This is a genomic window from Calothrix sp. NIES-2100 (assembly GCF_963875285.1).
In the GTDB taxonomy this organism is placed as follows: domain Bacteria; phylum Cyanobacteriota; class Cyanobacteriia; order Cyanobacteriales; family Nostocaceae; genus Aulosira.
The window spans coordinates 5223159-5684531 of record NZ_CAWNLA010000001.1 but is presented as its reverse complement, the minus strand read 5'-3'; the positions used below and the strand labels follow the sequence as shown (position 1 = coordinate 5684531).

Genomic DNA, 461373 nt, shown 5'->3' with positions numbered 1-461373 from the left:
CAAAGACAACTCAGCATCTCCCACCCTGGAAAAGAGTCTAGTTCAAGAAGTTTGGGAGCAAGCTAATACCGCCTCGATAGAGGTGTTAAAAAGCTATACACTCCAAGACTTATGCCAACAAAGAGAGGCTCGTTTACAACAGAGTCCAATGTATTACATTTAGTTACGCAGGAGTACCCCTGATGCGGATAGCGAAAGACATCACAAAGTTAGTCGGACGGACGCCTTTAGTTCAATTAAATAAGATTCCCCAAGCTGCGGGCGCAGTTGCTCAAATTGTGGTGAAGCTAGAAAGCATGAACCCAGCTTCTTCTGTGAAAGACAGAATTGGTGTCAGCATGGTGGAAGCCGCAGAACAAGCAGGTTGGATAGAGCCAGGAAAAACCGTTTTAGTAGAGCCAACCTCCGGTAATACAGGTATTGCTCTAGCAATGGTCGCAGCCGCCAAGGGCTACCATCTTATTCTAGCGATGCCTGACACGATGAGCCAAGAACGGCGGGCAATGTTGAAAGCCTTTGGCGCACAATTAGAGTTAACACCAGGAGTAGAAGGAATGCGGGGGGCGATCGCACGGGCGGAGCAAATTGTTGCTAAAACGCCCAACGCCTATATGTTGCAGCAGTTCCGCAACCCCGCGAATCCGCAAATTCATGCTTTAACTACCGCTGAAGAAATTTGGGCGGATACAGATGGACAAGTAGATATCCTCATAGCGGGAGTGGGTACTGGCGGGACAATTACAGGTGTGTCAGAAGTTATTAAACAACGTAAACCGAGTTTTCAAGCGATCGCAGTTGAACCAACCAATTCTCCTGTATTAGCAGGTGGTAAACCAGGCCCCCATAAAATTCAAGGGATAGGCCCCGGATTTGTTCCAGCAATTTACCGTCCTGATTTAGTCGATGAAGTCATTGAAGTTACAGATGAACAGGCTATATCTTACAGCCGTCGTTTAGCAAAAGAAGAAGGATTACTTTCAGGTATTTCTGCTGGCGCAGCTTTATATGCTGCACTTGTAGTCGCACAACGACCAGAAAATGAAGGTCGCCTCATCGTCATGGTACAACCCAGCTTTGGCGAACGCTACCTCAGTACCTCATTGTTTAGAGATCCAGAAGAAAGCGAATGGTTAAGTAAGGTTTAATGCCTAATTTTTTTCCATTTCCTGGGCATTGTCATCATTTTTTAACAGAATTGTCAAACAAAGACAAGTAACAGCAAGCTTTACTATGCTTAAAGCTTCGCTCTTCAACACAATAAAAGCACCTAAACCCATCAGGACGAAAGGCACAATATTGTTGCTGTATCGAGTTAAGAAATTAGCTATGGTTTTCTGATGGGTTAATTGGTATGTTGCATAACACCATATTCCTAAAAGGAGAAAAAATACAACAATAATCACAATAAAATTTTCTAAATTATTGTTAGCAAACAAAGGTACATACACACTAATGTTATCGCTACCATTAGCAACTGTCAGCGATGCCACAGTATAAATATTAGGAGAAATCAAACTAGCAATAGTTGAGTTTTCAACTTGTTCTATTTCTAGTACTAATTCCTCTGATGCATTGGCTTGCCAATTTACTAGACTATTCAGCCCAATGGTCAGAGGAATTAAACCAAGTAATCCAATCCAACGTTGGGGTACAACTAACCCACCAAAAAATCCGGGAAGGCTGAGTATTAACAATACAGTGAAACCTAAATATTGACCTGCAACTATGTGCCAAGGGCGGAATGTAGTATTAATTTGCGCAAAAAATAGTAACAAAATCACAATATCATCAATGTTAGTCGCACTGAATGCGGCTATTCCTGTGCTAATTGCAGTAATTAACTCATTCATATATTCAGAAAAATGAAATTGCTACTCAGGACTAAAGTCCTGAGTACAGTGTTAATTTGGTATGGTGGTAAATTGTACATTCTCACCATCCACCATGACTCAGTTTGGGGCAGCTTTTACGGAAGGAATCATCGCTTTCGCCGCTACAAATATTGATGACATACTGATCCTACTGTTATTTTTTACCCAAATAGATACTAACTTTCGACGGCGACATATCATAATTGGTCAGTACCTTGGTTTTTTAGCGATTATTCTGGCTAGCTTACCAGGCTTTTTTGGTGGCTTGGTAGTACGACGAGAATGGATTGGATTATTGGGGATACTACCAATTGCAATTGGTCTGAAACAATTAATATCTGGGCAACAAGAATCTACAGAAGTACAGACAGTATCTGATAATTTTACCCAAACATCACCCAGTAATTTTATACTTTCGTTTATTTGGACTATTCTGCATCCCCAAACCTATAAAGTAGCAGCAGTCACAATTGCTAATGGTGGCGACAATATTAGTATATATATACCCTTATTTGCTGGTCATAACCTCGCCAGCTTGGGAGTAATTTTAATGGTATTTTTGGTAATGGTAGGCGTTTGGTGTGCGATCGCTTATTACTTGAGCCTTCACCCTGCCATTGCTGCTGTTTTAAATCGCTACGGTCATCATATTGTCCCTTTTGTCTTGATTGGCTTGGGTTTGTTGATCATGTATGAAAGAGGTACATTCACTTTGCTGCCTTGGGTGAAATAATCATATCGACATCCAGTAACCACACCTAAAAACCTTACCAATGACAAATGACAAATGACCTACACTTGATAAACTAACTTCCAACTAACCATCATCAAAATTGCGTAAACAATAAACCGTAATGGGCGTTGAGGAGCAATTTGGCAGATTTTTGCACCTAGTAACACACCTGGAATCGATCCGATCCAGATTGGTACTACCAAGCTCCAATTTACTGTTCCTAGAGTCAGATGTCCTAGAGAAGTAAATAGTAATAAAATCGCCGCTTGGGAAATATCTGTACCCACTAATTTACGCGCATCCAAACGGAAAAAGGCAATCATTACCAAAGCAAACATTGAGCCAGAGGAGACGCTAGTCAGTCCTACCAAGCAGCCCAAAATTGCTCCGATGAGCATTGTGAAAAAACGACCCAAGTTAGTTGTTAAATCTAACTTTGGTAGTTCAGGTAAAATGAACTTGGGGAAAAAAGTTAACAGTAGTAATTGTACTAACGCTAACACTGTGACTAACAGAATCATCACTCCCAGCATCCGCAGCAAAATGCTATCTAAATGATGCTCGCCAGTGCGTCTGAGAAAGTGCAAAATTCCTACCCCAAAGAGGGAGCCAGGAACACTTCCCAATGCCAACCATTTCACAACTTCCACATCTAGGGTTTTTTGCTGCCAGTGCTTGACACTGCCAACAACCTTCATCAACGTTGCAGCCATCACATCAGAACTCACAGCAATAGAAGGCGGAACCTGGAAGACAAAAATCAACATGGGAGTGATTAAAGAGGCTCCACCAATTCCTGTTAACCCAACAATGATGCCAACAAAAAAGCTGAAGATTGGTAGTAATAAATAGTGCATACTCCTATCCAGAAATGGGGGTGTCAAGTGTAATGAAGTCAAGCAGGCGAAATTTAGCCTAGTGGTACACTAAGCTCGGTCAGTTATGGTGCTGCTCAAGGGATAGGAAACACAAAGGTTATCCAAACTCAAGCTTTAGTCGAGTTAATCCCCAGTCCACAAAAAACCGATTAGGAGTTGTTTGAGCCAAACTGCGATTGCGGCTTTTGCATCGCTTGTCTTGCTAGGTTTAACTGCCCATTGATTTTTTGTAGATTTCCATATAAAACACGGAAAACCGACTGGCTTACCGTATTTTAATCATAAAGTTGGTTTAAAGTCTAGGGTACTCGTGTTCTAAATTACTTAAATTTTTGATAATACATGGTATTGAAGGGGATTCTCTGGTTGTGGCTGCTATAAAAATTACCCACCTGAGTTCAAGGGTTTCCAGTTCAGAGCCAAGTGAGTAGTGCTAAGACATCCGAGAGCGATCGCGGATGCTCAAATTCTGTCTTTAATTAGAGGATATGCCTAAAATTAAGATTTATTGTGAAATTAAACCAATAAAAAATCATGCAACCTGTGAAACAAGCGACTAATAAGCGTCGTTCGCCGCTAAGTTTTCTCAAAAACGTACTTATTGCCCATTGGCGTTCTTTATTGCTCCTATTAATAGGAGTCTATCTACCGTTTCAGTTTTTTGAAATTTTAGCAATGAAGGTATGGCAGAATCAGGCTGGCTTTCCTTGGGATGTACCGATTCTGTTGTCCGTCCACTCTCAAGCACAGCCACAATTAGATATGGTGGCGGTGATCCTGACGAAGTTAGGCTCGATTTGGACTGTCTTACCGATGGTTAGTGCGATCGCCTTCATTTTATGGCAAAGACGGTGGTGGCGATCGCTAACTTATGTACTCACCACAGCATTAGGCGGTATCATTATTAACCGCACCGCCAAGGTACTCATGCATCGAGTGCGCCCCCAACTGTGGATATCCAGCGCTCCTGAGTTTGATTATGCATTTCCCAGCGGTCATGCAATGACTAGTATGACCTTTGTAATAATTTTGCTAATTTTGACGATAAATCATCCTCGGCGTTGGTTGATCCGCCTTTGCGGTAGCTTATATGTCTTAGCTATTGCTTGGACAAGGCTGTACTTAGGAGTTCACTTCCCTAGTGATATACTGGCAGGTTGGATGGTTGCGATCGCCTGGGCAATAGGAGTGAGTTTCATTATCAAACCCCATTTGAATCTAGCCAATCCCATAATTGCCGATGCAACTGTGGATGAAACTACTTTATTACCAAAAGAAAAACAGACTTTAGCAAAAGAGTAAACTAATCTTACACCTAATTGGTGACAAAACAGGGTGAGGAAATAGCAAAAAATCAATTATCCCACATTGTAGGGGCGGGGTAACCCCCATACGTGTCAACTTAACGCGAAACCCTTGCCAAGACTTGATGAGCGAATTCTCTCACTTAACATCAAGATCCGCGTTACCCCACCCCGGCTTTGCTGACGCAAAACCTCCCCTCCCCGTAAACGGGGAGGGGATTGAGGGGTGGGGTAAAATGCCTGTGGGATAAGCCTTTGAGCTTAAGTTGACACCAATGGGTTACCCCGCCCCTACGAGTTATGGCCTGGGTAAATTCATGATGGGAATGTTTTTCTTCCTCTACGCCTTGTTAGTAGGGGCGTTGGTTACTCGTGCATCTACAATAGCCTGGGACACATTGGGAATAAACCAGTCCACATCACCAGATTTGAGAATCTTAGTCCCAACCTGATTGAATTCCAGTGTTCCAGTATCTGGATTAGCCTTCAAGACTAAGTTAGTTCCGATTGGAACCGCGATCGCAACACCACCAGCTACTTCCTGAGTTTTTCCATCTAAAGTCAAAGCAGCCGCTGTCACATCACTTGGGAGATAAATCCCCTTACAATTCCAATTGTCTTGTGTTGTTTGACCATTAGCTAAAAAATATAGTGCAGCTCCAGTGGAGTAGTCATCATCATCAAGATTTTGTTCTGGCCCGTATACACCTATAGTTTTACCTGTTTCATTGGTACATTGTCCCCAATTAATTCCCGACTCGAAAGCATATTTCTGCAACTCTAACTCATTAATTTCTTGGTCGATTTGCTCTGGTGTATAACCCTCTAATTGAGCCTGTTTGTCTTTCGCAGCTTGCAGCTTCTTAATCTCTTGCGTTATGGCTACATAATCAGGATTTTTCGTAAATTTCGGGCGATCGGCAAATGACGGTTGAGCAAAGGCGAAATTTACTAGTAATAGCACTAGCATCAAAATGTATTTGCAGGTTTTCATCTTATATGTCCTACTTTTTACAAATTTCAGTTGATTTCTATTTAGATAAATTGTCACTTTGGTAACAAAAAAACAATTTTAGGCTTCTGAAAAGTTTTTTACAGTACCTCGGTTTTTTTCAGAAGAACGATTAATTTTAACCTACCATTTCAACTCCAACTTGGCAACATTAGGCTATTAATTGATTTTTATACTTTTGCTATTTAAGTAGCTATGAAGTAGCTATAGGACTGGTTTTGAGCTTAAACCCCACATTTAGTTGATCCCATTGTTTAATCGAATTAATTTACCCCAAAGGCGATGGACTTATAGGGTATTACTTTTATCTTGTTATTCAATGTATCAATTAATCATATATTTCTTAAAATTTTATTTACGCAATCCCGATAAGGTTATCGTAAATAATCAAACTTTAAGTAAAGTTTAAAAATTATTTTTTACTAACACTTGATTGTAGAAAATACATGGGGTAGGATGTCCTCTATCGCCAGAATTACGACCGATAATAGAGTTGTCGAATTGAAATATATATCGAAATCTATGCTCAAAGTTTGGGGTTAGGTAGATAGGGATATTGCGATATATGCAATATCAAAAACACCCATAATCCACCCGATATATGTACTATTCCCTCGCAAAAGCAGCAAAATGAAAAAGGAAATTTCATCGCATCATAGTGTTCATGGCTTAAAGCCAGATTGTCTTTCCTTCTCAGAAGTTTTAGCGCAATCTTTTGCTGTAATTGCACCCACAACAATACCAGCATCTAACATTGGCTTAATAGTTGCGCTTTCAGGGAACGGAACTTGGTTAAGCTTTTTAATTGGACTCATCGGGTTATTATTTGTCAGCATTAATATCAATCAATTTGCTAGCCGTTCTGCCTCTCCTGGTTCACTTTATTCCTACATCACCAAAGGGTTAGGCCCAATGGCTGGCGTGGTTTGCGGCTGGAGTTTGGTCTTAGCTTATTTACTGACTGGGATGTCAGTACTCTGCGGTTTTGCCAACTTTAGCGGGCTGTTGATCAGTCATTTAGGTATCCATCCCTCTAGTATTACGCTGTTAGCAATTGGTGCGGGAATTTCCTGGTACGCAGCTTATAAAGATATCCAAATTTCCGCAGTAGCGATGCTATTGATGGAGGGAGTATCTATTTTATTGATTGCTATCTTGTGCATAATCATTTGGGCACACAAAGGTTTTGCGCTGGATATGTCCCAATTGACTTTATCTGGTACAACTCCAGGTAGCGTGGCGACAGGATTAGTTTTAGTGATGTTTGCTTTTTCTGGCTTTGAAAGTGCAACATCCTTGGGTGATGAAGCAAAAAACCCCTTGAAGACTATTCCTAAAGCTGTAAAAGGTAGTGTCATACTTGCAGGTCTTTTCTATATTGCAACTACCTATATAGAGGTGCTGGGGTTTAGCGGTACAGGAATTGCAATTACCAAAACCGAAGAACCACTAGGATTTTTATCACAACAAGTTGGAGTGGGTTTTTTAGGAGAATTAGTTGCGTTGGGTGCTTTACTTAGCTTCTTTGCTTGCATCCTTGGCAGTATCAATCCAGCAGCTAGAATATTCTTTTTGATGGCGCGTCATGGTTTGTTTCATTCCTCTCTAGGTACAGCCCATTCATCCAACAAAACACCCCATGTTGCAGTCACAATGTGTTCTTTGCTGACATTTCTTGTACCTGCTGTCATGTCTCTATTTCAGATCAAATTGTTTGAGAGCATGGGTTATTTGGGCGCAATCTGTAGCTATGGATTTTTAACAGTGTACATCCTGATTTCCATTGCTGCCCCAGTTTACTTGTACCACATTCGACAACTGCACCTGCGAGATATAGTCTTTTCAGTTTTGGCAGTAGGATTTATGATGATTCCAGTTTTGGGAAGTATCGGAATTCCAGGTAGTACACTGTTCCCAGTCCCGGAAGCTCCTTATGATGTGTTTCCCTACCTATTCTTGCTTTACCTAGTTGTTACTTGTGGATGGTTCAACATTAAAAGGCTGCGTTCTCCCAACCTGATTGTAGGTATGCGCCAAGAAGTGGAAAAAATTCACGCCAGATTCAACGATAGAAAAATACCTTAATTGTTGTCTCTGTTCCCGAATTCTGAATCCAAAATCTAAAATATAAAATTGATATGAGCGTTTTAGTCACTGCAATTAACACCGGAATCGCAGCTTTCAGCGCTACCAACATTGATGATATGCTGCTGCTAACACTGTTTTTCTCACAAGTAAATGCTAAGTTCCGTCGTTGGCATATTATTGCTGGGCAGTATCTAGGTTTTACAGCACTAATCGTCGCCAGTCTTCCCGGTTTCTTTGGCGGTTTGATGATCCCACGTCCTTGGATTGGTCTATTTGGTATAGTGCCAATAGTTATAGGAATCCGTTCTTTACTCAAACAGGAAGAAGAGAATTCGGAAGTAGAAGGGACAGAAATCACCCAGTCTCATCACTCGCTTTTAACCAAATTTCTGAATATCCAAACTTACAGTGTAGCTGCGGTGACATTTGCCAATGGTACTGACAACATCAGCATCTATGTTCCTTTATTTGCCAGTAGTAGCCCTGAGAGCTTGCTGGTAATTTTAACAGTATTCTTTATGCTAGTGGGATGCTTGTGCTATGCAGCGTATAAATTAACTCACAACAGAGCGATCGCAGATCTTCTAGCCAGCTATGGTAATCATATTATGCCTTTTGTTTTGATGGGCTTAGGGGCTTTTATTTTGTTAGACAGTGGGTCTTTAAATCTCGTGAATATACTGGCTTTGTAAAGCGAGCAAACAAAATTCATCGGCTGGCGCTGGAAGTATCAAAAAAATAAAATGTCATCTCAGCATTATATTTAGCTTTCATCAGCCTGCCAGAAACCCATAGTTAAATTATCATCTATATTAACCAGATTCTGAAATTACGCCTGATGTGAATTGAAAACGTCTCTGATCCTCATCAAGGTTTTTAGATTCGCCCAAAATCCTTGTTTTGGTAATATTTACGAAATGACACGGGTTTCCCGACTTAATTCACATAAAACGTAGATTTCAACTATAAAAAAATCTCATCGTACATTGATATATCCCAGCAAGAGGTATGAAATTTGAATATCCTGGAATTTTCTTTATTAGTTTGGATTGGTGCATTTACCGCTGGCTTCTTAGGCGCATTAACTGGTTTGGGTGGCGGAGTGGTAATAGTTCCCCTATTAACTTCAGTGTTTGGTGTTGATATCCGATACGCTGTTGGGGCTTCCCTAGTATCTGTAATTGCAACTTCCTTGGGTGCTGCGTCTACCTATATCAAAAAAGGCTACACCAATTTACGGTTGGGAATGTTTTTAGAAGTAGCTACAACTATAGGAGCTATATTTGGCGCTTTACTTGCCACTTTTGTTTCCGTTAAATTCTTGACTATCGTATTAGCGATCGTCCTCATTTATTCAGCATACCTTTCTCAACGACCCAGAGTCGAACATATTCAAGATGAACCAGCTGATCCCCTAGCAAACTATCTCCAACTCAATGGTACTTATCCCACTGCTGAGGGAATGATGTCTTATCAAGTTTATTCTGTTCCCGCAGGATTTAGCGTCATGTTAGTAGCAGGGGTGCTTTCTGGTTTACTTGGTATTGGTTCGGGAGGATTTAAGGTATTAGCTATGGATCAAGCCATGCGTTTACCTTTCAAAGTTTCCACTACTACTAGTAATTTTATGATTGGCGTTACAGCCGCCGCATCAGCAGGAGTTTACTTAGCAAGAGGTTACATCGATCCAGGATTATCAATGCCGGTAATGTTGGGAGTATTACCTGGTGCTTTTTTAGGTGCTAGAGTCCTTGTAGGCACTAAAACGCAAACTTTGAGAATAATTTTTAGTCTTGTGCTGGTAGTAATGGCTTTGAAGATGGTCTACAACAATGTTATAGGAGGACTGTAAAATGTATAAATTTGATGGGGATTTTCACTTACTCTCATCAACACAGTCTGATAATGAAGTAGTAGCGATAGCTTTAAAACCAAAAGACTTAGAAGCACAAGCTAGCACAGTCCTATCTTTGCCTAATAGTTGTGAGATTGAGGACAAAAAGAATTTAATAAAAACATTAAGTGAGAAACAACTAGAAACTTTACTTAGCAACCTCCTAAAATATGGAGTTTTGCTTGCTAGTACTGTCGTATTAATAGGTGGAATACTATACTTAATCCGCCACGGTTCTGAGCCTGTTACCTATAATTTTTTTCAAGGAGAACCATCAGAGTTTCGCTCACCCGTAGGTGTAATCAATGCAGTTTTGTCAGGTAGTCGGCGGGGAATTATTCAACTGGGACTGCTGTTATTAATTGCTACGCCTGTTTTGCGGGTAATAATTTCTTTATTGATTTTTATATGGCGACGAGAGTTTATCTACGTTATTGTCACTTTGTTAGTATTAGCAAGTTTAACTTATAGCCTTGTGGGAGCCTATTACTAATATTGTTATTGTGCCAATTAGCAGTCATGTACAGGATTCATATCTGATGCTTGCCACATAGTTTGATAGTAAATAAACCACCGCTATTTGGGTTTAGCAATGCTAAACCCCTACAAAAGATTTGATTTTTATCAACATCTATATTTAGGATTTATGTCAATACTTAATTCCTAAAATTACCTCTTTCAAGGTTACTCATAAAATCTTTGCTTTACTCTCTGCGTCCTCTGCGCCATCTGCGGTTCAAAAATATTTTATTTAACCACAGAGTCACAGAGTACACAGAGTTAAGAGATGAAAAAGGGATTTTTTGACCAAAATTTTTATCCACCTTGAAAAGGCTAGTTCTAAAATTAGCCTGTTTTAGTTGGATGAAGTACCTTAATAGAAAAACTGGCAAACAGATTACCCAAATAAAATTGTACAACTCCCTTAAGAGCCAGATAGAAAATCATTAATAAATCCCATACTTTGCTGAATTAGATTGGTTAGATAGGTTCTTAATAAATCTAATGTTTCCAGAGAACTAGTTCCTGATAACGCAGCAAATGCTAAACTTAGCAACCCAATCAATAAAGCTAAGGTTCTGCCAAAACAACCAGGATTAATTTCCGCAAAACCCAGTTTAGTTTGCCCTAAAACAGCAATCAAGAGAAAAACAATTCCTGCTATGAAAAAGAAGTTATTTGAAGGAAAGTTAGTCATACTGTGTTAAATATCCATATTTTTAATTATAGCGATTATAAAATTTTTTACTTAACCCTAAGATGTGGTTCAAGCTACTTTATTCAGTAATATCATGTCCGTTCAAATTCCCGTCATTGCGTACTCCTTCGGAGAACCCGAAGGGTACGAAGTGAAGCAATCGCAGAGTCCAAGTGATTGCTACTCTTCTCTACGAGACGCTACGCGAACGAGAAGCCGCTCCGCGTCTACGCTCCACTTCGTTCCGCTCGCAATGACATATTAAGGGTAATTAGGCGGACATCATATAATTTGTTCATGGATGAATTTAACCTCAGTTCGATTAACCTCTCCTAAAAAAAAGTAGGGCGTAATAAAAATTACAATTTTGATTTCCCTCATCTAGGAAGAGAGGGGTTGGGGGTGAGAGCAAAAAAGTACTTATGCAATTCACATGTATTTAGTAACTTTTAGTACTAGTAATATTCGCAAATTATCATTGAGTGATTTTCAATACTAAAAAAATACCTGCTTCTTACTTAATACAGCCAAAATTGCAAATAGTATCCTTGCTGTACTAGACTTTTTTTCGCTTTCTAGATTAAACTACACTAGATTGATAGGAATAGTGTGTATTTTTTATGGAAAGCGTCCAAGAAGTTAGTCAAGAGTTGAGTTCAGCAGGGAAAGCACAGTTGGAACAATTACAACCTGCTGTACCCCAAGAGTTAAAAAAAGGTATTTTAAAAAAGCTGAGAGGTGGCTTTTTCCTGGTACTGGGATATTTGCTTTCACCACTGTGTTGGTGGAATGATTTGTTATTTAATTTACCAATCGCCTATTTTTTTGGGTATATATGTAGTTTACTATCCCCCCAATTACTTCTACCTTGTTCGATTATCGGCTACTGGCTATCTAACATTATCGGAATTCTGTTAATGCAATTTGGCTCGGCGGATGTTTTTCAAAATCAAGCCAAAGAGCGTAATTTGAAAAAAGAGCTATTAACAGGTTTAGTTTCTTCTACTGTTTATACCCTTGTAATTATGGTATTGATCCAGTTGAAAATTCTCGATACTCCTGTTTTATTCTTTAATGGTTAGCCCTCAGGCTAGCTAGACAGAGCTATCTTAATTTTCATCACTTTGAAGAAGTTCGCTCAAATTCCAAAATTTGGGCGTTTCTTTACCAACAATTAATGGAAGTTTCCCATTCCATTTTTCTATTGCTTGTCTTTGCAGTATTTCTGTTGTCAATCCATCTCGGAGTAACCTGTTTACTTCAGCCTCTCCTTTTGCTAAATTCACTTTAGCTTCTGCTTCTTTGGCTGCTCTAATAGCTATAAACTCTGCCCGTTTTGCTTCTTGTTCAGCAACTTGTTTTCCTTCTACTGCTTCTTTGAATCGTTCTGAAAAATGAACATGAACTAGAGAAATATCATCAACAGCAATGTGATAATTATCTAGCCGCGTACTTAATGCATTATCTACATCACTTTTAACTTCTCCTCGCTTAGTAATAATTTCTTCAGCAGTATACTTAGCCATGATTTCTTTTAACACTTCTTCAACTGCTGGATTAATAATGCGTTGAATAATGTTTTTTTCGTCGCCAATTTGTTGAAAAATGGTATTTGCTGACTCAGGAATAATATGCCAATTGAGCGCTACATCAGTGAAGACATCTTGTAAATCCTTAGAGGATGCTTCAGCGGAAATTTCCTGATTTTGGACGCGGACACTGAGCTTTTTTACCGTATGGACTAGAGGAACTATTGTGTGAATACCTTCGCCTAGTATCCTATCTTGGACTTTACCAAACTCCATTAAAACACCGCGTTCCCCGGCGTTAACAATAACAAATGGAGTCAAAAATATAGTTATCAATACTAATAGTGCAGTAAATTTACCAGCACTATTAAAAACTGTATATTTTTTCATAGCTATCTTGAAAAGCAAGGTTTTTATTATAAAATACGGTAAATCGGTAGAGATGCTGATTTAATAATGTCTAGATACAAATATGTCATATTTTCGGATATATAGAAATCCGATTTAATATCAATTCAAATGGGTCACAAAAATGTTGTGACCCTACCAATCTTTGGTATTAATGTGATACCCTAGAGGGTGCAGCTATACATACAAAGCTAACCGAACCAGGATAATCATTTGGCGCATCTTCATTAAGAAAGGATATTAGCTAGTCTTGTTGTCTACCAAACTCATCAATTGCTTATCTAATTCGATGAGATAATCTCTACCGTAGACACCATTCTCTAAACCGTTAACGAGATGCATGGGGATGTCTTGAATAATTTCTTCACTGCATGAACCAGCGGCTAGGGCGATTGTTGCTACTGTATCGACATCTCCAGTGAACGCAATACCGTCTCGCAAAAGTTCACTCATGCTGTGATTTCGGGTTACTGCGGTAATTGCGGCTCTAACGCTCATCCATCCTTTAGACTTAACTTTACCTTCCCAGGGCTTAGACCATTCTCCAGATACATAACCTTCGAGAAACTGTCCTAATTTGCGCTTTGTCCCTAGTCGATAAATAAAATAATGGCTCATCAACGCAGCTGCAACGGCGGCGTTAATGCCATCCGGTGTATTGTGGGTAATGGCTGCTTGAATGGTTGCGGCTTCGATTACCTTTTGTGGTGTGGAAAAAATGCCAATAGGCCCTGCACGCATTGCAGCACCACTTTTATCACTATCAGGGCGAATTTTAGCTAAAAACTCTTTGCCATCTGAGATATTGAGGAGAAAATCGTAGAAGCCACCAGCATAACCTTCTCGGCGATCGCGTTTAAAGCAGTTCACAAAACTATCAGCTAACACTTGTGGTGTCCAAGGTGCTTGTGACACAATTACTTCTGCGATCGCAATACTCATTTGTGTGTCGTCTGTATAGCTACCAGGAATGAGTCGATGACGGGGATGTTTCACGTATCGACTCAAATCATTGTCAGCGCTCATTTCGTCAGCGTATTCAAAGCCTGCACCGTAGGCATCGCCAATTGCTAATTCTATGAGCATATCGACTTTAAACTAAGAAAGGACGAGCCAACAAAAAGCTAGAAATCGTTTTCGCATCTACTGGTTCACCGTCTAGAAAGGCTTTCTCTAGTTCTTGTGGCGTGTAATAGAGGATTTCAATATCTTCATCGTCTTCTTTGGCTGGCGGTGTCTCTAACTTTTCTAAATCTCTCGCCAGAAAAGCGTAGAGGATTTCATCAGAATAACCAGGAGCAAGAAAAAATTCTCCTAATTTATCCCATTTTTGGGCACGATAACCAGTTTCTTCTTGAATTTCCCGCTGTACTGTTTCTAGGGGATCTTCATTGGGTTCTAAAGTACCTGCGGGAAATTCGATGATTCTTCCTTGAATTGCAAAACGATACTGACGCAGCAGTATCAGCTTACCCTCTGCTGTTACAGGCACAGCTAGCGCACCACCGGGGTGTCGAATACATTCCCATTCTCCCTCGGCTTTGTTAGGTAACCGCAAGCGATTAACTTCAAAATTAAACTTGCGTCCTTTATAGAACAAGCGCTGTCTCAGCAGCTGTGGTAATTCTCTACCTAATGGCATAGTACAATTGTGTTGTCTCTAGATACACAGCTTCACAGTGATGCTGTTTGTACAAATCATCTGTTTTCTGCGGTTATGGGTTGTAATTTTAACTGCCCATCAATAAATGTACATCAGAACAGTTTACTTCTTTAACCAGATCTTTAATTACACATCCGGATACTGGTTCTACCCAGTCCGGTGCAATTTCTGCTAAGGGAATCAAAACAAAAGCTCGCTCCCGCATTCGGGGATGGGGAATTTGTAAGGTTGGTGTATCCAAAATTAAGTCATCATATAATAACAAATCTAGATCTAGGGTGCGAGGCCCCCAACGTTCTTGACGAACACGCCCAAATTTTTGTTCGATCGCTAATAAAGTTTCTAATAACAGGTGCGGTAGCATGGAGATTCTGATGGTAGCGCAGCCGTTTAAGTAATCTGGTTGTGGTGGCCCTATAGCTTTAGTTTTATACAAATGGGACTTGGCTTCTAGAAGAATTCCTGGTGTTTTGGCTAAAGTGGCGATCGCGGCTGCTAAAATTTCCTCTGAATCGCCCATATTGCTACCCAACGCGATCGCCGCACTCACACCTTTAACTATTGCACTCTTTGTGAACATAATGCTCATCCTCGTTCCTCTATCTATACTTGGAGCATATTTCCATTTGCCGATCGCCGTTCTTTTACAAGTAATTACTTATTTTAATGTATTATTTATTACCATAAAAATTTAAAATTATTCCCAAAAATTATTGTCTGTAATTGTATTCACTGATTTATTTATGGGATATTATCTATCTTTGTGATCAGCGCCAAACTCTGCTTTTTTGGCAGATTGAATGGGCAAGCAACGGCAAATTTATTTGCTGTGTTGGCATGGGCGATATTGTGTATAATACTGACCATACAGGACGGGTAATTAACCTGTCTAAAAACCAAATTACTGCCTGAAACCCAGGCTAGGCAGTTGCTCCACTTGGGGTTTGTCAAAGTAGAGCAACTACCTCACTCAACCTCGACAATTGAAGATTGATGGATTCTATTCCCTAGTTTTAGTTGTTGAGGCGGTAGCTTGAGTTGGCGAAAACGTACCTGGACATCGAGTGGCTACGCGCTCCCATGCTCCCGTGGAAACGTCAAGTAATATCTAGCATTGTCTAGGTATTATGTAGCATATTGTCAAACTAACACAAAGGTGGTAAGCTGACCGCGAAACTGCTGGTGGTTAGGTAATAACTACATTTGAGCGAGGAACTAACGTGGGGAAACTGACCTCCTGGTTCAAGCAAAGATCAACTGATACAAGTGCATCTGACAAGGAGAACGCGCGATTGTCGCCTGGTAATAATCTCGAAAATGAAGAATCTGTAGATGAGAACTTACCACAAACACAGGTGGGCAAAGGAAAGCAGGTGCTAAGCCAGATGCAAAGCGTCTCATCTGGGGTAATTGCCAGACTATCCACCAGGGAAAAACCGTTTTATCGCCGCCTTTGGTTCTGGGCAAGCTTGAGCGTAGGTGGTGGCATAATCGCCTTTAACTACGGGATTAACAGCATAGACCGGACATTGCCAGATAAATCTGAGTTGAGTGCTGTTGTCAGAGAGCAGACATTGACCATCAAAGCGGCTGACGGTACTATTCTACAACAGCAAGGTGAAGCAGCAAGAGAACAGTTACAACTGGAACAAATACCAGATAACTTGAAAAAAGCTTTCATCGCCTCAGAAGATAGAAGATTCCAGCAACACAAGGGAGTTGATCCGCAAGGCATAGTCAGAGCAGTTTGGAATAACTTGCGATCGCAAGATGTAGTCGAAGGCGGTAGCACCATCACCCAACAGCTAGCGCGGATTTTGTTTATCAAACAAGAAAAAACAATCTGGCGCAAACTCAAAGAAGTTCGTCTGGCACAGAAGATTGAAACCGAATTGACTAAAGACCAGATTCTGGAGCGTTACTTGAATTTGGTGTATTTGGGATCTGGGGCTTATGGTGTAGCCGATGCGTCATGGGTATATTTTAGTAAAACGGTGGATCAACTGACCTTACCAGAAATGGCTACCATAGCCGGATTGGCACCAGCCCCCAGCCTCTACGCCCCAGACAAAAATCCGGAAGCGGCGAAAGCTAGGCGGAACTTGGTGTTGCAAAGGATGCAAGAAGATGGTATAATTACAGCCGCCGAAAGGGAAGCAGCAACCAAAGAACCACTAACTGTCACCAGTAGTTTACCTAAGCGACTGCAAGTAGAATCACCCTACTTTACTACCTATATTCAAAAAGAATTGCCCAAGTATGTCTCCCCTGATGTGTTAGCAGGCGGGGGTTTAGTGGTAGAAACCACCTTAAACCCGACTTGGCAGAAATCCGCAGAAGAAGCAGTAGCCAAAACCTTGCGAAATCAAGGACGCTGGGAGAACTTTAAACAAGCAGCAATGGTAGCGGTAGACCCCCGGAATGGTGAAATTCAGGCAATGGTTGGGGGTAAAGACTTTGGCAAAAACCAGTTTAATCGCGTAACGCAAGCCCAGCGTCAACCAGGTTCGACATTTAAAGGATTTGTCTATGCGACGGCGATCGCTAGTGGTAAAAACCCCTACGATACTTACGAAGATGAACCCTTTGTCGTAGACGGTTATGAACCAAAGAACTTCAGTGAAAAATTCCACGGTTCGATGAGTATGCGAGATGCCCTCACTCGTTCGATTAACATAATTGCGGTGAAGGTGTTAATCAATGTGGGATTTGAGCCAATGATTAAACTCGCCCACGATATGGGAATTAAATCAGAACTTAAGCCTACATATTCCTTGGCACTGGGTTCTAATGAAGTGAATCTGCTGGAATTGACTAGCGCTTATGGTAGCTTTGCGACTCAAGGCTTGCACACAGAAGTTCATGGGATTCGCCGTATCCTGAACCGCCAGGGTAAGGTAATTTGGTCAGCTGATTTTGCCCCCCAGCGAGTTCTCGATGCTGATAGTGCTGCAATCATGACATGGATGCTACGCAATGTCGTAGAAGAAGGTACTGGTGGTGCTGCCCAATTAGATAATAGACCAGTGGCTGGCAAGACTGGCACCTCCGATGAAGCCAGGGATTTATGGTTTATTGGCTACATTCCCCAAATCGTCACCGGAGTTTGGTTAGGTAACGATGACAATCGCCCGACTTGGGGTAGTAGCGGTAGTGCGGCTTATACATGGCATGAATTTATGGAAAAAGCCGTCAAAGATATGCCAGTAGAAAAATTTCCTAAACTTCCCAAACTGGAAGGTCGTAAAGGCACCATCAAAGCCCAACCCCTGAAACCCAAACGAATTGTGAATAAAGCTGTATCCTCGAAGGATGACGATGAGGACAATTCTAGCAATGAAGAGCGTCCATCGAGAAGGCGGAGAAATTATCAAGCAGAGCAGCAACAAGATGAGACTCCCAGGCGGCGCAGACGTTATTACCAACAGCAAGATGATGACACATCTTCATCTCGTAGACGGCGGCGGTATCGCAGCGAAGAATCAAGCAATAGCAGTGATTCTTCAGAATCTCGTCCTAGACGGCGCTCTCGGCAGGTAGAATCATCTGAGCCTTCGACCCCTCGGAGATCTCGGAGGTCATCATCATCATCATCCTCCTCCTCAGGTAGTAGCTCATCTGGTTCGGGAAATTCATCACCATCACAGCCTTCTTGGCGGGAGAGACTCAGACCATCCTCTTCGCAATGACAACTATCACCTAAGTTGCTAGCGATCGCCTGCTGGGAAATGCCGCGACTACAGGATTTTTCTCAAGCATGGGGAAACCCAAATAAGGGCGGGGAGACCCAAATAAGGGCGGGGAAACCCAAATAAGGGCGGGGAGACCCCGCCCCTACTGTACATGTCGCATTTTTTGTTCAAATTTGTATCACCAAGGGATTAATTTTTAATGGTTCAAACTCCGGGGGGATGTTAGGTGTTACGCTCGTTTTATAGTCTAATAAGCAGTGTTACCTAGATTAGGAGAATATACTCATGCTTTTATTGATGCAGACAGCAGCACAAGCGGCAGATGGGTCGCATTTTCCTTTTGCTTTTACCTTTGTTTATGTATTTGGTTTTATTGCTGCTGTCACCATTGGTTCCATCGCCTGGTTCAACTCTAAGCGTCCACCCGGTTGGGAAAGCAAAGAGCGTCCAGACTTTGTACCCCAGGTTCAAAAAGAAGAGACTCCGGGTGTGGGTGAACCGAAGTCATAAGCTCTGATCAAGCTGAATTAAATTAGCAAAATTTAAAATCATCAACAGGCGCGGTAAACCGCGTCTGATTAACTCAAAAATCATAAATCTCTGTTAGTTTTGAACTTCAACCCAACGCCGATAAAGCTTTTGAATTTGTTTGAGTAAAGCATTGTGAGCTGATTGGGTTGATTCGCTAGCTTTAGTAATCTCCTGTAATTTTGTCAAGAGTCTTGCTTCTTCGATAGCCACGTCGCCGTCGCTGTAAATTAAACCACTGATCGCTTCAATTAGGCTGACACAATCTTCAATGCTGGGGCGATCGCCTAAATATTCTTGCACCCAGCTATAGCACTCTTTTGGCTGTACAGGAACTAATTCGTACAACCACGGCTTAATCTCTGGATCGGTAGCGACACCTTTAGCTTGGGCTATTTCTCGGAGGTATTGTCTTTCTTCTGGCTGGATGACACCATCAATCCAAGCTGCACCGATCAGGATTTTCACTAAGTTTTTCACATTGGAATCAGTAACCATGCTGCATCCTCTGGGAGATTTTAACCTCCATCAAATCTTACAGTCCCGTTACAGTAATCACTCGGAATCATTAGTTTTTCTTAAGCGAGTCATAAAAAAGCCATCCATATTCTGGCGCTGCGGCCAGACTTTGCACCACCCCTCTGGGCTGGAATAGGCAAAAAGTGGTGAATCTGGACTAGGAGCCTCGATTTCCCAGTTAGGAGACGCAGCTAAAAATTGGGAAATCACTGCTTCGTTTTCTGCTGGATGTAGTGTACAGGTGGCGTAGACTAAAACTCCACCAACTTTGACAAATGTTGAACTATGTGATAATAATTCTTGTTGCAGTTGGGAGAGTTCTTGGACAGTTTCTGGTGTTTGTCGCCAACGCGCATCCGCATGACGATGGAGAGTTCCCAAACCAGAACATGGTGCATCTAGTAAAACACGGTCTGCGGTATTTTTAAATTGTACAAACTGGCGACTGTCCCCAGTACAAATTTGAATAGATTGCAAATTCAAGCGTTGCGCATTTTCTTGCAGTTTTCGCAGTCGGGAAGCAGTGCGATCGCAAGCCCAAATTTTCCCTTTATCCCCCATCAACTCAGCGATGTGAGTTGTTTTCCCACCGGGCGCAGCACAAGCATCAATCACCACCTCACCAGGTTGGGGGTCTAGCAAATGACTTACCAACTGGGCGCTACTATCCTGTACCACCCACCAACCTTCACTAAAACCAGGTAAATTTTTAATCGAACCACTGTTGCTAATTAATCTTAAAGCTTGCGGTAAGTGCGGCAGGCGCTTCACTAAAATATCAGCCGATTTTAACGCCTGTTCCACCAAATCAATAGAAGTGCGCAGCGGATTGATGCGCAAGTCAATAGTTGGTGATTGATTCATCCATTCACACAACTGTTCTGTTTCCGTAAAACTTAGTTGTTCTAACCATACTTGAATAATCCAGTCAGGAAAGCTGTGTAAAATACCCAAGCGTTCCGCAGGATTTTCTCTTAGTTGTAAGGGGAGATGGGAAGCAAAGGAGGGGGATGAGGGAGATGAGGGAGACACTGCTAGCCCATCTTTGCCATCTACCTCTGTTTGTCTAATATATTGACGTAACAGACCATTCACAAAACCCGTCAGTCCCGCAAAGCCGTTTTCCTTAGCCAGTTGGACTGTAGTATTCACAGCCGCAGAGGGCGGAATGCGTTCTTGATAGCACAGTTGGTATAAGCCAAGATGCAGGATAGTGCGGAGGTTTGCAGGTTGTTGATGGGATTTCTTTTTGGCGAATTGGTCAATCAAAGCGTCGAGGGTACGTTGTCGCCTGACACTGCCATAAACTAATTCTGTGACTAAACGGCGATCGCTATCTTGTAATTTAACTTTTTGCAGCACCTTATCTAGAGCTACATCAGCATAAGCCCCTTTGTGAACATCTCGCAGGGCTAGAAATGCTATTTGACGAGGGTTTATCATAGAAATATTGAAACTTTAATATCATTCAAGTATTTGTGCTTATATCAAATTTTAATCAAATGTAGTGTTTGTCATTGCGACCGGAACGTAGTGAAGGGAAGCAATCTCGTTTATCCCAAGCTACTACAACAGGCTACAACTTAGTCTGACTTACGATTAAGTTTTTGATATATACACTCAATAGCTTTTTCAACTGTATCAAGCTCAAACAGAATTTCATCAGGAATATTTTCCAACTCAAATTCAAGTTCTATTTCGATAGCGATCTCAACCCCATCTGATATGTTACCTGTTTTGATTGCTATCAGTTGCCCAGAATAATATTCAGATTCCTGAGACTTAAAATCAATAACACGACCATTATAAAATTTTTTTCTTATATCATAAATTTCAAAACTAAAGAGTGGAAAATCCAGTCCAATCTCTTGTTCATTAATTTCCAAGTTTCTTGCAACAATTTGTTGAATTTTTTGATAAATTTCTTCACGTTCCACCCAAGGACTCCTGGTTGTTGAGAATTTAGTATGCTTTATTATGTATAAAAGTAATACCAATTTGAAAAAAGAATGCGACAGATGGTAGGGAACACTGCCGTGCCCTCTAGAATATATTGATGTGTCGCAAACATTATTTGAATTGGTATAATGTTTTATATATTATATACATTCAAAAAAATATTTATTGCAGATGGATTAGCCCAACAAATTTTGCATATTGGACATTTGCCAGCATCCAAAATTATTAATTTTTCACTGTTAAATAAAGTCAAATAATTACAAATTGTATGGTATTTTAAGATTTTATATAATTTTAAACTCACAAGTCACAAACTTGGGAAGCATTACTTGAATCAAATTCTGCAAAACTAATCAATTCTAAATAATCAGGGTTGCGCATCAATTCTTTTGCTAACAAAAATCCGCTAATTGTCCAAGTTTGATATCTTCTCGCTTCTTTACCAATTAACAACCCTCTTGTACCATCGTAATATTGCGGCCATTCATCTTCACTAAGCCGGGTTTGAGCAATTTCAATGGCACGTTTAGCAATACTTATTCTACCTGTTTTCTGAGCAGCCGCAGTTAACAACCACAATAAAACAGGCCAACTGCCACCATTATGGTAAGACCAAGGGATATTTTTGGGGTCACATCCTGTAAAAATTCTGTACTCTTCTTTTTCTATGGCGGGGAAACAGATTTTCATCGGCATTTCTGCTACTAAATCGTCCCACTGTTCTTCAATAATATTCATGATCGCTTGTGATTGGCGATCGCTAGCTAAAGAAGAAAGAATCGCCATCAAATTTCCCAGTGAAAAGAAGCGAGTATCTAGCTGCGAGGGACCTACATTACCTGCTAAATAACCACCGTTTTTTGGTAACCAAAGAGCCAACTTAGCATAAGCAATTGAATCTGCATATATATTGAACTGATTGACTGCTGTGTGACCATATTCTTCACCCTTAAAGCGATAAATTACATTCAGGCGATGTAGATCTATCCAATAATGATTCCGAATATGATCTCGTAGTAAAGGTAAGCGATTATCAATACCTATAACAATCTCTTCATCGCCTGCACAAATTAGTAGCTTACGCGCAGCACGCAAGGCTGTATAGAATAGAGATTGAATTTCTAAAGGATACCCATAAATACCCAAACGCCGTTGAATCATACAAGCACCATCTGGAACTAATAGCGTTGGGTACATATCAAATCGAGTCGCCAAGCAGAGTTCCATAATTAACATGATTCCCTGCTGAAACTCCGGCTGCAAGGCAAATTTTATATCTTTAGTGGCTTTGACATAGGCATATAAAATAATAATCCACCATAAACAGGAATCAACAGGTGTAACTCTAGCGATCGCATGTTCGCCAAAATCTGCTTCTAAATATTCTTGCTCATTAGTTGATACAACTTTGAAGCTGGCTGGTATTAAACCTCTACCAGGCGTGTAAGCATTTAATAGATTTTGCTTAGGTTGTAATTTTAAAGTTTCTTCGAGAAAATTACGGACAATATCATATCTACCTTTGATGAGAAAAAGTAAGGCTGAAGATACAAAATCTCGAACAAAACAATGATCATAATTCAATGCTACTTGTGATACTTCGCCAGCAGCGATTGTACCTATAGGGCGACCTTGATAGTAAACAATCGACTTTTCTAGTAATTCCCATGCTTGTTTTTCTATCTCATCAAATATTACTAATTCCTCTCTTTCCATAGCGATAACCACTCCATATTTATTGCATTTTTGCAGTAACTGATACTTTTATTTTTCTTTGTTGATGCAATGCTTTTTTGCAGATTAATAGAGACAACATATATAGTCGCTGAGCTTTTATCACAATCTTTCCAGCACTATAATTAATTGTCCATTCTCTCAGGATAGCCCAATTTTTTGGGTTACTTCATTTTCGATAATCACATATTTTTAAAATTATCATTGAGAGCAATTTAGAAAAAATAAAAGCCCCTATAGCTACAAAGGGGCTGTTAAAATATTGTTTATCCTGAACAGTCAGTTTATTTTTCGTAGCAATAGAATCATGCTGCTATCGAGGCATGTATGGATCTATACTGCCAATTTCAAACTCACATGCTCTAGAAACTGCTTCAGGGGATAATTCATCAAAACTCACTAATCGTAAATAACTGGGGTTAGCTGTCAGTTCTTTGGCTAATAAAAATCCAGCAATTGACCAAGTTTGATATTTCCTCGCTTGCTTACCAATCAATCGTCCTTTTTTACCATCGTAATATTCTGGCCATTCATCTTCACTCAGACGTGTTTGGGCAAGTTCAATCGCCTTTTTCCCCAAATCTGTTTTGTTAGTTTTTACAGCAGCAGCAGCTAACATCCACATCAACACAGGCCAGCTGCCAGCATTATGATAAGACCAGGGAATATTTTTCGGATCGCAGCCGGTAACAATTCTATACTCTTCATGTTCCAATGCTGGAAAACAAATTTTCATGGGCATATCTCCCACTAAATCGTCCCAGCGTTCTTCAATTAGAGTCATAATCGCTTGTGACTGTTCTTCAGTAGCTAAGTCAGAAACGATCGCCATCAAATTCCCAAGTGAAAAGAAGCGTGTATCTAGTTGCGAAGGGCCTACATTACCAGCTAAATAACCACCTTTTTTTGGCAACCATTTGTCCAATTCATAATAGGGAAGAGAGTCTACATATATATTGAATAAATTGACTGCTCCTTTGCCATACTCTTCACTCTTGAAGCGGTAAATTGCATTCAGTCGATTAATATCTATCCAATAATGTTGACGAATATGACCGCATAAAAGAGGTAAGCGATTATCAATTGCTGCTACAACATCTTGATTACCTTGACAAATTAGCAATTCGCGAGCAGCACGCAGAGCCGTATAAAATAAAACTTGAATTTCTAGAGGATGACCATATATACCCAAACGCCGGTCAATCATACAAGCGCCATCTGGAACTAATAGCGTTGGGTACATATCAAAGCGGTTCGCCAAGCAGATTTCCATAATCAACCTGATACCGTTTTGGAATTCAGGTTGATAGGCTATGGAATAATCTTTCGTGGCGACTACATAAGCACGCAACAAAATAATCCACCAGAGACAGGAGTCTACAGGTGTAACTCGTGCGATCGCGTGTTCGCCAAAATCAGCTTCTAGATATTCCTCTCCATTGAGAGAGACAACTTTAAAGCTAGCTGGAATTAAACCTCTTCCTGGCTTATATGCATCTAACGCCCTTTCTTTAGGCTGTAACTTTAAAGTTTCTTCGAGAAAATTGCGGACAATTTCCGTTTTACCCTTAATCAGAAAAATCAGAGCCGAAGAAACAAAATCTCGGACAAAGCATTGGTCGTAATTTAGAGCCTCTACAGACGGATCGTATGCGGCCAAAGTCCCAATAGGGCGACCTTGATAATAGATAATCGACTTTTCTATTGCTTGCCAAGCTTCTTCTTGTATATTGTCAGCTATTACCAATTCGTTTAGTTGCATCGCCAGAATAACTCCACTAGGATTGTAAATTGATGGTAGATGCGTTTTGATTTATGCTGCTATTGCGATCATAACAAAGACGATTTTTTCAATAGCAAATAGAATTTGGGAATAAATGATGAAATCTCAAAAATATGTCTGTAACTGCCAATTTTTTTTGCAGATTGACTGACAGTTAATATGCTTTTAAGCAATGAGCATTTTGGTGAAGGGCAATTTTGGCTCTTTCACCTTCAGCAATAATATTACTTTTACAGCAGTTACGCAAAATATATTTTTAAATTTTTGACCAAGATTTTCTATCTAGAAAGCTTGATGTGACAACAAAAAATATATTTCTAGCACTGTTTAAGATTTCCTTAAAAATATCACTAGTTACAGTATCTCTATTAAGTAGGATTTAGATTTTGAAACTACAAAATTAATTTATTCCCCTATAACTTAATAATTTATAATGTTTTTTCAAAATATGCAATATAAGTAATTAAATTTTTTTAAAAGTCAATCCTTCTTAAGGGTTATATATTCTAACCTACATATTCATTAAGTGGCGAGCCTCTCGAAGTAAGTAGCTAAAAGACAAGGTATACCAGAGTTAGAAACAACAAATCTTTATATGCTTGCTCACAAAGCAAAAATAGCTCATATTAGGCGAATTTAAAGTAATGTTTGTAACAATAAAAAAATTTATCAAGATTTAGATTCAGCTAGCGACGGTGCTATTTGCTGGAGTTAAGTCTCACCCATAGACATAGACCCAAAGGAAGAGAGTAGGGATGGAAAGGCACTTGCATCTGTGCCAATTGGCAGCTTAAATTAATAAACTCTGCTCTGAATGTTACTTTGCCATTGCTCCAGAAACTTTTGATAAGCCTGATTCAGTGCTTGCATTGAGGTTTTAGCATTCTCAGAATTATTAACATCAGGATGATACAATCTAGCTAATCGACGGTAAGCAAGCTTCACATCTTTGGGATGAGCCTCTCGATCTACGCCCAAAACTTCCCACCATGACCCAGAAAGTATAGTGTCGAGTGTGAATTTATCAAAGCTTGGAGTTTGTTGCCAAATCTTGACTGTACCATTATTACCGCCACCGATCAGGGTTTTGCCATCAGGACTAAAAGCTACGGGACTACGACCACAAAAAGTTTGTATTAGTTCCCCTGTTTGGATATGCCAAATGTTGATCGCACCATCGCTGCTACTGGCTAAGGTTTTACCATCGCTGCTGAGGCTAATAGATAAAACCGCCGTCGAGTGTCCAGTCATGGTGCAGAGTAATTCGCCAGTGTTGAGATTCCAGAGTTTAATTGTGGTGTCTGTACTACCACTAATCAAAGTTTGACTATCAGTACTAATAGCAATTGTATTCACTGCTCCTAAATGTGAAGATAAAATAGAGCGCTGTTTCCAAGTTTCGACATCCCAAATTCTGATAGTTTTATCCGCACTACCACTAACAATAGTTTTGCCATCAGGACTAAAATTCACAGTGAAAACTGCATCTAAATGTCCATTTAAGGTACATTTTATTGTTCCAGTATAGCTGCCCCAAATTCTGATAGTTTTATCATTACTACCACTCGCAATGTATTTACCATCAGGGCTAAAGGCTACTGAGTGAACAAAACCATTATGGCTGTAGGGAGAGTTTAAATAAGAAAATGTACGTAAGAATTTTCTTGTATCTATCTGCCAACTGCTAATTTTGCGATCGACACTACCACTGATAATTTTCTGTCCATCGGGACTAATAGCCACAGATAAAACAGCCTCTGCTTGTCCAGAGAAAGTATACAGCCATTTTCCGGTGGTTAAATTCCAGAGATGAACTTGTCTATCATTACTGCCAGTAACAAGGATATTACCATCAGGACTAATAGCGATCGCATTCACTGCTGCTAAGTGTCCCTTAAGTGTGTTCACACATTTCCAAGCTTGAGTGACTGAGGTTGTGACAGGAATTATTTTTGTTTGAATTTTGGGAGTCTCAGGTTGGGGATTAACAAATTTATCATCCTGCGGTTTCTTTTTTTCTTTTAATTCAGCCTTCAATGCTTGCAACTCATCTTCAATTTCCAAAGCAGCAAATTTTTGATTGAGATCCTCACCAGATAAAAATGCCTCCAACTCCATCACTGCTGCGGCATAATAATCCATCTGTAAGACTTTATCTTCCATTCGTTCAAAAACCTGTGTGGGAGTTTCCCGAATTTCCGATTCATCTAAAAGCTTGGCGATACCATAAGCAGCGAGTCCCACTACCGCACCAACCCCTACCATAGGTACTGTACCAATACCAAACGCCAGCCCTATTTTTGGTGCAACCAATCCCATACCACCCACGACGCTAGAAAAGCCAGCACCACCAACTGCGCCAATTCCCATTGCACCAAAAGCAGCTGCATCTCCTTGTGCTATGGCTGTAAAAGCGCCATAGACTGCTGCACCACCCACAGCACCAATCCCAACTACTGGAACTGTACCAATTCCAACTGCACCAAATCCTCCGCCTAACCCCATCCCGCCAACTGTTGCGGAAACACCAGCGCCTGTTATGCTGCCTCCAACAATAAATGCTGCACCTGTTTGAGAATTTTTAGTCACTGTATATTAATTTGGAGAATCTCTTTATCAACGATGCTCCAGATAAAAAACAGATGAGAATGGAAAAAATACTTAAAACTTTGTCTATCTTCTTCAGGTTCAATTTCTATAGTGAAGTTCATAGCCTCTGACAGAACCAGAAAAACAGACAAGCCCCTAAATCTACTTATGGTTAACATAGATTGGCACAAAACACAAATCCTAGATATGCGGATTGTCATCGCTAAATTTTGAATTTTGAATTTTGAATTCCTCGAAGGGGTTGACGGTATTGTAGTAAAAGCGATGCCTGGATAAAACAAAGAATTTATATGACTTCGGTTTCTCCTCATAAAAAAGCCAAAGCCTTAAAACCCACTAGCCGCCGCCCTGCTAAGGAACTGTGCAGCGAGTGCGGACTGTGCGACACATACTACATTCACTACGTCAAAGAAGCCTGTGCCTTCATCAATCAGCAAATAGGCGAACTAGAAGCACAAACCCACACCCGCCCCCGCAATCTCGATAATCCCGATGAACTCTACTTTGGTGTTCATCAAGACATGATGGCGGCGCGGAAACAGCAGCCCATCGAAGGGGCACAGTGGACAGGTATTGTAAGTTCCCTTGCCATTGAAATGCTGAATCGCAGGCTAGTTGAAGGTGTTGTCTGCGTGCAAAACACCAAAGAAGACCGCTTTCAACCGATGCCCATCATCGCCCGTACCCCAGAGGAAATACTGGCAGCCAGAGTAAACAAACCAACACTTTCACCCAATCTCTCAGTTTTAGAGCAAATAGAAAAATCTGGGATGAAACGGCTGTTAGTGATTGGAGTTGGTTGCCAAATCCAGGCATTAAGAGCCGTAGAAAAACAGCTAGGCTTAGAAAAGCTGTATGTATTAGGTACACCTTGCGTAGATAATGTTACCCGCGCCGGACTGCAAAAATTCTTAGAAACCACCAGCCGATCGCCTGATACAGTCGTGCATTACGAATTCATGCAAGACTTCCGCGTTCACTTCAAACATGAGGACGGCTCTACAGAAACTGTGCCGTTCTTTGGCTTAAAGACCAATAAACTCAAAGATGTCTTTGCCCCCTCATGCATGAGTTGCTTTGATTACGTGAATTCTCTAGCAGATTTAGTTGTCGGCTACATGGGCGCACCCTTTGGCTGGCAATGGATTGTAGTTAGAAATGATACAGGAAAAGAAATGCTGGACTTGGTAAAAGACCAGTTAGACACCCAACCTGTGATGTCCCAAGGTAATCGGAAAGAAGCTGTACAACAAAGCATTCCAGCTTACGATAAAGCTGTAACTCTTCCCATGTGGGCAGCAAAATTGATGGGGGTGGTAATTGAGAAAATTGGCCCGAAAGGTCTGGAATATGCCCGATTTTCGATTGATTCTCACTTTACGCGGAATTACCTGTATGTGAAGCGGAATCACCCGGAGAAGTTGGAAGCCCATGTGCCGGAATATGCTAAACGGATCGTTGAGCAGTATAAGTTACCGGAAGAATAGCTCACGCAAAGGCGCAAAGACGCAAAGGAATGCTTAATGTCTTTGCGTCGGAGTTTTATAAACCGTTGACAACTCTGGAAATTCCGTCTTTGATTAGCAAGGCTCCAAAGTTGATGAGTAAGCCAAGGCGCTTGTTAGCAAGGCGAAGATGGGTTAACAATTGCTTTTTGTGTACCGGATGTAATGTTTCTACAGATTTGTTTTCGACAATTACCTTGTCTTCAACAATCAAGTCTGCCCGAAAACCCACCTCCAAATGCACATCTTCGTAAATAACAGGTATTGGTTTCTCCACTTCTACCCGCAAACCTCGCTTTCGTAACTCATATACCATAGCCGCTTGATACACAGACTCCAGTAAACCAGGCCCCAAAGTAGTGTGAACCTTGTAAGCAGCATCAACAATTTCCTTAGCAATCTCATTCTCATGCATCTTTCTTTGCGCCTACCCTTCGGGAAGCCACTTCGTGTCTATGCGCCTTTGCGTGAGACAATCCTAACTCATGTTACTTATGTGACCATCATCAAGCAGACCCCACAGCTTCTATCGCGGCTTCCAATGCGATCGCAACATGCGTCCAATGCGTCCCCCCTTGGCAATAAACCACATACGGTTCACGCAAAGGCCCATCTGCGGAAAATTCCAAAGTACTGCCCTCGATAAATGTTCCCCCAGCCATGACTACCTGGCTCTCATACCCCGGCATTTCATCGGGGATGGGGTCGAGGTAGGAACCGATAGGAGAATTCTGTTGTACGGCTTTACAGAAGGCTATGAGCTTTTGGGCTGAACCGAGTTTAATTGCCTGAATGACATCGCGGCGGGGGGCAAATGGGGCAGGATTGACCGGATAACCAAGTTTGTCAAAGACGTAACCCGTGAGGTGAGTGCCTTTCATCGCCTCTCCCACCATCTGCGGGGCAAGAAATAAGCCTTGGAATAACAGCCGATTTTGGTCAAAGGTAGCACCGCCATAACTACCAATACCCGGGGCGGTGAGGCGACAGGCGGCGGCTTCTACTAAGTCAGCACGACCGGCAACATAACCACCGGCGGTGACAATCGTCCCACCAGGATTTTTAATCAATGAACCCGCCATTAAATCAGCACCGACATCTGTGGGTTCTTTGGTTTCAATAAATTCGCCGTAGCAGTTGTCTACAAAGCAAACGGTGTGGGGGTTTTGCTGTTTAACTAATTGGACAATTTTTTCAATATCGGCAATAGATAAACTAGGTCGCCAGGAATAGCCACAGGAACGTTGAATTAATACTAAACGAGTGCGATCGCCCACACTAGTACTTAGGGCTTGCCAATCTATAGTTCCGTCCGCAGTTAAGTCTAATTGGCGGTAATTTATGCCAAACTCAATAAGGGAGCCTTGTCCTTGACCCCTTAAACCAATGACTTCTTCGAGCGTATCGTAGGGAGAACCGACCACTGCTAACATTTCATCTCCAGGACGTAGCACACCAAATAAGGCACAAGCGATCGCGTGAGTCCCAGAAACAAACTGCACCCGCACTGCCGCAGCTTCGGCACCCATTACTTGGGCAAATACTTTATCTAAAGTTTCTCTTCCTAAATCATCGTGACCGTAGCCACTTACACCTGCAAAGTGGTGTGCGCCTACACGTTGGTGACGAAAGGCATTTAGCACTCGTTGAAGATTTTGCTTGACCTGAGCGTCAATTCCAGAAAAAATCTCTAACAGTGCCTGTTCTGCTTGCCGCAGCTGTTCCAAGCTGTTCATTGGTTCCTCATTAAAAAAAAATAGCGCAGATTAGGCTTAACATTTCCTACAGGTTTCTCATGACAATTGCTACCTCAACCAAACTTACAATTAACTGGGTTAATACCCTATTCTTCGCTGCATTGCACATCGGAGCGCTGTTTGCCTTGCTTCCTAGTAACTTTAGCTGGAGTGCAGTTGGTGTCGGTTTATTGCTCTACTGGATAACTGGTGGTTTAGGTATTACTCTAGGTTTTCACCGCTTGGTTACCCATCGCAGTTTTCAAACTCCCAAGTGGTTGGAATATCTATTGGTGCTTTTCGGAACTCTCTCTTGTCAAGGCGGGCCAATTGAGTGGATAGGCACACACCGTATCCATCATCTACACTCGGATACTGAAAAAGACCCCCATGATTCTAATAAGGGTTTTTGGTGGAGCCATATGGGTTGGCTGATTTATCACGCACCCGCTCACGCTGAAGTTCCTCGCTTCACTAAAGACATTATCGATGACCCAGTTTATCAGTTTTTGCAAAAATATTTTATTCTCCTCCAGGTGGCGCTAGGTTTGTTGCTATTGGCGATCGGCGGTTGGCCGATGGTTGTTTGGGGAATTTTTGTGCGCATTGTTTGGGTTTACCACTGTACTTGGTTAGTAAATAGTGCTACACATAAATTTGGTTACCGTAGCCATGAATCTGGCGATCGCTCGACCAATTGCTGGTGGGTAGCTTTACTAGTGTTTGGCGAAGGCTGGCACAATAATCACCATGCTTTCCAATACTCAGCTCGTCACGGCTTGGAATGGTGGGAAATAGATCTGACTTGGATGACTATTCAATTGCTACAAGTGCTTGGTCTGGCGACAAATGTGAAGCTGGCAGATAAAAAGTCCTAACTTCAGTCATTGTGGTCAGTCAAACCTTGACATTGCACAGGTGACTGTACAAAGTTAATGAGTGACGCAATTTTTCTAGCAACTGAGATATTAATTTACTAATTCCGCAAAAAGGATAGCTTAGGTTGCTATAATCCGAAACGCAAATGTTAAGAAATTTTGCGGCAAGCCACTTTGTGGTGTGTTGGTGATAGATTTTGTTGTTTTTCAGGTTTTCATGACTACATCAATAATCAAAAATCAAAAACAAGCTTATGACCTGGGTAATTCCGACCTAAGGCTAAAAGATATTATTAAAACCTTGCCAAAGGAGTGCTTTCAAAAAAATAGGCGTAAAGCTTGGACGAATGTGGCGACTGCTGTTTTGATGGTGGCTTTAGGCTACTTCAGCTTAGCTATTTCTCCTTGGTTTCTCCTGCCCTTTGCTTGGATTTTTACAGGCACTGCTTTAACAGGTTTTTTTGTCATCGCTCATGATTGTGGTCATCGTTCGTTTGCTAACCGTCGCTGGGTAAATGATTTGGTAGGGCATGTATTACTGCTACCTTTGATTTATCCATTTCACAGTTGGCGTATTAAGCATAATTATCACCATAAGCATACAAATAAGCTGGATGAGGACAACGCTTGGCATCCAATTAGAACAGAAGTATTTGAAAGTTGGGGGCCATTCCGCCGTTCAGCTTTTGAAGGCTTTATGCGTAACCGCCTCTGGTGGGTAGGTTCTATTGGACATTGGGCAGTTGTACATTTTGATTGGCGTAATTTCAAAACTAAAGACCAATCCAGTGTTAAGCTTTCTGTGGCTGTGGTAGTCCTATTTGCCGCAGTTGCTTTCCCCTTACTCATCGCGACAACTGGTATCTGGGGATTTGTCAAATTTTGGCTTTTACCCTGGATGGTTTATCATTTTTGGATGAGTACTTTCACAATTGTTCACCATACGACCTTTGATGTTCCTTTTGTGGCAGCTAACAAGTGGAATGAAGCCATAGCACAACTAGCTGGCACTATTCATTGTGATTACCCACGCTGGATAGAATTTCTCTGCCACGATATCAATGTTCACGTACCTCATCATATTTCTACTGCAATTCCTTCTTATAATCTGCGGCTAGCTTACAGCAGCATCAAAGAGAATTGGGGGGCTTACCTGCACGATGAGAGCAAATTCTCTTGGGCATTAATGAAACAAATTACAGACAAATGTCAACTGTACGTCACTGATGTTGGCTACACAACTTTTGACGAATATTATGCAGGGCGATAACTCAAAGATTAAGTATGTATAACTTGGGAAGTTTTATATTCTTCCCGAAAGTTATACGTTAATCTGCATTGTGATTTCACCTTGTTTAGTGATTTTAATTCTGGCAGTTCCTACTGATGAACATTGTTCAGGAAGTTGCCAGAAAAAATCCTCATGCGGGTTAATGAGAACAGAAATATCTCTAAACATGACCATTGCAGAGGTAACATTTCCTTGTTCATAGCAAGGCTAGAGAATTTATATTTCATAGAATCCAGTGCCATCAAATAGTATCCCAGTCGATAGCGTTAAGCTAATCCATCCCCCTAGCTCACAATCATCTGAAGATTCCACAAAACTACCCTTTACCCTTCAGGAATTAAAAGCTGCAATCCCACCTGAATGCTTTCAGCCTCAGTTAGGGAAATCTCTGTTCTACTTTTTTCGCGATATCCTCATTATTGGTCTACTCTACGCAGTTGCTAATTATCTGGATTCTTGGTATGTCTGGCCTATTTTCTGGCTCATGCAAGGAACAATGTTTTGGGCTTTGTTTGTAGTTGGACATGACTGCGGACATCAATCTTTTTCTAAAAAGAAATGGCTCAATGATTTGATTGGACATCTTGCTCACACACCAATACTTGTCCCTTATCACGGTTGGCGAATTAGCCACAGAACCCACCACCTTAATACTGGCAATCTTGATAATGATGAAAGCTGGTATCCTGTGAGCGAATCACAGTACAAAAAAATGCCGTGGGAAGAAAAGATAGTCCGATATTATCTGTTTTTCTTAGCTTATCCGCTATATCTGTTCAAGCGTTCTCCTAATAAAGAAGGTTCCCACTTTTTGCCCAGTAGCCCACTTTTCAAATCATCGGAAAAATGGGATGTGATTACCAGCACTGTACTATGCACTTGCATGGTAGCCTTGCTTGGGGTTCTCACATATCAATGGGGTTGGATATGGTTGTTGAAAAATTACGCCGTACCATACATTGTGTTTGTAATGTGGTTAGATGTGGTGACATTCTTGCATCATACCGAGCCAGATATTCCCTGGTATCGTGGAGAAGATTGGACTTTCCTTAAAGGTGCTATTTCTACCATTGACCGCAATTACGGTTTGATCAATCATATCCATCACGATATCGGTACTCATGTAGCTCACCATATCTTCCTGAATATCCCTCACTACAATTTGCTCAAGGCAACGGAGGCAATTAAACCCATTATGGGCGAATATTTCCGTGAGTCTCAAGAACCAATTTGGAAATCCCTATGGCATTCCTGTATTAACTGTCATTTTGTACCTGATACCGGAAGCAAAGTTTACTACACATCGAATAGTAAACGTTTTAAAGGTGCATCAATAGACAGCCTTTGATGCACTGAATCACAGGCGTAGCTCAGGAGATTTGAAGTTTATTATTACTGCATATCTCCCTACGCTTTTTTATTTTTTGACCTGACATTTACGTGAGTAAATTTTATGACAACAACACCAGAAACGAGAGTTACTTTTACAAAAAACTTTGGTTTTAGAAAAGAACTCAATAAACGAGTTGATGCTTACTTTAAATCTAATAACATTGCTACACGAGATAATCCAGCAATGTACTTGAAAACATTCATTATTGCAGTTTGGGTCATTTCTGCTTGGACATTTACTCTCTTCGGCCCACCGGAAACCTGGCTAAAAATTCTTGGCTGTATTGTTTTAGGTTTGGGTATTGCTGCTGTAGGGTTTAGTGTCGGACATGATGCTAATCATGGTGGTTATTCAAGTAAAAAATGGGTCAATACTCTAATAGGTTCTATATATGACGTAATTGGATTATCTAGTTATTTGTGGCGATTTCGGCATAATTTTTTACATCATACTTATACAAATATTTTAGGTCATGATGTGGAAATACATGGTGATGGCTTAGTGCGCATGACTCCCTATATGGAGCATCAATGGTATCACAGGTTTCAACATATATTTATTCTATCTATATATACAATCATCCCAATTTATTGGTCTTTTGCTGATATTAATATCATTCTGTTTAAGCGTAAATATCACTCCCATGTGGTTCCTGCACCCAAACCGCTAGATATGCTGATTCTTTTTAGCGGTAAAATCATTTGGCTGGCACTGTTTATCGGAATACCCATTGCTGTTGGATACAGTCCAATACAAACCCTCGTAGGATTTCTTATTACTTACATGACCTATGGGTTTTGGATTTGTATAGTTTTCATGCTGGCTCATGTGATGGATACAGCAGAGTTTATCCAACCAGATGGGAAACCAGAAGAAATTGATGATGAATGGGCAATTTTTCAAATTAGAACTACTGTTGATTTTGCTCCTAAAAATCACTTTTTGAATTGGTATTTAGGTGGACTCAATTATCAAGTTGTGCATCATTTATTTCCCCAAGTTTGCCATATTCACTATCCAAAAATTGCTCCTATTTTGGCAGAATTGTGTGATGAGTATGGGGTGAAGTATAATGTTTGCCCAACATTTACATCAGCACTTGTTTCTAATTTTCGCTGGCTGAAATATTTAGGAACTACACCAAATGCAGAATATACAGTTTTACCTTTAGTCAAGAACTAACCAAATTTTTGATTTGTCGTTGCTGGGGACATAGTATTACTATGTCCCTAGTTTTTTGATAACTAACGTATACTAAAAGTAATAATAAATACATCTTCGCCACAGTATTAATAACATAAAAAGTACCCTTAGAGGTACTTTTTTTAATTAGTAAAAATGTTTAGTTTATAACTAACAATTACTGCATTAATCGTCATTAATCGCAAAGATATCAATAGTTGTACAAGTAGTATAACCTCTCTGCCTGCGGTTCCTGATTTAGAAATTCGTGGGTATGTGGAGATTGTTATTTTACCTAATTCTTATGCTTCGATCACAAGACTGTAATGATATCACAAAACGATATTTGTTCACAAACTTAAGTTTAGAGGAGAGCTTCTGACAATGGATGCTAAGTTTGAATTAAAACCTTTGTACTTTAACTGGGTGGCTCTACATCCACAGCCCATTGGTGTCATCCAATTTATCGGTGGTGCTTTTTTTGGGACTTTCCCCACAATTTTTTATCGATATCTGTTCCAAAAATTGTTTGAACAAGGATATACAATAGTTGCGTTACCTTTTAGATTTAGTTTTCGCCATTGGTCAGTTGCTATTGGTTTAGCCCAAGACCAAGTTGAACTGCGTAAAGTTCTTCTTCAAGAAGCAAAGCATCTAGGTTATGATTATACACTTTATCAAGAAGATTCCCAAGTTCAGGATGGAAATTACTTCTGGTTAGGACATAGTTTGGGATGCAAGTATATTGCACTTCTCGAAATACTTAGTGATTTGGAAGTTAAGGAAATTCAAGATATTCTTGGTAAATGTGTTGGAGAAAAGCAATATCAAGAAATTGAAAACCAGTTACAAGCTACTTGGAGCAATCTCGATAAGCTTTTGATCAAAGGCCAGCCTTCTCTATTAATGGCACCTACCATAACTGATTTGGGTGGCGCTATTCCTCATCGGTTTCTAGCATTGGCAAAATTTATAGAAAATAAGTTGGGTTTAAAAGTACTACCTACCGTTGAGCAAACTCACTGTTTAATTGAACGTAGCAGCTTATTCAACCTGACTGGGCTGATTGCATTTGCTCACGATTCAATCGCCTCAGCCACAGTTGATTGGTTGAAACCATATCTATCTACTAAGAAGTTTGATTTACTCTTTGAGGAGTTTTCCAATCAGGAGTTTGTTGTTGCACACCTGACTCCATTAGGAATGCTCAAAGGTAATCCAATTCTGATTGATAAAATCCTGATGTTTTTTGCTGAGTTAAGCACAAGAGCAACAAAGCCGAGTGTAAGTTGAGCGTAAAACTGGATTTTTTATAGTGATCGTGAGTGCGATCACTAACTCTAAACTTCCCAAGTTACTGCAATTGTACCAAAAATTGCCGCTTTACTGAAAAACTGGGTTTAAAGCTCCCTCTTCATAATATGGCTTTGATATTGCTCAATATTACCCTCATGGGTACTATGCGTTCATAGAGCTAGGTAGTTAAGTTTGATATGTAGTTTCTCTGTAAACAAATATATGACAGACATCTCAAACGGAATCATCAAACAAAAACTAACTTTAGTTTCCACCTTTGAACTACTTGTCAAGCCAATTACCCCTGTTACTGCTCCTGGTACTGAAGCTGTTGCTCGCACAGTTGTCCAAGGTTACTTTTTGACTATTGCTAATACTAGCAATTCTGATGTCAAACTGACGTTGCGATTTACTGCAACTACACCAGAATTAAATGTAGCAGACACAGTGACCATCAGCGATGTTCAAGGAACTAATGACTTTAGCGATCTAGTACCTGTTCCTGGCGATCCTAGCAGATTTACTTTTACTGTAGGCATTCGAGCTAATGACACAGGTTTGATTACCTTACTGCCCGATGTTACCAAGATAGATATCATCAAAGCAGCAAAACTAGAGATTCGCGGATATGTGGAAATCTTAGTCAATTCTCCTTCTGCGGCTACCCCAGTTAACCTGCTATTGACACCTGAACATAGAGGCACATTCCTGCCTAAGAATTTGGCGGCTGCCAATGCTGACTTCGATCAATTGGCGTATTCTATACCCACATCTACTGGTGGCAGCCTGTTTACGCTTTCAGGGCCAGTGTTGAAAATAAGCAAGGAACTGAAGATAGAAGTCAAAGAATTCGAGAAAGTTCAGAAAGATAAAGACTTGGAGAAAGTTCAAGCCGAGAAAGTTCAAGTTGAGAAACTTCCGGAATTAGATCAACTGGCAAATCCAATTCCTGTAGATGGGGCAAATGACTTACAACGGCTAATTGGTCTGATGGCTCAACGTCTCGATCAAATAGAACAGCAAACGGCTAATGGCCAAAACGGGCAGTCTTTTATCCAAGCTAAAGAACGCCCAAGTGTTGGTCAGCAAGTAGTTAATCAACCCAAGAATTAAACCAGGGTGTTAGTTGTTGTCGCCAGTCGCCATGACAAAGCCGCCGAGGCGCTGGTTGCTAATTGGGCGGCTGATGGTGCCAGCCTCCTGACACCGGAAGATTTGTCAGTGGTTGGATGGCGACACTACTTAAATCCGACTGAGGATTCTACAGCAGTGGTAGGTAAGTATGCGATCGCTCTTGAGCAAATTACTGGCGTTCTCTCTCGCCTACCCGCTATTTATGAACAGGAACTTTTGCACATTGTCTCTGAAGACCGGGCATATGTTGCCGGGGAAATGAATGCCTTTTTGATTGCTTGGCTGTCTAGCTTAAAATGTCCAGTCTTGAATAGACCAACCCCAACATATTTATTGGGGCCTGCTTGGCGACCTGAACAATGGGCTTATACAGCTGCTCAACTGGGTATTCCAGTACGTCCAGTACGAAGGCAAAGTTCGCTGTTGGCTAATGTCCCTCCCCAGGCGATCGCAAAACCTGGGGTAAAAGTGACGGTAGTAGGCGATCGCTGCTTAGGTGAAGTTGACGAACAGCTAAAAGTTCATGCTAGACGGCTGGCTGATGCTGCTCAAGTTGATTTGTTGACAGTTCATTTTAGCAGCAGTGAATCAAGAGCAGAGTTTTTGGGCGCTGAGTTGTGGACTGATATTTCTGCACCAGAAGTAGGCGATGCCATATTTGAGTATCTGAGTGGAGGTGATGCCAAATGTTGATTTTGTTGTGGGGTATTTCCGAAGAATCTCCTTTAGCAGTAGTCCACTCAGAACTAACTCGTTTGGGCATACCTACAGTCATGCTCGACCAACGAGATATTTTAGATACGGAAATCGAACTTTGTGTAGGCGATTTACAGCTACCAGTTCAAGGGCAAATTCGGACTTGGTATCAAAAAATCGACTTGAGTGAAATTACCGCAGCCTACTTGCGCCCTTACGACTCACGCCGCCTTCCCCAAATTGCCGGATCTGGTGCAAATAGTCCAGCTTGGCAACATGCGATCGCTGTTGATGATGCTTTGATGTGCTGGTCTGAAATTACACCTGCGTTTGTTGTCAATCGTCCGTCAGCAATGGCTGCTAATGGCTCCAAACCTTACCAGCTAGAGCAAATTCGCTCTTCTTGCTTCAAAGTTCCCGAAACTCTTGTCACCACAGATCCCGAAGCTGTGCGAGCTTTTTGGGAACTCCACGGTAATGTCATTTATAAATCAATCAGTGGTATCCGTAGCAAAGTCTCCCGTCTGGGAGTTGAGCATCTGAAGCGACTTGAGAATGTATCTTGGTGTCCGACTCAGTTCCAACAGTACATACCTGGTAGAGATTATCGCGTTCATGTTGTCGGGAGGGAAGTTTTCGCCAGCGAGATCATTTCCCAAGCTGATGATTATCGTTATGCAGCACAGGATGATGAGTCTACAGAAATTCGTGCTTGTTGTCTTCCCCAAGAAGTAGAACAGCAGTGCAGAGTATTGGCAAAAGCCATCAATTTACCTCTTTGCGGCATCGATTTGCGCCGGACACCAACGGGTGAATGGTACTGCTTTGAGGTTAATCCTTCGCCGGGATTTACTTACTACCAACAGTTTACAGATCAACCAATTAGTACCGCGATCGCTAATTTACTAGTAGGCAAAAATCGGTGATGATGAAGCTGTAGCTGAAATTTTGAGTCAATTTACCAAAAGAAAGGTTTTTACCTGTGTGCAGAAATATTTAATGCACACGTAAACTGGGCTATAGCTAACAGTACCTACAACAAAAATCAGGCAAACAAAGTCATGAGTTCCCTCTTTAACTTCTGATTTTGCAACGCCAATTTTTCTGTAAGTTTGTGGATGTTGGCGAGCGCCTGAAAAAATACTTTGAGGGGTGAGGTGCGATCGCTCTTTATTTATCTTTTTTAAGATATTTCTTCCTTATCGATTATATGCTACCAAATTGGGAATTTGCTGTCAATCCCATTTTCTACTTAATTTTTTCGCCTTGATTAATCAGTTGAGGGTGGGGTTTAAATCCCCATGCAAAACATTCTGTTCCTTGTTGCCCGTTAAGAGTTCCCTCTTTAACTCCCTTGTTCCCCTTCCCTTGTCCCCAATTCCCCATTCCCCTAAAACCGCCCATTCCCTTGGATAATATGCTTAACTGTCGTCAAGGTTTCCAGGCTAATAAATCCCCGGCGATGACCTTTTTGATTTGACATTCCTAAGAATATCGAGTCTCCCCGTGAGGGATTGCGGGAAAACCGGGGGGAAGCGTTGATATAGGTAGAGGCGCTGTTTACCCCTAAGGCAAACTGGCGACTTTCTTGATAAGATTCGGTGACAATGCAGTCAGCATGACCGCTACTGTATTGATTAATCCAAGCGATCGCAGCTTCTAAGCTATCTACTAGTTTAAAAGCTACTGTCTTGGTTAAATAGGCGGTTCCCCATTCGGCTTCTTTCGCCAGCTGTAATTGGGGAAAGGCTTCTACTAATTCAGCATCACCTTTGACTTCAAAGCCTTTATCCTTTAAACTATTCCATAAAACTGCTAAGGATGACGGTAAAGCTTGGCGATGAATTAAGACTTTTTCAATGGCGTTGACTGGATCAGGCTCACTTTCATGGCTATCGATAATCATCCAGCGCACCATTTCTAAGCTGCTATTGAGCGACCAGTAAAGGTAGCAGTTGCCCATTGCTGACTTTAACACTGGGCAAGTTGCTTGTCGCATGACTTGCTGTACCAAGGTGGAACGCCCGTAGGGAATGACTAAATTCAAGTATTGGTCTTGAACGACTAAATCCCGCACCGAAGCACCATGTTCTGTGGTAATCAGTTCTAGACAGCCTGCTGGTAGCCCAACCTCAGTAATCGCACTTTGAAGAACATTAGCGATCGCTTCGTTAGAATGACTAGCCTCAGTGCTGCCTTTAAGAATAATACTATTTCCAGTTTTGATACAGAACCCAGCTGCGATCGCCCCTAAATCGGGGAATGCTTCATAAATAAAGCCGATAACTCCTAAAGGCATTAGCTGGGAGTAACTTTGAGAATCATCTTGTTGATACTCAGCGTTTCTCACCCGCCGCAGTGGATCTGATAATTCCCCTAACCGTTGTAAGATTTCCACAGTCGTTTCTAGCCGTGTCGGAGTTAATTTCAGCCAATCTAAAATCAACTCTGGCACTGCCATTTCTCGGCTTGCTTCTAGATCTAAAGTGTTAGCCTCTAAAATGTCATCAAAGGCGCGTTCTATCGCCCGCGCCATTGCCAACACAGCACGAGAGCGGTCTACTCCTTTTGCGATCCCCAGCTTGAGGGAAGCTTGGTAAGCGCGTTTAGCGCTATTCATTGGTTCAGGGAGATCATCCAAAACTTCAACGGTCATTGGTTAACGTCTGTAGGTAAGCCAGACCATTAGTGCTGGCAAAATAGCCAGTAGTACCGCCACCATTGCCCAAGCAATAATGGTGGAACCATTTGCTAATCGCAGTGCTAATGGTAGCCATATAATCACTAGCACGAAAATAATGCCCAGCGCTATCGGTAGATAGCTTTCTCCTAGTCGCGGATGGACAATATGCCAACTATTACTCACCCAACGCCAAGCACGCTTGTAAGGGTAGGTGGTGGAAAGTTGCTCTAGGATATAAGGATCATTTTCCACCACAAAAATCTGTTGACAGCGATCGCAACCAAAAGCATCTGTCAGGGTAATCGGAATTAACCGCCCCCGGCGACGGCAAGGACAGGGATATTCCGTATTGAAGTCTATTTTTTCAGGTTTTTGAGATTGCACAAGCGTTCTAATAACTTGAGCTTATTTTTTACAATATGTGAAAATAAAATTCCCGGCTCTATGCCTTGGGTACTGGTTTTCTGATTTTCCAGATTGATACAGATAGTTAGGTGTAGCCAATACTGCTGTGATTCCCAAGGATAGATCAGGCTCAATCGGGCTGTCTTAACTACTATCTCTTATGTTCGGGTGTTTGAGCAGAGGTTATCTGCCTGCTGTTGTTCCCTATATGGGGCAATCTTGTTTAAGGATTTTCTTCTCTTCATCTTAAAAGCTAATTTTAGTGATGTTCTTAGACATTTCTGCTTTTTGAATATGGCACAGTTTTCAGTTTACGTGGCGACATCTCATAAAACAACCGTTCTCTGAGACTAACCCAGTAAGTAATTATTACCAGTAAATCAACTACTTAGCTTTTCCCAGTGCCTTTGTTTAGAAGGCTCATGACTGATAATTAATTACTCCCCTGTGTATTCATTATTGCTTCTTTTTGGATATTTCTACTCAACTTATCCCCAAAAATTACAGATATTTTTTGAGAACAGGGAGCCTGAAAACATTAGTGAGTTTCTCCGACTCTTGTCCTTGGTAGATTTTGGCTGACTTTACTGCCACAAGGCACTTTGCACCTAACAAATATTGCTATTAATCTAGCCGCCCTTGATCCAGTGTAGTACACTGTACAAAAAACGAATTAATCACATCATTTATTACACATATGAATATTAGCTTAAACTAATTTCATATTCTAAAATCTTATAATTTTCTGGTAATTTTCTAAGCGGGTAACGCGATTCGAACGCGCGACATTCACCTTGGCAAGGTGACGCTCTACCACTGAGCTATACCCGCAATCTCAACACATTTATTAGAATCTCATATATATTCCTGCTTGTCAATCCCCTGATTGAAGTTTTTAGTTAAGGATTGGTGACTAGGGGCAGGAGGCAAGGGGAATGAGGAGGACAGGGGGACAAGGAGGGAAAATAACAAATGCCCCATGCCCCATGCCCGATTTCAACCCAATTCTTCAGATTCCGGGGAAAAATTGCCTATAGTGGCGCTGGGGAAAGAAGCTGGCAGAGATTGGCTATTGAGAGCGTATGGTTCTGCGAGATTCGAGCGCAATTGCCGCATCAGGCTAGCCATTTCTAAGGCATTCATCGCGTATTCCCAGCCATGATTGCTTTTTATCCCGGCTCTTTCTAAGGCTTGCTGCATCGTGTCTACTGTCAAGATGCCAAAAATTACCGGTACACCAGTTTGGAAGCTGGCAGCGGCAATGCCTTTGGCGACTTCGGAAGAGACATAATCAAAATGAGGTGTTTGTCCGCGAATGACAGCACCTAGACAAATGATCGCGTCATAGCGATGAGAAAGTGCTAGTTGGCGGGCGACTACTGGGACTTCAAAGCTACCAGGAACCCAAACGTAGTCAACTTGATTACCGTGGGGGTTGGGATCTACACCGTGGCGTTTCAAGCAATCTTGACATCCCTCTAACAGCTTTACTGTAACAAGGTCATTAAATCGACCAATTACCAACGCAAACCGCAAAGGTTCTGTTTGAGTAAAAGTTCCCTCAAAAACTGCCATGATTGCCTCTTTACAAACTATACTTCAAGGCTAATATACATTTCTTCTGAAAATATATAAGAGCAGAGGAACACAATCAGCCAAAAATAACAAGGTGAAAAAATAAATTCACCTTCATTACTTTTTAGCTTAGCTCTTCTGCTCTTGTAGTATCTCTGCTATTTAACTGCCTAAGTAAGCGATCGCCTACACTACAAAAAAGTTTAATACTCCAACTAAAAGTACCAAGGCAATCCAAACTCCAGAACCAAGCCAGAGTAGCTTTTTAGACTCCACCCAATTTTGGGGTGTAGCATAGGCAACGGGAACGCCAATCACTAATACAAAAGACAGCAAAACCAGTCCTAACAAAGCGATTTGGAATATTATGGTCATTTTTGCTTCTCCCAATCCAGCGAATTACTAAAGTTGACTTTCTCACCGCTATCAGCGAAGCTTTAGCGGGAGATTCTTGCTTCATCGGGTTTGTCTAGCATTAGGTCATCTCTGTCCTAAAACCTCGTCCAGATTCCCCTCCACAAGCATCTGTTTAAAGTTCACTGACTATCCGCCAGCAAACCAGAAAATATTTATCCTATAGAATATAGAATATCGTACAAGGCAACACTGAGATTTTTCCACGCCACTTGCTCCACTTGGGGAGACCCCAAGAACGCAGTGGCTCTTATTTGTTAAACTACCAGAAATTGCGTCACTATAGTCATTAATGAGATCTCAAAAGTCCAAAGTCCATTAACCATTGACCATTGACCATTGACTCTTGACTGTTGACTCTTGAACCTTGACTATGGACTTAATTCTTTGCCACACTACAGCTGATTTTGACGCACTGGGAGCGGCGGTAGGGCTGACGCGATTAAAACCAGGTAGCAAAATTGTACTAACTGGTGGTGCGCATCCGCCTGTACGAGATTTTTTGGCGCTGCATCGGGATGAGTATCCCCTGATTGAAAGACGTTCGGTGAATCCGGAAAAAATTCGTTCCATAACTGTAGTCGATACTCAACAGCGCGATCGCTTGGGTAAGGCTGCTGAATGGTTAGATTTACCTCATGTCAAGGAAATTATCGTTTATGACCATCACCTCGGTCTGGAATTAGATTTTTCTGCTACACAAACCCATATTTCTCCTGTGGGAGCCACCACAACTTTAATGGTGGAACAATTGCAACAGCGGCAAATCTCCCTCACACCTGCTGAAGCTACTGTTATGGCTTTGGGTATCCACGTTGATACAGGCTCTTTAACCTACGAACAAGCGACACCAAGGGATGCTTTAGCTTTGGCTTGGTTGATGCAACAAGGAACCAGTTTGTCTGTGATTTCTACTTACAGAGACCCTGGTTTATCGCCACAATTGCAACAGCTTTTAACCAAGGCGTTAGATAAATTAGAATATCTTTGTTTGCGTGGATATACGATTGCTTGGGTAACTTTGCAAACTAATGGATTTGTGCCCGGTTTATCGAGTCTCGCCTCTCAATTGGTAGAATTAACAGAAATAGATGCTTTATTATTGGCAAATGAATATCCTTTATCAGAGGATGATTCACGCTTAACGATCATTGGGCGATCGCAAATTCCCCAAACAAATCTCAATAACTTATTCCAACCTCTAGGCGGTGGTGGACATTCCCAAGCCGCATCGCTGAATTTACGCGGTGTTGATTCCGAAGCAATTTTAAAACAACTCTTAGACGAGTTCAAAGCTTCGATTCCCCATCCCCCCACAGCCAGAGACTTGATGTCCTCCCCTGTCCGTACTATTCGCCCTGACACTACAATTACAGAAGCACAGCGGATTTTGTTGCGTTATGGGCACTCTGGGTTATCTGTAGTCGATAGCACAGGGCAACTTTTAGGTATTGTTTCGCGAAGAGATATTGATATCGCCCTACACCACGGTTTTAGTCATGCGCCAGTCAAAGGCTACATGACAACAAATGTTAAAACCATTACACCGGAAACGACATTACCCCAAATTGAAGCTTTGATGGTGACTTATGATATTGGACGCTTACCAGTATTAGACCAAGGACAGTTAGTCGGGATTGTTACCCGTACTGATGTATTGCGGGAACTACATCAAGAAGAAGATAAAGGGACTTGGGAACAAGGAGAACAAGGGACTTTTTTACTCTCCGAGTCTCCCCGTCCCAAACTCTCTCTATCTGCTTCTTTGACTCCCCAATTATGGCAGTTACTCACCCAAGCATCACAAGCAGCGGAAAAGCGAGGTTGGCATTTATACCTTGTGGGGGGTGCGGTGCGGGACTGGCTAATAGCAGATAACGCAACTGGAACCTTAATGATTAAAGATATAGACTTAGTAGTTGATGGCTTTCATAAATCAGCAGATGTGGGCGCTGGTGTAGAATTAGCCAAAGAACTGCAACAACTCCACCCAGAAGCCCGCTTAGAAATTCACGGTGCTTTTCAAACTGCTGCCTTGTTATGGCACAAAGATCCAGAATTAGACTCATTATGGGTAGATATTGCCACGGCGAGAACGGAATTTTACCCTTATCCAGCAGCGAATCCAGAAGTAGAAGCCAGTTCAATTCGCCAAGACTTATATCGGCGAGACTTTACCATAAATGCGATCGCACTAAGACTAACTTACCCCCGTGCTGGTGAACTACTTGATTTCTTTGGCGGATTGCTAGATTTACAAGCCAAACAAATTCGGGTTTTACACGCCAACAGCTTTATCGAAGATCCCACCCGCATTTATCGCGGTGTGCGCTTTGCTGTGCGCTTTGGATTTGACATTGAACCACAAACTGAAGACTATATCCGTTATGCCATCAATAGTGGCGTTTACGATCGCACTGCTCAAGAGAATAGCAGAACCCCAGCTTTACAAACTCGCCTCAAAGCCGAATTAAAACACATTCTCGAAGCTCCCTACTGGAAACCTGCTTTACAGTTACTCGATAACTTGGGTGCATTGCAGTGCATTCATCCTAGCCTGAAATTAGATGAAGATATTTTACGCGAACTACGCTTACTAGAACGCTGTTTACAAAAATTTGACCGCCAACAAACATTAATTCATTGGCAAATGCGCTTAGAAGCTTTAATCGCCCATTTATCACCAGAATATCGGGAAAAAGTCGCCAAAAATTTGCAAATGCAAGAGGATAGTATTAGCAGATTGCAAAAATTAGCTAAAATCAAAACTGAAGTCACCACATCATTATCTACTTCTAAACCCCCCAGCCAAATAGTAAATTTACTGCGACATTATGATTTACCAACACTAATTTTAATCGCCTTACAAAGTCCGCGAAAAATCCGGAAGCAGATTTGGTATTATTTAACAGTTTGGGCTAACATTCAACCAATTCTCAATGGAAACGACCTCAAGAAACTTGGTTACAAACCCGGACCCCAATATCGCCAAATCCTCGATGATTTACTAACCGCCACCTTAGATGGCGTGATTAAACATCAAACAGAAGCTCAAGAATTTTTAACCCAGCATTACCCACAATAAGCTAATGTAATTTTAATTTGTATAATTAGGGCGGACAAGATGCCCACCCCACAATAGTTATATAAATTTTAGATATGCAAACTAGAAGTGGTTTAGCTTAAAAGCTCATACCAATACATAAATACGCAAAGAAAAGCCAAAATATAAGTTTTTGCTCAATTATCACTCTACGGCATAAGCGGTGAATTGACGTTTAAAAGGCGAATAAAAACCAATCACAATATCTGAAGCAGGTACACCAAACTCAACCAATTTTTCAGCAATCAGGTCTTCTGTACCGTTATATTGAATCCATATTTTATCATTGGAAATATCAAAATGCATTACAGTCCCAAATACTCGCTTATCGCCATCCTAGCTAATATAGGCTAATTGATAGTGGTCGTTTTCATTATCAAAAATTAGTTGCAATCTTACAGCATCTTTATTAGAACTCATTTGTGCATGTTCTGTCAAAATTTGTTTAATGATTTGGCGATAGAGTTCTATTTTATCAATTGCCGTATCTCCTCGTTTTTAGGATCATAAATTATTAACTTTACTTGATAACGTTGAAGTGAACGTTGCACAAAAGCAAGCTGAAAAAAATCCTGATATGTTTCATTAGGAACAGCTAAATAACCTGAGTTCGGGTTAAGCCAGAAGCTAAAAAGCTTATTCTGTAGGGATTGAGCAAAACTCTAAGTGATAAAAGAAGCAACTAAAGTGGAATTATTTTGTCAATAAGCCTCACAAATGAGACTAATATCAAAAATATGCCTTATCAACCACAGATTAAAACAGCGCTTCAGACTGAACAACGAGAAATCAAGGGTTTTGAGGATTTCTTATCCCGAACTCAGGTTAAATAAACTATTCTATCTGGCTCATGTTCTTCTAATGCTTGACAATAATTAAGATATTGCCCAAGTGCAGTATGAAATTCGTTAATATCTGAACCTGTAATCAAGCTTTTAATTTCAACTCCTCAGCTGCAATGGCATTTTCTGCCGCTAAATCTATCTGTACTTTGACTACTTCGCTAATCCGAATTGTTAACGGATCGTTGGTAATTATCCAGCCATCTTTAATCAAGGCATTTTTACCTGTTGATGGAAAACATCTTTAGCCATTTTAAAAATTTACCATCAAGCTCACGCAAAGACGCAAAGAAAAGGAACTTCTTTGCGCCTTTTGGTGAGAAATTAATTTGTAGTTGACTTAGCGATTGCTCCCAATTGCAAGCCTGATGGATAACTACCATCTTCTTTGATGCGTTTAATTTCGGCATCGGCAATCCGCAAATTGAGTTTTTGTGCTACTGTTCTAACAATATCTCCGCGATCAATTACACCAGCTACCGCACCAGCAGGAGAAAGTACAGTCAGACGAGGTAACTGTTCATTCTCCATTTTGTTAATCACTTCTGCTAAGGAAGTGGATTCTGTAACTGTGGATATTTCTGTTAGGGGATGCACAATACTTTGAAGAGTTTGGGTTTCCCATGCGCTTCTTTCTACTAAGCGTAAATCGTCAATGGAAACCATACCGCGATAACGTCCATCAGCTGCGGCAAAATAAACTTGTGGTGCATTACTATCTAATAGATATGCATCGGCGAAGGAACGCAAAGTCTGATCGGCATCGACTACGCGAAAGTCACGAGTCATAACATCGCTAGCTGGAACTTTCAGTAAGGTTTCTTGTAATGTAGTAACGCTGTCATAGGTGTTGGCGTTGCGAATCCCAAACCAACCTAGCAAGACTATCCACAAACCTAAAGCGAGTTCTCTGGTAAAAAAGTCGATCGCAAATCCGAAGGCGATCGCAGCATAACCCAAAATTTGCCCCGATCTAGCTGCTAAGTGTACTGCTTGAAAGCGATCGCCTGTTACTTTCCATAGTGCTGCTTTTAACACTTGTCCCCCATCTAGAGGTAAACCGGGAATCAGGTTAAACAATGCTACTACTAAGTTTATTCTCGCTAAATCACCTACCATTACACTCATGGGGCTAGTCTCAGGTAAGAAATAACCCAACAGGCGCAGTATAAAGAACAACGCAATACTTACCAAAGGTCCAGCGATCGCTACTTGAAATGCTTTAAAAGGTGTTTTGGATTCTTCTTCGATAGCAGCAATCCCACCAAACAAAAACAGGGTAATCGAATTCACTCTAATCCCTTGCGATCGCGCTACCAAACTATGACCCAATTCGTGTAACAATACCGAAGCAAATAGTAGCAGCGCCATTACCATTCCTGCACTCCAGGCTAGGACACTCCCCCATTCCTGGTACGCTACCCCAAAGTTGAGGGTTGCTAACCCTAAAATTATGAACCACAAAGGATCTAAAAATAGCGGAATTCCAAATAAAGACCCGATTCTCCAATTTGTTTGCATGACATTTTCCTAAAAGTAGATATTTACACTTCCAGATGAAATAAATGATACAAGTTTTTTTATACTGGATATTTGCCTATGAGTGAAGCAGAGAGCGTTCGCCAAAAACATGCTCTCATTTCTAGAATAGACAATTAATCGTATTTAATCACTTTGAGAAAATAAAATTCTTCTACCTGAAGAATCAGCAAATGAGTGGGAAGTCAGCAACCACAATCTCTCAAGTTGCTTTCTTTGACTAACAACCAAAACCACACAATTTATGAAAAAGTGCTGAAGTATTTATTCTGACAAAATCATCTAATTTCAATTCGGTTTTTACTTAATCATGACTTACGCACAACTGAAGTAGAGGTAATACCCTGCGGGAAGCCGCTTCGCGTCTACATGAATTACCTCTACGCGACAATAAGGTTTTCAGTGATATCTTGCGTAAGTCCTATTAATAATGAGTTGATTTTTAGGAATACTAGATTTTTGAGATAGACAGTATGCTTTTAGCAATTTTTTACATTCCAAGCATTGATGAAATAGACAATGCAAAACTTTAGCGCAGTTAAATCTCGGTTCGGAAGATTGCGAAAAATAAATCCTTAATTCCGACTTTTGTCATTTATGCAAGATTTTTACCGCTTTTGATGATTTTATACTACTGTTACGAACTACCTCAAGATAGCTGTTCTCGGTTTTATTTTTACTTTTATTCTCAAACCAACTCGCTGGTTCTGCTATCAAATGGTTTATTTAGTTTGTGATTTTTTCCAAAAATTAAATAATTGTGTGTCAATAGTCATTTGTCATTTCTCTTCCTTGTCTCCCTTGTCTCCCTCATCTCCCTCATCCCCCAACGCTGTTTTTCTTTGTGTCTTCGTGCCTTTGTGATATGAGATTTGTTAACACAAAGGCACAAAGTTTTTTACAGCTAGATGGATAAACTAGCTGAACAGATTATCGATAGAATACAATTACAATCGACCAATGTTAGTCAATCCCAAAACAATCCCAACACCGATAATATGACCGAAAGCCATTGCACCGATGAATGTGGGAACACTTACAGGAAGACCAGGCAATTTGGGGCCGACATTGGGATATTCAATTCTGGTAGCCAGTAAAACAGCTACTACGCTACTGATGCTGATGATAGCGCCTACTGTGGGATTCCATGCGGGAGTGGGGGGAACAGCAGCAGCTGCTGCTAGTAAAATTGATGAAATCAAGCTTGTATCTCCTAAATAGGAAAATGATGTAAACCATCAAGATTATAAGATTTATTCTGTGACAACCAGAAATTATTGCCAAAATATCTACCTTTATGTAGGTATTTATCCTAATTCACTCAAGGTCTATGCGAGTTAAAATTTGCGGCATCACCCAACCACAGCAGTCTGTAGCGATCGCCTCTCTAGGCGCAACAGCATTAGGATTTATTTGTGTGCCTACTTCACCGCGTTATGTGAATATACTGCAAATTCAAGCAGCGGTAGCACCATTGCCCAAAAACGTTGATAAAATTGGTGTGTTTGCCAACACCAGTATCACAGAAATCAAGCAAACAGTGGTGGAGTCTGGTTTAACTAGTGTGCAGTTGCATGGTAATGAATCACGAGAATTTTGCTCCCAACTGCGCCAAGCTTTGCCAGAAGTAGAAATTATTAAAGCTTTTAGGGTTAAAAGCCGTGACCATCTTCAGCAAGTGGCTGCTTACAGCAATGATATAGATACCTTATTGTTGGATGCCTATCATCAAGAGCATTTGGGCGGTACAGGTCAAACTTTAGATTGGACTATGCTACAACAATTTAGCCCCAGTTGTCCTTGGTTCTTAGCTGGAGGCTTAACACCAGATAATATTTTAGATGCTCTGAGTATGCTACAACCTCACGGCATTGATTTATCTAGTGGTGTGGAAAAAACACCAGGAGATAAAGATTTAGATCAAGTCGCCAAGTTGTTTTCCCAGCTAGGAACTTTAAAAAAGCTCTAGGATGAAGTCTGAAGAGTGAAATTTTTCATCCTTCATCCTTTACACTTCATCCTTAAAAAAAGGCTGGTTGGTGACGAATCAAATTCAAGAATTCTTCGCGGGTTTTCTGTTCATCTTGGAACACGCCCAGCATGGCGCTGGTGACAGTCCAAGAACCAGGTTTTTGCACACCGCGCATCACCATGCACATATGACTAGCTTCCATGACTACGGCCACCCCTTGAGGATTGAGGATGGTCTGAACTGCTTCGGCAATTTGGCGGGTAAGCCTTTCTTGTACTTGCAGACGGCGGGAATACATCTCGACAATCCGCGCCAGTTTACTGAGTCCGACAACTTTTTGGTTGGGGATATAAGCAACATGCGCTCTACCCATAAACGGTAACATATGGTGTTCGCACAGGCTAAAGAAACTAATATCCCGGATTAAGACCATTTCGTTATGGCCTTCATCAAAGATGGCTCCATTGACGAGTTCTTCAAGAGATTGGTTGTAGCCACTGGTGAGAAACCGCATCGCCTCTGCTACCCGCTTGGGGGTTTTTAAAAGTCCCTCACGTTCTGGATCTTCTCCCACACCCAATAGTATTTGCCGCACGGCTGCGGTCATTTGCTCCATATCTTCTTCTTTTGGCTCGTGCAATTGCGGTTCTTGGCCGTCGTGGGTATTACGATCTGGTCTGAGAGCGATCGCATCTGTTAAATCAGGAATTAGAGGCGATTGAAAGCGATTAGAACCGTTAGAGCTGGCGATAGTCATATTAAGTCTTAGTAAGGGTTAGTCAATGGTCAAGAGTTAATGGTCAAGGGTCAAAAGTCATTTGCGATCGACAAAAACAAATGACAGACAACGCAGGGCTGATTAGAGAACGCCAGCACTGGGCATTAAAATCAATTCATCAATCACCGCTTGTGGTGGCAATAAGACTGTGTGCAGAATTGACTGAGCGACAATTTCCGGCGTTAACATTTTGGAACGGTCGAAGTTGACGTGGACTGTTTCTGTATCCCAAAGTTCGGTATTAACAGCACCAGGACAAATTGCTGTGACGCGAATGCCGTGGGCGCGTTCTTCTTGTGCTAGGGTTTGTGAAAGTGCGATCGCACCAGCTTTACTGACGCTGTATGCACCCCAATTGGCAAAGGCTTGCTTCCCAGCTATCGATACAATGTTGATAATTGTGCCTATGCCGCGATCGCGCATTCCTGGTAATACCCCGAGAATGCACTGGAAGACGCTAGTTAGATTTAAGTTAATCACTTGCTGCCAATCTTCTAAGGGCGTTTCGCTAATGAGCGCTGTATACGCTATTCCCGCACTGTTTACCAGAATGTCTATCTCGCCAAATTCATCAGCGATCGCTTGTATTTGTGCTTTTACTTGCCCAACACTAGCTAAATCGACAGCATAACTTTTGGCTTCAACTCCTGTATGCTTTGCTGCTACTGCAACTTCCTCCAACTTCTCCAAAGAACGGCTGACTAAGGCGACATCTATTCCCGCCTTCGCGAATGCCAAAGCAGTTGCTTTTCCTATTCCACTACTTGCCCCAGTAATTAAGGCGCGTCGTTTCGGCTCCAGGCTCATGCGATCTCCAGATTTGTTGGCGGTTCTGCAAGCTTCTACCCATTATTGATATCTCTCGGGTTGCTATAGATTAAACCAATCTAATAAATAGATTAAATAAATCTAAAAAATCCGATGATTACTTATGGCAACTGTTATATTACAGTGCCAGAATGGGTTTTTTTAATCGTTAAGTATTTGCTCAGGGATTATAACCTAGTTTCCTGCTGGAAAGTTTCATAGCCACAATCAAAACTACTTACCACAATATTGAGACAAACCATCTAGGTTAAATAATTACTAGTTCGTAATTCGTAATTCGTAATTAAAATGCAGATAGAAACAACTAAATTTTAAATTTAGTCGCGTTTCTAGGTGTAGGAACCCACCCACTGATTGTAACTACGAATTACGAATTATCAATTACGAATTACTTTGACTTGGTTTGTCCAAAATAAAAACGCCCATGACTGAGAAGATTGTTAAAAATCTTTAAGCAGTCATAGGCAATTATAGCATTGCTGCCATGCTAATCAAGCATCTGGGGGTTTTTTACTGGGCAACTTCTGTAAACACGCCAATTTTCCGGAATTTTTCATAGCGCAGTTGGCGGCGTTCGGAAGCGGTTAAACGGTTAAGTTCATCTAAATTCTCTAATAGAGCTTGTTTGAGGGTATTAGCGGCTTCTATGGGGTCAGAATGAGCGCCACCGATGGGTTCAGGCAATATTTGGTCAATAATGCCCAAATTTTTCAAGTCATGGGAAATAATTTTCAAAGCTGTAGCGGCTTGGGGGGCTTTGGTAGCATCTTTCCACAAAATGGCGGCACAGGCTTCGGGTGTGGCTACAGTATAAACAGAGTGTTCAAACATCATCAGGCGATCGCCTACCCCAATACCGAGTGCGCCACCCGAACCGCCTTCACCAATGACTGTACAAATAATTGGTACATCAAAGCAGAACATTTCGCGTAAATTGTAAGCGATCGCTTCTCCTTGACCTTGATGTTCAGCTTCTACCCCAGACCAAGCTCCTGGTGTGTCGATAAAAGTTAAAATCGGCATGGAAAACTTATTGGCGTGTTCCATCAACCGCAGGGCTTTGCGATAGCCACCAGGATAGGGCATACCAAAGTTCCGGGCAATATTATCCTTGGTATCCCGTCCTTTTTGATGACCCAACATGACTACAGGCTGTCCACCCAAACGACCGACACCACCGACTAAAGCCGGATCATCACCACCACAGCGATCGCCATGTAATTCCATCCATTCATCACTAATAGCCTGAATGTAATCTAAAGTACTAGGGCGGCGGGGATGACGAGCCACTTGCAGTCTTTGAGATGGTGATAGACTAGTAAAAATTTCTTCACGCAGTTGCATAGCGCGTGCTTCTAATTGGCGTATTTGACCAGATACATCGACGCCGTTTTCTTCTGCAAGTTGCCGAATTTGGTCAATTCGGGTGGCGAGTTCTGCTAGCGGCTTTTCAAAATCTAACAGTAGCGGTTTACGCTCGGTAGTTGCCATAGTTAGGGATGAGAATTAGGGTTCGGGTATTGGGGTTAGGGATGAGGGGGATGAGGGGCAGGGGGGCAGGGGAGCAGGGGGGACAAGGGGGACAAGGAGGACAAGGGGGACAAATGACCATTGACTATTGACTCTTGACTCTTGCCCAATGCCCAATGCCCAATGCCCAATGCCCAATGCCCAATGCCCCATGCCCTAAACCAGCAGTGGTCTAAATCCATGCTTAACTGAAACCTGACCAATCTGCTCCATTTTGTCTACGGTAATCTGATTACGCCCCCAAGAAAAGTTCGTGTATAACTTCTCAAATTCCAGCAGCATTGATTCCGCAAAACAAGCAAACAACTGACGTGCAGGCACTTCCATATTGACTATTTTCATAATTTTCCAGTCAATATCGAGAGAGTGTTCTACAATCCCACCATTTAACACATATACGCCGGGATGCTGAATTTTTGTCCCTAAATTTTTCGGATAGCCACCATCAATCAACAGACAAGGTTGCTTCAAAGCCTTGGGGTCGATTTCCACGCCTTTGGGCATACTAGCAACCCAAACTACAATATCCGCTTGGGGTAGGGCTTCATCTAAGGACATAATTTTGCCCCGCCCGAGTTCAGCTTGTAAATATTGCAGCCGTTCTTGGTTACGGGCTATTAGCAGTAGTTCTTTGACATCTGTTTTCGCATCTAGCCAGCGGGTTACTGCACTCCCAATATCACCCGTTGCACCACATACAGCCACGGTTGCTGTTGATAAATCAATTCCTAATTGTTTTGACGCTTGTTCCACCTGCCGACAAATAATATAGGCAGTGTGAGTATTGCCTGTAGTGAAGCGTTCAAACTCTAGTTTGATATTCCGGACTTGGCTAAATTGTTCCAAGTTAAAGTTTTCAAAAATGATGGAAGAAAACCCACCTAAAGCTGTGATATTAATCCCATGCTTTTGCGCATGAGCCATAGCGTTGAGAATCTTGCGTGTCGCCGCCTTAATCCGGCGATTCGCCAGCATCTCAGGTAAAAAGCAGGATTCTACATACTGTCCTTCAATTTTCTGTCCAGTGACACTAGTGACGGTAATGTTATCAACGATTTGTGGCGGGGCGCTGCACCAAAAATCTAGCCCTTGATCGGCATATTCTGGGTATCCCAATTCTTGAGCTACTGCTTGAGCGTGTTCCAAACTAGTCAGATGTCCAATTAGACCAAACATGTATTGATATATTAGGCGCGTGCTGCGTCGAAAGCGTGGAATTAAGTGAGTTAAGAGGGATTAACTTACTCTTAAAAATACTACACAAAGGGTAAGATCCATCAGGGGCAAGACAGTCGATTAAAAGCATGAAGGTATGAAGTTGAGAATTTCCACCTTCATCCTTTTTTAGTCAGTTACCCCTATGAGTTATGTTTAAGCCGCTGTCAGTCCGTAAGCTGATAGGCGCATGATGTCGCGAGTGCTGAAGCCGATGTTACTTAATGCTTCACCGTACTGAATCATGAAATCTTCAACCAAAGCATCTTTTTCCATTGCCAAGACTTGAGCATCATCTGCAACTTGGTTGAGCATTTTCCAAACAATTGGCAGGTTTTGACGATTTGCTGCTTCTAGTTCAGTTTTTGATTCCACAAAATGTTCTTTCAACCACTCTTCGCCAAAGTTAAGATGACTGTACTCATCTTTTACTACTCCCTCTGTAATTTTGCGGGCGAAATCATCGGCAACAGGGATGTAGATGTTGTATGCTGCTATGGCAAAACATTCAATGATTAAAGACTGAATCAGCAAGCAAGTAACCACTTTACCTTCTGCCGCTGCTTTTTGGAAGTTGCTGTGAAGTCCCAAGAAAAACTCTTGGGCAAATTGCAGATCTGGCACTACCTGTAAATTGCGTCCACAAGCTTCAAATCCTTTTTTGTGGCGACCTTCCATTTTCGAGAGGCGAATCAATTGCTCTTGGTGTTCTGGCAGCATTTGCGCCAGTTGGATGTAATTATCATAAGCTTCTTGTTCACCTTCAATTACAATCGCATTAATGCGGCTGTATGCGTCTTTGTATTCTTCGCTCTGGAAATCAATTTCAGATTGCTCTGTAATCTGCTGCATGTTATGTTTACCCCTGTAAACGTGAATCATTTGATACCAAAAATAAATGTACCCTATGAGTTTAGGGTATCAATCACTGTGATTTAATTTAACTTAACAAGTCACTATATTTATAGATTAGCTGTTGCTGGGGGCCATGCTCTAGTAATACAAACACAAATGCAAAGAAAGCGAAACTCATGTCCAAACCAAGCCAGAATCTAAAATCTACCGATTTTTGGAGCCTTGCAGTCTTACTAATAGGCGCTTTAATCGTTTTGCTGCCTTTGTTTGTGGTCTTCCTGACTTCTTTTGCACCTGGAGGAGCAACGCCAGAAGTTTTAGCTAAAAATAACTGGACATTAGCGAATTATCGGGATGCATGGCAGCGGGGTAAGTTTTTATTGGCGTTTGCTAATTCTACCTTAGTAGCGATCGCAGTGACAGCTTTTCAAATTGTGACTTCGGCTTTGGCAGGTTATGCCCTAGCGCGCCTGAAATTCCGGGGTAGACAAGCGCTGCTATTAATTGTCTTAGCCACTTTGGTAATTCCCTTTCAGTTGTTGGTGATTCCCATCTTTTTGGTGTTGAAGTGGGGACATTTGATCAATACCTACGGAGCATTAATTCTGCCAACGGCTGTGAACGGCTTTGGAATTTTTTTGTTACGTCAATATTTCCAGACAATTCCCGTCGAGTTAGAAGAAGCCGCAAGCATCGACGGCGCGAACCGACTGCAAATTTTGTGGCGAGTGATGTTACCTTTAGCTCGTCCTGCTTTGGTAACCCTGTTTTTGTTCACTTTTATCGGTGAATGGAACGATTTGTTCAAACCCTTGGTATTTACTACACGCCCGGAATTAAGGACAGTACAGCTAGCATTAGCAGAGTTTCAGGAACAATTTACCAATAATTGGCCTTTGATGATGGCGGCGGTGACAATTGCAACTGTGCCGGTGATGGTACTCTTTCTCATCGGTCAGCGCCAGTTTATTCAGGGCATTGCGACTACAGGGATTAAGAATTAGGCAGGGGCGCAGGGGCGCAGGGGAGCAGGGGGGACAAGGGAGACAAGGGAGACAAGGAAGCACAGAGAGATATGGGGAGTGTGGGGAGTTTTCTTAGCCATGCCCAATGCCCCATGCCCCATGCCCAATGCCCAATGCCCAATGACTGTTTCAATTATATAAATTTTATACATTAGATAGATTAATTAATACTCGTCTGTGATGGGGATAAACCCCTAGGTGTCTTAGCTAGACAGTGAATAAAATATAAAGATATCAATTGCTTGGTAATTGAAAGATTGCACTGTTGGTTGGGGTATGGAGACATTGTCTGCATTTAGATAAAACGTGCAAAATAATACTTTAGTTTCAGCTAAATAAAATGGCTGCTCAGATGTTTTATGTTGTTTAGTTACCACTAATAAATAGTTTGTTACTAGGCAAGTGCATATTTCACTAGAGCTAAACCTAAGTATCAATTAATAGGTGGTTTGCGCTCTCAGCATTATGCAACTTATAATGCGATTTTTACTAGAATACTTGTCCTAGAGTCGCACCACTAGAACAAGAGCTTGAGGCACAATTATGGTTAAATCTTTTGATTCTCGTTCTGATGTTTTATGGCAGCAAGTGTGGGGATTAGCTGCTTTAGTGGCGGCAATTATCTTTAGTTGGATGGTATACAATTTCTATCAGCCAAAAATTTTACAAAAGCTAGACTTGGGAGAATTGGCTGGTTGGCTCTTAATCATACAAGGGTTATTGGCTACAGTTATCGAACCTTTTGTGGGTAGATTTTCTGATCGTATCCAACAGCATTTAGGTAATCGCTTACCAATAATTAGTGCAGGGGTAACATTGGCTGGTTTGATGTTTGTGATGATCTCGCTGCTGGTAGAACAGAATCTGCAAGGAAAGTTACGTTGGCTAGTACCTGTATTGATGACTGTTTGGGTAATAGCCATGATTATTTTTCGAGGCCCAGCGATCGCATTATTAATACAGTTTGCTCCGGTGACAGAATTACCCCAAGCTAATGCTGTTTTAGTATTCGTATTTGGCTTGATTGGCGCTAGTGAGCCATTTTTAAAAAAGTTTCTCAATAACCTTGGTGCATCAATAACTTTTCTGTTAGGCGCGATCGCCTTGATGATGGGAGCGTATATTTTGCGATCGCTAACTCCTATACATAGCCTCAAGCCTTATACTATCAATGAAGATGTCCCATCTAGAACGCCTATTTTATTATTAATCTTAATTTTTGTGGTCGGTTTGGGCACAGGATTGGAAGTGAACTTGTTAATGTCAACATTTCCTCAAGAATTGCAAACTCAACTGCCCAGCATTAGATTAGAATTTGTGACCTCTGGCATACTGTTGGTAGCGGCGATCGCTTCTGTGGTTTTAGGAGAATGGACGGCGCAGATAGGTGCTAATAAAGCATTGTTACTCGGCTTAGGTAGCATAACAGGCTTAATGGGGCTAGCATTATTAAACGATATGGATACATTTGTAGTAGGTTTTATCGTAGCTTTTGGTGTAAGTTTTGGCTTAATTTTTGTGAGTATGATTCCCTTTACCTTAGGAAAACTACCACCACATCAAGCAGGGTTAGCCACTGGTTTATATTTTGGTGGTTGCGCTGGAGCTAATGCTTTAGTAACACTTTTAATTAAACAAGCACTGATCGCATCATTAGGAGCATTTTTACTGTCTGAGGTGGCTTTTTTCGTAGTGGCTGGCTGTGTGGTGATTACAAAGAAAATTCAAATCAGTTAATCGTTAGACTTGCTGTATTTATTCTTAATAGAAACAAGTACCATCTTAGTTAGCCCGCAAAAATCCTATACCAGCTTTATTTTCAATATAATCAGCTAAACTGATAAAATCCTCACGCGGATAGCATCTTCCACCTATTAAATCAAATGCTAATCTACTGGCAGAATTTTCGGGGTTTTCGAGAACATGTATACCCCAGTAATAAAGGATATCGCTAGCTCGGATACAAACTTCTTCTGGGTCGATACAATGAAATTTATCATCAGTTTGACTGATTTCTTTATAAGCATCAAAATAGACATTTTTCATAAGCCTTAACCGCCTGATTCCGGGGTCTTTAAAGTTATTAACTAGGACAAACAAATGAGCATGATTGTTGAGTTCACGTATTTCCTTAACAGTGTCTTGAATAACTTTGCCATGTTTGTTAATTCCTAGCGGATTTAAAGTTGTGGGGATAATGCAATAATCTAATTGCTTAACTAGCTCTTCTGGATTACGCTCTAATGCAGGTGAGCAATCACATATGACTATTTGACAATCACGGGCAGAATCTTCATGCCAATCACTACCATCAAACACTTGGATAGTTGTACCTACACCTTTTGGATTAGGTACAAAAACGCCATCACCGACTAACTTTTGGAGATTTTTTTCGGGATCTAAGTCTACAAGAGCGATATTAAATCCTTGCAGGGCTAAGGCTCCTGCTAAGTGTGCTGCTACGGTTGTTTTACCCACCCCTCCTTTGCAAGTAAAAACTCCAAAATAAACTTTTTTTGGGGTATTTTGTGTGGTGTCTCCTGGCTTAGGTTCCTCATCAATAACAGAAACTTTATCAAACCCAACCAGCTTATTTTCCAGGGCAATTCCACAGCGAATTTTACTATTTTGACCCCAGGATTTGATTAATGCCTGTGCTGGACCACCAAAACCTTTTGTTGTTATAAACCAACCAAAATTATATTTTTGACCTTCCTCAGAATCTAAAAAATTAGCAAAAGCTAAAAGTTGCGGTGCTGTCACATTATTTTTTAGCCATTTCACCTGAACAGCACCCACAAAATTGTCTTTTTTGATCGCTAAATCATAACCACGCTGGTTGGGCTTGGCAGTTTCAACTGTCCAACCAGCTCTATGGATAAGTTTTGCTACGTGCTGCTCAAAGTGGATAAAGTCTTGGATATATGCTGGCTCTACAGATGATTGCATAAACAAAAGCTGTTAAAATTTTTGTTTCAATTTTGCAGTGTCGTTTAATTAATTAGACTGGATAATGAGCAATATTTAACTAATTTAGTTTATAAATATAATGTCACTTACTCTGTATTATAACCACACTTAATAGTATAATTTTATTCCACATAAAAAAATCAGGGTAGAGGGAATTTACCTTAGCTTGACTAAAGTTTCCAGCAAAGACACATTTGTATTATATAAGTATAAATACATAAAAAAGTGATATGCTTCATGAATTTTTCAAGAAGTTGTTTGAGGTGGACAGGCGATCGCATAATTTTTAGTTAAGCTATAAGCGCTAATATTCAGGATAATAAGCGCTTTATGCACTGGTTACTATCTGGGCCGTTGAGTATCGAGAAATTAACGGTTAAGATTGCAGACTTACCTGCATCTTTACAAGGTAAAAAGCTGGTGCAGATGTCGGATTTTCATTATGATGGTTTAAGGCTATCGACGGCGATGTTAGAAAAAGCGATCGCAGTTAGCAATCAAGCCGAACCAGATTTAGTTCTCTTGACTGGCGACTATGTAACCACTAGCCCAAAACCGATTCACAACCTGGCTTTACATCTGAAAAATCTCCAAAGTCGCGCTGGTATTTATGCTGTATTGGGTAATCATGATATATGTTACAAACACTCAAGAACAGAAATTACAACGGCGCTAAATAATATTGCAATTCGTGTTCTGTGGAATGAAATCGCCTACCCATTTGGAAAAGAATTACCTTTGGTAGGTTTAGCGGAACGTTACTCTAGGGAATTTAACCCGATACCAGTGATGAACGAGTTAGATGCTGCTACTCCGCGAATTGTTTTATCTCACAATCCTGATACTGCGGAATTATTGCAAGCATGGCGAGTAGATTTACAATTATCGGGACATACTCACGGTGGACAAATCGTCATTCCAGGATTCGGCTCTGGAATAGTTTTCTACAAAAAAATTGTACCAAAAATTCCCAAAAAGATACGCCATCGGATTCCATATTTGAGAAGCGATTTCTCTTTCATCCGTCATTGGGAATGGATGCAGGGTTTACATCAGGTAGGAAAAAATCAATTATACGTCAATCGAGGTCTAGGGACATATCTTCCTGGACGGTTATTTTGTCCTCCAGAAGTGACTATAATTACGTTACAAAGCAAGTAATTAAGCAGCAAAATTTTAAATAAATTACTAATTAAAAGTTCACTCCAGAAAAACTAGAACTCAGTAACGGCTATTTGGGTTATGCTGGATAAGACGATCATCCCATGTCGGAAAAATTCTGACTGCTACCCAAGCTACAGATCTTGAGTTTAATAGTTTTGTAGAAATCTGGAACAGTAGCAAACTAAATATAGAGAATAAGCAAGGCTATAGATATAAGATTCATGTTCGCTTATTGAAAACTGCAAAACTGACGAGGTAGCGAGTATGTCATTCCAGCGCGTTCACCAATCTAAAAATCAAAATTCTCAGACCTCATGGAGTACATCTCAGTTTGCGCCTCGCCCGTTATCTGAAAAGGAACCCCAAGCCCTGCCAACACAGGAAGAAATCGAGAATCAAGCTTTTGAGCAAGATAAGTTTAAACCAACTCGATTTGAACACAACTTTGCAAACATTCCTGTCCATCATAATTCCTCATTACGAGCAAAAGCGATTCAGCCCAAGTTAACTATTGAGCAACCGAATGACGAATATGAGCAAGAGGCGGATCGGGTTGCTATGAAGGTGATGAGTATGGCTTCTCCAAGAACTTCCAGTATTCAACGTCAGATTGAAGAGGAACAGACAGAGGTTCAGACAAAACCCTTGGCAGAGACTATGACACCGATCGTGCAGCGTCAGGAAGCATTAGAAGACGAGGAGCCAATTCAGGCAAAGTGTGAGGATTGTGAAACAAAGGAGCAGATTCAGCGATCGCTTTCTGGAGTTCCTCAAATTCAAGCAGATTTAGAGAGTCGGCTCCATGCTAGTAGAGGCAAAGGTAGTCCATTACCGGATGAGGTGAAATCCTTCATGGAGCCGCGCTTCAAAGCTAATTTTAGTCAGGTGCGAGTGCATACTGACAATGCATCTGTGCAGATGAATCGAGAATTAGGGGCAAAGGCATTTACACATAGAAGTGATATCTACTATGGGGGTGGGAAGTTTCCAGGAAACAATGACCTGACTGCCCATGAGTTAACGCATGTGGTGCAGCAGACGAGTGGGGTGCAGGGAAAAACTGATGGCAAGATTCAAAAAGTAGATGACCCAGATGCCAAGATCCCTTACCTGGTTCGTTTTAACAAACCATTGAGCAAAGAAGAATTTATCCAATTGGCGGATTCTCAAATAGGACTGGAGCCAAACGTTGGTAAATGGTCAAATGTAAAAGAGCATTATAATGCCAGCGATAGCCCGGTAACGGTGAATGTGGCTGCATCACTGGTCAAAAAATCGAGATCCGCTCAAGCCGCCGCAGATTTGGGTTTGAGCGTGGATGATGCCGGTGATATTGCAGGTGCAGGCGATCGCGCCGATGAGTTTTCGCAAATGCCCCCAGGAACCGAAAAAGCGGCGCTGATTGATGAGATTAACCACAGATATTGGCAGACCGCAGGGATTAGCAAAGGGGAAAAAATCAAGGATAAAACCAAAGAAGCTGGTAAGGTTGCCCTATGGAAGCAAATTCGGGATGAAGTCCTCGCTCAAAGAGAATTTATCTCGAATCTTCCAGAAAAAGCACAATATATCCTGCGGTATTCTCAATCCGGTGTAGTCATTACTCCGGAAAATTATCAGCAAGTAGTGCGGATTGCCAAAAAGATTGAACAATTCAATAGTGCTGACTTGGAAAACTACCTTAGCCAGGTCAAAGAAACCAAGAATTTTGATGTACTGGAAACCGGTATTGATAAGTTTTTGATGACGAAGCAAGCTGCTCCAGAAAAAATCAAAGAACTGCTCAAAAAAACCACTGATGACGATTGGGATGCAGACAGCGCAGCGGCAAAGATGGATGCCAACACAATGTTCTATCTGCCACTCGATAAACGAATCGAAGTAATCAAGAATATCGCGAATGGATATGTTGTAGGCGATGAAGATGAGCAAACGATCATTCGTCTGTTGACAAGTACTCCTTCAGCAGACCTAAAAGCATTGATAGATGAGCTTAAACACAACGAATCTGCCTTGCTGAAGAAATTGGAAAGTGTGATCGATGGTTCTGAGAACAAGGAATATTATGCAGCATTACGCAATATCTTGTTCAAATCGCTGGAACCGGAAGAGGCTCAAAAGAAAATGGAAAGCGCCAAAATATTTCCTTGGGCTGATCCAGGTATTATCAAAGCTGTCTACAATCGACGCTTTTATTATGAAACTGTCGAGTATACAAAAGATGGAAAAATAAGAGTTGTATTCTGGACTAATATTGCCATGATGGGCATGAAAAACCAGGAACAAATTCTGGAACCAGATGAGATCATCGGATTGCACTTTTTCATGGATGAGGATTTCGCTAATGCCAAAGAAGGTGAAACAATATTCATGCCGGCGGCAAATCTTCTGGCTTTCAAAAACGAGCAGTTTAGCCGTGAATTGAGTTTGGCGGTAGATGTCGGTTTGCTGTTTGCTGGGGGTGCAGGACTTGTGGCGAAGGGAACCCGCTTGGCTAAGGCGATCGCCCTATTGGATTTCACAATGGCAGCCGCTGATATTACAATCAGTTCTTTCCGTTCTGATATTGCCAAAACTAAGGAAGGTCAGCAATTCCTGAAAGCCTGGGATACAGTGAATACTTTGATTGCAGTTTATGGTATTGCCAAAGTCGTTGTTCGTTTGCCAGAAACCTTCAGAAATCTTAAAAAAGCTTATCAAAGCTTTAAGGGCAATCCTGGCAAGATTGATCCTGGTGATTTGACCAAAATTGAGAATGAAACGACTAAGCTTTTTGGACAGGCTGATAAAGCGGCGCTGGAAGGCGAAATCGCGGATTTACGCCAGAAATTTTCCGCAAATGAAATGGCTGCTTTTGAACAGCAATTGGAGAAGGCTGCTGCTATTGGCGATGCCACAAAACGACAAGCAGCGATCGCTGATATCCAATCTCAAATTTCCACCCAGAAAGCAAATGTTGACCTCGTTGCTGAACTAAAAAAAGCCAATCCCAAAATGAGCAATAAAGAAATTGCTGAGTTGGCTAAGTCAAAGATAAAGGTTCCTACTGTTCCACATGGAATGACCGCAGATGAATTCCAGGATGCACAGGATCTCATCAAAAAGTTTCTCCAAGACAAGGGTTTAAAAGATGTAGAAGGGTTTGCCACAGGAAGCCGGATTACGGGTGCTACATTTAACCCGAAAAAACCTGCATTTGGACAAATTTCTAGCGATTTTTCCAAGAAAGACTTCGATATTACTTTAGTAACTTCAAGGAAGTTAACCAATACAGAAACTCGGCAATTGCAGGAATTATATAAAGCGAAATTCAAACACGATCTGGGTATTCGTAATGTGGTCGATAAAAAACAACTCGACTATATTCCGGTTTACGGTAAAATTGACCTCAATCTCAAATAGAAGAAAGTCTAATCCTCACCTGAATTATCATTTCTAGCCTTCAACCTAGTTACCACATTGCAAGCGATGACGAATCAATTTTCCTGGAGCTTAAATGAAAATCTATACTGAATTTATTGTCATCCATGAAGATGAACCAATGCCCAATGAAGATAATTTTTGTCCATCGTTTTGGCAATCCGAAGATTTTGACTCTGACGGCGATTACTATTATGAGAATATTGAGGGAAGATGGACAAACTTGGAGCTAACTAAACGAATTGCCGATGACAAGAATAGTATCCTAAAAGTCAATACTTTTCGGGAAAAAAGAATTTACGAGCCGGGAATCCAAGAAGTGGCTGACCTGCAACGCTATATCGATTATAAAAAAGATGGTCGATATGCCAACAATCCGGTGATTTCGTCCATAAAAAGTCTGGCAATTACTTCACTGACGATAGAAACATTTGATTTGCAGGATTATCGGGAGTTTCTCAAGACAGTGTACTTTTTCTTGGAATATACAAAAGGTTTTATTGTTAATATTTGGGAATTAGATGCTGCATCATTTCAAGTAGAATTTTTGAGTGATTAAATTTCGTGATTATGATTGGGATTCATGAGGATACGATTATTAGCTCCGATTGGCATGTATTGCATCGAAATATCTACTGGTTTCTGCCAGAGGCTAGGAAAATTATTTCGGATGCCGAAAATCCTGCTCGTCTTTCCTTTCCTGAGTTCATCGCCGCCGAAGTCAGGACATACCAGAAAATATTTGATTTGATCCGGGATACGGTTGAAAAGCATTCGATTCGTCGGTTTTACTTTTTAGGGGATTTGGTATTTGGACTAAATAAGGGGAGAGAATCAATCAAAAAACTGGAGTTTTTGAATGAGGAAGTTCCAGTGTTTTTTGAAATATTTAAATACTTAGAGAGTAAAAATATAGAGAGAAGGATGGTTTTGGGAAATCACGACGATTTCAAACTTCTAAATAAAAAAGTTCGCGCTTTCTACGAATCAATCTTTAACGAAGTATCGCTGTTTATTCGCGAGGGAAGTAACCTGTATACGCATTTTCCAATTGGGTACAGCAATGTACACGATAAAGCCTGTGGAACTCCAGAAGAGAAGTTCTTCCGAATCAATAAATTATTTTACAAACTCGACAAGAAATTACTGCAAGAGACTCATGGTTTTCAGATTAGAAATTTTCATGGGCATATTCATAGAGGTGAATTCTCTTTGCATATAGAGAATATTAGGCATCAAAATATGGCTATTGATTGGAGAGTAAGTCCAATCGCTGTGGATGCAATATCTCTCCAAAGTGCGTCTTTATAAAAATGCATATAATTAGCCTGCGAAAGTAGGCTTTTTTTTGTAGCCAAGACAGTGCGTTACTTTTCCAAAGTTGTAGCAACTGTCGAGGGCGTTAATGTGCAATCTCACATAGAATTGGTATATAGCCGCAGTCACATAGGTTAGGACATTTTGAAAGCGTGAATGCTAGGAATAGTAATAGTTTTACCTTCTGCTGACAGCATAGCTGCCTTCTGACTCCTGCTATAAGATAAATTTGATTTTTTGGTAAGCTATAATCGCTGCTATTAAGAGAGTCTGTTGCGCTATGCATTGGTTATTTACAGGACATTTAAGAGTAGATAAACTGACGGTTAAGATTGCAGATTTACCTATATCTTTAGAAGGTACAAAGCTGGTACAATTATCTGATTTCCATTACGATGGAATGCGATTATCCGAAGAGATGTTAGAACAAGCGATCGCACTAAGTAATGAAGCCGAACCTGATTTAGTTGTCTTAACTGGTGATTATATTACTGACGATCCTACCCCGATTCACAAATTAGTACAACGACTTAAATATTTAGAAAGTCGTTATGGGGTTTATGCCATACTTGGTAACCATGATATCCATTATAACCACTCCCAAGCAGAAGTTACAGATGCTTTTACTAGCATTGGAGTTAAGGTTTTATGGAATGACATTGCTTATCCATTAGGAAAAGAATTACCTTTAGTAGGATTAGCTGATTATTGGTCACGGGAATTTAAACCTGCACAAGTAATCAACCAACTAGACTTCGCCACACCCCGCATCGTTTTATCTCACAACCCAGATACTGCTAAAATATTGCAACAATGGCGAGTAGATTTACAGCTATCTGGTCATACCCACGGAGGTCACATAGTATTACCAGGTATTGGCCCTTTGGTATTTCATTATAAAAAGCTGTTGAAAAAACTACCCAAAAAATTGCGGCGTTGGGTTCCGTTCTTACTCAACGATTTCTCGAAAGTGGTGCAATATTGGGAGTGGGCGCAAGGCTTTCATCAAGTAGGAAATAATCAATTATACGTCAATCGCGGCTTAGGAACTTATCGACCTGGACGTTTATTTTGCCCACCAGAAGTGACTGTAATTACTTTAATTGGGCAATAGTCAATGGTCAATGGTCAATGGTCAATGGTCAATGGTCAATGGTCAATGGTCATTTGTCTTCCTTGTCCCCCTTTTCCCCGCGTCAATGCTTTTTACTCTGGACTATGGACTTTTGACCCTTGACTCACATAGCTTAAACCGCCTCAAGCTACGATGGGAGAATATCAGCAGCTTAGGGCGGTTCATTAAAAATACAATTGTTCGAGAAAATTTGGAAATCCAGAGGAAAATAACTAAAAACTAATGTGGACTATGGACAATCTCCGCAATCCCATCTTTCCAGAACTACTTGTGCATCCTTGATCCAACTAGGCAGGTATTTCTGGCTGTGTACTTCAATCACCTCCACAAGAATGATCTATGAGCTTAAGGCGAAAACACTTCCAACGGATGCGACAATTTAGTGGTGATTGCGAGGAGATTAGAGCAGGAGGCACAGGCTCTAATGTGAAAGGTTTTGTTTAACTTTTAACCTTTTTGTACCTTGCTCTTAATGTAGCATCTACTTTTTCAGAGTGATCGATGTATTTACTAAACTTGAATGGTATTTATTTATTGCAATAATTTTGCAATATTTCTTAAGGATTTGCCTACATACCTACTGCGAGATCCCCGACTTCTTTAAGAAGTCGGGGATCTGACTGATAACAGCAGTGATTACTGAGCAGAATTTCCAGTGTTACTGTTTCCAGAAGCGGAAGAACCGTTGCTAGAGTTACTGTTTGACTTGTCTAGCCCTGTAAGCGGAGTAGTTTTTGAGCTGTCACTGTTGTTCTGTTGAGTCGGAGTATTTGTGGAATTGTCGCTGCTTCTATCTTGAGTAGAAGAGTTAGTCTTTGGTTGTGTACTGGAAGTTGGGGCTTTTTCAGTAGCAGGAGGCACAGAGGGAACAGTAATATTGATATTCGGTTGTGTAGGCGCAGTTTTTGCTGGAGCTTGCTGTTGTGGAATTACAACAGGTACTTCTCTGGTTCTTTCAATGATTGTGGTTCGGCTTGAGGGAGATTGACTAGCCGCAGGTGAAGGACTAGCATTATTTGGTACAGGTACAGGAACCACTACTGGTGAAGTTCTGTCCACCGCTGCATTGTTGCGCTGGTTAACGTACCAAAATGCGCCTACACCCAAGGTAACAAGAGAGGTGAAGATAACGCCTAATAGTAAACCATTAGCAGTATTAGTGTTATCACGGTCTGCTAAATTAGCTTGCTGATCTCTCCGTTCGCTGTAACGACCATCTACATAACCATTTCCGTAGGAATTAGGATTAGCTGTGTTGTTAACTGTTTCAGTAGTCCGTTTCACATGAGTATGAGTTTCACCATTAGCATTTGTATAAGTTTCTTGGCGATTTTCACTGTGATAGTTTTGGCGATCGCTTGAGTTGGTCATAATCCTTTATTTCACTCCTCGATGGAAAAATTTTGACAAACTAGACTGTGCAATAATCAAAGTTTTAAATGATCTGGAAAATCTTTTTATGTTGCTTGGGAAAGGTGTTTTATTTGTTACTTTAGCTTTGATATGCTTCAGAATAACCTTTGCGATCGCGTCAATGGCTCTATCGCGAGTAGGGAGTTTTTCCTCCATCCAAAGACGGAATATTGGCAATAATGTGAGAACTATTAGCTTATTAACAGCTTAGTGAGGCAATAATTTAGCTAGGTCAGGGAAACCCTACCCCCAATACGGTTCGGTTAACGGGGAAAGAAAAAAGGGAAAAGGGCCCATTCAAACCTTTCCCCCTTACCCCTTAACCTTTTCCCAAATCCAAAGGGAAATGAAAATTGCTTATCCAAACCTTATTGACCTTACCCCTACTGTCAACTGAAGTATGAAGTATGAAATTACCCCATTCATCTTCAAGACCAGTTTAGGTTCAAGAAATTTTTAATTTTCTGACACCATCTTTTGACTGGATTTCTAGAGTTTGATGCGGGTTTTGATGGCGTATACCATCTGGAAGATGAAGATGTAAAATTACTTTTTGCATTGTGCAAATTTTGTTCTAGCTGTGCAGCTTTATTTAAATCTGAGCTAGCGCGATATTCATATCCTAATTGAGAACAAACTAGCCCACGATACTTATATGCATTGATGTAGCGAGGATTGAGGCGAATTGCTCTGCTAAAGTCTGCGATCGCTTCCTCATATCTCCCTTGAGTAGCGTTTTGCACTCCTAAATTATAAAAGGTTTCGGCGTTCCAGTGATTGATAGATTCTTTCGGGGGATTGGTTGGTGAAGATGGAAGTTCAACAGCTGTAGGTAGCGGTTGCGACTTGAGATAATTGTAAGCAGCGTTAATTTTCTTAATTTTTTCCTCTGCTTGCTGTTTTTGCTGTTTGTCCGCAAAGCGATCGGGATGCCAAATTTTCACCAAATTACGGTAAGCTAGCTTTACCTGTGCCTGCGATACACCGGGTTTGAGTCCCAGAATTGCCAAACAATCATTGATATCGAGTTGAAAATGCGATCGCGGCGGCTGGTTAGACATATCGCAGACTAAAAAAATAGATAACTATGTAAATCTATGCTAGCGATTTCACAAAATTTCTTCGACTCTCGCCAAAAACCTCAAGTGGGAACGATTGGCGATCGGGGAGTATCCTAAATCTGTAAATTGATTTTCTTGTAGTGCGGGCATCTTGTCCGCTTCTTTGACATTAGGGAGCAAGATGCTCCCACTACAAATTTAAAATTTCGCTGTAGGTGCAGATATTACAGATTTAGCTTGTATAAGAGATAGACAAATAAGGGAAAGGCAAAGCAGAACTTGTCTATGATTGAGTTTGTTTAGGCTCACACTACTTCTTTGCCTTGAATCCAACTACTTTTCCTAAACACTCAAGTCCTTTGTGAGTACCCTTAGCACCCTTAGCTATAAACTTACCTGACAATTGCCCTTGCTTCCAGCTTCCCTGATACTCAATAGCGTAATATTCATGGCTTGAAGTACCAGTCCACTGCATTGGTTCTGCACCAGGTTCTATTCGTCCACCAAATTTTCCCGGCCAACCACCGTGATAATTAAAGGCATCTGATTGCACCATTAAACCATCGGCACCAATGTTTACATAACCGCCACCTTTAACTGGGCAACCTTCTGGAGAGTTTTCAGTAATTAACTGGACTAAGTAAGTTCCCTGTACATCCACTAAAGGACAATTGGCTGCCTCCGCGATGAAGGCAACGTTTAAGGTTAAAAAAATTGCAGAGGATGTGGCAAGTTTAAGCATGGAGTGACTTCATTAATTGAATGTTTTACGATTACGCCTAAGGGCGGAGTTGAACCGCACCTTCGGCTCATCGCTTTCGGGCGATTAACGAGGTGTTGGTTCTAACGAAGTGTTGTTGTGACGACGTTTCACAGATTTTAGCATATTATGTCAAATTTTATACTACATCGACAGAACAACTATTTTAGGGTGCGTTACGCGTTGCCATAACGCACCGAGAAATATGGTGCCCTGCGGCTAATTCTCACTCTCCCAATTTCCGAAATCCTTGCATAGCCGTAACATACCCTACTCATAAGGGAATAACGTAATAGTTTTATCCTGATTCCCACTAGCTAACGTCTTACCATCTGGGCTAAAGGCAACCGAATATACATCATTCTCAGGAGATGTAAAACTACGGAGTTCATTAGCAGTACTCACCTGCCATAGTTTGATTGTCTTGTCTTTACTTCCACTAACTAATATCTTCCCATTTGGATGAAAAGCCACAGAACAAACATGATCCGAATGCCCTGTGAGAGTGCAAAATTCTTGACCGGTTTCCATGTTCCATAACTTAATAGTTTTCTCTTTACTGCCACTGGATAATGTTTTACCATCAAGGCTGAAAGCCAAAGAATTAATTCCGCCAAACCAGTCAGAATGACCCCGCAGAGTAAAGACCTTTTGTTTAACTATCTGCCAAATCTTAATAGTTTTATCATTACCATCGCCCCCACTAGCTAAAAAGTTGCCATCAGGGCTGAAAGTAACGCATAAAACATCATCTGAATGCCCCTTGAGCGAGTATAATTCTCTGCCTGTTTCTAATGACCAAAGTTTGACAGTCTTGTCTTTACTGCTACTAGCTAAAGTTTTTCCATCTGGGCTAAAAGCAACACAATAAACCTTTTCCTCGTGTCCTGTGAAAGTGCAAATTTCCCTTCCACTTTCAACATCCCACAATTTAATCGTTTTGTCATCGCTAGCACTAGCTAATTTCTTGCCATCGGGACTGAAAGCTACTGAATTAACACCTCCAGACCAGGAAGATTCTCCATGTCCCTTGAGGGTGCGGGATTGTTTATTAGCTAAATGCCAAATTTTTATATTTTTATCATCGCTACCACTGGCTAACATCTGCCCATCAGGACTGAAGACGACAGACTTCACCTTATCTGAATGTCCTTTAAGAGTGTTTACAAATATTAAATCTTGCATGGTTGGGTATGTATATATATGTATAAATTTGCCATTACTATTTAGTAATAACCATGAAAACTGCGTAACAGCCGAAAATATAAGTCTTTTAACTTTTGACTTTTGAATGCGTGACTTTTGACTTACTCAGCAGCGGTAGTAGGTGCTTTCGCGACTTGTGATTAGACATTATTGTGCATACTGGGATATAGGCAACACATTAAAACTATGCTTAGTATTCCCAAAAATCTTCTGGATATGACTCAAACACCCCATTCTGGTTATCACTGGGATGGTAGCAGTCGCCGCTTCTTTGAAGGGTGGTATTATCGCGTCACTTTACCCGATTGCGGTCAAACCTTTGCTTTTATGTACTCTATTGAAGACCCCATCGGTAATCAACCTTACAGCGGTGGTGCAGCCCAAGTCTTGGGGCCTAACGATGAATATCTGTGTCGGACTTTCCCTGATGTCAAAACATTTTGGGCGAGTCGGGATGTTTTAGCTTTGGGTCATTGGGGTAAAACCAATTTACCTACCCATCCCATCTATCTTATCCCAGCAGAGTTTGAACATCATATTCAACAAGGCTATCAAGCCACAGCCACTTTAAATCAAGGAATCATTAGCGATCCTGCTACTGGTAATTATTGTCGCTGGCATTATGAAATTAAGCCAGTATATGCCTGGGGTAATCATGGCAGTCTGCAACAATCAACCGCTGGCTGGTTATCATTTTTGCAGATTTTTGAACCTGGATGGCAAATTTTAATGGCTCACGGTTTGGCTAGTGGGTGGATTGACTGGAATGGCAAAATATACGAATTCACCAACGCCCCAGCTTACGGTGAGAAAAATTGGGGCGGTGCTTTTCCTAAAAGATGGTTTTGGCTCAATTGTAATAGCTTCCACAATCAACCGGATTTGGCATTAACCGCAGGCGGTGGAAGGCGGGGTGTGCTGTGGTGGATGGAATCTGTAGCGATGATTGGCGTGCATTATCAAGGTAAATTTTATGAATTCGTTCCCTGGAACTCACAAGTAGAGTGGAATATTCAGCCTTGGGGTAGATGGGAAATGCAAGCACGAAACTCAAACTATGAAATTGAGTTAATTGGGACTACAGATTTACCCGGTACACCTTTACGTGCGCCGACAGCAAATGGTTTAATGTACTGTTGTCAAGACACCATGCAAGGCAAACTAGATTTGCAGTTATGCGATCGCACTCAAGGGAAATCTGAAATTATTCTCAAAGCACAGAGTTCTCTGTGTGGCTTAGAAGTTGGTGGCAGTCCTTGGGACAATTCCTGGCAGTCTAGTTAAAACTACTGCTATCATTATATATGCATCCTTATTGGGGCTGTGGCTCAGTTGGATAGAGCAAGCGCCTCCTAAGCGCTAGGCCGCGCGTTCAAATCGCGCCAGTCCCGTACCACCCACAAACTCTGAAACCTATTAACAAAAAAGGTTTCGGAGTTTTATTTTTTTATCTTCTTTACTGGAATTTAGTACATAGGCACTGTTTAACGTTTATCAGATAACCTAAAACGACTATCATATTATATGAAATTTTTTCATCGGAACTACTGTCCTGCATTTGGACTGGGTGCAGCAACTGGCGCAGACTGGCGACTTTGACGCAAAGCATTGCGCAAACGGCTAGCACTATCCGATGGTTGCGAAGTTGGTTTCACATCCCGTCGCCGTCTTCTCAATATGCGTTGGGCTGGTTCACCCGATGTTCTCACATCAGCTGTAACTTCCCGTTGTCTAAGTCGCAGGCGACGACCAAGGGAATTTTCTTCTTCAGAACGTCGCACCCTGGTTGGTGTCGCTTCTGTGGTGGAACGTAATCGCCTGCCAATTCTTGATTCTGTACTGCTGGTAGCACTTTGTCCAGATGTAGATTCAATGCTGCGTCGCCGTCTTGTTAATGTCGCAGCAACATCGCTACCCCCAGTCACCGCAGTTTCTATCCGCCGTCTGCGTCTTGGTGTTTCTTCACCAGTGTTGTTATTTGCAGAAGTATTTCCAGAACCTGCTGCTATTTCCCGTTGTCTTTCCCGTTCTTGGCGTTCCTGTTGCTGCTTCTTGACTTGACGGTGGCGACTGGAACCTTGGATGGCATACTCTGTGGCTATTTGCACTCCTTGTCTACCGTTTTCCGAAGGCTTGAGTTTCCAATTCCTGGCTTGGCGGAGGTGTTCTTCATCTAATTCTCTGTTACCACTGGAACCAATCAATCTGACATTAGTAACATTACCATTAGCATCAGTATCAATCGCTACGTTTACTCTACCTTCTACCTTGCGTCGTCTGGCGCTTTCAGAGTATCTCACATTACATTCTCTACAAGCAGCCCGACCATCGCCGTTACCCCGCGAATTATCTTCTCCATCGCCATTACTGGGTAATTTTGGGGTTGTGGATGTGGTAGCTATTCGTTGTCCTCCAGAGTTATTACCAGAACTGCTACCGATACCAGAACCGCTGCCACTGCCAATACCCGAACCAGTGCCGCTACCAGAACCGCTACCAACACCAGAACCGCTACCACTGCCAATACCCGAACCTGTACCGCTACCGAAGCCAGAACCGCTGCCACTGCCAGTCCCCGAACCTGTACCACTACCGAAGCCAGAACCGTTTCCAGTACCCGTACCCGTACCAGAACCGCCACTACTGCCAGTTCCGTTACCAGTTAAGACGGATGTCCCACCGCCGCCACCGCCGCCACCGCCACCAGGTAGGCTATTTCCTGGTGTTGTGGAAGCGCTGATGTTACTCGTAGCAACCGACTGACTGCTTTGGGAGTCTCTAATTCCGCGTAGGGTAGCACGTAAATTACCGCTGGAATTACTAGAACTACTGGAATTATTGGAATTTGTGTTAGATAAAGCAACAGGTTTTTCTACGGGTTTTTCCGGTACTTTCTCAACGGGCTTCTGAGCTAAATTTGTTTCTGGTTTTACTGGCTGAACCAACTTTTGGATGGGTGGCTCTGGTACAACAGGTTGCTTGGGCGGGAGAATTGGCTGGGGAAGGGGTGGTAATTCCACCTTGGCTGGAAGCGGCACAGGATTTACCTGATTTTGTGGTTTGACAATACTCTCAGTTTGAGGATTACTTGTTGAACTTGTGAGAACTTCAGTTTTTTCTTGGACTTCAAGCTTTTGGGGAGACTGCTCCGGCTTTGGTTGTTCTTCTAGCTTGTTTTCTTGGGGAGTGTCGAGAACTGCAATCTCAATTGGTTCCTCTTCAACTGGGGACAATCTGGTGAAGTAATTACCCATCCCTGAAGCGAGTACCGCCACATGGAAGCCGAGGGAACCAATTAGACTCAGAACCAGAAAACCTTTCAGCGCTTTTGTTTCTTTTTCGCGCTGCTCAAAGCTAGTGCCGGAGAATGTCATAAGTATGTTGCTATATATTCTCACTAAAAAGGTTAAAGTGTCCTGGTACAAAAGTCAATCTATATATATTAGGACTTAGGCAGGACGAAGGGAAAAACGAACCACGAAGTACACGAAGTACACGAAGGAAAGATATTTTCAGAGTTATTTTGCGTAATTCCTGTCTATAAAAAAATATGGCAGCGATTTTGCCTAATTTATTCTATAAAAGCCATAAAATTTCTGAAATTAGAGAAATTGCATCAGGATTAGTTGAATAATCGATTAATTTACTGTCATTATATTTTCACATTAGTTTGAGAAGTATTCGCATTAATTCTCAATTGAGAGCCTATCTCAACTTGCATGGGGCATGGGGCATGGGGCATTGGGCATTGGGCATTGGGCATTGGGCATGGGGCATGGGGCATGGGGCATTGGGCATTGGGCATGGGGCATTGGGCATTTATCCTCCTTATCCCCCTTTCATGTATGGTGATGAGAATTTTTTCACTGAGACGGCTTTGTTACTTCATCCTTCATCCTTCATCCTTCATCGTTTCTTCTGTCATAATCACTGAAATAAGCCGTAGCATTGGGCTGATTTTGGGTGATTTGTCATGAAACTGGATTTACAGAAGTTTTTTCAGGCCTCGAACCCTAGCAAGACTTTGGTTGTCAGCAAACCAGAGGATCGGCAATATTATATTGATTTTTCTGTGGTGCGGGGTGCAAAGATTATTGAAGAATTGGGACGCACTATCACCCGATTGTCACCAGAAACACCTACCTGTCAATTATTTACCGGACATATCGGTTGTGGCAAGTCTACGGAATTACTGCGGCTGAAGGCGGAGTTGGAAAAGCAGGATTTTCATGTAGTATATTTTGAGTCCAGCCAAAGTCTGGATATGGCTGATGTTGATGTTACAGATATTTTATTGGCTGTAGCTCGTGAAGTCAGCAAAAGTCTGGAAGATATAAAAATTAATATCAAACCGGGATATTTTCAAAATTTATTTCACGAGATTGGCGAGTTTTTGCAAACACCGATGGAGCTTGGGGGAGAGTTATCTGTGGGTATTGCCAAAATTTCTGCGAAAACTAAAGATAGTCCCAAGCTGCGCAGTCAATTGCGGCAATATTTAGAACCGCGCACTAATGGGATTTTAGAAGCAATTAACAATGAATTACTTAAACCTGCTAAAGAGAAGCTGAAGGAGAAAGGTAAAGCCGGATTGGTGGTAATTGTCGATAATCTTGATAGAGTTGATAATTCCTTAAAGCCATCGGGTTATTACCAGCCAGAATATCTATTTGTGGAACGGGGCGAACAGCTAAACCAATTAAATTGTCACGTTATTTATACAATTCCCCTAGTGTTAGTATTTTCTAACGCTTTGGGCAGATTAACCAATCGCTTTGGTGTTGATCCGAAAGTTTTACCGATGGTTCCGGTGCAGCTACGAAATGGGGCTGACTTTGGGCGAGGAATCACATTATTGCAACAGATGATTATGGTGAGGGCTTTTCCTGGGGTAAGTTGGGAACAAATGCAAAATGTAAATTTAAATTTAATTACTCAGGTGTTTGACAGTCCTGATACATTAGATAGAATTTGCCGAGTTAGTGGTGGACATCTGCGGAATTTGTTAATGTTATTATTTCGCTGTTTGCAAAGAGAAGATCCCCCAATTACCCGTGATTGTGTAGAAAGTGTGATTAAACAACGCTGCAATGAGCTAACTTTAGCGATTACAGCAGATGAATGGCAATCGTTGCGCGAGGTAGCGCAAAATAAAAGCTTGAGAGGACATGAAAAATATGAGCTTTTGTTGCGCAGTATGTTTGTATTTGAATATCGTGATGAGGATGGTTCATGGTTTGATATTAATCCCATTTTGATGGAGGCGAAGGAATTTCCGGGATGAAGAATTTAAATAATTTATGCGCCTACCCGAAAAATCGCCCGCAGGCTGGAAGCCTGGGGCTACTGGTACAAAGCCTGCCGTTGCAGGCTGAATATCTTGAGCCTGCGAAGGCAGGCTTGGTTCGATTAGCCGCACCATTCTATGGTGACGGCGGGATGGCGGAAAGCATGACTATTTAACTGCTGCAATAATCTCAGATGTAGGGTGTGTTATGCCGTAGGCTAACGCACCGCCACCAAATACAAATAATTATGACTCATGAAGAAATTCAAAATTTAGATGCTGACAATGAACAATCATTAAAAACTTTGGTGAGAGCAATTAGGCTTTCTCAAGGTGAATTTTCGCTGATATTATTACGCTGTAATTATGCAGCTTTGCAGCAACGGATTGTCCAACGTCTGCACCAATTATCTACCGTGGAAATTCGGGAAATAACTTTACCTGCATCGGTGAAAACTCTTTACACTGCTATTAAATCGCAGTTGGGAGATGAGCAGCCACCGGCTTTGATGGTTTTTGGTTTGGAGTCGGTGAAGGATATTGATACGGTATTGACTGCGGCGAATCAGGTAAGGGAAGAGTTTAGAAAGAATTTCCCGTTTCCCATATTGTTGTGGATTAATGACCAAGCTCTGCACAAGTTGATTTCCTTGGCGGCAGATTTAGAGAGTTGGGCAACTAATATTGCTTTTAATAATACTACTCATAATTTAATTGAGTTGCTGCGGCAAAGGACTGATGAAATCTTTGCGGGTAATGTCAAACCCAATCCGCAAATTTGTTGGGAACTGTCAACGGCGCAACAAGATTTACAAAGCCGTGCGGAAGTTTTAGATGCAGCTATTCAAGCAAATTTAGAATTTGTCTTTGGGTTATATGATTATTTATATGATAGGTTAGATGCGGCTTTAGCACGATATCAGCAAAGTTTAGGGTTTTGGCAAGAAAATAATAATTTATCTAATTTATCTGACTTTGCACAGGATGAGGAAAACCTCTCTCCAAACCTCTCTCCTACAAGGAGAGAGGCTTTGAATTCTCCCCCTTCCCTAGTAGGGAAGGGGGCTGGGGGGTTAGGTTTCGCTTTAGCTTTTAAACTAGAACGGCAAGGTATATTATTAGCTCATATCGCTTTAGCCTATCAACGCCAGGCTAATATTAATCAGGGAGAAAATCAAGGGAATTGGGAAGCAGCAAGAAATTATTTTCAGCAAGCTATTGAGATTTTAGAGTCAGCACAAAAGCCGGATTTAATTGCCGAATATATTAGTAACTTGGGTGAAGTTCTCCGCAGTTTACAAGCATGGGGTGATTTACAAAGCCTTGCTGAACAATCGCTGATACTCCATCAAGAGTATGGCACGCCGCGACAGATAGCTCAAGATTATGGCTTTTTGGCTGAGGTGGCGTTACAAAATTCGCGCTGGGAAGAAGCACAGCAATTTGCACAACAAGCACTGGAAGTATTAAATATAGCAATTTCCGTGGGGATGCAGTACCCTTTTACCCCACCCCTTAATCCCCTCCCCGTTTACGGGGAGGGGAGACAAAGCATCGCTTTGGCGGGGTGGGGTTCTTTGGGTTTAGTAAGTAATCAACCAGGTATGATATTACAACCCCATGAGTTGAGTTTTTACCGGGTATTGTTAGCTCGTGCGCAACGGGGTTTAGGCGAAGTCACCGCAGAAGTTAGTACTTTAGAACAAGCAAAATCAGAAAGTAATCCCCAGTACAACCCGCAATTATATATCTCTATTTTGTCAAGATTGCGGGAACTTTACTTTGAGCAAGCTAGATATTTAGATGCTTTTCATCTCAAGCAAGAGCGATTACAAATTGAACAGCAATTTGGGTTTCGGGCTTTTGTTGGTGCATCTTATCTTAACCCGCAAAGACAGGTAATTAACCCAGCACAGATACAACCAGAAAATACAGAAACAATCGCGCAAGAAATTGCAGTTTCTAGCCGAGTTCAAGATGTGCGGCGGTTACGGGAAAGAGTTAGCGGAACTGAACATAAATTAACTGTAATTCATGGACAGTCGGGAGTGGGGAAAAGTTCAATTTTACAAGGGGGATTAATCCCAGCTTTGCAAAAACAACCAATTGGTGAGCGAGATGCTTTACCAATTTTGTTGCGAAGTTATACAGATTGGCTGGGGATGTTGAGACGGCTGTTAGTAGAAAGTGTTGAGAGGTTGCAGGGAATATCTCTTAATTCTGCGGCAGAGATATTAGCGCAGTTGCGGCATAATGCAGAACGGAATTTATTAACAGTTTTAATTTTTGACCAATTTGAAGAGTTTTTCTTTGTTTGTCAAGACCAAGGACAAAGGCGACCTTTTTATGAATTTCTCCGCGTCTGCTTAGATATCCCCTTTGTAAAGGTAATTTTGTCTTTGCGAGAAGATTATTTACATTATTTATTAGAGTTAGATAGAATATGTGATTTAAAAGTTATTAATAATAATATTCTTGATAAAAATATTCGTTATTACTTGGGTAATTTTTTACCTGATGATGCTAAAAATGTAATTCAAAGTTTGACGGAGAAGACAAATTTTTATTTAGAGCCTAACTTAATTGATGAATTAGTAACAGATTTGGCGGGGGATATTGGGGAGGTACGCCCGATTGAGTTGCAAATTGTGGGGGCGCAGTTGCAAACTGAGAAAATTACGAGTTTAGAAAGATATCATCAGGCGGGGACTAAGGAGAAATTAGTTGAGCGATTTTTAGAGGAAGTTATTAAAGATTGTGGTGCAGTGAATGAACAAACTGCGAGATTAGTTTTATATTTATTAACCAATGAAAATGGGACACGCCCGTTAAAAACTAAGGCTGATTTAGCAGCAGATTTAGGAGCAGTCGATAAGTTAGAGTTAGTGTTAGATATTGTTGTTAAATCTGGTTTAGTTTTGCTGTTGCCAGAATTGCCTGCTGACCGTTACCAGTTGGTGCATGATTATCTCGTGGCTTTTATTCGCCAGCAAAAGGAAAGTGAGTTAAGAAAAGAATTAGCAAGGGAACGTGAGCAACGTTTGCAAGCAGAAACCAATTTACAACGCGAACAAGCAGCAAAGAAAATATTAGCTGATGCTAACCGAGAAGCTGAACAGAAAATTAAGCAAGGGCGTAATAGATTAGCGTTGAGTTCTGCTTTAGCAATAGTTTTATTACTGGTGGCTGGTTTATCTGCTTTGTATGCCATTAATAAAATTGAGGAAGCAAATGCTGCAAAAGCAGCACAACAAGAAGCACTCCAAGGAAAAAACTTAGAACGGGCAGGAGTTAATGCTTTAAGACAATTTGAATTTGCTGAGTTAGAATCTTTGCTATTGGCAATGCATAGTGGTAAAGAGTTGAAAAATCTAGTTAAAGATAGTCGCCCACTAGAAAAATACCCAGCTTTTAAACCAATTTTTGCTTTGCATACCATTCTTAGCAATATTAAAGAACGCAACCAGTTGCAATGGCATCAGGACATTGTTTCAAGTGTGAGTTTCAGCCCGGATGGCAAAACCATCGCCACCGCCTCCTCGGACAAAACAGTGCGGTTGTGGAACCTGCAAGGGCAACTTTTACAACAATTGCGTCACCAGTCGAGTGTCACTAGTGTGAGTTTCAGCCCGGACGGTAAAACCATCGCCACCGCCTCCTCGGACAAAACAGTGCGGTTGTGGAACCTGCAAGGGCAAATTTTACAACAATTCACCGGGCATCAGTCGAGTGTCTTAAGTGTGAGTTTCAGCCCAGATGGCAAAACCATCGCCACCGCCTCCTCGGACAAAACAGCACGGTTGTGGAACCTGCAAGGGCAACTTATACAAAAATTGCGGCACCAGTCTAGTGTCTTAAGTGTGAGTTTCAGCCCGGATGGCAAAACCATCGCCACCGCCTCTTGGGACAAAACAGCGCGGTTGTGGAAGTTGCAGGGGCAACTTTTACAAGAATTGCGGCACCAGTCTAGTGTCTATGGTGTGAGTTTCAGCCCGGACGGCAAAACTATCGCCACCGCCTCCTCAGACAAAACAGTGCGGTTGTGGAACTTGCAAGGGCAACTTTTACAAGAATTCAAAGGGCATCAGCTACCTGTCAATAGTGTGAGTTTCAGCCCAGACGGCAAAACTATCGCCACCGCTTCTTGGGACAAAAAAGCGCGGTTGTGGAACTTGCAAGGGCAACTTTTACAAGAAATGCAGCATCAGTCCAGTGTCACTAGTGTGAGTTTCAGCCCGGACGGCAAAACCATTACTACCGGCTCTGCGGACAGAACAGCGCGGTTGTGGAAATTGCAAGGGCAACTTTTACAAGAATTCAAAGGGCATCAGCTACCTGTCAATAGTGTGAGTTTCAGCCCAGACGGCAAAACTATCGCCACCGCCTCCTCAGACAAAACAGTGCGGTTGTGGAACTTGCAAGGGCAACTTTTACAAGAATTCAAAGGGCATCAGCTACCTGTCAATAGTGTGAGTTTCAGCCCAGACGGCAAAACTATCGCCACCGCCTCCTCAGACAGAACAGCACGGTTGTGGAACTTGCAAGGGCAACTTTTACAAGAATTCAAAGGGCATCAGCTACCTGTCAATAGTGTGAGTTTTAGCCCGGACGGCAAAACCATTACCACCGGCTCTGCGGACAGAACAGCGCGGTTGTGGAACCTGCAAGGGCAACTTTTACAAGAATTCAAAGGGCATCAGCTACCTGTCAATAGTGTGAGTTTCAGCCCAGACGGCAAAACTATCGCCACCGCCTCCTCAGACAAAACAGTGCGGTTGTGGAACTTGCAAGGGCAACTTTTACAAGAATTCAAAGGGCATCAGCTACCTGTCAATAGTGTGAGTTTTAGCCCGGATGGCCAAACCATCGCTACCGCATCTGCTGATAATACAGCATGGTTGTGGAACCTGCAAGGACAACTTTTACAAGAATTGCGGCATCAGCTACCTGTCAATAGTGTGAGTTTCAGCCCAGACGGCAAAACTATCGCCACTGCCTCATCAGACAAAACAGCGCGTTTGTGGAACCTGCAAGGGCAACTTTTACAAGAATTCAAAGGGCATCAGTCCCGTGTCTGGGGTGTGAGTTTCAGCCCGGACGGCAAAACCATCGCCACCGCATCAGATGACAAAACAGCGCGGTTGTGGCCTGTGGAGAATTTAGATGAGTTGTTGGTGCGGGGTTGTAGGTGGTTGCATGATTATTTGCAGAATAACCCGAATTTGACTGAGGGTGACAGGAATCTCTGCGATGATCTGAAGACAGCACCTCGGCTTCGCTCGGTGACCAGGCAATGAGAAGATAAAGGGTGATCTGTGATATTTCTCAGTAAGTGCGATCGCCTGTGATATTTCTCAGCAAGTGCGATCGCCTGTGATATTTCTTAGTAAGTGCGATCGCCTGTGATATTTTCCCATGAAGTGCGATCGCCTTCACTGTAAGTCGGGTTAAGCGAGGGAAATGCAGCATCATAATACCTCAACACGACTCTGAAGTACCTCAACACGACTCTGAAGTACCTCAACACGACTCTGAAGTACTCCAACACGACTCTGAAGTACCTCAACACGACTCTGAAGTACTCCAACACGACTCTGAAGTACTCCAACACGACTCTAAAGTACTCCAACACGACTCTAAAGTACTCCAACACGACTCTGAAGTACCTCAACACGACTCTGAAGTACCTCAACACGACTCTGAAGTACCTCAACACGACTTTGAAGTACCTCAACACGACTTTGAAGTACTCCAACACGATATCAATTTGAAAATATGAAAAATGCGATCGCTTTTTTGGTGTTGCGGGTGGTGAGAAATGCGTAGACGCGAAGCGGCTTGTCGTCCGACATCGCTTGTGTTGGCTTAACTGGGGTTTTTCTGACCGTACAATATGGTTAGGGAGAAATTTATATTAAAAATTATTCACCTTTATGACCCAAGCACCTCCCAGAATAGTCACCTTTCAAGAATTTATCGAGTGGTATCCAAACGACGGGAAGCGCTACGAACTACATAATGGAGTAATTATTGAAATGGCACCCCCAAGCGGCGACCATGAAGATATAGCCGGATTTTTAGCGCGTAAAATCGGCACTGAATTTGACCGACTCAATCTACCTCATAACATCCCAAAAACAGCTTTTGTTAAAACCCCCAATGGTGAATCCGCTTACTCACCTGATTTTTTGGTCATCAACCGCACCAATCTCATCAATGAACCCCTGTGGAAAAAAGAATCTACAGTTACTCAGCCTGAATCCGTACCCCTAGTAATTGAAGTTGTGAGTACGGCAGTTGCTTCAAGCTGGGAAACCCGTCCAACGCACTGCCTTACCAACTGGCGCGACGACTACTACAAAAAGTTTGCCGACTACGAGGAGATGGGTATTCCCGAATACTGGCTTGTCGATTACAAAGCGTTGGGAGGACGCAATTTTATTGGTAATCCCAAACAACCAACTATTTTTGTCTGCAAACTGGTTGAAGGAGAATATAAAATGACCGCCTTTAAAGGCAATCAACTCATTATTTCCCCCAGGTTTCCTGAACTTAAGCTTACCGTGCAGCAGATTTTTGATGCAGCGCTTGGGTGTTGACGGTTGACGGTTGACTGTTGACTGTTGACAGTGCAAGTTTAGGTACGCGGGCAGGGCTTACAGAACCATACGTGTCAACTTAACGCGAAACCCTTGCCACGATATGATTTGATACAAAATCACGTACCACCAAGATCCGCGCTACCCCACCCCAGTTTTGTCTAAAAGCCAAAACGTCCCCTCCCCGTTTACGGGGAGGGGATTGAGGGGTGGGGTAAAATGCCTGTGGAATAAGCGTTTTGACTTAAGTTGACACCAATGCTTACAGAACCCGCCCCTACAGACTGTTAACCAATGCCCAATGCCCAATGCCCAATGCCCCATGCCCAATGCCCCATGCCCAATGCCCCATGCCCAATGCCCAATGCCCCATGCCCCTTGCATAAGCACAAGCATTGATGGAAAAATTGATGGGCGAGTAGCTTCGCTGTTGGCAAGGGAAGTAAGAGGAAATTAGTGAAAGTTTTAGTTGTCGGAAATGGGGGGCGCGAACACGCTCTGGCGTGGAAACTGCTGCAATCTAAGCAAGTTGAGCAAGTTTTTTGTGTACCGGGAAATGGCGGTACGGCAAGCTTGGCTCTTTGCCAAAATATACCTCTGGCGGTAGATGATTTTGAGGGCATTGGCAAATATGCTTTGAATAGTGGGATAAATCTGGTTGTAGTTGGGCCAGAAGTGCCCTTAGCTAAAGGAATTACAGATTATCTTAATAATCAAGGATTGAAGGTATTTGGCCCTGATAGAGCCGGGGCGCAAATTGAAGCGAGTAAGGCTTGGGCAAAAGCTTTAATGCAAGAAGCAGGTATTCCCACAGCTAAAGCGGCGGTGTTTACAGAAGCTGCCGCCGCTAAATCCTACGTGAAAGCACAGGGCGCACCGATTGTAGTCAAAGCTGATGGCTTGGCGGCGGGTAAAGGTGTCACCGTGGCGGAAACGGTAGAACAGGCGCACAGTGCCATTGAGGCGATATTTCAAGGTCAATTTGGCAGCGCTGGGGAATTTGTCGTGATTGAAGAATGCTTGATTGGGCAAGAAGTTTCAGTATTAGCCTTAACTGACGGTTTAACAATTCGCCCCTTATTACCAGCCCAGGATCATAAAAGAATTGGGGAAGGGGATACAGGGGAGAATACCGGGGGAATGGGAGCCTACGCCCCAGCGCCGATTGCCACACCAGAAATTATGGCAAGGGTGCAAACAGAAGTTTTAGAAAGAGCGATCGCTACTTTAAAATCTAAAGGCATAGATTACCGGGGTGTACTTTATGCCGGGTTAATGATTGCCCCCAATGGCGAATTTAAGGTGTTGGAATTTAACTGTCGGTTTGGCGATCCGGAAACCCAAGTCATTCTGCCACTATTGGAAACACCCCTAGAAGAATTAATTTTAGCCTGTGTTGAACAGCGTTTAGGGGAAATGCCACCAATTGCATGGAAACCGGGCGCAGCTGCTACAGTCGTTGCTGCGGCTGGCGGTTATCCTGGGGAGTATGCAAAAGGACAAGTAATTACTGGCACAGAGAAAGCCACGGCTGCGGGAGTGACTGTATTTCATGCAGGGACAACATTAAACCAGCAACAAGAAATAGTCACCGCAGGCGGTCGAGTGTTAAACGTCACTGGTACAGGGGCAAATTTTGATGATGCGATCGCTCAAGCATACACTGGTCTAGAATCAATTCATTTTCCGGGAATGTATTACCGTAGAGATATCGGGCATAGAGTTAAGGGACAATAGGCGGTTGACTGTTGACTGTTGACTGTTGACTGTTGACTGTTGAGATTTTTGAAATATACGTGGGGTGGGCATTGCCCACCATCTCAGGGTTTCGGTGGGCATTGCCCACCCTACGCATACAGAGATTTTTTCAGAAATCAAATATGATTCCTATAGGATGATTCTTAACTTGGGTTGGAGGTAATCGGGAGAGTATGAACAAACAAGTACCTGTCAACCGTCAACCGTCAACCATTAACAGATTCCAAACTTTTGACTTTTGACCTTGGACTATTGACCTATTTGTCAAATTAACTGTTAATTTTTTAGTTGTTGGGGTTTATAAAAACTACTAACAACTTTTATTTAAGATGCTGGCTCTTGTGAAAACAATCCGAGAAACGATCGCAAATTGGTGGTCAGATTTCACCCTCCAGACTAAGCTGTTGGCTGTGGCAACATTGGTGGTATCTTTATTTATGAGCGGTTTGACCTTCTGGGCGGTGAATACGATTCAGCAGGATGCGCGGATGAATGATACCCGCTTTGGTCGTGACCTGGGACTGCTGCTAGCTGCCAATGTGACCCCGCTAATTGCTGACCACAATCTCACTGAAGTTGCCCAATTTTCCCAACGCTTCTACAGCAGCACTTCTAGTGTGCGTTATATGCTTTACGCCGATGAAACTGGGAAAATCTTTTTTGGTATTCCCTTTTGGGACGCGGAGGTGAAAAACTCCTTAACCATTAAACGGCGCATTCAACTACCGGAAGATTACGCTAGTGACAGCGATAAGCCGATGGTACGGCAACACATGACTCCTGATGGATCTGTCACTGATGTGTTTGTTCCCCTCATCGCTGATAAAAAATACTTGGGTGTCTTGGCAATTGGGATTAACCCTAACCAAACTGCTGTTATCTCCACCAATTTTACCCGCGATGTCACCATTGCCGTGTTTATTACCATCTGGGTCATGGTAATTTTGGCAGGGGTAATCAATGCTCTCACCATCACCAAGCCCATTAAAGAACTATTAGTAGGTGTCAAACAAATCGCCACCGGGAACTTTAAGCAGCGAATTGACTTACCCCTAGGAGGTGAACTAGGAGAGTTAATTCTCAGCTTTAATGATATGGCAGAGCGGCTAGAAAGTTATGAAGAACAAAATATTGAGGAACTAACAGCCGAGAAAGCCAAGCTAGAAACTTTAGTTTCCACAATTGCCGATGGTGCGGTGCTGATTGACAATAACATGCAGGTGATATTAGTCAATCCCACAGCCAAGCGGATTTTTTCCTGGGAAAATGATGAGGTAGTCGGCTGCAATGTGCTACATCATTTACCTCCCACAGTCCAAATGGAAATTAGCCGCACTTTGTATGAAATGGCCGCAGGTGAATGTGAAAGTGCCGAATTTCGGATTGCTTTAAATCAACCTACCCAACGCACTATCCGCATTCTCTTAACTACAGTTTTGGATTTACAACGGGAAAGTGTTAAAGGTATAGCCATCACCGTGCAAGATATCACCCGTGAAGTTGAACTCAACGAAGCCAAAAGCCAATTTATCAGCAACGTTTCTCACGAACTGCGAACGCCTTTATTTAATATCAAATCTTTTATCGAAACTTTGCACGACTACGGCGAAGATTTAAGTATAGAAGAACGCCAAGAGTTTCTGCAAACAGTTAATCATGAAACTGATCGCCTGACACGCTTAGTTAACGATGTATTAGATTTATCCAAACTTGAATCTGGCCGTAACTATAATTTTGATGGTGTAGATTTAGGACAAGCGATCGAGCAAACACTGCGTACTTACCAACTCAATGCTAAAGACAAAGGCATTGAATTAATTCAAGATGTTACATCACCTTTACCATCAGTATTGGGTAATTATGATTTGTTGCTGCAAGTGTTAGCTAATTTAGTAGGTAATGCGCTCAAATTTACCCAAGCCGGTGGAAAAGTAGCTATTCGCGCCTATCAATTAGATCCCAAGCCCAACAACTCTCACAAGCAATCGCCTCAGGTGCGAGTAGAAATAGCTGATACTGGTATTGGCATTGCTTCTGAAGACCAACAAGCAATTTTTGATCGCTTCTTCCGGGTAGAAAATCGCGTTCATACTCTGGAAGGTACGGGGTTAGGTTTATCAATTGTCCGCAATATTATGGAAAGGCATCATAGTAAAATTCATTTGGTAAGTGAAGTGGGAATTGGTACTACTTTTTGGTTTGACTTGACTGTGTTTGAGTAAGTCGCAAAGGGCGGGGAAACCCATTGGTGTCAACTTAAGCTAAAACGCTTATTCCACAGGAATTTTACCAACCGCCCACCAATCACCTTAGTAGATTAGCGATTCTCAGTTGGATGCAATGCAAAATTATATCGTGGCAGGTAGGGGCACGGCAGTGCCCATTGGTGTCAACTTAAGTTCAAACGCTTACCCGATATACGTTTTACCCCACCCCTCAATCCCCTCCCCTTGGTAAGGGGAGGGGAGGTTTTGCGTCAGCAAAGCCGGGGTGGGGCAGGGCGGATCTTGATGGTAGGTGAAAGAATTCACGCATCGCGTCTTGATAAGGGTTTCACGTTAAGTTGACACGTATGGGCACTGCCGTGCCTAAGAGAGTGTATTGGACTCAACCGAAAACCGCTATATTTCCGAAATTAGCCAATCAGAAAAAGATGGGTAGACGCTGCATCGGCTTGTCGTCAGACATCGCTCATGATTAATTCTTGCCACAGTACAAGCGCTTTAAATATTCCATCACTCCGCTTCCCCAATCAGCGTAAACGCAGACCATTGTAAAGGATTGGTATATTTATCCTTTGCTGTCAACATCGCATTTCGTAACGCTGTAGCTTTGTCAATACCTTGTTGCATATTTTTATAAAACTCCGTCATCAGAAATGCCGTAGAGTCATCATCTACAGCCCACAGAGAAACCATAACGCTGGAGACACCTGCGCTAATCAAAGAACGGGATAAACCAATCACACCATCCCCAGTAATCCGACCTCTTCCAGTATCGCAAGCACTTAAAACCACTAAATCTGCGTTTAACTTCAGATCGAGAATTTCTTCCGCAGTCAGCAAACCGTCATCCTTACCAGCAGGAGTGAGCGCGATCGCACTCCCTAATCCCCGGTTATCATCAAGTAAGCCATGTGTGGCTAAATGAATAAATCGCGCTTCGGGCATTTTTTGGGCGATCGCAGTTTCTGTGGCTTGACTACCTATGATAGCTTTAGTTTTCAGGAGAGGTGCGATCGCATTTGCTTCTCGTTCTGCACCCTGCAATGATGGTAACTGTATTGGTTTGTCTCCTGCTTTTAAAGCTACACTCGGCATCGTGGGATTACCTACTACCAAAGCTTCACTTCTTCCTATTTTCGCTGACCCATTTTTCAACTTTTGCTGACGGGTTAAACTCAATACCTGAATTGATGGGGCAGTTAGGATAGTGTGCTTTTCAACTAAGTATTTATTATTTGCATCTTGCAGCGCTGGGAAAGGTACTAAAAACAGGGAACCTTGAGGGATAAAGATTACGCGATCGTTGGGGTTTTTGGGGAGACTGTCTGCGATCGGTTTAATTAACACCTCATGCAGTTGCTTTAAGCGTTTATTTTGGTTAGTTTTATCTCCACCATTACCAGCAACAACGATACCACCAGCCCGACTTCTAATATCTACCACACCAATAGAAGCACGAACACTTTCAACTAATTGTGTTAGATTTGTATTTGACTTTTGTGACAAAGGTTTCAGGTCAACTTTGCGGAATGTGACTTCACCTGTAGGTTTAATCACCCAAATATATAGTTCTGATTCTTGATCAATGATTGAATATTGGACAAGGGTAGCATTTTGTGATTTAGCAATTTGTTTAATTTCGGCAGTGTTTGGTGGGGTAGGGAATTGTTGTTTGGGGTTAGCAGATAACCGAGAAGCAAGTAACTCTACAAAAGCACGTCCCCGTCCGCGTTCGGCTATTTCTAAGGCTGCTTCAGTTTTATTTTGAGCAATGAGTACTTGTTGTAAAGTGCGATAGGCGCTACTTTGTGTCTCAAAAATTGATACTTTTTCACTATCTTTTAATTCTCTACCTCGGAGAGATTCGTAAACTTTTATGCCTTCAATTAAGGTACTCTCGGCTAAAGTGAGATTGCCTTGTTTGTAGAAAGCAACTCCTAGATTGTTCAGTGCAATACCTTCACTATTACGGTCTTTAATTTCCCGGGCGATTGCCAACCATTGCTGTTGATACTCAATCGCTTTTGGATAGTTTCCCAAATAAGCATATGCAGCACCAAGATTACCAAGTGCTTTTCCCTGGATTTGCGGATCTCCTATTATTTTTGCAGTCGCCAATGATTGCTGTAAATACTCAATTGCTTTTGGGTAGTCTTCCAGAAAAATGTAAGCACTGCCGAGACTGCCAAGTGTAATACTTACACCTCGGTGGTCTTTGATCTCTAGTCTAATTTTCAAAGACTGTTCTAGATACTCAATTGCTTTGGGATAGTTTCCTAAATTAACATAGACATTAGCGAGATTCGAGAAAGCATTACCCTCAAGTCCACGGTCGTTAATTTCTTGTGCGATCGCTAATGATTTTTGCTGATACTCAATTGCTTGGCGATACTCTCCCAGATTACGGTAGACAAAACCCAGACTTCCTAATGTCGCAGCTTCACCTGAACGGTCTTGAATTTTTTGTGTTAACACCAAAGACTGTTGCAAATAATCAATAGCCTTGGGGTAGTTTCCTAGGTTATGATAGGCTTCACCAAGATTTATCAGTGCAGCAATTTCTCCTTTATGGTCATTGAGTTCTCTAGCAATGATTAAAGACTGCTTGTGGTATTCAATAGCTTTGGAATAGTCTCCCAGGTTATAGTAGATAGAACCAAGATTTACGAGTACAGCAGCTTCTCCTTTATGGTCATTCAGTTCTTTGGCAATGGACAAAAATTGCTGATAATACTCAATTGCTTGCGGATATTTTTGCTGGTTAAAGTAGGTAAAGCCAATAATTAATAGCGTTGCACCCTCACTTTTACGGTCTTGAATTTTTTGATAAATAACTAATGCTTGTTGAAAAAACTGTAATGCAGATCCAAATTGACTAGTATTTAGTTGATGTACACCCTTTTGCAACAATTGATCAGCTTCGGTTTTTTGCTGATTTGTTAGTTGTGCCATAGCTTTTGATGTTGTAAATAACATTGGCAGATCAGGAATTGTGGAATTTGATAAAATTGTTATCAAACAAATGAATACACTGGAACTAATTTTGCACAAATGCATATTTATACTCTCCTACACAATTAAGGCAAACCCACGAGTGTAAACATCGCCCAATCTTGCGGATTAGGATGTTGTTTCATCGTCGCCAACATCGCTTGACGCAACGCCGCTGCTTTATCAGGATTTTTACTTAAATTATTATGAAATTCGGTCATTAATGTCGCTGTCTGTGCATCAGGAATATCCCCAAACGCACTAATTACACTATTAGCACCCGCCGCAATGAATGCACGAGACAACCCAATCACACCATCCCCGGTGATTTTTCCTAACGCTGAATCACAACTACTCAAAACAACTAAGTCGGCGTTTAGCTTCAGCTTGCTAACTTCACTACCTGTTAACCATCCATCATCTTGGCTAGAAGGTGCAAACGCCAGTAAACCAGGAATTTCTAAATATTCTCCCAATAATCCCGAAGTTGCTAAATGAATAATCCTGGCTTTGGACATTCGCTCTACAACCGTTGTCTCCGTTGCTGCATCCCCTGTCAGCGCTTGGGTATGATAGATACTGGCAATATTTTTTGCTTCCTGTTCTGCGCCTGGTAATGGCGAGAACTTCCTAAATTCCTCACCAGGATTCAGGGGTTTAGTTGGCATGGTAGGATTACCAACAATCAGCACATCCTGAGTAGAAGTTGTATTTGCAGTGCGTCGTTGTGCAAGTAAATCCAATAGTTGAATTGACGGTGCAGTGGAAATAGTATGTTTCTCAATTAAATATTTATTATTTGCATCTTGTAGCGCTGCAAATGGCACAAGAAATAATTTATCTTGAGGAATAAAAATTACTCTAGACTCTGGTTTATTTGGCAAAAGTTCAGCAATCGGTTGAATTAATAATTGATGTAGTTGCTTCCAGAGTAATTTAGCAGAATTTTCTTTTACTCCTGGCTGAACTACTATGCCTTTATTTCGCTCGATTCCACTACCATTAATTTGTTGAATTTGCTTAATCAAATCTGCTAACGTCGTCTTTTCTTTTTCTCGCCAAGTTTTTAAATCAACTCGACGTAGAGAAATTTCCCCATTCGGCGGAATCACCCAAATATAGATTTCTGACTCTTGCGATTGTTGTTTACCTTCTATTTTGACTTCTTCAGAAATAATCGAATATTGAACGAGAGTAGCATTTTGCTTTTTAGCAACTTGCTTAATCTCCTCAACTGTTGGCGGGTTAACATTAGCTGTTGGTAAACTCTGGGCTAATAAATCTACTAATTTAGAAATTTCTAAGCCGGCGTTGACTTGATTTTGTTGGTGGGGTATGGGCGTTTCTAATGCTATTCCTGAAGATAACGGCAATGTTAAGCTAGTCATAACGCCAAAAAATACCGGAGTTAACTTAGCTGCGACTACAGAAAAACCCGTATTAAATTTTTGCATATTCCCTCTATCTCTAATTAATTTTCTCTAGATTTAAGTAGGTCAACATAATTAAATGTAAGATGTCATTGCGAGGAGGAACGACGAAGCAATCCCAGGAGGAACGACGCAGCAATCGCAAAGACTGGGATTGCTTCGTTCCTCGCAATGACAAAACATATTATATTTATTTACGTTGAGCTACTTATTAGTAATTGATAATTCATAATTAAACCGCAACGGGTAAATTACAAACTATGCATTACGTATCCGCTTAATTGCATCAAGAGACTGTTGAGCCAAGTCCGTTTTGCCTTCTTTTTCAAAAAGATTGGCTGCTACTTGTAAATCAGCGATCGCCAAATCTTTACTACCTAATGCATAATTAGACATTCCTCGGAATAAATAATTGTAAGCAATACTAGAATCCAGATTTATAGATGCATCGAAATCTGCTTTAGCCGCTTGATATTCCTTAGTGCTAAAGTAGGCAAGACCTCTACCAAAGTAGCCATAAGGATTATCAGGTGAAAGACTGATTAATTGGCTAAAAGCCTTAATAGCACCGCGATAATCCTCTTTATCCAGCAATTCAAAACCTTGGTCTAGGTAAGCTTTGGCGTTAGAGTTATTATTTGGGGATTGGGTAAAATTAGGAGTTGATTCAACTGGCAATTTTTCGATCTGGGGTTTCAATTCAGTGTTGGGTAAGTTTTCAGCATTAGCTTTCGGGGCGCAAACCATTAAGCCAAGTAGAATGATTCCAGATGCGACAACTTTGAATCCTTTCATGTGTAGTTCTCCTCTAAAATGCATGACAAAGACTGTTAAGTTTGGACAGAAGAAAGGCAGATGGCAGATGGCAGATGGTGAGTCAGCGCGGTCTTGGGGGTTTCCCCCATGAGCGACTGACGAACCCGAAGGGCAGAAGGTAAGATAAACCAATCTCCATCTGTTGCTGTCTTACAGACTTATATTTCTCAAGCCAGTTAACTTATGCAGTTTTGTCCAATAAAGATATTTTCGAGGATTCGCCTGAGTAAAAATGCTGAATGTTTGGAAAATAGCGCCAACAGTCAACCGTCAACAGTCAACAGTCAACCATCAACCCCTACCAAGGATTCCCCACCATTGTGAATGCAGCCCAATAATAAGGATGGGCTAATGATTCATTAGCGCGATCGCTAATTTCAACGTGCAAAGGTAAACCCTCAATCGGATCTAAACCTTGGATTTGTCCATTTTTGATGTAAATTTTTCCTTTCGCCATCGCTACTTGAGCTTCTCTTAAAGCTTCTGCACGAATTGGCGCGGTTTTCAAGTTTTCGTAAAATTTCGTCATCAATGCTGCTGTACCGACATCGTTGACTGTCCACAGACTAGCAACACTGGTTTTCACACCAGCAAGTACAGCTAACCCTGCAAAGCCAATCTCTGCTTCTTCGTTCCCTAAAGCAGTTTGACAAGCACTTAGCACCATCATCTCTACTTGGGGTTCATTTAAGCGTAACTCCCGGATTTGGTTCAAACGTAATTTGTCTTCCCACAACTGAATATAGGAGTTACTCAACGCGCCACCATTAAAATTAGCATGGGTTGCCATGTGAATAATACCAAAGGGTTGTTGACGGCGGACGGCTTTGAGATTATCTAAAGTCGCTTGCTTGTCTAAGAGTAATTTACCTGTCCAGAGTCTGGATACTAAAGTTGATAACTCCACGGGAACTGCTGGTAAGGGTTCTTGTCCTTGGGTACTTTGTGAGACTCCCAAAGCTAAAATTTGGGATTTTTTAATATCTGTATACAGAGTATTTGTTAAACTGAGGCTGGGCATTAAACCCACACTGTATTTTTCTACCAAAAACCCTTGACCGTCGTGAAGCGCTGCCATTGGGGTGGAACGTAAGCCAATATCAGGTAAAAAGACCAAATTGTTAATTTGTCTAGCCTGTAATTCTGTTTCTACTGGGGCAATTATCCAACGATAAAGTTGTTGCGATGAACGTAAATAAGTGTTACGCCGACGATTTTGGGGATTAACAATTTGATCGCGAAATTCCTTGGCTACTTGTAAAACTTTAGCTTTTGTGGCTTCGGGAACACGCCGGCGAATCGGATCGCCTTTTCCGGTGATGATGACTAATTCCAGTTGTTGACTATCCTGTTCTGCTGAAGTATCCAACTGTTTATTAGATTTAACTGTCTCCAACAACCCATCGGGGGGAATTTCTACAGGAACAAAACTAATGTAAATAAACGCAGGTTTTACACCTGTAGCTTGCTCAATTTTGAGCGCAATTTCTTTGGTTTCATCTGGAGATTTCAAACGCGGATTTGATACGCCTAAATAACCCGCTACCCTCGCTGTAAAGTCACCTTCTGGGGTGGGGTTGGGATCGAGAATAGTAACGATTGTTGGGGGATTTGGGTTAGGGTTAGGCGGTGTGATTTTATTGCATTGGAAATTGCAAGGATCTGGGTTTGGTTTTGGGTCTGGGACTGGGTCTGGGACTGGGTCTGGATCTGGATCTGGCTTTGGGTCTGGTGGTGGGGTGACGTTGATCGGAATTGGTGCTGTTGAAGTGGAAACGCGATCGCTCGCACTAATTGTCAAAGCATCTACTAAACCACTAGTATCTGTAGGGGGTTTGTATTCAAAGGTATCTCTCTCAGTGATGGTAGTAACGCCAGTCACAAGATTACCATTAACAATTAAACTTCCTTTATTTACTTCAACTTGAAAGGTAGTGTTGTCATTGTTATCATCTGATGTTTGTGGCGCTAAATATTCAAAAGTAAAGTTGACAGACTGATTAGTTTTGGTATCAGGTAATGCTGTGTTTGCTGTTAGTAGTGTTGGCGGGGTATTTACAGAATTGATCGTAATCCTGGGGGGAGTTGTTTCGTCTGTTCCGCCGTTGGGCAATACAGGTGAACTAAAGAAGCTATCCGCAGGAATTGTAGCATCTCCCCCCGCATTGAGTGCGCCTGCTGTACCATTTATACTGGCATCACCAACAATAAATGGTACATTATCGGGGCCGCCATCATGTTGAATTGTGATCGTACCGCCGTTATCTGTGGCGATCGTATCACCTGTATCATCTTCAGATAATGTCCCTATGCCTTGAATGATGCCATTAGTTAGCACTTCCACATTACCACCTTGAAGAGTAGCACCAGTTTCTCCGGTTGCTTGGGATGCGATCGTGTTAAACTTAATCGCGCTGCCAAAAGAGTTATTTGTCTCTAAGCGAACATTACCTGCTGTCACATTGACAGTTCCATTCACATTGTTAGCAGTTGCTGAGGTATCAATCCTACCAGTAGTGATATCAAATATGGCATTTAAGTTAACTGCACCAGATGTACCTGTAAAATCGCCTCCTTGCAGATTGTTGTATACAGATGAATCTATTGATCCTGTATTAACATTGCCTGTAGGTGTGGTGATGTCAACGCTTCCACCAATAGCTGATCTAGAACCCCCAAAGACGTAAGAATTAATGTTACCTGTAATAATATTGCCGAAAATTTCATCGGGATTCTTAATTTCTTCTGGAAGAATACTGCGGACAATATTTAACTTGACTGTTCCTGCTTGAGAAGCATTCTCTCCCTCTACGAAGGTGTTAATTGTTCCTGTAGTAATATTTCCGATAGTTGAGGTGATTCCAACATTTCCACCGCTAGCTGATTCAGAACCTTGACTGGCTGAGGTATTAATGTCACCTGTAATAATATTGCTAAAAGCGTTTAAATTGAACGTTCCCGCCTGGGAATTATTGATGATGTTGGTTATACTATCGGCGTTAACGTTGGTGTTGACATTTCCTAAGGTAATCTCACCATTTTTGCTGGTAGCTTCTACATTGCCACCTGTTAAACTAGGGCTTCCCTCAACAATAGGCTCGCCGACAATTGTCTCGACGGGGTTGGTAGAAGTTCCGGAGGAATCAATTGCGGTAGCGGTGATATTATTTGCGGCGGTTAAGTTAATTGCACCAGATTTACCCGTAAAATCTGTCACACCTTGATCTGTAAATAAAGATGAGTCAATTGTTCCTGTAGTAATACTGCCTGTAGTTGTAGTGATTGCAACGTCTCCACTGACAGATGATGTAAAACTCTGAGCGGTGGAAGAATTAATGTTACCTGTAATAATATTGCCAACAGCGTTTAACTTAACCGTTCCCGCCTGAGAATTATTCAAATCTCCGCTGACGTTGGTGTTAAGATTTGGCAGGTTAATCTCGCCATTGTTGCTGGTAACTTCTATGTTGCCAGCTGTCACATTACCAGTACCATCGATATTGGTAGCACTGGCTGAGGTATTAATAACATTAGTATTGATATTAGCTAAAGCATTTAAGGTAACTGCACCAGATTTACCTGTAAAATTTCCACCGCCCTGATCTTTGAATATAGATGAGTTAATTGTTCCTGTAGTAATACTGCCTTGACTTGTAGCAATGGCAACGGTTCCCCCGGTAGCTGAATCATAACCCTGATTGGCAGAGGTATCAATGTTAGCTGTAGTGATATCGCCAACAGCGCTTAACTTAACCGTTCCTGCCACAGATGCACTTAAGTTTGATATAGTATCTGCGCTAACGTTGGTGCTGAGATTTCCGACCTCAATCTTGCCATTATTGCTGGTAACTTCTATATTGCCACCTGTCAAACTCACAGTTCCCCTAGAAAATCCATCACCGATGCTAAAAGTTCCTGAGGAATTAATGGTGGAAGTGGTGATATTATTGGCGGCGGTTAAGGTAACTGCACCACCTATACCTGTAAAATTGCTGCGGCTATTTGTGGTGACAGAAGAGTTAATTGCACCTGTAATAATGCTACCTGCTAGGGCGTTGACAGTGACAGAACCACCACTGGCTGGGCTGGGTGAATTGTTACTACTGGTGTTGATATCTCCCAAAGCGATCGCGCCATTGGTACTCGTAACAGCAACACCAATATCTTTGGATTCAAAACCTTCAGCTTGATAACCGTTACCAATGGCAACAATCTCACCGTTGCCAATAGCTTCAATCTTACCTGCATTAATGTTGCCACCGGCAGACAAAGTTATTTTACCCCTGGAACCAGAAGTATTATTAGTGGCGTTGAGATTTCCCAAGGCGATCGCGCCGTTGGTACTATCAACATCAATATTTCCAGTACCATAGCCATTGCCTGTAGTAATAATATTACCCGCGCTAATATTGCCAGTTGCAGACAAAATTACATTACCGCTGGGACTAAAATCAGCTATTGTGTTGAAATTGCCTAATGATAAGCTGGCTCCAGAAATATTGATATCTCCACCAGTGGTATTTATGGTGTTAGTGGGATCTTCAAAAATTACAGCACCACTGGTTGATGTCAAGTTAAAACTACCGCCACCGCCTAAGTTTAAAGTAGCCACACCCGCAGCAGTAGTTACTCCTGGTGTATTGCCTGTGATATCATTGATGGTAATATTTCCCGTTGCCTCTAAATTAATAGTACTAGTCTCGGCATTACTTAGCGCCCCCCAAGAAACGGTGTTAGCGCCATTATCTGTAGTTTCAGCCAGAATATTACCATTTGAAGTATCAAAATCACCTGCTCCGAAGGGAGCATCGATAATAGTTAAGGTGCTGGGATCTAGTAATAAAGTCCCAAAATTACCATTGGCTGCTGAAGTATCTACCAAACCATTGAAAGTTAAGAAATTTTTCCCCGATACTTCGACAAAACCACCGTTGCCTGCATTCGCGCCGCCATTAGCTGTAATCTTACCAAAGAACTGTGTGCTGTCGTTACCCCAAACAATTACCCGCCCACCGTTACCAGTTGAGTTACTATTGGCTGCAATTACAGATTTCCCATCAACATAAGTCTGCGCTGCGTTGGGAACCGTTCCTTGTCCTTTGTAATCGCCACCAATCAGCACAGTACCGCCACCATTATTCCCAGAGGCGTTAATATCAGCATTAACTAGTCCGACTTTTGTCCCCAATACATTGACTGTACCGCCTGTGGCACCTGATGCATCAACTTTACCGCTAACAATCGTTGTCCCTGGATTGCTGGGTACATTAATGTTCGAGCCGGGAAGTTTTACAGTACCATCAGGGTTGGCAGTTAAGCCGGTGTTACCTACTGTCAGCAATTCTGGTAAAGAAGCTATGGGAATTGTCCAGTTGTTGGGTAAATTGTTACTATTAGCTAAAGGTTGAATTTCTAAGCTTAAGAGATTCCCCGGCTGGCTCAGACGTACCCAATTTTCTCCGGGTACAGATGTCACGAGAATTTGTCCAGCTGGTGCTGTGAGTTGTCCAGTGCTGATGACTGTACCACCCAAAAGGCTTAAACTTTGTCCAGTTCCTACAGCCAAATTCCCAGCATTGAATATTGCTCCTGGCTGGCTGATTGTAAAGGCAAAGCCTGTAGGATTACCAACTAAAACTGCATAATTATTCGTCCCGATCGCATTAAACCAACTGTTACCAAAACTAATTCCGTTGGCTGTTGTGGCGGTAAAAGCACCGGGGACATTTAAGCTGGCGTTAGCACCAAAAACAAATCCCGCCGGATTCATCAAAAATAGGTTAGGACTACCACCGGTTACCTGAATTAAACCATTAATAATGGAAGCATTCCCACCTGTCACCCGACCGAGGATATTTTGCAGCTGGGGATTCGCTTGAAAATTGGCGATTTGTTCGGCTGAAAGTCCAAATTGCTGAAAGCTGTGGAAGAGATTCGCCCCATCGTTAGATGTCGTCCCACCATTAATATCCAGTCTATTGCCATTGGGAGTAACTATCGTACCTGTACCATCGACTGCGGGGACAATTTGCGCTTGGGCAATCCCAGTATTAATGGCTGCGACTAAGGGAAATGTCGCCAAGGTAATCGAGCGCTTGAGTTTTTGCTTCCATACAGAAGTGTTGACGACATTCGCACCCTTGAGCAAATTGGTGATAAAATTCCGGAAGGGCTGTTTGTGCCGCAAAGTAAAACGCCCAGTAGATAAATCTACATCAATTTGATATTTTTCAGCTAGTCCCCGGCGTTGCAGTGCTTGGGCGATAACTTGTTGAGAAGACAACAGCAACTCCAACTTGCCTGCTTTGGTGATATTACCTGAATGTAGGCGATAATAGTAGAGTGGCTGCTTGATATGTCCGACTGACGCTACTTCCGAAAGCCGCAAACATAAGTCGTAATCTTCAGCGTAAGTCTTCGGTGAGCCATGAAGTCCATTGACTAAATCGTATACTGAACGGCGAATCAGGCGGAATTGGAAAGTCATAAAATCTACTAGCAGTCGCTCTTTGGAGTAGGGAATGCGACAGCGATCGCCATATTTAATAACTTTACTGTTTTCATCAATATCTTGATAATCGGTGTAAACAAATCCCATCTCTGGGTGACGGTGAAGTAAGCTCACCGTTGCGGCTAAGGCTGTGGGGGAAAGTAAATCATCGCTATCTACCCAACCTAAATAGTTTCCCGTAGTTTGGGCGATCGCGCCAATGCGAGATGCGGCGATTCCCTGATGGGGTGCTGCTACTACGCGGACTCGCTGATCTTGCTGTGCATATTTTTTCGCGATCGCTACCGAAGAATCTGTAGAACCATCATCCCAAACTAGTAGCTCAAAGTCTCGCCATGTCTGCTTGAGAACGCTAGCGATCGCATCCCCAAGGTAACGCTCCCGATTGTAATTAATAATGACAATGGAAATAGGCAATGACATGGAATTGCTCCGGAATTGTTCACCTGTTACCAGAATATAATGCTAGTGGATATCACGGAGAGTCTTGACTAAAAATTGTCGTGAAATATATCAATTCTTTGTAATCGGCACTCAAAAATATGATATTCAAATATTACTACTGGAGAAAAGGCAGAGGGCAGAAGGCAGATGGCAGCAGGAGGAAAAAGTAAAAAAAGTCACATTAAATTAGTAGTCAGGAATAAAGTTCTGAATCGGAAGAACTCTTGGTTAAGTACTAGTCTGAGTTTTCCGGGAATCTTGCTGATTTTGCATCTGGTAGCGCTGATGGCAATCAATGGGCTAAAAGCAACAGCAAGCGATCGCAATATTCATCTTTACGAAAAAAATCCCCAATCGCCAAGCAACCTTCAGGCTGCTGATTTCATCCCCGATGCTGATCGCCAACTCAACAATACAGTAGTAGCAGGACAAACTCCCAAGCCTAACCCCCCCCAACCACAACCCATCTCCTCCTCTCCCCTCCACCAAGAAAGTAAAATCTCTCCTAAGAGTCAACACTCAACACTCAACACTCAACACTCAACACTCAACTCTCAACTCTCTTTTCAAGCCACCCAAGCAAATCAACCCGCACCAACACCATCACCAGAAACACCGTCAGTAACTCAACCGCGAATTTTTGTGCGGAAAATTAAAGTTATAGACAGCACAGTTTTTACTGAACAACAGTTAAATAAAGTTGTACAGCCTTTTGAAGGGCGAGAATTAACAATCGAAGAATTGCGACAAGCCGCTGATGCCATTACCCAGCTTTACCTGAATAATAACTATATCAACTCCAGAGCCATACCTGTAGCCCAACCGAGAGAAAATACAGATGGTGTGGCAGTGATTCGCGTCATCGAAGGGCGGGTAACAGAAATTGATGTCCAAGGAACCAGGCGGTTAAATTCAGGCTATATCCGCGATCGCATCCAATTGGGTGCAGGAATTCCCCTGAATACAATCAAGCTGGAAGAGCAACTGAAATTACTCCGACTCGATCCCCTATTGGACAACGTGGAAGCCAGTCTGCGTCCTACAGGGAAAGTCGGTGAAAGTGTTCTGATTGTCCGAGTTCAAGAGGCGAATTCTCTAACTAGCAGCTTTAGTATCGATAACTATTCACCGCCGAGTATTGGTTCGGAAAGATTTGGCATTGAACTCCGCCAACGCAATCTCACAGGCAACGGTGATGAACTAGCCGGAGCATGGTATCATAGTCTCACAGGTGGTTCTGACATTTTTGATTTTAGCTATCAAATTCCGCTCAACCCGATGGACGGAAAAATCAGCCTGAGATTTGCACCCAATCGCAATGAAATTACCCAGCCGCCCTTCGATCAACTGGGTATTAAAGCCAATCAAGATGTATATGAAATCAATTATCGCCAACCATTAGTGCGATCGCCAAGAGAAGAATTTGCCTTATCATTCGGATTTACTTATCAAGATGGGCAAACTTTTCTGTTCGATCAACTGCCCACCCCCTTTGGTATCGGCCCCGATGTCAACGGAGTTAGCCGCACCAGTGTTTTCAAATTTAGCCAAGACTATGTTAGACGCGATCCTCAAGGAGCCTGGTATTTACAATCGCAATTTAGTTTAGGTACAGGCTTATTTGATGCTACGATTAATAAAGATCCAATTCCTGACGCTAGGTTTTTCAGTTGGCTGGGTTTAATACAGCGTGTACAGCAACTTAATCAAAATCATTTATTAGTAATCCAAGGAGAATTGCAGCTAACACCAGATAGCCTGCTCCCTTCCCAGCAATTCGTCATTGGGGGTGCGCGTTCCGTGCGCGGATATCGGCAAAATGCTCGCTCTGGAGATAATGGATTTCGCTTCGCCATCGAAGATAGAATTACCATCGAACGTAATCAAGCCGGGTTATCTACCATTGAGCTAGCACCATTTGTGGATTTAGGCGGAGTCTGGAATCAAGCTGATAACCCCAATAAGCAACCCAATCAAACCTTTCTCGCCAGTGCAGGTTTAGGATTGTTGTGGAATCAGGCCTTGGGGATAGATCGGATGACTATGCGCCTTGATTATGGCATACCCTTCGTCAATTTAAGCGATCGCGGCAATAACGCCCAAGATGATGGCTTTTACTTTAGTATTCGCTATCAACCCTAAGTAGGGCATTGGGCATTGGGCATTTGTAAGAGACAACAGGGACAAGGAGAATCACAACTGGCTATTGACCAATGACCAATGACTATTGACACTGAGTTACATTCACAAAAATTCTGGGTACGCTAAAACCAAGTACAGCCTACTGATGATTATATTATTTGATTTTTAGTAAAATGGATAACAATTTGCCGAATTTCCGCCAAACCGAAGTAATTCCCCCATTGACCGCAGAAATACCGATAAAACCAAAAGATATCAGCCGATATATTAAACAAGCATACAGGCATTTTGCCCAGGGAGATATAGAAAAAGCGATCGCAGATTTTCACACAGCAATCTGCATACATCCCAACAATGCAGAACTGTATACCGCACGCGCTAATTTTCGTAAAAAAAAATTAGGCGATAGTCAAGGTGCATTAGATGATTACACCCAAGCTATAGATATTAATCCGGAAAACGCTTTCTTTTATTTTTGGCGCAGTCAAATCTATCAAGAATTAGGTAATGAACAAAAAGCAATTGAAGATTACAACATAGCTATGAGTCTTGCTCCAGAAGGCACAATGTATTATTTAACTAATTACTAATTCGTCACAAGTAAGTCGGCGTAATTAAATATAAGTGGCTCATTGCAGCAAATTTCTAACTACCTTGCTGTTGAACTTGTTTTTGTGCAGTTTTGTTTACACAATAGCTGCTTCCCCTAAAACTCAATTTATGGGTTACAGCTTGTATGTTTACTTCATCTGATTGGACTTTATGATCAACACAAACACAATAGCTGCTTCCCCTAAAACTCAATTTATGGGTTACAGGTTTTATATTTACTTCATCTGAATTAGCATGAGAGTTAGCACGATAAGCAACCCCACGGTATATCAAATGATGACAATCTGCTGGGGATGTGGGGACTGGCTGTTGTGGAAATTCTGTTTCCCCGCTGACAAAGTTGCTGGTGTAGTATTCGTAGCTTGTACTAAACAGAACAGCAATTAATAGTAAAAGTAATACCTGCCAAGGAGCGAATATTAAACCCAAAATCAGACTGATAGCCGCAAATACAGCTACCAGATGTGAGATTTCATTATTACTTTTTTTTAAGAGAAAATAGCTAGTGATGAAACCAGCACATAATAGAATGAAAAAACACACAGCCATTTTGCCTCACTGCTGAAATAAAAGCAAAAGTTTGATCGCGCAGATTGTGATAATTGTGGTTTATTTTACCTCCAATCAAGTTTTTCGGTTACCGTGCTATTTGATAATAAAATATACGTTAGAAATTACGGATATTGGGCATTGGGCATGGGGCATGGGGCAACAGTCTGTAGGGGCGGGTTTATTTAGATCATTGTTGATCCAGGATATATGTGAACCCGCCCCTACAACAGTCAACAGTCAACAGTCAACAGTCAACAGCTATACCGATCGCTTACCAGTCCCACATGACTGCATTGTCATCCAAGTGATCGGTGACAATGCGGCCAATCGCATCAATTTCTGCAATTTCCGCCTCTGTAAGTTGGACTTGTGCGGCTAATGCGTTGTCTTTGGCTTGTTGGGGATAACGCGCCCCGGCGATCGCATTACTTTGCGGTTGAGCTATTAACCAAGCTAGTGCTAACTGAGCTAAGGTAGCATCATGTTTATCGGCTATAGGACGCAGTTTGTCTAAAGCTTGTTGGGCGCGTTCAAAATTTTCCCCTTGGAACAGCTTATTTTGAGCGCGATTATCTGCTGGATCAAATTTAGTTCCGCGAGCAAATTTACCTGTTAATAATCCCTGTGCTAAAGATGAATAAGCTAAGATAGAAATCTGATTTTCAACACAATAAGGCGTTAAATCTTTTTCTATCTTTCGCCAAAATAGTGAGTAAGGTGGTTGTAAACTATCAATTCTTCCATACTTGGCTGCTTCTACTAGTTGATCGCGGTCGAAATTAGAAACACCAATGGCACGAATTTTACCTTGCTCTTTCAGTAAATTAAGAGCATTCATCGTTTCCTCAATTGGGACAATTTCACTATTAAAAGCACCAGATGGCCAATGAATTTGATAAAGGTCGATATAGTCTGTTTTCAGATTTTTTAATGAACCCTCACAAGCATCTATCACTTGTTGATACTTGAGATGGTTGGCAAAAACTTTAGTTGCATACTCTACCTGCTCTCTCACATCAGATAAAGCTTCAGCTACAATCCGCTCAGAATGTCCATTACCATAGACTTCAGCAGTATCAATTGTGGTAATCCCCGCCTCAAATGCGGCGCGAATTGTTTGAATTGAGTCAGCATCCTCAATTCCTACCCACATTTTTTTACCAGCTTGCCAAGTTCCCATCACAATAGGTGTAATTTGGACATCTGATTTTCCGAGTGTTCGTTTTTCCATAATTATTTCCTAATTCATCTCCCTGGATAGTTTCCTACTGTAGCGGTTTTAGGGTGAAAATAAATCAGAGTTAAAGTAGATGTCGATGAATTTAAGCACAAATTTCCATGCACTCAAAGAATGGGCAATTGCTATTGATGCTTTAGAAAATAGCAATACTATTATGTTGCTGCGCAAAGGCGGTATCCATGAAAAAAATGGACAGTTTCAAGTTGCTCATGACCAAGTTTTACTCTACCCAACATTTGAGCATCAACAAGCTTTTTTACTAAAACCTGAGTATGCTAATTGTGTATGTCCAGTGACATCAGGTTGGCATCCTGAAACAGTGCGCATCGGTAGCTGGGCAGAAATTACCGATATTTTACCAGTGAGTGACGAGTCAATAGTTAATAGCTTGCTTCCTTTCCACATTTGGAACGAGCATTTTATTAGCGATCGCCTCAAATGGAAAGCCCGCCAACCACTATATATCCTCCTCCTGCGGACTTATAAATTATCCCAAGTCCAAGAAATTTCTTATAGTCCTAAATACGGTGGTTGCAAGTCTTGGATTGATTTAGAGCAACCCATTGAAGTCCAAAATGCCCAACCAGTCTTGTCTGATTCTAGCTATCAGCAATTAGTAGCCGAAATTCGCGGGATTATCGGTGATAAATTGTATGCGCCATCCTTCTGAGCCAAAAAGGATGCAAAAATTCATCCTTATTACTTCACACACAGCAATCCTATATTTTTTGTGAAAATTAGCTCTTTCCAGATCCCCGACTTCTTTGAGAAGTCGGGGATCTAATTTCTCACGACTGATTTAGGACTGCTATAGCTCTATGGTGTTGGTAATTATACGTTGTCAATGGCAACATTCACGATCGCACTTACTCATGAATTTGGACAAAATGAGCGATCGCACTTGTTTAATCCGCAAATATCTCATCAAAAAGCGATCGCGTCACTCTAAACTTGATTCTCATCAACTCTTGATAAAGTAGTAGGGGCACCGCATCCACAGACTTTCGGTTATACAGATATCTTATCAGTGCCGTGCCTCTACAATTCATCTTCACACTGCTAGAAGCCTATAGGGCGGGATTGGGGTAAATATAGCGATCGCTTCTCTTGAAGAAAAAAACAGGCGATCGCTTTTATTATAAGTATTTCAAACCAATGTAACCAGAAAAACAAATTATTTATAATCACGTCTAGCCCAAAATCGTATTTATCGATACATACACTGGCAAAAACCGCAAGTACTATTAAAAAAAACTTCACTCTCAATTAAGGGAGAGGTGTGTAGGTTGGTTGACTCTGTTTTTTATCCTACGGCTGGAGTCCGTTAGGTGAGTTGTTTGCGGGTAATTATCTGTTCTCAAGCAATACTGGATTTGAAAGTTATCTCAATTAAGCCAGAAAAATTACCCCACAAGGGTGATGTGGCTATTGACAAAAATCTGCCAATATGCAATATATGCTTAACGCAAAGGAGTTTTCCATGCAGCGACAAATGTGCTGGTTATCTGGTTTAGGTGATGATGGAGAGAAAATTTTGCATTTGCAAAGCGCACCGGGTCAACCGTGGCGTCCCTATACAGCTTGTAGGGAATATGCAGTTCCCGATTATAAAATTCCAGGTGGCTCGAAAGGTTGGGCGACTTATCAAAAATTGCTCAAAGCAGGCTGGACTCTTGTTCCTAGCGCTCGTGCAAATGAGTTTGTCAGCAGATTTTCAAATTCAATAATCCAAAATCAGTAAGTCCACAGTCATTTGCGAATACTGTGGGCTTTATTTATTCCTGTTTCAAAAACCTATTGGGGAACCTTCGCCCCGAGGATCGGCTGCTCCCTCGAAAGTGTTATCTGCGTTCACAACGATCGCATTAGCATTACCCCAAGGAGTCGTCTCCTTGATGTTGTGTCCCCGACGACGCAACTCCTGTAAAGTGAGAGCATCTAAACCCCAAGGTTCTATTCGTAACTCATCGGGAAGCCACTGGTGATGTATGCGTGGAGCAGAAACCGCTGCACCAGCATCCATACCATATACTAAAACGTTGAGAATTACTTGCAAAACTTGGGTGATAATCGTACTCCCACCAGGCGCACCCACTACCATGCGTAAGTGACCGTTTTCGGTGACTATTGTCGGTGTCATGCTGGATAGAGGCGTTTTGCGAGGTGCGATAGCATTGGCTTGACTACCAACTAAACCAAAAGCATTAGGTACTCCTGGTGCAGAAGCAAAATCATCCATCTCGTTGTTCAGCACAATTCCTGTTCCTGGTGTCACCACACCAGCACCAAAGCCAAGGTTAACTGTAAAAGTTAGACTTACCGCATTGTGCTGTGCATCCACAACTGTCAAATGGCTGGTTTCGGACGACTCGGAAAATTTTGACCCTGAGCGTAGTCGAAGGGTAAAATTTTTAATTGTTTCTAGTCCTGGCTTCACCTGGGTTGAGGGTTTAGCTATTTCCATGTTGATTTGTTGGCGGCGCACTTTAGCGTAGGCTGTGCTTATGAGTTGTTGTACAGGAACTTTAACAAAATCGGGATCGCCTAAATATTGTGAGCGATCGCTGTAAGCAATCTTCATCGCCTCTGTCATTAAATGTAAACTATCAGGGTGATGCCATCCCCAAGATTTTAAATCGGTGTCCCCAATGATGTTTAAAATCTGCAATAGGTGAACCCCTCCCGATGAAGGTGGTGGCATAGAGCAGATTTTAGCTTGACGAAAATTGCCACAAACAGGAGTACGCCAGATTGGTTTGTAAGCTTTTAAGTCTGCCAGAGTAATTAAACCACCGTTCTTTGCCATATCTGCGGCGATCGCTTGGGCAATATTGCCAGTATAAAAACTTTGGGGATTTTGGGCAATTGCTTCTAAAGTCTTAGCTAAGTCTCGCTGGACTAATTTTTCTCCTGGTTGGTAATATTCACCGTTGCGAGTGAAAATTTCCCGCGCCGCCGGATTGCCCAGAATTATCTGTTTTCGATTCTCATAAGCTGGCAAAGAACGGTAGGTTACTAAATTACTGAGAGTAAAGCCATCTTGAGCGAGTGCGATCGCAGGTTTTACCACTTCTCGCCACGGCAGTTTACCATAACGACGATGCACTTCATACATCCCCGCGATCGTTCCTGGTGTCGCTACAGCCAAATAACCATTCACACTTGCATTCGGACGCACCTTACCTTGTGCATCTAAGTACATATTTCTGGTAGCTTTTAGCGGTGCGCGTTCCCGGAAATCCAGCGCTTTCATCTCGCCAGTTTTCTGTGAATACATCAACAAAAATCCACCGCCGCCAATTCCCGCAGAAAAAGGTTCTACCACAGAAATTGCCAAGGTTGTGGCGACTGCTGCATCAACTGCATTGCCACCCTTGCGTAACATAGAAATACCCGCCTCACTGGCTAAGGGATGGGCTGATACCACCATCCCTTTTTTGCTGCGTAGGGGTATAGTAAAGGCAGCTAATACAACTTGACTATGCAGAAGAACGCTAAGAGAGAAGACAGCGATCGCCATCCGTTTATTCGTAGTCAGGACTTCATTCCTGGATTTTGAACTAAGCATAGCTACGTATATTTCTTGATTTTATTTACTACTCACCAAGACAAACCCCCGTGTTTTTCCTGAAGCTGGATCAGGTGTTGCCATTGCCTTCCATAACTCTTCTGTTTTCACCCAAACAGGCGGATATTTGTAGCGAGAAACATCTAAAATTAAAAATCTATCTGTTTGTTTATTATATGCAGCTAATGGCGAAATATGTCCCCCTGTTTCTTGACCAATTGCCTTGCGTAAATAATTAACTATCACGAAATTACCAGGTTCTTGTAAATTCTCTGCTGCTAATTTCCGAAAGTTGTCTAAACTCATATCAGCCGCATGGTTAACCCCAACTTTTACACCGTAACTTCCTAATAATCCTCCTAATTGATCTAAGGTCATCCCTTTACGAGAAACATCCTCAGATGTAATCACTTCTTTAGTTTTTTCATTACTAAAAAAGTTTTCTTGGGTAAACACTCGATATGGTTTATACTGTGGTGCTTCTGGCGCTGGAATTCCCAAGCTGTTCAGCACCATCACCATACTAGCAACTCCACAATATGCTTGATTATTTTGGGTGACAAACTGACTACTCAAGGGGAAAAAATCTTCTCTTGATTGACTTTCAATTAATAATTTTTCCCCTTCTTCTGAGTTGAAATTAATTAAATTAGGTGACAGAGTCAGTGTCTGAGCTAATACAGTACCGCCACTCACACAAATACCTAACAATAGAAATCTGATAAATGATTTTATTATCATATTTTAAACACCAACAAGCTTATATAAACGGGTGATTTAGTAAAAACAAGTATTAGATTATCATGTAATTATACCAATTGTATGTGAGGCTGCATATTAACGCCCTCACCCTCAAAGGGTGGGGCTAAACAAACAAAGCCTGCCTACGCAGGCTAATTATACGCATCTTCATAAAGAATTGGTATTAGGGAAATATTATTTTTTATTAATAGATATAAATGATTTGACAATTAAAAACTGTAAGGGACTTACCCGTGAAAAAATATTCAATTGCTATTGTTGTACGCCCCTACAACAATCAACAACTTTAACCGAATAATTTATTTTTTGGAGTTCCCGAAACTGTATGATACTCTCCAGATATTAAATTAATTATAATTCACAGAATGTTTCAAACTTCGCTTTGCAAAACATTTTTAGCAGCTAGTGCAATCGCCTTGATTTCTCAGCCAATACTACCACTACTAGCTTCACCGCCACAACAAAGTAATTCTCAACCTGCCGCTTCCAGTCCTAATACACCAAATCAAGCTAAATTAAAACTCTATGGTAGCCCTAAGACACGCACACCGATGGTGCAGTGGTATCTAGCAGAATTAAATATTCCTTATGAATATATTTCGCTCAATATCAGTGCGAATGAACAACACCAGCCTGAGTTTTTAGCGATTAATCCTCTTGGTAAAGTACCTGCTATAGTCGATGGCGACCTTAAATTATGGGAATCTGGGGCAATTTTGCTATATTTAGCCGACAAATATCATCAATTGCCTAATTCTCTAGAAGAGCGTGCCAAAATTACACAGTGGGTGATTTTTGCTAATGCTACCCTTGCACCTGGTCTATTTTTAGCAGATAAGCGGGAAAAAGAAATGCCAATTTTACTCACACCGCTCAATCAAATTTTGCAACAACAACCTTTTATTGTCAGTAACAAATTGAGTGTGGCAGATATTGCAGTTGCTTCATACCTTTATTACGCTAAATCACTTTTATCACTAGATTTTAGTAAATATCCGGCAATTGTCGCATATCTTGATAGAGTCGCTGCCAGATCAGCCTTTAAAGATACTCTGGGTAAACGTTAATTTTTGGGTTTTCAATTTAGTTACTCAGGTTGTTACAATCAAGAATGGCGATCGCAGGGCACAATAAAAACAAACCAGAGCGATTTTTAACGCCACCATGAGCTACTGTCTTAATCCCCGTTGTCCAAAACCGGAAAATTCTGATGATACCAAGTTTTGCCTAACTTGTGGTTCTAAGTTACTCCTCAAAGAACGTTACCGCGCTGTCAAACCCATAGGACAAGGTGGTTTTGGGCGTACTTTCTTGGCGGTGGATGAAGATAAACCCTCAAAACCACGCTGTGTGATTAAGCAATTTTACCCCCAAGCCCAAGGCACTAATACTGTGCAAAAAGCTGCGGAGTTATTTACCCAAGAAGCTGTACAGTTAGATGAATTGGGACAACATCCCCAAATTCCGGACTTGCTGGCGTATTTTACCCAAGAAGATAGACAGTATCTTGTCCAAGAATTTATTGATGGTAAAAACTTAGCACAGGAATTAGTAGAGCAAGGCGCTTTTAATGAAGTGCAGATTCGGCAGTTACTCAATGATTTATTGCCAGTACTGCAATTTTGCCATGCCAGACAAGTAATTCACCGCGATATTAAGCCGGAAAATATTATTTTACGTGCGAGCGATCGCAAATTAGTCTTAGTAGATTTTGGCGCTTCTAAATCTGCCACCAGTACCTCCCTCAACCGCACAGGTACAAGTATCGGGACTCCAGAATATGTCGCCCCAGAACAAATTAGAGGACGGGCGATTTTTGCCAGTGATATCTACAGTTTGGGTGCTACTTGTATTCGGCTATTAACAGAGCGATCGCCCTTTGATTCCTATGATACTAATAATGATACTTGGATTTGGCAGCAGTACTTAAAAACTCCAGTGAGTAATGAGTTGAATCAGATTCTGAAAAAAATGTTAGAAAGTATCCCCGTCCGGCGGTATCAAACAGCAGATGAAGTTATCAAAGACCTGGAAAAATTAACATTAGCCGCCACCCAAATAACATCAGCAAAGCCTGTTACCATCTCCCCCTCCCCATCTCAACCTGCTGTTACTCCTAAATCTAACAGTCAAATTGATCGAGAATTAGAGGAAATGAAAACCCTATTCTCGGGTGCTAAAAAACCGAAAAATAATCCTGTCACACCCCCAAATACCAATCCTCAGCCTACTACTAAAAGTATCATAGACGATGAACTAGAAGAATTAAAAAATAAATATCTTGGTAATAATAACTCTCAAAATCCCTAGAGAATTTGACAGATTAAGTCAATCAACAAGCATGAATTATCTAGCAATTTCCCAAAAGAATGAGACATACATATGCATCTGTAGGGGCGGGGTTTGCCCGTCCCCAGCCTTCACGACAATCCATATCTCACGCTCATTAATTGAATCAGTATTATGATATTTATATAAGTCGGTAAGCGTAAATCGAACTATGTTAAGCAATGTAAAAATATGGGAATTCATTGCTTAGTCAGGACTTCAGTCCTTTCTGCGAGACGCTCGGTTTAGCTTGCTTCCCCTCTGGGGTACACGACAAACCTTTAATTAGTGATGCTATTCTGGTTATATCAATTTACAATCAGGCATATACAAACTAAGTAAGTAATAATTTTGTGCCCTGACAGGATTTTTTCTTGATAAAAAATATACATACAGTTAAAATGATTAACCGTAATTACGTTGTGAAACATCAGATTTCACAGTGAATTAGGGAGAATTATTAACATGAAAAGAGCTTTATTAGTAATTGATGTACAAAATGAGTATTTCACAGGAAAACTGCCAGTAACATATCCATCAGGAAACCTAGATAATATTCTGCAAGTGATTCAGACTGCTCATGCGCAAGATATTCCTGTGATTGTTGTTAGACATACACAACCGCAAGAAAATACACCCATTTTTAAACAGGGAACCCCAGAATGGGAACTTCATCCAGAAATTGCCAAACAGCCATATGCACTTTTAATCGACAAACAATTACCAGGAAGCTTTACAGGTACAGAGTTAGAAACTTGGCTAAGAGAGAGGCAAATTGATACAGTAGTTATCTCTGGATATATGACCCAAATGTGTTGTGATACAACAGCTAGACAAGCTGCTCATTTAGGTTTTGCTGTCGAGTTTCTTTCTGATGCAACAGGAACCCTAAGTTTTAACAACAATGCAGGTAGCGCCACTGATGAAGAACTTCACAGAGCAACATTAGTAGCCCAAGATACATTTATCAGTAAAGTTTTAAATACTGTTACATGGCTAAAAAGCCTTACTTGAAAATTGGGCATTGGGCATTGGGCATTGGGCATTGAGCATTGGGCATTTCTCTCCCTTGTCCTCCTTGTCCTCCTTGTCTCCCTTGTCCCCCCATCTCTCTCATCTCCCTGAAAAAAAAGTGGCTCTGAAAATCAGAACCACTGGCTAATTAAAATTAAACCTTTCTACACCATCACAGGATGTAGTTGGTTATTTCGTAGCTTCAGTAATGGGAACCCATTCTGTGTGGAAGCTTCCAGGCTTATCGGTACGCAGGTAGGTATGGGCACCGAAGTAGTCGCGTTGTGCTTGAGTCAGGTTTTGAGGCAAGCGAGCGCTGCGATAGCTGTCAAAATAATCTAAAGATGCACTAAATGCTGGGACTGGAATTCCCAGTTTGGCAGCTGTCATGATTACTTCCCGCCAAGCTGCTTGTCTGTCAAGAATTGTTTGCTTAAATTCGGGAGCTAATAGCAAGTTAGGCAATGCTGGATTTTCGTTAAAAGCCTTCTTAATCTTATTCAAGAAGCCAGCGCGAATAATACAGCCACCTTTCCAAATCCGCGCCATTTCGCTCAGATTCAAATCCCAATTATATGTTTTTGACGCAGTAGATAGCAGTGCCATCCCTTGAGCGTAAGAACAAATTTTTGAGCAATACAGAGCATCACGCACTTTGTTAACAAAGTCTTTGACTTGCCCATCATACTTACCACTAGGCCCTGTCAAAACCTTCGATGCGGCTACCCGTTCGTCTTTAATCGAAGAGATAATCCGTGCATTTACTGCGGCTGTAATGGTGGGAATAGAAACGCCCAATTCCAATGCAGTTTGCACAGTCCAACGTCCAGTACCCTTTTGACCGGCTGCGTCCACAATCAAATCTACTAGAGGTAAATTTGTTTCTGGGTCGATGTATGGGAAAATATTCTTCGTAATCTCAATCAAAAATGAATCGAGTTCATCGGTGGTGTTCCATTGAGCGAAGACTTCATGCAGCTGATTATGGTCAAGTCCACCGGCATTTTTCAGCAAATCGTAGGCTTCAGCAATTAGCTGCATATCGCCATACTCAATGCCATTATGTACCATTTTGACGTAGTGACCAGAACCACCAGGGCCAATGTAAGTTACGCAAGGGCCATCATCGACTTGAGCTGCAATTTTGTTAAAAATTGGTGATAGATACTCGTAAGAGCTTTTTGTACCACCAGGCATAAGTGAAGGGCCATTCAGCGCGCCTTCTTCACCACCACTCACACCCATACCAATGTAGCGTAGCCCAGTGGGTTCTAATTCTTGGGTGCGTCGTTCTGTATCTTCAAACCAAGAGTTGCCACCGTCGATAATGATATCGCCTTCGTCCAGCAAGGGTCTGAGTTGAGCAATCACCGCATCCACTGGCTTACCAGCTTGCACCATCACCAAGATTTTACGGGGACGTTCTAGTGCAGCTACGAATTCTTCCAAGGTGAAAGCGGCTTTGACATTCCGTCCTGGCGCACGTTGGGCCATGAAGGCGTCGGTTTTTTCTCTGGAGCGGTTATAAACTGCAATTGGGAAGCCATTACGCTCGACGTTTAGAGCGATATTCTCGCCCATAACGGCTAAACCAATCACACCAAAGCTTTGTAGGGTCATAAACTATGTTTGGCTAACTCTTGCAGATCCTTTTATCTTTAGGGTAGTCCGAGATTTTCGCTTCTCTCCTAAAGAAGACATTAAGAAAGCATTTAGCTTGGCTGCAAGAATACACAAGTAACATAGATAATTAATTTTAATTTGTATCTAAATCAACAATTTACTTGCAAAATTTGCAAAATTGAAATATCTAATCAAAGGGGCTAGGAGCTAGAGATTAGGGACTAGTACCGCTGCCGAGTAAGTCAAAAGTCACGCATTCAAAAGTCAAAAGACTCTAATTTGAAGCTTTTGGGCTTTTTGAGATGGTCTGTTGATTTACGCGCCCGCTGTACTAGAGTAATTTCTCACCCCTAACCCCTAAGCTCTAACCCCTAATCACAAGTCAAAGGACAGAGTAAGGAGTTACCAAATAATGCTGGCATATGTCCTAGCTTTAGCGGTGGGTCTGGGGAGCTTAGCCATTTATCTAGCAGCTTTCTTTTTTCCAGAAATCCATCGCAAGAATGATTTTATTTGGAGCGGTGTAGGGCTATTTTACGCCTTGATGTTATGGGTTTTTGCACAGCGCATTAATGGCGGCCTTTTGCTGGGTCATATAGCTAGTGTTGCTCTTTTGGGTTGGTTTGGCTGGCAAACTCTCTCATTACGTCGGCTAGTAACGCCAAAGGCTCAACAAACACCAGTACCCAGTTCCGAAGCTGTCAAAACTTCCATTCAGCAACAGGTGACTAAGTTGTCTCTCACAGACAGGCTGGCTCAGTTGCAAAAGGGTGTTGGTAATACATTGGCTGGAGTTAAAGATAAATTCCAGAAAACTCCGAAAAAAGCACCGACAACATCCAAAACTACGACAACTTCCCCTACGACCACAGTTTCGCCGGCTGTGGAAATTATCGACAATACTACTGCTGTAACAGAAACTCCAGTAGCAGAAGTAGTGACTACTACTGAGCCGGAAACTTCCATATCAGAAAAACCCACTGATGAGGTAGTCACCACTACAGACACAGCAGCGACAACTGAGAGTCTACCAGAAGTGATTCCACCAAATCCCCCAGATCCGGAATTAGTGGAAGCAGCACAAGCAGATTCCCAAACGGAGAAGAAAGAACCGATTCCTGTGGCAGAAATTGCGCCGGATGCGGTACTTGCTCCCCCAGCCGAAGCACCTCCAGAACAATTACCACCAAATAACCCCGCTAGTTAATTTGAATGAAGCCCAGCATTTACCTAATATAGTGTTGGGTTTTACTCAATTTATTTTAATGTTTTGCCATAAGTCGGCTGAAACAAACCTAGATAAGTGTCCTACATTAGTTGTTGCAATTACTACATCTGAAACAGCAAGAGTGACAGCTTGGGCTACTAAAATTATGTCACCGTCAATCGTCTTATCACCAGCTGTTGGTTGTCCTTGCTGACGAGCCTGCGCCCAGAATAATGCAGCTTGACGCATTGCAGCCGTTGTGATGGGCAAATATTCTAAAAATTGAGCTAATTCATCTAAGCGAGCAATACCTTTAACTTTGTTTGCTCGTAATAATTCTCGTCGGACTTCATAATCAGCGATTTCAGGAATAATCACCCGACTTCCAGAAGAAACTAGTAGTTGCAGCCATTGGGTGCAAGCAAAGCTTTCATCTGAGCGTTTTGGATTTGTCACTAGTCCTATTGGCCCTGCATCCAAAAGAATAACCCGACTCACCAAGTTATACCTTTTAACTCAACAGGAAATAACTTACGATCCGATAATCTATCTTCATCTAAGGCATTAATTAAGTACTCTCCTGTTTCTCGCTGCTCATCAGCATCACCTTCATCAATCCAAGACTGAAGTAAATTAACTAAATTAGACTGTTTGTCTTTTACAAGAATGTAGTCTTTTAGAATCTGTAAGGTATAAGCTTCGACCGAAAGCCCTTGTTGTTGAGCTTCCTGAGCAAGATATTGTTCTAATTCTGGTGGCAAGTTTAAGGTTAGAGTCATGAGTTTGTTTTGGGTGACACCATATATTTTAAACCTGCCAAACCAACAAAATACAGATAACCCTACGGTTACACAAATATCTTTAAAAGACTATCGCTTTGTGTTATCACTACGGGTTTTTTCGATATGGGCTTTATGCGTTAGCACTTGTAGATTATCTAGAGTAGTTAAACCACCTTGAGACATAGGTTTAATGTGATCAATTTGAAAATCTCTCCGCATCTGACTTTTGGCTCCACTGATTGCACAAGTTATAAACCCTTTTGCATCTGTATGCTTTTTGAATACAGCTTTTTTAATTTTTATGTATTCAAGAATATCTCGCTCTTTGATTTCATATAGAGTTAACTTCTCTATTGGTACAGTGTCAGGAATTACAGTTGGTATTGATACTACAGTATTAGGGTATAGTCCTTCAATCTTAAGAGTTTCAATGTCTAACTGCTTCCTGAAATATAGCTTTTCATAGCTAAATAAAACTTGCCAAAAAGACTTTTCATCATTCCACAGAGAGTCGATGTAGTCAGATTTTGCTCGACCACCTAAAGAATTGTCGTAGATATGCTTTGCTACAATAGACAAATCACACTTTCTCCTCTCGCTGAAGGCTAGAAATTCTGGGAGAATCTGCTTTTGAGCATAAAAACGCAAGATATTTTCTACATCTTCATCTCTATAACCTAGTAAAGTTTTATAGTCAGGAAAATGAATTTGCTTTGCAGTTTGCAAAAGAGTTTCTAGTTCTGCTTTAGTCAATATTTCTCTATCTTTTAAATCAACGTTTTTAAAGAGCACTTCTAAATCGTTTATAAAATTGTCGTATGCCTCTTCTGTATCATCATATAACAACACATCATAATTTCTGGGAATAGTTTCAAATGCTTCAGAATCTTCTGAATGTTCGAGAATAGAAAAACGATAAATTCCGATAGGAACTCTCTTCAAAAATTCTAGTTTTTCTAGTGCAGTAGTATCAATTGATTCATCCATGATGCGAGCGAATTCCTCGATCATTTCAATAGATATCAACCGAGCAGTTCTATTACTGGATGAAATGTCTTTTTCAATAAATTCTGCACCGTCTTCATTATGAAGCTGCGGTGGGTTAACCCAATTGATTTTGTCCTCCCATTCATCAATAAAGCTAACTACATAAGCTTTTTCTGTACCGCCTGCTTTTTGCCCACGCAAAGCTCGCCCTATCATTTGTGTCATGAGTATTGTAGATGTTGTAGGACGTGTAAGAAAAACAGTTTGTACATTAGGTAAATCTGTTCCCTCAGTTAATATTTCTACATTTATCAATACCTCAAGCTCTCCATTTCTAAATTTTTGTATTTTCTCTTTATTATCTGTTGCTGCAATTGTCTTACCTGTAGTTGCATTTTTAACTGCTGCTACAATAAAATCAGAATTAATTTTTTCGGCCTTAAATAATGCGTTCAGTGTGATTGCATGTTCTACATCAATTGCAAATACTAGAAGTGGTTTGTATTTGGCCCTATTGTTAATATAATGCTTAACAATTTGATTGTTCCGGTTCCTAGATTGAGCAATCTTCTCAGCAATGTCCTTTGGCAGCCTGTCAAAATCTTCAATATTCTTGATGTCTCTAGCTGTCAATTTTTGCTTTATTTCTATCTTTGTTTCTAGATTTTCAAAGATAGGTTCCGCAAGGATTCCTCTAGCAACTAAATTTCTGAGGTGTTCGGAAAATATAATATCATTTGGAAAAACTAGCTTTAATAACCCCTTTTCACTCTCATCTGTTCTGAAGGGAGTAGCTGTTAATCCCAACATTTTAAACCCGTTTGTATGACCTCGCTTTTGTAGATCATCCTTGACGGCATTAATTAGCTTGCGATAAGTCTTAGCTGTTGCATGATGTGCTTCGTCCACTACCAAGAGAACTTCCTGTAAGTGACCGATCCAGTTTTCCAACAAGTGATCTAAGCCGCTGTTCAAACTATCTTTACTGGCAATGATGATATCATCAGTTCGTTCAATATTTACAGGTCGATCATGTTTAGAATGTCCTGAAATAATGCGGTATCTAAATCCAGATACATTACTCAATAATGATGAATAAGCACTAAGTTCAACTGTCTGAAATGCTTGATCAAGTAGTTCATGGCGATGAGCAATCCACAAAACCTTTTTACCTTGATTGATAAAATTACGTAGTAGCCAGTGAACTGCTGTCAATGTTTTCCCGCCGCCTGTAGGTAGAACTAGCAAGCCTTCAAAGGGATGTTGATTCTTTTCATTCAGTGCTTTGATTGCTTCATTCTGGTGGTAGTATAACTGTTTGGGGTTCTCACCAGTTTCAACTTTAATTCGACCTGCGTATTCAACTTGAACAGTTTTCATAGTACGTAAATTCCTGGAAAGACTGTGCTTTAGGGAAGAAGCTGTAAATAGGTTTTTTCAAACAATTACAGCAACTTTTCACCCTAATTGTCAGTATTCCCAAATTGAGGGCACTTTCTAACCAATTAAAAAAATCAGCTACTTTGTCAATCGGTGCTTGAATCTCCCAAATTATTAAAAATCTGTATTTGGTCATCTTGCATATCTACTTGTTCTATTAATTCCATAATTCTCTCAAAGTGAAAGTTACTCGCTAAGTCACTGATAAATGTTTGTAATCCTTGATTGTCCACAGGAATTTGACTCAGCAAATCTAAAATCATATCGTCACTGCATTGTGCAGCAGCATGATATAGTTCTGTTAACCATGTAGAGGACATTTGGGAAAGTAAAGGCACTAAATCAGCAGGTGGTAAAATTTGTGCTATTGTTTGCCTTGCTGTTACTAATCGATTGTTTTCTTGTTGATAAAGATATCGTACTCCTAAATATTCGCTGAGTTTTTTCAGGAGGATTTCTTCCCGAAATGGCTTGTTAATTAAGTCATCACAGCCAGCTTGAATCATTGCGGCTCGTTGTTCTTGAAAAACATTGGCAGTCAAGGCAATAATGATCGTACGCTGGTGGGAAGTTGGTTGTTGGGCTTCTGTAGCTTTAATGACACTTGTAGCTTCATATCCATCCATCACAGGCATTCGCATATCCATTAAAATTAGGTGCGGTTGCCATTCTTGCCAGAGGGCGATCGCTTCTTCTCCATTAGTAGCTTCCCATACTAAAAAGCCAATAGATGTCAGTAATTGTACTATAAACAGACGACTTTCGGGCGCATCATCAACTACTAAAATGCGATATTCTGCTTGATCCGGGACTAAACCAATCACTAAAGATTGATTTTGCGGCAGATGAATTTCATTGACTGAAGTGGGATTAATTTGAATATCAAAGGCAAATTTACTACCTTCACTTAAAGTGCTGTTAACAGTAATATCGCCTCCCATCATCTGTACATATTTGCGGCTAATTGCTAAACCTAAGCCTGTTCCTTGATGGGATTTTCTCCCGGTTTCTGTTTGTCCAAAGGCTTCAAACAATAAGTTAATTTCTTGGGGCGCAATCCCAAGTCCGGTATCTTCGACTTCAAAGAATATCCGGTAGGGATGGGGAAAATTTTCCTCCCCTTGCTCGCGCTCTCGCAAGTCGTTCGCGGAGCGTCTCGGAGAGAAGTGCTCCCCTGCTCCCATACTCACCCGCAGGATGACGCTACCTTTAGTAGTAAACTTGATGGCATTGCCTAACAGATTGAGTAAAACTTGCAGCAGTTTACTTTCATCAGTTTGCACATATTGGGGAAGATCAGGAGCATATTCAAATACTAGATTCAGGTTCTTAGAAGCAGCACGAAAACATAACATTTCTTCTAAACTTTTTAACAGGGTAATTAAGTCAAAACTGGTGATATTTAAGGTGGTTCTGCCGGCTTCGATTTTAGACATTTCTAAAATGTCATTGATTAAGTTCAGCAAATGCTCGCCAGCACGATTAATAATTGCTAGATGTTGTTGATTTTGGCTGGATAATGAATTTTCGCGACTCATGATTTGGGTGAAACCAAGAATTGCGTTGAGTGGAGTTCGCAATTCATGACTCATGTTGGCGAGAAATTCACTTTTAGCACGATTAGCCGCATCAGCAGCAATTACTGCTGCTTGTAATGCTTGTGATTGACTTTGAGTTTGTGCTAGTAATTGTACTTGCTGTAAGGCAACTCCTAATTGATTGCCAATTTGCACTACTATATTAATTTCTTCTGTTTTCCAGTGGCGGGGGCCAGAATTTTGATAACTTGTTAATAATCCCCAAAGTTGATCGCCGCATAATATGGGTACAGTAATATAAGCTTTTGCCTGAAACCGTTCTAAGATGCTGATGTCATGCGGTTGAAAGCCAGCTTGATGAATATCTGATACACATTGGTAAGAAATGCTTTGGTGTGTTGGCAAATCTGGATTCTGCAAGTTATCTGGATGATCTAACAGTGTCATCATGCCACAATCGGTTTCTAGTTTGAAATTGGGGTTATTTGCTTGTACCTCAAGTAAGGAAATCCAACCACTTCCAACTGATTCGGAAACAAATTCGCCATCACATTCCGGATTGCAACGATAGACAACGACGCGATCGCAATCTAAGACTTGGCGCAATTCCTGGGTTGTAGCGGCAAATATTGTCTCTAAATCCAATGTCTGACGCATTCTTTGAATTACTTGAGCGATCGCTCTTTCTCTTTCTGCACTTTCTTGTAAGGCTTCTTCTGCTAGTTTTCTCTCGGTAATATCTGTAACTGTACCGATATAGCCTTTAATGTCGCCGTCATCCCCCATTTCTGGCAATGACTGACACAATACCCAAACAATCGTATTATTAGTACGCAGAATTCTATGCTCACTTTTATACCAAGTTTTATTTGCCCTGGCTTTATTCCAGATCTTCACAACTTGCTTGCGGTCATCTGGATGTATTGCATTTGTCCAAGGTTTGCGCAGTGATTCGGCTAAGGAGAGTCCAGTAATGTCAATCCAGCGTTGATTTAAATATAAGACATTGCCATCAATATCAGTGTGGAAAATACAAGCAGGGGAGGCTTCTGCTAAAAGTTGATATCGTTGCTGACTGGCTTGCAAAGCTAATTCTGCGAGCTTGCGGGCATTGACATCTGCTAAGTAACCAACACATTCTATGGGCTTTCCGGCATCATCGCGGATTAACCTTACCTGCTCGTATAACCAATGATAAGTGCCATCAGCGTGCAAAAAGCGATATTCATAGGAACTGTACTCCTGCTCAAACAGCAGTGAGAATTTGCTTAAGATATACTCAACATCTTCTGGGTGGACATGACGCAGCCAGAAATTGGGATTTTCCAGAAATTCCCGCGATTCGTAGCCCAGCATTGTCTTGACGTTTTCACTGATAAAGGTGTGTCCAAAGTCACCGGAAATTTTGCTGCTATAAATCACTACTGGGCTAGTAGTCAGCAGATATTGCAAGCGTTCGTTAGCTAAGCGCAGTTTTTGTTCTGCATATTTGCGGGCGCTGATTTCTACCATCACCGTACCCACACCTGCGGGGCGATCGTCTTCACCGGGAATCGGAAAATAAGAAATCAGGAAGTGGCGGACAATATCTGGTTGCTTGGGTGAGGGAATGCTCACTTCTAAATTAAGTATCGGTTGACCAGTTAATAGCACCTGCTTGTAGAATGGGGCGACAAAGGATGCCATCTGGGGAACTATTTCGTAGATAGTTTTACCAATATGGTCTTTTTGGCGTTTTCCATGAATATCTGCGAGTAATTCGTTGATTTGCACAAACCGCAGTTGCTTATCTAAAATATCCATCCCTACAGGCGCACCAGAAAAAAAGGCGTTGAGGCGAGCTTCTCTGAGGGCGATTTCTCGTTCTAAGGTTTTGCGTTCAGTGATGTCTTTGTGAGTACCTGTCATTCGCAGTGGTAAACCTTGTTCGTCGCGCTCAAAAATCTGAGCGCGTGTTTGAATCCACTTCCAAGTACCTGAGGCGCAAAGCATCCGAAATTCTACTTCAAAAACCGGACTATTACCTTGGAGATGATCGTCTAAAGTTGATTGGACTAAAGGTAAATCTTCGGGATGTACTAATTCCTCAAAAGCTTGCATATTCTCGTCAATTTCATCTTCTGCATAGCCCAACATTTTCTTCCAGCGCCAGTCACGATAGATTTTCCCAGTGGTGAGATCCCAATCCCACAATCCTAAATCGCTAGCTTCTAAGGCTAGCTGCAAACGTTCTTCGCTTTTTCTGTGGGCGGCTTCTACTAATTTTCGCGCAATTAGTCCACCTAACTGGGCGGCTACAGCACCTACTAGCAATAGCAAGCGCTTATCAACTGGCATTGAGATGCTTTTAAAAAATACTAAAACTGCTAATACTTTGTTCCCAGCGAGAATGGGGACACCAAAGACTGCTTTTAATCCCACTTTTGCAGCTTGTGGCGATCGCAAAAAAATCGGTTGCGCCACATGAGAAACATCTTCAATCCATTCTGGCTGCTGGTTTTGCCAAACTCGCCCTGGTAATCCTTCACCCAGCGTTAATTTCAGAGTTTTACTCTCTAACCAAAATTCGTCTAAGGTGTTATGTTCACCATACCAACCTAAACTATGTTCTAAAACGGCTCCATCATCATTTGGTATCCATGCTTCGCCAAAATCCCAGCCGATATTTTGGCAAATTAACCGTAGGACGAGGGCTAAAGCACTATTCACATCAATGGCGCGAGTAATTGCTTGGGTTGTCAACAGCAACAGCCGGCTTTCGTTTTCTGCTTGCTTGCGCTCAGTGATATCTTTAGCTGTACCCAGGATGTACTTTTGTCCATCAATTTCGCTCATTTCCGCACTTAACAAAGTTGTCTTGATTTCCCCGGTTGCAGTGCGGACATCAACCTCATGATTGCGCACAACTTTTGTTTGTTGCAGAATTTGCGGGAGGAAAGCATATTCTTCTTGATTTGCCCAAATCTGCAATTCTTGGCTAGTATGACCGATTACCTGCGATCGCGAATAACCAAAAAATGTACAGAAACTTTCGTTAACTTCGATATAGCGCATATCAGGAAAAGTACTGAGGCTAATCGAGTCAGGAGAGGATCTAAAAGCCGAGCCTAACTTTTCTTCGGAAATTCTTTGTGCTGCTTCTGCACGTTTGCGTTCCCGTGCTTCTAGTGCTAAAGATACTAAATTTCCTAAGGAACGCGCAAAATTTTGATCTTCTAATGTCCAATGATGGGGATTTGCTACTGCTTCTAAGCATAAAACTCCGACAGTCTTACCTCCCAACCTGATCGGTGTATCCAGCATCGAAGTGATGTTTAATGGAATTAAATAAGCATCTAAAAATTCTTTGGTTCTGGGATCTGTACAAGCATCATGGGCATCGATGATTTGCTCGGACTGCAAAGCTTGAAAATAAGCTGGATAATCTGCGACTACAAGTGAAAATCCTTCGCTGTGTTGCTGTTGAGAGTGATCAAATAAATCGAGACACTGCAAAATATTGTCATTTTCTCCATATAGCCAGACACTAGCTCGTTCTACTGCAAGATTTTTTGCACCTAATTCTGTGATTTCTCTGACAGCAGCTTTCAAGTCGCCTTGATAAAGCACTTGATTTTTAGCTAGTTCTGTTAACACTAAGTTATCATGACGCAGTTTAATGGCGCTTTTTTGCAATGCTTGTTCGGCTAGTTTTCGCTCAGTAATATTACTAGCTGTGCCTGTTATGCCGACAACTACATCTTCAGCATTGCTCTGGGCGATGTCTGCGACAACCCTTTCAGGGAACGCATTAATCGATAAATAAAGGGTACTACCATCTTTAGCAGCACAGCTAATTTCATGGAGAACAACAGACTCTCCCATTAGTAGTTGGGCGAAAAATTCACCCATCAGCGCCACCTGATCTGGTAAAACGAAATCTGTAAATTTACGCCCAATCATTTCTTGGGGTTCGTAACCATAAAATTTCTTGACCGCAAGGTTAACAAAAGTAATCACACCATCCACATCCACCGACCAGATCATGTCCTGGGATGTCTCAATTAGCTGACGATATTTACCTTCGCTAGATTTGAGGGCGACTAGACGCGCTTTGCGGGAAGCTTCGCTGACGCGAATTTCTTGCTGGAGTTGGGACAGTTGGGTTTTTAGCTGCTCCTCGGCTTGTCTGCGTTCTTGGGCGATCGCGATCGCCGCAGCGACTGCTTGTAAAATGTCAACTTCCGACTTTTCCCAACCCCTGACTTCCCCACAATTATCAAAGCCGATGCAGCCAAAAAACTCACCTTTGACCATTATTGGTAAAATCAGAATCGCGAAAACTCCTTGGCGGGCTAAAATTTCCCGTTCTGATTCCGCACATTCCGTCACCAGTTCGCAAACGATTTCGCCTTGAGATAATAAGGTAGTCCAACGCGAAGAAAAATCTTCATAGTCAAAGCTTCTTTTGACAGTGTTGAGAATTTTTGGCGGAATTCCCGGCGCACACCATTGGGCGCATTGACCGATCGCCAACTCACCCTCTACTCCTGGGTGATTCTCACAAATATATACACGACTGGCTTTTGATGTTAGCCCCAGAGTTTCCACAATTTCTGTGTAGTATTTATGACTACCATCAAAAGTAAATAACTGACGTTGAATTTCTACCAGGGCGGCTAAGTAGCGATCGCGAGATTTTTGAGTTGCTTGTCTTAGTTGATGGGTGCTGATATCAATCAAAGTCGTAACAACAAATTTCCCATCCTCCTTTTGACAAATTACCTGAGTCATCTCCACAGGTAAGCGAGAACCATCTTTACGCGTTATGCTAAATTCCCTTTTTTCTGGTTGAGCCGCATTGGCGATAAAATTTTTATATTGCTGAATTAAATTTGATTTTTCGGCAAACGTTAAATTTGCATAATGCAATGTAAATTTTTGTCCAATAAGTTCTTCACGAGTAAATCCATACATTTGACAATACTCATGATTAACATTTAAAAAATATCCGTTTTCATCCGTGAGACAAATTCCCACTTTGGTAGCATTGAAAATAGATTGTTTATATTGATTGACTTTAGTTAAATCTTTGATTTCTCGATTTAATTGATTATCTTTTGCTGTGAGTTTATTTTGAATATTTTTAATTTTTAACTGTTTATGTAAGCGCAATAAAACTTCTTCACGGCGCAAAGGTTGCGAGATAAAATCAACAAAATCTATTTTTTCTGGGGGAATTTTTTTGAGTAATTCCTCCTGAATATCTAAAAATATTGTGGGAATATCCTGTGTAGTTTCATGAAATTGCAAATTTTGCCAAACTTCATATCCATCCATATCTGACAAGACAATATTTAGCAAAATTAAATCAGGACAAGAAGTCAGAGCTGTATTAATTGCCAAATTTCCAGACATTACCCTTTCCACTTCATAGCCTTCGTGGATGAGAATATCTGATAAAAGCTGCAAATTTTCTGGACGGGAATCTACCAATAAAATTGTCATTTGTCAGTTGTCATTTGTCAGTTGTCATTTGTCAAGAGTCAAGAGTCAACACTTCGGCTCTGCTCAGTGATTACAGTCAACAGTCAACAGTCAACAGTCTCCTCATCTCCCTCATCCCTCACAAGTTCCTCATGTTCTGGCTCTACATTTGTAATTAATCTAAGTTTTGGATGAGTTTTTTGGAGTCTCAAGCCCAGAAGCAAAAGAAAATCCAGAAAATCATCCGGCATTAAGGAAACGCTGATTTTTGATACCAGTGTATGGTTGATTCTCCGAAGGAGCAAGTATGAGTACAACACTATTTAGACAACACCCACAGTATTCTTGCGTCTACGGCCCGGTAAAATCTTGGCGATTTGGGCGATCGCTTGGCATCGATCCCATTGGTTGTGTATCTAGCTGTTCTTTTAACTGTGTCTATTGCCAGCTGGGAAAAATTCAACAACAGACAACTAAGCGCCAAGTTTTTGTGCCGACAACCCAAATTCTTGATGAATTGCGGGCTATAGCACCCTTGGAACAAATAGATGTGGTTACTCTCAGTGGTAGTGGTGAGCCTACCCTAGCACTGAATTTAGAAAAAATTATTGGTATTGTTAGAAAAGTTACCAGATTGCCGACTGTAGTTTTAACTAATAGCACGATGCTGCACGATCCCACAGTCCGCAACGCCTTAAAACTAGCAGATACAGTCGCCGCCAAATTAGATGCAATTTCGTTAAATCAATTGCAGCAAATTAATCGCCCGGAAGGGACAATGAATCTGCCAGGTATCTTGGCGGGAATCGAGCAATTTCGCCAGGAATATCCAGGGCATTTGGCTATCCAAACAATGGTTTTGTCTCTTTGGACACCAAACATGGCGAAGGATTATATTGAAATGATTCAGCGTTTGCAACCAGATGAAATTCAGCTAAATATTCCTTCCCGTCCCCGTTTTTTGGTACGAGAATTAGAAGCACGAGGCAACAATCTTGTTCAATCTCCCGCTTACTTAATGCAGAACCTCAAATGTGTCAGTACTGACATCCTTGCTGCTATTGCTACTCAAATTCAAGATGCCATCAACATCCCGGTAAATTACCCAGCAATGGCTTAACTATATTAACGGTTAACGGTAACGCTTCAAAGGAGGAAACAGATGGAAACAAAATCCAGCAACCCATCGCTAACACTTATAGAAATTCCCTCTGAGTATTTAAATATCATGGGTTATGTTGATGAATCAGAAGTCAACGGGCCTGGTTGTCGTGCTGTCGTTTGGGTGCAAGGTTGTCTGCGAGAGTGTCCAGGCTGTTTTAATCCTGCATCTTGGCCATTTGAAATCAATCAATTAATTGCTGTTGATACCCTGGCGGAAAATATTCTCAAAAACCCACGGAATACAGGTGTAACTTTTTCTGGTGGCGAACCTTTTTGGCAAGCACCTGCATTAGCATCTCTGGCGCGCAAGCTCAAAGCCGCTGGGTTAAATGTGATGTCTTTTACGGGATTCACTCTGAAGCTCTTACAATCTGAATCTGCTCCCCCCGGTGCTTCTGAGTTGTTAGAACAACTAGATATTCTCATTGACGGGCCTTTTGTTGAGTCTCTGGCGATTCATTCTCCTACTTCCCCAGTTTCTTCTAGCAATCAACGAGTGCATATTTTTAATCCCGCTTTCTGCGATCAAATTTCTTGGGCTAGCGATCAAATAGAGATTCATGTCCTCAAAGATGGTAGCCGCATTGTCACAGGCTATCAAAGTTTGTGGGAAAAGACGGAATAGGTAATTCGTAATTACAAACTCAGCTTTTAGATCCCCGACTTCTTGAAGAAGTCGGGGATCTGAATCTTCGCGAGTTGCAATTACTATATCGGAGATCCCAATTGTTATATCGGAGATCCCAATTGCTATATCGGAGATCCCAATTGTTATATCGGAGATCCCAATTGTTATATCGGAGATCCCAATTGCTATATCGGAGATCCCAATTGTTATATCGGAGATCCCAATTGTTATATCGGAGATCCCAATTGCTATATCGGAGAACTCAATTGCTATATCGGAGATCCCAATTGCTATATCGGAGAACTCAATTGTTATATCGGAGATCCCAATTGCTATATCGGAGATCCCAATTGCTATTTTAGGGATTTCCAAGTAAAAAAATATTCCATAGCTCTTGTTGTACGGGCGGGTTTAACGAACATATGTGTTTTCGGCGTGAATATCTCACGGAACCCGCCCCTACAGACGGTTTACAGTCAACCGTCAACGGTCAACAGTTAACAGTGAACCGTCAACAACTTGAAGCAGAATAATATATTTTTTGGAGTACCCTTATCTAATTTTTTGCAACTTCTCAATTGTGAGATATAATTCCTCATCAGCTATTTGGCTGTTGTAATCAATGTTAATTTGGGTTGGGTAGCCAAGTTTGGGATCGTACTGCACAGTCAAGTTAGATGCTTTTTTGGCGATCGCATCCTCAATCAAATTGAACAGCTTGGGAACTGTATCGTATTCTTTGAATAATTCTGGTTGCTCAAAAGGTTTACCTGTTGCATCAGTAATCGAAGTCTTACGCCCGTTTCGGACTGTAATGCGTAACGGCCCGGTAGATTTGGGTGCGCAAAAGCAACTCCGGCTCAAAGTATAGCGATAGTTACGGATATTTTGCTTTTTCCATAACCGACGGTTAGCATTTAATTGGTTTAACTGCGAGTTAGCTCGCACTGGTGATTGTGCTACTGGGTTGTTAGGCACAGACAAAACTGGTGCATTGAAACTCAGAGTTAGCAATAATCCCGCACTGAACAATATAGGTAGGCGCATAGATAAGTCTAGTGAAGTTGTAAGTTATGAGAATTTGACAAAGTCAAGAAAGTTCCTGCTGAACATATTTTGAAAATACGGACACTTAGTAGGTCTGGGGTTTCCCCAGCCTTAACGACAATCCACGACACGCAATCATGAATTATCCGATATGAATTTTTATACCTTCCTTCCAAGGGCGATCGCTCACAACCAGGGTATAAAAATCGCTTTTTTCTATAGTCATCCTAATTATTATTTATGAAAATTTGTTTCTTCGGTGATTGTCGCTAAGGGCAAGGAAACCTTTGCTAAGGGCGGGGGAGACCCACCTGTGTCAACTTAACCTCAAACGCTTATCCCACAGGCATTTTACCCCACCCCTCAATCCCCTCCCCGCAAGCGGGGAGGGGAAGTTTTGCGTCAGCAAAGCCGGGGTGGGGTAACGCGGATCTTGATGTTAAGTGAGAGAATTCGCTCATCACGTCTTGGCAAGGGTTTCGCGTTAAGTTGACACGTATGGGGGAGACCCCGCCCCTACAGATGTATCTGTCTCTAAGCTAAAACACATTTAATTTGTATAATCCAAAAACGTACAATTCTTGTAGTGCGGGCATCTTGCCCGCGTCTGATATGCAAATTAAATGCGGAACAGCTTATTTTCAAGTTAGAGATTCAAGATTAATTTTCTTTTAACCCACACTTAATATTATTTTAATCTTCAAGAAAGAATATATTTAACATAAATCATAGTCAAGTTTAATTAGTAAAAAAATACTTTGATGCGCAACAATAATCAATCTAAATACTAAAGCTTGAACAAAAGATTAACTGATAGAAAATTATCACTTTGCTTCTATTTTAATCAGCGATTTATTTATAAAAGCTCTGATTTAATTATCTATTAAATTTATGAGATTTATGAAACATAAATATATTTAAAAATTTGACATTCTTGGAATTAATTACAACCAACTTCGATATTTTGGCTTTGAAAAAAGTTATCAGGGATGCAATCTCATATGCTCAAATCTGAAGAGATCAGCACAACTATTAGTCTGAATGATTCGCAGTATTTCTTTAATCGAGAACTAAGTTGGTTGGAATTTAATCGGCGGGTTTTACATGAAGCGTTAGATTTGCGGACACCTTTATTAGAAAGACTCAAGTTCACAGCAATCTTCAGTGCCAATTTAGATGAATATTTTATGGTGCGCGTCGCAGTTCTTAAAGAGCAAGTCCAAGCAGGATTAAATAAACGCACGCAAGATGGGCTGACTCCCCAAGAACAATTAAAAGCGATCGCTAAACTTTTACATCCAATGGTAAATGAGCAGCATCAAAACTTTGAGCAGGTGCTGCGCCAAGAAATGGTATCTCATGGTATTTATCTTCTCAATTACACAGATATTAGTTTAGAACAGCGTTCTTATCTGCAAAATTTATTTACAGAGCGAATTTTTCCCGTTCTTACACCCTTGGCGGTAGATCCCAGCCATCCCTTTCCGCGCATGACGAATCTCAGTCTGAATTTGGCAGTAGTTGTCAAAGATCCAGTGACAGAGAAAGCAAAGTTTGCCAAAGTTAAAGTACCCAATATTCTCCCCCGATTTATTGAGTTACCTCAAGATTTAGAGTCAGAATGGATTGGTGTGCCAATAGAACAGGTAATAGCGCATAATTTAGAAACTTTATTTCCTGGCATGATTGTTCAGGAATATCATTTATTTCGATTGACGCGGAATGCGGATTTAGCATTAGCTAAACAAGAAGCAGACGATTTATTATTAGCAATTCAGCAGGAGTTACGCGGGCGAGACTTTCGTGGTTCTGTGGTGCGGCTAGAAATTCAACCATCCATGCCTGAGTTTGTGCGAGAAATGTTATTTTCAGAAATGGAATTAACGGACAGTGATGTTTATGAAATAGACGGGCTGTTGAATTTAAAAGACTTAATGTCATTCATGGCTTTACCATTAGCGGAACTCAAAGATCCACCTTGGACACCAATCATTCCCCCCCGACTTTATCATATTCATCAAGCCAATCAAATAAACAAATCAAAGAAAGCCGAAAAAACAGAGAATATTTTTGCAATCATTCAGCAAAATGATTTGTTAGTACATCATCCCTATGAATCTTTTAGCGCTTCTGTAGAGGAATTTATCGCTGAAGCCGCCCGTGATGATCAGGTGCTAGCAATTAAAATGACACTTTATCGTTCCTGTGCAGATTCAGAGATTTTTCAGTCTTTGATTGCTGCGGCTGAAAGTGGTAAACAAGTTGCTGTGCTGGTAGAATTAAAAGCCCGTTTTGATGAAGAGAATAATATTACTTGGGCGCAGAAGTTAGAAAAGTCTGGGATTCATGTTGTCTACGGCTTGATAGGATTAAAAACCCACACGAAAATTGTGCTGGTGGTGCGTCGAGAAGGTGCAAATATTCGGCGCTACGTTCATATTGGCACTGGTAATTACAATCCGCAAACAGCGAAGTTATACACCGATTTAGGACTTTTCAGTTGTCGAGAAGACTTAGGTGCAGATTTAACTGATTTATTTAATTATTTAACAGGCTATGCCCATCAGCCTAATTACCGTAAGCTTTTAGTATCACCTGTAAATATGCGCGATCGCATAATTGCCTTAATTCGCCGCGAAATTGAACATTGCCAAAACGGCAAAACCGGGCGGATTATTGCGAAAATGAACGCTCTAGTCGATCCGCAAATTATTACCAGCCTCTACGCCGCATCCCAAGCAGGGGTAAAAATTGACTTAATCGTGCGCGGTACATGCTGTTTGCGTCCGGGAGTACCAGAAATCAGCGAAAATATCAGCGTCATCAGCATTATTGGCAGGTTTTTAGAACATTCTCGCATTTTTTACTTCCACAATAATGGACAAGATGAAGTTTACATCGGTAGTGCTGATTTGATGCCGAGAAATTTAGATCGCCGTGTGGAAGCTGTGACACCAGTGGAAGATCCCAAAATTGCGCAAACTTTACAAGATATACTAGAGATTATGCTGGCAGACAATCGCCAAGCTTGGGAATTGCAATCAAATGGTTCTTATATCCAACGTCACCCCCGTAAGCATGAGCCAGAACGCAGTAGCCAAAAGATACTCATGGAAATATGGCGATCGTTTAACTGAACAAAGGCAGCGCCTCGACTCCGCTCGGCGACCAGGATGAGGGGGATGAGGGGGACAAGGAGGACAAATGCCCAATGCCCAATGCCCAATGCCCAATGACAAATGACAAATGACAAATGACAAATCAACCATGTTTCAGATTACAGGCAAAACTAAACTTTTAGGGGTGATTGGGTATCCGGTAGAACATTCGCTCTCACCAGTGATGCACAATGCAGCGATCGCGCAATTGGGATTAGATTATGTTTATCTTCCCTTTCCCATTGCACCAGAGAATTTAGAAATAGCGATCGCAGGTTTTGCGGCTGTTGGGGTGGTTGGTTTTAGTGTGACTATCCCCCACAAACAAGCAATTATGCCATTGTTATCAGAAATTACCCCGATTGCTCAAGCGATCGGCGCAGTCAATACTGTAAGTCGCCAAGATAACAAATGGGTAGGTACAAACACAGATATTACAGGCTTTATCGCTCCTTTGCAAACCACCTATCATCAAGATTGGAGTCAAAAAGCGGCAGTAATTTTAGGTAATGGCGGCGCGGCGAGGGCTGTGGTTGCGGGTTGTCACCAGCTAGGATTTGCGGAGATTCACGTTGTCGGGCGCAGTCAGCAGAGGTTACAGGAATTTTACGAGAGTTGGAATGATTCCTCACTAGCAACAAATTTGCAAGTGCATACATGGGATAAATTAGCCAAACTGATTCCCCAAGGAAATTTATTGGTAAATACAACCCCCATCGGGATGTATCCGAAAGTTGATGAATCGCCTTTGAGTGGGTTGGAAATGGCTGATTTACCCACAGGTGCAATCGCCTACGATTTGATATATATACCGAAACCAACCCAATTTTTGCAACTTGCTCAACAACAAGGTGCGATCGCGATCGATGGCTTAGAAATGCTAGTTCAACAAGGTGCAGCAGCCTTAAAAATCTGGTTACAGCAAGAAACTGTACCTGTAGAAGTGATGCGTCAAGCGCTGCAAAATCACCTGGGTTTAGGATAGAACCTAGGAGCGATCGCACCAGGTAAAAAAGGATTCCCAAGATTTAAAAAACCTAATTCTAGACCCCCCTAAATCCCCTTTTCCAAGGGAGACTTTGAGAGATTTTCCCCTCTTTTTAAGGGGGGCTAGGGCAGGGCTGTTTCGTTCCCTAAAATTGTTAAAATTGCAAGAGTCAAACGCACAATTTCGCTTAAAAACTTTTGCGACTTAAGCCAAAAATACGTTGTTTTTCTTTGCGCCTTTGCGCCTTTGCGTGAGATTATCCTCTTCAGAAATCAAGGGACAACAGCGAATGAATCAGCCCTAGGGGCTAGGGGGGATCAATAAGTGCTTACAATCACAGCCAATCACTTTACAAACAACCTCTAACTCACAGAAGCTGTATACTAAATTAAGAATGCATATTTGATTTACTGAAAGTCTCTAACATACAACGGTTCTTATGCAAATAAAATACAAATTTGTCTGCGTTCATCTGCATTCATCGCGGTTGCTGAATAATATATTCACCCAGTTGAAGACTGCTGAACTTAGAGCTTTGTAATTCGAGACTAGATAAAAAGTAGCGTAAAGTTTTTCAAACGGAGAAATAGAATTTGTTAGGAACAACTTCGGCATCAAAGAAGCTTGCTCAGATGATCTATGGCTACTGGCAAAGTCAGTGCCTTTATATAGCAACAAACTTAGGCATACCTAACCTTTTACACTCAGAACCAATGACTGTAGAAGCGATCGCAACAGCCACCTCTACAAAAGCAGAAACTTTGTATGTTGTTCTGCGTGCTTTAGCTCATTTAGGTGTGTTTGCAGAAAAGCCCGGACGTGTATTTGCTGCAACGGAACTCTCAGAACAATTGATGACAAATGCAGAGCCTTCTCTGGGACATTTTCTGCTGCATATTGCAGAACCTTCTATGTGGGATGCTTGGAGGGAACTAGGGAATTCTTTAAAAACAGGGGAAGTAGCTTTTGAAAGGGCACATGGCAAGAAATTCTATGACTTCTTCATGACAGAAAACCCCGATAGTAGAAATCTGTTCAACAATGCCATGAGCTTTTTAACGAATCAAGCTGTTGATTCGCTGTTTGAGGTATATGACTTTAGTCAGTTTGATACAGTTATGGATGTTGGAGGTAATCAAGGTGCATTGATTGCCCATATTGTCAAAAAATTTGGTTGTAAAGGTATATTGTTTGATCTACCCCATGAGGTTGAGACAGCTCCAACTTTCTTGGCAATGCAGGGACTTGATGAAAATGCAGTGCAAGTCGTTGGTGGTAGTGCCTTGGAGGAGATACCAAAAGGTGCAGATGCTATAGTGATGAAGTATTTCCTCTCCGTCTTTAGTGTTGAAGATGCAATCAAGGTACTAACTCGGTGTAGACAAGCTCTCCCGAAACAAGGTAAGGTAATACTTCTACAAACATTAGTTCCACCTCGTGGTGCGCCAGTAGAATATCCCGATGGAACTATCCCGGCTCTGGCCGCAGTTCAAATGATGGTGACTAATCCGGGGGGGCACTGGCGCACGGAACAAGAATATAAAAAGCTATTTGAAACTAGTGGCTTTCAATTGGAAAATGTCATTTATACGGGAACTAGTTTAACCGTGATGGAATTTCAAAAATCTTCGCTCTAAAATTCTGCCAGACATGATTTCAAGCGTGCTGCTAAAACTTGTAAATGAGGTTCCAAAATTAATGTGTAGTGAGTACCAGAAACATCAACAATTTTTATATCTTCTGCATCCATTATAGAGAAGAATTCCACCCACACGAGAGTTGAATCGGGAGCCATGAGATGCTTTTCTCTGGCTCTAAACACAGTCACTTTTCCTGGATATGGCTGTTTTTCATAAGAATAAGTTGCCTTTAGTGTTCCCACTAACACATCAACAATGCGTCGGTTTTGATTTGATGGTGGTAGTATTTTGACTTTTATTGCCTTGTCGAGGATGTAGTTAATTTGTTCATCAACACTCAAGTGCTTAATTTCATCAGTTGTTACTAAATTATCCTGACCTGACATTCCCCCCAAATACCTGGAAAGAGCGCCGACTAAATAAGGAGCGTCAATTTTCTTGTTTTTATCCAACAGAATTGGAACGTAGGAATCCAGTATTGCTAACAACGAGACTTCATGTCCCTGTTTGTGCAGTTGTTGTGCCATTTCATACGCCACAACTCCCCCAAATGACCAGCCACCAATTTGATAAGGGCCTTGAGGCTGAAACTTCTGAATTGCTTGGATATAAAGGCTTGCCATATCCTCGACTCGCGTTAAAGGTTCTTCTTCTCCATGAAAACCTTGGGCTTGCAAGCCATAAAACGGTTGGTCGGCACTTAGATATTGCGCTAGCTTGAAGTAGCACATAACATGCCCTCCCGCAGGATGTACGCAGAAAAATGGTTGCTTATTACCTTTTGGCTGGATGGGAATCAGGGGGGAGTTATCAAAAGTATCTGAACTAGTATCAAGAAGTTTGGCAAACTTTTCAATGGTGGGATTAGTCAAGATTGCAGATAAGGGTAATTCTTTACCAAACTGCTGCTCGATTGAAGCGATTAAATGGATTGCTGAAAGAGAATTTCCGCCGATTTCAAAGAAGTTGTCTTTAACACCTACTGGCTGAATGTTTAAAATCTCTGACCAGATTTTTGCTAATCCTCGTTCGGTATCATTGCGCGGTGTGATAAATTCATTGTGTTGGCTGAAGTTAGAAACTGTTGGCTTTGGCAAAGCGCGACGGTTGACTTTGCCACTAGGAGTCAAAGGTAATGCATCCAATATCACAAAAGCTATTGGAACCATGTAATCTGGTAGCTTCTGTCTGAGGAAATCACGTAGAGTTTCCGGCGTTGGTTGTTCCTCTTGAGCAGTAAAATAAGCTACTATTTGTTTTTCTTCTGATTGGTCGGAACGGGTAATCACAACTGCTTCTCGCACTTGTGGATGAGCAGATAGAGTATTTTCTATTTCCCCAAGTTCAATCCGAAATCCGCGAATTTTAACTTGATGGTCTATTCGACTAATGTATTCAATATTGCCATCATGCAGGTAACGAGCTAAATCTCCTGTTTTGTAAATACAGTAATTCCCCGAGAAGGGATTAGCCACAAACCTTTCAGCAGTTAGTTCGGGACGGTTGAGATAACCGCGTGCAACTCCAGCACCACCTATATACAATTCGCCAATAACTCCCACTGGAACTGGTTGGAGATCAGAATCTAATATGTAAATTTGGGTGTTAGCAATGGGACGACCGATAGGAACTAAAGCATGAGATAGTTGGGCAGGTTCTACTTGAGAGACAGTTGACCAAATGGTAGTTTCAGTTGGGCCGTAAAGATTCCAGACAACGGCACTTTTTTCTAATAAATGTTGTGCCAAGTCGCTGGTTAATCCTTCACCACCGCAGAGAATTTTTAATTGAGGAGAACCACTCCATCCAGCTGCAAGCAACATCCGCCAACTAGCTGGAGTGGCTTGCATAATCGTCGCACCCGCAGTATTAATTAGTTCTTTTAATAGCTTGCCATCACTAGCTACTTCTCGTGTAGCTAATACCACCTGAGCGCCCGTAATTAAGGGTAGATATAATTCTAGAGCAGCAATATCAAATGATATTGTTGTAACTGCCAAAAGTACATCTGACTCTGTGATACCTGGTTTAGACTGCATGGATTTTAAGAAATTGACCACAGCGCTGTGAGGAATTTCTACGCCTTTTGGCTTACCAGTTGAGCCGGAGGTATAAATAACGTAAGCGAGATTTTTGGCCGTGGCAAGTGGTGCCGGATTGTCTTGGCTATGGGTAGCAATATTTTCCTGAGTTGTACGTAAACAGATTACTTTCCGATATTCATCATCAACAAATAAGTTTTGTTTATCAGTCAATAACACTGGTACCTGAGAATCAGCCAAAATCAATTCCAAGCGTTCTTGTGGATAAGCAGGATCTAATGGTAGATAAGCTGCGCCAGCTTTCATAATTCCCAAAAGTCCCACTAGCATCTCTAAAGAACGCTCAATGCAAATACCCACTAAAACCTCTGGTTTAACTCCCAGTGTTTGTAAGTAATGGGCTAGTTGATTTGCACGCTGATTCAGTTGACGATAGGTAAGCTGTTCACCTGCAAAAGAGACTGCGATCGCATTTGGTTTTCGCTCTACCTGTGCTTCAATTAATTGGTGGAGACAGATCGTCAAGTCATAATCGGCCTGAGTAGCATTCCACTCAACCAATATTTTCTCTTGTTCTCTTTCACTCAGCAATGGTAACTGAGCTACTGACTGTTCTGGATTTGATACAATGCTTTCCAGTAAATTCTGAAAATGTTTGCTGAACTGAGCAACTGTTGTTTCATCTAACAGATTGCTGTTGTACTTAAAAGAACTCTGCAATGATTCAGAAAGCTGAATGACTTCCAAGCTTAAATCAAATTCTAGTTCAATCTGATCGCTGGTTGTCGGCTGTTCGTTGACTACTGACACAAATAAATTTGAGATATTTTCCTGCTGATTTACATTTTGGAAAGTAAATGAAGCTTGGCACATAGCTGAATCGCTGGAATTAAACTTTGACTGTAATTCCTTTACTAATGAAGCGAACGGATAGTCTTGATAATTCTTGATTTCTAGAACATTATGATTAACTTGATGTAGAAATTTTTTAAACGAATTAATTTTGGAAATAAAATCCCGTGATAGGATAACGTTACCAACTTTACTAGTAAATCTTTCCCACTCGGGTCTATATTGCTGATTTAGTGGTAAAGCTACAAGAATATCTGTTTCATTTGTATAACGGTAAAGTAAAACTTTAAATGCTGCCAAAATCAGGTTATCAAGGCTGACACTTTCAATATTTGCCAGCTTTTTCAATAACCCAGTTAGTTGATTTTCAATGATAAAAGTATAGGATGAGCAATCATAATTTCGTCGGTGAGAACGCGTTAAAGTAGTGGGGAAGTTAAGTAAAGGTAATTCTCCTGCTAACTTTTGCGCCCAATATTCTTTAAGTTGGGCAGGAGATAATGATGTTTTTGTATTGATTGATTTACTCATCTTCTATTCTCCAATAAATTCATAGACTAATATTTATATATTTAAACCATTTGTTCAAAAAGCTGGCTTCATATCGTGAATATTGCACATATTTCCAAAAGCAGTGAGTATTTTTCGCGGAAGTTTAGTATTAAGTCTACTATGAGCAACCTGTAGGTTATCCATAATCAGAATATCGCCTTGCTTCCACTGAAAAATGACTGAATTTTTCCATTCAGCTTTGCCCAATTCTTTGGCTTCTGCTGCTGTCATCGTCGTGTGTTGATTATGCTCATCCAAAAAATATGTATTCAGAGTACTGGTACGTTTTTGTGAACCATCGACAACAGTTGCTGCTGTTGTTAATCCTTGCTGAATTTTTTTGTACAAATTTGCTGGTAGCCAATTGTAATAGAGCCTTTGCCCAAATGAATATCGTTGCTCGAGGTTTCGATACCATTCTCTACTTACTAAACAATCAACAATGCTCAGACAAAAACAGAGTCTATTCGTTTTGGGGTGACTGAATAAAGGAATATGAGCACACTCAAAATTAATCGAGCCATCCTCTTCCCATGTAAAATCAAATCCTTGTTCTTGGAGAAGTTTAGTAATCTCTTCTCTTGAAAGTTCCTCGAAGACAATCTCTAATAGATGGTTAGGAACATATCGCACAAATCGCTGAGGAAAGTTGCTAATTTTGTGCTGTAAGCTTGCAGGTAGACTATAAAATAGCTTTTCGGTATTTATAATGGGAGTTTCGCCATATATATCGGGCGGAACTTGGCAAAAGAAAGCAAGTACGCTGGGTCGTCTCGGCACCATATTGAGTTCATTGTGGGGAGCAATAATCGTATCTGGTGGAGCTTCTGAAGAGGTGAAAACTTTATCGGTTATTCGTACACGATGCGCACTGCCAAAATGATAAAATGACTCAAGTTTGATATTCAGTAACTCTAAAACTTTTTGAAATTGCTCTGCACCCTCAACTTCAAATCCCCGAAACAAAATAGCTCCGTATGTATCTAGCTGTTTATTGAACCAGTCGCAACTTTCGTTGAGTAGTGCTTTGAGAACTGTGAAAGATTTGTCATAAACTGGCTCTATCACTAAAGGTAGTTCTGTTTCAATATTTGAAAATGTTTTTTCGTCATCTTGCAAAAACCGTAATTTAAGATTTCTGGAAATAGAAATGGGAATATTTTGGTTCTTATTCATAACAGGTAAAAATTGTTATAGTTAACAATTGACTACAATTTCTAATCTTCTAAACTGATTCAACCTCTGACTTGATAGCAGATTTGCTAGATGAAGTTATATATATGCCCAACACAATCACAGCAAAACTTATCAAGGTAGCTACGTTGATATTTTCTGAAAAGATAACCCAAGCTCCCTGAGTGCTAAGGACTGGAACAAACAAATCGCACAAGGAAACAAATCCTGAAGATAGTTTTTTGAGACAATAAGCATAAAGTCCCAGTCCTAGTATTTGACATATCAAAGCTAGGGAAATTACGGTCAGCCATCCATTCAATGAATAAGGAAAAATTTTATCTTCAGTGAGTATAACAATTGGAAAAAGGAAAAGAGTGCCGATTGCAGAACACCAAGTCATGATCGCGATGGGACTCAATTGAGTTCGTAGTTCTTCGACGATGAGGGGGTATAGACCAAGAAAACCGGCTGATAGTAATGCCAATATATCTCCTTGGAATTTGTCACCAACAGATGAAAAGTCATGGTAGGCTAGTATACAAGCTCCGATCATGGAGACAAACATACCCATCAAAAATCTAGCGTCAAAGCGCTTTCCCCAGATTAACCACCCCGCTAAAACAGTGAACACTGGAGCCAAATTGTGCATTAGCGTGGAGTTAGCGACGCTGGTCTGATTTAATGACCAAGCCCAGAGAATAAGAGTAGCAAACATCACAAACCCTACTCCTAGCAAGAGCAAGATTAGGCGGATTGTATAAACTTGCTGTTTTGGTTCGCTATGAGACAGGCGATTTTGCGCTGTTGTAAATCCATTCCACAGGGCAAAGGCAACAGTAGAGATCCAGAAGCGATTAAAGATGGTGGCATTTGGGCCGAGTTCAACTTCGCTCAACCTAATCAGAATTGGCGAGAAAGATAAAGCTATTAAGCCGACTACTAAGGAAATAAATGCTACCGTAGTTGGTGTTAAAAATAACTGTTCTTGTGGAAATTTTAGTTTATCTTTGAACATTTCCAATAGTGTTAGTTGGACTATTTGTCTTTCTGGCTAATGTGTAGCATTTTGGGATTTAGGAATGTAAATCTACTATTTAGACATACTTGTTCTTATGACCGAAGCAACACAAAAGAACGACGTAGGAATATATAAATCAAAGTGAGTAAGTATTGAGTAACTATATGTATACCATTAGCTTACTCAGTCACCCCCGATCTCTACAAGTTTGCCAATATTAAAATCTATCCTTATCCAGCCTTTTAGCCTTTGCAGATTGTTAAGTAGCAGCATGGGAATTTGCCAGTGGTGAACGGCTAGAGTAACTTCTGAAAAGTCAGAATTTAGATATATCTGAAGCTAATAAAACAAAACTTTAACTTTCTTAAGGAATTGTTGTATGTAAAAAAAATTCCTAATTTGGCTTAAATTAGCTTGATAGCGCTAAATTGAGCTACTTAAATTACCAACAAACAAAAAATTACTGGTTGCTTGTTTAATAATACTATACAAAACATAACATAAAAGTTGCGTATATTATAAGATATGTAAATAAAATTCAGTCAATCTATTATGCAAAATGTACTAAGTAACTGAGAATTTTTAACAAACTATATCTAAAGATAGATATTTTATAAACAGCGATATGGCAGAAATAAACATACCTATTTCAAATGACGTAAAAGCCCAAAATACAATACTTTTGACTTTTGACACTCCGACTTGCGAGAGGTAGAATTTTGACTTACTCCACAGCGGTACTAGCCACTCGCTACTGTAGCCCAAAACGGATATCGTAGAGGATTTCTGTGTATCAACGTAAGTTGTTAGTTAGTGTCCCATAATTGTATTTGTAGGAAACAAAAAGTATGTTTAAAATACAAAATATTATATTTTTGTGTTGAAAAATAGGCGGTTTTTGATAACTAGCAACTTGGGTGTTAAGTAGGTCAACCAAAAAAAACGTAAGATGTCATTGCGTTCGCGAAGCTATGCCGTTCGCGCAGCGTCTCGTTCGCGTAGCGTCTCCCCTTGGGAGAAGAGAAGGCTTTACGCAATGACAAAAGCATATAGCGTTTCTCTGTCAAGTGAGGTACAGAAACCCCACCCCCAACCCCCTCCCCGCAAGCGAGGAGGGGGCTATGATGTACCTCATGTGATTAAAAAATGCTATATGATATTTATTTAGGTTGAGCTACTTATTATCCGCATGGGAAGGTAGTATGAATTGGTTAAAAAGAATTCAAGAAAGATAAATGATACATTCGTATAGCGATCGCATTACCTTAATAACAATATAATCACATTTCAAAAAAGCCAATGCAAGGACAGATAAGACACTTAAGACAATTATTGAGAAAGATAAGACAGTAAAATTTACTAGTAGGAAAGCCTGGTATAAATCAACCACCTATGCCAAATGAAAAAATGCTGTTAACCAAGCAGTTTACTATACAATCACTATATTTTCGATTACTCCTTTCTGAAAAAGTTTCACTAAGTCACATCTTCACTTCATATTTCTGTAAATGAGCCAGAGAAAGGATTGTAGCAAGAGGTAGTATATAAGTAATTAATTTTATATATTTAATTTATTATTAAGTTTATTTATGTTTTAAGTCGTAGCTTCAAATCGGAAAAGCCGCCCAGCGCTGTGTCCAGAGCAACGCAGTGGCTCCCCATAAGCGACTGCTGAAACTGGAGGGCTTTCTGAAGGGCTGGTTGCTGCTCGATAAATTGAGGGGTTGGGGGTATCGGGTCCCCCTCTGGGGATAGGGGGAAAGGGCACCTGTGTCAACTTAACGTGAAACCCTTATCAAGACTTAATTTTGAATTAAATCACCTACCATCAAGATCCGCGTTACCCCACCCCAGTTTTGCTGGCGCAAAACCTCCCCTCCCCGCTTGCGGGGAGGGGATTGAGGGGTGGGGTAAAATGCCTGTGGAATAAGCGTTTTGACTTAAGTTGACACCAATGGGGAAAGGGGTTCCCCTACGTCACTTGAGAGAGAAACGCTATATAACAACTTAGTTAATATTAATTGCGATCGCAATTTTTCAGAATATGCAAAATCGCCGTCACAATCACTTCTGGTTGGTCAATCCAGACAAAATGGCTACTGCGATCGGCTTGCAGTTGCACACAATTTTTTGATAAGTTGAGTAATTCATCGTGCATTTGCTCTCGTAAAAGATTCGCTGCTCTACTAGGTAGAAATAACGTCCAAGGCGAAGGATGGAAAAAAGTATTGGCTTTAATACTAACTATCGGTAATGCACCAAAATAATTGGCTGATTCAACTTGGCGACTACTAGTATCGAGATTTAAGATTTCCCGACTCATGGTAATCCAGTGTTTGGGACGACAGAAAGAACGCTTAACTGGTTTTAAAGTTTCTTGAGGAAATTTCCCTAACTCGCGCTTGATCGCTTCAAATGTACCAATCGCTTTGAGTAATCGCACAATACCGAGAGTTGCGCCTAAAAAGGACATCACAAAGCCGGAGAGAAAAAACAGTTTCAAACATTGTAAATGCATCGGCATTTTCAACATAGCTGTCTCATGGAGTCCATCGGTAAGTATTATCCCCATGACTTTTTCGGGAAATTGCTGTGCATACAACCGCACGTTATAGCTACCAAAGGAATTTCCGACGAGAATTAATGGTGGTTCAATTCCGGCTTTGGTTAACAGATTATCGAGTTCTGTAACAATTTGCTGACTGGTGCGCGGATAAGGACTATGATCGCTCCAACCGTATCCAGCGCGATCGTAGATACAAACTCGTGTTAGCTTGGCGATTTCTGGAAGCAGTAAATAACCTTCGATTCCGCCTAAACTGTGTTCTAAGACGACTGTCGGGCCAAATTCGCCCGCAGTATAAAGGTGCAAGTTATAGCCACCTACATCAATGAGTTGACCAGGTGGAGAGTGACGATCTTCTATCAAGCAAGCGATCGCCTGATAGCAAGTTGTAGCTAACAGTATCATACTGTTGATAGATGATAACATCTTGCAAATGTGTATTGTGACTAATTCTTAGACCAGCGCCAATTATAACGGTTCCATTCGTAAATTCCTTGAATTTCGTATTCAGCCCCGTTATTGAAGCGGACAATGCAATTGCTACAGGAACCATTACCATTGTTAATTTCCTGGACTTGCAGCACCAGACAGTCAAACCATTCTCGCTTACAGGGGCCATCGTCTTGTACCCATTCCCACATCGCATTGGAAATTTCAATGCGATCGCCTGCTTTGAGTTTTAGCGCATCCTCAAAATAAACATATTTATCAAAATGATATGACTGAAGGCGATTGAGCCATTGCAAACCGTAGCGTTCCCGAATAAATTGTACTTCGCCAGAGTCAGACGCATTCAGCCAATCATTGAGCAATTGCGCTTTCCAATTACCGTTTTCCTGTTCCTGTGTTTTGACAAACTGCAAAAATGCTGTCAATTCTTCTGGAGTCAACTCATCTAACGGATTAGCAATCTCTATCACTCCAAAGTTAGAATTTCCGGGAATTTGCTCGACCACTTGCAGTAATATCTGTTTCTGCATGTCAGTGAGAGGACAGCTGGCTACATCACAACACTTAAATGCTGCCTGCAAAGCTCCTTTAATCTCATCCGGAGTCATATGTTAATAACAAGTTAAGGGTTATTTTCCCTAATTATTACAAAAGTTTAATGAAAGTCTCCAATATCTTTGGTAAGGAATGTCAATAGTCAATAGTCATTTGTCATTGCTGAGTTGTTTTCTTGTTGCCTCATCCCCCTGTCAATTTTGGGTTGATTGTAGGGCTAGGGAAACTCCGCCCTCACCCTTACGAGTGATAGGATAAGCAAATTTATGATTGGGATGTTTTTTTATTTGTCAGTCCCTTAGTGATATATCTAGGAAATACCAAAAAATAAATTACCTCTAGGGAACATCGATAAGATTACTTTTGAGATATGGAAAACAAAAGCAGCATAACATCTTGGTTGAATTTCCTAGGCTTAGCTAGGTCAAACTACTCTGTGCAACAGCGATTACTTGCACCTATTGGGACTTTGTACTTAAGACAAATCAAGGTAATCTTTATTTCCTGTCTCATCGGTGTCTTTTTCTGGGTATTTACTCCCCCGGCTGTAGCGCTGACACAAATTAAACTCTTTGATATTTCTTATAAAGATTGTCCACCAGAACTGGCACAAGGTGCTGTCATTAGTAGCGGTTCTGGGGCGGCTAACTGCTTTATTGTCACGGGTAAGGCGGAAAATGCTACTTATAAAACCGTCTATGATGCGGATATTTTCGGACGGATTTATGATGCTAACAACGACTCAGTGCTACAAAACCGCACCCGTTTAGGTTCTATCGCCGAAATTCCCCCAGGTATCAGTGATTTTGAACTGCGGATTTCTGTACCTGCAAATCAGCCAACCCCGTTGAAGCTGAAGCAGTTTAAAGCTGCTGGGTTTAGCGGTCAGGTTCGGAAGTAAGCTGTCTGGGAATTGAGAACAATGAAAATTGTAGAGACGTTTAACATGAAAACGTCTCTACATCAGCCTGTATTTGAGTGTTAACTAAAACCCCTGAACAATTGGCAGCCTAGTTAAATTTTGCAACAACTCACCAACTAAATTCAGCGCTAAGAAAGCGAGGATAGGGGAAAAATCTATACCGCCCAGTGGAGGAATAATTGAGCGGAAAAGATTCAGATAAGGGTCGGTGATTTGAGCTAAAGCCGCAAATGGTTGACTATAAAAGTCAATATTGGGGAACCAGGTCAAAAGAACCCGAATAATCAGCAACACAGTATAAATCTGGATGAAAGTAGCCAGTGTAGTAATCAGTAGATTCATGGATAGTTCGGTTTTCTGCTAATTTGACAAACAAGGTCTTATCATAGATTTTAATTTAGTCTAGGTCATGGTGTCTGCGGTTTGTGTTGGCATATAGCATCACAATTGGGCGCTTTCACCACGTCGTTAGTCTTTAAGAATCTTTCGTGTAAGAACGCTCATTTATGGCTTGCGGTGAAGTGCCATTGACATTGCCGAGTTGCTTGCGTACCTCATCTATTGTGGCATTTAGCTGGGCAATTTTGTCTTCTAGCGATCGCCTTGCTGTTTCCATTTCTAGCCCTTCTGTTGAGGAAGGTTGCATCTGACGCCGTTTTCCAGCTATTTTCCTCGCTTCTTCTTGGTTATTAGTCAGTTCTGCTTCTTCATCTGCTGCTAATTCCTGATCTTGACGAGTAGCAATCAAGGCTCCTAGAGCGCCACCCACAACACTACCGAAAATTGCGCCGACAAAAAATCCACTGACAAAACCATCACGCTGACTCATATCCTTAACCGCCTTGACGAAACTTTGGGACTTTTCACTAGTTAAAGTTATTTTCCTACCCTAGCTGCATAGTAGCTTAAGTCCCGTAGGTGCGATCGCCTGCATCTCCCAATCCCGGTACAATAAACCCATCGTCGTTGACTTGTTCATCAATCGTCGCTGTGTAAATAATTAAACCAGGATAAGCCGCACTGAGTTTTTGCAAAGCTGGGGGAGCCGCCACTACACAGACAATCCTCGTTAAGGCTGGATCAACACCCCGTTGTGTTAATTCTGCCATTGCTGCCATCATTGAACCTCCCGTAGCCAACATTGGATCGGTAATTAATACCCGCGTCTGAGGATCAAATTTTTCTGGTAATTTATTTAAATAACACAAAGGTTGTAGTGTTTCTTCATCTCGCACTAAGCCCAGATGATAAATCGAAGCTAAGGGTAATAAAGTTTGTGCCCCTTCTAATAACACTAAACCTGCCCGCAGAATCGGTACTACTGCCACAGGCACTTGTGTATCAATCACAGTTGCTGGCGCAGAATCTAAAGGAGTCTCCACCGTTGTTTCTTGCGTCGGCAACCACTCTCTTGCTGCTTCATAGGTCAACCATCTTCCTAACTCTACCATCGCACTCCGAAATAATACTGAAGGCGTGGCAGCATCACGAGCAACTGTTAACCAGTGCTTAATCAAGGGATGGGGTGGAACATAAACACGCAGTTGTAGCGTCATAGCCAAAAACTCGCGGTCTCTAATTATATAAGAACTGAAGAATAATGATACTCCCTCCTGCCTCTGACTGGCAGCTAAAATCAACAACTGAAAATTTATTGAGAATTCTTTTCATTAACAGTTGACATCTATTCTCAATCAAGGTTATATTAATATCAAGTGTTCTCCTCTCTTTAAGGATCGGCAGACGGGATTAGCCAGCAGCAGCAGGCTTGTCCCTCTTTTTTTGGCAGGTAAATTAACAAATTCAAAATTTAAATCTAAGAATCCGGTTTTTTTGCAAAAATTCACTCTTTAGAGAATATGGAGATGAGGGAGACAAGCAGATGCGGGGACGCAAAGAAATAATCAATGACAACTGACAACTGATAACTGACAACTGACTATTTAATTTTGAATTATTATGACTTCTAGTTCTTTGTTTGATGTAATTGTCATTGGTTCTGGGATTGGTGGGTTAGTGAGTGCAACCCAGTTAGCCGCAAAGGGAGCTAAAGTGCTGGTATTAGAAAGCTATGTGATACCAGGTGGTAGTGCAGGCTATTTTGAACATCAGAGTTATCGCTTTGATGTGGGAGCATCAATGATTTTTGGTATGGGGTCTAAGGGAACTACAAATTTACTCACCCGCGCCCTTGATGCTGTGAATGTCAGCTTAGAAACAATTGCCGATCCCGTACAGATTCACTACCATCTACCCAATGGTTTGAATTTGAAAGTTGACCGGGTTTATGAAAAATTTTTGCAAAATCTTACTGCTTATTTTCCTCATGAAAAAGTAGGGATTCGTCGTTTTTATGACGAATGCTGGCAAGTTTTTAACTGCCTCAACAGCATAGATTTGTTGTCATTAGAAGAACCTCGGTATTTGCTACGAGTATTTTTGCAGCATCCTTTAGCTTGTCTGGGATTAGCTAAATATTTGCCGCAAAATGCGGGAGATGTGGCGCGGCGTTACATCAAAGATCCCCAGTTGTTGCAATTTATAGATATGGAATGCTATTGCTGGTCGGTAGTTCCAGCCAATATGACACCCATGATTAATGCGGGCATGGTATTTTCTGATAGACACTATGGCGGAGTTAATTACCCTAAAGGCGGAGTCGGAAAAATTGCGCAAACATTGGTAGCGGGTTTAGAAAAAGCTGGGGGAACAATTCAATATCAAGCAAGAGTTACACAGATTCTCACTGAACGAGGAAAAGCTGTAGGCGTAAAATTGGCTAATGGTGAAGTCTATCAGGGTAAACGCATAGTATCTAACGCTACACGCTGGGATACTTTTGAAAAATTATTACCTGTAGAGTCAATACCCCATAATGAGAAAAAGTGGCAACAAACTTACCAAAAATCTCCGAGCTTTTTGAGTTTGCACATGGGGGTTGAAAAGTCAGTTCTGCCTCCAGGAACCGAGTGCCATCATATATTGTTAGAAGATTGGCAGGAAATGACTGTCTCCCAAGGCACAATTTTTGTTTCAATTCCCACTTTACTTGACCCAGACTTGGCTCCTAGAGGCTATCACATCATTCATGCTTTTACCCCTGATTGGATAGATAATTGGCAGGGGCTAAGTGAAACTGAGTATGAAGCGCGTAAAGAAGCAGCCGCATGGCGAATGATTGAGCGATTAGAGCAAATCTTCCCTGGTTTAAATGCTGGCTTGGATTATTTGGAAGTAGGGACACCCCGCACCCATCGCCGTTTTTTGGGGCGACAAGATGGGACTTATGGGCCTATCCCCCGGCGCAAGTTGTGGGGGTTATTGGGGATGCGATTTAATCGCACAGCAATTCCGGGATTGTACTGTGTAGGGGATAGTACTTTTCCTGGTCAGGGGTTAAACGCAGTCGCCTTTTCTGGCTTTGCTTGCGCCCATAGAATTGCCGTAGATTTGGGCTTGTAGTTCAAAAAAACATTATCCAGAGGATAAAAAGATTGAGTAAGTTTAGTAGCAGTGCTGCAATAACTTTCCATTGTCTATTGTGACTGATGCGTAGGCGTAGCCCGCCGCAGGCATCGCGCGAGACTAGTAGACGCACCAATAGCCAGAGCGAATATACCTGAAAAGGTAAAAAGATAATAATTATACCAATGACAGCAACTCGAAATGCTCTGTCTGCTGTTTGGTCTGCCCATGAAACTTTGATTATCTCGTCATCTTCTGCTTCATCTTGAACAAACAACTGTTCTTGGGCTGTAGTTTCATCACCCTCAGCAACAGATTGAGCATCCAAGTTGCTTGACCCCAAAATAAACCTAGCTTGTGCTGCTTCTGACTCATGAACTTGTAGTTTAATCCAGCCGACAGCTACAGTTAAATGCCAAGCCAAGTCTACGGTGGACTCGTTGGCTAAAAATGACCTAATACCTTCAGCTTCCAGAAGTTGCTTTGCTAGGTTAGCCTCGATAGAGTTGCTAAAGGTGGCTACTGTGACAAAATTATGAGCCATAAGTTTGAGCTAAGTTTTTCCGGAAATACCAATCATTCACTGTAAAAGGATTGCGGCACTAGATCATTCTGACAAATTGCCAGTATTGTGCTTTAATAGCCAGCAACTTTGTTAATTTTTGCATCCTTTTCTGACGGACAGTTTTAACTAATGCGACTCACACACACACACAATCTTGTTAAAGCAAGCTGGGTATTAGCCAGCTTTTTAAGTACCTTGCTGGTTGGTTCAACGGTGAAAGCGGCGACAATTGCCAATTGGCATTTTGATAGCAACCGCAATCATCTGGACTTTACCACAGATGAAAATGTACAACCGAGAGTGCAACTGCTAGCTAATCCTACCCGTCTAGTAATTGATTTACCAGGAGTTACCCTTGGCTATCCCCAAGTAAGTCAAAGGATAGGGGCGGTAACGCAAAAAATTCAGATTGCACAGTTTGATGCTAATACTACTCGCATACTAATTACTGTAGCGCCCGGTTACACCTTAGATCCAGCCCAAGTTAAGCTGCAACAAGAATCTGCCAATCATTGGTCTGTGCAAGTACCCCAAGCATTAAGATTGGCAGTAACTCCGCCAAATATTCCCCCGGTAGTGACTACAGAACAACCCAGCACACCGCCAATCGTGACTAACAAAAATTTATTTGCGGGTGTTGTCCCTTTGAATTCATCGATGAAGGCTTTAGAACCGCAGATTAAAGCCTTGATGAATCGCTACAGTTTTCTCCAAACAGGGATGTTTTTCCTCGATTTGGATACTGGGAATTATTTGGATATTGGAGGTGATCGCGTTTTCCCCGCAGCTAGTACAATTAAACTGCCGATTCTCATTGCCTTTTTTCAGGATTTAGATGCTGGTAAAGTCAGGCTGGATGAAAAGTTGACGATGCGTGGTGACTTGGTAACCAACGGTTCTGGAGAAATGCAGTATGAGCGAGTGGGCAAGAAATACACAGCTTTAGAAACTATCACCAAGATGGTGACTATTAGTGATAATACCGCCACCAACATGATTATCGATCGCTTGGGTGGGGCGGCGAAACTCAATCAGCGTTTCCGCAGTTGGGGATTGAAAGACACCGTAATTAGGCGATTATTGGCTGACTTGAGAGGAACTAATACCACCAGTTCTCAAGATATGGCGCGAGTATTGGCTTTGTTAGTTAATAACAAGCTGGTTTCTCTTTCAAGCAAAGAACAAGCTTTAGATATTTTGCGTCACACTAGTATTCACACTCTGCTTCCTGCTGGTTTAGGAAAAGGCGCTGTTATCGCCAATAAAACCGGAGATATCGGTTTTCTCATTGGCGATGCGGGATTTGTCACTATGCCCAATGGTAAGCGTTACTTAGCAGCTATTTTTGTCAAACGTCCTTACAAAGATTCGCGCGGTAGAGACTTTATTCGCCAGGTTTCCCAGCTTGTTTACAATTACCTCAATCAGCCCAATCCTGTGGCTGGGGTTAGTTCTCGTGACAACGGGAATTTCTAGAACATTGAAATACTAGTTGTTAAGACTACCCCTTTCAAGGTGGTTAAAAATGTTGGTAAAAAAATGCCTTTTTAATCTCTTATCTGTGTGTTCTCTGTGACTCTGTGGTTAAATAAAATATTTTTGCACCGCCTTCGCGCAGCGTCTCGCAGAGAAGACGCAAAGGACGCAGAGAAGAAAGCAAAGATTTTTCGAGTCACCTTGAAAGGGCTACTTGTTAGGACTTACGGATTGATAAAAAATACCAAATATGTATAGTCGGAAAAACACATTTGTCTCTGGGGTTTAGCACTGTTAAACCCTGCATAGCGCGGATCTATCCTCAAACTAAAATTGCTGCTAACAAAAATAGGCTGTCTACCAAAATGGTGCTTAAAACGGCACCGCTAAAGGCATACCAGTGTCGTTGCTTTTTAAATAAGGGTACAATCCCAAAAGTTAACAGTACCAAAGCGAGAGTTACTGCCCAACCTTCCCCCCAAGGTGTTTGTACTTGCAGGACGGCAGTTTGTAAAATTGGTGAGACGCGATCGGGTTCTACTTGCATGATTTGCCGCCAATAGGGCATTAAATCTACTACATAAAAATACACATCCGTTAAGACTGTACCGAATAAAGAACCTAAATAAAACCAGTTACCAACTTTGCCCCAATTCCGCGCCAGACACCAACAGGCGAAGGGTAACCCTATAGACTCTACTGGTAAATGCCATAGAGGTTCCCAACGTAACCATCCCCAGTAAATTGCGCCTGCTAGCCAACTCCAGCTAAAACCCAGCAGTAAATCACCCCAAAGATAAGTTGCAGGACGTGACATTAAGGTAAAACTTAGCCATACCCACAATCCTGTCATCGCCAAACTTAAACTTGGTAGCGATCGCACTAGTGGTGCTTCAATAAACACTGGTACAGATACCAAAAACACCGCCGCCGCCAGCACTAGCCAAACTTTTGTGGAAGCTGGAGCAATTGGCAGATTGGGAGATTGCGAGAGTGTCGTCTCTAATTCACCGATGCCTTTGCGCCCCTGATTAATGCTGAGACCTTCTGTATCAATAGAGGCAGTAGAAGTACTGTATGAGGTCAATGTATTATTAATCAACGTTTTTAATAATTGTTACTAAACTTTATCTTACTTAAGATATCACACCGCAGAATCCCCCCCAGGGGCATATTTATTTTACCTGATTTTTCGAGAAATGGAGGGGGGCAGAGGGGGATGAGGGGGGTGTGGGGAGATGATGAAGACAAATGTCCAATGACAAATGACAAATGACAAATGACAAATGACTAATTAGCGATCGCACAAACTTTAAAAGATTGTCGTCAAGGCTTAATCTATTTCAGAGAAACTCTAGCTATTAACCGCTACTCTCAAAATTGGAGAGTGCTAAATTAATGGCGCGTCTTTGTGGGGATAAATGACAACCCGCAGTTTTGTTTTATGTTTATCCTGGCAAGTTACCCAGGTAGTTGTTTGTTTAATTGGTTGTAGTGTCAGCGATCGCAGGTAAACTGATGGCTTTATTCAAACGTCAATGGTTCGTAATGTTAAGTGCGGTATCTGCTACTGTCTCAGTAGCCGCATTTCCGCTGCAAGTTCTCAGCGCCGAGCCTAACGGGGCGGCTGATGGGGTGCAGCAAATGAATATTTTGCAAGCGATTATTTTAGGTTTCGTCCAAGGAATGACGGAATTCTTACCAATTAGTAGCACAGCCCATTTAAAAGTTGTACCTGTGGTGCTGGGTTGGGGTGATCCGGGGGTCGCTTTTACAGCAATTATTCAATTGGGTAGTATTGCTGCTGTGCTGTGGTACTTCTGGCCAGACTTGGCACGAATTGTTAAAGGATCGGTAAGAGCGATCGCCCTTAAAGATTATCATGACTATGACTTGCGGCTGGCTTTGGGGATAATGTTGGGGACTTTGCCAATTATTTTCTTTGGACTGTTAATCAAAAAATTAATTCCTGATTATGATAATTCTCCGATCAGAAGCTTAAGTGCGATCGCCATTGCTTCTATAGTTATGTCGCTGTTGCTGGGATTGGCGGAACAACTAGGTAAACGTGAACGCAACTTTGAAAAGCTGACAATGAATGATGGGCTATTAATGGGTTTGGCGCAATGTTTAGCATTAATCCCTGGTGTATCGCGTTCTGGTTCTACCCTGACAGGGGGGTTATTTATGGGATTAGAACGGGAAACAGCCGCGAGGTTTTCGTTTTTGCTAGGGATTCCCGCCATTACTCTCGCCGGGTTAGTTGAGTTAAAAGATGTTTTAGGCGCAGGATTAAGTAGTGCAGCCATGATTCCCTTAGTTGCAGGCGTGATTTCGGCTACCATTTTCTCCTATATTGCGATCGCCGGATTACTAAGCTTCCTCAAAACCCGCAGCACCTGGGTGTTTATTTGGTATCGATTGGCATTTGGTGTCGCCATACTAGGGGCAATTAGTGCCGGTTTGTTGAAGAATATTTAATAAAAAACAGTGGTCAGATGCACTGACCACTGTAGCAGCAAAAAATATTGACACAATTGCACAAAAATGCAATTTTAAAATCTGTGCTTAAGAGGTTGTTTGAAAAGTTTTTGAGGGCTAAAAATTATGCCAATCGCCTCACCATAATACGTATCATTGCAAGATAAATAAAAGTCTCGGATGTTTCGGGCAATAACTCATAATCGCGAACTAATCGGCGACATCCCATGAGCCAACCAAAAGTTCGCTCTACAACCCAACGTTTTTTGAGCAACACAAAACCCTTAGCCTCTTGCGATCGCAAAACTACCTGCACAATCCAACGGCAAACATTCATCACCCACTGCATAAAAGGTTCTCCATCAAAACCACCATCTACCCAGATGGTTGTCAAACGAGATATCTTTTGATGAGACTGTTTGACCCGTTTGAGAACTTGTTTTCCTCCTTCTCGTTCAGCTACATTGGCTGCGGTGACTAAAACCCTCAACACTAATCCCAAGGTATCGACGGTCATAAATCGCTTACGTCCTTTGGTCTTTTTACCTGCATCAAAACCAACTAACTTGCTGACCATTGCGGCGCTTTTCACGCTTTGACTGTGAATTATTGCCTCGGATGGGCGCTTGTTGGCGTTGATTTTCTATCCGAACCCATTGTCTCAGGCTGTCATGAATTTTTAGCCAAGTTCCATCTTTACGCCAGTTCCCAATTGTGTGTAGACCGTCTGCCAAGCTGGAAAGTCTCCAGGCAGCGGTAAGCGAAGCTATGCCGAAGGCTTATCGCCATCTAACTCCTTCTACCAAAATGTAGAAAATCGCGTTAATCACCTCCCACATATTGACTTCACGTTTTCGACCACCTGGTTTCGCTTCCGGAATTAGGTCACTAATCAATTTATATTGCTCTAAACTCAGGTTGCTCTTGTATGCTTTACTCATACCACTCTCTCGGTGCTGTTTGTTATCTATTCACAGCGTATACTGAGAGAGCTTTTTTACAACATTCCCGACTTTTCAAACAACCTCTAAGCAATGACAACAATGTCACTATAAGTCAAAGAAGGCTTGGAACTTAGTACAGCAATTTGCGTAGCTGCAAGAGCGCCTGTACCATCAATGTCAAACAATAAATCTCCAGTAGTCGAGTTATAGATAAAGCGATCGGAAGCATCACCCGCAGCTGTGCCTAAGACAAATTGCTCAGATGTAATTGTTGCACCTGCTACTAAACCACCACCAAAACCAGAGGCAGAAACATACATTTTGTCGCCTTGACTACTCAAGAAATCAGTAATAACATCAATCCCTTGATTAGCAGCATTCACAGTAAATTTGTCTGCTCCAGTGCTACCTGTTAGCGTATCATTGCCTAAACCTCCAGTTAGAATATCATCACCAGCCCCACCATTAATGCTGTCATTGCCTGCACCACCGAGTATGGTATCGTTACCGGAACCTGTAGTAATGGTGTCGTTTTTACTCGTGCCTGTGACTTGGAAACGATTGATGTTGTTGAAGTAGATGTAATCGAGATAGCTGCTGCTGGCTGCTTGATAACGGTAGGCACTGCCATAGGACTCGCCGCTACTATAGCTGTAAGCACTGAAATACATCTGTTGACCGACATCATCTACAGAGTAGTCCACAATCAGCAGGTCATCACCTGTACCGCCATCAGCGCGGTCGTCTGTGCCTAACCCCAGGTTGATGGTGTCGTTGCCGGAACCTGTGTTGATGGTGTCGTTGCGACGGTAGATAGCAGCGTTGACTGTGGTGGGTTGGTTAATGCTGTCGTTACCCGAACCTGTGGTGATGCTGAATTCTTCAAAGTTTGTCGCGGTGACTCCACCCAAGGTGAAGTTACTGCCCAGTAAGCCCAAGGTCTGGTTACCGCTTATGCTGGATAGGTCGAGGATTAATCGGTCACTGCCTGCACCGCCATCGACGATATCTGTTCCGCCACCACCGTTGATAGTGTCGTTGCCGTCGCCACCATTAATGCTGTCATTACCTAAACCACCATTAATGCTGTCATTGCCTGCACCACCGTTAACGGTATCGTTACCGGAACCTGTAGTAATGCTGTCGTTTTTACTCGTGCCTGTGACTTGGAAACGGTTGATGTTGTTGAAGTAGATGTAGTCCAGATAGCTGCTAGTAGCTGCTTGATAACGGTAGGCACTACCATAAGACTCGCCAGTACTGTAGCTGTTGGCAGAAAAGTACATCTGTCTACCCACATCATCTACAGAGTAGTCCACAATCAGCAGGTCATCGCCTGTACCGCCATCAGCACGGTCGTCTGTGCCTAACCCCAGGTTGATGGTGTCGTTGCCGGAACCTGTGTTGAAGGTGTCGTTGCGCCGATAGATAGCTGAGTTGACTGTGGTCGGTTGGTTGATGCTGTCGTTACCCGAACCTGTGGTGATGGTGTATTCTTCAAAGTTTGTGGCACTGACTCCGCCCAAAGTTAAGCTACTGCCCAGTAAGCCCAAGGTCTGGTTACCGCTTATGCTGGATAGGTCGAGGATTAATCGGTCACTGCCTGCACCGCCATCGACGATATCTGTTCCGCCACCACCGTTGATAGTGTCGTTGCCGTCGCCACCATTAATGCTGTCATTACCTAAACCACCATTAATGCTGTCATTGCCTGCACCACCGTTCACGGTATCGTTACCGGAACCTGTAGTAATGCTGTCGTTTTTACTCGTGCCTGTGACTTGGAAACGGTTGATGTTGTTGAAGTAGATGTAGTCCAGATAGCTGCTAGTAGCTGCTTGATAACGGTAGGCACTACCATAAGACTCGCCAGTACTGTAGCTGTTGGCAGAAAAGTACATCTGTCTACCCACATCATCTACAGAGTAGTCCACAATCAGCAGGTCATCGCCTGTACCGCCATCAGCACGGTCGTCTGTGCCTAACCCCAGGTTGATGGTGTCGTTGCCGGAACCTGTGTTGAAGGTGTCGTTGCGCCGATAGATAGCTGAGTTGACTGTGGTCGGTTGGTTGATGCTGTCGTTACCCGCACCTGTGGTGATGGTGTATTCTTCAAAGTTTGTGGCACTGACTCCGCCCAAAGTCAAGCTACTGCCCAGTAAGCCCAAGGTCTGGTTACCGCTTATGCTGGATAGGTCGAGGATTAATCGGTCACTGCCTGCACCGCCATCGACGATATCTGTTCCGCCACCACCGTTGATAGTGTCGTTGCCGTCGCCACCATTAATGCTGTCATTACCTAAACCACCATTAATGCTGTCATTGCCTGCACCACCGTTCACGGTATCGTTACCGGAACCTGTAGTAATGCTGTCGTTTTTACTCGTGCCTGTGACTTGGAAACGGTTGATGTTGTTGAAGTAGATGTAATCGAGATAGCTGCTGCTGGCTGCTTGATAACGGTAGGCACTGCCATAGGACTCGCCGCTACTATAGCTGTAAGCACTGAAATACATCTGTCTACCCACATCATCTACAGAGTAGTCCACAATCAGCAGGTCATCACCTGTACCGCCATCAGCACGGTCGTCTGTGCCTAACCCCAGGTTGATGGTGTCGTTGCCGGAACCTGTGTTGAAGGTGTCGTTGCGACGGTAGATAGCAGCGTTGACTGTGGTGGGTTGGTTAATGCTGTCGTTGCCGGAACCTGTGATGATGCTGAATTCTTCAAAGTTTGTGGCACTGACAACACCGGGAATAGTTATATCCCCACTTATAACACCGAAGGTGCGCCCAGTCGTTTCAGTAGACAAATCCAAAACTAGACGATCGCTACCTACTCCTCCATCTACTGTATCGTTGCCAGCACCAACTGTAATAGTGTCGTTGCCATCACCGCCATTAATGCTGTCGTTACCTGTACCACCATTGATGGTATCGTTACCTGCACCACCGTTAATGGTATCGTTGCCTGCACCTGTGGTAATAGTGTCGTTTTTGCTTGTACCTGTAATTTGGAAGCGGTTGATGCCATTGAAGGAGATTGAATCAATCCAAGTTCCTGTTGTCGATGTACGTCCGGCACTTCCTGAAGTGCCTTCAGTTCCTGTATAGCTGTTGAAGGTCATCCCATTCCCGACATCATCAATCGAGTAGTCGAGGATAAGCAGGTCGTCTCCTGCACCACCATCGGCGCGATCGTTCAAGCCTAAACCTGGATTAATAGTGTCATTACCTGCACCGCCATTGAATGTATCATTGCTGCGGTAAACTACTCCCCCAATTAAAGCTGCTTGCAAAACTTGGTCATTACCGCTACCTGTAGTAATGGTGAAATTCTCAAAATTAGTGGCTGTAACAATTCCAGGCAAATTAATTCCACCACTGGGGTTGGTAATTGTCAGATTAATTGTTTGACCTGATAAATCCAGATTGACAGTATCATTACCACTGCCACCATCCAGGGTATCAATTCCCAATCCACCCCTGATGATGTCATTACCATCATTACCACTAACCTTGTCATTACCAAATCCACCATCTAAATCATCATCACCACTACCACCACTAATTACATCATCACCGTTACCACCGTTAATTCGGTCATTGCCTAAGCCACCATTGATAATGTCATTACCGGATGTTCCACCAATTACGTCATCTGCAATGCCTAAAAAGTTTGGTTGACGTAAAGCATTGAGATAACCTGAAAGTTGACTAGAAGCTAAAGCTTGGTTGATGCGTTGATCATAGTCAGTTTGTGATAGTCCAAATCGGTTTTCATAAGCATCCAAACCAGCAATCACCAAACTCCAGTAAATAATTGCTTGATCCCCATTAGTAGGTGCATTGGCAGCTAAAAGGTTCAGAACTGTGCTTAAATCTGTGCTGCTTTCTAAGCTGTCATTGGCAAGGTTATAAGTCGTCTCAGGAAATAAATTGCGCAATGATCCTTGAACCAGTAATCGCCCACTGAACTCGCGGAATAAATTATTCCAAATACCCAGCAAAATGCTAGATGCTTGAGGGCCTGGGTTAGCTCCCCAGCCACTTTGACTGAAACCTTCACCAAAGAAAGTTTCTAAAAATGCTAACTTGCGACCATCAATATATGCACCCCGACTATTAGCAGCGACATTCTGCACGCCAGCCCAGCGATATAAGAAGGCTTCAACTTGAGTTAGAAACTGGCTATAAAACTGTTCGTAATTGCTAGTGTCTAGTAATACCAAATCTCGCATCATGCCGAGCAGGGTTGAGTCTTTGCTCATAGCGATGTAGAGGTCTGGTAAGTTTCCGTAGCCTTTGAGGGTTGGCAAAAACAGAGTTTCAGCTTTGAGTTGATAGTCTTTGCTGTAGTAACTTGTTAGTTGATCTAGAGTGAACCAGACATCAACAATCTGTCTTGTTGTTCCATTGGCAAGGGTATAAGTACTGGTGCTACTGATGCGGTTGCCTTCATTAGTGAGATTGACAGCTTGATAGTTGAGGTTAATGCTCTTAATACCCAAATCTGTCAAGCTTCTAAGTTCACCGATATCTGAATCACCATCTTGATCTTTATCTCGCCAGATTCTTAAGTCGGCAAACTGGGCATCACTTGCATTAATAATGTTGTCATTATTACTATCTAATTGTTTCAGGATGATGAAACCATCAGTAGTAGCATTACCGAAGACTTCGGTAATGTCATCAATCTGATAATTATTGTTTTTATCTAAAGCCAAAATACCATCATCAGCTTTTACCCAACCTGTTCTTTCTGCAAAACCATCTGCATCAAGGTCGAAGAAAGCTGTAGAGTTTTGTAGGGAAATTAATTCAATACCATCATTGTCAAGATCAAGGACAAGGGGAGAAATAGCATTCTTAGCCCCCCCCCAAGAACCGCTACTACCAGGATCGCCAGGACCACCAGGCCACGGCAGACCAGTCGAGGGATCGCCTTCAGCACCACCAGGGATATCCTTTCCCATCGAGTCTTCTAAGAAATCTCCAAATTTACTTCCAAAGTATCTTCCAACAGCAGCTCCAAGAAATTGGCCAGCTAGCCCTCCATAGTATGTCCCTGCAAAATATCCATAAAATCCACCTGCTGGTCCTCCAAATGCTAGTCCAACAGCGCCTCCAACAGCACCTCCAACGGCTCTTCCAACGGCTCTTCCAGCAGCACCTCCAACAGCGCCTCCAACAGTACCTCCAACAGTACCTCCAACAGTTGCTGTTGTTCCAAATGGATCTATAAAAATTACGGGATTATTGAAAACATAGCGATATAAGTTAGTATCACCACCATTCAACCCAATCGGATCGCTGGTAGTGAACTTTCCTGTATAGCTGTCGTAATATCTCGCCCGCATGAAATCAAGGCCGTTGCCTTCATCCATTACCCCCCATTGCCCTATATACCTAAAGGAGTTAGAAACTGTCTCAACTTTGGTTAAAGTTTCACCAAAGGGACGATAACTGTAGCTGTTAACATAAGTTCCTGATGCACCTGTTAACCCAACTGTTGAGCCAACAGCATCAAAATCATAATAATTAGCCACACCACCACTGCCAAAACGCCCGACTAACCCTATCCCGTGCGCGTAATTGGCAATTAGTCCACCAGTGCCGTTATACTCACCAGTAACATTTCCCCATCCAAAGGGATCAACTAAATACTCCGTGCGTTGTCCGTTATACACAACAGCAGTGCGATCGCCCAACGCATTATACTCATAAGCAAAAGTCCCTTGGGGTGTTGTACCACTAATTAAACGGTTCTCATCGTTGTAAACATAAGTCCAAGTCTGAGTACCATCAACAACCTTGATTAAATTCCCATCTGAATCATAGGTATAAATTCCACTACCAACCTGAGTATATTGATTCAGATTATTAGCGGTATAGTTCGTTGTTACTCCATTGACAGTGCTACTAATGCGATTCCCCGCCGCATCATAGGTGTAGCGCAAATCTTGATCTGTCAAACTCGCATTGGTGTAATCCAAAAAAGCACGGGTTAACTGTTCCGTAGCATCATACTCATACGTCCATTTTCCTTCTGTTGTGGTAACGCTAGTTTGACGACCTAAATTATCGTATGTGTAACGAAAAAAGGAATTTACAGTGCCATTAGCAGCATAATTTGAGATTTCTGTAAGCTGGCTGGCGGCATCATATTTATAAATAGTGTAAGTCCCGTTACCGTTGGTTTCCTTGCTTAAACGCCCGATCGCATCATAAGTATAAGTAATTAAGCTCCCACCAGTGGCATTAGTTAACCCAACTAATCGATCATCTGCATCGTAGCTGTAGTTAACGGTGAATCCACTCTCATCCACCATCTTTGTCCGTTTTCCGTCACTGTCGTAGGTATATTGCAGCCAGCGTCCATTAGGATAAGTAATTTTAGTGAGGCGGTTATTGGTGTCATACTCTAAGCTAATTGTGCCACTCCCCTTGGTAATAGCAGTGAGATTCCCGTTTGTGTTGTAGGTGTAACTTTCAAAAGTGCCATCATCGAATGTCTTGCGCGTCACTTTCCCCGTACTATCGTAGGTATATTGGAAAGTATCGCCGCTACGTTCTTTGACTTGAGCTAAATTCCCCGATAAATCGTAACTAAAAGTTTCCGAAGTCCCATTGGCGTAAGTAATTCCACTTAACTCACCATAGGTGTTATAGCTATATTGAGTGACTTGTCCCTTCTGATCCTTTACTGTAGTTGGCGAATCTAAATTCCCTGTATAGGTAAAACTCACCGTTTGATTCAAGGGGTCAGTCTGACTCAGTAATCGCCCTTGGACATCATAGCTAAATTTGGAAATAGTATTTCCTGGTGCCGTGATTTGACTAAGATAGTCATTGGCATCGTAAGTAAATTGAGTTGAGCGATTGAGTGGATCTTGAATAGTTTGAATCTGACCTGTGCTGGTGAAGCGAATTAGAGTCGTCGAACCAGTCGCATCTATGATGTTAATAACACCAGGGGAAACGTAGCTATAAGTAACTGGACGAGTGCTGGTACTCATACGTGATTTATCGGAGAACTTTATCTGAAATTCCAGAATTTTGGAATTATTTCCTAGATTACACTGAGACAAATATCCTTTATTCGGGGAAATTTTCAGTTTTTTCATGAGGCGATAACAGATGATGAAATACCGAGGTTTTTAAGCGATCGCGCACTAAAAAAGGCAATGATAAAATATTTCTAAAAATGGTAAATTCATATCACATATGGAATCGATTAAATTGAAGAAGCTGTAAAAGTAGTTAAAGTATTGATGAAGATTCAATTGATTACTATTATTATCTGGCTCATCATTCTCGGAACTTTTTTCCCAGTGAGCAAACTAGTAATCATAAGTGAGAAATAACAAACGATCGCGGATTAATTTTATGAGTGCGTTTACAATTCGTCCCGCCCGAATTAGCAAAGTATTACCAGATTCCATCGCCGCTGAAATTGGCTTTGAAGCAGGAGATGCGATCGTTGCAATTAACGGTACACCTCCCCGCGATTTGATTGATTACCAATATTTATGTGCTGATGAGGTTCTCGAACTAGAAGTTTTAGATGCTGCTGGTAAAACTCATCACCTAGAAATTGAAAAAGACTACGATGAAGATTTAGGGCTAGAATTTGAATCGGCTCTATTTGATGCTTTAATTCAGTGTAATAACCACTGCCCATTTTGCTTTATCGATCAACAACCACCCGGTAAGCGTTCTAGTCTGTATTTTAAAGATGACGATTACCGCTTAAGCTTTTTATATGGCTCCTATTTAACTCTGACTAATTTACCAGAAAGAGAATGGCAGCGGATTGAACAAATGCGTCTGTCTCCTTTGTATGTTTCTGTCCATGCTACAGAACCGGAAGTGAGAACTAGATTGCTGAAAAATCCCCGCGCGGGACAAATTTTGTCACAACTTCAGTGGTTCCAAGCAAGACGGCTACAAATTCATGCCCAAGTTGTTGTTTGTCCGGGTATAAATGATGGTATTCATTTGGAACAAACACTCAAAGATTTAGCGTCATTTTATACTGACGAATTGCCAACAGTCGCATCAGTGGCTGTAGTACCAGTGGGGTTAACGCGGTTTCGTCCCCAAGAAGACGAACTGATCCCAGTAACGCCAGAAAAAGCTCAAGAAGTGATTTCCCAAGTGCGATCGCTTTCCCACGTTTTTCGGCAAAAGTTCGGTTCCAGCGTTGTTTGGTTAGCCGATGAGTGGTTTTTAATTGCTGGTACAGAATTACCTAGTGAAGAAGAATATGAAGAATATCCCCAAATTGATAATGGTGTAGGTTCGATTCGGTTGTTTCTCAAGCAATTCGCCCAAAAAGCAAAATCACTACCAGCTAAAATTTCTCCCAATAAAAAATTAACTTGGGTAGTTGGTAATGCAGTAGAGAAAGCATTTCAACCTATTCTCCAACAGTTGAATGCTGTTGCGGGTTTGCAGGTAAATATGCGGGCTTTATCTAGCGATTACTGGGGACAGAAGATTAGTGTTACAGGCTTATTAACAGGGCACGATTTACTTTTAAACTTAGAAGGGCAAGATTTAGGTGATGGAATTTTGCTGCCAAATGTCATGCTTAAACATGGTGAATTGTTATTTTTAGATGATATGAGTATTGAAGAAGTCGCTAGCAAACTGGGAACAAAAATCTTCCCAGTAGCAGGAATTGAAGAATTAATCAATACCTGTATTGATTAAGTGTGAAGTGATACCAATCAACGTTTAGATATGTAATGAAGATTTTTGTGGGTTTGGGGTTTCTCCAAGCTTTCAGGGGCGTAATTCCGGGTGAGGTAAATTACTTGATGAATAGTATAATTTCACACTTTGCATTTCAGACTTCAGAGTTTAGATAATTAATTGAGTGAGGAGAGAGGAGTGAAGAATCAGGAAAATCGCATTACGAGAATACAGTTAAAAATTAAACAAGCCGGATTCTTCATTTTTAATTTGCAATTTTTACTATTAAATAGTTTGGGGATTCTACCAGCAATAGCGGCAGATGAAGAGCCAGTATTGAGTATAGTTTATAGTCAAGATAATAGTAATCAATGGTCAACAATTACTAATCGCTTGCAAGCAACTGGGGTAAAGTATTGTGTAATTTCCCTAGATGCTGTGAGGAGTCCGGCAGATTGGGGCGATCGCCGGGTATTATTTTTGCCGAATGTGGAGACAATAACGCCAGCCCAAGCGATCGCCTTAGAAGAATGGATGAGTCAAGGCGGACGCTTGATTGCTAGCGGCCCGGTAGGTAGTCTATCAGCGCCTGGGGTAAGACAATTGTTGCGGACGCTGTTAGGGGGTTATTGGGGATTCAGCCTCAGTCAAACACAACAGCTACAACCTGCAAAAACCAAGCTACCAGAGGAATGGCTCAACCAAAACGGGCTATTTGGTAAAGTACATGGTGGTGTAGTGATAGCTGAGAACTTGAGCGCACCAGCTGCTGTTTGGAATGCTCAAGATAATCCCGCCGCCGTAGTGACTACCGACCGTTCTACCTTGTTAGGCTGGCGCTGGGGAGTAGATGCAGTTAGCGCCGCAGACATCGATCAAGCTTGGTTAAAAGCCTCCGTGGAGCGGTATCAAAAATTGCCCCCCAGTGCAAGCAGGAAAGTGGAAGGCGGCTCACCAACCTGTTCTACTTCAGTAGAAGTTGCAACCAAGAAACCCACTCCACCACCGACTGTATCGCCAACAGCAGTACAACCGAAAACTCCACAACCTGTAACTGCTACCGCGCCAAATCCACAACCCAAAACTCCCCAACCACCAGCCAAGATCGCCACTGCTCCCCAACCCAGACCCCTGGTAAATATCACACCCCAACGTTCCCGAGAGCCGATTGACGAACTAGAAGAAGCAGTGCGTTTGGATGTAGTACCCAACTCCAATGCACCGATTAATAGTGACGAAGCGATCGCCCTCCAGCAAGAGTTAGAAAATCTCATCGGTAGAGTGCAAAGTGCCAAACTCGCCGCCGCTGTGTCCGCCACTGGTGAGGTCGAAAACACAGCAAGTAATACCCAAGGACTAAAGTTAGATAGTGCCAGTTTCATCGCCAGTCGATCTGATGTACCAATTTCCGACAACGAGCAAGCGATCGCCCAAGCTAGGGAAATAGCCAAAAACATACCCCAGTTAATCGCTCAAAAAAACTATGCTCTAGCTCGTCAGCAGTGGCTGAGGGCGAAAACGATGTTATGGAAACAGTTTCCCCTCGATCGCCGATTGGCTCAACCAGAAATCCGCTCAGTGTGGTTAGATCGGGGGACAATTGTCCGTGCAGGTAGCGAACAGGGACTCGCCCAAGTTTTTGACCGACTGGCACAAGCAGGCATTAACACTGTATTTTTTGAAACCGTCAACGCTAGTTATACCATCTATCCAAGCCAAGTAGCACCTCAGCAAAACCCCTTAATTCGCGGCTGGGACCCCTTAGAGTCAGCAGTCAAATTAGCTCACGCCAGGGGTATGGAATTACACGCTTGGGTTTGGGTGTTTGCCGCTGGTAATCAACGTCACAATGAAATTCTCAACCAACCATCTAATTATCCAGGGCCAGTACTAGCAGCTCATCCCGATTGGGCAAATTACGATAATCGGGGCAACATGATACCTGCTGGACAAACCAAGCCATTCTTTGATCAAGCTAATCCTCAATTACGGCAGTACTTACTCAAACTCTACGAAGAAATCGTCACTCGCTATCAAGTCGATGGTCTTCAGTTGGACTATATTCGCTATCCCTTCCAAGATCCCGCAGCAGGTAGAGTTTACGGTTATGGTAAAGCAGCCAGAGAGCAGTTCGTCCAACGTACAGGCGTAGATCCGTTGAAAATTTCCCCAAGCGATCGCGATTTGTGGCAAAAATGGACAGCCTTTCGTACCGAACAAGTTAATACTTTTGTCGCCGAAGTTTCCCAGCATTTACGCCAAAAGCGACCAAACTTAATTTTGTCAGTTGCTGTATTTCCCTTACCAGAATTAGAACGCATTCAGAAAATCCAACAGCAGTGGGAAGTTTGGGCTAGACAGGGAGATATAGATTTAATTGTGCCCATGACTTACGCCTTAGATACTCCGCGTTTCCAACGACTAGCACAACCTTGGATTACTTCCACAAAATTAGGAGCAACTTTATTAGTACCAGGAATTCGCCTACTTTCCTTGCCAATAGTCGGCGCATTCGATCAACTGCAATTGGTTAGGGACTTACCAGTCAGCGGTTATGCACTTTTTGCCGTTGAGAACTTGAACAACGAGTTACAACAAGTCTTTAACAATACCCAAGGTAAGGTGCAACCGAGAAATAACGAACCGATTCCGCACCGTCAACCTTTTCAAACTGCTGCTATTCGTTATACTGCCTTACAAAAGGAATGGAAGCTGATTCTGCAAAACGAGCAATTAAATATGCCAGCGGCAACAATTTCTGAGTTTAACAATCAAGCAGAAGTTTTACAAACTGCTTTAAATCAGCTTGCTGCTTCACCTTCTGCCAGTAAGTTTATTGCCGCCAGAGCCTCACTGACTCGTTTCCAGTCTCAATTTAGAATCTGGATGAGGCAAGAAGCTATAGACAATCCCTATCAAGTCAAAGTCTGGGAAAATCGTCTAGCAACTATTGAAAGGTTATTGCGTTACGGCGAACGACAAATGCGATCGCCTTCTTAAATCAAAGGGCATGGGGCATTGGGCATTGGGCATTAGTTATTTCTCCGCGTCCCCGCGTCCCCGCGTCCCCGTGTCTCCTAGTCCCCCTCATCCCTCCTCCTTCCTCTACGTATACGGTAATTAGATAGTTTATTTCTTAGTAGTAGCTTACACTTGTCACACCAGGATTAGGGTGGCTAAACTATAGCAGTAAATTAACTTTACTAATTTTCGCAAAAAAGACCACACATGCATTTGTATAGGATGGGTTTCTCTGCCCATAATCACAATATACGACCCGCAATCATCAGGTTGAATTGCTAATAGTTCAATAAACCGCTGATAACCGCTAATAAATGCCGATATTTATCTATATGCATTTATGTTTAACCGTAGTTCACTAGCAAAAAAATCAACTGATCCCACGCTTTAATGAAGATAGCGCACCTTATACCAGTAAGTTCACCATTCAATAGGATGACTAGATCATCTTTGATATCCAGTCTGGCTAATTAGTTATAATTACCGAATCTATGCAGAAAATGCAAACACCCCTCTGCTCTCGGTCGCCAAGCGCCTGGCTGTGAATCTCGGCTTCGCGGTAGTTGAGCGAAGTCGAAACTACCGCGTAGGCGAAACTACCGCGTAGGCGAAACTACCGCGTAGGCGAAACTCGATTTTGCGCAGTCCTTAGCTTAGCGTCCCCCACTTAAGGGAGCCGAGGCGCTGCTCCCCTGATTCTCTGCTTTAATGATTAATCTTTCACCAGACACGATATAACTTGCCATCTGTAACTAGCCGAGTTCATAAAAATTGACAAATTGTGATTAAAAAAATGCTAAATTCTAAAAATATAAATAATTTTTTCTGCCAATTTTATTGGCTGACCAAATTCACCATATTTGCTAATAGAGGCTGAATATTATTCTCTTGATTGCCTGTAAATATCCCAGACAGGAGATTTAGTTTACTTAAAAATATTCAAAACACACTAACAAGAATCTGCTTGAAATAACATATGCAAGCCGTACCGCAGCTTCTGTGGCTAAAATGCTTAGAGTCAATAATTGATTTTTCGCCTTTGACGGTGGAACCGGAAACATCATTGTTAGATGCGATCGCTCTGATGGCGAAACAAGGTAAAAGCACTTTAGTCGGCTCAGCTGCACAAATATTGGGGTGGTTTACAGAGAAAGATGTCGTCAAGCTAGTAGCTTCAGGAATTGATCTCAAAACCACAAAGATTTCTGAAGTTATGCATCCTTTAATAATCACGGTACAGCAATCTCAACTTAAGGATCAAGCAACAGTTCTTTCCCAATTACGCCAATCACAGTTGGGTTTGCTTTTGGTTGTAGATGAACAAGGTCAACTAATTGGTACAATCACCAAAGAAAGTATTTATCAAGTTTTAGATAGTGATATCAGCCAAAAGCAAGCAGCGCAGCGCGATCGCCAACAGCCTGTAGAAGCACTCAGAAATAGTGAAGAACGTTTCCGCAATTTAGTAGAAGCCAGCAGCGATTTAATTTGGGAAGTAGACCACAACGGGATCTATACCTATCTCAGCCGTAAAGTACGCGATATCTTGGGCTACGAAGTCGAGGAAATGGTAGGAAAAAGCCCCCTGGAGTTTATCCCTTTGGAGAGGCGAGAGTGTATTGCTCGAGAATTTGCCAAAATTTTTATGAAACCCCAACCATTCCAATGTCTGGAGAATATCCAGATGCATCAAAATGGTCATTTAGTTTGCCTGGAAACTAGTGGTGTTCCCGTCTTTGACTCGGAAGGTACATTCCAAGGGTATCGCGGTATGAGTCGCGATATTACCCAGCACCAACAAGCAGAAGCATCATTGCGGAATACTCAACAGCTGCTACAAGCGATTTTAGATAATTCTCCGGCACTAATTTACGTAGTAGATAGTCAAAATAAATATTTACTGATCAATAGGCAGTATGAAGAAATATGTAATATCAAGCAAGAGCAGATATTTGGCAAAAGCGTTTACGAAATTTGGAGTCAGGATATTGCCGATCAGTTTGTAGTTAATAACCAACAGGTAATTACAAATGGTATATCAACAACAACTGAGGAAGTCGTTAACCATGCAGATGGGTTACACACTTATTTGACAATGAGATTTCCTTTAAAAGATGCTCAGGGTGTAGTTTATGCTTTTTGTGGCATATCTACTGATATTACCGAGCGCAAATTAGTTGAAGAATCACTATTACACTTTCGTAAAGCTATTGAAAGCGCCAGTGATGCCATTTGTCTGGGCAACATTTGCGGTGAAGCTATTTATGTCAACCCAGCATTTGTCAAACTGTATGAGTACACCTTAGAGGAACTACAGGCTGCTGGGGGAAAGCATATTATATTCAAATATCCAGCAGAATTTCAACAAATAGCGAATTCTATCCAAAAGGGGCAATCGTGGCGTGGCGAAGTCACTATGCAAGTCCGTAGTGGCGGGCTGGTGCAAGTATACTTATCCATTGATGCCCTGAAAGATGCTACAGGGAAAACAGTGGGAACAGTCTGCATCCATACTGATATTACCCAACGTAAGCTAGCAGAGGAAAGTTTAAGACTACGCGATCGCGCGATCGCTGCCAGTAGCAATGGCATTATTATTGCTGATGCTAGCATCACTAACGGCCCAATTATTTATGTTAATCCTGCTTATGAACACATGACGGGCTACAGTGCAGCCGATGTAATTGGACAAAGCTTTTGTCTGTTCCCAAATGATGAAATTAATCCTCAAGATTTACAAGCACTCAATGCCGCAATGCAAGCAGGTCAAGATTGCACCGTTATTCTCCGCAACTACCGCAGGGATAGGGGAGTTGCTTGGCATGAGTTAAACATTTCTCCAGTTTATGATGTCACCGGCACACTGACCCACTACATCGGCATTCAAACAGATATTACCAAACGCCAGCAAGCAGAAACGGCACTACTTGTCAGCCAACAACGCCTGCAATACTTACTCTTTGCCAACCCGGCTGTGATCTACACTTGCAAGCCATCAGGAGATTTTGGTGCAACTTTTATCAGTGAAAATGTCAAAGCGATGATGGGCTATGAAGCCAGGGATTTTATCGAAGATAGTGGCTTTTGGGCTAGTCATATCCACCCAGATGATGTATCTCAGGTATTTGCTGAACTTTCACAGGCAGTAGAGCAAGGTCAGTACAGCTTGAAATACCGCTTCCTACATCAAGATGGCAAATACCGTTGGATATATGATACAGGTAGATTAGTGCAAGATGAGACTGGTAACTTAGTAGAATTTGTGGGCTACTGTGCAGATATTACAGAACAAAAGCAATTAGAACAAGACCTGATCATCGCCCTAGAAAAAGAAAAAGAACTTAATGAATTGAAATCTCGGTTTATTTCCATGACTTCCCATGAATTTCGCACGCCCTTGAGTACTATTCTTTCGTCCGCAGAATTACTAGAACATTACCGTCATAAATGGAGCGAAGAAAAGCAACTCATTCATTTGCGTCGTATCCAAACTGCTGTCAACCGGATGACGGAAATGTTGCACGATGTTTTGTTTATCGGCAAAGCAGAAGCGGGAATACTAGAGTTTAAACCCACATCCTTCGATTTAGTTCAATACTGCGGTCAATTACTGGAAGAAGTCAAGCTAGATCTCAACAATCAGCGACAAATATCTTTTACCAGCAAACCTGAAGTTGTACTATGTTTGATGGATCAAAAATTGCTAGGACATATTCTCAGGAACTTACTGACAAATGCGCTCAAATATTCCCCATCTGATAGCAATGTTGACTTCAATCTAATTTGCCAGGATGGGCAAGTAATGTTGGAAATTCAAGACCAGGGAATTGGTATTCCTTCAGAAGATTTACCACATCTATTTGAATCATTTCATCGAGCAAGTAATGTAGATAATATCCTTGGTACTGGATTAGGGCTGGCAATTGTCAAAAGGTGTGTAGATATACACGAAGGCAAAATTTTTGTTGTCAGTACATTAGGAGTGGGAACAAAGGTTACAGTCACTCTACCATTAAAAAAACAAATACAACCAGGTGAAAATCATGACGAAAATATTAGTAATTGAAGACGAAGAATTAGTTAGAGAAAATTTGTTAGATTTACTAGAAGCTGAGGATTTTGATACTCTGTCCGCTGCTAATGGCAGAATCGGTTTAAACTTAGCTTTTTCGGAAATTCCTGATTTAATTTTGTGCGATATGATGATGCCCGAAATTGATGGTTATGGCGTGTTAACAACATTACGCCAAGATCCCTTAACGGCAACAATTCCCTTTATCTTTCTCACCGCTAAATCTGCCAAAGCTGACTTTCGTCAAGGTATGGATTTAGGAGCAGATGACTACCTAACCAAGCCATTCACCCGTGCGGAATTATTAAGCGCCATTGTCAACCGCCTAGAAAAACAGGCTGCATTGAAAAAGCACTTCTTATCAACTCAGGCTGCAACTATGGTAAGTTCACCAAAGATGCAGTTATTAGAACTCCATTTACAGCGAGTAATTAAACAAAATAAATTTCAAGAATTTGATTTGTATTATCAACCAATAGTAGATATTGCCTCAGGAAAAATCATCGCGGCTGAAAGTTTATTGCGATGGCAAAGTCCTGAATTAGGTTCGGTTCCGCCATTAGAATTTATGCAATTGGCAGAATCACAAGGTTTAATTTTGTCGATTGAACAGTGGGTATTGACCAGTATCTGTGAACAAATTAAAAAATGGCAGGATAATATTGATCCTTTACCGTTGACTATGAATGTCAATGTTTCCGGAAGCCTATTTTATTCTCCAGGTTTTATCGAAGATATCGCTGCGCTTTTAATCAAGAATAAATTAGCACCAGAACGTGTAGAAATCGAACTCAATGAAAGTATAATTATGCAAAATCTGAATAACGCGATCGCGATTATGCATAAATTACGTTCTCTGGGTGTTAAAATTGCAGTCGATGATTTTGGTATCGGCTATTCTTCTTTAACAAACCTGAAAGAATTACCCATTAATACCTTAAAAATTGGGCGATATTATATTCACAATGTAGATGTAAATTATGAAAAATCGGCACTTACTAAAGCTGTAATCCAAATGGCTCACAATCTTGATTTTCAAGTCATAGCCGAAGGTATAGATACAGAAGCAGAACTTGATTTTTTACGCCAAAATAACTGTGACGCTATGCAAGGATTTCTTTTAAGTCGTCCATTACCAGCAGCAGAGTTGGAAAATTTTTTCTAGATAACACCACTTTATTTAAAATAAAAAGCTTCGGCATTGCTCGACAAGGCAAAATATTGTTTAGCAATGCCATAAGCTAGTTGGGTATGTAGAATTGGCTGACTTGAGACTATTATAAGTATGTAATCAAGGTTCTTGTGTTATGTTTCTGGTATAAGTTCATGTCTAATTTGTATAACTTGTATAAGTTGTATACAAACAGCGAAAACAGTATATAGCTACAACAGTATATAGTCTTTGATAAAAAGAATGGCAAAGCGATCGCTGCAAGCATCCGTAGAAGGTATTAGAAAAGCTAAACTCGCGTTTAAACGCAAAGGCTGGACGCAAGAGTATCTAGCTGCGACTGTCGGGTTGGAAACTCGTCAGCCCATTTGGAAGTTTTTTACTGGTAAACCTATTGACCGTCAAGCCTTTAATGAGATTTGCTTGGCGTTAGACTTAGATCCAGCAGATATATTGCAACAGTCTACTGATGAGGAATTATTACCTGTAGAGAAACCCACCCAGGTGACTTTAGATATTAAGAGTTTAGTAGAAAAGCTGCGATCGCTTAATTCTGGAAAAATTCAAGCCCAGTGCGGTACTTTGCATATTTTAGACATTGCCCGTCCCATTGCTTTAAATGAACTTTACGTTGATGTCAATATCTTAGAGGAAATGTCTAGTAAAACATGGATAGATATTAATCAATTACAAAACTGTCAACCCGAAAAATTTGATAGATTTGGCTTAGGTAACGTCCGGCAACAGCGGATTGGTGGACTAGAGGCAGTTTCACAATATTCTAAGCTAATGGTGTTAGGAAAACCTGGTTCCGGTAAAACTACATTTCTGCAATCAATTGCTATTAGCTGTAATCAAGGATTGTTCCTAACTGATTGTTTACCAATTTTTATAAATTTGAAAAATCTTGCTGAAGATACTAAAGATGAGCCGCAAACTAATTTAGTAAATTATATTTGTCATAGCTTTTCGCATTTTAATATTACCGAACAGCAAATTTTCACAATATTATCTCAAGGTAAAGCTTTAATTCTCTTAGATGCTTTAGATGAAGTTGCCGCCAAGGATAGCGAAAGAATTAATACAAGTATCCGTCAATTTATTGAAAGTTTTCATCAAAATAAAATTATAATTAGTTGCCGCATAGCTGCCCAAAATTATAGATTTCAAGGATTTACGGAAGTTGAAATTGCGGATTTTACTAAATTACAAATTATCACATTTGCGTACAAATGGTTTTTAGTTATCGCCAAAAAATCTCCAGCCAAAGCGCAGGAATTGGCACATAAGTTTATGCAAAAATTGGAACTGCCAGAAAATGCTCCCATTCTCGAATTGGCAGCCACACCAATTTTATTAAATCTCACCTGTTTGTTATTTCAGTTTGCCGAAGATTTTCCCTCTCAACGTGCTGAACTCTATAAACAAGGATTAGATTTACTACTGATCCGCTGGGATGAAGCAAGAGGCATTAAACGCGATCTAGTTTATCGAAATTTATCACTCCTGCAAAAAATTAAACTCCTGAGCCACGTAGCAGCAATTACCTTTACTCAGGGAAATTACTTTCTGCCAGAAAATAAAATGCGGCAACTCATTGCGGACTATCTATCTCATCTTCCCCAAGCTACAAAAGATGCAGATGCTTTAGAATTAGAAAGTGCAGCTGTGTTAAAAGCAATTGAGGCTCAACATGGGTTATTAATAGAAAGAGCCAGAGGAATTTATTCTTTTTCCCATTTGACATTTCAAGAGTATTTCACAGCCAGAGAAATTTTTGCTAATGCTAATACACAAACACTAAAAGAACTAGTTAATCATCTCCATGAAGAACGTTGGCGGGAAATATTTTTACTCAGCGTCGGCATGTTACAGTCTGCTGATGAATTATTGCAGTTAATAAAACAACAAACAGACAGCTTAGTAACTGGAAATGAAAAATTACAGACTTTTCTCAATTGGGTAGTCCAAAAATCTTCTGCTACAAACCAATCTTATAATCCAGCTAGTGTACGTGCGTTTTACTTTACCATTGGCCTGCCACCAGAGCATCCTCTAGCCCGTAACCAAATTTTTGCGATATCTTTAGATCCGCGATTGACTGGAAATCTCTCTGTTGATTTAGCCTTAGATCTGGCCTTAACTCATGCCCTTGCTGTCAGCTTGACTATGACTGCTGATATATTTTTCCAACGCTTATTTGCTTTGAGTTTAGCCCTTGATCTGAAACATCTGCTGAAGGATCGGCCTAGTTTACAAATATCTTTACAAGATTTAAAAAAGCAGCTACCCCCGCAAAATAAAAGTAGAGAAACCCTAAAATATTGGTGGGAAACTAATGGATCAGCTTGGATTGAAAAATTGCGGACTCTGATGATTGATACGCGCCAAATTGGATATAATTGGCAGTTTACTCAACAAGATTGGCAAGAATTACAACAGTATTGGTATGCCAATCAACTACTATTAGATTGCATCAATAGTGCTGCTGAGGTTGATCCTCATGTCCGGGAGTCAATTAAGAATAGTTTGCTTTTGCCTTGGAGTTAATTGTCAATGGGCATTGGCCAAACAGGGCATTGGGCATTTATCTCCCTTGTCCCCCTGCCCTTTCCCCAGAGGGATGGATAATTAGGGCGCTTTCGCTAAACTCAACAATAGTACTCACTAGCTGTGATTCTATTGCCACATTTGGAAGCGTCCAATGATGAAATTGCCTCAGCGTTTCTTGCCACTATTGTTGTTATTTACTACACTTGCCTGTAACCAGACTCGCGCTTCCTTGGATGATTTGACACCACAACCATCTGCAACTTCAGTTCCACTGGCACAGAATTCAACAGAATCAAAAAATATTGTCCCTACTCAACCACTTTCACCCACACCAATCCGGATTAACTTAAAGAATTTACCAGCACCTTTTGCCACAGACAGCGCTTCCAAAAGCCCGCAGGTTGTGTCGATTCCGCAAAACCCAGTGCTGCGCGTACCACCAGGATTTACAGTTAATGTCTTTGCTGAAGATTTAAATGCGCCTCGTTGGCTGGCTTTAACTCCTAATGGGGATGTGCTGGTAACTGAAACCCGACAAAATCGCATTCGAGTGTTACGTGACAGCAACGGCGATGGGGTAGCTGATGTCCGCCAGACTTTCGCAAGTGCGACAAATGGAGTAAATATTCCGTTTGGCATGGCTTTTGCTGGTAATTCTTTCTTTTTAGCTAATACTGATGCCGTGTTACAGTTTCCCTATAATAAAGGTCAACAGCAACTGACAGGTACTGGCAAAAAAATTACTGATTTACCTGGAGGCGGCTATAACCAACATTGGACACGTAACGTAGTCGTTTCACCTGATGGTAATAAACTATATGTTTCTGTAGGTTCACAATCGAATGTAGATGAAGAATCTCTCCCCAGGGCTTCGGTTCAGCAGATGAATTTGGATGGTTCCCAAAAGCAGACTTTTGCTTATGGCTTGCGTAACCCAGTTGGTTTAGACTTTCATCCTGTCACGAAGGAACTTTACGCTACAGTTAACGAACGTGATGGGATTGGCGATGACTTAGTACCAGACTACTTTACACGCCTGCAAAAAGGAGAATTTTACGGCTGGCCCTATGCCTATCTAACACCAAATAATCTTGATCCGCGTCAGACAACCAATAACAAAAGCAAACGCCCTGACTTGGTAGCCCAGACTCAGACTCCAGATGTGTTGTTTCAGGCGCACTCAGCAGCATTGGGTTTGCAGTTTTATGATGGTAAAACCTTCCCTGAGAAATATCGTAACGGCGCATTTGTAGCTTTTCGTGGTTCGTGGAACCGCGATCGCGGTACTGGTTATAAAATTGTATTTGTCCCTTTCGATAATAATGGGCGATCGCAAGGTTACTATGAAGACTTCCTGACTGGATTTTTGCTCAATCCCTCTACACCAACCGCTTGGGGACGACCTGTAGGCTTACTTGTGTTACCTGATGGCAGTTTATTAGTCACAGAAGAAGCCAATAATCGCATTTATCGGATTCAGTATACGGGGGGATAGGGGCTAGGGATTAGGAAATGCTGGCGATGTTTTAATATCCTTTGATTGCTTTGCTTTTTTAGGCTAGATTATTAGAAAAATATATAGTGAAAGCTATCAGGTTGAAAAATTAGATATGACACAGCATGAGAACGACAATCAATCAAATAACACTCAATCTTCTGATCATTCCGGTGCTAGATACTGGGGAAATGTAGAGGTTGTAGAAGAAGGCGATAACTATAGAATTAGTCGTGTAGAAATCAAGCCGAGACATGGCATTAAACCACAAATCCATTATCACCGCAATGAACATTGGGTTGTCGTCTCTGGTGTTGCCAAGATTACTTGTGGTGAGCAGGAAATATTATTGAACCGTAATGAGTCTACCTATGTTCCGGCGGCAACACTCCATAAAGTAGAAAATCCCGGTTCGATTCCTCTGATAATTTTAGAAATTCAAAATGGTGAGTATTTAGGTGAGGATGATATTGAGCGTCCTTACGATCTCAATTTGGTTAAGCCTGTCAACGACATCTAATACAATTAGAACTAATTTTAGATTTTGGATTTTGGATTGCAGATTCACTCATCCAAAATTCAAGATCTAAAAATTTAAGCCATGTCGCCAAATTGGGGCTTCACCTTTTCAGTTATATCTGATTAAAGGGATTACCAGTCTTTTCTTTCATCGCAATCCCCACGATGACTAAAGCCGGCCAAAAAAGGTAAGCTAAAATTTCTAAATTCTCACCAAATGTGTAAAGGAATATTGTAAAAATTATACTTAGTCCCGATTTGCCTACCTTGCTTGTTTGGCATTTAATTAAAAATTCGAGAAAAGTCCACAACATTGGCACAGCCAAGGCAAAAAATCCGACAATTCCTTTCACAAAAAGTAGCCCAAACCAAGAGTGATGAGAACCAATGGGCATATGTTCTGCTACATGGGGCCCTTTTTCGACAACTCCATGTCCCCAAATAGGAGCCTCACTCTCCCATCGGTCATAAGCAATTCGCCCCAAGGCCGCACGCACCCTAGATGAACCTGCACGAGCAGCTTTGAATGCATCGTTAAAGTTTTTATATGCCTTGATAATTGACGGAGCAACTAGACCGATTACAGGCGAAGCAAAACCTAATATTATTAAAACTCTAGGTCTAGTCATCCTAGATAATATCCAGGTTAAAGATGACACTACTACCAAATTGACTAGAGCCAATCGGGAAGCAGAGACTTGACACATAAGCAAGCTACCAATTATTGCTAGGACACGCCATTTTATGGATTTTTCTTGAAAAGCAAAAATCAAGTAAATATTTGCTACAAATCCTAAAGCTGGGGCCCAAGGCGTAAATAGTCGCCATCGAGCTGAACCAGCTTCAGGATCAATTTCATAGAGATTCAGCGCAAAAAAGTCAGGTCCAGGCCCCCCCACTGCTTGCAGGGGGGAGACATACAGGGTTACAGGTAGATGTGCAAGATAGGCTATATAAAAGAGCGGAAAGAACAGCAACGTCTGATAACAAACAACACAACCTGCACGATACACCAACTCAGGACGAATATTTAAACAGCCAATAAGCGGAAATATTGCCAATAATGCCCACCCTTTAGCCCAGCCTAAAGTTGATTTAATTATCTCCCCAGTACTCAAATTATAATCAAGGTGACCCATAAATAAAGCAACTAACATTACTATCATGGCAATTATCCAAACCCAAACTCCAAAGGGAATGGTGATTCGTTCTTCAACAGGAGTTTGAGAATTTTGCAGCACAAGTTTTTTGCATAGATAAAATACTAATATCCAGGCAATAATTGGTGCAGCAAGATAAAGTCCGCCAATTACATACAAGCCATATGTCCAAGTGATTGTGTACCAAACCATACGTTCCTCAAAATTACGAGGAGTTATTTCTTCTTGTTTAGCCATAATTAAATCACTCGGATTCTGATTTAGTTTTTGACATCAGTTGGGAAACTTTTGTTTTTAACTTTTGACGCCACCACAATATAACTAGTGCAGATGTACAACAAATAGAACCGAAAAATGCTCCTGCGTATACAAACATAGGTTTGGGTGAACTAGGCTTATCAGGTAAGGTCGGTTCGACTAACATTTGCACTAATGGATAGTCAACAAAAATGTCAGTTTTGCTCAGGTCTACTTTAGCTAAAGTAGAACTGAAAACAGCTTCGGCAATTTTGACATTTCTCTCTAGACTATCTAAAGTAACTTCTTTTTGAGACAATATATGTTGTCGTTTTTCTAACAATTTAATTTGCTCTTCTAAACCTTTAGCCTGGGCTGAAATTCCTTCGTGTTCTGCTTCTAATCCTACTAAACTCTCAAACAAAGAAACTCGCCCTGCGCCAGTTATTAAATATAGTTGTTCTAGGCTTTCTTTATCTATATTTCTTTTTAAGATATAACGAGCGCGTGTTAGTATAGCATCTTGAGCCGCCGTCCATTTAGCCTGCTCACTAATGACTTGGGGATGATTCATTCCCCATTTAGAAAGCAACATTTCTAAAGTACCACTGGATTCACTATAGTCTTTTAAATATTGTTGGAAAACTTGATCGGATTGTAGAGCTAAAGCATCAGCCGCTTGTTGGGGTGATATACGCAAGTTATTAGATAACTGCTGAAGACGATTAGCAATTGATTGTTGTTGTGCTAATGTCTCAGCCCGTTGTTTACGCAGTTGTTCTATATTAGTTAAAAGATCTTTAATTTGTTCAACTGAAGTTAAAGCAGCACGAGCCTTATATTGAGATAGAAGGTTTTGTGCTTCTTTGAGCTTAGCCTGAGAACTTAATAAAGATGCTTTAGTTCCTTCATCTCTACCAGCTGCTACTTCAGATCTAAGTATATTAAGTCTATGCTTTAAAGTATTATAAATAGCCCAGGATTTCTGTTGAGCTTCTTTTGCACTAGAACCAGTAATCTCAAGTTGGATAACTGTTGTGTTATCGATTAATTTTATATGTGGCTTACCAAATTTTTCAGGAGGTATCTTCAAAGAAGCAGCAGCTTCGCTTAAAAGAGGTTCACTTGTGATGATGTAATTGTAGTTGGCTCTGGGATCTGATGAAGAACTGCCAAATGCAGAGACACTAGAAGATGAGGCTTGACCAATATCAGGTATATTAAAATTAACTCCTGCTCCGGAACCTGGTATAATCAAAGCCCACTCGCTGCTATAAACTGGCTTAGCTTTTTTTAAAGAAGTTATAGCAAAACCCCAGATTAAAGAATTAAAAATCAAACCCAAACCTACGTAACGAAATGGTCGCCATAGGTTTACGCCCAATCTCCAACGAGAGGAATAAATTGTCTTTTCTGTACTCATTTTGACATTTCGCTACCTTGATGGAATCGAATAATACATTCAAATACTTGTTTGTATTACAGTAGAAATCATTTCTATTTTTCGCTCCTTTGAAGGAACTAAATAATAAACAGAAAGGTTTTTATCTGTATTCAAAATTGGTATTAATTGAGCAGCAATTACATATTTTTTATAAATTTTTAAGATAGAGATTACAGAAAAAATTAATTATATGCTTATTTAAAAATAGAAAATGGTAATAAAAATGGTGATATCCAACCGCCAATCGTATTGATAAAATCTTTAACATTAGTAAACCTTGAATCATAGCAAACAACACCATCATAAGGCATTAAAAATGGATTTTTTATGTCATTATCAGACTTTCTTAACAGTTCTTCTACGGGTCGATCTAGATATTTAGTCTCACCAGTAATCCGATCAGTGCGGACTAAAGTTGCTCGTCTATGAGCATTAGTTGAGCGAGTTCCCCCCGCACAATTCGCTGCAATCACAGCTTGAGATAAGTGAGAACCATAAGGAAAGCTGCTAGAATCCTGATTAATCGAAGCAGTTGCATTACTAGTAGCAGGAACCGTTAAATTAGACATATATACCTTAATTCCTGGGGGAGTAATGCGAGATGGACGTATCAGATCAGATTGAAATTTTTCTGCTTTAGGAACTACAATTTGATCCCCAGCAATCAGCGGCAAATCGTCAAAAAATTCACCAGTAAAGACACCTGATACATCAACAATTTTTTCTTGATTACCACGAATTAGGCGAATTTCTTTGATATTCGCATTTGGCATTACTCCCCCAGCTGAACGCAGGGCAGAAGTTAAATAGCGATCGCTTGGGTAATTGCCTGATATTTGAGTCGATTGTTGAGCCAGAGAAGCTTGAGCGTCAGAAGCTGCATTAACTAATACAGTACCAGGTTGAAAAACCTCGCCAGCGACACTAACTTGCACAGGTGCCCAATAGACAACTTTAACGCTTACCTGAAGAACATTCGGTTTAAATATTCTTGCCTCCAGCAAAGCCTGAGAAATCACTTGTTCTACTTGTGAGGGTTCTAAACCTTCTACCAGTAAAGGCTGGAGATAGGGTATATTTAGCGTGCCATCCAGATTAACTACATAACTGCCGCTAAATCCTTCTCCCTCAAGAATAAATATATTGAGGCGATCGCCTCTGGAAAGAGGTAAAGCGAAACAAGGTGTTCCTAAAGCCAGAGTTGTTAAAGCCACATTTATGATCCATAGGGCTTTTTTACAGAAACTATTAAACATAAGAGGACTGGCTGTAAATAATACTTCAATCATGTAATGAGATTGAATTGAATCACATTATTAATTGAAATACAATTAAATTTATTTATTCTGATTATTCTTTAAATACTTCTATAATATCCAGAAAATTCTCATAATAAACAGATCATAGGCAACAGCCATCGGTAATAATAACTATAAAAGCGGATGCTGAATATCTATAACCGTAAAATTACGGTAATTTTAATTTTATTGCGGCCTGTGCAACTCGCAGTAACTACTAAGTAGATACAATCCACCTGTACATTTTTAAGCAGCAAATTATATTTATAGCGGTTACTAGTCTGCTAAGGTAAAAATTTATCTGTGTTCATTATGTCTTTGCGTACCTCCCTGAATCGAGAAACGCTATACCTATTTTCAAACATTTGATTTAAAATACAATAATTTATGTATAAATGCTGAGGCATTGCGAGATAATTTTATTTATTTTATAGATAGTAATAGACCTATATAAGTTAGTGAGAAGTTAGCAAAAAAATATTTGGTTTGTCCTAACAATAGCATCTTTGCTTTGATGGTCTTGCTGTCAGTTAACTGCAATTATAGTTCGGCAAACTAATCATTAATCAAAGTAGTATCTACCGCCTTAAAGTTTATCTTGTAATGAAAATGTTTTCTTTTTTTACATAAGCTTGCATAAGCAACTGAAAACTATTTCAACATTTATTTTGTATAATTTGGGCGGAAAAATGTCTCATGGCAAAAAACTTTGATTTAAGTCAACTATGCAATTTAGATGTATGCTCTTGAACTAATTTTATAATTAATGTGAGAAATAAATGTCCTTAAAATCTACACTCAAGAAAATTGTTCCTCTAAGAGTCTTTTACAGAGCCTTGTATCGTAGCGGGATTAAATATAAATTCCGTAAACCCATCATTAAATTCTTGAAATTATCAGGAATGCAGGTGGTAGATAGAAATGATTTACTCAAGACCGCTCCATTTTTTTTTCAAGATACAGATGAAGTAAGTTCTCTCAAGAGAAAAAATGGAGTAGATCACGAGAAGTTTAAGGAATTTGAAAATTTAGTATTTGCTAAACCATTTGTAGCCAGTATCAAGAATGGTGAGCTAGCCGGAAAAAATGCTACTGGGTTTGATAGTCAAGGTAGGGTTATCTTAGAAACAAGCTGGCCTCAATATACAGCAGATCATTTAGCAAGAATTTTATCTCTGAGAACTCTATTCTTAAAAAAGTTCTACCCTTGTACTCATCAAGATACAGTCTTTTCTCTGGTATGTCCTTGGGATAATAATTATTTTCATTGGCTAATCGATTGTCTCACTAGATTAGAAGGCGTAATGGAGTATGAAAGAAAATTTGGTGTCAAAATCAAATTAATCATTCGCCCAAATTTACAACAGTATCAAATAGATAGTTTAAAATTACTCGGTTATAGCGAAGAAGATTATCACGAATGGAATGGAAAAAGGATGTTAGTAAATAATTTACTGGTTCCTTCCTTTCGGCGTTCTGTGCAAGAAGAAGATGGATTTTACTGTCACGTTTCTCCCGCTTCTTGTCGTTGGTTAGCGGAACGGATAATTAATAATCTGCCGGAAAATATTAAGAGTAAACCTACTCCTACCCATATTTATGTCTCAAGACGCAATACCTTAGTCAGAAAGGTAGTGAATGAGCAAGAAGTCATTCAGGAATTAGAAAAGTTGGGTTTTGTAGATTATGTGACGGAGGATTTGAGTTTTGCTGAACAAGTTCATTTGTTTGCTAATGCAAAAATGATAATATCTCCTCATGGAGCAGGATTGACTAATATTATATTTTCTCAGAACTTAAAACTGATTGAACTATTTGCAAAAACTGTACCTGTTGCGTCTTATTATGAGCTATGCGGCGGTTTGGGGTTTGAGTATGCGGCGTTGCTGGGGGATTCTCCAAAAGGTGACTTAAGAACTCATGATGCAGATATGATTGTTGATACCCAAAAATTATTAGACCTCGTGAAGAAGATGAACGTTTAAGAAGCCAGTTCGATTTTTGGGAGTAGCATCAGTACAACGTTTTGCAGGTCAATAAATTATAAAGTTAGGGGCACAACATTGTTGTGCCTTTACAATTATCTTGACTTCACAAATAATCTGCTTAATCAGCACCACTAAAAATTGTAGTGGTCTATCGAATTAATTATGTTGAAATGCAAGATACCCGACTTTTTCAAAAAATCGGGTATCTGATTTCACGGAACATTATGTAAAACAGACAAGTCAGTCTATTGTATAAGTCCTGGTTTGTCTGAAAAAATACGTTGTCTGCGCAACATGCGTATTTTTTGGATAGCATAACCCTCGATTTTGTTATAAAGGTTCTGTGGTAATAGCCAGAGTAAATAGGCTGCTACTAAAGTTGAAATTGTAAATCGAGGTTCTTCAAATACTATCGGCCAGTATGTTTTGAGAGCTTGGTGAATCAATTGTACGGCGACAGCACCCATGCGCAAACGCACAGATGTTCGTGCTAAATATCGTAACTGATACGCTTTAGATAAATTTTCCCATTGAGTAATTAAATTAGGTGCGTAAGAACGAGTCTTTTCTAGTACCTGTTCCCAGGATTCAAATTGCTGCCATAGACTTGCTGAAAGACCTTGAGAATTTACTCTGTATAATGTCAAAGCTTCAGGAATTCCTTCAATCTGCCAATTGGTTTGGATAGCAACACGCAGCCAACATTCAATATCTTCTGCACGCCTAAAGGCTTCATCAAAATAAAAATCTTCGACAGTAGCATGAAGATTTGCAGTAAATTTAATTTCCTCAAACACCTTTCGTCGCACAACTGGCGCTGATCCATTACCAACATGATTACCTTGAAGTAAATGGAATGGGGTAATTTCCTTGAGTCTAGGCATTTGATATTCATTCATGAACTCCCCAGTCTCATTAATAAAAGCAGAGCGGCTAAAACTAACGCCGACAGAAGGGGAGTTTTCTAAATGAATGAGATGTTTTTCTAGTTTTTGTGGTGTCCAGAGGTCATCTGAATCTAAAAATGCTAGATATTCTGCTTGCGCATGGCGAATACCAGTGTTTCTCGCTCCAGCTAATCCTCGATTCTCCTGAGAGATAATTCTGATTCGCGCATCTGTAAATTGCCGACAAATATCAATACTTTTATCTGGCGAACCATCATCAATAATCAATAGTTCAAAGTCTGAGAATGTCTGCGCTAACACTGAAGAGATAGTGTCTGCAATGTAGGCTTCAACTTTATAAACTGGTACAATGACCGAAATTTTCGGCATAGAATTTATCAAATTTTAGGTTTAGATTGAGGTTTTGAGGATTGTATCTGGATGTGTGGCGATGACGTATCTACTTGACCAAAGGGTGAATATAGGTATGGTGACAATATGAACAATTAGCACTGCGGTTGCAACACCAACCAGACCCCATTGGAGACCCACAACTAAACCAACTACTAAGATTGCGGTAAAAATTACATTCCATTTCAAATCGATATCTGGTTTATTAACTGCACGTAGAATTTGCGAAGCTGCATCTCCAAAGGGGCGAGGAATAGCGGACAAACAAATAAGAATCAAAATTGGCACTGCACCTGCTATAACCCACTTTTTACCAAAGATTAAGGGTACATAAAAGGGTGATAGACTAGATTGAAGTAAGATTAGTGGAATTGTAATTAAAGCTACTGTTTTTAATCCTTTAAAGAATCGTTCTTTTAAATGCTCAATATTATTACTGACGGAGCATAAATAAGGAAATAAAGCTGACCCAAACGCTGTAATAATACCAAGGCTAATTCCTAATCCAGCATTAAAAGCAAAATAATATACTCCTAATTGCTCGACTCCTAAAAATGTACCGACTAAGAAATAATCAATATTATTCCTAAGAGTTGCAAGTAGTTGTGAACCCAAGATATTACGACCGAATTTGACTATTATTTGCCAGTTTTTTAACGTAAATTTACTATTGACTCGCCAAGAATGATTAGTATAACACCTCCATACCCAAATAGGAGCTACTAAAATTTTTGGTAGAATAATAGCCCACATTCCCATACCAAGTAAAGCCATGATGATTGTTAAGATGCAATCAACGCAAAGCTGTAACATATGAGTAACAGCTATAACGTTCATGCGATTTTCACGCTGAATTAAAACACATTGAACTAAAGCGATTGGGATGGTTAAATAACATGTTGCCATCAGACAAATAGGCAAAACAAGCTGAATATTTTTATAAGACCAACCGATAATAAAAGCAACAATACATTGGACAATAAAAAGACTACTATATATAACCCAATTCAACCAGTAAGCAGTATTACATAAATCATTGATATCTTCTTCGGAAGATTGAATTAGCTTAACGTCAATTCCACATTGTGCAAATACATTAACAAATTCATTTGTAGTCAATATCAGTGCTGCTAAACCATAGTCAACAGGGCTTAACAAATGAGCTAATGTGACTGTAGTTGCTAAACGGAAGAAGCGATAAACAATTTGCGCTCCCCCCAGCCAGCTAAAATTCTGAATAAATTTATCTGATAGTTTATATCTGAGTTTGTTAGTTAGATCTTTAGCCAAATTCATCTTGATTTATTCCTGAACAATAAGAGAGAAGCTATTTAGTGATTTGACTAAGAAAAGTGTTCCATTCGTCTAAATATTTCTCCCAAGCTCCTGCAACTGATTGGCGACCAATTTGACGTAGTGCTTCTATATCTTGCTCAGGAATGGAGGCGATCGCATGAGCTAGCTTTACGGGATCTTGTGGTGGAACTAGAACACCGCAGTTATAAACTTGTTCAGTCAAACCATCTATTTCAGTAGCAATTACAAACCTACCAGCTGCTTTAGCTTCTACACCAACAATTCCCATTGGTTCCCAGCGCGAGGGAATAGCTACTGCATCACAAGTTTGGAGAAACTCAGGTACATTATCAATTCTGCCAATAAATTCAACGTTACTGACTCCTTGAGCTAATTGTTTTAATTTGAGTTCTTCATCACCTTCACCAGCAATGCGTAATTTAATCGGTGAATCAGAAATTAATTTCATTGCTTCTAGCAAAATATCAAATCCCTTTTGCGGGTGAAAACGACCATAAGCTCCGACAATTAACGGCTGTTCTATAGGTTTTATTGGAACTGTTAAGAAATCACTGAGAATTCGACACTGCTGAATTAAAACTAATTTTTTATCCGCCACTAAGCGATTTTCCTGTAACCATTTTTTCTGTCCAGCAGAAATAGCTATTACCCAGTCAGCAATACCATAAGATAATTTGAGCATCAAATAAAATCGAAATTTATGAGTAACATTACATTGCACAAATCCTTCAGAATAATGATGCTCCTGAATAACTATTTTGGCTTGGGGATTTCGGATTTTGATGATTAATAATTTCAGTAATCGTTGCCAATTACGAGAATCGTGGACAATAATTGCTTTAAATAAATCTTTCTTATCTTCAGATAATTTTTCACTAGAGCCAATAATAAAGTCCCATTTTTCCTTTAAAGAGGAAGAAGTCAAACTTTTCAGGGCAGACATAATTCCACCCATTCTTGTGTCGCTGATTAAATGTAATACTTTTGGTTTCATGTTCAAACTCAGAGATCATCAATAAGAATTCAAAATTTGACTGTTAACCTTCAGCAGTTAACAGCCAATACAAAAAATGTACAAGTTAGCTTTCGACTTTGGTTAGGCTAACACCGAGAGAAGTCGAGACTGAAGATGAATGAAAATTGATTTTGTTAAAGAACAATAATGGTGATGTAATTAAACAAATTGGTCTTGGCTAATTTGGCGTTTTTGGTTAGCGCCTGTGATTTTCAAACTGAGAAATTCTAGCTGAGAGTAGAATGATTGAGGTAGAAGCCGCAGCAAATAAGCAGCCAATAAAGTCAAGATTGTGCGATGAGGTTCTGCTAAAAGTATTTGCCAATGGGTCATCAAAGCACGGTTAATCAATTCTACTGCAACCTTACTATCACGCTGTCTCACAGCTCGACGCGCTAGGTATCTTAATTGATAAGCTCTAGCGGGATTTTCCCATTGTGTAATAAACTCTGGGGCGTATACTTTGGCTTTATCAATAATCCGCTCCCAAGATTCTAGCTGCTTGAGCAGATTTGCAGACAAACCACCAGAATTGACACGATATAAAGTCAAAGCTTCAGGAATCCCTTCAATTTGCCAATTGGTTTGCAGAATGATTCGCAACCAACATTCTATATCTTCAGATTGACGGAAGTGTTCATCAAAATACCAGTCTTCCTGGATGCCATCAACAGTCTCTGGAAATTTAATTTCTTGAAAAACTTCCCGGCGAATGACTACGGCTGAACCGTTACCTATAGGATTACGGCAGAATAAATCACTGGAACTAATATCTTTGAGTTTAGGCATTTGATAAATGCCTAAAGGCTTTCCTTGTTCATCAATAAAGGCAGAACGGCTAAAACTAATACCCACAGTTGGGTTATGGTCTAAATGATGTAGATGCTTTTCTAATTTCTGCGGTAGCCATAAATCGTCTGAATCTAAAAAGGCTAAATATTCTCCTTTAGCATGGCGAATACCTGTATTTCTCGCTCCAGCTAATCCGCGATTTTTTTGGCTAATGATTTTGATTCTCGTATCGGAAAACCCTCGACAAATCTCGACACTGCGATCGCGTGACTCGTCATCTATAACTAATAGCTCAAAGTCCTGCCATGTCTGCTGCAAAATTGAACTAATTGTTTCATGTATGTACTTCTCTACTTGATAGACAGGCACAATAACAGAAACTTTAGTATGACCACTCATTGTCAAATTAATAACACTAATGTCTCTACAGACTAAATAAAATTATTTATACTGACATCAGTGCATATACTTATTTACCGGAAATTATTAACGTCGGATTTAGTACTTTTTCCCTTGATAAATATATTGTATTTCCATTAAATGTGTTTATTGACTTAGTGCCTAAATCCAGAAGCTTTATCCAGCCTAAAAAATAAAATACTAGCTATGCTTTGAGAATAAATTGGTAGCAAATATTGCAAGAATTATCTGGAAAATTCTGAAAACTTGTGAAATAGTGTATAAAGGTCAATAAGTGAGAAGTTAGAAGTTAGGAAGCAATTTATAACTTCTCCAAAAAGGTGTTCAATAATTTTGAACCAAATTTTCCGCAAAAATTACTAGAATCTGACTTTTATCAACGGCAAAAGAGAATTTTAAGGGAAATTTATCTCTATCTATGAAAGTATTATTAGTTTGCTCGTCAGGTGGACATTTTAAAGGTATAGAGCAATTGCGTCCGTTTTGGGAACAGCATGAACGGGTTTGGGTGACTTTTAAAACTGCAACTACACAAGCTGCTTTGGCTCAAGAAACAGTGTATTGGGCTTTTAGTCCGACTAATCGCAACCTACCGAATTTGTTCAAGAATTTGCTTCTAGCTTTTCAAGTCATCAGCCAAACGCAACCAGACTTGATAATTTCTACAGGTGCGGGTGTTGCTGTCCCCTTTTTGATGATTGGCAAATTATTCGGTAGCAAAACAGCATTTATTGAATCTGTAACTCGGATTCAGACTTTAAGTTTATCAGCCAAATTACTTTTGCCTTTTCTCAGCGTCCTTTATGTGCAATGGCCGCAACTTCAAGCCCGTTATCCCCAAGCCGAACTCATCATTCCTCAGGAAAGCGTATGATTTTTGTCACAGTTGGCACAGAACAGTATCCCTTCAATCGCCTCATGTCTTGGGTTGAGGTCTTGCTCCAAACTCAACTAATTGAAGAAGACGTTGTTGTTCAATATGGTAGTTCTAACGCCGTCTTACCCGCTGGTGCTAAGGTTTATCGTTTTGTCAAAGAAGAACAATTTCAGGAATTGATTCAGCAAGCGCGAATAGTGATAGCTCATTGTGGGGAAGGAACCTTACTGCTGTTGGATTCTCTGGATAAACCTTATATTTTGGTACCTCGCAGCCAGAGATTTGGTGAACATGTTGACGAGCATCAAGTAGAACTAGCGCTAGCACTGTCACAGATCAATGTACCTATAGCCTGGTCGCCAGGAGATTTGGTGCGATTTATCGAAAACCCCAGACAAGTGTCCGTTGCTGACGTATCTACTGCTACGGCGATCGCACTATGCAATAGTCTGCAATCTCGTTTTGGTCAAACTTTTCCACAACTTTCCGTAGGTGTATCCAAATGATGAGTTCTCATCCTAAAACTACAAAATCTCTAGAGACGACTCGTAAAGGCAGCATTCTCTTAGTCCAACTACCTTCAAGATTAACTGTCATCGAGGCTGTTTCCTTCCGCAAGGAGTTTCAAACTTGGTTAGAAGACGAGAATATCGCCAAAATTATCTTAGATTTTGGCAAAACCACAATTATCGATAGTAGTGGTGTTGGCTCGTTGATAAGTAATCATAAATCTGCACAGGGGAAAAAGATTGAATTAATTTTTTGGAGTGTCCAGCCGCAAGTGCAACTGGCTTTTTCCCTGGTAGGTTTAGAGCAGATATTTAATATTGAAGCTCACACTGAGGCGATTATCCCGACTGCAAACCGCAAACTTGAACAGCGTCCACCCTTAACCCATCCTTCGGTGCGATCGCCCATCAAACGCGCCATTGATATTGTCGGTGCAATTCTGGGATTGCTTGTCACCGCTTTGTTATTTGTGCCGATTGCGATCGCGATTAAACTTGATAGTCCTGGGCCTGTATTGTTTAGTCAAATTCGCTGTGGCTGGATGGGGCGACGGTTTCGCATTTGGAAGTTTCGCTCAATGGTAACAAATGCGGAAGCGCTCAAAGATACTATTGCTAACCAAGCAGCTGGTGCTTTTTTCAAAAATGATAGTGATCCGCGGATTACCCGTGTTGGGCGCTTTCTCCGCAAAACTAGTTTAGATGAATTCCCCCAATTTTGGAATATTCTCATCGGAGATATGAGCTTAGTGGGAACTCGTCCCCCAACTCCCGATGAGATAGAAAAATATGAAATTACTAATTGGCAAAGACTGGATGTCAGACCCGGACTCAGTGGCGAGTGGCAAGTCAACGGCCGCTCAAAAATCCGTAATTTTGAGGATGTCATCGAACTCGATTTACGCTATCAAAATAATTGGAGTTTACTTTATGATTTAAAGTTAATTTTTAAAACGATTCTTGTGGTTTTCCAAAAAGATTCTGGGGCTGTCTAAATGTCACTGCAAACAAATTCATTCATTCATCATTCTGACCTACAAGTTGCCAGCGATTTAGATGAAATGGCAACAGTTGTCGAATGGTTTGAGCAATTCAACTGTAAACAGCTACCTTACCAAATGTGGATAGAAGCTCAAACTGCATTGCTTGAAGGCTTTACTAATGTAGTGCGTCATGCTCACAGCCACCTGAGTCCACAAACTCCTGTTGACTTAGCAGCGAAACTTGACTCAGAATATTTCCAGATTTCTATTTGGGATCAAGGTGATATTTTCAATTTAGAAGCACTCTTAGAACAACTCAATCAACAGACTAGCGATCGCCATTTTAACCCTTTGGATCATGAAGCTCATTGGGGCTGTATTTTTCTTTTGAAGCTCAGAAGAGACTACGGTTGGACTGTTAGCTACACTCGGGAAGCAGGAGATAGAAACTGCTTGTTATTAAAGAAAAACATCGCTCTTTAATACAGAGACTAATTCGCCAAAATTCAGCGACAGTTATTTTCCATACAAAATCAGGAAAAATCTAAATTTCTTAATTTTGGCATTTGCATTGTCATGGGACAATAAAGACAGAGTCGAACTTCTTTTTTCCCTAATTTCTGCATCTTACCTATTATTGCAATCACAGCTTGTTAATCAAATTTATGGATTACAAAATGAAAATTATTCAACCAGTAGGAATTTTTGATGGTAGACAAGGTAGAGAAATTCATAACCAGATTTGTAAATTTATTGACACAGGCCTCGAAACATTTTTGTTGGATTTTCAATCTGTTAATTTTATGGACAGTTCAGGATTTGGCACTCTCCTGTTAATCCTAAAAACCGTGCAAAAAGAACAAGCAAGGCTGGTAATTTGTTCTATTAATGAACAAATTAGGATGATTCTAGAACTCAGCGATACAACAAAAATTTTTGAAGTGCTGCCGGATCAAGATACATTTATTAAAAATCTTACTCTGGCTTAAATTCAATTTCTAATAAAGAACAGTCATCGTTAAATATTTGACTACCTGTTACCTTTTTGATCGTCTCTAAAACCTGGCTGATATCAGTGTAAAATTCTTGATTGCAAACAGTGAGTAAATCAATGAAGCTGTTAAAATTCCACATATTCCCATCAGACTGTTCTACCTCATAAACTCCATCACTAAAAACATAAAGTTTACTCCCAGATGGAATGTCACATACAGCATTATGATATTGGGCTTGGGTAAATGCTCCGATAGGTAAGCCGCGGATAATTAATTGTTTTACTTCTAAGCCAGAGTCATTTGAAGGCGATAGTAACAAAGCTGGAGGATGTCCAGCACTAGAGTAAGTTAATTGATAGGAACTTAGGTTAAAAACCCCATACCAAATAGTAAAGTATTGGGAATTGTGCTGATCCATTTGAAATACTTGATTTAAATCTTGGAGAACTTCCGATGGATTATAGAGACTGGCTTTAGGGAGAGAATGCGATCGCAACAGATTATGTATAGAAATTGAAGGTAGCGCCGCCGCTAATCCATGACCGGAGACATCCAGAAGGTATATTACTAGGTTATCCTCATCTAGCCAATAATAATCAAAGCAATCGCCTCCCAATTGATGAGAGGGTAAAAACTGAGAATTGATGGTAACTTTTCCCGATATCGGTGCGGGAAGAATGGATTTGACATAATCCGCAGCTTCATTTAATTCTGTTTCTAAAAGCTGCTTTTGGATTTGTAAATCTTGCGCCAATCTTTTCAGTTCTTGATTCATCTGATAAAGTCTTAGTCCAGCACGAACTCGTGCTTTTAACTCATTCACTTCAATGGGTTTGCTTAAGAAATCATCTGCACCTGTATCTAAACCTTCAACTCTGTCTTCTACAGCTTTGCGTGAGGTGAGGAGGATGAAAAATGTCGTTGATAGGGATGGTTCAGATTTAATTTTGCGACATACTTCTAAACCATCCATTTCCTCCATTTGCCAATCAGAAATAATGAGGGCTGGCTGGTATTTATAAGCTTGTTCTACTCCTTGTAGTCCATTTGTTGCCAGAATGACTTCATATCCCTGAGCTTGAAGAGTTTGCTTTAAAACTAATTGAATAACGCGGTCGTCATCAATTACTAAAATTTTTACTGGAGAATTAGATATTTCCGTCATATTTGCTAGAGATTAATATATTTAATTTAGGAAAATAAAAGACAATGTTTGAAAATTTGCTAGTAAGGACTGAAGTCCTCACTACGAACTTTATAAATTTTCTGAGGTTGAGTATTAAAGGAAATTAAGGTTTTGCAGAGCCGCTACCACATCACTATATTCCGTCTCTAGCTGATTAACCAGCCCAGAAAGTTCCTCTAATGATTGCTCTGGAGCAGCATTCTCTAAAGTTTCACAGATGTCTCCCAAGTGAACAGCACCAATACTCACACTGGGCGATCGCAAAGCATGAGCTGCTTTTTGTAACTTCGATCGGTCTCCAACTGCAACTGCATCCTTGATTGTCTGGATTCTTTCAGGAGTATCTTCTAGGTAAACCTGGATCAGTTCAGCGACTAGGGAATCGCCATCACTACCTGCCATAGCTTGCAGTTCTTGCAGACAACGCGGGTCAATTACCTCTCGTACAGCCGATTCTGTTGATGTGGAGAGCAATGCAGATTCAGCTACATCAATTGATTCGGGAGATTCTGAGGCTTGATGATGCTGAATATCAAACTTTTTCAGAACTGCTTCCAGCGCTTCCAAGCTAATCGGTTTACTGATGAAATCATCCATACCGACAGTTAAACACTCCTGACGATCTTCTGGACGAGCATGGGCTGTCATGGCAATGATCCAGGGTTGAGCGCTCTCAGAAAATTCCTCACGAATCCGGATAGTTGTTTCCCAACCATCCATTTCCGGCATTTGGATATCCATAAACAAAACATCATAGAGTTGCCTTTGTAAGGCTTCCAGGGCTTCACGCCCATTATTAGCCACATCCGCTCGGTAACCCAATCGCTGCAACATCTTCAGAGCAATTTTCTGATTCACCAACACATCCTCAACTAAGAGAATTTTCAAGGGCAAACTTTGGCCCAGCTGAGCATCAATGTTGGGCAGATTTGCTGTTGGTAAGCGAGAGTAAGAAGGAATGGTAATTTTCTGATCGATGCGTCGGGTAGACCAGTTACCACGCACTATTTGTAAGAGTGTATTGTGTAACTGATACTGTCGTACAGGCTTCTGTAAAAAAGCAGTAAACTCAGCGGCTATTTCCTTGATTTCTACAGTTTGCTTACCTTTAAAACTCAACATTACCAAAGGTAAATTCTGCTGTCTCGGTATAGCCCGGATTTGAGCTATCAAATTGAGAATATTCAAGTCGGAACTATCAATATCTAATATCGCCATATCAAAGTCATTTTCTGCCATTAACCCCAGAGCAGCCATACTGGATTTTACAGTTTGGACATCTACTCCCAAGCTCTGAATTTGCGAAGTTAAGCATTTCCGCAAATTGGCGTTATCTGCTGCTAGCAGTAATCGCTTACCAAAAAGTTCTGGATAGATACTCCAAGAACTCTCGATGGCAGAAGCATCAACTTGCAGCGTTGCAGTGAAATAGAAGCTAGAACCTTTACCAGGTTCACTTTCTACCCACATTCTGCCCCCCATAATTTCGCTCAGACGCTTGCTGATTGCTAATCCTAAACCAGTACCGCCATAACGTCGAGTCATGGAAGCATCGACCTGACTGAAGGGCTTAAATAGTCTATTCAGGCGATCGCGTTCTATCCCAATACCTGTATCGCTCACCGTAAATAGAAATTCGTAGTACACATAATCGGCAGTAGTAGCTTTCTTTTTGAGAACTTGCTCCTTCACGGCGATCGTGACCACAATTTCGCCATCATTGGTGAATTTAACAGCATTACTGACTAAATTCCACAAAATCTGGCGCACGCGGGTAATGTCACCAATAATTAAGGCTGGTGTGCGCGGTTGGAATTGGTACATTAGTTCAATGCCTTTGGCGGCGGCTTGCGGAGCCAGTAAATCCAAGGCTTCTTCTACACAAACTTGCAGGTCAAAGGGCTGTTCTTCCAGCTCTAAATTGCCAGACTCAATTTTAGAAAAGTCGAGAATGTCATTAATAATAGTTAATAATGTATCGCCACTATTACGGATAGTTTCTACATAATCAAGTTGCTCAGGCTGAAGGGAAGTATCCAAAAGTAATCCAGTCATGCCGATGATGGCATTCATGGGAGTACGAATTTCATGGCTCATGGTGGCGAGGAAATTACTCTTAGCTATATTGGCAGTTTCCGCTGCTTGTTTAGCAAGGTTAAGTTCTTCATTCTGCTGTACAAGCAAATCGGCTTGACGAGTTTCCTGTACCAGCAATTGCGCTTGGGTGAGAGCAATACTCATTTGATCTGCTAGATGTTTGAGGAGATCTAACTCTAATTCCGTCCATTCTCGAGGGCGATCGCACTGATGGACAATTAATAATCCCCACAAATCTTCCCGCACCAAAATCGGTACAACCAGATTGGCTTTCACCTGACACTGCTCGATATTGCAAGGTTTAAATTCAGTGTGCTCTAAATCAGAAATGACACTAATTCGTCCGTCACGATACAAATCTAGATATCTATTCTGAAGACAAGTATCGCAAATATCCTGATTTAAAATCACTGACCATTCTGGGACTACTGCTTCCTGCACAACTTTGCCAGAACCATCAGGGTTAAGTTGGAAGATGAGAACGCGATCGGCCTGCAAAATTCGCTGAACTTCGGTTACTGTTGTTTGGAGAATTTTTTCTAGTTGCAGAGACTGACGAATTTCTTCGGTAATTTGCTTGAGTAGCAAAGCGCGTTGGTACTGCTGCTGTAGCGCTGCTTCTGAGAGTTTGCGTTCGGTAATATCCAGATGGGTTCCTACCATCCTCAGAAATTTTCCTTGGAAATCACGGTTGACTAACTTACCTCGATCCAGAATCCACTTCCATTCTCCAGATTTCGTCAGAAAACGGACTTCAACCTCATAAAAAGCTGTCTTACCTTTGATATGCTCTATCAGTCGTTGCTGCATCAACCGTTTGTCTTCGGGATGAATCAATCTATTTCTAACTTTAATATTGTCTTCTAGCTCCTCTGGGTCGTATCCCAGCATTGTGCACCAGCGTGGGCTACGATAAACTTCTCCAGTCGCTAAATTCCAGTCCCAAAGTCCTTCCTCTACTGCATCCAGAGCCAATTTTAACTGTTCTTCACTTAACCTCAAGGCATTTTCTGATTGTTTGCGCAGGCTAATATCGCGATATTTCCACAAATGTCCATAAAATTTTTCATCAACAATAATAGGTACATAATCTTGTTCAAACATTCGTCCATCGTGAAGTTGCCATTCTTGATTGACAACTATTTCACCTTTGTTGAGGATGTCATCCAAGCGTTGGGTAAATTTTTCTGGATCTGCAAAAAGTTGTTTGCTCATCTCGGCTGATTGTCGACAATCATTACCTTGTAAAGCTTCTGGCGGTTGGGGAATACCAAATAAATTACAAAACTCTTGATTTGCGAGAATAACCTGTCGGTTCTCGTTTTCTAGCAAAATACCAACCTGTAAACTTTCAATTAACGTTCTCAGTCTTGAAGCTGTGGCTCTTAATTCAGACCGTTGTTGTGTGAGTTTCGTGGTTAATTTTTTGGCATCTGCAAGGGCGGAATTTTTCGCTTGCAAGAGAAACAGATAATCGGAAACAGAGTCATAGAGAGGAAAATCATCTATGCTCAGTTCTAGTTTCTTGAGATCGACAATATCAGTAATCCAGGGAGAGCCAATAAACACCAAATAATCGCAATCCTCCAGATATACCATTTGTCCCTTAAGCTGCATTTCTTTGTGTTGAGATTGCAAAAGAAACAGCGATCGCGTTTGTTGGCAAATGGCTTCAAAGTAAACTGGACAGTTGGGGCGATTAATCTGGAAATGTTCTTCTAGGGAAGTACCGAGGATTGTCATCGGTTCTAGAATGCGCTGAAGTACCTCACCCATCTGGACAATCTTCATCTGTCGATCTATAACCAGATGGAAGGGAAACAAAGTTGCAAATTGACCAGCACTAAGACTGAATTGCCTGAACTCAGTAACCTGATTATTTGTCATCGGCGTGAGAATGGTTGTACTTAATTGAGAAGATATCGTGAGCATCACCCCGCTCACGAAAACTAGTTTGAGTCACATCCACCTCAGTGTGAAAGCGTTTTCCTAATCCGTGGAGTAAACCCATCACCATCGGAGCTAATCCTTGTCGTGTAGATTGGTAGTGGAGATCCAGCGATTTTTCACTGGTGTGTTCACAGTCAAAAGATGGGGGACGAAGTTGCGAAAAACTCAACCCTACTCGCGCATGAAGGTTATCAAGATTCTCTATAAACTGGGGTAAGGAATTTCCAGCACTCGCTAAAAGCTCCCCATAGCCTTCTTCCGCAGTATAGGTAACCCAGTATTCTCCAAAAGCTTTGAGAATTTCGTGTGCCGGCATCCCCAATACCTCACAAGCTGCTCCAACCAAACGATAAGTAACATCGTCAGAATAAGCATCCATACCGACAAAAAAGTCGATATCCTCAAGTTCAGCCTTTTGCTTAATCTTTTCCCAGGTATCCTCATCGTGGTATTTGCAAATCATCTCTTCAATTGCTTTGTTGACTAAACCGTACATTGCCCTAGCTCCTAAAAAAGCAGTATTTATACGTAAGTAATATTACAGATTTGCTAGTAGCTTTTAAACTGAATATTATAGAGAGTAATTTAACATATCTAATGTAATCAAGCTATACAGAATCATATCCAGTACAATTTAATATTGATCTCTATAAACACAAGTATAAAAAATACTTTAATTAAAATTTAATTTTTCAATTAGTAATATATTTTACACAACATCTCTCGGTTATCAGGAATAAAAATAATATTTAGGTCATTACTTAAGTTGTTATCTAAATTCGATTTGATTTTTGCAGCGATGACTTAATATTAAAATTAAGTGTATTCAGGTGGTAAATGCCTTACATATTCGGTTTTTTGTCGCAATACCCACTACGTAATATTTCCAAAATCAGGTAAGAATCCTATAGTTAGAAAAGATGGTAAACGTAAATCAAATAAAAAATGTTAAAAAATGTAGTGGTACTAATAATTAAAATTGGAAATGTTAAAACGTTTAAAGATTGGCAGCAAAATTGGGTCTAGTTTCGCTCTAGGTCTGGCAATTTTAAGTGCGCTGGGATTCATCTCCTATCGCACTACTAACGACTTGATAACCACTTCATACTTGGAAAATCATACATACCAAGTTCTGGGATTGCTTCAAGACTTAAATAGCAAACTGCAACAAGCAGAAACTGGACAGCGTGGTTACATAATTACTGGTGAAAAGCGTTATTTAGATCCATATCATGCGGCGATTGAATCCTTAGATCAACCTCTGAAAAAACTCCGCACTTTAACTAATGATAACCCCCAACAACAAGGTCAGCTGGATGTGTTACAGCCGCTAATCGCCGAAAGGCTGACTGTGATGCAAAGAATTATTTACTTGCGCGATACTCAAGGCTTAGAAGCAGCTAGAAAGGCAATTCTCAGCGATGAGGGAAAGCGGTTAATGGATAGAATCCGCAACCTAACTGATGAGATGAAAACAGAGGAGAATGAATTATTAATTCAGCGCTCAAACAAAGCAAAAGTTGCCGCTAGACAAACTATTGCTACTATTACTTATGGTATTCCCATCTCTTTTATATTGATAGCTTTGATTGGGTATTTCTTATCGCGTCATATCTCTAAACCTCTGGAAAAAATTTCTCGCTTAGCAGCTAAGATTGCTGATGGTGATTTAGCGGCTGACTTACCGAATACAGAACGCCAAGATGAGGTAGGTGTACTAACACGCAGTTTCAATCAAATGATTGTTAATTTACAAAAAACTCAGCAAAAAAATGAAGAAGAAAATTGGTTAAAATCCAACTTAGCTGAGTTGAGTAACAGCCTGCAAGGGCGCAGAAATTTAGTAACTGTTACTGAGTTAATTTTATCCAAGTTAGTGCCTTTAGTCGGAGCGCAACATGGTGTTATTTATTTAATGGATACGCTAGAAAATCAGCCTAGACTCAAGTTATTTAGTAGCTATGCTTACAGAGAGCGAAAAAATTTAGCTAATCAATTCCGCCTAGGAGAAGGCTTAGTCGGTCAGTGTGCTTTAGAAAAGCAAAGAATTTTACTAACACAAGTGCCTCATGATTATATTCGTATTAGTTCTGGCTTAGGAGAAGCTCCGCCATTAAATATTGTGGTGTTACCTGTGTTATTTGAAAAGCAGGTAAATGCTGTAATTGAATTAGCATCATTTTCAGCTTTTAATGAATTACATTTAACTTTTTTAGAGCAAGTAAGTGAAGTTATCGGCGTAGCATTAAATGCGATTAATGCCGATATGCTAACTCAGCAACTCCTCGAGCAATCTCAGGCATTAACTGAAGAATTACAAAATCAACAAGGCGAACTGCAAAACAGCAACCAACTATTACAAAAACAGGCACAGGAGTTAGAAGAATCTCAACAACTCTTGCAGCAACAACAGGAGGAATTAAAACAATCTAACGAGGAATTACAAACTTTAAATGAGGAGTTGGAAGAAAGAACAGAATTATTAGCAGTGCAAAAACGAGAAGTTGAGGTTAAAAATCAACAAATTGAACAAGCAAGGCTGGCTTTGGAAGAGCAAGCGAAAGCATTAACTTTATCTTCCAAATACAAGTCAGAATTTTTAGCAAATATGTCTCATGAGTTACGAACACCGCTGAATAGTTTGTTAATTCTAGCCAGATTAATGTCAGAAAATTCTCAGGGTAATTTAACAGATAAACAAATTGAATATAGCCAAACTATTTATGCTGCTGGCAATGATTTATTAGCCTTAATTAATGATATTTTGGATTTAGCTAAAATTGAATCTGGTAAGTTTAATCTCGAAATTATGCAATTTAATTTTGTTGATTTACAAAGTCACTTGCAAGCAAACTTCCGACAACTAGCGCAAAATAAAGGACTAACTTTTAATCTAGAATTAGATCGGCAATTGCCAGATAAATTTAAAAGTGACCCCAAACGGTTACAACAAATTTTGAATAATTTGTTGGCGAATGCTTTTAAATTTACTGAACAAGGAGGAGTAAGTTTAGAAGTTAGGTTAGCAGATAAAGACACAGTTGCTTTTGCTGTTAGCGATACAGGTATTGGGATTGCAAAAGAAAAACAGCAGTTGATTTTTGAAGCATTCCAACAAGCAGATGGTACAACTAGCCGCAAATATGGCGGAACAGGCTTGGGTTTATCTATCAGTCGGGAACTAGCTCATCTGTTAGGTGGGAGAATTGAATTGGTTAGTCAACCAGGACAGGGAAGCACTTTTACTCTTTATTTACCGCTGCAAGGAATTCAAACAAGTGTAACAGGTAAAGCCGGAGAAATTGTGAGGGATAATAACCAGGAAGATAAACAGCAAACTTCTCTAATAAAGCGTGTTTCTCCATCTTTATCAGTCCCTATTTCCCCCAATCCCCAAACCGAAATTGCTGACGATAGAGAAACTATTCATGCCGGTGACAGAGTTTTGCTGGTAATTGAAGATGATGTGAAATTTGCTCGCATTTTGCTAGAAATGTCACAACAACAAGGGTTTAAAGTTTTGGTGGCTTTACATGGTCAACAAGGTTTGGCGCTAGCACAACAGTTTAAACCTGATGCGATTACTTTAGATGTTTGTATGCAAGATATGGATGGTTGGATGGTGTTAGACCGTCTCAAACATAATTTAGAAACTCGCCATATTCCAGTACACATACTATCTATTGATGATCGGCAGCAACGTGGGTTAGATTTGGGAGCGATCGCTTACTTACAAAAACCTGTTTCTAAAGAACAACTAACAGAGGCGTTAACTAATATTAAAGCTTTTATTGAGCGGAAAGTTAAAAATTTACTCGTAATTGAAGATGACCCAGTACAAGCCCGCAGTATTATTGAATTGATTGGTAATGGTGATGTTCAAAGTACCGCAGTTAATACAGCTGTCGCCGCTTTAACGACACTGCGATCGCAGCGGTTTGATTGTATTGTGTTGGATTTAGGGCTACCTGATATGAACGGGTTAGAACTAATTGAGCAAATTAAACAACAATCTGACTTAGTGAAGATTCCCATCATTGTATATACAGGGAAAGAACTCTCCCGTCAAGAAGAAACCCAATTGCGACGACTGGCGGAAACTATAATTATTAAAGATGTGCGATCGCCTGAACGTTTACTCGATGAAACTGCTTTATTTCTACATCGTATCCAGGCTAATTTACCCCAGCAAAAGCGGCAAATTTTAGAGCAGCTTCGCAGTTCCGATCCCATACTTGCACAGAAAAAGATTTTAATTATAGATGACGATGTGCGCAATATTTTCGCCATCACCAGCTTGCTCGAAAGTTACCAAATGCAAGTATTTTTTGCAGAAAATGGTAGAGATGGTATAGAAATATTGCAAGCTAATCCTGATGTCAATGCCGTATTGATGGATGTGATGATGCCGGAAATGGACGGTTATGAAGCAACTCGTGCTATCCGTCAGCAGCAGCAATTCCGTTCTCTACCGATAATTGCTTTAACTGCGAAAGCCATGCAAGGCGATCGCGAAAAATGCATCGAAGCCGGAGCATCAGATTATATTACTAAACCTGTAGATACAGAGCAATTACTTTCTTTATTGCGGGTTTGGTTATATCGCTAAAATGCTGGAATTACCACCGCCACCACATCCATATTTAACCTTAGATAGATAAAACATCTACTTTTGGTAGGTAGCAGATGCACTCTACTTTAAACCATATTAAATAGTAATATAACAATTCTATTTGATATCCAAACAAAAGGGACAAAAGGGACAAGGAGGAAAAATGTTTGTAACTCATTTAGGACTGCCATATAACAATTCTATTTAAGTTGTCGCTAAAAATTTTGATGGGGTGCAATATCACCAACTTCTTGAAGGATGCTGATAGCGAATTGTGGGTTTCTTCTCTCAATAGGGATATACACTCTCGCTTACCCGACCGCCCGCAAACTCGAAGCCCGTCCGCTATCGTTACAAAGCCCACTTTTATTGGCTAAATAATTCAGCCCACAAAGGAGAGCTTTGTTTGCGTAGCCGCACCCTTAGAGGGTGAGGGCGAATATAGCGCAACTGCACATAGAATTGGTATAAAGCTGATTTTCATTACAAGTCGATTGCAAGAATAACCAGGTTTCGTTGAGCAACCTGGTTTTGGCATTTTTAGCGTAATATTATTTTGATAAATATTTTCTTAATAAGCAATTGGTTACTAAATAAAATTACAAATAAAGCGCAAATGCAGGCAGAAAATTTTATTGACAATCAAGTCACTAGGTATTTTACATTTGATTATGGCTAATATGAAATATCTTTATAATTTATTAATTTTGACTAGAATTATCAGATAAATCTTTAAGCTTCTAACTATCAGATGATCTACTTATCTGACTTGAGACAGTCGTGACACTACAATCAAAATTGTATTCTACAAATAAGTATTATTCAATATATTGGGTACAGAGCAATGTATATTTCTCCAGAAAGAGCCAACAATTGTGAAATATTGGTTTTGCAATATTTACAGCAAAGTCACTAATTAATGCTTGCTTGCTCTGGCTATGAATTCACCTAAACCAAAATTAGAGGATATCGAAATTCATTTACTAATTGAAGGAGTGTACCGCTATTGGGGTTACGATTTCCGCAATTATGCCTTATCTTCTCTCAAACGTCGTATTCATCATTTTTTGCGCAAAGAAGGTTTCACCAGCGTTTCTGATTTACAAGCGCGGGTGCTGCACGATCAGCATTGTTTAGAAAGATTTTTGCTGAGTCTCACAGTAAATGTAACTTCAATGTTTCGCGATCCGAGTTTTTATGTTGCTTTGAGAAATCAAGTAATTCCGTTGTTGCGTACCTATCCTTTTATTCGCATTTGGCACGCTGGATGCTCAACGGGAGAGGAAGTTTATTCAATGGCGATTTTATTACAAGAGGAAAATCTTTATCAACGTTGCCGTATTTATGCTACTGATTTTAATGAAAAAGTACTGCAAAAAGCTAAAACTGGCATTTATTCTTTAAAAATCATGCAAGATTACACCCAACTGTATCTTAAAGCAGGTGGAAAACAGTCTTTTTCTGAATACTATACCGCAGCTTATGATAATGCTATTTTTCGTGCATCCTTACGACAAAATATGGTTTTTGCTCAACATAACTTAGCAACAGATAGTTCTTTTAATGAATTTCATATAATTATTTGTCGTAATGTTTTAATTTATTTCAACCAAATTCTCCAAAAGCGCGTACATGAACTTTTTTATCATAGCCTTTGTCCTTTTGGTATCCTAGGTTTAGGAAGGCAAGAATCAATTCGTTTTACTAACCATGACCAACAATACCAGGAGCTTGTCAAAGGTGAAAAGCTCTATCGGAGGTTGAATTAGTGGCAGCTAAAATTGTGGTAATTGGTGCATCTGTCGGGGGGTTATCTGCGATAAAAATTTTGCTGCAAAATATTCCAGAAGATTTGAAATCTCCCATTATAGTTGTGCAACATCGCCATCCAGACTCTCGTGATAAATTGAGAGATATATTGCAGGAATATACATCCTTAAAAATCAGAGAAGTCGAAGATAAAGATGAAATTTCAGCAGGATATGTTTATTTAGCACCTGCTGATTACCACCTGTTAGTTGAACCAGGTTTTTTTGCGCTTTCTACAGATGAGCCTGTTTCCTATGCTCGACCTTCAATTGATGTTTTGTTTGAGTCTGCTGCTGATGTTTATGGTGCGCAAGTGATTGGTGTGATCTTAACAGGAGCGAATGAAGATGGTGTGCAAGGTTTAAAAATGGTGAAGTTGCACTTTGGTATTGCAATTGTTCAAGAACCTACTACCGCTGAATGTCCTGTAATGCCAAAAGCTGCTATTAATGCTGTTGCTGTAGACTGGATTTTACCCCTAGAAGCAATTGCCAAAAAATTAGTTTACCTATGTCAACTGAAGGAACCAAGTATGAAGTATAAAGGATGAAATTACCCCACCGATAAAGGTATGGTGTATGAATTATTCCAGTTGGTAAGTTTTGGGGACTTCCAAATAAAAAAATATCCCCATTGTAGGGAACATCCACAAACTTTCGCTATTAGCGATATCTTATCGGTGCCGTGCCCCTAAGAGTCGGATAATTTATTTCTTGGAGTTCCCTTGTTATATTTGAGCCAGGAAAAAAATATATTTATTATTCAAATATAAAATTTTTCATCTACCCAAAGGTATAAATTTAATAAGATATCCTGGTTTTTTTCATCCATTTAAAGCCTAAATTTAATCCTTTGCTCATATTTTTTTTATCTGCTAGAATTCTGAAGAAACTATTAACTTTCGGAATAAAATTTGGGGATAGGGTAACATATGGCTTCTGAAAATAGCCTAAATACGAAAGTTCCGGAAAATTCTCTGATTTTAGAAGGGTTAAGAGTTTTAGTGGTGGAAGATAATGAGGATACACAACTCTTACTCACCTTTTTACTAGAGGATTCAGGAGCAAATGTAGCAGTAACAGCATCAGCGGATGAAGCACTAGCAGTTCTAGAACAAACGCAACCCGATATATTGCTTTGCGATATTGGCTTACCGGAAATAGATGGTTGTACCCTGATGCGGATCATTAGAAAAATGTCCACAAAGCGACTCAAACAAATTCCAGCGATCGCTCTCACTGCCTATTCTCAAGATACCGTTGAACAAGAAGCTTTGGCATCAGGATTTCAGGCTTACTTTGTCAAGCCAATAGAACCAATGGAATTTGTCAATTCTGTGGCAAATGTTCTCAAAAACAGTTATGGAACTCATCCTGCTTGCAAAGCATCGACTTTTAGCTAATTATTGGCTGGCTGGTGGTTGTTCTGGCAACTTTTCACTTTTCTGGGATTGATTTTCACTGCTAGAATTTTGTTTGACTTCCTGGGTTGGTACTACTACAGCTGGAGGAGCCGAACTTTTAGATTCTACTGGTGCTGGCGCTGCTGGTATAACCACAGGAGTTGACTGTTTCTCCGATTTTGCGGGAGGGGAATTTTTAGGAGTAGTAGGTGAGTTATTTTCTACTGCTGGTGAAGAGGTAGTGCTACGAGAACGAGATGAGCGAATTTCTCGTAATGTTTCCACGAGAGAGGGGGAAGGGGAAACTTTAGGTGCAGGTTGAGATGCAGGTTGTTGATTATTTTGACGTGGCGATGATTGTTCTTCAGAACGCCTACTGCGCCTGGTGGAGGAAGATTCTTCTTGATAAACACGGCGGTTGCGTCTGCGCCTTGAAGAAGTCGAAACTGGTGTAGTTTCCGAAGCAGAAGTGGCTTGCGCTTCTTTAGTTGTGTCGGAAGGTGTAGAATTAACAACGGGTTGTTGCGGACTTGCTTCTATTGTCGGCTGGGTAAACAGCTGCTGTTCTGGTGCCTGTGGAAGAGGTTTTGGGCGCATACTAGTAATACCAAAACCTGCTGTCGCCGCCACCACAGCAACGCTAGTGCCGATAAACACTTTAGAAGATGCTAGTTTCTGAGCCAGCATTCTCGCCTTTTTCATCACTGATGCGGCATCAATGTGTTTTTTGGTAGTTCTCTTCAGAAATTCTTCCTGTTCTGGAAGCGATAAATTAATAGTTGCTACGGTGTGAGTTGGTACAGATTGGGGTACGGTATTTACGGCCTCGCCGGGTAGCAGTTTCAGCCATTCGGTAACCGTTGCGGGACGAAAGCGAGATTCTACCGCCATACCACGCATAACTGCTTGATTGACAGCAGCGCTGAGATGGGGTTGCAGTTCGCGAGGAGTTGGCATTTGTTCGCGATCGCGCAGTAGTGCCGGCAAGGGAACTTGGGCTGTCAACAATGCATATAATGTAGCTGCCAAGCCATATACGTCTGTAGCTGGTGTGCGTGGCGCTTGTGTGAGGTACTGTTCAATTGGGGAATAGCCTTCAGAAACCATACCCGTATGTGTCTGTCTCACACCGCCATTAAATTCTCTGGCGATGCCAAAATCAATCAGCACTACTTCCTGAGTTCCTTGGCGGAGGATAATATTATCTGGCTTGACATCCCGATGCAGTAAACCATTATTATGTACTACCTGCAAAGCTGCTGCAATTTGCCGAATGTAATGGATTGCAGTTGCTTCTGGTAACGGTATCCCTGGTAAAACAAATGCATCACCCAAGGTATCGCCGGGAATATACTCCATCACCATGTAAGGCAGACCTTCTTCCACAAAAAAGTCGCTCACCCGTACAATATTTGGGTGGATACAAGTAGCTAATCGTCTGGCTTCATCTTGGAATTGGCGCTCGAACTTGGCAAAATCAGGATGTTGTCGCAGCCGTTCATTGATAGTTTTAATCACTACTTCCTGACCTAAGTAATGATGCGTAGCCTTGAACGTAATACCAAAGCCACCGCGTCCGATTTCTTGATTTAGGGTATATTTTCCACCCTGTAAAGTTGTACCTGCTAACATAAAGATTTTTGCGTTTTGAGTCTTGAGTCCGAAGTGAGCAGATAAGTACTAAGTCCTGATTTTTAAAGCATTTCCGCAGAAATTGCTTCTCCCTTAAGTGGGAAAACCTCCCTATTATCGCAACAGTTTTGTCTTTTTAATAATACATTGTCATTTGCCTGAGCGACCTTAAAGCTATGGTTAGGCATTGGGCATTGGGGTTGGGGCATGGGGCATGGGGCATTGGGCATTTGTCCTCCTTGTTCCCTCATTCCCAATACGGTTCGGTTAAGGGAGAAAGGGAAAAGGGAAAAGGGCCCATTCAAACCTTTCTCCCTTACCCCTTAACCTTTTCCCTTTCCCAAAAGGGAGATGAAAATTGCTTATCCGAACCGTATTGCCCTCATTCCCTCATCTCTGTATTCCCGGTTATTACCAAATAACTAGCAACTTACTTTATTAGTTGTGCGATCGCCATTAATTCTGGATTTTTTAGTATAAATGTACTATAATGGATGAGTTTTCAAAAGCTTATAGAGCTTATAGATATGCTAGCTAACAACAAAAATTTCCCAGTTAATTCAGGAAATGTACTGTACAGACACGGTGATGTTTTGATTAAAGGTATTGCTAGCATACCTAAGAGTGTCCAAAAGCAACAAGGTGTGATTCTCGCTCATGGTGAAGTTACAGGACACAGCCATCGTATCCAGCCAGCCGATGCTGTTCAGTTATGGGTGCATGGTAATGAGTTGTTTCTGGAGGTAAAACAAACAGGTGCGACTTTGGTTCACGAAGAACATCGCGCAATTGCATTACCTCAAGGTCTTTATCGGGTTTGGAGACAACGTGAATACCGTCCTAATGCTTATGTAGAAGTGGAGGATTAATGCTGAATTTGATGTCAAACGGGCGTGTACCAAAGAAATTGGTGAAGCAGCGCCCAGAGGAAAGCGATCGCCCTGTATCAGCCCAACTTGCCAGAAAACTCATCCTTGAGCATCGCGCAGGGTATGGGATGCGTGTTTTGGGTCATTTGGATTTAAGCGGCGCATCACAGCTTTACCATTTGCCGGAAAATCTCACCTGTGAAACTCTCGATATCAGCGATTGCGTAAACTTAACTCATCTTCCCAAAGGTATTCATGTTACCCATTGGATTGAGTTAGCCGGAAGTGGGATTACTAATTTAGGAACGGGACATGGTTTTGTTTTGCGCTGGCGGGGTGTACAGGTAAGTGACCGCATCGCCTTTGAATCTCAGTCCATAACAGGGCAGGATATCCTCAATACAGAGAATGTAGAGTTACGCCGCGTGCTGATTGAGCGGATGGGATACGAAAAATTTTTACAGCAAGTAGGGGGCTTGATACGCGATCGCGATCGCGACGCAGGCGGGGAACGTCAACTAATCTACATTCCTTTTGAGGATGATGAAGCCCTGATGGTTTTGAAAGTGATTTGTCCATCCACAAAACATACTCATATTCTACGTGTTCCCCCCGATATGCAAACTTGCCATCAAGCAGCAGCCTGGATTGCTGGATTTAACAACCCGGATGACTATAATCCGGCGATCGAAGCCTAACCTTTGTCATTGGGCATTGGGCATTGGGCATTGGGCATGGGGAAGAAAACTCCCCCCCACACTCCCTCATCTCCCTTGTCCCCCTCATCCCCTTTAATTGCTCATGCTAGGTTGCACAAAACGCTTAATGTCACCACAAGCAATATACGATTTGCCATCAGGGGCTACTTTGACTTCATCAACGACATAAAGCATTCCTTCCTCACGAATTGAACGAGGAAAACGCATATTCCAATCAGGTTCATATCCATCAGCCACCACCCTAGCGCGGAGCTTGCTACCATCCTTGACACACTGAACGAGAATGCCATTATTTATAGTGTCAGTTGTAGGAAGGTTGGCAGCGCTAGCTGGGGCTTTGAAAGCTTTAGTAGTGCTAATTGCCTGAGAGTGTATCTTAGCAACAAAGTTATCTGCTTCACCGGATTTAGCAAAACGGTTAATTTTGCCAGTGACACGATAGAAACTACCATCAGTTGAAAGTTCAATTCCTTCAACAATATAACGCGCTCCCTCAGCACGAATGGCGCGGGGAAACTGAACGTTTTTAGTTGCATCGTAGCCACTAGACATGATTTTGATTCGCAGCTTACCCCCTTCACGAACACAGTACAATTCAACACCTGAACCGACTTCATTCACAACCGGCATGGCGTATACTTCTTCACCCGCAGTCACACCACGACCCGCCAGATCGCTGCGATTGCGCGTCATTGTCTGATAAGTTTGATCCAAAAGTTCTTTACGTCCAGCATTACCCAAGGCTTTTTGGGCAATCCGACTGGCAAAATATTCCAGCTGATCTATCTCTTCAGCAATTTCAAAATTTTCATTTAAGCCTTTATTTCGCAATTCTTGCACAAGCGATCGCAAAGTTTGTTCAGCTTCTTGGTGTTTACCATGCTCTGCTAAATCGAGAGCAGTTTCTTTGGCTTTAGCAATAGTCAGACGGCTCAAGTCGAGAATAATATGGCTGGAAGCAGCAAGCGCTGATTCCTCAACTGTACCGACTTTGGCAACAACATTGATTGTGCCTGATACGCTTTGAATGAGATTATTTTGTACTACATCAGCACTGTAATGCAGCTTCATCACAGGTAATTCACCTATTTGAGCAGCAGAAATCTCCAAACTTAAGCCTAAAAGTTTGTCTTCACCCTCGTAAAGCTCCCCTAAAGTAAACACAGGTTGACCATTACTATTCTGGTTAACTTTAGCCAGACTTAAGGTATCCACAAGATTGACACCATCAGCCAACTCAAGTGTGACTGTGAGGTTTTGACCTACTACTGCTCTGAGACTATCTAGCTCAATGCTGAACACTTCAGTTGCTTCATCAATGCTTTGAATAAAGTAGAAGTTACCGTTAGCAGCCCTCGCCATCCCAATCAACAGATCTTCATTGAAACCCTGAGCAAAACCTAATGTAGTTGTGCTAACACCTTCCTCCGCTTTTTGTCCTGCTGTTGCCGTCAGTATTTTAGGATCTTGAATACCCATATTGGCGTGACCATCGGTCAGCAGCAGCACACGATTGATTTTTTGCGGATCGAGTTGCTTTTTCACATATTCGCAACCTTTAAGCCATCCCCCAGATAAATTGGTAATACCTCCTGCGTAAACATTGCGGATAGCATTTTTTAACGCAGACCTATCCGTGACAGATTGAGGAGGAACAACTGTATCTACTGCATCATCGTAAACAACCACTGAAAGAATATCTTTTGGCTCAAGTTGATCCACTACAGATTCAGCAGCTTTTAGTGCATGATACAAAGGATTACCTGCCATAGAACCTGAGCGGTCAATGACAAGAGAAAGGTTCAGGTCACGTCGAGGAGATTCAGGTATGTCAGCAGCAAACCGGAGCAACACATTAGTCTTTAATGAACTTCCAGCAGGTAGAATAGCTTGGTCAAATTCGTAATTTGTTTTCAGCATTTTGTCACCTCTGTGAATTATTTTTAACCAGAAATAGTAAGTATTGCTTTTAGTGTACCCAGTTTCTCAGACAGCTTAGGCGCAGTCCGTCGCAGACATTGCCTAGCAATCGATCAGTTGTCTACAAAGTCGAGTTGTGCAAAGTGTATGAGGTGTGCCCTTAGCTACTATCTAAATTAGTTCTCCACGAATCAATTCAATGCGATCGCTCTCCTGGAAAAATTTCAGTTTTTCTGTTCCATTTCCACGCCAATGAATTTAATTTTGTGCAACTACTTATGAAAGCCTTGATTTAGCTGAAAATTTTCAGTGTAAAACTGGAAACTCCATGTGCAAAACCCGACAATTTGACATCAGATCTGAAAAATTCAGCTTCGGAACTCGGAACTTCAGCTTCGGAACTCGGAACTTTAGCTTCGGAACTCGGAACTTCAGCTTCGGAACTCGGAACACCGAGTTTTGAACTTGGAACTTCAGCTTCAAAACTCAAAACTTCAAGATTTCAACCCCATTGTTGACTGTTTCTCTCAAACGGATAATGAAATTTTTGGCATTAGGGAACTCCAAAAAATAAATTATGCCAAATTGTAGGGGCGGGGTTACCCATTGGTGTCAACTTAAGTCAAAACGCTTATTCCACAGGCATTTTACCCCACCCCTCAATCCCCTCCCCGCTTGCGGGGAGGGGAGGTTTTGCGCCAGCAAAACTGGGGTGGGGTAACGCGGATCTTGATGGTAGGTGATTTAATTCAAAATTAAGTCTTGATAAGGGTTTCACGTTAAGTTGACACAGGTGGGGGTTACCCCGCCCCTACGAGTTGCGGGTTTGGTAGGTTAATGATTGGAATATTTTTTTATTTGGAAGTCCCTTAACGGTTATTGGTTGCTGAATTTTGCATATGCTCCAACCGACCAGAGGTATATGTTAATCAACGTCCACCTCCTGGATGGAAACTCCTAACGGTAAATACCAGCCATGCGCGATCGCAAACTTAGTTTAACCGCATTAATCACCGTCATCTTGACTATTTCACAACCCATCGCCAATTTGCCTCCATTATTCCAGGTGTCGCAGGTATTGGCGCAAACACCAGCAGACCGCAAAGTTGAAGCAGATCGACTATTTCAGCACGGAATTTTATCAAAATCTGCAAAAAAGTCCTGACAAAGCGCAAGCGCTGCGACAGGCGATGCTGAAGACGATGAAAAATAATCCGAATCCCATTGATTGGGCGGCTTTTACTCTCATTGGAGAAGCAGATTAGGTTTTCAAGTAGGGAGGGGTGCAGAGGCATTGATGTCAACTTAAGCTCAAACACTTATCCCACAGACGTTTACCCCACCCCTCAATCCCCTCCCCTGGGCAAGGGGAGGGGAGGTTTTGCGTCAGCAAAGCCGGGGTGGGGTAACGTGGATCGTGATGGTACTTGAGAGATCTCTCAATAGCTTGGGTTTCACGTTAAGTTGACACGTATGGTGCAGAGGAGACAAGGGAGACAAGGAAGACAAATGACCATTGACTATTGACCATTGACCAATGCCCAATTTCTAAAACCGCTGACCAATACCAAATTGCACTCGGCTTTCTCCTTGGTCGTTAATACCATAGTCAGCCCGCAGTACGCCTAGGGGTGAGTCGAGGCGGACTCCAGCACCATAACCAAAGCCGTTACCTGGTTTACCCCGTGCGCCTGCTGGATCTCCTAAGACAGTATTACCAGAACCTAAGTCTGAGGCGAAGTCAGCAAACAAGACACCGCCGACGGCTGAGACGATGGGAAAGCGGTATTCTGCTGAAGCTAATACATAACTGCGTCCATTGCCAACTGCCCCAGTATTATAACCACGTACTGAATTAGCACCTCCTAAGTTAAAGGCTTCATAAGGTGGTAAAGTTCCCAAAACTGTACCAGCTTGCAAATTTACGGCAAATACTTGTGGTTGTTTGCTGCTAAATATCTGTACTGGCACATACTGGCTAAAATTAGCTTGTACGCGATTCATGGATATATTCCCGTCGCCAATGGGAATGGATTGTTCTGTACTTAATTTAAGGAGAGAACCTTGGGTGGGATTGAGGGGGTTATTTCGTCGGTCTTGGCTGGCGCTAAAAGATACTGTGGTTAGGTCATCGATACCAGTACCGCTAGCGGTGAGAGGATTTCCCTGGGCATCTTTTGGGGTAACATTACCTTCGCGATCGCGGATACTAATGCGGTTGTAGTTAAATCCTAAGGATGTATCCCAATCGTCTATTGGTCTTTGAAAGCTAATACCACCGCCAATCCGACCTTCTCTGGCTCGGTCGCCGTTTGCTAATGGGATTTCATCATCAAATGTTTGGGACAGTTCCCGCCGCCGAAAGGCATTAATGGTATATCCTAGGCGATCGGGGTTATTTTCCCGATAGGGACTGGTATATTTAGTATCAAATTGGAAGTCACGCAACCCAACACCTACATTCAAACCCAAAGTATTGTTAACGCCGCCGACATTCTGGTCTTGATAGTTTAATGTGCCCATAATACCTTGGTCGGCGTTGTAACTACCACCCAAGTTCACAGCACGGGCGCCTGCTTCTTTGAGTTCGTAGACTAAATTTACCTTTGATGCATCTCCTTCTAAAGCCACATTCACAGTTTCAAATAAACCTGTGCGATATAGCTGTTGGACATCTTGGCGAACAGTATTTTCTCGGAATATTTCACCTGATTTGAGTGTTAATTGTTGCCGAATAAAATCGGGTTTGGTACGTCCCGCTACTGGGTTACCTTTGCTATCAACTGTTTTACCGTCCTCGTTGATAAAGCGAAACTTGATATCCCCTACCAAGCCTTCTGCAACATTAATGTTGAGAATTCCCTCACGGGTGGGTTTAATTGACATCACCCTGGCGAGATTGTAACCATTATCGGCATACCATTTATTAATTTTTTCCACTGCTTGCTGGAGTGTCGCCGGACTAATGACAGCACCAATTTGGGATTGGAATTGACTCTGCGCCACTTGATAGGTAAGTACTTTTGCCCCTGAAAGTTGGAGCGATCGCACTACTACTGGTTGCACCTGATACACTACATTTAACCCAGCGGGCGTAATCCGGCTATTTACATTAGCAGTTGTAAATAAACCTGTATCCAAAATTGCCGCCACATCTTTTTGTAGCTGACTTTGGCTGGTATCTCCCCCTTTTTGGGTTTTAATTACCTTGCGAATGATCTGCTGTAATTCCTGACTTGCTCCCAATATTTGCACATCTGTAGCTATGACAACTAAATTACTGTCACTGGTAGCAGTAGGCGTTGCCGTTTGCGCTTGAATTTTCGGAACTGTGACTTTAGAATTCCTCTGTATCTCCTTTACCTGAGAAACAGCAGCAGAGTTAGAGGAAACAGGTAACACAACTTGTAAATTCTTCTTCTCTACCTTGTCCCCCTTATCCCTGGTAGCAGTAGGCGTTGCCGTTTGCGCTTGAATTTTCGGGACTGTAACTTTAGAATTCCCCTGTATCTCCTTTACCTGAGAAACAGCAGCCGAGTTAGAGGAAACAGGTAACACAACTTGTAAATTCTTCTTCTCTCCCTTATCCCCTGTCTTTGACGTTACTGAAGAATTATGATTAACATCGCTTTGCAAAACCACAGGATTTTGCGAAAATTGTTGAGAAATTACGGTTTCCGGTGCTGAAACTGCTTCTGTGCGTGCTGGCGATTCCTCAATTACCGGGACTACCAATTTACTTGCTTTTTCAGTTGAAATGGCATTTGTGGTAGGTGTAGCCATTGCTTGCTGAGTGGCATTATTAGCCGCCAATGTCGCTAAAGTAAAAATTGCAGCAGAAGAAACTCGCATAATATTTAGCCTATATAGCCTTAATTTACTGGTAATTATTTGTAGCGAGGTTCGTCAACGGGGATAATACTAACTTCCAGCTGCTTAAGTCTTTTTTATCCCCATTCCTACCTCTTTATCTACATAGACATTTAAATATGTGTTTTTGTTTCTTACGGCCATCCTTTTTAAGTTTTGAAAAAAATAGACTCCTGGGAAGTATCCGAATCAGAAAAAAATTAACCAGAGATGAATCCGGATAAACACTGGTATTTATCTGTGTGCATTTGTATTTATTTGTGGTTTGATATCTCAAACATCGATTAATCCATTTTCCTCCTTTGTTTCCCTGTTCTCATTTCAAAAATCAAACTTGATGGTTATATATGAGCGATCTATCCCCGTCATCCGTAGTTTCCCAGCCCCAATCTCCCAGTTCTCGTTTGCAATTACTCGTTTTAAGCAATGGTCATGGTGAGGATATAATTGCAGTCAGGATTTTACAAGCATTGTTGCAACAATCAAACCCACCAGATATTTTTGCTTTACCTCTGGTGGGTGAAGGACGCGCTTACCAAAATTTAGATATTCCTGTGATTGGTTCAGTGCGTAGTATGCCTTCTGGCGGTTTTATTTATATGGATAATCACCAATTAGTAAGAGATGTCCGTGGTGGTTTATTGCAACTTACTTTGAGCCAAATTAAAGCCGTACGCCGTTGGGTTAGTCATCAAAAAAAATTAGGAAATCACAGGGCTATTTTAGCTGTGGGTGATATAGTACCGCTATTATTTGCAACTTTTAGTGGTGCTAACTATGCTTTTGTAGGAACAGCAAAATCAGAATATTATGTGCGCGATGAAGGTGGGTTATTACCACGTAAAAATAAAGGTGCAAAGTGGGAAAACTTTTCCGGTTCGATTTATCATCCCTGGGAACGGTGGTTAATGAGTCGTCACCGTTGTCGAGCAGTATTTCCTAGAGATTCATTGACAACAGAAATATTAAAAAAGTTCCAAGTTCCAGCTTTTGATTTAGGTAATCCGATGATGGATGCTTTAGAACCCTCGTTTCCTACTCAACGGTTTTATACTGCGGATGTGCAACAGCAAGAAATCAGTCGTCCTCTGGTTGTAACTCTGCTTCCTGGTTCCCGTGCGCCAGAAGCTTACAATAACTGGGAAATGATTATGGTGGCTGTATCTGCATTAATCGCCAGTTTCCGCGATCGCGATTCAGTTTTTCACTCTGGTAAAGTGGTGTTTTTGGGAGCGATCGCACCTGGTTTGGACTGTCACACTTTATCCCAAACTCTCACAAACCAAGGCTGGCGTCCCCACTCCCAATCTCCTGTTCAACTGGGCGATCCTAATTGCTTGACATTTCAGCAAAAAAATGCTTATCTAATAATTACTCAACATGCCTATAACGACTGCTTGCATTTGGCAGATTTTGCGATCGCAATGGCCGGGACAGCAACAGAACAATTTGTTGGTTTAGGAAAACCTGCGATCGCCATTCCTGGTTCTGGGCCTCAGTATAATCCTGCCTTTGCTGAAGCGCAAAGTCGCCTTTTAGGGCCATCCTTGATTTTAGTAGACCAGCCAGGACAAATTGCCAAAGTAGTGCAGTCTTTATTCAAAAATCCTGACACCTTGCAGTTAATCGCAGACAACGGAGTGCTGCGAATGGGTCAACCAGGAGCAGCGCAACGGATTGCGCAGTGTTTGCAGTCAAGATTGTAAGTTTGTCAGTTGTCAGTTGTCAGTTGTCAGTTGTCATTCTCCGCGTCCCCCTTCCCTTGTCCTCCTTGTCCTCCTTGTCCCCCTTGTCTCCTCATCTTCCCAGTCGCCAATTCCTCATACCCCTTATCCCACCAATCCCGAACGCAAGGCACGAACCGCTGCTTGGGTACGGTCATCAGCACAGAGTTTATTGAGAATATTGCGAACGTGGGTTTTGACTGTACCGACTGTAATATATAGTTTTTCGGCAATTTGCCCATTACTACAACCAGCAACAATCAATTCCAGAATTTCTAGTTCGCGTTGGGTTAGGGGGTAGGTTTCCAAAACTTGCTCGTACTCTGATGCCAAAGCCTCTATTTTCACGGTCTTTGGTTTATCATTGCTTGAGGAATCACCAGGCAAACCTTGACGCATTTTCCGCAAGACGACGTTAGCGATCGCGGGGTCGATCCAAGAATTACCAGTATAAGTTGCTTGTATCGCCTCAGTTAATTTACTGATACTGGTCTCTTTCATATAATAAGAATCTGCTCCCGCCGCAAAAGCTGCAAGTACCGCATCCTCTGTATGATCCATTGTCAGGATGAGAATCTTAGTTGCTTGTCCGGTTTCGGCTTGCTGACGTTTAAATTTGCGGGTGAGTTCAATGCCATCCATATCCGGTAAGCCAATATCAACAACAGCTACATCTGGCTTCGCGGTTTCTAAAAGTTTTAATCCTTGGGTGGCATTTGCTGCTTCACCGATCACTTTCACTCCTGTCTGAGATTGGAGTGCTGCTCTTAACCCCATGCGGGTGAGATCGTGATCTTCTATTAAAATAATGCTAATTTCACTCATTGCAACGCTCACGTTTTTGAACTCCAGTTTGGGAAATACTAACTTATGTAAGGTGTTTCTTTGCTTTTACCAAACCAAAGATAGATGATATTTATACTACACTGCATCCACCGATAGAAATAATAAATTTGCGATTTTTAGTTTTAGATAGATGTAAAAATCTAGCCTGAGATGTATAGATATTTTAAGATAACAATTGAAATATAGAGTAAAAATTCTGCTTTTGCCTATTTTACGTCTTTAGTTAATGAGTGAGAACTCATGAGGATTTAATCACTTAAAACACAATTATTTTGCAGATTGACTCCTATTGAACTATGAAAGTTGTCCAGCAGCGCCAGCGTGGTAAGACAGTCCAAAAAAAGAGGTTCTTGTTGAGGAGGTACTGCTGTATATGGTATCCCAGCTTGTAGGAATTGGCGTAAGACTGGCATTTAAAAGTCAATAGTTATTTTAGATTCTGGACTTTTGACAGCCTTAACGATAAAATGTCCAAATAAATTGCATCAGATTTTACGATATTTAAGTTATCAAAACTTTAAAATAAATGGAAAATTTTCGACAACCATTAGTAGCCATAGGAGAAAGTGAACGACCCTTAAGAGCTATATTGAACCAAAGTTTTTGCGTTCTGCCAAACTCTAACAGCCCGCGATCGCCAAGCAAGTTGTGGAAACCGCAGGAGGTAAGATTACTTAACAATCTATTTTGAGGTCAAGCTCCCACCTTACAGGCATCGCACCCACAATGGGGATATAAAAATCTTTTTTTCCATGCCCCATGCCCCATGCTCCATGCCCTCTTGCCCTATGCCCAACCAAGCTTATGAGTAAAAATGCTCAGGCTTATGGTACATAATGGTTAGTGTGTAACTCACACCAATGACTGAGGACAGGATATCATCTGCTTATTTAGAATTGATTTGAAAGCTTGATGCAAGTATTTAATTTTACTCTGTGTTAGCTGTGTATACTTTTGAGGGTCAATAACTGCCAGGTTGTTAGCCCTTCATTTAGTAGACATCAGATTTGTTGGTTAGAGATTGGGAATCAACACCTACAGCGATGAATAATCAATATAAGCATTAGTAAGCATTACCCAATCTCAATTTTAAAATACTTTATCTTAAGAATGTGAAAACGCTAATGCTCAACATCAACCTGTATCTGACAGCGAAACTAAAAGCCGATGGAACAGACGCTGAAAATTTTAGTTGTAGACGATGATGAAGTAGACCGCATGACAGTGCGTCTTGCTCTGACGACAGCAGGTTTACCTATAGAATTGTCAGAAGTAAGCGTCTGTAATGATGCGATCGCTCACTTAAAAAATACAACCTATGACTGTGTTTTTCTGGACTATCGTCTACCAGATGCAGATGGTCTTACCCTGATCCAGAACTTACGTTCTTTGGAAATTAAAGTTCCGATAGTAGTGCTGACTGGATCGGGAGATGAACAAATCGCGGTCGAGTTGATGAAAGCAGGTGCTACAGATTATATATCTAAAGCTAAAGTATCTTCAGAAACGCTCCACCAAGTTTTGCGAAATGCAATTCGCGTTCATCGTGCTGAAATGCTCTTAGCTTTGGCTCATCACCAACTCAAAGAAAGTAATGACCAACTAACTCGTAAAAACCAAGAACTGGAAAAGCAAAGACAACAGATTCATCTGCAAAATTTAAGATTATTGGAAGCATCACGGCTAAAATCGCAGTTTTTGGCAACTATATCCCATGAATTGCGCACGCCAATGAATGCCATAATTGGCTTTTCTCAGATATTGCTCCGTCCTAAATTTGGTCAACTTACCCATCAGCAAAAGGATATGGTAGAACGTATCCTCAACAATGGTAAACATCTGTTGATGCTATTAAATGAAGTGCTAGATTTTTCTAAATTGGAAACAGGACGGTTCGAGTTAAAACCAGAATTATTTGATTTACCTAAGATAATAGAAGATACGGTAGCGGAACTCCGTTCTTTAGCCGAAGGCAAAAGGTTGTCTTTATTAGTTGACATAAAATTAACAAATCCTCGGATTTTTAATGACTCAACCCGTGTACAACAAATTTTAGTAAACTTACTTTCCAACGCCATTAAATTTACAGAGTCGGGTACTATTTGGGTTGAAGTCAGGGAAATTCCCCAAAATAAAGTTGCAATTACCGTGCGGGATACAGGTATTGGCATAGCTGCGCGGGATTTCAAAATAATTTTTGAAGCTTTTCGCCAAGTAGATCAAACTATTACTCGGAAATATCCTGGCACAGGTTTGGGTTTGGCGATCGTAGATTCATTAGTCAGAATGATGGGTGGTAAAATCATTCTTAAGAGTCTGTTGGGAGTAGGTTCATTGTTTAGAATTGAATTGCCACGTCAGGTAAAATCATTAAATACAGCATTTGATGATGCCGCATTAAATTTGGATAGTGATTATATTTTTTGTGCTACTGAAAATCCCCATCACGCTCATCTTCAACCTAGCCAGCAGCAACATTCATCTCATTCTCATGGCAACCAGCAGCAACATTCATCTCATCCAAAAACCAGCAAAGTATCAATAAGTTAGGCTACATTTAAAGTATAAGATTAATTCTAGAAAATTTAAGTTATCAATCATGTCTGTTAGTGAAACTTCTAAAATTGAGCGGATTCTTGCAGTTGACGATACTATAGATAATCTAATTTTGGTGCAAACAATTTTAGAAAGTGAAGGGTATGAAATTGACTTAGTATCCGATGGGATAACAGCTATAGAAAAAGTGGCACAATCTCCACCAGATTTAATTTTGTTAGATGTGATGATGCCAGGGATTGATGGTTATGAAGTCACACGTCGGATTCGCGATCTTTTAGGGAACAAAAACTATATTCCCATTCTTTTAATTACAGCCTTTCACGAATCTAGCGTGGTTGAAGGTTTAGATGTCGGTGCTGACGACTTTATTCGCAAACCATTTGATACAGATGAACTACTAGCAAGAGTGCGATCGCTATTGCGTTTGAAGCGCAGTCTTGACGAACAAAAAAAGATGGCGCGTCAACGAGAAGATTTTGTTTCTCGTCTGACTCATGATTTGCGCACTCCCCTAGTAGCCGCCGATCGGATGCTGAATTTGTTTATAGAAGACACCTTTTGTAAAATTTCGCCGGAAATGAAACAAATGATCGGCGTGATGATTCGCAGTAACGAGAATTTGATGCAAATGGTGAATACCCTCTTAGAAGTTTCTCGCTTTGAGGCGGGTAAAAAGACTTTAAACTGGGAACCCTGCAATCTCAAAGAAACAGCTCAAGAAGTGATCGGTGAACTCACTCCTTTAGCTATGGATAAAAATATAACTCTCAAACTCGATACCCATGAATTAGACCTTTTGGGAGAAACCGCTGGTGTAGTTATGGGTGATAGCCTAGAATTACGAAGAGTCTTGAGTAATTTAGTGGGCAACGCTATTAAATTTACAGATACAGGAAGTGTCGAAATTCGGCTTGCGGAACAACCAGACGCATCTGAAAATTCCAGTTATCTTACCATTGAGGTGAAAGATACAGGGTATGGCATTGCTCCTGAAGACCAAGAAAGCATTTTTGAGCGATTTCGTCAAGGTAGAAATAAACGCTCAGGTAGCGGCTTGGGACTGCATTTATCCCAGAGAATTGTCGAAGCACATAGCGGTACTATTGGGGTGAGTTCTGTATTAGGTGAAGGCAGTATATTCACAGTCCGCTTGCCAAAAAACCTAGATTGACGCTCTCCTCACTAATTGCTCATTTTCCCGCCAAAATCACTCTTTACATAATTCAAAAGCCGCTGACTCAGAGTCATACTCCAGCCGTCCACAAAGTAGACGGCGGATAACTGTTTCTAATTCATCAATCATATAAGGTTTGCTTAAATAGGCATCAAACCCCGCCTCTAAAATCCGTTCTTGATCCTCTTTCCTAGCTAAAGCTGTGACTGCAACAACAGGAATATGGCAAGTTAATGGTTCTTGCTTCAAATAACGCACCATTTCAATACCGTTGATACTCGGCAACAAAATATCCAACATAATTAAGTTTGGTTGGTACTCTTTTGCCACTACTATTGTATTGATACTGTCTGATTGACAAATGAATCTACAACCAAGTGAATCAAGAGCATAACCCATCAACAACAAATTATCATCATTATCTTCTACCGCTAAAATTAAAGGCTGTTGAGACTTGTGCTTCTTTTCACCACTCATGAATGAATGTGTTAGATACATTTCCACTCCAGAGGATACAAATGAGATTCATTGTCATTAAAAATTCAAAAACAATATACATTGAGGATTTCAAAACGTCAAACTGTTTTTCTAGTGAGAAATTTTCTTAATATAGTAATAGTTTAAAATCCCAAACTTAGGCTTCAAAATATAACACGTACCTCTTAATTATATATGCAAAATTAAATAATCTTTTTGGTTTTGTCTCATCAGATATTTAAATATTTAAAAATGTATAGAGATTTTAATTATTTATCACCTAGATTTTACATACCTTATTAGAAGGTAAATTCAGACTAATTTAAAATCAACTAACTCGTAAGTATTTCTAACCTTTGACAACAAAAATGAGCCAAGTGTTTTTTATTTATGGTTGAGTCCGTTAATAATCAATGGCCAATGGTCTAGAATTTCTAGACTATGGATTTTTTACCAGACGAATTTGAGATTGGTTGTTTAGATCAAGCAAAGCCGCTAGGCGGTGGCACAAATACAGATTTGTTCAGGTAAATGAAGTCACAGGTAGGGAACATTGTTCCCGAAGCTCGACGATAATCTGTACCGCAGCAACTTGTAATCTGCTGTATTAAAATTATTAATCTCAAATCCCCAAGCTGCAATCCTCGATCCGGTGTAGTTAAGCTAAAATAGCTGGCTCTAAAATGCCAACATGTTTGACATCTGTCTCTTTTTGTAATACAGTATAATACATTATGACAATCACGCTATGAGAATTTAGATGCTTTGTTCATCTGCCTCTGGGACAGATCAAGAGCGACACCAAAGCATGAACCACAGCCCGTCCTGCCTTTTGAGAATCTCAATCTCAGCAGCAAGTTATATGTAGTCTAACGCAGCTGAGTCATCCTTTGTGATTAGTCATTTGTATTGGCAAAGAAAAAAGGATAAAAAATAAATGACAGTATTAAGCAGTGCAACTTAGACGCACATGAGCTAAGCGATCGCAACTAGAATATATAAGAAAACCCTTTTCCAAATTTATCCGTTAACTTAAGATAGCTAAACTATCGCTACATTGAAAAAAATATGGTTTTTGATGATTTTAGAGGTAACGAAGGGAATTCTGCAAATAACAACCGTCAAAACCTCCTGAGTAGTGGTTGGCGACCATTACAACGCGACTTTGATTGGGGATTTTTCTGGCAAGTTCTCGTTCATGATACCCAGGAGTTAGGACAAAAAAGTATTAATTTAGCGAGTTATTATGCTGATGCTTTAGGACGAAGAGATTATAGTTGGTGGGCAAATATATTAAATGTAGCTTCAGATTATACGCGAGGTGAATTACAAAAATTTTGGAGTTTTATTACACCAGACCCTCTAACGCCAGATAACCGCTACAAAGAAGTTTTAAGTACAGAAACGCCGATTATGCAATTTGTGAGCCGCAATAGTATTCCTATTGATTATGTGCTAAATCGATTGCAGGAAATTACTGTATTACGAGTTTTGAGATTATTAGACCGTCCCGACATTATAACTCAATATTATTCAGAGCGAGATTTTTATTTTCCTGTTGATAAATTTGTGAATTGGGACAGGTTAGAGGTGATTAATACTGTTTATGCCTACTGGGCTAAACATGATATTTGGTTGCAAATTGACCCCTACGATCGCGGACGCAGACAATATACTTTGATGTCCAAAAATATGGCACCGCTGATTAACAAAGCAACTTACGATTTAGCCGTAATGTTAAGCGGTTATCAAAGTCGCGTAGGTAAAGTTTCCAGTCAATTTCCCATTCGGACATTTCCCGCAGATATTCAAAATTTTACAGACACAGTACAGCAAGCAATTCTCAATCAACATCAGTTAGCAGTTGTTGTACATGGAGAACCAGGTACAGGTAAAACAGCATGGACACAGGCTGTAGCCCAAGAAATTTTAGTACCTTTAGGCTACGTAATTTTTATTTTAGATCATGATGCAATTACGAATTTTGTCCCCCCAACTTATTTAGAACAAATTTGCATCATTATTAATGAAGCTGATAATTTAGCCCAAAATCGTGCTTATGAAGTAGCGCAATATAATAATAAAACAGAACATATTCTCAGTTTGTTAGATGGCACTTTGTACCAAAGCATAATTGACGAATCTGGGCTGCAAATCAAACAGCGTTTAGTAGTATTAATGACTTGTAATACTACAGAAAGATTAGATCCAGCGATGTTACGCAAGGGAAGAGTAGATTTGATTTACGAATTTACTCAAAAATTTGTCTAGAAGTAAAATATTTATTTCTGAAATAAAATAAAAATCCGATATCTGTCTGAGGAATCGGAAATTTTGGGTTGAAATTCCGAAATTCATCAAAGATGTTGTGTAGTTCCTTATAAATTAATTAAGAAAGTAACTAAATCAGGATGAATATTCAACAACTGATTACCGAAGCACTTAGTTTGCCAAATAATGCGATCGCTTATCATATTAGTCAGGAATTAGCAGCAATTTATCCCAGGAAATTCCTACTCGAAGGTAACGATACTACATTCAGTTTAGAGAAATACGCTGAGGCTAACCTTTGCAAAATTCAAGATAATTCCTCAATTCACAACCAAATTTTGACTGGCTGGGATGGAATGGACAATCATCTATATAAATATACAGAAAATGCTGAATTTGAGGTGCAATGGCAAGGGCAGAAACTTGATGTTTTATTAATGAGTTGGCAAGAAGGCTATTGTAAAACTAGATATTACTGGATTATGGCTGATAGTCAAGAATTGGCAGAAAATTTTTTTACTGCTGTTTGTGATTGGAATTCGGAAATCCGCGACGAGGTTTTAGTTTTTGAAGATGGTTATTGGAACAAAAACCCCGAACTGTTTCAATCGATTAAAAATGCAACTTTTGATAATCTAATTTTGTATGGGAATCTGAAACAAGATATTAAAGATGACTTGATAAACTTCTTTGCTTCTCAAGAAACTTATACAGCTTATGGTATCCCTTGGAAAAGAGGAATTTTATTTATTGGTTCACCAGGAAATGGGAAAACTCATACAGTCAAAGCATTAATTAATCTCATGCAACAGCCTTGCTTGTATGTTAAAAGTTTCCAATCTGAGTATGACACTGATAGTGAAAATATTCGGAAAGTATTCAAACAAGCAAGACAGTCTGCGCCTTGTATTTTAGTACTAGAGGATTTAGATTCTCTATTGACTGACGAAAATCGTTCTTTCTTTCTCAATGAACTAGATGGCTTTGCTGCTAATGAGGGGATTGTTACCATTGCTAGTACCAACCATCCCGAACGTTTAGATCCGGCGATTCGCGATCGCCCCAGCCGTTTTGATCGTAAGTATCATTTTGATTTACCAGATAACTCGGTAAGACAAGCTTACATCACACTGTGGAACGATCAGCTAAAAACTGCTATGCGTTTGTCACCAGAGGCGATGACTCAGATAGTGATGATGACAGATGGCTTTTCTTTCGCCTATCTCAAAGAATTGTTTCTCTCATCGATGATTCGCTGGATGGGAACCATGAAAACTACTGGAATAGCAGAGATTATGGTTGATCAAATTGCAGTTTTGCGAGAACAAATGAATAGCACAACTGCTAGCAGTGAAACTACCAAAGAGTTAGAAACTGCTAAAAAATGAAGGGTATGTTGATTAACGAGCCAGAAAAGATTGAGTTAACCAATACGCATTAGTTCCGAAAATAATAATTAAAGATACAGGTAGAAACCAGATTCCTAGGTTAGGCGTTTCTGTATTGGCTAAGTAAAAAATTTGCCACTCAATATAAGCAAATAACCAAATCAATTCGGTTTTCAACCAATTTAGCATTGAGCAGGCAATTTGATATTGACGCAGTGCATTTTCTTCTGTAATTCGGACTGCATAATTAAAGGTATGGGGATAGCGACTCACAACTGTCAGCATCCCATACATTAACAAACCGACAATTGGTAACAGCCAGAGAAAGTTTTTACTTCCCCAGCCGTTAGCTTTACCATCAAGTCCAAAGTGGATGGGTATAGTCTCTGGTAATACAACCCAAGCATGAATAGCAGTAGCAAACAATGCAACTATTCCCGCGATCGCAATCCAATTGAGCATTTTTCCTTGCTGAGACTGGGGAGGGAGAAATACAGGTCTTTGATAAGTCATTATAGCTCCATTGTATCGGCTGAGTTTGTTTATAATTTAGCCTTTGATTGGAGCTTGTGTCTTGGGCTTGTTACAGAGATTTAAGATGCCTATGATATTCTCTTATGAGAGAGATTTACTGGGATGATCGGCATAAACTGTAACTATAGGTAAACCTGTTTTGGGAAGGCTACTGAAAAATTGTTGTTGTAAATTATCAACAAAATATGAAATTAACAAACTGATGATTGCCAAAATTGTTGTGATTAAGGCAACTTTGACGGGAATATTTATGATTATTAACACCAATGTTAACAGTGACAATAATCCTGTAACCTTCGGCAAAATTGTGCGGATTTTTTCCAGAAAAAGCACAGAACGGCGACAATTAGGACAAAATTTTGTATGCCTGTGCCATCGGTCATATAGTTGTTCATTATTCAGATCCTTGGCACTTTTGGCACTGTTTACTAGATTATCTGGACAGCTAGGCCCGCCACCAGCAAATGCATCTAGCCATTTTCTAAAAGTGACAATACCCACATCAGCAGGAGAAGGCATAAAGTATGATTTATACCATTTTTTCTCTATTGAAGCTTCCATCACTTCTTGAGAGTGCATGACTGTTAAATCTTGGTCACTTAGCTTGTATGTTGATAAATGCTGTAAGCCTATTTGGAAATAATCTGGTAGCAACGCCAACCAGAAGTTTTTCTTAGCTGAATTCCCTTCAACAATAAATTTACCAATATTTCTACATTGACCTGGTTGGGTGGGCACAAAATACAACTGAAATATATGATTTTTCCCGTTAGCATAACGGTAGATAGTAGTATTTGCAGAAGGCGGTGTAAATTTCCTTGTGGCTTCCATATCTTTGTTGAGGAGATTGTAACCTGAATGTTTGAGATTAAAACCTGCTTCAGCAGACATTTCACCTACTACTGCAAATTCTTGGATCGGTACTGCGTTTTTTGGAGAAAAATAACCGATTCCTGCATGTAAAAATTGGGCATGGGAAGGGTCAAAACTACTTTCAACTGAAACAGTATAATTTACAGGAATTTCTGTCATGTGCCAGTCTGTAGATGATTTATCTAAATCGCATTCTGGTATGGTAGCTGGATGCTTTAATGTACAATCTTCAAAAGCTGTGGCGCTATCATCTGGCCATATCCAAAGTAGACCTTGAAGAACTTGTGTGGGATAAGTTTTAACGTGAGACTTTAAACTATTGCAAGCAATTTCTTGCGCATGACCAGTTAACATAGGAATATTAGTACATTTCCCATCTCTGTTAAAAGTCCATCCATGATGTCTACACATCAGGTTTCCATCTTGATTAATATTTCCGAGAGATAATTGTGCTAGTTTATGGGGACAACAATCATCCATAGCGCTCCAATTTTGATTGTTATCTTGCCAAATCACCAGCTTTTTACCAAGAAGTGTAACGGGATTGGGACTGGTGGCATTAAGATAACTTAAGGGGCTAATTGGATACCATTGCTTAGTCCATGAAAATTGAGTTTCCATAAGATAAATTAAAGAAGTACTGATTAATCAAAGACTCAAGACATCTTCAATTTAGCTTAGACTATTTCTCTGTGCAGATGCATTGAATATTCAGGAATTACTAACCGCCAAGTACGCATTAGACGCGAAGCGGCTTCCCGCAGGGTAGTACGCCAAGGGATAGAGAGGTATTCTTCAGAGAGGTTCACAACTTAATAATTTGTTATCAGAAAAATGGGTTGAAAACCCCGTCCTTCTAGGACGGCTTTAATTTACTAGAGTTAGATTCTCCACTAAATATAGTAAAATAGTGGAATGCTAACCATGAATTACCGCTATCGAATCTATCCAAACATCACTCAAGAGCAGTTACTTTTTGAGTGGATGGATGTTTGTCGTGTTGCCTATAACTACGGGCTGCGAGAAATTAAAGATTGGTGCAATGGACGTTCATGTCTGGTTGACAGATGCTCGATTAGTCATGAATATATCATAGCTGCGGATGCTCCTTTCCCCAGTGAAGTGAATCAGCTTAATGCACTGCCAAAAGCAAAAAAGGTATTTCCCCGGCTAAGTGAAGTACCAAGTCAGGTTTTGCAGCAATCTATCAAACAACTGCATCGAGCATGGGAGGGGTTTCAAAAGATTGGGCATGGGTTCCCCAGATTTAAAAAGTTTGGGCAATTCAAATCTTTATTGTTTCCACAGTTTCAAGAAAATCCTGTAGTTGGATTAAATATCAAACTTCCTAAGCTTGGGTTGATTCCGATTAACTTACATCGCCCAATCCCTAGCTCTTTTGTGGTTAAGCAGGTTCGGATCATCAACAAAGCAGATGTTTGGTATGCCTCGATCAATATTCAGTGCGATGTGAGTGTTCCAGAACCGATGCCGCATGGTCATCCCATCGGTGTGGATGTGGGGTTAGAAAAGTTTTTGGCAACTAGTGACGGTGTTCTTGTAAAGTCGCCTAAATTCCTGAAAGTTATGCAAAGCAAGCTGAAATTGCTGCAACGCAGGCTTTCTCGAAAAAAGAAGCGCTCTCAAAATTACGAGAAACAACGCATTAAGGTTGCTAGACTTCACCACACGATTGATAACACCCGCAAAGATTTCCACTTCAAACAAGCTCACGCCCTTTGCGATACTGGTGATATGGTCTTCATGGAAGATTTGGATTACCGAACTCTTGCAAAAGGAATGCTTGGGAAACAAATGCTTGATGCAGGGTTTGGACAGTTCCGAACTATCACCAAGTATGTGTGTTGGAAGCGTGGTAAATTCTTCGGTGAAGTTAGTGCCAGGGGGACATCGATTGAGTGTCCTGAGTGTGGCGCAGAAGTTAGAAAAGACTTGAGTGTTAGAGTGCATCATTGTCATAGCTGTAACTACACAACTGATCGTGATGTTGCTAGTAGTCAAGTGATCAGAAATAGAGGAATAGAACTAATTAGTACGGCGGGACACGTCGGAATCCAAAACGCCTATGCAGACGGTTTGCCGGGGACTGGGGAAACTCAATCTAGGTCAAAGTCGAAAACCCGCAAGGGAGCAACTAGGAAATCTCAGAAGTGATTCTTAGAAGCTCTGTGGCTTTAGCCCAGAGTCATGTCACAGATTGGAGAGAGGTAAGCCACTTGCAAAACTGACCAATGGATAGGGATATGAAAAGCAAAAATCCAGTTGTCTACGCTTTAGTTTTACAGAGCGTTATCATCTTTTCGCCCTTGCTGCTGTCTCCTGGTAAAATCAATGGGCAAACTGCACCCGCTCTATCGCCTGCTGTGACTCCTGCTCCGGTATTATCAAATGAGGAACAGCGATCGCCACAGCGGATTCAAGATGCAGCCCCATCTGATGTTCAGCGTAATTTTAGTCAGACAACCATGTCCTTCAATATCTGGATAGTATTATTAAGCTTGTTTCCAGTCGCCGTGATTGTTTTACTTTGGCTGTTACGTGGAGTAGTAATCCGCGAAATTGTCAAGCAGGCTATGTCACAGATAGAAGGTGTGGAAAATTTGCAAACTCAGCTAAATCTTGTGAAGCAAGAAGCTGAGAATGCAATTCAAGAGGTGAAAAAAATTACTCAGGAATTGGGGAAAGAGGCTGAGAATTTGCAAGCCAAGATTAAAAGTGAGCAAGAAAATTTATCTTTAATTAATTCGGATTTTTCCACAGCTAAGGACAATATTTTAAACCAATTAGAATCAGAAATTAAAATTATTCAAAATAAATTAGAGAATTTAGACACGGAATTTGGTGTTCAAATAGGGCAATTACTGGCAAATGCCCAAAATCAAAGTAATTTAACAATTGAAAATTTCAGCCAGAGAGAATCTGATTTATCTGGGCAATTATCGGAATTGCTATTAAGCGCGGAACAACAAAGAGATATAACTATTGAAAATATAGATAAATCTCGGTCGGAAGTGACGTTACATTTATCGACGTTACAGACTGAGACTCAAAAAGAAAAAGATATAGTTAGTGAAAGAATTGCTAGTTTAGCAGCAGAAGCGGCGAATAAAATCTCAGAATTACAAGCAGAAGTTGCTCAGCGTCAAAATACAAGCTTGGTAAATATTGCTGAATTAGAAAGTGCTTGGAAAACTGATGCGGCGAATAAAATATCAGAATTGCAAACAGAGGTGGGACAGCGTAAAGATACAAGTTTGTTAAATATTGGCGAATTAGAGAATGTCTTTAAAAGGCAACTGGCAGAATTACAAGCTGAAAGTCAACAGCAAAAAGATAAGATTATTCAAGATTTAAGAAAATTGCAAGCAGAATTTACCAGGAACCTGGCTGAGTCACTGGTGGAAGTGCAAAAACAGAAAGACTTAATTATTGAGAATTTAGAAAAATCTGGTTCGGAATTTACCTCGCAATTTTCGGAATTACAGGTAAATGCGCAACAGCAGAAAATCCTGATTTTAGAAAAACTGGAAAGATTAGAAACGGATTTTGTATCGCAGCTTTCGGAGTTACAATTAGATGCGCAACAACGCAAAGATTTAATTTTAGAAGAACTGACAGAAATTAAACAGCCATCGCCATCAAGTATGAGGATTGAGGCGAAAAAACCAGAACCGGCACAATTAGAGGAAACATCTGCTGGTTTTGGGGATGGGGAAGAAGCGACGGGGGGAACAACCTCGTCTACCCAGGAGGAGACAGAGTTTAGCGTCGCTTGCGATGAATATATTGCACAGGGAGATGTGCTGTTTGGTGAAAAGCGTTATGAAGAGGCGATCGCACTTTACAAGCGAGTAGTCAACATCCAGCCGGATAATTCACTGGCTTGGTTTAAACACGGTTTGACGCTAGCCAGGTTGAAACGCTACTCAAACGCGATCGCTTCCTATGATACAGCATTGAAAATTAATCCTAACGATCATCAAGCCTGGTGCGATCGCGGTGTGGCTTTTGGGAACTTACGCAAACATCAACAGGCTTTTGTCTCCTTTAATCAAGCGACGAAAGTTAAGCCAGATGACGCAGTAGCTTGGATGAATCGCGGTTTGGCGTTGATTGAGTTAGAAGAATACGACGAAGCGATCGCATCTTTTGACAAAGCTATAGATATTAAACCATCAGCGAAACTCTGGGATAAACGGGGTTATAGCTTGGTAAGGCTGGGGAGAGATGACGATGCGATCGCCTCTTTTGACAAAGCATTAGAATTGAAGCCAGATTATGCGAGTGCTTTTTACAATAAAGCCGCCTGTTATGCACTACAAAAGCAAGTGGAATTAGCTGTAGAAAATCTCCAGCAGGCGATTAAATTGAATCCCCGATATCAGGAAGAAGCAGCGACAGATATTGATTTTGATGATATTGCAGATGAGCCGGCTTTTAGGGAATTGATTGGTAAACCAGAGTAATCTCTCAAAAATTCTTCCTTTGCGTACTTCGCGTCTTCGCGGTTCGTTTATTCTCACGCAAAGACGCAAAGGCGCAAAGAAGAAAGTAAAAGTATCCCCTTCCCCATTACCCTTTCCCCCTTCCCCCCACCATGTATACTTAAAAACACCACCTCCCAACCCTGGCAATGACGAAACGACAGCGATTGGAACAACAGCGAGATACCCTTCAAGCCGACTGGGATCGGAGAAATAAGAAGTTAACGCAGTTGCGGCTGGCTTTCGCAATTGAGGCTGGGGTTGCTGTTAAGTTTCAGTTAGAACAACAAATCCAAGATGAGGAAACAGAACTCAAACGCTTGGAGCAGGAATTAGATACAATCGAACAAGCTCTTTCTACGCTGAATTTTGACCCCAATCAACTACCTTTAGGCAATCTTACCAACGTCCCAGAGTTACCGCCGCACTTTTTACCCCGTCTGGAAGAACTTGCACCCTTAAAACAGAAAGTATTATCACCAACAAAGCAACCTGTGGGTATTACAGGGAAAAGTCGCCGTGTAGGTGTGCAAGGAATGGGCGGAATTGGCAAAACAGTCTTAGCTACAGCCTTAGCGCGGGATGAAGAAGTCAGACAGGCGTTTCCTGATGGGGTGTTTTGGATAACATTTGGACAAACGCCCCAAATTTTAACTTGGCAATCCTATCTTGCTTCGGCGTTGGGTGAGAAGCAAGCGGCGTTTACCGAGGTGGGATTGGCGAAAGCGCGGTTACGGGAGTTGTTTGCCGAGAAAGCTTGCTTGCTGATTTTGGATGATATCTGGCGTTTGGATGATGCGACGGCGTTTGATGTGTTGGGGGAACGCTGTCAGATGTTAATTACTACCCGTGATGCAGCGATAGTCACGGGGTTGGGAGGGGAAGAATATCAGCTGGCCGTTTTGGGTGAACAACAGGCGTTAGAACTGTTGGCAGATTGGGCAAATCAACCGGAGATACTGCACCCCACCCCTAACCCCTCAGAGCAAGCAGGGAGGGGGAAAGATGATATCGATATATCTCTCTCTTCTTTGCAAAGCAGCCGAGAAACAGAAATTATCTCTTACCCCTCCTCGCTTGCGGGGAGGGGTGGCGCAGCCGGGGTGGGGTTAATTTTGCAGGTAGCGCGGGAATGTGGGTATTTGCCCTTAGCATTGGCGATGGTGGGCGCGATGATGCGGGGGAAACCTGCAAATCGCTGGCAGAATATTTTAGAAAAACTCCGCAGCGCTGATTTAGAGAAAATCAAACAACAATTTCCCGATTATCCTTATCCCGATTTACTCAAAGCTATTGCTGTCAGTGTGGCGGCTTTAGATGAGAATTACCAACAGCGATATTTAGATTTTGCGGTATTTAGAGAAGATACACCCATACCCGAAGCAGTTTTGCAGACTTTTTGGCAACCCTTGGGGTTAGATGAGTTTGATAGCCAAGATGTCATTGATGAATTGGTGAGTAAATCTCTGGCTTTGCGGGATGAAGCGGGAAATTTGCAGTTGCATGACTTGCAGTTTGATTATGTCAGGAAGCAGTACACGACATTAGCAACCGAAAGTGAGGGGATAGGGTTTTTACACAATCGCCTGTTAAATGCTTACAGTGAGAAATACCCCGGAGGTTGGCATAGTTTAGAAAATGACGGCTATATCTGGCAGAATTTAGCCTATCACTTGCAAGCAGGGGGAAGGGAAGGGGAATTACAACAACTGCTGGGTGATTTTCGCTGGTTGCAGGGGAAGTTGGATAACATCAATATTAATGCTTTGATAGCAGATTATAATTTTTTGCCGGAGGATGAGAATTTACAGTTAATTCAAGGTGCATTGAGACTGTCGGCACATATTTTAAATGAAGATAAACAGCAATTGCCAGGGCAATTATTAGGGCGTTTGCTGGGTTTTGAAAGAGAAGAAATTCAAGCATTGTTAACGCAAGCGCAGGAATGCAAAACTCCTAGCTTGCTTCCGCAAACAGCAAGCTTGACTTCTCCTAGCGGTTGCTTAGTACGTACCCTGGCGGGTCATAGTCACTCGGTAAATGCAGTTGCCCTCACACCTGATGGCAATTACGTGATTTCTGGTTCCGCTGACAACACCCTCAAAGTCTGGAATTGGCAAACTGGTGAAGAACTGCGTACCCTAGAAGGTCATAGTAGCTCGGTAAATGCAGTTACCCTCACACCTGATGGCAATTACGTGATTTCTGGTTCTGATGACAGCACCCTCAAAGTTTGGAATTGGCAAACTGGTGAAGAACTGCGTACCTTAGCGGGTCATAGTCATTCGGTAAACGCAGTTGCCCTCACACCTGATGGCAATTACGTGATTTCTAGTTCAGATGACAACACTCTCAAAGTCTGGAATTGGCAAACTGGTGAAGAACTGCGTACCTTAGCGGGTCATAGTCATTCGGTAAATGCAGTTGCCCTCACACCTGATGGCAATTACGTGATTTCTAGTTCAGATGACAACACTCTCAAAGTCTGGAATTGGCAAACTGGAGAACAACTACTTACTCTAAAGAATCGTCGTTTTTGGGTAACAGCAGTCGCCTTTACTCCAGATGGCAACTACGTGGTTTCTGCTTCGTTCGACAATATCCTGAAAGTTTGGAATTGGCAAACTGGGGAACTAGTACGTACCCTAAAGGGTAATAGTATCTGGATAAATGCAGTTGCCCTCACACCTGATGGCAATTACGTGATTTCTGGTTCTGCTGACAACACTCTCAAAGTCTGGAATTGGCAAACTGGTGAAGAACTGCGTACCCTCAAGGATCATAGTGGCTCTGTAAATGCAGTCACCCTAACCCTTGATAGCAAATACGTGATTTCTGGTTCCGATGACAACACCCTCAAAGTCTGGAATTGGCAAACTGGACAAAAAGTGCGTACTCTAGCTGGTCATACTCACTGGGTAACCGCTCTTAACCTCATCCTAGATGGCGAATACATAATTTCTGCCTCCTTTGACAAGACCCTGAAAATCTGGAATTTGCAAACTGGGGAAATAGTACGTACTTTAATGAGTCATACTGACTTGCTAACTGCTATTATCCTCACCGCAGATAGTAGTTGCATGATTTTTGGTTCCAATGACAACACCCTCAAAGTCTGGAATTGGCAAACTGGAAAAGAATTGCGTACTCTAGCTGGTCATAGTGACTCAGTAAATGCAGTTGCCCTCACACCTGATGGCAATTACGTGATTTCTGCTTCCTCTGACAACACACTCAAAGTCTGGAATTGGCAAACTGGGGAAGAACTGCGTATCCTAAAGGGTCATAGTGACTCCGTATATGCAGTTGCCCTCACACCTGATGGCCAGTACGTGATTTCTGCTTCTTGGGACAACACACTCAAAGTCTGGAATTGGCAAACTGGACAAGAACTGCGTACTCTGAAGGGTCATAGCCGCTCGGTATATGCAGTTGCTCTAACTCCAGATGGCGAGTACGTGATTTCTGCTTCCTCTGACAACACACTCAAAGTCTGGAATTGGCAAACTGGTAAAGAACTGCGTACTCTGAAGGGTCATAGTTCTGAGGTATGTGCAGTTGCCCCCAGTCCAAATGGCAAGTACTTAATTTCTGGTTCTCTTGATAAAACTCTGAAAGTCTGGAACTGGCAAACTGGAGAAGTAATTGCTAGCTTCATTGGGGATGGGGGAATATTATGCTGTGCTGTTGCACCTGATGGGGTGAGAGTTGTTGCAGGGGAAGATTCAGGACGGGTGCATTTTTTGCGGTTGCAAGGCAAAGAAGAGTAATTCGTAATTAAGAAATGCGGATTTTGTTTGAGTCAGTTGTGGTGAATGGGGATAATAGGGAGTCCGGTTAGGCAATTTTCATAGCAAGCGAAGCAAAACAAGCCGCGATCGCTGCGATCGCCTTTTTTAATTTCCTTCCCATCACCATGACTATTGCTAATTCACTCATAAGTTGCCATCAAAGTGCGTAGGCGTAGCCCGCCGCAGGCATCGCTCTTGCTCATTTTCTCACCTTTCCAGCAAAAAGCTGCAACGTTGAAGATAAAAGCCGCAAATTTCCGCATCAAAGCCGCAACGTTGAGGATAAAAGCTGCAACGTTCAAGCAAAAAGGCGCAACGTTCGAGATAAAAGCCGCAATTTCCGACATCAAAGCCGCAACGTTGAGGATAAAAGCTGCAAGCTTCAGGTTTTGAACTTCAACCTTCATGCTTTGAGGTGCAAATTCCGCCTTCTGAAGGTGAACAGTTGGTGATTTTTCCCGGCGAATCACGTAATTAATAATGGAGAATTGGATTTAACCTACTCCTGTTTAAAGATACTACTGGCGACTCAGAGGTAAAACCCCTCGCTTACCCAACAGACCGCCGTCACCCTAGAAGGGTGCGGCTAATCGAACAAAGCCCACCTTCGTGGGCTAAAAACAGCCCACGAAGGTGGGCTTTGTATCGATAGCCCCAGGCTTCTAGCCTGCGGGCGTTATTTCGGGTAAGCGAAAGATGAAATATTTTCCCTCTCACCCTATCCTTTCGCAGTCAAATCTCCCTTTAATTTGCTGATTATAAAAACTACCAACGGAATCAGCCGAGTAAAAATCTTCCCATGTCTCCTCATCTACCCCAGAATACTCATAAACTGCCCCACTCTTGAACTCAACCTGCAAAGTTTGCTCGTGACTATCGTAAGCAATGCTAGCCGCCATTGATGAACTCACAGGTAACAACGCAATCGGTTCTTCATATTCAGGAAGCGCCACAGGTTCCGCTATAATCTCGTTCAGTTCTACCAACCCCTCAAAAGCTTGAACTGGTGCGGGAATCTCTAAAAGTTCTATTTCGTCGCCGCGATCGAGCAATAATTGTAAATGTCCGTCAGCATGAGCGATCGCAATCAGGCTACTCAAGTCCATTTTAGATAGTCTCATTTATTTTGCTCTCCTGTGGGGTTAAAAATGCTATTTATCTGTTGAGAGTATTAAATTCTGCTGCAAAATCGCACTGTTTAATAGTACATTTGTATCATAGAAGCAGTTTATCGTCAATATTTTGCAGCAGAAAATGCGCGACTATAGCAATACGATGGAAACAAGGCTTGCATAGTTAGCAATGAACGATTTATTTGGAGCAGAGTTTTTACAAGAATTGCCGCTAATTCTGGCGGGGCCTATATTACAACATACAGAATCCGACTCAGTTACAGTCTGGGTGGCGTTGAAACGTCCTTGTGAGGTGGTACTCCAGATTTATGACACAGCAAATCACGGTGAGTTAATCACAAATCTGCTGTTAGAGGGAAGACGTTCTACTTTTGCCCTGGGAAAATCGCTGCATATTGTGGCAGTAACGGCGGAATCTGCGGGTAGTTATTTATTAAGTAGCGATCGCATCTACGCCTACGACCTACAATTTATTGAGGAGTCTTCCCAGCCGCAAACATTGCAGCAAGCTTTATGTTCTAGCCGCTTTCCCGCTGTGAACATCAGCTATTTTGACCATCAAAAACCCACATTTGTCCTCCCGCCAACGGATTTACAAGATTTGCGGATTGTGCATGGTTCCTGTCGTAAACCTCACGGTGATGGCTTTGATGCGTTACCAATTCTCGATTGCTTGATTGAGTCAGCCGCCAACCAGCCCCGCAAAAGACCCCATCAGCTTTTCCTTACAGGCGACCAAATTTATGGTGATGATGTCGCCGATCCGCTGTTGTGGGTTTCTTCTCAGTTAGGCGATGCGCTTTTAGGTTGGGAAGAAAGGTTACCTTTGACACAGCAAACAGCCGCCGACCCCAGTTATTTAACCCCAAAGCAACTGCTTCCCGGACATCGGGCAGAAATCGCCACTCATCAAGCAGGTTTCACCGCCGGATTACACAATAAAGCTGCCAAAGTTAGCAGTCACCTGCTGAGTTTGGGGGAATATTACGCATCTTATATATTGTCATGGTCTCCCGCTTGCTGGCCGAGTACCTTACCCAAAGGGCGGGAGGTGATGGATGGACATCGCGTCAGCCGCCGTTGGGATAAAGAAGTGCGGGATATGCAGCAATTTATCCATACCCTGTGGAAAGTGCGGCGGGCGCTGGCGAACATTCCCATGTATAGTATTTTCGATGACCATGATGTCAGCGATGACTGGAACCTCAACCAAGCTTGGTGTTTGCGGGTTTTAGGACAACCCTTGGGACGGAGAACAGTGCAAAATGCTTTGTTAGCCTATGCAGTTTTTCAAGCCTGGGGGAATACACCCAAGCAATTTACAGGCGGACAACCAGGGGAGAAATTATTACAAGCAGCGGCGGATTGGTCTGCATCTGGGGGAATGAATGCTGAAGCGTGGGATGCGATCGCCCGTTACTTAGGAATGCCGCCTATTAACCCCAGTACAAATTTACCGGAATTTGTGCAATATGATTCAGTTTTAGTACTAGACAGAGACCCAGAAGCCCTAACATGGCATTATACGGTACGCAGCTTTTGCCATGAAGTCATAGTTTTAGATACACGCACTTGGCGCGGTTATCCAGCCGATCAAAAACCAATAGCGCCGCCAATGCTGCTATCGCCTCCAGCCTTTGCACAGCAACTATCCCAGCCTTTAGAACAAGTCACACACAAACCGATAGGGCGATCGCCAATGCAAGCTACATTTGTGATTGCACCGACAAATTTATTTGGTTTACAAGTAATAGATTGGATTCACCATTGGCATTTAAAAAGAGATAAAGTTTATGGTGTAGATGTAGGTGATGCATGGAATATTAATTACGAAGCCTTAGCACAATTTCTCACCACATTATTTGAGCAACGCCAACAAGTAATTGTGTTATCTGGAGACATTCACTACAGTTCTGTTGTCCGCTTAACTTATACCAAAAAATCGTTAGGTTCTGAGAAAAAATCTATATTAGTCCAGTTAACAGCTAGTGCTTTTAAAAATGAAGAAAAGATTACTCAAATCATTCATACAAGACTCAAACAATGGCTGTTACCAGAAAAAACTAGACAATGGATAGGCTGGACAAATTCCCCTTATATGGTAGAAATTTCTAGCAGAAAATCCTACAGTGATTCTTTATCACCTCGTCCGCCCGAATGGCATGGTTTAATGGAATGGATTTCCCGAACTAGCACAAAAACTGCTGACTTTGGCACTAATGTTTCATGGCTAATGACTGCCAAAAAACAAGCTAAAACCCATAAATGGGAATGGTTACAGTATTTAGCTTTTTGGAAATTACCTTGGTTTCAAGATGGACGCGAAGTAATAGGCTTAAATAATTTAGCCTTAGTTCATTTTGAAGTAGATAATAATAACTCTGCCAAAGTTATGCAAGATTTATACTGGTTTTCAACTTGGTATCCTATCGAAATTGTCTATAGCCGCTTTGAAAGTGAACTCAACCATGCCAAATTAAGAATTAATAATTAAAAATCATTGTAGTAAGGACTTCAGTCCTGACCTTTTAAGCACTAAAGTGCTTACTACAAAATTTATTTATGCTAACCGCAAATAAGGACACTTTTGTAAAAAAATAGCTGCTTTTTGATGCGCATGAGGATTATCAGTATGTACAGGCGTAGTGCGGATAATTCCATTAAATAAATCATCCAAGCCGTAGGGGGTAAAAAACTCCCATTTTCCTTGCGCATTTAGCCGCACCCCTACAGCAGTAGCAGTATGTAACCATTGTGTAATGCCATCTTCTGTACTATTGTATGCTGTGTCGCCATCGCGCCAGCGGGCAAAACTAGCTTGATTTTTCACATCAAATTCGTTATTAGGAAACTGTTGTGTGAGGGTGGCTTTGGCGGCTAGTTCCTGGGTGCGATCGCCTTGGATATCGAAAAATGCAATATCAAAATCTTTGATTACTAACTCGCAGTCATCCCCAAAAATTAAGCGCCAGACTGTATTTCGTACCGCACCGCCTGCTAACCACCAATCAGGTAGATTAAGTTGGGCGATCGCGGGTAAAATCATCCCTACAGGTGTGTCAGCTAGAATCATCTGGAGGCGAGTATTACTGTTCATATCAAATTTGTGAGATTTGTAACTAGCAAGCGAAAATATTAGCATTCATCATTTGCTAAATTTTGTCCAGTTCTTGATTCGTAGGATTAAATTTAAATTGAATTTTTAATTTAATTTTTAATTATGGAAGACTTATTTGCCAACCTAGAACTGACACTGAATCAGGAACTACCTTCCCTCCCAGAGTCACAGCAACAACTCCTCAAAGAACTAAGTATTGATGAAAATCAACCAGGTACAATTCTGCGTGACTTTCAAACCTTAATCGATTTTCTCCAACCAAAAGGCGTGGAAGTCAGTAGTGTTAATCATCTTCTACCTTTAAAAATATTATCAGAACTGAATTCTCGCTTAAGTCACCCAATCGACACTAAACTGAAACGTCCTGTACAAAAATCATATCCTTACATTAATGGACTTTATCTGTTATTACGCAGTTCGGGAATCGGACAAATCACATCTCAAGGGAAAAAACAATTTTTAGTATTAGATGAAGCTGTATTAGAATCTTGGTCTAACCTTAACCTGACAGAACGTTATTTCACCTTACTTGAAGCTTGGTTAATTTGGGGAAATAATGAAGTTTTAGGTGAACGTCACAATGGATGGAATAATCTAGGTAAGTGTCTTCAGTTTTGGGGGCACATTCCTGATAAAGGCTTAAACTTGACCAAATATGATGACCAACAAACTCTTGGCTATAATCCGGGGTTGCATAATGTTGCTTTATCAGAATTATTTGGATTATTAACTATTAAACAAGGAAAAGCCGAAGCAGGTAAGGGATGGCGGATTATTAGTGTAGAACGTTTACCGCTTGGTGATGCTCTATTCATGTTACTCTTTCCCGTGGGAATTGTAGGCAAGTTTGAGGAAGATATCAATATAAACTTTGGACACTTGCAGCCAAGTTTACAGCCTTTTTTCCCAGAATGGCAAAATAATTTGACTCTCCCTCAGCAAGGCTTTACTGATGGTATTTATATTTTTAAAGTATCCGTTGCTAAATCTTGGCGACGGATTGCGATCCCAGCAAAAAGAGAATTAAGCTGGTTAGCTGGGACAATTCTTGATGCTTTTGATTTTGATGACGATCACCTATACGAATTTAGTTATAAAGACCGTTTTGGTCGCACTTGTAGCATTGGTCATCCCTACATGGAATCACCGCCATTTGCAGATCAAATCCGCATTGGTGATTTACCTCTAGAACCGGGTGCAAGCATGACTTATCTTTATGATTTTGGCGATAATTGGAAATTTAATGTGCAATTAGAAGCAATTGAACCTTCTGATAACAAAATTAAAAAAGCCAAGATTTTAGAAATTCATGGTGATGCACCCCAACAATATTGGAGTGAAGATGATGATTGGGATGAAGAGGAGTAAATAATTTAAAATTACTTAAAACTTATTAGCCTCCGCAAAGGTTGAAATAGTGCAACTCCTCCAATAAGCACGAAAATTGACCCCATACCAGCAAACATACCCGGTAAAAACCATAGCTCAAGCCAAGAATTAATCATGGCAGAATTTGGCTGTTTAGGATTGTATAAAACTTCTACTTGCTGACCTTTACTAAATGCTGGTGGACTACTACCTGTATTGGATTCAAATATAATGGTTTCACCCGAACTTGGAGTAAATTTAACGACTGGATAGTAAGCAGAAGAGGAGCGACCTTTACTATCAGTTGATGAACGTAACTTTAAATCAATTACATTTCCTTGTATAGATTCTGCCGTGCTGACAAAAGAATGAGTATTGATGACAAAGATAATGCCTGTGACAGCAAATATACTGCCTACACCAGCAAATATCGAACCAAACAATAGAAAGAATTTTGAATCAGCATCCATAGAAGTTTCAAAATCAAGTATTAACTTAATTTATTATCCACCGAAAATGTGATAAGTAGGTAGGCACAATTAAACCGAACTACCTAAACTTATGTAAAGCAGCAGAAACGCTTTGAAGAATATAAACTTTTAAACGATTTACATTTCTTAATTTAGTTGTGTTTTTTAGCGCCCACCTACTTACATCAATATTTGATGCTTATACTAAGCATATTTCAGCACTTCTTCTATAGAAAAATTCCGCTGTGCGTTTAATTTGAGATACCGCTGTTTTTCTTCTATAAACTTTGTACCATAATATTCATATAGATCTGGTTCGGCTTTTTCATCAGATTGTGTCCATAGTTCCTCAAAGTGACGATAGCGCTTTTCACACATAACTAGTTCCATACAAGCGATCGCCGCCTGAACAAGTTGAGGAGTACGCAGTATATCATCTGTCTTACTTTTCTCATTCAAATGAAACACATGCGACACTAAACTCAAATCTTCAGATAATTCTAAATATCTATCTTGCAAATTTGAAATTAAGTCTACTTGCTGTGTAGGTAACTCTAAAATCTTTTGCCACAAAAAGCGGTGATGGGAAAGGCTAAATTGTAAGTCTCTTTCTTCTAATGCGTTGAAAATAGCTTGGCGCTGTTCAGGACAATGTAGGTAAATCCGCAATAATAAGCCTTCTGCGCGTTCTAACAAACCGCGTTCGCTAGCAGCAAATGAACTCTGGGAAGTTTTATTATTCTCCGATTTTCTCTTGATTGGTATCGGTTGAGAGTAGCTGTTAGGAGGAGAAATCTGAGTCAGCAAATTTTCGACTCGTAGCGGAATTAGTCTGCTATCTCCTAAGCTGAGGATTTCGGCGCAATAAGATATATAATAATTTTTGGTATCGTTGTTAACTATATTTTTAAGTAATTTTACTATGCTTTGGGTTACTTGCTGAAAATCTGTAGCCTGTTTTAAATCACGGTCTTTGGTAATTTGCTCAATCTGCCAATTGAGCCATAGGGGCGCATTAGTTAAGAGTTGGCGATAGTCGTCTGGGCTATGACTATGCAAGTACTCATCGGCATCTTTCCCATCGGGGATGTTGAGAATCTTTAGCTGGACTTCGCCCATATAAGCGAGTTCGGCAATTTCACCGATCGCTCTTTCGGCGGCATTATTTCCCGCTTTATCAGCATCAAAGTTGAGAACCAACTGTTTTGATTCGGTATAGCGTAATACCAGCTTGACTTGTTCTAAACTTAAGGCTGTACCCAAAGAAGCGATCGCATTATTAATCCCCGCCGAGTGGAGAGCGATCGCATCAAAATATCCTTCTACTACCACAGCTTGATCGAGTTGGGAAATCCCTCCTTTGGCTTGATCGAGGGCGAAGAGGGTTTTACCTTTACTAAAAAGCTCGGTTTCTGGGGAGTTAAGATACTTTGGTTGTTCATCGGTGAGGGTTCGCCCACCAAAAGCAATTACCCGCCCTTGGATGTCACGGATGGGAATCATTAGGCGATCGCGAAACACATCATAATAACCGCCCCCTTCTTTGCGGGGTTTAATCAATCCGGCTTTTTCTACTAGTTGCACTGGGTAGTGTTTACTATCTACCAGATAACGATAGAGTGTTTCCCAGCCTGCGGGCGCATAACCTAAGCCAAACTGCTGTATTGTCTCTTCTTGAAGGAGGCGATCGCTTTTGAGATACTGTAATGCTTTTTGTCCTAGAGATTGTCTCAGGGCGTGTTGATAAAATTGCGCTGTCGAAGCGAGAACTTCATATAGCTGTTCGCGCAAAGATATCTGTCGTTGCAATTCTTGTCTTTGCTCAGGTTCCAGGGTTTGTACAGGTACTTGGTAACGCCTAGCTAAATCTAGAGTCACTTCCGCAAAGGAACGCTTGGACAAGTCCATTAAAAACTTAATTGCATTTCCCCCTGCTTGACAGCCAAAGCAAAAGTACATCTGCTTAGTCTGACTGACAGTAAAGCTAGGGGTTTTCTCATCATGGAACGGGCATAAACCCACAAAATCTTTACCGCGCTTGCGTAAAACTACGTACTCAGAGACGACATCTACAATATCAGCGCGTTGTTTAACTTCTTCAATTGTATCTGGGTGCAAGCGAGGGATGTACATATTTTGTCAGTTGTCAGTTGTCATTTGTCATTTGTCATTTGTCATTTGTCATTTGTCCCCCTTGTCCCCCTTGTCCCCTCATCCCCCTTCTTTTTCCTTGGGGCTGTTTTCTGCAAAAACTTGGGAGAAATAACAAAGGACAAATGATCAAGGACTCCTGATGGCTATTATATTGTTGTTGCTCAACCAAGAATGATATACAGGATTGCTTAGACTGATTCTTACAAGAGGAAATACTGAAGATGGGGCGTATTTTTATTTCTGCTGCTCACGGAGGCAAAGAAACTGGGGGAATTGATCCAGGGACGATCGCAGGCGGGACAACAGAGGCTAAAGAAATGATTCTGTTGCGGGATTTGATTGTAACCGAATTGCGAGCGCGTAATTTTGAAGTTTTAGCAGTTCCCGATGACCTGAGTGCAGCCAATACTATCGCCTGGATCAATTCCCGTGGTCGTTCGACTGATGTGGCGTTAGAAATTCACGCTGATGCAGCTAGTAGTCCTAGTGTGCGGGGGGCTAGTGTGTTCTATATTGCCAGCAATAATCAACGTAAAAGCAATGCGGAACTTTTACTTTTAGGACTGTTGCGCCGTGTACCCCAGTTACCGAATCGGGGAGTCAAGCCTGATAGCGATACTGGATTGGGTAAGTTGGTATTTTGCAGACAGACTGCGATCGCTTCTTTGTTAATGCAAGTAGGTTTCCTCAGTAGTCCGGAAGACCGTTCTTTACTCCAAAATCGTCGTCGCGATTTTGCTTTGGGAATTGCTGATGGATTGGCTTCTTGGAGTCGGGCGATCGATCCTAATCAAGGAACTCCCCCAGAACCAAGTTATCCACCAATTAATATTAATATTAACGGGCAAAAATACTCAGAACAAGGGATATTAATTAATGGCAACGCTTACATTCCCATTGATTTGGCAGACCGCTTACGCGTTGACTTATCAAAAGTCCCAGAAGTTCGCCGAATTACCTATCATAAAGTAGTATATGTCAAAGCAGTTGAACTGCGAGATTTTAATGTTTCTGTTGGCTGGGATTCTGCAACTCGCACTGTAAATTTGCGGTCAATTTTAGTAGTTTGCCCTGGTCAATTTGACCGCATTGTATCGAATGGTAATACTTCAGAAGACCAATTACAGCGATTTCTGAAAAACAATAATGAAAATGGTTTAGTGCAATTTCCCGACATCCCAAAACTTTATCGAGAAGAAGCGAGTACAGAGGGGATCAACTACGATATTGCTTTTTGTCAAATGTGTGTTGAAACCGGATTTTTACGCTTTGGTGGTGATATTACACCAGTACAAAATAACTTTGCTGGTTTAGGTACAATTGGCGGTAGTGCACAAGCAGCATCTTTTGAAAGTGCCAGAATTGGTGTGAGAGCGCACATCCAACATTTAAAAGCTTACGCCAGTTTAGAACCTTTGGTGAACGATGTTGTCGATCCCCGGTTTCGTTTTGTCACCCGTGGTATTGCTCCCTTAATCGATCAGTTATCAGGGCGCTGGTCAGCAGATTTAGATTATGGTGTGAAGATTACCGCCATGCTCAAACGCTTGTATGAGTCAGCAGGGTTTTTATGATTGTTGAATCAATAGCGGTTTAAATGTTCTAGAGCTTCTCCTCACATAAAAAACTCTGTAAATATTCATATAAAACTGTTTTATGTCAAAATTTTGCAGTTACTTAACTCTGTATCTAAAAACTTTGTAAGATGGCTAATACAGATTGCAAATAATACTTCATGCGTCGAGATTCAATCTTTTATAAACTGTTTCAACAATTTCCTAACCTGTTGTTTCAATTACTAGCAACACCGCCGACTAATGCAGAAGCTTATCGATTTGATTCAGTAGCTGTCAAAGAACCTACATTTGAGATTGATGGAGTATTTCTTCCACCTGACAATGAAGGTGCTGGAGTTGTATATTTTTGTGAAGTACAGTTTCAAAAAGATGAACAGCTTTACGAAAGATTATTTGCAGAATCTTCACTATATTTCTATCGTAATCGTGCCAGATTTAGCGATTGGCAAGCAGTTATAATTTATCCATCACGCAATATCGAACAAAATGATATTAATCCCCATCGCTCATTACTGAACGGTGGACAAGTGCATAGAGTGTATTTGGATGAATTAGGAGATATTCGTCAGTTACCTTTATGGGTAGCGCTGATGGTACTCACTACGGTAGAAGAAGAACAAGCACCAGCAGCAGCCAAGTATTTGTTAACAAGAACTAGTCAAGAAGTAACTGAACAAGCAAGTCGCGCCATAATAGAGATGATTACGACAATTATGGTGTACAAATTTGAACAATTAAGCAGAAGGGAGGTAGAGTCAATGTTAGACATCACACTCAAGCAAACGCGAGTTTACCGAGAAATCAAGGAGGAAGGGCGAGAAGAAGCAACATTTAACCTCGTTATTCGACAACTAACTAAGCGGTTTGCAGAACTTCCAGGGGAAATGCGTTCGTCAATTGCTGATTTACCTTTGCCTGTTCTGGAAGATTTGAGCGAAGCATTGTTAGATTTTACCAGTTTGGCTGATTTACAGGCTTGGTTAGACAGACGATAACTTAAACTATACGAACTAAAATACCCAATCCTCTAATTATTTTTCTCTTTGTATTCATCAGACTTAGCTACAGGTAAACCCTATGTGACGGAGAGTTTTTCTGACTAATACTGTAACGCGCGATCGCTTCGATCATCCTCTTACCAGTTGCAGCTGTCAAAGCATCATGCTGCTTCTCAAAGCTGGTGAGGTTACACTTCAACAAGCATCGAGTCCGATCGCAGTTCTGGTATCAGAGTTTTTTTACCCCCCTCATTCCCCTCAGTATAAAAAGCTGCTCTTTATCTCTCCACCGCAAGCGGGGGAGGGGTTAGGGGTAATGTCAAATAAGCTACCTGCAAATCTTCTCGTTAGGAAATGCGATCGCATTCTTTAACGCTTTTTTAACTCTGGGAAAATAAAAATTGGAGCATTGCGTATTGGGCATTTCCCTCATCCCCTTGTCTTTTTTTCATGTATTGTCCTCTGGGTTTTTTTCAGTGAATCAGTTTCTCTATTAAATATTACATCCTGATGTAAAGTTAAGTTAACAAGTCTTGAAAAACATTTAAAATTCAGAATTTAAAATAAAATACAAAATCCAAGTTTTAAACTATATTTAGCAAAATTAAAAATCTCCAACTACAGAAATCGGAGATTTTGTCACTAGTAGGGTAAAAGCAAAGGAATTGTTAAAAAATTATAAAAAAAAACTTTACTGGCAACAAGGAGTGAAACTCTTGCAAAGCACTTACTCCAAAAGAAGATAGAGTATTAAAATGCCATCAAAAACAAGAAGCTGACAACTGACAACTGACACACGAAGCGAGTAAATAGCATACAAATGCGCCAAAATAACTAGGCATAATTTATTTTGAACTGAGATGTCATATGTTCTTGATAAAGTAACTCTCGAGCTTCTATAAATTAGCTTCGAGTTAACAAAAACCTTGATTTTTCAAACATTAAGATTGCCACAAATTTTAGCGGCTAATAATTTACACAAACGTTATGAAGAATTAATACAATGATAGATACAATACACTAGAGTAAATAGTATGTTGAAGAGAAGTAATCGAACCCAAAAAAAGATACAACCGGAGTAGGGGAGGCAAAAAGCAAGGACACTTTGTTAATAAGGGTTGTTGGAGCAGCTAAGGCTGTAGATACCTGAAAGGCTTTGTGCCCAAGGCATCCAAGCTTTGATTCCCGTAAGTGGCGTGCGATTGGCGTCCCAAAATTAATTTCAGAGTATTTGTGAGGTTGGTGTAACATATAAACCTCCGGCTAGAGGCGATCGCTACTAGCACCAGATTAAAAGAGACACTAGAATCCGGTTTTTTCCAACCCCTTTGCGCTCTCAGGATTCCGAGATTAACTTGCATAAAGATTGGGCATTGGCCAAACAGGGCATTGGGCATTGGGCAATAGTCATTTGTCTTCCTTGTCTCCCTTGTCCTCCTTGTCTCCCTCATCCCCCCTCATCTCCTCTGCCCCTAGCCCCTCTGCCCCTACTCCCTAATCCCTCCCATTATTCGGGGAACTCAGCTAAATCAAAAGGAAAACCCCAATGAAGATTGGTATCCCAAAGGAAGTCTACCCTGGTGAACAGCGTGTAGCAGCCACGCCAGAAACAGCCAAACGGTTGCAAAAGCTTGGTTTTGATGTAATTTTGGAAAGCAATGCGGGTTGTGGCGCAAATTTTGCGGATGATGCTTACACCCAAGCCAAATGTCAGATTGTTCCAGATGCTGCAACTCTATGGTCCCAGGCAGATATCGTACTCAAGGTGCGTGCACCCCAAATGCACCCAGAACTAGGTAAACATGAAACAGAGTTGCTGCGCGAGGGAGGCAAGCTGATCAGTTTTATCTGGCCTGCCCAAAATCCAGAACTGTTACAAAAACTAGTAGAACGCAAAGCTACAGTATTGGCGATGGATGCGATCCCCCGCATCAGTCGGGCGCAAAAACTGGATGCTTTAAGTTCAATGGCCAACCTCGCCGGCTATCGGGCGGTGATTGAAGCGGCTAACAATTTTGGACGCTTCTTTAACGGTCAGATTACCGCAGCGGGAAAAGTACCGCCAGCCAAGGTGTTGATCATTGGTGTGGGTGTAGCGGGATTAGCCGCGATCGGTACTGCTAACGGATTGGGTGCAATTGTCCGGGCATTTGATACCCGCTTGGTTGTCAAAGAGCAAGTACAAAGCCTAGGCGCAGAATTTCTCGAACTCAACTTTGCCGAAGATGGTAGTGGTGAAGGCGGCTACGCCAAGGTGATGAGCGACGAATTCATCAAGGCGGAGATGGAACTGTTTGCAGAGCAAGCGCAAGAAGTTGACATCATTATCACCACAGCCCTGATCCCCGGTAAGAAAGCACCTGTGCTGATTACCCAGGAAATGGTTGAGAGCATGAAAGAAGGGTCTGTAATTGTCGATTTGGCAGCAGAGCAAGGTGGTAATTGTGCTTGTACTCACCCTGGTGAAGTCTATCGTCACAAAGGAGTAACGATAGTAGGTTTGACCGATCTACCCAGCCGGATGGCACAACAAGCAAGTCAGCTTTACGGTAACAATCTTTGCCATCTGCTGGAAGAAATGGGAGGGGCTAAAAATTTCACAGTCAATCTTGAAGATGAAGTAATTAGAGGTGCTTTAGTTACTCATGCTGGCGGTATTACTTATCCGCCACCAAAGGTGGAGAAAAAAGTAGAGGTAACACCACAGCCGGTTGGCGCAAAGCAAGAAACCCAAAAAGAGCCGGAGCCAGTATTAACAACCGCTACCGCCCCAATGAAGAGTTCCGCCAAAGGTGGGAGTAACTTGATCTGGCTGCTGTTAGTTGGTGCAGCTTTAGTTGGGATCGGCATGAATGCGCCCTCAGAATTCCTCTCTCACTTCATCGTCTTTGTCCTCGCCTGCTTTGTTGGTTGGCAAGTAATTTGGAATGTGAAACCAGCTTTACACACACCACTGATGAGCGTTACTAACGCCATTAGCGGCATCATCATTATTGGCGGGATGTTGCAAATATCTGGAGCATCCAACTTATCGACCAGTATTCTAGGAGCGATCGCCATTTTCGTGGGAACGATTAACATTTCCGGTGGGTTCCTAGTCACCCAACGTATGCTCAAAATGTTCCAAAAATAGCAGGAAATTATGTCAAACAACTTACTGACAGTAGCGTATATTGTGGCTAGCGCCCTCTTCATTCTCAGCTTGGGGGGGCTATCCGATCAGGGAACAGCCCGCAAAGGCAACGTCTATGGGATTGTGGGCATGGTAATTGCCTTTGGGGCTACCGCACTCACCTTAAATACAAATGCTTACGGCACCTTGGCCGCAGTTGCGATCCCCGGAGCCGTGATTGGTGCGATTGTCGCGGCGCGGGTAGCGATGACAGCCATGCCAGAATTAGTGGCAATTCTGCATAGTTTTGTGGGTGCAGCCGCAGTTCTCGTGGGAATTGCCAATTATCTCCAAGAAACGCCATCGCTCACTTCTGTAGAATCGACAATCCACCAAATAGAAATATTTATTGGTGTATTTATTGGTGCAATCACCTTTACAGGTTCCATCGTTGCCTTTGGTAAACTCAGGGGGATCATCACCAGCAAACCTGTACTTCTCCCTGGACGGCACTTATTGAACTTGACTATCCTTGCAGCTTCCATCTGGCTTGGTAGTCAGTTTATTGGTACAGCGGGGATCGCTGGACTGCAACCTTTATTAATCATGTCTGCAATTGCCGCAGTCTTGGGCATTCATCTGGTAATGGCCATTGGCGGTGCTGATATGCCGGTGGTGATTTCTATGCTGAACAGCTACTCTGGATGGGCTGCTGCTGCTGCTGGGTTCATGTTATCCAACGATTTGTTGATCATTACCGGTGCTTTGGTAGGTAGTAGCGGGGCGATCCTCAGCTACATCATGTGCAAAGCCATGAACCGTTCCTTCATCAGCGTTATTTTAGGAGGCTTTGGCGCTCAGACAAGTACTGCAACTGCTGTTGATGGCGCACAGCCAGAGGGTACAGTTAACTCCACCACAGTGGAAGACACAGTGGAAATTCTCTGCCGTGCCAAGAGTGTAATCATTGTTCCTGGCTATGGTATGGCAGTAGCGCAAGCACAACATGGAGTTTCAGAAATTGTCAAACGACTGCGCACTCGCGGTATTAAAGTTCGCTTTGGTATCCATCCTGTAGCCGGTCGGATGCCGGGACACATGAACGTGCTGTTAGCAGAAGCGAAAGTACCCTACGACATCGTTTTAGAGATGGATGAAATCAATGAGGATTTCACTGAGACTGATGTAGTATTGGTGATTGGTGCGAATGACACCGTTAACCCCAGCGCTTTAGAAAACCCCAATAGCCCGATTGCGGGAATGCCAGTACTTGAGGTTTGGAAAGCTACTACTGTTATCGTCATGAAGCGCAGTATGGCTAGTGGCTACGCCGGAGTGGAAAACCCCCTATTCTACAAGGCAAATACCTTGATGTTGTTTGGCGATGCCAAGAAAAATATTGATGCTACCGTTGCTAACCTTGCACAATTGAGCAACGAAAGCGCCAACCTCAAGCTAGTCGCTAAACCAGTATTGTCTGCATAACCAATGTTGGTTAAAAGACTTAATTTTAACTGACATAGCAATCTTAAATCATTCATGAACAGCCAAATCCCCGACTTCTTAAAGAAGTCGGGGATTTGAGATTGAAGGAAATTGAAACCTTAAAGAAAGAAAATTTACTAAATAACTCAATATAAATTAACAAAAGAGATAAGAAAAGAAATAGACAATAGTGCTGAATATTAAATCTATTATTAAATAGTCCATATCTAGGACTTTTATTATTTATTATTCCTTTTCCAAGGTTTTAGTGCTGCTTTTGTCAGATGTATGTGTGGAATAAACAGTAAATGTTTCATTCTCCAGAAGATTCTTCTTCTAACTCAGTTTCTAAAACCGCATAAATATCTTGTCTATCACCTTCTCGTCGCATTCCCACACCCACAATAACAACAATAATTCGCTCTCGCTCAACACGATAAACAATGCGATAGCGTTGACCAACTGCCCTAACACTACGATAACCTTGAAATTGACCTGTTAGAGCTTTACCCTGTTTTTCTGGTTCTATTTTGAGTTTTTCGATTTTTTGACGCAGTGCTTTTTGTTCTCTTTGATCTTTAACATTTTTAAGTAACTTAATAGCTAAAGGGATAAACTCAATTTCATATTCCATAATTTACCATTCTAATTCTTTCATGGCATCCGACCAACTTACCCTTTGACCTTCTTTATCTTCCTTGATTCCAGCTATTAATTGTTCTTTAAATTGTGGATCTGATAAAATATCCATAGTTTCTAACATAGAAAGGTATCGCTCATAACTAATAGCTACCATTACTGGTAATCCTTCATTTGTAATGATTACAGGTTCATTGTCTAACTGTTCTGACAGTTGAAGAAGCTGGTCTTTTGCTTCATTAATGTTAATTGATTTAGACATTTCAAGACATTTTGTTCACAATAAACTTAGCCTATCATAAAAATTATATTTCCAGGACTTACGCAACTGGCACAGCGCGATCGCATCGCGCTGCAATTTAATTACATCGGTCTGTTATTCCATAACATCGGCTTGTTATATTAATGCATCGGTCTGTTATTCCATAACATCGGCTTGTTATTCCATAACATCGGCTTGTTATATTAATGCATCGGTCTGTTATGCCATAACATCGGTCTGTTATATTAATACATCGCCCTGTTATGGCATAACATCGGCTTGTTATATTAATACATCGCCCTGTTATGCCATAATATCGGCTGACAATGCGATCGCTCCGTTGCGGCTCTACTACTGTTTAGTGTTTAGCACAGAGCGCACAATTGGTAAATTAACGATAAAAACTGAACCTTCATTGGGCTTACTTCTCACAGAAATAAAACCACCGCAACGCCAAAGTAACTGTTGCACCACCGTTAACCCTAACCCAGGGCTGCTAGATTCATCCGTTGTACTTGAACGCACACGATAAAAGCTCTCAAAGACTTTGGGAATCTCTGTTTCCGCGATACCGATACCTGTGTCACGGACTTCTAGTTGCACATAATCGCCGTGTACGCGCGATCGCACCCACACTTGCCCGCCACTGGGGGTAAATTTTATACTGTTATGCAGTAGATTAATCACAATCAGCCGCAACCCGCCACTCACACACCATGCAGATGGCTGTTCTGTGGGCACTGTGTAGGCTAGCATAATTCCTTTTTCCTGGGCTACAGGCTGGTAGGTACTCACAATTCCTGGAACAACATCCGCTAAGCAAACTGCTTCTAAAGGTGAATGTTGTAAATTGCGCTCCAGATGTACTAAATCTAACAGACCAGTAATTAAAGAATTTTGGCGATCGCACTGGTTATTTAACATTTGTAAATAACGTTGCCGTTGGGGAGGTTTCAGGTTGGGAGAATTTAATAACGACAGCGCTGTTTTCATGTGAGTGAGGGGTGTACGCAACTCCTGACAGACATTGCTTAAGTATTCATCTTTGATTTGCGCTTTGTGGTATAGCTTCTGATTTTGTTGCTGCAACTTGGAAAGCCGCTTTGTCATCAATTGCTGATTAATTTCATTTTGCCGCTGGACTTGTTTGACTAACAGCTGATTCATCAGGGCTGAGTCTGGTACACTGGGGCAAATAAAATCAGCCGGGATTATCGTCGCTGATTCTGGTGTTCTGCTTTCTATAATTCCATCTAGGACTCGCTCAATTACTCTACCTTCGACAGTAGTCATTGCCAATAAAGGCAGAGGTTTTCTATTTCCCTTCCTGACGATTTGGGTTTTACGTCTTTTGAGCGGTCGATGAGCCAAAATTAAACTGCAAAACTGTGGCGACAATGCTATAACAAAATACTCCCTTTGTATATATCTATTTGGTAATAACTTAATAGATAAGTTATCGGGTGTTGGGCTAAGATATACACTCTCTGTCGCTTCCCCTTTTCGCCTCTGCTCAACCTGGCAATTATAAATGACAACAGGCACATCTACGGCGGACTGATAACGCCATAATTCTGATTGCCAAATTTTTCCCGGCGGTAGCTTTACCCATAAAGTCGCTACAATTTTTTGCTCAATCAGTAAGTCAATTTGTGACCTAAGTAGTGATAGCAGAGTCGCCGGACTAAGGGGTAATGGTTGGGGAGGCGCTTGCATTGCCAAAGCCAACTGATAAATCGACAGATCCTGAGCTAGAGAATCATTCATGAGTCAAGCAGAAGCAAAAGGGATAGAGAAGAATAGAGTCAAATATAATTCGGTCTTTGTTTTTCACCCTGATGTTTACCTTGGTTACGAGAAAGCTAAGAAAATTAATATTAATTATGAATTCTGGAAAATTAATTTTAAAACTAATGGAGTGTATCACTTACCATATAATGTCGCAAGCATTGCTGACTTGAAATAAGTGAAAAATTTAAAATTTATTATTGGCTTTTATTGATATCTAAATAGGAATTTGCACAATGATGGCGACACATGGATTCACCAGCCCGCCATACTCTCAGCAGCCAATAGCATCAAAAATAGGGACGCTAACAATAGCGCCCCTAACACCAAAAATCGAATTCTAGATTAATTTTAAATTTTCAATCTGGCTTGTAAAGCGGCTCGTGCTTGTTCTCGGTCATCAAAGTGAATTTTTTCAGTACCGAGAATTTGGTAATCTTCGTGACCTTTGCCAGCAAGTAACACTCCATCTCCTGGTTGGGCTTGTAAAATTGCAGTCCGAATGGCGGTAGCGCGATCGCCAATTACAGTGGTATTTGCTGTATTGGAAATGCCTGCTACAATATCTTGTAAAATCCTTTCGGGGTCTTCAGTGCGGGGATTATCTGAAGTTACCACCGCCACATCGGCTAATTGAGCAGCAATATTTCCCATTTTTGGGCGCTTAGTGCGATCGCGATCGCCACCACAGCCAAACACACAAATCATCTTACCAGGAATAAACGGACGAGCAGCTTTGAGCAAATTCTCCAAACTATCTGGTGTATGGGCATAATCCACAATTACGCTGATATCTTGGTTAGCAGTTACCTGTACCCGCTCCATTCTTCCGGGAACGCCAGGAAACTCAGGTATACTAGCTGCAACTAACTGCAAATCTAGACCTAAGTGTAAAACTGCGGCGACAGCTGCCAAAAGATTTTCTAAATTATACTGACCAACTAAAGGTGAACGAAAAGCCACATCACCCTTGGGTGTATGTAGTGTCCCACTCACACCATTAGGTTCATAATTAAGATCGCTCATCCAAAAATCAGCGCGATCATTGACACTGTAACTCCAAACTCTGTCTGGACTCAAAGAAGCAATTAATCTTTGTCCGTAAGCATCATCAGCATTAATGATTGCCCGCCCTTTGAGATAATTGGGACTAAATAACAATGCTTTCGCCGCAAAATAATCTTCCATATCGCGGTGATAGTCCAGGTGATCTTGAGTGAGATTGCTAAACACTCCCACCTCAAACTCACAACCTAATACTCTACCTTGGGCTAAAGCATGGGAACTAACTTCCATGACTCCATACTCACAACCAGCATCGACAGCTTGTGCTAGCTGTTGTTGCAGTTCCACCGCAAACGGTGTGGTATGGACAGCAGTTTCTGCAAAACCAGGCCAGCGCGTGTAGAGAGTTCCCATCAAAGCTGTGGGGAGATTTGCTTTCCCCAACAGAAATTCAATCAAATGTGTAGTGGTAGTTTTACCATTAGTACCAGTGACACCAAATAATTTGAGTTTTTTTCCCGGATAATCATAAAAAGCACCTGCTAATTGGGCACAGGCTTGAGTCATGTCACTCGCACTAATGACAACAGCCTCAGTATTAGGCGGATTTTTCTCCACAGCTTGGGGAGATACCACCGCCGCTACTGCACCTGATGCGATCGCACTTGGCCAAAATTCTCCACCATCTACCCTAGTTCCTGGCATTCCAATAAACAAATCTCCCACACCACAAGCATGGGAATTTGTCTTTAAGCCTTGCACTTCTACATCCTCTAAAGCCGGATGGTTAGGTAATTGCTCTACAGAGTCTATCGCTGCTAGTAGTTCCCGCAGTTTCATTTTGTGAACCTCGTCACACGCTTTTCTTGCGCTTATTCTGCATTATTTTAATCATTGGGGAAATACTTACGCAGCATTTGCTCCAACTGCTGCACAGTAGCACGAGGCGAAGGACGTGGCAAAGGTTTCTCACTTACCTCACCCGCAGGGCTGTTCGATAAATATAAAACTGGTATCTCATACTGATACGCCAAAAACCAATCATCCCGCGTCGTAATATCGCGAATTTCTAACTCAAAAGCCAGATTTTGAATTTTCTCTAGCTTTTCCTGCAAACCTTCACATAAATGACATCCAGGTTTGCTATATAAAATTACTCGCATTTGCTGCCATCCTTGCGTTAACTCGCATTTCTACAAGAAATCATAGGCTTAAACCGGATGGGGATGTCTTTTAATCAGTTGTCCTCAATCAATTGTGAGAAAATGGAACAAAGAATGCGAAATCAGTCCATCATGAAGCGAGAATTTAACGTGATTATCGAGAGAGATGAGGATGGATACTTTGTTGCTTCTGTCCCAAGTCTTCCTGGGTGTCACACGCAGGCTAAATCTTTAGACGATTTAACTGAGCGCATTCAAGAAGCAATTTTACTGTGTCTAGAATTTGAAGATCAACAGCAAGATTCATTAGACTTTGTGGGTATCCAGCGAGTTGCAGTGGAAATATGAGCCAATTGCCAAGTGTGACTGGATACCAAGTCATTGACGCACTTGGTAAAGTAGGTTTTGAGGTTGCCAGGATACGTGGCAGTCATCATATTCTCATACATAGTGATGGACGCCGGACGGTAGTCCCTGTACATTCGGGTGAAACTATTGGTCGTGGTTTGCTGGCGCAAATACTCAGAGATTGCCAGATCACCCGTGATGAATTCAGAATGCTGTTGTGAACGCTGAATTTTTCGGTATCAGAGAATGTTATCTAAATGTAGAGCGATCGCTGAATTATCAGCTTTTGCTCACACAAGCGCTACATTAATTCACACTTCAAGTGCTGATTTATTGTTAACAAACTTATACTTATTTTCTATTTTGTTCATTGATTAACTTCATGCACCATGCACATCACTCTCTGCTAAGATTTTGCTAACTCACAACACTTACCGCATAAGCAGATATAACCAAATTTTAGCAACATTTTTTACTAATTAATTCTAGTCTCTATTATCAATCACACTTTATAATATGTGTAAATACGTAAGTATTTAATTGAAAGTTAGAGAGATAACAAGCTTTTCCAGTCATCCAGGTTTCGGTGCATCTACCTTTTAATACTTCAACACCAGGTATAAATACCGAATGATTAGTCCTGACTATTCACATGATTTAGACACAAGAATTGCCGAAGAGAGTTTGTTACACCGCATAACAACCAGAATTAGGCAATCTCTCGAACTCAAAGACATATTAACCACCAGCGTTACAGAAATTCGTTCATTTTTGAACACAGATCGGGTGATGGTATATCGGTTTGACAGCTACGGTAATGGAGAAGTCGTTGCGGAATCTATACATCAACAGCGTCTACCTTCAGTGTTAGGGCTGCACTTCCCCGCCAGTGATATTCCCCAAGAAGCACGAGATCTGTTTCTGCGGGCGCGACAACGCTCAATAGTGAATGTAGCCACTGGGCGCATTGGACTATCACCACTAGACAGTCCCGAAACTGGCAAATCTCTTAGTAGGGAAAATCTCTACTATCGCGCAGTAGACCAATGCCATATTGACTACCTGACGGCAATGGGTGTGCAGTCTTCGCTAGTAGTGCCAATTTTACACCACGACCCCAAAGACCAATTAGCAAAACCGCGACTGTGGGGATTATTGGTATCACACCACAGTACACCACGAACAGTGGAAAAACGGGAATTGCAATTAGTACAGCAAGTAGCCGATCACATAGCAGTGGCGATCGCCCAAAGTTACCTACTCAGCCAAGCCCGTGCAGAAAAACAGCAACAAGCGATCGCCAACCAAATCACCACCCTCTTACATGCCTTGCCCACAATCCAGTACCAATCAGCATTAGAAGCGACTATTGACACCTTTGGTGCGATCGGCGGCAGGCTTTACATTGAGCAGAATGCCGAATTATACATTTGTGGCGAACAACCAACATTGCCAGAGGGACAAGCAAACACTGTCATGGAACAGCATCCCCTATGGCAAGACTGGATAGCTGAATGCAAAATAGGCAACATTTGGGCAATTACTGATCTCCACAAAGAACCTCATTGGCAAGAACTAGCTCCCCTATTCCAACCAACAAAGATACGGGGGATGTTAGTAATTCCCCTGAACTACCGTCAAAGTTTTATTGGGATTTTAACTATTTTTCGGACTGAATTTGACAGCGAAATTCTGTGGGCAGGACAACGAGATACCAATGAGCGACAAAGGCTACCCCAGCTTTCATTTGCGGCTTGGCTAGAGGAGAAAAAAGGACAAGCGCCTGAGTGGAAGCCGGAAGAAATATCATTGGGACAAGCTATAGCCGATCAATTTGCGATCGCAATTCAGCAACAGCAAATGTACCAACAAGTACAAACACTGAATTCTAATTTAGAAGGTTTAGTAGCAGAGCGCACAGCTCAATTACAAAAATCTTTAGATTTTAGCAGGGTTATCAAGCAAGTTTCCGATCAAATACGTAGCAATCTAGACTACAAGGTCACCTTGCAAACTCTTGTGCAGGAAGTGCGGAAATTGCTCAAAACAGACAGGGTATTGATTTATAAACTTCACGATGACTCCGAAGGTGAAGTAGTTGTTGAAGATGCAGACAGTAACTTGCGTTCGATTTTGGGGATGAGAACACCATTAGAATGTTTTCCTGAAGAATCTGCCCGTCTTTACTTGCGCGGCAGAGTCAGAGCGATCAACAATACAGCCTCAGCAGATTTAACTCCTTGCCATCGAGAATTTTTACAAAGTCTCCAGATTAGAGCCAATTTAATTGTCCCAATTACAATGGGTAACCAATTATGGGGATTAATCATTGCTCATGAGTGTTTTGCACCCAGAAATTGGCAAGATGAGGAAATTGATTTGTTGCAGCATTTAGCTGATGAGGCGGTGCTGACTATTCAGCACGCACAACTATATGAAAACAGTCGCGCTGCGGAATCAGCCGCCACAGAACAAGCACAACACCTAGTGCAAGCGCTCGAGCAAATCCAAAAAACCCAGGCAAAACTAATTAAAAGTGAAAAAATGTCCAGCGTTGGACTATGGGCATTGAGTGTCGCACACCAAATCCAAAACCCTGTTAACTTTATCTCCACTAATCTTTCCGATATCAGCGACAGCATCCAAAAATTGCTAGAACTTTTGCGTTTGTATCAGTCATACTATCCTCACCCAAACGGTGAAATTACCTATCAGACAGAAGCAATTAATTTGGATTTTCTGATTAACAAACTACCTAAAATCCTGATATCAATGAAACTGCAAGCCGATCGCATCAACTCTATGATGTCATCTTTACGCAATTTTTCTTACCAAGATGTGGTAGCTCTGAAAATTGCTGACCAGTATGACAACTCGGAAATGAGAAATGTATTCTATGAGCGATCGTCTGAGGTCACAACAGAAAGCTGATAATTATGGGCATTTTTGACTAAGGGTATGATTTTGGCTGACATGAAGACGGGGAGACGCGGTGACATGGTGAGGGAGTTGCAGTCTGGGATACCACTTGCTTCCAGCCTGAAAACCTTTCCCACCCAATGGCTGCGCTTCCCCTCGATAGTGACGAAATGTAAAGTGACAAATGACAAATATAAATGTTAAAGCCCCTCTGCGATATTGCAGAGGGGCTTGTAAAGTTTATTTGCTAAAATTTTATTGCTTTTTTTAAAATGCGTTCATGATTGTGATAACGCTAGCGCTTGTCAACATGATCAGAACGCCCATCAGTAGAGATACACCCAAAGAACCAGAAGTTTTAGAATCGTTCATTTTTTATTGATCCCTGCAAGTTAAGGATTCCTTAAGAATATCAGGATTGTATTCTATATCCATATAAATACGGTAAAAGTTAAGATTACGTAAAGTTTCTTAGTAAATACTGTAGTAATTACTTATTTCCGACTTTGCTCAATTGCTGAAATTTAGACACCAGGCAGAATTGGCTTAACTTTCTACATCCAGATTTGATGACATTAACCAAATATATACTTTTCGAGTATAAACTACTACTAGTTACAGAAAATGATAATCCCTCATTCCCCAGCGGGTTATGTGTCTTTTTGTGTACCCTTATGAGGTAAAATAAATTTTGTCGAAGTTCAAGAACTATTTAGTTAGAAAATTATCATGACAGTTTCCACGATCTCTGAATCCCAAACAAGCAAATTTGACTTAGAGCAGTTAAATCAACAACTTGAAACTGCGACTCCTAAAGAGATACTGGCCTGGTCTATCGAAAATATCCCCACAGGACTGGTGCAAACCAGCGCCTTTAACGTGGATGACATGATAATTACCCACATTCTTTATAGTGAACTGAAGCATCCAGTCCCGGTGATCTTTCTCGATACCCTGTTCCACTTCCCCCAAACTCTAGAACTAGTTGCTAAAAGTAAAGAAATCTATAACCTGGATTTGCAAACCTACAAAACTCCAGACTTAGATAGCCGCGAAGCCTTTATTGCTAAATACGGCGAAGCACTTTGGGACAAAGATATTACCCAATTCCATCACGTTACCAAAATTGAACCACTGATGAGGGGTTTAGACGAACTTAACACCATCGCTTGGATTACCGGTCGTCGCCGCGACCAAGCAGTTACCCGTGCTAATATGCCCTTTTTGGAATTGGATAGTCAAGGACGTTTGAAAGTCAATCCCTTAGCTAACTGGACACGTAAAGATAGCTGGGCTTACGTAGCTGAACATGGAGTAATTTACAACCCCCTGCACGACCAAGGCTATCCCAGCATTGGCGATGAACCTATCACCACCAAAGTAGGCGAAGGTGAAGACGAACGCGCTGGACGCTGGCGGGGAACTGGTAAAACTGAATGTGGAATTCATATTTAGTCAGTAGTCATTTGTCATTTGTCATTAGTATTAGACAAAGGACAAATGACTCAGAACAAAAAACTAATTATGATTAAAATCCTCCATCTGTCAGATATCCACATGGGGAGTAGCTTCTCCCACGGACGCATCAATGCTGTAACAGGATTAAATACACGATTGGAGGATTTTGTCAATACATTATCTATATGTATTGACCGAGCGATCGCAGATCCTGTAGATTTAGTCATATTTGGTGGCGATGCTTTTCCCGATGCAACTCCACCGCCTTATGTCCAAGAAGCTTTTGCTAGCCAGTTTCGCCGTCTTGTGGATGCAGAGATTCCGACGGTGCTGTTGGTAGGAAATCATGACCAACATTCCCAAGGCTTGGGAGGAGCGAGTTTAAATATTTACCGCACCTTGGGAGTCAGAGGTTTTGTTGTGGGTGATACCTTAACTACCCACGAAATCCAAACCCGTAATGGTAAAGTGCAAGTCATTACCCTACCTTGGCTGACACGTTCAACGTTAATGACTCGCCAAGAAACTGAAGGTTTATCGATTGCAGAAGTCAATCAACTGTTAACTGACAGGTTACAAGTTGTTTTAGAAGCAGAAATTCGTCGTCTTGACCCTGATGTACCTACTGTACTCTTAGCACATTTAATGGCTGACAATGCCACCTTGGGAGCCGAACGCTTGTTAGCTGTCGGGAAAGGTTTTACTTTACCTTTATCTTTGTTGACAAGGCCTTGTTTTGATTATGTCGCCCTAGGACATGTCCACAAGCATCAAAACCTGAATAAATCCAACAATCCGCCGGTGATTTATCCAGGAAGCATTGAGCGGGTGGATTTTAGCGAAGAAAAAGAAGACAAGGGTTATGTGATCGTAGAATTAGAGCCAGGTAGAACTAATTGGAAGTTTTGTCCTTTACCTGTGCGGACTTTTCGGACAATTGAGGTAGATTTATCTAAGGCAGAAGATCCGCAAGCAGCATTAATCAAAGCGATCGCTAAACATGATCTTCAAGATGCTGTAGTTCGCTTAATCTATAAAATCCGCTCGGAACAATTAGATTTAATTGATAACTCCTCACTCCATAGTGCTTTAAATTCTGCTCATACCTACACCATTCAACCAGAATTACTGAGTCAGCTAGCTAGACCCCGCATTCCCGAACTGACTGCTAGTAGTAGCATTGATCCATTAGAAGCATTAAAAACTTATTTAAGTAATCGCGAAGACCTCAAAGATATAGCCGGCTCAATGCTAGAAGCTGCACAGAAGCTACTCACCGACGATGTGGAAGTCTGGCTAGAAGCCACAGCTAATAAGTAGAATCACTACTAATAGTATGTAAATAATTATACTAAAATCAAGGTACGGCGACAGATAGCTAGGGGTACAACATTGTTGTGCCCTTATGAATAATTTATCTATCGCAAACATGATTTAAAACCTTAAAAAATTCTTTTGTTAGCCCTATGACGTATTACTAATGACATAATTCTTCGGGAAATTATGTATAAATACAACCTGGTTTTTGGGCTTGATAGCAGTAAAAACCAGGTTTTTTTCAACTATCTTGCTATTTTTAAGTGGTAGAGAAATTGCTTCATAAACGATTGCTCACTTAGTAAACAAAAATGAAGCTTGATGAGAACTTTTGTTCTATATATCGTATAATTTTTTTTAATTACGGTAATTAGCTCAAAATACCGTAGATTTAGGGGTGATTGGAAATGAGCAAATCGCAACATCCGACACAATTAAGTACGGATCTAACAGAGCGAATGCGGATTTATGTCATGAAAATTTGGCAAACTATGCAACTTTTGTACCAACAAAAAATTAGAAGTTGGTTCAATGGACGTTCCCTACAAAGCGTTGTCAGTCTATTTTTAGTAGGTACTTTTTTTAGTTTATTAGTTGCTGCCTGTTCGGGAAGCAGTACAGCTAGTAAATCTGATGTCAAGCTGAGATTGGTTTCCTTCTCAGTTACCAAAGCCGCCCATGACCAAATAATTCCCAAATTTGTGCAAAAGTGGAAACAAGAACACAATCAAAATGTCATTTTTGAGCAAAGTTATGGCGGTTCTGGCGCTCAAGCTGCTGCTGTGATTTCTGGCTCACAAGCAGCAGATATAGTACACCTCGCTCTACCTTTAGATGTCAACAAAATTCAGCAAGCAGGTTTGATTAAATCAGGTTGGGAAATTAAATCTCCCAGAAATGGTATTGTTAGTAGATCAGTCGCTGCAATTGTTACCCGCGAAGGCAATCCCAAAAACATTAACAATTGGCAAGACTTGGCAAAAGATGGCGTAAAATTGATTGCAGCTAACCCAAAAACTTCTGGTATTGCTATTTGGGAATTCTTAGCTTTTTGGGGTTCGGTCACGCTCACAGGTGGTGACGATGCAACAGCCTTAGATTATCTCACTAAAGTTTATCAAAACGCCCCTATTCTCACTAAAGATGCTCGTGAAGCTAGCGATTTATTTTTCCAACAAAATCAGGGAGATGTTTTAATTAACTACGAAAATGAGATAATTTTGGCAGATAAAAACGGCTCAAAATTGCCTTATGTTGTACCCCAAGTCAACATTTCTATCGATAATCCTGTAGCCATAGTCGATAAAAACGTTGATCAGCATGGTACAAGAGAAGTTGCACAAGCGTTTGTGGATTTTCTTTACTCAACAGAAGCCCAGCGCGAATTTGCTAAATTAGGATATCGTCCAGTTAACCCGACTGTCACTCAAGAAGTTGCATCACAATATCCTCCAGTCCAAACTTTATTTACTTCTCAAGATTTAGGTGGCTGGGATAATATTCAGAAAAAGTTTTTTGAAAATGGGGCAATTTTTGACAAAGTTCAAGCTGCTAAAAAAGTATAGAAGCTCACTTTTTTATCCAGCCTGAGTTAGTTGCAATCAATATTATCGGAATTGATTAATTTATGAGTCTTTGGAGCCGATTTCAGAATAGCTTTTTTTTAGCATCTTTAATGCTCATTGCTAGCAATATTACTGCTTGTAATAGCGGACAACAACTAAAAAATCAAGTGAGTATTGATGGTGCAGCAGTAGGTTTCCCCATTTCGCTAGCAGTTGCTGAAGAATACGAAAAGTTTAAACCGGAAGCTCAAGTGAGCGTTGCTTCAAGTGGTACTGGAGGCGGTATCAGCAAATTTTGTAATGGTGATATTGATATTGTTGGTGCTTCTCGGACAATTCGAGATGAAGAAATCAAAAAATGTAATAGTAAGAAGATTGAATTTGTCGAGTTGCCCATAGCTTTAGACGGAATTGCTATAATTGCCAATCGTCAAAATAACTTTGCTAAATGCCTAACTATTGATGAACTAAAAAAGATTTGGAGTGCTAAATCAGATGGAAAAATATTAAATTGGAATCAAGTTAATCCTAAGTTTCCTAACCAAAAAATGAAGCTTTATGCTCCCGCTTCAGATACAGGAACGTTTGATTATCTGACTCAGGCTGTTACAGGAAAAGCCAAAAATGGACGTACCGATTACACTCCTAGCCACAATCAAAACCTGCTGGTGCAAGGGGTAGCCGGTGATGCATCAGCCTTAGGTTATGTAGGCATATCTTACTACATTCAAAACCAGGAAAAACTCAATTTAGTTGCTGTAGAAAGTCCTACAGGGAAATGTGAAAAACCAGTTCCCGTAGATAATGTGATCAAAAATGTCTACACACCTTTATCTCGTCCCCTGTTTATTTATGTCAGTAAAAAATCCTTAGATAACAAGCCAGCAGTCAAAGAATTTGTCGATTTTTATCTAGAAAATTCTTGGAAGTGGGTAGATAGCGTTGGTTACGTAGCACTACCTGATGAAGCTTACGTCAAGGTAAAACAAAAATTTGCTACTGGTGAAACTGGCACAAAATTCAAAAAAGCCAAACCAGGTGAGCCGATTACAAACTTTATTTAAAAAGCAGTGCTTCGACTTCGCTCAGCAACCGGGGGACAAATGACAAATGACAAATGACAAATGACAAATTTTATGCAACATTCAAATTTTGCAGAAGATTCTTTTCAACGTTCTAGGCAGTCACTAGATAAAAATGCATCTGAAGATATCCAAGAAAATATTGTTGCGGCAATTTTATTTGCTTGTGCTTTAGTTTCGGTATTTACCACCTTTGGCATCGTCCTAATTATCTTTCAGGAGACAATTGGTTTTTTCAAAGAAGTTTCGTTTGCGCAATTCTTTCTGGATACTAAATGGACACCTCTGTTTGCAGAGAAACATTTTGGTATTTGGCCTTTAATTAATGGTACTTTCTTAACTACAGCGATCGCAATGACGGTGGCGATTCCTTTAGGTTTATCTTCGGCGATTTATTTAAGTGAATATGCTCAACCTAAAGTAGCAGCAATTTTACGTCCGGCGGTGGAACTTTTGGCAGGGATACCAACGGTAGTCTATGGCTATTTTGCACTGTTATTTGTCACACCATTACTACGAAATTTTTTCCCCCTGGAAATTTTCAACGCCTTGAGTGCAGGGTTAATGATGGGAGTAATGATTACTCCTACTGTTGGTTCTATCAGTTTAGATGCTATTCGCGCAGTTCCCCGTTCTTTAAGAGAGGGAGCCTACGCTTTAGGTATTACTAAATTGGAAACAATTTTTAGAGTAGTATTACCAGCAGCGCTGTCTGGAATTATCGCCTCAATTATTTTGGGTACTTCTCGCGCGGTGGGTGAAACTATGACTGTAATTATCGCCGCCGGACAACAGCCAAAACTTACTATTAATTTCGCAGAATCAGTTGAAACAATGACAGCTTATATGGCGCAAATTTCTGGTGGAGATAGTCCCCGTGGTAGCCTCAATTTCCAGACTTTATATGCTGTAGGTGCTGTTTTATTTCTGCTCACCTTAGTTTTAAATATTGTGAGTTATTGGATTTCTAATCGCTTTAAGGAAAAGTACGAGTAATAGAAGGCAGAGGGGCAAGGTGTTAGGGGGACAAGGGGATGAGGAGAAATATTAAATGCCCAATGCCCAATGAAAACTGAAAACTGACAACTGACAACTGACAAACATGGCTAGAGCTTATCAACGAGATGATTCTTTTAATTCAGCAACAGAATTTACTGATAATGTTGAGAGTAGAGAAAAATTAGGGAAAGTATTTGAAGTACTTTTTTTGTTAGGGTTGCTGATTGGTGTATTCGTCCTAGCGTTGCTACTTTTTGATATTTTAAAAGACGGATTAGGGAGATTTTTGACACCTGGATTTTTGACGGAAACTCCTTCTCGTTTCCCTGAAGACGGCGGTATCCGTCCGGCTATTATCAGCAGCATTCTTTTAGGGCTTGTTGTCCTGTTTGTGACGGTACCAATTGGTGTGGGAGCAGCTTTATATCTTGAAGAATATGCACCAAAAGCCTGGTGGACAGCAATTATTGAGATCAATATCAGCAATTTGGCGGGTGTACCTTCGATTGTTTACGGCTTGCTGGGTTTAGGGGTTTTTAATTATTTGCTTGGCTTTGGCCCGGCGTTAATTTCTGGAGCATTGACTTTATCTTTGCTATCTTTGCCAGTGATTATTGTGACATCTAGAGAAGCAATTCGCGCCGTTCCTGATTCAATCAGAAATGCTTCTTACGGCTTAGGTGTTACAAAATGGCGGACAATTAGTCATCATGTCCTACCTTATGCTGTACCTGGTATTCTCACAGGCGTAATTATTTCTGTATCCCGCGCCATTGGTGATGCAGCTTCTCTAATTGTTGTTGGTGCTGTGGGGTTTCTTACCTTTAATCCTGGTTTGTTCCAGAGATTTATGGCATTACCAATTCAAATTTACAGTTACATTACTCGTCCAGAACCGGGTTTTGCTAATGCAGCAGCAGCAACAATTATTGCTTTGCTAAGTTTGATTTTAGTTCTTAATGGTGTGGCAATTTATATTCGGCAACGCTTCTATCGTTAGATAGCAAAGTGCATTCAATAGTTAATAAGTTTTCTAGGCATTCATTGATATTAGGAGCTAGGTAAGATGACTTTCAATAATCGTAGAAGTCAATTGAATAATCATGGCACGCTTAACCAAGAAAATAATGCAGTATTTGATGTTGAGGGTCTTAAAGTTTACTATGGTGGATTTTTGGCACTTCTAGATGTATACATCAAAATTCCTGAAAAACAAATTACAGCTTTTATTGGGCCTTCAGGATGTGGTAAAAGTACTTTACTACGTTGCTTCAACCGCATGAATGATTTAATTACTGGAGCGAAGGTAGAGGGGAGGTTGCATTATCGCGATCGCAATATTTACGATCCCAAAGTTAATTCAGTAAAATTACGTAGGCAAGTGGGTATGGTTTTTCAAAGACCAAACCCATTTCCGAAATCAATCTACGAAAATATTGCCTTTGGTCCGCGTTCTAACGGTTATAAAGGAAACCTCGATGAATTAGTCGAAGATTCCTTAAGACGCGCCGCCATTTGGGATGAAGTCAAAGATAAACTCAAACACAAGGGTACGGCCTTATCTGGTGGACAACAGCAAAGGCTATGCATAGCCAGAGCGATCGCTATGAAACCAGATGTATTATTAATGGATGAACCATGCTCTGCACTTGACCCCATTTCTACCCGTCAAGTGGAAGAACTCTGCTTAGAACTCAACGAGCAATACACCATTATTATGGTGACGCACAACATGCAACAAGCTTCGCGGGTTGCAGATTGGACGGCTTTTTTCAATACCGAAATTGACGGATATGGTAAACGTCGGGGTAAATTAGTCGAGTTTAGTCCGACAAAGGAAATCTTCTCTTCTCCTAAGACTAAAGAAGCTGAAGAGTACATTAGTGGACGCTTCGGTTGAAGCAATTTTCAAAAGATGTTTTGTGTCTTTTTGTCAGTAGTCAGTAGTTAGTGGTAAAGAAATTCTTCCATCGCCAACAGCGAAGGTATTAAACTCCTTCAAAAAACAATGAGAAGTAGGGGTTTAGCGAGCATTGCTAAACCCCTACCGCTTTGCGCAATAAATTCATTAACCCTTTTGTCAGGATTTAATCGGAATTTCAATCATAAACTCTGTTCCCTCTCCTGGTTTAGAAGAACATCGAATTTGACCGTGATGTTTTTCTACTATGATTTGATAGCTAATAGATAACCCTAATCCTGTACCTTTACCTACGTCTTTGGTGGTAAAGAAGGGGTCAAAAATGTGCGATCGCACTTCTTCTGGCATCCCCAGACCATTATCTGCTATCCTAATTAAAATTTGGTTATTTAATGTCTGCGTATTAATCCAAATAGTCAAAGGAATTTCTGGACAAGGTTTTGATAATTGCAAATACTTGTGTTGGATGGTTTGATACTTATCATCTAATGCATCAATGCTGTTACTCAGAATATTCATCAGCACCTGATTTAGTTGTGCAGGATAGCATTCGACTAAAGGTAAATTACCATATTCTTTAATAATTTTAATAGATTGACGCTCTCTATTGTTTTTAAATCGATGCCCTAAGATCAGTAAAGTACTATTCAATCCTTCATGAATATCTACTAATTTCAATCCAGACTCATCTGTACGTGAGAAGTTTCGCAATGATAGTACAATCTGGTGAATCCGCTCTGCTCCTATATTCATAGATTCAATAGTTTTGGGTAAATCTTCAATAATAAATTTCAACTCTTTTTGATTAATTTTGTTTTGTATATCTGGGGACAATGAGTCATTTTTCTGATAAATTTTGATGACATTCAGCAATTCTTGAGTATATTCATGCAAATGTATGATATTGCCTTTAATAAAACTGACAGGATTGTTTATTTCATGGGCAACTCCAGCAATTAGTTGTCCTAATCCAGCCATTTTTTCACCCTGAATTAATCGGGACTGAGTTTGTTTTAATTCTTGCAGAGCTTGAGTAAGTTCTAAAGTTTGACGCTTGGTTTGTTCGAGTAATTCTCCTTGCTGAATAGCAATTCCTAATTGCACACCTACTTGAGCAAGTAAATTAATTTCTTCGTCCTTCCAATAGCGTGGTTGGGAATTTTGATAAGCTACTAATAATCCCCATAATTGCTCACCTTGTCGAATAGGAACAAAAGTTTCATTGCGCGGTAAATCGTTATCGTCGTCTGTACCTGCAAAGGTTTCTATCAGCATTGGTTGAGCTTTTACCAAAGGTTTCCAACCATCTTTAAAGGAATCTGCCACAAATTTACCGCTCCAATCTGAGTTGAAGCGATAGATAGCAATCCGCTCAACTTCGAGCAACTCAAGCACAGCTTGAGTTGTGGTTTTAAAAATAGTTTGAATGTCGAGTGATTGGCGGATTTTATCAATAGTAGCAGCTAGCAATTTTTGCCGTTCCATTGCTTTATCTCGCTCTGTAGCTTCTGCTAATTGAACAGCCTGATTTTGAAATTTCTTTAAATAAGAATCCTGTTTTAATGCAACTCCTAATTGCTCAGCTATTTGCGTAACAAATTCAATTTCTGAAGTTTGCCAATGACGAGGAGCATCGCATTGATGAATACAAAGTAATCCCCAAAGTTCACCTTGATTTAATAAAGGCGCGACCATATTGGCACGAACTTGAAATCTTTCAAGAATTTGAATATAACAGGCTGGAAGCGTTCCTTGATAAATATCAGCAATTGTATTGACTCGGCCTTGGGCGTAAAGCGGTGCAAATTGTTCACTAAAACAGTGATCGTAAACTTTTTCTTTGATTCCAGAAGTCCAACCGGAAGCTATATCTTCATAGATAAATTCTCCTTCCCAGTCTTGTTGAGGATCAAAACGGAAAACCCCGACTCGGCTGGCTTTTAATAGTTGTCTTACTTCAGTCACAGAAGTTTGAAAGATTCTTTCTAAATCTAAAGACTCACGAATCCGGGCAATAACACTAGTTAATGTCTTTTGTTGCTCTGCTTGATATCGTGCTTCAACTAAAAGTTCGTTGTGTTGTAAAGCAACTTCTAAGTTTTCGGCAATTTGGCTAACAAATTCAATTTCAGTAGATTGCCAAGTTCGAGGATTGCTGCATTGATGAACACACAATAAACCCCATAAATTACCTCGTTTTAGTAGCGGAACTAGCAGATTTGCCCGCACTTGGAATTTTTCGAGAATCTCGACATGACATTCACTTAATTCTGCGGCATAAATATCTGCAATTGCTTGGATTTGTCCTTGTCGATAATGAGCCGCAAACTGTTCTCCAAAACAGTTATTGTAAACCTTGGTGGCGATAATCGAGTCCCAATTAGGTGCTACGTTTTCCGAAATAAATTCTCCTTCCCAATCTTTTTGAGAATCAAAACAAAAGACTGCTACTCTGTCTGCTTGCAGCATTTGCCGCACTTCTTTGACTGTAGTCTGGAAGATGGTATCTAAATCTAAGGACTCTCGAATGCGAGTAATGACGCTGGTTAAAGTTTTTTGTTGCTCTGCTTGGTATTGAGCTTGTACTAGCAACTGATGGTGTCGCAAGGCTACACCAATTTGTGTGCCGATTTTGGTAAGTGATTCGACTTCATAAGATTGCCATTCTCTGGGCGAAGAATTTTGATAAGCCGCAATAATTCCCCAGAGTTTGTCACCTTGAAGAATCGGGGCTGTAGCAAAGGCTTTGGCTTGAAATTGCTCTAACAGGGTGACGTGACAGTTTGATAATCCTGCTTGATAAATGTCATTGGCAATAAATGTTTCGTTGTCAACGTAGCGTCCCCCTTGGTTTTGCTGTAAATAAGTATCATTAATCGCAGGTTCTACACCAATCAAAGATTTCCAGCCTTCAGCAAATGATTCAGCGACAAAGCTACCAGTCCAATCTTGATTGAAGCGAAAGATTGCAACTCGGTCGGCTTGCAGCAGCTGGCGGATTTCATGAGTCGTCGTCGCAAAAATGCTTTCAATATCCAAGGGTGAACGAATTTTATCAACAATCTGAGCAATTACTTGATCACGTTGAGCGGCTTGCGTCAATTTTTTCGCTTGTAGTTTAGCTTGATGCAGATGCTTGGCTTGTTGAATTGCTACAGTCAGATGGTTAGCAATTTGGCGGATAAATTCTATTTCCGATTCTTTCCAGTTACGCGCTTCACTGCACTGATGAATACAAAGCAAGCCCCACACTTCTTGCTCTCTCAAAAGCGGCACAATAAGGTTGGCGCGGATCTGAAATTTACTTAAAATTTCTACATGACAATTACTTAGTCCGGCATCATAAATATCAGCAACTGCTTGCACTCTACCTTGTTGATACTGAGCCGCAAATTGTTCTCCAAAACAGTGGTCGTGAACTTTTGCGGCGATTACCGAGTCCCAATTAGGTGCAACCTCCTCATAAACAAATTCACCTTCCCAGTCTCTTTGATGGTCAAACTGGAAGACTGCTACTCGGTCAGCATTCAACAATTGCCGCACGGCTTTGACGGTAGTTTGAAAAATCGTTGCTAAGTCAAGAGACTCCCGAATTCTTACAATCACATTGGCCAGGGCTTTTTGCTGCTCTAGTTGTTCTTGGAGGTGAGTGCTTGACAATAGAAGTTGATTTTCCGTAGAAGTTGAATTAAGTTCCATTGCTCTTAGTTATGGGAATGTTCTTAAACAGATGTTTGCTAGCACACTTCTCTAAGGCGACTAATGTCAAATCCTTGAGGATGAAACACTGCAAAATTTTCCAGTGTCCATCTGTTTGCGAGAGGTTATTTCTATATTTCCCATTTATTGATTTATATCTTCACAATTTTTGATAAATAGACTACCCTATGCAGGCTTGAGCATTGCTAAACCCTGACGACAGATTTGCTGCAAATAAAAGAAAATTGCTGTAATTTATCAATACCTTCGTCAAAATCTTGCCGTGCCAAGAATTGATGAAGTGTGCTTAAGTTTTGTGTAAATTCTGGAGAATCTGCTGAGGCTTGTTAGTACTTTGTTGGAGTAGGATTTAACTCAAGTACTTATACTGGGTGTTATGTCTAAATTACTGCCAGTCTTCTTAGCCGCCGCTACCGTTTTCATAACATCAACTAATCACCATAGTGCCACAATAGCAGGAACTTGTGCCTCTAAGTGTGGCCCGCGTCCGATTCAATTTACTCCCGGTCAATCTATCCGATTAGAAGTAGTAAATAGAACCTTAGGGTTGGTGAAACTAGAGCAACTCCAAGGAACAGACCCCCTTCCCCTACGACCGGGACAGGAATTGCAATTTATGCAGGGTGATGAGACACAGCCAAGAATTTCTCTGATGTTTTGGGATGAAATGGGATTACCACTACAAGCAATTATCTCTAAACCCGACTTTGCGACATTACGTGTAGAACTCCGTCCGGGGAAACGTAACCCTGGCGATCGCTCTCTTGAGATGCTCAGTGATGGTCATGTAAAAGTTTATTAAATTGTTGTCATTTGTCAATGGTCATTGGTCATTTGTGTAGGGGCGGGGTTTCCCCGTTTTTGACGACAATCTGTGACATGTGATCGTTGATAAAATCGGTGTGAAAAACTAGCAAAAGCGATCGCTTTAAGCTATGAGTTATGAGTTAGAGATCACTCGTAACTTTTATTGTGCTAGACATTGCTCGCTCAGAAACATCAAAACCTCGCCGACGCTTACCGAATCAACGTTGGCAAATTTATCCGCAAAAAGCCGAATTTGCCCAAAAGCTAGCTGCTTCTAGTAATATATCCCCGATTGTCAGCCAATTGTTAATTAACCGGGGGATTGAAAGCTTAGAAGCAGCACAAGCATTTTTAGAGCCAGAATCTTTAATTTTACCTGTGCCTTTAGAAGAATTCCCCGATTTGGCAATCAGTGTAGAGTTACTGCAAAATGCGATCGCTTCTGAAGAAAAAATTGCCATTTGCGGTGACTATGATGCTGATGGGATGACTAGCACTGCTTTACTGTTGCGCAGTCTCCGTGCTTTAGGTGCTAACGTTGATTATGCTATCCCTAGCCGGATGCACGATGGTTATGGCATTAATAAAAGAATTGTCGAAGAATTCCACAGCGAAGGCGTTGGGTTAATTCTCACTGTCGATAATGGGATCTCCGCAGTTGAACCCATCGCTAGAGCCAGAGAACTAGGATTAAAGGTAATTGTCACCGACCATCACGACATTCCCCAACAATTACCAAACGCTAACGCTATTCTCAACCCCAAATTAATCGCCGAATCTTCACCTTATCGCGGTGTTGCGGGTGTAGGTGTCGCCTATATCCTGGCGGTGTCTCTAGCACAACAGTTAGGCGAGACTAGGGGCTTAATCCAGCCAATGTTAGCACTATTTACACTGGGAACGATCGCAGATTTAGCTCCCTTAACCGGTGTCAACCGTCGTTGGGTAAAACGTGGTTTACAACTCTTACCCAAATCTCATTTACCAGGAATACAGGCGTTGATTCAGATTGCTGGGGTTCAGGCGAGGGGAGATGGACAAGGGGATACGGAGACGCGGGGACACGGAGAAAATTATCTCACCGCGTCCCCGCGTCAGAAAGTCTCCGCGTCATCTTCGTCCAAATCCCTAAAGCCTGAGGATATCGGGTTTAAGCTGGGGCCAAGAATTAATGCGATCGGTAGAATTGGCGATCCGCAGATTGTGATTGATTTGCTTACCACAGATGATATGGGAATAGCTATAGAAAGAGCAATGCAGTGCGAAGGTGTGAACCAGCAACGCCAGGAAATGTGTGAGCAAATCGAACAAGAAGCGATCGCTTATGTGGAAACTGAATTTATCACATCACTCCAGCAAGACCGGGTATTAATAGTTGTACAACCAAACTGGCATCATGGTGTAATTGGGATTGTCGCTTCCCGTTTGGTGGAACGCTACGGTGTGCCGGTGTTTATTGGCACTTATGAGGATGAAACACACATTCGCGGTTCAGCCAGAGGAATCCCCGAATTTCATGTGTTTGAAGCTTTGCAGGCTTGTCACGACTTGTTAGATAAATATGGTGGACACAAAGCCGCTGGGGGATATTCTTTACCAGCACAGAATTTATCAGCAGTGCGATCGCGTTTAATTGAGTTTGCTAACCAATGTCTGCAACCCCAACATCTCAAACCTCTACTGAAAATTGATACCCAAGTCAATTTTAGTGAAATTCATCACCAACTTTATCAACAGATCAATGCTCTCCATCCCTGCGGTATCGATAATCCCGATCCGGTGTTCTGGACACCTAACGTGCAAGTAGTTGAGCAACAAATAGTTGGTAAAGGTCACATCAAACTCACCCTTGCCCAAACTATCGATCATCAACAGTATAAAATTAAAGCGATCGCTTGGCGTTGGCGCGACTACTACCCCCTCCCTTCGCGAGTCGATGTTGCTTATAAACTGCGAGAAAATCATTTTAATGGTAATACCACCATCGAGATGGAACTCATAGGCCTGCGGCTAACAACACAGTCTCACCTATTTTTCTCCTCTTCACCTCATCCCTTAACCACCAGCTTTGAGTATAAACAACGCCGATACACCTGTGGTATCTTTCAACAGGGTTCCTTACCAGAATTAAGAATTAAAAATGCTGAAGGCAAAGTCTTAGTTATGCAACCAGGACATACAATTGGTTTACTGGGCAATAGCCGTGAAAATGCTCAAGAAGTTGATATTTGTCAACCACAGTATGACTGTATAATTCAAGCTGCACTTATGGCTTTATCGGTGCTGAATCATGAGTCGTAAATTTTCAAATATTAAGTTTGATTTGGGAAATCTGAGAATCTGCTTCAACTCACTTAGCTCTAATTCAGAGCAGCGGCTTCCGCCGCTCTGAACTTTATTAAATAAGTACTTTTACAGGTCGCCGTTGCGAAATGCTAGGACAAAAATTACAGCAGGCCCAGCCAGGACAATTAGACCGACAAACAGTAGTTGAAAAATAACTTCCCAATTAATATTGGCTAAAGCATCAAACAATCCAAACATTGTTTCCTCCCGATTGGTCTTAAAAAATTCAATAACTTCAATTGCAAAACCCGCGATCGATCATATCCGGCTATGGACTGCTAGATTTAATTTACTTAACAAAATTATAAGAAAAGACATAAAAATGTAAGATGAGGGACTAGGGATTAGGGAGCAGAGGGGACAAGGAAGACAAGGGGGACAAGGAGGACAAGGAAGACAAATGACCCTTGACTATTGACAACTGACAAATGACAACTGACAAATGACAAATGACAAATATGGCAACTTGGGAATGTATAAAGCAATGTGGAGCCTGCTGTAATCTTGACCCAGCAGATCGTCCAGAGATAGAAGAGTATCTTTCACCCGCAGAACTGGAACTTTACCTGAGTATGGTAGGTGAAGGCGGATGGTGCGTTAATTTCGACCATCAAACGCGAGAATGTCGCATTTACCCCAATCGTCCTCGTTTCTGCCGCGTAGAAACAGATATATTTCAGGATATGTATGGAATTGAGCCAGAGGAACTCAACGATTTTGCTATTGACTGCTGTCGCCAACAGATAGAAGGAGTATATGGCGATCGCAGCTTGGAACTGATCCGTTTTAACAAAGCTGTCGGTATCTAACTTGTCCGCCTCGAAAGGCGAAACACTGATACTCTCGGACTGCTGACAGGAAGTCCTAAGCTCAAAGAATTAATTAACCCTGCCGAGTCAGTATATTTAAATTTGAGGTTGTTAAAAATACCAAATTTTTCAAATAATTCCACACATGCATTTGTAGGGGCGGGGTCTCCCCGCCCTTAACGACCTTGTTAATCTAGCCGAAGGTTTCACTTAACGGCTATGTATACAAATTAACCAACTACGATATAAGGCGAGTTAATCGCCGCTACACGACCAGCATCTGCTAAAGCTTGATAAACTATTGCCACTACCTCAGCGCGTGTAGCATCGCGGGTAGGGTTGAGTTGTTTGGGATTCGGGTAATTAACGATAATCTGCTTATCTATCGCTTTGGCGACTTCATCCTTGGCATAGTCAGGAATCTTCGCTTGGTCATCAAATTTGAAAGCGGTGGTAGTATTACCAGATAATCCCAATCCATTTACCAGAGAAACTATAACTTGCACGCGCTGGATATTTTGGTTGGGGTGGAAAGTACCATCAGGAAAACCAGCGATAAATAAACCTTGATATGCTTGCTGAATTACCTTAGCCGCCCAAAAATCTGCTGCTACATCCTTGAATTTGATAGCCGCACGGTTTGGGGATGGGTTGAAAGCTTTGACAAGTAAAGCAGCATACTGTGCCCTAGTCATTGTCGCATCAGGTTTAAATGTGCGATCGGGAAAACCGCTAACTATTCCTTGTTTGACTAATTCTCTAATAAACGCAGCTGCCCAATGATTAGCAATGTCTGTTAAATCGCTGGATGTTGGGGTGGGTGTTGGTGTTGGGGTGGGTGTCGGTATCGGGGTGGGCGTGGGCGTTGGTGTTGGTGTGGGCGTTGGTACAGGTACAGGTATCGGTGTTGGTGTAGGTGTGGGCGTGGGTGTCGGTGTAGGTGTGGGTGTTGGTGTGGGCGTTGGTGTGGGCGTTGGTGTAGGTGTTGGGGTTGGTGTGGGTATTGGAGTAGAAGCAAACTCAATTTTGCCCGATATTTTAGTGGGATCGATTTGATTTCCCACAGAAATCAGTTGGTTGCTACCAGCATTTTGCAAATCAAACTTACCGTTGTTGCGTAGGATATTACCCCCAGGACTATTGGCACTGCCCAAATCTGGTAAGGCGCTGGCAATTACTGTCAGACCATCATCAGTATTTTTTTCACTGATATTATTACGCAGAATCGGACGCGCAGTGCCAGAGACAACAATGCCAGAGCGGTTTTCAGAAATTTTGTTATCTACAATTGTGGGTGCGGCAGCATCACTAACGGCAATACCATAACCTGTTTTGACGAAGGTATTACCTTTAATTTCCCCTTTGGAATTTTTAGCTATGGAAACACCATTGGCAGCATTCTCAGAGAATATATTGCCGATGATTACTGGATTGGCATCACCAGTGGCAAAAACTCCTTCTCGCTTGGAATTAATGAAGGTGCTATTGGCAACAGTTGGTGTACTAGATTCAGCCCAAACAGCAGAACCACGGCTAGCTGGATTTGTGACAGTGACTCCGCGAAGCTCCGCACCATTCAGCATCACAAAGGTGACATTTTGTCCAGCAAATGTCCGGCTGAGGTAGTTACCGCTACCTTCAATCACAACGCTGCTACCTTTGTTGGCTTCGTTACCCACCACTATTACACCAGATGGAACGGTTAAGGGAAAAACTTCACCGGTAGTAGCATTGTAATTACCGTCTGCTAGTTGAATTCTGCTACCAGGAGTAGCCACCTTCAGGGCTTGGGCGATCGTTTTAAAGGGAGCTTGTTGGCTACCAACGTTGCTATCATTGCCTGACCCTGGATTTACGTAAAAATTTTGCGCCATATTTATACTGCGAAAAAAGACATAGATATACTAGCGCTAACCATTGAATTAGGTAGCAATTGCTAAAAAATAAATCAAATCGCAACATTGACTTCCAGAGCTTTAGGATACATTCCGCAAAAATTTACCAGAACATTTGCTTGGCTTTGATATGTCCGGTTGCAGACAAGTCAATTGAGAGCGATCGCTCTCAAGCGTTCCCTTTCCCAACAGAGAGTTCCCGCTTTCTGAGGATAGCGAGCCAAGTTCAAGCTTGGCGACTAGTCAAGACAGCAGCAGCAAAAGTAGGCATCTACGACCCACCACCGTATGAAAGCGCAAACAAAAAACCGCTAAACAGAGCATATTAGCGGCTTTTCTTTTGACAATAATTTTGTTTCTTGATGTGAGCGTGCATCTATTTGTAGTCAATGCTTGATTGTGTAGACTAAGCCACTTCCAAAAAGTCTCTGTCTGAGAAATTAACAGGAAAGAATACAGCAGGCGAAACTTTAAAAAACTCAGCAAGTTTTTGAATATGCTCAACTGTCAACTTCCGCTTACCTTTTAGCACATCAGAAACAATCGATTCTGTTTTAAAAATAGGAACTAAATCTTTTTGTTTAAGATTTAATTCAGCCATTAAAACCTTGAGAAGGTCTACTCCGTAAATATCTAGAACTAAATCTTGTTGTGATTCATATTCATGAATTACCATTCCTAGTAAATTCAGATAGTCTTCTTCTTCCTCTGTCAATTCTCCTTTGTCAAGCAATTTATCAATAACTGCCTGAGTTTTTTCAAAATCATCCTCAGATTTTATAGGGCGCGGGGGGAAACTTGTAAGCAATTCTGTATAGGTATTTTTGTGTAACATTTTATCATTATAGTATATTGCAATTTCGCCATTTATAACTAAGATTAAAGCTTGAGTAACCCTAGTTATACTTGTTTTATAGCTTCTCTAATTACAAGCTAGCTATCAAACCATTCATCATTTTTCCATTTATCTTTATCGTATTCTGTATGAGTAAGGAACTCACGAATATATATAGCCTTAGTCCTATAGTTAATACAGGTTATTAACCTATATTTATTACCTCCAATATCAAAAATTACGAAGTTTTTAACTCCATCTAGAGCAAAAAGGGAAGTAGTTTTGATGATGTTAAAACTATTCCAGTCTTGTTCTTTTACAAGCTTTTTCCAAGCGCGTATGCTAGCTTCAGCATCGGGGTACTTTTCACAAGCTTGTTTGAGTCTTTTCTCAGTGATGATTCGCATCTATTTGGTTTTCCTCTTGACCTAAAAATAGCCATTATTTACATCTCCTTAACCCATTACTAGGCTAATCTTAGCAAAATGCGAAGTTAGGCGCAACTGTCTAACCTATGAGTATTTTTACTTTTGGCTCTAAACCCCAGAAAATAGTTTTAATGTCAATGATGATTTAGCTGTGGTAAATTAGGGCGATCGCTTGCCAAGCAATTTTTACCGGAAACCAGTGCGACCAAGCTCGGTTCTCTCTTGTGCGATAAATTTTATCAACATGGACGAATTCTGGATCATAACCAGTGTAGTTTTTCAAGGCTTCGACTTGTGCTTTAGATGAGGCATTCCTGCGGCGGCTACGGTTTTTGATCGACTTTCCCTTTCCTGGATTGGCAGAACGCAAGCTGATCTGCTAACGAGCCTTTGCGCCGAAACTCCTACCGATGAACTAGATGAGGAGCATCTGGCCTGGTTTAATCTAACGGGTGGTAATATACATAATATTGCCCTGAATGCCACATTCTTAGCCGCTAAAGCAGGCAGTTCTGTAACAATGCCTCTCGTATTAGCCAGTATCCGTACTGAACTGGACAAGATTGAACGTCCCATTAATGAGGCAGAGTTTCGTTGGCAATCTCCGACCGGAAACTGGTCATGAGCGATCGCCCAAGCCTCAACTTAAAACCGGGAGAACTGGATGAGAACCCTATCAACCACCTCAACTAAAACAACTTCAGCCAATGAGTTGAACCGCGGTCACTCAGGCATCTTGCAGCGGAAATGTGAGTCCTGTGGGCAACATACGATCGCGGGTGGAGAATGCACCAGTTGTGCGAAGAATAAGGCTAGCTTACAACGGAAGCTCATGATTGGGGCTAGTAACGATCCCTTGGAACTGGAAGCCGATCGCATTGCTGACCAGGTAATGCGGATGCCAGAACCAGCGATTCAGCGCCAGATGGAACTGGAAGACGAAGAAGAGGGGATGATTCAAAGGGAAATCGCCAGTCAAATCACTCCTTTAGTTCAACGGCAAGTTTCGCCTCAAGTAGCAGCGGAGGATGTCATTCAGACGAAAGCTACAGGCAATCAAACAACTGCACCAGCTTCAACCCAAGAATCTTCTGAAGCGCCCTACAGTGTTCATCAAGCATTATCTTCACCTGGACAACCTCTTGATGCAGCAACTCGTGCCTTTATGGAGCCGCGTTTCGGCCATGACTTTTCACGGGTGCGGGTGCATTCCGGCGAGGCTGCCGAGCGATCGGCGTGGGACGTGAAGGCTCATGCCTACACAGTGGGGCACAATATCGTATTCGGCACAAGTCAGTTCGTACCCGGAAGCACCACCGGACGACAGTTGCTGGCTCACGAATTGGCTCATGCTATCCAGCAGTCCGGCAGTCCACCCGCCACTTGGTCTAGCGCTTCTCAGGTTTTAAGACCAACATCAACGACTCTTGTCCAACGCCAGGAAACAGGATCGGGGTTAGATGATCCACTCTATATGGCTGATCGGAGATGGTCGTCGGGGCAAGGCCCGGATGATCGAATTACGGGCTACAAACTCCAAAACTGGGCGATTGCGCGTGCGAGTTTTGTAATTCAAGATGATAGATCTCTTATGAGAATGCAAGAGCAAGATGGAGCAGAGTCAGACATTGTCGATGAGATTGCGATACTGCTGACTGATCTCTTGCGTGGACACAATCCGCTCGATCCGGATGCACCAGAATACATACGGATGGGGTCCGAAAAACACCTACGTCCCATGTTTGAGCAGACAAGTCTGGACAAGTTCGAGGGATCTGTAAACGCCCGTGAGATGGCCGTGATGGAATTGATGGATCATTGGGGACCTATCAAGGATTATTTAACTCATGCGCTGATCACACGCTACCGCGATAGTTACCTAGAAGCTGCGGGCAGGACGCCGCAAAATATGAGTCTTACGGATGACAGCAAGGAGATAAAACGAATTAGGACGAAGGATCTGTATCAACATGAGCATCGAATTCACCAGGGACTGGTCGGTGATATTATTTTCAGGGTTGGTCAGCGTTATGGTCGTTTCCACATTGCTGACATCTACAAGACCCTTGGGACAGGATCTGACAGTGGAGGCATCGTTTGGGTCTATCTTGATGGTTACCCATTGTGGTATTACAGCGGGAGTGTTGATCTCCTCAATAGACAGACCGTCATTGGTGAGGTTATGCGCGAAACTGCTGAGGCTGCGAAATTCGCCGCGCAGCTCTTTCCCTTATTGATCAAGGCCGGTGGCTTTGTCCTGTCCTTCTCACCTAGTCCTCTCATAATGATTGCTGGTGTCGTGCTCGACGATCTGGGTGAGGAAGGATTGCGGGATCTTAGTGGCGAAGGTCGAAGTTTCAAGGACATCGCTAGCAGCGCAGGTCGAGAGATCCTCGTAAATCTCGTTATTGGCAAGCTCATGGGCGGCGGAGAAGGTAAGGCGACGTCTGAAGCGGCTGAAACGCTCGATAAAGTAGCGGAGAAGGCGGCGACCAAAATACGGGCATCGGTTGAACAAGAGATCGCACGTACTGAAGGTCCACAAGTCGTTAGGGCAGTAGAAGCTGGTGAGGTTCGCGGTGTAACTGACAAGGCGCTCGTTGACGAGGGCTTTGTATACGAGATGGAAATTAAGCATGATGGAGGCAGTCATATATATCGCAGAAAACTAAACGGAAAAATCTGTCGATGGAGTACGCATAGAATTTGCGACTTAACGGCTCTCGAAGAGGAACTTGAACACCTCGGTGGTTTTCAAGAGGGATTTGAAGGCCCACTCGGTGACATAGTCGCGGATCCTAAAGAAGCGGGCAGTTTGTTCAATAAGCTGAAAATTCCGAAAGGGGCGCATGCTGAAGTTCAGCTGCGTACGCCAAGCGGAAGATATCCACGCGTCGATCTGTACATTAAAGGAGAGAAAATAATCTCCCGTAAGTTTCCAATGGGGCAACTCGCAAATGATGAGCTTAAGGCGCTGGACTATCTCCAGGAACTCTACGTCAAGTACCCGCCGAAAGCCCCGATTCGCTCAGCCGACCTCAAGGGCGAAGTGCTAGAGGGAGTACAGGTGCTTCAGGTTCCTGTTCAATACGTATTGCCTCTTCCGGAAATAGTGCTGAAATATGCGAGAGACCGAAACATTATCATCTGTGACATTGAAGGAAAAATTTACAACCTTTAAGCCTGCGTAGAATCAGTATTTTGCGGTGCGATCGCCCAACCGTAGGTTGAGTCGAAGCATGAAACCCAACAAATCACACCCCTAAGCAACTATCCTTTAACTCACCCAAGCGATCGCCCAAGTTTTAACTTAAAACCAGGAGAACTGGATGAGAACCCTATCAACCACCCCAACTAAAACAACTTCAGCCAATGAGTTGAATCGCGATCGCTCTGGCATTTTGCAGTGCGATCGCCGATCTTGTAGAGTGCGTTCCTTGCCACAACTTCCATACCTCACTCAAACCCTATCCTGGGAACGCACCATCCTCAACAAGTGCGATCGCCTCTTGTAGTACGATCTCATCGCCCGTAGCGACTGTCTTGAATGTCAAGCGATGGCTTCGCCAAAGCCTTCGGCTAACGTTAACAAAAAACCGGGACTGTGAACATTGACGCAACTGGGGAACGCTGCGCTAGATTCGGTGGTGCCTGGTACGGGCATCAAGATTATGCATTGGCAGCAAAGATAGTCACAGCCCGCACGCCTTCACTCCGCTACTTCTGTGTTAGCAACTTTCAATTGTCCCGAAAATATTTCTTACGCACTTTACTGTATATATTCTTTGTCAGTAATTTTACTAAACGGATTCTTGAGAGTTCGGGAATATTTTGTGGTTGTTGGATTTTATGATCGAAAAATTCGTTTAATTCATCCAGAATCACTTGCAACCGCTTAATAATATTGTCGTACCGATACTCGTTAAAAAACTCTTCCGACAAAGTCATATTGACTGGAGATTCCAACACCTTTAAAATACGTTGAATATCAAATTCTTTTGAATATCCAGCAATTTTATAGCAATTAAATCCCGGATCTAGGTAATCAGATAACCCGCCATTGACACTTGAAAATACTTGACAGCCACAGGCAAGGGCTTCCATTGGTTGTAAACCAAATCCTTCACTTACATTTTGTTGCGCCCAATATTCAGCAGAGTCATAAAGATAAATTTTAGCGCGATTGAATAATCCAGGCAAATCTTCTACATAGGAATTAACCACAAGTACATTACATTTTTTCTCTAATTCGGGAATCAATGCTTGCATTAAATATTCTGAAGATTTTCTTGCCTGAACTAAAACATCGATGTCTCTTTGTAGATGTAAATTTTGAAATTCGTTACTAATTTGATTAGGCAAATAATAAATCAAAGAGTTGGGAGATTTTTGCCCCCAATATCCCATTGTATTTCGGCTAACAGTGATAATGGGTATACTGCCTGATAAGTAGAATTTGTAACCTGCGCTATGAGCATGGTATACAACGTTATATTGTTGAAGTTTAGCAGCGAGTTGGGCTATATCAAATCCCCAACTAATAACAAAAATTACATCATTTAAATTTTTCTCTTGGAGTAGATCATCTATAAACAGTCTGCCAGACTCCCTTTGACGATAAGTGACAACATCAGCGCTACAAATCTGCTGAACTAAATTAACTGTTTTTAACTCTGCCCAAAGACCACCACAAGCAAATTTACTATCTGTTCCTGGAAGTAAGAAATAAAGCTTTCTCATTACTTAACTCTCTGAAAATGCGTAGGCGCGCGATCGCATAGCGGTAAGTCACTATATTAATAGAAATACCGCTTGGCAGAGCAGAACAGATATTAGGCGGATATTCACTAGCAGCAAAGGAAAGCTGAGATATTATTCTTGCCAATTCACCTTCACAAAATGCGCCTCTCGTCCCCAAACGTCCCGTGTCCGAATAATATGTTCAATTTTGAGGTTAAAGGGAATGGCAGTTGTGATGTAGCGCTGTGCCATTAAACCTAAATCTGGTGCAAGTTCAGCAGCTGTTGTCGCTGCTAATCCCAAACCGATGAGTTGCTCAATTGGTCGGAACGGTAGCAACAGATGCACACCCACAGCTAGTCCAGCGGTTAACAGCATAGCTACTGATAAATTTGTGCCGCAACGGGGATGTACAGCTAAATCCGATTCGCCACTAGTCAGGCGATGTAGGGCGAGAGTGACTGCACGTCGTAAATCACTAATATTGACTTCACCATAGAGGTAGAATCCATGTTCTGTAGACAACCCGCTTAATAGTTCGTTATCAACTTGAACATTGGTAGATTCTCTGCTGTTCGTATAGGCACTGTTTGATTCACTCAGAACCCAAACAGTAGCATGTTCTAAAGCATGAACTTGTCGCAGGAGCAAAATTTCTTTCAATCCCGGAATAAATGATAGCTGTCTGAGTAAATCAGCATCCGGTGTGGGTTGGGGAAAATCAACAGCCGCCGCTGGCTCTGCGACTCTCGGAATATTCCCAGATATGGGAGTCGTTAAATCAAAGTTGAAAAAGTCAAAGGGAGATAAGCCACTTTGAAAAGAAGCAGAAGTATTCATAAAATCTCGCGGTATGTGTAGAAACCCACTGCTTCTAGCTGTGGGAGGAAACACAACTCAAGCGCTTTTAAGCGCAGTTTCCTAATCGGGCTTGTGTACAGGAACACTGCTCCCCAAGTCGATAAAGCAACATGGGTTTCTTTCAAATGTAGCGCTTCGAGCAATATATTATTGCTAATTTTTATTGTTGAGTGGATACATACTGTTGCACCCAAGGGAACTTCTCTATCGGTAAAGTCAGAAAAAGACTGTACCGACAGTGAAAAGACTCCCTTTGACGAGCATTATGCCAATTTTAGATTCAAGAAAAGCCGATTTTAGATTTTTTTTGGTTCATGCACATCTTTGGGCGGAACAAATCCAAAATCACGCCACTTCCTACAAGTCTACCGACTGAACGAAGTGCCTTGAGAACCCGCAAAGGCGCAGGGCTGCCAAAATTGAAAATCCTTGAGCCAAGTAGCAAGCGTGGTCGGGTTAAATCCCTTCGGCTTGGTGCAGTCGCTCATGGGGAGCCACTGCGTTATCCGGGTTAAGAGGTAGAGCCGCGTAAGTGGCGTGGAAACTCCTTGGGTACCCGTCGCTGCTTCACCAAAATCCGAGCATCCAAAATCTAAAATTGGTTGAGTTTGACGCTCAAAAAACTTGGTGGTAGAAGTTCACACTGATGAAATTAATGCGTGAAGAGCAGAACACTTAGTTAAGCGTCAGATTTGCCTTGGCTGTAAACCAAAAGAACTTGAACGTGATAACGCAATCAATGATGTTATGGTTCAACGCCATCGATCGCATCCTGACTAGCAACTTGTCTAATCATTATGGTTAGGCAGAGAACAGCAATTGACATCATTCAAACAGACTTTGCCCCACTGTAAAGCCCAGCGCACAAGAGCTACTCGGTTTTCCGTCTGGGTTTTCGTGAGAATATTGCTGATATGGTTATCAACTGTGCGTTTGCTAATTTCCAGTTTTCCTGCAATCTCTTGGTTAGTTAAGCCAGCGGCCACTAAGTCGATAATTTGCAGTTCTCTGTCTGACAGACTAACAGGGGTCTGAGACTCGCCAGCAGCCATGACTTATTCTATCCTCCCTTGGTATATGTACTTAACCGCTCTCTCTCATTCTAGAAGATTCTTTTGTCGGCAGGCGTTTCCAGTGCGATTAGCATTACAATTGCTATTCTTTTCTGTTTATTTTTGGTTCATCTTCAGGTAATTGACGAAATTACAGTATTAAATACTACCATCAAATAGCTAAAATTAGCTGTTTTCATGATGCAATAAAATGTGGGGAACAAAGCATGTATATCTCATGTTAGTAGCAAACATTGCTATTTCCAGCGATGAAGGACGGGCGACAGATAGCCAAGTTTATTGTAGATTTTATACTGGAAAATCTGACTGACAAATCGCAAACTAAAATGAAATGAGCAATCCCCGTGTTTTATGTCTCGGTGAAATTTTGTTTGATTGTTTAGCCGATCAATTGGGGCTAAAGCTAGAAGAAGTTCAGTCTTGGACTCCTTACCCTGGAGGCGCACCAGCTAACGTGGCTTGTGCTTTAGTCAAGCTGGGGACACCAGCAGGTTTTATCGGCGCGGTTGGTGAAGATGAACCTGGGAATAGCTTGGTAAAGCTTTTACAAGAATTAGGCGTAGATACAATTGGGGTGCAACGCCATCCGACAGCACCAACAAGGCAAGTATATGTGACAAGGGATCTCGCAGGCGATCGCACTTTTGCTGGATTTGGCAAATATGACACCACTGAATTTGCTGATACGCGCCTGCAAGCAGATAAATTACCCTTACCTCTGTTTCAAGAGGCAGATTTTTTGGTTTTGGGTACTTTGGAATTGGCTTATCCTGACAGTGAACAGGCAATTCACCGTGCTTTAGAATTAGCAGAATATTACGATCTGAAGATTTTGCTGGATGTTAATTGGCGACCTGTATTTTGGCAAGATGCCAATATTGCTCGGCAAAAGATTGAGCAAATATTGAAACGAGTTGATTTTATCAAGCTTTCCAAAGAAGAAGCAGAATGGCTATTTGATACTAATGATCCAGGTGCAATTACTTACAGGTTAAATTCGATTGAGGGAGTATTGGTGACCGATGGGGAAAATGGTTGCGCCTACTGCTTAGCTGAAAATGAAGGCAAATTACCCTCATTCTCTATACCTGTAGTGGATACAACGGGTGCGGGGGATAGCTTTTTGGCTGGGTTTATTTATCAAATACTTCAGCATGGTATCCAAAACTTGGGTAATCCAGAAATCGCAAAACGTATTGTTACCTATGCCAGCGCTGTGGGTGCGCTAACTACCATTAAACCAGGCGCGATCGCCTCCCAACCCACTACAGATGAAGTCGAAGCTTTTCTGGCTTCTCATCAACTTTAGGGCATGGGGCATGGGGCATGGGGCATTGGACATGGAGAAGAAAATTCCCTACACTCCCCACACTCCCTTGTCCCCCTTGTCTCCTCTACCCTTTGCCTTTCTTTCGATCAGCCTTCCGGAATAGTACCAACGCCGTTTGTAGACTAGTGTGTTCTGATACTTGATAGCGATCGCAGAATGTGTAGGTTCAAGAGGTACTATGAACACAATTGAAAGTTTAGCAGTGATCGGCAAACGCCTGACGGCATGGACTAACGCCTATTATCCCGGTTGGAGGCAAGAATATTTACGCCCTGAAGACATTGATTATAGCGCTGTGACTGCTGTCATCCATTTTGCTGTCAAACCAGGTATTCAACAGCACAGTTCGCTTTTTGATCCAGCAGGCTTGGATGTTGAAACTAATCAAATTACCCCAGATAACTCGGCGGCGCTGTTGAAAGCAGCCCATGCAAGCGGAACAAAAGTGCTGTTTGCGATCGGTGGGGGAGATGGTAAAACAGAAGTCAAGGGCGCGACACACCGGAGATTTCGAGCCGCTACCAGCCCGGAAAATCTCGAAGCCTTCACTAATAATCTTGTCAAATTTTTAACAAATGACTATACAGGCTATGGTGGCGAACAATACGATGGTATTGATATTCATTGGCAATCTCTCACAGAAGAAGATGAAGCGCAATATACAGCGTTCATTAATCTTTTGAGTCAGAAATTGAGTGCCATTAATCCTCGGCCGATCTTAACTGCGGCTGTCAAGGAGCGACCAGAGCTATTTGCCAGATTGCAAGACCAATTCGCGCAAATCAATATCACGACTTATAATTTAGCCAGCAATGAGCTAGGTTCGGTGACTTGGCACAATGCTCCACTTTATGACGGTGGTTACAAATTTCCTAGCACTGGTCAACTTCTGCCTTCTGCTGATGGTCTTGTGAAAGCTTTTGTTGATGCAGGTGTCAGCGCAAGTAAGTTAGGAATTGGTATTGACTTTGAGGGCAAAAAATGGGGCGGTGTTTTTGAGCCGCTACAGAAATGGGATAAAACTCAGATACCGATATTGGGATCAATTCCTTATTTTGAGATCATTAATCGCTATTACAAAAAGCAGGTTTATTACTGGGATACAACCACTCAATCTGCCTATTTAAAAATTAATTCACTGGGTTCAGCTACTGATAGTTTTATTTCTTATGAAAATGAAAAATCTGTTCAGGTAAAGATTGATTACGTTGAAAAAAATGGCTTAGGCGGTGTGATTATTTGGGATCTGGGCGCTGCTTGGTTCCCGGAAGCAAAGATTCGCGATCCTTTGCTTCAGGCTGTGAAAAATGCTACATACCCGTTAGTCTATGCATGGTGATTTGTTACTAATACAGTTAGCTGGGATATCAGTTGCTATCAGCTAAACACTGGACAACAGTGGACAAGATAGCCAGATTAAGCGAAAGCTACGTTAGAAAGGTCATGACACCTAAGAATGCTTTCCAGTTTTTAGCTCTGTCGCTTAACAAGAGCAAGTAGTTAAAAGGTTAAGCTCTACCAACCAAGCTAGCAACTACTGTTGCTAACTCAGCTGGTTCAATTGGTTTAGGTAAATGTAGCTGATAACCTTCTTGGATAGCTCGCATCCGGTCTTCTGCTCTAGCATAAGCTGTCAGTGCTGCTGCTGGCACATTCCCTCCTTGCTCTGGTGGTAGCGATCGCACTTTGCGGATTAATGAATAACCATCTTCTGTCGGCATACCGATGTCACTGACAATCACATCTGGTTTCCACTCTTGAATTATCTGCAATGCTTCTGGTACTGATGCTGCTGCTTGCACTTCGGCTTGGGATTGTTGAAGTACGGTGGTGATAAATTCCCGGCTATCAACTTCGTCGTCTACTACTAGGACTCGCACGCCTAACAAGGAAGGATACAAAACCGACGCGGAATCATCTTCTTTGTGTAGGGAGGAAATTGTTGCTTGTGTTGGCGACAACAGCGGTAGCTTGACTGTAAATGTCGCGCCTTGCTCCTCACCTGGACTATCGACTTGCACTGTACCGCCATGCAGTTCTACTAAATGACGGACAATTGCTAACCCTAATCCTAGTCCACCATGTTTTCTGGTACTGGAACTATCAGCTTGACGAAATCTATCAAATACGTAAGGCAGAAACTCGGAACTAATACCAATACCTGTGTCAATTACTTGAATCTGAGCGTAGCTAGTCAGATTACCTTTGCATTTTTCGACGAGTTTTGCCATCCTAATTTCTATTTTACCACCTGGAGAAGTAAATTTGATGGCGTTGGATAATAAATTCCAAATGATCTGCTGTAAGCGTTCGGCATCGCCGGAAACTAAAAATTCACTACTGCGATTATTTGCTACTGATTCCTGCTCCGGTAGAGAAAATTGCACATCGATTTCCTTGACTTGGGCTGCTAGGTGAACCGTCTCTAAGGCTGAGTTAATAATGGAAATCAGATTGCAAGTCGCCACATTCAAACGCAACTTTCCTCTAATCATCCGCGAAATATCCAGCAAGTCTTCAATTAGCTGGGTTTGGATTCTGGCATTGCGTTCGATTGTTTCCAAACCCCTACTCGCTTGAGTTTCGTTGAGATTACGGGAACGTAGCAATTGTGCCCAACCGAGGATAGCGTTGAGGGGCGATCGCAATTCATGGGACAATATCGCCAAAAATTCATCTTTCATTCGGTTTGCTTCTTGCAACTGCTCAGTTTGTTGTTGCAAAGAAGTAATTAACCGCGCCCGTTCCATTGCGATCGCTATTTGATCGCAAACTGCTTGCATCATTCCCTTTTGATTATCACTGAAGCGAGTGCGAGTGCGGCTGCCAAAGGAAAGAGTACCTAAAAGCTGCCCTTGAGTAATTAACGGGTAACTGTAGTAAGCTGTAATGCCGATAGAGCGAATCAATGCTGTTTTTGGGTCAGTTGATTGCTGGACATTATCTAAGGTAACCTGACACTTTGTTTGGGCTGTCGTCCCACATACTGCTGTACCCACCGCCAAGTACTCGATTTCTTTTGCCAGTTCTTCAGAAATACCCGTGGATGAGGCTAGATGCATTACCTGAGAGTTGTCTTCTATCAAGTAATTTAGATACATATCTAACCCAATTTGCTCGGCAAGTTGACGGAATAAGCTATCAACTAATGCCACAGGATTTTGACTGGATAATAATTCACTAGCAGTATCAAATAGCAGTTTAAGTCTTTTGTAGCCTAAAGAAAGGGCTTTTTCTACTTGCTTGATATTGGTAATATCTTGGAAAACTAATACACAGGTAGCTGGATAACCATGCATTGCAGGCATTGTATCAGCAAATATCAATAGAGAACGCACACCTTGATTTGTATGCCAGTCTACCTCTAACCCATCCAGGCGTTCTCCACGAGCAACCCGCACTCCTGGCATTTGGTCGTTGGCAAGGCGATCGCCGTGAGCATCAGTATAATAATAAAACTTGTGGTAATCTGCTGCTGCTATCCCTTTGGGAAATTCGCCCCCAGCTACTTCGTCGGCGGCGCGATTAGCGAAAGTTACCCGTGCTGTTCCTGGTTCTATAAATATTAGTGGTCTGGGCATGAGATTGAGTACATCTTCCAGCCATTTTTGCTGATTTCGTAGCAATTCCTCAGCTTGCTTGCGTTCTGTAATATCCAAAAATGCACCGATGCAGCCTCTAGTATTACCTTCTTCGTCAAACAAAGGTGCAACATACTCTAATAACTTGACTAATTTACCATTTTCCTGTAATATCTCTAGCTCAAAATCTACAACTTCAACGCCATGAGCAGCAGCATACTGCATGGGGAGTTCTTGTCCTGATATTTCCTTACCCTCACGGTAGAGTTTAAAATTTGGTCTCTCCTCAAGTGGCGCAGTCAAGGAGGCGTTGTTATCCGGCGAAATCCCTAACTGTTTGGCAAAAGCGGGATTAACTCTAATACTTTCACATTCAGGATCTTCGGCAATACCAATGCCAATGGGGATAACATCAAGCAAAGTTTGTAACTCAGTGACACGGCGCTGAAGATCCTTGTTGAGCTGGACTATTTGTTGTTTTGCCTGTTGACGTTCACTTAAGTTGATAATAAATGCTACTGAATCTTGGCGTTGTTCTCCCAACAGTACGTAACCAACTAACACCGGTATACGGCTGCCATCTTTGCGGATATATTCTTTTTCATAGGGCGTACAAGCACCATTCGCATTTGCTTGGGCTTGGGCGATTCCCTGCTCATCCAAATATAAGTATTCTGGGGGTGTGATCTCGCTCCAGCTGATCCTCCCGGCTAATAAATCTTCCCGCGTGTAGCCAATCAGGGATAAAAATTCATTATTTGCTTGCTGGATACCGCCATATATATCAGCAAACATAATGCCGATTAAATTAGCATCTACAAGACTTCCGAGTTTTTCTTCGTAAGCTTTTAGTTCATCTTGAACGCGATCGCGTTGTTTACTGAGGCGTTCAACTACTGCTGCACTTTGCCAGATGATAATGGCAAAAATCACCATGATGATAATGGCAAATAATGATATGGCAAACGCCGTATCATATTGACCTATTTTTTGACCAAGAACAATTAACCACCCTACTAGCAAAGGAACTGCGATCGCCGCAAATAATAATCTGCGGGACAACAAACCGCTGTCGGTATTGCTTGTAATTATTCGCATTAATCCCTGGTTTGGATTTGTCCACATAATACCAATACACAGCATTATAAAAGTTATAGCTGTGTGTAAGGCCATTGAAGTTGTATAAGGTTGTAAGCCATACAAACTTTGTACTTGATAGGTATAGCCAATTAACGCCTGCAAGGAAATTAAAGCAGCTATGAGGGCGAGAATTTGGGAATACCAATAGCTACGATCGGTTTTTTGATGCACTGCTAGCTCTAGGGATCTACCGACGAGCATAAAGTCAAGTGCAGTGTTCAATCCCATTCGTCCTGGCCGCGATGTGAATATAGCATTTGGCGAATCGGGGAATAACAACTCGTCAATGCCAAAATTCTTCCCAAAGATATATTGAACGACTGTTAACAACCCAAGCATCAATACTGCTACTGCACACAGCCGCGAAACCCAAAGGTGGTGGGCGTTATTTTGGAGAGAAGTACCTTTTTCTGTCTTGAGATTCTGAACTAACCACAGTGACACACCAGACAGTATAAAACCCAAGGCTGTATTTGCCTTCATGGTCACTAAACCACTAGAGCAGAAACATTTGAGAAATTCAATATCGAAACCCCAGCCAATAAGTACAAATCCGCCGATGAATATGGCGATCGCACTACTGATTTGTACTATTAACGGTTTACTGGGGACTTGGTCGAGAACTTGCAGATACCAGCGGTTTCTGTTTAACATCCAGGTTTTTGTAACCCCATCTAAACGTGCCGAGCAAATTTCAAGGTTTTTTGAGTCTAGAGGGATATATTCTGGTATTTTATAATACTTATACTTGATTTATAGTTTCATCTATCTATATGCATATTTTATTGGGCATTGGGCATTGGGCATTGGGCATTGGGCATAGCTTCTCCTGCGGAGAGGCTGCGCCAACGCTTAGGGCGCAGCCTCTCCGATAGGAGAAGCTATGCCGTAGGCTTTACGCTTAGCGCGTAGCGTCTCGCAGAGAAATCGAAGTGCCGCCCCTCTGGTGTTTTCAAAAATATATCCTAGTGTAGATTTTAAAATCTCAAGATATATGCGCCGCCATCATCAGTAAAGCGTTGTTCGCCAATGCCGACTACTTCAACAATTATTTCTCTTTTTGGTGGTATCCATTCCCCTACTCTTTTAACAATATCAACGACGGTTTGATTTTCTTGCGTATATACCCTGATTTCTCGTAAAGAGTAGTTTTGATTATGACTATTATTGGTGATACCATCATCTTCAAAAAATAAGTATTGGTTCTCACCAGGCCAAATACGCAAATGCAGTAAGTTTTGTGGAAGTTCATCGACATATTGCTGCACAGGTTGCATGGGGATGATGGCGCCACCACGGACATAAAGTGGCATTCTTTCTAATGGTGCATGGGCCAAAATATGGGTAGGGCCTGTGTATTTTTCTCCAGTCCACCAGTCATACCAAGTACCTGCGGGTAAATAGACAGCGCGGTACTCAACGCCAGGACGGTAAATCGGTGCAGCCATCAGAGAAGCTCCCAGAAATACCTGATCGTAAAGGGTGTAGGTTTGGCGATCGCGCGGATAATGGTAAAATAGTGGTCTTAAAATCGGAGCGCCTGTTTGTGCCGCTTCCCAAAACAGATTGTAGATGTAAGGTAATAGCTGATAGCGCAGGTTAATATATTCCCGACAGATATTTTCTGTGCGATCGCCAAATACCCAAGGTTCATGACGCGCCGTAGACATGGCAGAATGTCCGCGCATCAGTGGGTAAAGCATTCCTACCTGCATCCACCGGGCAAATAACTCCGCAGTGGCGTTACCTGCAAACCCACCAATATCACAACCGACAAACGCCACACCCGAAAGCCCCATGTTACACAGCATGGGTAAGGACATTTCCAAATGCTCCCACAATGAATGGTTATCCCCCATCCACACCGAAGACCAACGCTGCACCCCAGCATAACCAGAACGTGTCAACACAAACGATCGCTCTTTTTGCCGATGGCGCTGCAACCCTTCAGCACAAGCTTTAGCCATCATCAACCCATACAAATTATGCACCTCTAGATGAGTGGAAGAGGACACGGGGACGCGAGGACACGGGGACGCGGAGACATTTTCGCTTTTTGCCTGATCCCCCTCATCCCCCTCATCCCCCCCATCTGTTTCATCCCCGCGTCCCCGCGTCTGTTTGTCCCCCTCATCCCCCCCATCCCCCTGCGGCGCATCCAGAGGAAACCAAATCTTCTCCCCCCCATCCCCAAAGGGGCGAGTATCTATGGCGGGTTCATTCATATCATTCCAGATTCCTGCCACACCAATATCGGTGAGGCTTTTGTGTAAATCACCCCACCATTGACGCACATCAGAACGTAAAAAATCAGGAAAAACAGCCTTTTCCGGCCACACATAGCCGTGAAATAACACGCCATCGGCTTTACGCACAAAATAATCGTTGGCTATTCCTTGATCGAAAACGTGATAATTGGCTTCTGGCTCATACTTCACACCTGGGTCGATAATTGTCACTGTCTTAAAACCAGCTTGAGCCAAATCACTTACCAATTTTGCGGGTTCGGGAAAGCGTTTCGGACTCCAGGTAAACACACGATAACCCCGCATATAGTCAATATCCAGGTGGATGACATCGCAAGGAATGCGGCGCTGACGAAATTCTCGCGCTAGTTCCCGCACCACATCTTCTGATTCGTAACTCCAGCGACATTGATGATAACCTAGCGCCCATTTTGGTGGTAGCGACATTCTCCCAGTTAATTGCGTATATGTACGCAAAATATCCGCTGGTTCGGGTCCATAGATAATGTAATAATCTAACTCTCCGCCGCGAGTTTCCATCTGACAAACACCAGGCTTTTGGGCACCAATATCAAATTGACTCCAAAATGTCGTGTTAAAAAAGATGCCATAACCTACATCTGGACGCAAAGCCATAAAAAATGGAATGGCTTGGTACATTTCATCAGTCAACGCATCGTAATCTAAAGCATCAACTGTCCAGTTAGTTTTCACTTGGCTGAGTTTATCCAGAAAGCCTGTGCGTTCCCCAAAGCCATAAAAATGCTCATCGGCGTAAATTTTCTTCCAGCTAGCAACAGCGCCCCTACGCCAACCAATCCCCATATCAACATCTTCGGCAAAGGGACGATTAGCTTTGTCAAAGCAAACTAGGCGAGAATCTTGCTTTTGCACACACAAGCGAATTTTTTCAGTTGTAATTTCTACCGTCGTTTCAGTATCTTGCACCTCAAAGCGTACTTTTTCCCATTCTGAATCATCCACTGTTACCGCCCAAGAACGGCGGGGCGTAAATTCCCCAGTCGGTGCAAACCTGACTCGAACTAAATTAGAGGAAAGTATGGTAATTTGTAACCGTGAGTTACCACACTCAAAATTAACAGTGCGTTGTTTACCACCGTAGGCATCGCTCCAATTTACAGCTTGTACACCACCGATATTGTTCCAAGGTTGGTTGGTTGTTGGTAATTTCCCAAAATATTGCGGCATGATTAATCTGAGAGGGACAACTGACGGTTGACGGTTGACGGTTGACGGTTGACTGTTGACTGTTGACTAATCAATTCGATGTCTTATCTACATTTTGCGATTCTGGAGATAATGACTTTAATTCTTCTAAACTACAAAGCAAACGCGGTTTGTCAGGGTTAGTCAAATCTAGCTTGTCCCAAGGTACTGTATGACCACCGTGGATTTTATGCGCACCCAGTAAATGCAAAATTCCTAACCCAATTGTCCAGGCGGATAATCTTTCTAAAATTGCAGCGTAGCCAATTAAATATTCCTGAACTAACCATTCTTCACCTTGCTTTTCGGCGCGTACTTCCTCAATGCGTCCGATCGCGTTACCATTGGAGTCTAATACTTGCTTACCAAGTAATAATTCTAAATGAATTTCTCTAGTTGTCATTATCCATCTCCAGGGATACGTTTGATAATGCGATCGCGCAACCATTTTTCGTAGGCTAAAGCGGGTGTGGCTTCGGCTTCTTCATCGACTTCCACATCAATACCAACATCCCGCACCTTTGTCCAAGGAATCCGCAATGGTTCACTTTGCTTCGCACCCCATTTACTCGCAATAGCTGCAACCCAACGTGCTAAACGTGGATTTATCCTATTAGCCAGCGTCGTCACTCCCACTTCTATATAAGCCACTCTCGGTGGTTCTCCTTCTCGCAATTCCATTACAACGCCATCAACCTTACCCATTTTGCGTTGATTGCGATCTACTAATTGATTATCTAAAACATCCCTAATAATATCCATATTCTTGCATTCTTCTTTGCGCCTACCCTGCGGGATCGCGAAGCGCGATTGCGCCTTTGCGTGATAAAAAAATATTTATGCAACAACTCGATTCATCTAAATACTTTATCCTCCAATAAACTCCAAAGGAATTGCCACAATAGCCATCACAAATGCCAGCGCAATTGTAAATATCACCACGCTATTACTAATCCAACCATTACGATACTTGCCCACATATAATTTATCGTTCATTAAAACCAAAAACGGCACTATCACTGGTGGTAAAATAACTGCTGTAATCGCCATTGAAAATAAAGTCAGTTGTAATGGATCGATACCGAATACCATTAGTAACGACGCTAAAAATACAAACACGGTATAAACCAAACTAAACCGCGCTGCATCTTTTGGTTTGAGATTTTCGCCCCAATTCCAACCAAAAGCTTGAGCCACAATATAGGCTGTATCCAGAGTCACCTCCAGCGCAGCACCAAAGCAAGCTATTCCCAACGATGCTGCAAACAAAATAAAACCCCAGTAGCCTAAAGGTTCAGTTAGCATCAACGCTGCTTGTTCATAGCTATCAACTTGGATGCCTTTAGGGTTGAGTGTTAGTGCTGCTACAATTAGCACGCCGAGCGATACAATACTACCAAAGCCCATTCCCAAGCCAGCAACAGCACGATTTACGCCAATATTTCCTTCATCCCACTTATCTTCCACTGCACCAGATGAGTAAAAATAAAATAGGTAAGGGCTAATTAATGCACCTAAAATACTCACTGCAATAAATAAATAATGTGGAGTATCTTCCCTTGAGATTGTAGGCAAAAAACCTCTGCCAATTTCTGTTAATGAAGGATATAATTTAAACGTAGCATAGACAAATACTAAAGTAACTAAACCTAAAGCAGAAATGCCGTTTTCAATTAGACCAAATGTGCCTTTCCATAGTAATAACCAAATAGCAAAAGCTACAGGTAAAGCAAACCATTGGAAGCTAATACCTGTTACTAGTTGTAAGGCTATACAAACACCGCCAATTTCCGCAGCTAAAACCAGAAAATCAACAATAATTTCTGCAAATAAGGGAATGACATAAAAGTTAAAACCAAAGCGTTCCCGCACTGCTGCTGCTAAGGTATGCTTACTAACAGCTGCTAATCGCCCAGACATTTCTACTAAAGAGATGACACAAATTGTTCCTAGGATTATTACCCAAATTAGTTGAAAGCCATAGGTAGATCCAGCTTCTGCTGCTGTAGCGATCGCACCTACATCCAGAAAGCCGCCGATACTGGTAATAATTCCCAGTGCAATTTCCCAAATTTTCTTCATGGCTTTATTCGGGTATGTTTCTGAGTCTGTGGAGAACTCTAGTTTCTGCTTCTAATTCTTTCAGAGATTTTTGCACCTGGTGACGATTTGCTTGGGTAATTGCTCTTGACATTTGTTCTGTTTTATTAGCTAATAATAAAACTTCTGTTAAAAGTACAGATTTATGCTGGGCAACTGCCTTTTGAGATGTTTGGAGTTTGACTATATTGTCTTTTTCTTTGAGAATTTCTTGTTGAGCTTTCTTTAAAGTCGTTTGCGCATATTTTTTCGGTACAGCACCCTGTATCCAAGCATCACCTACCATCTGGGCTGTTGCTGACCAGGAAGAGACATTTTGTATTTCCTTAGTCATATCTTCTGAAGTAGATTTACCGCTACACGATGTTAACCAGGTTATTATTAATAAATAATTACTCAGTAATGCATATTTACCTACTTTTGGCATTTTTCTAAGCCTCGTAGTCTAGATAATATATTTTTGGCATTATCTTTATAGTTATGTACATCTCTCTAGCGAAAGATTTTTAAATCAGAGAATTATTTTGAGCAAAACAATAATAAATATACACACATATGTAGAATCAAGCCAATTTATTTTAAGTTAATTCACTTAATCCTTCAAATTTCTAATTATGATAATTATATTTTGAGCGATCGCATCCCCAAAAAAGTAGATTTATTAGTTCTATCTGTGTGTAGATACGCCAAATATCAATAAAAGTTTATTCTTCAGCAATCAGGCGCCGCCAACAAACTTTTCAAGTTGGTTCTGGGACAAGCCGGAAAGATACGAAGGTAGAGGAAGTCAAGGAGAAATTTAAAAATTTTTCCTTGTACTCTTTTCTTTTTGCTTTTCTCTTACCTTGCTCACAGACTTAAGCTTCTTTTCATCTGTGATCATATCCTCAAGCTTAATTTTCTAGATTAGGTGATTTCCGAGAAAGAAAATACCTGTGTTGGCGAGTTTCGACTTTTGGTGCGTCCGCTACGCGCTAAGCGTAAAGCCTACGGCATAGCTTCGCTTAGGGCGCAGCCTCTCCGACAGGAGAAGCTATGCCGTTGGCGAAGCCTCTCGTAGAGAAGGCTTTACGCTCAACTCTCGACTCTGGAGTTGGTTGAGCAAAGTCGAAACCAACGGCGGCGGTATATTTATTCCTGTAAATCGCCTTAATGTGGCGATCGCATCTAAATATTGATAAAAACTGGTAGAGCAAAGGAAGTAGGCTAGAGAAAGAACAGCTATCAGTTCCATCACAAACTTCTAGACAGAGGAGTAAGTAAATATAACGTAAACTCGGCGTGGTATTGTCATGCATATATCGGCACGAGAAACAGGAAGCACGTTATAGATCAATTTAGATAAATTAGTTGAAACTCAAGCTCAAAATTACCATTGCTGACAACTTTACACAATGTCAGATCCACAAATGAAGCGCATAAAACAGCATAAATTCATCGCTATTCTGACAATTGCTATCTATGCTGTGGACTGAACGCGGGTAAAAATTAAAGCAATAAGTGATTAAATTTTCGGGAACTACTTATTCTCTATTATCGTAATTAATAAGTATCCTCTATAAAATTCATATTGGATTTTTGAAATAAAGTTAGGCTGGGTATTGTCTTGAGCTAAACTTGAGCTTCCAGATTCAGTAATTTTGTCAAAAACTACACTGGATTATTACATGAGGGCGAGGAGTAATATTTGTATTTGTTTACTCTCTTTATTCCCTACCTTCAAGAAGCTGTGCTTGCTTAGACTACAGGCATTAATCGTCGTTTTGAGTTACTATGACCGATTAACAGTAATTTGATTATTTGTCTCTATGGATACAATAACTATGCTACTCTATTCAGCTTCATCCAGACTTCAAGGCATTTACTCCTCGGAAATTAGCTGTTCATTAGTAGGAAAATTTGCAGATAATTGCACAAATATTAGCATAAATATTGATAATTTGCCCGAAAAGATGATGAGAGCCATCCCATCCTATCCTCCGTGCATTTTTGTCACCAAAGCCCTATATACTAGACTAAACTTTGAGCAATGTGAGATTTTTGTTAATTGTGATACCGTAAACTATTAATTGTTAGAGGAAATACTAGCGAAAATAAAGTTCTTAAGATTTAGTAAAAACAGATCCAGTATCATCAAAAAAAACCGAAAACTTCATGTGGTGTGAAAATCAAGAGAGGAGTGAAAACATGGATTTACGTAGAGATGCACTGCAAATCCTGAAGGAAACTAGTCGAACTTTTTACATTCCAATTAGTCTTTTACCGTCAGGGTTACAAGAGGCAGTTGCATCAGCATACTTGTGTATGCGTGCTATTGATGAAATTGAAGATCATCCAGAACTGGATAACCCAACTAAGGCACAGTTGTTACGAACAATCAGCTTAACATTACAAGCGGGGGTTGATGGTTTCGCAGTTGATGCTTTTTCCTTAGGATTTAATGGTTATGAGAATACTTTACCAGAAGTTACCCTAGGAATTAGAGAATGGTCAATATTAGCACCAGAAGCGATCGCCCCCCGAATTTGGGATGCCACCGCCGCAATGGCAGACAGAATGGCGTACTGGGCAGAAAATAACTGGAAAATTCAGACAGAGTCTGATTTGGATCGTTATACATTTGGGGTTGCAGGTGCGGTGGGCTTGTTATTGTCTGATTTATGGGCTTGGTATGATGGCACGGAAACTAACCGGACTCAAGCAATTGGGTTTGGTCGGGGTTTACAAGCAGTTAACATCTTGCGTAACCACAGTGAAGATTTAAAACGGGGGGTAGATTTCTATCCCGAAGGCTGGAGTGCTGCAAATATGCATGAGTATGCACGCCGTAACCTAAAGCTAGCAGATGCTTACACTCAAAGCCTTGCTGCGGGGCCAGCTTTAGATTTTTGCCAAATTCCCCTCACCTTGGCACATGGAACACTTGACGCTTTAGCTAATGGCAAAGAAAAACTCAGTCGGAACGATGTTTTGGCACTCCTCAAGCAGTTTATTGATGTGAACATTAAAGCTAGCTAGTTTATGAAGGCAGAGGGCAGAAGGCAGCACTTCTGTGGGAGACGCTCCGCGTAGCTTGCTTCCCGTAGGGTACGACTTCGCGGTAGTTGAGCGTAGTCGAAACTCAGTGTCCGGGCAGAAGGAAGATAAGGGAAGGGAGACAAGGAAGATGGGTGAGAATAACTAATGACCATTGACCATTGACTCTTGACTCTTGCCCACTTGCCCTGAGCGAAGTCGAAGGGATGCCCCATGCTCCATGCCCAATTACCCTTAACCATTGACAATTGACAATTGACTATTGACTAAGGAGAAATATCAATGAAGAAAACTTTGTTCCTCAGTCCTCCTTCCTTTGATGGCTTTGACGGTGGTGCTGGTTCAAGATACCAAGCTAAGCGCGAAATTACTTCCTTTTGGTATCCCACATGGCTAGCGCAACCTGCTGCACTTGTGCCAGGTAGCAGGCTGGTGGATGCTCCACCACATAATCAAACTGTGGAAGATGTGCTGAAAATTGCTAAGGATTACGAATTGGTAATCATGCACACCAGTACACCCTCACTCGCTAATGACGTGAAGTGTGCCCAAGCTATTAAAGCGCAAAATCCAGACGTACAGATTGGCTTTGTAGGGGCGCATGTGGCAGTCTTACCCGAGGAGACGCTGCGGGGTAATCCAGTAATCGACTTTGTTTGTCGTAACGAATTTGACTATACCTGTAAGGAACTAGCTCAAGGCATACCTTGGGAAAATATTCAGGGTCTGAGCTATCGTGACCAGTTCTCTAACGTGCGTCACAATGAGGAGCGCCCCTTAATTCACGATTGGGATGCTATGCCCAGCGTCCTCCCTACCTATGCCCGTGACTTAGATATTAATAAATATTTCATCGGCTACTTACTGCATCCCTACATTTCCTTTTACACTGGGCGCGGTTGTCCGGCAAAATGTACTTTTTGCCTTTGGCCGCAGACAATTGGCGGTCACTTATATCGGCATAAAACCCCAGAAGTTGTCGGGCGGGAGATGGAAGAAGCCAAAGCCATTTTCGGCGACAAAGTGCGGGAATATATGTTTGATGACGATACCTTTACCATAGACAAACATCGCGCGATCGCAATTAGCGAACATATGAAGCGGCTCAAACTCACTTGGAGTTGTAACGCCCGTGCCAATTTAGACTACGACACCCTCAAAACCCTGCGCGACAACGGCCTGCGGTTGCTGCTTGTTGGTTTTGAATCTGGTAACCAAGACATTCTCAACCGGATTAAGAAAGGCATCAAGCTAGAAGTGGCGCGGGAATTTATGAAAAACTGCCATAAACTCGGCATCACCGTTCACGGAACATTCATTATTGGTCTACCAATTGAAACTCAAGAAACCGTAGAAGAGACAATTCGCTTTGCCTGTGAACTCAGTCCCCATACAATTCAAGTTTCCATTGCTGCACCATACCCAGGTACAGAACTTTACGAACAAGCTAAGGAAAACGGCTGGTTTACCAATCAATCTCTAGTAGCTAACTCTGGTATTCAAACCTCAACACTGCAATATCCCACCCTTTCCAGTGAGGAAATTGAAGATGCAGTTGAGCGGATGTACCGGAAATTTTACTTCCGTCCCAAGGCAATCATCCCCATTGTCAAAGAAATGCTCGCAGACCGACAGATGATGGTACGCCGCCTGCGAGAAGGCGGGGAGTTTTTCTCCTACCTCAAAGAACGCCGCAATCAGCAAACTGCTGCACACGCAGCGGGGAACTAGGGCAGAGGGGGATGAGGGGGATGAGGGGACAAGGGAGACAAGGAGGACAAGGAGGACAAGAAATTTTAGATTTTAGATTTGCGATTTTGGATTCCAATGTAAAATCCAAAATCCAAAATCCAAAATTGTTTCCAATGCCCAATGCCCCATGCCCAATGCCCCATGCCCCATGCCCAATGACAAATGACAATTGACAAATGACAATTGACAAACCCCGCTTTGCCATTATTAATGGTGATGACTTTGGCTTTTCTGCTGGTGTCAATCAAGCAATTATCCAAGCTTATGAACAGGGTGTGCTAACTAGTACCAGTTTGATGGTAACTGGAGATGCTGCCGAAGAAGCGATCGCCTTATCACGTACTCATCCCAATTTGGCAGTTGGTCTGCATTTAGTACTGGTGTGCGGTCGGGCTGTTTTGCCTCCCTCCCAAATTCCCCATTTGGTAGACTCACTCGGTAACTTTTCTGATAGTCCTCTGGTAGCTGGCTTACGTTATCAATTTCATCCCGCTGCCCGTGAGGAATTGCGGCAAGAAATCCGCGCCCAGTTGGAAAAATTCCGTGCATCCGGGCTGCCCCTTTCTCATGTTGATGGGCATTTACATTTACATGCCCATCCCGTAATATTACGGTTATTGGGAGAATTAGCTCAAGAATTTAAAATCCGAGTCATCCGTCTGCCATCTGAAGAATTGAAAATCAGCCTAAAACTTGACCGTCGAGAGCTACTCACTAAGTTAGTCTGGTCAGGAGTATTTGGCGGACTGCGCCGTTATGGTGAAAGTTTACTCAACGCTCACGGTATAAAATACGCCGAGCGCGTATATGGATTGCTGCAAACTGGAAATATGACTGAAGAATACTTACTAGGACTGATCCCGCAAATTCAGGCAGACCTAGTAGAAATATATTCTCATCCCGCAGTTATTAACTCAGGCGAACCACTGAACGGGCCATCAGGCTCAGGTGCAGCAGAATTTTCTGCCCTTTTAAGTCAGCAGGTGCGCCAGAGTTTAACAAACAACGGTTTTGAATTAACAAACTATCACAGGATTTAATGGGCATTGGGCATTGGACAACAGTCAACACTCAACAGTCAACAGTCAACAGTTAATTGTCTCCCTTGTCTCCCTTGTCCCCTCTGCTCCCTTCCTTATTTTCCCGGTAATGCGTGTTTTTTCAAATCCTCTAAATTACAGGCTTCCAAAGCTCTAGCATGGGTTGCTGTCAGGACGACTGGGGGAGCAACACCAGCTTCTAGCGCTTCTTGCCAACGAGCCGCACATAAACACCAGCAATCGCCCGCTTTCAATCCAGGAAAATTATATTCCGGGACAGCTGTGCTGAGGTCATTTCCTCGCAATTTAGTAAATTCCAGAAATTCTGCTGTCACTTGGGCACAAACAACGTGCATTCCAAAATCCTGACCTCCTGTATTGCAAGTGCCATCGCGGTAATAACCAGTCATCGGAGAAGTACAACAAATCTCCAGGTTTGTGCCTAGTACGTTTTTCGCTTCTGCCATAAACACCTCGCCTTAAGTCAGTTTATCTGTTATTTCTGTTATTAAAGTAATACCAATTTGAAAGGCAATGGGTTGTGCGCATGGTGAAGAAAACTCCCCACACTCCCTTGTCCCCCTCATTCCCTTTCCAATTCTCAGTTCCTAATTTCAAAATTAGAAGTTCTCTTCTACACACTACATGTATAAGCAATCGACATTCTGGAAAGATGTAGACTTTGCCAAGCAAGGAATTAAATGGATATCTCTCAAGGCTTATGTCTAAAGGCATAGGCGATTTTGTACTTATTAAATACGTAATTACACTGTAGCCATAATCTGTAACATCCGTGTAATCTGTAGCGCATATCTTTTCATGATCTCAGCCGTTGTGAAATCTATTCTTCAGACCTACCTAGAACAAGAAATCTGGATACTAATAAGAGATAAGTGGTATTTCGCCACAGTCATCGGAGTTTGGGATGATTTGTTGTGGTTTAAGCACAGAACTTACAACAAAGAGACAGAGGAGGATACTCTGTGGGAAATGATTGTCAAAATCAGTGAAGTAATTGCCATTGATAAAGTTAAGTCTGTGGTCAGTAGAAAACCAGACGTATTTATTTCAAGACTACTGGAAACTGAAACAGGCACAGGTCATCACCAAGAACCTGAAAAGTAAATAGCTCAATCATAATACTCCCTGCGATCGCGAGCCAAAATACCTTCACTTTAGAAGAGTAGGGCTGTTCAAAAGTTGGCGAAGTATTGATCAAGCCGTTAATTTTTACTCAATAACGCCAGAGAAGGCAGTGCGGTTACTTACCGCTTGCCTTCTTGCTTTTCATGCTTCCCTTTGTAAGGATAAGGTGTAATATTAAATACTTTACATTTACTTCATATATATGAATTTTCGACAGCATACCCAGAAATTGTTTAAAATTTCTGGGTGCGCTTGGTAAGCTTTCAGACTTCCTGCGCTATTTTGTAATTTCCTGTTCGTTGACAAAATTGGTTGAATGGAAATTAAGTACTTTGACAATAAGGAGGATTGAAATGGGACTGAGCGACGAACTATTGAATTCAAACAAAAAGGACATGTTGGTGGATGACTGTTGCACGATGCTCGAAGCACAGGTTGCATCCAAGTCAGGAATCAGCGGTATAGCCTTGAAAACAGCCTTCGCTGCATTGAAAGGAGTGAAGCCAGGATACATCCCTTACGTCGTCGAGCAGCTTCTACCCCAGTGCTTTACAGCCATCGATCCGATTTGGAATGAAGGTAAAGAGAAAGGCGATCCAGTAGAACACCTGATTACAAGTCGCGATCGCACTGCTGATGCACTACTGAGCGTCACCGATGAGCGGGTCAAAAACACCAAGCGCCAAATCGTTAAAGGAACATACGAAAAATTTCGCGGCTCAGCCAAGCAACATGTGGAGGAAGCTGTGCCAGATTTAGCAAAAGTAATCAGTAAATACACTAACTAATAAGTACATGGGAAGCGAGCAATAGGCAACAGAACAGTTGCCTATTCTCAATCAGAAATACTATGTCTTGCTGATATCTGCTTTTAACCTATTTCACCTAATACCCCACCCTTTGTGCGGTGGGGTACTTCGTTTTTACATTACCATGACTATCATTTGCTAAACATGTAAAACCATTCTGGAATGTGTATCTTCTAGAGCGTATATATATTTAGTTAAAAGCTAATTCTATAATTGCACTTCTATGAAATCTCTTACCCCAGAATTAATTCGAGCTATAACCCCCCTATTTATGGCTGGTATCGGAGCTATAATTGGTGTTGCTGTTTTAGTTTCGCCAAAAATTACTGATGCCAAATGGTCTGCTGGTCTTGGCCTTGCAGGAACGGCAATTGCGGGGGCTGCTGGACTGGCTCAAAGTAGCAAAAGTGAACCAGACTTTTCAGTTAAACAAAAAGGGGATACTTTGCAAGTAGACACCCCAGCAAATCAGCATAATGACCAAAATAAATAATGATAAATCTACATTATTTAATATGTGAATTTTGTTCTATCGATTTCAATATTCCCTTTTTTCAAAGTCCGCCTATGCGGACTTTGTCATTTTATTAGCTAGCGCCAATCCTCCCAATTTTGGTTAAAAATCGAAGTATCTGGAAAGGCAGTAGGATTGCCATTTTCCTTTAAAAGACGTTTGAGTGCTTCTAATTGCGGTTCTGGTTTGGGTAAGTCATCGACTAATTGATAGGGTGCGATCGCATTTTTCAATGCAAAAGCTGCAACAGTTCCCGCCGCCGCACCCGCAGACCATTCAAAGGAGTGTACTCGATAAGCCGCCGCAGCAATATGACTAGTCGCAATACTTTTACCACCGACGATTAAATTGTCAATTTTTTGGGGAATCATTGCTCTGAGCGCAATTTGGAAGGGATAAGCTTGGCCAGCGCCGCGCCTTTCACCAGCACGTTCTGTATTACCAGGTGTTTCTGGAGGACTTTGTGTCATGCAGGGATGGAAGTCAATGGCGTAGTGACCGATACCTACAGAGTCAGGGAAGATAGTTGAGCGAGTCCGCCGCATTGCTTTATCTGGTGAAACTTGCCCTGTAATTACCGATGTTGCTTCTAAACCTGCGAGTGCTGCTCTTAACTGCTTATACATATCTGCGGGCAGAGTTTTGCGGTAATATTCATCATTATAGTCACGGCGAGAAATATCTATTTCCCAGATACCAAAGCCAGAGGATTGTCCCCAACTGGGGCGACCAATAATCCGCCGTCCTTCCCGCATATAAGGATATTTCGATAAGCCATGCACAGTCCCCATTGGGGAATCTAACCCTGATAACAAGCGGTGATTTGGTTGCGGCTGCTTCACACCATCCCCTAATTGAGAATCTGTAGTTCCAGCAACTAGCCAATAGTAATAGGAAAGAGCATTTTCTTCAGCTTTGCGCAGGGTATCTGTTCTGAGTCCTCCCATCCAGCCATGAGGCTGCAACTGTCCAGTACTTTGCAACTGTTGGCGAGTGTAAATGAGATTATCCGCAGCAGTTCCAGGACGGTAGTCATTACCCCAAGTCCAGTTTTGCATGGAGATATCCCCAGGCGTAGAAGCAGTAAAATTGACACCGCCGAATTTTGCGGGTTGTCCTTTTTTAGGACTCCAAATGCGACGGTAGGTAAAAACTAAGTCAAAGTTTGCCAACCGTTGTAATTCATAGCTGAAATATGGGGCGTATTGGGGATAATATTGAGGCATTGTCTGGGGTTGTGCGTCTTTGGTAGCCTCCATTGCAAAAGTGTAGGTAAAACCTTGCGGACAATAGGGGTCGTTTTGGGGGCTAGAAGCAGAAGGTTCTAGGTAGGAACGAGCATCAATACCTAATTGGTAGGGAACATCAGCCAAAGCAATGATTTCCCCAGTTTCACTGGCATCTACAACATACCAATTTGCTGCGGTTTTTGGATTTTGCTTAGGTACAAAACGGATAATATTTTTGGTAAAGCGTGATGAGTTACCGTAGGTATAAGCATCTTCAATGGTTTGAGATAAAGGATAAGTATTAAGAGGTAATGCACCTTTTGCTGGTTGATGTTGAATAGCGATCGCACTATTAATTATTTTTCCATCAGCACTAATTTCTAAATCCTTTATCACCGTGTTGGCGAACCATTGCAGTTTACCTTTCCCCCTTTTTTCGGCATCTTTGAGCATCTGAGCCAAAATGCTATGAGCATCATGGGGGAGAAAACACGAATCACTTACCCAACAGTTGCCAGGGTTGAGCTTACCATACTTGCGCTCAATGCGGTTGCGTAATTCCAGATAACCTCGAGAATAGAATTGACGCGCCCGCTGGGTAGGTCGTTCGTCTAACGCAGAGGTTCCTTGTGCAGAAATTTGTCCCCCTAGCCAGTCAGTAATTTCCGTTAAACAAACAGTTCGTCCAGCTAGCAAGCCTTCATAAGCTGTGGCTGCACCAGAGAGTCCACCACCCACCACTAAAATCTCGCAACTTACAGTTTGATCTGGGGTTCTCGGTGGTGCGGCTATTATAGCAGAATAAGGTGCTAGCAAAGCAGATATTAAGCTGAAACTGATGAGCGACTTCTGTCCACCAGCTACTTTTCGTCTACACTTCATTTTGGAGAATCCCTTCAAATCCAATATCACCTGTAGACGGTAGCACTTGATAAATGTTTAGCCAAGTATTTTCCTTAACACCCATGCTTGGGCGATGCTTTCGGTAACGTCTTCTGGTGCGTCTGCTACGCGAACGGCGATCGCACCCACATCCAAGCTATGAAAATCCGGGACGCAGCAAGCTTCTAGTTGATTAGTATCGACGATCTTTTAGCAGGCGAGAAATTGCATTCTGATACAGTTCTATTTCTGATTTATGTGGATTTCGCTTACGCTCAAGTTGAATAAGCCGTTCGCAAGCGTCGCGATCGCCATAGAGAAGTTGTAAAAATTCGTTTCTGTGCGCATCCAATTCCCTAGAGTTAGCTTGCTGATTAATCACAGATGAACTCTGCGATTTTGAATTTTTCTCCGGTGAAGCTTGCTGATTAATAACAGATGAAGTCTGCGCTGTATTCAATTTCCCTTGTGTGAGAGATTTAAAACTATGCTGAACAATTACTTTAATAACAGGTAGTCCAGTAACAGTTATTGCTGATATTACCCAAAAATTAGAGAAGCCCAGCATTAAACCTACGCCTAAACTAATCCCCAAAGCGGGTATTAAGCGCGATAAAATAATTGAATCTCTATATGTAACATCATTCCTGCAGCAATTCTCAGCAGTTGTAATAGCAGTCCCAATCGTAGTTACACCGCCAACGATTACAACTGTAGAAAACACCAATAATTTTATGTATAATGTCCAAAATTCAAGATTGCTGGAATTAAAAAACACAACCCAAGATATACCAGCAAAAAATCCCAGAAAAGCCCCAATGAAAATTCCCCATCCACCTCCAATCTCAGAATATTCTTTAAATTGCCTAGCACCCAGCAAAGAATTAAGAACAATTCCCAAAAACCATCCCAGTCCACCTCCTATTAAAAATCCACCTATAATACCACAAATAGGTAGAAATAAAAGACCCAAGATATCTTTAGCTACAGCCGGAATTATCACTGCCAATAAATTGCCAAATGATCCATTAAGTTTCCACAATCCCACTAGAGTTACAAAGGCAGTAATCAGAGTTAGTAAAAAAGTCCCATAAGGAAGTGGTTTAATCTTTATTGGTGCTGGAGCAGTGTATACTTTTAAATCAATTTGATAAGGTTTCTGTCTAGCATTAGTCTGTAAAAGAAGTCGGCGTTGATAGAGACTATCTGCTTTTAATTTACTTGTATTTACAATAATTTTGCATTGAACTTGATTTTTTTTGAAGTGTTGGTGAGTAATTGTAATCCAATCATGACTATCTGGGGTGTGGGGTGGATCTTGATGATGGGGAGCAACTTGTAAATGTCCTTCTAAAATAGTCTCTGGAATAGAATTTTCGATGGTGATTATCTGCGTTAGTTTTTCTCCAAGTCTATTTGCTATAAATTCAAGTACAGATTGACTGAGTTTAACTTCTGGCGATCGCACTAGAGAAGAAATAGATACTAGAGCCTTTAAAGCCTCTTCTGCATTGGGAAAACGCTGTTTTGGATCGGGTTTTACCATCTGTTTGAGCCAGCGAATAAACTCTACACTAAACTCTGACATCCGATGCTCAAACTGGAAGCTATTACTGCTTAAGTCAATCAAATTGCCGATTTCTATTGATTTTATCCCTACGATCAAACAAATTAGCGTTGCACCTAGTCCATAGAGATCCGAAGCTTTAGTTAATGGTAAGTTGTGCAACTGTTCCGGTGGCATAAAACCAAAGGTTCCAGCTGCAAAACTACTAAGATTAACTGAACCTTCTCCAATTTTAGAAAAGCCAAAATCGACTAAATAAATATTACTTTTTTCATCAATTAAGATATTTTCAGGTTTAATATCGCGGTGAATTACAGGAGGATTGAGATTTTGCAAATACACCAAAATCTCTAAAATTTTTCTAGCGATATCTTTAATTTGCTCTGAGGTAAAACTCCGCTGTAAAGATAAAGGTTGAGCATCTTTGTATTCTTGAACTAGGCAAATTCCATCCTCGGAATCAAAATGAGTCAAATAGCGCGGAATTCCAGAGTTTTCTAATCTTTGCAGCGTCTCAATTTCTTGTTGAATTATTTTATAATCTTCCCAGGTGCTATTTTTGAGAAATTGGAATTGTTTAATCGCAACGAGTTGGCGATCGTTAATCTTAACAGCTTTGTAAGTAATTCTGCCACCATAGATATTTTGTCCCAACTGTTCAATAATTTCATAGCCGTGGGCAGTAAAGTCAGACATAACTCTTAATTTTATTTTTTGTAACTAAAAAAGGAAAATTTTTAAATATTCTTCATTTACTAGACTTTAATCTGTCGATTTACTAACCATTTCTCGAAATTCATCTAATGTAATATTAACAAAATGATTAGATTCAAAACTTAAATATCTTTTTAGATAAAAGGAATTATAGCCAAAAGCAGATCTCAGCAATCGCGCCTTTAAATTTATTTTTTCTTTGATTAAGCTTTCACTCAAGATATGAATTACGTCAGATACAGCTATCTTTTTTTCATGCTCAGTTATATTGGAATCACGGTATGATTCAGATAATGATTCCAACAGTTGACGAATTAACTGAATTTCGTCTATTTCTGGAACAGCAGTAGCTCCTGCTGCACCGCTTGGTGATTTAGGTTTTGGTTGATTAGCGACAAATTCCAGATCTAGACCAGATGGTCTTATCGAGCCGAGCAAGGCATTATATAAGTAGATGAAGTAAATAGTGTTCATATATTTAATAAAACCACATTCCTTGAAGAGTTAATACTGATTTGTTGGATCATATTTTACTTGGTACAAATTGCTGAACTGGCATAGTTATAGGAGAAATTTCATAATTTACAAGTTCTGGCTTACTATCTTTCACTAACCAAACAAATGTCTCTCGAACACTTGCTTTAGAAAAGGTTGTTATGTAACGAGTTAGGATATATTTCTCAGAGTCTTTATCAGTAGGCTGTCCCCACCAATCGGTCAATTGAGAGGATTTTTGAGTTCCTAGATTTAGAGTCAAATTTTGACAAAAACTCGTTACTTGTGACTTGCTTTGATTTTTCTTAAGTATTTCACTGGCTTGGTCAAAAATATCTTGACACTGCCCTTGATTTAGTTGTGTATGAAGCTTTTTAACTGCTTCCTCAGTGACTTTTTTATTATTCTCTAAATCCGCCCAGTGGTAGTTAATAATATTTTGATAATCAATTGGGTCTCTACCCAAAGAAAAACCTAAACCACCAACTCTCATCACAACTCCCCCACCAAAGAACATTGAGCCAAAAAAAGTCAAAATTACCAAATTTCCTAAACAACCAAGGCAACTACCAGCATCTGTCTTAGGCATACATACTCCCTAGTAAGTACCTACACATCAGGATTTAGTTATTTCTCTTGATTTTTTAAATCATTGGGGTGATATAGATAAATAAAATATTCATGCATCTATTTGTTTAAACCATAAATTAGACTTTTTACCTCATAAATGAAAAATGATAAAAACACTAAACTGCTAAATCCGGTTAAAATCCCTCCAGTCCACCAATCTCCCCAAGGATATGTTTTAATATTCAAAAATCTTTGTGCGGGGTTGTTTGCAAAAGTTTTAATTTCATTAATACTGAAATTTGCCCAACTCTCTAAATAAATTTCTCCTCTTGATGTATACAGATGGACATAAGGTAATGCGTCACCACCGGGTATTATCTCTTCGACTGTTTTCAAATCGCTAATCGGAAAATCCTTTGATACCGATCGCCAAAAATTTTTCTCCACCAATTGACAGCTATCTTGAGCGCGATCGCATCTAAGAACAGCACGATCTCCGCAAGATAAATATATGAAACCTAGTCCAAAGAATAAGGCGATCGCAAACACAGACCCATCTGATGCTTGTTTCATCGCTCGCCTCCAGTCATTTGTTGATAACGTCGGGAATGCTCTAAAACTTCAGCGGCCAATCGCTCATACTCTATTCTTGCAGCTTCATCTCCTTGTTTTACTAGGGGATCGAGTTTATCTATTTGAGCCATGAGGTTTTTTATAGATAGCAACTCTGTTGCTGCAAAGGGTGAGATTTGCAAGCTACCTGTTGCGACTGCTAAGAATCTTTGTTGTTCTTGCGAAACTTTATTTTGTTCTATTGCTTCTACCTTCTCACCCATTGGATGAGGATAGAGAAACAGGTAATCGAAGTCGCTTCCTATTAGTGGATTGTCTCTTACGGTGCTGGGAAGCTTGAAAAACGGGGAATTTTGAGTTGGCACTATCACAGGCTGACTTGCATTTGCCATCAATGCCCAGATGTTCAGAAGCTCCTCAGATTGCTCGTTAATATTGATATATGCCCGTCCAATAGTCACAACACCTCCTGTGAGAGTTTCTTTGAGCCAAGTAGATGCAGATTTGGTACTCACAAAAAACGGTCGAGGCATTAAATGAAATTGTCCCGCTACAAAAATTCCGCGATCGCTAGGATAATCAGAAAAATGATTTAGAATCGCTTCTGCCATATGCTTATCTCTAGTAGCACCATCGCTATTAATGTCAACCGCAACAATTTTCATCCCCGATACACGAGCGGTTTCGAGCATCTTTACATAAGGTCTTTGAAAGGCAAGATTAGCGTTTTTTGCTTCAGAAAATTCTGCTATTCGTGAAAAGTCTCCTGTTTGCAAAAAATCATCGATTGTTCTCTGTTCATCTGCGTATACTTCAACGAAAAGAACTTTTGCTCCATGTGCTGCTGCAACTTCAATCAATTCTGAGTGCATATATCGACCTTCATAGTTATGAAATTCACCCAGACAAACCAGTTGATTTTCTTGAACTAGCCTCTCCATAGTTTGTAAAGGTGTCTGGCCATATCGAGTTATAAATTCCTGTACACTGCGAATCATTTCTGCTGAATTGTCATATCCACGTTGGCGCAAAAGACGTTCGGCTATTTGATGATTTGGTTGTTGCATCGTTTTGCTTTTTTTAGTATGAACGTTCGTACATAAAATGGTAATCAAGAGCATCTTGTGTAGTCTGCTACAACTTCGGTTAATTTCCCCTTTAATAGAGATAGTCCGACTTTGGCGCAGTAGAAATTATCAATCTTTAACTAATCAGGTAAAAATTCGGGATTGAGAACATCAGTTTGCTCGAAAGGGCATTTTTCAGGGAACGTAGTTCGAGGCAAACCTGTTTCAGCAACAGCTAAATCGATCGCATCGGCGTAACACTCATCAAACACCTCCGTAAAATAAGTTTTTAAGCATCCTTGTGTTACCCATGTCTTTTAATTCTTCGATGAGATTGTTGAGATCCACCTCAGTAACTTTGCCGACGGATAATTAATTTAGGGTTGTTTCTATCCAGAGATAGTAATCTTGGTCATAGAGAGTTGAGGTACTGGGCAATTGAGTAGACATAGGTTTTCTCCAATCCCATCAGATAAAAACTTATACCTGTTTATTTGGCGATCGCACTCAATCCCGACTTTTGGAAAAAAATCTGATTTAATGCTCTACATCACCCAATAGTTGCCTAAGAAGGTAATTACTCTAGATTATAAGTCTAAGAATAAACGTTCGTTCTTTTTTTTACGAAAATTTACTGAAATCTGTAACTGATTTGCTAAATATAATCCCCAAACACACTTGCAATATCTGCTCTGTTTGCTCTGAAATACTGATTTCGCCGAAGGTATTTTGGTCAAGTATGGCTCTATAGATTGCGCCCATAATCATGTGATATAAGGCGGAATCCGTGATTTGGCGTACAGGATAGGTGGCGCGGAGTTGTTGAATAATATTTGGTAACAAAGGATAAATTACGGAGCGATTTACACCTTGATAGTCATATTGTCCAGTGAGCATTCTTTCCTCATGCGCCCGAATGCTACGGAATACGCATTCCTGGCGATGGGTTAGTCCCCACTGAATAAAAGCTTGTAGAACTGCGATAATTTGTGCAAGAGGGTCAGATGTTGCTGATTGGTAGGCTGTGAGGATAATTTTCTCTATCTGTGCCAGAATCCTGGTTGTGAGAGCATTGACAACCTCTTCTTTACTTTTAAAGTGGTTATAAAGACTAGCTTTTGACTTAAACCCTGCCGCCTTACGAATATCCTCGATTGAAGTACCTTCATAACCTTTTTGGGTGAATAGCTGGAGGGCAACTTTCAGGATCGCCTCTCGACTGTCCCTATCACCTCTAGAAGGTAGTTTATCTTTAGGAGTTGTAGCTATCACTAGATGATCAATATCCCAAACGTTCGGTCATTCACAATGTAATAGACATAGTTTAGCTTTTGCAAGTCAGCTAATCACGGGAAAATCCCACAATCAAACATGAAAATTTATCCCGCCCCTATTTTCAAGCTAGACACTAATGTGATAAATCACACAACGAGGACATAAAAATCATAATTTTCACTTCTACCTCATCTCCCTCATCCCCCTAACCCCTCCTTAATATCCAGCAACATAATATATATAGTCAAGTTGTTTCATCGCTTGCAAAACTTTATAAGTTGAGCGCAACATAAACAAAGCAGCAGCAGTGACTAAACCAATCACAGCACAATCTGGACTAATAACATGCGCCAAGATGTAACCCAAAGTCAAATTTAGTATCAAAGCAGGGATAATACTTTTAACTACCATAGCTGCTTGATTCAAACTAAACAACAATATCGCATTCAATAACCCGATGACAAAAAACAAATAACCTAAGCAGCCAAACAAAGACTGTAAATTTATCTGTGTACTCCAACTTGCTGGTTTTAAAAATCCAAATGTGCCAGCCATACATAGTCCAAAAAATATCACAGTTAACGCAACAGTTAACCAGTAGCGATAAAACAATTTTCGATAAAATTTAGTCAGGTTTTCACCATTCAGATTTTTTGACTTTCCAAACCAGTAACTAATAAATCGATAACTTAAATATTCAACTAGTGGCACCAGCAACAGAAAATTCACTAGGGCTAAATCCATCGCCCGTTGATAATCAGCATTAATCGCAAAAACTAGCCCAGAAGCAGGATTTACAGCCCAACCTGCCACCATGCGATCGCCAAAAATAAAACTAAAATAAGCTATGCCGTAAAAGAAATAAGGAGCTAATAAGTATACCAGGGCACTCAAGCGAGGTAAGGGAACTTTCGCGCCACTACTTTGACCTGTTTTCTTATCTTTACCAAATCCAAATCCAACTAAGCAGCTTACTACTAATAAAGTGGCAAACATACTAATGATTTGGGCTGTCAGTGCATCTATATTCACCCAAACTCTTAAAAACACAAACAGTATGCTTAAACCCAACATAATTATTGGTGTACACCAGCGTAATTGAATCGCCACGGCCGCTAACAGCATCCAGAGTAAACTCAGCACTAGATAATACAAAGCAGCCAGAATCAAATATTCATCAGCAAACTGACCTTGATAAAAACCAAACCATAGCCCAAATAAACCCAAGATAATACTAGTAGCCGCACCTAAATAAATAATTGGGAAACAAACTCTTCTAGCTTGCATTGGCTCACCCAACTTCAGATAAAACTCTCCCCTTCGGCTAATCATTTGTACAAATCCCCCACTAATAGTGAGACTTGCCATAGTTGCCAAAGTGATCAGTGATGCAAGTTCCGGTGGTAATAGTTGAGATTGATTATCTATCTGGACAGACTCTAACAGCAATATCAGCAGCAACGGTAGAGCAAAAACAAAACTTTGTGAGAATTGCTCAACGAATATTTGAATCTCCTTAATAATATTCCGCAAAGTATTTTTTCGCGGTGATATTGATTTCGATGCTGGCGAGAAATTGTGATGCTCGTAAACATACTTAGCCAGAGATAAAGCATCTGGAAACCCAAATTCCTGGCGAATAAATCTATCGGTATAACCTAATGATTCTATAATTGCCGTTATTTGCCAAAAATCAGCAGGTTCCGCAGTAATTTCTTCAATAGCGCTAACTAGCTCTAATATTTTTTGCTCTTGTGAAATCATAATTTTATGTAATTTTATGTGTATGCCAAATTTAAAAGCCTTTTACTCTTTGCAACCCACAGTTTATATATCCTGCGGGTAGCCGCTTTTTTAATACTGCAACAGAGTGAACACTTACAATTAAGTGCCCACTCTGTATGAATTAAACATCCCACAAATTAAGAAAAAACATTAAAAAGCTATGAATTATTCGCTACATAAATTTGAAGGTGCTACTAATACTATTGACATTAGTATCTCCTTGAACAATTGCAATCAATTCATTTTGATTGGAAGTTCTCAAGAAAATCGCCGTACCTTTAGGTAAGCCTTTTGGTGAAGCACCTAAGAAATAGTTATCAGCACTACCATAGAGTTGGATTTTATCTCCCTCTTGGCTATTGAAATCAGTAATCAGCACATAGTCACCTAACCCCAAGTTGGTATTATTTCCATCATTGTAGTAAGCCTGATTGCGATCGCCAAGAATAAATAAATCACCTTCCTCGCCACCACTTAACTTATCAATCTCCCCTACTCCTGCCAATATATCCTTGGGATCTACACCCACAAGAGTATCTACACCTTTACCACCCCTGACATCATCATTACCTTTACCACCATACAAAGTATCATTATCGTCTAAACCGTCTAGTTTATCGTTACCGATATCGCCATAGAGTATGTCATCACCCTTAGCACCCTTGAGTTGATCGTCGCCATCACCGCCATATAAGGTATCGTTATTATCTCCACCATCTATAGTGTCATTATCAGCGTCCCCATAAATCAAATCATCCCCTATGTTTCCCCGAAGATTATCCTTACCATCACCACCATAAATCACATCATTACCTTGTCTGCCATCGATGGTGTCGTCACCGCCAAATCCGCTAATGATATCTCTACCTGAAGTACCTTGAATGTTGTCGTTTGCAGCCGTACCATTAATGATATTGCCACCTATCGGCAGACCATTTGGAGTTAATTTCACCTTACCAGTATGTTGGGTAAGACCATTGAAATTCATCTCGAGAATCTCACCCTTGAGAGTTGTCGTGCTTGCACCTTCAGTCACAAGATTCAATCCCGTGGGATTTTTTAAATCTAAGACAACTTTCCCCTCACCAAAGAAGGAAAATTCTAAATCTGTGCCATTACCAACAGTAGACGTGAGTTGGGCACGCATGGGCAAGTCAATAATATGGGTAACATCATCTGCAATTGTGCCCAAATTAATCGTAAATTGACCGCCATTGGCAGGTAAAAATACCGTATCTTTATCGTAAGCATACCAATTATTCACACTTTGAATCGTTTGAGTAGGCTCGACATTCAAACCAAAAGTGCCCACATTAGTAGCCACAACATTAGCCGTAATCGTATTGCCACTACTATCAATAAATAACTGTGATTTCTCAAAGGTTTTGATGCGGTTACTTAAATCGGCGACGGTAACAAATTCCGTATTATCGTTGTATGCCTGGGCAATAAAATTCGTAAACATTGCCTCAGTGTAAGGCGAGGGGATGTTATCCTCTGGATCTGTATCCCACAATGTCGGGCCATAATCGTGCCAAGGAAAATGGATGATTGCTTGGGCGGCGTGATTGGTTAAGCCAGTGTATTCTTTAATCCATTCAGCAGAGGCTTGTTGTGGTGTTAACTTACGAAACTCCACCAAGGAAAAGTCAAAGGACATGTTTGGCGCAAAGTAGACATAATCGCTACCCGGAAACATGAAGCCAAAAGCATTGGGATAACCTGCACCGACACTGGCATATCCACCAGAAACATAGGATAAGTATTTCTGAAGTTCTTGGGAAACTCCTAAACCTTCTGGGTTTCCCGGAATTGCTGCACCTACGACTGGAACTCTTAACCTTTGGGAGATGATTGATTTTGATTGATTAAATTCAAACTCCAATTGTGCGGGAGTTAATTGATCGGTGAATTCTGGGTGCGTATAGGAATGGGTACCAATTTCATTTTGGAGTGCTAGGATTTGGTTATAGTAAGGCTTGGAGACAGTCCAATCGGTAAATTGCTCATCCGCGCGATTGTTACCGACATTAATGTAGTATGAGCCGACAAAATTATAGTCGTTTTTCCATTGGCTCAGAATCGGCAGCAGGCGATCGTAAATCCCTGGAGTATTACCTTCAGGATTGACATCTAAAGATTCCTGAGACTGATCCATGTCATTGCGAGAGATAAAAATACTCGCATCCCGACTCATGTTTAAAGCCACTTTGGGTTTATTATCTAACACAGCCCATTGCAATGCTTGCCAGACTAAATTGTTATCACCCATGAATCCTTCAGTGGCAAAATGCACGTTTCTACCACCGGTTTGCGTCGCTAGTACAGCATTGTTCTTTACCCCATTTACCAAAAAATCTGCGAGGACTGTGGGTGTTTTATTGTCTGTAGTATCTGCATCACCATAGCTATTAAAAAAAATGCCGTTATAACTACGAATCGCCTCGTCCGTAGAGTAACCTTGCATCACTGGATGAGCAATATCCTCAGCGTTGAGAATCCCATTAACAGGCCCACCGCCACCAGTTCTAGTCACATTCAACAACTGCTTCATCCGGATGTATGAATCTCCGGCTAAAGCCTTATTATTTTCATCGTTAGTTAAGAAATCTCCAGCAGTAATCAGTCCAATATTATATTTGTAGACTGCTTGTGTGAGTGTATTTTGAATTGCATCCAGCTTTGCCAGAGGCACATTTCGGAAAGAAGGAAATATCAGCGCATCATAATTAACAACCTTACTCAGGTCTGTCAAGTCATTTTCGGTGAGAATATCAAAGGGTATACCCGCCTGCATCGCTTGGCTTTGCATCGACAGGAACAGTTGGGTATACGCTTTGTCTTGAAAGAAGTTTTTCGCTGTTGTTTCGGAAAATACTATGCCTACCTTTTTACTAAAATCTGTTCTTGCTGGTAAAACTGATGGTGTCGCATAAACCGTATATTTTTGCGTAGAATAATCAGAGGGTAAAAATGTTTTGTTATTAATATCGACCACCACATCAATTGCCTGTGGCGCTCCATTCAGGAGGGATATTGGGACTGCGAATTCGACGATTTGATTATTAGTACCATAGGCATAGTTTAATGGACCTTTGACAAAATTTTCTCCGTCTGCACCTGTATAAAGATAGGGTTTATCATTACTAAAGAAGTTGACGTTATATTCTGCTCCCCCAATTCCCGTTAAGCCAAATATTTGATAGCCTGTGAGCGAATTTCTATCTGTATTCAGCCATAAGGTTGTGCCCGCACCTATCTGTTCATTACTCGATTTAAAGGCGAAAACATAAGCATCACCTGCATACTTTCCATAGAGTTCGTATCCTGGTACTCTTGTCCCAGGAAGATCATCTAATCTATCTGCTGATGTCCAATCACTTAAGTTGCCATCCAGGCTAATATTACCGTATGTAGCGGCTAACTCTAATGTTCTGGCTTGTCCATTGATGATGACATTAGTTGTATCATTCTCACTTTTCAAGCCTAAGAGTTGAGTTGGAGTTAGCTCTTTACCTTGGACTATTGCTGTAAAAATTGCTCCTTCATCGCCCTGTGCATCTTCTCTATTTATCTGCGAATCTATATAATGTCCTAATTCTTCTATGAGAACACCAACACTTTTACCTGCATCATTTAAAATTGCTGAGGATAAATAAATTGTGTTGTTAAAACTACCAAATGCTCCTTTTCCTCCATTTATTTCTACAGGCTCAACTATTTTTACTTCTGGTAAGTTTGTATAGTTGATGATTCCAGTAATGACATTCTTGGCTTTCTCTTTATTCCACTTCTCCCCAAATGCTAGGTTCATTTTGGACGTATAATCAGCAGATCTGAAGAATTCACTAATATTATTTATTGCTCTTTTTAAAATCTCTTCCAGGTTGTTCTTCAGCAGTTCATTACTCATAATAATTTCACTTTTAAAACATATAAAGTAAAAAAAATAACTACTGTGCAATATTTAATAACACAGTAAACTACGGTTGATTCAGAGAAATCCCAAATGTTTTTGGGTAGGTATACAATTGCAAAATCTTGATTTTCGCTGCTGACTGCGATCGGTGCAATTGCTAGCTTGTGTGCAACTTTGTTTTAGTGGACTCAACAGAGGTAAAGTTTCTCTGTTGAGTTAATCAACCAATCTCAATGCTATAAGTTGTTAAACAAAGCTCAAGCCGCTAGTAATAGCAGTCACACTAGTATCTCCTTGAACAATTGCAATCAATTCATTTTGATTAGAAGTTTTCAGGAAAATTGCTCTACCTGTAGGTAAGCCAGTTGGGGAAGCACCTAAGAAATAGTTACTAGAATTGCCAAAGAGTTGGATCTTATCTCCTTGAGCAATACGGAAGTCAGTAATCAGCGCATAATCACCTAACCCTAGGTTGGCATTATTTCCATCATTGTAGTAAGCCTGATTGCGATCGCCTAGAATAAATAAATCAGCCTCTGTACCACCAGTTAAGGTATCAATCTCTCCTGCTCCTGCCAAGATATCGTTGGGGTTTACACCAATGAGAGTATCGATACCCTTACCACCCAAGACACTATCATTACCTCGACCAGCGTACAAAGTATCATTATTGTCACCACCATCTAGCAGATCGTTACCGATATCACCATAGAGTATATCGTTACCCACGCCAGCCTTGAGTTGATCATCGCCATCACCACCATTCAGGATATCATCGCCAGCGTTCCCAGTGAGGATGTCATTGCCAGCGTTCCCAGTGAGGATGTTATTAGCAGCGTTCCCAGTAATATTATTGTTGAGATTATTACCTATACCCTCAGTAGCTAATGTACCTGTTAAAGTGAGATTTTCAACGTTATCTGTCAAAGTGTAGCTAATTGAGGCACTAACGGTATCTATGCCTGAATTAACGTTTTCAGCGATCGCATCTCCTATACTATCCACTGTATAGCTATCGTTGCCAACTCCACCGTAGAGAGTATCATTACCAGTGCCACCAATCAAACTATCGTCGCCATCATCGCCATTCAGGATATCATCGCCAGCACCACCGTTGAGGCTATCATTGCCAGCGTTTCCAGTGAGGATGTTATTACCAGCGTTCCCAGTGAGGATGTTATTAAGATTGTTACCGATACCGTTGATAGCTGATGTACCAGTTAAGGTGAGATTTTCAACGTTATCTGCCAAAGTGTAGCTAATTGAGGCACTAACGGTATCTATGCCTGAATTGATGTTTTCAATGATTACATCTCCTAAACTATCCACCGTATACTTATCGTTGCCAACTCCACCATAGAGACTATCATTGCCAGTACCACCAATCAGAGTATCGTTGCCATCACCAGCATAAATCACATCATTTCCCGCTTTCCCATCAATGCTATCGTCACCGCCAAATCCGCTAATGATATCTCTAGCTGAAGTACCTGCAATGATGTTGTTTGCATCCGTACCGTTAATGATATTACCCACGGGATTGACAGTCACACTAAAAGTATCATCAACAGTTAAATCGTTAGAATTACCACGAACAGTAACTTGTGCAGTACCAAACTGATTGGGTAAATATTGCAGTGTTAAAGAATTACCCACAATACTGGCATTAACCAAGGTGTTATTGCTATTAGTCACAACCGCCTTAGTGATGGCAGTCGGATCATTATCAATATCAGTAAAGACACTGCCTAAATTAATAATTGTGTTAGCAGAACCTTGATTAACAAAAATATCGGCAATTGGAGTAACCACAATCGGCGCATCATCTACAGGCACAACGTTAACTGTAAAGGTATTATCGACGGTTTTGCCGTTGGATATGCCATTAATAGTAATTGCCGCCGTCCCAAATTGGTTAGGTTGATAAGCAAAAATCAAGGCATTATTAACAATGCTGGCATTAACTAAACTACTGTTGCTATTAGCTGAAAGCGTCTTGATAATTGCACTAGGATCATTATCAATATCAGTGAAGACCTGGCTTAAATCAATAATGGTGTTAGGTGCATCTTCACTACTATTCACATCCACAATAGGGTTGGCTACTGTAGGTGCATCATCCACAGGAGCAACATTAACTGTAAAGGTATGATCAACAGTTTTGCCATTAGATGTACCGCTAATGGTAATTGCCGCCGTACCAAATTGATTAGGTAAATAAGCCAGAACTAAGTTATTACCATCAATACTCGCATTAACTAAACTACTATTGCTGTTAGCCTGAAGCGTCTTGATAATTGCAATAGGATCGTTATCAATGTCAGTGAAGACCTGGCTTAAATCAATAATAGTGTTAGGCGCATCTTCGCTACTATTCACATCTGTGATAGGGTTGGCTACTATAGGTGCATCATCCACAGCAGTAACGTTAACTGTAAAGGTATTATCAACAGTTTTGCCATGAGATGTACCGCTAATAGTAATTTCTGCCGTACCAAATTGATTAGGTAAATAAGCCAGAATCAACTCATTGTTAACAATACTGGCATTAACCAAACTACTGTTGCTGTTAGCTGGAATCGTCTTGATAATTGCACTAGGATCATTATCAATATCCGTGAAGACATTACTTAAATTAATAACAGTATTTGCGGCATCCTCAAGTACGCTGACATCGGCAATTGGGTTAGCTACTGTAGGGGGAGTATCCGGAGCTAATGTCACTTTACCAGTATGTAGACTCACACCGCTAAAATTCATCTCAAGAATCTCACCGTTGAGAGTCGTATTACTTGCACCTTGAGTAGCAATATTCAATCCAGTAGGATTTTTTAAATCTAAGACAACTTTACCCTCACCAAAAAATGTAAATTCTAAATCTGTACCATCCCCAAGAACAGACTTCAATTCGCCACGCATGGGTAGGTCAATAATATGGGTCACATCATCTTGAAGAGTTCCCAAATTGATCGTAAATTGACCGCCATTAGCTGGTAAAAATACCGTATCTTTATCGTAAGCATACCAGTTATTGACACTCTGGATTGTTTGAGTCGGATCAATATTCAGACCAAAAGTGCCTACATCAGTAACTCCTGCAACAGTAGCAGTAATAGTATTTGTACTAGGATAATCGAGAGTTAATTGTGATTTCTCAAAAGTTTTGATGCGATCGCTCAAATCAGCAACGGTGACAAACTCCGTATTATCGTTGTACGCTCTGGCAATAAAATTAGTAAACATTGCCTGAGTGTAAGGCGAAGGGATGTTATCCTCTGGATCTGTATCCCAGACTGTCGGAGCATAATCATGCCAAGGAAAATGGATGATGGCTTGGGATGCATGATTGGTTAACCCAGTGTACTCTTTAAGCCATTCGGCTTCGGCTAGTTGTGGTGTTAACTTGCGAAATTCCACCAGGGAAAAGTCGAAGGACATGTTCGGGGCAAAATAGACATAATCACTACCCGGAAACATAAACCCAAAAGCATTGGGATAACCTGCACCCACACTGGCATATCCACCAGAAACATAAGATAAATATTTCTGAAGTTCTTGGGAAACTCCTAAACCTTCTGGGTTTCCGGGAATCGCTGCACCTTTGACTTGAATTCCTAACTGTTGCTCAATAACTAATTTCGATTGGTTGAATTCAAACTCCAATTGCGCAGCAGTTAATTGATCAGTAAATTCTGGGTGAGTATAAGAATGGGTACCAATTTCATTTTGCAGAGCCAGCATTTGCTCATAGTAAGGCTTGGAAATATTCCAATCAGTAAATTGCTCATTTGCGGGATTGTTACCGACATTAATATAGTATGAGCCGACAAAATTATAGTCATTTTTCCATTGCGTCAGGATGGGAAGCAGTTTATCGTAAATCCCTGGAGTGGTTCCTGAAGGATTAACATCAGCATATTCCTGAGACTGATCCATGTCATTGCGAGAGATAAAAATACTCTCATCCCGACTCATGTTTAAAGCCACTTTGGGTTTGTTATCTAAAACAGCCCATTGCAATGCTTGCCAGACTAAATTGTTATCAGCCATGAATCCCGGAGTGCTAAAGTGGACATTTCTGCCTCCGGTTTGCGTCGCTAAAACAGCATTGTTCTTCTCCCCATTTACCTCAAAATCTGCAAGAACTATAGGTGCTTTATCATCTATAGGGTCAGCATCACCATAACTATTAAAAGTGATATTGTTGTAAGTACGAATTACCTCATCAGTAGAGTAGCCTTTCATCACTGGATGAGTAATATCTTCAGTGTTGAGAATGCCATTTACAAGTATATTTTCGGGGCTACCACCAATTCTAGTCACATTCAACAACTGCTTCATCCGGATGTAGGAATCTCCGGCTAAAGCATTATTATTTTCATCGTTAGTTAAGAAATCTCCGGCGGTAATAATCCCGATGTTATAGTTATACACTGCATGTGTGAGTGTATTTTCAATAGCATCTAGTTTCGCCAGAGGCACATTTGCGAAGTAGGGAAAGATTAGCGCATCATAATTGACAACTTTATTGATATCAGTTAAGTCATCTTCCGTGAGGATATCAAAGGGTATACCCGCCTGCATCGCTTGGCTTTGCATCGACATGAACAGTTGGGTATACGCTTTATCTTGAAAGAAGTTTTTCGCTGTTGTTTCCGAAAATACTATGCCTACCTTTTTACTAAAATCTGTCCTTGGTGGTAAAACTGGTGGTGTGGCATAAACCGTATATTTTTGCGTAGAATAATCAGATGGTAAAAATGTGTCATTATTAATATCGACTACCACATCAATTGCTTGTGGCGCTCCATTGAGCAGAGATATGGGCACGGCGAATTCGACTATTTGATTATTCGTACCATAGCCATAGTCTAAGGGACCTGTGACAAAATTTTCTCCGTCTGCACCTGTATAAAGATAGGGTTTATCATCACTAAAAAAGTTGACGTTATATTCTGCTCCCCCAATTCCCGTTAAACCAAATATTTGATAGCCTGTGAGCGAATTTCTATCTGTATTTAGCCATAATGTTGCGCCCGCACCTATCTGTTCGCTATTCGATTTAAAGGCGAAAACATAAGCATCACCTGCGTACTTTCCATAGAGTTCGTATCCTGGTACTCTTGTCCCAGGAAGATCATCTAATCTATCTGCTGATGTCCAATCACTTAAGTTGCCATCGAGGGTAATATTACCGTATGTAGCGGCTAACTCTAATGTTCTGGCTTGTCCATTGATGATGACATTAGTTGTATCATTCTCACTTTTCAACCCTACCAGTTGTGTTGGCGTTAGCTCTTTACCTTGGACTATTGCGGCAAAAATTGCTCCTTCATCGCCCTGAGCATCTTGAATATTTATCTGCGAATCTATAAAATGCCCTAGTTCTTCTATCAGGACATCAACACTTTTGACTGGGTCATTTAAAATTGCTGTCGATAAATAAATCGTTTGCTTAACACTGCCATAAGCACCTTGTCCTCCATTAATTTCTAAGGATTCAACTATTTTAATTTCGGGGATGTTTGTATAGGTTATTAATCCTTGAATTACATTCTTAGCTTTTGTTTCATCCCATTTCTCTCCAAATGCTAAATTCATCTTTTCAGCATAATCTGGAGAGGTAAAGAATTCACTGATGTTATTTATTGCTCTTTTTAGCAATTCTTCAACATTAGGCATTAACAGACTATTATTCATAAGTTTTTATTTTTTTAAGATATGTAATTTTCCAAAACTGACTAATATCCAATAATTAATAATACAAAAATCTGTAGTTAATTCCGGCAAATAAAAGATGATTTTTGTATATATAAAATCAAAAATATATTAATTTTATATACTTACTTTTTGTGACTTGCACTTTCTTTTTTAGCTGACTCAACAGAGGTACACTTGTATGGAAGTGTCTTCCTCTGTATGAGTTAATCACGCAAACTAAAGGCTAGTAATTATTTAGCTCACATAGCTGAAACTGCTACTAGTAAGACTCAGGCTATTAAATCCTTGAATCGCTCCTATTAGCTCATCCTGACCGCCAGTTCTTAAGTAAAGCGCGCTATGGAAGCCCAATGATAAACTAAATGAAAGATTATTGATTCTATAGTTGGCGGCGCTACCAAAAAGTTGGATTTTATCTCCCTCAAAGGTACTGAAGTCTGTAATTAGAGCATAGTCACCCGTGCCAGAGCTAAGATTATTACCATCATTGTAGTAAGCCTTAGTTCTATCACCGAGAACAAATAAATCAGCTTGAGTACCACCAGTTAAGGTATCAATTTCTCCTGCTCCAGCTAAAGTATCATTGGGGTTGACACCAATCAGAGTGTCAATTCCTGAGTCACCAACTAATCGGTCACTATTTTTACCACCAGTAAGGGTATCGTTATTTGAGCCACCGAATAACGTATCGTTACCAGCGTCCCCATAAATTAAATCATCCCCTAAACTTCCCAAAACATAATCGTTACCATCGCCACCATAAACAACATCATTACCCTCTCTAGGATCTATGGTGTCATTACCACCAAATCCGCTAATGATATCTCTACCTGAAGTACCTAAAAGAGAGTTGTTTGCAGCAGTACCATTAATGATATTGCCCACAGGGTTAACAGTGACACTAAAAGTATCATCAACTGTTTTACCGCCAGATGTACCACGCACAGTCACTTGCGCATTACCAAATTGATTGGGTAAATATTGCAAGGTTAAAGAATTACCCACAATTGAGGCATTCACCAAGGTGTTATTGCTATTGGTGACAATTGACTTAGTAATCGCCGCAGCATCGTTATCTATATCAGTAAAGACACTACCTAAATTAATATTAGTGTTAGCAGAACCTTGATTAACAATAACATCAGCAATTGGAGTAACCACAGTCGGCGCATCATCCACAGGCGCAACGTTGACTGTAAAGGTATCATCAACAGTTTTGCCATTAGATGTACCAGTAATAGTAATTGTCGCAGTCCCAAATTGATTCGGTAGATAATCCAGAGTCAGATTATTGTTAACAATGCTGGCATTAACTAAGCCACTATTGCTATTAGCTTTAACTGTCTTAGTAATGCCAGTAACAGCGTTATCAATATCTGTGAAGACATTACTTAAATTAATTACAGTATCTGCTGCATCCTCAAGTACGCTGACATCGGCAATTGGGTTAGCTACTGTTGGGGGAGTATCTGGAGCTAATGTCACTTTGCCAGTGTGTAGACTCAGACCGCTAAAATTCATCTCGAGAATCTCACCGTTGAGAGTCGTACTACTTGCACCTTGAGTGACAATATTCAATCCAGTGGGATTTTTTAAATCTAAGACAACTTTACCCTCACCAAAGAATGTAAATTCTAAATCAGTGCCATTACCGATAACAGACTTCAATTCGCCACGCATTGGTAGGTCAGTAATATGGGTCACATCATCTTGAAGAGTTCCCAAATTGATTGTAAATTGACCGCCATTAGCTGGTAAGAATACCGTATCTTTATCGTAGGCATACCAACCATTCACACTTTTAATGGTTTGAGTTGGATCGATATTTAAACCAAAAGTCCCTACATTAGTAACTCCTGCAACAGTAGCAGTAATAGTATTTGCACTGGGATAATCAATAGTTAATTGTGATTTCTCAAAAGTTCTGATGCGATCGCTTAAATCTAACGCGGTAATAAACTCTGTATTATCCTTGTATGCTCTGGCAAGGAAATTAGTAAACATTGCCTGATTGTAAGGCGAGGGTAGATTATCCTCTGGACTAGTATCCCACGCTGTAGGGCCATAATCATGCCAAGGAAAATGAATGATAGCTTGGGCTGCATGATTGGTTAAACCAGTATATTCTTTAAGCCATTCTGCTTCCGCTTGCTGTGTTGTTAACTTGCGAAACTCTACCAGCGAAAAATCAAAGGACATGTTCGGGGCTAAATAGACATAATCCTTACCCGGAAACATAAAGCCAAAAGCACTGGGATAACCTGCACCTACACTTGCATAACCACCAGAAACATAGGATAGGTATTTCTGAAGCTCTTGGGAAACTCCTAAACCTTCTGGTGCGCCGGGAATCGCTGCGCCTGAAACTTGAATTCCTAACTGTTGCTCAATGACTAATTGTGATTGGTTAAATTCAAACTCCAACTTAGTAGCATATTGTGCATCAGTGAGAGTGGGAGTTATAGGAGCCGACGCATTATTTTCTTTATAGGTGTTCTGATTTGTGTCTTCGGGGTGAGTATAAGAGTGGGTACCAATTTCGTTTTGTAGAGCCAGGATTTGATTATAGTAAGGCTTGGAGACAGTCCAGTCAGTCACTTGCCCATTTGCTGGATTGTTACCCACATTGATGTAGTATGACCCGACAAAATTATAGTCGTTTTTCCATTGTGTCAGAGTCGGCAGCAGGCGATCGTAAATCCCTGGAGTAGTTCCCACCGGATTCACATCCTCAGCTTCCTGAGACTGATCCATATCAGTCCGCGAAACAAATATACTTGCATCCCGGCTCATGTTTAACGCTACTTTGGGTTTGTTATCAAGAACAGCCCATTGCAATGCTTTCCACAGTAAATTGTTATCTCCCATGAACCCTTCAGTGGCAAAATGGACGTTTCTACCACCGGTTTGTGTTGCTAGTACAGCATTATTTTTCTGCCCATTTACCAAAAAATCTGCGAGAACTATGGGTGTTTTATTGTCTGTACTATCTGCATCACCATAGCTATTAAAAAAGATGCCGTTATAACTACGAATCGCCTCGTCCGTAGAATAACCTTGCATCACTGGATGAGCAATATCCTCAGCGTTGAGAACACCATTGACTGGCCCACCGCCACCAGTTCTAGTCACATTCAACAACTGCTTCATCCGGATGTAGGAATCTCCGGCTAAAGCATTATTATTTTCATCGTTAGTTAAAAAGTCTCCAGCTGTAATCAGTCCAATATTATATTTGTAGACGGCTTGTGTGAGTGTATTTTGAATTGCATCCAGCTTCGCCAGAGGTACATTTCGGAAAGAAGGAAATATCAGCGCATCATAATTAACAACCTTGCTGAGGTCTGTTAAGTCATTCTCTGTGAGAATATCAAAGGGAATACCCGCCTGCATTGCTTGGCTTTGCATCGACAGGAAGAGTTGGGTATAGGCTTTATCTTGAAAGAAATTTTTCGCTGTAGTTTCCGAAAATACTATCCCAACCTTCTTACTAAAGTCTGTTCTTGGTGGTAAAACAGAAACCGTATATTTTTGAGATGAATAATTAGACGGTAAAAATGTTTGGTTATTAATATCCGTCAAAACATCAATTGCTTGTGGCGCTCCATTTAAAAGTGCTATTGGAACGGCGAATTCAACTATTTGATTATTAGTACCATAGGCATAGTTTAAAGAACCACCGACCAAATTGGCTCCGGCTCCTCCTGTGTATAAAGAGGGTACATTATCTGTAAAGAAATCAACGTTATATTCGGCTCCTCCTACTCCAGTCTGACCAAATATTTGATAACCTGTACTCGCATTTCTGTCTGTATTTAGCCAGAATGTTGTGCCCGCACCTATCGCTTGGGTATCCGATTTCAAGGCGAATACATAAGCATCTCCTGCATACTTTCCATAGATTTCGTATCCTGGTATTCCTGTTCCAGGAAGAAAATCTAATCTCTCTGCTGATGTCCAATCACTTAAGTTACCATCGAGGCTAATATTACCGTAGGTAGCTGCTAGCTCTAATGTTCTGGCTTCTCCATTGATGATGACATTTGTTGTATCGTTCTCACTTTTCAACCCTAAGAGTTGAGTTTGAGTTAGCTCTTTACCTTGGACGATTGCGGCAAAAATTGCTCCTTCATCGCCCTGTGCATCTTGAATATTTATCTGCGAATCTATAAAATGCCCTAGTTCTTCTATCAGGACATCAACACTTTTGACTGCATCATTTAAAAGCGCTTTTGATAAATAAATTGTCTGGTTAAAACTCCCAAAAGCTCCTTGTCCACCATTTATTTCTAAAGAGTCAACTACTTGAATTTCTGGGAGGTTTGTATTGTTGATGATTCCCGCAATTACCTTCTTGGCTTTCTCTTGATCCCACTTTTCTCCAAATGCTAAATTCATTTTCTGCGCATACTCAGCAGATGTAAAGAATTCGCTAATGTTATTTATTGCTCTTTTTAATACCTCTTCGAGGTCGATTATCAACAGATCATTACTCATGATTTTTTACACCCTTAAAGGTAAATATTTAACCAAAATTCACTAGAGGATTCACATTTATTTTTTGAAATTTAGGTATTGCTATAGGTTACAAACCCAAGATAGGGTAGGCATTGCTAACCCTAAACTTAAACTTCAGGATTAAGTTAATTATTCAAAAAACCGGATTCCTCTAGTAAAAAATTCTCAAGAAAGCTCAAGAAAATTCAGTATTTGTTGTGATTTACACTTGCAACCAAATGCCTTGTTTTCTCCAAGTTTGCTCTAACAAAAATTTTTCCAGCATTTGAGTGGAAATAATTGACTTATGCACCAATATTTCCCCTAATTTCTGCTTAGTGACTAATTGCTCGTGTAAAGCTCGTTCTAATTCGGTCGATGAAATAATTTTGTTTTCTAGCAATAGAGCACCTAGCCGGAAATTCTGTTGTGCTAGCTGTTTTTCTAATGTGGCCAAAGCAATTAATTTTTTCTCCCAGTTTAAAGCTGTAGAGACAATGGTTTCTAAATTGTTGTATTTGGGTTCCCAACCTAATATGGTGCGAATTTTATCAGCGCTGGCTACAACACAAGCCGGATCTCCTGCTCGTCGTTGGTTTTCAATTACAGGAAAGTCTACTCCAGAGATTTTCTGCACCATCTTTAAGACTTCCCGCACGCTATAGCCTTGACCATAACCACAGTTGAATATTTGACTGTCATTTCCTGCTTCGAGATACTGCAACGCATCAACATGGGCTGTAGCTAAATCTTCCACATGGATGTAATCTCTAATTCCCGTTCCATCTGCGGTGGGAAAGTCTGTTCCAAAGATATTCACACAGGGACGACGACCTAAAGCTGCATCACAAGCCACTTTAATTAAGTGTTCTGCTTTCTTGGCAGACTGACCTAACTTTCCTGTAGTATCTGCTCCAGCGACATTAAAGTAACGTAAAATCACGTATTTTAATCCAGATGCTTGCGCAAAGTCTTGGATAATTTGTTCGCTCATCAGCTTGGAACGACCATAGGGATTCATGGGTTTGGTCGGTGATAACTCTGTTACGGGATATTCCTCAGGTTGACCATAAACCGCAGCTGTACTAGAAAAAATTATTTTTTTTACATCAAATAATTGACAACAATGCAATAAATTCAGGGTATTACAAGTATTATTTGTATAGTAATCAAGAGGTTTTACTACTGACTCTGGTACAGATAGATGAGCTGCAAAATGCAAAACTGCATCAAATTTGTGTTGACTAAATGTTTGAGATAATAAATTTTTATCGTCGAGACTACCAATAATTAGTTCACCATAAATTACTGATGCTGCTGAACCTGTAGAGAGGTTGTCATAAACCACTACATCATAGCCAGCTTCTCCTAATTGACGGATTGTATGGGAGCCAATATAACCTGCTCCTCCGGTTACTAATATTTTTTTAGCCATCTTTTTCTCCCTAAATGATAATGAAATTTTTTTGTCTGCCTCAAAAAATAAATTTTTCAGCATGTATACATCAAAAAGTTGGCTAGAAGTGAAACTAATCACCCTCTATCCTGAAATGATGTTGAAACTTTAGATGTTCAACCAATACGTTTCAATCGTTAGATTTTTTTGAGAATTGAAAATCTATTTTTAGAGATGGTATTGGCGAATTTTTAGGATACTTTTCAAATTAACTAACTTATTTATTCATAATCAACCTGATGAGCATCTGAACCATATTGTCTTACGTAAATACTTATTAAAAAATAAATTCTTGGTAAATTTTCCAGTACATAAATTTTCGTTGTTTTATTCATAATGCAAATATGATGTTACTACACCTCGATAAATTTACTGATCTGTTTTTTAACCAGATTGTGCAAGTTTATTTTTTTGACATAAAACTGCATTTTTTTAAATCTTTTGTTAATTATTGGTATTATTTCAGACTGTTTACAATAAATAGCTAAATTTTATGTAATAAAAACTACCGTTTTCAACATATTACACTTTCTATAAAGAATCAATAAACTATCTATAAAGTCTCGGTTAAAACAAGTAAAAACACTAATTTTACTTTCTTCATATGTTCCTCATTTTAAAATGATAAAATAACTTTGAATAGGTAATTACCATGTTTAAATAAGCTTGGGGGTTAAAACCTAGTACTGGTGTGCGGAATTCAAAAAGCTCACCATATCAGATGTTCGCGCCATTGTGAGGGATGGCTTTATTTCCGCTATTGTGTACTAAATTTACAATTATCAAGGTTGCAAGAGTAGCCTTAATGTGTATATCTAGAACCCTTGAATTGACAGTTGCTGCTAGCTGAGTTTTGATTGACTAAGAGATATTAATGTAAATTATTGTGTTAGTTCTGCAAACCTTTATTTTTGATTTGCTCACTACTATATGGGTAGCCATAGTGCTTGTCATTGTGTTTATCTGGCTGCCCAGCGTAATTTTTACTTTTCCGAAAACAATGCCTTGGCCAAGTCGAATAGTAAGTGGCTGGGCGCGAATGTTGCTAGTCACTTTCATAGGGGTTTGGTTGTTGAGTGCCTTGCATTTGTTTAGCTGGTTTACTCTAGTACTTTTATATAGCGGTTGTTTGCTTCTACCCTGGCTGCAACAGCATGATTGGCGTGTTAAAAAGCAGTTGAATCTGATATGCCACAGGGTAGGATTTGCTGTGTTAGATGCTCTAGATCAAGGCTTTTTACCAAAAATTCTTCAGGTTGTTGATAGAAGTTGGCAGGCGGGAAAAAAACAACTGGCGATCGCTCAGCAAGTAATCGCGATCGCCTTCTCACAAACAATACTGGAGGTTCTGCTACTCACTGTTATCCTGACGTTTGCTGTATTACTGCGATTTGAGCATCCTTTGCAGGAACTGCGTTTGGGAAATCCAGATAGTTATAGTATTCTGCTGGCTACCAGGCAACTCATAGCAGGGGATTGGCCAGGACAGATTCACTCTTTTCCCGCCTTCTCTACTTTAGCTAGCGTCTTATCGCTGTTGGGTGCGATTGATGCCATGCAGGTGATCCGCTTCCTGGGGCCCCTCTTAGGCTGTCTATTGGTGCTAAGTGTCGGCTATGGTATCGGTGTGATTTCTCAGCATAAAACAGCTGCTATTGGTGCGATGTGTAGCTTAGGGGCTTATCTGTTCACTTCCCATCGACATATTCCTGAATTTGCTCCGATTTGGTTACAGCAATGGCTAACAACAGTAACTCAAAGTTTGAATTCCTCCTTAATCCGCCAATGGGCAGGGGATAACTTAGAAATTGGAGTTATGTTTTTGGTTTTAGGTTTAGGACGAGGTTGGGAAGCTTCTAAAAGTAAATATCGTCGAGAAGCGTTGATTGATGCAGTTTGCTGCTTAACGATCGTGGCAATTATTAAACCAACGTTGCTGATTCTGGCATTCATCGGCGGAATCAGCTTCATTGGTGGAGGGAGATTAGCACTAACTGTAGTTACTATTAGTTGGATAATATTGGCTTTAGGCTTTGCTTTCCCGGAAAATCCCTTGGGATGGGAAAGCACTTTTTTAGTCACACTACCTGTAGGACTAAGCTGGCTTTGGGGACTGGTGTTAATCCCCAGCAGCTGGTTGCTGAGTCTGATATTAGGTTTATGGTCTGAGATTATCTGCGTGATTTTGATGTTGGCGATCGCAATTAACTTTTTGTTGCCACTTTCTCCGAAACTCAGCTATCTCGAATATGAAATGGCTGCGCGTAAAACCCTAGAACTACGAGTTAGATTCCCCATCAAGCGCTGGGTGATTGTCGCCCCCATTGAACAACTAGCAGAAAGTTATGGTGCTGGCTGGTATGAGGATCTGGGGTTATTTGTGGAGAAGTATGGATCTAAAGTCAGCAAACCTGATTTTCACTTCCGTTATTCAGTACCAAATCTGTTTATCTTTGTCGAAAAACGACCCTTGGTTACAGGACTGAGTGAAAGCCAAATGCTTCCCTACTCTGTTTTATCTGACCCTACCTATCGTAACTATCGCTCATCGGCAGGTCGTGCCAGCTTACAATTTACAGCATTGCAGATGTGTGAGACTTATCGTCACCTCCATGAACAGGAGGTGGCTATCTATTATGAAGATAATGACTTGAGAATCTATCAAGTTCAGCTTCCTGAAGACCTCTGAACTTTTTGATTTAAAGACCGGATATGATTTACTTCCTCTTGCCAGTAAGAGGGTAAGCTGTTCCAAGGATCTTTGTCGGGATTATCAGGGCTATCATCTGTGATGTAGATATATTGGATATTGCGTGCCACAGCCTGATTAATATGTTGTTTCATTGTGGCAACATCAGGAACGGTGTGAATTAAACAGGAAAAATGCCCAGACTCGTAATTTTTGACATAGGTCTGAGGCTGGTATTGATTCCAAGCAGTTGAATAATTTTCAAAAATGACTAGGTTATCCCCTGCTGGTCGAGTCAGATATCCTTGATCGGTTTGAGTACCTTGGTTGAGTACAACCATTTTCAGTTGGGGCTGAGTTTTAATGTGTTTGTAAATTTCCTGGTAGTAGTTGAGCTTGTCTGCCCCACTGGCGGCTTCATCTAAGAAAATCCCATCAAGATGAAAATGCTTAGCGTAGATATCAATATCAGCTTTGACTTGAGAGATGTCGCGTTTGCCGTAATTCGTAGCCACATAACCCAGGATTGTTACACCCCCTTGTTTGAGGTCTTGAATACCTCTGGCATAATCTCTGTTTGGTGGGCCATTATTGGGGCCATTATTGGGATTAATAATGGCAGTAATCGGGACTTGACTTGCAGCCGCAGCTATTTTCGGCCAAGTATAAGCTTCGGGATTGTACCAGGTAGGATAGGAATAAAGAGGGATGAGAATTTTAGTTTGAGCCGTGGCAGTTTCTGGCTTAATCCCATTACTACAAGCAAGTGTTGCTGTCAATAAACCACTCATAATCAATTTGCGTGTTGTTTTGAAATAAAGATTCATATATTTAGATAAGTTCAGTCGCCGTTAAAAATTGTAATTAAGACAAGATAGAGGGCACATTTAGACTTGGCTGACTTCGACTTCGCTCACTTCGACTTCGCTCAGTGAGCAACTTGGCTGACTTCGACTTCTCTGCGAGACGCTACGCGCTAAGCGTTGGCGCAGCCTCTCCGACAGGAGAAGCTATGCCGGAGGCTTTACGCTCAGTGAGCAACTTCGATTTTTTGCGCCTCTCTACTTAGAAGATGCGATCGCCAACTCTTTCATAGAAGTTGTGTCTGTTTTTACTTGTTTCATGAGGTTGTAATAACTATCCATGTGTGCATCTAAGAATTTTTGCTGAGTAAATAACTTGAGGGCGCGTTCATGGGCTAACTGGCCAAATTTCCGCCTATCAGTTTCGGGTAACTCTAGAAGCTGCAAAATCGCCGCAGCTAGGGCTTGAGGACGATGGGCTGGTACGAGTAATCCGGTATCACCTAAAGCTTCGCTGACACCGCCGACATCCGTAGAAACAATGGTAGCCCCGGAAAGCATGGCTTCAATGAGAGCATAAGGGAAGCCCTCAGAAATACTCGACATAGCCACTACATCTGCCTCACTGTAAGCTCGCCAAGGCTCGCTAGTAAATCCGGCAAAGTTGATATTTGCTTCTAAATTATGGGTGCGAACTAATTCTTGACATTGAGCAAAATATTTTTCATCGGAAGGACGACCATAAAAGCGAAATTCCACATTGGGGATTTTCTCTCGGACAATAGCGGCTGCGGCGATCAAATCTAGTTGTCCTTTGAGAGGAAAAATCAAGCCCATGTTCATGACTTGAGGTCGTTCTTTAGCGACGGTTGGGGTAGGATGATAGATATTTGGATCGGCTCCGTTGTAAATCACCTTGATTTTATGGTCAGGTATCCCCCACCAACGTTCCCAACGAGCATTGTATTCACAAACAGGAGAAATTTGATCGGCGTAGTGATAGTTGACTTTAACTACCGCCCCCATTAATCGATATAAGAATTGACGCACAAATAGGGAGGGAATACTGCGATTTAAATTTAAATACTGCTCTCGAATATTGATACCATGCTCTGTGAGCAGATAAGGAGTACCTCTTTCTAACTTGGCAATAACACAGGGTAAGCCACAAAAACCAGCAGATGAGGCATGGGTGATATCGGTTTTAGGAACAGGGATATGAATGGGAATGAGAAACCGATAGAGTAAGCGCATGGCTTCCGTCTGTTCTATGAGTTTGACGGCATTAGGATTAACTAACGGATGCCAATGAGTAGCGGTTAAACGTTGAAAAGTTGACCATACCAGTTTCGACTCCATTGTCTTGTGGTAGTCATAACGCTGAAAATATTTATAAATTGCCAGTATGAGGTGGGCCAACTGCTCGATATCTGGTTCGTGCAAGAGGATGGCTGTTAAAAAACCCTCAAATAAAGGGATAAACTGAGTTGCAATTACCCTGTTTGTGGTTTCTATTTTGCTTTTAAATGCCTGAGAAAAGGGGAAGCGCCAAGAGTATTCTACAGGGTCTTCTGTTCCCCACAAGGGCACTTTCACCAGTTGCTTGACATTATTGGGTAATTTATAGCGTAACTCTAGGTAAGGATTAGCCGCGATCGCCAACACATGAAAATCTACCTCTGGAAGTTGGCTGGTTAAAACATCACACCAGGTACTTACACCGCCCTTATGGTAGGGATAAGTCCCTTCCGTAGTCAATAATACAGATAGTCTCTTCATGAAAAATTAATCTGGTAAAAACTGGATAGCTGCCATTTGCCCCACTAGTAAAGCATCATCAGGATTTTCAAACTGGATCTCAACAGTGTGATTCATGTTCTCAGAGGGTATGGGATTAATCGTGACGATTTTTCCCTCAAACTTCTGAGCAGTTTTTCCTATACCTACTTTAATGGTGGCTTTTTGACCTTGACGCAGAGCGTTAATTAGCCGAGCATTAACCAATACTTCAACGTTGAGGGACTTGAGTTGGGCTAATTCTAGCAGGGGGTTACCAGTGAAGATTTGATCGCCGATTTTCACTGGTACTTGCACTACTACTCCCGCACTTGTCGCCTTCACTATAGTATTTCCCGATGGCATCTGACGCTGGAAAAGCTGAGTTGATTGTTCACGGATTAATTTTAATCGTTCAGTTGCTTGTTGAGACTCTAAGCGCAAATTTTGTAACTGTTGCTCTAGTTCTTGGCGCTTGAGTTTTTGTTGTTCTAAGGATACCTGACGTTGTAACTGAGACTTTTGTTTTTTGGCAAGTTCTAGATTGTTTGCGGTAGCAGCAGCAGTTTCAGCTACTTGATAATCTGCTTTAGCAACTTTGAGATCTGCTTGTGCTTGCTCCAATTGATCTTGGGCGATCGCACCCTGTTGATAAAGTTGTGCAAATCGGCGTACTCTTGATTCAGCTCTTTCGTAAATTGCTTTAGTTCTTTCCACTGAATCCTGTCTTTGGGGTAAAGGTAGTTTATCAGCTTCACTCTGAGTTAAAGATAACTCCAAATCTGCATCAGCTATTTTCGCAGCTAGTGGCGTTTCCTGACGATTAATGTCGGTAATTTTCTGCTCCCAGATTAAAACTTTTTGTTTAGCAGTTTGCTGTTGTTGAAGTACTGCTTGTTCTTGTTGTAGGAGATTTTGGCGTTGCTGCAAAATTTGTTCAATTTCTCTGTCACTCTCAGGGTTTTTGAGAACTATGAGGGGTTGATCCAGATTAACTTTATCGCCAATTTGCACATTAATTTTTTCAACTACTGAAGGGATAGATGCAGCTATTTTCACTATTTTAGCTGGCTTAACTTTACCGCTAAATTCTGTGCCCATCAGTGTTGACTGTTGTTGTATGTAGTTCAATGATGGCAGCGGCTTCCTCAGTGCCTGGCGAAGAAGATAAATACCAGTGGTACAACCAACAGCAATCATGAGTAATGTGAGTAATTGATACCAGCTAATTTGTTTAGGGGATGGTTGATTTGATAGACTAGTCATTTCTTTTTGATTGCTAGGAGGCGGTATGAACTTTCTGAATGACTGGAACTGTGATGAATTAGCAGATAAGTTAAGTTCTTTCTCTACTACAGGAATTTTCAAGCCAGATTCTTTAAAGACCGAGTTTGCAGATACTGAAGTTGATACTGGAATTTTTAGATTAGATTGTTGTGGAAGTTTATGTTCCAACTTAATAGAATCTTGACAAAAAAAGCGAATTGTCTCTCGTAATTCCTCAGCACATACATTTTTGATCAGATAGCCTATCGCCCCTGCATCCAAGGCTTGATGGATATATTCATCTCGATCGTTACTGCTCAACACGAGAACTTTGATCTGCGGAAATCGCTGACAGATTGTCTTGGTGGCTTGCACCCCATCTATGCCAAGTGTATCTATGTCTATTAGGACTATATCAGGCTGTAAACTAGCTACTTGCTCAATCGCACTCTTACCTTTTTGAATCGTGGCGATTACCTCTAAATCACAATCTGGATCTAATAGAGCGTGCAAGTATTTTCTAAGGCGTTTTTGCTCATCTACTAGCAGAATACGAACCATATAAATATCAAGTGCTTTAATTAAAAGTGTGTGAATATAACATTGTTTGTATTTAGTGAAAAAAATGATAGATGATATTATGTAATTAAAAACATTTAATTATGTCTTGTTTTGTATATAAAAAAATTAACATTACGCATAATTTGACTTCTTATTAAAAAGAAATCTACTCAATTATTATATATACTTAAGTGAGTACATTTGAGAAGAGTTAGTAAAGTTTTTTAGGTCATAATTGGAGTTTTGTAATTTGTCATTTGTCAAGAAGGCAATAGGTGAAGGAGTGGCTGATAGGCAGGGAGTTTGTTTCCACGCCAATTGTGTGGCTTTTGGGAAACCATGCACCTGGACTTGAGACTAAAGGTGAGCATTCGCATATTGAACAATGGCGGCGGGAACCCAGTCACTGCTGATGGAGGAGGTGTAAGACCAAGTAACCTGAAGGGGATGGCGACCACATTCAATGAAATCAGAAGCCGACACTCCTCTAACGGGCTAACGGGTGAGTGTAGGTAGTTAAGGGAACTCCAAAAAATAAATTATTCCAATTTCTAGACTCAACACGACTGTTCCTCCCGCCTGCTAAGATCTGCCTGCTCCCCTGGTATCACAGTAATGGAATATTTTTTTAGTTGGAAGTCCCTAACTCGATGCTTTTGCTTTGTTATGGAATTGGCATAAAGAGTGATCGCCTTTTTCCACTGTGGTGTTAGTTTTCAAATAGTCCTGGACAATAGTGCAAGCATCAGGAAGTGGATTTAAGTTGAGAATACGCGGTAAATTCCAGATCATCAGTGTGTTATCATCACCCCCTGAGGCCAGAAAAGTGCCGTCGCGGCTGATAGCAATTTTGCGAATAGCCGCAGTATGACCTCTAAGGGTGGTTATTTCCGTACCATCCAGCTTCCAAAGTTTGATGGTAGCATCCACACTACCAGAAGCAATGATTTTGCCATCGGGACTAAACCCTACTCCCCAAATTGCACCTGTGTGACCAATGAAAGTTTGCAATAACTTACCATCCACCGTCCACAACTTCATGGTATTGTCACCGCTGCCAGTAGCTACCATTTTACTGTCGGGACTAAAGCCAACTATCCACACAGCCGCCTCATGTCCGACGAGGGTTGAGCGCAACTTCCCGTCTAGTGTCCACACCTTGGCAGTACCATCAGCACTGGCGCTCGCCACCATTTTACCATCGGGACTAAAGACTACTTGCCAGACTTCTGCCTGATGTCCTTTGAGAAACTGCAATGCCGGATTTTTTAATGACCATAATTGAGCCATTTTGTCAACATTAGCAATGGCGATCGCTTGACCATCGGGACTCAATTTCGCTCCTGTGATGATACCGTGGGTATCTTTGCGACTAGCAACATTAGTACCGTCTCGCCGCTTGATTTTTACTGTATCATCGTAGGCAGCAAGAGCCACTAACTTGCCATCTTCACTGAATGAAACATCGAACATGACACTTGTTTCAGTCAAAGTTTTGAGCAATTTACCTTGAGGACTCCACAATTTGGCAACATTTTCGTGACTGGCTGTGCCAATGGTGGAACTGTCAGCGGTAATAGCTATTGACCAAATCCCCGCATTGTGGGCAATTACACTGTTATGGAATGGATTTTGACTTTTCCAGAGTCTGACAAGATTTTCTGCACCCGCCGAAGCAATAAAGCTGCCATCAGGACTGAAACTTACTCCCCAAACAGAAGCACTATGTCCTCTGAGCGTTCTCAATTCCGTACCATCAATGTTCCAAAGTTTCATAGTTTTGTCGAGACTGGCAGAGACAATAGTCTGACCATCAGGACTAAAGGCGACTCCTGCAATCCCAGCAGTATGACCTTGCAAAGTTTTATCCAGTCGATAGCTACCATATTTACTGTCTCGCCGCCACAGTTTCACTGTTTTATCTTCACTCGCAGAAGCAATGGTTTGACCGTCAGGACTAAAAGCGACTCCCTCAACCCAAGCTTTATGTCCTTGGAGAATTTGTAGAATTTTGGGGTTTTGCCAGCCTGTGTTGTCTCGTTGCCAAAGTTTTACAGTCCCATCTAGATTTGCCGCCGCAACAGTTTGACCATCGGGACTAAAAGCTACTCCCCAAAATCCTTTGTAACCTGCAAATGTTTTTAGCAGTTTACCATCTTGCTGCCAAAATCTTACCGTTCTATCCCAACCAGTAGAGGCTAAAAATTGACCATCAGGACTAAAGGCGACTCCCCAAACGGAAGCAGTGTGACCTTTGAATGTTTTATAAATGTGCCACTGGCCGTCTGTACTTTCTTGTTTCCACAGTTTAATAGTACCATCCTCACTCGCCGAGGCTAGTGTTTGACCGTCCGGACTAAATTTAACACATCTAATTGCTCCCTGATGACCTTTGAGAGTTGCTACGGCTGTACCATCACGCTGCCAAATCGTGATGGTTTTATCTATACTGGCGGAAGCAATTAAAGAACTATCAGGACTAATATCTACTGACATCACAGCTGCTGTATGACCAGAAAATCGATTGTATTCATCTGCCCCATAAACAGCTTGTTGTAATACATTGTTTACCTGACGCTCAATATTGATGTTTGGTTTTTCTAGTTGTTGTAGTTTCTGTTTAGCTTTAATTGCTTGTATCAGGGCATCTAATCTACGATTTGAGGCGAACATGCCTTCAGAAGCCGATACCAAGGCTTGAATTTCGCTAGTTTTGGCTTGAGTTTCGCTTTTCTGGGATTGGCGATACAAAATGTAAATTCCGCATCCCAAACCTATAGAAATGAACAACTTAATACACATGCCAATTAGCAACAATCTTTGCACTTTAGCACTTTTTTTCTCTTGTGCTAGTCGTGCTTCTATTTCTTTGGCTCGTGCTGCTTCTAATGCTGTTTGAATTTCGCGCTTTTCGTATTCTTGACTAGCAGCAAAAAATTTATAATCCAAATCACTTAAACTTTTACCCAGCGACCAATTTTGAGCATCTTTTAAAGCCTTTCCCCGCAGTAATCGTGACTCATCTTGATAATTTGATGCTACCCAACCATTGAAGATTTGCGAGTAAGGACGCAGGTTGTCTAATTGTCTTTCCACCCATTCAGAATTGAAAACATGGCGATAGATGGGATTTTTAATTTTGAGATAGCCGTTGTTTTTTTCAACTAACCCAGATAACAATAGTTCTTTTTGTTCTCGACTATCATCGATCGCTACAAGAGGTTTACCAGCTTCAGCTTGTAACACCTGCTGATAAATACCTAACAACCTCCCGGCGCGTTGTTCGTTGTACAGGAGGCGATCGCGAATTGTGCGCAGGTGTTCTGGATCGTCCTTGGCTTTCCACTGTTGAATAATCTGCTTTTTTACCAGTTGCTCGATCCAATACCCTTCTGTAGCTGGCGGTAAATCAATTTTTTTCTGCGGTGTTTCTCTGGCGGTCTGCACAACTAACTGACAAATTTTTTGCGTCAGAAAAGGTTGTCCAGCAGTCCAGTCCATAATCTTCTGTAGTATTATTTGAGGTTGGCTAACTACTGATTCTAAACCTGGGAGTAATGGGGTAGCTTCCTCTAGTTTAAACCCGTATAACTCAATTGCTGTGCCAATGTTGAAAGGTGTGCGGCGTTTATCAGCAATTAAGTCAGATGGACTGGCTACCCCAAACACTGCAAATCCTAAACGTTGAAATTTTGGGTCGTGGGCGCGTTGGTTATAGCAATGACGAATCCAAGCAAAAAAGTCACTAACCGAAAAACTCAAACTCAATAAACTATCAATTTCATCAATAAAAATAACGATTCGCTCACTTTGTTCACAGGTAAGTAATACCTCTTCGACAAACTGATTTAGCTTCTGTACAGGTGAAAGTCCTGTTTGCAACTCCCACCACTCTTTAAAATTAACTTTTTCCGCTAAATTTAAGCCGTAAAAAAGACAGATAATAATTCCTTTATACCATTGTTCGGTCTTTGTATCTTCACTACCCAAGCGTGTTACATCTATATAAATGCAGCTATTACCTTCTTGCATCAAACGCTCTTTTGTGCGATGCAACAGCGATGATTTACCCATTTGGCGAGAATTAAAGACGTAACAAAAATCGCCTGCTTTTAAGCTCGTATAAAGTTGTGCGTCCGCTTGACGAATAACGTAGCTCGGATCATCACTAGGTATACTACCACCAACTTGGTATTTCATATCAGATATTTGATATCAAATTCTTATATTAACTTCATACTAGATAATTTGTGCAAAATTTGTGGCGATGCAATCTAGGATATATATTTCCCCGCAAAGTTTGATGTGTAGACAAACATTCACTTATCGTTAAATATTGTTCAATTATTGTCAGTTGCAGCAACTAGTATATTATTTACATAATTTTTCACTTAAGTGTTTTAACTGTCTTAAATCTTAAATGTCTTAAATGTCTTAAATGTCTTAAATGTCTTAAATGTCTTAAATGTCTTAAATGTCTTAAATGTCCATTTGATTTTTAGCTTAAATGTCTTAACTGTCCTTGCATTTTAATATAAAAAATCCGATGATAATGAGATGAGTAAACAGCAATTTTTCTGAAAAAATTTCTCAATTTACAAAGATAAAGCCTGTGACTTATAGGTAACTTAAATAGTAACTTAAGTTGATATTTATTTGGTTGTGACTGGGAATATAAAGATAAGGGAGACAAGTGAGACAAGGGGAACTAGGACAGAGGAAGCCAAGGGGGATAAACAATTCAAAATTCACGCATTATCCCCCGTTCCCTGTTAAGAGTTATCTGCTCCTTCTGGGAAATGACAAATGACAAGTAACAAAGCGCAAAGTCTGATCCAGGGCTTCTTTAGATCAGACTTTGTAAGAAATCATAAATAACGATTTATGCCCGTAGTTTTAGTGCGTCGCCCTACTTAAGTAAGACTATTCTCAGATAAATTTTTACTCCGAGAATTCCGGACTAAACATCTGCGAAGGCCAATATGATTTCACAATCAAAGAAATTTCCGGATGACAAATACCCTAGCGGATAGATTTGGTTAAACCATTTTAGATAGTTGCTTGGCAAAATAAGTGCGGTAGAGTTCGCAACGCGGTAGGATGCGATCGCCTTCAAAGTGAATTAATCCTAAACTTTCCAGTTTGTAAGCATCCGCAGGATCAAGAACTATACCTTGTTTTGCTGCTACTAGCTCAGTATAAATCTGGAGCAGAGCAGGATTGGCTTGCAGGTTTACCCAATGTAGCCATAAATGATAACGGTAAATGCCACCGTTGGCGATCGCTTCGGCTATCAACTCTTTTAAAGTCATGGGTTGAGAGTAAACATAAAACAAAGCTAGTTGAATCAGTGCGGGATGACCTCCTACGAGAGACATCAACTGGCTAGATTCTTTTCTCGTAGTCCAGTAAAGGCCGTATCGCCTAGCTAATTCTTCTACTTGTTCCTGGGTAAATTCCTTCAGACGAATAGGTAGTCCAATATTAAATGGCGAACGATTAATATCTAAAGAAATATACTGTTCTGTAGAGTAAACTACTACTAACCTCAATTTTTGCCAATGGTGATTTTGCCGTGCTTCATCGCACCAAGAACGCAATAAAGCAAAAAACTCCCGCCCAATGTGAGGATACTCAAAAAAGCGGTCAACTTCACTCAACACTAAAACTATCGGGCTGTGACTCTGCTTTAGTAGATAGTTTTGGATGTATAAGCTACAACTCAATTTACAACCAATCTCATCATCCCATTTGTCATCTATATTGGGATCTGTTCCCAATTCTGTAGCTATTTGCCGACAAAGACAACGTAACAACTTATTTAAGTCGCTTAAATAGTTTTCATCAAGTTGGTCGCATTTTATCTTCAGAGTACGATACCCTTGTGTTTTGGCAAAAGCTAACAAACGCAGGACTAAAGAGGTTTTCCCCATCTGTCTAGGGGAGCGAATCCGAATTACACAACCAGGTTGAGTAACTTCTTGATAAACCTGTTCTTCGATAGGCGGACGTTCAATATATAAGGGAGAATCCAGTGCTACAGGACCATTAGGATATGACAAAGGAATTTTTTTTGATATTGGTGAATTCTCCTCAAAAAAGTCTAATATTTCTGTTTCATTTTCCTCTTGCAAAAAGATATAATCTTCATCTTGTAATTCTAAATTAAAGGCATTAAAACATAATTTGAGAGTTTTTTGATCTACACCTTTACTTAAAGACCACAATCGGCTCAGAGTTTTAGGCGAAATATTGATCCTGTGCGATAGTTGCTCTAAAGTTAAGCGCTCACCTTGATTTTCCGCTATCTCGCAGGATGTAATCGCCTCTTGTAATTGTTTTAGTCCTTGAGGAGTTAAGATAACTCCTCTTTTTCTCTTTGTTCTATTTTGTTTTAATTCCATAGGTTGTGTACTAACAGTTTCTTGTTGACACAAAATCTACTAATTAGAGGATTAATTCTCCAATTTTTTCGAGCATTAGAGGAACACAATTTATTGCAATTAACGGTAAGCGTTATAAATTTAACGTTTTTTAAGTTAACATTAGCAAAAATTAGCAACCAATACAAGGATTCGCTAAAAATTGACTTGACTTAAGCAAATTAAATTTATCCATGAGTGTTGTTGCCAAATAAGCTAAACAGCGTAAATTCAGAGCCAGATATTATCTTTATTTCATAAAATATTAACCTTCAGCTATCATTCAAATTTGAAACTATTTATTTTTTATGAAACCCCTGCTTTAATAGCTTAATTTAGATTTAAGTTAGCTTTGAGTGACTATCAAAGATTGACATAAAACCCTTAATAGTTGACAAAGATAATTTGTTAACTATTAAGGATTATAGTAACTTAAGCTACACTATAATATACGCTTTAGGGTAACAAAAAGCAAGTTGCTGCTTCTTAAGCGTAAATTAGAATCAAGCTAGTATCATAATATTAAAGTATCGAAATTAACTGATCTGCCTATAGATAGATGCAAAAATTTGAGTATGGAATTCAGAAATCTACATCTAGCAATTCTATTTGATTTGTAAAAATCATTGGGTTTAAGATCCCCGATTTCTATCGTACCCGAAGAAAGAAAGCGCTCACCCTCTCCCTGAGGAATCAGAACGCTTAAGCGCGAAGGGTAAGCCCCGCAGAAGTTGTCTAGAAGAAGTCTGGGATCTTGTTGTTCATGAATTATTTAAGATTGCTATATGGCAATTTGATTTGATTATTGAAATTACTGATATAGCTAAGAAACTCTTATCATAAAAAATAATCCGACTTTTGGTAGCGGCAGAGAATTATCTTAAAATCTTATTTTTTTGTAAGTAGGTCGGCGCAATTAAAGACAGCTCGCGAACGCGAGTGCGTCTTTGATAAGAGAGGTTTGTCATTGGTGCAGCCCTGTGTTGGACGGCTTAAGAGGCTTGAAGCAAGTGGCATCCTTGGTAAGGGTTTCAAGCATGTTTACATTGCGTAATATAGTTTGGTGCAATTACCGACTTACTTTCGCAATTAAGAATGTTAAATGATAAAGCAGGAATGCGATGACACAAATCAGATGCTGTCTGAGGTTGTTAGTAGGGTTAGTATTGTGATTTTTCGAGAGTAAAAAATAGCGATAACTGTTTTAACTCGTCTTCTAGATGATTCGCTTAACTGTCTTATCTGTCCTTGTACTATCTTCGTCTGGGTAGTATTCTAAAAATACAATGCCAACAGCTAACGAAACCCTGAAAATTCTCAGAAAGTATTTAATTTAGTAAAATCTTATCATTCAAAATATTGATTTTCATATACAAAATATGGATTTATTAATTATCTTTGCTGAAGCCACGCTTGTAATATTCGTTTTTTTGTTAGTAAATTGGATTCATAACAAGGTCTTTAAGCTGATTTTGAAAAACTCTGTACTTAAAAATGAAGGCAGAACTATCAAAACTCTGCGGCGGAATATTACAGGTATTTTGTTACTTATTTGTTTGGTATTGTGCATTGCTATTGTCGGCGCTAATGGTTATTTAATTTATCGAGGTGAAAACCTTCAACAATACACACTATCTTTAATTAAGAGTATTCCCTTAGGATTTTGGGTAACTTTAGGAATTGGTGTTGCGCAAAGCATTGGTATTTTATTTTTAGCAGGGATTGTTCTTAAATTTTTACGCTATTGGCTCAATGTAGCTAATATTCGCGCTAAGAACTTTGAACAAAATACCGCCGACGATGAAAGTATCGATACGTTCTTTGTCAACTTAAATAACATCATTACCAGTGGAGTCTGGCTATGGGCGATTATTTTGTCTAGCAAGTTTCTCAAAGTTCCAGTAGTGATAACTGAGTATTTGTACATCCTACTGCGAATTTATCTGATCGTTGCCGTCGGGTTACTGATACCTAAAGCTATCACGGCAATTATTGATAGCTTAGATGCTCTCAGTTTAAGATACTCCAGTCCTGACAACCTGCTGAGATTTTACGATCGCCTACGACATCTTATTCCCTTTTTGAAACGGTGTGTGGAATTTGTTATTTATGTCTGCGTGGCGACATTAGTGATTCAGCAAGTCAAATTCATCGCTTATATTGCAGTTTATGGGCCGCGAACTGTGCAGATAATCGGCATTATTTTCATCAGTCGTGTCTTGTTTGAGGTGTTTTGTTTATTGGTTGAAGAGATAGTATTCAAAGACGGAAATTTAAATGATATTCAGACAAGTAGACGGCTCACCCTTGTACCTCTGATTCGGAGTTTTTTACAATATTTAGTTTACTTTGGTGCTGTCATCTCAATCCTTTATACTCTCAACATCAATCCGACTCCCATACTCGCTGGTGCAGGAATTCTCGGTATAGCTGTAGGTTTTGGAGCGCAAACATTAGTTAATGATATAGTCTGCGGTTTTTTTATTCTATTTGAAAACTATTACCTAGTCGGTGATTATATCCAAGCTGGGAAAGAGGAAGAGAAAGTTGTAGAGGGGGTTGTAGAAGCTATTGAACTGCGCACGACTCGTATTAGACATCCTAATGGTCAATTACAGATTATTCGTAATGGCGATATTGGTTCAATTGCAAACTACTCTAAACAATATATTTTTGCAGTTGTAGAACTTAGTATTCCTTATGACTCCAACTTAGTTCAGGTTTATCAAGTAATTGAGGAGGTAGGAGAACAGTTAAAAGCAAATTATCCTGATGTCCTTGAAGCCACGCAAGTGGATGGAGTAGAGAGCCTGGGAGAATCTAATTTATTGCTAAGAACGGTGACGAAAGTTAAGCCAGGTAAGCATCTGGAAATACAGCGGATTCTCCGCAAGAAGTTTACAAATGCTTTAGTGCGAGAAGGAATTACAATTCCTCTGTGTGTGAAAAATAGCGAAGATTAAAATTCGGTAAACCAAATTTTAAATTTTGGATTGAGGAATTTTTTGTCTAACATCTGGGAATCGTTTAGACAATTGGTATTACATAAGGCAAAAAATTTTTGTAAACCGGATTTATACGGTATTTATACTGTGCTTTTTTCACAATGATATTTTTCAAAAAACCCAGATATAAACACTTGCCAATTCCAAAAAAAAGAGTAATTATGGACACGCACAGAAAACGCCAACTCAAAATCCTTCTCAAACAATGAGGTAGAAAAAATGCTTACTAATTGGAGTGATGTTGTCCAAGTTATCCTAATTGCTTGTGTTACTAGCGCCGTGTTATCTGGCGGAATTTGTTTGACATTGCCAAGACATAAAAAGCTGGGGTATAATTCTCAGCCCTAATATTCGCTGTCATTAACTCCAAAGAGAGCTGTTCTTTGTATTTGGGCTGACACAGTTAAAGATTATTGTTCAATATTGATTTCATTTGCCAGCGAAACTATTTGAACTTGATATCTTGGACTAGTAGTTGATCGCATTAATTATCATGGGCTACGAGATCCCCGACAACTTTTAGGAAGTCGGGGATTTGATGCCTTCAAGCCGCATACTCATGACTTATAGTCATGAGTTATGATCTCAATATTGAGCATACTTTTGTGTTAAGATAGTATTGCAAGTACAGACATTTAAGAATTTGTGTCATACGTCCAGAAAGCGTTTAAAGTTACACTAATTCCCACACACAATCAAGAAGTCTTAATTAACAAGACTATTGGCTGTGCAAGGTTTGTGTACAACCGCTTTTTAGCACTGAGAAAAAATTTATATAGCACTGAGAAAAAAGCGTTAAACTATAACGCTTGTAGTCAGCACTTAACTTTACTTAAAAAAGAGATTGAATGGCTCAAAGAGGTAGATAAGTTTGCTCTACAGAACTCACTCAAGAATTTAGAGACAGCGTACAAAAACTTTTTCGCTGACTTAAAAAAAGTCGAAGGCAAAAAGAGTGTAGGTTTTCCTAAATTTAAAAAGAAGTATGGGTGCAAGCAGTCTTACAAAACTAATTTTACTAACGGCAACATTCAAGTAATAGAGAATCGTTTAAAGCTTCCAAAGCTAGGATGGGTGAAGTTTTACAAGTCTCAGTCAATTACTGGAAAGCTGATAAACGTTACTGTAACTCGCACTACATCAGGTAAATATATTGCTAGTATTTTATGTGAAACAGAGATAGAGAAACACCCCCGGGTCACTCAAAATATTGGGCTAGACTTAGGCATAAAATCTTATCTCGTTACTAGCGATGGGGAAGTTGTAGATAATCCAAAATATTACAGAACTCAAAAAAGGAAGTTACGTAAAGCACATAAAAAGCTATCCCGTAGTGTAAAAGGTAGTAGTAATCGAGTCAAAGCGAAAATCAAGCTGGCTCGTACCTACGAAAGAATTACTAATCTCAGAGACGATTTTCTGCACAAACTTTCAACTCGCTTAATCAAAGAAAACAGCATTATCTGTATCGAAGATTTGCGAGTTGCCAACATGGTTAAAAATCACAAACTAGCTTTGAGCATTTCGGACGCTAGTTGGTCTAAGTTCGTTGCCATGCTGGAATATAAAGCTTTGTGGCATGACAGAATGGTGCAGAAAGTTGGGACATTTTATCCCTCATCTCAAACGTGTAATCATTGTGGTTTCATTAACCCATTGCTCAAAGATTTAAAGCTGCGTGAATGGTCTTGTCCTAATTGTAGTAGTGACAATTTGAGAGACAATAATGCAGCTTTGAACATATTGGGTGAAGGATTGAGATTAATGAGCCAGTGCGGTGGACGGGTTCCTCAAAATAAAGCACCGATTGCGTAGCCGCCGTGGGTATCCCGGAGGCTCTAAACGCCTGTGGAGAACTTGTAAGTCCTGAAGTCATTCAGGCTTAGATCATTGAAGCAGGAATCGCGTGACTTCTAGTCATGCGAGGTTCAATATGTTTACTCGTGATTGCTTTAATCTCAGGGGTGGAGCGATCAAGGCAGTCTCAATGAACCCCGAAGCATGAAAATGGTCATTGCGGCTGCCTTCGTCAACGGCAAGAGCGCCCTGATTTTGGCTTCTGAGATTGCACCTGCGGCTGACTGTCAACTATCCAAAGCCAATAGTCCAAAGTCGATTGGCCATTAACCATTAAAAATTTGGCAAATATGCAAATATACTGTTTGAAGTATGAGGTGCAATGGGCATGATAAAAGTGAGAGCTTAAGAAACAATTAATACTATTGCACGAATGTTCATATCTTCCTCTGCTTTGACAGAAGCTGATCTGGAGTCAGCAATTGTTCGCAACCCGCTGATAGTTTCGCCAGATACATCTGTGAGCGAAGCGATCGCCCAGATGAGTGGTATTCGTGCAATGTGTTCGTCTTCAAGAGATACAGATACGGAAATTGCCGCTTTACACCTAGAAGCGCGATCAAGCTGTGTATTGATAGTAGAGAACCATCAATTATTAGGTATTTTTACGGAAAGGGACGTGGTTCGCCTCAGTTGTCAGAAGCGATCGCTAGAAAACCTGAAAATCGCTGAGGTGATGACACAAGCAGTCATTTCTTTGCAGCAATCTGCATTTACCAATCTTTTCTTTGCAGTTAATCTGCTTCAGCAATATCACATCCGCCACTTACCTCTGCTCAATGAGCAAAACCAAATTGTGGGACTACTAACCCATGAAAGCTTGCGACAATTATCACGTCCCATAGACTTATTGCAACTACGGCTGGTTAGAGATGTGATGTCTTCGCAAGTAATTTATGCTGCTCCTAATGTGTCGATGCTAGCTATTACTCGTCTGATGGCAGAAAATCAGGTAAGTTCGGTGGTACTTGTCCAAGAGCGAGACTCTTTACCAATACCAATTGGCATTGTCACCGAGCGAGATATTGTGCAATTTCACGCATTAGAACTGGATTTTGAAGTTCTGCAAGCGCAAGACGTGATGAGTACCCCAGTTTTCTCAGTCAGTCCTCAGGAATCTCTGTTGATTGTGCAACAAATAATGCAGCAATACTTAGTTAAACGGATAGTGGTAGTAGGAAACCAAGGAGAGTTATTAGGGATTGTGACTCAGACTAGTATTTTGAAAGTACTCAACCCTGTGGAGTTAAGTTACTTAGTCGAAGTATTAGAAAATCGGGTGTCTCGGTTAGAAGCGGAGAAACTAGAACTGCTGCAAAATCGTAACGCCGAATTAGAACAGCAAGTTCAAGAGCGTACAGCTATACTCAAGGTAAAAGCAGAGCGAGAACAATTAATTGCTACCATTGCTAGTCAAATCCGTTCTTCGCTGAACCTACAGGATATTCTTGCCACAACAGTTGGTGAAGTGCGATCGCTTTTAAACTGCGATCGCGCAGCCATCTGGCAGTTTCAACCAGACTGGAGCCTAGTTGTAGTGGCAGAATCGGTAGCAAATGGTTATGTTTCTTTCTTAGGTAAACGAATTTATGATTCTTGCTATGCACCGGATTGCGCAACAGGCGATCGCAAAGAACAGACGCGAGTTGTCTGTGATATCTACACGACACCGATGAGTGATTGCCATCGCCAGCTACTAGAAACATTGCAAACTCGGGCAAAAATTTTGATGCCAATTATCGAAGGCAATAATTTATGGGGACTACTGAACGTCGTGGAAAGCGAAACTCCTCGACAGTGGGAAGCGGAAGAAATTGCTCTCATCCAACAGCTTTCTACTCAGCTGGCGATCGCTATCCAACAAGCCACTGCTTACCAACAGCTGCAAATAGAATTAGCAGAACGACATCGCACCGAAGCACATCTAAGGGAAAGCGAACAACGCTATATTTCTTTAGCAGCCGCTGCACCAGTCGGGATTTTCCGCACCGATGCTCAAGGAAACTGTCTTTACGTCAATGAACGCTGGTGCAAGATTAGCGGACTAACTCCCAAAGAAGCCGCTGACACAGGATGGGTTCAAGGACTTCACCACGATGATCGCGAAAAAGTTGCTACCGAGTGGTATTCTGCTGTTCAAGAAAATCGTCCTTTCCAGCTAGAATATCGATTTCAACACCTTGATGGTAGAGTGTCTTGGGTATTTGGCCAAGCTGTTGCGGAGTATGATTTAGCAGAAAAAATTACAGGTTATGTTGGCACAATTACTGATATCAGCGATCGCAAATATGCAGAAGAACAGCTAATTTACAACGCCCTGCATGATGCTCTGACTAACTTACCTAACCGTAACCTGCTGATGGAACGGCTGGAATTAGCCATTAACCGCGCCAAGCGAATCGAAAACTATCATTTCGCAGTTTTGTTTCTCGATCTGGATCGGTTCAAAGTTATCAATGACAGCTTAGGACATTTAGCAGGCGATCAACTACTAAATATTATTGCTCAAAAACTAAAATCTAAAATTCGGGCAATGGATTTAGCGGCTCGCTTAGGTGGTGATGAATTTGTAATTTTGCTGGAAAATATCGCTGGAATTGAAGAAGCAATTGGTGTTTCTGAGCGGATATTAGCAGAGTTTAAAAACCCATTAATGCTCCACGGATATGAAGTTTTTATTACCACAAGCATCGGTATTGTTTTAGGCAAAAAAAATTATCATCAAGCCTCCGATTTGCTGCGAGATTCAGATATTGCCATGTATCAAGCCAAGGCTCAAGGCAAAAGCTGTTATAAAATATTTGATGCTCAGATGCACACTCAAGCACTGATCAGACTCAATTTAGAAAATGAACTCCGTAAAGCTCTAGAACGCAAAGATTTTATCATTTACTATCAACCTATTTTTGATATTAACACTAACCATCTAATTGGGTTTGAAGCACTAGCTCGCTGGCAACACCCGATTTGGGGATTTGTTCCGCCTGGAGAATTTATTCCCATAGCGGAAGAAACAGGACTAATTATTCCTCTAGATAACTGGATACTCCACACTGCCTGTCAGCAGATGGCAACCTGGCAAACTCATTTTGGCGCTCAATTCCCACTCAAGGTTAGTGTTAATCTATCAGTTCAAGACCTTCATAAACCTACTTTAGTGAAAGACGTAGAACGCATTCTCACTGATACAGGTTTAGATGGTCAATATCTAACTTTAGAAATTACCGAGAGTATGCTAATTGATAATATTACTGAGATGCTCATTGTATTAGAGCAGTTAAAAAAATTAGGAATTCAAATTAGTATTGATGATTTTGGTACTGGCTATTCGTCACTCAATTATCTGCATCGCTTACCCGCTGACACTTTGAAAATAGACCGTTCTTTTATTAATCAAATGCAAGAAGGGAGTCGAAATTATCAACTGGTAAAAACTATCATCACACTCAGCAATCAACTTGGTTTAGCAGTTCTGGCAGAAGGTATTGAAACACAACAACAGCTGCAATGGTTACAGGAACTTGGATGTGAATTTGGTCAAGGCTACTTGTTTTCTCCACCTCTAGCTGTTCACCAAATTGAAGCATTGTTACTCAAGACATTTTTAAATAACAACTACGCTTCATTGTGTTGATAGTCATTAGTCATTAGTCATTAGTTATTTCTCCTCTTTCTCGTGTCTCCTTGTCTCTCTTGTCTGCCTTGTGCCCATAATTTAGATAGCTATTGTTGACTTAACTATGGACACTGTAATTACATCAGAAAAAATTGAGTTGCCACCTGGGGCTGTGTTGAAACTGTTGGGAGACTGGCAAGACTATGAAAGGATGGTTTTGCAGTTGGGCGATCGCTCTATACCGCGCATTAAATATCGACAGTCTGAGGGAAGGAAAAATTAAAAAATATTGCATATTTAGGGGCGAATTTTTGAGAAATCAGCTGAATTTAGCTCTCCGACTTCTCAGCCATTGATGGGAAATACCAAGAAATTATTCGTACTGTCGCATTCTTTATATAGTACATTTATACTCAAGATATGATAAAAAGTTGTATCTGTTACAGCATCTAAACAGCAGGTGCTATGCCTAAACGCCTTCTAGTAGTTGAATCGCCGGGAAAAGTCAAAAAACTCAGTGAAATTCTGGGTACAGAGTGGATTGTGCGTGCGAGTTGCGGTCACATTCGCGAACTCAGCGATCAAGGAGAAGATGCGCTGGGATTTAGTATGGATGATGGTAAAGTGCGCTGCAATTATGTCCCCCGTGACGAACGGTCAAAAGAAACTATCCAGCAATTGAAGACTGTAGCTAAACAGGTAACTGAAGTTGTCTTAGCCACCGATCCAGATAGAGAGGGGGAAACGATCGCTTGGCATCTCCAAGAAGTGCTAGGTTTAAGGGAAGTCAAGCGAGTAGTCTATACAGAAATTACCGCATCAGCTGTGCGCAGTGCGATCGCTCATCCGCGAAAACTTGACCTGAATTTAGTCGGTGCAGGTTTGTGTCGAGATTGCTTAGACAAGCTGGTAGGCTATAAGGGCAGTCCTTTAGTATGGGCTTTAAATAATGGTGCTAAGAGTGTCGGCAGAGTCCAGAGTGCCACATTACACCTAATTTGTCAGAGAGAACGCGAAATTCAAACCTTTGTCCCCCAAGATTACTGGAGTGTCTGGGTAGACTATGCTGAGGGATTCCGGGCTTTTTATCACGGGATGGCGAATGCAACTCAGGAAGCGGCGAAGCAGGAAACCGAGGTACATGATGATACGACAATTAATAATCAAACAGCACCAGAATCGACGCGGGTGCTTTCCGAAGCCGAAGCCACACGCCTAGTGGAAGAAGCGAAACGCCATCCCCACCAAGTTGTGCAATATGAAGGAAAAGTCAGCAACCGCCAACCACCGCCACCTTTTATCACCTCCACTCTCCAACAAGCGGCTGGTTCTCGGTTACGATTTCCCCCTGAGAAAACCATGCAGGTAGCCCAAAAGCTTTATGAAGCGGGGTTAATTACATATATGCGGACAGACTCAGTGATGCTAAGTCCTGAGTTTTGTGAAAGTGCGCGTAAGTGGTTAGAAGCAAACGATCCGCAGAACGTACCCCAACGTACAACTAGACATCGCAGCCATAAAACTGCGCAAGAAGCCCATGAAGCGATTCGTCCTACAGATGTGTTTCGTCCTTCGGCGCAGTTACGAGTGGAATTGCCGAACGATGAATTTAACTTGTATGTTTTAATTTGGAAAAGAGCGATCGCTTCTCAATGTCGCCCAGCCCAACTCCGGAAAACGAAGGTTATCACTCAATCTGGTGAAATCATCTGGCAAGCTAGAGGACAAGTAGTCGAATTTTTAGGTTATGCGCGCTACTGGCCTAATCTTGGCAAAGATACTATGTTACCTGCCTTGCAACAAGGACAAATGCTAACTTTAGCAGATGCAGGTCACGAGAAAAAACAAACCCAGCCACCACCGCGTTACAGCGAACCAAAATTAGTGCAACTGATGGAGCGTAAAGGCATTGGTCGTCCTAGTACCTATTCTCCCACCATTGCTACTTTGAAAAAACGGGGTTACATCCAGTTAACAAAAGAAAGTATCCAGCCGACAACTCTAGGGTTAGAAGTTGACGTTTTTTTACAAAAAGCCTTACCAGATTTACTAGAGGCAGAATTTACCGCCAAAATGGAAGATGCTTTAGATGCGATCGCCTCCGGAAAACAACCTTGGCAGCAATACCTCACAAGTTGGAATCAAAATTACTTTGCACCAGCCTTAGCTAAAGCCAAAACTGTAGCTGTGAATTCAAGCAATGGGGTGAAAACTGCTGCTGTCGCTGATCGCAAATTTGAAACTTCCAGAACTCGTTGTCCGCAGTGCAATAATTTTCTCGCCAAAATTCCTAGCACTAAAGTTAAAAAGAAGTACTTCCTTAAATGTCATAGTGGCTGTGAAAACATTGTCCTATTTTGGAACGAATTTCACAAAGCTTGGGAAGCACCTCGCACCAAAGACACCAAGGATGAAAAATCGACAGCGAAAATCACCTCATACCCCTGTCCGGTGTGTAAAAAGTTTTTGGAAGAATACAGCTACACCAAAGATGGACAGCGTAAAACCATGCTGCGGTGTTCCAATCCCCAGTCTCGTCAAGATAAGAAACACAAAGATGTAGCTTACTTTCATACCCAAAAAGGCTGGTGGAGTCCTAAGTTCGGCGAAATGAAATCATAAAATGGGCATTGGGCATTGGGCATTGGGCATTGGGCATCGGGTATTGAATATTTGTCTCCCTTGTCTCCCTTGTCCTCCTTGTCTCCCTTGTCCCCCTCATCCCCCTAGTCCCTAGTACCCAGTCTACAATTAGACCCTTCCCAGCTATGTGCTTTTAAAAACTTACTCATTACCACTAAGAGGAAAATTTTTTTATTTATACACGAAAAAGCGCTTGAGAGTTTTGCTCACCCAAGCGCTCCTCCGTATAACTTTATACCAATCCACTTGTTTGATGCAACATCTGAAATCCGCAACAATCCTTGTAGGAGGAGCATTACGAGAATTACTTGTAACAAACATGTCGTGAAGTGGTATCACTCCTTGCACTAACTAAGGATATATCTTCTAGAACAATTTCAGGAATGTGGTGAGTGACACTTTATCAACTGACACTAGTTACAATCTACTCATCATAAGTAGTGTTTATTAAGACAAAGTAGACCGTAATCCAAGTTGGTATACAGTATAAAAAAGTAGCTTAGTGGGGCGATCGCTAGTAGGCGATCGCAAATCAGAACACTTAAGTAAATAATTTTGTAGTCAGGACTTGAGTGCTTATTTTCAGCACCCTCCCCTGCGAACTACGTATCCATAATAATTAATGTGATGGACTATTAGTGCAATAAGGCAAAAGTCAAGAGAAAGAATACTTATGGTACACACGTTTTACTGCACTGCGCTGCGCGTCTGTGTTTTCGGGGTTTAGCATAGTGCTTTACCGCGATCGCTGACAAAAACTCCACCCACAAATCGGAGTTTTTTACCAATTTTAGCTAGTAGCTTGATTTCCACTGCTATGTAATATTAACGCTAACGTATAATTCTTAATTCTTAATTCTTATATTGTCACATATATTATCAGATATTGTAAATAAGCGGTTAATTAGCGCTTGATTGATGCACCTGCTATTTTTTCCAAAAATTAGCCAAAATGGCTTTAATTTTTCGATTAAATTAGGTAGACTCTTAAAGGTTTGATGAACTTAGATAAAAGTAAAATCGCGAAATGTTGACAAACCATATCAAAATTTAAAACTGGAAATTTTCCTTAAATATGGCGTAAATTTTTTACTTAAAAAGAAAAATAAGTAGGCTTGAATCTGCTTTTTTAACTAGCAAGTTTGTCATCAAGCTTGCTGCATAAGAGCCGGAAAAAAATAAACATCCAGTTAGCTGAATATTGTCTAATTTTTTAATTACCTTGCAGCGATAGTTTGGTGCCTCTACCATCATTTTTTGAACCAACTAGGTAGTTCCTGAATTTATAAATATTAAAGTCAGAATTCATATAGATGCTCAACAATGCATAAATTGGAGAATTTAATGAGCATGAAGATTTACGATTTAGACCATTTAGAGCCTATTTCTGACGATGACACTGTTATCGGGGGTGGCGATCTCAATGTCACTGCTAGTCTGAACCAGAACCGTAGTATTTCTGTAAGTGCTATGAGTTTGAGTAACTATAATACAGGCAAGACTGCTAGCTCCAGCCCAGGAATTGGTACAGCGATCGGGAATTGGCGTTTAAATTGGGCTAAGGCGATACCGTTAGTTACTCCATCTGCGGTTAAAGGTATTAGTAAACTTCTCGCAGTTGCATCATCAATATTAAAACCCAAGGTACTAATACCTTTGCGAGGAGTAGGTAATTCTTAATACCCTGTCAGCCTCCGCACTAGCCTAAAAGAAGCTGCTCAGGCTATACCTGCATCTACGTAATTCCTAATTAGGTAGAACTTACGCAAAATGTGACCAAAAACCTGATTTTTGCGTAGCTTTCATTCATGTATATGCGTACTGCGTTGGGCGAAGCCCTTATATCTGGGTAGCAAAACTCTTTCCCTTGAAGAGGTTCCTATTCCCCTTGGGCTTCGCCTTCCCTAAGGGGACTAAATTAAACCTAACGAACGCATTACCGGGTTTCGACTCCTCTCAACCCTCTTCTTGTCAAGCTATCGAGCATTGAGCGTTCGCGTAGCGTCTCCCCTTGGGAGAAGTCGAAATGCGTCTTCTAAATAATTGTGTCTACCTACTTATAAACGCTACTTTCGTTGTGTTGTGCGTAAGTCCTGTTAAATTTTCGCTTGTTGTTTCAGAAATTGTTAATGGGTGGTTTATTGACGCGCCCACTGTACTTGGATGAAAACTTTTCCAGAAAGGGATGTTTACGGCTGATGCTACCCCTATTTGTGGTTGTAATTAACTTTACCAACTCTTTACAATTCACCATTCGCCTTTACTGTGGGCATTTTGCTGAGGACTGAGATATTTATCTATAAAAATGAAGCCAAATTGGCTCCTCATCTCTAATGAAATTAGTTAAAATTTTCTCGGGTTTAATTCAAAAGAAAAAACACAGGTTTCTAAAGATTTTTTTAATTAAATCTTGATAATTTACATTCTGCATAATCATTTTTCCTTTCCCGGGTAAAAATCTATCAAAAGATAGATGCTTTTTATTTAGGATAGATAAATTTATATTCTAAATAAAATTATTAAAATTTACAATTGTCTAATATTGTTACAACCATTAATTGGAGAATTTAAAAGCATGAAAATTGCTGATTTAGAATATTTAGCCTCTATAACTGCGGAAAACAGCATCATCTTAAGCGGTGGTGTTTCAGCAGTCTCATCATCTTCGAGTTTAAGTGAAGCATCGCGATTCAGTGCCTTTTCAAATGGTAGTGGTTTTGCCTCAGCCGAAGGTAAAACCACTTATGCACGAGCTGGATCGCAAGTGATAACATCACCTTTAAAAAAAGTTCCTTATATAGCTGTTGCTTCTTCGCAAGCGCTTGCTTATGCATCTAAATAAAATTATCCAGCCACGAATTAAAGCAAATTCTCCCGATTACATTTAGTAATTTTTAGAGTTTGTTGATAGCTACACGCTTAATATTTAAGCCTAGAAAACTGATACTGTTGCGGGGAATTTGTAATTACGAATTAAAACTCAGATATTTGTTTTAATTATCCACGCCTTATTAAGCGTCAATATACATACATATAGCAGTACTGAGAACCTCAGATATCCGATTTCTTTAAGAAGTCGGGGTTTGTGTTGTTCGCAAATTATTGAGGATTGCTATATACATATTATTGATATAACGCCAGGGAAAAACAACACCTAGTTGAAAACATAAAACTGGGTGTGTTTTCATTTCAAATTATTACCCAATATGATTAGGATAACTGTATGTTGGTTTCAGCGTGTAAAAACTCAACAAAGTCCCGAAAATGTAGGGTTTCAATCATTAATCCCTCTTGCACAATTTCCAGTTTTTGACTCTAAATGAATTAAGCAGCCAAATTGGCTAGAAAATTCTAAAATCCAGCCAAATTGGCTATACAAGCAGAATTTACTTAGCTATATTTATATGAACAACTCAAACAGAGTTGATACAAACAAAACCAGGAGAAAAGCAATGATTATTAACGACCTAAACTACTTTGAAGATGCATCTGAAGAAGTAATTGGTGGCGACGGATTCGCTACCAACGTAGCCTTTAACCTCAACAAAAACGTTAAGCAAACCATTGTCGAAACCACCTACAAGAGCTTTGCTGTGAACACAGGCGGTTTAGCTGGTAACTTGGCTGAAGTATCTGGTTCTGCTGATGCTTCTGGCGGACAAAAGAACATCGCTCAAATCGTATTTGTTACTCAAACCACAGCCAATTCAGCTAACGCTTTAGTTAACTCTACTTCTTACAGCGGAAAGTAAGTTTCCGGTAGTTCGACATGGTCGAAATTGGAACTTAAATCGCCAACTTTTCAAAATTTGATAAAAATTGGTGAAAGCTTTTAAAAGCTTTCACCAATTAATTATTTAGTTAAAGAAAGGTTGGTAATAACATGTAAGTAACTTTTTTATAGCCTAATTCATAGATAGCAGTATACCTGCCTCCTGCCCTCTGCTTTTATTCTGTCAATATACATACAATTGATATAACGCTTTTAAGAAATAACACCCAGTTGAAAACATAAAACTGGGTGTGTTTTTATTTCCGATTATTACCCAATACGCTTGGTGTTAAGGATCATTGTAGGTTAGAGAGCCACTTCCATGAGCAAGTTTCTCGACTTGACCAAGGTGGTATTTGGACGTAGTGAACCCCAACAAAGTCCCGAAAATGTTGGGTTTTGTTGCTCAATCACCCCTGAACAATTTTCGGTTTTTGACTCTAACTGAATTAATCAGCCAAATTGGCTAGGAAATTCTAAAATCCAGCCAATTTGGCTATACAAGCAGAATTGACTTAGCTATATTGATATCAACAACTCAAACAGAGTTGATACAAACAAATCTCAGGAGAAAAGCAATGATTATCAACGACCTAAACTACTTTGAAGATGCATCTGAAGAAGTAATTGGTGGCGACGGATTCGCTACCAACGTAGCCTTTAACCTCAACAAAAACGTTAAGCAAACCATTGTCGAAACCACCTACAAGAGCTTTGCTGTGAACACCGGTGGTTTAGCTGGTAACTTGGCTGAAGTATCTGGTTCTGCTGATGCTTCTGGTGGACAAAAGAACATTGCTCAAATCGTATTTGTTACTCAAACCACAGCTGGTGCTGCTAACGCTTTAGTTAACTCTACTGCTTACAGCGGAAAGTAAGTTTCTAGTTCGACATGGTCGAAATAGAAACTTAATCGCCAACTTTTCAAAATTTGATAAAAATTGCTGGGAGCTTTTTAAGAATCTTTCAGCAATAGATAATTTAGGTAAACAAAAAGTTGGTAAAAACATAAGTCACTTTTCTATAGTTCTGAACACATAAAACTATAGATGAGTGACATTTTTGCAATGTGAAAAAATCTTCAACAGGCATTACTTGAAAGCCAATGTAATTAGGCTGGGTGGAAATGCTTGTGTAAACGAAATATAGCGGTTTTCACACAAATATAACCAGTGTCAAAAAAATTGTAATTTTAAGACTATAGGAGACAAAAAATATGCCTTCTAAATTAGGAACCAATGGCAACGATAAAATCACTGTACCAGGGGGAGACAGTATTACTGTTAACTATAGTATCTTAGGTCTTAGTGGAAATGACACCATCATAGGTGGAGGTGGTAATGATAACATTTTAGGGGGTGACGGCAATGACAGCATCTCTGGGGGTAAAGGCAATGACAACCTCACCGGAGATTTCGGTAATGATACCCTCCGTGGGGGCGATGGTAATGACTTCATGGTAGGGGGTTTTGGGGATGATAGACTCTTTGGGGATAACGGCGATGACAAACTTTTTGGCGGTCTAGGCGATGATTACTTGGATGGGGGTGCAGGCAATGATCTACTCGATGCCACTGTAGGTAATGACGTCCTCTATGGGGATAGCGGCAATGACAGCCTTACTGGCGGTGATGGTGATGACCAGTTATTTGGAGGAGCGGGGAGTGACACCATAGTGGGAGCTTCCGCTGCTGCTCCGACGGGTGGGTTTGATATCTTGGTTGGTAGTGGTGTTCTCAACGATGGTAATATAGTAGGCTTGTCCCCCGATAACGCTGCCGATACATTCGTTCTGGGTAATGCTGGTGGGACGTTTTATCTAGGTGGGGAGGACGCAGACTATGCGTTTATTTTTGACTACGAGGTTGGTAAGGATATTATCCAGTTAAGTGGCGCGGCGACGTATTCATTTGGTTATAATGGTGCTGATACGTTTATTTCTGCTGCATCGCCTACTGCGGCTGGTGGTTTAGACTTAATTGGGTTTGTGCAGGGAGTCGCTCCTAATCAACTCTCGATACAAATCATCACTTAAGGATTTCTTCCTTTTCTCTTATGGACTCTGCGCCTCTGCGCTACCCTTTGAGCAGCAGCTTCGGGTAGCGTCAAAGTTAAAAAATTAACTTCGACAAAGAGTTTTAGTCATAACTGAACCGTATTGACCGCGATCGCCTAAAGAAGATTTAATAATGTGAATTAAATGAAGTCCTTGTAAGGACACGAAATTATTCAAAGTTTGTGTTTGTTTATTAACATCTCTAAACTGTGTCCTTACTAATCCACTTAATAGTGTTCGAGTGGATTAAATCTAGTGCAGATTTATGAGGTTGTTATGTCATCAGAGGCTCTATCTTTGCAATCGAATTCTCCTGTAACAGACACCAATTTGAATGCTGAAGAACATTTCAATTTAGGGAATATATTTCTAAAAGAAGGTAAGCTAGAAGCAGCAGCAGCATCTTTCCAACAGTCATTAAAAATCAGACCTGACTATGCTGAGGCTCATCATAACTTGGGCTGTGCATTGACGGGTCAACGCGACTTAGAGTCAGCTAAAAAATGCTTCCAACAGGCATTAAAAATTATGCCTGATTTTGTATATGCTTATTGGAACTTAGGAAATACATATTATGACTTAGGTGACCTAGAGGCTGCTATAGAAGCATATCAGCAAGCCTTAAAGTTTCAACCTGATTTATCTAGAGCAAAATTTGGACTTCTCATTGCTCAATTGCCAATTATTTACTCCAGTTATACAGAAATAAATACTCAGCGAAATAACTATCAAAATTACCTAGAAGAATTAGCTCAAAATTATCAAATAGCTGACAAACAAGAGTTAGAAAAATCTGTAGATACAGTAGGTTCACTACAGCCTTTTTATCTGGCTTATCAATGCTTAAATGACCGGACTTTGCAGAAAACTTATGGGGAAATGCTTGTTCATATTACGTCGAATTGTTATCCCCAATGGAGTCAAGCTATTCCTCTGCCAGATTTAAAGCCAAATCAAAAAGTTCGTATTGGTTTAGTTTCCAAATTTTTTTACAGTCATTCTAATTGGAAAATTCCCATCAAGGGTTGGATCGAAAACTTGGATAGGAGTGAATTTGAATTATTTGCATATCACACTAACTCCAAGCGAGATCATAACACTACAAGAGCCGCAAAAGAATTTGACAAATTTACTCAAGGGTCACTGTCATTTGAAGAATGGGCTGAGCTAATTTACAAAGACAATTTACACATCCTGATTTTCCCGGAATTTGGGATGGATCATATGACAGTAAGACTAGGTTGTTTAAAGCTAGCTCCTATTCAAATCACTTCTTGGGGACATCCTCAAACCAGTGGTTTACCAACCATTGATTATTACTTGAGCAGTGAATTAATGGAACCAGAAAATGCTCAAGAACACTATACAGAAAAATTAGTCAGATTACCAAATCTATCTATTCATTACACGCCTCTAGCAACTGAATATGAGGCTGTGAGCAAAAAAGATATTGGCATTGCCGATAATGAAATTATGTTATGGTGTTGCCAATCCTTATTTAAATATTTACCTCAACATGATGACGTTTTTCCCAAAATTGCTAAAGAGTTAAGCAATTGTAAGTTTGTATTTATCCAACATGATGAGAGTGAATATATTACTGAAGTATTTCGTCAGCGTTTACAGCAAATTTTTCAGGAATTTGGGCTGAATTATCAAGACTACTGTATATTTTTACCGGGCATGAGTAGCAGAAGGTTTGCTGGCACAGCTGCCATAGCAGATGTCTTTCTGGATAGCATCGGTTGGTCTGGATGTAATTCTACCTTGGAATGTATTGCCTATAACGTTCCCGTTATCACTCTACCAGGGGAATTGATGAGGGGACGACATACTCTGGCAATCTTGAAGATGATGGGTATCGAGGAAACAATTGCTTCTAGCAAGGAGGAATATGTACAATTTGCCATCCGTCTAGGGAGAGATTCTGAATATCGTCACTACATATCCGAGTTAATTTCCCAGAACAAGCATAAATTATATGGCGACTTGGAGCCAATTCGAGCCTTAGAGGAATTTTTGCTGAATGCTGTCGGCAAACCCAGGATATCTGCTATAAATAGCGTTGCGGAAACCCTGCGACTAGCAATCCAAGAACATCGAGAAAATCACTTAGAACCAGCCGAACAAGCTTACCGTCAGGTTTTGTCAATCCAGCCAGACCATCCTGATGCTTTATATGGTCTAGGTGTAATTGCACAGCAAAGGGGAGAATTGCAAGCAGCTGAGAAATTCCTCAGTACAGCTTCACAAGTTCAACCTGATTCTGTCAAAATTTGGTTTACTTTAGGAAATCTGTGTCAACTACAGGGACAGTTACCAAAAGCTGAACACGCTTACAGAAAAGCCATTGCTCTGCGACCAGATGCGGTTTCAATTTACAACAACCTGGGTTATGCTTTGCAACAACAAGGCAAATGGGAAGAAGCGATAAATTGCTATGAAAAAGCTTTACAAATACAGCCCAACTGCGTTGAAGCGGATGTAAATTTAGGTAATGCGCTTTATACCCAAGGTAAACTCTCACAAGACCAACAAGCTCATTATGCAGAATTAAATTATAAATTAGGTCTTAGTCGAAAAAAGGCAGGTGATTTACAAACTGCCAAAGTTTATTTTCAACAAGCGCTAGAACTGAATCCCAACCATAGGGAAGTTCACAGGATTTTAGAAGATATTGATGAAAGTCAGCAGAAGTTAGAGGAAACAAAAGCAGGCGCAATACTTTAACTTGTATTACAAAAACCTCACCCACCTAATCCCCCTCTCCTACAAGGAGAGGGAAGAATCAGAAAAATTACGATTTTCACTACCCCTCATTTGCAGTGGCGGGGTTGAGGGGAAGATCCGGAAGAATTTTTAATACTGGGGATTGGGGGTCAGGTTAATACATAAATCTTTGAATTCAGGTTACTTTACTAATGGGAAAGTTTCCAAGGCAAAGACAGATTTTGTATCGCTTCAAAAACTAAAAAACCATCGCTTAAATCTGGACAAGAAAATTTGCTAGTTATTAGCCATAACTTTGGCATTTATCTATTTAAAACCATAAAAAATCAAATTACTATCTATCAATAGATGAGATATTTTTATGAATTACACAGTCAAAAATATGATCGTTAATCACCAATTATGCTATATAATGAACATGGGCAATTAAAAAATTAATTGCCCAAAGTTAACAAATCTCAGAAAAAACTTTTATTTTGTTGTTGCGAGCCATCAGAGCCAGATCAATTCAGGTGATAATTGTAACGCGCATTATCCCCTGACTTATCCTTCCTCTGATTTGCTTATCTTATCCAAATAAACAACAAGTAGGTAGGACGATCGTGAATCGCTATCGAGTTGTAAATAAACGGATAGTCTCACCTGATGGAAAGACTATAGCCGAGGTTAAAAGTTTTGTCAAGGCATCTGGCGACGATCAAAGTGAGGTCAGTCAGAGCATTTCTGTCAGTATTTCCTCTGAGGGAAATGCAAGTATTTACGTAAATTCAAGTTCGATTAGTTACTCAAGCTCTACTTCTAGTAGTTGTTCACAATCCGGTTTTAGTTCGATTTCAATAGAAGAAATTTGAGCGACAGGCAATCATCACTGTTTTGTTGGCAATAGGTGATTGACAGACTTTTGTTGCCGATCGCAGCGAAGCGATCGCCCTAAATGCTGATTTAGACGACGAAAAAACACCGCTCCATCGATATCAACAGCTACTGTTGATCGGTGAATGGGCTAGTTGAAGAGTAGTCAATTTTAACGAATTACTAATTCGTAATTTTTGGGTTTAATTCCCCTGACTCTATACGTGAATTTGTTTGAGTCAGGCGATACGCCTGTCTATAGGGGCGGGTTTATTTGGATCGTCGGTACTCAACAAGGATATCGGTGAAGGTGCCCCTACATTAAAAATTACGAATTACGAATTACGAATTATTTTAACAGGGTGTTGTACTCCCAGAACAAAGCTAGTTAGAAGAGGCGATCGCTTGTTGTCAAAAACCTTGGGAAATTTATCCCAACTGCTTTAAATATCAAGTAAATTTGGATACCACTCTGTCCACATCAGGTAATTCTCATACTCTACATCGACTTGGCGGCAATTTTTAAGATTTACTAAGATTTTATAATTTATAATTCAGACTGAGTGCAGCAATTAAAATCTCAGCCAAATTGGCTAGAAAATTTTGATTTCTAGCCAATTTGACTATACAAATGGAATTTATTTAGCTAATAGTAGTAGTAGATATTTATAAAAAACCGAAGGTAAAAAAATTTACAAAGTAACTATATTAGTTATGCATCAATAAATAAAAAGTTGGGTGTGACTCCAAAATAAGCAGCTGATTTGAAGACAGCCCTGGCTTTTTATGGGTTTAGCTATTACAAATTATTAGAGAAATTTATATGGTGACGATTTCTTCTTCCTCAACTCTTCAAGTTGCTATTAAGTATCATCAAGCTAATCAATTAATCGAAGCTGAACAAAGTTACCATCAGGTGTTAGTAGAAGAACCAAACCATCCAGAAGCATTATACAGATTAGGTGTACTAGCACAGCAAAAAGGTGAGTTAGAGTCGGCAGAAAAGTTCTGGAATACTGTTGTGCAGGTGCAGCCTGACTTTGTTAAGGCTTGGTTCAGTTTAGGTAATTTGCGTTTAGCTCAACAGCAGTTTTCACAAGCAGTAACAGCATACCATCAAGCTTTAGCTCTCCGACGGGATTCAATACCAATTTGCAACAACTTGGGCTATGCGCTGCAACAACAAGGACTATTTGACGAAGCAATTAACTACTATCAAAAAGCTCTCGAATTAAAACCAGATTTTAGCGAAGCCGAAGCGAATTTGGGGAATACACTGCACGCCCAAGGTAAGCTTTCTAGCGAGCAAAAACTTCACTATGCAAAATTAAATAACAAGTTGGGTGTTGCTCATAAAAAAGCCGGAGATTTGCAGAATGCTGTTACCTACTACAGACAAGCGATCGCACTACAACCCGATTTACTAGAAGCTCATTATAACTTGGGAGTAGTGCTGCAAGAACAAGGGACATTAGAAGAGGCGATCGCTTGTTACGAAAGAGTCCAACAAATCAACCCCAACTATGGAGAAGTTTACTTTAACCTAGGTAGCATTTATCAAAAGCAAAACCAATTCCCAAAGGCGGTGGGTGCATATCGGCAAGGGTTAAGCTTAGTTAATCCCCACTATGCAAAAGCAGTGGCGGTTGATGATAGTACTTACACCCAGTTAGAACAAGCTACCCCGCCGATTACCTTTGAAGAAGTGATTGTTGGCAAAAATCGATTTCCCGCAATTTCACCAGTGTTAGCCAGTGCAGAAAATCGACCGTTTTGGACTGTTGTAGTTACTGTATATAACCGTAAAAGCTATCTGCTTGAATGTCTTGCCAGTGTACTGCGACAATGGCAGGGGGCAGAGAACATGGAAATCATCGTCATGGATGATTCTAGTTCCTCATCTCTGGCTGAGTTAGTCAATTCAATTGGGGGTGGAATAGTACGCTACTACCACAACCAGCAAAATCTTGGCTTACCAGGTAATTGGAATGCTGGAGTTGCTTTGAGTCGGGGACAGTGGATTCACTTGCTTCACGATGATGATTTGATTCTGCCTGGATTTTATGAACGATTACAGCAGAGTTTAGAAAATTGTCCAGACTCGGTGGGTGCAGCTTTTACAGGTTACGAAAATATTAACGATCGCGGTCAAGTAATTTTCACTCAAAAACTATATGGAGAGTATAGAGGCATAGCGCCAAATTGGATAGAGGGGATTGGGATAGGTAACCCATTAAATATGCCTGCGGTGGTTATTCGGCGCGCCACCCATGAAAGGCTTGGTGTTTATCATCCTGAGTTGAAATATACTCCTGACTGGGAACTCTACAAACGCATTGCGGCTACTGATGATTGGTGGTGTGAGCCGGAAGTTTTAGCACGCTACCGCGAGCATTCTCAAAATGCCACTACCGAACTTTCATTAGCAGGAAATCAAGGAAAAGATATCAGTCGGGCAATTGAAATCTCCGAAAGCTATCTGCCTGTAGAAGATGCTGCAAATATTACTGCTAAATCACGAAGTTTTTACTGGCAAAATTTCCTAGCACAAGCCACACATTTACTAAAAATTGGCAATGTTAATGCTGCTGCTGTAAAACTCCAAGAAGCCTTGATTGTAGATTCCTCGCCTGAAGCAGTGGCACAGTCATTTATTTGGTTAACCTGTGATGAAGCGGCTCCCCTCAGGGATGCGATCGCTCATAAATTAATCTCACTGCCAATTGATTTTGATAACAACTGAAAGTTAGTTAAAAAATTGCTTAATTAATCAGATAATTAAATATGGTAAACGCTTCTGAACTCCTTCAACTTGCTATTGAAAATCATCGAGCTAATCGTTTAGAGCAGGCTGAGATGATATACCATCAGGTTTTGGAAACACAGCCCGATCATCCAGAGGCATTATATAGATTAGGTACAATAGCACAACAGCGTGGTAATCTACTCCAAGCAGAGGAGTTACTCAATGCAGCATTGGCGGCGCAACCGCAATTATTTCCCGCCTGGTTTAGTTTAGGGAATTTGCAGCAAGCTCAAGGTAAATTAGCAGCAGCAGTGGTAGCTTACCAACAAGCGATCGCCCTCAAGCCAGATGCTGCTCCAATTTACAACAACCTGGGTTACACCTTCCAACAACAAGGGCAGCTAGATGAGGCAGTTAGCTGCTACCAAAAAGCCTTAGAAATTCAGCCTAACTGTACAGAAGCCGAGGTAAATTTAGGCAACATACTGCATAGCCAAGGGAAGCTTTTAGCAGAACAAAAAAGCTACTACGAGCAATTGAATCAGCAATTGGCAATGGAACGGGAAACAGCCGGAGATTGGCAAATTGCTGCCGCTTATTATCAAAAAGCTGTGGAACTCAATCCTGATAATGGCGAACTGTACCTCAAATTAGGCAGGGTTTATCAACAACAGAAGGATTTTCCGGGTGCGATCGCGGCTTATCGCCAAGGATTAAAGTTACTCAATCCTCACTATGCCCAAGCAGTAGCCGCTTATCAAGAAGCTGGCAGCCCTCAGGATATCCTTGTTACTCCACCCATACCCCACTGCGAAGTTACTGTAGGCGCTTATCAGTTTCCAGGGATACCACCTGTCACCAACCCTGAGCAACCTCGACCGTTTTGGTCTGTCGTGATTCCGGTATATAACCGTACTGATTATCTACTCGAATGTCTAGCTAGCGTTCTGGTGCAATGGCCTGGGGCAGAGCAAATGGAAATACTGGTGATGGACAATGCCAGTACCAAACCTTTATTTGATCTAGTGAATAGTTTGGGGGGAGGAGTAATTCGCTACTACCGCAATCAGCAAAATGTTGGCGCACTACCAAATCATAATGTGGGTGTTAGCGTTAGTCGGGGTGAATGGATTCATATTTTACATGATGACGATTGTGTTTTTCCAAATTTTTACGCCCGTCTCCAGCATAGTCTCGAAGATTGTCCAGATTCTGTGGGAGCAGCTTTCACAGGTTTTGAATACATCAATGAGACAGGAACAGTAGTTAACCCAGGAGAACCAGTTTCCTTGTTTGGAGAACACAAAGGCATACTTCAGAATTTTCTGCAAATAATTGGTATCACACTTCCGTTGCAGGTACCTGCGGTTGTAATTCGTCGGGTAACTTATGAACACAGAGGAGGTTATCATCCTGAATTAGTTTGCGCCCCTGAATGGGAACTATACAAGCGCATTGCTGTTGTTTATGATTGGTTGTACGAGCCAGGAAGTTTGGCATGTTACCGCTTGCATACTAACAACATGACAGATGGTCAATTAGTATCTGGGAAACTTGCCGCTTACATTCGCCAAAATATAGAAATTACTGAGAGTTATCTTCCTACTGACCTGTGTTCAGAGATTACACGTCAAGCTCGTAGCTATAACTTTAATTATTGTCTGGCAAATGCAGCAATTCCTCTCAAGGCGGGTAATTTAGCTGGAGCTTTGCTGATGCTCCAAGAAATCCTCAAAATTGATCGTTCTCCACAATCATTAGCAAAGCTCTTCTTTTGGTTAACCCAAGACGAAGCAGCCCCTTTGCGAGATGAAATTGTCTCCAAAGTATTGCTGGTAAATCATCAAGAAATTCAGCCATTAACTATTGCTACTGAACCAAAGCATCTACAACCTGCAATTACAGCCTAGGATTTGCGTATATGAAAGTACTTGTCACTGGAACTGAAGGTTATATCGGCTCATTATTAGCCCCCCTGTTACTGCAACAAGGTTATGAAGTTCTTGCTGTGGATACGGGCTTTTATAAAGTAGGCTGGTTGTACAACGGCACAGAGCTAACTGCCAAAACTTTAAACAAAGACATTCGCAATCTACAAGCTGCTGATCTCGAAGGAATAGAAGCAGTAGTTCACATGGCAGAACTCTCCAACGATCCACTAGGACAATTAGCGCCCAATATTACCTACGATATTAATCATAAAGGCTCAGTACATTTAGCAAAACTGGCTAAGGAAGCAGGAGTACGACGCTTTGTCTACACATCCTCATGCAGTGTTTATGGCTTTGCTACTGAAGATTATGTCAACGAAGAGTCTAACATCAATCCCCAAACAGCTTATGCTAAATGCAAAGCATTGGTAGAACAGGATGTAAAACTCTTAGCTGATGATAGCTTTTCTCCTACCTTTTTGCGCAATGCGACAGCTTATGGAGCCTCCCCCAGGATGCGCTTTGATATTGTCTTAAACAATCTCGCAGGTTGGGCATGGACAATTAAAGAAATTAAGATGAACAGTGATGGTACACCTTGGCGGCCTTTAGTACATCTGCTGGATATTTGTAAAGCAATTATCTGTACCTTAGAAGCTCCGCGTGATGTAATTCACAACCAAATTTTTAATGTCGGTGATACAAATAGCAACTATCAAGTTAAAGAAATTGCCCAAATAGTTGCAGATGTTTTTACAGGTTGTCAATTAAGCTTTGGCAAACATGATCCTGATAACCGTAGCTATCGGGTTTCTTTCGATAAAATTAACCAAACTTTGCCAGGATTCAAATGTGAATGGAATGCTCAACGGGGTGCGCAACAACTTTATAATGTCTTTAAGCAAATTGATATGAGTAAAGAAACATTTGAGTTTAGAGCCTTTACTCGCTTGAAACAACTTGAGTATCTCATTCGCACTCAGCAAATTGATCAAAGCTTCTTCTGGCGTACTCTTTAAGTTTAAAATTCGGTATTTAAAAAATAAATTTAAATCATGAATATTCAACACACAACTGGTAATTGTCTATTTTGTGGGAACGGATTACAGCATACCTTCGTAGATTTAGGTATGTCTCCTCCTTGCGAAAGCTATCGCAACATTAAACAGCTAAATGAAATGGAGCCTTTTTATCCATTGCATGTTTATGTTTGCGACAATTGTTTTTTAGTTCAACTCCAAGAATACATAAGTCCGGAAAATATCTTTAGCGACTACGCTTATTTTTCTTCCTACTCCGATAGCTGGTTGCAACACGCCAAAAAATATGTTGATATGGCAGTTGAGCGTTTCCAACTAAATCAGGAAAGCCAAGTCATAGAAATTGCGAGTAATGATGGTTACTTACTGCAATACTTTGTTGCCAAAGATATTCCGGCTTTGGGAATCGAACCAGCTGCAAATGTTGCTGAAGTAGCGATTAAAAAAGGGATTCCCACCGTTGTCAAATTTTTTGGACAGGAGACAGCCCAAGAACAAGTTGCTAAGGGAAAACAGGCGGATTTATTACTGGGAAATAATGTCCTTGCTCATACACCGTACCTCAATGATTTCGTTAAAGGGATGAAAATTATCCTGAAACAGCACGGTGTGATTACGATGGAATTCCCTCATCTCATGAGGTTAATAGAAGAAAATCAATTTGATACTATTTACCACGAGCATTTCTCTTATTTTTCCTTCACTACGGTAGAGAAAATTTTTGCTGCTCACGGTTTGACTATATTTGATGTCGAAGAATTATCTACTCATGGCGGTTCTTTAAGAATTTATGCCCGTCACACAGAAGACGATTCTAAACCTATTAGTCAGCAGGTTTTAGAACTGAAAGCTAGAGAAGAAGCCGCTGGTTTTACGAAATTAGAATATTATTTTGATTTTGGTGAGAAAGTTAAAGAAACCAAACGCAAGTTATTAGATTTTTTGATCAAAGTTAAGCGTGAAGGTAAAACAATTGTTGGTTATGGCGCTCCTGGTAAGGGAAATACTTTGTTAAACTACTGCGGTATTCGTACAGATTTTATTGACTATACAGTAGATCGTAGTCCCTACAAACAATGTCAATTTTTACCAGGGACTCACATTCCCATTTTTCATCCTGACAAAATTCAAGAAACTAAACCTGATTATGTGCTGATTTTACCCTGGAATCTTAAGGATGAAATTATGACACAAATTTCTTACATTCGCGATTGGGGCGGTAAGTTTGTTGTCCCTATTCCGGAAGTTAATGTTTACTAGGGGATAGGGGATAGGGGCTAGGGATGTGGGGGATAAGGGAGATGAGGGAGATAATAACAAATGACTATTGACTATTGACTATTAACTGAGGTGCAAAATGAAAGTAGTACTATTTTGTGGTGGTTTAGGTACGCGGATGAGAGATTATTCCGAATCCATTCCTAAGCCGATGGTTAATATCGGATATAGACCGATTTTATGGCATGTGATGAAATACTATGCCCATTATGGACATAAGGATTTTATCTTGTGTTTGGGTTATAAAGCTGATCTAATAAAAAGCTATTTCTTAAATTATAATGAATGGCTTTCTAATAACTTTACTCTTTCTAGTGGCAGCAAAATTCAACTGTTTAACCATGATATCCAAGATTGGAATATCACTTTTGTGGATACTGGTTTAACTGCTAATATTGGACAAAGGTTTAAGGCAATTGAAGAATATCTTGATGGCGAAGAAGTATTTCTCGCTAATTACAGTGACGGCTTGACAAATTTGCATTTACCTACATACATTGATAATTTTTATCGGCGTGATAAAATAGGTAGTTTTCTGTGTGTGAGACCAAGCCAAAGTTTTCATTTAGTAGATATAGATGATAATGGTTTGGTGCAAGACCTCCAGGATGTGAAGCAGCGTGATATCTGGATTAATGGGGGATATTTTATCTTCAAAAAAGATATTTTCAAGTATATTAATTATGGGGAAGAACTTGTTCTAGAACCTTTTCAAAGACTGATTAATCAACAGGAACTGATTGCTTATAAATATACTGGCTTTTTTGGGGTTATGGATACCTTTAAAGAAAAGCAACAGTTGGATGATATGTATGCTCAGGGTGTAAGACCTTGGGAAGTATGGAGAGATAAAAATCTAGAGGCATCTCATGTATGATCAAGCTTAGCTTGAATAAGACAGATGAATCGCAATATAAGATTCTCTGTCTAGGCGCTCATTGCGATGATATTGAAATCGGCTGTGGAGGGACAGTCTTAAAACTGATTGAAAATTACAAAAATGTCATTGTATATTGGGTAGTATTTAGTTCCAACGAGGAGAGAAAGCAGGAAGCAATTGCAAGCGCCAATCTTTTTTTAAAAGAGGTAAACACAAAGAAAGTCATCATTAAAAATTTTCGAGATGGCTTTTTACCTTTCCACGGAATAGAGGTAAAAGAATGCTTTGAGGAGTTGAAGCAGGAATTTGACCCAGATATTATTTTGACTCATCACCGAGACGATCGCCATCAAGATCATCGTTTAATTTCCAATTTGACTTGGAACACATTTAGAAATCATTTAATTCTGGAATATGAAATCCCCAAGTACGATGGTGACTTGGGGATTCCTAATTTCTTTGTGCATTTAGATGACACAATTTGTCGGCAAAAAATCAACTATATTCTAGATTCATTTCTCACCCAGAATCATAAGCAATGGTTTACAGAAGATACTTTTCGTTCAATCCTGAGAATTCGGGGAATAGAATCTAATTCACCTAATAATTACGCTGAAGCCTTTTACTGCCGAAAAATGTTTTTTTAATCGAATTTAGAAATTTATGTTATTCACTGAAACTAAGCTAAAAGGGGCATTTATTATTGATTTAGAGTTGCGCCAGGATGAACGGGGTTTTTTCGCTCGGACTTTTTGCATCAATGAATTTGCAGCTTATGGATTAAAATCTACAATCGCTCAATGCAATTTATCTTTTAATAATAAAAAAGGAACATTGCGGGGGATGCATTATCAAAAGCCTCCTTCCCAGGAAACAAAGTTAGTGCGTTGCATCCAGGGTGCAATTTATGATGTGATTATTGATTTACGCCCAGAATCTCCGACTTATTTATCTCACATTGGTGTAGAGTTAACTGCTGACAATCGGCGGGCGCTTTATATCCCGGATAGATTTGCTCATGGTTTTCAAACTCTTAGCGATGACACAGAGGTGATGTATCAAATGGGTGATTTCTATGCTCCAGAATATGCCGATGGATATCGTTATGATGACCCAGCTTTTGATATTGAATGGCCTCTAAGAGTGAGTGAAATATCGGAAAAAGATAAAACTTGGAGTTTATTTGAGCGGACAAAAATTGTCACACCTAGGGTAACGTAAAGCTGGGAAAAGCACAGCATAGCTTGATGGGTTAGTGTCAAAGGATTTCATTAGCAATACAACTTCAATACTGAATTGAATAGTACTCTCAAAATGGAAACTTTAATCGGTCAGGTTGCAGTTCTCACAGGGGCTAGTAGTGGAATCGGGAGAGCGATCGCTTTAGGTTTGGCTGCGCAAGGTGTAAAACTTTGTTTGCTAGGACGCAACTTGGAAACCCTGCAAACAGTAGCCGCGATCGCTCTTGAAACTTCCCCTAAAGTTGTTTGCTATGCAATCGACTTGACGATCGATGAAGATATCCGCAAACTAAAAACAAATCTGGAGCGAGATTTTGAGCAGATTGACTTGCTTATCCAAAGTGCAGGTATGTTCTCAATGGGGACATTGCAAACGAGTTCTGTTCAAGAGTTAGACTTGCTTTATCGGGTTAATGTTCGTGCACCTTATCTGTTGACACAAACTTTACTCCCGATGCTTTTATCTAGTAGCGGACAAATTTTGTTTATCAACTCCAGTGTAATTAACAGTCCTAGGGCGAATTTGGGACAATATGCTGCTACCCAACACGCCCTCAAGGCGATCGCTGATAGTCTCCGCGAAGAAGTGAATGTTGAGCAAATACGGGTTATTAACGTGTTTCCTGGCCGGACTGCTACTCCTCTACAAGCCAGAATTCACGAAATAGAGGGTAAACCTTATCACCCAGAACGTCTCATGCAACCAGATGATGTGGCTGATGTAGTGATTAACGCTCTTAGCTTACCTCGTACTGCTGAAGTGACTGATATTAACATTAGACCGTTCGCAAAACCCTTATAATTCCATTGATCTGGCAACAAAGATATGATCCTTGATAATATCGCATCATCTGACATTGCTCAGGAAATTTATCAGCTAATCGCTGAGCTATATCCGATCTGTCGTAGTATTACTGGTAATGGCTTTCGAGAAACCCTGAAAATTATTCAGCAATATATTCCTTTATCAATTCATGAAGTACCCACGGGAACTGAAGTCTTTGATTGGACAGTTCCTAATGAATGGAATATTAAAGATGCTTATATTAAAAACTCCCAAGGTGAAAAAATTGTAGATTTTGCTAATTCAAATCTGCACGTTCTGAACTACAGTATACCTGTACATCAAAAGCTGTCTCTTGCAGAATTAAAATCACATCTGTTTACGCTTCCAGATTATCCTGATTGGATTCCCTATCGCACTTCATATTATAAAGAAGCTTGGGGCTTTTGCCTCAGCCATAACCAGTATTTACAACTAAAAGATGAAGAATATGAAGTATATATTAATTCTTCATTAGAACCGGGTCATCTGACCTATGGTGAATATTTTATCCCTGGAGAAAGCACAGATGAAGTCTTAATTTCTTGCCATGCTTGTCATCCTTCACTGTGCAATGATAATCTTTCGGGAATTGCGATCGCTACTTTTATAGCTAAATACTTAAGTCAAAGTAACCCAAGATACTCCTATCGATTTATCTGGATTCCGGGAACTATCGGCTCAATTACATGGTTGGCTGTAAATGAAGCTCAAGTGAGCAATATTAAGCATGGGCTAGTCCTCACCTGTTTAGGAGATGGGGGAAAATTTACCTATAAAAAAAGCCGTAGAGGTAATACGGAAATTGATCGAGTTGCGGCTTATGTTTTGAAAAATTCTCCTCAGGAATATGAAATTATCGATTTCTTTCCCTATGGCTATGATGAACGCCAGTATTGCTCACCTGGATTTAATTTAGCTGTAGGTTGCTTAATGCGATCGCCTCATGGTAGTTTTCCCGAATATCACACATCAGCAGATGATTTAAATTTTATTCACCCCCAATATCTAGCAGAATCATTTGCTCAATGTCTTTCCATATTGCATATCCTTGATAATAATCAAGTTTTCTTAAATCAAAATCCCAAATGTGAGCCACAGTTGGGAAAAAGAGGTCTTTATGAAGGCAATAACGAAGTCAAAGATAAAAGATTACATGAAATGGCAATGTTGTGGGTTTTGAATTTCTCCGATGGTCAACATACTTTGTTGGATATTGCCCAAAAGTCAGGTATTACATTTGATGTGATTAAAAATGCTGCTGATAGATTATTAGCACATGATTTGTTAAAACTCATGACAGAATTTGTAATTCGTCATGAGCTATGTAACTAAAAATCGCCAACTTTTTTATGTACAAAATAGGTGTAACACATTAAGCCGGCTTTAATTGATCGAAGCTGTAACTGCCATTAGCAAAGTTGAATTGCTCAAATCCAGTGGTGGTCATGCTAATTCCATCTAGCTGAAAACTCACACGATTGTTATTAGCACCTAAACTGATCTGAAAGTCGTCTTGATTGTAGGAGCCAAAGCTGATTGTATCCCAACCTTGACCACCATCAACTCTAGCGTTACCGAAACCTTGAATAAAGTCGTTATCTTCTCCCAAATTTATGTTGATCCCACCTCCGAAACTCGAGGCAACGATCCGATCGCTTCCCTTACCTGTATCAATATTACCGCCATAAATACCGTAAGTGTCCGCGCCTGTAGCCTTGGCAATAATGCTATCGTTTCCAAACCCAGTACTAATCCAGCCTCTAGAGTTTTCAATAGCGATCGCTTTGTCAATAGCCTTAGCAGTCGCTTCTATGGTATCATCTCCAGTCCCGGTATCAATCCAGCCTCTAGAGTTGTCGATGGCGATCGCTTTGTCAGTAGCCTTAGCACTAGCATTGGCGACAGCCTCAGCTAACGCTTGATTATTGGGAGTCGCACTGGCGAAAGCCGAAAAATTAATACCTGAAAATGTACCAGCACTAGAAGTGGCACTAGCTGTGAGAGTATCGTCACCCTTACCTGTAGCAATTATACCGCCAAAATTCTTAATGCCGGTGGCAGTAATGGTTCCCTCTGCTAAACTTATAGCCATTGCTTGTGCAAAAGCTGTCAGACCTTCAGACTCCGGAGCTTTGCAGATAGCCTCGACGATGGCTGAGGCATCTAAAGTCGCTACGGCTACCGCACTGATAGAACCTTCAGTATCACCACTTACGCTGTCACTGCCTTTACCAGTGTAAAGCACACCCCAGGAGTTATCAATGCCGTCAGCAGTAGCTTTGACGTTAAGGTCAGCAAAAGCACTGGCAAAAGCAGTCGCATCTGTTCTCTGAGCAGTGGCTATGGCAACAGATACTGTTTCTGCGGTGGCGGTGATGTTAGCTGTTGCCCTTCCTCTGACTATATCGCTGCCATCGTTTGTATTGATAACTCCTTCGTTTTTAATCCCATAGGTAGCAATACTAGCTTCTCCATTCAAGTCAGCAGAAGCGATCGCATTTCTGTTTTTGCCTGCGGCTTTGACATAAGCTCCTAAAGCGAAATCACCAGTTACATTGGAAGTACCGATGATTTGATCATCACCTTTTGATGTATCTACATAGGAAAATCGGGAATTGTATATTTCCTTACCTGGATTTACCACATCAGATTTGTGGGTAAATCTGACTTTGCTTAAGTTTAAGGCTGCCATAAAACCATCCATCCTATATATATTCACTGCATCAGTCTTAAATGATGGTGAAATAATCATCATCAACAATCATTAACTACATGCAACCCAATGACACGATTAACTTGACACCGTCGCCTATCCCACCGCGTTAATACCCATTACAGAATTAGGAGGCGGAAAAGCTTTTTGCACAGATGCACCAAATAATTAGTCATATGCTTTCTTGAGGGATTTCACAATCAAAAACATCTCATTGTAATTGTTGGCAGTTGACTGTTCATAATTAACCGCCAACAATTACAAATTTAAGTGGGATAATTTAGGGAATTCGAGAAATTAGATTATCGAATTATTGAGAGAAACTCTGCTGACTCTGTCGCCATCAGACCACACAGCGAGAGAATATTTTTTTAGTTGGAAGTCCCTGATTATAGTGTTAGGTGTGACTCACTAAGCCCACCTTAATTGAGCAAAGTTGTAACTGCCATTAGCAAAGTTGAATTGGTCAAAACCAGTGGTGGTCATGGTAACGCCATCTAGTTGAAAACTCACACTATTGTTCAAGCTAAAGCCAAACAAACCACCAAAACTGATTTTAAAATTGTCTTTATTGTAAGAGCTCAGGTCGAGTGTATCCCAACCTAGACTACCATCCAATTTAGCGTCACCAAAACCTTGAACAAAGTCGTTACCTAATCCCAGGTCTATGTTGACCCCACCGCCGAAACTAGAGGCGATGACGCGATCGTTTCCATAACCTGTGTCAATATTGCCGCCAAAAATACCGTAACTTTCAGCGCCACTAGCTTTGGCAGTAATTGTATCGTTTCCATCCCCGGTACTAATCTTGCCGCCACTGTTGTTAATGGCGATCGCTTTGTCACTCGCCTTAGCATTAGCATCTATAGTATCGTATCCAATTCCGGTATCAATCAAGCCTCGCGAGTTGTCGATGGCGATCGCGGTATCAGAAGCTTGAGCACTAGCTAATGCGACACTTTGCGCTAAAGCTTGATTACCGGGAGTCGCACTCGCTAAAGTAGAACTCACACTACTTGCAAAGGTACCAGCACTCGAAGTGGCACTAGCACTGAGTGTATCGTCACCCTTCCCAGTGGTAATAACTCCGTTGTTATTCTTCAAGCCAGTAGCAGTGATGCTTCCTTTGGCTAAACTTGTAGCCATTGCTTGGGCGAAAGCTGTCAAACCTTGAGACATTGGGGCTTTGCAGATAGCCTCAACGATGGCTGAGGCATCTAAAATCGCTACAGCTACCGCACTCACAGAACCGTCAGTATTACCAGTTACAGAGTCACTTCCATCACCAGTATAAAGCTTACCCCAGGAGTTATCAATGCCGTCCGCGGTAGCTTTGACGTTAATGGATGCAAAAGCATTGGCGATCGCAATAGCATCTGATTTCTGAGCATTAGCTATAGCCTCAGATACTGTCACAGCAGTGGCGCTGATGTTAGCTGTCGCCTTTCCTCTGACTATATCGTTGCCATAGTTTGTATTGATAGTTCCTTCGTTTTTAATCCCATAGGTAGCAACAGTAGCCTTATCTTTCAAGTGGCTAGAGGCGATCGCTTTGCCGTATTGGGTAGCAGCTCCGGAATAGGCTACCAAAGCGAAATCACCACTTACATTGGAAGTACCGATAATTTGATCGTCTCCTCCTAATGTATCTACAGATGAGTATTGGCTATTGTATATTGCCCTACCTGGATTGACTACATCAGAGTAATTGCTAAATCTGACTTCGCTTAAGTTTAAGGCTGTCATGAAACCGTCCTTTTCATCTTTATTCACTGCATCATTCTTAAGTTATGGTTATTGAACCATCTATCTTAAGTATTTATGTGCAGTTAATTTTTCACCTATTTATTAATAAATAAGTGCATAAACTTTTATCCTGCACCCTTTTTTATAATCTGACTCTGGGCTTTACCCATCACATAAAAATAAGATTTTTCCCAGTAAATAACTGGCGATAGAAGTACGTCTGATTTAATTTTGATAGATAATTGTTCTTTACAATTATTAATTAGCTAGCTATAGTTAATGCTTGCCTATAAACAGGATAATTCATATTAAACGACAATTTAGCCATTTTGGCTAGTTTTTTTCATAATTAGATAAAAACATTGAAAAGCACTAATTCTCATCGTTAATATAAATTTTTGATGAATTTATCTTTCATTTGTATAATTAAATTTTAAATTTCCTGATGATTAGTTATTGACAGGACTGACGCAAGGACTGGGATTTTACATAATTACGAGCGTTCCCGTTAGCGTCTCGTCCCTTGCGCGTCTCCCCGAGTGAGAAGAGAAGGGAAGTAATCGCTAAAGCTGAGTTTTTCGTCACGAGTGCGTAAGTTTTAATTAATCTTAATCAACAGCTGACTCTAACATCTGGATTGTGCCAGCAATTGCATTGATTTCAACATTTACACCCACTGGCATGGTAAATTTATCTTTAATATGACCGATCGCAGCACCGTACCAAGCGGGAATGTTTAAGGGAAGTATGTGGTCTTGCAATACTTGCATTAAAGTAAAATTCGGTTCATCGCCTAAACTACAATTGGTGCATTGCCCAAAAATCAAACCCGCAATGCGATTCAGGATGCCAGCATTTTTTAACTGGGTCAGCATCCGGTCTACACGATAGACATCCTCGCCGATTTCTTCCAAAAATAAAATGCTTTGGTTCCATGCAGGAAGGTAAGGCGAACCTAGCATTGCTGCTAGTACTGATAAATTACCACCTACGAGTTTACCTTTCGCTTTCCCTGGTGCAATTGGCGAGAATTGCACTTCGTTATTGGTGGGATTTTGCATTGTCACAGCTTCTCCAGCAAACAGAATCCGCTGAACGTAATCCAGCGTAAACTGATTCCAGGTGGAAGTGGCAACCGGTCCGTGAAAAGTAATGACGCGGCTTTTGGCGTTGATCGCTAACAATAGAGAAGTAATATCGCTGTAACCCAGTAAGATTTTGGCATGGGAGCGGATGATAGGGTAGTTGAGTAACGGTAAAATGCGATTACAGCCCCAGCCACCGCGCATAGCAATAATTGCTTTCACAGATTGATCTGCAAACATGGCGTTTAAGTCAAAAGCGCGATCGCGATCTTTTCCTGCTAAATAGCCATAACGATCTAAGATATGTTTCCCTAACTTGACTTTGAGACCTAAATCTGCAATGTTTTGCTGTGCTGTTTCCACATCTTGTTTGTCAACGATACCCGCCGGGGCAATTAATCCCACAGTATCGCCAATTTGCAAACGAGGCGGCTTGAGGATAGTCCCCAGAGATAGTTGACCTTGGGCAGTCAATGGTTGTAACTGAGTGGCTAAGGTAGTTAATCCCAAGCTAGTGAGAAATTGTCGGCGCTGGATGGTCATGAAGTCAAATTTAACGGGTTGCGGAAGTCGCCATCTTCAAGGTATTCCTAAGATGGGGATTGTGATCTCTTGATTCGTCATACGAATCATCAATTCTTGTAAACTAAGTATTATCTTGACCATCAATGCCATAAGCGAAAACCAAGCTAACAGGTATATGTTGCAAGAAGAAGATTTGGGTCTTGGGAACCAGGACTCCTGCCCAGGGAGGGAATGTAAGACCAATAGAACTACGAAGTTCTGGAGGCTATTCCTGATGAATTGGGAAGCCCCGTCAGTCTTACGGCGTGGTAGTTCACCCTTCTCATGTTACGCTTTGAAGAGTAAATCTGGAAAAATCAGGATTGTCAATTTTTCTTTAACTCAAGTAATAAAAGTGGGTTTAGTTGCTTAACCTCTAGGGGCGGACTTTTTGACCTACTTTCCCAACAAAGAAGTTGATCTGAAAAAATGGGAATGGGATGCCGGAGGCAAGCGACACCTTGTCTACGCACAATTTCTTCTGACATCTGAGGTAAAGCTTAATGATGAACGATGGCACCTTCACTCACCACACCACTGCTGTAAACAGCATTCGCTTGCATTATGTCATTGGTGGTCAAGGCGATCCAATTCTGCTGTGGCATGGCTTTCTGGGAACTAGCTACTCTTGGCATAAGCTCATGCCGATTTTGGCGAAACACTATACGGTAATTGCTCCCGATATGCGTGGCTATGGCGACTCAGACAAGCCAGCAAGCGGGTATGATGCTCGTACTTTGATGGAGGATTTTCGCTCGCTAATTCATCAGCTTGGTTTTGCCAAAATATTCATTGTTGCGCATGACATGGGCGCACCCCCCGCGCTGGTTTATGCCGGTCAATACCCCGATGAAGTTCGAGCCTTAGCGTATTTGGAAGACCCAGTCATTTTAGAAGAGCACATTCAACCATTCCTCACGTTTGCGCCAGAGACGATGCAGGAAGGGAGTATGTGGTGGTGGTTATTTAGCCTTGCGCCCAAAATACCCGAAATTTTGATTGCTGGTCATGAACGGGAGTTTCTCACCTGGTTTTATGATCGATATCTCTACGATCGCCAGTCAATCAATGACGAAACCGTTAATGAATATCTGCGTACCTTTGCCACAGCAGATGGTATTAGGGGCGCAATCGGTGTGTATCGGGCGATATTTGATACGATGAAGCAAACCGCACCTTATGCTCAGAAAAAAATCAAAACGCCGATTCTGGGACTTGGTGGCGATCGCAGTTTGGGCGAACACGTTAAGCAAATGCTGAAAAGTGTAGCTACGGATGTGCATGGAGGTGTAATTGAGAATTGCGGTCATTTCATTCCTGAAGAACAACCCGCAGCCTTTGCTAAACAGCTTTTAGAGTTTTTTACCAAAATAGCCGAAAACCGACAAGTATCGAACTCATAGCACGGCAAAGAGAGACATTGCTATGTCTAGTTAGGGAAACTCACAAGCGATACATTGATTCGCACTAACCAAGAATCCAACGCCTAAAAGCCCTTGGCGTGAACCAATTTATCATAGTTTTATTGACTAAATGTGCAAAATTTTTGGGAGGTTGCAGTGGTGCGAAAACGCTTGATTATCGAAATGGGGATGGGAATCGATCAGCACGGACAGGAACCGACTGTAGCAGCGGCGAGGGCGGTACGAAATGCGATCGCAAATAATGCTTTACCTGGTGTTTGGGAAGTAGCAGGTTTAACTGACCCCAATGACATGATTGTGGAAGTCCAGGTAGCAGTACCATACCCGGAACAAGTCAAGCATGATGATGTATTAGCAGTATTACCCTTTGGTCGTAAAACTCTCACTGTAGAAGCTGGGGGGATGGTAGTTCAAGGACGGGCAATTCCTTCTCTCAACGATAAAAATGACGAAATGTTGATAGCGGTTGCGGCTGTTACTGTTTTGATTGAAACAGAATAACTGTGGCAGTAATTTGAATGTTTAGTCAATCAAATAATAAATTTACCTTATACCAATTCTTTATGAAGATGCATATAATTAGCCTGCGTTCTGCGGAGCAGTTCCCAAAAGGTAGGCAGGCTTTGTTTGTGTAGCCCCACCCTTGGAGGGTGAGGGCGTTAATGTGCAGCCTCACATAGAATTGGTATTAACAAGATTTCAACCCTAAGACTGAATATCTCCTCAGCATTTTTGCCTCATAATTTCATCTATGATCAGAGAAATATAGATAGGCTAAATATCAGCCTGAAACCAGTTATGACATTAGAAATTAAAACACCAGAGGCGACACCACCAACAGATACTTTTCATTTACCAGAAGCACAACAAGAATTTAACTGGAAGCAATGTTGGTATCCTGTCTGCTTTCAACAAGATTTACCGAAAAACCGTTCTTATAGCTTTTCTTTGTACGACGAACCTTTTGTTTTGTTCACAAATCAAGAGGGACAGCTAATTTGTTTAACAGATCGTTGCCCCCATCGTGCCGCTAAACTATCTGATGGGCAAATTATCGATGGTAAAATTGAGTGCTTATACCACGGTTGGCAGTTTGGGATTAATGGTGAGTGTTTGCATATTCCCCAGTTACCAAGTAATGCCAAAATTCCTAGTAATGCTTGCGTAGCCTCTTTTAAAGTGGTGGAACGTCAAGGTATTATTTGGATGTGGGCAGGAGAAAGTGAAGCAGCAATTGAAGAATTAATCCCCACATTAGCTGATGTAGACAAGCCCGGATTTGTCCATACAGATAAAATCACCGATTTGCCTTACGAACAAAGCTATTTTATTGAGAATGTTTTAGACCCAGCACATGTTAATATTAGCCATGACGGTAGCCAGGGTAATCGCAACAATGCTCAACCTCTAGAAATGGAGGTAATTGAAAGTTCAGTGCAAGGATTTCGCGGTAGGTTTCGGAACACGAGAGAACCTGATGATGCTTGGCGCAGGATGGATTTTATTGCACCTAATTTGGTGCTTTTTCAATTTACAATTGAACAAAAAGGTTGGAATTTTGGACTAGCACTTTATTCTTTTCCTCTAGGTAAAAATCGGTGTCGAGTTCTCACCCGCAGTTACCGCAACTTTGTAACTTGGGAAATCAAGCTTAAACCTCGTTGGCTTATACATTTCAATCAGAGCAAAATATTAGAAGAAGATTTGTCATTAGTTGTCGGACAACAAGCGGAAATTCAGCGGTTGGGAAAAAATCTCCAAGATGTGTATTTACCACTGAAAACATCCGACGCTTTTGTGATTGAATATCGCAAATGGTTAGATAGATTTGGTGCTGCTTTACCTTTTTATCAAGGTTATTCTACATCTAAAAATGTAGACATAGAGCAGTGCGATCGCCATCCAGTAGAAATCGACCGATATCTGCGACATACACAACTGTGTAATTCTTGCAATCGCACATATCAAGTCACGAATAGTTTCAGAAAAACTTTGATCGGGTTAGCGATCGCTCTAGCATTTGTGGCTATACTTGCAGATGATTCTAGAATAAAAATTGCTACTGTTTCCACCTCTTTATTAGTAGTCGCTTTAGCTGCGGTAGCACAGCAACTCAAAACTAAATTTGAGCGTGCTTATACCCGTCACTAATCACACTCGTTTGTAAAAAATTCAAATTTAAACATTAAATATCATGAATGCACAAGAGCAAAACTGGTCAAATTTATTTGCTCATCATACTCCTGAAGGTATGAGTTGGCACGGAATATGGACTAGATATTCTCCAGATTTAGAGGTGATTCAGTCTTTTCAAGGTATCAGAAGTTTTCGCGCTAACGAAGATAAAACAGTTATTTACCAAACTAATAATTACACTTATGCCGATGGCAGTACGGAAGAAAAAAACTGGCAACTTGATAAGCAAACTTCTAACCAACCTGATGGCATAATTCATACAGCCATACCTTCTATGAGGGCATTATCAATTGCTCCTGGTGTACAAGCTTGGTTGAGTAAAACATTTGAACCAGGTAAACACTTTGGAATGGAGTTATTCTTCAGACATGAAGATTGGCGAAATAGTGTATCGGTTATTTATGGAGAAAATAGCGCCGTTGAAAAAATCACTCATATTCGCGAGCATTTAGGTAGTTTCCCTGCCGAAACTCCAGGTGCAAAAGTAAAAACTATTGAAGGTAAATGGATAGGAAAAAAACAGTACATAACCCCTGATTTAACAGTTTCAAATGCTGAAACTATTCAAAATCTGGTGTTAGCTCCTTTAGAAGAGCAAAATCAAACTTTTTTCTTACCTGATGGTATAGTTATCAATGCTCCTACAAGTTTAAGCATTGGTCAAGAATTTGACATTATAGCTGGTAGGTTTGTATCGGAAAACCAATTTAAGCGACTAACAGCAAAATATGACAATTTCGGTAATTTTCAACTGTTGATTTCCGAAATATTTCATCGCCAAATTTAGATATAAACCACATCTATTTTGAGAACCATAGTTTTAAAAGTAGTGGGAGTATCTTGCTCCCTGCTTGTAGTAGCGGGCTTTTCGTCCCGCACTCCATGTTTCAAAATATCTCCCTGCTTGTAGTAGCGGGCTTTGAGTCCCGCACTCCGGGTTTCAAAATAAACGAGTTTAAACTTGTTTTTTGTAATAGATAATTTGTCACCATTGATATCAAAGGAAATTGATCTTATGTCAACTTTAAACATTGAACAAATTGTTGCTGCTTACTTTAGCAATATTGCCACTATGAATCCTGAAGGCTGGGTAGAAAATTTTGCTGATGATGCATTAAGTTATGATCCCGTTGGGGAACCACCGACAAAAGTCCATGAGGGATTTCGTGAGTTTATTGGGCAATTGCAAGCAGTGTTTGAAAAACTAGAACCAACCACCGAGCATATTTTTGTAGCTGCTAATGAAGCAGCAGTGAAATGGACAATGCGAGGAGTGAGTAAAACTGGTAAATCAGTAACTTTTGAAGGCATTACAATTTTTGAGATTAACGCAGCAGGTAAGATTCAAACTACCCGTGCTTACTGGAATCCAGCCGCAATGGTGGCACAATTGCGCTCTTAAAATTATTACTTTTGCCGTATCCATCTTAGTGGCTATGGGCTAAAATAATATAATTGGGATAAAAATCTCTGGCAGTAAGTTCAACCCATCATCAATCTTCACCACTCCAGCGACAATGTCTCAACAGCATAATGAATCACCCCAAATTCAGCAAATAATCGGACTTAAAGCAAATCACTTTGCTGATTTAGTTAGAGCTGCACAATTAATTTTCGACCCCGCAGCCGGACTTTCTGGCAGAAATGTAAAAGTTGATTGGCGCGAGTTCGGTATTCCCCTTGATGTGGCGGAAAATCTCAAATTACTGGGAGAGCAGTATCGATACGCATCTCCTCATATTCCTGTGGAAATCATTTGGAGCCAATTAACACCAGAAACTCGGATTTGGTTCATGGAACACAAAGATGAGTTGTGGCAGTTAGAAGAAGCTTTCCCGGCGCTTGATGAAGACTAATTGATTCAAGATGCCAAGATAGCTGAAACAATCAACAACTAGACTCTGAAAAAAATACAGTTTGTGGGTAGGGGCACAACTTATGTTATGCCCCTACTATAATATTGTCGTCTACAAAAATTCTTTAGAAATTGCTGGTGATCGTGCTAGAGCTACATTCAGTATATATACATCCTTCATCATTAGTGAGAATAATTAAATTTATCTCCTGCTTGGGGTATTGCGCGTAGGCGTAGCCCGTCGTAGACATCGCATTAGCTTATGGGCATAGTTAAACTAATGGAAAAAGCGCTTTATCAATGAATCATAGTTTTAATCTTATTCCCATTGTAGAGGAATCCACTGCTGGAAATCCTACCGTTGCTCCAGAAAACCCATTTATCAAGCAACTAGCTGTCCTAGTTTTAGAAATGCTACTGGCATTACCTTTAGGTTTAAGTTTAGCAACATTCCACATTGGCGGAATTGCTTGGATATTTGGGGGGATTGCGGCTGGTACTATAGTTTTACAGGGATGTCGAATTTTCTATCAATATTCTCCCAAACCTAACCGAACTGCCAGAAAGGTGGGCATGGGATTGGTAGGATTAACAGTTGGAGCCTCAACTACCCATAGTGATTTAGCTAGTGTCGCTTCTGGGATTCCGATTTTTGTTTTATTAACATTTTTTCTGTTACTTTGTGGTAGTGGTATTGGCTACATTTATTCCCGCCTCAGTCAAACTAACTTGTTAACAGCAATGCTAGCTACAGTCCCCGGTGGTGTGGGAATTATGGCATCTATTGCGGCTGATTATGGCAGAAATGTCACCCTAGTAGCATTAGTTCAGGCTTTGCGCGTTACATCTGTAGTTTTTCTGATTCCTTTTATTGCTAGAACCACAGTTGGTAATGCTTGGAATCCACAAACAATCACCATACAAAGTAGTTTGTTGAATTTCGATAGTTCTCAATTAGGATTACTATTGTTAGCCTTGGGGATAACAGGATTTGTAGTTTACCTGTCGATATTATTTAAAATCCCCGCTGGGGATTTTTTTGGGGCTTTATTAATTGGTATCGGATTTAATCCTGTGCTAAATTTGCTACCTTTTGTCCATAATCTTCACTTTACCCCACCCTCACTGATCAATATAGTTGGGCAAATGCTGTTAGGAATTACCATCGGTGAGTATTGGGGAGAAAAACCCAGCTTTAAAAAACGTACTGTAGTCTATGCGGTAATATCTGTAGTCATGACTTTAATTGCAGGTGCGATCGCTGCTATGCTAGCTATGCAATTAACTTCTTGGGATTGGTTAACTTGTCTATTGGTGACAGCGCCCGGAGGTTCAGCAGAGATGATTCTCGTGTCTCTGGTATTGAATCATAATGTTGAAGTTGTCACAACTGGTCATTTAGTCAGACTGATTGCCATTAATAGTTCACTACCTATTTGGTTATTTCTATTTCGCCGTCTTGATGGGAAATTATCAGAAGTTGCTTAAAACGGGATGCGGAAATAGCTACAGCTTGCGCGAAATACGGAAACGTCAACCCTGAAGTTGATTCCGGGAACCCTGAAGTTGATTCTGGGTACGCGAAACACGCAAACGTCAACCCTGAAGTTGATTCTGGGAACCCTGAAGTTGATTCTGGGTACGCGAAACACGCAAACGTCAACCCTGAAGTTGATTCTGGGAACCCTGAAGTTGATTCTGGGTACGCGAAACACGGAAACGTCAACCCTGAAGTTGATTCCGGGAACCCTGAAGTTGATTCTGGGTACGCGAAACACGGAAACGTCAACCCTGAAGTTAATTCCGGGTACGCGAAACACGGAAACGTCAACCCTGAAGTTGATTCTGGGAACCCTGAAGTTGATTCCGGGTACGCGAAACACGGAAACGTCAACCCTGAAGTTAATTCCGGGAACCCTGAAGTTGATTCCGGGTACGCGAAACACGGAAACGTCAACCCTGAAGTTGATTCCGAGAACCCTGAAGTTGATTCCGCATTAACGAAAATTTAAGGTGCGTTAGCCTTGCCATGCCACTAAAGCTGGGGTTAAATAAGTAAATGTACTAATGCTATACTTGTTACAGCTTGAGCAAAGTATATCGATTGAATTACACAAAGGAACTACAAAATGGCAAGCAAAGAATGGAGAGAATGGCATTTAACACCTAATGGATGGGTTGCAGGGACATTCAAACACGATTTTGGTCTTCAACAAGTTTCACCAACTGAAAATAGGCTACTAACTTGCGTGTATGAAGAGTATATAAGCCCTGATGCTAATGCATTCTCAGGTTATGGTGAACCAGGTTTTAATGAGGAAAAATCTATTAACATTACTTGGCGTTGTTCAGATAATGAGCGCATCTCTGAGCTTTTAGAGAAATTTGGTTCCTGTCCAAACCATTTATAATTTCATTTTTATAAATTTTAAGTTTTTATATTTTCGGTAAAAAATATTTGTTGTGATTTTTGAACAAATCCCGTACACCTGAAGCGTGAGTGTAAAGTGTAGGGTGGGCAATGCCCACCTACCTATATTTCAAAAATCAAATACTAGCCCTATATGACAGCAGTACCGCTTTCTTTGACTACCTGTAATCCTGGCTTTGAATACTCCGTAAACGGGCTGAATCGCGCATATTGTAATCAGCGCGAGTAAAGCGATTTAGCTGCATTTCAAAGAAATCCCGGTTTGCTTGTAAATGCTTGGGATTTTGGTCATCTAAAGGATATAAAAGTGCAGTGCGTAATGCTTGAATTACTGCGGAAGTTACATTATACATTGAACGTTGGAAACTCACTCCTAACTGAATCAACATATCTTCTTCGCCACGACAATGTTTTTTGTAATAATCAACAAGATATTGGGGTAAGAAGTGTAACATATCTTGCATCAACAGTGTGGGGGGGATACCGGCTGTACCAACTGGGAAGACATCAGCGTAGAGAATACCATAGTGAAAATCTTTTTGGTCATCAGGTACTTGACCTGCTTGAGCATTATAAGATTTTGTCCCCCTAAAAGGTGCGGTGCGGTAGAAAACGGCTTCTACATAAGGTAAGGCGGCTTCGTATAGCCAGGTGAAACCCTTAGATTTGGGGATGATTTCATAGCATTCCCCATCTATATATACATGATGATAAATCGGACGACCTGCGATCGCAAAAATGCCGTTCACTATAAAATTCATCGCGTCGGGGACACCTTTAAACCCGCCTTCGTCGTAGATATCCGACATTTCAAAGAACACGGGTGCCATGACTTCCCAGAATAACCCTAAATTAGAGTAGTAAGACATCTGGCGACACTGTTCGATAAACATATCGGGGAACAGCTTGTGCAGTGTCAACATCACTGGGTTACCTTTGAAGTAAGCTTTAATTGCCCTATCGGCGTTAGCTTTATATTCTTCTGAATCGAGGTAAGCGTCAAACTGGTTTACTGGCGCATACATCTGCCGATGCCAAAGCATAGCGCGCATACAAGCTTCAGCAAACTCCATGTTAATGCGATCGTGGAATAAATGGTGAAATAATCTGGGCATTTTCCCAGTTTCACCTTTTTCAATAAATGCTAATAACTCAGGATGGGCTGTTGCGTGTCCCCGCCAAATGCGTAAATCGGCATCATCACCAGCATAATGATTATGTCTGTCTAAATATTCTTTAGGTAAGAAGTATTTAAAGAAGGGAAAGGGATTTAAAAATTCCTGTTCCGCAATATAAAGTAAATCTCGCCAGTAAAAATCCATCGGCACTGCATAAGCTTTATACAAGCCGATAATTTGCATTAAATTTTCTGGCGTATCTGGTAACATTGAACCGCCAGCTTCTAAGCGATGAATTACTTCAGCAAATTCATGGCGGGAAGGGGGTAATTTAGTTGATGTATTAACAGTTGTTGTCATTTTTAAATCCTTTTATATTTGTCAATTGTCATTGGTCATTTGTCATTAGTGATTGTTGTGATTCAATCACGTTATTTTGAATTAATAAATTTTCCCTAATTTTCAGGGCATGAAAAATGCTTAAAACATCATGTGTCCAAACTGGCAGAATGATTGTCATGGCTATTTCTTCAATACTGTAGACTACACCAGCAATACAAGTTAGCCATAAAGTTATTCCAGCATAGTTAAAGCCGAATAGAGAAATAATCGCAATACAAAGAGTGATGCCCCAAAACTTAGCTGAATAGGTGTGATAGCTAGCAGGTTTACCATATTTTACTAAATTCACTATCCACCATATCAACTGAGCAAAAACTACTGTGAGTAAAGGCACTCGATAAGCAATTAAAACATCTTGATATACCAGCCAAGCACTCACAAATATGCAACTAAACAGGCAAACATCAGCCCAACTATCAGCTTGTCTTAATTCGGCAGTACTCACACCAAGTCTTCTAGCAATAATGCCATCAAAAATATCTGAGAGGAAAGCGGCGACGAAACCAACAATGAACCAAATACTAGTTTTACCATCAAGAGCATCCCAAAGGAGGAAGGGCGAAATTAAAAACCGAAATAGTACTAAAGCACTGGGAATTAATTTTAAATTCATCCTTCCTCCTGATTATTGTTGTGTAACTCCTGATAGCAATCCTAAATCATCTGAGAAAGTCTCTTCATTTTTTTCTTCTTTTGTGTACTACCCTTCGGGAACGGCTTCGCCGAACGCGCCTTTGCTGTTCGTTTAAATTATTAATCTCACGCAGAGACGCAGAGGCGCAGAGAGTAAGAGAATTTATGGTTTCAAAGCAACTTCAGAGTTAACGGTTTTTTCCAACGCCGGAATAGCAGCCACCATCTTAGTAGTTGTTGGTTCACTCCAACGCACTAACCAAGTCGGTTGAACTCCCAAAAAGATGATTAAAGCTGCCAAAATTAACGCAGGTGTTCTCTCAAACCATTGAATTTTAGGATAGTAGGCTAAATTATCAAGTCTACCAAAACAGGTGCGGTTGAGAAGAATGACAAAATAAACTGCGGTTAAACCACTAGCGACAACACACAACAGCGTCGGGATAGGAAACGCTGAGAAACTACCCTGAAAAGAGATAAATTCCGCAACGAATCCTGTTAAACCGGGAATACCAGCACTCGCCATTCCACTTAATACCAGCAAAGCGCTAATTAAAGGTAAACCCCGAATTGGACTCATTAAACCATTGAGTTTATCTAACTCCCGGGTTCCAACCTTGGTTTCCACGACTCCCACCAAATGGAACAAGATAGCGAGAATCAAACCGTGGCTAAACATTTGGGCGACAGCACCAACCAACGCCAGGGGAGTACTAGCAGCACCAGCGAGCAAAATATAACCCATGTGACCGATGGAACTGTATGCTACCATGCGCTTGATATCTTTTTGGGCGATCGCAACTACTGCCCCATAAATTGCACTAATTGCGCCCCAAGTCGCCAATGTTGGTGCAATGGTACTCCACGCTTCGGGAAACATCCCCATCCCAAATCTTAACAGTCCGTAGGTTCCCAGCTTTGCTAATACACCACCCAAAAGAATCGCAATTGGTGCAGAAGCTTCCACATAAGCATCAGGTAACCAGGTATGGAAGGGAACCAAGGGAATTTTAATCCCAAAACCTAATACTATCCCTGCCAAAAGAATGATTTGCATTCCGGCGGATAGAGTTTGGGTAGAAATCGCATCAAAGGCGAAACTGGTAGAACCAGTCAGCCAAACTGTACCCAAGAAAGTTGCTAAAATTAGCGCCCCGGAAACAGCTGTGTAAATCAGGAATTTGATACCTGCATAACCACGTTTTTCCCCTCCCCAAATAGAGATTAGAAGATAGAAGGGAATTAATTCTAATTCATAGAACAAGAAGAATAGCAGTAAATTCTCAGCTAGAAACGCACCTGCTACCCCACCACTAACTAATAAAATTAGCGAGTAAAAAAGCCGAGGTCTTTCAGTCTCTTTACTGCTGCTGTAAATAGCAATCCAAGTTAGTAAGCTATTTAACACCAGCATGAGTATAGAAAGTCCATCAACTCCTAATTGATAACTTAAACCGAGAGTTTCATTCCAAGGAATATTTTCTTGAAACTGCATCCCCGGATTGCTGATATCAAATTTGAAGAGAATAAAAATATTCCAAAGCAAAGTTATCGCAGCAAAGTATAAAGCACTTAACCGTACAGTATTTGTCGGCAGATTTTTAGGTATTACTGCTATAATAGCTGCTGCTAAAATCGGGAGCCAAATCAAAACACTTAACATGGCAATTTGGGTAAGTTTAGTGAAAAGTAGAGATTTTCAAAGGAGTCAAGGGTCAAGAGTCAAAGGTCAAGAGTCAAAATTCAAGGTAGACAAACAATTCAAAATTCTGTGCTATTCCCTCTGACCAATGACCAATGACCAATGACCAATGACCAATGACCTAACTAACTAAGCTGACTTTGCCAGTATCCAAATCGTAATAACCACCAACTATTTTCAGTTTATCAGCTTTGATTAACTCAGATAGCACTGGGGATGATTTCAATTTCTCAATTTGTACTAAAATGTTAGCTTTACAAGCATTTTCTAATTTATCGCCTGCTTGTCCTTGAGATCTTTCTACACCAGGTTTAATTGCTTCTAATAAACTACCAATTTCTCCTGGTACTGATGCACCCTTAATAGTTGCATCTACAGCCCCACATCTTTCATGACCTAGTACCAGAATTAGCTTAGAACCTAATACTAAGCTGCCAAATTCTAGGCTACCGGTTTCTTCTTTTGTGGCAATATTACCTGCTACACGGCAGACAAATAAATCTCCTAAACCCTGATCAAAAACTATCTCCGAAGGCACTCGTGAATCTGCACAACCTAGAATAGAAGCAAAGGGGTTTTGACCTTTTGCAACTTCGCGTAAACGTGATTGGCTTTGGTTAGGGTTGCGTTTTTTGGCTTTCACAAACCGATCATTTCCATCCAATAATGCTTTTAGTGCGTCATCGGGAGTGATATCTTTTTTGTCTTGTGCTGAGGCTTTTTCAGGTGCAACCAAATTTGAACCTAATCCGGCTGTTAATACTCCTGCGCTAATTGCACCTGCACTTAGCTTGAGTAAATTTCTGCGAGAAACATTTGTTTGGCGATGTTGTTTTGTCATGGTTTTTTGCTCACACCAGGAAATTGTTATGCATGGAATTGAAAAATTGTCTATGGAGGGGGTAGGGGCTAGTATTTTTATTCGACATTCAGCATTTTTTAATCAGTCAATCCCGAAAAAATCTCTGTTTTCTAGTCCCTAGTCCCTAATCCCTAGTCCCTAGTCCCTAAAACATCAAATTTAAAAACTGTACTCCCCAGAATGGCCAAGTTACCCACATTCCCAATACACCAACGCCTAAAAGCACAGTGAAAGCATAAAATTGGGTTTGTCCAGATGTGCTATATTTCAGACCTTCGCCAGTTAATAGGGAGAATAAACCCACCAAATTCACAATACCATCTACTACGAAACGGTCAACCATATCAGCCAATTTGGAAAGTTGGGCGACGCTGAAAATAATCGTCATCCGATAGATTTTTGGGGTGTAAAAATCGTAGGCAAACAAGTCTTGTAAAGGTTGCCAAGGTAAGCGAATTGGTTTAGGAATATTACCTAAATAAATTACGCCACTAATACCACAACCAAAAATTGTTGACCAAATTAACAACAGTGCAACGTCTTTATTCAAAGTTACCCAATCTGGTAATAATGCTAAACTTTGTAACACTAAGGGCAGATGTAGGACGAAACCGAATAAAATCACCATTGGCAATACCATTGGCCAATGTACTTCAGGCGATCGCTCACTCATCTGTTTGGGTTTACCAGCAAAAACTAGACCAAATTCTCTGGTTAAACTGACTGCGGTTAAAACGTTGACAGCTACAACCACACCAACCAACCAAGGTTGATTTTCCCAAAGACTATCCGTTAACTCCATCAGCGCCCAAAAGCCGCCTAGAGGTGGAAACCCAATTAATCCCAAAGTTCCAATAATAAAGGCGATCGCAGATATTGGACGACGTGACCATAGTCCACCTAATTGGGTAACATTTTGGGTAATGCTGTTCCAGATAATTCCCCCAGTACTCATGACCAACAGTGCCGCTGATACAGCATGGGTCAGTACTAACAACAGTGCTGCGTCGTCTTGTTTCGTCCCCACAGCGATAAACACCAAACCCATGTAAGCGCTGACAGAATAGGATTGACAGCGTTTAATATCAACTTGGGCGATCGCAATTAAGGAAGCACCAACGGCTGTAACTGCACCAATTGCTACAATTGCTGAGGAAACAAAAGGAGACAAAGTTAATACAGGTTGCAGTTTAATTAGTACCCACGCACCACTGGCTACTACCACCGAGTTCCGCAAAATTGTACTGGGAACTGGGCCTTCCATTGCTTCATCCAACCACAAATGCAGGGGGAATTGGGCACATTTACCCATTGGCCCCGCAATTAAAGCTAAACCCACCAGGGCGATAACTGTGGGGTCAACATTGGCAGTTGTCGCCCATTCAGCTAATTCTGTATAATTCCAAGTACCAGCTAAAGGCCACAATCCCAACACACCCATCAGCAGGAATAAGTCACCCACCCGTTTGGTAAGGAAAGCGTCTCTCGCACCGCTAACTACCAAGGGCTGACTGAACCATAAGCCAACTAGCAAATAGGTTCCTAAAGTCAGAACTTCCAGAATTACATAACTAAAGAACAGGTTATTACATAGAGCCAGGGCACACAATCCCGCTTCAAACAGTCCTAATAAAGAATAGAAGCGTCCCCAACCCCAATCCATTTCCATGTAACCAATGGCATAAATTTGGGCTAAGAAATTTAAGCCAGTGATTACAGTTATCGCTCCCACACTTATGGAAGAAATTTCTATAGCAATGGTAAGATTTAAACCAGCTGTAGAAAGCCAAGGTATAAATACTTCTACTGGTGGTTGATTCCAAGTGGCGAACAATGCGATCGCACTGTGCATCAACGCTAGAAATGTCATTACTAAATTGACATAACCCGCCGGTCTTGGGCCAGTGCGGCGAATTACTCCTGGCGACCAAGGAACGGCTAAAAGCCCACCTATTAAGGCATAGCACGGAACTAGCCAAACAGTCTCTAAGAGAAACTGAGCCATCAACTTACCTCTATAATTTGCAGCAAAACTCTGGGGTTATGCATCAAAAAGCTTTGATAGCAGCTAACCCAGCCATCTCAAATAGTTCGATTTTATTTTTGCTTAATTTTGTTAAAAATAGCTTACCTTTATCTATGACAAAAAGGAAATACTTTAATTAAATAAATCATCGATACTTCCTCTAATTAATTCTTATATAAGGGCTTTATTTGATTAACAAATCGTAACTATTAATTTCTATCTATAGACAATCATTGCAATTAATCAATAGTTATCATTTGTTTTATCAATGGATATAAACGACAAAAGACGCAATTGATTGCGTCTCTTCAAATATTTATATCCTTAGGTATATGCGAAAAGGGAATTTTTAGTTCCAAGCGGAAGCCACAATTGCCGGCGGTTGGTTCAGTTGGCTAATAGGGGCGGGTTTCATATCGCGGTAGTCGAGAATTTGGACGACGATCAGGTAGGCGATCGCTAAAAGTACAGAAATTGCACCTGTAAGAATGGCAATTATTTTCGAGCGTTCCATTAGTCTTTCCTGTAAATGAATGTTTATGCTGTGCCGATAGCGTTCTCAATTGCATAGAATACATACCATTCGTAGGGGCACAGCACTGCTGTGCCCGATTGTGTATTGCATCCACACGAGAACCGCTATATATCCACATTGCCACAGACAAAACATTTACTGATATAATATGCTAGGCAAATTCAGTAGGGTGGGCACTACCCACAAGGGCTAACTGAAACAATCGCCAGGGTTTAGGCTTTTTGCGATCGCAATTATATAAATATTTTTCCGTACCCGATTATTGTCAGGGCACGGCAATGCCGATGCCCCTACCTGCACACTTTATTTTCGCTTGTCATTTGGGGGTATTTTGGAAATTGGTAGTCCCTAAAACCTCAATGTTGCATCTTTAAGGAATACCAAAAAATCAATTATCCATCGGGTAGGGGCACGGCACCGATCAATTGTCTGTTTTACCGAAAGTCTTTGGATGCCGTGCCCCTACAATTTGGGTAATTTTGAAATTGGCAATCCCTCAAATCTCAACGTTGCAGCTTTTACCCTCAACGTTGCAGCTTTTATCCTCGACGTTGCAGCTTTTACCCTCAACGTTGCAGCTTTTACCCTCAACGTTGCAGCTTTTATCCTCAACGTTGCAGCTTTTATCCTCGAAATTGCGGCTTTTATCCTCAACGTTGCAGCTTTTATCCTCAACGTTGCGGCTTTTATCCTCGAAATTGCGGCTTTTATCCTCAACGTTGCGGCTTTTATCCTCGAAATTGCGGCTTTTACCCTCAACGCTGCACCTTTGAGCCTGAATCATGAAGAATATCTCACCATTGCTGAATATACAGACTGAAGCGTGTAGTAAAATTTGCTCATCTTCGCGCAGTGGAACATGGCGTTAGACTTTTCTGGGCAAAATCTCCGAGGACGCAACTTCAAAGGACAAGACCTTGCAGGCGCAAACTTTAGCTATGCCGACATCCGAGGGGCAAATTTCACCAATGCTAATTTAACAGGTGCAAACTTTAGCCATGCTAAAGCGGGACTGCAACGTCGTTGGGCAATTTTTCTATTGCTTATTTCCTCGTTATTGTCAGGGGTGTCTGTATTTTTATGGGCTATCAACGGTTACTTAGTCTCATTTATATTTGGAGATAGTACGGAGAATTGGATCGTCGGCTGGACTGCTTTAATCGTATTGATTGTCTTTTTCTTAACTACAATTCGCCAAGGAATAGCAGCTAGTTTAGGATCTGTTGCTGTCGCTGTCGCCTTCGCCTTTGCCTTTACAGCCTCCGGAGCCTTCACTGGAATATTTGGTTTCGTCTTTGCCTTCGCCTTCGCAGTTTCCGGAGCCGGAGCCTTTGCTGGAGCCTACGCCATCGCCGTTGCTTTCGCAGTCTCTGGAGCCGAAGTTATTGCCGGAGCTTTCGTCGGAGCCTACGCAGCCTCCGCAGCCTCCGTTAACGGAGCCTTTGCTGGAGCCTACGCCTTCGCCATCGCCTTTTCTGGAACATTATTTAGTATCTACATCGCTTGGCGAGCAATGAAAGGAGACGAAAAATATTCCTTGGTTCGTAATATTGCTGTCAACTTTGCAGCCACAGGCGGAACAAGTTTTCATGGCACTACTTTAACTCAGGCTGATTTCACCAAAGCCACACTCAAAAGTACAGATTTCCACAAAACTATCCTGACTAATACCCGTTGGCATCAAGCCAAAATGCTTGACCGCGTTCGCCCTGGCTCAACTTACCTGCAACACCCACAAATCCGCGAATTACTAATTACAGGACAAGGACAGGACAAAAACTTTGACCGTCAAATCCTGCGAGGTATAAACTTACAATCAGCAAACCTAGCCGATGCTAGCTTCATCAGCGCTGACCTCAGTGAAGCTAATTTGCAAGATGCGGATTTATCCAGAGCCAAACTCAAGCAAACCCAACTAGACGCAACCGATTTAACAGGTGCAACCCTCACAGGTGCATTCATTGAAGATTGGGGCATTACCAGTGAAACTAAATTGCATGGAGTGAGGTGTGAATATATCTTCATGCGCTTACCCACCAAAGAAAACCCCGACCCCCTCCGCAAACCAGATAATCAACAAGAAGTCTTCCAAGAAGGCGACTTTGCCGACTTTATCAAGCCAATTTTTGACACCCTTGACCTTTACCACAATCAAAACGTTGACCCCCGCGCCATTGCAATTGCATTCAAAAAGCTGGCAGAAAATCACCCAGAAGCCGAGTTAGAAATTGTGGCAATGGAGAAACGCGGCGATGATAAATTCTTACTTAGAGCTAAAACCGCACCAGGGAGTGATAAATCCCAACTGAGTGCCGAATATTTCGATGACTATAATCAACTCAAGGCTTTATCCCAAAGTCAGCAAGCCCTACTTATAGAAAAAGATAGTCGTATTCTTAGTTTAGAAAATATGCTGACAACTGCACTTCAGCAGTCGAAATACTATATACAAGGAGATAACAAAGTGTCTGATATCAGCGGCATCAATATTCAAGGTAGTACAAATGTTAGCGGTATTGCTGGCGGTGGTTCTGCCGCTGTCGCCAACCTGGGAACGATTAGCGGTAATGTGAGTGTTGCGCTCAATCAGTTACCCGATGCACCGTCAGCAGAGAAACCCGGAATCAAAGAATTGTTGACGCAATTGCAAGAAGAAATTTCCCAATCATCAGAGTTATCAGATGAGGACAAAGCTGAGGCTTTAGAACAGGTGCAAACTTTAGCAGAAGCCGCGAAAAATCCCCAAGAGAATGGAAGTAAGAAGACTGCAAAGACTGCAATCACCATGTTAAAGGGAATATTTACAGGTTTACCTGCTGTGGCTTCACTGGTGGAAGCTGGAAATAAATTATTGCCGCTAATTTCTAAGTTATTCGGTTTGGGATGACAAATTGAAGTTGTCATTTATCAAGGATACCGCTGGTGAATCAGGGGTAAGATCCTTCGCTTACCCAACAGACCGCCGTCACCCTAGAAGGGTGCGGCTATATTAACAAAGCCCACCTTCGTGGGCTAAAGGATTCAGCCCACGAAGGTGGGCTTTGCATCGATAGCCCCAGGCTTCTAGCCTGCGGGCGTTATTTCGGGTAAGCCAGAGAATTCCTGTAGGGCAATGCTAAACCCTGCATAGTGCGGATATATTTACTATCAAACTAATAGCCATGAAATTTATTCAAAGTCTGTTGAATAGCCGATTCTGGACTTTAGCAATTAAGGAATTTCGCCAAATACTGCGCAGTCGAGAGACTTTAGTCTTGTTAATCATCCCTCCCACAGTGCAAATGCTGCTTTATGGCTTTGCTCTCAATCCTGATGTCCATTATCTCAAGTTAGGAGTTGTCGATTATGCCAATAGTTATGAAAGTAGAGAATTAGTTTCTGTATTAACGGTCAATAAAGTCTTTACCTTAGAAAAATATCTGTTTAACGATCAAGATTTAGGTGAGCAAGTTCGACAAGGAAAAATCACAGCAGGTTTAATCATTCCGCCAGATTTTAAACGTAAATTATCAGAAGATAAATCTGGTGAAGTACAAATTTTAATTGATGCAGTCGATGCCAATACTGCGGGTATTGCTCAAGGTTACCTCAATCAGATGATTAATCAATTTAGTCGCCGCTTATCCTCTAATCAAGCCCCGCCGTTAATTAATCCGCAAACGACTTTCCTTTATAATCCGGGATTACGCAGTAGTTGGTTTTTCATCCCCGGCGTTTTAGGCTTAGTTTTAACGCTGATTAGTTCTTTGGTTTCTTCAGTAACAGTTGTCAGAGAAAAAGATACAGGAACTCTCGAACAATTGTTAATGACTCCAGCGGAAGCTTGGGAAATTTTACTCGCTAAAATTGTGCCTTTATTTGTGCTGTTAATGGGTGATGTGATTTTAGCTTTAAGTATCGGTAGATTAGTATTTGGTGTCCCTTTTCGCGGCAATGCTTTACTTTTTTTAACCCTATCAGGACTTTATTTATTTGTTGGTATTGGCATTGGCATTATGCTGGCTACGGTTTGTCGCACTCAACAGCAAGTTGTGCTGACATCATTTTTTATCAATTTACCCTTGATTCAACTTTCTGGGGCTATCTCTCCCATTGAAAGTATGCCGGAATTCTTTAAATATTTGTCTCTACTAGACCCGCTACGCCATTATATAGAGATTGTGCGGGGAATTTTGCTCAAAGGTGTAGGATTAGAAGTACTTTGGTGGAATGCGATCGCACTTTTTATCTTTGCTACATTACTCTTATCCATCAGCATCAACCAATTCCGCCGTCAATTAAGTTAAATCAGAGTTTTTGCCTTTCTTGTTGTAAAGCAATTTCAACATTTTGGTATTCAGTTTCGATCATTAAAATTCCTGCTGTTGCTTTTTCCAGTTCTTCAACTGCGGCTACAATTTCTAATTCTGCACAGTGGCTTGCTAGAGTCATTGCGCCTAGGGTAGCACTGGTAGAGTAAAGGGTATGCGTTGCTAGCCTGAGATTTTTGAAATTACCTTGACTTAATGCTACTCGCATATTTTGTAGTATTTTAGGAGCATCTTCAAGGTAGTCATTAATAATTTCCCGCACAAATTCTTTAAACTCAACCTCTGTATTAAACTCTGCCATGCCCCTGATGTTTTCTAAGGCAGTAGAATCAATTGGATGGGAAACTTTTGCTTGGTTCTCTATCGGTTTCTCCACCGCAGAGAGAGGCTGACATCTTTTGAGTACTCGCATCAATTCTGCAATCCGGATTGGTTTAGCAAGATAGTCATCCATCCCAGCTGCTAGACAATTTTCGCGATCGCCCCACATTGCACTTGCTGTTAATGCGATCAGTCGCGGGCGGTTTTGTGGTGTCCATTCTTGACAGATATGCTGGCTTGCTGTTAAACCGTCCATTTCTGGCATTTGTACATCCATCAATACTACATCGTAGCGTTGGCGGCGTAGCGCTGAGATTACTTCTAAACCATTGTTAGCAATATCTGGCTGATAACCCATTCCTTGCAACATCAACCCAATCATCTTTTGATTAATGGCATTATCTTCAGCTAAAAGTATCCTCAATGGATATTGTTCGGCTAGATGAGTATCAATCTGCGCATCATTAACTCCTGACTCCCGACTCCTAACTTCTTCTGGAATCACAGTTACAGTAATTGTGAAGTGAAATTTACTGCCTATACCTGGTTCACTTTCTACCCAAATTCTACCACCCATTAACTCACACAGTTGCTTGCAGATAGCAAGACCTAACCCCGTACCGCCGTACTGTCGAGTAATGGAGGAGTTGACTTGAATAAAAGCTTTAAATAAACGCTCCAGGCGATCGCGGGGAATGCCAATGCCTGTATCTTTAACAGTAAACTGAATTTCCTCTGTAGTATCGTGAAGCTGGCGATTTATGACGGAAACTTCTATACTTCCAGTTTCGGTAAATTTTAAAGCATTACTGAGTAAATTAATCAAGACTTGGCGCAGTCTGGTGATATCACCCACAATTGTCGTTGGAAGTTCTGGAGTATCTAAAAATGTGAGTTTTAATTTTTTTTCTCTCGCTTTGGGCGCAAGTAGAGAAAGCGCTTCATTAATGCAAGTTCGCAAAGCAAAAGGTTGTTCTTCTAATTCCAGCTTACCTGATTCTATTTTCGAGAGGTCAAGGAAATCGTTAATAATTTCTAGTAAAGCATTTCCACTAGTGTAGATGGTTTCCACAAAGTCACGTTGCTCAGTAGTTAATCCAGTATTCAGCAACAAACTCGCCATCCCAATTACCGATGCGATCGGAGTCCGAACTTCATGGCTAATCATCGCTAAAAATTCTTGTTTAGCCAGTTCTGCTTGCTTTCGTTCGGTCATGTCTCGCAAAATATAAACATAACCTTGGAAATGTTCAACTTCTGTCTGAACTATTGAGTATGAAACAGCTATCGGAATTGTTTTACCGCTTTTGGTTTGACAAATAGTTTCTACTTCTTTCAGTAGAGGAATTTCTGGATTTTGGGTTGTAACGATACTTTCGATTTCGCCGATTGCTAACTTACATCTATCCACTTCTCGAAAAATTTTGCTGATAGGTTGACCGATAAGTTCTGATTCGTCATATTCTAATAAAATTTTGGCGGCTGGGTTGATTTTTTTAATATTTCCTGAAAGCGTTGTGACCAACAAACCATCCGCCATTGATGTCAAAATCTGGTCAATATATTGTTTAGCAGCTTTGTTATTACGTAGCAAAAGATTTGCTTCATTTGCACCCTGAAATAAAGATTGCTCCAGAACCATTCGTTCTGTCACATCTTCCACAAAAATTATGATCTTATTGCTATAATTTTCTACTTTAGTAATATTTATATTAATATATAAAGGAGAAGCTGTATCTGGCGATCGCCTAATTCCTTTTAATTCAAAGTTATTTTGTTCACCCTGTCGAATCGCATCAAAAATATCTTCAAGTCCCTCTATTTCCGGAAATACAATCCGAATATCCTCACCTAGCTGCACTTCTTCATAAATATCGCTCAGACGATTAATTCCCGGAGAAGTCTCCAGAATCTGGAAGTTTTCATCAATCGTCAGATATTCAATCCGATATATAGACAACAGATTTGTCAATAATGATTCCATTTTATTAAATTAAATGAGTAGCTAATATGTGAAATATTTCATCAACATTATTACCAGTTTTCGCGGAAGTTGTATAGGTAGCTATGACATTAGTCTGGTCGCTAAATTGATAAATGCGTTGGAGATTTTCTAAATATTCTGCTGCAATCAAGTCCGATTTATTCAAAGCGATCGCAATATAACTTTGAGGATTAACAGCTAAAAAACTGTGGATATGTTCCTGGAGATGATTCAGGGTTTCTGGTTGTGTTACATCACCAACTATTACAGCAGCTTTAGCGCCTTGAAAATAATTAGGAGCAATTGCTTTAAATTTATTACTACCTTCAATATCCCAAATTAAAAACTGTATTTTTTGTGCCTGCTGTAAGTCTGTTGGTGACAATTCAACCAATTTTTTAGAAATTTTTACTCCAACAGTTGAAAGATATTTATCATTAAATTGCCGTTCTACAAATTGGCGAATTAGGCTAGTTTTGCCAACACCAAAATCACCAAATAAACAGATTTTTCTAGAGATGATAGACATGAAATTTTACTTTAAATAGCTTCTATAATGACACATCTGCTTAACCATGAGGGTTGAGTAGCATCAATTCCTGGCGGTAAATTTGTTTTTCCGATAATGTGTAGACGAGATGGGTTAACGCCTTGATTAATTAGTGCTTGTTGTACAGCTTTTGCTCGCTTTAAGGCTAACTGTTGACTTGGATTCACATTAGTATGCTCATAGCTATAACCAACGATTTTAACCTGTTTGTTTGGATGCTGATTGAGGAACAACTTAACTTGTTGAACCTTGTACCCTAAATCTGTTATCCTCAAATTTGCTGAGTCGATTTGAAAGTAAAATCTAACTTCAATCTGCAAAGGTTGCACCCGCACGGCGCTAGATACAAACTTTACACCGGGAATTTGCTCAAATGCATGAGTAATAGTGTGAGCATCTGTAATCCGGTTGACAGTACCCTCGATAGCTACTTTACTAGCGATATATTGAGCAGAAATTGCTGTACCGTCCATCTGATTTAAAACTGCGGTGACTCGTTTAACTTCAGCCGCAGCTAATATAGGATCGGCAGGGACTTCTACTGATAAAATTTGATTGTCAATCAACCATTTAGGTGAGGTTATTTTGACTATTTGTTCAGCTTTCTGACGCAAAAGTTGATTAGGTACTTGTCCAGTTAATTTTAATTTGTTATGTTCTACTTGCACTGTTAGACGATAGACAGCTAACTCTGGAGTAGAAGCTAAAGCCAGGGAAGTTTTATTTTCAATCGAACGAATTATTCCGATATGGTATTGCCAAAACCCCCAAGGAATGAAAATAATGCCGAGCAATGTTAAGCTTAATACCAATAGTGGTGAAGGTTGACTTTTTTTCTTTTTCTCCTGCGAATCTGAATCTTTCAGTACTTCTAAAAGACTATGGATTTCATTCGGAATTGTATCGGGAACGCCGTCAAATTTTTCAATTAAATCACCATATTGTTGCACTATATTGCCGAGATTTTGCCGCATAGCAAGGATGAATTTTTTGCTTGGCTCTCCCTGAACAACAATCGCTAAATAACAATATCCTGCAACTTCTAAAATTATTTTCGACGTACCATAGTCAATCGCGTCTAGTTCTGATATGCTACCAGATTGGTTGATGCAATCATTAGCAAAACTGCGAATCGCCGTCAGCATTCCTGCTACCATTTCTGACTCTAGTTGCTGTGCATCAGATTGCTGAATATCTGAGATGACTAAACCAGATTCTTTATGAATCAAAAAAATAGCTTTGATTTTAAATGTCAGAGATTCTTTGAAAATTAATTCTGCTTCGGAAACTCCTTGTAATTTGGCACGAATTTTCCGTTTAATCCCTTCGACACTGAGGGTTTCTTCAACTTGTCGGTTAATAGCACTAATTGTCTCTGCCATATATTTGGCTATGGTACTACCAATAATTGGGTAGAGTGCATCCACAACGATATTTTGTTCAATTTCAATCTGCTTTTTTATTGCTCGTCCCATTGAAGGTGCGATCGCATCGGAAACTTCTTCAGGCGCAACAATGATCTGGTGGGAAATAGCTAGAGGAACAGCAGGAGCTAATGCTTCACTCATGCTAATTTTATCTTGTTCAGTACGACTGCGGATAGCCTGATCGATAATCGGAGTAAATACCTGTGCAATTTCCTCTTTCGATTCCGTAATTTTCAGCCTTAAAAGCTCAGAAATCGACGGGAGTAGTAAGTTGATTAGCTCTTGAGGATCGTAAATTTGATGCTCTAAATTTGTGAGTTTTTGTGCGAGTTTAGCCGTCAAATCGTTTAAATCTGCTAATTCGCCTCCGACTAATATCGCTTGTAATTTTTGAAATGCATCCTGTGAATTATCTAAATTAGATTCAACTAATTTTTCCTCAAAGGTGGCAATAATTTCCAGAGGTTCTTCTAATTTATCATCGGTAACTGGCGATGAATTAGGTAAACAAAAAGGAGAATCAACAGCAGATTCTAAATAAGCTTCACATACTTCCAATGGAACTGGAGGGAGTCGCAGTAATCCAGTTTCTTCTAAAATATACTCCTGATGATTATTTTCTGATGCTAATTCAGGAAAAGATTGCTCAGGTGGTTCGATAATTTTGAGATCGACGAGTAGATTTACTAGATTTTCAATCTGTGCAGTTTCTTCTGGCTTTAACTCAAAAGATTGGGAAATCGAATTTTTCACCTGAGTCATATCAGTAAGTATCGCTATCGATTGTCAAAGTATAATGTCAAAGTTTGTCTTGTTGATTAAGAATGTAATTCAGTCGCACCATTGGAGTGAGTTAACACTTTTGTAGTTTCTAGAAACGTGACAGCAGTATAGTTATCGCCGCGTTCATCGGCTGCTTCCCGCAGTTTGGGAATAAATTCAGTTTCCTTAAGTCGCATTCCCAAAGCAAACAAAGTTTCCGCCATATCGTCTTTAGAAACTTTAGTGTCTGTCAACTGGGAGAAACGTCGATCTAATTCTTCCAAAATCAGATCTCGTAACGCCGTCACATCGTCTTGTAATTGGACTTTAGTCTGAAAAACTTCATCGCGAATCGAAGTAGTTTGACTATCTAACGCCTCATCAAGCGACTGAACACTGGTAGAGAATTTTTTATTCAGACGATCAACCTGTTGGCGTAAGTCAAAAGTTTCTTCTTGAGTTGTCTGGTTGAGTGACTTCAGTTTTTTTTCTAGCGCCTCAATCCCCGCCTTGAGTTCAGCCGAAAAGTTTAACTTCAGTTGCTCTACATGCGATCGCATTTGTTGTTGCAACAGCGAAATATCCGACTCCAGCTTGCTGAATCGATTGTCGTACTCTCTTAGTTGCGTTCCAAAAATAATATCGCGGATCTGATCGATATTACCCAGCCGTTCACGAACATCGTCTCTACTCATCTGACTCATAGAGCAAACCTCATCTTTTGGAAATAAACTGAAGCTCAGAGGTGATGCATTTAACTGACGCTTAGAGTAAAGACTCTCAGTATAAAACGCAGCAAATCCACCAACCCTAGTTTTAGGAAAGCAAGTTTATTATTCCCAGTTGTCGATAGGTTTATATAGACAAATCAAAGGAGATCGTAGTAAGTAAGTAGATGGACAAAAATAATTACAGTCATTGCGAGCGGAGAGAAGCAATCCCAGCCCTTGCGATTGCTTCTCTTCTCTAGGAGAAGCTGCGCCAACGAGACGCTACGCAAACGCTCGCAATGAAATTGTGTAATTAATTCTGTCCGACTACTTATGACTCTATTAACAATTCGTAATTATTCGTCAAAGTTGTCAATACTGAATCGGTACTCTAGCACTGAGCAATCAAGTCATAATCGCCCCACCCATCAATCGCTCATACCGATACTTCAACTCTTCTTTCATCAAATACCAACGCTCTAAAGTTGCATCTATCTCGATGACTTTCTCTGCTGCTTGTCGCGCTAACAGCAAAACTTCCTCATCTTCCAGCAAACTTGCAAGTGTAAAATCCGGCACACCAGATTGACGAGTTCCCAGCACTTCCCCAGGGCCGCGAAAACGCATATCCATTTCTGATATAAAAAAGCCATCCTGAGACTGTTCCATCACTTTTAGTCGTTGTTGCGCGTCAGGACTTCGAGAACTACTCATTAACAAACAATAGGACTGCGCTGCACCACGCCCAACCCGTCCCCGCAGTTGGTGCAGTTGTGATAAACCAAACCGTTCTGCATGTTCAATGAGCATCACTGTAGCATTAGGGACATCTACACCGACTTCAACAACGGTAGTAGAAACTAAAATTTGCGTTTTGTTATCCCGGAATTGCGTAATTGCTTCGTCTTTCTCGGCGGAACTCATGCGACCATGAAGCAACCCAACTTGAAAGTCAGGAAAAACGCTTTCCTGTAATTTTTGGTGTTCTTCGACAGCAGAACGCAAATCTAACTTTTCTGATTCTTCCACCAAAGGCAAAATTACATAAACTTGTCGTCCTTGGGCAATTTCTCGCCGCATCAGGTCGTAAGCATGGCTACGTTGCTGACCTGTAAGCATTGTAGTCTGTATCTTTTGTCTCCCTGGCGGTAACTCATCAATTTGACTGACATTCATATCCCCATGTATCGTCAGCGCCAATGTCCGGGGAATGGGAGTGGCGGTCATTGTTAATACATGGGGTTGTTCACCTTTTTGTTGCAACCGCGCCCTTTGTTGCACCCCAAACCGATGTTGTTCGTCAATTACCGCTAACCCCAATTGGCGAAAGTTTACGGGGTCTTGAATCAAGGCGTGAGTGCCCACTAACAGGGGTAACTCTCCCGTTTCCAGTTGAGCGTGAATTTGTCGCCGTTTAACAGTTTTTGTCGAACCTGTCAGTAATTCTACTGGTAAATGCAGCAAGTTAAACCAACTGACTAACTTGCGGTAATGCTGTTCTGCTAAAACTTCCGTCGGAGCCATCAACGCTGCTTGGTAGCCTGATTGAATCGCCGCTAAAATAGCCACCACAGCCACAACAGTTTTACCGGAACCTACATCACCTTGCACCAACCGATTCATCGGTGTAGGTTGTTGTAAGTCGTTGAGAATATCGTTAATTACTCGCTGCTGTGCGCCAGTGAGTTTAAAAGGCAGTATTTCGTAGAAATTTTCTAATAACTGTCCTTTGGGAGCCAGAATAGCGCTAGTTTGGATTTGCCTTGCTTGATACTGTCGTTGCAGTAAACTTAATTGCAAATAGAAAAATTCATCAAAAACCAGGCGACGACGGGCAACTTGCAGAGAGGCGCTATCTGGGGGAAAGTGAATATTAGCGATCGCATCTTTCAATTCCATCAAACCATATTTCTCCCGCAAACCACTGGGTAAGGGGTCTTTGAGATTCGCCGCCGCAGGTAAAGCAGCTATTACCGCCTGTCGCACCATATTCGCCGCGATACCCTCAGTTAAAGCATAAATTGGCACTATCCGACCGATTGTCAAGGAATCAATCGCATCTCCCGGATTTGCCAATACTTCTAATTCGGGGTTATCCAGCGTCAAGCCAAATTTACTTTCCTTCACCAACCCACAAGCCGCAAGCACAGCACCCACAGGATAGCGGCGTTTTAAACTTTCTTGCCAAGCACGACTAGTGAACCTTGTACCCGCCGAAAAGCGACTAACTTTGATTTGTCCGGTGTTATCCTTCAGTATCAGTTCTAAAATTGAAAGTTTCTGATTTTTCGGACTATTAAAACAGTTACAGCGCTTCACCGTTGCGACTATCGTCACCGTCTCACCCGCCTGCAACTCGCGGATATTTACCTGACGCGCATAGTCAATATGATCGCGGGGATAGTAGTAAAGTAAGTCACGCACAGTATACAAACCCAGACGCGCCAAATTATCAGCTTTTCTCATGCCGATTTCTGGTAAATCGCTGAGTTTTTGGTCAATTTTTGGTGCAAGTCTCCGACTCACTTCAGGCACAATCGGAGTTGTGGGAGTTTGATTTTTAGATTGATAATTTCTCTCTGGTTCCGCTACTACGCCATTTTTTTCTGGCGGTTTCCCATCATCCTGCTGTAATTGATACAGATACCTGCGAGTGTCTGCGACTAAATGTTGTCTCTCTTCCAAACCTAGATCTGAATATTTAGCAAATTGCATCGCTAATTCTTGCCAGCGACGGCGTTCAGTTGCGGGTAAACCAATGGGGAATTTGCCCAGAGTCAGGCTGAGAAATTCACTAAAGCGATATTGTCTACCCATCAAATCTGTAAAACCGTGTTCCGCCTCTACAGCCAAGGCTTTTTGCAATCTGATCCAATCTGGTTTGTCACTCATGGGGCATTGGGCATGGGGCAAGTGGGCATTGGGCATTGGACACTAGTTATTCACAAATGACAAATGACAAATGACAAATGACAAATGACTAGTTAATCATCATCCCAAATCGCACGCCAAGCAGCTTCAGCTTCGGCAATTGAGCGTTCTCGGTGCTTTTTTTGATAATCTTGTCCTAGTTTATTTAACTGAAGTAGGGTGTTGCGAATCTGTTTGCGTGCCGAGGAGAGTCTAGCATCAGCAAATTCAATTTCCCCTAGCCGGAGGTTAATGGCCATAACTTTTGTCAGGCTAGGTTCCTCCGCATCCTGTTCATTTTCGATTTCAATGACCACGTTTAATAAGTTAGGCGGCCCAGGTATAACTTCGGCAGATGCTTCTGATGCAGCCGCAGCTATTTCTAAAATCGGTTCTGGGATCTTTTTGGGTAAAAGACTGACTTTTTGTAACACAGCATTAGCATCATGAGACAGTTTTTTGAGTGTATGTTGTGTCAACTTTTCTACACTCTGTTGCCATGCTACTAGTTCCATTGGGTTAGAAGAGTCAGTAAGTTTTAAATTGGAAATTTGAGATTTAGAATTGTTTTCACCTTCCTCATCTCCCTCATCCCCCTTATCCCCCTCATCCCTCTCATCCCCCTCATCCCCCTCATCCCCCTCATCTTCCTCATGCTGAGATTCCTCACTACTAATAATAGTCAGCAAATGTTCAGCTGTCTGTTTACCCAACTTGCGGATGGCTTGTTGCAAATGTTGCCGTTGATTCAATGACAAACTCAGGAATTTTTCGGGATAACCTTGGGTACACAGGTGATAGGTTGCCAGAATCAACTGCTGGCGAACGGCTTGCCCTAACAGAGTGAAATAAATAGCATAAGCGTTTTGTAGTTCTGCCGCGATCGCTTTTATCGCTTCTTTCAGCAATACAATATCCCGATCAATTCGCTCGATTGCTCTAGCCATATCTTCTATTAATTGCCCTCCTAAACCCAATAATAGTACAAATGTACGAATCTATGATAAATTAAACATTCCGAGGATTTAAGATTTTTCCGAAAGTATAGCAAATTCCCTGCAATAGCAGCCTAGCACCCAAGTTTTTATAGCTTAAGGGAACTCCAAAAAATAAATTATCCAACTTTCGGTATTACCAATATTTTATCGATGCCGTGCCCCTACCCCCGTGGGTATTTTTTTAAATACCCAATAAATTTGTAGTGCGAGCGTCTCGCGAGGTGGTGTTCACTCATCGAGCAAGATGCTCGCACTACGGAATATGGGTAATTTATTTTTTGTAAGTCCCTAACGCCCAAGTTCTCAGGACTAAAAAATAAAATACAGGTCAGCATAATTGCTTGACCTGTGTTTTAACAAATCATCAGTCATTTATCCTTAGTCTCATGACAAATGACAAATGACAAATGACTAAATTATTTTGCGCCCATTTGTGCAGCGACTTCCTCAGCAAAGTTGCTTTCTTGCTTTTCAATGCCTTCACCTAGGACATAGCGCACAAAGCGTTTAATTTTGATGTCTTGCCCTACTTTAGACTTAACTTGTTTCACCAAGTCTTCTACAGAAATGCTTTGATCGCGAATGAAAGGCTGATCTAGCAAAGCCAATTCCTTGAGACGTTTTTCAATCCGTCCTTGAACAATCTTTTCTTTGATGTTCTGTGGCTTGTTAGCTAAATCATCCCGCCCCATTTCAATTTCTGTTTCTTTGGCAGCAACTTCAGCGGGGATTTCGCCTACACTGACATACTCAACATTAGGGCAAGCAGCTACTTGCATGGCGCTGTTCCGTGCTAAGCTTTGGAACTCTTCATTGCCAACTACTGCATCAGTTTCAGAGTCTACCTCAACTAACACACCAACTCGACCGCCAGTGTGAATGTAGCTGTCTACTATGCCTGATTTGCCTTCTGCTAGTGAAAAATTGACAAAGCGGCGCACCTGGATATTTTCACCCAAAGTAACAATGACTTGTTTGATGAAATCTTCTACGGTCAAGCTTTGATCTTCACTATAAGGTTGAGCCAACAAAGACTCCACACTATCAGCAGTTGCTGCTTGCTTTGCCAGGTTCTTAACTAGAGCCTTAAAAGCATCGTTACGGGCAACAAAATCAGTTTGGCAGTTGACTTCTATCAGTACACCCACCTGATATCCAGGCTGTATATAGGTGTCTACTAGACCTTCTGCGGCAATGCGATCGCTTTTTTTACCAGCCGAAACTAAGTTCTTTTTTCTTAACCAGTCTACGGCTTGTTCTATGTCGCCATCAGTTTCTTTTAGTGCTTTTTTGCAGTCCATCATGCCAGCACCAGTTTTTTGGCGTAGCTCTTGGACGAGTTTTGCAGATATTTCCGCCATGTTGCCTCAATTCCTACTTGACCTCGAGTTGTAATCGCTCACGGGTGTTGAGTATTTCTATCTTACTCAGGGCTGGGGATCAAAAAACGGTGAATTGTCAAGTATGAAGTCTGAAATTTTAGTTTTCATCCTTCATACTTCATCCTTCATCCTATTCTTCGTCTTCGTCGTCGCTTACATATGTACCAGACAACTCAGTCTCTTCATAGTCATAGTCTTCTTCCCCATCTTCATAGTCATAATCTTCTTCTGCTTCTAACTGACCATGACGACCTTCATAAATCGCATCCGCCAATTTGCCGACGATCAGTTTAATTGACCTGATAGCGTCGTCATTTGCCGGGATGGGAATATCTACTACATCGGGGTCACAGTTTGTATCTAGCATCGATACAATGGGAATTGCCAGTTTTTGACATTCTTGAACTGCGTTATACTCCCGCCGTTGGTCTACAATCACCACCACATCGGGAACTTTCCGCATGGTTTTAATCCCGCCCAAATATTTTTGTAGCTTCGCCATCTCCCGGCGTAACATTGAGGCTTCTTTTTTCGGCAACAAGTCCAATGCTCCGGTTTCTTCCCGGCGTTCCAAATCTTTGAGGCGGTCTACCCTGGTTTTGATAGTTGTCCAGTTAGTCAGCATTCCACCCAACCAACGCTGGTTAATGTAGTGGGAACCGCAACGACTGGCTTCTTGAGCAATAATTCCTGCTGCTTGCCGCTTAGTACCGACAAACAGGAATTTTTTCCCTTGTTCTGCTTGTGTACGCATATAAGCATACGCATCTTCCATCAACTGGGCAGTTTGCACCAAGTCGATAATGTGTACACCATTGCGGGAAGTATAAATGTATGGAGACATTTTTGGGTTCCAACGCCTGGTCTGATGACCAAAGTGAACTCCTGACTCCATCATCTGAGCCAATGAAACAACTGGCATATATAGTTACTCCGATTCGGGTTAAACCTCCACCCAAGCGTATTTCCCCATGAGGAAACACCCGAATTCTTGGATGTGCGAGATTAATTAGCCATACTAGGGTAGCATATTTGGGCCGCTATGAACGGTAATTAATATCTCAGGCAGCATGGGAAGCAGAGGAAGCTCCAGGAGAAATAACTATTGCCTTCTTGACAAATGATACACTTTAGTATGTAAATTATATAACAAATTGTTATATATCAAATTTCCCTGACTTATGTCAGCATTTTTTGTTTAAAAAAGGGCTTCAAAGCCTGTTTTTACGCTTTTGACGAATTTTTTCGGAAATTATTATTGATTTACGACTCGGATTATCACTTTTGGGGTGTACTCTCGATATACAGTAACTTTCACAATAGACTGTTGCCATAATTTACACCTTGAGGTAATACCATGAGAAATTATGCTGACAAACAGGACTTGATATTAAGTCAAAGTGGGGATTTCAGCGGATGTGACTTGAGCGGAATCGACCTGAGAGCAGTGGATTTGAGTGGTGTTAACTTTTTAGGAGCAGATTTGCGGGGTGCAAATTTATCTGGCTCTATCCTCACTGGTGCTAACCTACGTGAGGCAAATCTGACGCAAGCCGCTATATGCGAAGCGAATTTAAGCGATGCTGATTTAACACAAGCGAATTTATGTGGAGCAGTTTTATGGCGATCGCAATTTTGTGGTAGTAATCTTACGTATGCTTCTTTGTGTGGAGTCGATTTGGGCGAAGCTGACCTAAGTGAAGCGTCTTTAATTGAAGCGTCTTTAATTGAAGCGAAATTAGTCCGAGCCAATCTTGCTGGCGCAAAGCTATGTGGAGCAATTTTATTGGAAGCAAATTTAACTGATGCTAATTTAATTGGTGCAGACCTGACATGGGCAAACTTAACATCGGCTAATTTAACTGAAGCCAAGCTTTGGGGAAGCAAAATAATTTATACCAGGCTTCGGGACACAATCATGCCCGACGGTACAATTCAGGAACCGCAAATAGCATTTATTTAATATGGGTAAATCAGTTCGTAGTCAGGACTTCAATCCTGACTACGAAACCTGTGATTAAAACTCCCGGCGTGAGAATATCAAGATAGCGATCGCTAGCAGCATGGAACTGTAAAGCAAGCCATAGCCAGCGTTAGCCATCATTGCTGTTGGGCTAGGTAGGGCTTGCAGACCATAAACAGCATGATTTTTCAAATCTAATCTCGATAAATCGGGCAATATTAAATACAAAGCTTGAGTCAGGTGTTCAATACCTGGGTTACGGCTAAGACGACCAAATTTTAATAAATCTTGAGAGATATTGCCCATTAAATAGACAGCAAAGGTTAAAATTACCGCCAACAAGGAACTGGTAAATGAACCAAAACTAATAGCCAAAGCATTGATTAAGGATATCTGTAGGAATAAAAAAACGATGGCAATCAAAATACTAGCTGTCCCATGAGGAACGTGTGCTACTTGTAAAAATCCTAAATAAATCACCGTCATAATGGTGATGAGTACAGCTAGCACAGCCGATAAACCGAAGTATTTACCCGTGATAAACTCACTGCGACTGATGGGTTTGGCAATCAATACCAAAATAGTGCGTTTTTCAATTTCTTTGTTAACTAGTCCAGTGCCAATAAACACCGCCACTATTAAGGCGATGACACTCATTAAGACTATACCAAAGTCTAAGAATATTTTGTTTTCGCTACTGGCTGCTATTTCCGGAAGTATGCGTATAGCAGCGGCAAGTATCAGCGTATAAAAACCGATAATATATAAAATGCGATCGCGGATCACTTCCTGAAATACATTACTTGCCATCACCAAAATTCTGCTGAAATTCATCATAAATAGGGGCTAGGGGCTAGGGGCTAGGGGCTAGAGGCTAGGGATGAGGGGGATGAGGGAGATGAGGGAGATGAGGGGGATGAGGGAAACAAGGGAGACAAGGGAGACAAGGACAAATGACCAATGACAAATGACCATTGCGCAAAAAACATCTACGCCCAAATTTTAAATAAAGAATTAAATTTTGTCTCTACCGAAATTCTCGGTGAGAGACAAGCAGCAGGTTAGATTCATGGGAAGCAAAGCATCTTCAGCGTTGCGCGGGAGGTAAACCAATAATGGGTTTACTAACAGGACTACACTCAATTTCCGCAGTCAGGGAAGTTTGATCTGGCTTTTGAGCAGTTGATTTGTTTGGAGATTGTGCAATTGGGCGAATCTGACAAGACTTTTTCAAATAATACCCTCGTGGGTCGGAACTCGGGCCAGTCCAGATACTTAGTATATCTAGGTTATACTCGTCTTTCTTCCTAGGATTAGGATTGGTAATTCGCGGTTCAATCCGCCATAAATTCTTCTCGTCTTTTTCCCGAAGACGTTTGTCTTGCAATATTTTCTGGCTCAGGTTTGCGAGATTAGCATTGGCATTTTGTAGCCATCTTTCTACTTGCGCCCAAGACTGTTTATCTATTGCTTGTTCTAATTTTGGTTGCAGTTCTTTCAATATTACAGCACCGTTTGGCGAAACCTTAACTGGTGGCTCTGTTCTAATAACAAAGGTACTACGTTGGAAATTATCTGACAGCAAACTAGGATATTCTGCTATCCAATTATTTACCACAAAGTAAAACTGAATCCAGCAACTCAGAAGCATAGAGCTGGCAACTAATACTACAATTTTTTGGCGATCTTCAGGTTTAGGAAGTTGAGTTTTGTAATCAGTACCACTTCCTTCAAAGAACTCTGGTATGGCGGTAATTAATGCCGAAAATGTCGGCCAAAAAACGATTGTACCCGATGTAATTCCATTCGCCTGTTGTCCAAAGGCAAAAACACTAACTAAAAATCCAGTTATTACTGCCCCTACTGGCATATAAGTCCCAGGAATTCTTGCTGGATCATCAGTAGTATACCAAGCTGTACCCGCGATTAAAAATAACCACCCAAAAAAGGCAATTGTATCTTTAATCGGACCAGTGGCAAAGGATGATATTGCCCAAGAAAAAAGGCTTAAATAGATTAACGTCTGCCAGGAATAAGCTCTATCTGGGACAAAGAACTTTTTAATTCCTGCATAAATATCGGAAACAAAGCCTGTTAAGCCCAATAAGTCTTTAAATAATGTATTCATTCTTGCTTGCACCTCTATATCATTTAGCGATCGCTATGCCATTTTTTAGGCAAATTATTGAAAATACTGTTATTTCCTTCGGAACAATAACACAAGAGTTATGGCACTATAGCTCAAAGAATTAGCAATTAACATAGTAGACACCAACCGATTACTGATTAATTTATTTCGGTTCAGATTTCGCCATTTATAACGGTCAGTAGTTGGTGGGTCATCTTCTGATTTTTTACCTATATTTTCATTTAATACGAGGGAAAATATTCTCAGAAGAAATAGTTTCACGATGAATGTGCCAAAGAAAATAATAAAAGCCATCAAAATGACTACTGTTTGCGTATTAGAAAATTTCAAACTATTGAAAAAGACAAAATTAATTAATTCTGACTTCAACTGTATTGGCAATACTGGCTCGATTAGGAAAAATACTACCCAACCAATTATGCTGGAAAAGAGGTTAATAGAAATGGCATAAAAAATGCTAGTCTTTTTGTCAAAATTTAATCTACTATTGAAACAATATGCTTCAATAGAGATAGCCATAAGTATAAATAACAAATCAAATAAAACTGCACCTACGGGCAAAACCTGGGGAAGTGTCCAATTTTCAAACAGATCAAACATAAAGGTTCAACTGTACGGGTTAACTTTAGAGAGTATAACTGGCATAGCCACGGTGATGGGGGAAATTATCTCATTGTTCTGGCTGTTTAGCGTATTGGTGTGCCACTATTCTGCTACTTGTGTTATTCACCTATAACAGGGGAATCCCCCACCCTCTACAGTGGGGAGGATGTCAAAAACTGCTAAAATACGGATTTTCTAGAGATGACAAGGAACGGTATCGGTATTCGCACGGCGCAAGTGCGTCCTGAACGGCTCACTGGTCAAATTCACGTTTACGATGGTGCGGGGAAAGGAAAATCCCAAGCGGCTTTAGGAGTGGTTTTGCGCTCGATTGGCCTGGGAATTAATGCACCGAGCAATTCAAATCGTGTCTTATTATTACGATTTTTAAAGGGGCCAGAACGGGATTATGATGAGGATGGGGCAATTGCTGCCTTGCAGCGAGGTTTTCCTCATTTAATTGACCAGGTGCGGACTGGGAGAGCTGAATTTTTTGGACCCGACGAAATCACGGCTTTTGACTGTGTAGAAGCAGCTAGGGGTTGGGATGTAGCAAAAGGTGCGATCGCCTCTGGTTTGTATTCAGTTGTGGTTTTAGATGAAATTAACCCAGTTCTAGATTTAGGTTTGCTCCCAATTGATGAGGTGGTGCGGACACTCAAATCTAAACCCCAAGACTTAGAAATTATTGCTACCGGACGTGCTGCACCGCAAAAGCTGCTGGATATTGCTGATTTGCACTCAGAAATGAAACCGCAACACCACCCAACAGCAAAAGCTCTGTTGATTGATGGTATTGAAATTTACACGGGTGCAGGAAAAGGTAAGTCTACTAGTGCTCTAGGTAAAGCCTTGCAAGCCATAGGTAGAGGTATAAATCATCCCGGTTCTACCCGCGTGTTGATTATGCAATGGCTCAAAGGTGGTAGTGGCTACACCGAAGATGCAGCGATCGCAGCCTTGCAACAATCATATCCGGAAGTAGTAGATCATCTACGTTGTGGTCGAGATGCGATCGTTTGGCGCAATTCCCGGCAAGAATTAGACTACGTAGAAGCTGAAAGGGGTTGGGAAATTGCCAAAACAGCGATCGCCTCTGGATTGTATAAAACTATCATCCTTGATGAACTCAATCCTACCGTTGACCTAGAATTACTCCCTGTAGAACCGATTGTTCAAGCCTTACTGCGCAAACCCCGTGATACGGAAATAATTATCACCGGGCGCTGCCAAAATCAACCTTCATACTTCGATTTAGCTAGCATTCACTCCGAAGTTTATTGTCATAAGCACTATGCCAATCAAGGTGTAGAACTCAAACGAGGGGTAGATTTTTAAATTAGTCAGTTGTCAGTTGTCAGGGAACTCCAAAAAATAAATTATCCCAAATTGTAGGGGCGGGGTGACCCCGCCCCTACGAGGTTGCGGGCTTGGTAAGTTAATGATTGGGATGTTTTTTTATTTGCAAGTCCCTTAGTTGTCAACGGTCAACCCTCAACAGTTCTCTCTTCTCCCTATTTTCAACTAGTCTACTTGTAGCAATTTTATTGTATTGTTTAAATACAAATTAATAAGTAATTTTTCTAAAGCCGTTTAACCATTTTTTCATTTATTTTTAATTATCCACTTAGAAAAATGGTTAAAACATGCTGAGTCGTAATTTAGTTACCTTACCAGTTGTTCTAGCTGTTTTGGGCAGTACACTTCCTGCTAGTGCTATACCCTCAGAAATTTTTACGGCTCAATTGCCAGAAATTCAGCAAAATATACCATCTGGCTATGGAATGCGCTTACCCGAACACATTAGCTTAAGCAATGGTAGCGATCGCGTTTTACTCAGTCAATTAACTGTGCGCGTTTTTCCCAGCCCTCGCGGTTTAACTATCGGCTTGTTTAGTTGTGAAGCTGCTGCTACACCTTGTTTAGTAGGCACTTTTAGCGCCGATAGCCCGAATGCGGTTAGTACACTGTACGAGTTTTCTAAACACAAAGCTACAGGTAATGCAATTTCATTAACCAAAAATATTCAAGGTTATTTTTTGGATGGAAATACGCAAAGCCCAAAACTACCTTTTTCTTCCCTAATGTGGAAGCAAGATGGAGTAATTCATACAGTCTCGTTTTCAGCTAAAGAAAGACAAAACATTCTCTTCATGGGTTATTCAATGGCGAATCAGCCCGCGATTCGACGCACCACTGCAAAACTCCAACGACCCAATTCCATCTTCTCATTGGTGAAGTAAATTCTCATAGTGCTGGTAGCCAGGGGTAAAAATAGTTTAGGCTGAGTGTATTCACCTATTTGTGAAAAGGTGCAAAATGCCAGAACAAGAGAAGAATACTTTAAAAATTGATCCAGGCACACTCGTTCTGATTGTCTCTGTCCTCATCCTTTTGCCTCTATTAGTAGCTGGGTTTCTCTCCCAATAAGCAATGGATAATCTGAGATTGCAACAGCCTTACTCATTACTAAATTTTGCCGGAAATTGTCTGTAGAGCGATCGCGCTGTGCAATCTGTCTCCTTGAGCTTAAGAATGATGCAATTGGAGAAATTTTCCCTATCAATAAAATAAGCAAGCTCTGCAAAATCATCATTTGCTTGCTAACACAAAATCACCAAATCACCATCTATAAATTTTCGGCTTCAGTTCTCACAAAGTCCTAGACAAAATATTGGCTTAGTGCTTCTACTTATTAGCATACATCTGTAGTTATGCCTCAGACTTAAATGATTCACCCTAAGGAGACATGAATCTTACTGAGTTAGGTAGCTAACTTAAAAAAAGAGGATTGGACATAAGAAGCCAATTAAGGTTTCAAGTTGCTAAAAACTTTTACAGCTTTAGTTAGCTACAAGGAGTTCTAAAATGTCAGACACAAGTAAGCGTGGCTTTGCTTCTATGGATGAAGCTAAGCAGCGCGAAATCGCCAGTAAAGGCGGACATGCTGCTCATGAGAAAGGTACTGCTCACGAGTTTACATCTGAAGAAGCTCGCGAAGCTGGCCGCAAAGGCGGAGAAGCTGTAAGCCAAGATAGAGAGCATATGGCTGAAATTGGTAGCAAAGGTGGCAAGAGTTCTCACAAAGGTAGCAAGAGCAACCAAAATAATGAGAGCAATGATGACGATAATGAAGAGAATGAAGGAAAGGGGACTCGTGGTGGTACACGAGAGCAACATTCTCAGGCAGGCAAACAAAGCCACAAGAATAAATAGGCTGATTGCGTAATTTAACTTAACAACCTATTTATAAACTACAGCTTGAGTTAAAAATTTACTGAGTTTTGTAACTCTTGTCTGAAAGCCGTTTGACCGTACTTTCTCATAGGAAAGTACCAGTTAAACGGCTAAACTATTTACCTTCGGAGTAACGCTGCGTGTTTAGTGATTTCTAGTTGAGGCTGTCAATAGTCAATAGGAGACAAGGGAGACAAATGACAAATGACCAATGACCAATGACTAGTTAGGTAAAACCTGCCGCAGTGCTTCTAAAAGTTGGTCAACACTTTCTTGACGGCTATTGAAGCCCATAAGTCCTACACGCCATACTTGACCAGCTAGTTCGCCAAGACCACCGCCAATTTCAATGTTATGTTCATTGAGTAACTGTCGGGCAATTGCCTTACCATCTAAGCCTTCGGGAATCCGGACAGTAGTGAGTGTTGGTAAGCGGAACTCTCGCTCAACATGCAAACTCAGTCCTAAATCTTCCAAGCCATCCCAAAGATACTCTACGTTTTTTTGATGACGTTGCCAGCAGTTTGCTAATCCTTCTTCTGCAACTAAGCGCAGTGCTTCCCGCAAGGCATAGTACAGATTAATCGGAGCGGTATGATGATAGATACGTTCGCTACCCCAATATTTACCTAGCAAGTTCATATCCAAATACCAGTTAGCCACCTTGGTGCGGCGCTGTTGCAATTTTTCCATTGCACGGGGACTCATGGTAAAGGGAGAAGCACCTGGAGGACAACCCAATCCTTTTTGGCTACAGCTATAGGCCAGGTCAACTCCCCAATTATCTAAAAATATCGGCACACCACCTAGACTGGTGACTGTATCCACTAGTAGCAGCGTCCCAAATTCACGACATAAATCGGCGACTCCCTCTAAGGGTTGACGTGCGCCAGTGGAAGTTTCCGCATGAACTAAAGCCAGGATTGCCGGACGATGTGTGGAGAGTGCAGTACGCAGTTCTTCTAGTGTAAAAACTTTGCCCCAGGGTTTAGTAATAGTTCGGACATCTGCGCCATATCGTCCCGCCATATCAACGAGGCGATTACCAAAGTATCCAGCCACACCCACTAATACCACATCACCAGGTTCGGTAACGTTGGCGATCGTTGCTTCCATTGCGGCGGTTCCCGTACCGCTGACTGCAATTGTCAGGGGGTTTTCTGTCTGCCATACATAGCGTAGTAATGACTGAATTTCATCCATGAGTGCCAGAAAAGCTGGGTCGAGATGCCCAACTGGAGAAGTATTCATCGCTTGCAGCACCGCCGGATGGGCATTGGATGGCCCTGGCCCCAGCAGTAACCGGGATGGTACTTCTAACGGTGCAATGTGTAACTTTTGACTATCGTTGATTGCGACTGTAGATGTCATAATTTGTTTTCAAAAATATAGTACTTATCCGCATCATAAAGCGATCGCATCACCATTGTTTTAGTCCGCCTGCGGATTATTTCTGGTTGTGTGTCTGGGCTGATTTCTCACTCAGCTTGCTTGTGACCAACTATTTCTCCTAGAGTGAAATATAACTTCAGCACAATACTCGCAGATAAAATTATGGTTTTTGCAGGCAAACGACCAAATAATTTAGGGGTAAACAACGGTAAATTAGTACCTTGTCCCAATAGCCCTAACTGTGTTTCCAGTCAAAGTACGGATGCTGTCCATCAAATTGCTCCGTTGACTTTCACATCCACCCCAGAAGAAGCTATCTCTAATCTTAAAAGTATTATTGAGTCTTTACCCAGAACTCAAATAATTAGCGAAAGTCCCGATTACTTATATGCAGAGTTTAAGAGTGCAATACTTGGTTTTGTCGATGATGTTGAGTTCTATTTAGACCGAAATGCAAATGTCATCCAGGTGCGCTCTGCTTCCCGCTTGGGTCAGAGCGATTTAGGTGTCAATCGTCAACGCATAGAAACTATTCGCGCTCGACTTAACCAAGTCTAGTCAGCAATTTGGGAGTGTAGATCTGGGAGGCTCCGCCTCCTGATAAGCATTTCCAGCCACTGGCTGGAAACGAGATGAAAATGCCCTCACCCTAGAAGGGTATGGAGTCTTAATTGGGATGCTCCCTGACACTGGGCTTGAACCTCATAATTTCCTCATTTTATCTAGATATTATTAACTTCACGCCTGAAAACAATTTATGTAAGGTGGGTACTGTTTAGCGAACAAGTAAAAAGGGAAAAGGCATTAATGCAAAAAAATATTTAATTTTTTATTGTGAGTTTTTACTTTTGAAACTACCGTTATTGAAAATGTTGCTTTACTTAATTTTCATAATTACCTCGTTTCTTTTACATCCTGATGAATCTAAAAATTTTATTAAGCTTAAATAATCACTGCTCAAAAAGCTAATGCAAAATATTGTATTTCAAGCATTTAAGGTAATTTGTATACAGCGTAATGTCTATAAAAATAGACAACTCAAACACGTATACGCATACATTTAAAACATGAGTATTTTTACTGTTGTAGCTTCATCCGGATAAAAATTATCATTTTTATATGATGAGTCTTTAATGAGCAAGTAGTTAGATTTTCCTGTGAACTTGGCTAGATTTCGGAAGGTAATAAAGTATGACTAACCAAAAATCAATAGAATTGAGTAAATTGCTGAATGGTTTGAATAAATGTACTCAACTACAATATAGCGGCAGATTAACTTTTAAAAATTCACAAGGAAAAGAATGGTCTTTGTATTATCGTCTAGGACAAATAGTTTGGGCAACAGGAGGAAGTCATCCTTATAGACGTTTATGTAGATGTATAGCTCAAAATTGTCCCCAAGTTGATATGAATATTATCCAGGTAAATGCAGATAATTTATCAATAGAACCCTGGGATTATTTCTTACTGGAAAATTTATATAAATGCCAAAAAATTAAACAAGAACAACTTAACGCTATTGTTGAAAATACAATCACAGAGGTTTTATTTGATTTAGCTCAACAAGTAAATACTTATTCATGGAGTTGCAATCGCAATCATAAAGTCATATTAGAGGCACCAATGATTGCTACAAGCGCACAGATGTCATTAAAGCAAATGCAAGAGTCTTGGTACAATTGGGTGCAAGCCGGGTTAGAGATTGTCTCTCCTAACTTAGCACCTGTATTGCGTAAACCACAAGAACTCCAACAGCAGGTAAGCTCATTTGTTTACAACAACTTTGTGAATTTATTTAACGGCAAATATACACTTTGGGACTTAGCAGTAAAAATGAAGCAGGGTGTGTTGCCAGTTACTCGTTCTTTGCTTCCCTATATTAATAAAGGAATTACGGAACTTGTAGAAATAGCTGACTTACCTTTACCAGGTACTAAAGTTAAAACCGAAGTTGCTAAACCAAAAAATGAAATTGCGGCATTAAAGTTTCAAAAATTTTATCATCTCAGTGTCTCTACTCCGCTTGAGACAAATCATCCAGCAAATGTGCAAATCTTAAAAAACAAAACATCAAAAGCTCCACTGATAGCTTGTGTCGATGATAGTCCACAGGCCTGCAAAATTTTGGAGGAAATTATTACCGCCAATGGGCTAAGATTTATGGGAATTCAAGAGCCAGTGCAAGCTCTACCAACTCTGATTCAAAACAAACCAGATTTAATTTTTTTAGACTTAATTATGCCCGTCATGAATGGGTATGAAATCTGCGCTCAGCTTCGTCGCAGTTCCTTTTTGAGCAAAACACCAGTGGTTATTTTAACAGGAAGCGATCGCCTACTCGATCCAGTCCGGTCTAGAGTCTTTGGAGCGACGGAATTTATGACTAAACCAGTAGTACCTGCTCAAGTGATAGCGATGATTGATAGGTATGTCAAAGCTACACTACAAGCTGACAACTCATCTAATTTAGCAATTTGTTCTTCGTAAGTTTTTAGTCATGACTTGAGTCCTTACTCAAAGAGTTTTTTTATTGAACTTCTAATAATATAGGCCAGCCATCCTGGAAAACTAAAAGTTCTCCCGGTTGGATTGTCGTCCAGATTTCATTATCAGTCAGGGGAGTAGTAGCGATGACAGCGACGCGATCGCGCACTGAAGTCAACTCCCGAAAATCAACAGTCATATCTTGATCAATTAAGTGCGCAGCTGCAAAGGGCGCTTGACGCACAATGTAGCTGAGTTTAGTTGAACAGTGGGCAAAAAAGTGTTCTCCATCTGATAGCAAGTAATTAAATACACCAAATGATGCGAGTTGCTCAGTCACTTGACGTAGTACCGGATATAGTTTCTCAAGCGGCGGTTTTTTTGAGGGAAAGCTTTGTCTGAGAGTTTCTAAGATAATACAGAATGCTTTTTCACTGTCGGTGTCACCCACAGCTTGATAAAAGCCCATGTTTTCTGGATTAAAATCGGGTAAATTTCCGTTATGAGCAAACACCCAATACCTCCCCCAAAGTTCCCTTTGGAAAGGATGACAGTTTTGTAAAGCCACTTCGCCTTGGGTGGCTTTACGAATATGGGCAATTACATGGGTAGAGTGGATGGGATAGCGCCGCACCAAATCCGCTACCGGAGAAGTAACAGAGGGTTTGTCATCGATAAAAATCCGACATCCCTTTTCTTCAAAAAACGCTATACCCCAACCATCGCAGTGATCGTCAGTTTTTCCTCCCCTCGCAGAAAAACCTTCAAAAGAAAAGCAGATATCTGTTGGGGTATTACAATTCATTCCCAGCAGTTGACACATCTTCAAAACCTGAGTATCTTATCTGGGATTACAATACTTCAGATCGCTGCCAAAGTTCTGGTGCGATCGCTTCAATCTTAAGATTTCATCGAAATTCCCTATTTTTGGGGTCATTTTATACTTCATCCTTTATCCTTCACTTGACTAAGCAACTAAAAAAGATGTACTAATTCGGCGGGATTTAGTCTTTCGCAGTAGTGCTGTAATATCTTGTGCTGATAAGGGGTGACTAAATAGGTAACCTTGCATTAGCTCACAATCGAGAATTTGTAACAAATTGCGTTGTTCTTCAGTTTCTACTCCTTCGGCAACAACTGCAAGCTTCAGTCCATGTGCTAAGCCAATTATGGCAGTTGTAATCGCTGCATCATGATGATCATGGGATAAATCGCGGATAAAGGATTTGTCAATTTTTATACAATTAATTGGAAAATTTTTGAGATAACTTAAAGAACAATATCCTGTACCAAAATCGTCTATGGATATTGAGACACCTAAATCGTATAATTCACTCAAAATTTTTTGATTGAATTCAATATTTTGCATAGCAATACTTTCAGTTATTTCCAACTCTAAACTCTGGGGTTTTAATTGAGTTTCTGATAATATCTGCGAGACGATCTTTACCAAGTCATGTTGTTGAAATTGTCGTGCAGAAAGGTTAACTGCTACTGAGAGTGAGGATAAACCTAGAGTATCTTGCCAGTATTTAGTTTGAGCGCAGGCTGTTTTTAAAACCCACTCGCCAATGGGTAAAATTAATCCTGTTTCTTCTGCAATCGGGATAAATTTATCAGGTGAAATCAGACCTAATTCTACGTGATGCCAACGCAGTAAAGCTTCTATTTTTGTAATTTTACCTGTAGTAACATTAACTTGTGGTTGGTAGTAAATTTCAAATTCTTGCCGCTCTAAAGCAGAGTATAAGCTATTTTCTAAGTTTAACAATTCAGAAGAGCCAGAATTAATAGCTGAGTGATAAAATTGATAATGGTTGCGTCCTTGGGATTTGACAGTATCTAGTGCAGCATCAGCATGTTTAATTAGGGTTTCTGGATCTTGCCCATGCTTGGGATAAATGGCAATGCCGATACTAGGACTGATATGCAAATGGTAATTTTCTATCTCAAATACTGGTTTGAAAGCGGCTAGGATGCGGTCTTGGATCTGGGCAACTTCTTTAGTATCTTTGATATCTGGTAAAATTAGAGTGAATTCATCGCCTCCCCAACGCGCCAGGGTATCAGTATCTCGCAGAGATTCTTTTAGACGTTGAGCAACACTCTGCAATAATTTATCTCCAATCCCATGACTTAGTGTATCGTTGATAGTTTTGAAGCGATCTAAGTCTAAAAAACATACAGCTAGTTTACTACCAGTTTTTTGCGCCTGTGCTAATGCTTGGTCAAGTCGCTCATTGAATAGTACTCGATTTGGTAGATTAGTTAACAGGTCATGCAAAGCTTGATGACGGATTTTGGCTTCGGCTAACTTGTGCGCTGTGATATCGCGAAAACTCCACACTCTACCCACAATTTCACCAGCTATGCATTGCGGTTGGGAATAGCGCTCGAATACCCTCCCATCCTTAAAGGCGATCGCATCATAAATCTGTGTATCTGGGTTCAGATGTAATTCTCTAATAGTAGCAAGATACTGTCTCGGAGCTTCTAGCTGTTTCATCGCCAATAAAAGCGCTTTTGTGTAATTTCCTGAAGTTATTAGCGACTCAGGAATGCGCCACATCTGGAGAAACTTTTGATTAAAACCTGCAATGATACCTTGGCTATCTACTACTAAAATCCCATCAGCGGTGGATTCTAAAGTTGCACATTGCAAAGACAAGGATTTTTCTAGTTCTGTTTGTATCTTTTTGCGTTCAGCAATTTCTTTTTCTAATTCCGCAGTTCTTTCTTTGACTATATTTTCTAAATGGGAAGCGCAATTTTGAGCAACTTCGCCTAAAGAATTATTCAGTTTGAGACATTCATACTTGTTGAATACTTCTATTAGGCTCTGCTTACTCAACAATTTCTTATTTTTTTGGCTACTTGTTTTTGGTTCTTTTTGAGTTAGCCAAGTAATTTTTTTGAGTTCATAGTTTGAGAGATTTTTAATTTTCGGTAATAGTAAATTTGCTTGATATACGGCTAATATTTTACCTAATAAGTAGGTAAACAAACCAAGCATAACTACAATCGTGGTAGTCTCTTTTATGATGCGCAGTCTTTGTTTAATTTTTCGGAATATTCTCGTGATTTGCATAATCAATCACCTGTTTTAATATGTCGCCAATCCACATTTTCCCTATATAGATATTACAAATAAAATATAATTTTTACAATTATTATGTTTCAGCTTGTGTTTTCAGCAATTGGATTGATGCCTAAGTCATGTTTTAAATTTACTCTCATGATTGTGAGTTTGCGAATAATAAAATATTATATTATTCCTGGCTAATTTCAGTTTTGTAAAAGAAATTAACTTATATATAAAATCTCACTTAGATTAAATAAACCTTTTATATTAAATCTCTAAGGTTTTAATATTATTAACTTAATATTAGATAAAATTTGCAAATCTTAATATAATTTTTACTTAAATTGATAAACATAATTTATATACATTTTGCTCAAATGTAATAATAATTTTATATTTACAATTAAAAGCCTTGATTAATACGCGGTTTGTGGTTGGTTCAAAAATCAAATATGAGTCCTACACCATGTAATTCGTAATTCGTAATTACCTTTCACACAAGGCTGTTCTGTAGATTCTCAAACAATATTATCTGTGCCAATTTGTTATCATTTCTAGACATTTATAGTGCAAGATTTGTATTATCTCCTGAAGTACCCTACAAATTTGGTATTGTTGTTGATGCGATCGCACCCACAATCAGGGTATGACAATTTCTCCTGCCCGAAATTTAAATTAACAACCGTACTTGTGAACCTTGTTGATTTTTATTGACTTCAATCCGGGCTTGAAAAGCTTCTTTGAGGTGGGGCATATGGGTAACGGTGAGGATGCAGGCAAAATCGGAGGCGATCGCATTAATCGCGGCAATCAAGCGATCGCATCCTTCTGCATCTTGAGTACCAAAACCTTCATCGACAATCAACAATTGCAACGCCGCCCCCGCCCGCTGTGCCAATAATTTCGCCAGGGCGAGGCGAATGGCAAAGTTAATTCTAAAAGCTTCCCCACCAGAGTATGTTTCATAAGCCCTTGTGCCTCTCGCATCGGCAATTAAAATGTCTAGAGTATCTATCAGCTTGACATTTTTCTTGGTTGATTTCCCATTGCGTCCAGCTTTTTGGGTAATAAATTGCACATGAAGCTGATTGGCGCTGAGGCGAGAAAGTAATTGATTCGTCTCAGCTTCCAATTGCGGCAACACGTTTTCTATCATCAGTGCTTGGATGCCATTTTTACCAAACGCCTGGGCTAATTCCTGATATACACGCTGTTGCTGCTTGCAAGAAAGCAATTGCTGCTGCTGTTGTTCGTACTGAACTTGTAAGGCTTCGAGTTGCACCGCCAACTGTTCTAAACGCCCTAATTTGGCTAATTGTTCATCGAGTAGTCGTCTGCGTACTTGCAGTTGCTGTTCTAAAGCTTGAATTTGCGCAGTCGGGTTAGCAGTTTCCTCTAACTGTTGTTGAATACTGTCGATTTGGCTAGCTAGTATTTGCCGTTCAGCCAATCGCGCAGTTTTGGCTGCTGCTAATTCTTGCGATCGCGTCTGGAGTTGCGGATATTGCTGCTGGGCTGATAACATCTGTTGATGGCGTAACTGCCAAGATTGATTTTGTCTGACAGCCATCCGCAATTGATTGTGCTGCTCAGAACTGTAGCCGAGTTCTGTAATATAACGATCGAGGGCGGCTATTTCTCTGGCACAGTCAGAATCAGTGTGTTCTTGCTCGATTCTCGTTCTCAATTGGGCAATAGCAGCTTCTAGCTCTGGTTTGCGGGCTGCGAGTTGGGTTTGGCGCTTATTTGCGTCTTTAATCTGCTGGAGTTTAATTTCTGCCCACCGCCAGCGCTCGACTTCACTCCGCGCTAGGGCATGATCTTGCTCATTATAATTGAGTTGTTGCAGATATTGGTCTAATTGCCGCAGTTCAGCTTGTTTATCTGGGGCGTAATCACCTAATTGTAGCGATCGCTCTAAATGTTGTCTTTCCAGCGCAATTTGTTGTAGTTGTTGTTGCACATCGCTGGTAGCTTCTAGTTGGGCGGCTAACTGTCCCCGTTGTTCGCGCAAAGTATCATAAGTTGCTAACTGTTGAGATATATCTCTGTATTCTTGCCTAAGCACTTGAATCTCTCTGTCCGATACAGCCATTTGTTCTCGGACTACCCAAAATTGACCCTGTGTATCTTTTAACTCTTCTTCAGTTTTTTCCACCACTCGGTTCCAGTGATGTTCATCAAGGGGACGTTCACACAATGGACACAGCGCATTGGGATTTTGGAGCATTTGCAGTTTTTGCTCTAATTCTCCCATGAGTTTCTCATAATCTCGTTGATGCGCTTGCAGCCGTTCAATAAAATGTCGCCTTTCCTGTCCTTTTTCTTGGACTCGTTGCAAATAAACCCGCTTTTTCTCCAATTCTTCAATTTGAATCGCCACATCCATCACTGCTTGTTGGAGTTGCGGTTGGCGATGTTGCTGGCGTTGGAGTTGATTTTCTGTCGTTGCTAGCTGTTCAATCCGCGCCACCAAACCCGCATGAAATCTATCGAGTTGGCTTTGTAAAGTTGCGCGTTGTTGCAATAAGGGACTCACCTGCATTTGCAGTTGATCGAAATGCGCTACCCGTTGACGTGCTGCTGTGAGTTGGGCTAAAGCAGTTTCCACCTCAGCGGATTTTGTCAGCGTTTGCTGAATTTCTCGCTCTTGTTGCTGCAAAGCTTCTAATTGGGCTTGGGCTTGTTGCAGTTGGCGTTCAATTTCCTGAATTTGTTTGCTTAGTTGCTGTTGCTTTTGTTGACGAGTTTGCCCAGCGCGGCTATATTCTACAAATTTGGTAGCAAAAGCTTCTTCTTGCGATTGCAGATTTTGATAATGAAGATATCCGGCTTTAATTTCGGCTTCTTGACTTAATATCTTTTCTAATTCGGAGATTTGACTTTTAACAGCTAACTGTTCTTGTTGGAGGCGATCGCAATCTTGGGTAAGATTTTGGTATTGCTGTCTTACAAAACTCAGTTGTTCAACTTTAGTTTGCCGTTGGTGCTGGACAACTTGCAAACTTTGTAATTGAATCGTCTCAAAAGCTTGCACCTGTTGCAGTTGGTTATGTTCTGCTTCTAACTCGGCTTTTTGGGCTTGAGTAGTCTCCCGTTGTTGTAACTGAATTTTAATCGACTCTAAAGAACGCTCCAATTCCTCCGCCCGTGCTTTAAACTGACGGGATGATTCCTTTGCTCGTTCTTCCAAATCATCATACTGATTGAGTTTTAATAACTCTGCTAAAATCTCCTTGCGTTCAGCCGGACGCTTGAGCATAAATTCATCCGCCCGACCTTGACGCAGGTAGGCAGAATTAATAAAAGTATCGTAATCCAGCTTGATATGTTCTAAAATCAAATCTTGGGTGGCTCTGACTCCTTTACCTGTCAGCGGGCGAAAACCAGAAGGCGTTTCGATTTGAAATTCCAAAGCACTAGTTCCACTCCGTACACGGGTGCGAATTACCCGGTATTTTTGCTGATTACTTTGGAAAGTGAAATCAACCCGAACTTCTTTAGATCCTGAATGAATCACATCATCTTCAGCAGCGGCGCGGCTTTCACCCCAAATTGCCCAAGTGATTGCTTCCAGAAGGGAAGATTTACCCGCACCATTGGAACCACAAATACAAGCTGTATGCAAACCCCGGAAATCTAAAGTTGCATCACGATAACTGAGGAAATTTTTAAGAATTAGTTGTACTGGGATCATTGAGGCTATTGGGCCACATTAACTTTTAATGATTAACAGTAAAGATGTACTTATTGTTAGTTTAGCTATCTACATCTTGCTATTCTAGTCTTGAAGACTTCAATTTTACAAAAATTAACAATATAATGATGAGTTTTTTCTTGTTGGCTGAAAGATTTTTGTCAACTTCAAAGAAAAATGAAACTTTCCCTCAATTCATCTCTCTGCTAAACCTCTCTCCTATAAAGCTGCGGTGTACACACAAATCCTAAATTCGGAGTTAGCAAAACTGATTACCCTCTGCGTCCTCTGCGGTTCAAAAAATTGTCCTGAAGGGCGGGGAAACCCATACGTGTCAACTTAACGTGAAACCCTTGCCAAGATATGATTTGATACAAAATCACGTAGCACCAAGATCCGCGCTACCCCACCCCAGTTTTGTCTAAAAGCCAAAACGTCCCCTCCCCGTTTACGGGGAGGGGATTGAGGGGTGGGGTAAAATGCCTGTGGAATAAGCGTTTTGACTTAAGTTGACACCAATGGGGGTTTTCCCGCCCCTACAAATACATTTGTCGTATAAATTATGACAAATGACAAATGACCAATGACTAATGACTAATTAGCTTTGCCATTCTCCTGGAGTTGCTGCAATTGCGCATCATTGATCCAAATCGCTTGTTGAGGTACAGGAATAGTGATTCCGGCTTGATCAAAGGCGATTTTGAGACGACGGCGGTATTCCCGCGCCACATCCCATTGTTTGAGTGGCTGAGTTTTAATCCAGACACGAATAATTAAACCGCGATCGCCAAAATTATCAACTCCCAAAACTTTTGGTGTTTCGACAATCTGATGCTGCCATAATGGATCTTCATCCATATCCATAGCAACAGTGCTAATTATCTTCAGAACTTCGTCGATATTAGCTTGGTAGTCTACGGGAATGGTTAAATCGGCTCTTGACCAACGGCTAGAAAGATTTGCAACGATTTTGATTTCACTATTGGGAATAGTGATTAACCGCCCTTCGGAATCCCGGACTTGAGTCATCCGCAAATTCAGATTTTCTACTAAACCTCCCACTGTTCCGACATTAATCACATCGCCTAAAGCGTACTGGTCTTCTAGGATAATCAAAAAGCCGTTAATCGCATCTTTAATCAGGTTTTGCGAAGCTAGGGAAACTGCAACACCCACCAGACTCGCACCCGCTAATAAGGGGACGATATCTATCCCCAAAGCGATGAGTGCTAGGAAAAAGCCAACTGTCACACAGGTAATAGTTGCAATACTTTTAGTTACGCCAGAAAACGTAGAAACACGTAATTGTAACCGTTCGGAAGTATCGGAGTTAAATAAAGCACCGCTGCTGATGAGAGTGGAGGTAAAGCGGTCAATCAAAGCGTAGCTAAAACGGATCGCTACATAAGTTCCCAGCGCTACAATACCCAATCTCAGGGGAATTTGCGCAGCTGAGAGAATTGCTAATTGCCAAACTCGCGTGTAGGGGAATAGACCTAAGATGATAAAAGTACCACCTCCCCAAATTCCTGTTTGAGATAGCTGAAACAGGCGTTTTTTAACTTCGTGTAAATGCTGATGTTGCTGTTGTTTGAGTTGAGTAGTAATTTGTTGGGTTTGGCGAGAAGCCGGGGGAGTAGGATTGATTGTATGTCCTGAAGAACGACGCTGCCAACTATAGACACCCCAACTAGCCAAGAGCATTGCCACTGCGATCGCAGCTGCTATTTTACCCTGATCGATGATGTATTGCGTATTTCGCTCTTGTTTAGCTCTTTGCAAGGCTTCTTGCAAAGTATCTGTGATTTGATTGGCTGTAAGTGTTGCATCTTCCTCTCGCAGTCTTGCGTCTTCAGAAGTAACGGTCATCAGGTATTGACCGTTGATGGTAATTACAGGGACTTCTTTGACTTTTTCTACCTGGACATTGATGGTTTGTGCAGATGAACGCAGGTAATTTTGGCTAATTTCATTCAAGTTTTGTTGAATATTTTGCGATCGCTCTGGAAAATTGCTTCTGGTTGCTGCTATTTGAAACAACCTGCGACCGTCTAAATAGATCCAGCCATTAACAATTCTATTGTCTGAATCTTTACTTACACTACTAGGAGTTGGCAAGTTAGGTAAAAAGGGAATTTGGGCTGTAGCTTTGGGTACTGAGACAACGGCGATCGCCATTGAACTCATCAGCGCCAAAAATTTAAAGCGCACTCCAACACCTCCTTGCGTAAAATCTTCTGTTGAATTCCTCCCCTGCTATCCTCCACAATAAATTTAAGTAAATGTACCTATCTAAAGTTTAATTTGTCTTTTGAGGTGAGATGTTTTTGAATTTGCTTATTATCTATCTTTAGGCAGATGACATCATACTTTATTTACTGTTTGTAAGGACTACAGGAGTTTTGGATATTACTTTGATCCAGGATAAAGGAAAAATTAAAAAAGTATAAATTAAAAACGCAGTACATATGCTCACAACCAGCGGCGCAACAGCAGTTGTTTTATAATTCAAAAATTCATATTTGATGTTCATAAATTCATCATTCCACTTGAGCTTTCGGTTGACATAAGAGCGATCAAACGTCAAGCTAGTTCAGAGAACCTTCGACTAGTGTTTGGCGATTACAGCCAAAAATTGCCAGTCGTGGAATAATCTATTAGAGTACGTAAAGGTTACGTACCTTTTTTGACTTTTTAGAGGACATATTTGATGACCGCAACTTCTCCCCGATTAAAGCACGAGGTTAAAGACCTCGCCCTAGCTCCCTTGGGAAGACAGCGCATTGAATGGGCTGGACGCGAAATGCCAGTTTTACGGCAAATCCGCGATCGCTTTGCTCAAGAAAAACCCTTTGCAGGGCTGAGACTAGTGGCTTGTGCCCACGTTACCACAGAGACAGCACATTTAGCGATCGCGCTGAAAGCTGGTGGTGCAGATGCAGTGTTAATTGCTAGCAATCCCCTCTCAACTCAAGACGACGTAGCAGCTAGCCTCGTTGTCGATCATGAAATTCCCGTTTTTGCCCAAAAAGGCGAAGATAACGAAACCTATAACCGCCACGTCCAAATAGCTCTCGACCACCGCCCCAACATCATTATTGATGATGGTAGTGATGTCGTTGCCACCCTCATTCAGCAACGCCAACATCAAATTGCTGATTTGATTGGTACCACCGAAGAAACGACAACCGGAATTGTGCGGCTACGCGCCATGTTCAGAGATGGCGTTCTCACCTTCCCCGCAGTCAATGTTAACGATGCTGACACCAAGCATTTCTTTGATAACCGCTATGGTACAGGGCAATCCACCCTAGACGGGATTATCCGCGCCACAAATATCCTGCTGGCTGGTAAAAGCATAGTCGTTGTCGGTTATGGCTGGTGTGGTAAAGGTACAGCACTCCGCGCCCGTGGTTTAGGTGCCAATGTAATTGTCACCGAAATCGACCCCATCAAGGCAATTGAAGCTGTAATGGATGGTTTCCGCGTCCTGCCAATGGCAGAAGCCGCATCTCAAGGTGACTTATTTATCACAGTTACAGGTAACAAACACGTAATTCGTGGTGAACATTTCGACGCGATGAAAGACGGCGCGATCGTCTGTAACTCTGGTCACTTCGATATTGAACTTGACCTGAAATACTTGGCTAATCAAGCTAAAGAAATCAAGCAAGTACGTCCCTTCACTGAAGAGTATAAATTGCCAAGCGGCAAATCAGTGATTGTTTTAGGCGAAGGCCGCTTAATTAACCTCGCCGCTGCGGAAGGACACCCCAGCGCCGTTATGGATATGAGCTTTGCTAACCAGGCTTTAGCAGTGGAATACCTAGTGAAGAACAAAGGTAAACTCGAACCTGGTTTACACTCAGTTCCAAGAGTTGTGGATGAAGAAATTGCCCGCCTGAAATTAGAGGCTTTGGGAATTCACATCGATACCTTAACAGCAGACCAAATTGAGTACACCAATTCTTGGACTTCTGGAACCTAAAGCTAACCCTTAATTTAGGGTTGCAGATATAACTTAATTGTTGAATGGGATGGGCAAGTTGCCTATCCCATTTTTATGTGTTTAAGTAGTGTTCAATAAAATTTATGGCTCATATTGCTACTTAATTATTGCATTCTGGTAAATCAAAAAATGGGAAGAAGAGAATGTTAAACGATGCTGAACGTTATATTCCTTCAGAAGAACAATATCTAGAGGCATTTTACTCAATTTATGAAGGATTAACTCCAGGACACAAAGCCATCTTGGATAAGTTGTATCAGCATTGTTACTTTATGAAAGACAATCGCAGATTACGAACTTGGCAATTATCCCAAGCTGCGGAATATGATGGTGACTCTCCTGGGCAAATAGGTCATTTAGGTGCAAAGTTCTGCAAATTTTTTGGACTAGAACATGATGAATTTGGACAACCAGCACTAGCAATAATTAGTTGGTTTAAAGATGAAATAAATGGCTATTGGTATATTGAGTTAATCCCCGAAGCGGCTAGAGCATTTCAGCGTTTTCGCCTGGAAATTGTCTAATCTAAATGTTAGCTCTTAGCAGGACCATCGATACCGCTGTGGCTGGAGTTGCAATTATGTAAATAGGCGATCGCAACTCCAACCCGTCGAACTCATGTATATTTAGCGATCGCTGTTATCATCTGTAGTAAGTTCCAAATCTTCCTTAGAAGCAGGCAGAGCTTTTAGATCCCTACCTGCAATCCTCTTTTGTTGCTGCTTTTCAAATATGTTTGAAGCCTTTTCAAAAGCTTCTTGAATGGTTGAGGTTTCACAAATTATCTGCTCAACCTTCTTGTGGCCTGTAGCTAGTTCTTCAAATTTAGGCACCCAAAAATCATGTATATCAGGAACAGCACCAATGATGTCGTAAGGGCTAGGCGCAATGTATATGAGCAGGCTAAGGCCCCATGCTTTGACACGTTTATACAAGGGATTATTCTTGTCATTATCCTTAAGGCTATGCTCTGCCATCACTAAATCACTCACCAATAATTTAGTAGCTTTTTCTAGCCCTTCAGTCCCGTCTATATAATATCTGCGTATTGCTTTTAGTATATCTTCAATCCGTTCTATCAAAAACCTCTTTAGCTCTTTAGATAAATCAGATTCAAAAATTCTCTCCAAAAGACTGCTGAACTCACTTTTGAGTTTATCTAGAAAGTCCTGCTCTAGAAATATTGCAGGATTCTGATCATTAAAAAAATATGCTAGTGCATCTAGTGTATTGAGAACACCTTTATCCTTAATATAAGTAGCAAAAGTTTCCCATTTTGTGTTCCACACATGATTAACAATAAAAACGTGATGCAGTTCCTCTATTGTCTGTAGATATCTATTTATGTTTGCTTTATTTCTTATGGTTCTCGCTTCCTCCTCAGCCTTATTCAAAAGCTCATAAAAATCCACAATATTTTGGGGCTGATTACTTAGCTTCATTACCTTTAATAAGATAGGCCCAGATGCTTGATTTCTATCTCCATTGCTAACTGCCTCAGTAAGCATTTCTTCCAGTCTTCGTAGAGCATTAGATTGCTGCATCATTCAACTCAAGTATATATATGGCAAATCTGTGAATTCAGTTATATTATAGACATTCAAAATTAAGTAGTAGAGTAAGTGATGCTCATGGCAGACTAATAACTTGCTGGGAGCGGATTGACGCGAGATTTTAGTCTGGATACAAAGGTTACTTGCAGCGAGCCACTGAACCCCCTTACAACGTCCAAATTCCAATGGAAAGGTAAACTTATGCAAGCCAAACTTCAGGAGCAACTTTCTTCCGCTGATGCCGAAGTCATCTTAGAACGCTTACCTGAACAAATTCGAGCTGCTCTAATTACTCGCGCTGCTGAAATTGAATATCCAGTTGAAGCAGTTATTGAGATGGCGATCGCTAGTTTCCTTGACACAGAGGCGTTAGGTTTTGCAGATTGCAAGCCAGGACGCGGACAATAAAATTTTTACGCAGTAACCTCCAAAAATTTGTAGGCAAAGCATCTAAAAAACACAAAACTGAAGGTTTCAAGGCTGGTTCGTGATGCATTGCAGCCGAGAACCTGGATACTGGAAACGTCGTAAATAGTCGTAGTTGCTAGCAAGCGAACACTGCGATGCCTTCTCTTCGAGACGCTTCGCGAACGGCAACGTCTCCGACGAACGCATTTTTAGCCGAGAAAATTTCGTATAATCGCCTCAATTAAGTAATTTGGCAGAATTTAGGTGTATAATTCAATATTCAAATAGGGATATGAGATCGAATAATTCCGGATAACTCTCCCAAATCGGGTAATTAAGCGGAAATTTACTGTCTAATCAATAGTTAACGGGTAATAAAATTTAATATCTCTAAAACTAAAGTTCTGGCGTTGCATAAAGTAAGGGATGATTGAGCAAATTTAAAAATCTTTCCCCCTGTTTTCCATAGCTGCCTACATTCATCCTACTATGTTGCAACGCTAACTAAAGTTCTCTTACATACCTATCTATCAGGAGAATGTGATGCGTGCTAAAAATATATTTACCACCCTGATTTTTCTAGTGGTTTTTGCATGGGTAACTTTATTCACTCAACAGGGAATAAATACTTTTGCCCAAACTAGAAACCAAGCAGTAACCTCCAGCCAGTCGAGTAAAGTTGACCTTAACCTCAGTAAGAGTAAAGAAATTGGTTTTGTTTACGAAGCTTTTTTGAGTCCTCATCAGGAACCAGGTGAAGAGGAGAATGCACCAAAAATCATCCCGTCATCTCTGCGATCTACAGCACCTTCTGTTAAGAGAAATCAGCGTAAGTCAGCAGGACATGGGGTGGTGCGATTCACTAAAGACTTGAGTAAAGCATTTGTCGATGTTCGGGTTGAAGGCGTAAATGCCAAAGATATAGTCATGTTTCATATCCATTGTGGCAACCCAGACGTACTCGGACCGATTATAGTTGACTTTGCTCTTGCTGGCGACATTCAGCAGAACTTCGCTGATAATCTTTTTTCATTAGAAGTGACAAATGAAAATATCGAAAAGACCGCTAATTCTGCGAGTGATATTGTAGGGGTTTACACCTTAGGATGTCCAATTGAATCAGGGAAACCGGGAAAAGTCAAAACAATTGCGGGAATGGAGCAATTTGCCAAACGTAGCGAACTTTACTTTAACTTACATACAAAAGGTCAGACCTTTTTCGGAGATATGCGGGGTAAACTCAATCCAGTACAGAGTTAACTTCCCAGGACTGCTGAAAGAACTTAATCGCCCGTTGCTACTTAAGCGATCGCACTAATCTGTTAAGTAGACGGGCGATTTAATTTTGCACAATTACTTATGAGATTTGATTTCTCCAGTAATTCTGGAAAGAATGCTGGGTGCGTTAATGTAGTGTTATGCACCAAATGCAGAAGGTGCTTTACTAAAAACTATGCATTACCCGCACCGTAATGCATCCTACAGAATTTCACTACCTCTAGTTATTCCCAATGACTAATGACTAATGACTAATGACAACTGACCAACTTTTATTTGTGCTGCTTTATTTAAGAAGATGGATTTACTTTCAGAACCTTTAAGTACGGAATATTTAAATATTGAAATTCCCGGACTATCTCAGTCATTACGCAATACTAAGATAGTTCAAATGTCAGATTTTCATTATGATGGATTGCTGTTATCTGAAGAATTGCTGGCACAAGCAATTAATACTAGCAATCAATTTCAACCTGATTTAGTAGTACTTACAGGTGATTTTGTCACTAATATTCCCCAACCAATATATCAACTAGCAAAACGTTTAAAAAGCTTAAAAAGTCGGGCTGGTATTTATGCTGTTTTAGGCAATCATGATTTATATTTTCCTAATTCCAAAGCCGAAATAACTAAGGCTTTAACTAATGCTGGTATTCAAGTTCTGTGGAATCAAGTAGCCTATCCTTTAGGTTCTGGGTTAGCATTAGTCGGGCTTCCTGATTATTGGTCGCCGGAATTCAATCCAGCATCGGTCATGGGGCAATTGGATGTGAATACGCCTCGGATTGTATTATCTCATAATCCAGATAGTGCAGAAGCATTGCAAAAGTGGCGCGTGGATTTACAACTTTCAGGACATACTCACGGGGGTCAAATAGTGATTCCCGGAATTGGTTCTGTACCTTACTGGATTTCTTCATCGCGTCAGAACATTCCGGAATTCCTTTGGCCTTGGATACCTTTTTTACAGGGAAAATGGCCAAAAGTTGTAAAAAATTGGCAATGGAGTCAAGGTTTACATTGGGTGGGAAAAAACCAACTTTATGTGAATCGTGGTTTAGGAACTTTTCCCCCTGGACGTTGGTATTGTCCGCCAGAAGTAACTGCGATCGCTTTGGTTTAGTCATTTGTCATTTGTCATTTGTCATTTGTGAAGAAATTATAGATTGTGGACTGTGTTCACTGAGTTTCGACTATGCGGGAATCGAGCGAAGTCGAGATTCAACTACTACGAAGTTGAGATTCAACTCCTGCGAAGCCGAAGTGTTGACTATGCACTTTTGACGAAGATAAAAGATAAACAAATATGAGTGACGCACTAACTGAAAAAATTCAACGGGATTTTGACAGGCTGGCTTTACTTCAGCCGGTGAACTGGGATCATAATAATCATTACCACGGTTTTTTACTCCAGCAATTATCACCCCATTGTGAAAGGATTCTCGATATTGGCTGTGGTACTGGAGTTTTTACTCGGCTGTTAGCGCAACGGGCTGATCGTGTGACGGCGGTAGACTTATCTGCGAAAATGATCGAAGTCGCGCAGCAACGGTCTCAAAGTTATGCCAATATAGATTTCCAAGTAGCGGATATATTGCAATGGCAGTTTCCCTTTGAGTATTTTGATGCGATCGCTTCGATTGCTACAGTTCATCATTTACCCTTGGAAGTATTATTACCCAAAATTCAGGCGGCTCTCAAACCGGGTGGTAAGCTGGTAATTCTTGATTTGGTGGAATCAGAAGGGATACAGGATTTAGTAAGCGATGGAATCGCTTTTCCCTTAAACTTGACATTGCAACTATTGAAAAACAAACGCCTCAGACCGACACCAGAAGCGATTGCAGCATGGCAAGAGCATGGTATGACAGACAAATATCTGACGCGATCGCAAGCAAAACAAATATATCAGCAATTTTTGACCGAAGCTCAAGTCAGAAAGCATCTGTTCTGGCGTTACTCAGTTGTCTGGGAAAAATCATCCCCTCAGCAACTTAATTAATCACACAGACTACTAGCCTTTCAGTTAAGCACTAAAGTCCTGACTACGAAATAATTGACTAAGAAGTTGCGGGCAATTCTCGCCAATAATCGGCATACTTAAAGAAGGAGAGCAGTTTAAACAACTCTCTGCTATCTGAGGCGTGAAGGTAAACCAGCGACAATGAGACGTACAACCACTAGTAGATCGGCTAATAGTTCTAAATCTTCTGCATTCCAACCTTCTCTATTTAACTTCACCACCATAGCGATTTTGGGGGGCGTTCTTGTTTTAGGAATTGGAATTGGCATTGCTTTTAGCTCGACAACCACTTTATCCCCATCTAATGTGGCTTCCCGTGAATTTATTGATACCAAAGCACCAAACCCTGAGATTTGCGTGCAATACGGAGCCAGCGCTATGGTGATGGATGCGAGACTTTTTGTCACTCTCAATCCTTTCAATGTCTACGTTGCTCAACCTAGTATGCGCCCTGGATGCGTTCTCCGCCAAAATAACTGGGCACTTTTAGAGCAGCGAAAGCTAGTAACATCTGAGCAGGTAAGAGAATGTAAGAACCGCCTGAACACTTTTGGCTTCACAGGTAACTTGGACACTGACAAACCTGATATTAGATGTATTTACCAGAATGAGTCTGCGCAAAACTTTTTCATGTCTCAACCAGGAGCAGTTGCGCCAACGCAAGAAACGGATAGATTTTAATAGTTTACTCACCAAAGTCAAAGATGAGGGAGTAGGGGAAGATGAGGATGCATTGTCCTCCTTGTCTACCTTGTCTCCCTTCCCTCATCCTCCTTATCCGATTAATTTCGTGTTTTGGGAATAGGTTGACCAAACTCAATCACTGGTGTTTCTCTAAAATTAGATGGATATTGAGGAATTGTGGGAATGGGAAAATCAGGCTGGGTTATTGGAGCAGGGTTGCTCAAGTTATTAGGTTGATTGGAAAAAATGGGTGGAGGAAGTGTAGAACTGGGTAGTTGAGATTGGTTATTAGGTAAAAGAGGCGGTACAACAACAAATGGTTGCTGTTGGTTAGTCGGTATTACTGGCAAGTTGTTAGATGGTGGCGGTAACGTAAAAAAGGGCAATTGTTGGTTATTAGTTATTGGTTGACTAATAGGTTGTTGTGGATAGTTATATGGGATTTGGGGTAAGTTATTAGGTTGTTGTGGATAGTTTACAGGTTGTACAGAATTCCTATAACTCGAATTGAAAGGACGTAAAACCCAACGTGTGGGATTTTTTTTAGACACAGGTTGCAATTTCACCTGATTTGGATCTAAATAACTTCCTGGTGCTAAATCCAAAACAATCCGAGTAACACCTGGATTCAATTGAGAAACACGGACTCTTTGGATAGCTCCAGAATAATTTTGTTGTGTAGGAACATAGCCCAATTTAGTATTAGGTAAATCTACAACAATCCGGGGGGGCTGGGGGAGATAAAAGTAGTGAGGTGTTGTCCCTGCTGAGAGCGAAAATTCTAGTTGTAGAGACTCTGGAGAAAAGTTCCAATTATCAAGTCTAACTAATGGTGCGCTAATAGTTCTTCCATTAGTTTGCGGTGGTAAATTTGCAGAATTGGGAGCTTGTAGCTGCTTCGTTACTGGGTTCGCACTAATGCTACCTGCTTGCAGCGCAATTGATGTATATACACCAAACCAGCTAATACCAAATAGCAACTTGCAAAATTGGCAAAATTTTTTAGTCTTTAAACCTTTGTCCATGATTTTTATCTTTTGTATCTTGAGCTATCTGGCATTTTTCTATCCTGGTTAATAGATAATTCGTCATTTGTCATTTGTCATTCGTCATTCGCTATTCACGTTTAAGGTGAATTAAGTTTTGCGACAGTTGTAATTTACTAGGTCGTTCCAAAACAATATTTTCAATTACGAATTACGAACTATTTTAATGGCTTTTTAACTTCTGAGATCTCTCCTGATTTTTTTCTGGTACAGCAGTAAATCTAAACGTTCTAGTGCTGCCACTTAAGGCTAATTGACCTGTTAAATTGCCTTTGTCCAACAATTGCATTTGCATTGTAGCTGAGTGAACGAGTGAATTTGAGGCAGAGGCAATATTACACAGAATGCCTCTGTCAATTTTCCCAGATAAACTTAGATTTCTATCGCTGAAAATGCCAGATAGATAATCGTTTTTTGGATGGCTATTGGGAGTTTCAGCATTAGTATTAGCTGCTACGAAAGCAGCATTTAAGTAAATACCTGATTGCTGAATATTGAGGATTAATTTCTCTGGTTTTTCACAGTTGGGGATGTCTTCTACTAAAGCAAGACGATAGTGACCCTGAATAGCCGGAGGAGCTTTGAGACTGGTTTCTCCGTAAGCGCTGACAACTTTAAACAACAAGAGAACTCCAGCTATTGTCACTCCATAAAAGATTAAGGATTTGAATTTAAAATTATTCATGTTGTCACATTTTTGCTGCTGATTCTTGAGTGCTGATTTCCGAAAGAACGGAGGATAAATGAGAGGTGACTTGACTATAGCGACGGGTGATCAGCAAAGAAGAACGACATTGAATTGCTAGCTGATCTGTGTATCTTCCTAGGGTTTGGCGTTCGATACCCCAAGCGCGGCTAGTACCAGCAATTGTCAGGTCTACGGCTTCGGAAGCTGTGACGACGGCTTGAATTGGCTCTGGGGCTTGTATCGGTTTGATTTCAATGCGATCGCGTACATTCTTTGGTAATCGCTCCATCATCGTGTGTAGCTCATAACTCAATTCATCGTTGACTTGATTTTCGGAAATCAACTGTAATATTTGTAACATACAAGTATCACGATTGATCAGCAATCTCAAGGCAAGTACCAGGGCTAAATCATCATGGATATTTGCCGAGTAGGGCACTAACAAGCTTTCTAATCGCTCTCCGCCTCGGTCAATAAAAACTGCTACATCTACGGGTGCAGTGGTGAGAATTTGACCGACTCTACCGCCTAAGCGATTGTTACTAAAAGCTGGGCGATGCCAACCGACTAAAATCAAGTTAGGTTGCTCAATTGTGGCAATTTCTGCGGTTTCTCTAGCAACGTTGCTGGAAATACGGATTATCGGTTGGACATAAGAACGTGTTGTGGGCGGTTCGAGAGTATTAATTAAATCTTCTAGTTGTTGACGGCGTTGCTCAATTAACCGGTTAGCCTCAACTGGTGTATTCTCAAACGCATAGTCTTCTTCAAATTCAATCAGACTGAGGGGATGAACTACAGCAGGTTGACGATAGTTGAGGGCGATCGCTACTGCTAACTGCAATAAGCCCTTTTGGGTGCTAGGATTAGCTACTGGTACTAAAATTCGGTACTCGCTACCAACAGTAGTTTCTCCTTCGGTTTCTGTCAGTTCTGGCTCTAAGCGATCTAACCTGATCAGTTTTTTCGGATATGTCCATTCCAGTAATGGTGAGGTCATAAATGTGGTGACTAATGCCATAATCACCAACATGGTAAAGAGTACAGGAGAAATGACACCTAAGTCTAAACCAATGTTGAGAACAATTAACTCGGTCAAGCCGCGAGTATTCATTAACCACCCCAAGGCTGAGGCTTCTCGTTTATTAATCCCACTGACACGAGCTGCGACATAAGTACCAATATACTTACCTGCGATCGCCACTCCTAAAACTAATGCACACATTAACCACAATTCTGGACGGTTGAGTAACCCAATTTGCGTCCGCAACCCACTAAAAGCAAAGAACACCGGGAGCAAAAATACTAAGACAAAATCTTCGGTTTTTTCCGCTAATTCCCTGACTAAATCTGCATTTTTGGGCATGGCTGCACCGAGTAAAAAGGCTCCAAAAATCAGGTGAATGCCAATTAATTCGGTAATCAAAGCCGAAGCGACCACAGCCATATAAATCAAGGCTACTACTAATTGACTTAAGCGCCCTGTGCGCTGGTAGTAGGTGGCTAGGCGTTGCAGAAACCAACGCCCAGCTGTGAGCATGAAGCCGATATAGAGTATGCTTTCGATAATTGTGGGGAATGCACCGACAATATTACCTTCTCTGGCAACTGCGATCGCTACTGCTAACAAGCACCAAGCTGTGACATCATCCACAGCGGCGCAAGTTAAAGCCAATGTCCCTAAGCGCGTTCCGTGCAAGTTATTCTCTGTAATAATCCGTGCTAGTACAGGAAAGGCTGTAATTGACATCGCCGCCCCCAAAAATAGGGCAAAGGCGGTAAAGGACACACTAGCATTAGAAACCAGCGGATAAAGCAACATCGCTAGCAGTGTGCCTAAAGAAAATGGCACTAAAATACTCACATGAGAAGTCAAAACTGCTGTTTCTAACTGACCACTGAGGTATTTCGGATTAAGCTCCAACCCAATGAGAAACATGAAAAATATCAGTCCCACTTGCGACAAAACATTCAAAAATGGAATTGTCTCAGGTGGAAATACGGCTTCGGCTACTGATGGCGCAATCAGACCGAATAGAGAAGGGCCAAGCATAATCCCGGCCACAATCTCACCAATTACCAGCGGTTGCTTCACTGACTTAAATGCCAGTCCTACTAACCGTGACAGTCCAATAACAATCAGCACCTCAAACAAAACGAGTATTACTGTGTGCATAGTTTCCTCGACAGTGACTATCCGGTTTCCCTAAGATGATTCTTCAAATCACTAGAAAATGTCAACCTTTTATACACACTCCAGGTATAATCGTGCCAGGTTATGATGTTAATTCTTGTTACAACATTGATGGAATCATCAGCAATTAAGTGTGGTTAATTTAACACTCAAGATAATTCGTAATTCGTAGTGACGCTCGTTCCTCGCTACCGCTTCGCTAACGTAATTCGTAATTATTACGCCAAGAGTGTGAGGTTTAGCAATGCTAGAACCTTAGAGCAAATTTGGGCTTACGCGGGAGATTTTTCGTAACTTGTACCTTGCAATAAAAAGGCAACTAGTGGCGATGCCATCAATGTTGTGACAATTGCCATAATAACCATGATAGTAAATAAAGTTGGGGTAATTACTCCTTGCTCCAAACCAATATTGAGGATAATTAACTCCATCAAACCACGGGCATTCATCAGCGCCCCAATAGTTGCTGATTCCCGCCAATTTTCGCCGGCGAATTTGGCGGCTAGCATACAAGCAATACCTTTACCAAGAATGGCGATCGCCACAATTAACAGTGTAATTCCCCACAAAGTAGGTGTATTTACTAGTCCAATTTGAGTATTAAGTCCAGAGAATACAAAAAATATCGGCAGTAAAAACGCCGTAGTCAAAAATTCTGTGCGATCGCGGACTTGTTCGGCAAATTCTCCTCTAGGCATGGCTGTGCCTAAAATAAAAGCACCAAATACTGCATATATGCCTATGGCATCAGTAAACCACGCACCAAACATCAACACCATCAACACTAAAGTCAAAGTCTGAATTGTCACACCACCATCTTTGTCAGTCATGCGAGTAAAAATAGTTAATGCAGGCCTACCCACAAACACTGTTAATAATACGTAGCCAATGCCACCACCAATGGCAAAAGCAGCAATACTACTATTAGCATTGATACTCGCTAGGACAATAGCTAATAAACACCATGCAGTCGCGTCATCTATGGAACCTGCTGCTAATGCTAAAGTGCCAAAGGTAGTTTTGGCGATACCCCGTTCATAGAGCATCCGGGCTAACATGGGAAAGGCGGTAATCGACATAGAAGCGCCTAGATATAAAGCCGCAGCCCAAGGAGTCACTCCCGCTTTGAATAAATCGCCCTTACCGTATAAGAAAAAAGCGGCGATCGCACCTAAACAAAAAGGCGCAATTATCCCTGCACCAGATACCAAACCTGCACTCTTCAGGCGCTGCTTAATCAGATCGGTATTAAATTCCAAGCCAATCAAAAACATATAAATTACCAACCCAATTTGACTGATAGCAAAAAGAATTGACATGGAAGGATTAGGGATTTTTGCTCCCGTCGCTAGCAATAGAGGTGCTTTGGGAAATAGCCATTGCTGTAACTCTGGGCTAATTAAGCCAAACAATGACGGCCCCAACATCACACCAGCAATCATTTCACAAACAACATCAGTTTGTCCCAGATATCGTTTCCCAAAAATAGTTACCAGCCTACAAGTTACCAAAATTACCGTTAATTGCAGTAATAGCTTGAGTACTAGCTCAAAATTTGACATTTTATCTTCCTGATAAATAATAGGGAAAATCCTTTAGATATAGCAATCTTAAGGCAAGAGCAAGCTGATCGCGATCGCTGAATTTAGATCCCTGACTTCTTGAAGAAGTCGCTGATCTGGGTTGTAATTTAGAAGTTAGTTGTTTACAGATTGCGATCGCTAGTTAAACACCTGATGAAAAACCTGATACCTTTGTACAAATCCAGTCAAAAAGGCAGATAGTCTCAATGCCAGCCTGAAAATATGAATGCTAAGGAAATATTTCTGAGACCTGCACAACCAACAGATGCAAGGGTTCTGAGTACAATTCATATTGCTGCGATTAAAGCCCTACCAGCCACCTTCTATTCTCGCCAAGAACTCTTAGCTTGGCGCAATTACCGCGATCGCCCTGATGGTTCCAATATCTTCAAGCTGATTAAAGCAGATAATTTCTGGGTTGCTGTTGTCGATGATGTAGTTAGGGGCTTTGCTAGTTATATTATTGATGAACTCATAGCTTTATATGTGCATCCCAAATACCAAAGACAAGGAATCGGACGAATTTTAGTAGAGCATTTTTGCGAGCAAGCCAGGGAACAAGGTATAGATCAGGTGATGACAACTGCTAGTCTTTATGCTGAAGGATTTTATTCCCGACTGGGTTTTACTTTTATCGAGAGAACGCCCCATTATTTAAGAAAAGGGATATTTGTTCCAGTGACTAAAATGAGTAAACAGCTTGAGGCTAGGGGCTAGTACCGCTGAGCGGAAGTCAAAAGTCACGCATTCAAAAGTCAAAAGGATTGTATTCCTGGGATTTTCCTATAAGGGGCTAGCTTGAAACAGTGCATTGGGCTGTAGGGGCGGGGAAACCCAGCCCATAATCACCATTGATGACAAGCATTTATGAATTAAAGTCTCAAAAACAGCAAATGTAGTCTCCGAAATCGCAATTGTAGTCTCAAAAACAGCAATTGTCGTCTCCGAAATCGCAATTGTAGTCTCAAAAACAGCAAATGTAGTCTCCAAAATCGCAATTGTAGTATCGAAAGCAGCAAATGTAGTCTCCAAAATCGCAATTGTAGTATCGAAAGCAGCAAATGTAGTCTCCGAAATCGCAATTGTAGTATCAAAAGCAGCAATTGTCGTCTCCGACATAGCAAATGCGTCAGCGTAGCTAGCTGTAGGTATCGCATTCCCAGATTAAAGCTGCATGTTACAAACAATTGCCTTGCTTTCTCTGTAATCGAGACATTCATAAATAAATCGGTTAGGATGAAACCGAATTTATGGTGATAGTAACCTTGTAAAAATACAAAGCAAACAGAAAATAGTTTAAGTTATATTTCATTTTCCTAAAAATATTTACAAATTAAATACAACGATTAAATTATGAATACAAGTGAACGGAAACTGGAAACTAAAAGCGATGCTCCAGGGACTTCTAGTGGTGTAATTCGCATTAAACCCCAGCAATTTATTCATGTTTTAGATAATAATACTGGTGTTACCAGATTGGAAGTAGGGCCGCAAACGATAACTCTGCGCGATCACGAACGGTTGATATTAAAACCTGAGCCGATGATTGTGGTTCCACCTCGCTATTATTGTATTGTTGCTAATCCAGTACAACGAAATGCGGAAAATCAGCCGATTACTGATGACTTTGGTCAAGTAAAATTACGGTATGGTGACGCAGAAATTCGCTTTGCGCAAGAACCATTTCCACTTTATCCCGGCGAAGAGTTAGAGGAAGAAATCAAGCGCTTACAGGTGGTTGAGACTAATCAAGCGCTACGTCTGTTGTCGCTGCGAGATTTCACAGATACAATTACCGTTACCGTTGACGGACAAATTCAAACTAGGACTATTAACCGTTTAGCCGGGGATGAATGGCTGTTTGAAGGGCCAGGAACTTACATCCCCCGTGTAGAAGTAGAAGTCATCGAAACGGTGACAGCGCAAATAATTAAGCCCAACCAAGCTTTACGTTTGCTGGCGCGACAAAATTGCAGCGATCGCCTGGGTAATCAGCGCCGATCTGGTGAAGAATGGTTAGTCCGAGAAGAAGGAGCCTATTTACCAGGGGTTGATGAAGAAGTTGTCGGTATTATTAATGCCTATGTGTTAACAGAAAAGAAAGCTTTACATCTGCGGGCGCAACGCACATTTAACGATGTTTTTGCTCGCCAGCGCAAAGCTGGAGATGAATGGTTAGTAACTTTTGCAGATGCAGAAATCCATATTCCTGATGTTTATGAAGTGGTGGTAGGGGAAGTTAAAATTACCGTTTTGGGTGACAGAGAATGGTGTATTGTTGTTAACCCCATTGATGATGCAGGTAAACCGCAATTAGGAATGCGCGAAGTACGTCAAGGGAGAAATTCATTTTTCTTGCATCCCGGAGAATCTTTAGAAAAGGGTATCGAAAAAGTTTATGTTTTAGGTGAGCAAGAAGCGTTGTTACTCCGGGCGAAAGAAGCTTTTAGCGAAGGTGAAGGCGCAACTTTGATCCAACACCAACCTGGGGATATGTGGATGATTGCTGGGCCGAGAGATTATATCCCCCGTGTGGAAGTGGAAGTAGTAGAGAAACGCCAAGCTATTCCCCTAGATAAGAATGAAGGAATCTATATTCGCGATATTCAAACAGGGGAACTCAAGTTGGTGAGTGGCCCTCAAGCATATATGCTCACCCCCTATGAAGAACTTTGGCAAAAAGAACTACCAACAGTCGTTGAAGAACTACTAGCAAATAAATTTGACCCCATAGCCGATCGCGGACAGCATCACCAGGAACAAACAAATTTACCTCAAGGAAAAAAACGCGATCGCACTAAGGCGGTTGTTTTTCACGTTCCCCAAAACGCCGCCGTCCAAATCCATGATTATAAAGAAAGAACAGCCCGCACTGTCTTTGGCCCCGATTTAGTCATGTTAGGCCCGGATGAAGCCTTTACCGTATTGAGTTTGTCTGGTGGTGTACCCAAACAAATGCATCGGATTAAATCACTGGCTTTATTACTAGGGCCAGATTTTATGACAGATTTATTTACCGTGGAAACCTCCGACCATGCACGCCTACAACTGCGATTATCCTATAACTGGTATTTTGATGTAGACCGCCACGACGAACAAGCCGCCGCCAAACTGTTTCAAGTTCCAGATTTTGTTGATACTGTATGTAAAGCGATCGCATCTCGTGTGCGTGGTGCAGTAGCCGGGGTCAAATTTGATGAATTTCACCGCAATTCTGCCCGAATAATTCGCATCGCCGTATTTGGTACTGACGAAGCCGGACATATCCGAGAAGAATTCCGGTTTAGAACCAATAACTTGGTAATATTCAATGTTGATATTCAATCCGTCGAACCTGTTGACGAACGTACCTTAGACAGTCTGCAAAAATCTGTACAAATTGCCATTCAAATTACCACCGATGCTCAAGAAGCCGCAGCCCGTCATGATGCTGAACGTATCGAACAAGAAGCAAAAGCGAGGTTAGAAAGACAAGCAATTGTTGATAAAAGTGCAGCCGCCAGTGAACGGAAAAATTTGTTGGAATTAGAAGCAGAAAACGCCGCCATTCAAACCACAGGTAATGCTACCGCCGAAGCTAGAGCCAAAGCCGAAGCCGCGAGAATTCAAGGCGAATTAGCAGTAAATTTGGCACAACAAGAAGCTGAAGCCGCCAGGATTCGCGCCGAAGTAGAATTACAGCAATTACGCGATCGCCAAATGACGGAACTCGCCCATCAGCAAGCGCTGGTAGCTTTAGAGATAGAAAAAGCACAGCGTATGGCGGAAATTACTAGTGCAGAATTCCGGCAAAAAGTAGAAGCTATTGGGGCAGAAACCTTGATAGCAATGGCACAAGCTGGTCCAGAAATGCAGGCAAGATTATTACAATCTTTGGGATTGCAGAGTGTTTTAATTACAGATGGTCGCAATCCGATTAATCTATTTAATACAGCCCAAGGCTTAATTAACCCAATTAATCCTAATAACTCGTAGTCAGCACTTCAGTGCTTTAAAATTCAGGACTTCATTACTAAAGATTTTAATTTATGTTAAGAGCAATTTCCCTGGCGATCGCTACTTTGGTTATCCCCTTAACCAGCTGCACCCAAAGTTCTGTAAATGCTAACAATCCTACCAATCCTAGCAATCCTACCAATCCTACTCCTACCAATCCTACCAATTCTCCAATTGTTCAGAATCATAATCAATCAACAGCAATAACTATCGAACGTCTAGGAATAGGTGGCATAAAACTTGATATGCCTGAGGCACAAGTGATAAATATTTTAGGTAACCCTGTAAACGTAGAAAATCAATTTATGCCAGCTATTGGTAAAGTTCGTACTCTTAAATATGCAGGTATTACAGTTGATTTAGCTGAAAATGCTCAAGGAAATAACTTTACTGTTTATCAAATAAAAGCAACCGCTGCTCAATATGCCACCTTAGATGGCGTTAAAGTAGGTGACATTCTCTCAACAGTAATGAAAACCTATGGAAACACAGATGTTAACAAAGAAGAAAATCTTACTCGTTTAAATTACTCAATTGAAACCCCCAGCCCCGCAGGGTTAAATTTTATGGTTGATAACGGCAAAGTTACAGAAATTCTCTGCTTTTACGTTATGAATTAAGCAGTTCTAAATCATTCATTCATGAAAAGTTAGCTCCCCGACTTCTTCAAGAAGTCGGGGAGCTGGAAGCAGCGAATTTTCACAAATTATATAGGATTGCTATACCAAAATAACCTTACCAATTACCTGGGTTTGTCTCATCCCAGATTTGCAAAGATAAATCCTGGAGATAGTTTAATGCGCTTTGAATTTGTGCATCTGTTCCTTGCAATTCTAAGTCAAACCAACCATCACCAATAGCATTAGCTCCCAAAATAGCCGCAGTAATATTCACAATCAGACCATAGTCAGAAACTAAGCGAGAAATTACAGGTTCTTGGTGATAGTCCTTAGGAATTTTTAACCTGATTCGTTTATTAGTCATTGGTCATTTGTTATTTGTCATTTGTCAACAGTCTGTAGGGGCGGGTTCTGTGAGGTCTTTAAACAGAAAACAGATATGTCGGTTAAACCCGCCCGTACAACAGTCAACAGTCAACAGTCGCAACTCAATCTACATCCTTAATGCGGGTTTTGCGTTCTAAAATCTCCTTCAACACCAAAGTAACTACTGCTAGGAGTGCTAACAGTACAGCAGCAGAAAAGGCGGCTTCAGTTTCATACTGTTTATAAGCATCTTCAACAAACAGTGGTAGACTCTGGGTTTTATCAGCAATATTCCCAGATACAACTGAAACTGCGCCAAATTCACCCATTGCTCTGGCATTGGTTAAAATTAAGCCGTAGAGTAAGCCCCAGCGAATACTGGGTAGGGTAACACGCCAGAAGGTTTGCCACTCATTTGCGCCGAGTATTCTTGCTGCTTCTTCTTGATCCTTGCCAAATTCTTCTAAGACGGGAATCACTTCTCTGGCGACAAAGGGCATACTGACAAATGCTGTAGCCAGTATCATTCCAGGAAAAGCGAAAATAATTTGGATATCATGTGCTTGTAGCCAAGGGCCAAACCAACCATTTCGCCCATAGAGGAGGACAATCATTAATCCGGCGACTACTGGCGAGATAGAAAAAGGGAGGTCAATAATACTTAAGACTATAGCTTTACCAGGGAAATTATGACGCGCGATCGCCCAAGCTGCACAAAGTCCAAAAACTGCATTGATGGGAACAGATATCAGCGCTAGTAATAGTGTGAGCCAAGCTGCATGGAGAAAGGCTGGTTTAGATAAGTTGGCTAAGAAAGGCCCAACCCCTTTACCAAAAGCTTGGATAAAAACATTGAGTGCTGGGATATATTGAACCAGAGCTAAATAAGCGATCGCAATCCCAATCAAAAGTGCCGGAACCCAACTGTTAGTCTGTTTGTTGGGTCTAACTATAGCTTTATCAGACTTAGATGAATGAAGACTTGGCTCATTTACTGTCATATCTTCTTGACCACGCTTGTAAGAAATTAATTGCTAAAAGCAACACTAAGGAAATTCCCAATAACACTACGCCAATTACAGTTGCACCAGAATAGTCATACTGTTCTAGCCGTTGAAAAATCAATACAGGTGCAATTAAATCTTGGTAGGGCGTATTAGAAGAGATAATGACAGTAGAACCATACTCCCCAACTGCACGGGAGAAACCCAAGGCCATACCAGTCAGAATTGTCGGAAATAAAGGTGGTAATATAACTTTCCAAAAAGTCTGCCATTGGGAAGCACCTAAAGACCAGGCGGCTTCTTCTGTTTCGTGTTCCATTTCTTGTAGTACAGGTTGCACTGTCCGCACAATAAACGGGAGCGAGATGAAAATCATTGCTACCCATACACCCAAACGAGTGAAAGATACCTTAATTCCTAGCGGTGCTAACAGTGAACCAATCCAACCATTATTACTGTACACTGTCGCCAGTGTTAAACCTGCTACCGATGTAGGCAAGGCAAAAGGTAAATCTACGGTGGCATCAATGATGCGTTTTAAGGGGAAGTCATAGCGCACCAATACCCAAGCAATCAGAGTACCAAATACCCCATTGAGCAACGCCGCCGAGATTGAAGTAACAAAAGTGACATTATATGTTGCTAATGCGATATCACTAGTAGCGATCGCCCAAAATTTGGCTGGCGGTTCCGTACTGGCTTTGAGAAACATCGCCGCGATCGGGACGAACAACATAACTGTCAGGTATACCAAAGTAATGCGCCAAGTCCAGGGAATCCGACCCAACTGTTGCAGGAATCCTTTCCAGGCGGGAGTTTTACTGTCAGCTTCTACAGAAGGAGATAGAGTCATAGTCAAGAGTCAGTTGTCAGTTGTCAGTTGTCAGTTGTCAGTGGTCAGTGGTCAGTTGTCATTTGACCAATGACAAATGACCAATGACAAATGACTAATTACCTATTTCTTTGCAGCTTGAATTTTATCGAAAACCCCGCCTTCAGCGAAGAATTTCTGATCAATTTCCGCCCAACCGCCAAAGTCTTGGACTGTACCCAAAGTCTTCACCTTGGGGAATTTATCTGTAACTTCTTTAGTTTGAGCAACGCTTTCGTCTACAGGTCGGAATCCCAATTTGACAAATTCTTGTTGTGCTTCTGGAGTATAGAGGAATTTAACAAAGCCTTCTGCTACCTCACGAGTACCGTGTTTATCAACGTTTTTATCAACTACAGCAATTGGATTATCAATGGATATATTCACATCAGGAACGACATAATCAACTTTCTCACCTTTTTGCTGTGCCAAGATCACTTCATTTTCATAGTTAATCAAAGCATCACCTTGACCTTGCTTGGCAAAAGTATCAGTAGCTTCACGAGCATCTTTAGCTAAAATCGGCACGTTTTTGTAAACTTTGCCGACAAATTCAGTTGCTTTCGCTTCATCGCCACCAGTTTTAATTACAGAGTTCCACAATGCCAGAAAATTCCACTTAGCAACACCAGAAGTTTTGGGATCTGCGGTAATGACTTTGACACCATCTTTACCTAAATCTGCCCAAGTTTTGATACCTTTAGGGTTACCTGCGCGAGTAATGATTGCGCCTACAGATTTAGAAACAATCCCATTATTAGGGACTTCCTTCTCCCATCCCGCCTCAATCAATCCGGCTTTTTGAATTTTTGCTGTATCTCCAGCCAGTGCTAAGTGAACAATGTCTGCTTCTAAACCATCAATCACAGCACGAGTTTGAGAACCAGATCCGCCATAGCTTTGTTTGAAGGTAACAGTTTGGTTATGTTCTTGCTTCCATTTTTCGACAAATTTAGGAATAATAGCTTCGTGAGCGGCTTTGGTGACAGCGAAGGAAACAAGAGTTAATTCTACATTTTGTTTGTTAGCAGCGACGGGACTAGCTGCTGGGGTTTCACTGGCAGAATTACCACTATTGCCACCAGAGCAAGCAGCCAGGGCTACACTCAATAATGTCCCTACCAAAAACATTGATACAAAGCCTTTGAGCGAATTGAACCTAAAGGTAGTGATAATTCGTTCAATACTCAGTTGCGTAGGCTTAGCCCGTCGTAGACATCGCTTCAGCTGGCTTTTCCACAGACTCATTCTCGATTCTCCTCTATAAATATCTACGGTTATTCTATAGAAATACCGTATACACACATGGTATATAAGATAATGGCAGGTATTCCTGGTAAAAGGCAAGAGAAAAACTGCATATTCCTATCGGGAATATGGTGATTTTACCAGTTTGCTAGGCAATTCAACTACTTTGATTCAAAATAATTGCCAAATTTTTATCACATCATCATGATTAGGTTCATAGTCTTGAGTGGCTTTAGAAACTCCTACAGGTAAACCATGAATTTTTTTTCCCGGTAGTTTTTTGGAGCTGCTTTGTTGACAATTTATCAGCAAAAAGCTTATGCCATAAGGGAATAGCAAAAAATAAATTATCCCAAATTCTAGGGGCGAGGTTATCCCAAAACTACGAGTTATACGATTGGTAAATTGATGATTGAGATGTTTTTGTATTTGTCAGCCCCTAATTTACCCAAATTAAACCTCGTCCATTTTGAAACCTGGAGTAGTGCTGGACGGAAAGCCCGCTACGAAGAGTAGGGAGCAAGATGCTCCCACTACTTTTAAAACTATAGTTCTCAAAATAGATGTGGTTTAGGTAGTTGTTGAGGATTTTTTTACTGGATAATTGTGGTTAATTGCTTGATTTCTATATATGACTTACGCAAAAGTCACGGAATTACGTCATTACGAGCAAAGCGAAGTAATCGCCTAAAATTCTGGGATTGCTTCCCTACAATACGTTCCGGTCGCAATGACAAATTTTGCTTGCGTAAGTCCTGCTATATATTTAGCTAGTGTTGGGGACTTACAAAAAATAAATTACTCATATTTGGTAGTGCGAGCGAGACGCTCGCTTTTTAACATTAGCGAGCGTCTCGCTCGCACTACAAATTTATTGGGTATTTAAAAAATGGGATGTCCCTTGGGACAAAGTAACTCCCATCTGCATGATCAATATCAGCTTGTATCGTTGCTGCTATTTGATTTGCCCATTGCTGATTTGCTAACCTGTCACTTCGCCCTAGTTGTTGAGCGGCTTGTGGCTTGCTCGAGAATTTCTGGCTAATGCCCGTGGTGAAGTGTAATCTTAAACTACTTTTATCTGAACCGACACTTCTTTCTGCTAATTTGATAGAATCCTTGCTACTCTTATGTTTTTGAGTGCATAGTAAATTTCTAGTAAAAATAACAATTTTATAAATGACAATTACTAGAATAGTTGATTTTCCATCTTTTGATGACAGCAGGAATGGGGTTGTTGAAATGGTCGAGCCATACAGCCAAACGCAGCAGACGCAGCAAGTTGTTTACCGCATTTTAGATGCTAATTTAGATCGCGCTCGTGAGGGTTTGCGAATTATTGAGGAATGGTGTCGCTTTGGGTTAAATAATGCACAGTTTACTGGCGAATGCAAGCGTCTGCGGCAAGATATAGCTCATTGGCATACGGCGGAACTCAGGGCGGCGCGAGATACCCCAGGTGACGCAGGAACAGAGTTAACCCATCCCCAAGAGGAACAACGCACTAGCATCAAAGCTTTATTGCAAGCTAACTTTTGTCGTGTGCAAGAAGCACTGCGGGTGCTGGAAGAATACGGCAAACTTCATCATCCCCACATGGGTAAAGCATTTAAGCAGATGCGGTATCAAGTGTATACCCTAGAAAGCAATTTATTGGGTTATCAACGCCATCAACTACTGTGGCGATCGCGTCTGTATCTGGTTACCTCACCGTCAGAAAATTTATTGACAACGGTGGAAGCTGCCCTCAAAGGTGGATTGACTTTGTTACAATACCGTGACAAAACGGCTGATGATACTATTCGTATAGAACAAGCTAGAAAACTGCGACAGCTATGTCACCTCTACGGCGCTCTGTTTATTATCAATGACCGGATAGATTTGGCTTTAGCAGTAGATGCAGATGGGGTACATCTGGGACAGCAAGATATGCCTATTGATATTGCCAGACAATTACTCGGTTCTCAGCGTATCATTGGTCGTTCTACCACAAATTTTGAAGAAATGCAAGGGGCAATAGCGGAAGGTGCTGATTATATTGGTGTGGGGCCAGTGTATGAAACGCCAACAAAAGCAGGTAAAGCGGCGGCTGGCTTAGAATATGTCAGTTATGCTGCCCAAAATTGCCGTATTCCCTGGTTTGCGATTGGGGGAATAGATGCAAATAATATCAATGATGTAATTGATGCAGGTGCAGAACGTGTAGCCGTAGTGCGATCGCTCATGCAAGCAGAACAACCCACCCTCGTGGCACAATATTTGCTTTCCCAATTGCATCGCATTCAACCAGAGTCTTGACCCTTCTGGTGCGGACGCTAAGCGTAGCTTGCTTCCCGTAGGGTACGACTACGCTAAGGGTCAAAATTCACAATTTCCCAACTTCTGAGTAGTAGCCTTTGCTGCTCAGAATTTTCTCAACCTTCCAATTGCTTTTAATCAATTTGTGAAAGCTGATGTCTAATGAAATTACCCTGCAAGTAAATGGGGAAAACCACAGATGTTCATCCCAAACGCCTTTACCTGAATTACTCCAACAACTAGGCTTCAATCCGCGTTTGGTAGCAGTAGAGTATAACGGTGAGATTTTACACCGCCAGTTTTGGACTGAAACAAAAGTACAACAAGGCGATCGCTTAGAAGTTGTCACAATTGTCGGTGGAGGCTGAACAGTCAACCGTCAACAGTCAACCGTCAACCGTCAACCGTCATTTGTCCTCCTTGTCCCTCTCATCCCCTACTCCGCTCTGTATAAAGAACGGTGAAAGGTTTTGCGTTTGGCTAATTCTTTACCTTTACGACCGAGTTTTTCCCTTAGCGCTTGGTCTTTACACAAGCGATTGAAGGCTTGAAAAACTTCAGAGCCAGAATTAGGGTTAACTAGTATACCGTTCTCTTCGTGTTGAATGGCATCAATGACGCTACCTAAACGAGAGGCGATCACAGGTTTGCCAAAGTAACTCGCTTCTAGGTAAACAGTACCAAAACCTTCTATACTCTTAGCTTTTGTATCCAATCGATTCAGCATGGCAAATATGTCGCAGGCTGCATAATAACCGGCTAATTCGCGATCGCTTACATATCCAGCAAAATGTACTCTTTGGTCTACCCTTAAGCGATGGGCGAGAGATTTAAGTTCTGATTCACAAGGGCCTTGACCACAGATTATATAGTGTACATCCACCCCAACAGTCAGCAGGAGGGGTAAGTTATCAATCACGCGGTTAAAGCTTTTAAGCTTGGTCAGCTCTCCCACTGAGAGAATCACTACTGCTGTCTCCGGAATGTTGTATATTTCCCGCACATTTGCACGTAAATCACTCAAATTATCTGGATTCGGAACTTGACTAAATTTTTCCGCTCTGATCGTCGGATTAATGACGTGAGTAGGGGTATTTAATCGCAATCTGGCGCTGAGGTAATCTTTTGTAAAGGAACTGTTACAAACAATTCCTTCAGCACGTTTCAGTGTCAATTTAAATAGCGATCGCCATAAGGGATTGCGTAACCCACAAATAATATCATTACCGTGAAGATAGATAAAAAAACGAATAGGGAGTAAATAACTTAAAAGTAAAACTGATGGAAATTCGTAGCCGTGTCCCCATTCAATATAACGATAATGATAGCGAAAATATAATTTAATTGCTAGTACAAATGAATATATAAGATTAATAAAAGGATGCAGAAAATTCCAATTTCTCGGAATTGGCCAGCGATATATCGGAAATTTTTGAGCTTGGTCAAATACTTTGTCGCCTGAGCAACTAGCAGCTAGAACAATTACCCGTTCTGGATCTTGGAGACAACGATTATAAATATATTCGCTAATTACAGCCTCTTTTGGCAGAAAACTGCGAGATATTACGAGAATGTCGGGAAACGCAGTTTTGTCTCTAACATTTGCTGCAAGTTGTGAAATATGTTCCATAATATATTTTCTAACTATACTGCCGATAATTTTTAATTGTTGAGATGATTAATTTTGGTTAAGAAATTCATCTCAATTTTCTGCCGTTCTGGAATTGATAGTGAACTAAAGATGCAACAAAATAGATGATTTATTGACTTTAGGCATATCTTACTCTCCAAAATTTGTCAGAGAAAAGCAGTAACTTCGCTATTGAGGGGAAGTTCCTACAAGGCTACCCCTCTCTGTAGAGACCAGTAGTCTGCGCAGCTGCTACAGAGAGCCACTTAAACTAGATTTTGACCAAAAATTACTTTCTGTAATTTCCATTGGGAATTTATCAGAACTGTATATAATTTTCTACTGTTTTGTCATCTTCGCCAACAGCTAAGCTCTTAAATCCTGGAATTTACAGAATTTTTTTAGCCTTGGGTTTGAGTATCAGTATTTATTTCAGTAATTTCCAGCGGATTTATACCAAGAATTATCATTTTGTAACACATAGGCTGTAGCAACATAATTCTCAATCCTTGTTTTAGCGATTGGAGTATAAAAATTTCAGCCGGATTTGAAAACAGTATTTGGCCAAATTTTGGGTTAAATATTGTTAATTTATTTTTCTGGGCAAATTTTCACCACATAAAATTCGTCTACCTGATTAACAAGCATTAAAATTCAGTACTGCCAGCTAAATCAATCGCTCATAGACTAATGTGGTGATTGCTAAATCTACTTTCTATCAATAGACTATCCTGAAAAAACTCAAAATTCTGCCAAAATGCCAAAATGGTCATTAGTCAATGGTCAGTGGTCAGTGGTTTTGACTATGGACTGTGGACTATTGACTATTGACACAAATGTTAATTGATTCCAAAATTCCCGCGATCGCGAAAAATTTTGAGGTACGGTTATCTACGCAAGAAATCCCCCCTAAGCTTGCTGCATAGGCCAGATCAGGCGCGGTACATTGAATATGTAGCCGACGAAGACTGATGTTATAGAGAGCTACTGCCAATCAACAACTCGCTTGCTTGCTACGGTAGCCGCGTTAGTGACCAAGCATAACTCTCAAACGCAGCGTTGGGAGAAATCATCACCAAAACCGTTTTTCAAGCGACTGTATTATGCATAAAAAACTAAAACTAGCCATCAAACCGCTGTTAAAAACTTTCTTTGTCCTCAGCCTAGTGTTAACTTTGGCACTTGGTCACGCAGATGGAGCATTAGCTGCCCGTAGTGGTGGTAGAATCGGCGGTGGTTCCTTTAGAGTGCCTTCTAGCCGCACCTACACACCTCGCACCTACGCACCTCCTGGTGGTGGTGGATACTATCCTTCCTATGGTGGTGGCGGTGGTTTTGGATTTCCTTTCCTAATTCCTTTCTGGGGAATTGGTGGAGGATTTGGCGGTTTGTTTACCATCTTAATTTTTATTGCGATCGCTAATTTCTTACTCCAAACCTTCCGCCGCGTTACCAGTGGTGATACTCCAACTGAAGCAGGATATAGCAGCAACCCCGCTGTGTCTGTAACTCGTTTACAAGTGGGTTTATTAGCTCAAGCCCGTGATTTACAACCCGAACTCGATCGCATTGCCGAAACTGCTGATACTAACTCCCCAGAGGGAAGAGCAGAAATTCTTCAAGAAACCAGCCTAGCTTTGTTGCGCCATCCAGAATATTGGGTATATGTCGGTGGTGGTACTCAGCAAGCTAAATTGAATTCTGCTGAGGCTCAATTCAACCGTCTCTCAATAGCAGAACGTAGCAAGTTTAGCGAAGAAACTTTATCTAACGTTAACAACCAACTGAGAGCCGCACTGGCGAAAGAAGCTCTACCAGGTACTCAAAATCCAGAAAATCCCACGGATTTAATTACCTCTGGCCCTGGTGAATACATTATCGTTACCTTGCTGGTAGCGACTCTAGGCAAGTATGCAATGCCGGCGCTGAACAGCCCTGATGATTTGCGCCAAGCTTTGCGTCAAATTGGTGGTATTCCTAGCGAGCAACTTCTCGCGTTCGAGGTGCTTTGGACTCCTCAAGCTGAAGGTGATACTCTCACTTCTGATGATTTATTGGCTGAGTATCCCGATTTGAAACTTGTTTAATCACTATCAAGTTGCTACAGCATTATAAAAACCGCTTGCTTAATGGCAGGCGGTTTTTAGTTTCAGTATAAACATGTTTAGCATAGTTCTTCCTTATCGATTATAGTTTAGCAAATTTAGAATTAACAGTCAATACTCCATATCTTATATATTCCTTGAGACGAAGAGATACGCGATCGCGCAATGCAATGGCTCGCGGGATGACATGTCTACTACGCTTTGCGTCTACCCATTGTCACTTAATGCAATCATTAAATTAAGTAACCACGCAAAATTAATTACAGTCATTGCGAGCGTAAAGCCTTCGGCATAGCTTCGCTTAGCGCGTTCGCGTCTCGTTCGCGTAGCGTCTCCGTCAGGAGAAGAGAAGCGAAGCAATCACAGGGGTTGGGATTGCTACCCTTCGGGAAGCCGCTTCGCGTCTACATTTCGCTTCGCTGCATTCGCAATGACATTGTGTAATTAATTATGTTTAACTACTTACCTATCGTATAACTCGTAGGGGCGGGTTACCCCCTTACGTGTCAACTTAACGCGAAACCCTTGCCAAGACTTGATGAGCGAATTCTCTCACTTAACATCAAGATCCGCGTTACCCCACCCTGGCTTTGCTGACGCAAAACCTCCCCTCCCCGTTTACGGGGAGGGGATTGAGGGGTGGGGTAAAATGCCTGTGGGATAAGCCTTTGAGCTTAAGTTGACACCAATGGTTACCCTCTTACGTGTCAACTTAATCATGGGACAGACGACGAAGGCGATCGCTTCTGGTTTATTGAATTGGGGTAGTCGTTTATTGAATTTGGGTAGTCGTTTATTGAATTCGGGTAGTTGTTTATTGAATTTGGGTAGTCGTTTATTGAATTTGGGTAGTCGTTTATTGAATTTGGGTAGTCGTTTATTGAATTCGGGTAGTCGTTTATTGAATTTGGGTAGTCGTTTATTGAATTCGGGTAGTCGTTTATTGAATTCGGGCTAAACGTTGTCAAACCTGCGTAGGTAGGCTTAGTTTGTATAGCCTCACCCTTATAGGGTGTAGGTGCAAGATATCAGTATTGCCGCTTTATTTCTGGAAATCCGGCAAATATGTTATAAAGTTTACATAAAGTGTAAATGGGAATCTACCCATGTATGACCTAGTCACTGCGTATCAAAGGCTTGACTGTATTTATCAGCTGTATATAAAAAGTGCTTTTCCGTTACATTACCGTGCTTTAGCTGAAGAACGCGGGAGTCTAGCTTTACCAGCAGCAGTGGGAAAGTTGACGCGCAGTTGTGGTTAATTACTGAGATATAGTTTTGACTACTGGTACTGATTCAGGGACAACGGAGTGTTTTTACTACCACTCTGGTTAATTTTTCATCAGTTAAAAATATGGAACAAAATTTAGGCAAATTACAAACTAATTTACAATCTTTAGGCAAGAGTTTTTTACAACTTGGCGAACAACTGTCTGAAGCTAAACTTCAGTTAGAAAGCAATTTGATTGCGCCATCACCTGCGCTGGTTGAGCAAATTATCAGTGAACAACGACGGTTTGCAGAACTCCGTAGTCAAGTTGTGGAATTAGCACAATCTTTAGATATTAGTACTGCCGATATTAATAATATTATTTCTCTCAAAGAACTAGAAACAATTTTAAAATCTGTTGCGGAAGCAGAACAAACAGTTAGTAAAACTAACCGACAAGCTTTAGATATTTTAAAAGATATTTCCCGAATTGCCTACAGCGATCGCTCCGATTTTCCGCCATTACAACAATGTATAGCCCAAGCTCGTGACTTAGAGAATTTAATTTTGAATTCACCGGAAAATAGCTTACATCCAGAAGCCAAAGCATTAGTATCTGGGGAACATCCATTAGTTCAACTGCTAACACTAATTTCTGTTCGAGAATCTCCAGATTTCCAACAACTAGCCGACTTGCAAACAGGCGTAGCGCAGTCGTTGGGAATGCCTATTGCTATGGCTGCTTTGACAGGTAAACTCATATTTTCCTCAGCAGAAAAATCAGAGGCGATCACAGCAGTAATTTTAGAATCTGAATTAATCGCACCTGCAACTAATGTTGATACAATTGTTGCAGAATTAGAGATAGTAGAAGTAACCAAAGTTGCTGAAATTCCTAGGGATACTGCTCAAGAAATAGTAGTTAATCATATCCCCATACCAACTCCAATTCAGCCCCAGACATATGTCCAAGAAATAGCAACATCTATATTAAATAGTAACTTAGAATCAAGTCAGAATGCACTGCAAGATTTAATTTGGCAATTAATTTATGAAAACAAGGTTAGTCTAGCTTTTAATTTAGCACGTTGTCTAGAAATCGAATTTCCGCACATTCAATTCCAACTTCCTGCTTGGGTAATTCGCGCAGTAGTTTTGGGTAGTCAGATACGTTATGAAGTAGGAATAGGGGAAATAGCAAATATCCTGAGGGATGATTTTGCTAATTTTAGCGATCGCCCCTTTAATGGAAACAGTGAGTGGAATCAGGAAATCAGTTTATTGTTAGCAGCTTCAGCGCTTCGCCCAGCCTTGCTAGCTCCCAATACTGATGCTTCACAAATTCTGCTGTTTTTGCGATTGGGAGAAGGATTAAACCAACTTTATGAATATTGCCAAATTATTGGGAGATACGGAGCGCAACGGATAGCGTTAAATACAAAAGCTATTAAAAAAGTTAAAAGTCAAGAAGAGTGGAACAAAGAAATTGCAGCGCTGAATCAAGAAGTTGATTTTTGGTACTCACAAGCTTCTGCAATCCCACTGAAAACCCAAGCTCGAAAAATTTGGAAGAAGTGGCTAGAGTCAGATGGGTTTATTTATGAATTGTTGTCTCAGATTAGAGAAAAAGATACTGCTGTTATCAGAAATATAACTTTAAATGATGTCCAAGAAATTCAGCAAAAAATTCAACGACTATATATAAAAGATGAAATTAAAAGAAAAATTGATTTAACTAAAGAAAGCCTTGATGCGAATAAAAAAAGAGCCATCGACAAAGATGATATTCCTAAACTTTGTCGATATGTGCATCAAGTGCTGGACTTTTGTCGGCGTTGGATTGAGTTACAAGAATTACGTTTAGAGCAAAACAGCAATTCTACGGAAAGACAAGCCAAGCTAGCGGAGCAAATCAAACAAGAACTTTCCGGTTTGCACAATGCTGTGTTGCAAGAATTAAATATTTTTGAGTCCAGAAATTCATCAGTATTCATGAGAACTGGAATTTCCATTTGTCGAGCTGCGGTAAGAGACATTTGTGATTTGTTCGCTCCCGATACTCCCTTAGCAACGGTGGAACCAGAACCGAAATATCTGATTTATGGGGATTTACTCAGAATCCCCGCAGTCACTTTAAATGTGAATTGGGAACCGGAAATTGGCGAAAATTCCCTTGTTCAAGGTATTCTCAATTTAGTAGCCCAGAATAATTTTAACTGGCTGCAAAATTTTTTAGTTCAAAGTGAAAGTAAAAATCACGAAGCCACAGAGCGAATAATTGAGTATTTGCGCGTTTATCCAGAAGCTGATATAGATGTGGAAGAACTGTTACGAATGCGCGAAGATTCTCTAAAGGAATGTCGAGATAGTTTAGTCAGAGATATTAAAGACACCAGAAATCAAATTGAACAAGCAGTAGCTTTAGGAATTCTCAAAGAAGCAGATAGATTTGATTATGCCGCCAAAATTGCCAATATTGAGAAAGAAGTTGAAACAGTTTTGCGGTTTGATATCAAACATGAAAAGTTAGAAGAGATTAAAGCCGCGATCGCGCAAAAGAAAGCAGCAGCAATTGAGCAGGTAAGACAAAGATTAAATGCACTTTCCCTCACTTCCGAACAACCAAGTTATGTCCGCATCCAAGAACTATTAAACCAGGGAAATGTGCTGACAGCTAATGAATACATCGACATGATAGATAGAGGCGATGAAATTCCTCCTGTAGAAATAGCTGCAAATGATTTTAGCGATTTCTTCCCCCTCAAAGTGACTGAAATTGACAAATTCATGGAAGAAAATAGCCCGAATCTTCTGATTTCCAAAGTCCAAAGACGAGAAGATTTTTGTGGAATCAATTTCCGCAGACTTTCTGGTTCTGCAACTGAAAGAGCAGCGAAAATGCTCAATGCTTGGTTTTCTGCGAAAAAAGCCGGTAAATTCCAACAAATTTTAGAGTCTGATGCGGGGATTATTCTGGTTAACTTAGGATTTAATCCATCGCGAATTACAATTGAACGTGTCGGCGGTCGAACTTGGCTGCAAATCACAACAGAAATCATCCGTAATAAAGAATTGTGTCCTGTTGCTACTTATGGATCGGCGGCTCACGGACAATATCGTATTCTTTGTGTCTGGGATAGACCCACAGCAGAAGACATTCTCAATGCAGTTGGCGAAACTTCTCATGGTTCCCCAGCTTTTGTCTTCTTTTTTGGACGGTTGACAGAACTCAGACGTAGAGATTTAGCAAGGCTTTGTCGAGAACGCCGTCGAACATTTGTGCTGATTGATGACATATTAATGCTGTATATTTGCGGTGCAGAAGAACCACGACTGCGGACATTATTTAAGTGCGCTCTACCTTTTACTTTTTTAGAAACTCATGCTACCACTGCTGGCTTAGTTCCTCCAGAAATTTTTTACGGACGGAAACAAGAGCGAGACTCCGTAATTAATTCTATGGGTTCTTGCTTTATTTATGGAGGTAGACAGTTAGGAAAAACTGCTTTATTGCGTTCTGTAGAACGGGAATTTCACGCACCCCAGGAAAGAAGAATAGCTCTGTTTCTCGATTTAAAAGCTGATGGTATTGGTATCCACAGACCAATTGAAGATATTTGGAGCTTATTAGCAGATGAGTTTAAAAAATTAGAAGTTGTACCCCGGATGAGTCCCACCAATATAGGTGCGGAAACTTTGCTACGACATCTGCAAAATTGGTTAGAACAGGATAAAAGTCGGCGGATTCTTTTATTACTTGATGAAGCCGACAAATTCCTAGAATCTGATGGACAAAATAAATTTAGTCAAACTAGCCGTTTCAAAGGTTTGATGGATAAAACAGATCGCCGTTTCAAAGTAGTATTCGCCGGGTTACACAATGTTCAACGTACTACTAGGGTAGAAAACCATCCGCTAGCTCATTATGGAGAGCCACTTTGCATTGGCCCATTGTTAGAAAATAAGGAATGGCGCGAAGCTAGAGAGTTAATCAAACGCCCTTTAGCAAATATTGGCTATGAATTATCAGACGATTTGGTAACGCGAATTCTGTCTCAAACTAATTACTATCCGAGTTTAATTCAACTCTACTGTCATGAGTTGCTCAGAGATGTTAATAATAATCATTTAAAGAAGTACGATCGCAATAATACACCGCCCTATGAGATTGCAGATAAGCAAGTTGACGAAACTTATCAAAGCAATAATCTGCGTAAAGCGATCCGCGATCGCTTACTATGGACACTACAACTAGACCAACGCTATGAAGTGATCGCATATTCCATTGCTTATGAATCACTCACCAGTCCAAAAGGCATGGTGGATGGATTTTCTGTATCCTGGATTCAGGATGCTGTTTTGTCTTGGTGGTCAGAAGGATTTCAAGGTAAATCCACCGATGAATTTCGCGCCTTACTAGAAGAAATGGTGGGTTTAGGAGTTTTAAGAGAAACTAATGAAGGCGGCTTTGCGCTGAGAAGTCCCAACGTAGTTTTGCTGTTAGGTACAGAAGCCGAAATTGAAGAACAACTTCTCAGAAGTCGCGAACCTGCTTTAGGTTACGATGCGGAAATTTTTCGCTCAGCTTTGCGACACGATTTATCTCGGCGCAGTCCTTTGACAGTACAACAAGAATCAGCATTGCGGAGACGCGAAAATGGAGTCTCAATTATTTTTGGTTGTCCCGCCGCAGGTTTAAATGAATTACAGGATTTCTTAATTTCCGCAGTTGGTAAAGAATTCTGGATTCCCATAGAAAATGTCGCTGGAGAATCTGATTTTACTAAACATTTAGCCAACTTAGATAAGCGAGAAATGGGGATTGATGGCACAACTATTATGTTTGTGTCATCTACTTGTGATTGGAGTCAAGAATGGGTCAAGATAGCACTAGAAAAAGTTCAGAGACTAAAATCTAAAAAGTCCTTTGCTAGAGTTGTTTTTGTTGCCAATCCCCCAAAAGTATGGGAATTAATTAATCTTAATTGTCTTGATTCCTTAGTGTCTCAAGGAGTGAGTATTTTTAGTCTCAAACCTTGGCATGATGCAGCACTCCGACAATGGTTAGAAGATGACAATTTTACCGCCGCGAATAAAGAAAGCCGCGAAAAGATTACCGAAATTACCGGAAATTGGCCAGTGCTACTTCAGCGTTTTTACCAACAAGCTAAATCAGACCAACACTGGGAACCGCATTTACAAAAATTAGCAGATTCTTTAACTAATTCGGAATACCTGAATGAATTAGCAATACTCATGGGATTGGATAATACTCATCCTCAACAAAAACAAATATTACACGCTTTAGCTACCCTCAAAGAAGCTGCAATTGCAGATTTAATCGAAATTGTTGAGGACATATCAGCGGAAATTGTCCATCAAACTTTTAAATGGGCAGAATTGTTACGACTTGCATATCCAGTGGGTAATAGTAATTGGAGTA

General features: G+C 41.1%; 328 protein-coding genes, 2 tRNA genes and 4 pseudogenes (2 of these 334 running past the window's edge). 169 read left to right on the top strand and 165 right to left on the bottom strand.

All coding sequences use genetic code 11. The features are described from left to right. A protein-coding gene (locus AACU32_RS23135) for an RrF2 family transcriptional regulator (RefSeq protein WP_339378196.1) crosses the window boundary here: on the top strand, nt 1-163 show its 3' end. It extends 305 nt beyond the left edge of the window; only the last 163 of its 468 coding nucleotides appear in the window; its start codon lies beyond the left edge, outside the window; it ends in the stop codon at nt 161-163. A 19-nt stretch (nt 164-182) separates the two neighbouring features. Beyond that, nucleotides 183-1145, top strand: coding sequence for a cysteine synthase A (gene cysK, locus AACU32_RS23130; protein ID WP_096603555.1), 963 nt, complete (start codon nt 183-185; stop codon nt 1143-1145). A gap of 3 nt (nt 1146-1148) precedes the next feature. Here cysK and AACU32_RS23125 read toward each other — a convergent pair whose 3' ends face one another. Beyond that, complete coding sequence (locus AACU32_RS23125; RefSeq protein ID WP_096603553.1) at nt 1149-1850, bottom strand: cadmium resistance transporter; 702 nt, start codon at nt 1848-1850, stop codon at nt 1149-1151. Between the two features lie 94 nt (nt 1851-1944). Between AACU32_RS23125 and AACU32_RS23120 the strand changes: the two genes are divergently transcribed. After that, complete coding sequence (locus tag AACU32_RS23120) at nt 1945-2604, top strand: cadmium resistance transporter (protein ID WP_096603552.1); 660 nt, start codon at nt 1945-1947, stop codon at nt 2602-2604. Between the two features lie 59 nt (nt 2605-2663). Here AACU32_RS23120 and AACU32_RS23115 read toward each other — a convergent pair whose 3' ends face one another. Next, complete coding sequence (locus tag AACU32_RS23115; protein ID WP_096603550.1) at nt 2664-3461, bottom strand: sulfite exporter TauE/SafE family protein; 798 nt, start codon at nt 3459-3461, stop codon at nt 2664-2666. A 555-nt stretch (nt 3462-4016) separates the two neighbouring features. Here AACU32_RS23115 and AACU32_RS23110 point away from each other — a divergent pair. After that, nucleotides 4017-4784 carry a phosphatase PAP2 family protein gene (locus AACU32_RS23110; protein WP_096603549.1) on the top strand — a complete coding sequence of 256 codons (768 nt, stop codon included), beginning with the start codon at nt 4017-4019 and terminating at the stop codon, nt 4782-4784. Between the two features lie 342 nt (nt 4785-5126). Here the strand turns inward: AACU32_RS23110 and AACU32_RS23105 are convergent, their stop codons facing one another. Next, the gene (locus AACU32_RS23105) at nt 5127-5780 is read right to left on the bottom strand and encodes a hypothetical protein (protein ID WP_339378195.1); all 654 of its coding nucleotides are present in this window, start codon (nt 5778-5780) and stop codon (nt 5127-5129) included. 648 nt (nt 5781-6428) lie between these two features. Between AACU32_RS23105 and AACU32_RS23100 the strand changes: the two genes are divergently transcribed. The 4 genes from AACU32_RS23100 (at nt 6429) to AACU32_RS23085 (ending at nt 10273) form a co-directional block, all read left to right on the top strand. Then, entirely contained in the window at nt 6429-7883 is a 1455-nt protein-coding gene (locus AACU32_RS23100) for an APC family permease (protein ID WP_096603547.1), read from the top strand. A gap of 53 nt (nt 7884-7936) precedes the next feature. Beyond that, entirely contained in the window at nt 7937-8578 is a 642-nt protein-coding gene (locus AACU32_RS23095; RefSeq protein WP_096603546.1) for a cadmium resistance transporter, read from the top strand. A gap of 323 nt (nt 8579-8901) precedes the next feature. Further along, on the top strand, nt 8902-9738 hold the full coding sequence (locus AACU32_RS23090; RefSeq protein WP_096603544.1) for a sulfite exporter TauE/SafE family protein: 837 nt from the start codon (nt 8902-8904) through the stop codon (nt 9736-9738). 1 nt (nt 9739) lies between these two features. After that, entirely contained in the window at nt 9740-10273 is a 534-nt protein-coding gene (locus AACU32_RS23085; protein WP_096603542.1) for a DUF1634 domain-containing protein, read from the top strand. Nucleotides 10274-10705: 432 nt separating this feature from the next. Here the strand turns inward: AACU32_RS23085 and AACU32_RS23080 are convergent, their stop codons facing one another. Continuing rightward, complete coding sequence (locus AACU32_RS23080) at nt 10706-10978, bottom strand: hypothetical protein (RefSeq protein WP_096603540.1); 273 nt, start codon at nt 10976-10978, stop codon at nt 10706-10708. Between the two features lie 620 nt (nt 10979-11598). Here AACU32_RS23080 and AACU32_RS23075 point away from each other — a divergent pair. Continuing rightward, on the top strand, nt 11599-12060 hold the full coding sequence (locus AACU32_RS23075; protein ID WP_096603538.1) for a hypothetical protein: 462 nt from the start codon (nt 11599-11601) through the stop codon (nt 12058-12060). Between the two features lie 27 nt (nt 12061-12087). Here the strand turns inward: AACU32_RS23075 and AACU32_RS23070 are convergent, their stop codons facing one another. The 4 genes from AACU32_RS23070 to folK all read right to left on the bottom strand — a co-directional run bounded on the left by AACU32_RS23070 (nt 12088) and on the right by folK (nt 15158). Then, nucleotides 12088-12897, bottom strand: a complete 810-nt coding sequence (locus AACU32_RS23070) for a prohibitin family protein (protein WP_096603537.1) — start codon at nt 12895-12897, stop codon at nt 12088-12090. A gap of 258 nt (nt 12898-13155) precedes the next feature. After that, nucleotides 13156-14001, bottom strand: a complete 846-nt coding sequence (locus tag AACU32_RS23065; RefSeq protein ID WP_096603535.1) for an ADP-ribosylglycohydrolase family protein — start codon at nt 13999-14001, stop codon at nt 13156-13158. 7 nt (nt 14002-14008) lie between these two features. Next, nucleotides 14009-14557, bottom strand: coding sequence for an NUDIX hydrolase (locus AACU32_RS23060; RefSeq protein WP_096603534.1), 549 nt, complete (start codon nt 14555-14557; stop codon nt 14009-14011). 88 nt (nt 14558-14645) lie between these two features. Further along, a complete protein-coding gene (gene folK / locus AACU32_RS23055) occupies nt 14646-15158 on the bottom strand; it encodes a 2-amino-4-hydroxy-6-hydroxymethyldihydropteridine diphosphokinase (protein ID WP_339378194.1) in 513 nt (170 codons plus the stop codon). A gap of 640 nt (nt 15159-15798) precedes the next feature. Here folK and AACU32_RS23050 point away from each other — a divergent pair. Both AACU32_RS23050 and psb35 read left to right on the top strand, forming a co-directional pair. After that, nucleotides 15799-18267, top strand: coding sequence for a transglycosylase domain-containing protein (locus AACU32_RS23050; RefSeq protein ID WP_096603532.1), 2469 nt, complete (start codon nt 15799-15801; stop codon nt 18265-18267). Nucleotides 18268-18555: 288 nt separating this feature from the next. After that, nucleotides 18556-18780 carry a photosystem II assembly protein Psb35 gene (gene psb35, locus AACU32_RS23045; RefSeq protein ID WP_096603530.1) on the top strand — a complete coding sequence of 75 codons (225 nt, stop codon included), beginning with the start codon at nt 18556-18558 and terminating at the stop codon, nt 18778-18780. A 93-nt stretch (nt 18781-18873) separates the two neighbouring features. Here psb35 and AACU32_RS23040 read toward each other — a convergent pair whose 3' ends face one another. The 6 genes from AACU32_RS23040 to AACU32_RS23015 form a co-directional block, all read right to left on the bottom strand. Continuing rightward, nucleotides 18874-19296 (bottom strand): tellurite resistance TerB family protein, encoded by a 423-nt coding sequence (locus tag AACU32_RS23040; RefSeq protein WP_096603529.1) that lies wholly within the window; start codon nt 19294-19296, stop codon nt 18874-18876. A 57-nt stretch (nt 19297-19353) separates the two neighbouring features. Beyond that, nucleotides 19354-20760: a 16S rRNA (cytosine(967)-C(5))-methyltransferase gene (locus AACU32_RS23035; protein WP_096603527.1), complete on the bottom strand. Its 1407-nt coding sequence runs from the start codon at nt 20758-20760 to the stop codon at nt 19354-19356. Nucleotides 20761-20900: 140 nt separating this feature from the next. Further along, a complete protein-coding gene (locus AACU32_RS23030) occupies nt 20901-21254 on the bottom strand; it encodes a hypothetical protein (RefSeq protein WP_096603526.1) in 354 nt (117 codons plus the stop codon). A 322-nt stretch (nt 21255-21576) separates the two neighbouring features. Beyond that, nucleotides 21577-22992, bottom strand: a complete 1416-nt coding sequence (locus AACU32_RS23025) for a glycoside hydrolase 100 family protein (protein ID WP_096603524.1) — start codon at nt 22990-22992, stop codon at nt 21577-21579. Nucleotides 22993-23323: 331 nt separating this feature from the next. Further along, nucleotides 23324-24772, bottom strand: a complete 1449-nt coding sequence (locus AACU32_RS23020) for a glycoside hydrolase 100 family protein (RefSeq protein ID WP_096603523.1) — start codon at nt 24770-24772, stop codon at nt 23324-23326. 816 nt (nt 24773-25588) lie between these two features. Further along, on the bottom strand, nt 25589-27382 hold the full coding sequence (locus tag AACU32_RS23015; protein WP_096603521.1) for a DnaJ domain-containing protein: 1794 nt from the start codon (nt 27380-27382) through the stop codon (nt 25589-25591). Nucleotides 27383-27693: 311 nt separating this feature from the next. On the opposite strand from AACU32_RS23015, the gene AACU32_RS23010 reads away from it, so the two are divergent. After that, entirely contained in the window at nt 27694-28890 is a 1197-nt protein-coding gene (locus AACU32_RS23010; RefSeq protein ID WP_096603518.1) for a Coenzyme F420 hydrogenase/dehydrogenase, beta subunit C-terminal domain, read from the top strand. 55 nt (nt 28891-28945) lie between these two features. On the opposite strand, the gene AACU32_RS23005 is transcribed toward AACU32_RS23010, so the two are convergent. Both AACU32_RS23005 and AACU32_RS23000 read right to left on the bottom strand, forming a co-directional pair. After that, the gene (locus AACU32_RS23005) at nt 28946-29323 is read right to left on the bottom strand and encodes a GxxExxY protein (RefSeq protein ID WP_096603516.1); all 378 of its coding nucleotides are present in this window, start codon (nt 29321-29323) and stop codon (nt 28946-28948) included. Nucleotides 29324-29414: 91 nt separating this feature from the next. Next, complete coding sequence (locus tag AACU32_RS23000) at nt 29415-30644, bottom strand: methionine gamma-lyase family protein (RefSeq protein ID WP_096603515.1); 1230 nt, start codon at nt 30642-30644, stop codon at nt 29415-29417. A gap of 59 nt (nt 30645-30703) precedes the next feature. On the opposite strand from AACU32_RS23000, the gene AACU32_RS22995 reads away from it, so the two are divergent. The 8 genes from AACU32_RS22995 (at nt 30704) to AACU32_RS22960 (ending at nt 39440) form a co-directional block, all read left to right on the top strand. After that, nucleotides 30704-31522 carry an acyl-CoA desaturase gene (locus AACU32_RS22995; protein ID WP_096603513.1) on the top strand — a complete coding sequence of 273 codons (819 nt, stop codon included), beginning with the start codon at nt 30704-30706 and terminating at the stop codon, nt 31520-31522. Between the two features lie 217 nt (nt 31523-31739). Continuing rightward, the gene (locus AACU32_RS22990; protein ID WP_096603512.1) at nt 31740-32792 is read left to right on the top strand and encodes a fatty acid desaturase; all 1053 of its coding nucleotides are present in this window, start codon (nt 31740-31742) and stop codon (nt 32790-32792) included. A 256-nt stretch (nt 32793-33048) separates the two neighbouring features. Beyond that, complete coding sequence (locus AACU32_RS22985) at nt 33049-34161, top strand: fatty acid desaturase (RefSeq protein WP_445223188.1); 1113 nt, start codon at nt 33049-33051, stop codon at nt 34159-34161. A 105-nt stretch (nt 34162-34266) separates the two neighbouring features. Continuing rightward, entirely contained in the window at nt 34267-35388 is a 1122-nt protein-coding gene (locus tag AACU32_RS22980) for a fatty acid desaturase family protein (RefSeq protein ID WP_096603510.1), read from the top strand. 384 nt (nt 35389-35772) lie between these two features. Next, nucleotides 35773-36681: a DUF1350 family protein gene (locus AACU32_RS22975; protein ID WP_096603508.1), complete on the top strand. Its 909-nt coding sequence runs from the start codon at nt 35773-35775 to the stop codon at nt 36679-36681. A gap of 225 nt (nt 36682-36906) precedes the next feature. Continuing rightward, complete coding sequence (locus AACU32_RS22970) at nt 36907-37797, top strand: hypothetical protein (RefSeq protein WP_096603506.1); 891 nt, start codon at nt 36907-36909, stop codon at nt 37795-37797. 6 nt (nt 37798-37803) lie between these two features. After that, entirely contained in the window at nt 37804-38511 is a 708-nt protein-coding gene (locus tag AACU32_RS22965; RefSeq protein WP_096603505.1) for a hypothetical protein, read from the top strand. Further along, nucleotides 38505-39440 carry an ATP-grasp domain-containing protein gene (locus tag AACU32_RS22960; RefSeq protein WP_096603503.1) on the top strand — a complete coding sequence of 312 codons (936 nt, stop codon included), beginning with the start codon at nt 38505-38507 and terminating at the stop codon, nt 39438-39440. The genes AACU32_RS22965 and AACU32_RS22960 overlap by 7 nt, the downstream gene beginning before the upstream one ends. Nucleotides 39441-39904: 464 nt before the next feature. Here AACU32_RS22960 and AACU32_RS22955 read toward each other — a convergent pair whose 3' ends face one another. The 5 genes from AACU32_RS22955 to psbZ all read right to left on the bottom strand — a co-directional run bounded on the left by AACU32_RS22955 (nt 39905) and on the right by psbZ (nt 43552). After that, a complete protein-coding gene (locus AACU32_RS22955) occupies nt 39905-41170 on the bottom strand; it encodes a glutamate-5-semialdehyde dehydrogenase (protein ID WP_096603502.1) in 1266 nt (421 codons plus the stop codon). A gap of 3 nt (nt 41171-41173) precedes the next feature. Next, nucleotides 41174-41581, bottom strand: a complete 408-nt coding sequence (locus AACU32_RS22950; protein ID WP_096603500.1) for a hypothetical protein — start codon at nt 41579-41581, stop codon at nt 41174-41176. Between the two features lie 780 nt (nt 41582-42361). Further along, nucleotides 42362-42433, bottom strand: a tRNA-Gly gene (locus AACU32_RS22945). Between the two features lie 165 nt (nt 42434-42598). Further along, a complete protein-coding gene (gene ribH / locus AACU32_RS22940) occupies nt 42599-43177 on the bottom strand; it encodes a 6,7-dimethyl-8-ribityllumazine synthase (protein ID WP_096603499.1) in 579 nt (192 codons plus the stop codon). A gap of 186 nt (nt 43178-43363) precedes the next feature. After that, on the bottom strand, nt 43364-43552 hold the full coding sequence (psbZ, locus tag AACU32_RS22935; RefSeq protein ID WP_096603497.1) for a photosystem II reaction center protein PsbZ: 189 nt from the start codon (nt 43550-43552) through the stop codon (nt 43364-43366). A gap of 412 nt (nt 43553-43964) precedes the next feature. Between psbZ and AACU32_RS22930 the strand changes: the two genes are divergently transcribed. Continuing rightward, a complete protein-coding gene (locus tag AACU32_RS22930; RefSeq protein ID WP_096603496.1) occupies nt 43965-46676 on the top strand; it encodes a CBS domain-containing protein in 2712 nt (903 codons plus the stop codon). A gap of 162 nt (nt 46677-46838) precedes the next feature. Here the strand turns inward: AACU32_RS22930 and AACU32_RS22925 are convergent. The 5 genes and pseudogenes from AACU32_RS22925 to psaK form a co-directional block, all read right to left on the bottom strand. Beyond that, a pseudogene (locus AACU32_RS22925) lies at nt 46839-47165 on the bottom strand (XisI protein). Continuing rightward, a pseudogene (locus tag AACU32_RS22920) lies at nt 47162-47284 on the bottom strand (element excision factor XisH family protein); the annotation flags it as partial. The pseudogenes AACU32_RS22920 and AACU32_RS22925, both read right to left, overlap by 4 nt. A 230-nt stretch (nt 47285-47514) precedes the next feature. After that, nucleotides 47515-47750 (bottom strand): annotated as a pseudogene (locus AACU32_RS22915) (element excision factor XisH family protein). Between the two features lie 110 nt (nt 47751-47860). Further along, the gene (locus tag AACU32_RS22910) at nt 47861-49057 is read right to left on the bottom strand and encodes a site-2 protease family protein (RefSeq protein ID WP_096603494.1); all 1197 of its coding nucleotides are present in this window, start codon (nt 49055-49057) and stop codon (nt 47861-47863) included. Nucleotides 49058-50022: 965 nt separating this feature from the next. Beyond that, the gene (gene psaK / locus AACU32_RS22905; protein WP_339378193.1) at nt 50023-50277 is read right to left on the bottom strand and encodes a photosystem I reaction center subunit PsaK; all 255 of its coding nucleotides are present in this window, start codon (nt 50275-50277) and stop codon (nt 50023-50025) included. A 128-nt stretch (nt 50278-50405) separates the two neighbouring features. Between psaK and AACU32_RS22900 the strand changes: the two genes are divergently transcribed. Then, nucleotides 50406-51044 (top strand): phosphoribosylanthranilate isomerase, encoded by a 639-nt coding sequence (locus AACU32_RS22900; RefSeq protein WP_096603493.1) that lies wholly within the window; start codon nt 50406-50408, stop codon nt 51042-51044. Nucleotides 51045-51096: 52 nt separating this feature from the next. Here AACU32_RS22900 and folE read toward each other — a convergent pair whose 3' ends face one another. From folE to AACU32_RS22875, 5 genes are all read right to left on the bottom strand, one after another. Continuing rightward, nucleotides 51097-51804 (bottom strand): GTP cyclohydrolase I FolE, encoded by a 708-nt coding sequence (folE, locus tag AACU32_RS22895; protein ID WP_096603491.1) that lies wholly within the window; start codon nt 51802-51804, stop codon nt 51097-51099. A 102-nt stretch (nt 51805-51906) separates the two neighbouring features. Then, on the bottom strand, nt 51907-52632 hold the full coding sequence (locus tag AACU32_RS22890) for an SDR family oxidoreductase (protein WP_096603490.1): 726 nt from the start codon (nt 52630-52632) through the stop codon (nt 51907-51909). 531 nt (nt 52633-53163) lie between these two features. Further along, nucleotides 53164-54144, bottom strand: a complete 981-nt coding sequence (locus AACU32_RS22885; protein WP_096603488.1) for an acetyl-CoA carboxylase carboxyltransferase subunit alpha — start codon at nt 54142-54144, stop codon at nt 53164-53166. A 195-nt stretch (nt 54145-54339) separates the two neighbouring features. Next, nucleotides 54340-55359, bottom strand: a complete 1020-nt coding sequence (locus AACU32_RS22880; protein WP_096603486.1) for a long-chain acyl-[acyl-carrier-protein] reductase — start codon at nt 55357-55359, stop codon at nt 54340-54342. A 195-nt stretch (nt 55360-55554) separates the two neighbouring features. Further along, entirely contained in the window at nt 55555-56250 is a 696-nt protein-coding gene (locus AACU32_RS22875; protein ID WP_096603485.1) for an aldehyde oxygenase (deformylating), read from the bottom strand. A gap of 179 nt (nt 56251-56429) precedes the next feature. Here AACU32_RS22875 and AACU32_RS22870 point away from each other — a divergent pair, with 179 nt between their 5' ends. After that, nucleotides 56430-57257, top strand: coding sequence for a carbohydrate ABC transporter permease (locus AACU32_RS22870; RefSeq protein ID WP_096603483.1), 828 nt, complete (start codon nt 56430-56432; stop codon nt 57255-57257). Nucleotides 57258-57821: 564 nt separating this feature from the next. Next, the gene (locus AACU32_RS22865; protein ID WP_096603482.1) at nt 57822-59015 is read left to right on the top strand and encodes an MFS transporter; all 1194 of its coding nucleotides are present in this window, start codon (nt 57822-57824) and stop codon (nt 59013-59015) included. 45 nt (nt 59016-59060) lie between these two features. Here the strand turns inward: AACU32_RS22865 and AACU32_RS22860 are convergent, their stop codons facing one another. Beyond that, nucleotides 59061-60227: a nucleotide-binding protein gene (locus tag AACU32_RS22860; protein ID WP_096603480.1), complete on the bottom strand. Its 1167-nt coding sequence runs from the start codon at nt 60225-60227 to the stop codon at nt 59061-59063. 351 nt (nt 60228-60578) lie between these two features. Between AACU32_RS22860 and AACU32_RS22855 the strand changes: the two genes are divergently transcribed. The 5 genes from AACU32_RS22855 to AACU32_RS22835 all read left to right on the top strand — a co-directional run bounded on the left by AACU32_RS22855 (nt 60579) and on the right by AACU32_RS22835 (nt 67263). Then, a complete protein-coding gene (locus AACU32_RS22855) occupies nt 60579-61409 on the top strand; it encodes a metallophosphoesterase (protein ID WP_096603479.1) in 831 nt (276 codons plus the stop codon). Nucleotides 61410-61676: 267 nt separating this feature from the next. Continuing rightward, nucleotides 61677-64814, top strand: a complete 3138-nt coding sequence (locus AACU32_RS22850; protein ID WP_339378192.1) for an eCIS core domain-containing protein — start codon at nt 61677-61679, stop codon at nt 64812-64814. 94 nt (nt 64815-64908) lie between these two features. Beyond that, nucleotides 64909-65391: a hypothetical protein gene (locus AACU32_RS22845; RefSeq protein ID WP_096603477.1), complete on the top strand. Its 483-nt coding sequence runs from the start codon at nt 64909-64911 to the stop codon at nt 65389-65391. 5 nt (nt 65392-65396) lie between these two features. After that, on the top strand, nt 65397-66143 hold the full coding sequence (locus AACU32_RS22840) for a hypothetical protein (protein ID WP_339378191.1): 747 nt from the start codon (nt 65397-65399) through the stop codon (nt 66141-66143). A gap of 286 nt (nt 66144-66429) precedes the next feature. Next, on the top strand, nt 66430-67263 hold the full coding sequence (locus AACU32_RS22835) for a metallophosphoesterase (protein WP_096603474.1): 834 nt from the start codon (nt 66430-66432) through the stop codon (nt 67261-67263). A gap of 657 nt (nt 67264-67920) precedes the next feature. Here the strand turns inward: AACU32_RS22835 and AACU32_RS22830 are convergent. The 4 genes from AACU32_RS22830 to AACU32_RS22815 all read right to left on the bottom strand — a co-directional run bounded on the left by AACU32_RS22830 (nt 67921) and on the right by AACU32_RS22815 (nt 71703). Further along, the gene (locus AACU32_RS22830) at nt 67921-68655 is read right to left on the bottom strand and encodes a hypothetical protein (RefSeq protein ID WP_096603473.1); all 735 of its coding nucleotides are present in this window, start codon (nt 68653-68655) and stop codon (nt 67921-67923) included. A 470-nt stretch (nt 68656-69125) separates the two neighbouring features. Continuing rightward, nucleotides 69126-69758, bottom strand: a complete 633-nt coding sequence (locus AACU32_RS22825) for a J domain-containing protein (RefSeq protein ID WP_096603470.1) — start codon at nt 69756-69758, stop codon at nt 69126-69128. A gap of 310 nt (nt 69759-70068) precedes the next feature. Further along, nucleotides 70069-70500, bottom strand: coding sequence for a hypothetical protein (locus tag AACU32_RS22820; protein WP_096603468.1), 432 nt, complete (start codon nt 70498-70500; stop codon nt 70069-70071). A 288-nt stretch (nt 70501-70788) separates the two neighbouring features. Continuing rightward, nucleotides 70789-71703, bottom strand: a complete 915-nt coding sequence (locus AACU32_RS22815; protein WP_096603467.1) for a WD40 repeat domain-containing protein — start codon at nt 71701-71703, stop codon at nt 70789-70791. 207 nt (nt 71704-71910) lie between these two features. Between AACU32_RS22815 and AACU32_RS22810 the strand changes: the two genes are divergently transcribed. Together AACU32_RS22810 and AACU32_RS22805 are read left to right on the top strand one after the other, a co-directional pair. Beyond that, nucleotides 71911-73008 carry a tocopherol cyclase family protein gene (locus AACU32_RS22810; protein WP_096603465.1) on the top strand — a complete coding sequence of 366 codons (1098 nt, stop codon included), beginning with the start codon at nt 71911-71913 and terminating at the stop codon, nt 73006-73008. 33 nt (nt 73009-73041) lie between these two features. Beyond that, nucleotides 73042-73115, top strand: a tRNA-Arg gene (locus tag AACU32_RS22805). Nucleotides 73116-73268: 153 nt separating this feature from the next. On the opposite strand, the gene AACU32_RS22800 is transcribed toward AACU32_RS22805, so the two are convergent. Continuing rightward, on the bottom strand, nt 73269-75098 hold the full coding sequence (locus tag AACU32_RS22800) for an energy transducer TonB (RefSeq protein WP_096603464.1): 1830 nt from the start codon (nt 75096-75098) through the stop codon (nt 73269-73271). 599 nt (nt 75099-75697) lie between these two features. Between AACU32_RS22800 and AACU32_RS22795 the strand changes: the two genes are divergently transcribed. The 3 genes from AACU32_RS22795 (at nt 75698) to AACU32_RS22785 (ending at nt 82308) form a co-directional block, all read left to right on the top strand. Continuing rightward, nucleotides 75698-77008, top strand: a complete 1311-nt coding sequence (locus tag AACU32_RS22795) for a P-loop NTPase fold protein (protein ID WP_096603461.1) — start codon at nt 75698-75700, stop codon at nt 77006-77008. Then, nucleotides 77005-77187 (top strand): hypothetical protein, encoded by a 183-nt coding sequence (locus tag AACU32_RS22790; RefSeq protein ID WP_096603459.1) that lies wholly within the window; start codon nt 77005-77007, stop codon nt 77185-77187. The genes AACU32_RS22795 and AACU32_RS22790 overlap by 4 nt, the downstream gene beginning before the upstream one ends. A gap of 72 nt (nt 77188-77259) precedes the next feature. Then, nucleotides 77260-82308: an eIF2A-related protein gene (locus AACU32_RS22785; protein ID WP_339378190.1), complete on the top strand. Its 5049-nt coding sequence runs from the start codon at nt 77260-77262 to the stop codon at nt 82306-82308. A gap of 28 nt (nt 82309-82336) precedes the next feature. Here AACU32_RS22785 and AACU32_RS22780 read toward each other — a convergent pair whose 3' ends face one another. Further along, nucleotides 82337-82483, bottom strand: coding sequence for a hypothetical protein (locus tag AACU32_RS22780; protein WP_339378189.1), 147 nt, complete (start codon nt 82481-82483; stop codon nt 82337-82339). Between the two features lie 461 nt (nt 82484-82944). On the opposite strand from AACU32_RS22780, the gene AACU32_RS22775 reads away from it, so the two are divergent. From AACU32_RS22775 to nblS, 4 genes are all read left to right on the top strand, one after another. Continuing rightward, complete coding sequence (locus AACU32_RS22775; RefSeq protein ID WP_096603458.1) at nt 82945-83610, top strand: Uma2 family endonuclease; 666 nt, start codon at nt 82945-82947, stop codon at nt 83608-83610. A gap of 301 nt (nt 83611-83911) precedes the next feature. Further along, complete coding sequence (locus tag AACU32_RS22770; RefSeq protein ID WP_339378188.1) at nt 83912-84067, top strand: histidine kinase; 156 nt, start codon at nt 83912-83914, stop codon at nt 84065-84067. After that, a complete protein-coding gene (purD, locus tag AACU32_RS22765; protein WP_096603455.1) occupies nt 84067-85347 on the top strand; it encodes a phosphoribosylamine--glycine ligase in 1281 nt (426 codons plus the stop codon). Before AACU32_RS22770 ends, purD begins: the two co-directional genes overlap by 1 nt. Nucleotides 85348-85697: 350 nt before the next feature. Continuing rightward, nucleotides 85698-87590: a two-component system sensor histidine kinase NblS gene (nblS, locus tag AACU32_RS22760; protein WP_096603453.1), complete on the top strand. Its 1893-nt coding sequence runs from the start codon at nt 85698-85700 to the stop codon at nt 87588-87590. 513 nt (nt 87591-88103) lie between these two features. Here nblS and AACU32_RS22755 read toward each other — a convergent pair. The 4 genes from AACU32_RS22755 to AACU32_RS22740 all read right to left on the bottom strand — a co-directional run bounded on the left by AACU32_RS22755 (nt 88104) and on the right by AACU32_RS22740 (nt 99764). Further along, nucleotides 88104-90545, bottom strand: coding sequence for a CHAT domain-containing protein (locus AACU32_RS22755; RefSeq protein WP_339378187.1), 2442 nt, complete (start codon nt 90543-90545; stop codon nt 88104-88106). Between the two features lie 125 nt (nt 90546-90670). Beyond that, on the bottom strand, nt 90671-92038 hold the full coding sequence (locus AACU32_RS22750; RefSeq protein WP_096603449.1) for a CHAT domain-containing protein: 1368 nt from the start codon (nt 92036-92038) through the stop codon (nt 90671-90673). Nucleotides 92039-92272: 234 nt separating this feature from the next. Then, on the bottom strand, nt 92273-92809 hold the full coding sequence (locus AACU32_RS22745) for a tetratricopeptide repeat protein (protein WP_339378186.1): 537 nt from the start codon (nt 92807-92809) through the stop codon (nt 92273-92275). A 319-nt stretch (nt 92810-93128) separates the two neighbouring features. Next, the gene (locus AACU32_RS22740; protein ID WP_096603446.1) at nt 93129-99764 is read right to left on the bottom strand and encodes a CHAT domain-containing protein; all 6636 of its coding nucleotides are present in this window, start codon (nt 99762-99764) and stop codon (nt 93129-93131) included. Between the two features lie 168 nt (nt 99765-99932). Here AACU32_RS22740 and AACU32_RS22735 point away from each other — a divergent pair, with 168 nt between their 5' ends. After that, nucleotides 99933-101927 (top strand): ShlB/FhaC/HecB family hemolysin secretion/activation protein, encoded by a 1995-nt coding sequence (locus AACU32_RS22735; RefSeq protein WP_339378185.1) that lies wholly within the window; start codon nt 99933-99935, stop codon nt 101925-101927. A 173-nt stretch (nt 101928-102100) separates the two neighbouring features. Beyond that, on the top strand, nt 102101-102517 hold the full coding sequence (locus AACU32_RS22730; protein WP_096603444.1) for a tetratricopeptide repeat protein: 417 nt from the start codon (nt 102101-102103) through the stop codon (nt 102515-102517). A 55-nt stretch (nt 102518-102572) separates the two neighbouring features. Here the strand turns inward: AACU32_RS22730 and AACU32_RS22725 are convergent, their stop codons facing one another. Continuing rightward, nucleotides 102573-103082, bottom strand: a complete 510-nt coding sequence (locus AACU32_RS22725) for a DUF4278 domain-containing protein (RefSeq protein ID WP_339378184.1) — start codon at nt 103080-103082, stop codon at nt 102573-102575. A gap of 280 nt (nt 103083-103362) precedes the next feature. After that, the gene (locus tag AACU32_RS22720) at nt 103363-104322 is read right to left on the bottom strand and encodes an aldo/keto reductase (RefSeq protein ID WP_096603441.1); all 960 of its coding nucleotides are present in this window, start codon (nt 104320-104322) and stop codon (nt 103363-103365) included. Between the two features lie 79 nt (nt 104323-104401). Between AACU32_RS22720 and AACU32_RS22715 the strand changes: the two genes are divergently transcribed. Both AACU32_RS22715 and AACU32_RS22710 read left to right on the top strand, forming a co-directional pair. After that, nucleotides 104402-105001, top strand: coding sequence for a DUF1802 family protein (locus AACU32_RS22715; RefSeq protein WP_096603439.1), 600 nt, complete (start codon nt 104402-104404; stop codon nt 104999-105001). An 810-nt stretch (nt 105002-105811) separates the two neighbouring features. After that, complete coding sequence (locus tag AACU32_RS22710) at nt 105812-106072, top strand: hypothetical protein (protein WP_096603437.1); 261 nt, start codon at nt 105812-105814, stop codon at nt 106070-106072. Between the two features lie 45 nt (nt 106073-106117). Here AACU32_RS22710 and ggt read toward each other — a convergent pair whose 3' ends face one another. Together ggt and AACU32_RS22700 are read right to left on the bottom strand one after the other, a co-directional pair. After that, complete coding sequence (ggt, locus tag AACU32_RS22705; protein ID WP_445223232.1) at nt 106118-107851, bottom strand: gamma-glutamyltransferase; 1734 nt, start codon at nt 107849-107851, stop codon at nt 106118-106120. A 69-nt stretch (nt 107852-107920) separates the two neighbouring features. Next, nucleotides 107921-108640: a phytochelatin synthase family protein gene (locus AACU32_RS22700; protein ID WP_096603434.1), complete on the bottom strand. Its 720-nt coding sequence runs from the start codon at nt 108638-108640 to the stop codon at nt 107921-107923. Between the two features lie 386 nt (nt 108641-109026). Here AACU32_RS22700 and AACU32_RS22695 point away from each other — a divergent pair, with 386 nt between their 5' ends. The 3 genes from AACU32_RS22695 to AACU32_RS22685 all read left to right on the top strand — a co-directional run bounded on the left by AACU32_RS22695 (nt 109027) and on the right by AACU32_RS22685 (nt 112003). After that, nucleotides 109027-109728: a glutathione S-transferase family protein gene (locus AACU32_RS22695; protein WP_096603433.1), complete on the top strand. Its 702-nt coding sequence runs from the start codon at nt 109027-109029 to the stop codon at nt 109726-109728. Nucleotides 109729-109825: 97 nt separating this feature from the next. Then, nucleotides 109826-110971, top strand: a complete 1146-nt coding sequence (locus AACU32_RS22690; RefSeq protein ID WP_096603431.1) for a serine/threonine-protein kinase — start codon at nt 109826-109828, stop codon at nt 110969-110971. Nucleotides 110972-111454: 483 nt separating this feature from the next. After that, a complete protein-coding gene (locus tag AACU32_RS22685; RefSeq protein WP_096603428.1) occupies nt 111455-112003 on the top strand; it encodes a cysteine hydrolase family protein in 549 nt (182 codons plus the stop codon). Nucleotides 112004-112192: 189 nt separating this feature from the next. Here AACU32_RS22685 and gndA read toward each other — a convergent pair whose 3' ends face one another. Further along, the gene (gene gndA, locus AACU32_RS22680) at nt 112193-113623 is read right to left on the bottom strand and encodes an NADP-dependent phosphogluconate dehydrogenase (protein ID WP_096603427.1); all 1431 of its coding nucleotides are present in this window, start codon (nt 113621-113623) and stop codon (nt 112193-112195) included. A 415-nt stretch (nt 113624-114038) separates the two neighbouring features. Here gndA and AACU32_RS22675 point away from each other — a divergent pair, with 415 nt between their 5' ends. After that, the gene (locus AACU32_RS22675) at nt 114039-114833 is read left to right on the top strand and encodes a Ycf66 family protein (RefSeq protein ID WP_096603426.1); all 795 of its coding nucleotides are present in this window, start codon (nt 114039-114041) and stop codon (nt 114831-114833) included. A 45-nt stretch (nt 114834-114878) separates the two neighbouring features. On the opposite strand, the gene AACU32_RS22670 is transcribed toward AACU32_RS22675, so the two are convergent. The 4 genes from AACU32_RS22670 to AACU32_RS22655 form a co-directional block, all read right to left on the bottom strand. After that, nucleotides 114879-115331, bottom strand: a complete 453-nt coding sequence (locus AACU32_RS22670) for a nuclease (RefSeq protein WP_339378183.1) — start codon at nt 115329-115331, stop codon at nt 114879-114881. Next, on the bottom strand, nt 115328-115612 hold the full coding sequence (locus AACU32_RS22665) for a hypothetical protein (protein WP_096603424.1): 285 nt from the start codon (nt 115610-115612) through the stop codon (nt 115328-115330). The genes AACU32_RS22670 and AACU32_RS22665 overlap by 4 nt, the downstream gene beginning before the upstream one ends. A 90-nt stretch (nt 115613-115702) precedes the next feature. Further along, nucleotides 115703-117982 carry a DEAD/DEAH box helicase family protein gene (locus tag AACU32_RS22660; protein WP_096603423.1) on the bottom strand — a complete coding sequence of 760 codons (2280 nt, stop codon included), beginning with the start codon at nt 117980-117982 and terminating at the stop codon, nt 115703-115705. 146 nt (nt 117983-118128) lie between these two features. Further along, nucleotides 118129-125067: a PAS domain S-box protein gene (locus AACU32_RS22655; protein WP_096603421.1), complete on the bottom strand. Its 6939-nt coding sequence runs from the start codon at nt 125065-125067 to the stop codon at nt 118129-118131. A 286-nt stretch (nt 125068-125353) separates the two neighbouring features. Between AACU32_RS22655 and AACU32_RS22650 the strand changes: the two genes are divergently transcribed. Next, a complete protein-coding gene (locus AACU32_RS22650) occupies nt 125354-126166 on the top strand; it encodes a radical SAM protein (RefSeq protein ID WP_096603420.1) in 813 nt (270 codons plus the stop codon). Nucleotides 126167-126208: 42 nt separating this feature from the next. Next, entirely contained in the window at nt 126209-126835 is a 627-nt protein-coding gene (locus tag AACU32_RS22645) for a 4Fe-4S single cluster domain-containing protein (protein ID WP_096603418.1), read from the top strand. Between the two features lie 555 nt (nt 126836-127390). On the opposite strand, the gene AACU32_RS22640 is transcribed toward AACU32_RS22645, so the two are convergent. Further along, complete coding sequence (locus tag AACU32_RS22640; RefSeq protein WP_096603416.1) at nt 127391-127885, bottom strand: DUF6174 domain-containing protein; 495 nt, start codon at nt 127883-127885, stop codon at nt 127391-127393. A gap of 1001 nt (nt 127886-128886) precedes the next feature. Between AACU32_RS22640 and ppk1 the strand changes: the two genes are divergently transcribed. The 3 genes from ppk1 (at nt 128887) to AACU32_RS22625 (ending at nt 133668) form a co-directional block, all read left to right on the top strand. After that, nucleotides 128887-131022 (top strand): polyphosphate kinase 1, encoded by a 2136-nt coding sequence (gene ppk1, locus AACU32_RS22635; RefSeq protein ID WP_096603415.1) that lies wholly within the window; start codon nt 128887-128889, stop codon nt 131020-131022. Nucleotides 131023-131131: 109 nt separating this feature from the next. Further along, on the top strand, nt 131132-132028 hold the full coding sequence (locus AACU32_RS22630) for a shikimate dehydrogenase (RefSeq protein WP_339378182.1): 897 nt from the start codon (nt 131132-131134) through the stop codon (nt 132026-132028). A gap of 596 nt (nt 132029-132624) precedes the next feature. Then, complete coding sequence (locus AACU32_RS22625) at nt 132625-133668, top strand: methyltransferase (protein WP_339378181.1); 1044 nt, start codon at nt 132625-132627, stop codon at nt 133666-133668. Here the strand turns inward: AACU32_RS22625 and AACU32_RS22620 are convergent. The 5 genes from AACU32_RS22620 to AACU32_RS22600 form a co-directional block, all read right to left on the bottom strand. Beyond that, nucleotides 133665-137096, bottom strand: a complete 3432-nt coding sequence (locus tag AACU32_RS22620) for a thioesterase domain-containing protein (RefSeq protein ID WP_096603410.1) — start codon at nt 137094-137096, stop codon at nt 133665-133667. The two genes, AACU32_RS22625 and AACU32_RS22620, sit on opposite strands and share 4 nt — an antisense overlap. 54 nt (nt 137097-137150) lie before the next feature. Then, nucleotides 137151-138293, bottom strand: a complete 1143-nt coding sequence (locus AACU32_RS22615) for a TauD/TfdA family dioxygenase (protein ID WP_096603408.1) — start codon at nt 138291-138293, stop codon at nt 137151-137153. 49 nt (nt 138294-138342) lie between these two features. Then, nucleotides 138343-139308, bottom strand: coding sequence for a DMT family transporter (locus tag AACU32_RS22610; protein WP_096603406.1), 966 nt, complete (start codon nt 139306-139308; stop codon nt 138343-138345). 2020 nt (nt 139309-141328) lie between these two features. Further along, the gene (locus AACU32_RS22605; RefSeq protein WP_339378180.1) at nt 141329-142282 is read right to left on the bottom strand and encodes an alpha/beta fold hydrolase; all 954 of its coding nucleotides are present in this window, start codon (nt 142280-142282) and stop codon (nt 141329-141331) included. A 41-nt stretch (nt 142283-142323) separates the two neighbouring features. Further along, on the bottom strand, nt 142324-142935 hold the full coding sequence (locus tag AACU32_RS22600; protein ID WP_096603402.1) for a hypothetical protein: 612 nt from the start codon (nt 142933-142935) through the stop codon (nt 142324-142326). A 317-nt stretch (nt 142936-143252) separates the two neighbouring features. Here AACU32_RS22600 and AACU32_RS22595 point away from each other — a divergent pair, with 317 nt between their 5' ends. Beyond that, nucleotides 143253-143783, top strand: coding sequence for a biotin carboxylase (locus AACU32_RS22595; RefSeq protein WP_445223187.1), 531 nt, complete (start codon nt 143253-143255; stop codon nt 143781-143783). Nucleotides 143784-143867: 84 nt separating this feature from the next. Here the strand turns inward: AACU32_RS22595 and AACU32_RS22590 are convergent, their stop codons facing one another. The 3 genes from AACU32_RS22590 to upp form a co-directional block, all read right to left on the bottom strand. Further along, on the bottom strand, nt 143868-144146 hold the full coding sequence (locus AACU32_RS22590; RefSeq protein WP_096603401.1) for a YggT family protein: 279 nt from the start codon (nt 144144-144146) through the stop codon (nt 143868-143870). A 133-nt stretch (nt 144147-144279) separates the two neighbouring features. Next, a complete protein-coding gene (locus AACU32_RS22585; RefSeq protein WP_096603399.1) occupies nt 144280-144633 on the bottom strand; it encodes a hypothetical protein in 354 nt (117 codons plus the stop codon). Between the two features lie 76 nt (nt 144634-144709). Then, nucleotides 144710-145360, bottom strand: coding sequence for a uracil phosphoribosyltransferase (upp, locus tag AACU32_RS22580; protein ID WP_096603398.1), 651 nt, complete (start codon nt 145358-145360; stop codon nt 144710-144712). A 403-nt stretch (nt 145361-145763) separates the two neighbouring features. On the opposite strand from upp, the gene crtH reads away from it, so the two are divergent. Continuing rightward, nucleotides 145764-147266: a carotenoid isomerase gene (gene crtH / locus AACU32_RS22575; protein WP_096603396.1), complete on the top strand. Its 1503-nt coding sequence runs from the start codon at nt 145764-145766 to the stop codon at nt 147264-147266. Between the two features lies 1 nt (nt 147267). On the opposite strand, the gene AACU32_RS22570 is transcribed toward crtH, so the two are convergent. Beyond that, nucleotides 147268-147813 (bottom strand): putative signal transducing protein, encoded by a 546-nt coding sequence (locus AACU32_RS22570; RefSeq protein WP_096603395.1) that lies wholly within the window; start codon nt 147811-147813, stop codon nt 147268-147270. Between the two features lie 150 nt (nt 147814-147963). Here AACU32_RS22570 and AACU32_RS22565 point away from each other — a divergent pair, with 150 nt between their 5' ends. Then, a complete protein-coding gene (locus AACU32_RS22565) occupies nt 147964-149310 on the top strand; it encodes a serine hydrolase (RefSeq protein ID WP_096603393.1) in 1347 nt (448 codons plus the stop codon). 322 nt (nt 149311-149632) lie between these two features. Here AACU32_RS22565 and AACU32_RS22560 read toward each other — a convergent pair whose 3' ends face one another. Beyond that, nucleotides 149633-150412: a DUF3120 domain-containing protein gene (locus AACU32_RS22560; protein WP_339378179.1), complete on the bottom strand. Its 780-nt coding sequence runs from the start codon at nt 150410-150412 to the stop codon at nt 149633-149635. 416 nt (nt 150413-150828) lie between these two features. Between AACU32_RS22560 and AACU32_RS22555 the strand changes: the two genes are divergently transcribed. Continuing rightward, the gene (locus AACU32_RS22555) at nt 150829-151791 is read left to right on the top strand and encodes an undecaprenyl-diphosphate phosphatase (RefSeq protein ID WP_096603391.1); all 963 of its coding nucleotides are present in this window, start codon (nt 150829-150831) and stop codon (nt 151789-151791) included. Between the two features lie 124 nt (nt 151792-151915). On the opposite strand, the pseudogene AACU32_RS22550 reads toward AACU32_RS22555, so the two are convergent. Both AACU32_RS22550 and AACU32_RS22545 read right to left on the bottom strand, forming a co-directional pair. Next, nucleotides 151916-152732: pseudogene (locus AACU32_RS22550) on the bottom strand (IS5 family transposase). A gap of 86 nt (nt 152733-152818) precedes the next feature. After that, nucleotides 152819-159862 carry an RHS repeat-associated core domain-containing protein gene (locus tag AACU32_RS22545; RefSeq protein WP_339378178.1) on the bottom strand — a complete coding sequence of 2348 codons (7044 nt, stop codon included), beginning with the start codon at nt 159860-159862 and terminating at the stop codon, nt 152819-152821. A gap of 262 nt (nt 159863-160124) precedes the next feature. Here AACU32_RS22545 and AACU32_RS22540 point away from each other — a divergent pair, with 262 nt between their 5' ends. The 7 genes from AACU32_RS22540 (at nt 160125) to AACU32_RS22510 (ending at nt 174267) form a co-directional block, all read left to right on the top strand. Beyond that, entirely contained in the window at nt 160125-161453 is a 1329-nt protein-coding gene (locus AACU32_RS22540) for a TIGR03279 family radical SAM protein (protein ID WP_096603390.1), read from the top strand. A 180-nt stretch (nt 161454-161633) separates the two neighbouring features. After that, nucleotides 161634-164435 carry a family 10 glycosylhydrolase gene (locus AACU32_RS22535; RefSeq protein WP_096603388.1) on the top strand — a complete coding sequence of 934 codons (2802 nt, stop codon included), beginning with the start codon at nt 161634-161636 and terminating at the stop codon, nt 164433-164435. 997 nt (nt 164436-165432) lie between these two features. Continuing rightward, nucleotides 165433-168522, top strand: coding sequence for a PAS domain S-box protein (locus AACU32_RS22530; protein ID WP_096603387.1), 3090 nt, complete (start codon nt 165433-165435; stop codon nt 168520-168522). Then, complete coding sequence (locus tag AACU32_RS22525) at nt 168500-169693, top strand: EAL domain-containing response regulator (RefSeq protein ID WP_096603385.1); 1194 nt, start codon at nt 168500-168502, stop codon at nt 169691-169693. Before AACU32_RS22530 ends, AACU32_RS22525 begins: the two co-directional genes overlap by 23 nt. Nucleotides 169694-169942: 249 nt before the next feature. Next, on the top strand, nt 169943-172249 hold the full coding sequence (locus AACU32_RS22520; RefSeq protein WP_096603384.1) for an NACHT domain-containing protein: 2307 nt from the start codon (nt 169943-169945) through the stop codon (nt 172247-172249). 157 nt (nt 172250-172406) lie between these two features. Next, on the top strand, nt 172407-173747 hold the full coding sequence (locus AACU32_RS22515; protein ID WP_096603382.1) for a PQQ-dependent sugar dehydrogenase: 1341 nt from the start codon (nt 172407-172409) through the stop codon (nt 173745-173747). Between the two features lie 115 nt (nt 173748-173862). Further along, the gene (locus tag AACU32_RS22510; protein WP_096603381.1) at nt 173863-174267 is read left to right on the top strand and encodes a phosphomannose isomerase type II C-terminal cupin domain; all 405 of its coding nucleotides are present in this window, start codon (nt 173863-173865) and stop codon (nt 174265-174267) included. Nucleotides 174268-174379: 112 nt separating this feature from the next. Here the strand turns inward: AACU32_RS22510 and AACU32_RS22505 are convergent, their stop codons facing one another. From AACU32_RS22505 to AACU32_RS22495, 3 genes are all read right to left on the bottom strand, one after another. Further along, a complete protein-coding gene (locus tag AACU32_RS22505) occupies nt 174380-175663 on the bottom strand; it encodes an O-antigen ligase family protein (protein ID WP_096603379.1) in 1284 nt (427 codons plus the stop codon). A 7-nt stretch (nt 175664-175670) separates the two neighbouring features. After that, nucleotides 175671-177086 carry a GumC family protein gene (locus tag AACU32_RS22500; RefSeq protein WP_096603378.1) on the bottom strand — a complete coding sequence of 472 codons (1416 nt, stop codon included), beginning with the start codon at nt 177084-177086 and terminating at the stop codon, nt 175671-175673. A 215-nt stretch (nt 177087-177301) separates the two neighbouring features. Then, on the bottom strand, nt 177302-178321 hold the full coding sequence (locus tag AACU32_RS22495; protein ID WP_339378177.1) for a polysaccharide biosynthesis/export family protein: 1020 nt from the start codon (nt 178319-178321) through the stop codon (nt 177302-177304). 863 nt (nt 178322-179184) lie between these two features. Here AACU32_RS22495 and AACU32_RS22490 point away from each other — a divergent pair. After that, nucleotides 179185-180390: a glycosyltransferase family 61 protein gene (locus AACU32_RS22490; RefSeq protein ID WP_096603376.1), complete on the top strand. Its 1206-nt coding sequence runs from the start codon at nt 179185-179187 to the stop codon at nt 180388-180390. Nucleotides 180391-180638: 248 nt separating this feature from the next. On the opposite strand, the gene AACU32_RS22485 is transcribed toward AACU32_RS22490, so the two are convergent. From AACU32_RS22485 to AACU32_RS22470, 4 genes are all read right to left on the bottom strand, one after another. Continuing rightward, nucleotides 180639-181670 carry a glycosyltransferase family 2 protein gene (locus AACU32_RS22485; RefSeq protein ID WP_096603375.1) on the bottom strand — a complete coding sequence of 344 codons (1032 nt, stop codon included), beginning with the start codon at nt 181668-181670 and terminating at the stop codon, nt 180639-180641. 21 nt (nt 181671-181691) lie between these two features. Continuing rightward, nucleotides 181692-182987, bottom strand: coding sequence for a lipopolysaccharide biosynthesis protein (locus tag AACU32_RS22480; RefSeq protein WP_096603373.1), 1296 nt, complete (start codon nt 182985-182987; stop codon nt 181692-181694). Nucleotides 182988-183018: 31 nt separating this feature from the next. Further along, nucleotides 183019-184002 (bottom strand): glycosyltransferase, encoded by a 984-nt coding sequence (locus AACU32_RS22475; RefSeq protein ID WP_096603371.1) that lies wholly within the window; start codon nt 184000-184002, stop codon nt 183019-183021. A 180-nt stretch (nt 184003-184182) separates the two neighbouring features. Beyond that, on the bottom strand, nt 184183-185214 hold the full coding sequence (locus tag AACU32_RS22470) for a glycosyltransferase family 2 protein (RefSeq protein WP_096603370.1): 1032 nt from the start codon (nt 185212-185214) through the stop codon (nt 184183-184185). A 439-nt stretch (nt 185215-185653) separates the two neighbouring features. Between AACU32_RS22470 and pssD the strand changes: the two genes are divergently transcribed. The 5 genes from pssD (at nt 185654) to AACU32_RS22445 (ending at nt 188593) form a co-directional block, all read left to right on the top strand. Continuing rightward, the gene (gene pssD / locus AACU32_RS22465; protein WP_096603368.1) at nt 185654-186109 is read left to right on the top strand and encodes a PssD/Cps14F family polysaccharide biosynthesis glycosyltransferase; all 456 of its coding nucleotides are present in this window, start codon (nt 185654-185656) and stop codon (nt 186107-186109) included. Next, nucleotides 186106-186618: a glycosyltransferase gene (locus AACU32_RS22460; RefSeq protein WP_096603366.1), complete on the top strand. Its 513-nt coding sequence runs from the start codon at nt 186106-186108 to the stop codon at nt 186616-186618. The genes pssD and AACU32_RS22460 overlap by 4 nt, the downstream gene beginning before the upstream one ends. Further along, on the top strand, nt 186618-187616 hold the full coding sequence (locus AACU32_RS22455; protein ID WP_096603365.1) for a sugar transferase: 999 nt from the start codon (nt 186618-186620) through the stop codon (nt 187614-187616). Before AACU32_RS22460 ends, AACU32_RS22455 begins: the two co-directional genes overlap by 1 nt. Beyond that, entirely contained in the window at nt 187617-188087 is a 471-nt protein-coding gene (locus AACU32_RS22450; RefSeq protein WP_096603363.1) for an ATP-binding protein, read from the top strand. A 182-nt stretch (nt 188088-188269) separates the two neighbouring features. Further along, nucleotides 188270-188593, top strand: coding sequence for an anti-sigma factor antagonist (locus tag AACU32_RS22445; protein ID WP_096603362.1), 324 nt, complete (start codon nt 188270-188272; stop codon nt 188591-188593). Here the strand turns inward: AACU32_RS22445 and AACU32_RS22440 are convergent. From AACU32_RS22440 to AACU32_RS22430, 3 genes are all read right to left on the bottom strand, one after another. Beyond that, nucleotides 188580-189764 (bottom strand): PP2C family protein-serine/threonine phosphatase, encoded by a 1185-nt coding sequence (locus AACU32_RS22440; RefSeq protein ID WP_096603360.1) that lies wholly within the window; start codon nt 189762-189764, stop codon nt 188580-188582. The two genes, AACU32_RS22445 and AACU32_RS22440, sit on opposite strands and share 14 nt — an antisense overlap. Nucleotides 189765-189878: 114 nt before the next feature. Further along, on the bottom strand, nt 189879-193769 hold the full coding sequence (locus AACU32_RS22435; RefSeq protein ID WP_096603359.1) for a response regulator: 3891 nt from the start codon (nt 193767-193769) through the stop codon (nt 189879-189881). Further along, the gene (locus AACU32_RS22430) at nt 193759-194328 is read right to left on the bottom strand and encodes a heme NO-binding domain-containing protein (protein ID WP_096603357.1); all 570 of its coding nucleotides are present in this window, start codon (nt 194326-194328) and stop codon (nt 193759-193761) included. The genes AACU32_RS22435 and AACU32_RS22430 overlap by 11 nt, the downstream gene beginning before the upstream one ends. A gap of 489 nt (nt 194329-194817) precedes the next feature. Here AACU32_RS22430 and AACU32_RS22425 point away from each other — a divergent pair, with 489 nt between their 5' ends. From AACU32_RS22425 to AACU32_RS22410, 4 genes are all read left to right on the top strand, one after another. Continuing rightward, nucleotides 194818-198441, top strand: coding sequence for a response regulator (locus AACU32_RS22425; protein WP_096603356.1), 3624 nt, complete (start codon nt 194818-194820; stop codon nt 198439-198441). 941 nt (nt 198442-199382) lie between these two features. Then, nucleotides 199383-200213, top strand: a complete 831-nt coding sequence (locus AACU32_RS22420; protein WP_096603354.1) for a CheR family methyltransferase — start codon at nt 199383-199385, stop codon at nt 200211-200213. Then, nucleotides 200213-200803, top strand: a complete 591-nt coding sequence (locus AACU32_RS22415; RefSeq protein WP_096603353.1) for a chemotaxis protein CheB — start codon at nt 200213-200215, stop codon at nt 200801-200803. Before AACU32_RS22420 ends, AACU32_RS22415 begins: the two co-directional genes overlap by 1 nt. Nucleotides 200804-201184: 381 nt before the next feature. Further along, nucleotides 201185-201655: a response regulator gene (locus AACU32_RS22410; protein ID WP_096603351.1), complete on the top strand. Its 471-nt coding sequence runs from the start codon at nt 201185-201187 to the stop codon at nt 201653-201655. Here AACU32_RS22410 and AACU32_RS22405 read toward each other — a convergent pair whose 3' ends face one another. Next, on the bottom strand, nt 201656-203287 hold the full coding sequence (locus AACU32_RS22405; RefSeq protein ID WP_096603349.1) for a serine/threonine-protein kinase: 1632 nt from the start codon (nt 203285-203287) through the stop codon (nt 201656-201658). A 527-nt stretch (nt 203288-203814) separates the two neighbouring features. Here AACU32_RS22405 and AACU32_RS22400 point away from each other — a divergent pair. Together AACU32_RS22400 and AACU32_RS22395 are read left to right on the top strand one after the other, a co-directional pair. Further along, the gene (locus AACU32_RS22400) at nt 203815-204156 is read left to right on the top strand and encodes a hypothetical protein (RefSeq protein ID WP_096603348.1); all 342 of its coding nucleotides are present in this window, start codon (nt 203815-203817) and stop codon (nt 204154-204156) included. Further along, complete coding sequence (locus AACU32_RS22395) at nt 204156-204854, top strand: DUF6745 domain-containing protein (RefSeq protein WP_096603346.1); 699 nt, start codon at nt 204156-204158, stop codon at nt 204852-204854. Before AACU32_RS22400 ends, AACU32_RS22395 begins: the two co-directional genes overlap by 1 nt. Before the next feature lie 93 nt (nt 204855-204947). Here the strand turns inward: AACU32_RS22395 and AACU32_RS22390 are convergent, their stop codons facing one another. Together AACU32_RS22390 and AACU32_RS22385 are read right to left on the bottom strand one after the other, a co-directional pair. Beyond that, nucleotides 204948-206795 carry a vWA domain-containing protein gene (locus tag AACU32_RS22390; protein WP_096603345.1) on the bottom strand — a complete coding sequence of 616 codons (1848 nt, stop codon included), beginning with the start codon at nt 206793-206795 and terminating at the stop codon, nt 204948-204950. Nucleotides 206796-207752: 957 nt separating this feature from the next. Next, a complete protein-coding gene (locus tag AACU32_RS22385) occupies nt 207753-207899 on the bottom strand; it encodes a hypothetical protein (RefSeq protein WP_339378176.1) in 147 nt (48 codons plus the stop codon). Nucleotides 207900-207901: 2 nt separating this feature from the next. On the opposite strand from AACU32_RS22385, the gene AACU32_RS22380 reads away from it, so the two are divergent. Further along, nucleotides 207902-208060 carry a CHAT domain-containing protein gene (locus AACU32_RS22380; protein WP_339378175.1) on the top strand — a complete coding sequence of 53 codons (159 nt, stop codon included), beginning with the start codon at nt 207902-207904 and terminating at the stop codon, nt 208058-208060. A gap of 283 nt (nt 208061-208343) precedes the next feature. On the opposite strand, the gene AACU32_RS22375 is transcribed toward AACU32_RS22380, so the two are convergent. After that, nucleotides 208344-210647, bottom strand: coding sequence for a BamA/OMP85 family outer membrane protein (locus AACU32_RS22375; RefSeq protein WP_096603340.1), 2304 nt, complete (start codon nt 210645-210647; stop codon nt 208344-208346). A 365-nt stretch (nt 210648-211012) separates the two neighbouring features. On the opposite strand from AACU32_RS22375, the gene AACU32_RS22370 reads away from it, so the two are divergent. Next, entirely contained in the window at nt 211013-212371 is a 1359-nt protein-coding gene (locus AACU32_RS22370) for a lipid-A-disaccharide synthase-related protein (protein ID WP_096603339.1), read from the top strand. 123 nt (nt 212372-212494) lie between these two features. On the opposite strand, the gene AACU32_RS22365 is transcribed toward AACU32_RS22370, so the two are convergent. After that, entirely contained in the window at nt 212495-213214 is a 720-nt protein-coding gene (locus tag AACU32_RS22365) for a response regulator transcription factor (protein ID WP_096603337.1), read from the bottom strand. A 547-nt stretch (nt 213215-213761) separates the two neighbouring features. Here AACU32_RS22365 and AACU32_RS22360 point away from each other — a divergent pair. The 3 genes from AACU32_RS22360 to AACU32_RS22350 all read left to right on the top strand — a co-directional run bounded on the left by AACU32_RS22360 (nt 213762) and on the right by AACU32_RS22350 (nt 216965). Beyond that, nucleotides 213762-213926 (top strand): hypothetical protein, encoded by a 165-nt coding sequence (locus tag AACU32_RS22360; RefSeq protein ID WP_339378174.1) that lies wholly within the window; start codon nt 213762-213764, stop codon nt 213924-213926. Nucleotides 213927-214402: 476 nt separating this feature from the next. Further along, entirely contained in the window at nt 214403-215785 is a 1383-nt protein-coding gene (locus AACU32_RS22355) for an ATP-binding response regulator (RefSeq protein WP_096603336.1), read from the top strand. Between the two features lie 49 nt (nt 215786-215834). After that, nucleotides 215835-216965 carry a sensor histidine kinase gene (locus tag AACU32_RS22350; protein WP_096603334.1) on the top strand — a complete coding sequence of 377 codons (1131 nt, stop codon included), beginning with the start codon at nt 215835-215837 and terminating at the stop codon, nt 216963-216965. 36 nt (nt 216966-217001) lie between these two features. Here the strand turns inward: AACU32_RS22350 and AACU32_RS22345 are convergent, their stop codons facing one another. Then, the gene (locus tag AACU32_RS22345; protein ID WP_096603333.1) at nt 217002-217466 is read right to left on the bottom strand and encodes a response regulator; all 465 of its coding nucleotides are present in this window, start codon (nt 217464-217466) and stop codon (nt 217002-217004) included. 1047 nt (nt 217467-218513) lie between these two features. Between AACU32_RS22345 and AACU32_RS22340 the strand changes: the two genes are divergently transcribed. Then, complete coding sequence (locus tag AACU32_RS22340) at nt 218514-219716, top strand: AAA family ATPase (protein WP_096603331.1); 1203 nt, start codon at nt 218514-218516, stop codon at nt 219714-219716. A gap of 140 nt (nt 219717-219856) precedes the next feature. Continuing rightward, nucleotides 219857-221104 (top strand): AAA family ATPase, encoded by a 1248-nt coding sequence (locus AACU32_RS22335; RefSeq protein ID WP_096603329.1) that lies wholly within the window; start codon nt 219857-219859, stop codon nt 221102-221104. A gap of 12 nt (nt 221105-221116) precedes the next feature. Here AACU32_RS22335 and AACU32_RS22330 read toward each other — a convergent pair whose 3' ends face one another. From AACU32_RS22330 to AACU32_RS22320, 3 genes are all read right to left on the bottom strand, one after another. Continuing rightward, entirely contained in the window at nt 221117-221617 is a 501-nt protein-coding gene (locus tag AACU32_RS22330) for a DUF1648 domain-containing protein (protein ID WP_096603327.1), read from the bottom strand. Between the two features lie 102 nt (nt 221618-221719). Next, on the bottom strand, nt 221720-223132 hold the full coding sequence (locus tag AACU32_RS22325; RefSeq protein ID WP_096603326.1) for an aromatic ring-hydroxylating dioxygenase subunit alpha: 1413 nt from the start codon (nt 223130-223132) through the stop codon (nt 221720-221722). Nucleotides 223133-223188: 56 nt separating this feature from the next. Continuing rightward, nucleotides 223189-223320, bottom strand: a complete 132-nt coding sequence (locus AACU32_RS22320) for a hypothetical protein (RefSeq protein ID WP_339378173.1) — start codon at nt 223318-223320, stop codon at nt 223189-223191. 115 nt (nt 223321-223435) lie between these two features. Here AACU32_RS22320 and AACU32_RS22315 point away from each other — a divergent pair, with 115 nt between their 5' ends. From AACU32_RS22315 to AACU32_RS22305, 3 genes are all read left to right on the top strand, one after another. Next, nucleotides 223436-224686 carry an RNA-guided endonuclease InsQ/TnpB family protein gene (locus AACU32_RS22315; protein ID WP_339378172.1) on the top strand — a complete coding sequence of 417 codons (1251 nt, stop codon included), beginning with the start codon at nt 223436-223438 and terminating at the stop codon, nt 224684-224686. Between the two features lie 77 nt (nt 224687-224763). Continuing rightward, complete coding sequence (locus tag AACU32_RS22310; RefSeq protein WP_339378171.1) at nt 224764-226998, top strand: tetratricopeptide repeat protein; 2235 nt, start codon at nt 224764-224766, stop codon at nt 226996-226998. A gap of 167 nt (nt 226999-227165) precedes the next feature. Beyond that, nucleotides 227166-230786 carry an NB-ARC domain-containing protein gene (locus AACU32_RS22305; RefSeq protein ID WP_096603323.1) on the top strand — a complete coding sequence of 1207 codons (3621 nt, stop codon included), beginning with the start codon at nt 227166-227168 and terminating at the stop codon, nt 230784-230786. Nucleotides 230787-230947: 161 nt separating this feature from the next. Here AACU32_RS22305 and AACU32_RS22300 read toward each other — a convergent pair whose 3' ends face one another. Together AACU32_RS22300 and AACU32_RS22295 are read right to left on the bottom strand one after the other, a co-directional pair. Then, complete coding sequence (locus tag AACU32_RS22300; protein ID WP_339378170.1) at nt 230948-231214, bottom strand: hypothetical protein; 267 nt, start codon at nt 231212-231214, stop codon at nt 230948-230950. A gap of 306 nt (nt 231215-231520) precedes the next feature. Beyond that, on the bottom strand, nt 231521-231928 hold the full coding sequence (locus AACU32_RS22295) for a KTSC domain-containing protein (protein WP_096603320.1): 408 nt from the start codon (nt 231926-231928) through the stop codon (nt 231521-231523). 181 nt (nt 231929-232109) lie between these two features. Between AACU32_RS22295 and AACU32_RS22290 the strand changes: the two genes are divergently transcribed. After that, complete coding sequence (locus AACU32_RS22290; RefSeq protein ID WP_096603318.1) at nt 232110-234434, top strand: PhoD-like phosphatase; 2325 nt, start codon at nt 232110-232112, stop codon at nt 234432-234434. Nucleotides 234435-234500: 66 nt separating this feature from the next. Here AACU32_RS22290 and AACU32_RS22285 read toward each other — a convergent pair whose 3' ends face one another. Next, nucleotides 234501-235037, bottom strand: coding sequence for a nucleotidyltransferase family protein (locus tag AACU32_RS22285; RefSeq protein WP_096603317.1), 537 nt, complete (start codon nt 235035-235037; stop codon nt 234501-234503). A gap of 123 nt (nt 235038-235160) precedes the next feature. On the opposite strand from AACU32_RS22285, the gene AACU32_RS22280 reads away from it, so the two are divergent. Then, complete coding sequence (locus AACU32_RS22280) at nt 235161-236426, top strand: plasmid pRiA4b ORF-3 family protein (RefSeq protein WP_096603315.1); 1266 nt, start codon at nt 235161-235163, stop codon at nt 236424-236426. An 11-nt stretch (nt 236427-236437) separates the two neighbouring features. Here AACU32_RS22280 and AACU32_RS22275 read toward each other — a convergent pair whose 3' ends face one another. Both AACU32_RS22275 and dnaG read right to left on the bottom strand, forming a co-directional pair. Beyond that, entirely contained in the window at nt 236438-236896 is a 459-nt protein-coding gene (locus AACU32_RS22275) for a DUF3592 domain-containing protein (RefSeq protein ID WP_096603314.1), read from the bottom strand. Between the two features lie 204 nt (nt 236897-237100). After that, a complete protein-coding gene (dnaG, locus tag AACU32_RS22270) occupies nt 237101-239029 on the bottom strand; it encodes a DNA primase (protein ID WP_096603312.1) in 1929 nt (642 codons plus the stop codon). A 242-nt stretch (nt 239030-239271) separates the two neighbouring features. Here dnaG and tftA point away from each other — a divergent pair, with 242 nt between their 5' ends. Then, entirely contained in the window at nt 239272-240624 is a 1353-nt protein-coding gene (gene tftA, locus AACU32_RS22265) for a hormogonium tapered terminus morphoprotein TftA (RefSeq protein ID WP_096603311.1), read from the top strand. Between the two features lie 161 nt (nt 240625-240785). Next, a complete protein-coding gene (locus AACU32_RS22260; RefSeq protein ID WP_096603309.1) occupies nt 240786-241622 on the top strand; it encodes an Rpn family recombination-promoting nuclease/putative transposase in 837 nt (278 codons plus the stop codon). A 1133-nt stretch (nt 241623-242755) separates the two neighbouring features. Here AACU32_RS22260 and AACU32_RS22255 read toward each other — a convergent pair. Then, nucleotides 242756-243022, bottom strand: a complete 267-nt coding sequence (locus tag AACU32_RS22255; RefSeq protein WP_339378169.1) for a hypothetical protein — start codon at nt 243020-243022, stop codon at nt 242756-242758. 149 nt (nt 243023-243171) lie between these two features. Between AACU32_RS22255 and pntA the strand changes: the two genes are divergently transcribed. Both pntA and pntB read left to right on the top strand, forming a co-directional pair. After that, entirely contained in the window at nt 243172-244758 is a 1587-nt protein-coding gene (gene pntA / locus AACU32_RS22250) for a Re/Si-specific NAD(P)(+) transhydrogenase subunit alpha (protein WP_096603305.1), read from the top strand. Between the two features lie 9 nt (nt 244759-244767). Beyond that, entirely contained in the window at nt 244768-246222 is a 1455-nt protein-coding gene (gene pntB, locus AACU32_RS22245; protein WP_096603304.1) for a Re/Si-specific NAD(P)(+) transhydrogenase subunit beta, read from the top strand. A 313-nt stretch (nt 246223-246535) separates the two neighbouring features. On the opposite strand, the gene AACU32_RS22240 is transcribed toward pntB, so the two are convergent. The 3 genes from AACU32_RS22240 to AACU32_RS22230 form a co-directional block, all read right to left on the bottom strand. Continuing rightward, a complete protein-coding gene (locus tag AACU32_RS22240) occupies nt 246536-246856 on the bottom strand; it encodes a type II toxin-antitoxin system RelE family toxin (protein ID WP_096603303.1) in 321 nt (106 codons plus the stop codon). Nucleotides 246857-246859: 3 nt separating this feature from the next. Beyond that, nucleotides 246860-247123, bottom strand: coding sequence for a type II toxin-antitoxin system Phd/YefM family antitoxin (locus tag AACU32_RS22235; protein ID WP_096603301.1), 264 nt, complete (start codon nt 247121-247123; stop codon nt 246860-246862). 351 nt (nt 247124-247474) lie between these two features. Beyond that, nucleotides 247475-248890 (bottom strand): DICT sensory domain-containing protein, encoded by a 1416-nt coding sequence (locus AACU32_RS22230; protein WP_096603300.1) that lies wholly within the window; start codon nt 248888-248890, stop codon nt 247475-247477. On the opposite strand from AACU32_RS22230, the gene AACU32_RS22225 reads away from it, so the two are divergent. Next, nucleotides 248889-249089 (top strand): hypothetical protein, encoded by a 201-nt coding sequence (locus AACU32_RS22225; RefSeq protein ID WP_096603298.1) that lies wholly within the window; start codon nt 248889-248891, stop codon nt 249087-249089. The genes AACU32_RS22230 and AACU32_RS22225 overlap by 2 nt on opposite strands. Before the next feature lie 173 nt (nt 249090-249262). Here the strand turns inward: AACU32_RS22225 and AACU32_RS22220 are convergent, their stop codons facing one another. Beyond that, nucleotides 249263-250756 carry a UDP-N-acetylmuramoyl-L-alanyl-D-glutamate--2,6-diaminopimelate ligase gene (locus AACU32_RS22220; protein WP_096603297.1) on the bottom strand — a complete coding sequence of 498 codons (1494 nt, stop codon included), beginning with the start codon at nt 250754-250756 and terminating at the stop codon, nt 249263-249265. 47 nt (nt 250757-250803) lie between these two features. Continuing rightward, entirely contained in the window at nt 250804-251079 is a 276-nt protein-coding gene (locus AACU32_RS22215) for a glutaredoxin family protein (protein WP_096603295.1), read from the bottom strand. 102 nt (nt 251080-251181) lie between these two features. On the opposite strand from AACU32_RS22215, the gene AACU32_RS22210 reads away from it, so the two are divergent. The 10 genes from AACU32_RS22210 to pstB all read left to right on the top strand — a co-directional run bounded on the left by AACU32_RS22210 (nt 251182) and on the right by pstB (nt 262667). Then, on the top strand, nt 251182-251427 hold the full coding sequence (locus AACU32_RS22210; RefSeq protein ID WP_339378168.1) for a type II toxin-antitoxin system HicB family antitoxin: 246 nt from the start codon (nt 251182-251184) through the stop codon (nt 251425-251427). After that, complete coding sequence (locus tag AACU32_RS22205) at nt 251424-251648, top strand: type II toxin-antitoxin system HicA family toxin (protein WP_096603294.1); 225 nt, start codon at nt 251424-251426, stop codon at nt 251646-251648. The genes AACU32_RS22210 and AACU32_RS22205 overlap by 4 nt, the downstream gene beginning before the upstream one ends. Nucleotides 251649-252057: 409 nt before the next feature. After that, nucleotides 252058-254358, top strand: coding sequence for a GAF domain-containing protein (locus tag AACU32_RS22200; RefSeq protein ID WP_096603292.1), 2301 nt, complete (start codon nt 252058-252060; stop codon nt 254356-254358). Between the two features lie 717 nt (nt 254359-255075). Beyond that, complete coding sequence (gene cysH / locus AACU32_RS22195; RefSeq protein WP_096603290.1) at nt 255076-255801, top strand: phosphoadenosine phosphosulfate reductase; 726 nt, start codon at nt 255076-255078, stop codon at nt 255799-255801. A gap of 69 nt (nt 255802-255870) precedes the next feature. Then, a complete protein-coding gene (gene sbcD / locus AACU32_RS22190; RefSeq protein ID WP_096608120.1) occupies nt 255871-257124 on the top strand; it encodes an exonuclease subunit SbcD in 1254 nt (417 codons plus the stop codon). A gap of 404 nt (nt 257125-257528) precedes the next feature. Next, nucleotides 257529-258686 carry a sulfate ABC transporter substrate-binding protein gene (locus tag AACU32_RS22185; protein ID WP_096603289.1) on the top strand — a complete coding sequence of 386 codons (1158 nt, stop codon included), beginning with the start codon at nt 257529-257531 and terminating at the stop codon, nt 258684-258686. 62 nt (nt 258687-258748) lie between these two features. Next, nucleotides 258749-259750, top strand: coding sequence for a PstS family phosphate ABC transporter substrate-binding protein (locus AACU32_RS22180; protein ID WP_096603287.1), 1002 nt, complete (start codon nt 258749-258751; stop codon nt 259748-259750). Between the two features lie 72 nt (nt 259751-259822). Beyond that, on the top strand, nt 259823-260764 hold the full coding sequence (gene pstC / locus AACU32_RS22175; RefSeq protein WP_096608119.1) for a phosphate ABC transporter permease subunit PstC: 942 nt from the start codon (nt 259823-259825) through the stop codon (nt 260762-260764). Between the two features lie 106 nt (nt 260765-260870). Next, on the top strand, nt 260871-261767 hold the full coding sequence (gene pstA / locus AACU32_RS22170; protein ID WP_096603286.1) for a phosphate ABC transporter permease PstA: 897 nt from the start codon (nt 260871-260873) through the stop codon (nt 261765-261767). Nucleotides 261768-261833: 66 nt separating this feature from the next. Beyond that, nucleotides 261834-262667 (top strand): phosphate ABC transporter ATP-binding protein PstB, encoded by an 834-nt coding sequence (gene pstB / locus AACU32_RS22165; RefSeq protein ID WP_096603284.1) that lies wholly within the window; start codon nt 261834-261836, stop codon nt 262665-262667. Nucleotides 262668-262847: 180 nt separating this feature from the next. Here pstB and AACU32_RS22160 read toward each other — a convergent pair whose 3' ends face one another. Next, a complete protein-coding gene (locus tag AACU32_RS22160) occupies nt 262848-266387 on the bottom strand; it encodes a GAF domain-containing sensor histidine kinase (RefSeq protein ID WP_096603283.1) in 3540 nt (1179 codons plus the stop codon). Between the two features lie 397 nt (nt 266388-266784). Between AACU32_RS22160 and AACU32_RS22155 the strand changes: the two genes are divergently transcribed. Beyond that, the gene (locus AACU32_RS22155; RefSeq protein ID WP_096603281.1) at nt 266785-267210 is read left to right on the top strand and encodes a hypothetical protein; all 426 of its coding nucleotides are present in this window, start codon (nt 266785-266787) and stop codon (nt 267208-267210) included. Between the two features lie 170 nt (nt 267211-267380). Beyond that, nucleotides 267381-269516, top strand: a complete 2136-nt coding sequence (locus tag AACU32_RS22150; RefSeq protein ID WP_096603280.1) for a single-stranded-DNA-specific exonuclease RecJ — start codon at nt 267381-267383, stop codon at nt 269514-269516. Nucleotides 269517-269627: 111 nt separating this feature from the next. Here the strand turns inward: AACU32_RS22150 and psb30 are convergent, their stop codons facing one another. Further along, nucleotides 269628-269750 carry a photosystem II reaction center protein Ycf12/Psb30 gene (gene psb30 / locus AACU32_RS22145; RefSeq protein ID WP_045872146.1) on the bottom strand — a complete coding sequence of 41 codons (123 nt, stop codon included), beginning with the start codon at nt 269748-269750 and terminating at the stop codon, nt 269628-269630. 269 nt (nt 269751-270019) lie between these two features. Here psb30 and AACU32_RS22140 point away from each other — a divergent pair, with 269 nt between their 5' ends. After that, complete coding sequence (locus AACU32_RS22140) at nt 270020-270370, top strand: YkgJ family cysteine cluster protein (RefSeq protein ID WP_096608118.1); 351 nt, start codon at nt 270020-270022, stop codon at nt 270368-270370. A gap of 230 nt (nt 270371-270600) precedes the next feature. Here the strand turns inward: AACU32_RS22140 and AACU32_RS22135 are convergent, their stop codons facing one another. From AACU32_RS22135 to AACU32_RS22120, 4 genes are all read right to left on the bottom strand, one after another. Next, nucleotides 270601-272244 (bottom strand): DUF1565 domain-containing protein, encoded by a 1644-nt coding sequence (locus AACU32_RS22135; RefSeq protein ID WP_096603278.1) that lies wholly within the window; start codon nt 272242-272244, stop codon nt 270601-270603. A 427-nt stretch (nt 272245-272671) separates the two neighbouring features. Further along, the gene (locus tag AACU32_RS22130; RefSeq protein WP_096603277.1) at nt 272672-273100 is read right to left on the bottom strand and encodes a helix-turn-helix domain-containing protein; all 429 of its coding nucleotides are present in this window, start codon (nt 273098-273100) and stop codon (nt 272672-272674) included. 98 nt (nt 273101-273198) lie between these two features. Further along, nucleotides 273199-273507: a type II toxin-antitoxin system HigB family toxin gene (locus tag AACU32_RS22125; protein ID WP_096603275.1), complete on the bottom strand. Its 309-nt coding sequence runs from the start codon at nt 273505-273507 to the stop codon at nt 273199-273201. A gap of 166 nt (nt 273508-273673) precedes the next feature. After that, on the bottom strand, nt 273674-273898 hold the full coding sequence (locus AACU32_RS22120; protein ID WP_096603274.1) for a hypothetical protein: 225 nt from the start codon (nt 273896-273898) through the stop codon (nt 273674-273676). A 486-nt stretch (nt 273899-274384) separates the two neighbouring features. Between AACU32_RS22120 and AACU32_RS22115 the strand changes: the two genes are divergently transcribed. After that, nucleotides 274385-276709: an eCIS core domain-containing protein gene (locus AACU32_RS22115; RefSeq protein WP_339378167.1), complete on the top strand. Its 2325-nt coding sequence runs from the start codon at nt 274385-274387 to the stop codon at nt 276707-276709. Between the two features lie 148 nt (nt 276710-276857). Continuing rightward, nucleotides 276858-277043, top strand: a complete 186-nt coding sequence (locus tag AACU32_RS22110; RefSeq protein ID WP_096603271.1) for a hypothetical protein — start codon at nt 276858-276860, stop codon at nt 277041-277043. Nucleotides 277044-277266: 223 nt separating this feature from the next. On the opposite strand, the gene AACU32_RS22105 is transcribed toward AACU32_RS22110, so the two are convergent. From AACU32_RS22105 to AACU32_RS22095, 3 genes are all read right to left on the bottom strand, one after another. Continuing rightward, on the bottom strand, nt 277267-278268 hold the full coding sequence (locus AACU32_RS22105) for a glycosyltransferase (RefSeq protein WP_096603269.1): 1002 nt from the start codon (nt 278266-278268) through the stop codon (nt 277267-277269). 132 nt (nt 278269-278400) lie between these two features. Next, nucleotides 278401-279108, bottom strand: coding sequence for a DUF6391 domain-containing protein (locus tag AACU32_RS22100; RefSeq protein WP_339378166.1), 708 nt, complete (start codon nt 279106-279108; stop codon nt 278401-278403). An 809-nt stretch (nt 279109-279917) separates the two neighbouring features. Beyond that, complete coding sequence (locus AACU32_RS22095; protein ID WP_096603268.1) at nt 279918-280181, bottom strand: helix-turn-helix domain-containing protein; 264 nt, start codon at nt 280179-280181, stop codon at nt 279918-279920. Between the two features lie 352 nt (nt 280182-280533). Between AACU32_RS22095 and AACU32_RS22090 the strand changes: the two genes are divergently transcribed. Together AACU32_RS22090 and AACU32_RS22085 are read left to right on the top strand one after the other, a co-directional pair. Beyond that, the gene (locus AACU32_RS22090) at nt 280534-281511 is read left to right on the top strand and encodes a carbohydrate kinase family protein (protein WP_096603266.1); all 978 of its coding nucleotides are present in this window, start codon (nt 280534-280536) and stop codon (nt 281509-281511) included. 199 nt (nt 281512-281710) lie between these two features. Further along, on the top strand, nt 281711-282871 hold the full coding sequence (locus tag AACU32_RS22085; protein ID WP_096603265.1) for a glycosyl hydrolase family 18 protein: 1161 nt from the start codon (nt 281711-281713) through the stop codon (nt 282869-282871). Nucleotides 282872-283040: 169 nt separating this feature from the next. Here AACU32_RS22085 and AACU32_RS22080 read toward each other — a convergent pair whose 3' ends face one another. The 7 genes from AACU32_RS22080 to AACU32_RS22050 all read right to left on the bottom strand — a co-directional run bounded on the left by AACU32_RS22080 (nt 283041) and on the right by AACU32_RS22050 (nt 293124). Further along, on the bottom strand, nt 283041-286907 hold the full coding sequence (locus AACU32_RS22080; RefSeq protein ID WP_096603263.1) for a hybrid sensor histidine kinase/response regulator: 3867 nt from the start codon (nt 286905-286907) through the stop codon (nt 283041-283043). Nucleotides 286908-287230: 323 nt separating this feature from the next. Beyond that, a complete protein-coding gene (locus AACU32_RS22075) occupies nt 287231-289708 on the bottom strand; it encodes a glycoside hydrolase family 31 protein (protein WP_096603262.1) in 2478 nt (825 codons plus the stop codon). A 70-nt stretch (nt 289709-289778) separates the two neighbouring features. Further along, a complete protein-coding gene (locus AACU32_RS22070) occupies nt 289779-290129 on the bottom strand; it encodes a hypothetical protein (protein ID WP_096603260.1) in 351 nt (116 codons plus the stop codon). After that, complete coding sequence (locus AACU32_RS22065; RefSeq protein WP_096603259.1) at nt 290129-290488, bottom strand: hypothetical protein; 360 nt, start codon at nt 290486-290488, stop codon at nt 290129-290131. Before AACU32_RS22065 ends, AACU32_RS22070 begins: the two co-directional genes overlap by 1 nt. Before the next feature lie 105 nt (nt 290489-290593). Further along, entirely contained in the window at nt 290594-291808 is a 1215-nt protein-coding gene (locus tag AACU32_RS22060; RefSeq protein WP_096603257.1) for an NRAMP family divalent metal transporter, read from the bottom strand. Between the two features lie 4 nt (nt 291809-291812). After that, nucleotides 291813-292253 carry a hypothetical protein gene (locus tag AACU32_RS22055; protein WP_096603255.1) on the bottom strand — a complete coding sequence of 147 codons (441 nt, stop codon included), beginning with the start codon at nt 292251-292253 and terminating at the stop codon, nt 291813-291815. A gap of 577 nt (nt 292254-292830) precedes the next feature. Further along, a complete protein-coding gene (locus tag AACU32_RS22050) occupies nt 292831-293124 on the bottom strand; it encodes a hypothetical protein (protein WP_339378165.1) in 294 nt (97 codons plus the stop codon). 889 nt (nt 293125-294013) lie between these two features. Between AACU32_RS22050 and AACU32_RS22045 the strand changes: the two genes are divergently transcribed. From AACU32_RS22045 to hpnK, 3 genes are all read left to right on the top strand, one after another. Continuing rightward, complete coding sequence (locus AACU32_RS22045; protein WP_096603253.1) at nt 294014-294844, top strand: squalene/phytoene synthase family protein; 831 nt, start codon at nt 294014-294016, stop codon at nt 294842-294844. Nucleotides 294845-295144: 300 nt separating this feature from the next. Continuing rightward, nucleotides 295145-296593 carry a hopanoid biosynthesis associated radical SAM protein HpnJ gene (hpnJ, locus tag AACU32_RS22040; protein ID WP_096603252.1) on the top strand — a complete coding sequence of 483 codons (1449 nt, stop codon included), beginning with the start codon at nt 295145-295147 and terminating at the stop codon, nt 296591-296593. Between the two features lie 197 nt (nt 296594-296790). Beyond that, nucleotides 296791-297654, top strand: coding sequence for a hopanoid biosynthesis-associated protein HpnK (hpnK, locus tag AACU32_RS22035; protein WP_096603250.1), 864 nt, complete (start codon nt 296791-296793; stop codon nt 297652-297654). Nucleotides 297655-297749: 95 nt separating this feature from the next. Here hpnK and AACU32_RS22030 read toward each other — a convergent pair whose 3' ends face one another. Further along, nucleotides 297750-298121, bottom strand: coding sequence for a DUF2237 family protein (locus AACU32_RS22030; protein WP_096603248.1), 372 nt, complete (start codon nt 298119-298121; stop codon nt 297750-297752). A 367-nt stretch (nt 298122-298488) separates the two neighbouring features. On the opposite strand from AACU32_RS22030, the gene AACU32_RS22025 reads away from it, so the two are divergent. The 3 genes from AACU32_RS22025 (at nt 298489) to AACU32_RS22015 (ending at nt 300102) form a co-directional block, all read left to right on the top strand. Beyond that, complete coding sequence (locus AACU32_RS22025) at nt 298489-298779, top strand: hypothetical protein (RefSeq protein ID WP_096608116.1); 291 nt, start codon at nt 298489-298491, stop codon at nt 298777-298779. 374 nt (nt 298780-299153) lie between these two features. Continuing rightward, nucleotides 299154-299588, top strand: a complete 435-nt coding sequence (locus AACU32_RS22020) for a DUF6918 family protein (RefSeq protein WP_096603246.1) — start codon at nt 299154-299156, stop codon at nt 299586-299588. Between the two features lie 244 nt (nt 299589-299832). After that, entirely contained in the window at nt 299833-300102 is a 270-nt protein-coding gene (locus tag AACU32_RS22015) for a hypothetical protein (protein ID WP_096603244.1), read from the top strand. A gap of 98 nt (nt 300103-300200) precedes the next feature. On the opposite strand, the gene AACU32_RS22010 is transcribed toward AACU32_RS22015, so the two are convergent. The 13 genes from AACU32_RS22010 to galE form a co-directional block, all read right to left on the bottom strand. Then, on the bottom strand, nt 300201-302234 hold the full coding sequence (locus AACU32_RS22010) for an FAD-dependent oxidoreductase (RefSeq protein ID WP_096603243.1): 2034 nt from the start codon (nt 302232-302234) through the stop codon (nt 300201-300203). Nucleotides 302235-302427: 193 nt separating this feature from the next. After that, on the bottom strand, nt 302428-304497 hold the full coding sequence (locus AACU32_RS22005; RefSeq protein WP_096603241.1) for a serine/threonine protein kinase: 2070 nt from the start codon (nt 304495-304497) through the stop codon (nt 302428-302430). Nucleotides 304498-304563: 66 nt separating this feature from the next. After that, the gene (locus AACU32_RS22000; protein WP_096603240.1) at nt 304564-304989 is read right to left on the bottom strand and encodes a hypothetical protein; all 426 of its coding nucleotides are present in this window, start codon (nt 304987-304989) and stop codon (nt 304564-304566) included. A 49-nt stretch (nt 304990-305038) separates the two neighbouring features. Next, nucleotides 305039-305599, bottom strand: a complete 561-nt coding sequence (locus AACU32_RS21995) for a hypothetical protein (protein ID WP_096603238.1) — start codon at nt 305597-305599, stop codon at nt 305039-305041. A gap of 98 nt (nt 305600-305697) precedes the next feature. Continuing rightward, the gene (locus AACU32_RS21990; protein ID WP_096603237.1) at nt 305698-306153 is read right to left on the bottom strand and encodes a hypothetical protein; all 456 of its coding nucleotides are present in this window, start codon (nt 306151-306153) and stop codon (nt 305698-305700) included. After that, a complete protein-coding gene (locus tag AACU32_RS21985; protein ID WP_096603235.1) occupies nt 306150-307220 on the bottom strand; it encodes a hypothetical protein in 1071 nt (356 codons plus the stop codon). The genes AACU32_RS21990 and AACU32_RS21985 overlap by 4 nt, the downstream gene beginning before the upstream one ends. Before the next feature lie 140 nt (nt 307221-307360). Continuing rightward, complete coding sequence (locus AACU32_RS21980) at nt 307361-307492, bottom strand: DUF29 family protein (RefSeq protein ID WP_339378164.1); 132 nt, start codon at nt 307490-307492, stop codon at nt 307361-307363. Between the two features lie 349 nt (nt 307493-307841). Further along, on the bottom strand, nt 307842-308492 hold the full coding sequence (locus tag AACU32_RS21975) for a TetR/AcrR family transcriptional regulator (protein ID WP_339378163.1): 651 nt from the start codon (nt 308490-308492) through the stop codon (nt 307842-307844). A gap of 219 nt (nt 308493-308711) precedes the next feature. Continuing rightward, nucleotides 308712-310259, bottom strand: a complete 1548-nt coding sequence (locus AACU32_RS21970) for a hypothetical protein (protein WP_096603232.1) — start codon at nt 310257-310259, stop codon at nt 308712-308714. Between the two features lie 193 nt (nt 310260-310452). Beyond that, nucleotides 310453-314193 (bottom strand): polysaccharide deacetylase, encoded by a 3741-nt coding sequence (locus AACU32_RS21965; protein ID WP_096603231.1) that lies wholly within the window; start codon nt 314191-314193, stop codon nt 310453-310455. A gap of 252 nt (nt 314194-314445) precedes the next feature. Next, nucleotides 314446-319899: a polysaccharide deacetylase gene (locus AACU32_RS21960; protein ID WP_096603229.1), complete on the bottom strand. Its 5454-nt coding sequence runs from the start codon at nt 319897-319899 to the stop codon at nt 314446-314448. 255 nt (nt 319900-320154) lie between these two features. After that, nucleotides 320155-324417 carry a polysaccharide deacetylase gene (locus AACU32_RS21955; protein ID WP_096603227.1) on the bottom strand — a complete coding sequence of 1421 codons (4263 nt, stop codon included), beginning with the start codon at nt 324415-324417 and terminating at the stop codon, nt 320155-320157. A gap of 223 nt (nt 324418-324640) precedes the next feature. After that, nucleotides 324641-325852, bottom strand: coding sequence for a UDP-glucose 4-epimerase GalE (gene galE, locus AACU32_RS21950; protein ID WP_096603225.1), 1212 nt, complete (start codon nt 325850-325852; stop codon nt 324641-324643). Between the two features lie 1021 nt (nt 325853-326873). On the opposite strand from galE, the gene AACU32_RS21945 reads away from it, so the two are divergent. After that, nucleotides 326874-328562 (top strand): hypothetical protein, encoded by a 1689-nt coding sequence (locus AACU32_RS21945; protein WP_339378162.1) that lies wholly within the window; start codon nt 326874-326876, stop codon nt 328560-328562. Here the strand turns inward: AACU32_RS21945 and AACU32_RS21940 are convergent. From AACU32_RS21940 to AACU32_RS21920, 5 genes are all read right to left on the bottom strand, one after another. Beyond that, nucleotides 328541-329353, bottom strand: a complete 813-nt coding sequence (locus tag AACU32_RS21940) for a spherulation-specific family 4 protein (RefSeq protein WP_339378161.1) — start codon at nt 329351-329353, stop codon at nt 328541-328543. The genes AACU32_RS21945 and AACU32_RS21940 overlap by 22 nt on opposite strands. A gap of 270 nt (nt 329354-329623) precedes the next feature. Then, entirely contained in the window at nt 329624-331144 is a 1521-nt protein-coding gene (gene pelF, locus AACU32_RS21935; protein WP_096603221.1) for a GT4 family glycosyltransferase PelF, read from the bottom strand. A 6-nt stretch (nt 331145-331150) separates the two neighbouring features. Then, entirely contained in the window at nt 331151-332968 is a 1818-nt protein-coding gene (locus AACU32_RS21930) for a response regulator (RefSeq protein WP_096603219.1), read from the bottom strand. 642 nt (nt 332969-333610) lie between these two features. After that, complete coding sequence (locus AACU32_RS21925; protein ID WP_096603218.1) at nt 333611-337168, bottom strand: AAA-like domain-containing protein; 3558 nt, start codon at nt 337166-337168, stop codon at nt 333611-333613. An 839-nt stretch (nt 337169-338007) separates the two neighbouring features. Then, entirely contained in the window at nt 338008-339372 is a 1365-nt protein-coding gene (locus AACU32_RS21920) for an AAA-like domain-containing protein (protein ID WP_096608115.1), read from the bottom strand. A 1397-nt stretch (nt 339373-340769) separates the two neighbouring features. On the opposite strand from AACU32_RS21920, the gene AACU32_RS21915 reads away from it, so the two are divergent. The 21 genes from AACU32_RS21915 (at nt 340770) to AACU32_RS21815 (ending at nt 371195) form a co-directional block, all read left to right on the top strand. After that, entirely contained in the window at nt 340770-342353 is a 1584-nt protein-coding gene (locus tag AACU32_RS21915; RefSeq protein ID WP_096603216.1) for a mechanosensitive ion channel family protein, read from the top strand. 261 nt (nt 342354-342614) lie between these two features. Then, entirely contained in the window at nt 342615-342743 is a 129-nt protein-coding gene (locus AACU32_RS21910) for a hypothetical protein (RefSeq protein WP_339378160.1), read from the top strand. A gap of 297 nt (nt 342744-343040) precedes the next feature. Beyond that, nucleotides 343041-344210, top strand: a complete 1170-nt coding sequence (tnpB, locus tag AACU32_RS21905) for an IS200/IS605 family element RNA-guided endonuclease TnpB (protein WP_339378159.1) — start codon at nt 343041-343043, stop codon at nt 344208-344210. A gap of 415 nt (nt 344211-344625) precedes the next feature. Next, nucleotides 344626-347886 (top strand): EAL domain-containing protein, encoded by a 3261-nt coding sequence (locus AACU32_RS21900; RefSeq protein WP_096603215.1) that lies wholly within the window; start codon nt 344626-344628, stop codon nt 347884-347886. 106 nt (nt 347887-347992) lie between these two features. After that, nucleotides 347993-348151: a hypothetical protein gene (locus AACU32_RS21895; RefSeq protein ID WP_339378158.1), complete on the top strand. Its 159-nt coding sequence runs from the start codon at nt 347993-347995 to the stop codon at nt 348149-348151. Nucleotides 348152-348333: 182 nt separating this feature from the next. Next, nucleotides 348334-350490 (top strand): type I DNA topoisomerase, encoded by a 2157-nt coding sequence (gene topA, locus AACU32_RS21890; protein WP_096603213.1) that lies wholly within the window; start codon nt 348334-348336, stop codon nt 350488-350490. Nucleotides 350491-351855: 1365 nt separating this feature from the next. Further along, nucleotides 351856-352191, top strand: a complete 336-nt coding sequence (locus AACU32_RS21885; RefSeq protein WP_339378157.1) for a hypothetical protein — start codon at nt 351856-351858, stop codon at nt 352189-352191. An 895-nt stretch (nt 352192-353086) separates the two neighbouring features. Continuing rightward, complete coding sequence (locus AACU32_RS21880; RefSeq protein WP_096603210.1) at nt 353087-353353, top strand: hypothetical protein; 267 nt, start codon at nt 353087-353089, stop codon at nt 353351-353353. Between the two features lie 610 nt (nt 353354-353963). After that, nucleotides 353964-354263, top strand: a complete 300-nt coding sequence (locus tag AACU32_RS21875; RefSeq protein ID WP_096603209.1) for a hypothetical protein — start codon at nt 353964-353966, stop codon at nt 354261-354263. A 598-nt stretch (nt 354264-354861) separates the two neighbouring features. After that, on the top strand, nt 354862-355161 hold the full coding sequence (locus tag AACU32_RS21870; RefSeq protein WP_096603207.1) for a hypothetical protein: 300 nt from the start codon (nt 354862-354864) through the stop codon (nt 355159-355161). Between the two features lie 338 nt (nt 355162-355499). Then, nucleotides 355500-356318, top strand: a complete 819-nt coding sequence (locus AACU32_RS21865) for a calcium-binding protein (protein ID WP_096603206.1) — start codon at nt 355500-355502, stop codon at nt 356316-356318. A gap of 297 nt (nt 356319-356615) precedes the next feature. Next, the gene (locus AACU32_RS21860) at nt 356616-359069 is read left to right on the top strand and encodes a tetratricopeptide repeat protein (RefSeq protein ID WP_096603204.1); all 2454 of its coding nucleotides are present in this window, start codon (nt 356616-356618) and stop codon (nt 359067-359069) included. 1675 nt (nt 359070-360744) lie between these two features. Continuing rightward, a complete protein-coding gene (locus AACU32_RS21855; RefSeq protein WP_096603201.1) occupies nt 360745-362664 on the top strand; it encodes a tetratricopeptide repeat protein in 1920 nt (639 codons plus the stop codon). A 41-nt stretch (nt 362665-362705) separates the two neighbouring features. Then, entirely contained in the window at nt 362706-364577 is a 1872-nt protein-coding gene (locus AACU32_RS21850) for a glycosyltransferase family A protein (RefSeq protein WP_096603200.1), read from the top strand. Between the two features lie 11 nt (nt 364578-364588). Then, nucleotides 364589-365617 carry an NAD-dependent epimerase/dehydratase family protein gene (locus tag AACU32_RS21845; protein ID WP_096603198.1) on the top strand — a complete coding sequence of 343 codons (1029 nt, stop codon included), beginning with the start codon at nt 364589-364591 and terminating at the stop codon, nt 365615-365617. 36 nt (nt 365618-365653) lie between these two features. Then, nucleotides 365654-366898 (top strand): class I SAM-dependent methyltransferase, encoded by a 1245-nt coding sequence (locus AACU32_RS21840; protein WP_096603197.1) that lies wholly within the window; start codon nt 365654-365656, stop codon nt 366896-366898. A gap of 97 nt (nt 366899-366995) precedes the next feature. Continuing rightward, nucleotides 366996-367793: a sugar phosphate nucleotidyltransferase gene (locus AACU32_RS21835; protein ID WP_096603195.1), complete on the top strand. Its 798-nt coding sequence runs from the start codon at nt 366996-366998 to the stop codon at nt 367791-367793. Then, the gene (locus AACU32_RS21830; protein ID WP_096603194.1) at nt 367790-368443 is read left to right on the top strand and encodes a PIG-L deacetylase family protein; all 654 of its coding nucleotides are present in this window, start codon (nt 367790-367792) and stop codon (nt 368441-368443) included. Before AACU32_RS21835 ends, AACU32_RS21830 begins: the two co-directional genes overlap by 4 nt. 16 nt (nt 368444-368459) lie before the next feature. Next, nucleotides 368460-369017 carry a dTDP-4-dehydrorhamnose 3,5-epimerase gene (gene rfbC / locus AACU32_RS21825; protein ID WP_096603192.1) on the top strand — a complete coding sequence of 186 codons (558 nt, stop codon included), beginning with the start codon at nt 368460-368462 and terminating at the stop codon, nt 369015-369017. 93 nt (nt 369018-369110) lie between these two features. Next, complete coding sequence (locus AACU32_RS21820; protein WP_096603191.1) at nt 369111-369839, top strand: SDR family oxidoreductase; 729 nt, start codon at nt 369111-369113, stop codon at nt 369837-369839. 24 nt (nt 369840-369863) lie between these two features. Next, nucleotides 369864-371195: a DUF4910 domain-containing protein gene (locus AACU32_RS21815; protein WP_096603189.1), complete on the top strand. Its 1332-nt coding sequence runs from the start codon at nt 369864-369866 to the stop codon at nt 371193-371195. A 40-nt stretch (nt 371196-371235) separates the two neighbouring features. On the opposite strand, the gene AACU32_RS21810 is transcribed toward AACU32_RS21815, so the two are convergent. From AACU32_RS21810 to AACU32_RS21800, 3 genes are all read right to left on the bottom strand, one after another. Next, nucleotides 371236-372618, bottom strand: coding sequence for a hypothetical protein (locus AACU32_RS21810; protein WP_339378156.1), 1383 nt, complete (start codon nt 372616-372618; stop codon nt 371236-371238). A 369-nt stretch (nt 372619-372987) separates the two neighbouring features. Further along, a complete protein-coding gene (locus tag AACU32_RS21805) occupies nt 372988-374349 on the bottom strand; it encodes a hypothetical protein (protein ID WP_339378155.1) in 1362 nt (453 codons plus the stop codon). A gap of 581 nt (nt 374350-374930) precedes the next feature. After that, nucleotides 374931-375950, bottom strand: coding sequence for a S66 peptidase family protein (locus tag AACU32_RS21800; protein ID WP_096603188.1), 1020 nt, complete (start codon nt 375948-375950; stop codon nt 374931-374933). Between the two features lie 524 nt (nt 375951-376474). On the opposite strand from AACU32_RS21800, the gene AACU32_RS21795 reads away from it, so the two are divergent. The 8 genes from AACU32_RS21795 (at nt 376475) to AACU32_RS21760 (ending at nt 383857) form a co-directional block, all read left to right on the top strand. After that, nucleotides 376475-377374, top strand: a complete 900-nt coding sequence (locus tag AACU32_RS21795) for an alpha/beta fold hydrolase (RefSeq protein WP_096603186.1) — start codon at nt 376475-376477, stop codon at nt 377372-377374. A 156-nt stretch (nt 377375-377530) separates the two neighbouring features. Then, nucleotides 377531-377896, top strand: coding sequence for a Lin0512 family protein (locus tag AACU32_RS21790; RefSeq protein ID WP_339378703.1), 366 nt, complete (start codon nt 377531-377533; stop codon nt 377894-377896). A 297-nt stretch (nt 377897-378193) separates the two neighbouring features. Then, nucleotides 378194-379546 (top strand): aromatic ring-hydroxylating dioxygenase subunit alpha, encoded by a 1353-nt coding sequence (locus AACU32_RS21785; protein ID WP_096603183.1) that lies wholly within the window; start codon nt 378194-378196, stop codon nt 379544-379546. 43 nt (nt 379547-379589) lie between these two features. Then, on the top strand, nt 379590-380378 hold the full coding sequence (locus AACU32_RS21780; RefSeq protein ID WP_096603182.1) for a DUF3598 family protein: 789 nt from the start codon (nt 379590-379592) through the stop codon (nt 380376-380378). A 228-nt stretch (nt 380379-380606) separates the two neighbouring features. After that, nucleotides 380607-380993, top strand: a complete 387-nt coding sequence (locus AACU32_RS21775) for a nuclear transport factor 2 family protein (protein ID WP_096603179.1) — start codon at nt 380607-380609, stop codon at nt 380991-380993. A gap of 115 nt (nt 380994-381108) precedes the next feature. Then, a complete protein-coding gene (locus AACU32_RS21770; RefSeq protein ID WP_096603178.1) occupies nt 381109-381447 on the top strand; it encodes a hypothetical protein in 339 nt (112 codons plus the stop codon). A 299-nt stretch (nt 381448-381746) separates the two neighbouring features. Further along, the gene (locus AACU32_RS21765; RefSeq protein WP_096603176.1) at nt 381747-382934 is read left to right on the top strand and encodes an AbrB family transcriptional regulator; all 1188 of its coding nucleotides are present in this window, start codon (nt 381747-381749) and stop codon (nt 382932-382934) included. A gap of 641 nt (nt 382935-383575) precedes the next feature. Then, nucleotides 383576-383857 carry a hypothetical protein gene (locus tag AACU32_RS21760; protein ID WP_096603175.1) on the top strand — a complete coding sequence of 94 codons (282 nt, stop codon included), beginning with the start codon at nt 383576-383578 and terminating at the stop codon, nt 383855-383857. 178 nt (nt 383858-384035) lie between these two features. On the opposite strand, the gene AACU32_RS21755 is transcribed toward AACU32_RS21760, so the two are convergent. The 6 genes from AACU32_RS21755 to AACU32_RS21730 all read right to left on the bottom strand — a co-directional run bounded on the left by AACU32_RS21755 (nt 384036) and on the right by AACU32_RS21730 (nt 391134). Further along, nucleotides 384036-385355, bottom strand: coding sequence for a CO2 hydration protein (locus AACU32_RS21755; RefSeq protein ID WP_096603173.1), 1320 nt, complete (start codon nt 385353-385355; stop codon nt 384036-384038). Nucleotides 385356-385383: 28 nt separating this feature from the next. Beyond that, the gene (locus tag AACU32_RS21750) at nt 385384-386010 is read right to left on the bottom strand and encodes a CDP-alcohol phosphatidyltransferase family protein (RefSeq protein ID WP_096603172.1); all 627 of its coding nucleotides are present in this window, start codon (nt 386008-386010) and stop codon (nt 385384-385386) included. A 183-nt stretch (nt 386011-386193) separates the two neighbouring features. Beyond that, entirely contained in the window at nt 386194-387693 is a 1500-nt protein-coding gene (locus tag AACU32_RS21745; RefSeq protein WP_096603170.1) for an NADH-quinone oxidoreductase subunit M, read from the bottom strand. A 160-nt stretch (nt 387694-387853) separates the two neighbouring features. Next, the gene (locus AACU32_RS21740) at nt 387854-388573 is read right to left on the bottom strand and encodes a carbonic anhydrase (protein ID WP_096603169.1); all 720 of its coding nucleotides are present in this window, start codon (nt 388571-388573) and stop codon (nt 387854-387856) included. Nucleotides 388574-388739: 166 nt separating this feature from the next. Next, nucleotides 388740-390599, bottom strand: coding sequence for an NAD(P)H-quinone oxidoreductase subunit F (locus AACU32_RS21735; RefSeq protein ID WP_096603167.1), 1860 nt, complete (start codon nt 390597-390599; stop codon nt 388740-388742). 370 nt (nt 390600-390969) lie between these two features. Next, complete coding sequence (locus AACU32_RS21730; protein ID WP_096603166.1) at nt 390970-391134, bottom strand: hypothetical protein; 165 nt, start codon at nt 391132-391134, stop codon at nt 390970-390972. A 472-nt stretch (nt 391135-391606) separates the two neighbouring features. Here AACU32_RS21730 and AACU32_RS21725 point away from each other — a divergent pair, with 472 nt between their 5' ends. From AACU32_RS21725 to AACU32_RS21715, 3 genes are all read left to right on the top strand, one after another. Next, nucleotides 391607-391975 carry a hypothetical protein gene (locus tag AACU32_RS21725; RefSeq protein ID WP_096603164.1) on the top strand — a complete coding sequence of 123 codons (369 nt, stop codon included), beginning with the start codon at nt 391607-391609 and terminating at the stop codon, nt 391973-391975. Between the two features lie 39 nt (nt 391976-392014). Then, nucleotides 392015-394042 (top strand): pentapeptide repeat-containing protein, encoded by a 2028-nt coding sequence (locus tag AACU32_RS21720; RefSeq protein ID WP_096603163.1) that lies wholly within the window; start codon nt 392015-392017, stop codon nt 394040-394042. Between the two features lie 274 nt (nt 394043-394316). Next, complete coding sequence (locus AACU32_RS21715; protein WP_096603161.1) at nt 394317-395441, top strand: ABC transporter permease; 1125 nt, start codon at nt 394317-394319, stop codon at nt 395439-395441. Between the two features lies 1 nt (nt 395442). Here the strand turns inward: AACU32_RS21715 and AACU32_RS21710 are convergent, their stop codons facing one another. From AACU32_RS21710 to rpsB, 8 genes are all read right to left on the bottom strand, one after another. Beyond that, the gene (locus AACU32_RS21710) at nt 395443-397770 is read right to left on the bottom strand and encodes an ATP-binding protein (RefSeq protein WP_096603160.1); all 2328 of its coding nucleotides are present in this window, start codon (nt 397768-397770) and stop codon (nt 395443-395445) included. A 4-nt stretch (nt 397771-397774) separates the two neighbouring features. Continuing rightward, nucleotides 397775-398299 (bottom strand): Rab family GTPase, encoded by a 525-nt coding sequence (locus AACU32_RS21705; RefSeq protein WP_096603158.1) that lies wholly within the window; start codon nt 398297-398299, stop codon nt 397775-397777. Between the two features lie 11 nt (nt 398300-398310). Beyond that, the gene (locus tag AACU32_RS21700) at nt 398311-400509 is read right to left on the bottom strand and encodes an OmpA family protein (RefSeq protein WP_096603157.1); all 2199 of its coding nucleotides are present in this window, start codon (nt 400507-400509) and stop codon (nt 398311-398313) included. A gap of 56 nt (nt 400510-400565) precedes the next feature. Continuing rightward, the gene (locus AACU32_RS21695) at nt 400566-401213 is read right to left on the bottom strand and encodes a hypothetical protein (RefSeq protein WP_096603155.1); all 648 of its coding nucleotides are present in this window, start codon (nt 401211-401213) and stop codon (nt 400566-400568) included. A 411-nt stretch (nt 401214-401624) separates the two neighbouring features. Continuing rightward, nucleotides 401625-404111, bottom strand: coding sequence for an ATP-dependent DNA helicase RecG (gene recG / locus AACU32_RS21690; protein ID WP_096608112.1), 2487 nt, complete (start codon nt 404109-404111; stop codon nt 401625-401627). Nucleotides 404112-404203: 92 nt separating this feature from the next. Then, on the bottom strand, nt 404204-405076 hold the full coding sequence (locus AACU32_RS21685) for a hypothetical protein (RefSeq protein WP_096603154.1): 873 nt from the start codon (nt 405074-405076) through the stop codon (nt 404204-404206). 467 nt (nt 405077-405543) lie between these two features. Continuing rightward, a complete protein-coding gene (gene tsf / locus AACU32_RS21680) occupies nt 405544-406488 on the bottom strand; it encodes a translation elongation factor Ts (RefSeq protein ID WP_096603152.1) in 945 nt (314 codons plus the stop codon). A gap of 151 nt (nt 406489-406639) precedes the next feature. Next, on the bottom strand, nt 406640-407431 hold the full coding sequence (gene rpsB / locus AACU32_RS21675) for a 30S ribosomal protein S2 (protein WP_096603151.1): 792 nt from the start codon (nt 407429-407431) through the stop codon (nt 406640-406642). 435 nt (nt 407432-407866) lie between these two features. Here rpsB and AACU32_RS21670 point away from each other — a divergent pair, with 435 nt between their 5' ends. After that, nucleotides 407867-408472 (top strand): pentapeptide repeat-containing protein, encoded by a 606-nt coding sequence (locus AACU32_RS21670; RefSeq protein ID WP_096603149.1) that lies wholly within the window; start codon nt 407867-407869, stop codon nt 408470-408472. Between the two features lie 54 nt (nt 408473-408526). Here the strand turns inward: AACU32_RS21670 and AACU32_RS21665 are convergent, their stop codons facing one another. The 3 genes from AACU32_RS21665 to fraC form a co-directional block, all read right to left on the bottom strand. Next, nucleotides 408527-409306 (bottom strand): ABC transporter permease subunit, encoded by a 780-nt coding sequence (locus AACU32_RS21665; RefSeq protein ID WP_096603148.1) that lies wholly within the window; start codon nt 409304-409306, stop codon nt 408527-408529. Nucleotides 409307-409559: 253 nt separating this feature from the next. Next, nucleotides 409560-410600, bottom strand: coding sequence for a septal junction protein FraD (gene fraD, locus AACU32_RS21660; protein ID WP_096603146.1), 1041 nt, complete (start codon nt 410598-410600; stop codon nt 409560-409562). Nucleotides 410601-410669: 69 nt separating this feature from the next. Next, nucleotides 410670-411212, bottom strand: a complete 543-nt coding sequence (gene fraC, locus AACU32_RS21655; protein WP_339378702.1) for a filament integrity protein FraC — start codon at nt 411210-411212, stop codon at nt 410670-410672. Between the two features lie 213 nt (nt 411213-411425). On the opposite strand from fraC, the gene AACU32_RS21650 reads away from it, so the two are divergent. The 3 genes from AACU32_RS21650 (at nt 411426) to AACU32_RS21640 (ending at nt 414440) form a co-directional block, all read left to right on the top strand. Next, complete coding sequence (locus AACU32_RS21650) at nt 411426-412562, top strand: cob(I)yrinic acid a,c-diamide adenosyltransferase (protein ID WP_096603143.1); 1137 nt, start codon at nt 411426-411428, stop codon at nt 412560-412562. Between the two features lie 308 nt (nt 412563-412870). Then, the gene (locus tag AACU32_RS21645) at nt 412871-413467 is read left to right on the top strand and encodes a hypothetical protein (protein ID WP_096603142.1); all 597 of its coding nucleotides are present in this window, start codon (nt 412871-412873) and stop codon (nt 413465-413467) included. 625 nt (nt 413468-414092) lie between these two features. Continuing rightward, nucleotides 414093-414440 carry a KGG domain-containing protein gene (locus AACU32_RS21640; RefSeq protein ID WP_096603140.1) on the top strand — a complete coding sequence of 116 codons (348 nt, stop codon included), beginning with the start codon at nt 414093-414095 and terminating at the stop codon, nt 414438-414440. A gap of 243 nt (nt 414441-414683) precedes the next feature. On the opposite strand, the gene AACU32_RS21635 is transcribed toward AACU32_RS21640, so the two are convergent. Then, nucleotides 414684-415832, bottom strand: coding sequence for an alanine--glyoxylate aminotransferase family protein (locus AACU32_RS21635; protein ID WP_096603139.1), 1149 nt, complete (start codon nt 415830-415832; stop codon nt 414684-414686). A 183-nt stretch (nt 415833-416015) separates the two neighbouring features. On the opposite strand from AACU32_RS21635, the gene AACU32_RS21630 reads away from it, so the two are divergent. Continuing rightward, entirely contained in the window at nt 416016-416411 is a 396-nt protein-coding gene (locus AACU32_RS21630) for a DUF1499 domain-containing protein (protein ID WP_096603137.1), read from the top strand. A gap of 633 nt (nt 416412-417044) precedes the next feature. After that, on the top strand, nt 417045-418340 hold the full coding sequence (locus AACU32_RS21625) for a response regulator (protein WP_096603136.1): 1296 nt from the start codon (nt 417045-417047) through the stop codon (nt 418338-418340). Nucleotides 418341-418380: 40 nt separating this feature from the next. On the opposite strand, the gene AACU32_RS21620 is transcribed toward AACU32_RS21625, so the two are convergent. The 4 genes from AACU32_RS21620 to AACU32_RS21605 all read right to left on the bottom strand — a co-directional run bounded on the left by AACU32_RS21620 (nt 418381) and on the right by AACU32_RS21605 (nt 427327). Continuing rightward, nucleotides 418381-419160 carry a class II glutamine amidotransferase gene (locus tag AACU32_RS21620; protein WP_096603134.1) on the bottom strand — a complete coding sequence of 260 codons (780 nt, stop codon included), beginning with the start codon at nt 419158-419160 and terminating at the stop codon, nt 418381-418383. Nucleotides 419161-419304: 144 nt separating this feature from the next. Next, nucleotides 419305-421425 (bottom strand): putative bifunctional diguanylate cyclase/phosphodiesterase, encoded by a 2121-nt coding sequence (locus tag AACU32_RS21615; RefSeq protein WP_339378154.1) that lies wholly within the window; start codon nt 421423-421425, stop codon nt 419305-419307. Between the two features lie 664 nt (nt 421426-422089). Beyond that, the gene (gene sbcC, locus AACU32_RS21610) at nt 422090-425116 is read right to left on the bottom strand and encodes an exonuclease subunit SbcC (protein WP_096603133.1); all 3027 of its coding nucleotides are present in this window, start codon (nt 425114-425116) and stop codon (nt 422090-422092) included. Nucleotides 425117-425710: 594 nt separating this feature from the next. Then, entirely contained in the window at nt 425711-427327 is a 1617-nt protein-coding gene (locus AACU32_RS21605) for a mechanosensitive ion channel family protein (protein WP_096603131.1), read from the bottom strand. Nucleotides 427328-427826: 499 nt separating this feature from the next. Here AACU32_RS21605 and ahcY point away from each other — a divergent pair, with 499 nt between their 5' ends. Continuing rightward, nucleotides 427827-429104 carry an adenosylhomocysteinase gene (gene ahcY / locus AACU32_RS21600; protein ID WP_096603129.1) on the top strand — a complete coding sequence of 426 codons (1278 nt, stop codon included), beginning with the start codon at nt 427827-427829 and terminating at the stop codon, nt 429102-429104. Nucleotides 429105-429268: 164 nt separating this feature from the next. Then, the gene (locus tag AACU32_RS21595; protein WP_096603128.1) at nt 429269-429649 is read left to right on the top strand and encodes a hypothetical protein; all 381 of its coding nucleotides are present in this window, start codon (nt 429269-429271) and stop codon (nt 429647-429649) included. A 102-nt stretch (nt 429650-429751) separates the two neighbouring features. Here AACU32_RS21595 and AACU32_RS21590 read toward each other — a convergent pair whose 3' ends face one another. Further along, entirely contained in the window at nt 429752-430672 is a 921-nt protein-coding gene (locus AACU32_RS21590) for a hypothetical protein (RefSeq protein WP_339378153.1), read from the bottom strand. A gap of 207 nt (nt 430673-430879) precedes the next feature. On the opposite strand from AACU32_RS21590, the gene AACU32_RS21585 reads away from it, so the two are divergent. From AACU32_RS21585 to AACU32_RS21565, 5 genes are all read left to right on the top strand, one after another. Next, nucleotides 430880-431086: a hypothetical protein gene (locus AACU32_RS21585; protein WP_096603124.1), complete on the top strand. Its 207-nt coding sequence runs from the start codon at nt 430880-430882 to the stop codon at nt 431084-431086. A gap of 543 nt (nt 431087-431629) precedes the next feature. Beyond that, nucleotides 431630-432346, top strand: coding sequence for a CHRD domain-containing protein (locus AACU32_RS21580; RefSeq protein WP_096603122.1), 717 nt, complete (start codon nt 431630-431632; stop codon nt 432344-432346). 316 nt (nt 432347-432662) lie between these two features. Beyond that, nucleotides 432663-433487, top strand: coding sequence for a metallophosphoesterase (locus AACU32_RS21575; protein WP_096603120.1), 825 nt, complete (start codon nt 432663-432665; stop codon nt 433485-433487). Nucleotides 433488-433670: 183 nt separating this feature from the next. Continuing rightward, nucleotides 433671-434366, top strand: a complete 696-nt coding sequence (locus AACU32_RS21570) for a class I SAM-dependent methyltransferase (protein WP_096603117.1) — start codon at nt 433671-433673, stop codon at nt 434364-434366. 162 nt (nt 434367-434528) lie between these two features. Continuing rightward, entirely contained in the window at nt 434529-435068 is a 540-nt protein-coding gene (locus tag AACU32_RS21565) for a DUF3172 domain-containing protein (protein WP_096603115.1), read from the top strand. Nucleotides 435069-435169: 101 nt separating this feature from the next. On the opposite strand, the gene AACU32_RS21560 is transcribed toward AACU32_RS21565, so the two are convergent. The 4 genes from AACU32_RS21560 to AACU32_RS21545 all read right to left on the bottom strand — a co-directional run bounded on the left by AACU32_RS21560 (nt 435170) and on the right by AACU32_RS21545 (nt 440561). Continuing rightward, nucleotides 435170-436096: an AMIN domain-containing protein gene (locus AACU32_RS21560; RefSeq protein ID WP_096603114.1), complete on the bottom strand. Its 927-nt coding sequence runs from the start codon at nt 436094-436096 to the stop codon at nt 435170-435172. A gap of 184 nt (nt 436097-436280) precedes the next feature. Beyond that, nucleotides 436281-436802 carry a hypothetical protein gene (locus tag AACU32_RS21555; RefSeq protein ID WP_096603112.1) on the bottom strand — a complete coding sequence of 174 codons (522 nt, stop codon included), beginning with the start codon at nt 436800-436802 and terminating at the stop codon, nt 436281-436283. Nucleotides 436803-436806: 4 nt separating this feature from the next. Continuing rightward, the gene (locus AACU32_RS21550) at nt 436807-438981 is read right to left on the bottom strand and encodes a cation:proton antiporter (RefSeq protein ID WP_096603110.1); all 2175 of its coding nucleotides are present in this window, start codon (nt 438979-438981) and stop codon (nt 436807-436809) included. Nucleotides 438982-439271: 290 nt separating this feature from the next. Further along, entirely contained in the window at nt 439272-440561 is a 1290-nt protein-coding gene (locus AACU32_RS21545) for a cation:proton antiporter domain-containing protein (protein ID WP_096603108.1), read from the bottom strand. 243 nt (nt 440562-440804) lie between these two features. On the opposite strand from AACU32_RS21545, the gene AACU32_RS21540 reads away from it, so the two are divergent. After that, complete coding sequence (locus tag AACU32_RS21540) at nt 440805-441299, top strand: GNAT family N-acetyltransferase (RefSeq protein WP_096603107.1); 495 nt, start codon at nt 440805-440807, stop codon at nt 441297-441299. Between the two features lie 66 nt (nt 441300-441365). Here the strand turns inward: AACU32_RS21540 and AACU32_RS21535 are convergent, their stop codons facing one another. Further along, on the bottom strand, nt 441366-441701 hold the full coding sequence (locus tag AACU32_RS21535) for a hypothetical protein (protein WP_096603105.1): 336 nt from the start codon (nt 441699-441701) through the stop codon (nt 441366-441368). A gap of 234 nt (nt 441702-441935) precedes the next feature. Here AACU32_RS21535 and AACU32_RS21530 point away from each other — a divergent pair, with 234 nt between their 5' ends. Further along, nucleotides 441936-444557, top strand: coding sequence for a colicin uptake protein (locus AACU32_RS21530; protein WP_096603104.1), 2622 nt, complete (start codon nt 441936-441938; stop codon nt 444555-444557). A gap of 53 nt (nt 444558-444610) precedes the next feature. Next, entirely contained in the window at nt 444611-445198 is a 588-nt protein-coding gene (locus AACU32_RS21525; protein WP_096603102.1) for a hypothetical protein, read from the top strand. A 115-nt stretch (nt 445199-445313) separates the two neighbouring features. On the opposite strand, the gene AACU32_RS21520 is transcribed toward AACU32_RS21525, so the two are convergent. The 4 genes from AACU32_RS21520 to AACU32_RS21505 all read right to left on the bottom strand — a co-directional run bounded on the left by AACU32_RS21520 (nt 445314) and on the right by AACU32_RS21505 (nt 448687). Then, entirely contained in the window at nt 445314-445562 is a 249-nt protein-coding gene (locus AACU32_RS21520; protein WP_096603100.1) for an NIL domain-containing protein, read from the bottom strand. A 124-nt stretch (nt 445563-445686) separates the two neighbouring features. Then, entirely contained in the window at nt 445687-446565 is an 879-nt protein-coding gene (gene cysW, locus AACU32_RS21515) for a sulfate ABC transporter permease subunit CysW (protein ID WP_339378151.1), read from the bottom strand. Continuing rightward, a complete protein-coding gene (cysT, locus tag AACU32_RS21510; RefSeq protein WP_096603098.1) occupies nt 446552-447421 on the bottom strand; it encodes a sulfate ABC transporter permease subunit CysT in 870 nt (289 codons plus the stop codon). The genes cysW and cysT overlap by 14 nt, the downstream gene beginning before the upstream one ends. A 102-nt stretch (nt 447422-447523) precedes the next feature. Beyond that, a complete protein-coding gene (locus AACU32_RS21505; protein ID WP_096603096.1) occupies nt 447524-448687 on the bottom strand; it encodes a sulfate ABC transporter substrate-binding protein in 1164 nt (387 codons plus the stop codon). Nucleotides 448688-449929: 1242 nt separating this feature from the next. Between AACU32_RS21505 and AACU32_RS21500 the strand changes: the two genes are divergently transcribed. Beyond that, nucleotides 449930-450985 carry a thiamine phosphate synthase gene (locus AACU32_RS21500; protein WP_339378701.1) on the top strand — a complete coding sequence of 352 codons (1056 nt, stop codon included), beginning with the start codon at nt 449930-449932 and terminating at the stop codon, nt 450983-450985. Between the two features lie 155 nt (nt 450986-451140). Further along, nucleotides 451141-451353 (top strand): sulfur carrier protein ThiS, encoded by a 213-nt coding sequence (gene thiS, locus AACU32_RS21495; RefSeq protein WP_096603092.1) that lies wholly within the window; start codon nt 451141-451143, stop codon nt 451351-451353. Nucleotides 451354-451421: 68 nt separating this feature from the next. Here thiS and AACU32_RS21490 read toward each other — a convergent pair whose 3' ends face one another. Then, on the bottom strand, nt 451422-452615 hold the full coding sequence (locus tag AACU32_RS21490) for a glycosyltransferase family 4 protein (RefSeq protein WP_096603090.1): 1194 nt from the start codon (nt 452613-452615) through the stop codon (nt 451422-451424). A gap of 1103 nt (nt 452616-453718) precedes the next feature. On the opposite strand from AACU32_RS21490, the gene AACU32_RS21485 reads away from it, so the two are divergent. From AACU32_RS21485 to AACU32_RS21470, 4 genes are all read left to right on the top strand, one after another. Continuing rightward, the gene (locus AACU32_RS21485; protein WP_096603089.1) at nt 453719-454702 is read left to right on the top strand and encodes a DUF1517 domain-containing protein; all 984 of its coding nucleotides are present in this window, start codon (nt 453719-453721) and stop codon (nt 454700-454702) included. A 706-nt stretch (nt 454703-455408) separates the two neighbouring features. Further along, nucleotides 455409-455678: a pseudouridine synthase gene (locus AACU32_RS21480; RefSeq protein WP_096603087.1), complete on the top strand. Its 270-nt coding sequence runs from the start codon at nt 455409-455411 to the stop codon at nt 455676-455678. Between the two features lie 148 nt (nt 455679-455826). Continuing rightward, nucleotides 455827-455982, top strand: a complete 156-nt coding sequence (locus tag AACU32_RS21475) for a hypothetical protein (RefSeq protein WP_339378150.1) — start codon at nt 455827-455829, stop codon at nt 455980-455982. 92 nt (nt 455983-456074) lie between these two features. After that, nucleotides 456075-461373 carry the 5' portion of an AAA family ATPase gene (locus AACU32_RS21470; protein WP_096603085.1) on the top strand. 44 nt of this gene lie beyond the right edge of the window, so only the first 5299 of its 5343 coding nucleotides appear in the window; its start codon is at nt 456075-456077; its stop codon lies off the right edge, out of view.

Coding starts and splice junctions, on each gene's coding strand:
- cysK (WP_096603555.1), top strand. CDS start 183: ATGCGGATAGCGAAAGACATCACAAAGTTAGTCGGACGGACGCCTTTA.
- AACU32_RS23125 (WP_096603553.1), bottom strand. CDS start 1,850: ATGAATGAGTTAATTACTGCAATTAGCACAGGAATAGCCGCATTCAGT.
- AACU32_RS23120 (WP_096603552.1), top strand. CDS start 1,945: ATGACTCAGTTTGGGGCAGCTTTTACGGAAGGAATCATCGCTTTCGCC.
- AACU32_RS23115 (WP_096603550.1), bottom strand. CDS start 3,461: ATGCACTATTTATTACTACCAATCTTCAGCTTTTTTGTTGGCATCATT.
- AACU32_RS23110 (WP_096603549.1), top strand. CDS start 4,017: ATGCAACCTGTGAAACAAGCGACTAATAAGCGTCGTTCGCCGCTAAGT.
- AACU32_RS23105 (WP_339378195.1), bottom strand. CDS start 5,780: ATGAAAACCTGCAAATACATTTTGATGCTAGTGCTATTACTAGTAAAT.
- AACU32_RS23100 (WP_096603547.1), top strand. CDS start 6,429: ATGAAAAAGGAAATTTCATCGCATCATAGTGTTCATGGCTTAAAGCCA.
- AACU32_RS23095 (WP_096603546.1), top strand. CDS start 7,937: ATGAGCGTTTTAGTCACTGCAATTAACACCGGAATCGCAGCTTTCAGC.
- AACU32_RS23085 (WP_096603542.1), top strand. CDS start 9,740: ATGTATAAATTTGATGGGGATTTTCACTTACTCTCATCAACACAGTCT.
- AACU32_RS23080 (WP_096603540.1), bottom strand. CDS start 10,978: ATGACTAACTTTCCTTCAAATAACTTCTTTTTCATAGCAGGAATTGTT.
- AACU32_RS23075 (WP_096603538.1), top strand. CDS start 11,599: ATGGAAAGCGTCCAAGAAGTTAGTCAAGAGTTGAGTTCAGCAGGGAAA.
- AACU32_RS23070 (WP_096603537.1), bottom strand. CDS start 12,897: ATGAAAAAATATACAGTTTTTAATAGTGCTGGTAAATTTACTGCACTA.
- AACU32_RS23065 (WP_096603535.1), bottom strand. CDS start 14,001: ATGCTCATAGAATTAGCAATTGGCGATGCCTACGGTGCAGGCTTTGAA.
- AACU32_RS23060 (WP_096603534.1), bottom strand. CDS start 14,557: ATGCCATTAGGTAGAGAATTACCACAGCTGCTGAGACAGCGCTTGTTC.
- folK (WP_339378194.1), bottom strand. CDS start 15,158: ATGTTCACAAAGAGTGCAATAGTTAAAGGTGTGAGTGCGGCGATCGCG.
- psb35 (WP_096603530.1), top strand. CDS start 18,556: ATGCTTTTATTGATGCAGACAGCAGCACAAGCGGCAGATGGGTCGCAT.
- AACU32_RS23040 (WP_096603529.1), bottom strand. CDS start 19,296: ATGGTTACTGATTCCAATGTGAAAAACTTAGTGAAAATCCTGATCGGT.
- AACU32_RS23035 (WP_096603527.1), bottom strand. CDS start 20,760: ATGATAAACCCTCGTCAAATAGCATTTCTAGCCCTGCGAGATGTTCAC.
- AACU32_RS23025 (WP_096603524.1), bottom strand. CDS start 22,992: ATGGAAAGAGAGGAATTAGTAATATTTGATGAGATAGAAAAACAAGCA.
- AACU32_RS23020 (WP_096603523.1), bottom strand. CDS start 24,772: ATGCAACTAAACGAATTGGTAATAGCTGACAATATACAAGAAGAAGCT.
- AACU32_RS23010 (WP_096603518.1), top strand. CDS start 27,694: ATGACTTCGGTTTCTCCTCATAAAAAAGCCAAAGCCTTAAAACCCACT.
- AACU32_RS23005 (WP_096603516.1), bottom strand. CDS start 29,323: ATGCATGAGAATGAGATTGCTAAGGAAATTGTTGATGCTGCTTACAAG.
- AACU32_RS23000 (WP_096603515.1), bottom strand. CDS start 30,644: ATGAACAGCTTGGAACAGCTGCGGCAAGCAGAACAGGCACTGTTAGAG.
- AACU32_RS22995 (WP_096603513.1), top strand. CDS start 30,704: ATGACAATTGCTACCTCAACCAAACTTACAATTAACTGGGTTAATACC.
- AACU32_RS22990 (WP_096603512.1), top strand. CDS start 31,740: ATGACTACATCAATAATCAAAAATCAAAAACAAGCTTATGACCTGGGT.
- AACU32_RS22980 (WP_096603510.1), top strand. CDS start 34,267: ATGACAACAACACCAGAAACGAGAGTTACTTTTACAAAAAACTTTGGT.
- AACU32_RS22975 (WP_096603508.1), top strand. CDS start 35,773: ATGGATGCTAAGTTTGAATTAAAACCTTTGTACTTTAACTGGGTGGCT.
- AACU32_RS22970 (WP_096603506.1), top strand. CDS start 36,907: ATGACAGACATCTCAAACGGAATCATCAAACAAAAACTAACTTTAGTT.
- AACU32_RS22960 (WP_096603503.1), top strand. CDS start 38,505: ATGTTGATTTTGTTGTGGGGTATTTCCGAAGAATCTCCTTTAGCAGTA.
- AACU32_RS22955 (WP_096603502.1), bottom strand. CDS start 41,170: ATGACCGTTGAAGTTTTGGATGATCTCCCTGAACCAATGAATAGCGCT.
- ribH (WP_096603499.1), bottom strand. CDS start 43,177: ATGGCAGTTTTTGAGGGAACTTTTACTCAAACAGAACCTTTGCGGTTT.
- psbZ (WP_096603497.1), bottom strand. CDS start 43,552: ATGACCATAATATTCCAAATCGCTTTGTTAGGACTGGTTTTGCTGTCT.
- AACU32_RS22930 (WP_096603496.1), top strand. CDS start 43,965: ATGGACTTAATTCTTTGCCACACTACAGCTGATTTTGACGCACTGGGA.
- AACU32_RS22910 (WP_096603494.1), bottom strand. CDS start 49,057: ATGCAAACAAATTGGAGAATCGGGTCTTTATTTGGAATTCCGCTATTT.
- AACU32_RS22900 (WP_096603493.1), top strand. CDS start 50,406: ATGCGAGTTAAAATTTGCGGCATCACCCAACCACAGCAGTCTGTAGCG.
- folE (WP_096603491.1), bottom strand. CDS start 51,804: ATGACTATCGCCAGCTCTAACGGTTCTAATCGCTTTCAATCGCCTCTA.
- AACU32_RS22890 (WP_096603490.1), bottom strand. CDS start 52,632: ATGAGCCTGGAGCCGAAACGACGCGCCTTAATTACTGGGGCAAGTAGT.
- AACU32_RS22885 (WP_096603488.1), bottom strand. CDS start 54,144: ATGGCAACTACCGAGCGTAAACCGCTACTGTTAGATTTTGAAAAGCCG.
- AACU32_RS22880 (WP_096603486.1), bottom strand. CDS start 55,359: ATGTTTGGTCTAATTGGACATCTGACTAGTTTGGAACACGCTCAAGCA.
- AACU32_RS22875 (WP_096603485.1), bottom strand. CDS start 56,250: ATGCAGCAGATTACAGAGCAATCTGAAATTGATTTCCAGAGCGAAGAA.
- AACU32_RS22870 (WP_096603483.1), top strand. CDS start 56,430: ATGTCCAAACCAAGCCAGAATCTAAAATCTACCGATTTTTGGAGCCTT.
- AACU32_RS22865 (WP_096603482.1), top strand. CDS start 57,822: ATGGTTAAATCTTTTGATTCTCGTTCTGATGTTTTATGGCAGCAAGTG.
- AACU32_RS22860 (WP_096603480.1), bottom strand. CDS start 60,227: ATGCAATCATCTGTAGAGCCAGCATATATCCAAGACTTTATCCACTTT.
- AACU32_RS22855 (WP_096603479.1), top strand. CDS start 60,579: ATGCACTGGTTACTATCTGGGCCGTTGAGTATCGAGAAATTAACGGTT.
- AACU32_RS22850 (WP_339378192.1), top strand. CDS start 61,677: ATGTCATTCCAGCGCGTTCACCAATCTAAAAATCAAAATTCTCAGACC.
- AACU32_RS22845 (WP_096603477.1), top strand. CDS start 64,909: ATGAAAATCTATACTGAATTTATTGTCATCCATGAAGATGAACCAATG.
- AACU32_RS22835 (WP_096603474.1), top strand. CDS start 66,430: ATGCATTGGTTATTTACAGGACATTTAAGAGTAGATAAACTGACGGTT.
- AACU32_RS22830 (WP_096603473.1), bottom strand. CDS start 68,655: ATGACCAACTCAAGCGATCGCCAAAACTATCACAGTGAAAATCGCCAA.
- AACU32_RS22825 (WP_096603470.1), bottom strand. CDS start 69,758: ATGTCTAACCAGCCGCCGCGATCGCATTTTCAACTCGATATCAATGAT.
- AACU32_RS22820 (WP_096603468.1), bottom strand. CDS start 70,500: ATGCTTAAACTTGCCACATCCTCTGCAATTTTTTTAACCTTAAACGTT.
- AACU32_RS22815 (WP_096603467.1), bottom strand. CDS start 71,703: ATGCAAGATTTAATATTTGTAAACACTCTTAAAGGACATTCAGATAAG.
- AACU32_RS22810 (WP_096603465.1), top strand. CDS start 71,911: ATGCTTAGTATTCCCAAAAATCTTCTGGATATGACTCAAACACCCCAT.
- AACU32_RS22800 (WP_096603464.1), bottom strand. CDS start 75,098: ATGACATTCTCCGGCACTAGCTTTGAGCAGCGCGAAAAAGAAACAAAA.
- AACU32_RS22795 (WP_096603461.1), top strand. CDS start 75,698: ATGAAACTGGATTTACAGAAGTTTTTTCAGGCCTCGAACCCTAGCAAG.
- AACU32_RS22790 (WP_096603459.1), top strand. CDS start 77,005: ATGAAGAATTTAAATAATTTATGCGCCTACCCGAAAAATCGCCCGCAG.
- AACU32_RS22785 (WP_339378190.1), top strand. CDS start 77,260: ATGACTCATGAAGAAATTCAAAATTTAGATGCTGACAATGAACAATCA.
- AACU32_RS22780 (WP_339378189.1), bottom strand. CDS start 82,483: ATGATGCTGCATTTCCCTCGCTTAACCCGACTTACAGTGAAGGCGATC.
- AACU32_RS22775 (WP_096603458.1), top strand. CDS start 82,945: ATGACCCAAGCACCTCCCAGAATAGTCACCTTTCAAGAATTTATCGAG.
- AACU32_RS22770 (WP_339378188.1), top strand. CDS start 83,912: ATGCCCAATGCCCAATGCCCCATGCCCAATGCCCCATGCCCAATGCCC.
- nblS (WP_096603453.1), top strand. CDS start 85,698: ATGCTGGCTCTTGTGAAAACAATCCGAGAAACGATCGCAAATTGGTGG.
- AACU32_RS22755 (WP_339378187.1), bottom strand. CDS start 90,545: ATGGCACAACTAACAAATCAGCAAAAAACCGAAGCTGATCAATTGTTG.
- AACU32_RS22750 (WP_096603449.1), bottom strand. CDS start 92,038: ATGCAAAAATTTAATACGGGTTTTTCTGTAGTCGCAGCTAAGTTAACT.
- AACU32_RS22745 (WP_339378186.1), bottom strand. CDS start 92,809: ATGAAAGGATTCAAAGTTGTCGCATCTGGAATCATTCTACTTGGCTTA.
- AACU32_RS22740 (WP_096603446.1), bottom strand. CDS start 99,764: ATGTCATTGCCTATTTCCATTGTCATTATTAATTACAATCGGGAGCGT.
- AACU32_RS22735 (WP_339378185.1), top strand. CDS start 99,933: ATGGCAGCAGGAGGAAAAAGTAAAAAAAGTCACATTAAATTAGTAGTC.
- AACU32_RS22730 (WP_096603444.1), top strand. CDS start 102,101: ATGGATAACAATTTGCCGAATTTCCGCCAAACCGAAGTAATTCCCCCA.
- AACU32_RS22720 (WP_096603441.1), bottom strand. CDS start 104,322: ATGGAAAAACGAACACTCGGAAAATCAGATGTCCAAATTACACCTATT.
- AACU32_RS22715 (WP_096603439.1), top strand. CDS start 104,402: ATGTCGATGAATTTAAGCACAAATTTCCATGCACTCAAAGAATGGGCA.
- AACU32_RS22710 (WP_096603437.1), top strand. CDS start 105,812: ATGCAGCGACAAATGTGCTGGTTATCTGGTTTAGGTGATGATGGAGAG.
- ggt (WP_445223232.1), bottom strand. CDS start 107,851: ATGGCGATCGCTGTCTTCTCTCTTAGCGTTCTTCTGCATAGTCAAGTT.
- AACU32_RS22700 (WP_096603434.1), bottom strand. CDS start 108,640: ATGATAATAAAATCATTTATCAGATTTCTATTGTTAGGTATTTGTGTG.
- AACU32_RS22695 (WP_096603433.1), top strand. CDS start 109,027: ATGTTTCAAACTTCGCTTTGCAAAACATTTTTAGCAGCTAGTGCAATC.
- AACU32_RS22690 (WP_096603431.1), top strand. CDS start 109,826: ATGAGCTACTGTCTTAATCCCCGTTGTCCAAAACCGGAAAATTCTGAT.
- AACU32_RS22685 (WP_096603428.1), top strand. CDS start 111,455: ATGAAAAGAGCTTTATTAGTAATTGATGTACAAAATGAGTATTTCACA.
- gndA (WP_096603427.1), bottom strand. CDS start 113,623: ATGACCCTACAAAGCTTTGGTGTGATTGGTTTAGCCGTTATGGGCGAG.
- AACU32_RS22675 (WP_096603426.1), top strand. CDS start 114,039: ATGCTGGCATATGTCCTAGCTTTAGCGGTGGGTCTGGGGAGCTTAGCC.
- AACU32_RS22665 (WP_096603424.1), bottom strand. CDS start 115,612: ATGACTCTAACCTTAAACTTGCCACCAGAATTAGAACAATATCTTGCT.
- AACU32_RS22660 (WP_096603423.1), bottom strand. CDS start 117,982: ATGAAAACTGTTCAAGTTGAATACGCAGGTCGAATTAAAGTTGAAACT.
- AACU32_RS22655 (WP_096603421.1), bottom strand. CDS start 125,067: ATGACAATTTTATTGGTAGATTCCCGTCCAGAAAATTTGCAGCTTTTA.
- AACU32_RS22650 (WP_096603420.1), top strand. CDS start 125,354: ATGAGTACAACACTATTTAGACAACACCCACAGTATTCTTGCGTCTAC.
- AACU32_RS22645 (WP_096603418.1), top strand. CDS start 126,209: ATGGAAACAAAATCCAGCAACCCATCGCTAACACTTATAGAAATTCCC.
- AACU32_RS22640 (WP_096603416.1), bottom strand. CDS start 127,885: ATGCGCCTACCTATATTGTTCAGTGCGGGATTATTGCTAACTCTGAGT.
- ppk1 (WP_096603415.1), top strand. CDS start 128,887: ATGCTCAAATCTGAAGAGATCAGCACAACTATTAGTCTGAATGATTCG.
- AACU32_RS22630 (WP_339378182.1), top strand. CDS start 131,132: ATGACAAATGACAAATCAACCATGTTTCAGATTACAGGCAAAACTAAA.
- AACU32_RS22620 (WP_096603410.1), bottom strand. CDS start 137,096: ATGAGTAAATCAATCAATACAAAAACATCATTATCTCCTGCCCAACTT.
- AACU32_RS22615 (WP_096603408.1), bottom strand. CDS start 138,293: ATGAATAAGAACCAAAATATTCCCATTTCTATTTCCAGAAATCTTAAA.
- AACU32_RS22610 (WP_096603406.1), bottom strand. CDS start 139,308: ATGTTCAAAGATAAACTAAAATTTCCACAAGAACAGTTATTTTTAACA.
- AACU32_RS22605 (WP_339378180.1), bottom strand. CDS start 142,282: ATGATACTGTTAGCTACAACTTGCTATCAGGCGATCGCTTGCTTGATA.
- AACU32_RS22600 (WP_096603402.1), bottom strand. CDS start 142,935: ATGACTCCGGATGAGATTAAAGGAGCTTTGCAGGCAGCATTTAAGTGT.
- AACU32_RS22595 (WP_445223187.1), top strand. CDS start 143,253: ATGGAAAACAAAAGCAGCATAACATCTTGGTTGAATTTCCTAGGCTTA.
- AACU32_RS22590 (WP_096603401.1), bottom strand. CDS start 144,146: ATGAATCTACTGATTACTACACTGGCTACTTTCATCCAGATTTATACT.
- AACU32_RS22585 (WP_096603399.1), bottom strand. CDS start 144,633: ATGAGTCAGCGTGATGGTTTTGTCAGTGGATTTTTTGTCGGCGCAATT.
- upp (WP_096603398.1), bottom strand. CDS start 145,360: ATGACGCTACAACTGCGTGTTTATGTTCCACCCCATCCCTTGATTAAG.
- crtH (WP_096603396.1), top strand. CDS start 145,764: ATGACTTCTAGTTCTTTGTTTGATGTAATTGTCATTGGTTCTGGGATT.
- AACU32_RS22570 (WP_096603395.1), bottom strand. CDS start 147,813: ATGGCTCATAATTTTGTCACAGTAGCCACCTTTAGCAACTCTATCGAG.
- AACU32_RS22565 (WP_096603393.1), top strand. CDS start 147,964: ATGCGACTCACACACACACACAATCTTGTTAAAGCAAGCTGGGTATTA.
- AACU32_RS22555 (WP_096603391.1), top strand. CDS start 150,829: ATGGCTTTATTCAAACGTCAATGGTTCGTAATGTTAAGTGCGGTATCT.
- AACU32_RS22545 (WP_339378178.1), bottom strand. CDS start 159,862: ATGAAAAAACTGAAAATTTCCCCGAATAAAGGATATTTGTCTCAGTGT.
- AACU32_RS22540 (WP_096603390.1), top strand. CDS start 160,125: ATGAGTGCGTTTACAATTCGTCCCGCCCGAATTAGCAAAGTATTACCA.
- AACU32_RS22530 (WP_096603387.1), top strand. CDS start 165,433: ATGCAAGCCGTACCGCAGCTTCTGTGGCTAAAATGCTTAGAGTCAATA.
- AACU32_RS22525 (WP_096603385.1), top strand. CDS start 168,500: ATGACGAAAATATTAGTAATTGAAGACGAAGAATTAGTTAGAGAAAAT.
- AACU32_RS22520 (WP_096603384.1), top strand. CDS start 169,943: ATGGCAAAGCGATCGCTGCAAGCATCCGTAGAAGGTATTAGAAAAGCT.
- AACU32_RS22515 (WP_096603382.1), top strand. CDS start 172,407: ATGAAATTGCCTCAGCGTTTCTTGCCACTATTGTTGTTATTTACTACA.
- AACU32_RS22510 (WP_096603381.1), top strand. CDS start 173,863: ATGACACAGCATGAGAACGACAATCAATCAAATAACACTCAATCTTCT.
- AACU32_RS22505 (WP_096603379.1), bottom strand. CDS start 175,663: ATGGCTAAACAAGAAGAAATAACTCCTCGTAATTTTGAGGAACGTATG.
- AACU32_RS22500 (WP_096603378.1), bottom strand. CDS start 177,086: ATGAGTACAGAAAAGACAATTTATTCCTCTCGTTGGAGATTGGGCGTA.
- AACU32_RS22490 (WP_096603376.1), top strand. CDS start 179,185: ATGTCCTTAAAATCTACACTCAAGAAAATTGTTCCTCTAAGAGTCTTT.
- AACU32_RS22485 (WP_096603375.1), bottom strand. CDS start 181,670: ATGCCGAAAATTTCGGTCATTGTACCAGTTTATAAAGTTGAAGCCTAC.
- AACU32_RS22480 (WP_096603373.1), bottom strand. CDS start 182,987: ATGAATTTGGCTAAAGATCTAACTAACAAACTCAGATATAAACTATCA.
- AACU32_RS22475 (WP_096603371.1), bottom strand. CDS start 184,002: ATGAAACCAAAAGTATTACATTTAATCAGCGACACAAGAATGGGTGGA.
- AACU32_RS22470 (WP_096603370.1), bottom strand. CDS start 185,214: ATGAGTGGTCATACTAAAGTTTCTGTTATTGTGCCTGTCTATCAAGTA.
- pssD (WP_096603368.1), top strand. CDS start 185,654: ATGAAAGTATTATTAGTTTGCTCGTCAGGTGGACATTTTAAAGGTATA.
- AACU32_RS22460 (WP_096603366.1), top strand. CDS start 186,106: ATGATTTTTGTCACAGTTGGCACAGAACAGTATCCCTTCAATCGCCTC.
- AACU32_RS22455 (WP_096603365.1), top strand. CDS start 186,618: ATGAGTTCTCATCCTAAAACTACAAAATCTCTAGAGACGACTCGTAAA.
- AACU32_RS22450 (WP_096603363.1), top strand. CDS start 187,617: ATGTCACTGCAAACAAATTCATTCATTCATCATTCTGACCTACAAGTT.
- AACU32_RS22445 (WP_096603362.1), top strand. CDS start 188,270: ATGGATTACAAAATGAAAATTATTCAACCAGTAGGAATTTTTGATGGT.
- AACU32_RS22440 (WP_096603360.1), bottom strand. CDS start 189,764: ATGACGGAAATATCTAATTCTCCAGTAAAAATTTTAGTAATTGATGAC.
- AACU32_RS22435 (WP_096603359.1), bottom strand. CDS start 193,769: ATGACAAATAATCAGGTTACTGAGTTCAGGCAATTCAGTCTTAGTGCT.
- AACU32_RS22430 (WP_096603357.1), bottom strand. CDS start 194,328: ATGTACGGTTTAGTCAACAAAGCAATTGAAGAGATGATTTGCAAATAC.
- AACU32_RS22425 (WP_096603356.1), top strand. CDS start 194,818: ATGTTAAAACGTTTAAAGATTGGCAGCAAAATTGGGTCTAGTTTCGCT.
- AACU32_RS22420 (WP_096603354.1), top strand. CDS start 199,383: ATGAATTCACCTAAACCAAAATTAGAGGATATCGAAATTCATTTACTA.
- AACU32_RS22410 (WP_096603351.1), top strand. CDS start 201,185: ATGGCTTCTGAAAATAGCCTAAATACGAAAGTTCCGGAAAATTCTCTG.
- AACU32_RS22405 (WP_096603349.1), bottom strand. CDS start 203,287: ATGTTAGCAGGTACAACTTTACAGGGTGGAAAATATACCCTAAATCAA.
- AACU32_RS22400 (WP_096603348.1), top strand. CDS start 203,815: ATGCTAGCTAACAACAAAAATTTCCCAGTTAATTCAGGAAATGTACTG.
- AACU32_RS22395 (WP_096603346.1), top strand. CDS start 204,156: ATGCTGAATTTGATGTCAAACGGGCGTGTACCAAAGAAATTGGTGAAG.
- AACU32_RS22390 (WP_096603345.1), bottom strand. CDS start 206,795: ATGCTGAAAACAAATTACGAATTTGACCAAGCTATTCTACCTGCTGGA.
- AACU32_RS22375 (WP_096603340.1), bottom strand. CDS start 210,647: ATGCGAGTTTCTTCTGCTGCAATTTTTACTTTAGCGACATTGGCGGCT.
- AACU32_RS22370 (WP_096603339.1), top strand. CDS start 211,013: ATGAGCGATCTATCCCCGTCATCCGTAGTTTCCCAGCCCCAATCTCCC.
- AACU32_RS22365 (WP_096603337.1), bottom strand. CDS start 213,214: ATGAGTGAAATTAGCATTATTTTAATAGAAGATCACGATCTCACCCGC.
- AACU32_RS22360 (WP_339378174.1), top strand. CDS start 213,762: ATGGAAAATTTTCGACAACCATTAGTAGCCATAGGAGAAAGTGAACGA.
- AACU32_RS22355 (WP_096603336.1), top strand. CDS start 214,403: ATGGAACAGACGCTGAAAATTTTAGTTGTAGACGATGATGAAGTAGAC.
- AACU32_RS22350 (WP_096603334.1), top strand. CDS start 215,835: ATGTCTGTTAGTGAAACTTCTAAAATTGAGCGGATTCTTGCAGTTGAC.
- AACU32_RS22345 (WP_096603333.1), bottom strand. CDS start 217,466: ATGTATCTAACACATTCATTCATGAGTGGTGAAAAGAAGCACAAGTCT.
- AACU32_RS22340 (WP_096603331.1), top strand. CDS start 218,514: ATGGTTTTTGATGATTTTAGAGGTAACGAAGGGAATTCTGCAAATAAC.
- AACU32_RS22335 (WP_096603329.1), top strand. CDS start 219,857: ATGAATATTCAACAACTGATTACCGAAGCACTTAGTTTGCCAAATAAT.
- AACU32_RS22330 (WP_096603327.1), bottom strand. CDS start 221,617: ATGACTTATCAAAGACCTGTATTTCTCCCTCCCCAGTCTCAGCAAGGA.
- AACU32_RS22325 (WP_096603326.1), bottom strand. CDS start 223,132: ATGGAAACTCAATTTTCATGGACTAAGCAATGGTATCCAATTAGCCCC.
- AACU32_RS22315 (WP_339378172.1), top strand. CDS start 223,436: ATGAATTACCGCTATCGAATCTATCCAAACATCACTCAAGAGCAGTTA.
- AACU32_RS22310 (WP_339378171.1), top strand. CDS start 224,764: ATGGATAGGGATATGAAAAGCAAAAATCCAGTTGTCTACGCTTTAGTT.
- AACU32_RS22305 (WP_096603323.1), top strand. CDS start 227,166: ATGACGAAACGACAGCGATTGGAACAACAGCGAGATACCCTTCAAGCC.
- AACU32_RS22300 (WP_339378170.1), bottom strand. CDS start 231,214: ATGAAGGTTGAAGTTCAAAACCTGAAGCTTGCAGCTTTTATCCTCAAC.
- AACU32_RS22295 (WP_096603320.1), bottom strand. CDS start 231,928: ATGAGACTATCTAAAATGGACTTGAGTAGCCTGATTGCGATCGCTCAT.
- AACU32_RS22290 (WP_096603318.1), top strand. CDS start 232,110: ATGAACGATTTATTTGGAGCAGAGTTTTTACAAGAATTGCCGCTAATT.
- AACU32_RS22285 (WP_096603317.1), bottom strand. CDS start 235,037: ATGAACAGTAATACTCGCCTCCAGATGATTCTAGCTGACACACCTGTA.
- AACU32_RS22280 (WP_096603315.1), top strand. CDS start 235,161: ATGGAAGACTTATTTGCCAACCTAGAACTGACACTGAATCAGGAACTA.
- AACU32_RS22275 (WP_096603314.1), bottom strand. CDS start 236,896: ATGGATGCTGATTCAAAATTCTTTCTATTGTTTGGTTCGATATTTGCT.
- dnaG (WP_096603312.1), bottom strand. CDS start 239,029: ATGTACATCCCTCGCTTGCACCCAGATACAATTGAAGAAGTTAAACAA.
- tftA (WP_096603311.1), top strand. CDS start 239,272: ATGGGGCGTATTTTTATTTCTGCTGCTCACGGAGGCAAAGAAACTGGG.
- AACU32_RS22260 (WP_096603309.1), top strand. CDS start 240,786: ATGCGTCGAGATTCAATCTTTTATAAACTGTTTCAACAATTTCCTAAC.
- AACU32_RS22255 (WP_339378169.1), bottom strand. CDS start 243,022: ATGCCCAATGCCCTGTTTGGCCAATGCCCAATCTTTATGCAAGTTAAT.
- pntA (WP_096603305.1), top strand. CDS start 243,172: ATGAAGATTGGTATCCCAAAGGAAGTCTACCCTGGTGAACAGCGTGTA.
- pntB (WP_096603304.1), top strand. CDS start 244,768: ATGTCAAACAACTTACTGACAGTAGCGTATATTGTGGCTAGCGCCCTC.
- AACU32_RS22240 (WP_096603303.1), bottom strand. CDS start 246,856: ATGGAATATGAAATTGAGTTTATCCCTTTAGCTATTAAGTTACTTAAA.
- AACU32_RS22235 (WP_096603301.1), bottom strand. CDS start 247,123: ATGTCTAAATCAATTAACATTAATGAAGCAAAAGACCAGCTTCTTCAA.
- AACU32_RS22225 (WP_096603298.1), top strand. CDS start 248,889: ATGAGTCAAGCAGAAGCAAAAGGGATAGAGAAGAATAGAGTCAAATAT.
- AACU32_RS22230 (WP_096603300.1), bottom strand. CDS start 248,890: ATGAATGATTCTCTAGCTCAGGATCTGTCGATTTATCAGTTGGCTTTG.
- AACU32_RS22220 (WP_096603297.1), bottom strand. CDS start 250,756: ATGAAACTGCGGGAACTACTAGCAGCGATAGACTCTGTAGAGCAATTA.
- AACU32_RS22215 (WP_096603295.1), bottom strand. CDS start 251,079: ATGCGAGTAATTTTATATAGCAAACCTGGATGTCATTTATGTGAAGGT.
- AACU32_RS22210 (WP_339378168.1), top strand. CDS start 251,182: ATGGAACAAAGAATGCGAAATCAGTCCATCATGAAGCGAGAATTTAAC.
- AACU32_RS22205 (WP_096603294.1), top strand. CDS start 251,424: ATGAGCCAATTGCCAAGTGTGACTGGATACCAAGTCATTGACGCACTT.
- AACU32_RS22200 (WP_096603292.1), top strand. CDS start 252,058: ATGATTAGTCCTGACTATTCACATGATTTAGACACAAGAATTGCCGAA.
- cysH (WP_096603290.1), top strand. CDS start 255,076: ATGACAGTTTCCACGATCTCTGAATCCCAAACAAGCAAATTTGACTTA.
- sbcD (WP_096608120.1), top strand. CDS start 255,871: ATGATTAAAATCCTCCATCTGTCAGATATCCACATGGGGAGTAGCTTC.
- AACU32_RS22185 (WP_096603289.1), top strand. CDS start 257,529: ATGAGCAAATCGCAACATCCGACACAATTAAGTACGGATCTAACAGAG.
- AACU32_RS22180 (WP_096603287.1), top strand. CDS start 258,749: ATGAGTCTTTGGAGCCGATTTCAGAATAGCTTTTTTTTAGCATCTTTA.
- pstC (WP_096608119.1), top strand. CDS start 259,823: ATGCAACATTCAAATTTTGCAGAAGATTCTTTTCAACGTTCTAGGCAG.
- pstA (WP_096603286.1), top strand. CDS start 260,871: ATGGCTAGAGCTTATCAACGAGATGATTCTTTTAATTCAGCAACAGAA.
- pstB (WP_096603284.1), top strand. CDS start 261,834: ATGACTTTCAATAATCGTAGAAGTCAATTGAATAATCATGGCACGCTT.
- AACU32_RS22160 (WP_096603283.1), bottom strand. CDS start 266,387: ATGGAACTTAATTCAACTTCTACGGAAAATCAACTTCTATTGTCAAGC.
- AACU32_RS22155 (WP_096603281.1), top strand. CDS start 266,785: ATGTCTAAATTACTGCCAGTCTTCTTAGCCGCCGCTACCGTTTTCATA.
- AACU32_RS22140 (WP_096608118.1), top strand. CDS start 270,020: ATGGCAACTTGGGAATGTATAAAGCAATGTGGAGCCTGCTGTAATCTT.
- AACU32_RS22135 (WP_096603278.1), bottom strand. CDS start 272,244: ATGGCGCAAAATTTTTACGTAAATCCAGGGTCAGGCAATGATAGCAAC.
- AACU32_RS22130 (WP_096603277.1), bottom strand. CDS start 273,100: ATGTTACACAAAAATACCTATACAGAATTGCTTACAAGTTTCCCCCCG.
- AACU32_RS22125 (WP_096603275.1), bottom strand. CDS start 273,507: ATGCGAATCATCACTGAGAAAAGACTCAAACAAGCTTGTGAAAAGTAC.
- AACU32_RS22110 (WP_096603271.1), top strand. CDS start 276,858: ATGAGAACCCTATCAACCACCCCAACTAAAACAACTTCAGCCAATGAG.
- AACU32_RS22105 (WP_096603269.1), bottom strand. CDS start 278,268: ATGAGAAAGCTTTATTTCTTACTTCCAGGAACAGATAGTAAATTTGCT.
- AACU32_RS22100 (WP_339378166.1), bottom strand. CDS start 279,108: ATGAATACTTCTGCTTCTTTTCAAAGTGGCTTATCTCCCTTTGACTTT.
- AACU32_RS22095 (WP_096603268.1), bottom strand. CDS start 280,181: ATGGCTGCTGGCGAGTCTCAGACCCCTGTTAGTCTGTCAGACAGAGAA.
- AACU32_RS22090 (WP_096603266.1), top strand. CDS start 280,534: ATGAGCAATCCCCGTGTTTTATGTCTCGGTGAAATTTTGTTTGATTGT.
- AACU32_RS22085 (WP_096603265.1), top strand. CDS start 281,711: ATGAACACAATTGAAAGTTTAGCAGTGATCGGCAAACGCCTGACGGCA.
- AACU32_RS22080 (WP_096603263.1), bottom strand. CDS start 286,907: ATGTTAAACAGAAACCGCTGGTATCTGCAAGTTCTCGACCAAGTCCCC.
- AACU32_RS22075 (WP_096603262.1), bottom strand. CDS start 289,708: ATGCCGCAATATTTTGGGAAATTACCAACAACCAACCAACCTTGGAAC.
- AACU32_RS22070 (WP_096603260.1), bottom strand. CDS start 290,129: ATGACAACTAGAGAAATTCATTTAGAATTATTACTTGGTAAGCAAGTA.
- AACU32_RS22065 (WP_096603259.1), bottom strand. CDS start 290,488: ATGGATATTATTAGGGATGTTTTAGATAATCAATTAGTAGATCGCAAT.
- AACU32_RS22060 (WP_096603257.1), bottom strand. CDS start 291,808: ATGAAGAAAATTTGGGAAATTGCACTGGGAATTATTACCAGTATCGGC.
- AACU32_RS22055 (WP_096603255.1), bottom strand. CDS start 292,253: ATGCCAAAAGTAGGTAAATATGCATTACTGAGTAATTATTTATTAATA.
- AACU32_RS22050 (WP_339378165.1), bottom strand. CDS start 293,124: ATGCATGACAATACCACGCCGAGTTTACGTTATATTTACTTACTCCTC.
- AACU32_RS22045 (WP_096603253.1), top strand. CDS start 294,014: ATGGATTTACGTAGAGATGCACTGCAAATCCTGAAGGAAACTAGTCGA.
- hpnJ (WP_096603252.1), top strand. CDS start 295,145: ATGAAGAAAACTTTGTTCCTCAGTCCTCCTTCCTTTGATGGCTTTGAC.
- hpnK (WP_096603250.1), top strand. CDS start 296,791: ATGACAATTGACAAACCCCGCTTTGCCATTATTAATGGTGATGACTTT.
- AACU32_RS22030 (WP_096603248.1), bottom strand. CDS start 298,121: ATGGCAGAAGCGAAAAACGTACTAGGCACAAACCTGGAGATTTGTTGT.
- AACU32_RS22020 (WP_096603246.1), top strand. CDS start 299,154: ATGGGACTGAGCGACGAACTATTGAATTCAAACAAAAAGGACATGTTG.
- AACU32_RS22015 (WP_096603244.1), top strand. CDS start 299,833: ATGAAATCTCTTACCCCAGAATTAATTCGAGCTATAACCCCCCTATTT.
- AACU32_RS22010 (WP_096603243.1), bottom strand. CDS start 302,234: ATGAAGTGTAGACGAAAAGTAGCTGGTGGACAGAAGTCGCTCATCAGT.
- AACU32_RS22005 (WP_096603241.1), bottom strand. CDS start 304,497: ATGTCTGACTTTACTGCCCACGGCTATGAAATTATTGAACAGTTGGGA.
- AACU32_RS22000 (WP_096603240.1), bottom strand. CDS start 304,989: ATGAACACTATTTACTTCATCTACTTATATAATGCCTTGCTCGGCTCG.
- AACU32_RS21995 (WP_096603238.1), bottom strand. CDS start 305,599: ATGCCTAAGACAGATGCTGGTAGTTGCCTTGGTTGTTTAGGAAATTTG.
- AACU32_RS21990 (WP_096603237.1), bottom strand. CDS start 306,153: ATGAAACAAGCATCAGATGGGTCTGTGTTTGCGATCGCCTTATTCTTT.
- AACU32_RS21985 (WP_096603235.1), bottom strand. CDS start 307,220: ATGCAACAACCAAATCATCAAATAGCCGAACGTCTTTTGCGCCAACGT.
- AACU32_RS21970 (WP_096603232.1), bottom strand. CDS start 310,259: ATGATTTCACAAGAGCAAAAAATATTAGAGCTAGTTAGCGCTATTGAA.
- AACU32_RS21965 (WP_096603231.1), bottom strand. CDS start 314,193: ATGAGTAATGAACTGCTGAAGAACAACCTGGAAGAGATTTTAAAAAGA.
- AACU32_RS21960 (WP_096603229.1), bottom strand. CDS start 319,899: ATGAATAATAGTCTGTTAATGCCTAATGTTGAAGAATTGCTAAAAAGA.
- AACU32_RS21955 (WP_096603227.1), bottom strand. CDS start 324,417: ATGAGTAATGATCTGTTGATAATCGACCTCGAAGAGGTATTAAAAAGA.
- galE (WP_096603225.1), bottom strand. CDS start 325,852: ATGGCTAAAAAAATATTAGTAACCGGAGGAGCAGGTTATATTGGCTCC.
- AACU32_RS21945 (WP_339378162.1), top strand. CDS start 326,874: ATGCCTTGGCCAAGTCGAATAGTAAGTGGCTGGGCGCGAATGTTGCTA.
- AACU32_RS21940 (WP_339378161.1), bottom strand. CDS start 329,353: ATGAGTGGTTTATTGACAGCAACACTTGCTTGTAGTAATGGGATTAAG.
- pelF (WP_096603221.1), bottom strand. CDS start 331,144: ATGAAGAGACTATCTGTATTATTGACTACGGAAGGGACTTATCCCTAC.
- AACU32_RS21930 (WP_096603219.1), bottom strand. CDS start 332,968: ATGGTTCGTATTCTGCTAGTAGATGAGCAAAAACGCCTTAGAAAATAC.
- AACU32_RS21925 (WP_096603218.1), bottom strand. CDS start 337,168: ATGAAATACCAAGTTGGTGGTAGTATACCTAGTGATGATCCGAGCTAC.
- AACU32_RS21920 (WP_096608115.1), bottom strand. CDS start 339,372: ATGGAATTAAAACAAAATAGAACAAAGAGAAAAAGAGGAGTTATCTTA.
- AACU32_RS21915 (WP_096603216.1), top strand. CDS start 340,770: ATGGATTTATTAATTATCTTTGCTGAAGCCACGCTTGTAATATTCGTT.
- AACU32_RS21910 (WP_339378160.1), top strand. CDS start 342,615: ATGCTTACTAATTGGAGTGATGTTGTCCAAGTTATCCTAATTGCTTGT.
- AACU32_RS21900 (WP_096603215.1), top strand. CDS start 344,626: ATGTTCATATCTTCCTCTGCTTTGACAGAAGCTGATCTGGAGTCAGCA.
- AACU32_RS21895 (WP_339378158.1), top strand. CDS start 347,993: ATGGACACTGTAATTACATCAGAAAAAATTGAGTTGCCACCTGGGGCT.
- topA (WP_096603213.1), top strand. CDS start 348,334: ATGCCTAAACGCCTTCTAGTAGTTGAATCGCCGGGAAAAGTCAAAAAA.
- AACU32_RS21885 (WP_339378157.1), top strand. CDS start 351,856: ATGAGCATGAAGATTTACGATTTAGACCATTTAGAGCCTATTTCTGAC.
- AACU32_RS21880 (WP_096603210.1), top strand. CDS start 353,087: ATGAAAATTGCTGATTTAGAATATTTAGCCTCTATAACTGCGGAAAAC.
- AACU32_RS21875 (WP_096603209.1), top strand. CDS start 353,964: ATGATTATTAACGACCTAAACTACTTTGAAGATGCATCTGAAGAAGTA.
- AACU32_RS21870 (WP_096603207.1), top strand. CDS start 354,862: ATGATTATCAACGACCTAAACTACTTTGAAGATGCATCTGAAGAAGTA.
- AACU32_RS21865 (WP_096603206.1), top strand. CDS start 355,500: ATGCCTTCTAAATTAGGAACCAATGGCAACGATAAAATCACTGTACCA.
- AACU32_RS21860 (WP_096603204.1), top strand. CDS start 356,616: ATGTCATCAGAGGCTCTATCTTTGCAATCGAATTCTCCTGTAACAGAC.
- AACU32_RS21855 (WP_096603201.1), top strand. CDS start 360,745: ATGGTGACGATTTCTTCTTCCTCAACTCTTCAAGTTGCTATTAAGTAT.
- AACU32_RS21850 (WP_096603200.1), top strand. CDS start 362,706: ATGGTAAACGCTTCTGAACTCCTTCAACTTGCTATTGAAAATCATCGA.
- AACU32_RS21845 (WP_096603198.1), top strand. CDS start 364,589: ATGAAAGTACTTGTCACTGGAACTGAAGGTTATATCGGCTCATTATTA.
- AACU32_RS21840 (WP_096603197.1), top strand. CDS start 365,654: ATGAATATTCAACACACAACTGGTAATTGTCTATTTTGTGGGAACGGA.
- AACU32_RS21835 (WP_096603195.1), top strand. CDS start 366,996: ATGAAAGTAGTACTATTTTGTGGTGGTTTAGGTACGCGGATGAGAGAT.
- AACU32_RS21830 (WP_096603194.1), top strand. CDS start 367,790: ATGATCAAGCTTAGCTTGAATAAGACAGATGAATCGCAATATAAGATT.
- rfbC (WP_096603192.1), top strand. CDS start 368,460: ATGTTATTCACTGAAACTAAGCTAAAAGGGGCATTTATTATTGATTTA.
- AACU32_RS21820 (WP_096603191.1), top strand. CDS start 369,111: ATGGAAACTTTAATCGGTCAGGTTGCAGTTCTCACAGGGGCTAGTAGT.
- AACU32_RS21815 (WP_096603189.1), top strand. CDS start 369,864: ATGATCCTTGATAATATCGCATCATCTGACATTGCTCAGGAAATTTAT.
- AACU32_RS21810 (WP_339378156.1), bottom strand. CDS start 372,618: ATGATGATTATTTCACCATCATTTAAGACTGATGCAGTGAATATATAT.
- AACU32_RS21800 (WP_096603188.1), bottom strand. CDS start 375,950: ATGACCATCCAGCGCCGACAATTTCTCACTAGCTTGGGATTAACTACC.
- AACU32_RS21795 (WP_096603186.1), top strand. CDS start 376,475: ATGATGAACGATGGCACCTTCACTCACCACACCACTGCTGTAAACAGC.
- AACU32_RS21785 (WP_096603183.1), top strand. CDS start 378,194: ATGACATTAGAAATTAAAACACCAGAGGCGACACCACCAACAGATACT.
- AACU32_RS21780 (WP_096603182.1), top strand. CDS start 379,590: ATGAATGCACAAGAGCAAAACTGGTCAAATTTATTTGCTCATCATACT.
- AACU32_RS21775 (WP_096603179.1), top strand. CDS start 380,607: ATGTCAACTTTAAACATTGAACAAATTGTTGCTGCTTACTTTAGCAAT.
- AACU32_RS21770 (WP_096603178.1), top strand. CDS start 381,109: ATGTCTCAACAGCATAATGAATCACCCCAAATTCAGCAAATAATCGGA.
- AACU32_RS21765 (WP_096603176.1), top strand. CDS start 381,747: ATGAATCATAGTTTTAATCTTATTCCCATTGTAGAGGAATCCACTGCT.
- AACU32_RS21760 (WP_096603175.1), top strand. CDS start 383,576: ATGGCAAGCAAAGAATGGAGAGAATGGCATTTAACACCTAATGGATGG.
- AACU32_RS21755 (WP_096603173.1), bottom strand. CDS start 385,355: ATGACAACAACTGTTAATACATCAACTAAATTACCCCCTTCCCGCCAT.
- AACU32_RS21750 (WP_096603172.1), bottom strand. CDS start 386,010: ATGAATTTAAAATTAATTCCCAGTGCTTTAGTACTATTTCGGTTTTTA.
- AACU32_RS21745 (WP_096603170.1), bottom strand. CDS start 387,693: ATGTTAAGTGTTTTGATTTGGCTCCCGATTTTAGCAGCAGCTATTATA.
- AACU32_RS21740 (WP_096603169.1), bottom strand. CDS start 388,573: ATGACAAAACAACATCGCCAAACAAATGTTTCTCGCAGAAATTTACTC.
- AACU32_RS21735 (WP_096603167.1), bottom strand. CDS start 390,599: ATGGCTCAGTTTCTCTTAGAGACTGTTTGGCTAGTTCCGTGCTATGCC.
- AACU32_RS21730 (WP_096603166.1), bottom strand. CDS start 391,134: ATGGAACGCTCGAAAATAATTGCCATTCTTACAGGTGCAATTTCTGTA.
- AACU32_RS21725 (WP_096603164.1), top strand. CDS start 391,607: ATGCCGTGCCCCTACAATTTGGGTAATTTTGAAATTGGCAATCCCTCA.
- AACU32_RS21720 (WP_096603163.1), top strand. CDS start 392,015: ATGGCGTTAGACTTTTCTGGGCAAAATCTCCGAGGACGCAACTTCAAA.
- AACU32_RS21715 (WP_096603161.1), top strand. CDS start 394,317: ATGAAATTTATTCAAAGTCTGTTGAATAGCCGATTCTGGACTTTAGCA.
- AACU32_RS21710 (WP_096603160.1), bottom strand. CDS start 397,770: ATGGAATCATTATTGACAAATCTGTTGTCTATATATCGGATTGAATAT.
- AACU32_RS21705 (WP_096603158.1), bottom strand. CDS start 398,299: ATGTCTATCATCTCTAGAAAAATCTGTTTATTTGGTGATTTTGGTGTT.
- AACU32_RS21700 (WP_096603157.1), bottom strand. CDS start 400,509: ATGACTCAGGTGAAAAATTCGATTTCCCAATCTTTTGAGTTAAAGCCA.
- AACU32_RS21695 (WP_096603155.1), bottom strand. CDS start 401,213: ATGAGTCAGATGAGTAGAGACGATGTTCGTGAACGGCTGGGTAATATC.
- recG (WP_096608112.1), bottom strand. CDS start 404,111: ATGAGTGACAAACCAGATTGGATCAGATTGCAAAAAGCCTTGGCTGTA.
- AACU32_RS21685 (WP_096603154.1), bottom strand. CDS start 405,076: ATGGCTAGAGCAATCGAGCGAATTGATCGGGATATTGTATTGCTGAAA.
- tsf (WP_096603152.1), bottom strand. CDS start 406,488: ATGGCGGAAATATCTGCAAAACTCGTCCAAGAGCTACGCCAAAAAACT.
- rpsB (WP_096603151.1), bottom strand. CDS start 407,431: ATGCCAGTTGTTTCATTGGCTCAGATGATGGAGTCAGGAGTTCACTTT.
- AACU32_RS21670 (WP_096603149.1), top strand. CDS start 407,867: ATGAGAAATTATGCTGACAAACAGGACTTGATATTAAGTCAAAGTGGG.
- AACU32_RS21665 (WP_096603148.1), bottom strand. CDS start 409,306: ATGAATTTCAGCAGAATTTTGGTGATGGCAAGTAATGTATTTCAGGAA.
- fraD (WP_096603146.1), bottom strand. CDS start 410,600: ATGAATACATTATTTAAAGACTTATTGGGCTTAACAGGCTTTGTTTCC.
- AACU32_RS21650 (WP_096603143.1), top strand. CDS start 411,426: ATGACAAGGAACGGTATCGGTATTCGCACGGCGCAAGTGCGTCCTGAA.
- AACU32_RS21645 (WP_096603142.1), top strand. CDS start 412,871: ATGCTGAGTCGTAATTTAGTTACCTTACCAGTTGTTCTAGCTGTTTTG.
- AACU32_RS21640 (WP_096603140.1), top strand. CDS start 414,093: ATGTCAGACACAAGTAAGCGTGGCTTTGCTTCTATGGATGAAGCTAAG.
- AACU32_RS21635 (WP_096603139.1), bottom strand. CDS start 415,832: ATGACATCTACAGTCGCAATCAACGATAGTCAAAAGTTACACATTGCA.
- AACU32_RS21630 (WP_096603137.1), top strand. CDS start 416,016: ATGGTTTTTGCAGGCAAACGACCAAATAATTTAGGGGTAAACAACGGT.
- AACU32_RS21625 (WP_096603136.1), top strand. CDS start 417,045: ATGACTAACCAAAAATCAATAGAATTGAGTAAATTGCTGAATGGTTTG.
- AACU32_RS21620 (WP_096603134.1), bottom strand. CDS start 419,160: ATGTGTCAACTGCTGGGAATGAATTGTAATACCCCAACAGATATCTGC.
- AACU32_RS21615 (WP_339378154.1), bottom strand. CDS start 421,425: ATGCAAATCACGAGAATATTCCGAAAAATTAAACAAAGACTGCGCATC.
- sbcC (WP_096603133.1), bottom strand. CDS start 425,116: ATGATCCCAGTACAACTAATTCTTAAAAATTTCCTCAGTTATCGTGAT.
- ahcY (WP_096603129.1), top strand. CDS start 427,827: ATGACCGCAACTTCTCCCCGATTAAAGCACGAGGTTAAAGACCTCGCC.
- AACU32_RS21595 (WP_096603128.1), top strand. CDS start 429,269: ATGTTAAACGATGCTGAACGTTATATTCCTTCAGAAGAACAATATCTA.
- AACU32_RS21590 (WP_339378153.1), bottom strand. CDS start 430,672: ATGATGCAGCAATCTAATGCTCTACGAAGACTGGAAGAAATGCTTACT.
- AACU32_RS21585 (WP_096603124.1), top strand. CDS start 430,880: ATGCAAGCCAAACTTCAGGAGCAACTTTCTTCCGCTGATGCCGAAGTC.
- AACU32_RS21580 (WP_096603122.1), top strand. CDS start 431,630: ATGCGTGCTAAAAATATATTTACCACCCTGATTTTTCTAGTGGTTTTT.
- AACU32_RS21575 (WP_096603120.1), top strand. CDS start 432,663: ATGGATTTACTTTCAGAACCTTTAAGTACGGAATATTTAAATATTGAA.
- AACU32_RS21570 (WP_096603117.1), top strand. CDS start 433,671: ATGAGTGACGCACTAACTGAAAAAATTCAACGGGATTTTGACAGGCTG.
- AACU32_RS21565 (WP_096603115.1), top strand. CDS start 434,529: ATGAGACGTACAACCACTAGTAGATCGGCTAATAGTTCTAAATCTTCT.
- AACU32_RS21560 (WP_096603114.1), bottom strand. CDS start 436,096: ATGGACAAAGGTTTAAAGACTAAAAAATTTTGCCAATTTTGCAAGTTG.
- AACU32_RS21555 (WP_096603112.1), bottom strand. CDS start 436,802: ATGAATAATTTTAAATTCAAATCCTTAATCTTTTATGGAGTGACAATA.
- AACU32_RS21550 (WP_096603110.1), bottom strand. CDS start 438,981: ATGCACACAGTAATACTCGTTTTGTTTGAGGTGCTGATTGTTATTGGA.
- AACU32_RS21545 (WP_096603108.1), bottom strand. CDS start 440,561: ATGTCAAATTTTGAGCTAGTACTCAAGCTATTACTGCAATTAACGGTA.
- AACU32_RS21540 (WP_096603107.1), top strand. CDS start 440,805: ATGAATGCTAAGGAAATATTTCTGAGACCTGCACAACCAACAGATGCA.
- AACU32_RS21535 (WP_096603105.1), bottom strand. CDS start 441,701: ATGTCGGAGACGACAATTGCTGCTTTTGATACTACAATTGCGATTTCG.
- AACU32_RS21530 (WP_096603104.1), top strand. CDS start 441,936: ATGAATACAAGTGAACGGAAACTGGAAACTAAAAGCGATGCTCCAGGG.
- AACU32_RS21525 (WP_096603102.1), top strand. CDS start 444,611: ATGTTAAGAGCAATTTCCCTGGCGATCGCTACTTTGGTTATCCCCTTA.
- AACU32_RS21520 (WP_096603100.1), bottom strand. CDS start 445,562: ATGACTAATAAACGAATCAGGTTAAAAATTCCTAAGGACTATCACCAA.
- cysW (WP_339378151.1), bottom strand. CDS start 446,565: ATGACAGTAAATGAGCCAAGTCTTCATTCATCTAAGTCTGATAAAGCT.
- cysT (WP_096603098.1), bottom strand. CDS start 447,421: ATGACTCTATCTCCTTCTGTAGAAGCTGACAGTAAAACTCCCGCCTGG.
- AACU32_RS21505 (WP_096603096.1), bottom strand. CDS start 448,687: ATGAGTCTGTGGAAAAGCCAGCTGAAGCGATGTCTACGACGGGCTAAG.
- AACU32_RS21500 (WP_339378701.1), top strand. CDS start 449,930: ATGGTCGAGCCATACAGCCAAACGCAGCAGACGCAGCAAGTTGTTTAC.
- thiS (WP_096603092.1), top strand. CDS start 451,141: ATGTCTAATGAAATTACCCTGCAAGTAAATGGGGAAAACCACAGATGT.
- AACU32_RS21490 (WP_096603090.1), bottom strand. CDS start 452,615: ATGGAACATATTTCACAACTTGCAGCAAATGTTAGAGACAAAACTGCG.
- AACU32_RS21485 (WP_096603089.1), top strand. CDS start 453,719: ATGCATAAAAAACTAAAACTAGCCATCAAACCGCTGTTAAAAACTTTC.
- AACU32_RS21480 (WP_096603087.1), top strand. CDS start 455,409: ATGGTTACCCTCTTACGTGTCAACTTAATCATGGGACAGACGACGAAG.
- AACU32_RS21475 (WP_339378150.1), top strand. CDS start 455,827: ATGTATGACCTAGTCACTGCGTATCAAAGGCTTGACTGTATTTATCAG.